The sequence below is a fragment of the Butyrivibrio sp. YAB3001 genome, assembly GCF_900112195.1.
In the GTDB taxonomy this organism is placed as follows: Bacteria; Bacillota; Clostridia; order Lachnospirales; family Lachnospiraceae; genus Butyrivibrio.
On record NZ_FOKR01000002.1, the window covers coordinates 368,833 to 830,205 of the forward strand.

Below are 461,373 nucleotides of genomic sequence, written 5' to 3' on the forward strand. Positions count from 1 at the left end.
TTGTTTTACATTCTTATGATCTAACAAGGTTCTCAAACCTCAAATTTGTTCTCACCGAATCTTGTTATTTCAGAATGATTATCAAACTTTCCAAAAGCACAAGGTTTCATCAAGTATATAGTGCACAATACCTTCTGCCATATACCTATTCTTATCCTGTGTACTAATATCTATTATACTCACTTTATCATATTGTGCCTCCTTAAAAACACTAATCATTTCCTCATCGGAAAGAAATCTGCCCATATCATTAAAGAAAACTGCTCTAACACCACACGCACTAGAGAGAAGCTTGATATAAATGCATATCTTTTCTGCCAACGATTCATACTTATAATCAAGTTCAACTGCTTCCGCCTTAAATAACTCATCCACTACAATACTACTCTGATAAGCAATTGAATATGGAACTTCTATAAGTAGCTTTTCCATAAACTCTTGAAGTTGTGAACATATGTCATTGTATTGCAAAAAATGGTTTTGCAATGCAATTGTAGATAATTCCTGATATACTTTTCCTTTAATCTTACGATTATTAAAATCAATTGAAAATGGTTCCAAAATCACCTCAGTGCTTTTCTTGATATCAATGCATTTTTCACCATCTGATAAAATTGCCTCACCCTCTCCATGATAGATTTGTGAATATAAATCAGATAACAGATCAACGTACACCTTTTTATTCTCAATCTGCAAAATACAGTTTTCATGTTCTTCCCATGCCATATCTATTGAATAAGGGCTATAAATAAATCTCATAAAATTACCAGTCTTTCATCAGTAGTAAGAGTATCTGACTTAAATTCACCTACTATGTATTCTATTTTTGCAAATTGTTTTTCTGTAATACTCAGCACCTGAACAATGCCTTCCGGCGGACTATTTTTTGATAGAGCATTCGTAACAGTCTCAACTCCAACAGCATTAGCAACTATTTTTGTGTAAATGGATTCCTGCATCATGATAAATCCGCTTTTTACGAGATATTTGCGGAAAGCAGCATAATCTTTTCTTTGTTTAGCGGTTAATACCGGTAAATCAAACATTACAATCATTCTCATATACCTATAACTCATGGCACCTCATATAGTTTTATAAGAGAAACATCTTTATCATTCAATGCATTGAAGACACTTTTACAATATATCTTTATTGCATTTGCCACAAACTCAGAACGCGCTCCAATTATCACTTCATCATTAAGTATATTCACAAGTTCCATTTTCTTTTCATGATTAAACTCAGTATGGTCCATGTTATAAACTGTTCTATCCACAATTATTCTAAATGGTTCCATTAAATCTGACGCCAGATTAAACTGATTAAACATATTGTCATGAAAAAGCCCTAATTGCGTGATATATCCATTTACAACAATCTCCCTTGTAAATGCAGAAAGAATAATACTATAACCGTAGTTAAGGGCCGCATTAATAGGATTATCAGAAGTTCTTGTAAATTCTTTACCAAAAAGCGCATTAAAATATACTTTTGCAGCATGTCCTTCCCTATTAGATTCATCTGCAAACTTGATTTCTTTAAGATAATTACCTAGCAATTCTGCCTCAGATTTGTTCAAGTAATCCAAAAACTCCTTTTGTTTTCTAATCTTATCTGAAACAATCTCAGTCCATACAGCACTTTTTGTATCTTCTGACCACATAATTTGTGACCGCACCTTCTCGCTTGTATCATGTGATCCATAATATGGCACAAGTTCAGAAGAAGGGTTACGCTTTTCATCACAGAAAATCACTTTTACCTTCTTCTTTATAAGCTCAGATAATAATGCCGCTGTTAAAGAGACAGCTGTAGATTCTATAAGTAGTGTCCCTATCTCATTAATAAAAATCTTTGTTGTTTCAGCGCTTCTAACAACCAGATATCCCATCTGAAAATCTAGCTTTGCGCTATTTGAAATAACCACAGTTCTCCAACTCATATTTCCAATAGATTGACCCTCCTTTCAAACAAACCTGTAGGAGACATCTCAAGTAAATATGCAGAAAAAAGATTTGTAATATTACTATTCATCTTATAAAAACCTGCTGCTTTTTTACCACCAATTTTAGTAAAGTCAACATCCTGTACAGCTGAATTCACCCATAACACAATTTGCATAAGAACTAAACACTGTTCTTTAATTGATAATGCCTTAAACGGTTCAAATCCTTCTTTAAGTGGTTCATAAATACTATTACTCCTACCACTGAATGCAGAACAACATAGTTTGCTCATTAATTCTGTATATAATGCAACATTTCTTTGAAGTGTAATAACAAGTTCTCCTTCACTCATTTCCTGATAATCATCAAGTTTAACTGCTTTCTCCACTTTTCCTAAATAAGCAGTATTCTTCACACTTAGATATAATGGCGAAAAGCTTTCAAGTGCAATACTATCTCCAGTTACTCCCCTTATAAGACACTTATGCTCATTTATAATAGCTGTAGAACCAAATTGCACAGGATACTTTCTAATTGATACATTTTCTACCTTTGCCTTATGGCTCCTTCTTACTCTTTCCTCAACATATTCAATCATTTTTTCTTTAAAACCAGATATATTTAAATAGATAGGAATACTAATAAGTTGCCTGACTTTTTTATCCTTTTCATCAGTTTTTCCCTTGATTGTATATTGTACTAAAGCATATGAAGATGTTGCTATATCACTAATGCCACCATATTTTGAAACATTTGATAACCTTGCATCATTTGTTTTGACAGGATAATAAGCGTCAGGATGCTTTTTGGCAACATCAGCACTCTTAATAGTAACCTTACGAAAGAGACACCCATGTGTTATCTCTGCTTTGTATGTCATAATAACTGATGCTTTACTCAACATACGTTTCACAGTCTTTATAGTTCCGGGATTATTATCGTTTTGAGGAATCCATGCAGTTTCACCGTTGCGCTCAACGACATAATCAAATACCTTATCCATATGATAATGATAGAATGGATCACGCCATTTTTTTCCTGCCTCCTTAATAAAATTCAACGGATTAGCGGTAAATTTAATATAATAAGTATTGCCAACAACAATATTCAAATAGGCATCATGAGCATGATGACATGAGTTAAGACATCTCACCTTGGGAAGATCATATTTCTGTCTAAAAGAGCTAACAACTCCTGCCTTTGAAAAAATAATCTTTGTCTCAGGAAATGCCTGTTTAAGTATATGGGTAACAGCTTTTGTTCCCTGTCTGGTCTCTACAAGCTGCCTTGCAATAAAGTCAGCCTGCTCCTGCTCTGTAAACTCTATTTTTCTTACAAGTCTGTTAAATTTTTCCTTGGTTATAAATCCTTTCTTTAGAAGCCCTCTCCAAAAAGCCCCCATTTTTTCTTGTATATTTGGCGCAAGCGGATAATCTCCACCTTTAATATCGTTATTTATTTCTTTTTCAACTAAAACAAGGTTATTATCAAGACTATCGTCTTTTATGTAATGACGAGGATAAATATGGTCAATATCATATTTACTATTATTGCTCAAAAGGTCATCTAAATCTATTGCTTTGCCCGTATACATGCTCTTGCCATTCTGCAGATAATACAGATAAAGCTTCTTTTGCTTAAAATCACGTTCTTCATATTGTGAAATTTCATTAAGGAACTCTTTTTGTCCTTTATAGAGTTCTTCGAGCTTTTTCTTTCTTGACTGTGTCCTCTTCCCCTTTTCTCCATCCTCACGTGGCATTTCAACAAAAATTTTATCAGGCGCAGTTTCACTTACTGAGTAAATATCTTTCAAAATTCGCAAAGTCTGCCACACCATTCTTTTTACAGAGGGTGAAAGATACATGTCATCAAGATCTTCAATTATCCATTCACATATTTCTTTCTGACTTTTCTGCACACGCCGTTCAAGTTCTTCTCTATATGAATGCGTTCCACCAAGTAGCTCCATCAGATTTTCGTTATTCTCCCATAAAGAGATAATGATTGATCTGTCTGCCTCAAAGGTTCCTTCTTTTCCGGGCATCTCAAGAAATTCTTTTGAAAGATTCCCCCATCCTGTAAAAGAGAAACCTGATATTCGCTTTATTTTTTCATCATCAAGAATTTTGCCATATTCTTCCTTAAGCTTCTTTTTTATGTACTTCTTGTCATTGCCAAAGACAGTTCCCCAAAATATGATTTTTTCAATCATATTTCTGTCCTTGCCATATACATTCTCTGCACCAAATATAGGCGCGAACTTGTTTATAGAAGAAAGTGAACTCTTAAAGTCTCCATCAATTCCGCTAATCACAGCATCCGGGGAATCTTCTTTATTCATAAGGCCATTAGCAACCAGATAGTTCACCAACTGCTTACAAGTTACTCTTTTTCCCTTCATGAATAGTTTCTCATATATATCTTGTTTCTGGGTAACAGTTATCTTCTCGCCATTGACTTTTAAATTATTTAATTCATTAAGTACAAGAAATTTCTCATAAAGGAGCGATTGTTTAGGGAGTGTCTCCTGATTCTGTAGATATGTGCACTTTCTGAGCATTCTCGTAATAAAATCTTCCGCCGCCTTATCCATGTCAATTTTTTCTGAAATGTTCCATGGATAAATCTTTCCGGGAGCCTTTCTTTCCGCCCATGCATTTCTACTATTTTCTTCACCCGGTGTTTTTCCAAGCGGTCCTACATAATACGGAATATGATACATAAACATCATAAGAATTCTCTCTGAAACAGTCAGTCCGGATTCGTCTCTCTCATTTAAAAATGGCAAGTATGTACCAGCATTCTCAAGAATCTTCTTCATTTCTCTGGCATGCACCTGATTAGGTATTACACCATTTGAACCGGTGAGCTGTTTGCTCAAGAAAATTCCATTTTCCATTCGAATACGCACTTCGGCTATATCAGGATCTTCATTAGCTTTTTCCGGAAGCTTTTTTAATATATCATTTATAGTTTTGTAAAGTTCGTCCTGTCCTCTACCTTTATTTCCATTTCTCCTTACTTTCTCTTTATCTGAATTTACGCTGCCAACATAGGCACTATAATTTCCATCACTCATTTTTCTAAAAAATGATTCATAAGCTGATTTACTATATTTCTTTAAAATCTTTTTTAACAAAATCAAATCCTCGTGATGGCTGTTATATAAATTAACTCTTGCAATAGAAAGGTATTGCTCGCCTTTCATAATGTTCGCAAGTATACCTATGTCATATATTTCCTTGGCACCAGCAACCAATTCATAATATTCATCGCCAATAATATCTATAATCTCCGCAACCTTTTCTTCGTAATTGCTATCAGAAAAAGCAAATGAATAATTCTTATTCTCCTCATCAACCACATCACCAAAAATGTTGAAAAGTTTCCCTTTCATTCCACAACATAATTGAAGAATTTCATAAACTTCCGGACTTTCCTTCTTTGTAATTCCAACAGTCTTTAAAAGCAGCTCTAACTTTTTCTTTTTCGAGATATCTGTTCTACTTAATGTCTGCTCAATTTCAGAAGCCTCAACAATTTCAGGAACACTAATATCGAAAAGAGATGCTGTTTCAACAAGATGTCTATAAGCATCGTTCATAGACGCTTCCTTACCATCCACACTTAAAGATTCGTTTAGAAAGTTCCCTCTATGTTTGAACAAATTTAGTAGTGCAAGGTACACTAACCTTACATCATGAGGTTTAATTGGATTGCTATCCAAAAGCTCTGCTCTAAGATGGAATATCGTTGGATATTTTTTCAAATAATCCGTATCATTAAAATCCTTGTCATTGAAGATAGCATACTTCTGCTTATTATCTTCACTTCTATCCTCAAAGTGATATTTACTTTCTTTTAAACGTAGTAAAAATCCAGAATCCACCGCTTCTATTGCCTGCGCAAAACACATAGTAAGATAATTTATTCTGGCAACCTGTCTTTGCCTACGCCTCCGGCCTATTCTTGCAGTTCTTCGATCTTCTGCTGTTTTTGCCTCACTAAAAAGGCGTACTCCCCACATATCTTTCCCTTTAGCTCGCTGCAAGACATAACTATCATCTGTTACAGCCCATCCGACAGAACTTGTGCCCATATCAAGACCTACATAATACTTACCAGTGTTCATAGTTAATCCTTCCTCTTGTCTACGTTTGACAATATGTTTAGTAATGCTATAATGATAATATCTAACAAGGTGAGTGCAAATAAGGCTTTAGCCGATATCGTTTGCCCGCATTGTGCGGCACTTAAGTTAGTAAAAAAGGCTTTGAGAAATCAAGGTCTTTTTTAGTTTACCTAACTTATACACAATAATTATATCAACGTTTTATAAAACTTTTCTTAACGCATAATTATATTTCAATCAACTATAATCCGTAAAAAAATAAAGAAGCTATACCATCTCTAGATATAACTTCTTTATCAAATGATAATATGTCTATTTTTCTTATTACACAGTGATTTTACTGTTCCGCAATCTTTTTACTCATGCGATGTAACCAAAAACTAATGCATATTGCCACTAAAGCAATTGCCAGACAGGTATAGAGAACAGGTCTTAGTGCTGTGGCATACTCTGAAGGATCAAATATTCCTTCTCTATGGAGTTTGACTGAAAAATAAATCCAATATGCTGTCGAAGCAAAGGCCACGATCCATAGACAGAAACGTATTATAAAAAGCTTTTTCTTTGTATTCATTAGTATTTCCCCCTTTAATTAAAGTCGTATCTTTTAATTTCGCAATTTTTTATACCGCAGGATGAAAATTCTTCGTTATCCATTTCTCTGAAATATGATTCCACCATGCGGACTATGCCATTGTGAGCAACAAGGATTACTTCCTGATCACCCGCTTTTATGTCATCAAGAAGATTGTAAATTCTCTGGGCCAGCTGTAGCATAGATTCCCCTGTGCCAAATCTGCTTGCCATATCCTTTTTAGCTTCATGGAACTCTTTACCATCCCTTGGCGTAGACTCATATCTTCCAAAATTCTGCTCGATAAGTCTTGGTTCTATTTTCATGGGAATGCCTGTGATCTCAGAAATGTGTCTTGCTGTTTCTTTTGCCCTGACAAGAGGTGACGAAAGTATTACATCAGCTTTTATCCCCATATCAATAACTTTTTTGCCGGTCTCAATAGCCTGATCATGACCTTTTTGTGTTAGTTCTATATCCGTAGCTCCACATATTTTGTTTTCGACATTCCAGATAGTTTCTCCGTGTCGTATAAAATACACATGATCCATTTCTTTTTCCTCTCATTTCATTTTCCCGAAAAGGCTTCCCATTGATATTTACAACTTGGATTCCATATGATCCAGGAATACACGCCGTTATCATTTACAGCCTTTATCTGCTCCTTTACTTCAGCAACTCCATACTTTCTGTATTTCTTAAGGTAAGATGCTGTAAAGCCCTGAAGCCATGGTCTAACCTTTGCCTGGATTCTGTCGCCTCTTGGATTGACTGTTTCAAGCTCTGTAGCAGAATACTTCATTGCAGCATCTATAGTCTCGTATGGATATAGGTCCGGATAATCTTTTCCCATAGTACCTTCATAGTAATGGGATGGATAGATCATCGGAGAAAGACATTCACAGTTCATTGAAAGCCATGAATACTCCTGTCCCACTATGTTTCTGTCAACTTTTGAATTTATGACGGTTCCAAAAACATCCAGTGATAGCGGCATCTGACTTGCCTTAAGCGAAGCATGAGCATCTCTTACAAACTCATATATGGCACGCCTTCTGCCATAGCCATTCATTCCTATATCTTCCTCTTTTATCCCGGTTGGAAACCTTACATAATCATATTGGACTTCATCAAAGCCTGCTTCCTTACAGCCAAGAGCTACCTCTATCAGGTACTCTTTTGCCTCCTCATTTCTTGGGTCAATCCAGTTAAAACCTTTATTATCCTCATATATCGCGCCATCTGCAGTTCTAAGCATCCATTCAGGCTTAACCTCATCAATGAACGGATCCCTGAATGCAACGCACCTGGCAATAACATATATATCATGGTCATGGAGTTCTTTTAAAAGCCCCGGCATATCTTTTACCAGAATGCTCTCTGTTCCGAGGTTATCAATGAGTTCAGAATCCATGTCAAAAACAATATTTCCCTCATCATTCTTAACATCAATGACCACAGCATTTATATTTGTTTCATCGACATGTTGTATTATCTCATCCATAATGCTCTTGGTCCCGGCAACATATGCGCTGACATAGATTCCATGAATATCTTTTTCTTCTTCGGGCGCTTCCTGAGCATTTACTTTGCATTCATATCTGAATACCACACATATAAGGAGCATAACTCCAATAAATAATCTAATGTACCTGTTTCTTTTCATAAGCAAATATATATTTCCTTACCTTTTATCATTTTAACGGCATTTGATGATGTTTTCCTATTACCACGCTATATTTTACTACATTTACATCTCCATTTGTTTTGAAATGTAATATTTTCTCGCTAATATGTCCTTATGATCATTAGCAACACTCAATGTAACAAGCAGAATACTATGTTTACATTTCCCGGACTTATTCTGTATAATTGTTTTCATTATGAATAAAGAAAAAAACAAACAGATAAAAAGTTCACTACTACTTCTTTTAGCATCAGTTGTATGGGGTGCCGCCTTTGTTGCACAGTCCGTAGCAAGCAACAATGTTGGAACATTTACATTTAATGGCATCCGCTTTATCATCGGAGGAATATGCCTGCTTCCTCTGCTCAAAGGCCATCAGCTTTCACCTGTAAAAATACCTCCGGCCAAACTGCGCGGAGGTATAATATGCGGAACGGCTCTTTTCCTGGCTTCTACATTTCAGCAGGCAGGAATTGCCCTTGGCGCTTCAGCAGGAGAGGCTGGTTTTCTTACCGCCTGCTATATTGTGCTGGTTCCCATCATAGGTCTTATTATAGGAAGAAAATGCTCTTTTCTTATATGGCCTGCCGTATGCATCGCACTGATTGGCTTGTATCTTCTTTGTATTCCGGAAGCAACTGCGGTAATTAAACTTTCCGGTGCCGATACTGCTCTTTTAATGTGTGCTCTTCTTTTTTCAGTGCAGATACTCTGCATCGATCACTACGCGCCACTTATGAATCCGGTCTCACTGGCATGCGTGCAGTTTATTGTAAGTGGAGCATTATCCTTTGGCGCAGCAATTATATTTGAATTATTGCCAAATCCAGCCTTATGGCTTAGTGCACTCTGCACACCAAAAGCCTGGATTGCAATTCTTTATACAGGAATCTTCTCCTGCGCTATCGGATATACTCTGCAGGCAGTTGGTCAACGCTCTCTCAATCCTGCCATTGCTTCACTGATAATGAGTCTTGAATCAGTATTCTCTACATTATTTGGTTGGATAATCCTTCATCAGACAATGACAGGTAGAGAATCAGTCGGATGTATACTGATTTTCGCTGCAGTAATACTAGCACAAGTCCCTCGTAAAAGATAAAAAAAGAAGCTCTCTATTCACTTTTTTCATGAATAGAGAGCTTTTTTGAATTCAGTTATAGACTCGATTATTTCCAGGAAATTGTTCCAATACGACCTGTTGCATATCTATTATTAAACAAACCGCTTCCAGGATAGCAATGGATATAATATGTACCCTTCTTAAGCTTAGCTGTCTTGTATGTTCTTGTACCACCTGTAGTATTTGAAGTAGTATCATAGCTTACAAGCTTACCGTTTGAATTACGGAACTCAAAGAAGATTCTGCTGTAGTCTTCGTCCAAAGTCTTTGTTGTAATTGTGACAGCCTGATTCTTTGTAAGACAAACTTTATACCATCTGTCATACTCATTTCCCCAAGTATAAACAAGAGTCTGGCTCTTTTTCTGAGCGAGTGTTGCTGCAAGATTTCTGCTGTAGTTAGTAGGATTAACTGCTTTTGAGAATGTATACTTAATATTTGTATCTTTGTCAGAATAAGGATTGCAGATATAATATGTTCCCTTAGAAAGAACATAATAATATGTATTCTTCTTAGAACTGAAATATGTAATTGGCTCATTCTTTGAAAGTCTGACATCTTTTTTGAATGACTTCAAAAGCTTCAGACCAACAGTTGCATCACTTGTCTCCAACTTGATATATCCATCTGAAGGAAGAGTGATCTTGTAAAGGTTGTAGTTATAATAATACTTCCTGTCGGTCCTATTCCAAGCGCTAGAGCAGCGTTTTGCTGTTACCAGAGTTTTAGCCTTAAGTGCAGTTACATTATAATTATAAACCTCATCAGTAGCTGCCTTAGTCTCCTTAGGGAAGAATCCCAGTGATAATATCAGCACGAATAACAGTGCCAAAAATAGTTTTGCTCTTTTTTTCATTATTTTCCCTCCTTATAAAAAAGCATTGACAATTTATTTCAAAATTGCCCCAAAACATACTAATATATTTTCACACAAATGCCTTTATAAATCAAGGCACACATTCCATCGACAGGCGTGGCCTAATTTGTGCAACATATTCCTATTCCACAAAAAGAGCCCCTCATCCACTATCACAAATCTGGATAAAGAGCTCTTTACAATTCAGTTATAAATCATCTTATTTCCACGAAAATGTTCCAAGACGTCCCTTAGAATATTTACTCTGAAAAAGAACTTCTCTAGGGTAGAATCTAACATAGTAAGTTCCCTTCGTAAGCTTATCTGTTCTTACCAACTTACTACTACCCGACTTTGTTACTGCCTGAGTCTTAACTGTCTTCCCTCTTGAATCTCGCATATCAAAAAGCATGCTACAATTATTATCATCTAAGACCTTAACATCCAATGACAAAGTCTTATTCTTAGTGAGTTTTATCTTGTACCACCTGTCAAATTCGTCATCATAACTGTAGTTGATCACTTCTTTTTTACCGGCTGCAAGTTCTGTTGCACGGCCTTTACTGTAATTAAAAGGTGCCTGTGTCTTTACAAACTTCCAACGAATCTGTGTATCGTTTATAGAATCATTATTAAAAATATAATATGTTCCCTTAGGTAATACAGCATAATATGTACTAGCACCTTTGCAATTATTCACAACAGTATTAATACCAATTTTTCCGGATTTATTCAAAGATTGGTATATACGAAGCTGAGAATTTTGATTTTTAGAATCAATTTTTATATATCCTGATTCAGGAACTATTATCTCGTACAAACAATAATTATAAGTACATGATTTTCCGGAACGTGTATAAGATTGCTTTTGAGCATTTACCCAGGTGTTCTGGTTGAATGAAGCTATATTATAACTATAATTATAATCTACAGCATCAGCTTTTGATGGGAATACACCCAATGAAAGAATTAGCACGAATGCAAGTGCTATCAGTTTTTTAGTAAATTTCTTCATATTTTCCTCCTGATAGAACAACGCATCGACAATTATATTTAAAACAAACACATACAAGCGTCTATTATCACACAAATTCCTTCATAAATCAAGCCACTCTAATTATAAAAAAGCTTATCTCACTTATGTCAAAAGCAACACTTAAATCATTTCACCTCAGTTTTTCATATGAACATCAACCTGTGGAAATGGAATCTCTACGCCTTCCTTATCAAATGCTTTTTTAATCTCCTCATTCATTGACCACTTTGCCAGGAGATATTCTGATGGCTTAACCCATCCCCTTACGCGCAGTACAACACTACTATCTCCAAGTTCATCTACAAATACTTTTTTGTCATATTTGTCAGAGATATAAGCATTCCCATCAAGAACTTTCAATGCAACTTCTCTAGCTTTATCAATGTCAGCGCCATAAGAAATGCCAACCATTGTATCAAGGATTCTCATGGTGTTTCCTGTATTGTTTGTTATTATTGTAGAAGCAAGATTTCCGTTAGGAACTATAACTTTTCTGCCATCTCCGGTTAAAAGTTTGGAATTGATAAGAGCAATTTCCACAACTGTTCCTTCTATTCCTGAACCATTGACAACAATGTAGTCGCCTGCTCTGAAAGGCTTGGCAATAAGGATCAGAATTCCTCCGGCAAAGTTTGAAAGTGTACCCTGCACAGCAAGACCTATTGCAACACCGGCTGAACCAAGAAGCGCTACTATACTTGCAGTGTCCATTCCAAAGGCAGCCGCTATAGTAAACAAAAGAACTATCTCAAGTCCTACTTTTACAAGCTTTGCAAGAAATTTTGAAGTGGCAGTTTCAAGCTTTGTTTTCTCAAGTGACTTCTCAATAATGTTTGAAATAAGCCTTATGACCTGCCACATTACAACTAGAATAACTATCGCAACAGCCGCTTTAAATAGTAATGGAACCAACTTATCTGGCAGCTCTTTAAAGAATTTCTCAAAAGCTCCAGGATTCAGGTTCTCGACATTTACGGCCTCAGCAAAAGTCTCGATTGTTTCTTCTGCACTAGAAGCCAGATTAGTAAGTAATAATGAATTAAACATTTTTCATCCTTATCCTTCAAAAAATTTTTCCAATTAATTTTAGCACAATCAGAATAAATTTAAATATTTAAAGAAGAAAAAGGTTATCACAAAGTGATAACCTTTTCCTTCTTCGCATCTGTTCTATAGGTGATTTTATTTACTGTCTTTCTGTCTTCCTGTACTTTGTAGGCGACACCATCTATAACAATAAATGTCCCCGCATAGATAATCGAAGTAACAACGACCCTAGCATTACTTCCTTTCTTTATTTCCTCATCAAGTCCCTCTTTCTTTTTATTAAGCTCCTTGATCTTACTTTCCTTAACACCTACTGCAGCATTAATTTTGATTTTCCACTGCATGAGTTTTTTATCTACAACACCAATCTCCTGAAGCCTGTTCTTCTCTACCGTAAGTGTCTTAAGATCTTCCTGTTCACGGGAAATCTGTTTTTGAAGATCCCCATACTCTTTTAATATAGCAGCACTCGCGCCAAGATTTATTATCGTCCTACCACCTGACTTATTTCCCAAAATAGCAGACTCAACACCTTCAACGCTCTGAATATTGCCGCCGTAGATCATGCCCTGTCTGCCAAAAGTCTTAACCATACCTTTAGCATTTATCTTGCAGTTTATGAAATAGTTGGCAGAAATTTCATTTCCCGTTATAGTAACGCCTTCACAAAACTTGGCAGTAACATTTCCCTTAGCATTTATACTGCCTCGTACAGGACAGTTGGCACCACCGGCAATTACTACATTCCCGCCGCTTGTGATGTAAGAGCTCTCCATGTAACCACCAATAATAACATCACCTGTTGCCACAATCTCACTGCCTGAACGAACATTTTCCTGAACAAAAACAACACCGTCATAATTGATCTTTTTATCAGTTATCTTAACTTCAGGTACAACCATGACTTTCTTTATGTTGATGATATTATCCTTAAGTGTTATCGCACCTGTATACTTAGCAACATAAGTAACACGATCATTCATGATCATGAAACCATCACCTTTTAAGATAGGTATTTCTTTTCCATGCGCGGCTTTTATTACTTCACCATATACATTGAATCCGTCAGAGCCTTTGTTTGCCCTATGATAAATAGCAATTTTATCACCAACATGTACCTGCTGAACCATGTCAAGCTTTGAAAAATCTATCTCTCCTTCTGAATCAAAAGAAATCTCCGTCTTATTCTCAGGATCAAAAGAGTATTCATAATAACCATCTGAGCCATTCACCACTTCTTTTCCGGCCGCCACGAGATATTTAAGTCCCGGTTCAGGATTTGCAAGCATCTTCTTTATGAGTGTCCTGTCGATTCCTTTTTTTACTCCAATCTTTATAAGAAATGCTACTACAGCATCCTCTGTGTAGTTTATTCCATCTGTCCTCTTCGGTAATTTGACCCAGCACATCATTTTATCCGGAGAAATTTCCACATAGTCATTCCTGTTAAGAAGCATGGAAGATAAAAGAACCGCATTATCCGATACGCCACCGGTCCTGTCAAGTACTGATCCTTCAAGACCATCATCTGAGATCATAGTCTGAATATCGCCCATTACAAGCTTTTCTCTGATGCGGCGCATATCCTTTGCCGTGTACATCATGCTCGAATACTTTGATATATCAAGACCACCTTCAAGGCCCAGACGTATCTCGCGCATCTGATCAGCTCTGTAAAGAGGCTTACAGTACGGGGTTATATCAATCTGATTTTCAAGGCCCTGACGCATCTCACGCATCTGTTGCCAGCCATAGGCAGCATCTGCGTATTTTTTAACATCTATCCCTTCCTCTAAACCAAGCCTTACTTCTTTTATTGCATCACCACGCATATCAATTGTGATATAATCATGAATCGGGATATTCTCTTTAAGTGCCAGGCGTATTTCCTCAAGCTGCTCAGCATCATATCTTTTTCTGACATAACCGCTTATATCAACCTGATCCACATATGCTTTATGCATCTGATCAAGGATACTTGCCGTGTACTTACCAATACTTGTTTCATCAAAAAACAGTCCATCTTCTGCGCTTTCTCTTATAGCGCGCATTTTAAGATAGGACATATTTACGTCAGCGTAACCTGATACATCAAGACCTGCCTGAAGCCCCTTTCGTATCTCACGCATCTGAAGCGAATCAAATTGAGGATCCTGGAAAAAAATGACCGGAACACCGTTTCGTCTATTTAGGCCATGACGAAGTTCACGCATCTGATCAGCAAGATATTCCTTTTTCGCATAAACAGACACATCTACGCCCTCAGCAAGACCTGTTCTTATCTGATAAAGCTGCTGATTATCAAACCCCTGTGCCCTGTACATTGTCATATCGATTCCCTGAGACATCTCAAGTCGCAGTTCCTCCATATCAGTCCATGACATTTTTGGATTTATATATCTTTTGACATCTACGTTGGGATCTTCCAGACCTTTTCGTATCTCCGCAAGCTGCAGCGAATTAAAGCCAAGATTTCTTAGCATATTTGCATCTAAACCAAGCTCAGCGCAACGCTTTAATTCTTTCTCTGTAATATTGCTGTTAAAAGAATCCAATCCGGAATAAACATTAAGCTCATTAATAAGATCAAGTTCCTGAGTCGCCATTCATAAGCTCCTTTTGTCACTTTCTAACATAAAGATACAAATTAATTTTATCACTTTAATGTTTCTTGCTCAACGTTTTACAGATATGTGCAATTATTAAAAAACAAGAAAAAAGAGCCATATCACTTTATGACATGGCCCTTGTTGAAATTCATTATTATAATGCAAACTTTGCGACAAAGCTCTGCAGTTCCTGAGCATTTTCTGCAAGTCTGTCAGAAGCTTCTGCTACTTCGTGAGTTGATGCCGTCTGTTCCTGTGATGCAGCAGATACGTTCTGAGTTTCATCTGCAACATTCACACTCATATCCTCAATCTGGCGGATGTTCTCTGCGATAGTATCTGTACCATCAGAAAGATGTTTAACAATCTCACTCATTCTAGCAGACTGTTCAGAGATTGAATATACCATATCAACAATATTGTTAAAGGTATTTCCAGCTTCATTTACAGTCTCTGTACCTTCTACAACGCTTTGTGCGCCTGCTCTCATCGCATCAACTGCTTCATTAGAATTCTTCATGATCTCAGCAATGAGTTCAGTAATATTTGATGCTGCATCGTTTGACTGATCAGCAAGTTTACTGATCTCACTTGCAACCACAGCAAAGCCTTTTCCCATCTCTCCAGCTCTTGCAGCCTCAATGCTGGCATTAAGAGAAAGAAGGTTTGTCTGGCTGGCAATCTCTGCAATTGTATCAACAAAGCTATCTATATTCTTGAGCTGTTCACCAAGAGCATCTACTACTCCTGCTGTGTTCTCAACTGATACCTTGATTGTCTCCATCATATTTGTAGCATTGGTCATGTCTGCTGCGCCCTTTGTTGCAGCTTCATTAGTTGTCTGAATCATTTCTGTAGTTCTGCTTATAGCATCCTGGAATTCCTGCATGTTGCTTACGAAGGACTTAGTCTCTTCGCTTGCTCCTGATACTGCATTAATCTGACTTGCGCAGGAATCAGCCACAGTTGTGCAGGAATTTGCAACCATCTCACTAGCTTCAGCAGACTGAGACGCGCTTGCCGATAATTCCTCTGATGCAGATGCTACTGAAGAAGTAGTATCAGAAATCTTTGTCATGAGATCTCTAATATTCTTATGCATCATATCAAGTGCAATTGAAATCTGACCAAGTTCATTATTTTCTTTCATCAGATCTCGAACCTTTGGCATTTCCTCTGTTTCTGAGAAGTCATTATTAGACATATTCACCAACTGTTTGGTCGCAAGAATAATAGGTCTTGTAATTCTCTTTCCCATATAGAAAGCAATTATAATTCCGACAACGAGAAGCGCCAAAGCAATAAGAATAGACTGTGTAAGACCACTCATAACTGACTCATTGGCCTGCTGTTTATACTGTGCAACAAGCGCATCAATATGGTCAACCCACACGCCGGTTCCCATTACCCAGTCAAATGGCTCATAATATGCTGTATAGTTTATCTTTGGAAGTGGTTCTGTTTCATTAGGTTTTGCAAACATAAGCTCAGTATATCCGCCACCATCCTGCATACCATTCTTGATCATCTCCTGAATGAAATATGTTCCATTCGGATCCACTGAATCCCATCTTGACTGTCCCTCAGTATCTCTACCAAGCAAAACAACGTTAATACCTTTTGAAGTATCAACCCAGAAATATCCGGCACCATCATTGTATTTAAGCTCTCTGATAATGTCAGCTGCAGCTTTCTGAGCTTCCTCCATCGTCATCTCACCAGCCTGATATCTGTTATACATAATTTCACAGACACTCATAGCTTCCTGAGTCTCATTTTTAAGCTCAGTCATTATGTCATCTCTGAGTCTCTTTTCGTAAATAGATCCCTGATAATGATTGGTCAACAATATGTTATTAATACTGAAAAGCTCAATACATATAGCAGTGATCGATACAGCCAGAATAATAGATCCGACTATTGGGAGCATTAAAGAACCACGTTTTTTTTCCATGACCAATATTTCCTTTCTGCTAAAAACCTCGAAGATATATACGGTATTTTACTAATCAAACATATCATTTTTTCGATAGTTTATCAAATCCTTAAACTTTGTCAAAAAATAAGAGAACCCTTGAAATTCACTGAATTTCAAGGGTTCTCCACTTTATAAATTAACCATTAAATTACTATAACCAGTAAGTTAAGATAATCAGCAGTTAATTAGTTCTTTTTGTTAGCGTTGTAAGCCTTCTTAGCTTCTTCGATACCAGCCTTAAGACCAGCAAGTCCAGCCTTAGCTACTTCAGCAGAAGTCTCAGCAAGTTCCTTAGCGATAACCTGAGCCTTCTCAGCAGCTTCCTTAAGCTTTTCCTTTGTATCGTCATCTACAAAAGCCTTCTTCTCAGCATCAGCACTCTCGTTGCATCCGCAGCACTTCTTCTGTTCAGCCTTCTCAGCGATAGCAGCCTGAGCAGCAGCAAGTCTTGCTACAGGTACACGGAATGGTGAGCATGATACATAGTCAAGGCCAATCTTATGGCAGAATTCTACAGATGAAGGATCTCCACCGTGCTCACCACAGATACCAACATGAAGCTTAGGATTTACTGGCTTACCAAGCTTAAGTGACATTTCCATAAGCTTACCAACACCTGTCTGGTCAAGCTTAGCAAATGGATCGTTCTCGAAGATCTTTGTATCATAGTAAGCATTGAGGAACTTACCAGCATCATCACGAGAGAATCCGAATGTCATCTGTGTAAGGTCGTTTGTACCGAAGCAGAAGAAGTCAGCTTCCTTAGCAATCTCATCAGCTGTAAGAGCAGCTCTAGGGATCTCGATCATTGTACCAACTTCATACTCAAGCTTAGCACCTGCAGCAGCGATTTCAGCATCAGCTGTTTCTACAACTACCTGCTTAACATACTTAAGCTCCTTAACTTCACATACAAGAGGAATCATGATTTCAGGCTTAACGTTCCAGTCAGCATGTGCCTTCTGAACTTCAAGAGCTGCACGAATAACAGCCTTAGTCTGCATCTTAGCAATTTCAGGATATGTAACTGCAAGACGGCATCCTCTGTGACCCATCATAGGGTTGAACTCATGAAGTGAGTTGATGATAGCCTTGATTTCTTCAACGCTCTTGTTCTTAGCGTCAGCAAGCTTCTTGATTTCTTCCTCTGTTGTAGGAACGAACTCGTGAAGTGGTGGATCAAGGAATCTGATTGTAACAGGGCATCCCTCAAGTGCTTCATAAAGAGCCTTGAAGTCGTTCTGCTGATAAGGAAGAATCTTATCAAGTGCAGCTTCTCTCTCTTCTACTGTATCTGAGCAGATCATCTCACGGAATGCAGCAATTCTGTCTTCCTCGAAGAACATGTGCTCTGTACGGCAAAGACCGATACCTTCAGCGCCAAGCTCTCTAGCCTTCTTAGCATCAGCAGGTGTATCAGCATTTGTACGAACCTTAAGCTTTCTGAACTGATCAGCCCAAGCCATGATACGTCCGAACTCACCAGCGATCTGAGCGTCAACTGTTGCAATCTGACCATCATAGATGTTACCTGTTGTACCATCGATTGAAATGAAGTCTCCTTCATGGAATTCTTTTCCAGCAAGTGTGAACTTCTTGTTTTCTTCGTCCATGTTGATGTCGCCACAACCTGATACGCAGCACTCACCCATACCACGAGCAACTACGGCAGCGTGTGATGTCATACCACCACGAACTGTAAGGATACCCTGAGCAGCCTTCATACCTGTGATATCTTCTGGAGATGTCTCAAGACGAACAAGAACAACCTTCTCGCCTCTCTCAGCCCAAGCTACAGCATCATCAGCTGTGAATACAACCTTACCGCAAGCAGCTCCAGGTGAAGCACCAAGACCTTTTCCGATAGGTGTTGCAGCCTTAAGAGCAGCAGCATCAAACTGAGGGTGAAGAAGTGTATCAAGGTTTCTAGGATCGATCATTGCTACAGCTTCTTCTGGAGTCTTGTGTCCCTCATCAACGAGGTCGCAAGCAATCTTAAGAGCAGCAGGAGCTGTTCTCTTACCGTTACGGCACTGAAGCATATAGAGTTTCTTGTTCTCAACTGTGAACTCCATATCCTGCATGTCATGATAGTGGTTCTCAAGAGTCTCACAAACCTTGATGAACTCTGCGTATGCTTCTGGGAATTCCTTCTCCATCTGAGCGATTGGCATAGGTGTACGAACACCAGCAACTACGTCCTCACCCTGAGCATTGATAAGGAACTCACCCATAAGCTTATTCTCACCTGTTGCAGGGTCACGTGTGAAAGCAACACCTGTACCAGACTCATTGTTAAGGTTACCGAATACCATAGGCATTACGTTAACAGCTGTTCCCCATGAATAAGGGATATCGTTATCACGACGATATACGTTAGCACGAGGGTTATCCCATGAACGGAATACAGCCTCGATAGCAAGCTTAAGCTGCTCTACAGGATCTGAAGGGAAGTCCTTGCCAAGCTGATTCTTGTACTCAGCCTTGAACTGTTCAGCAAGTTCCTTAAGATCTGCTGCTGTAAGGTCAACGTCGAACTTAACACCCTTCTTCTCTTTCATTGCATCGATAAGCTGTTCGAAGTACTTCTTACCAACTTCCATAACAACGTCTGAGAACATCTGGATGAAACGACGATATGAATCATATACAAAACGCTCGAAAGCAGGATCAGGATTGCCCTTGATCATTGCTGCTACAACGTCATCATTAAGACCAAGGTTAAGGATAGTATCCATCATACCAGGCATAGATGCACGAGCACCTGAACGAACTGATACAAGAAGAGGATTCTGAAGATCACCAAACTTCTTACCGTTGAGCTCCTCCATCTTCTTAACGCCTTCCATAGCCTGAGCCATGATTTCGTCATTGATCTTACGACCATCCTCGTAATACTGTGTGCAGGCCTCTGTTGTGATTGTGAAGCCCTGTGGTACTGGAAGGCCAATGCTTGTCATCTCAGCAAGGTTAGCACCCTTACCACCGAGAAGGTTACGCATTGTCATGTTACCTTCGCTAAACATATAAACCCACTTGTTAGCCATGTTTTTACCTTTCTTGTCGCTTTATAAACGACAACCTTTCATAATGTGCTTATTTATAATCACCGCATATTACCGTATGCTTCCGCAACGATATATATGGTCAAAACAACAGTGTTCTAAACATATATATCATCACAGAAGCCTGAATTGGTAAAAATGCAGATAATTACCAATATTTTAAACTTCTAATCCTGTCAACTCAAAGTTCAAATCATTTATGCTTTTGAGCCTTGTTTCGGAATGAAGCTGTCAAATATAAATATGTCAAAGTTCTTTTTGGCTTTTTCCAGATCTTCTTCGTTCTTAATGGTCCATGCAGCAGATGTACAGCCATAAACCTTGCGGCAAAGTGTTCTCGCCAAAGAATCCGAATAGCGATGATTAAATGCTATAAAATCCGGTTTTCCCAAAATATTCAAAAGTAAATTGGTAAGAATAAAATACAAAGGACCGCTAAACTCGTCAGGCTTATCTTTGTGAAATTCATCAGATAACTGTCCTCTAAAGACTTCAGGCCTGTGACGCCTGTACCAAAGAACCCCGAGGGGATTAAAAGATTCAATACAATATACACCCTTATACTCCCCAAGAAGCGTATCCACAACAGGACACACTGATAAATCCTTATACTCAATCTTAAGTTCTACTATAAGCGGAACCTTACCATCAACAAGTCTAAGAAAATCCCCAAATTTAGGAATCTTTTCTGAAGATCCCAGCAGATGAAACTGCATAAGTTCTTCATAGGTATAATCAATAACCTTGCCCTTTACCCCAAGACTCCCATCAGGATTAACTACCGCATCAGCAGGGGCACATCCCTCCTGATATCTTGCCACTCTCGCAAGTGTAAAATCATGAAAAATGACTGGAACACCATCCCTGGTAAGCTGTACATCACACTCAATACCATATCCGCCATCAACTGCCTTCTTAAAAGCAGCCATTGAATTCTCGGGAGCATCAGATGAATTATCATGAAGCCCGCGGTGAGCGTACAGCACATGGGTAAACGACTCTCTTGAAGGCCGGTGCATCATCCTTGGCATAATAAGAATCATGTAAAGAGCAGCCAAAATAATAACAACGAGACATAAAACCTTCAAAATAAGCATTGAAACCACTTCCTAAATATTTACTACCTTACGTTAAATTAATAACACAAGTTTTCCGTTAGATATTTTACAGCCTTATCCTATATTACGCAACAATAAAAAACACTTTTTAATAAAAGATTTATTTATTTGAATTTTTTTATCCTTATCAGTCATCGATGTCAAAGTGCTCCAAAATAGATTCTTTCTTGGGTGGCTTAGCGTCTCCATGCTTTACCATAAGCATTGTACAAAAGGCAAGGGCTGAAAAAATAAATGCATACGGGAACAATGTCTGATATGAAACATGCTCAAGTAGAAATCCGGAAAAAATAGGTGTAAATACCTGCGCCGCCATGGAAAATGTGTAATATGTTCCGGTAAACTTTCCAATGTCACCGGACTTACTCATCTCCACCACCATCGGGTATGAATTAACATTTATAGCTGCCCATCCGATTCCCACAAGAGCAAAAAATATGTTTATTGAAGGCGAAAAGTGAGGATACAGCCCTGTGATAACATAACTTGCTCCCATCAGTGCAATGCCTATAAGAATTGTCTTCTTTCTGCCAATCTTGCCTGACACAAAAGCAATTGGAACATAGCTTAGAGTTGCGGCTATGGTTGCAACCAAAAGGCAGGTAGCATAAGCATTATCATGAAGATCCCATACTTCACCAACAAATCTTGAAAACGCAGTTGTTACCGCATTATATGCCGTAAACCATAAGAAAACCGAGACAAGAAGAAAAATAAGACTTCTCTTAACTTCTCCTGGCATCATTTTAGTAACGCTTCCCTCTTCAAATTTAACAGTCTTATCTGAGCGGTCAAATTCCGAGTCATTATCAAAGGTATCTCCGAGTGAATGAAGACCTCCCTCCTGATGTATTTCTTCTTTAATCTTATTTTCTTTAATTGCAATGAAAACAACAAGAACCGAAATAAGCATGAATATTACAAGTGAGATCATAAGTGGAATATAACTTGTCTCTGCTGGGGCTGCTGCTTCTTTTAACAAAACCTTTATCATAACAAGGACATAAATTCCGCCCAAAGTGCCCATAAGATTAATTATTGCATTAGCAGAACTTCTAAATGGCGCAGGTGTCAAATCCGGCATCAGTGATACTGCAGGAGACCTGTATATTCCCATAGAGATCAAAAGCAGCAATAAAACAGCTACAAACAGAGCAAGACTCCCACTTGGCCTTGCCACAGTAATAAGAATAGTCAAAAGAACTGTTGAAAGAATTGTTCCCACGACAATAAAAGGCATTCTTTTCCCGAATCGTGTATCTGCTTTGTCAGAAATTGTCCCGAACATAGGCAAAAGAAATAGCGCAAGAATATTGTCAAGTGCCATCACAACACCCGTCAGTGTCTCACCAAGATTAAATGTGTACTTTAAGATTTTTGGAATTTCGTTGTCATAGAACTGCCAGAATGAGCAGATAGACATAAAGGCAAAGCCTATTAGAATAGTTCTTTTTGTATTAAGTTTCATCCCCATTACCCCCCTAAATAGCCCTATATAGTCTATGATACTACTCTGAGTCCTAAATGGCTACAATTACAAGCGTTCATGCAAGCAAATTGTCTGACTTTTTAAGACTTTTTATTCTTTATCTTTAGAAACAATTCTAGTAAAATATTGCAAATAATATGTTATAATAACTCTTGTGCTTTGCACAAAATAACCAAACTACGGGGGTTTTAAATGTCTTTTACAGTTTTTGCCGATGGGTGCGCTAATTTACCTAAGAAATTAACGGATGGTATTACTATCCTTCCATGTAATTATGTTGTTAATGGTGAAGATAGACTATACGACGGAGATATAGATAGTTTTGATGGACATACTTATTATGAAGGTCTTAAAAATGGTGATAAAGTTCAGACAAGTCTTTTGAATACCCAGCTATTTCTGACTCACTTTACACCTCTTGCAAGTCAGGGAAAAGATATCATGTATATTTCCATGAGTTCCGGAATAAGCGGAACTTATAATGCTGCCATAGCAGCAGCTAATGAGCTTATGGAAGAATATCCTGAATGTTTTATCCATATCGTGGATTCTCACGGATGCGGTTTTGGAAATGGCATGCTTGCGATTAAAGCTGCTGAGCTTAGTAAAGAAGGTCTTGATTGCAGGGAAGCTGCCAAAATTATGGATGATGCAGTCCCTCATTCCTGCCAGTATTTTACAGTTGATGATCTTAATTTCCTTAAGAATACCGGACGTGTAAGTGGCGTCACGGCAAGTATAGGAACAATTCTTAACATAAAGCCAATTCTTTTTGGAGACAATACAGGCCATATTATCTCATGCAATAAGGCAAGAGGCCGTAAAAATGCGATCACTGCTCTCATCCAGAAGTATTCAGAAAAAAGAATGGAAGACGGCGACCAGAGAGTTTATATCTCCCACGGTGACTGCCTTGATGATGCTACTAAGCTTTCCGAACTTGTAAAAGAGGTAAATCCTAATGCCAAGATAGAGATCTGCCAGCATGAACCATTTTCCGGAGCCCACGTTGGTCCTGGCATGCTCGGTCTTTTCTTCTGGGGAAAAGAAAGATAATAATATGGGCGAGTCCTTCATTTTGTAAGGTGCTCGCCCATTTTTATTTATGTCTCAAGCAAAAATTGTGTAATGTTGGCTGTTGTAGCAAACGAATATTTATCCGATTGTAAACTTGCTTAGTTCTTCGTTAATGGATACAGCTGAAACAGAAACTGAATTAGCCACATCTTCTACTCCCTTTGATTCATTTGCAATATCCTGCGCACTTTGTGCTAGTGTAGCAATAGTAGCCGAAATCTCTTCAGAACTTGCCGACTGTTCCTCTGATATAGCTGCAACACTTGATGCAATATCATTTACATTAGCCATCATCGTGATCATATTTCTCATTGTTTCTGCGTTCGTATTAAGTTCCTGATTTATCTTATTGAAGCTCTCTCCTGCTTTTGTAACTGCCTCACTGCTGTTGCCAATGGCATTCATATTTGCCTGGGATTTCTCAGCCAGGTCTTTTATCAGCTTTGTTATCTCGCCAATGATATCACTGATTTCCTGAGCTGCATCCTGAGAATTCTGAGCAAGTTTTCCAATCTCGTCAGCAACAACCGCAAAGCCTTTTCCGGCCTCACCGGCTCTTGCAGCCTCAATACTTGCGTTAAGTGAAAGAAGATTTGTCTGTTCAGAGATAGAGTCGATCATCTCAACAATTTCTGTTATCTTGCCAGCCGATTCGCCAACAGTTGTAACCACATCGTTCATTTTGCTCATTGAAGTAGTAATATCTTCCATGTTTTTCTGGACATCCGCCATGTCATGCTGCCCTATATCTGCCTGTTCAACCAGACTAAGCATTGTCTCATTTGTCCTGGTACCGCTTTCTGTCAGCTCCGAAACTGCCTGCGCAAGTTGTGTTGCATTATTTGCAAGCTCACCAACCGCATTTGAAATATCATCCATTGTGACCTGAATCTGCCCCATAGATGAAGACTGTTCACTGGCACCTTCTGACATTTTGCCTGATGCATCTCTGGATGAATTTGAATCTTCTTTTAACTGCTCAGCTTTTTGTTGTATAGAATTAATAGTCCCACTCATTACCTGGACATAATTTTCCATTTCCTTACTGATAAGGCCAATCTCATCTCCTCTGTCCTCTGGCATTCTGGTAGTAAAATCCCCTGAAGAAATTTTGAGAATACTATCTGAAAGGCCTCTTACAGGTCTTGTTACTACTCTGTTTATTGTAAGAAGAATGACAATCGTAATTACAACAATAAGGATTATCATTGCAACAATTGAAAGTAGCATAAACTGTCTTGAAGAAGCCAAGACATCATCTACAGGGACTGAAGAAATGATATTCCAATTCGTGCCCTGAATATTTGAATAAGCAACATAATAGTCTTTTCCGCTTAACGGATTTTTAATTTTTGTCGGTTCAGTCTTACCTGAATCAATATATGCTTTTACATCCGTCAAAAACTTATTGCCGGCTTCTGATACAAGCTGCCCGTTCAGGTCTGGATTAAAATAGCTGATAATATAATCCCCGTCGAGAACAATTGAACTTCCTGTACTCATAGGCTTAAAATTATTGACTTCTTCCTGCAGGTCTCCCAAAAAGACATCAACTCCACACACACCAATTTCTCCGTTGGAAAAGTCATTTCTTCTGGCAAAAGTTATGCATACCTGCCCTGTTGACGCATCAACATATGGATCAGTCGAAACAAACGTTTCACTACCCATACCTATAGAATACCAGCCACGCTGTGTAGGTCTGAATGACTCATCCAATATAGTATGATTAGCAAATATATACGAATCATCAGAAAAACCAATATAAATACCTGAATTTTCAATAGCCTTGTAATTAGTTGAAGGCTCTATATACTTGAGCATAGCATCATGGTCTTCCATTGGAAGTTGTTCCATGGTGTCACAATACTGTCCGAATTTTGCAAGAAGCATTCTGAATTCCGTGCCTAGATTGTATGCATTTGTATTAGTTTCAGCCTGAAGATCACTGAGGGATATTTCTTCGATAGTGGACCTTGCATTAAAGGATAATGCCAGAATAATGCCAACTACGCCAACTATGATTATAGGAAGGAGCCATAAAAGGAGCGTTTTGCCAATACTTTTTTTAACCTTTTCCCTATTAACCACATTAGCACTCATATCCGCAGTATCCATGGTCGAACCTCCATTTCAGAAATCCAAGCATAACGTTATTACAATAACATTATAATATGTAATCGTCAAAAATAAATCTAATCATTATTAAATTATTATAAAGAAAACACAGTTATTACATATACCTTATTAATAATGTATATTGCAATTAATGAAACATTCAAATATAATACGAAATGTTGCAAAGAATAGTTTTTTTGATTATGCGAGGAATATTTAATGATCAGTGCAAATAATGTGACACTCAGAGTTGGAAAAAAAGCTCTTTTCGAAGAAGTAAATATCAAATTTACTCCCGGTAACTGCTACGGTATCATCGGAGCAAACGGTGCCGGAAAATCTACATTTCTTAAGATTTTATCAGGTCAGATTGAAACTACTAACGGTGATGTAGTTATCTCTGACGGAGAGCGTCTTTCTTTCCTTGAACAGGATCACTTCAAATATGATGAAAATGTTGTCTTAGATACAGTAATTGCCGGAAATGCGCGACTTTTTGAAATCAAGAATGAAAAGGATGCCATTTATGCAAAAGAAGATTTTACTGACGAGGATGGTATCCGTGCCAGTGAGCTTGAAGCTGAATTTGCAGAAATGAACGGATGGGAAGCTGAGTCAGATGCAGAATCTCTGTTAAACGGTCTTGGCATCGAACCAGAAAACCACTACAAGCTTATGAAGGAACTTGATGGTAATCAGAAGGTTAAGGTTCTTCTTGCAAGAGCTCTTTTTGGAAATCCTGACATCCTTCTTCTGGACGAGCCTACTAACCACCTTGATCTCGATGCTATCGCATGGCTTGAGGAGTTCCTTATAAATTTTGAGAATACTGTTATCGTAGTATCTCATGACCGTTATTTCCTTAATAAGGTCTGCACATACATCGCTGATATCGACTATGGCAAGATTCAGCTTTACGCAGGTAACTATGACTTCTGGTACGAATCATCACAGCTTATGATCCGTCAGATGAAAGAAGCCAACAAGAAAAAAGAGGAACAGATCAAGGAACTTAAAGAGTTCATCGCACGTTTCTCTGCTAACGCAAGTAAGTCCAAACAGGCTACATCAAGAAAGAAAGCTCTTGAAAAGATCGAGCTTGATACAATCAAGCCTTCAAGCAGAAAATATCCTTACATTGATTTCAGACCTAACCGTGAAATCGGAAATGAGGTTCTTACTGTAGAAGGACTTACCAAGACTGTAAACGGTGAAAAGGTTCTTGATAATGTATCCTTCGTTGTTCAGCGCGAAGATAAGATTGCTTTTGTTGGCGGAAACGAACTTGCAAAGACTACTCTCTTCCAGATTCTTACTGGAGAGATTGAGCCGGATGCAGGTACATATAAATGGGGTGTAACAACATCTCAGGCATATTTCCCCAAGGACAACACTAAAGAGTTCGATAACGACTACACAATTACAGAATGGCTCACAGGTTATTCTGAGATTAAGGACGCGACATACGTAAGAGGATTCCTTGGACGTATGCTCTTTGCCGGCGAAGATGGTGTTAAGAAGGTTAAAGTTCTTTCCGGAGGAGAAAAAGTTCGTTGTCTCCTTTCAAAGATGATGATAAGCGGCGCAAACTGCCTTATCTTTGATGAGCCTACTAACCACCTTGATATGGAATCAATCTCCGCTCTCAATGACGGAATGATCAAATTCCCTGGTGTTGAACTTTTCGCCTGCCGTGACCACCAGGTTGTGCAAACAACTGCCAACAGAATCATGGAAATTCTTCCTGATGGTTCACTTATTGACAAACGTTCTACATACGATGAGTACCTTGAAAATGATGAAATGGCAAGAAAGCGTACAGTATATAATACTGCCGCTGATGAAGAGGAAGACGACTGATAATAGTTTACAGTGTACTTTCTGATGTTGCCATTTACCGGAATAGTACACTTCTCTTTTTATACCAGTAACTGCCACTAATGTGGTTACAACATAAATGAATAGTTAAGCTATATGGAGGAGTTAAAGCATGCAGGAATTTAAGCCAGTAAAAGAAGGAAAAGTTCGTGAGATTTACGACATCGGAGAAAATCTTATCATGGTTGCAACAGACCGTATTTCAGCCTTCGATGTTATCCTTAAGAATAAGGTCTCCAAAAAAGGAACCGTTCTTACACAGATGTCAAAATTTTGGTTCGACTATACCAAAGATGTGGTTAAAAACCACATGGTAAGCGTCGATACTGCTGATATGCCTGAGTTTTTCAGAACACCCGAATTTACAGGTAACAGCATGCTTTGCAAGAAGCTCACAATGATACCTGTTGAGTGTATCGTTCGTGGCTATATAACAGGAAGTGGTTGGAAGAGCTATCAGGAAAACGGCACAGTTTGCGGAATCAAACTTCCTGAAGGATTAAAGGAATGTGATAAGCTCCCTGAACCCATCTACACTCCAAGTACAAAAGCTGAAATTGGCGATCACGATGAAAACATCGATTTTGAACGCAGCATCGAAGTTCTTGAGAAAGCTTTCCCTGGACATGGCGCTGATTATGCAGCTAAGATTCGTGATTATACAATTGCTCTTTACAAGAAATGTGCTGATTACGCTCTCACTCGCGGAATTATCATTGCCGACACCAAGTTTGAGTTTGGCGTAGATGAGAATGGAGAAGTTGTTCTTGCTGACGAAATGCTCACTCCTGATTCTTCACGTTTCTGGCCTGTTGAGGGATATGAAGCAGGTCATGATCAGCCTTCTTTTGATAAACAGTTTGTACGTAATTATTTAAAAGCAAATCCTGATTGCGACTATAACCTTCCTCAGGATGTAATTGATAAGACAATTGACAAGTACCTTGAGGCTTATAAACTTCTTACAGGAAGCGAATTGCAGTAATCACTATACTCATAACGCAGCAACAAAGCTATTTAGATAACAGATTACATTATATGTGTCTGTGAACAAATATAATAGACAGTTCTTTAAACTCATTATTGAGATTAGAGAACTGTCTTTTTTCTTTTTTTATTATCCTTTTAAGTTACATTTAGGTTTGCAATATAGAATAACCTCAACAACAAAACAAACAGGCATTATCAATATAGAAAGTGAGATTATTATATGAAAAGAAAAAATAGATTCTTAGCTGCATTACTTTTAAGTACAGTGATTTATATAAGCGGATGCGGAATGACAACCACAGGTAACTCCACCACACAGATATCCTCTTCCGATACAACCAGTTCACAAGATACAAGTTCTACAACTACAGAAATTTCAGTTTCAAGTGAAACTAATACCTATATGACAGATAATGATGTATCGGCCAGCTCTTCTACCCTGCTTGACACTGAGAACATGTTCACTGAACGAGATCTTGAGCAGGAAGCTGATCTGCAAAGCGCAACTAGTATTTCACTTGAAAGCGAAAAAGATGTCACAATCGACTCCGAAGGAGTTTACGTAATAACAGGTCAGGTAACCGACAGCACAATAATTGTGGATGCTGATTCAGCTAAAGTTCAACTTGTACTTGATAATGTTTCTATTACCAATGAAGATGCTCCTGCAATTTATGTAAAAAATGCAGATAAGGTCATTATCACCACCACATCAACTGAAAACACTCTCACTGTAACAGGCAGTTATAGCTCAGACGGCAATACAAATACTGATGCAGTTATTTTTTCAAAAGATGATCTTGTTTTTAACGGAGTTGGAACACTTACTATATTCTCTACAGAAAACGGCATAGCAGGTAAAGATGACATTAAATTCACCGGCGGAACATACAACATAACCTCAGTGGCTGACGCCATAGAAGCCAAGGACTCAATAAGAATCAGTGATGGTTCTTTTACCATAAGATCAGAAAAAGATGGCCTTCACAGTGAAAACTCTGATGATCTGTCTTCCGGTTACGTTTATATTTCAGGAGGAACTTTTGATATTGAAGTTTCCGCTGATGGTATTCAGGCAACTTCTGTACTTATGATAAATGGAGGAACATTCAACATCAATGCAAGAGAAGGTCTGGAAGCCACCTATGTTCAGATAAATGATGGCAATCTTACTATCTCAGCAAGCGATGACGGGATAAATGCTTCTTCAAAGAGCACAAACTATGATGTGGTAATAGAAATTAACGGTGGAAATCTAAATATCACCATGGCAAGCGGTGACACCGATGCTCTTGATGCAAACGGAAGCCTATATATAAATGGCGGAACGGTTGATATCACTGCCCAGTTTGCATTTGATTTTGACAACGAAGCAAAATTAACAGGTGGCACTGTAACAGTAAACGGCGAAGAAGTAACTGAAATTACAAATTCCATGATGATGGGCGGTCAGAGACCATTTGGTGGCGGCAATGGTCAGGGCTTTAACGGCGAAAATCCTCCTCAGATGCCTGAAGGAACCGATAGACCGGAACTCCCTGAAGGATTTGACGAATCTACTCTTCCTCAAAAGCCAGAAGGTTTTGATGGAGCAAATCCACCACAGAAACCGGAAGGATTTGATAACAGCAAGAATACCAGAAATGGAGAATCATAAATGACTGCTTTTAAAGATGTGTTTGAACGAATAGAATCCAAGTTTTTATTGGATGAAATACAGTACCAGGAGCTTTTAAAAAGACTTGAAGGTATGGCAAAAATTGATAGTTATGGAGAAACATCCATATTGAACATATACTTTGACACTCCGGATTTTCTTTTGATAAAGCGTTCACTTGATAAACCCGTTTATAAGGAAAAGCTAAGACTACGGACCTATGGAGTGCCAACCGACGATACCAATGCATTTATTGAGATAAAGAAAAAATATAAAGGTGTTGTCTACAAAAGGCGAATATCCATGACTTATGAGGAAGCAATCTCCTATCTTACCAAAGGAGGTACTGCCCCCGTGAGCAGCCAGATTTCCAAGGAAATTGATTATTTCATCCAATATTACAAAAAGATCAGACCGGCTATGGCAATTTCCTATGACAGAATCGCAATGGCAGGAATATACGATCCTGAACTTCGAATCACCTTCGATTCCAACATAAGATGGCGAACTGAAAATCTTTCACTCAAAAATGGAAACGTAGGAAAAGACATACTACTGCCGGGACAGCATCTTATGGAGCTCAAAATTGCAGGTGCAATGTCCGTGGAACTTGCAAGAATACTAGATGAATTAAACATCAGAGAAACAAGTTTTTCCAAATATGGTAAAGGGTATATTGATTACATATCCAACAACACAGTAACCGTTTCTAAACAAAACTCAAATATCACACCATTTCCAATGGCAGTTTAGTTAAACATCAGTAAAGAGAAATATTTACTTTTGACCATTACGTCATAAATTGATAAGGAGAAAAAATATGAATACAACCGATTTAATTTTTGGAAGCATTATGGAAAGCGGTGCAATCACAGGCGCAGCCTTTATTGCCGCAACTATCTGTTCTCTTGCTATAGGATGTTTTATAGCATTCATGTACACTATAAAGAACAATTACTCAAAAAGCTACATTATAACTCTTGCTCTTCTTCCTGCAATAGTTCAGGTAGTAATTATGCTTGTAAACGGTAATATAGGCGCCGGAGTTGCTGTAGCAGGCGCATTTTCACTCATACGTTTCCGCTCAGCTCCTGGAACAGGAAAAGAAATAACCAGTATTTTCCTTGCAATGGCTGTAGGTCTTGCTACAGGAATGGGATACATCGGAATTGCTACCATATTTGCTGTTATCATAACACTTGCAAATCTTATTCTCTCAAACCTTTCATTTACGGGAAAAGGCATCGAAGAAAAAACTCTCAAGATCACAATACCTGAGAGCCTCGATTTTGAGGGAGTATTTGATGATATCTTCGCCCGCTTTACAAGCAAAGCTGATCTTGAAGAAGTAAGAACAACCGGCATGGGAAGTCTTTACAAACTCACATACAATATCGTACTCAGACAGAACGCATCAACAAAGGCAATGATTGATGAAATTAGACAGAGAAATGGAAATCTTGAAATTACATGTTCAAGACCTGTCATGGTCAAAGCGGAAGAACTATAATCTTCCGTTTTTTATGGAATAGGAAATTCCTATTCCATAAAAACGCTCCGCTATGGATGCACACTCGCGCGATAGGAATATGTTGCATAACTGGCACTCGGCGCAAGAATGTCGCTAACGACATTCTTCTTTATTCTACCGGCACATTCCTGATGTCATTTTTCCAATCGATTATCGGTCTGGCATCCGGAATAAATAAATCATCAGGAATATCTTTTCTGGCAAAAAACTTATGCTCAAGAACTTCCGAATCTTCGTCAGATATCGTGCCTTCATACTTTGTTGCTTTGAATATTACTGAGAGAGAATAAACCAGATCTCCGTTAGGATAATGGATTTTCCTATCGTCTCCGGAATAAAGCCCAAACAGCTCAAGATCATCAACTTTTATGCCAACTTCCTCATAAATCTCACGTTTTGCGGCTTCAATATATGTTTCCCCCGGCTCTAGCGCTCCTCCGGGGACACACCACTGCCCTGTGTCACTTCTTCTCTGAAGCAAGACCTGTCCTTTCTCATTTTCAATAAGGACTCCGCAGCCTACTGTCATCACCAGATCATGCCCTACCAGTTTTCTCAGACCAGAAATATAATTCATTTATCAATCAACTCCAATCTTTGTGATAATGTGTAAAAATACCCTTACATAATTTTAATAACACACCCTACTCATTACAATACCTTGCATATACCTTTCACCACTTGAATTGTCGCCTCTACTTTGCTAGAATTTCTCCTGTCAGATAGCATGTACCATTGCAATTATCATCGGAAGAACATAAACCAGCATGTTTGACTGGATTTTGCTTTCGCAATAATACATTGATTGGAGATACATATAAAATGGTAAAAATAGATCTTATCACAGGTTTTCTCGGCTCCGGGAAAACAACATTCATAAGGGAATATGCCAAATACCTCATATCACAGGGTGAAAAGATTGCTATAATCGAAAACGACTTTGGTGCAGTAAATGTGGATATGGTGCTTTTACAAGACCTTCAGGGAGAAAATTGCAATCTTGAGATGATAGTTGGTGGAGATGGAAAAGAAGCACATCGCCGAAGATTCAGGACTAAGCTGATTTCCATGGGAATGAGCGGTTATACAAGAGTTATCATTGAACCATCAGGTATATATGATGCAGACGAATTCTTTGATGTTCTGTATGATGAGCCGCTGGATAGATGGTACGAAATTGGAAGCGTGATTGCTATAGTTGATGCTCAGACAGCACCATTCCTTGAAGATACAGCAAGATATCTTTTCATGTCTGAGATAGCCTGGGCAGGAAAAATATTGCTGAGCAAGATAAACGATAAAACTGATGCCGGCTCTATTTCCGATTACATAAACAATACCATGAAGGACTACAACTGCAGCGCTCATTTCGAATTATCAAAAGACATTATCGCAAAACCTTTTGATGCGCTTACCAATGATGATTTCAACCAGATCCGCTCATGTGGCTATCGAAAATCCTCCTATCAAAAACTCCCTATCGCGGATAGTCAGTATCTTCCGCTCTTCTACTTTGATGTAGTAATGCCTTCAGATACCTTGTCAGGCATAGTTTCTGATCTTTTCAACGATGAAAAGGCAGGTAATATCATAAGAATCAAGGGCTTTGTACAAACCGGTGCTACAGAACAATTACAGATCAATGCCACAAAAGAATTATTGGAAACACTTCCGGTATCAAGCAGCAGAAACGTTCTCATAATCATTGGAGAAAATCTGAACAAAGAATATATAAATGATGTACTAAAGGATTACTGCTCAGTTGTGTCTTTATAGGAATATGTTGAATTTATGCATAATAATTCTTTCGCGTCATGCGCATCCATAGCGGAGCATATTTATTGAATAAGCTTTTTTCATCCAATCAAAAACGTCTCATCCAGTTTTATTATGAATGAGACGTTTTCTTTATATTCAGTTACCCTACACTCGCTCCAGTAACTATATTCAGCCTACCGCTTCTGCATTATCAAACACATTTATTGCTACTGCCACAATAGGAATTACTGCTTTCTCCCTGTCATCAAGATTCCGAATCTGTCTAGAAGCTTCATAGCCGTCAATATTTGGATCTTGAATATTTACAAGAATATAGTCAAAATATCCATAAGGAGCAGCCTTTATGATATCAACTGCTTCTTTTCCGTTGTTGGCAGTCTGGACTTCAAGGCCTGCCCACTTTAGTACTTCGGCAGCTTTAAACTGAGCAGCCTTGCTGCTTGCAACTATTAGTATCCTCTTTCCGTTAAGATCATAGGATGCAAGAAGCTTTTTAGCCTCATCTTCAGACATACTCCTCATATCCATGAACAGTTTCTTCAAATTAACGTTATCATTATTTTCAGTAGACTGCCCACTCTCAACACTACTAAAATTATGAATATCATCTAAAAGCCACATGAGATGATTACAGGAATCTTTTATTCTGGCAAGACTTTCGGTTCCGGAATAGCTCTCCGCATCTTTTATGATATTTGTTATCATATCGTGCATATCTTCTGAAATCTTATTAAGGAAAAGAGTTTTCGAATTGTTTGCTTTTTCAAACTCTTTTTTTTCATATTCTTTTTCTTTAACTTCTTTGATTTTCCTGCTTCTATCCATATATAGGAATAGAAGTATCATTAATATCACTGCAAAGGACAGCACAATTATAATCCATATATTGTCAATAATCGCATCCAGGAGAGTATATTGATACAGATCCTGAGAATACTTATATGCAAGATTTACAGCATATTCCTGCCCTTTTACATTAAGTCCTCTGTTTAAGAGCTTTAAAAGGCCTTCATTTCCAATCTTTACTCCAAGACATCTGTCATCACTCTTTTGTAGCTGTCTGAAGGAAAGGGACTTGTAGGCTCTATTCTTTAAAATGTCATTTGTTCTAAGTCCGTTAAGAGTGGTGCAGATTGCCTTTCCCTCAACAACCGCCTCAAGGCACTCTTCAGTGGAATTATAAAAAGATATGCTGGAATCAGGATAATTGTTTTTAATATAGTAATATTGCATATTATTATTGGCATTCACAGCAAAATCATAAGTTTTCTGCTCGCTTAATTTGCCGCCATAAATCATATTTGGATTAGATGCAATAACCGGGTTTGACAGGTATATTCCATCTTCTTCTGAATAGAACAAACCTCCACCAACTGGAAAAGCAACATCTATCTCGCCGCTTGATACCGCTGCTATCATATCCTCGTAATTATCATATCCCTTGTAACTCGAAACTGCTACATCAACACTAAGAGCTTTGAATATGTCTGTAAAAATATACTTGATAATTCCTACTGTTTCACCATTTTTATCAGTATCACTGTATGGAAGATAATTATTCAGATATCCCACGCTTATTTCTTTGTTCTCTGCAAGCCATTTCTGTTCCGGAGGAGAAAAGGCTCTGCTTGTAAGGCTAACAGCAAAATACTTATTTCTAAGAAAGCTTGCATAATCAGGGTTATCAAGATATAACTGATTCTGCGCAGCATTAAGTTCCATAAGTAACTCAGGTTTCTTTAGGTTTACGCAAATATAATAATCATTTGAGCCAAAAGAAGAAATGACTGCTGCATGATGTCTTTCGTATGTACCATCAGTTTCAGCTGCCATGATATCAAGTTCATTTTTATCAAATGCATCAAAAAGTGTTTCGTAATCGCTAAAAGGAACTACCTCGGCTTTTATCTTATTTGCAGTAAGATAGTCATTCAAGGTGTCTTCAACTGCACTGTCAAGAACGCCTATTTTTTTATCATTAAAGGTACTCTCATCAGAAGTGATGTTGTTATCATAATCATGTTTTACAAGACTGTATGATTCCGTTCCCATGGGTATTTCCGGATAGAAAAAAATTTTTTTTCGTTCCTCTGTAAGCGCAAGTCCGGCCACCATGTCTACTTCTCCCTTAAGTAGCATGTTGTAAACTTCTACAAAATTCCCATAAACGTATTCATATTCCCATCCTGTATATTCAGATAATTTACGATAGTATTCGTAGGCATATCCGCTCTTGACCGCGCCCTCTGATGCCCCAGCCTCGAAGACTTCATTTTCATAATAGCCTATCCGAACTACTCTTGATTGTGGATTGTAAGCTCTTACATGAATTGGTAAACCAAAGAAACAGCAAAGAGCTAAAGAAGTGAGTAAAACCCAATTGGTAAATCTAAATTTCATTATTTCCCCCAATAAAGCAAAAAAAGTTAACGATATTATATCATGGAAACTGAAATAGATGTATATGTTTTCTTGGAAACAATAAGAAAAACAAGAAATTTAGTTCAGAATTCACTCATTTAGCCATTACTCTTCATCGTCTTCGTAGTAATTTTGCTTCTTGGGCGGATCTTGAATCTGTTCGAGCAGTTGTATGATAAATCGCACAAATGCCACAATAATAAGATAACTGCCAAGCGTAACCGACTTTCCATAGTTAAGTCGCTGCGGAGTTATTAAAGATGCAATACCTATATAGAGATTTACAATCGCAAGAAGCATCATCCAGAATTTTGCCCGTCCTGAGATTTTACCCTTAAACTTTAAAATATGCCTCACACTTGCAACTGCAAGAGAAAAGAAAACTATAGCCATAAGGACATTTGTCCATTTGGGAATTCTTTCAAGGTTCGACAAAATAAACACCATAAACCATATGATGATTATGTGAAATATCATACGTCCCTTTTTTATAAAGGGCTGTTCATCCCTCTCCCCCGCCTTAAGAAGCATGACCGAGCTCCAAATCGCAACTACAAGTGCAATCGCTCCACCAAGAACACTGTAAACAGCTTCAGGTATTGTAAGGAATACTATTCCAAGGAAAATCATGAACAGGTCAATAATACCCTGAAGTGACTTTAGTGCATCAATTATCTTTATCTTTTCAAAAGATCTCCAGATGGAACCAAACATCTTTCCCACAACAACCTTGGTCTTACTCTCAGAGTTCGCTGCAGATAAAAGAATTGTTCCAAAATCATGAAAACCTCCCTTGGAAATATCATACACTGATACAGCCCCGCCAGCTTTCATCGCATCAAAAATATCTTTGGTAAATGCCCTTCTCTGTTCCATTGTGGCATTTCCAATCCAGTCATCAATTGCCCTGTTATACATAACGCTTTCTTCTGAGAGAAACCTTCTTTTAACAAAATGGTCTCCCTCAATCTTCCAGGTCATTCCAGAATGCTGCGCGATCTTGTCAGCATCTGAAGCAACAATCTCATGCGGCACCTTTAATTCAAAGAGCATACCAACAACACAAAATGTAGGAACGATATGGATTATACGCTCTTTAATATCGGCAAACTTTGCTTCATCCAATAATTCAGGGCATATTCCAGGACCGTCATTACTGTATATCTTTTTAATTCTTCCCCTGACAACAGAAGGCGCATTCATAGCTGCATATACAGCAAGATTCCCTCCTTTGGAATGGCCTCCTACGTAAATATCCCCTGCATACTTTTTCATTATGAACTGCAAATATCTGGAGGCAGCCTTCTGTGCCTCAATCTCTTCAAAAGAAATCTGGAAATCAAGTCTCCAATCTTCAATATCCATGGTTGTCCCACGAAATGCAACATAGTGACTTCCATTTGGCAAATGTACTGTAAAGGCGGTAAAAAGCATATTTCTGTCAGCATCGTTTACATCTACATAATCTGAGAGATAAAGATTTCCAAAACGCTGATATTTCCCCATGTAATAGAGCACCCAATCGAAATCAAGTCTTGAAAGATTCTCTATCGAATGGGTGCTAAAATATTTCTTTGCTGCCTCTTTTATTGTAATTCTGCCATTTTCCTTTTCTGTAGGAACAATCCCTTCAAAATCATTATATATCAGCAAGGAAAGGCCTAAATTATCAACCTCATTAAAAGGAGCGTTCTTAAAACTAAGATCTCCGCGCCATTTAATATATTTAACTATATTTGCCATTTCATCAACCTCTGATCAGTACTCTGACAGATTATGGAAAACAACCTCCGGACAATTTCTTTTTATCTCATTTAAAAACTTATCCGTCTCTTCCGCTGCTTTATCATATAGCGCAATTATAAATTCATCAGCTGTATATCGGATATTAACATCATGGGCTGTAATGAATTTTTTTACAACTTCCTGATATTTTTCTGCAAAATTTCCTACACTTGCAAAGACAACCTCATAATCTTTGCCTTTTTTCTCCATCAGTTTCATAACATAGCAGAGCATTCGTACATGAGAAGGATTCTGAATATCCTCCTCATCAAGAAGATCCTTTTGAAGTTTTTTCTCTAAAGCAGAAGAGTTCCTGACCTTATTGGAAACGTCAAGTGCTGCGCCATCTATTGTATAGGCATTTAGCTCACCACTATCAAGCATTCTTACAAAAATTCTTGAAAGAGCCGGATCAAACTGAGTACCCGCACCCTTAACAAATTCCTCTTTGACCTTTTCATCACTAAGTCGATTTCTGTAAACTCTGTTTGATGTCATGGCATCATAACTGTCTGCCAAAGCAAGGATTCTTGCAATAAGTGGAATATCCTCACCTGAAAGCCCGTCGGGATATCCCCTTCCGTCAAATCTTTCATGATGATAGCGTATGCCATCAAGTATTCCGTCAACGCCATCGCCAAGATTACTCATTATCTCATAACCTATCTCTGTGTGTTTTTTCATAAGAGAAAACTCTTCATCCGATAGTCTTCCGGGTTTATTAAGAACGTTATCTGCAACGCCAATCTTACCAATATCATGCACAAGTCCAACATAACGAACCTGCAGAATATCCTCCTCAGTAAAATTATAATCTGCAGCCATCTCCCTTGCAAGACGCCCTGCATACAAGCCTACTCTCTCGGAATGTCCGCCTGTATACTCATCCCTGGCATCTATGGCGCCTGCAATAGTTTCAATGGTTTTAATTGTCATCTCAGTATGAGCCTTTTCCCTCATATCATAGGCTTTTACTTCATCATGAAGTGTCTGAATAACAGTTGCAGTCATTAGAATAATCAGCCCGATACAGATCTGCGGCCCGATTGGATGCACTTTTTCAATATAAAACCTGATAAGTTCATGAAGTGACATGAATACAAAAAACAGCATTCCAAATACTGCTATGTGATAAGATTCGATTCTTTTGGTGATAATATCTGTCATTATGTTTATAATCGCAATAACTCCGCAGATTGCATTCCAAATATGAGATATCCATAATGTCTCATAGAATTCATACAATCCGGCGATATTGAGAAGTATATTTACCACAACCTGACCAAGTACGATCAGCTCCATTACAAGATATCGTCTATGATATAACCTGTGCTGAAGTTCATCAAAGTACATGCACGCAAAAGCGCCTATCAGCTCTACGAGCAGATAAGAAAAATAAGCTGAAAGAGATGGTCTTCTAAACACAAATTGCCTTAGTGTAGATTCGCTTAGCACCCACAGAGATATATTTATCATCAAAAGTCCGAGTTTTCTTGCCGCTCCTACTTTGAAAGAACTTCGCAAAAAAGAAGAAACCACAAAAACTATCGCCCCAAGGATAAATACAAAAACAGCCATCAGGACAACCCACAGTCCCCTTGTTATGACCGGATACCATACATTGTTACCGTAACTCATAGTAACTTCATTTATGACCCTGTGAGTTTTAAAATGAATCCTTACACGGATTTCTTTTCCTGCATCCGGCTCTCCCAGCCTAGTCACTATGTAGGCACTTGGAATATAGTAAGACATATAATCGATAGATTCAGAGGAATACTCGTTTCTGAGAGTTCCGCCAATATAGACATAGATATCTTCCATGGATGAGCGCATCATAAGGCTCATTCCTTCACCAAGATGCTGCGGAAGAGTATTTACAAGAATTATTTCATCACCGAATTCTTCAGGCACAACCATTGGAAGTCTGTACTTTTTACCGCTTTCATCTCCTGCAAGTCTCCACCCATCATTAAAGGTATCAACTCTGAATCCTCCGGTAGTTGCTTCCTGCTCAGAATTATTATCAAAAAGAGCTATCCCGACAATAACAACAGTAAGAGACAGCGCAAATACAAGCCCCACGCGAATAACACTTTCCAATATTTCACCTATAAAGTGCCTGCGTTTCTCGTCCATACCAACTCTCCAACTATTGCGAACAAATACTCATCAAACAAATATTCTCTCAAACGAAGAACAAATTGTGTAAAAACAAACAGTTCATTTGCCCATTATTTACTCCATCTTGTTCGTTGTAGTTACCACATCAGTCACATTCGAAATCTGTATCATATAACCATAAATAATTTTCTTATGTGCCAGCGCTCTGATATCATAGCTGTAAACTGCCCCCTTATAAGAAAATGTATTACTCTGCGACTCACCTGCGCTTTTTTCTTTTGCATATTCTAAAAGAGGCTGTCTTAAGAAAGTATTAAATCTCCCGCCGTTTCCGGGGATGTTTCTCTCAAGTTCCCAGTTTAAAAGCTCAGGAAATAGAACCGATGCATATTCACTACAGCCCATATATTTCATCTTTTTATTAAAAAAGATATAGCCCGTCCCCTTGATTCTGTCTTGAAATATCTCGATATTGCTATAAACAGAATAAAGTGAGATCTTAACCAGAGGAATCAGGATTATCATAATGGCAATAGTCAAAAAAACCGGCAAAAGCTCAAACTTAAGATGAAGAAACCTTTCAATCAGATAAACACCCACCACCAACATATCCAAAAACAGAATAAGGTCAACATTTATTCGGCTTACAATTGATTTTCTGCTTAGCGAATACATTCCTACAACAATATTGGCCGTCGAATAAAGTAGCATGGACACCAAATATGCTGTGTGCATAGGTCCATAAGTTTTGGTAAGATATGCTCCCATTGTACCCCTGTGGAAATTGACAGTTCTGTAAAAAATATCATATCTTCCTACCGTACACGCACTTAAAAATATTACGACCTGAACTAAATAAAGGTGCGTACTGATGATTTTGGGCACTTCTATACGACAGATCCCGCATATTATAAAAAACAGGATTGCCGGAGCAAAAATACCTATAACATATGAAATGCTATTGGCAAGTATTGCCTCCTCCAGATTTCTGGAAACAGACAACGCGTAATAACCGCCGTTTCCTACAGCAACGACGCCAATTAAAAGGACAAGATTTATATTAATTGCTCTCTCATATGCCACAACAAAAAGCAGCATCAGAAGTGTAATGCAAAAACAGATAAGATAAATCATGAATTCTTTAGCCCTATTTACTCAACGTCATCTGTTACAATAAAATTTCATTCCAATTTCGTATAACATTGGAAATTTCAATCCCATTATCAACTATTTCAGGATATAAAAAAACCGTTATTTTGCTTTTTAACAAACATTTTACAAAATAACGGATTTTTTATAAATTTTTCCCCGGTTACAGTTTTTCTTTAATAGCCTTTAAAAGATCATCATATTCCTCAAAAGCTTGAAGCTGCGGGTAGTCCTCTTTGATCTTATCAGTAGTCCTAAATAAAAATCCTGCCTTTGAAGCCTGGATCATAGCAAGGTCATTGTAGCTATCACCGCTTGCTATTGTATCATAACCGATTGACTGAAGAGCCTTAACAGTCGTAAGCTTAGAATTCTCTATACGCATTTTAAAGCCTGTAATCTCACCGCTTTCTGCCACTTCAAGTGAATTGCAGAAAATTGTAGGCCAGCCAAGCTTCTCCATAAGAGGTGTTGCAAACTGTGTGAATGTATCGCTAATAATGATAACCTGTGTAGTCTTACGAAGTTCATCAAGAAATTCCTTCGCTCCCGGAAGTGGATCAATCTTAGCTATTGTCTGCTGAATTTCCTTAAGTCCAAGTCCATGTTCCTTAAGTATTCCAATTCTCCAGTTCATAAGTTTATTGTAGTCAGGTTCATCTCTGGTAGTTTTCTTAAGTTCAGGAATGCCGCTTGCCTCTGCAAAAGCAATCCAGATTTCAGGAACTAAAACACCTTCAAGATCTAAACATACTATATTCATATTCTATCCTCATAACCTCTTCTTACAGATTTACATTTGGAAGTGTAGCAAAGCTCTTTTCAAGTTCTTCATCTGTAGGAATGTAATCTGACATCTCTCCATCATTGAACTTCTGATAAGCAACCATATCAAAATAGCCTGTTCCTGTAAGTCCAAAGAGAATTGTCTTTTCCTCACCTGTTTTCTTGCACTTAAGTGCCTCATCGATTGCTGCTCTGATAGCATGGCTGCTCTCAGGTGCAGGAAGGATTCCCTCTACTCTTGCAAACTGCTGAGCTGCTGCAAATACAGAAGTCTGCTCTACTGAAATTGCCTCAAGATAGCCATCATGATAAAGCTGTGAAAGGATTGGGCTCATTCCGTGATAACGAAGTCCGCCGGCATGGTTTGCTGATGGAATAAAGTTGCTTCCAAGAGTATACATCTTAGCAAGAGGGCAAACCATTCCTGTATCGCAGAAGTCATACGCAAATCTGCCTCTTGTAAAACTTGGGCAGCTTGCAGGCTCAACAGCAATTATTCTGTAATCCTTCTCGCCGCGAAGCTTTTCACCCATAAACGGTGAAATAAGACCTCCAAGGTTTGAACCACCACCTGCGCATCCAATGATGATATCAGGTGTAACATTATATTTATCAAGTGCAGCCTTTGCCTCAAGACCAATAACTGTCTGGTGAAGAAGTACCTGGTTAAGCACGCTTCCAAGAACATATCTGTATCCTTCTGTCTTGGTAGCAACTTCAACAGCTTCAGAAATTGCGCATCCAAGTGAACCTGTTGTTCCTGGATGATCAGCGTTGATTTTGCGTCCAATTTCAGTATCCATAGAAGGTGAAGGAGTTACACTTGCGCCATACGTGCGCATTACTTCACGTCTGAAAGGTTTCTGCTCATATGAAACCTTAACCATATATACCTTACAGTCAATTCCTAGATAAGCAGATGCCATAGAAAGAGCTGTTCCCCACTGACCTGCTCCTGTCTCTGTGGTAACACCCTTAAGGCCCTGTTTCTTTGCATAATAAGCCTGAACTATAGCTGAATTAAGCTTATGGCTTCCACTTGTATTGTTACCTTCAAATTTGTAATAAATCTTTGCAGGTGTACCAAGGGCTTTTTCAAGGCAGTACGCTCTTACAAGTGGCGCAGGTCTGTACATTTTATAGAAATCTCTGATTTCCTGCGGAATGTCAATGTAAGGAGTTGTGTCATCAAGTTCCTGTTTGATAAGCTCATCGCAAAAAACAGGTCTGAGGTCTTCAAAGCCCATTGGCTGTAATGTTGCAGGATTAAGAAGTGGCGCAGGCTTGTTCTTCATGTCAGCTCTGACGTTGTACCACTGTTTAGGAATTTCATCCTCGCTCAAATAAATCTTATATGGAATTTTCAATTCTTCGCTCATAAAAAAACTCTCCCCAAAACTTTTTTCTTTAGTAATTTAACTTATTAAAGCACAAATTTTTAATAACTGTCAAGCCCGCATTAAGCGTATTCACATGACATTTTCACTTTCAAGATACAATTTTCTATAAACATTTTCTAAATTTTCATTGTTATTAACTACAGTATTTAACTCCATATTTTTTAAAAAATAACTCTGTTCAGTAATTGCATTAACAAAATCTAAAATATGGCTTGAAATAATAATAGTACTCCCGTTACCCTTTGCTTCTAGAATACTATTCTTTAATTGCAAAATTCCATGTGTATCCATACCATTCGTAGGTTCATCTAATATAATCAATTTGGGTGTTCCCATAAACGCTATTATTATTCCTACTTTCTTTTGTAGCCCCATGGATAAATCACCAAACTTCTTATTTATGCAATCATTGATACAATACAAGTCTATATATCTTTCAATTTGTGTCTTATAATCACCATTAAATTTATAATCCGATATGACATTCAATAAATCAATTACTCTTGTTTGAGGATTAATAATCAATTTATCTGGTAAATAACCAATATTCCTTCTTACACAAATGTCAACATTCTTTTCTCCATCAATAAAAACTTCGCCAGAATCGCTTTCAAGAACACCAGCTAATATATTTAAAAGCGTAGTCTTTCCTGAGCCATTAGGCCCAATCAATGCAACAATATTTCCTTTTTCAAGAGTAAACGAAATGTCTTTAATTCCAGCTTGCTCAGAGTAAAGCTTGCTCACCCTTTTTACTTCTAACAATGCCTTTGCCCCCATATTTTTTTTAACTTAATAAACAAATATATTTCCATAAAAATATTCACTAAAGGAATAAATTCAACAACTAACATAGCAAACAAAAATAATTGTTTTGCAAACTCAAAATCGCTAATACTCGATAAATATAGATAAATATATACTATTGTCCAATAAAGTACTAAAAAAATCGCCAAAAAAATAAATGCTGCAATTTCTGCTATACTCTTAACAGCAATCGCAAACATTAAAGAAACAACAATAATATGAAAAAAAACAGCACTTACTACATTAAGAAAGAAATAATGATAAAAATGTATGCCATTGATTTTTAAAAAAATAGTATTTGTAATTTCCTTTTTCCAATAATTGTCATCTGTAAATGTAAGAATTAAAAACAAAACAAAAAAAATAGCAAATGAAAATTCATGTCTAAAATTTTGTAAAGCTACGCATATACCAATCACTATAACTATTATTTTGCAGAATATTCCATCAAATGATGAATATCTGTATATCCACCCATAATAGATTATCTCAACAACATGATGCTTCACCATCCATTTTCTGAATACCGTATTTGTTTTAAATCGTGTTTTCAATAATCTTTTTGTTTTATTTACAATTATTTTTCTTCTATTTCTTGCATATAGTATATAAGTAATAATGAAATAAATTACTGAAAATGCAATAAACACAACAACGAAAATCAATATTCCACCAACAACTGTCAATATTTTTTTACATTTTATTTATAACTTTTTAATATATTTTTAATAAATAGTTTTAAATATTTTGTTGTTTATTACACACCTTTCCGATATGCAAAATGATTCCCTCTGGCACAAAAAGATTTCCATGACCTACCCCAAGGTCAATATCTTTTTTATTTATGCCATGAAAATCAGAACCTCCACTAATTACAAGATTATATTTTGCTGCAAGTTCCTTCATTTGGCGTTCTTCATAGGCTTCGTAAGTTGTATAGATTGCTTCCAACCCTTTTAGGCCTGCATCTACAAGGCGCTTTACAAGTGCATCAAGCTTTGCATCACTCATATGATAGAGAACAGGGTGAGCTAAGATTGGCACACCGCCATTTTCAATAATGGCTTCAATAGCCTGCTCAGGAGAAATATTCTCTCTTGGCACATAATATGGGCAGTTATCACCTATATATCTGTCAAAAACTTCCTGTCTGCTGTTAACATAGCCCTTTTCAAGCATTAATTTAGCGTAATGCGCTCTTGTTATTACAGTATTTGGAAAGGCCTCTGTAAGCTCCTCATAAGAAATTGGAAGATTAGCTTCCTCTGTAAGCTTTTTGCACATCTTCCTGTTTCTTTCAACTCTGGAATTCATGAAATCATTTAGTCTTCCAAGAAACTTTTCATCCTTATAGTTAATGTACAATCCAACGATATGAACATCTTTACCCTCATTAACAGTAGAAAATTCAATTCCGGGAATAAATTCCATATCAGGATAGTTTTCTTTAACATAGTTTTCCGCCTCTTCATCGCCCTTTACCGTGTCATGGTCGGTAAGCGCTATTGCAGCTAGATTCTTTTCATGTGCATAGTCCATAAGCTCTTTTACGGAAAAAGAACCATCAGAACATGTTGAATGTGTATGCAGATCTATTTGTCTCATATAAGCTCCAATCCAAATTTCTTTTTTATATGATCTCACAGATTGTGGAAACGCATTGCACTGAACAATCCGTAAAATCACTTTACATCATCTTTATTTACATCGCCCCGAGAATAAACTCGGCCAGCCCATCATTATTATTATCCAGTTTTGTTATCACATCTGCGCTTTTTTTAACCAGATCGGTTGCATTTATCATGGCTATACCGCAGCCTGCTGCCTCTATCATTGAGATATCATTCTGTTCATCTCCGGCTGCATAGGTATCTTTTACATCAATCCCAAGATAATCGGCAAGTCTTTGTACCACGCTGCCCTTGCCCGCTTCCGATGGAAAGATTTCCATATAGTAGGGATTAGAATAAAGAAGCGTCAGCTTATCCCCTACCATTTCCTGAAGCGCCATTCTAAAGCGCTCCTGCTTTTCATGGTCGTGAAGTTCGATTGAGATCATCTTTGAAGGCGGATTTACTAATTCCTTCATGACATCATCTGTAACTATCAAAGGCGTCTTTATCACCCTCCTGTAATAATCCATGCACTCTCCGTTGTGTCTTGAAACTATATGCGTCTCATTATAGGTATGGCAGTGAACACCATAATTATCAGCAAGATCAAGAATCTTCGGAACAAGTTCAAGGGGAACTCCTGTCTTGTAAACATAACGTTTTTCGTCAACACTGTAAATTTCAGTTCCATTTGAACCACCAATAAAGCTTCCCTTAAAATCAAGTCCAAGACCATTATAAACAGACATTGCACTGTCTATGGCTCTTCCTGTGTTTATACAGAAATGATTCCCGACATCCGTAAACTTTTTAAGAGCCTCCATCGTCTTATCAGTAATCTTCTTCTCCTTATCAAGAAGTGTTCCATCCAGATCAAAAAAGAATATCTTTTTTCCCAAATTTTTCCTCTTTCTACAACTTGCAAAATGCATGTAAAAACACATATGCATCATTCAAGTTCTTTTCTTAATACAGCGACAACTTCATTTATATTAGCACTATTTACCTTCATTCCAAAAGAGATTTCTTCGCTGACACTTTCAGCATTTTTTATCGCTTCATTTCTTATTTCTTCATCAGCAAAAAGAACTTTCTCCATCTCAAGGCCTACATAGGGCTTAAAATGTGATGAATCAAAATAATACTTTGCTCTTGTAGTGTACTCATTTAAACCGGAAAACAGATAAAATTCCGTATATTCAGATACATCAGTCAGAAAATCAAGGTAGCCGTTTTCAACCCCTTCCCTATAGGTTGATTCCAGTATTGGAGTAGTGATCACTACAAGTTTTATATTATTCTCTTCACAGAGCTTTACCAGTTCCTCCATTGCAGACACTGCATGGCTTTCCTCCGAATATGGAAGGGATCTTTCTGAATCATACATTTCAGTGTCATCACCAATTGTAAGGTCTGTATTTTTTATATCCACTCCATAGTCATAAAACAGTTCTTTTAAAGCTTTATCTTTTAGGCCAAGATCATTTTTTATTATATCAGGAAGAAGCTTATACACAGGTTTTAGCTTAATATACGAATAAAAGAATTTTAATGGCGATCTCTGATAAGTCTGGTAGGTTGAGTATATAGGATTATCAAGACTGTCTGTAGCATTTTTCCACATAGATATCTCGTCGATCATAATGATCAGCTCATCTATCTTTACTCCCTCTTCCACAAAGGTTTTTATGGTATTATAATTTTCTTCCGGCGCTCCCATGGCATATGTCATATTGTACCAATTAAGCTTTGTTCCATCTTCCGTCACTTTAGGAAGTCCCTCCAAAGGAAGATTTGCCATCCTTGAAGAGCCAAACAAAAATGCATTGAACTTTTCTTTGTGTTCCAGAATATACTTAGTTTTAATAAACAAAATCCCTCAGCCAACTACTAAGCGATATATGCCATCTTCCCCAAAACTCAGAAACTGATCTTGATAAATAGGGATGATCAAAATTCTTACCCAGGTCAAAGCCAAACGTCTTTGCGCAGCCTGTAACAATATCGGAATACCCCGAAAAATCAAGGTATAGCTGAAATGAATAAAGAATAACACTAAGAAGCACAGCAAGGGCATAAGCCTGTGCATAATCATTTCTTACACTCTGAATATAGACAGCAAGATTATCAGCCAGTACCAGCTTTTTGAAATAACCAAAAGCAAGAAGCTTTAGCCCGTCTGCTGAACTGTCATAATCAAATACTCTTCTTTTTCTTATCTGAGGAAGCAGTTTTTCTGCCCTCTGAATCGGTCCGCTTGAGACACATGGGAAAAAGCAAGCAAACAACATGACACTCAGAATACTCTTTTCAGCATCAATCCTATTTGCATATACGCCATAAGTATAGGTAACAATCTGAAGCGAGAAAAAAGAAAGACCAAGCACAGAAACAGGTCCGTTCTTGCCGGCAATATTAAGATAAAGGCCTATAATCCTATATAAGCATATTGGGAGAATTTCTATAAATATAAACAAAAATGTAAATAATTTTCTAAACTTAGTGGATACCCTGCTTAAGACAATACCGGATATATATGCGACTGCTCCAAATAATAGCAGGACTATTAAGAACCTTACTCCGGAATAAGCATAAAAAGCCATGCTGGAAATCAGTAAAAGAATATTTGAAAGTTTATAAGCTAAATGCTCATTTTTTCTAAAGATATGAATAACCGCATAATAGGAAAAGTATACAAGCAGAAAAAAAACTAAAAACAGTTTGGTATAAACAGGCATCTTCAATGCTCCTTAAAGCTTTTTTCATACTTTTCCATTATACATTATTTTTATTCAATAGGAGTTTTATATTTCAACTGAAAAAAAGCTTTCACCTGTTCTCAAATCAAGAACCAGATGAAAGCTCTTTTTATCACGTAAATTATCCCTCAACTATAAGGTAACGACCGTCGCCAATATCAAATACTTCGTCAGCATCAAGGACATTTCCTTCCACATCGATGCCTTCTTCCTCAAAGTATTCCTCTACCTCTTCAACGCCATCAACAACCACTGCCATGCAGTCTTCAAGGAATGCTTCCGCTTCTTCCTCATTCTCAGCTACATCCTCAGGAAATAGCTGCCCCTGATTTTCCAAAAAACATCTGAGAACAGCCTCGTCGAACTCGTGCATAAAAACCTCCAAATCACAACAAATTATGAATTTTCATTTCCTTATAGAGTCTGGCTATAGGAAGCCCAACCACGTTGTAATAATCGCCTCTGATGCCCTTTATAAAGATAGCAAAAAGTCCCTGCACTCCATAACCGCCAGCCTTGTCATCCGGCTCTCCTGTAGCAACATAGCTTTCTATCTCTTCATCTGACATCTTCTCAACGTCAACAAGAGTCTCTTCACTGAATGTAAAGCTCTGCTCTTTACCATCTTCCCCGGTGTAATACACTGTAACGCCTGTATATACGGCATGCGTATCACCTGAAAGATTCTTAATCATATCTACTGCGTCCTGCCTGTCCTTAGGCTTTCCAAGTACCCTACGATTATATGATACAACGGTGTCTGCACCGATTACAACCAGTCTATCTGTATCATTCGTAAAAATTTTGTGAAAAATCTCGGAAGCTTTTTGAAAAGAAAGCTCTTCTACCAGCTTATCCGGCTCAATGCAATCAGAATTTTCTTCTCCCTGCGCCGGTATTACTTCATATTCAGGAATCACTTTCTGAAGAAGCTCCTTACGTCTTGGCGATCCTGAAGCTAAAACATATCTCATTAAATACTTACCTTCCTTACATTACTGCGAAAGCCTGCACTTTAGTCACGGTTCACTAGCATGAAACTCACTCCTGTAACTAATTTGCGCTTTCTTTAAAATCCGTGGAACATTTTACACCTTCATCTCAGGAATGAAAACCCTTGTATTTTGAGAACTCATGACTTTAGCATTTCTTTCAGCTTCTTCTCCGAATATCATCTGGGAATTAACTCTGTCTGCGATTTCAACTGACTTTAGATCAGGTTTAACATATATTCCCTGGTCATTCATCACATGGGCCTTATCGGTATCCCTAAGCTCTGTATCAAGGATATGCCACAATTTCTGCCTGAGCTTTTCATTTTCAACCGGGAAAAGAATCTCTACTCGCCTCTCAAGATTTCGAGGCATCCAGTCAGCGCTGCTACAGTAAAACTCAGGACTTCCACCGTTCTCAAAATAGAAGATACGGCTATGCTCAAGGAAATTACCAACGATAGACCTTACAGTAATATTGTCACTGACCCCGGGTATTCCTGTCCTTAGACAGCATATTCCCCTAACAATCAGGTCTATCTTAACTCCCATACTGCTTGCTCTATATAATTCAGCGATTACTTCCTTGTGGCAGATTGAATTCATCTTAGCCACAATCCTTGCCGGCTCTCCCGCCAGTGCATGGCTTTCCTCTCTTTTAATAAGGTCAAGTATCCTGTCCTTTAACCACAATGGAGCAAGGGAGAGCTTATTCCACCCAAGCGGTTCAGAGTAACCTGACAGCATATTGAATACAGCTGTTGCATCCTCACCAAATGCAGGTGCGCAGGTGAAAAGACCTACATCAGTATATTGCTTGGCTGTTGAATCATTATAGTTACCTGTAGCAAGGTGGACATATCTTTTTATTCCATCCTCTTCGCGTCTTACAACAAGTGTGATCTTGCAGTGAGTCTTAAGTCCCACAAGACCATATATAACATGGCAGCCTGCTTTTTCAAGCATCTTAGCCCATACAATGTTGTTCTCCTCATCAAATCTTGCCTTGAGCTCAACAAGAACAGTTACCTGTTTACCGTTATCTGCTGCCTTGGCAAGCGCAGCAATGATAGGTGAATTTCCACTTACCCTGTACAGAGTCTGCTTGATGGCAAGAACGCTCGGATCAACAGCTGCCTTCTCTACAAACTTAACAACATTTTCAAACGTCTCATAGGGGTGATGCATAAGAATATCACCGCGGCTTATGACATCAAATACATTGTCATCGTCCATAAATTCAGGTACCATCTGCGGTGATTTATATCTGTGCTCCTTGCAGTCGTCAAATCCTTCAAGCTTATACATCTTCATCAGAAACGTAAGATCAAGAGGTCCGTCTATACTATAGATCTCGTTATCCTCAACAGCCAGTTCTTTTGCAATAAAACGAAGAAGCCTGGAATTAGTGCCTTTTTCGACTTCAAGCCTTATTGCCTGTCCCCACTGTCTTCTCTTTATCTGTTTCTCGATTTCTTTAAGAAGATCCTCAGCTTCATCTTCATCAATTGAAAGGTCTGCATTTCTTCCAACTCTGTAAGGTGAGCAGGTAAGCACATCATAATTAAGGAACAGCTTTGAAACATTTTTCTGAATGATTTCTTCAAGGAAGATGATCTTTTTAGGCTGATTTTCTTTATTGTTTCCCGGAATCTCTATAATTCTCGGAAGCACGTTTGGAACCTGCACAGTTGCAAATTCAACGTCATCCTTACCCTCTTTTTTCTTTAACAGCGCACCTATATTAAGTGTCTTATTTCTTATAAGTGGAAACGGCCTTGAGGAATCAACTGCCATTGGCGTCAATACAGGATATACGAACTCATCAAAATAGCTGTCAACAAAATCAGAATCTTTTCCCGAAAGATCTTCCTTTTTACATATGATAAGTCCCTGTTTAAAAAGAGCAGGAACAAGCTGATTGTTATAAATCTCATACTGATTGGTCACAAATTCATGCACTGCTAAGAGAACTTCACTAAGCTGCTGCTTTGCAGTCATTCCGGCGATATCAAGCTTCTTATAATCAGCATTTATCATATCTTCCAAAGACGCAACCCTGACCATAAAAAATTCATCCAGATTGCTGGCAGAAATACTTAAGAATTTAAGCCTTTCAAAAAGCGGATTGCTTAAATCCTCAGCTTCAGAAAGAACTCTCTCGTTAAACTGAAGCCAGCTGAGCTCTCTGTTGATATAAAACTTTGGATCTTCAAAATCAACCTTTTTGTTATCTTTTGTCTTTGTCATAATACCCTCACAAAAATGCTTACCCAATCCTATATTTGTTGTTAACTAAATCTGTTTCTTTTGCCTTATCACAGGTCTGATACCAAATACCTCTTCAAAGAACCCTGCCCTGTTGCTAAACAGCCCCTTTTCCAAAGTAATATCCGCTCTGGTATCAACATTTATTATCATCTCGCCATCTTTTATCGCCACTTTGACATCCTTAAATTTCTGCTTATGAGTTCTGTCAAGTCCGTTAGCCACACGAAGTATTGCTGTAAGCTTGGTCACCCTCAGGTAATCTTCTTTTGATAATCCTTCGATAAACCTGCTCTTGCTGCCATAATACTCAAACTCTTCATGATTGTACCTGACAATATTTGCAACCATAAGTCTCTCTATATGTGAAAGACCAATTATCTCTGTAGACATTATGATATTGTATGAACAGTCCCCAAGATAAACCACACTTATATACTTACCACAGTCATGAAGTATGGTCGCAATCTGCAAGAGCAGCCTGTCTCTGCTCGATAGTCCATGAAGCTCACTTGTGGAGTCAAATATAGTAAGCGCAATCTTCTGAAGTGTTTCTCTTCGCGATTTACTGCCCATAAATCTCTTGGAGATATTCTGTGCGCATGCAACGATATCCTGTTCAAAATCATGTTGGGATCTTATAAATTTCTTTTTATCCGCATACTCGTAAGCTATACCGTCACAAAGTGTCATTCCGGGAGCCCATATATCAGAGGCCTTTGTAGCCTCAAGCACGCACTTTATAATAACTCCGGAAACATACAGTAAAGGCACATTGTCCTCTGGAATATTCAGTTTTTTAGACACGACAATATCGCTTACGGAATTTGCCTGCTTAAGAAATCTATGGTATTCCTGACTTGTAACATGGCCTTCTGTCTCAGTGCCCACACCCATCCTCTGTATGAGAGGTGATACATAGTCATCTATTACGATAATATTGTCGATTATCCTGTCCTTTAAATACAATTTGGAAAAAACAGATAGCTGTGAATTTACAAGTTCGGAAACCAGTTCCATATACTTAAGTCTCGTGGCATGAACCTCTTCCATTGTTGTATGGATTCTAAGAACACCTGTCTTTAAGTTCTGCGTAGCCACCAGTTTGTCTTTTTCAAATAATGAAATCTGTATGCTTCCCCCACCTATATCCACGATGGCAGTTGGCTTTTCAATAATTTCCTTGAACCTGTTATGCTTCAAAGCTATGGATTTATAATCAAGAAATCTCTGTTCGGAATTACTAAGAACATCAATATGGATGCCCGTCCTTTGTTCGATAAGGTCCTGAACAACAACGATATCTCTGGTCTCCCTGACAGCGCTTGTACCATAAGCCTGATAATGCGTCACCCCATAACTTTTCATTATCTGCTTAAAATCAAGAAGTATCCTTATAAGCTCTTCAACGTGCCTGTGGGAGATACTGCCGGTTGCATAGGTTTCACTCCCTATATCCATGCGATGCCTTACGTGGTCAAGTTCCTTGACTCCCGACTTGGAAGACAGTTCAAAGACCTTTAATGCCATTTCATAAGAACCTACATCTATAGCAGCAAATACTTCTCCTAACATACAATAACCCTCTCATCTTTGCTATATATTTCAGTAATTTCCCAATACCTTCAGCATCTTCGCTTCTTCACGAAGACCTCTTAATGCATTCTTAACCGCGCTATCCTCAAGATTGCCTTCAAAATCAATAAAAAATCTGTACTCAAAATTTCTATCTTCTATAGGTCTTGATTCTATCTTGGTCATATTAAGATTATTATAAATAAAATGTGACATCATGTGGTACAGGCTTCCTGCCTCATGAGGTATTTCCATGCAGATGCTTATTTTCCCTGCACCCTTTAAAAAGACCTTCTGATTAGTCACAATAATAAATCTTGTAGAATTGGATTCTGCCTGATTTATTCCCTCTTCTATTATCTCAAGTCCATAAATCTTAGCCGCCAGAGAGCTTGCAATGGCAGCCTGAGAAATATCTTTATCTTCTGACACCTTTTTCGCAGCAAAGGCATTATTCTTCATACTGATCTGTCTGATATCACTATGTTCAGCCAAGAACCTTGCACTCTGCATAAGTGACTGGGGATGTGAAAAAACAGTCTTTATATCAGAAAGCTTTGCTCCCTGAATTCCCATTAGACAATGGCGTATCGGTATTATCTCTTCGCCAATGATATATGATTCATAATCTGTTAAAAGATCGTAAGTTTCTCCGATTATTCCAGCTGTGGAATTTTCAATCGGAAGGACAGCATAATCTGCGCTTCCCTCTTCAAGAACCATCATCGCATCACGGAAGGTATCAACATGAAATGCCTTAACATCTTCTCCAAAATATTTCTTTGTAGCTGCTTCAGAATAAGAACCTTCCGCTCCCTGGTAACATACACGTGAGTTTTCTTTATCTATACTGTCGATTGGGATAAAAGGAAGCTTTCCCGATGCACCTGCCTGAGTAAGTTTCTGATACTGAAGCTTTCTGCTTACAGACATAAGCTGAGAAAACAGTTCCTCAACTCCGACTTTATTAAAATCAGAATGTGCCAGCTCTTTTACTGACTTAATCTTTTGTATCTCTCTTTCTCTGTCAAAAACTTTTTTGCCGTTCGCGATCTTAAAATCCGCTATCTGCGCGGCTATATCCATTCTTTTTTCAAACAGATCCACAATCTGCCTGTCAACACTGTCTATCTCTTCTCTTAAGTTATTCAAATCCATGGGTTTTCTCTCTTTTCATTGTACTGTTGAATATATGATATTATTTTTTAAACTTGATAGCAATAAGACTAAACCATATAATTAGTATATAGATATTATGTTGTCGTTTTTACATATATCAAATATGTTCAGACGCTTATTTTGTACCTGAAAATTTATTTTTTTCAATGGCGACAAGAAAGGATTTTTCTATGAAAAATAAAGTGCTTCCCATAATCATCATAGTTTTTTCCGTCTTAATAATAGGCGTAAATATCTATTTTCTCACAGGCAAGCGAGTCCCCATGAGTGATTCCGCCACAGGAAACACCGCTGGAAACCTCCATAACGGCGGTCTCTTATTTGAGATGAATGGAAAGGTTTACTTTGCAAATCCTTCTGACAATGACTGTCTCTATTCCATGAATGTAGATGAGACAAATGTAAAAAGAATTACCAATATGAGCACCAAACTCATAAGCGGAGCAAATGGCTACCTTTTCTTTTATATGGACTCTTCCAAAAAATCCAGTAATCTTACAGGTCTTGGTGGCGCCACCAATCAGCACGGTATCTATCGCTGCAAGGTAAATGGTGACAAGTTGACCTGTCTTTTAAGAGAATACGTTGACATGCTTCAGTTATGCGGCAAGTATATCTATTACCAGGATAAGGAAAAAGATGGATTTCTCGGAAAGATCCGCATTGATAAATCAAACAAAAAGGTTGTTCTTGACGAACTTGTATCTCCTGCCTGCTATGATGACGGATTCATTTATTACACCGGAGTAAAATCAGACCACGGAATTCACAGGTTAAGCACCGCAACCGATGGCGTTTCCGATTTTCTTCCTGGCTCATATTTTTATCCTGTTGTCACAGACGGATACATTTATTACATGAACGGAGAAGACAATTACAGTATCTGCAGGACAAATATTCGAAGCGGTGATACTGAGACTGTCACAAAAGACCGTGTGGACAGCTTCACAATGAACAGCCAGTATATCTACTACGCTTATTCAAACGGCAATCAGTCAGCCCTTAAAAGATGTAATGTGGACGGCTCAAATCAGATTGTTATTTACGAAGCAATAACGAACAGTCTTCATCTTACATCGCAGTATCTTTACTTTAAAATATACGGAAACGATGACGTTTTTTATCACGTGCCAATTAATAATTCCGATGCTGTTTCTGTTTGCACATTCTGACAGAATATGTATATAATATCTTTTGAACTGCCAGCTTTTGGAAAAAGAGCCATAGCTGGCAGTAATAATGATAAGATGAGGAGAAGGTATGAACAATTTGAGACACATGATGAACCCTCTTGACTTCTCAGTTGAAGAACTTGAGGCTCTATTCGATGTAGCTTCTGACATAGAAAAAAACATGGCAGACTACTCCCACAAATGTGATGGCAAGATAATGGCCACCTGTTTTTATGAACCAAGTACAAGAACAAGGCTTAGTTTTGAAACTGCTATGTTAAGGCTTGGAGGTAAGACAATCGGTTTTGCTGATGCCACATCCTCCTCTGCTGCCAAGGGCGAAAGCGTAGCTGATACTATCCGTGTTATTTCCTGTTTTGCTGATATCTGTGCAATGCGTCATCCTAAGGAAGGTGCTCCTATGGTAGCTGCTTCCAAATCTCTTATTCCTGTTATCAATGCCGGCGATGGCGGTCATCAACATCCCACTCAGACATTAACCGATCTGTTAACGATCAGATCACTATATGGTAAATTATCCGATTTCACTATTGGCCTGTGCGGCGATCTTAAATTCGGACGTACTGTCCACTCTCTGATAAATGCTCTCACAAGATACACCGGTATTCATTTCATTTTTATTTCACCAAAAGAATTAAAGGTTCCCGATTATATAACTGAAATGCTTGATTCCAAAGGCATAACCTACGAAGAAGTTATCCGTCTTGAAGATGTAATGCCACGCCTTGATTTTCTTTACATGACAAGAGTTCAGAAGGAACGTTTCTTCAACGAAGAAGATTACATCCGCTTGAAGAATTTCTATATTCTGGATAAGGCAAAAATGGAACTTGCCAAGGAAAAAATGTTTATTCTTCACCCCCTTCCAAGAGTAAATGAGATTTCTGTTGAGATAGATAATGACCCCCGCGCCGCATACTTTAAGCAGGTACAGTACGGTCTGTATGTTCGTATGGCTCTTATACTGACACTACTTGATATGACTGATGCGCATATGAACGAGGGACTTTTGAGAACGTTCTAAAGTAACTATCAGATAAATCTGACGTTTACGATAAAATAACCATAGAACTAATCAGTCGGTTATTTCATTGTTACTACTCGAAATGTCTAAGCAGTAACTTAAATGATCTTTAGAAAGGGAAAAGAACATGTTAAATATTGGAAAAATCGAAGAGGGTTTTGTTTTGGATCATATACAGGCCGGAAAAAGCATGCAGATCTATCGTCATCTTGGTCTTGATAAGCTTGATTCCACGGTTGCGATAATAAAAAATGCCCGCAGTAAAGCTATGGGCAAAAAGGATATATTAAAGATTGAATGTGATGTTGATTCTCTCGACCTTGATGTTCTGGCATTCATAGACCACAACATCACTGTCAACGTAATACAGAATGGGGAGATCATTGAGAAAAGAGCTCTGGTTCTTCCAAAGCAGATTGAAGGGGTTATCAAATGTCATAATCCCAGGTGCATCTCTTCTATTGAGCAAGAGCTGCCGCAGATATTCTATCTCGCAGATGAGAAGAAAGAAATCTATCGCTGTAAATACTGCGATGAAAAGTATAGTGATGGGGATGCGGCTTCGCATTAATTGTGTGGGAGCTTTCCTTACGCCCATTCCACGCTCGGAACTTTCGTTCCTCGCTGCTACAGCTTCGCCGTATACATAAAAATAAAAAAAGAAGTTGCTCAGCAAGCTGGCAACTTCTTCTTTTATTTTTATGTGCATGGCTCATTAATATCCAAACTCCTGTGCCCAGTACCAGCTTCCGTCTTCGGTCTGGCAGATGGCAATTCCGACTGTCTTGTAGCCACCGTCCATGATGTTGGCTGCATGTGTAGGGGAATTCATCCAAGCTGTGTAAACACTGTCAGCTGACTGGTACTTCTTAGCAAGATTCTCACCATACTGACAACTACTATCAACTGTCCAAAAATCTGAACCATTTGGTCTTGTGTGTGAGAAAGTTGTTGTAATCTCACTTGCTCTAACCTGTGCTGCATTTGTAAGTGCATTGCTCCAGGCAAGTGCTGCTAAGCCTCTTGCAACTCTTTCCTGATTCATAAGAGCAAATACAGCCTGACATGCATCTAATGCTGCCTGGCTTGATGCAGCTGAACCTGCAAGTGCAATAGCTTCATCATCAATATAAATTTCACCAACACCTTCATCTAATCCTCTTACAGCAGCCTGATCATCAATAACTGAATTTGATGAGGAACCGCATGCTACGAAGGTGAATGCCATTACTACAGCTAATGTTACTGCAAACACTTTCTTAAACTTTTTCATATCATCACTCTCCTATAAGAAAATACATCAAGCGTGCAAACTAACGCACTATGATTTTTTATCTACCTTAATCCTACATGAACGAAAAGTCATATTCAATAAAATAACAATAACATTTTGCTAAAATAAAGATATTATTTCATGTTCGGATAGTGATGAATGAAATTATATATCAGTACCTCTACTATCTGATCCAGGCAGCAGATTTATACGTATGTACTACAAATCTTTTCCCGCTTCCCGAGGCACCGCTACAGGTAGAAAGTGTAAGAAGACTTGGTCTTTGTGAGAAGTCAGCTTCCTGCGGACGAGGATACGCTGAATGAAGCTGAATATATTCCAAAAATTCATCATACGTATCATTAGTTTCAACTACTTTATAAGCTTCACTTCCCACCTTTGTTATATAATATCCAAATACTCTGTACTGAAAAACATAGTCTTTAGTATACACATATACATAAGGATTTTTTTCTAAAAGCTCTTTATTCTCATCCTGGTAAAGCATTTTTAACTTTCCAAACATTGACTTGTTCTTCATATTATGACCAAAAACTATGTCATGCATTCCTCTGAATTCCGGGTCGCTAAGCACATCCTCATATATGCATCCCGCTTTATTTACCTGTTTGTCAAAAGTCAGATGAATATACTCATCAACTTCATTTTCTTTTACCACAGGATAACTGATATCAAGGCAGGGGAAATAAATCCATGCGACCACATCCGGATTAATTGCCTCAAGCTTATCAAAATCAATCTGTATCAGAGGATAATCAATAACCTCAGACTCATCCTCCTTTGTCGGCCATACAACAGCCTGTGACTCAATCTCCTCATACTCCTCATCAGCCACAGCATATTCTTTCTGATCATCGTAAATCTTGTACGACTCATATGCAATTATCCCCAAGCAAATGATAATCGCAATAATTCGTATAAACTTAAACACTTTATGATTCATAACATCCCCCTCTATTACTTAATCATTCACAAATTATGTTAAACAAAATACACTGCACAGTAATAATCACTTCAAATTAATCTTATCACGAATAAATTACACTGTCACATTTCTCCGTCAATGTGTATACTATTTTGTAGAGGGTTACTGAATCATTCTCTAACGAAATACGCATCACAATGCGCATTTTTATCCGACTAGTAACATTAGAGTTTTAGAAAATCACCGCGCAGACGAACACAAACATTTATACCTGCTCATGGGCAAAAAAACAGCGACTAGCTTATACCCCACAAATGGAGGCAAATATGAACGAGAAAAAAAGTATTTTCAAGATGATTCATGCGGACACTTTTCACTGGACTGATTCTGCCATAATCTCATTACTACTCTCAGCAGTACTAATGATTCTCGGTCAGGGCTTAGGTGAACTACTAGTGATACTTCCATTCCGCAATCAGGTCTTGAATGATGAAACAGGCTACCTTTTAATCCTTGTTGAATACCTTTATTTCATCGGCATGTGGCTTCTTATTCTTCTCTACTGCTTTATAGTAAAGAAAAATCGCCCTATATTAAGTGCATTATGGACAAAACCATCTGGAAATAATGTAAAATTCCTTCTCCTTGGAATTCTTCTTGGTTTTGGAACAAATTCTATTTGTGCAGTAGCAGCTCTCCTGCACAAAGACATTGGTATATATTTTAATTCATTTGATCTTTTGAAATTAATAAGCCTGTTCCTGGCAGTGTTTGTACAGTCATCCGCAGAAGAACTGCTCTGCAGGGGATTCCTTTATCAGAAACTTCGTAAGGGCTACAGGCACCCGGCTGTTGCGATAATACTTAATGCAACTCTTTTTGCCGCGCTGCATCTGTTAAATCCGGGAGTAAGCGCCCTCGCGATAATGGATATATTTATAACAGGAATATTCTTTTCACTGATTGTTTATTACATGGACAGCATATGGTGCGCAATGACGCTTCATGCAGCCTGGAACTTCACACAGAACATTATTTACGGACTGCCTAACAGCGGAATCGTATCTCCTTACTCACTTTTCAAACTTGATGCTGCAGCAGCAAAAGACAGTTTTGCTTACAGCGTAGACTTCGGACTTGAAGGCACAATTCTTGCAGTAGCTGTTATGCTTGTCTGCTCTGTAGCAGTTTACTTAATCTATTCAAAGAAGAACGTAAAACCTTATGACCCTTGGAAGCAATAATTATAAAAACTACGAAACAATTATTTTTCATATTGATGTAAATTCGGCATTTCTTTCCTGGTCTGCAATCAAAATGTTAAAGGACAATCCGGGGAGTGTGGATCTAAGAACAATCCCCTCCGCCGTCGGGGGAGATGTAAAAAGCAGACACGGGATCATTACTGCAAAATCGATTCCTGCCAAGAAATACGGAATCGTAACTGGTGAACCTGTCGTAAAAGCACTTCAGAAATGTCCCAAGCTTGTGCTTGTTCAGTCTGACTTTGCCACCTATAAAGAGTATTCTCACGCTTTTATAAATGTGCTAAAAAAATACTCTCCTCTTATTGAACAGGTTTCAGTTGATGAAGCGTATGTAGATATCACAGGAACAAGAAATCTATATAAGAATTCCGAGACAGCAGAGTTTCCATTCCCACTTAACATTGCAAACCTGATAAAAAACGAGGTCAGGGATACTCTGGGATTTACTGTTAATGTGGGTATCTCCTGTAACAAACTTCTGGCAAAGATGGCAAGTGATTTTCAAAAGCCAGACAGGATTCATACTCTTTTCCCAGAAGAAGTTCCTTTAAAAATGTGGCCACTTCCTATCGGAGATTTATTCGGATGCGGAAAATCGACAGCTGAAAGATTGAATTCACTTGGTATCAGGACTATAGGCGATGCTGCAAAAGCAGATCTTTCCTATCTTATTGGCTTGCTCGGTGAAAACTCCGGCTATTACATTCACGAAAGCGCAAACGGTCATGGAAGTAATGTGATTTCTGACAGATACGAAGATGCCAAGAGCTATTCCAATGAAACCACGCTCTCTTCTGACCTGACTTCAGATAGTTATGACAAGGACATAATCCCGATTTTGCGCCATCTCTCCCAGAGCGTATCAAGAAGACTAAAAAAGGACCATGTATATGGCAAGACAGTCACTGTCTGCGTCAAGACAGGGAGCTTCAAGCGCCATTCCTGCCAGATGCAGCTTGACAACTCCATTGATGATGACAATCTTCTTTTCAAATATGCCAAACATCTTACGGACAAGCTCCTTTTGGGAGAAAATGGTCTTTTTGTAAAGGGAGAGGTAGTCAGACTTGTCGGCGTAGGCGTAACCAAGCTTGATGATGGTTCATTCAGGCAGTTATCATTATTTGATCCTGAATTATCGGTAAAAAAAGATGCTGAAAACACGATCAGCATTGAACGTCAGAAAAAACTTGACAAAATGTCAGAGGCAATCGATGCAAGATTCGGCAAAGGAAGCATTATAAAAGGAAGCAGCCTAAGGAAAGAATAATTTATCCTTAGGCTTTCTTTATCTTTTTATTAAACATTTTTGTCAGTCTGAAACTCTTTTTGAAGCCACATCAAAAGTCTCACCAGCGTTTTTTCTTCATCAAATAAGTATACGTATCCCTGAAGAGATTCCGCTTTCTGGCGAAGAGTCTTGGAATGGCTCCAGACACATATCGCAGACCTCCCTTTCCCGTTTCTGGCTTCCTGAATAAGATTTGCAGCAGCACTATTACCGTCAAAAGCTATAAGCAGCGATGGACGTCTTTCAAATATCTCATAGTTAAAACTCTTATATATTCCCATTCCCATGGATTCTATGGAAACCCTTATAAGCACTCCGGCTTTTTTTAGCTTGTCAACTTCGCTTTGAGTTACAAGAGCGGGAACTACCGCATAAATTCTGAACTTCTTATCATTATGCTCAATAAGATATTTCTCATATCCTGAAAGTTTATGACCTATTACAAAGCACACCTCATCCGGATTTAAAAATTCAAGAAGGTTATCCAGCTGTCTTGCGCCTTCCGGTGTAACTCTTGTTGCTCTGTTTTCAGTATTAAAACTACCTCCAAGGAGCACGATTGGCAGTCTGTCCCACTCAATCTCAGAGATTTCTTCCTTAAATTCCCTGTTTGCATCAAGTTTTCCAACCTGTTTTTTGCCTTTGGACGAAATCTTAACAGTCTGCATCTTTTCCAAAAGAACTTCTTCCATGTCTCTTCCTGCAAGAAGTTCTGCATATTTAGCCTTTTTTAAAGAATATGCTTCCCTGCTCTTTTCTATGATTGATTTCTCTGTCTGACGCATGAGCCTCATCTCATCCTCAGAAAGCCCCAGCATTTTTTCCAAAGATAGCTGTTCATCCATGGAAGATGTTCCGTACAAAGCCGCTCCATCTGTGCCCTGTACGCATTTGATCCCGTGCTTTAAATATTCTTTTAACGGATGCTTATCCAAAGAATTGAGGTTATTAAGGCGCACGTTACTTGTTATCTGGAACTCAAGAACCACATTGTTTTCTTTAAGTTCTTTTAAAACCTTTCGTCCTTTCTGTGACTTAAGGCTATAAGTATAAAGTCCATGTCCCAGACGCATTCTTGGCATAGGCTGTGAAGGAGCAAGGCTTTCTTTTACGCACTCTATGCTGTGAGAAATATTATCCTTCTGGCTGTCATTTTCTCCAGCATGAACGCGGATAACAAAAGTCGGATCTTTAGCTGCAATTTTCACTATTTCCTCAAAGACAGGCTTAAGTGTGATGATATCATTTATCTCCTCACCCACAAAATCACAGCCTGCAACATAAGGATCAAGGGAAGTTGCCTTTAACACTTCCAGATTCTCTTCCAGATAGTTTGAAGGAGTCACTGCATCCTTAATAATGGTCAGCGGAATCCTTCGCATAGCTGCAAGGAAACGAATCATAACCCCTGTATCTCTGTAGATACTTGGCATCACCTCGTGAACCTGTCTTAGCATTTCAATCGATTCATATTTTTTTACAAGAGTTGTATCGCTTATTTCAGCGTACTCAACACCCTGCCTCTTATAGTTTCTCGCAATCCATAAAAGCTTATCCTGAAAAATAGTATTGTTGCAATAATCAGGATTTTCCTTGTCTATCAGCATCTGAATAAGCGCGCCCTTTACTTCCTCATCCGGTATCTGATACACGTTGGAGATATTTATCTTATCTTCGCTTTCTTTTCCCTTCGCAAAGACATATCTGTAAAGATACACTTTTTCAAGATTCGTAAATACCGCCTGTCCGTCCCTGATTATACCCAGTGAACCGCGAATTTTCACTATATTAAGCTCGGCATTATCAAGGTTATTAAGAATTAAATCTGCAAAATTTATAAACGTATTGTCATCAATTTTTCTGTTCAGATATTTTCCTTTTAACTCAGATGTAATAAACTGCCTTGCTACCTTTTCACGCTGTATATTAACCTTCGCCCACTGAGTCTGAGTAAGCTTTAAGTCAAGTTTTTTTACATAATAAAGCGGGTATCGTATCTGATGGTAAATTCCAAGGGCTATAAGAATATCAGCAGGAAGATTGCCATTCATATGTGTGTGAAGATCACCCCTGAATTTGAGTTCTTTTTTAATATAGGTCTTAAAGATAGTCTTCGAAATATCCAGCTGATAGTCCTTGGTCTGGCTCATAAGCGTCTTGGCAATTGCCGGAACCTGCGCAGTTACTTCTACTGTCCCATCCGTATGAATTGAAGCCACTTTAATATTCCCAAGTCTGAAAAGATATATCTCCTCGCAATTTGCATCGATATAACAGGGAATCTCTCCCTTTATGACCAACATGCCATTCTCATCCTGCGTAAGAGGTTCATTACAGGTAGCCGCAAGATTTCTTATCAAATTTCCGGTATGATGGTTTGGCGTTGACAGGCAAAAGAAAAGTCTGTCCAGCTCTCTATATACGTCAACCACTATATCCTTTTCATTATCCAAAAAGAAAAAAGTAAAATAAGTCATCTTAACCTCTTTTAATCCGATAGAACAAAAATTTTATCGAAGCCATAAAATTTATCTGTAAGCTTCTAGACCAAATTCTGCATATCTGATGGCAGCATTGATTTCAGCTTTATTATTTCTCCTGAGATAGGCTGTGCAAATTCGATATAGCCTGCATGCAGAGCAGCCCTTGTCATGCCATGATTATCTTCAATCTCTTTTCCGTAAAAATTGTCCCCAAGTAAAGGATGCCCGATATAGGACATATGAACCCTTATCTGATGTGTGCGGCCGGTGTCAAGTTTAAGGCGCACCAAGGCATAATCATCATACTGCTTTTCCACATGATAGTGAGTGATTGCTTCTTTTCCATTCGGATTAACTTCCCTTATCATGCGGTCATTTTCTTTTCTCTCAATGGGGGCATTAATTGTCCCATCAGAAACCTCAAAAACTCCCTGACACAGGGCAAGATATTCCTTTCGCCTTGACATGTTTTCTTTTTGCTTGGATAAAAGAGCTGCGCTATGCCTGTTCTTGGCAAAAATAACCAGTCCTGAAGTTTCACGGTCAAGACGTCCTATAGTTCTGATAACATGATTTTGCCCAGTCTTTTCAAAATATCCTGCAAGATAATTGCTCAGAGAATCCCGGTAATGCGCATAGGACGGGTGAACCACCATATCACCGGGCTTATTTAAAACTATAAGATCCTCGTCCTCATAAACTACTTCAATTGGTCCATCCACAGGAACAATATCTCCTGCATTTTCATTGTCTTCATATACTCTGACTATCAATTCATCGCCCGGAAAAAGATTGTCGATGAGCCTTATGGGAAGCATTTTTTTATTACTTGCTTCACGTAATTCATCTATTGCAAAACTACTTTTTTGATTTATTGTATCGCTATCTATTACTTCATTTTCTGCGTTTCTGATTACCATAACACCATCAGAAAACTTCTTACATCTGCTCACCTCACGGCTTGATAAATGCATTATATCCCGCATTATCTCCCCTGCTGTAATTACATCTTCCGCATTTTCAGCGAAAGAAACCTTGTATCTTAATTCTCTAAAACTCATATCCATAACAAAATTATTATTACTTATCTGCGTGTTATATGATGTCAATGTCAAAAGTAATGTCATCGTTAAACGCAATGTGCTCGGACAATCCCACATAATATACACAGATTTACTTTCCATTATTTTTTACAGCCATAAGTTTACTGACATAATCGCCGGTATTCTTATGTCTTTCTTCTTTGTCTTTATACAAAACATCATCCGCCTGCTTTAAGACCTGCTCGCAAGTCATCCCCGGAGTAGTACATACGTATGCTCCCGTACTAAACAAAAGCTCATAATTTATTGTTTTATTGTCTTTTAGCGCATCAGAAAGCCATTCTCTAAAATTATCAGAAAGTTCTTTCTCTTTTCCTGCAACAACAAATTCGTCGCCACCCCATCTTGCAGCTACCGCATCTTTTGAAAGAAGTATTTCCCTCAAAGCCCCTGAAAATGCGATCAGAGCCTTATCACCTTCATCATGCCCAAGTATATCATTAATACTCTTGAAATAATCAAGATCAACCATTATTACAGTCAAGGGATTTGCTTCACTGCAGGTAGCTATCTCCTCAGTCATGAACTCCGTCATGCGCCTTCTGTTATAGAGCTTGGTAAGCGCATCCGTGTAGATCTGAGAATCCTGAAGTTCAACAAAAAGTTTTAACACAACAGGAATTACACAAAGCTCTATAGCAGGAAGATTTAATAAGAAGCCGATCAAAATACCACTTATAGTAAAGAAAAGAATAAATAATATCTGGCTGCTGTATTTTCTCTTTTCAGGCTTTGTCCTTGCCTTACTCCTGTTATAGATTGAAATCGCAGTCGCAGAAATAAGATATATATAATCCATCAAAAGAATAAAGCCCATCATAGGTTTAAACACAGCTATCGTATCTGTCAATTCGAAAACATAGACATGAAGAGGTGTAAACAAAAGGACAAGACAGATAAATAGAGGAAGATTGATAAGTATAGTCAAAAAACTAAATTTGTTTTTGCTCACAAACTTTGAGGAAATATGAAGGCTTGCGTATACATGAAGGAACCAGAAATAACACGCAAAAGACATCGCGCCAAATCCCACAGCTATTATGAAACATACAATAACCGGAGGAAAAAGTGTATAAAAGTCATCGCCAATAAGAAGTCTTATGTCCTCAAAACAATAAACCATAAAAGACACAAGCATTCCCTTAAAAGCTCTTACTTCGCGCTTATTTCCTATGCTTTCATTACATTTGAAATAAATGATATTTAATGAAATAAGACATACCAGCAAGATAAGTAAAATAAAAGGCTTTATCTGATATTCCAGCGGAATCATATTCATGTTATTATTCTCCCACATACTAACGATTTAATATAAATGTCGCCATCGACATTTTTACGAACACGTTAATGAGTATAACACATAAGCCAAAATGCTGAAAACATTGAAAACAGCAAGTGGAACGCACCCGATCCAGATGTAAAATACCTCAAAGGCCAAATGAACACACGCTAAGCCAGTCGCAGATGTCAGATATTGTTTTTGACTAATATAGTTTCCATCTTCGACCTCATTTTTATATCTTCTATGGCTATTTTTTATTTGCATATTTTCCATAATATCATTGTAATTCAGACCAATAATATACGCAAATAAAAAGAAAAAGAACAATTCCTTAAAAACTCATAGTAAAATTGAGTTCAGGGATTGTTCTTTTTTACAATTATGCTATCTCAATATTTCTTGTAGCGATAACGTCAACACCCGTTCCGGCTACATCTTGAATAAGAATATCTCCGATGTGTACAGGGGCTTTTACCAGCGCTCCATCGATATCCTTCATAACTTCAAAAATCTTATCCTTAGGAATATCGCTGGCAGTCTTGCATGATACTCTTTCCTTGTCGCCGCCTGAAATTTTCACTGTACTTGTTACTATTCGGGTTGGATTTACAACTTCTTTTCTGGCATATATATCACCCTTTGGGCATGTATTTCCGGCCACTTCAACAACTTCACCATTTTCCATGGATACGGTAAGCATGCATCCCATTGGGCATCCAATGCATGTTAGTTCTCTCTTTTCCATCTAAATATCTCCTTGTAAAGATATGTCTCATTACTCTTTTTCAATCTTAACTGTTATCTTCTTAAGTCCTTCATGTTCCTGAAGCTGAGATTTTCTTAATACTATCTGCTCCATTTCGCCCGGGGCAAGGATTCTTTTCTGGTTGTGCATGATGCGCTCATCATCAAAGTACACGCTGACAAAAGAATTCTTATAAACATCACCTACTCTGAATCTTACTGTGAGAAGGTCATCCATTCTGTCCACATTGATTGTGCTTGGAACAGTGTATCTTGCGCCCTCTGTAGCTGTTACTTCGATAACTTTATCTTCGGCAGCAGGTAATTTACAGCCATCATTTATATACTTAACAGCATTCTGACCTGCTCTCTTTGCCTCTTCTGAAACATAGTCCACGAGGTCATGAACGTGAAGAACATTTCCACACGCAAATACTCCAGGAATATTTGTTTCAAGGGACTCATTAACAATAGGTCCTGATGTAACTGTGCTCATCTTAACGCCTGCCGCTCTTGACAGCTCATTTTCAGGGATAAGACCACAGGATAAAAGAAGTGTATCACAGGTGTATCTTTCTTCAGTTCCAGGAATTGGCTTTCTGTCAGGGCCAACCTCAGCGATTGTAACTGCCTTAACATGCTCTTTTCCCTCAATATCTACTACAGTATGTGAAAGCTTAAGCGGAATACCATAGTCATCAAGACACTGAACAATGTTTCTCTTAAGTCCGCCGGAATAAGGCATCAGCTCTGCTACAACCTTGACCTTCGCTCCTTCAAGAGTCATTCTCCTGGCCATGATAAGTCCAATGTCACCTGATCCAAGGATAACCACTTCTCTTCCGGGCATATATCCTTCAATATTCACAAGTCTCTGAGCTGTTCCCGCAGAAAAAATGCCTGCCGGTCTGTAGCCGGGAATATTAAGCGCTCCACGTGACCTTTCTCTGCATCCCATAGCAAGGATTACTGCCTTTGCAGGAATCTGGAACATGCCATCTTCTCTGTTCATTGCTGTAACTATTTTTTCAGCAGAAATATCCATTACCATTGTATTTAGCTTGTACTCTATGCCAAGGTCAAGAACCTGTTTGATAAATCTATAAGCATACTCAGGTCCTGTAAGTTCTTCCTTAAATGTATGAAGTCCAAAACCGTTGTGAATGCACTGATTTAATATACCACCAAGTTCATGATCTCTTTCCAATATCAAAATGCTGTCATTTCCAGCTTCTTTTGCAGCCACTGCTGCTGCGAGGCCTGCAGGACCACCGCCAACTATAACTATATCGTATGTCTTCATGGCCTTTACACCTCCCCTTTGGTTCTTTCTATTACAATGTTTGATTTTCCGCCGCTCTTCGTGATCTCTTCATAAGAAAGACCCAGTTCACGACTTAAAATATCCATTGTTCTTGGTGAGCAAAAGCCTGCCTGACATCTTCCCATTCCGGCTCTTGTTCTGCGCTTTACACCATCCAAAGATCTTGCGCCAAGCGGGCGATGAATTGCATCAAGTATCTCGCCTTCTGTAATAGACTCACATCTGCATACTATTGTGCCATATGCAGGATTTTCTTTTATAAGAGCATTCATCTCTTCAATTGAAAGGCCTTCAGTACGTGTAATGCCTTTTCTTGTTGAGATCCAATTTTCTTTTTCCTTAAGAGACATCTTCTCTTTTAACATCTCACTTACCATCTCACCGATTGCAGGAGATGCTGATAGTCCCGGTGATTCAATTCCTGCCACATCAATAAAGCAAGGCGCATCCTTTACTTCACCGATGACAAATTCGTGCTGTTCAAGATGCGCACGAAGTCCGGCAAAAGAAGTAATGACATTTCGCATAGGAAGATTTCTTACATTCTCAGAAGCCTTGGCTGTAAGAGCATCTATTCCCTCTGCAGTTGTAGCTGTCCCCTCTTTATTCTCAATATCGATAGCAGTAGGACCAACAAGTAAATTTCCGTGAACTGTAGGAGTTACAAGAACGCCCTTTCCATACTTTGTAGGCTGAGGGAAAATAGTGTGCGACACATGTCCACCAACTTCTTTATCCAAAAGACAATAGTCGCCTCTTCTTTCAATGATATGCATCTTGTCAGCGCTTACCATGTTGTGAATCTTATCTGCATAAACGCCTGCCGCATTAACAACATATTTGGCCTTGTACTCGCCATTGTTTGTTCTAAGATGCCATAAGCCATCTTCGCCCTTTTTAATATCTTCCACTCTTGTGTTAAATCTGAACTCAACGCCGTTTTCATTGGCATTTTCAGCCATTGCGATAGTAAGCTCAAACGGACAGATAATTCCTCCTGTCGGTGCCAAAAGAGCTCCTTCAACGTTCTCAGAAAGATTTGGCTCAAGTTCAAGAACTTCTTCCTTAGACAAAAGCTTAAGACCCTTTACACCATTCTTAACGCCTCTTTCATAGAGAACCTTAAGTCCGTCAAGTTCATCTTTATGGATACAAACTACCATCGAACCATTTCTCTTAAATGGAATATCAAGATCTTTGGCAAGGTCGTCCATCATTTCATTGCCGCGAACATTGAGTTTTGCCATAAGCGAACCTTCATCTGCATCAAATCCTGCATGAACAATAGCTGAATTTGCCTTAGAAGTTCCCTCACAGACATCCTCACATTTTTCCAAAACACAGACATTTAGTTCATAACGTGAAAGCCATCTGGCTACTGCGCATCCTGAAACGCCTGCTCCTATAACTATTACATCGTACATTTTATAACTCCCATCCGGTAATTACTGCATACTGTAGTAATGATTATTGTCAAAATAAAAATAGTCATTTGCGGTACACTAATTACCTATTACTATATCAACCCAATTTATTGAAAAGCCTTTAATTCTCTTTTGCCCAGCCTCTTGTTGACGCAACCGCCTGTTGCCAGCCCTTGATCTCCTGTTCTCTTTTTTCATCGCTCATAAGTGATTCAAAAATCGTATCAACTGACCAGTTATTTAAGACATCTTCCTTATCCTTCCAGAATCCAACTGCATATCCCGCAAGATAAGCTGCTCCAAGGGCTGTTGTCTCTACGCAGCTTGGTCTCATAACCTTAGTGTTTATAATGTCAGCCTGGAACTGCATTAGGAAATCGTTCTTGGAGGCACCGCCGTCCACTCTAAGAGACGTTATCTTTTTACCGGTATCAAGCTCCATCGCATGGAGTACATCATATGTCTGGAATGCCAGTGACTCAAGTGTTGCTCTTATAATGTGGTATTTATTTACACCACGGGTAAGACCTACAATCGCGCCTCTTGCATATGGATCCCAATAGGGAGCTCCAAGTCCTGTAAATGCAGGAACAACGTAGCATCCGTTTGTATCTTTAACTCTTGTGGCAAAATACTCTGAATCCGGAGCAGAATCGATTACTCTAAGTTCATCTCTAAGCCACTGTATTGCCGCACCCGCAACATATACGGAACCTTCCAGAGCATAAGTAACTTTGCCATTGATGCCCCATGCTATTGTTGTCAACAGGTCATTCTTGGAAAAAATAGGCTTATCACCTGTATTCATCAGCATAAAGCAGCCTGTTCCATAGGTATTCTTGGCATCGCCCTCTGAAAAGCAGGTCTGACCAAACAACGCTGCCTGCTGATCTCCTGCTGCGCCGGCAATCTTGATCGGGCCACCGAAAAACTCAGGATCTGTCTCGCCGTAAATGTAGCTTGAAGGCTTAACTTCAGGAAGCATACATGTAGGAATCTTTAATAAATCGCACAGTTCCTCATCCCATTCCAATGTATTGATATTAAATAAAAGAGTTCTCGATGCGTTAGAATAGTCTGTTACATGAACAGCGCCTTTTGTAAGCTTATAGATAAGCCACGAATCAACTGTTCCAAAACAAAGCTCTCCTTTTTCTGCTCTTTCTCTTGCTCCTTCAACATTATCAAGAATCCATCTTATCTTAGTTCCTGAGAAATATGGATCAAATTTAAGTCCAGTTTTTTGCTGGAATTTCTCAACAATGCCGGGAACTTCCTTTTTCATCTGTTCTGCAAAATCAGCAGTTCTGCGGCACTGCCACACAATTGCTCTGCTGATTGGCTGTCCGGTCTTTCTGTCCCAGACAATAACAGTCTCACGCTGGTTGGTAATTCCAATTGCAGCAATATCTTCAAAGCTTGCATCTATCTTGTTCATGGCTTCACGGGCTACAGAAAGCTGTGTCTGCCATATTTCACTTGCATCATGCTCAACCCATCCGGGCTGTGGAAAGAATTGTGTGAATTCTTTCTGAGCAACACTGATCATCTGTCCCTTCTCATCAAACAGGATACATCTGTTGCTGGTGGTGCCTGAATCCAACGCCATTACATATTTTGCCATCTTACGTTATAACTCCCTATCATTTTGCTTTAAACTCTACGGGGCATGGACGGAATGCGGATTGTGACTATATTGGGTATGAATGTGCAACGTTGCTCATAGCCCTGAACATTCCGAAAAGCCAAATCATTGGATTTGTCTTTTCTCCATAGGTCTAAAATCGCCCCGTCTGCACATTCATAACCCAATTAGTCACTAGTGTGCTGACTTGTTCATGTTTAATCAAATAACGAAGTAGATCATTTCATAGGCAAGGATGATAAATCGCAGGCAATGCGGGCATTGTCAAGATTTTCAGACGCAGCATATGAAATTGAGATACAAGTTATTTGATTGAATATGAGCTAGTCAGTACACTATCTTTAGCCCATGCAATCGCTTCGCGATTATGAAACTATTATTTCATTTGTAGTTTCTTCACAATGATATGATAGCTTTTTTTGCTAAAAAACTCAACTTATTCTAAATAGTTTCCTTTGATTTGGAGTATTTTTGTGGATTTGTCACAAATTGGGTATGTGATTTTTGGTGTGTATTTTTGTAAAACTGTTCTACGCCATAAAACAAAAGACCGCTGGTTAAGGCGGTCTTAAATGTTCTAATAGTTCTTAAATAAATCAGTATGTTTGCCGGTTCTCACCACAGTAAGAATAAGATTGTCTTCATCCTTGCCATATATCAGTAGAACTATTTTTCAAAATGCAGTTTTTCTTCCTTGAATTGTTCTAGATGCCCCATATCGTTGAATAGTTCAAGTCTTGGAATTACGAGTTCTCCCTTTCTTCCATCGAAGTTAATGATTGAGACGGAACATACTCCATAAGGCATAGTTGTAAGCACGAATGGAAAAGGAAGGTTCAAGATATGCGAAAACATAATTGCACCTGAGCCGCCATGGGCAAATAGAGCGATTGTATCAGCATTTTCCTCGATGCATTCATAAAGCTTGTTTTTACGGACGAGGCCATATCTTTGCAGTAAGTCATCCAGACCGGTTGATATTTTTTCATAGAAATCCATGCATGTGTTATCTTTAAAAAATGGATGTTCTGCCCAATTGATGTTTTCAGCACATTCGTCTGCATCTGTCAAAACCCTGTAAGCAAGAGTCCATGGATGGCCCTCATAGGGAAGTTTATTGGCAGAGTCAGCACTTTTATTCTTATCTCCCCAGTTGATTTCATGCATAAAATCCAGGTTTTCAACCTGAATATCATGGTTCTTAGCTGTATATGATGCTGTCTCTTTTGCACGTCCCATGGGTGAAGAATATATCGCTGTAATGTCTTCATCCTTGAGTCTTACAGCAGTGCTCTCAGCCTGTTTTTTACCATTCTCGGTAAGACAGTCATTTGCGTAATCTGGTTCTCCATGCCTGATGAATATTAGTCTCATATAAATCTCCAAGTAGTAAGATGAATGTCGCTGCCGACATTCTCAATCCGATGCTGCCTAATTTATGCAACATATTCCTATTGCACAAGAATGCATAGTTTTTATTTCATATGAATACTGAGCAATTTCCTACGGATTAAGAAATAATCACTGCGCATCCATGAATTTATCTATAACCTTGTAAATCTCCATATTTGGATCATCGATCATTTTTATCTCAGTATCAAACTGTATAAGTTTTGATTGTTCCTCTGTTCTTGGAAGCCATGAAGGTAGTTTTTCACCTGTTGGCTGTCCGTTTTCGTCAAGTAAATCGCCATTCGGATCACCCGTCTTTGCAAAGTTTATCCAATAGCTCTGCATTATTTCAGATAGTTTGTAGTCCTCTTCATCATAGAGCCCTGGATGTCGCCATAAATTACCATATGCATATGGCAATTCTCCTGCATGGTAGTTGGAAAGACTATTGTTTTTCTTGGTGAAATAATATTCGAAAGCCGGTCTTCCCTGTTTTATCATGTAGTTGTTCCAAAGATAATGCGAATAAGTAAACCACATAGCACTATAGGCTATGTTGAGAGCGCCTTTAGCATCACCTAACGCATCTATGATAAAATACTGATCTCTCTGTGGAGAATCTGCAGGAACTACCTGTGCCATCTCATGAGCATAATTCTCCATGTCTTCTGCCAGAAGTTCTTCATAATTATCTTTGGTTGCCTTCGTACTCAGCAAAAATGCATCTGCCTCTTTAGCATTAAAGCCATTCAATAGAGCTTTCTCATGATTATTGCCCTTTTCATAAGTAATATAAGGCATTTCAGTTATCGCATAACCATCTAAAGTCATTGCTGAGTTTTGTGTCTTTGTCTGAACCAGTTTCTCAGCTGGAATACTGCGAAGTTCATCAGAAGAAGCCACGCCAAATTCTGCCCTGACTTCTGCGCCGGTCTCTGCTGCTTCCTCATAACTTCTGAAAGTATGGAAAGGCTTTTTCTGAAGCACTGAGCTTGATTCTGCAATAGCATAGTTAAAAAGACCTTCTGACAAAGGTGATACACAGAGCGCATTTACACTTGAAGCACCGGCTGATTCACCTGCAATTGTGATTCTTGTCTTATCTCCGCCAAAGGATTCAATGTTATCATAAACCCACTTAAGCGCAGCAATCTGATCCAATAATCCATAATTCCCCGTGGTTCCATTTGGAGATTCTTCTTTGAGGTCGTCAGCTGTATAATAACCAAACACGCCAAGTCTGTACGCAAAATTTACAAATACCACGCCTTTTTGGGCAAGGTCTTCACCTCTGTACTCAGAATATGATGACTGGCCTGTTGTAAGTGAGCCCCCATGAATATAGAAGATAACCGGCAGCAGTTCTTCACTTTTCTTTTCCGGTGAAAAAATATTTAAATAAAGGCAGTCTTCACTCACCTCTTCAACATACTCATCGCCAAACTTAACCTTATAATCATGCCATCCCAAAATATGAGACAAAGAATCATATAAAACAGAACCTCTTGTCTGCATAGCCATAGGTCCAAATTTATCACACGCCCTTATTCCATCCCATGAATCAGGCTCCATAGGTTCTTTAAATCTAAGCTCTCCTACCGGTGGTTTTGCATAAGGAATGCCAGCATAGACCTTCACAGAATGATCTGTATTGTACACACCTGTCACCTTTCCCTGCTTAACGGTTACCACATCAGTTACATCCGGATTCTTATTATCAACTGCCGGAACTCTTTTGACTGGTGGTCCCGTAACTACATACGTAACTACCAGAACCAGAGCAAAAATCCCCATGGCTAAAACAAGATTTTTAGCGCCACTCCCCTTCTTGTAAAAGAACAGCCTATATACAATCATGGCCAAAGTCGCCACTACTCCGACAATCCATCCCGCAATCACATTCTTGGATAGTTCCAAAAGGGCAATGTACAGAACACCTATAATACTTACCCAAATCACATATCCCATTTTTACCTCCATTTCTGCTAACTTCACTGGAAATTCCATCCAATAATGTTATATAATATAGTTACAACTTAATCTCAATTTCATTTATTATACTCAAAGGAGAATCTCAGCTATGACACTAGGAAGAGAAGATCTCATTCATTCACTTGCAAAATCAATGGGCATGGGTGACGCCCAAAGATCAAAATACACATCAGGCAAGTACAACTCCGAGACCGGCACTATTTTCTGCAATGGTCATGTCATCTCAAAGCAGACCATAGAACAGTCACGCTTATACTTCCTCACACAATATCGTAAACTTGCAGAGAAAGATGATGAAGGAGCAAAAGACCTTGCCTCCATATATGAAGTTGCGCTTGAAGCAATCAACATGATGGTCGACACCGGAAGTCCTGACATGTAATCATCTGTAAATCATATACTCACGAAACAATTAAAAAAGCAAGCATTCATATCCATTCATTAACAAGTGCTCAATCTCACTATTGCTTCTCCAAGGAACTGTTTTCATCATCAACAGTTCCTTTTTTATTAAACAGTAAATTTCTGTTCATAAAAAGCTCTCCACTATGGATGCATCTATTTGTTTTTCTTATAAAAGAACTCACCATTCATGCGCATATTCATCTGTCGACGTCTACATCGTCAAATATTCATTCAACGCAAGACAGTATAAAAACAAACTTGGCATTACCTGTAATTTGCTTCAGAGGATTATATTGAACCGCACACACAACATCCTTTCTTGTGCGCAAAATCGCAGCGGGTCTGCTACGCGTGTAAAAATTCATAAATGTGCAGTTCTCGGACGAGCAGGATGATTTTCAAAGCGAAGCTTAAAAGAGAGTCCGATTGTTTTGAACAGCGCTGAAATGAGGACTCTCTTTTAAGCTGAGTTTTAGAAAATCACCGCGCAGACGAACACAAACATTTATGAATTTTACACCCATGCAGGCTTGGCCATTTGCTCGCCCCTTCCCTACTCGCTCACAGCTTCATACGCCGTATAATAGGTTTCAATCCTCGTAAACTTGTAGTATGCATCCCCCTTTATCGCCGCCGCACTTCCGGGATCAATGCACACTTCTCCTGCATTCCTTGGAATCATCCAAATACAGTCAACCAGCTCTTCTCCATCAAAAAACAAAACATACGCATCCACCTTAGCATTCTTATCGCTGGTATTCTGCGCAGTCAGAATAACTGATGTATCCTCAATCTCTCCCGTCACGATAACTTCGTCATACAGATCATTTTCATACGGATTTCTTTTTGATAAAAGAAATTCATACATGGAAGGGAGTTTGCCGCCAAGCTCATTTTTATCAAACCTTCCTTCGAAAACAAAAAGAGCTCCGTTTTTTACCGATTCAACTGTCTTATTCGAAACAGCCATTTCATCACCGTTCTCATCTCTTGCGGTAAAAACACATTCAAATCTGCAATTGTTGCCTGTTTCATTTCTTAGCACAATAACCGGATTACAATTGTGGTCATCCTCTCTAAAATACTGCCCCACAATGATTACTCCTACAGGCACTCCGCCATAGGAAGGCATATCATCATCTGACGGGCCTTGTCTGGAACTGCCATAGCCATTATTTTCTGCAGTATCCAAACTATCTATGCTCTCAAATATGCTGTCAGCATCAACCTTTACCAAATCCTTGCCCTCAGGATAATCGATGCTGTTCTTCTTATACGTATCACCATCTTCTGAAGCTTCACTATCAGTCTCTTCAGTATTTTCTTCTGGTGAGTTTTCTTCTTCACTGTTTTCTGATGACATATCTTCCTTGCTCTCAGGCATCTCCTCTTCCCCTACATCAGCGCTTTCCTGTTCGTCAGCTGCGTCATCTTCAGCCTTGGCAACATCTTTTTTTGGCAAGTCACTTGCTACAGCCTTACTTAGATCCACACCAAACGAAGAATAATTGTCATAGAGAATTTGAGCTACTATACCAAGTTTCTCATTCTTTTGAAAAGGAAGACTAAAACCATAAGTATTCAAATACATGATTATCGGTATTAATATTCCAACAAAAGAGATTGCAAGTGACCTCACTGTACTTATCGATTTTTCGTCTTTATAATTCAAGACATTAAGCACAAATGCTGCAATCGAAATAATTATACCTATAAAAAAGAACGAAGAAACAAGCCCCACAATTGACAATATGAGAGCAAATGCCACCATATTCATGAAAATCCCCCACTTTTTTCTGTGCACTTTTAACAAAAACCAACGCAATAAAAATGTCAATACTTGTATCAATATTTTTTTGTACTACAATATATTGTAGTTAAGAAATATTTTATATTTCGTTATGAGGAGGGTATGAAAATGAGTAATGTTGCAGAGATTGAAGCTCTGGATCTGAGGGTTATACGCAACATCCTTCGCTCCATGACCAATGAACACTGGTCAGTAGCTGAAGCACTTGATGAATATGATATTCCCACTGAACTTCGTGGTGAATATGAAGCACTTATTGAAGAATGCTTTGTAAACTAACACTACAACTTGCAGCCGCCTTACATAGGCGGCTTTTTTATTTCATAGAAAATTGCTCCACATTCTACTCCTTATTCTCTAATAAACTCATCCCCACATCATAAACCTTGCCTTCGCACGCGTCATTAAGCCATTTCGCCATAGTAATCCCATCCTGACTGAACAAAAGAAAATGCGGCTCTCTGACGCTTGTATGAACTGTACCGCCCATGGTGATAAGCGGAATCTTCCAGTCATCTATAAACATTCCAAACTTTGGCGTAAGCGCCTTTAGTTCTTTTACCATCTCGCAGAGCTGCTTATAAAACTCCTGCTGTATATCCTGATCAGTCTTGTACGTCTTATTGATAATGTCATTATAATAGGCACTTAGCAGATAATCATAGATTGAACTTGAATAAAGATATCTGAATCTGTCGCCATACTTTTCATAGAGCGCTTTGTACCAGTCAAGAGTTATATTTTCACTGTGAATACTCTTCCAGAGATCTTCCTTCGTATTCCATAGCTTCTTTGCTGTCTTTCTCCAGTTATTGTAAAGAAGCTGTCCGCTGTCTGAGAAAAGAGTAATGTTCCTTACATGCGGATAATAGTCATCGACAATTTCTCCCGCAAGAGCAGGCACAGCAAAAGCCCCTGCAGAATTCCCGGCAATAAGAAGCGCTTTTGGATTTGCAAAAAGCTTTTTGGCCACCTTCATACTCTCCAAAAAGTTAATGTACCCATGAAAATGAAGTACGCTCTCCTTGCCATCTTCACCAATATATGGATAATCGCTATTTCCTACATGAAAATCTCCCGTAGCGTAAGTAACTACGACAAAACTCCAATCCCTGAATGGATTCTTATCAGTAAAAATATCAGTTATACCCACATTTATGTTCATTATCTGGGTAAAAGGCCTTAAGTTGTTCCAATAATAATTCGGAAGCCCTGCTGCAACTTTGCCGCCTGTAACCGGTCTTGCAGCCATATATTCATTGTAGGCAACACCACCACCCGAAAGAAATATGCAAAGTCTATCCGGATCAGCAAGCTTAACATAAATGTGATATTCCGAGCCGTCACCGGAAAGCCCTTTTTCTATCGGAACCTTGTACCACTTCATTTTCTCAGGATTCTCTGGTAACACCGGTGCCTTAAAACTACTATCTTCTATAGCTTTTCCAATCCTGTTCTCGACAAAATCCCCAACTTTGGAAGCAAAAACCACGCCACGTTTGAAATTGTCCTTATTAAGTCTGTCTTTTAAGCCCAACCGCAATACTTTCCTTTACTACATATTAAACATCTTCTGAGATGCATTCTTTAAATCTGAAAATCTGAATATCACAAGAGCTGCAACAAGTATCAGGTATATCATTATCACTATCACAGCAGGCCAGGTAAATGTATTCATGCCATTTTTTATGAAAATAATCTGTAACAATGCCATAATGATATCAAGCATAAGATACAGAATATATTCATCAAGCCTTAGTTTCATTATTCTTGCTATGATAATAGTTGCTATCGCCAGCCCGAAAAGCGTAGCCGGCACCATCCACTGAACGCTCCAACCTCGAAAGCCGGTTTTCAGATCGATATAGACATCGACCACTATCGCAACAAACACTTCCCAGGTAATAACCTTTAGTGGATTATTCCTTAGATAAAGTGTTGTTACAAAAGTTACCCATGCCACCAGAAATCCAAGCATACATATCCCTATAAAAGGTAGCTGCCCTCCAGTCTGAATATTTAACGTCTCTAAAATAATCTCCGCTGCTATAAATAAAAATGTGCTCACCTTAAAAAGGGTGAAATCACTGATTACTTTCTTTTTCAAAGTAGGAAAAGAAGCTTCAAGCTCCCCTTCCATCTCTCTTACCTGTCCCTGACAAAGTGGGCAGCAGCTTTTCTTTCCACGAATTTTTACTTTACATTTAGGGCAATATTGCATCTTGTTCACTCCTCATCATAATCATTAGTTCCAAGCTCAACCTCTAGCCCCATTTCTGTAAGACATCTAAAGAAATTAAGCATGCTCTTATGAGTTTTAAACGGAGAAGCCTCTCCAAAGGTAAGTCTGTCATTGTAAGAGCAGACTGTGATCTGCTGACTTGCCGCAGTCATGAAAGCGCTAAAGCCCTCTATATAGTCTGCAACTTCGGGCGGCATCTTGATTTGCCCCAGGTTAGACATAGAACTTGTGACACCTTTTTTGGCTGTTCTGTCAAAATATCCTATTCCCAGATCCTTAAGCGGAAGTGGAATCATCTTTATTCCAAAATTCCTCTCAAGGGCCGAATATGAATTCATAGTCTTTTCGATATTCTCCTGAGAGAGCTTTTCCTTAAAATCCTTATCAACCTTTGTGATAATGCTTGAAAGCTGACCGTCATAATCAGCCGGGTCATAATCTATATTGATAACGCCAAAGAAATTTCTGCTTGTTCCGGATTTAAAGTACTGCCTTAAATTAACAGGAACACTCACCACCACATGCCTTCTCATCTGAATGCGGTTCATTCCCTGGATTATAGCCTTGATATAAACTGCTACGCACATTACACCGACAGTGGTGTTATTCTCATGAGCTATTTCCAGGAACTTCTTTGCAGAAATAGTTCCTTCCAATAAATGCGGAAGCAGGTATTCATCCAGTTCCCCTGTGAGCTGATATGCCTTTATCGATGACATTTCCTTAAGCTGCTTTAATCCCTTTTGCTTGCTGTAAAAATCCGTAAAGGCATCGACATTTTTCTCCTCAATGGAAAAGTCGTCAGTAGGCTTAATATCAGCATCTATTCCATGCTTTATAACAAGATATCTTGTCAAAAGATTCTTAAAGAACATGAAAGCGCCCGTTCCATCAGCAAGAACATGGAACATCTCAAGATTTATCCTGTTATTAAAGTAGTTCACTCTGTACAAAAGATTTTTGTGCCCCGGGATATAAAGCGGCGAGCAGGCAGGAATATTCTCCTCCTTGACGATTTCCCGCAGATTGCTGTCTTCCAGATAATACCAGAATATACCTCTGTGCATTACGCAGTTAAAAATAGGAAATTCTTCAATAATTTCATCAAGCGCCCTCTGAAGTGTAACTTCATCTACTTTTTCTTTTAACTGACATGTCAGCCTGAATACTCTGGTATTAGCTCCCTTGGCTGTGGAAGGTACAATCTTCGCTGCATTATCAAGCTTATACCAATTTCTGTTTCTCTCCATTAAACTCAAGTTCCTTTTATCATATATTTTCTAGTCTTTCCGTAACAACATCCATGCTGCTGCGGCTCATTCTGTAAATTACATCTTCAAGAGTAATAAACTTCTTATTGTGAATGAATTTAAGGTACTTCGGTGTAAATCTCATCTTGATACCCTTGGGCTCAATTCCGCTGTTAACCTTGGTCTGTATAGTGTCACAGGTATCTGCTGCATCGTGAGCCATGCTCTTACTAAGGATACACAGAAGTGTCCCTGCGGTCCTTGCAAGTCCCTCAATATTCGGGTCATCTGAAACGTCAAGTGACTGAAGCGCTCCAACAGACCACTTTTTGAGATTACGGTAAATGCCGTATTCAAGGTCAAGCTCAACCAGTTTTTCATTGATGTTGTCGTAGAGCCACACTTCATTTCCCTTTACAAACATATCACTTACCTGGAAAAGATTTCCCTCAAACGGGAACTTTATCCCGGCAGCATCACATCCTGTAAGAAGTATATTTGAATTAACATTACTTACTCTTGTCTCGTTTTCAAACTCATCTTCATCTATTGTAAAATTGGGCTCCTGAATCTCTTCAAGATTTGGCTCTTCGCTCTTTACTTGCTCTTCAAAGTTTTTTTGCATATCAGGCGTAAGCTCTTCAAGCTCATCTTCCATGCCCTTTTTCTCAGATATCCGTTTTCTCTCCTCATGCCTTATCATGTATGAGCCAAAGCCCGGAGTCTGAACCGTAAACCTGTCAGTATTGCACTCTTCAAAAGGCCCTGCCACAGGGAAAATACCTCTTTTTCTCCCAAAGTAATCCCTGTCAAAAACAATCTCTGTCCCATCCGGATTCTCAAATCTCTGTTCAGGCTCAAATGCAGTTCCAAGTACTTCTGAGTTTACCATAGTTGCGATGTTTCTTGGAAGATATTCGTAAAGATTCGTATGAAGAGTATATCTTCCGCCGTCTTCTGCAACATAAAAGCTTATCTTGTGATCCAGGTCCACATGGCATTTCTCGTTCTCACAAGGCCTTGCTCCGTTAAAATAAGCATTTCCAGCCATATAAACAGGCAAATGGTCATAGTAGTGATCCTTTGAGCCGTTTTCAGAATTATTTCCATTCTGGAATGTCTTAAAATACTCGGCAGCAGAAGGATAGCTATTATACGGGCAGGTTCCACAGATAAAATTATTCATATCTATAGTATCAAGATTCCTTGCCACGCAATAGTCCAAAAGATCAGGTCTGACTGTCTTTTGAACAAAAATATTATTATAAAATCTTGCATCTCCGTGAAGAATTGTCATAAATCCCGCTATCTTAGTTGAGTGTGGGACATGGTACGGAGTATATCTGTCAGAAGCAAACCTCTTGCTTCCGTTGTCTGTGCCCTTTCCTACATAGGTAAAAGAACCTGCGATTATATTATGTACAAATGCAATTCCCTGAGTGCTGATCCTGCATGCAATATCCGACAAAAGAAGGTTATGATCAATCAGTGTAGGTCCATGGGATACCTCAATAAAAATATCTTCGCCAAGAGATAATCCCGAATCAATAACTGTCCCTACAGGTGGAACGTTGTCATGCAAAAAATTCTGAGTAACCCTGCTTCCCTGAGCTTCCCAGTCAAGCCATATTCCGCGGGTGCAGTGATCGATGTGATTTCTCCTTATCACTGTATCAATGGCAGCATGAAGCTTGATGCCTCCTATCTCTGCTCCCGCAAGATTATGCTTATTATTTATATGATGAATATGATTATCTTCTATTATACTGAAAGCACCGCCCATGTGTCCGACAATTCCGGTCTGTCCACAATCATGGATATCGCAGCGTCTTACTATGTGTGAGCCCACTGTTTCTTTATCCCAGCCTTCATTGACAGCCTGGCAGACAGTCTCTCTCTGAGTCTGAGTTCCGTCTTTTACCTTAAACTGGCTCCACTTATTGTTATTCCCCTTCTGGTAATACTTGCCAAGAGAAATTCCGCTGCACTTGGATTCAGAGATATCGCAGTCTTCAATTATCCAGCCCTTAGACCAGTTTGGACCTATCATGCCTTCCTGAACTGCAGTAGGAGGCGCCCACTGCGTAGCTGCGCATCTTATGCTAAAACCGGAAACCGTAATATAATCAAGCCCTGTCTTTTCCGGATAAAAGCAGGCTTTTCTCACAGATAATTCAACATTTTCTTCATTAGGATTCTTGTCCCCGAAGTTTGCATAGATAACCGTCTGATTGTTTTCCTGCGCCGTGTACCAGACGAACTCTGTAAACTCAGGATTCCAGGAACGATTATCCTTCTGAGGATGCATACAATTACCAATATCAAAAACCTCATACATCGATCTGCCGTTCAAAAAGATATCACCGGTATGAGGCGCATTTTCAGAATTTGCCAGCCAGTCCCCCTTGACAGTATCAACATAAGGGTTGTAGCTTCCAAAAAATTCATTGGGTATTCTTACCCTGTAGATATTCTCAAAAGCTTCCCAGTTCTTAAGTTCCTCTGCTCCTGAGATAACAGCTTCTGATCTTGTGGTGCTGATAAATGAAATACGTTTGTCCTGCGTCCCGGAATTAACAGGTCTAACCCATTCTCTGTAAACGCCCGGTCCTACAAAAACTGTATCCCCCGCTCTGGCAATCTGGGCTGCTTCCTGGATTGTCTTAAAAGGATGTCCAACGGTTCCATCGCCGCTTCTAAGCACATTCCCTGCTACATAAATCTGCATAATATCCCCTCCTTGCACAAAAAGCCTGTATCAATTTATAATGAATCTTGTGGCAGTATCAAAAGGTCATGCTGAAATTTTGGCCTATAAATAAATTATATCATGTTTTTATTCTTATAATTCTTGAAGAGGTGTAACAATGGGAAGAATGAAATTCATTTATGCAATAGCAATTTTAGCCGGTTTTATCCTTGCCGGCCTTCTTGTAAGTCTTATTGGAAAAGTAATGTAAAAAACGCCGACATCAGCCGGCGTTTAATTTCTTTTGTTTGTGAAGGTCTAAATCTGCTCTGGCAATGAATGCCTGCATTGAAATAGGCTCTTCATAGTCGTACTGGGCTATGCCAACGCTCACTGATAGTGGATACTGTACATTGTTATCATTTATGAGACGTCTCACATTATTCTTGATCTGATCCGCCAGCCATGTTGCTTCTGCTCTATAAGCCATTTCCGCAACAATCACAAATTCATCTCCACCATATCTGGAAACAAAAAATCTGCTCCTTGGTCCCTGACATGCATTTTTGATTGCGCCTGATATTCTGACAAGCGCTCTGTCGCCTTCACTTCGTCCATAACCGTCATTTATGCTCTTTAGCTTATCGACATCAACCATTAAGAGAAAAAGAGCAAGCCCCGGTTCAGGAACTCTCATTTTCTGTGCAAGGTACTTGTACATCTGATTCTTATTGTTGATCTGAGTCAGCGGATCAAGTGAAATAAGGTTATCCTGAATTGAAGTATAAATGTAAAAAACCGCTGCTACTGCCCCATAACATAAAAATGGGATTCTCCAGTAAATTGCCTGTAAAAGTCCAAGGACTACAGGTGCAACAGGAAATACACCAATCATAAAGTAAAGATTTCTCTCTGCGTATTTTTCTTTTGAAAAAGCTCTGACAAAAGCTTTAACTGATGCCGCTATCATATACGCAAATGGCACAATTATAAGTAATATATACAGTTTGCCATTTACAAGATTATTATTGTCATCAACGTAAAAAACAAGTCCTGTCCTGTAGGCTGTTACACAAAGGACTGTAGATAGCCACACCGGAATACTGAGTATAAGCTTCATCGGATCATTTTCCACAGCTTTGTCATTTTGCATTGCCTCTGACAAAAGGAACCATTGATATGATGCTACATTTAGTAAAACATATGTAAATACATTTGAAAGATAAAGAAGCGGCTTCGTAGATACTATTATGCCCCCATCTACTACCGCCCAAAAAATCTCTGCTGCGAAATAAAGGATAAGTACAAAAACAAGATTACCAAGATATACCTGAGATAATTGTTTATTTACACCATGATATATTTTAAAAAGAACTATCCCCAAAAGGAAAGCACATGCCAGATATGCTTCCACATAAAAATATACGTAGTTCAAAGCCGGTCCTCCCAGTAGAATTATCAAGTCGTAAAAACAATTTTAACATCAAAATAATTTTACGTGTTGCTATTTTTACAAATTTTATACATTCTTAATAAATACTGGGAAAAGAATCTCTATGCCCCACCGGATATGGCTTTCAGCGCCTCAAATTCTGATTCATAGACGCCTCCCATAGCCTGCAGATCTTCCCATGCGTACCAGGCTCCGCTAAGCTGCACCCCTCTTATGGAAATATCTGTGACAATAACCTGAAAAGGCTTGTGGTTAACCACAATATATGCAGTCCGGTTCAATCCAAATGGCATAACAAAGATATGTCCGGTATCAATCAGATGATTGATCTGATCAAGTGTAAAATTTTTGCTTAATGGCTGTGTTCTCAACATAGTATCGATTCCATTCTTTTATTACTGCTTTTGGTAAATACTAAATCTCGCCTTGCCAAGCTTCTTGGATTCATAAAGAGCTTCATCCGCAAGCTTATAAAGTTCCTGGAAATCCCACCCATTATCCGGGCAAAGCACTATACCAATGGAAACAGAAAAAACTTTCTTTAATTCCTCATTAGTACATTCTTTTAATATTTCTTTCTGAACCTTTTCCGCCATAGATACTGCGTCATGAGTTTCCTTAATATCCCCCATAAAAATCATAAACTCATCGCCGCCGATTCTGCCAACTACATCCATTCCCTTAAAGTTTCTAAGAAGAACTTTACCTATAAGAGAAAGCGCCTCATCACCCGTAGCATGTCCAAGTGTATCATTGACGTTTTTGAAATCATCCACATCCAATAGGATGAGCGCGCCCTTTTTCTCATTTTCCTCAAGGAATAAAAGATTCTTTGTAATCAGTTCCTCTGTCACGCCCTTGTTAAGAAGTCCTGTCAGCGAATCCTTATCCGCCCTAAGCTTAAGCTCTATCTCCTGAAGCTTTTGTTCATGGATATCCGAGATAAGCCCCAGCACATGGGTTACATACCCCTCTACTCCAAGAACGCTCATAATATTGCATTTATACCATCTGTATTCCTGCTTCTTTTTGGAAAAAGGCGATGCTACCCTGCACTCGAAGGAGTCCTGCATAGGTCTTTTCATCGCAATCTTTACTGCGTTTTTAAACATTTCCAGGTCATCGGGATGTATGCCTGAGTTCTGATATCGCTCGCTGAACCTGTCAACAAGCATGTTTCCTGATTCCATCCAACTTTTTCCGGTTCTTATCTCACATACATCATTTCTGACGTTGTAGTCAAAATTAATGCCGATATCCATAAGCTTGTTCATAAACTCATACTGAGTCATAAACTCTTCTTCAATGGATTTCTTTTCTGTAATATCCGTGATCGCGCAGACTATGGTGTTGATACTTCCTTTTCTCTCATAAAGATTTCCTCTTATCGCGATCCAGGATAGCTGACCATCTAGAGTAACATATCTGAACTCAACTTCTACCGAGCCGTTATCGCTTATTACATCTTTGATCCATTGCTGTATAAGCGGCATGTCATCCGGAATAACCGTCTTCATTGCATTAGTAAGAAGCATCATTCCGGCAGGCTTCGTCACTGACAGCATTCTAAAAAAACCATCATTAACATAAAGAAAGTTATACTTGCAAGTATCAACATCGTAATAAAATACGCATATTCCACCTATGTAATTATCAAGAATCTGTCCAATCTGTTCAGAATCAAATTCTTTCATATCACTTTATCTTTCTGTCAAATAGTGGCAATTCCACATATTCCTCGATGGAAACAGGTTGTGAATATAAAAAGCCCTGGAAAAATGCTGTGTCATAATCTGAAAGGATATCCCGCATCTGCGCCGATTCAATACCCTCAACTGTAGTTGTAACTCCGACATCCTTTGCACATTTTATGATCGCGCTTGCCACAATCTTTTTTCTCTCATCATTTTCAATGCCTTTAACAAAAGATTTATCAATCTTTATCCCGCTTACCGGAAGTGAAAGAAGAAGTTCCAGCGCTGAGAATCCGGTTCCGAAATCATCGATAAAAGCACCTATTCCATTTGATTTAAAGAAAATAATCTCATTGCGTAAAAAATTCTTATCAAGAAACCTGCATTTCTCAGTAAGTTCAAGGAAAAGTCTGTCAACCGGGAAATCAAGGTCTCTTACTATTTTCATAAAGTCTTTTCTAAAATTCTGACGTTCAAGCTGCATGTATGAAACATTTATGCTAAGCGAAATCTCAGGATATTTAGGAAGGACTATTTCTTTCCACAATTTCATCGCTGTCCTGAAAATCCATAACCCAAGGTCATAAAATATAGGATCATCCTCAAGCCATGCTATAAAATCTTCAGGAGGAACACTTCCAAAAGGATCCTTACTCCATCTCACAAGAGCCTCTGCGCCTTTAACTTCCTCATTAACTGAATCCACTATAGGCTGAAATACCAGCGAAAATCCCTGACATCCATTATTGATACTGTTTCTAAGCGCATTTATAAGTACAATTCTTTCATGGTTTTTATCAAGGTTACTTATGCTGAACACCTGAAGCTCGCCATGCTTTTCTTTCATGGATTCTCCAAGTCCTCTTATACCGTTGGTATAAACCGCCCTTTCATCGACATTGAAATTTACAACCTCAGTGTATGAACCTCCAAGAACCAATGTCACATCAATACCATCTATTTTTATGCCATGCCTTCCATACTCTACGAGTTCTTCGAATACCTGTTTCATCAGTTTAAATGAAAGCTCTGAGGAAACCAACGCAAATTTGGTTCCTCCGGCCTGGAAGGCCTCAGCCTCCGGATAATCAAAAAGGTGGTTTGCAAACTCTTTTAATACCTTATTTCCAAAATCGTATCCGTAAACATTATTGATCTCAGTAAAATTAAGGATACCGATAAACAGTACATTGTACTTCTGCTTTGCTTCCCTGTTTTCTCTTAGTACATCCAACAGTTTTTCTTTTGTAAAAAGACCTGTCACTGCATCAAATTCATTGGCAATACCATGATTATCAATGGTTCCCACAAAATATAATGGATTTCCATTTTCATCATTTATCGTCGAGCCAAAACAGCTGCAGACAACATATTCACCATCAGCATCCTTCGCCCTGTAGACCATATCATGCATCTGCGTTTTTCCGGAAAAGACATCTGCAATATCCTGGATAAAACGTTCCCTGTCATCAGGATGGATGTGTTCTCCCCAAATAACCCCGCCGCCAACCATTATGTCTGAAGGAAGCCCCATCTGCTCAACCATATTTTTCGAACCCTTCCATATATCCTGCTGTATATCACACACAAAGATATATCTATTCTTTGACGACTGTGCCAAAGCATCAAAAAACTTACTAAGCAGCATCATATTTTCCATTAGTTTCACCTCAGATTATGGGCATAGGCAAAAATACCTGACAGTATATTCTAATTATACTATCAGGCTTTTTTAGTGTAAATTCGTTTATAGTTATTTAATATTTCGGTATCTTTTCTATTATTAATGATAGAAAAAAGAAAAATTTAGAATTGAAAAATATCTTATTTTTGAGAATAATCACGTTCTCCGAAAATTCCGGTGCCAACTCTTACAAAGGTTGCCCCCTCTTCAATGGCTATCTGATAATCACCTGTCATTCCCATGGAAAGAGTATCCATGGAAACTCCTTCTATATTAAGTGCATTTATCTCATCCTTTAACTGGCGAAGTCCTCTGAAGTACTGTCTATTGCTTTCAGGTTCTGTAGTGTAAGGAGCGATTGTCATAAGTCCTCTAATACGAAGGTGCTTAAGTTCTGAGATTTCTTTTACAAAATCCTTAACTGCTTCCGGTGCAAGGCCAAACTTGGTATCTTCCCCTGCCATATTCACTTCTATAAGAACATCCATCACAAGATCATGCTTTGCAGCCTGCTTTTCTATCTCATCAGCAAGCTTTCTGTTATCAACGGAATGAATCATGCAGGCAACCCCGGGCAGATATTTCACTTTATTTGCCTGAAGATGACCAATCATATGCCATGAAAGAGGCTCTTTAATCTCAGCAGTCTTATCTCTTATCTCCTGAACCTTGTTCTCACCAAAAACCGTTATACCACAGCTCATTGCTTCTCTGATATCACTGACAGGTTTCGTTTTGCTGACAGCTATCAAAGTGACTTCTTTCCTGTCTCTTCCTGCCTTTTTGCATGCTTCTTCAATATTTTTTTCTACTATTTTTAAATTTTCTTTTATCATAATATCAAACATCTCTCCCATCAAATCCTTGATAAAACACTTGTAACATTATATCATATTAATATGATGATAGGGTCAAAAGGTCATAATGTATTCATGCTCGCATGATATACATTATGACTTTGAGACCCGCAAAAACATGAGGAAAAAGCATTTGCGCGGATTCCGAATGTTTTTAGACTCGCGAGAGTTACTTGTAACGGAGCAAGTCGTATCATCAGGCGATTTAATTTGGCCATTGGTTTACCGTTTCTCTCACAAAGGTTTCGTTTTCAAATTTGGGGGATAATCCATGAAGGTTAGCGATATTGCAGGCGGATCTGATGTTAAAATACATGCATGTATCAATAAGCACAACGTCGTTCTCATGACTGAAGCTATTTTCGGTGTTGAGTCCGGTCTGTTAGTAAAGCCAATGGAATACTTTGGCAGATATATGCAATTTCTTGAGCCTTCACAGGTCCAGATTCGAAACAAAAGAGATGGCCGTGTCTACAATTTCATGTCTACATCTATCACACCTGTAAAAACCAGGTATGGTAATTTCCATCTTATTCGCTGCTCTTCTGCTCTGGATCCTGAAAACAGCAGAAAATCCGAGCGTTTCAACATTGAAAAACTCGGTGTTTTCAGAATTAATGGCAACTCTGCCACCATGAAGAACTGCATCGTACATGATCTTTCAATGCGAGGCATGTCTCTCATCGTCGATAATGCTTCAAAATGTAAAATCGGTGATCAAATTGATGTAACTTTCAGATACGACAACACTTTGCACAATTACGAAGTCAGCGCCGTTATCGTCAGAATGTTTGCTGTAAAAAACAAGCCTGCCATTGGCTGTAGTATTTCAAATATGAACGTGGACCTCATCGGTCTATTAAACAATAAAAAAACTGAAAAATATGGCACCCCTGAGCCTGAAGTCAAAGAAACTGAAAGACCTGCTCCAGACCTCAATCCAGAAATCTCACAGAAACAGCAGATTCTTGAAGTTGAAGAGGATATCGCCAAACAGCTTATTCCGGAAAAGAATTCTCCTAAGCGTGTATTAAATGCCAATCCTCTTGATCCTTCCCTTCTGGAGCACATAAGCTCAGATGAAAAAACAGACAAGCGCCGCAGAAGGGAACATTTAATGGCAGAACAGGCAAAGGCCATAGAAAACCTTTTGGATCTAAGGGATGTGTAAAATATAAGAGCTTTGGAAGAGAATAGTTGAACTATCCTCTTCTAAGGCTCTTTCTTATTTGAATAAATCATTGTCATTCTTAACAATTTATATTCATCATCTCACAAAAGCCGCAGTAAACGAGCATTTCTGTATGAACAGTAACATAATATATGGCTATGAACATATAATGTATTATATATTTACATGTATGTGTATATATTTTTATACGATAATTGTGTATTTTCCACATATAGTTATCATTTAACACCATTTCTTTATCTATATTCACTACTATTTCTTTATATTCACAATGAAATAATAATAAATTATACAATTATTATGTATTTTTTATAAAGTTTTTATATCTTTTTCTATTTTTATGTTGTATAATAAATTTATCAACAAGAGAGATACACAACAAACGGGAGTAAAGACGAGGACAGCTGAGATAGCGATGCTTTATCGAAGCCTAGCCTTAGGTCTATAAACGGAACATTTCAGCTAAGGTAGCTTACGCTTTACTGATGCGTAGAAATGTAAAATATTAAAGAGGTATCAAGAGCGGCTTAAGCTTCACTCAAGGGTATCACCACTCCACAGCAAATGTGACGTATGTTTCACACAAGCCCAGGGAAATTCAAAAGACCAGCTTTCGAGCTGGTCTTTTTTTGTGCATATATTTTAAATCTAATGGCTGTATTAATACTAATCTCTTTACCGTTCTTACGCTTAGTATTTTTCCCCACTCGATTCATATTCACTCTACTACTTCTAAGGTAGCTACTTACACAATACAATATCTGCCTGGGATGCTCAATTTATCACACTCTCCCCAATTGCATGCGATAGTATTTCTCGTACAAGCCGCCCTGTTTCACAAGTTCTTTATGCGTTCCTCTCTCCCTGATTCCATCACCGTCAAGGACAATGATCTCGTCCGCACCAAGTATTGTAGACAACCTGTGCGCAATTGTGATTGTAGTTCTGCCAACCGACAATTTATCAAGGCTTTCCTGAATATAACGCTCACTCTCATTATCCAAAGCACTGGTCGCCTCATCAAGAATCAGAATTGGCGGGTTCTTAAGGAAAACTCTCGCAATCGCAATTCTCTGTTTCTGTCCACCGGATAGCCTTGCTCCTCTTTCTCCCACCTGAGTCTCAAAACCATTCGGAAGACTTTCAATAAACTCCAGAAGGTCAGCCTTTTTAGCAGCTTCAACAATTTCTTCCATCGTTGCCTGTGGCTTTCCATAGGCAATATTCTCTTTTACCGTTCCATTAAAAAGATATACGTCCTGCTGCACAATACCTATGAATGAGCGAAGAGATTTCTGTGTAACATCTCTGATGTCTCTTCCGTCAATCTTAACGCTTCCACTCGTCACATCATAAAACCTTGGAAGAAGCGAACAAAGCGTAGTTTTGCCGCCTCCGGAGGGTCCCACTATCGCGACAGATTTGCCTGCCTCAACATGAAGGTTTATATCAGAAAGAACCGCTTCATCATTTTCATAGGAAAAAGATACGTTCTCGTAGTCAATAACGCCTTTGACTTCACTAAATTCTCCTGCATCTTCTCTATCAACGATTGAAGGCACAGTCTCGATTACTTCAACAAATCTTTCAAATCCCGCAAGTCCCTTTTGAAGCTGCTCAGTAAATTCCACAAGCACATTAACAGGATTTATGAAAATATTGATGTACAGCGCATAGATTGCCAGGTCTTCTCCGGTCATCTGGCCCTTTGCAATAAAAAAACCTCCTGCCACAAGAACAGTTATAAACATCATTCCTTCAAAGAAATTGTTGCCGGAATTGAAAATAGCCATCTGCCTGTAGTTGGCATTTTTTGAATCAAGAAACTCAAGATTGCTCTTATCGAATTTTTCTTTTTCAATATCTTCTCCGGTAAAAGACTTAACTACCCTGATACCCCCCAGCGTATCTTGAAGTGATGAATTGATTCCCGCAATCTTTTTCCTGTTGTCCCTAAACGTTGTGCGCATCTTTCTATTTTGGAAAATCGCAAATATTGCCATGCAGAACACAACCGCAACAAGACAGATCGTCATAGGCACATTTATCCTCATAAGAAGAATGAATGAGCCCACTATTTTTACAACAGAAATAAAAATATTCTCAGGTCCATGATGCGCAAGCTCAGAAATATCGAACAGATCCGATACAAGCTTACTCATCATTTCGCCTGTATTATGCGTATCGTAATAGGAAAAAGAAAAAGCCTCGAACTTATCAAAAAGCTCTCTCCTCATTCCCGATTCCATCCTGGCTCCCATCATATGCCCCTGGTATGTCACATACCATCTGCACAGCGAGCGGACTACATACATTGCAATCAAAAGAACTGCTATTATACCAAGTCTTTGCATAATGATTTCCGGCTCTTCAAGAAACAGCGTAGCTCGAAGTATCCTTAAAAACTGCGGAAATGTCAGATCAATCACTGATAATATCGAAGCACACAAAAGGTCAAATAAGAACACTCCGATATATGGTTTATAGTATGGGATAAATTTTCTGATAAGATTCATGTCGTCTCCTGTAGAATGTAATTTTTGCCAAAGAAAAAGCATGTACTTTGAATTATAAAGCACATGCTCTTGGGTTTGCAAACTATTCTGAACATGCACACTCCTTCTTGTTTTTTATTTTTGCATATTCATCTGTAATTGGTGATGCATCTTATTATCACTGTTATCAGCAAAATAAAGCTCTATATTTTTCGCGATTTAAGATTTTTTAATTTCATTTTAGGTACTACCATGATAATTGTAGTAGAACACCTTCACACCAAAATGGAGGAAATAAATATGTATGAGGTAGATAAAAGAGAAATACAGGAAGCAATAGAAGCTGCTGATGTTGCACTTGACCATCTTTATAGAGCAAAGAAAAGCCTTTCAAGTGCAAGTGGCTGGGGACTCTTTGATACTCTTGGCGGCGGTTTTATAAGTGGTCTTATCAAGCACGCCAGGATGGGTGATGCTGAAGCCGAGATTGATGCTGCCAAGAAAGCACTTGAAAGGTTTTCAAAAGAGCTAAGGGATGTTAACGGATACTCTTCCATCCATATCAATGGACTTCTTACTTTTGGTGACCTTTTCTGTGATGGTTTCCTTATGGATGTTATCGTACAATCACAGATTGGAAAGGCCAAAAGAGATTGTGAACAGACAATAGAACAGGTTACAAGAATAAAGCATGACTTACAGGCCATGCTCAGATAAAAGATTATTACCACTTTCGTTTAAAGTCGCAATTTGCGACTTTAAACGTTCCGGTAGCTGATTGGGTGGGCCTTTTACATATGCTGCATAGTCGTCATTGTTATCTAGCAGTGTATCTTATTTATCTTTTCCTTTAGTGCGTTTTCAAATTCTTCTTCAAAAGCTTTTTCTTGTGGGCTACCTATCTGAGGAATGCTGACCATTTCTTTTTTCCATGAAGACAGATAAATAGCATTTGATAAAAGAAGACTCTTTCTTCCTTCTCTTCCATCAGCTATACTTTTCCCTTCTCCACTTATCTCACCAGCAAAAGAATTTAAAACTTTTACGTAAGGTGTAGGCTCACTGTCCGGTCTTATCTCTGTCCATGTTCCATTTATTTTTCGGAAAAAGTCGGTAGATGTTTTCTTATAGTCTGCTTCTTTTCCGCCCATCTCCTGCTCTAATTCACCAATCCTGATGATACCATTTTCGCAGACAACAAGTGCTTCTTCTAATGAAATCTCTAGTCTGTTGATGTCTGGAGCATCTCCCGTGGAAGTAATGAATGTTCCTGTTGCTCCATTATCCCATTCCATATATGCGGTCACATCATCTTCCACTTCAATATCGTGAAATCTTCCTTCATGACAGAATCCCTGAACCCTTACTGGGCTTCCGCAAATCCACTGAAGAAGATCCAGATTATGTGGGCACTGGTTTAAAAGAACTCCGCCTCCATCTTTTTCCCAGGTTGCATGCCATGAGCTTGATTTATAATATTGCTCAGGGCGATACCAGTCGGTTACTACCCAGTTCACTCTCTTGAGAGCACCATATTTCCCACTTGAAACAATTTCTTTTAACTTGATATAAACCGGAAGTGTTCTCTGGTTAAAGACCATTGAAAAGATTTTTCCTGACCTGTCAGCAGCTTCTTCCATGAGCCTCGCCTGCCTTGAATATACTCCGGATGGTTTATCACAGAGTACATGAAGATTATTCTTAAATGCTCTTACTGCAATCTCTTCGTGAGCATAATGGGGAGTTGCTATTATCACAGCATCAATATTAAGCTCCCCATTTTCAACAGCTTCAAAGAGCATATCTGCACTTTCAAAGACCGGCACTCCGTCTTCTAATGATTTATGAAGAAGTTTCTTGTATGGTTCCTTTAATCTTGTAAGGGCAGCAAGTTTCATTCCATTTACAAGACCATCTTGCAGAATGGATGCATATTTGCTTCCCATATTTCCAACACCTATAACAGCTGTTCTTATCATTTATGTTACCTTCCTGAATATATATAATTTCCCCATTCATAGGATATAAAAATAAGGCGAAGCCGACAAGGGCTTCGCCAATTAGAATCATAGATATGAAATGCTTACAACGTTAATTATAGTAATATATCCCACTTATTCCATAACTCGAATAGCATGATAAGCTTCATGAATAGCTGTAAGTATCTTTCTTGGAGCAATTGCATCACCAACAACTGTAACGTCTTCATAGCATTCTTCAAGTACATCTTCAAGTTGGTTATTAGCTCTGAAGCCTGCTGCATTAAGAACACTGTCGCAGTTAATTGTTGTCTGCTTGCCATCTTTTTCAAAAGTTAAACTGTCTTTTGTGATCTTAAGAACCTTGGCGCCAGCTTCGACCTTAACACCACGTTCTTTTACCATCTTTCTAAGATGCTGATCGTTGTTGAGACAGTGCGCTGCTGTATAAAGAATATCAGGAAGCATCTCAACAATAGTTACTTCTTCTGCATTTACAGCAATATCACAAGCTGCCTCTGTTCCTGCAAGGCCACCGCCTATTACTACTACTTTTTTACCAACACATGCTTTATGTGTCAGATAATCGCTAACAAGAATTGTATTCTCGATGCCCTCAATAGGAGGAATCACCGGAGAAGCACCTGCAGCAAGAATAACCTTATCAAAGTTTCCACCTTTTACATTTTCAGCTGTTGCTACCTTATTGAGTTTAATATCAACTCCGGACTTGTAACACTGTATTTCAAGATGTCTGATGAGACGAAGAACATCTGATTTGAAATCAGGACCGCCGGCTGCCCATAATGTTCCGCCAAGTCGTGATTCTTTTTCCCAAAGCTGAACATTCCATCCACGTTTTCTCGCTGTTATAGCAGCTTCCATACCTGCAGGGCCACCACCGATGACAAGAATATTTTTTACGCTGCCATCCGGCTTAGGAAGCTTGAATGATTTTTCTGCATAGCAAAGCGGATTAACAGCACAATAGTAGTGCTTTCCGGAAAAGCCTGCAAGAAGACATTCATTACATCCAACACAAGGTGTGATATCCTCAAGATGTCCTGATTTAACCTTGGTTGGCCAATATGGATCAGCAAGCATCTGATGACCAAGTCCTACATAATCAACTATTTCATCTTCTATTGTCTTTTTTGCAACTTCGGGTTTAAGCTGTTTTCCGTCGCCGAGTACTGGGATATTTACAACCTCTTTAATTGCTTTCTGTGCATCAATCTTATGTGCATCCTTACTATAAACAGTGGTAATTGCCTGGAACCACTCCTCATAACATCCTGTATCAACATGAAGCGCTGTAATGCCTGACTTTTCAAGGATCTTTGCCATTTCGATTCCTTCGTCAATAGTACGGAATCCTTCTACTCTATGGATAGGAGTGAATTTAACGATTATTGGGAAATTCTTAGGCACATTCTTCTGGATTGCTTCAATACATTCAAGGGTAAATCTCATTCTGTTTTCAAGGCTTCCACCATATTCGTCTGTGCGGTTGTTCCACTGTACTGATTGGAACTGGTCAAGTAGATATCCGCCATAAGCATGAAGCTCAATAGCATCTGCGCCTGCATTTATAGCAAGTGAAGCTGAATAACCAATCTTTTCAACAAGATATTTGATATCCTCTTTTTCAAAAGGCTTGCATATAAGATCTGGGAACCAGAATGAACTTACGCTACCTGCACTGTAAGGTGCTGTAAATGGATCAGTAAACTGCTGCCTTCCAAGACCTGGTGAAAGCTGTACACAAACCTTTGCTCCATAATGGTGACATCTTTCAATAAGCATGTTCAAGCGTTCAACATGATGAAAATTTGATAGCTCTGTACATGGTCTGGGCTCATACTTTGTTGAAACAACGTTTGCGCCTGTAATGATGAGTCCTGCGCCACCTTTTGCTCTTTCTTCAAAATAGTCAATACCTTCATTACAATAGGAACCGTCTGCCTCTCCTGTTGTCCCCATTGGTGACATGAAGATTCGATTCTTAAGCTTCATAGACCCCAGTGTAGTTTTGTCGAATAAACTGTGTGACATACATATCCTCCTTTTTTACCTTAGTAAACGAACATTTGCCATAGGTAAATTATCGCGTTAAAAAGGGTATGTTGTCAAATATAAATAGGGCATATTGCACAAATTCATTCTTTTAAACAAATTTAATATGTTACTTTTATACAGTTTCACAAAGCGATTTTTATGAGATAAATTAAAGATATTTAACTGTATACCGCAAAAGAAGTATGTGATATCATATCAAAGTAAATATTTTTTTACCATAGTAAAGGGATATAAAATGAAGCAGATAACTAAGGAAACAATCAGAAACACAACAATAGAACTTATCAGGAAAAAGGGATATGCAAATGTTACAATAAACGATATTTGTGAATCTTGTGATATCACTAAACCAACCTTTTATAAATATGCCGGTTCAAAAGACGAACTGATTTTGGATTTATATGACACAACTATAACAGAGCTGATTTCAGATCCATTCTATTTCATTGAAGCTGATTCATCATTTGAGCAGCTTATATATATCTTTTCAAAACTCATTGGGGATACCATGTCATTTGGCAGTGATCTTTTTAGCCATATGATAATATCTAATCTTCAGGAAAACCATCACAGCCTTGATATGAGAGATTCGCTAACAAGAATGTGTGAGCTTATAATTAAAAAAGCACAGCAAAAAGGGGAGATTAGAAACTCTAACTCCCCTGAGATTCTATATAATGTACTTGCTCACACCTTTACAGGGCATGAGGTAAAATGGTGCATCAGCAAAGGCACCAGTAATGATTTTGAAAACTTCTTTCTCGGGCTTAATGCAATACTGGATGTTCGTGATGACCTGAAGGACTTATATAAGAAATACCTTCCACAAGGATAAGAATAAACTCTCTAATGAGTCATTTGCTCACGAAATGTGCAGCATAGTGTTGCATTTTTTGTCTGAACAGTAACCTGTTCTTAGCCAGCAAAAATATTGTTCTCACCGCAGTGTTCGCATATAGCGTGATCACCGCTTATGTCTACTGTGATGTTCTCATGACAATGATGGCAGGATATCTGCATCATCTGAGCCTTTGATAGATTATCATTTGTATTTATTTTAACTGTTCCCATATTTGCAGTAATAATAGTAGCCATAACAAGTACTGTAATTTTTCTCATAAATCCCATTCCCATATTCATACATCTCCTTCTGTTATCTTATGAATATAGGTTAACATTTCATTTATCACAGAAGTGTCACTAACATGGAAAAAGAAGAAAAGCTTTTGAAACATAGAAAAATGCAGCCCTTCTGAGCTGCATTTTTTATTACTTACTTTCAGTAATCTTAACCTTTTCTCCAAGTCCCATTTTCTGGAACAGCTTAGTATAAGCAGTTTTCTTATTCTTTGGAACTGTAATGGTTGTCGTTTTTGCAATTCCTGTAAATGCACCGTCAGAAATTGAATCTTTGCTCATAGTTACGCTCTTTATTGTTATAGTCTTAAGCTTAGCGCAATTTCCTACAAACGCTTTTCCAAGATTACTTGCCTTATTAGGAAGTGACAATGCCTTAAGTGAAGCACATCCGTTGAAAGCATTATTGCCAATGCTAGTCACATTTGCACCCACAACTACAGATGTAAGGCATGCACAATCCATAAACGCTTCACTTCCTATCTTGTTTATGTTTTTCCCCATTTTAATAGTAGTTACAACCTTATTACCTTTAAAAGCATTATCCGCTATTTCTGTTACTCTGTAGGTAACTCCTTCATAAACAATAGTTGTAGGAATGGTAATACTTTTGGCATTCTTCGCAGTGCTTTTTGCATATTTTACAGTAGGATTCTTTTTATTTGCAGAAACCACAATATACTTTGCTTTTGAACTACTGTCAGTAATTGTTGTTCCAACTTTCTTAAGTCCATACTTAGGATCTTTAGCCCACTTGGCAACAAGTTCCAGAGTTTCAATATCATTGTTCTTAAGATCACCCTTTAATACTTTTATCGCTGCACCGTCATTTACTGCATAAGCTGTACCACCTATTTCATACTTCCAACCTTTAAATATATATCCGGTTTTAACAAAAGTATTTTGAGGAAGTGTCTTTGCTTTATCCGCGTTTGCAGAAATATTTTTCATCTTTCCGCTGGTTGCGCCATTACCATTAAAAGTAATGTTATATTTTGAATAATCCTTCTCCCACTGAGCTATAAGCTTAATCTTCTCTATATCATTACGCTTAAGTGCTTTTTCTGGGATGTTTATGGTAGACGCATCCTTAACTGTATATGAAACACCTCCAATAAAATATTTCCATCCAATAAATCTGCACTTTTGTTTAACAAAAGAATTCTTTGGCAAAGTTTTAGAAGTTCCTGCTGCTGAAATGATATTTTTCATTTTTCCATTGGTCGCACCATTACCATCGAATACAATAGTATAATTGGAATAATCTTTTTCCCATTGAGCAATGAGGGTGATTGCTTGTACATCATAACTTCTGACCATATCATCCGAAATACATATTATATCGCCATCGTATGCTGTATATACGTTTCCACCTATATCATACTTCCAGTTTTTAAATTTACATCCCGTTTTCACAAATGAGTTACTAGGAAGTTCATACTCTGCATTAGCATAAATATCAAAATCATTCATACTTCCACTTGTAGCACCATTACCATTAAACGTTAGCGTACACTGTGGGGTGTCTACTTCCCACGCTGCAACAAGTTTAACTGTATCAACTTCGTATTGAATAAAAGCGTACTTAGGTATATTTATTGTAGTAGTCCCCGTTGAGTGAAAATATGTATCATTTCCAATATAAATAAGCCATTGTGAAAATCTATATCCTTGCTTTTTAAATGAATTCTCAGGTAAATCTTGGTCTTTACCAACCATACATCTTACATCATTCATTGTTCCGCTTGTAGCACCATTACCATCAAAAGTAACTGTATAGTACGCTTCTAATTTTTTATCGACTTTTACTGCAGTTCCTTTTCCTAAAACAAGAATAGATTCAGTAACATCTTTTATATTACACCATGAATAGTCATCATTATCATATCCCGAATCAAGCAATAATAATGTCGAAGAATTATTAATAATTTTGTCAAGATTTTTAAAATATCGCTTTATCCATGATGATTTATAAGAGACATCAAATATAAGGTCATCTGATAATACCATTGTTCTTACCATATCTGAATAATCCGAAAGTCCAGATTCAATATCTAGATAACCATTTCCTGACAAAGTCATCACTCCATCAGCATCGATTTCATACAGAATATCCCCTGCAAAACCACGAAGTGTTCCTTCCTTATCGATTGCCCATAAGCTTCCATTAAACACATCATCCAAATTCAGCTTACTCACAAGCGATTCTGAAATCCCTACATTTTTCAGTTTACTACAATGACCAAAAGCATTTTTTCCAATTACTTTTACTTTATCTGGAATATTGATTGTTTCAAGGCTTCCGCATCTATAAAATGCAGCATTATTTATTATCGAAACAGAATCCGGTATATTAATCTTTTCCAAACAATGGCAATTTTGAAAAGCACCGACAGAAATGCTACTCAGCGGACCCAGAATTGTAATTTCTTTTACGCTTTTGCAATAGCAAAATGCATTCTTACCTATAGCAACCACTGATTTAGGAATAATAACACTCTCTAAACTATCACAGTGAAAAAAAGCATTTTCACCAATAGAAGTAACAGTATCAGAAATCGATACCTTTCTCACTGCTTTTGCATCATAGAAAACTCCACTCTCTATTGAAGTCAGCCCTTCTTCAATAATTATGCTTTTAATACCTGATTTGTACTTTTCAATTTTTAAATCTGATATCTTGCCTTTTCCACTAATGACCAATGTCCCATCACCATACATAGTCCATGTATTAACGCTATCCCCATTAGTCAAGGTCTTCGTCTCAATCACATTAGAAGCCTTTGCATCCATTTTCATCACAAAAAGAAAAAAGAATAGTAATATGATTGACATAAAGTAATATCTGGTTTTCACAAAAATGCTCCTTCTCACATAAATATTGTTACTTCTTTTATCATTATTCTTGTAAAATTGCTCATTAGCCATCATTGGAGTTATTTCAACAATCTTCTGTACAGCCTTTGGTATCACATGAGCATTCATTTTTCGCATCAAATAGTATCACATATACACCCAAAATAATCTATCCATAAATGATAGAAATGCTATCATTTAATCATTTTTATTTCACTTTCACATTCTTATTATGGAAAACATATTTCAGAATAAAGCATCTACTATGAATAAATATAGAGAACCACCAACTTCTAGTTGATAAAAGTTGGTGGTTCTCTATTATATTCATTGAACTAATTTTATAACAACACTTATTACTGCCATTCTATATTGTTATTCTAAGCATCCCCCCGTTCCATCAAATCTTCCATTCTTATATGAAGGACTTTGCTTAATTTCAAAAGATTTATCGCGCTGGTTTTGTTTATATCACGCTGCCTCTGCTCAAACATCTGGATTTGCCTTAGTGGGACACCTGATTCTTCGGCAAGCTCACTTTGTGACAATCCAGCATTTGTTCGATACCTCTTAAGCGCAGTGTCCGGATATGCTTCCTTCATTTTTTCATCAGCCAGCGATACAAACTTTAAAATATCCATTTCATGATAAACCGGATATAATTTCAGAATATAATCTATACCAATCGCACTTAATATATCCGAAAATTTGTAATCCCTTAACCACTGATAATAAGCAAGTGACCATCCCGCCCAGTATTCAGGGCTTCTATCAATATACATCACATCCTCAGGAAGCTCTTTTTTATAGCCCGACTCCTTCAATACCACTTTAGCAAGTTCCGGCCCTGTCATACCGGCAACATATCTTGGATTACCAATCTCAAATTGCTTAGAACAAGGTGCCATACAAAACCTAGAGGCTATATCCCGCGGAGAAAAATTCGCTTCATTTATCGCAAAATCAAACATATGCCCCAATATATTCTGAGCACTTTCAACATATAGTTCACTGTATGCGCGGATCTCCATTTGTTATCCCTTCTCTCATGATATACAGTATGTAAAACTCTTCCTCTTACATTTAGATTTAAGAAAAATGCAGCCCGCTCCGAGCTGCATTTCTACCACATTCATATTATTATGTTTTAAACAATTCCCTCAAACAACAATTTATCGCCAATATGTATTTCTTCAACTCCTGTTTTCTTGTTTTTATTGAAGTTAAAGCTAAGCATATATCCTGTACTTAGTCCGAAATAGTCCAGATAGCCTAAAACTTGCTTCTCACCTTCTTCATTGTAGCGTTCACCGTGCCATATCTTGAGCTCAATAATATAGCGTTTACCGTTGTAATGAATGACTATATCCATGCGCTTTCTGTTTCTGGTCTGTTCTTCTATGCTGAAAGTGCCAACACCATTGATGATAGGCGAGAGATATGTGAGAAACTTTTCTCTTCCCTCTTCTTCAATGAATTTCTTTTCAGCCTGTTCATCGTTAAGATTTCTTATATACTTCTGAGTCTCGATAAAGCGTTCCATAATAAGAGGAACATTCAATTCACCATTCTTAATAAACTCTGGCTTGTGGTCAAGGGCGTCACCACGCATTTCCTCTGAAAATCTGCTTTCACCAATAAAATAGTTATACAAGCGCATTTCAAAAATCTTATTAGCAACAGCCACAGTATTATGATCATTGATAATGAATCCATACATGCGCAGCTGCTTCTGGTCATCATCATCTGGCCTGTGGGCAATAGTTTCTCCGGTCATAAGGATTTGCCTAAGTTCATCTCTAAGTCCCGGCATGTTTCTGATTTTTCCCATAATGGAATCAAACAAAGTATTGTCTTCAGATATTATTGCCTTAGCAGCCTGGGCTACACCATCAGGTGTCCACGCCTCAGATAAAGAGCTAAACTTCTCCGGAACAAAATGCTCATCAATAATCTGGCATATACGACTTACCAAAAACGGATAACCGTTAGTATAATCTCTAATTTCCCTGGCAATCACATCAGGCTTCATCCCGGTATGATGATCAGCTTCATACTCATCAAGCATAGCCCTGATGCCCTCTTCTGAAAGGCTCATATCTATAGTAAAATCTGCTGCGATGTTCCATGGACTGTTTTCTTTTGAGTTACTATCTTCTCGTATCTTGGATTTTAAATGTTTAACATCTGTAACACCTGCAAGAATAACTGACTGGAATGTTTTGATTCCTTTGGTGTCCCTTGAAATATATCCATCGCGTAGCTGTGACAAAAAATCAAGAAATACCTGATTATTAGTAGCGCTGTCAACTTCATCAATAATAAGAACCACAGATGTCTCTGATTTCGTTAGCCACCTCTTAAAGATTCGAAACAGATCATCCATTTTCACCTTGTCCTGTTCGGAGGCATTAAGCTCTTTTAGCGCATCTACAGTATCTTCAGGTATCAAAACATTCTCAAACTCATAAGCATCAAGCACGATACGAGCCATAGCCTGAGAAAAAAAAGCACCATTTGCAAATGCATCGTTATCAATGCTCTGAAAATCCAACGACAAAACTGTATAATCCTTATCCAGAACCCTTTTTAGTTGATTAAGAGTGGTTGTCTTTCCATACTGCCTGGGACGGCTGATTGTAAAGTATTTACCATCGTCAACCATTTTTCTGATTTCATCAACTTTTTTAGTAATATCAACCATATAATGTTTAGAAGGCACGCATACCGCCGCAGTATTAAAACTCTTCATATAAAAAGAACTCTCTCATGAATCAAGTTTTCTAAAAAAATCATTATAAGTTATTTATACTATTCCCCATAATTCATGTTATTGAATTTGCAGGTTTGATTCTTATAGCTCCAGCATCTCCAGCTCATTCTTTTCACAAGAATACTTATAAATCTTGTTTGAGAGCATGGTATCAGGAAATGCCTTATTTGTTGCTTTTAGCGAACGAAGAATTTCTCTTGGATCACAGGTTCCAACTTTGTGGAGTCTTGCTTCTTCTACAGCGGTGAAGACAACATAGTAATCGCTGTTTCCGAATAGAGATGCTATTCTCTCTTTAACGCCATTGTAAAAGAATCCCAGTGCTCCATTTTCATGCCTTGTGCAAGTAAGTAGGGGAACCTGTCTATCTTCGATTGATGTAATATTTGAACCGATTGCCATAAATATTCCTGCGTTTGGATTCTTATTTACATCATGAGGATCAAGGAAAAGTCTTGGCGGGAATTTCATGTTTGAATTAACAAGCGCATAATCCATAACCTCTTCTGCTGTCTTATTCCATGTTGTAAGCAGAGACTTTGGAACCTTTGCACTTCCAAGGTCATGTTCTGTTTCTCTGACAAGCACATAGAGAACAAGGGCAATATCACCAATTCTCTTATATATCTTATCCATAAGATTTGAACGATTCTGAGTAAAATTGATTGGACGCAAGATAAGATTATCCTTTATAACCTCATATTCTTCCATGTGCTGGAGTACGTCTCTATTTGCCTGATCTGACATTTGTATATTTGTATCTATGATTTCTTTAACATAATCCCAGCCTGATTCATTATATGAATCATAAAGATATTTCATCTCAAAGCGGCAGACGCCTGTGGTATCATTTTCTTCTTTTGTTATGACAAGGAAATCGCCCTTGATGCAATCTGATTCTTCGCCATAATATTTGATATTTGTCTGTCTGATAAGTTCAGCTTCGCTCTCATCTGCTGCCGTATAGCCTTCATCAAAAAATCTATGCTCCCAGCCCTCGGCATATTCTCCTGTTTCTACTTTTTCCTTAAGCTCTTCGTAAAATTCCTCGTACGTCATATTTCCTCCTAAAATAACGATAATTCTTTCTCTTACCATATATACGCGGCAGATACCGTAAACATCTATGTAACGTAATAATGTAATTGTCCAAAGTGATGTCTTGAATTGTTACGCACAATGCGCTCACACAATCCTGCGTAATGCTTACTATAACATATCAGGAAATAATCTGTACAGTTTCAGAAGAAATCAGAATTTGAATGCAGAATAACAACATAGCACTTTATTGGCACAATCATACAGTAATATGATATAAATACGTTTGTACTATCTTAAACAACGCATTTATTCATATTTATAGTTATGCATAAATATCATGCTTTATAGATAATTCACAAGATTCCCCATAGCCCAGTCAGCACACGCCATGCCCATTGCAAAGAAGGTCATAATGATAAGTAAAAATATCGCTGCTTTGTCGTACACAATCTTGTCTGTTCTGATATTTGAAATTAGAAGTTCTATTCCAAGTCCGATTATTATAACCGGCCACAATTTGAATATCATCTCATAACTTATAATTCCAAAGAACATATGCATAAGAAATGCAATGCCTGCCACAATCAATGAAATACCGGTGGTTATGGAGCCAACTCTATGTACTCTGATAGTGTTTTCCATAGCTTAGGCCTCCTTCGAATTGTCTTTTTCTGTAAAAGCATTAGTAGCTACCACATCGGCAACATTCTGGGAATTACTAAGCTCTTTCTTTTTCCCATTTACAAGAATGACACCTGCTGCAATAAGTGCAATCGCAATAACAACATTTGGAACACTGTTGATGAGCTGGTATGTCTCTCCCCAGATTGATTCAGGAATTAGTTTGTAAATTACATCTGTTACATAGGACCAAAGGATGCTGGCTCCGATAAGGATGAGTGCAACTGAAGCAACAAGCCTTAATTTATCGCTGGAGATTTTAATTGATCCGGTAGAGTCAAATTCTTCCCAAACGTACATATCCTTGTAGTGCGCAAAAGATTCATCATCCATCTTTGCAACATTTCTTGCATGGAAAAAAGCGTAAAACCACACTACTGCAATTACTGCCAAAAGGAAATCAAATGCTGTAATTGCCAAAAGACCGCAGGCTCCGAAAAATATTGCCATCATGCTCACACCATTTTTCATAAATCCCAGATACATCTCTGCTGCTCCCGGGCAAAAAGAAAAAATAAAAGTAAAAAATCTGTTCTTCTTTGTAGGTTTCATAATATGTTCTCCCTTATCATCTCAACTATCGATTCTATTTTCGGCAACAATTCTCTGTTTTCACGTTCTTGTAAAACTTCTTCTCTGGATCTTATCTCTGTATGCGACAGCACTTCTTCCCTGTCAGGAACTGCGTTATCCCACTTAATAAAAGGCGAGATTGTCAAAATCAGGATTGCTGCAGCTATAGCGCCAAAGACCTTTGCGCAGTACAATGAATATTCAACCACGCCGCTATTTGCTGTACGTACTAGCGGAACTATCTTCATGTTGCCAGGCTGTTTATTCTGAAGCTTTTCTTTTTCATCTATGTAACTTAGAATGTCTGCTTCAAGATTTTCAGGGGCTTTTGCCATTGCATCAGCTTCAACTGACTCAATAAGCTTATTAAGTTCTTCATCTGAAAAGTATTCGTAGTCCTTACTCATGCCAGCAGATCCTCCTTTCTTACAGTTTTCCTGAGCATATCCCTTGCTCTGTAAATTCTGGTCTGGACTGTTTTTATCGGTATCTTTTCTTTTTCTGAGATAGCCTTAGCAGTCATTCCCTTGACGAAGTACATTTTTGCAATTTCCGCATATCCTTCCGGAAGCTCCCGGCATTTTCTTTCAACCTGACTAAGAACATCCTTAGTTGTAAAAAGATTTAGCGGCCCTTCCGTTGAATCCTTCAACTGGATAATTTCCTCCTCCATGGTAGGAGTAGTTCTCCTTTCAGCAGCCTTTAGATAGTCAATGCACTTATTACTTGCTATCCTGCAAAGCCAAGCTTTTTCTGAGCTGCCATCAAATTCGTTTAAATGCTCATATGCAGAAATGAAAGTTTCCTGAGTGATATCCTCCGCGGTAAAATAATCCCCAGTCAACTTAAGGCACACAGAGAAAACCAGATTCTTGTACTTGTTCATCAGTTCTATTAACTTTTCTCTTGAATCCGTTTTTCTCACCTCCTGCTTATGCCTTTCATTTTCTGATGAAGACTAATCTTCCTGACCTGAACTATTACCACGCTTAACTCTAGTAATTTTTCTCATATTCTGTCTGAAAATATTTCCTTCATCATCTAATATAACGATTCTGGAATATAATTGTCTTCAAATTTTTCAAATTTTTTCAAAAATAATAAAAAAAAGAAAAGAAAAAAGACAACCCTGTTTTCCCGGAACAAAAAAACAAGATTGTCTCTAAGAATTTCTTTTGCTGTGCTCTCAATCATTTATAACTCTTTTAAGTATCCTGCCATTTACAGCAGATATCTCATATTCGTACTCGACAAATCCAATACGAAATTCCACTTCATAAATTTTCTCTTCATCATCCTTTTCTGACATTGCATAAATCGCATCATCCTTAGTATATCCCGCATCTGCCATAGCAATTTCAATTGCCTTGTCAGAACTTATCTCAGTATTCTTACCTGTCTCTGTACTGATCATCTTAATCTGCTGATTGTAGTATTTATCTGCTGCATAAGCAGTGAAAGGAACTGAAGCTATAGAAACAAACACTGTTGCGATTGCCATAACAGGAACAATAATCTTCTTTATCATAATGTAATCCTCGCTTGTGATTTATTTGATATAAAAAGATTATCATTCCCAATATCACATATTTGTCACAAATGCATTTTATTTCATACCGTTATTATTCCAAGTTTATTCTTGCTTCTAATTCCATCGACAACTGATAACAACGCAGCAGATTTAAATTTTAGCAAGCATATAGTCGAGTTAGTATAAAACAGCTGCACTATAATCAGTTTAAATAGTTCTTCACTCCAAAGGATTCATAAACGCATTTCCTGAAATCAGTTAAGCTTTCAAATACGCCATCCGATATCATCTGCGCTCCGATGTTTCCGATTGCTGTAGCCTCACCGGGGCCTGCATTGACTCTTCTTTTTGTTTCTTTTGCCGTAAGACAGTTTAGGTATTCTGCATTAGAGCCACCACCTACAATGTTGATGCTGTCAAAATGTTTGCCGGTAATTGCTTCTATTTCGCAAGCAGCATCTTTGTAGCATACAGCAAGGCTTCGGTATATAACTCTTGATATCTCCCAGGGAGTTTCAGGTATAGGCTGTCCAGATTCTTCACACGCATTCTGAATTTCTTTTACCATGGAATCAGGATTTAAAAATCTCGAATCATTGGCATCAACAAGCGACTCTATCGTTTCCTCTTCTGCTCTCTTACAGAGATTGGAAAAAGAAAAATCATCATTCTCTTTCTTTCCATCGAAATCATACCCCTGCTCAAATTCTTTTTTCACAGACTGGATCATCCAAAGGCCCATGATGTTTTTGAGGAATCTGTACCTTTTCTGATATCCGCCTTCATTGGTAAAATTGGCTTTCCTAGCCTCCTCAGAACAGTTTGCTTCTGCAAGTTCACATCCCATAAGTGACCATGTTCCCGAAGAAATATATAATGTATTTTCGTCAGTGCAAGGCACACTCATAACCGCAGAACCTGTATCATGCGTTGCAGGAAGAACCACCTTGCAGTTAAATCCAACCTTTTCTTCTACGCTCTTTTTTAGCTGTCCCACTGTAGTTCCCGGCATGGATAACTCTCCAAATAGTTCATCCGGAAATCCCAAAAGCTCTATCAGTTCATGATCCCAGTCGGCCGTTTTTGCATTGAGTAGCTGCGTTGTTGATGCATTCGTATATTCCTGCTTGCGCACCCCTGTTAAAAGAAAATGAAAATAGTCGGGAACCATTAGAAGTGTTCTTGCTTTAGTCAAAGTCTCAGGAGTCTTTTGCTTTATAGCCATGAGCTGGTAAATTGTGTTAAAAACAGCTTTTTGAATGCCTGTCCTTGCATAAAGGTCTTTTTCCGAAATAATCCTGTAGACTTCAGCTTCCATCCCTTCTGTTCTGCCATCCCTGTAAGCCACGCAATCGCCAATAAGCTTGTCATCCTTATCCAGAAGCACAAAGTCAACACCCCAGGTATCAATTCCCATGGAATAAGGAATTTTTCCAAGTTCTTTACATTTTTTCATTCCCTCAAGGATTTCAGAAAAAAGCCTTTCCGTATTCCAGACCTTATGCCCGTCCTTATCATCCATGCCATTATAAAAACGGTAAACTTCTTCAAGTACAATTCTGCCCTCTTGCATATGAGCAAGGATATGTCTTCCCGAAGAAGCACCAATATCAATCGCCAAGTAGTATTTCATATGTTCCACGCCTCACTGATTAGTCGCCACTTTTAATACTCACCAATAGTTCGATTTTTCTTTTCATAAAGAAAATCTTCGCTTATATTAACTCCAAAGGGCTCATTTAATGCTCTGAAATCATCAGGTTCTATGGTCTGACGTTTTCTGTCTGTCATAGACATAACCTTCACCAGAATCTCTGCTGCTTTTTCAACTGTATGCATAAGACCAAAGGTAATATCAAAATCAGTTCCGCAGGCAAACATTCCGTGATGAGCCCAAATAGCAACATCCTGTCTCTTCATGATCTCGGAAGTTGCAACCGCAATTTCTCTTCCACCGGGAACCATCCACGGAACCACGCCAATTCCCTCAGGAAATACTATTGGGCACTCTGTTGCCATCTCCCATATTTCTCTTGTAAAGATCTTACCATCGAGAGGAAGCACAAAAGTAAGGGCGATTGTATTTGCCGGATGGCAATGATATACAACTCTTATGTTCTCATCGCGCTTTTTGCACACTTCAAGATTCATAAGATGTGAAGGAAGCTCTGATGTTGGGCGTCCGCCTTCCACAAGTCCCCACACGATCTTGTACTTTTCGCCTGTATCGTCTAACTTGATAATGCATACATTTGCAGCAGGATCAATCTCAACATTTCTAAAATACTTCCCTGATCCTGTTACCATGAAATATTCTCCGGCAAGTTCTTTTACGGTTGTACCTATCTCTTTCCATTCGGAAGCTTCATCAAGTTCTTCCTTTACAGCTTCAATTTCCTCACTCTTAATTCTATAGCTAAGGTTTCCGCCGTTTCTCTCATGCCATCCCTGATAAAAACCATCAACGCACAGACGGCAGAATCCTTGTGCAAATTTTGAATCCAAAACTTTCATTATAGCTATCTCCTTCATGCTTATATCTATATTTATGATGCAAAACTCAAACGTAATGTCACGTATTGTTCCACTCAATACGCTCCTACAATCCTATGTATTTTTATGCTCTCTTTGAAAGAACCTCTTTCTCATACTTTGCGCAATCTGCAAACCATTCATCCTCAGGCAGAACACCATTTTTCTCACAGTAATAATCCCAAACATCACCAAATGGCATCATCTTGATTCTCTCGTTAAGTGACATAAGTTCTGTAAAGTTGCCGCTATCCTGAAGTCTGGTAAGCACATCCATAGGCTGCAATTCTGCATACATAAGAGCCTTTAAGAAGTTCCTCATGCCATTGGTCCAGGCAGAAATACGGTTGATGCTCGCATCGAAATAATCCATTCCGATATAAAATCTGTCCGCGCCATTTCTTACAATTTCCTGTGCAAGGTCTCTTGCTTCATCATTAAAAAGAACTACATGATCAGAATCCCATCTAACAGGACGTGATACATGAAGCGCCATCTTATCATAGAAAAGAAGCATCGAAGAAAGCTTGTCAGCCACATTTTCAGTAGGATGGAAATGTCCGGTATCAATAAGGCACATAACATTATTCTTGGCAGCATAGTTCATATAAAACTCATGACTTCCAACTGTATAGGATTCCGCGCCAATTCCAAACACCTTGGATTCTACTGCAATTGCAACCTTTGACTTATCATATGGAATAGAAAGAATCTGATCCAGTGAATCCTTAAGTCTTGCTCTTGGAGCTTTTCTGTCTCCGGGAATATCCTTAAGTCCATCCGGAATCCAGATATTCATCATACATGTCTGCCCTGTCTGCTCTGCAAAATATTCTGATATTCTGATGCATGCCTGTCCATGTCTTATCCAAAACTGCCTGATATCTTCATCAGCTGATGAAAGTGTAGCTACCTCTGACTTGGGATGACTAAAGTATGTTGGATTAAAATCAATTCCAAGTCCTCTTTCTTTGGCAAACTCTGCCCACTTCTCAAAATGCTCAGGTTTAAGCTCATCTCTGTCAGCCCATTCACCATCTTTAAATATCGCATAAGAAGCATGAAGATTTATTTTATGTTTTCCGGGAACATAGGATAATGTTTTATCGATATCCTCCATCAGTTCCTCGGGAGTTGTCGCTTTATATGGATAATTACCTGTTGTCTGAATACCTCCTGTAAGCGGTCCCTTTTGATCAAAGCCAATTACATCATCGCCCTGCCAGCAGTGCATTGAAAGTTTAATCTCTTTAAGTGCATCAAGCGCCTTATCAGTATCAACTCCAATTTTTGCATATCGCATTTTCGCTTCTTCGTATCTTTCTTGTACTGTCATGTCATATCCCCTTTCAAACTATTCTCTACATAATAATTTTTCTTAATACTCTGAACTTTCTTTTTATAACAAGCCAAAACCCGACAAATTCTCATGTACCGCCTGGCTCATATTCAATAAAATTGCTTGTATTTCAATTTCATATACTTCATCTGAACATCTTGGTAATGCTATCTTAATTGACCTGTATTCATGCCATAAGCGTTCTTCTATAATAAAAATCTACACCATATTTCCCCCAAACTTAAGGTCTTAAGGAAACAGATTTTACGTCCTCTCTTGCAATCAAAATATTTTTTATATAGGATTATTTATGATAACTTTCTTTAAAAATTTGCATTGAATCATTAGGAAAAAAAGTCATGAACAAGAGATTATTAGATATATTAGGTGAAATAACAGATGAAGAAAAAGCCATTCTAAACGGCGAAGACCATATAAACAGGGATCTGTACTACAGCAAAAAAGATACGTCAGGCAGCTCCGACAGTTCACCAGACAATGAGATTGATTCATCCCGTGTCCTTCCAAATGGGAAGCTTATAGATATACGTCCTCATGTGCGCTTTATTCATTTTCCTCTTCACACACATAATTACGTAGAATTCATCTACATGTGTCAGGGAGAGACCATCCACATCATAGACGGTCAGAGGATTACTCTAAAGCAGGGCGACCTTCTATTCTTAAACCAACACGCCAAACAGGAAATACTGCCTGCCGGCGAAAATGATATTGCTGTAAATTTCATGATACTCCCTTCGTTTTTCAGCACAGCATTTTCCATGTTGGAGCACTCTGATAGTCCCCTTAAAGACTTTCTTGTCAGTTGTCTTACACAAAAAGATATTGCCGGCAATTACCTATATTTCAACGTATCAAATGTTCCACAGATTCAGAACATTATGGAAAATCTCATCTGGAACATGATAATGGATAACGCCTCAAAAACAGACAGAATAATATCAGATTTCAATGAAAAGACAACTATAAACCAAGTGACCATGGGACTTCTTTTCCTGACTTTATTGCAGCATACAGACACCATTAAAGTTTCACGAAGGTCCTATGACCAGGAGCTTATGTTCAAGCTATTAAGATACATTGAAGACGAATACAGCGATGCCAGTCTGAGTCATTTTTCAGAGATGGTAAAAGAGGATGAATACGTCCTTAGCCGCATCATCAAGAAAAATACAGGAAACACCTTTAAAGAATTGCTTCAGAATAAGCGGCTTTCAAAAGCCTGCGAACTATTAAAAAACACCGATATATCAATCGCTGACATATCGGTGCTGGTTGGTTATGATAACACAAGTTTTTTCCATAGGTTATTTAGAAGAATCCATGGATGCAGCCCAAGAGAATATCGTATCAATCTCTAGGTCTCATGTAGAAATTACCCATTATCTCCTCTGTTCGTATTGAGTTTACAAATGCTTTTGGATCAAGCTCTTTTATCGCAGGAATAAGTTTTCTTGTATCAGCAGCACTTACTATTGAATACACAATTTTTTTATCACAATGGCCATAGGAACCTTCCCCGTCAATAAGTGTTGCTCCATGGCCGCATAACTCGTAAATCGTGTGGCAGACCTCATCGGGAACATCCGTAATGATAAAGAGCGTTCTCTGCTGATATGTTCTATAGAGAACATGAAGCGCCTGGGTTGAAACATACTGGAATATCATGGAATATAACGCCTTGTCCCAACCAAAAAGGAGACCCGCAATAGTAAGAAGAATAACGTTTCCCGCAAGGATTATCGGGAAAGCATCAATTCCTTTTCTCTGGGATAAAAAGATTGAAATAAAATCAGTTCCTCCACTGGTCGCGTCAACATCAAGGCACATAGTTATTGCCACAGCGTTGACGATACCGCCAAATACAGCGATCAAAAGCGGATCATGCGTAACTTCCAAAGATGGAAGAAAGTCTACAAATACACCATTTGCAAAAACCATTATCATTGAAAAGCAAGTAAATTTCTTGCCTATAAATCTGAAACCGATATATATGGGAATGGCATTAAGTATAAGACTCACAGGAGTATAAGGAATCGTCACTCCAAAAAACTTGGAAGCAACTCGAATAATAATAATCGTAAGTCCCTGCGCTCCACCGGGATAAAGCCCGCCTGCATTAATAAAGGTCTGAATATTCATCGCCATCAAAAAAGCTGCAAGCAGCACGACAATAAGCCTTATCAGATCTTTCTTTAATGTAAAAACAATTTTCTTTTTCTTCTCTGACATTTCAATTCCCCATATCAATTAGATTCGCCAATGCTATCAGCATACTTGATTCTATATATTCTTCTCAAGGATTCATTAATCCTTTCTTCAGATATCACCCCGTTTTGAACAGCTTCTAATACTCCGTTGTAAGCCTCTTCAAAGTTCTCCGGTAGATAAATGATATCTGCTCCGGCATTGATCGCATTAACTGCAGCTTCTGCTGAAGTGTAATACTCTGTGATAGCCCCCTGGTTAAGCGGACCTGTCAGTACCACTCCATTAAATCCAAGCTTTCCCCTAAGTTCATCACTTATCATTTTGGAGGACAGCGAAGCCGGAGTATTGTCCCCAGTAACATTAGGAAGTGAAATATCACTCATCATAACAGCGCCTGCTCTGCCGCTATCAAATACGGACCTATAAATATCATAGATACCACTTTCAAAAATTTCTGTGCTCGTATCATCTGTGGCAAGCTTCGACAGGTCAGAAGCCCCAACAGGGAAATCATACACACAGGCAGTTATGCCGCTGTCCTGAAGCCCCATTGCCAAAGAAGCTGTTATCTCTTTAACCGCACTTGCATCAGTTCCATACTTGCCATTTTCTGAAATATCAACAGAAGGCGCTATATTAAAATTGAAACCGTATTTAAACATTGTAGCCGCAATATTAGTTGCGAAAGTATAGGCTGTATCAGCGTTATTTACTTCAACCTGCTCTATTCCGCCAATTGAAGCCGTGATTGTGCCGTCAGAGCTTCCATCCTCTCTGATTGCTGTAAAAATAGGATATTTGCTCATAGAATTTGTGTTTTGTATCATCTCTGATATCTGCTCAGTAGATTTGACATTCTTAGCAGAATAAACAATTCCACCTACCGCGTATCTGGACAAGGCTTCCTGAGTACTGGATCCTGCCTTTACAACTGTATCGACTCCCGTAAACTGTTCAGGACTTACCATGAAGAGCCCTGCAACCTTATCTTCAAGAGAAAGCGCTGCTATCAGATTGTCTGCTGCATCATCAAGAACATCACTCTCGCTCATCTCTTCAGGTTCCATAGCCACATCACTTGGAGTCTCTATTACTACATTTTCCTGCTGAGAATTTTCCAAAGAAGCTTCCTGCTCTGCAACCTTCTCAGCTTTCATGTTCCGAAATGCCTTTTTGATATAGTGTACTCCTAATCCTCCTGCCAAAAGCACAACTACGATCATCGATACTAGTATTATATATGCAATAAGCTGGCTCCTTTGCCTTCTTTGCCTTCGAGCCAGCCTCTTCTCATCAAAATCCTGTTCTTCCAATTTTCCCATACTTCCCTCATATCTCCCTAAAACCTTTTTCATGGCAAAAATTGATTTTTTACCAATATATTATTCTAACAGAACAAAGAGATGGTTGGCAACACATAAAGGTCAACAATGATGTCACGGGTCATAAGGTCTTTCACCAACTCTCAAGCATGCTTTTCGTGGGTTCAGACTTTTGACCCTGACATCATAATAATAGGGCAGAAGCTTCATCGATCTTACCTGCTTCTGCCCTCATGCCGAGTACATATCTAATTCATTTTTCACTTCGTCCAATGGACCTGTCCTCCAATTCTCAGCTCCTCTTTCCATTAACCTTTGCATTCATATGCTGTGGCTGCAAGCTGTTGATATTGCATTTACCACTCTCCATGTACTAGATAGCTGTATTCCTAATTCTTCGCTAACAATACTTCTAACTTACTTTTTATGGAACTCAACTTAGTGTTTTGGTGGAGTGTACCATCCTTTCCCTGAATATTTTAATTTAGTTTCCCTTCGGACCGTACCTGCCTTTCTTTCTCCGTCACCTCGTTTTCTTGGAGAAGTATTTTGTTTCTTTAGATGTTTTTATTATATGCATGTGCCCATAATTTGTCAACACATTTTTATAATTTTTGATAATTATTTTGAATATTAATCTATAATTGTGTTATTTTCTGCTAATTATTATAATTGTTTATTCATTTTGTACAATTATCAGCATTAAAATATGCTTATTTTAAGCCGTGGCAGCATCTCTTCAAGAATTAAGTATTTATGCGAATTGTAAAAAAACCATAAATGGATTTTCGGATTATTTTGATTAAAATAAAGCAGATTCTATCTCAGACATTTTTCTTTTGCCAAAATAGAATCTGCTAAATTGTCAGAATATAATACGAATTATGTCAGGATTGTGGAATCATATTCCGAAAAACAATCCGTGATATTTTTCAATTAACATTATCATTTAAGAGGATACTTGCTTGTAAGTTCTGCAATAATTGCTCTTGCTTCGTCATTCTTTTCGCCCTTGCTCTTGATTACGATAGCAATAGCCTCAGCAATCTTATCCATGTCCTCTTCGTTCATTCCTCTGGTTGTTACAGCAGGTGTGCCAAGACGGATTCCACTTGTTACAAACGGAGACTGCTGCTCGTTAGGAATTGTATTCTTATTGGCAGTGATGTGTGCATCATCAAGCCATGCTTCAACTTCTTTTCCTGTAAGGCCAAAGTTTGTAAGATCAACAAGCATAAGGTGATTGTCTGTACCACCTGATACGATCTTGATTCCTCTATCCATAAGTCCCTTGCAGAGTGCCTTTGCATTCTTCACAACATTTTCTGCGTATGTAACAAATTCAGGAGAAAGAGCTTCCTTAAAGCATACGGCCTTGGCAGCAACCACATGTTCAAGAGGTCCGCCCTGAATTCCAGGGAAAACAGCCTTATTAAACTTATATTTGTCCTGAGCCTCCTGATTCCAAAGAATCAAGCCACCTCTAGGGCCTCTAAGAGTTTTGTGTGTAGTTGTAGTAACAACATCAGCATAAGGGAATGGACTTGGATGAACGCCTGCAGCAACAAGACCTGCAATATGTGCCATATCAACCATAAGAACAGCTCCGCATGCATCTGCTGCCTCTCTGAACTTCTTAAAATCTATTGTTCTGCAATAAGCTGAAGCTCCTGCAATGATGAGCTTTGGCTTATGCTCAACAGCAAGTCTGTACATCTCATCATAATCAAGAACTCCGTTCTCATCTACTCCGTAAGGAATTACCTTGAAATATGTTCCGGAAATATTTGCACTGCTGCCATGTGTAAGATGACCACCCTGGCTAAGATTCATGCCCATTATAGTATCACCGGGCTGAAGAAGAGCAAATTGAACTGCAAGGTTTGCCTGTGCTCCTGAATGTGGCTGAACATTAGCGTAGTCACAATGGAAAAGCTCTTTTGCTCTTGAAATCGCAAGTCTCTCTACTTCATCAACTACATAACAGCCGCCATAATATCTTTTGCCCGGAAGTCCCTCGGCATATTTGTTGGTAAGCGGGCTTCCCATAGCAGACATAACTGCTTTGCTGGTCCAGTTCTCAGATGCTATCAGCTCAATATGATCATTCTGACGATCAACTTCTTTTTCGATAAGATCTGCTATCTCAGGGTCAACTACTCTTAGTTCTTCCAATGAATACATTTCAAGACTCCTCCTGTTTATACATATGTGATCGGTTGTTTCTTTTCGCAATTTAATGCGTTAAAGCAACATCTTTCAAATGGTAACACACAAATAAAAAAAATGCTATAATATTTACATTAATTTATTTTTTAACAATTCTTATAATCTGTTAAAAATATAATGGGAGGCCAAATCAAGAAATGTACTACTGCATCGTAAACCCTTCAGCCAGATCCGGCAAAGGAAAAGAGATATGGGAAAAGCTCGAGAACAAATTTGCGGAGAGAGGGTTAGAATACCGGGCAGTATTCACAAAGGGCCCCGGTCACGCATCCAAACTCGCCAAAAATCTTACGTCTGATAACTCAAAAAATCCTGATGAAAAAGAAAAAAGAGATTCAAGTAAAAACAAGCCAGACAACTCTTTACCAAAAAAGCTTGTAGTTCTTGGAGGAGATGGAACTCTGAATGAAGTAATAAACGGAATACAGGATTTTGATAATACACTGCTAGGATATATTCCGATTGGTTCAAGTAATGATTTTGCCAGAGATTTATCATACCCTAAGAAGATAGACACTCTAATAGACAGAATAATCGAAGGAAAGCTTGTTCGCACTCTTGATTTAGGAAAATTAACATATAATTCAATGTCAAGGGAAACATCAAGACTACATGAGGACCGCATTAAAGTCACAAGATTATTTGATGTCAGTTCAGGTATAGGCTTCGATGCTGCAGTATGTGAAGAAGCCCTCTCCTCCGGCACCAAGAATTTTCTTAATAAGCTTGGCCTTGGCAAGCTTACCTATGGTTCAATTGCATTAAGGCAATTATTAAAAGCAGAAAAAGTACCATGCGATATCATATTGGAAAACGGTGAGACCATACATTTAAACCGCTTTATATTCATTGCAGCTATGATTCATCACTACGAAGGTGGCGGCTTTAATTTTGCTCCTGATGCCGATCTAACAGATGGCAAATTCAACCTGGTATATGCAGGCGATATGCCCTCCGGCAGAATGCTTATCGCACTCCCCTTCTCATTCTTTGGCCGCTACTTCTGGATAAAAGGAATTGGACATCATATAACAGGCAAAGTTACTATCAAGACCGATAAGCCCATGTGGGTACATACTGACGGTGAAGTTTCCGTTAAATCAGACAATATATCGCTGGAATGTCTGAAAAAAAAGCTGAAGATGATGAACTGATATCTACAAATAAGAATATTGCTCGCTCAAATGCGCATCCATAAAATTCAATAGAATAACACATAAAAAATAGGAGCATTTCTATAATCCCCATGTAATTTATACGGGTAATATAGAAATGCTCTTTTTTATTAAAAAGTGATTTACTATGGTACAAAGAATTTTACAGTCACTTTATCGAAGCTGCATTTGAAGCATCTACAGGAGAAAATGGAACCCATACATACTTAAGGTCTTCAGTAGCTCCTTCCACGGTGCTCAAGTCGCCGCCTTTACCAAGAACACTTGCTGCCTGTACTGCAGCACTGGCCTGACCTTTTGCATCCTGCAAAACTGTAAATGCCATCTCCCCTGCAAGTATTGATGCACAACCATCAGCTGTGGCATCTACTCCGGTAACTGGTATCTTGCTGCAATCAAGTCCAAACTCTTTTAACCCTTCCACAGCACCAAGAGCCATCGTGTCATTATTGCAGAAAATAGCATCTACATCCTGACCGGTCTTCATAAATATCTCAAATTTGGCTTTTGCTTCTGTATCTGACCAGTTGGCATAGTCTACAAATACATAATTGGCATTACAGCCGTTTGCCTTTAAAGTATCCTTAACTGCCTTTGTTCTGTTGATCGTAGCAAAATGTCCTCGTTCTCCCTCAAAAATAATCACATTTAATGATTTAGGATTTCCAAGTTTTTTAAGAACATATTCGGCCTGATACTGACCTGACTGGGCCTCGTCAGAACCCACGTATATGTATTTTCCTCCTTCAAGATGTGAATCAGCGGGCTGACTATTTACATAAATGATAGGAAGATCATTTGATACCACATTCATCTGAAGAGCAGTATTAGCATCTCCGGCCCTTAAGATAATTGCGCTATATCCGGCTGCTTTAGCTCCTGATATCTGATTTGTCTCAAATTCTGCATTGCCGCCGGTCTCAACCATATCAAGTGTTACTCCCTGGCTCTTTGCAGCTGAAACAATAGCATCTGAAAGTGTCGCTCTATAGGTATCATTGGTATCAGTCATAAGAAATAATATCTTTCCGCCACTACCACCATTTGATACACTTTGCGAAGAACTTCCGCATCCTGAAAGAATAAACGCTGACAGAGTCATTATGAGAAAACAGGACATGAATTTTTTTATCTTAACCAAACTAAACATATCTTCGCCTCCTCAAATCTTGAACTTCTGAACATAAGATGTCAGAGTCTGTGATGTACCGGCAAGTTCATGTGAATTATCTGCCACATCCTGACTGCTTCTTGTTATATCATTAGCCATCTCTACCATATTTTCGGAAGTTGCCAGAATTTCATCTGCGCTTGCAGCCTGTTCCTCTGAAATTGCCGCAACGTTTGTGGCAACATCATCAACTTTTTCGATATTCTCGATCATAGACTCGATAAGAGCATTGGAATCCTGAATGTTATTGTAGATCTGATCAAAGGTATTAACAGCCACACCGATAAGCTCACTGTTTTCCTGGATGCTATCAGCGCTGGCATTAGCCTGACCAACCGCATCAGCAATGAGCCTGTGCACTTCTTCTATAAGGTTTGAAATATTCTGTGCACTCTCCGCAGAAGTCTGCGCAAGCTTAGCAATCTGAGTTGCCACAACTGCAAATCCCTTTCCTGCCTCTCCTGCTCTTGCAGCCTCAATACTTGCATTAAGAGAAAGAAGATTCGTCTCTTCTGCGATTTCTCCGATCATTCCAACGATATTAGTGATTTCTTCAGAAGCTGAACCAACTTTATTGATTGATTCGACAAGCCTCTCATTAGCATCAGCAATTCCGTCCATTGCACTGCTGAGTTTTTCCATATCGCTTCTGCCTTTTTGCGATATCTCTACTGTATCCTTCATGCTCTGATTAGCTTTTTCACTGTTATCCCTTGTATCAGCCACAACCTGTGCAAGTGTCGTAGCATTTTCAGCAATATCATTTACAGCTGTCGCAAGCTGGTCAACAGTCTCATTAAGCTGCTTCATTGCTTCCGCCTGAGACTGTGATGCCTCATACATGGTCTTGGCTACTCTGTCACTATTGTCAGATTCCTCTTGAAGCTTATCTGATTCATTGCTGATACTTGAAAGCATTTTTCTCATAGATGTCACAAAGTCTGACACCTTACTGCCCATCACACCAATCTCATCATTACTTGAAGAATCAACAGTTATTGTAAAATCACCCTCAGACATTGCTGCGATATTATTGGAAATATTTGAAAGCGGCGCAACAACTCTTTTAACTACAAACAATATCATGATTGTTATAAGAACTATGGCTACTGCGCCAACTACAAGCAGCATCATCCCAAGCTGAGATACTGTCTGCATAATGATATTTGTTGGAATGTAAGATACCAATATCCAGTCAGTTCCTTCGACATCATAAAATGCCACCATATAATTTCCGATTTCCTGTGTGGCACGATTATTAGCCATTATGGCTTTTGCTGCTCCTGACAAAAGAGCATCACTACTACTTTCAGAAAGAACTGTATTTACCACACCAAAATCTCTGTGAGCAAGTATCTTATAATCATTAGTATCTACAAGAAATGAGCTTGCTTTTGACATTTTTACACCGGAATTAACGATTATGCTTATCTTATTAAGCGTAACATCAGCGCCTATTACTTTAATTGTATCTGAACCATCATTCAATATTCCGGTAGCACTTATAACAGTTTCCCCTGTTTCATTCGTATAAGCTGTGCCATAGGACATCTCAACTCTGGTAATGCCCTGCTTATACCAGGTACTTCCGGTTACATTATCCTCAACTATATCCGCTTCCGAAGCCTTATAAAACTTCCCATCAGAAGTTCCAATGTAAAAACCTTTAGGAGCATTTGAATTATAGCCATAGTACGCATCAAGAAAAGAATTATAATCTGCTTCCTGAATGCCCTGTGACTCAATCGTATATTTGACCGTGCTGAAATACCTGAGATTCTCATCCAGCCAGGCTTCAATATTATCTGCCTGATTGGAAATAGAAGATTCCAGTGTCTCTGTTGCCATCTCAGACATCCTGCGCTTTGCAACTGATGCTGCGATGTTTATAAGTGCAATGACCGCAAGTACAACTACAGGTAAAATGTACATCAATAACTTGGTACTAATCTTTTTGTTTTTCTTTGTACCTTTTACCTGCTGAACATTTACCACCTCATTTTTATCCATTACTACCCTCCAGAAAGTATAAAAATAAGTTAATAGTCTGAAACTATCAGCTATTTGATTTTTTGCACCGCATAATTTCCCTACTGTCGTACCATAATTATAGCATTGCACAAATCAAAATATGCTGTTTTTCGATAATTTTCAGTCTTTTTTAAGAGAAAATAAATAAAAAGAGACTGTAAAAATGTAATCTCATTTTACAGTCTCTAAGCTATTTTTCTTTTATAGTTGATTAGTCTTTGATTCTATATTTAAGCATAAATACAATTAATTATATCGAACTGCAACCTTCTTCTCCTGCTTTACACAGAAGTTCTCAAGAATTGCTGTATGATAGAACAGAATATAGAATATTATAGCCATAATAAAGGCAGTTATTACATCATAGAATGAATGCTGTTTTACAAACAAAGTTGAAAGTATAATAAGCCAGCCAATGATATCACTGATTACAATATATGGCTTATTAAATCTCTTGCTATGATGTACTGCAATCATGGTTCCTATTGAATTATAAACATGAATACTAGGCCAAAGGTTAGACGGTGTATCCGAATTGTAAATAACCTGAACCAAATGGGTAAAAACATTATCTCTTGGCATTACAGCAGGTCTTAACTGATGCATATTTGGAAACAGTGTCGAGACCACAAGAAAAACGGTCATGCCGGTAGCCAAAAAGAAAAAGTTCTTGTAATAGTCCTCAACGTCAAACGAGAACATAAAAAACAAAAGCGTAAGCGAAACATACAAAAACCACATGTAATACGGAATAATAAATGCTTCTACAAATGGAATATAATCATCTATTGCTGTATGTATCACTGTATAATGTGCAAAATTGTGATGTTCAATATAAATGAACCAATAAAGATAGATTGGAGCATAAATAAATATCGGAGTTGCCAGCTTTAACAGATCAAAAAAAGTTTCTCTATTAAGAGCTCTTCCCGTCCACATCTCGTATTTCTTTTTCATAATAACACCTCATTGCTGATCAGCGTAAATCAGCTCAAAACAAACGCTCAAAATATCCTACTTTTCAATTTTTACTGCAACAATTTATAATGAACCATATAAAAAATTGACATCTGATTATTGCTACATACTATCAATTGAAGTGGAATATTCTCTGAAGCAGCTTATATCCTGCCAGTGTAATCTTTCTTCCGCCCTTACCGGGAAGATAGATATAAGTTCCCTCAATGCTATATCTAATCTTAAGATACAAAAGGAAATTCTTATCTTTTATGTATTCAAGAAGATCTTTTCTCTTTGCAAGGTTCTCCGGAGTATCTTCTGTGATAAGAAGTACGGATGAAATCGCTGTGATGATCTCAAGATAATTGAACATATATTTATGTCTTTCTCTCTGTGAGCGAATCATGCCGTAGTTCTCAACATAATAATCAATCATCAGTTTGTTGACGCGAATCTGCTGGTCAATTCTTGAAAGCATGATTTTCTGGTTAACTGACTGATCTTCACGTCCAATGTAGTAATAATAGAAGTTAACATCGAGATAATACATGTTCTTAACAAAAGGAAGCGGATTAAAAACATAGATATTATCAACATAGAACGTATGCTCAGGAAGCTTAAGTCCACACTGCTTCAAAAGCTTTGTTCTGAAAATAACGGAGTGCATTAAAAGGTAATGTCCCTTAGGAGTTCTCTTGATATCCTTCCATGTAAACAGCTGTTCAATAGGGAACATGGAATTGTATCTCATTACCTTGTGTCTCTTCTCACCCACTTTATTGTAAACGAAATTGCTGATAAGAAGATCAAGCTGTGTTTCTCCGCCTGCAAGTTCTGAAAGGGTCGAAAGAATCTTTCTGTATGCTATTTCTTTTACCCAGTCATCTGAATCAACTACCTTAAAGAATAAACCTGTCGCATTCTCTATTCCTGCATTTACTGCACTTCCATGTCCTCCGTTTGGCTTATGGATAGCCTTGCATATTGTCGGATATTTCTTTGCGTAGTCATCAGCGATCTCTGCTGTCCTATCCTTTGAACCATCATCAACGATCAGGATTTCTACATCTTCTCCTCCTACAAGAAGTGAGTCAATACACTTCTCCATATAGCTTTCGGAATTGTAGCATGGTACTGCAATTGAAAGTAATTTCATTTTGTAACTAGCTCCTTAAAACTTTCTATTTATCATAATATCCATGGCAAAATAGCCATATGGATATTACCTTAATCTTGTACTTTCAAACTTCTCCATAGTTGAAAGACAAGTACGAAGGTCGTTATATCTGTCGTAAACATCCCCCTCATTCACCACAACACCAAGGGACATAGCCATGATATCGATCATATCATTTGTTATTGTTGAACGAAGTTTGGATAATATATCGTTCTTCTCGGAAGCAAGGTCAGCATCCATAAACTGAATGACTAAAGGATCAAGATTAAGATCTTTTGCCTCCTCATCAACGCTTTTTTCCATTACTTTAGAAGGCTTGTAAGGCTCTTTTTTAAACTCTTCCCTGGCTGTTGTATATTTCTTTTGCTTATCATCAGTATTCTCATCTGAAACATCATAAGAAGCATATGACACAGAACTATTGCCTGCATCTGCAGCCTCAACCTTCTCAAAACGATACTCCTGAGCAGCATCAGGATATTTATGCCTGTCTACCTTGGACATAAACATTTCAAGCGGTCTGACGTAAACCTTATAATCACCGTAAAGCGCCTGGTACACGACCATCTCTTCCCTGGTTTCTGAATGTATAGCCAAAGTAACTATCTGATATAAATTTCCCTTAAAGTGTCTATATAACTCCTGTGGTTTTGGTTTATTCAAAGCTAGCCCTCCCTGACTATTAATAAACTTAATCTTTTTAAGTATAATCCCAAGATAATTTTATTTCAATCTTACTTTCCTGATGTAAATTTTATTATCACCATTTCGATACTTATTACATAATCAAGCTTACCGCTTTTTACAGCTTCATCATTTGAAGCGCACAGTTCAAGAGCTTCTACAAGGTCTTGTCTGGTATATGCCTTTGCCCAATTAACATATTTGCCCACAAGGAACGGTGCAAGCTTAACAGCACTTGCTATAGCTGAATTATTCTTGTGATTATCGCTCATCTCCTTGATCTGAAGCATCAGATTGAACTGCCTTGTGATAAGGGCCAGTATCTTAGCCGGAGGCTCCTTTAAAGCCAAAAGATCATAGTATAGATTGATCGCTCTCTTCTGATTTTTTTCAACTATGGCATCCATCATGGCAAAAATCCTGTTGGTGAGCCAGTTAGCGCAGACTGCTTCGATGTCCTCCTCAGTTATCTCATCACGATACATGCAATAGCAGACAAGCTTTTCAATCTCAGAACTGATATTTGACATATCTGTGCCAACTCTGTCTATCATAAATGCAACAGCTCTGGGTGAAATTGATTTTCCTTCACTCTTTATCTTGCCGGCTATCCAAGTCTTCAATGTGCCTTCATCCTGCTCCTCACAGCACATTTCAAAGCCCGTCTTAGAAACAGCCTTATAAATATCCTTTCGTTTATCAACTTCTTTTTCTGCAAAAATAAAAAAAGTTGTTTCTGAAGGATTCTTGAGGTAATCAGCAAGCTCAGCACAGCCGCTCTTAAAAAAGCCGCTGTTCTCTATCAGAATAACTCTTTTATCCGATAAAAAAGGCATCGTCTCAGCAAGGTCGATAATCTCACCGGGTTTAATTGAATCTCCCTCAAATCTGGAAAAATTCATTGATGAAGCATCTCCTGCCAGGGCCTTAACCAGTTTGTCCCTGTTCTGTATACGAAGGTATGCTTCTTCCCCGTAGATAAGGTAACAATGCTTAAATGTGCCATTTTTAATATCTTCATTGAGTTGTCTTTGCTTTACAGGAAAATCCGTAGTCTTTGCGGCCATAATTTACCCCCATCCAATCAATTATACATTCTTAAATCAAAAATTCAAGGATGTTCATTGTTAGATATTTTTATCTACATGGTCAAATCATATTCTTACAAATGCACGACATAGATTTCGTTACTGAATTAACAGTAACATTTTGTCTAATCTGAATTTAAATACTCATCAATGAATACCCTGCTATCCTCAATATCAACAGTTATTTCTCCTGATTCATCTGTCCTGTAAATCTGCGTCCCCGCCTTTTTTAGCCTCTCTAGAAGTTCATCGTGAGGATGACCATATCGGTTATCGATTCCACAACTGATAATTGCAATCTTAGGATTCGTAAGCTCCATAAATTCATCGCAGGTAGTGTATTTCGACCCATGATGCGCCACTTTTAAAAGTGTAAGATTTGAGTATTCCCTTGCATTTTCTCTCAAATCTTCAAGCAGATGCTCCTCCCCTTCTTTTTCAACATCTCCTGTAAAAAGAGCTTTGAACTTACCATACTTCAAAAATAGTACGGTAGAATATGCATTTGCGCCCTGTGTAATCATATTATTCTCCGGATTTAAGCATTTTATCGTTAGTTCATTATTATCAAAAAGTTGATATAAATTACCACCACCTGGCATAAGCTTCAGCTCATCTCCGCAGCCAATATAACTGACATTTATTCCCAAGCTCTTTGCTCTTTCCTCAAGTCTATGATAATTATCTCCTCTTGAAGCTTTGGAAACATTTGGCAAAATCAGATTTTTGATTTTGATACCCCCCTTTTCCATATCATCCATTATTTCAAAAATTCCGCTCACATGATCTTCATCCTCGTGAGTGACTACAATCGCCCTCAAACTTCCGATTCCTTCGTATTTTAGAAAAGGTATTATTGAATATTTACCAATTTCCTTTTTATCAGTACTGCCACCGTCAATCAAAATACTTTCATTGAAATTTCGGATAAGTATCCCATCTCCCTGTCCCACATCTATCATCGATATTTTCAATGGAGAAGGCATGGAGTAGATCAAAATTATTATTCCGGTAATGATCAAAAAGCCTGATACTATACTTTGAATTTTAGTCACACGCTTATTATTCCAGGAACCATTCCTGACACAGGCTTTTCTTTTACTACATACTCGTCTAAAAATATCTGCCGCTTTTGATATCATTCCTCCAAATACAAGCAACAAAATACAATAATATATCGCAATTTTCCATTTTGTAGTGTGCCCAAGATAGATATTTCTACCCGGCAAATCGTTTACTCCTTTGCATAAAAGCTCATAAAACTTCAAAATAAAATGAATGGGAATTTGAAGAACAAAAAGCCTAAATGGCAAGAAGCTACCAACAATAGCACAAATTATTCCCATGATCATTAGTGGCGCCATAAGTGGAATTATAAAAAGATTAAGAAAAATACTCCAGATCGGATATGTATAATAACAGCTCATATATACAGGAAGCGTAACAAGCAGAATCGAAATACTTACAGTTACTCCTGACATGCAATAATTCAATAACTTTTGCAATAAGCCCGGCTCCTTGTCATCTGCAAAATTCATCTTAAATCTTTTTCTTTTTTTGAATACCTTTTCAAGTTTTGGCTTTATATAAGCTATTCCTATTATTGCTCCGAAAGAAAATAAAAATCCGCTGTTATACAAATACAGAGGCTGCTCAAATAGGAGCATGATTTCTACCACCGAAAGACTTGTGAGCATGTCATACGTTCTCCCAATGATCGGCGCAATCAGCCTCAGCGCGAACATAACAATCGCTCTTGCCGCTGATGAGCTCATTCCGCACATTTGCCCGTAGGCATACATAAAAAGTATTGGAATGACAGACGCTGCAGCCTGCGACATTTTTATTTTTCGCAAAAGCTTGTATATTCCCATGCCAATTATTGAGATGTGAAGTCCACTCACCGCCAGAATATGGATAATACCTGAATTTTTATATAATTCTCTTGTTTCTTCATCCATAAAAGACTTATCACCCAATATGACAGCCTTCATTATTGATGAATCATCTTTGCCCAGATTTCTGTCAAATACTGCTTCAAGACTGTATTTTATCTTATACAATGATTCATAGAATAAATTGCATTTCCCGGCAGCTTGAAGTATTCTGGCATTTTTTATTCTATATGCAATTTTTAAAGTTGAGTAATATAGTGGTGTGTCAAATTCGCCAAAATTTCTCGGCGCCGAAAAGGACTGTATTTTCCCGGTAATCTCAACCTGCTGGCCGATTAAGGGTTCAACATAATCCTCTGATGACATATAACATTGAATGTATCTGTTCTTACCTAATGTTTCATTTGATGGAATGATATAGATAACCGGCGCTATCTCCCCAAGATAGTCGACTTTGTACTCTTTTTTGTCTACAGTGCCAACTATCCGGGCAAGCTCTCCGTCAATTTCAGAATAATCGATAAGATACTTAGATGAAAACAATTCAAGATATAAATAGACAATCACCGTTATTACTACAGAAATAAAACATAACGGTCGTTTCATAAAAATATTCCTTATAAATCTTGCTTTTTATTCAATTAAATCCAAATTTCTTTCATATGGTCCCACAATTGTATGGTCCATATATATAAATTCATACTCGCCATTTACAGAAAAAGCGACTTTGTTTATATTTGGCAATTCTGTAACAGTATTAACCATTGAATAGATTGCAACCTCAGATGACACTTTATTTGGCTGTGTCGTAAAAGCCGAATCAAAATCTATGTAGCACACTCCGTCCTTTACATTGATACTTCTTACCTTAGTCTCTTTAGAGATTGTGGGAATTGCTATATCAGTGTTAGGTCCGCTTATAATCTGCTCTATCGCAAGCTTTTCCATTGAGATATTACTGTTGTAAACTACGGATCTGTAAACAGGTATGAGCTTTGTTCCTTCGGGATTGGAAAAGTATAATTTTAACTCTACCCTTTCATAGGTATTTATCTCATTTCCCGCATTATAGATAAAAGTATCGGCTGACATATTTCCTATTACATTTCCGTTGTGATCAGTGATAGGTGTTCCCTCTATCTGGAAATTCACGTAATCCACTGCCTCAAGCTGAGTAAAGGTTCTTACAATAGCAGCGCGGTCAAGTATTTCAAGCGTACTATCAAGATTTGAATAATTAGCATTAAAATTAAGAGTAAGAAGCTTGTCATGAAGAGAATATCCAATCACATCTATGTCCCCTGATATCGGAGCTTCATACTGCAATCTCGAAGGCATTACTTTTAACACACCCAAGAGTTCTTCCACTGCTTCATTAGGATTATGAAGTGATGCAAGCTCATAGCTCTGGGAAATAATCCCGGTCTCGCTGGTGTTTACAAAATACACCTGTATGGTATTCTCCGAAACTGCCTCTTTTCGTGAACATGAACACATAAGTATCATAACTAAAAACATGATACCCACAGTTATATTATTATGTAGTATTCTTTTCTGAATTTTACCTCTCATCATCACTTAGCTCCCACACTGGTAAGCGGCAGTTTCACTATAAACGTTGTGCCTTCTCCAAGAGCGCTCTTAACTTCTATTGTGCCTCTGTGCATAAGTACAGCATTTCTTGCAATTGAAAGGCCAAGCCCTGTTCCTCCGATTTCTCTGGAACGAGACTTATCAACACGGTAAAATCTCTCATAAATATGATCCAGAGCATCCTCAGGGATTCCCATTCCCGAATCAATAACCGAGATAAAGAAAAACTGATGGTCCGCATCTAATTCAACTCTGACAAAGCCATTATCTTTGTTGTACTTAATGGCATTTTCCACAAGATTCATGATAACCAGTGAAATCTTAACTTCATCAATTGCCGCTGTTATAGCTCTTTTGCTGTCCAAAACAAGTTCAATATTATGCTCTCTTGCTATTGGTCTCATTCGTTTTAAAACGCTTTCCGTAAGCGCCACAACATCGACAGTTGTTATTGTAAGTCCTGCAGAAGTCTTATCCATCCTGACAAGCGATAACAGGTCATTTATGATCTTATCTTCTCTGTCAATCTCACTTCCAATGTCTGTCATAAATTCGCGGTAAACCTCATTGGGAACATTCTCCTGAGCCAAAAGAGAATCCGCAAGTATTTTTATGGAAGTAATAGGTGTCTTAAGCTCATGTGACACATTAGAAACAAATTCCTGTCTTGAATCATCAAGAACCTTCATTCTTCGCAAAAGAGCATTAAACGCCATAATGATCTGTTCTGTCTCGATATAATTTGGTCCGACGATAGGTTTATCGGTATAGCCCTCTTTTATGTCGTTTATCGCTGCGGTTATGCGGTCAAAAGGCTTCAATAACGTATATGAAACTACTGCTGCGAAAGCAAAAATGATCGTGACAATGATAATCTCAATTGTCGTAGCTCGTCTGTCAAGAATTTCCATTGTCGTAGCTATAGTATCTGTAGATACGCTGGTAAGAAGCACACCCTTCACCGCAGAATTGCTTGAACCATTCTCCGATACATCCTGCTCCTGAATAAGCTGTGATTCAATAATAGGTGTCAGAAGCTCGATATAACCATTACTCTGGTCATATCGCGACATAGTCCCCTTGGGGCCTGTCTTTAGGCAATTTACAACTTCTTCTGAAATGATAGTCTTGCCCTGACTGATATTATAAGTATCCTTAACAACTTTAAGATCGTCATTAATAACGATTACTCTTCCATCATAGAGGTTTGCAAGCATATCCAATTCCGCATTGATAACTTCAGAAGACTGATCCTGTAGATAATTGTAGGTAATAAGGTGATTTGCCAAAATACGAAGCTGAGTCTGAACCTCAGTCTGCTTGACACTGACAGCACGATTTTCGTAACTGTCCAGGATAATAATGTGCATGCAAAGACATGACAACAATCCTGTAACAGCAACGATAACGAAGAAACGTACCCGAAGACTTTTCAAGACATCACTTATTTTTAATTGTTTAAAAAAATCCACAATGCCATTTATAATTTTTTTCATATTCTTGTGATTTGATCAGGCCTGGAAATAATAGCCACTACCCCATTTAGTTCTGACATATCTGGGCTCACTAGGATTAGACTCAAGCTTCTCGCGAAGTCTCCTGATATGCACATCAACAGTTCTGGCATCACCTGGATAATCATTGCCCCAAATGGCTGTTAAAAGTTCATCCCTGGAATAAACCTTCCCCGGATTTGTTGCTAAGAGTTCCAAAAGCTCATACTCTCTACTGGTAACATTTATTTCCCTGTTGCCGACAAATACTCTTCTGTACTCTTCATGAAGCTTAAGGTCACCGTAGGTTATAACTCCCTTATTATCTACAGCCTTGGAAGTTCTTCTCATTATAGCCTTGATCCTTGCCTTAACTTCAAGAATATTAAACGGCTTTGTAATATAGTCATCAGCACCATACTCAAGGCCCAAAATCTTGTCCATATCATCGCCCTTTGCAGTCAGCATGATAATCGGAACATTAGAAAACTCTCTGATCTGCTGGCAAACTTCAAAGCCGGACATTACCGGAAGCATTACATCAAGCAAAATAATGTCATAATTATTAGCTTTGGCTTTATCTACAGCCTCCTGCCCGTCATAGGCACAGTCAACCTGAATATCATCCTGCTCGAGACTAAACTTTATGCCCTTAACTATTATCTTTTCATCATCGACAACCAGTGCCTTCTTGCCCATAAAACCACCATTTCTATACTGTAATGCGATCTTTGATCTTGCTAAACATTTTATCCTTGATTCCAGATATCTTCATTATATCTTCTATTTTAGAAAAATCACCATTTTCAGTTCTATAATCTATTATCCTGCCGGCTATGCCATCGCCAATCCCCGGAAGAGTCTTAAGTTCCTCTTTTGAAGCTTTATTAATGTTCACAAGTCCATTGCTGTCAGTCTCTGCAGCCGGCTCATTACCATCATAAGAACTAAGTGAAGATGAATTAGCTGCACTTTCTACCTGCTCAATAGTCGGAATCTGTAGTTTGATCCCATCCTGCACAGTAGCAGCCAGATTAACATAAGTCACATCTGCATCAACTGAAAAACCACCGGCAGCATCAACTGCATCTATAAGCCGGCTTCCGTCAGATAAATAGTAAACACCGGGATTATTAACAGCGCCGCAGACATAAACTCCAAGTAATACTTCCTCTGCAGCAGTTGAAGCTTCCAACGTCACAGCTTCCGCTAAATCCTTTTGCCCTGATGAATCTTCATGTTCCTCCGTCAAAAGAATCGTACTTTCTTCACTATGTAAAACCATTTCAGAATCTGCCCTTTTACACCCCGTAAGGAGCATCATAAGAGCCAATATTAGAATTATTTTTTGCATGTTTCCTCCAAAATCAGAGGACCCCGCCATGCTTTTCTTATTGTAGTAAAGAAAAAGAATTTCCGCAAGTTATATTATTTAATCGCTTTCCTCGGAAAGGCCTTCGGTAATATCTAAATTCTCAGGATCAGGCAATGTTTCTTCCACAAATTGCTCTCCAGTGATCTGAGTCTTTATCTTTTCAGAAACCTGCTTAAGTATTGAATTACAATCTTCTCCATTCCATATCTTGGTAAATGCAATCTCAAGTTCCATCCAAAGATTACTTGTTTCTATAGTCTTCGGCATAGGAATGGAATCGTCGTAAACATCTACAAAAGTAGATAAATTATTGTCGTTATACTTTATTCCGTAATGAGCGGCAAGCTTTCCGCTGTTATTGTAAAGATCTGCAGAATTGTCATTGCAGATATATCTTGCTACAGCATTTGCCTTTGCAATATTCTCAGTATAGCCGTTCACCACAATACAGTCTGTGACAGACATGGTTCTCGTGCTGTATTTGCTATTAAGGTCAGGCATATCGGCAACGCCAAATTCGTAAGGGCATTCTCCGGAATTCTGAGCTGCCTTTATTTTCCCGATAATATCTGTTGTAGCAACAGTAAAGACTATCTTACCATCTATGAAATCCTGTGAAACACTCTCGTAGTCTATTTCATCGGCATCAATAGCAAAGAACTGATTGAGCTGCTGATAAATCTTCATACAGCTGATAGTATCAGTGTTGTAGATATCTATCATGCTCACATCATCACCGGCTCTGCCACCAACATTCATATAATTTCCTACAAATGAATAATTGTAAAAAATATCGGTAACATCCCACTTAAATACCGCTTCAACCTGCTCAGGCGCATTATAACTCTGGGCAAATTCCAGAATATCGGAAATAGTCTTAGGAAGATTTTTCTCTACTTCACTATCAATCATATCCTGCGTAATACTAAGTTCCGCAGCTTCCTCAGTGCCCCCTTCAGCCTCTGCATTTTCTGTTGTCTCGCTGCCCTCCTGAGCGTTTTCTGCTTCAGCAAGAAACATCGCATTCTCAAGATTTTCTGCAGCCATATCCTCTAAATATGTCTTATTGTAAATAAGCGAACTGGTCTCAAAATAAAATGGATAAGCAATATATCTTCCATTATAGGTAACCGACCTTATAGCCGCATCAGGAAACATTTCCGATGAAAGATAATCCTCTCCATCTGTTATTTCCATTGCAAGACCGGCAAGATACGCCTTTTCCAAAGAATCGTTTGTTATTATAAAAATATCAGGATAGTTTTCATTAGCCAGAGAAGCTTCATTAATAGCTTCAAGATATTCAAGACCTGAAACAAGAACAGGCTCAATGCGCACATTCTGATTAGTTTCAGAATACGCCACGGAGCGAGCCTGCAAATAAGGAGTCAAGGCTTCATCCGTGTACCAAAGCCTTATAGTCGTTTTCCCGGTAGGAAAAATAGAGTAGCTCTCAAAAATGCTCTGCCCTGAGCGAGCATATACAAATGTGCCCGCCAGAGCCGCTGCTACTAGTAAAATTGAAAAAATTCTAACTTTAATTCTCATAAATCCCCTAGACATGAATCTAAAATCTCTATCATGTCATCTACATTCTCTTTAGTAATTATGAGAGGTGGAACAAATCTTATAATCTCTGCGCCCGCATTAATTAAAATCAAGCCCTTTTCAAGAGCCTTGTTGATAACTTCCGCAACAGGTCGGTTAAACACAAGTCCTTGCATCAATCCGGCGCCTCTTCTGTCTATGATAAAGTCATACTTTTCTTTTAGCTCGTCTAATTTCTGTTCTAAATAAGGAGCCACCTCATTCACATTCTCTATTATATTGTCCTCTTTAAATAAATCAAGGACTTTGTTAATTGCAGCGCAGGCAAAAGGATTTCCGCCATAAGTAGTTCCATGGTCGCCTGCAACAAGGGAATTTGCGCCCACTTTCTCATTTAAGAGGAATGCACCCACAGGCACTCCGCAGCCAAGAGCCTTGGCAGTGGTCATAATATCAGGTTTTACCCCGTATTTCTGCCATGCATACATATAGCCGCATCTTCCCATTCCGCACTGAATTTCATCCAGAATAAGAAGAATGTCTTTTTCGTCACAAAGTTTTCTTACTTTAGTCAAAAAATCTTCAGATGCAGGATATATTCCACCCTCACCCTGAACAGTTTCCATAATGATAGCGCAGGTTTTATCTGTTACACAATCAAGAACACTGTCAAAATCATTGAGGTTGGCAAACTTTACATTTCCAATCATCGGTTCAAAAGCTTCCCTGTAATGAGGATTTCCGGTTACAGAAAGAGCTCCGAAGGTTCTTCCGTGAAAAGAATGATTCATAGCTATTATCTCATGATCATTTTTCCCATCCTTCAAAAATGCGTATTTTCTTGCAGCCTTTATTGCGCCCTCTATAGCCTCCGCTCCGCTATTTGTGAAAAAGACTCTGTCCATCCCGGACACTTCTTTTATCTTTTTTGCTGCTTCAATTGCCGGCACATTATAATAGTAGTTTGAGGTATGTAAAAGTTTATCTATCTGATTTTTCAATGCATCATTATACGCCTTATTGTTGTATCCCAATGCAAAAACAGCAATTCCGGAAACGAAATCAAGATACTTTTTACCGTCAATATCATAAAGATATACGCCATCACCTCTGTCGAGAACAATCTGATAACGATTATATGTATGAAGAAGGGCCTGCTCTGCCTCATCTATTATCTGCTGCATTTTTTCGCTCATTTTAACAATCTCCCTTTATCTAAAATAGCTTTCCCTCATGCATCCTTTGCAAGAGCATCATTATCTGACATAAACATTGTTCCAACACCTTTATTGGTGAAGATTTCAAGAAGAAGACAATGTGGAATTCTGCCATCGAGAATATGCACCTTATCTACCCCTTCTCTGATTGCACTTGTGCAGTTGTTAAGCTTAGGAAGCATACCGCCTCCGATATTTCCTTCTGCTATAAGGGCATCAGCTTCAGAACATGTAAGTCTTGAGATAAAGGTTGAAGGATCGTTTATATCCTTATAAACTCCCTCAATATCTGTAAGAAAGGCAAGCTTGTCAGCGCCGACAGCCTTTGCAATAGCACAGGCAGCATCATCTGCATTTATGTTATAAGTATCAAAATTATCGTCAAATCCTATTGGCGCCACAATTGGAAGGTAATCATGATCCATCATGTCAAAAAGAACTTTAGGATCAACCTTGTCAATCTCTCCAACAAAGCCAATATCTTTTCCATCAGAATACTTTTTCTTTACATGAAGAAGTCCTGAATCTTTTCCGCTGATACCAATTGACTTAACGCCAAGCTCCTGAACCATGGTAACAAGCTGTTTATTCACTCTTCCCAGGACCATTTCTGCAATTTCCATTGTCTCAGCATCAGTTACTCTAAGTCCATTTACAAATTCTGCCTCTTTACCTATCCTGGATACCCAGCTGCTGATTGCCTTACCGCCGCCATGAACAATAATAGGTTTAAAGCCGACAAGTTTTAATAAAGTTACATCAGTAATTACGCTTTTTTGAAGCTCAGGATTACTCATTGCGCTTCCGCCATATTTAACGACAATGACTTTCCTGTTGAACTTCTGAATATATGGAAGTGCCTCAACAAGCACTTCAGCTTTTTTTAATACTTCCTGCATATCTTTGTCCATGGTATCCTCCCGAGAATCTATATATTTTCATATTCCTTTAAGATCTGTAATCAGCATTGATCTTTACATAATCATATGTCAGATCACATCCCCAGGCTGTTGCTTCCTCAGTTCCCTCATTCATGTTTACGAAAACAGTCACTTCATCAGCCTTCATTATCATCAAAGCCGCTTCCTCATCAAATTCAAGCGGAACTCCTCTATGGAAAACTTCTATTTTGCCAACTTTACTTTCAAAAAACAGCTCTACATCATTCTGATCAAATTCCGCGCCTGAATATCCCATTGCGCACAGGAATCTGCCAAAATTCGCATCACAGCCATATATCGCAGCCTTTGAAAGATTTGAACCAACAATTGCTCTTGAAAGGGTTCTTGCATCTTCTTTAGTTTTGGCATTTATTACCTTTGCCTCGAAGAGCTTACTTGCGCCCTCTCCATCAGCAGCCATCTTCTTAGCTAAAAACTCACATACAAAGCCAAGTGCTTCCTTAAAAACCTCATAGTCTTTGCCTTCAGAATTAATGATGTCATTTTCTGCCAGGCCGCTTGCCATACACAATAATGTATCATTTGTTGATGTATCGCCATCAACTGTTATCATATTGAAGGTATCCTTAACAACTTCGCTCACAGCCTTTTGTAAAAGAGCTTTTTCAATCAAAACATCCGTTGTCAAAAAAGCGAGCATCGTACACATATTGGGATGAATCATTCCTGAACCCTTGCTCATTCCTCCAAGAGTCACATTTTTCCCTGATATTTCAAAAGAAACTGCAATTTCTTTATTCACTGTATCAGTTGTCATGATTGCTTTTGAAGCAGCTGTTCCGGCGCTCAAAGATGCATCCAGCGTCTTACTCATCATTTCAACGCCGCTTACAAGCTTATCAACAGGAAGCTGCATTCCGATAACTCCGGTTGACGCAACTGCAACAGACTTATATGGCACACCGGTATATTTCTCAACAGCTTTTGCAGTAGCTTCGCATGCATCAAATCCCTCTTTTCCGGTACATGCATTTGCAATTCCTGAATTGATAACAACTGCCTGCATATAATCACCGGATTCAACAATATTCTTATCCCACATAACACACGCTGCTTTTACAACGTTAGAAGTAAACGTACCTGCACAGACACAAGGCTTTGTGGAATAGACAAAAGCCATATCTGTTCTGTTTTTATATTTGATATTTGCCTCACAGCTTGCTGCCATAAAACCTTCTGCCGCTGTAACACCGCCTTCAATAACCTTCATTTTTCAGCCCATCCTTTTCTGAACAAATTCTGTTTTATTATCTTCATTAAGAACAAAGTCATAGTAGTTCATATCATCTCTAAGTGTCCATCCCATCTTCTGCCAGAATTTATTACCAACCACATTGGTAACAAAAGCATTAAGGCACACTTTGTTAATCTTTTCTTCCTTAAGTCTCTCGCAGCAGAACTGAACCATCTTTTTTCCAATTCCATGCATTCTGTATTCCTTGCTCACGCACACATGGTATAAGCAGGCTCTTCTTCCATCATGCCCACATAAAATTGCTCCAACTATCTTACCGTCTTCTATATCTACTGCGCTGGTCGTAGGATTTCTTAATAAAAACCGCTCAACTCCTTCCCTTGAATCATCAAGAGTCCTTATTCCAAAGCCTTCTATTGAATTCCATAAATCAAAAACTTCTTCGTAATCATCAACTGTCATTACACGAACCATTTTTCTACCTCAAGGACATTTTGGCACCAATCTAAGCCCCATTGATTCTTCAAGTCCAAACATGATGTTCATGTTCTGAACTGCCTGTCCTGCTGCTCCCTTAACCAGATTATCAATTGCGCCCATCATTATCACTCTGCCGGTGCGCTCATCTATTTTAAATCCAATATCCACAAAATTACTTCCCTGAACAAATCTCGTTTCCGGATAGACGCCATCTTTCAAAATTCTTATAAACAGCTCTTTTTTGTAATACTTCTCATAAGCTGCTCTGATATCTTCTTTTGTAGGCAATTTCCCATCTTTTTTAACCAGTCTTGCATACTCTGTTGCAAGAATTCCTCTATTCATCGGAACAAGATGAGGAGTGAAATTAATAACCATAGGTCTTCCTGCCGCATAACCAAGCTGTTCTTCAATTTCCGGGGTATGACGGTGATTTGCTACTCCATATGGTTTACAGCTCTCATTAACCTCACAGTACAGATTTGCAACCTTGGCACCTCTCCCTGCTCCTGTCACACCGCTAAGCGCATCTACGATAAGTGTATCAGGATCAATAAGTCCTTCTTTTATAAGAGGGTATGCAGTTAAAATAGAGCATGTTGTGTAACATCCCGGATTTGCCACAAGTCTGGCACCTTTAACCTTATCTCTGTTGATCTCACAGAGACCATATACTGCTTCTTCTATATAAGTAGGAGCCTTATGTTCTATTTTATACCATTCTTCGTACACCGATACATCTTTTAATCTAAAGTCAGCAGATAAATCTATTACCTTAACTTTATTAAGAATGTCCTCATTTATAAGGCTTGCACATAATCCCTGTGGTGTAGCTGTAAATACAACATCTACTTCATTTGTAAGTTCTTCTATATTATCATCAAGACACTTTTCATCTATTATCTTAAAGAAATTACCATAAATATCACTGAAATCCTGACCAATATATGATTTAGATCCGTACCATACAACCTCTGCCTCAGGATGACCAAGTATCAGTCTTGCTATCTCAGCACCCGCATATCCTGTAGCACCAATAATTCCAACTCTTATCATTTTTTATGCATCCTTTCTATAGATAAAAAGTATATTTTATTTCGCAAAAAACATCTTAAAATAACATGTTCTCAGTATAAGACTACATTTTAAAATATGCAACACATTTTTATAATTATGCACAAAATATCTCCTTTTTAAATATTTATGCATTTTATACTTGCATTTTATGCATTGGTGTTTTATAGTGAATAAAAAGCAACTATAATGATTATGATAATCGAAAAAATATCACAAAGAAAGATGAGGATATGGTAATGGAAAAAGAGAAAGTTATTCTTGCTTATTCTGGTGGACTTGACACTACAGCAATTATTCCATGGCTTAAAGAAAACTTTGACTATGAAGTAATCTGTGTCTGCATTGACTGCGGACAGGAAGAGGAACTTGATGGACTTGAGGACAGAGCAATAAGCTGCGGCGCAAGTAAACTCTATATTCTTGATGTTGTTGACGAATTCTGCGATGAATACATTGTTCCATGCGTAATGGCTCATGCTGTATATGAGAACAAGTATCTTCTTGGCACATCTATGGCTCGTCCGCTTATCGCTAAAAAGCTTGTCGAGATTGCAAGAAAAGAAAATGCTGTTGCAATCTGCCATGGCGCTACAGGTAAGGGAAATGACCAGATTCGTTTTGAGCTTGGAATCAAGGCTCTTGCTCCTGACATCAAGATCATTGCTGCGTGGAGAAATGATAAATGGACAATGGATTCCCGCGAATCAGAGATTGAATATTGTAAACAGCATGGCATCAATCTTCCATTCTCTGCTGATTCAAGCTACAGCCGTGACCGTAACCTCTGGCATATATCTCATGAAGGTCTTGAACTCGAAGATCCTTCACTTGAACCTAATTACAAACATCTTTTAGTACTCGGCAAAACTCCTGAGGATGCTCCTGATCAGCCAACAACTGTAACAATGACTTTTGAGGGCGGCATTCCTAAATCTGTAAACGGAAAAGAAATGAAAGTTTCTGATATCATCCGCACTTTAAATAAACTCGGCGGTGAAAACGGAATCGGAATCGTTGATATAGTAGAAAACCGCGTAGTGGGAATGAAATCAAGAGGCGTATATGAAACACCCGGCGGAACAATTCTTTATGAAGCTCATCAGCAGCTTGAGGAGTTGATTTTAGACCGCGATACCTATACAATGAAGAAAGATATGGGCAACAAGTTTGCTGATTTAGTATATGAAGGGAAATGGTTTACTCCTCTGCGTGAAGCTGAGCAGGCATTCATTGAATCCACTCAGAAATACGTAACCGGTGAAGTTACCTTCAAGTTGTATAAGGGTAATATCATCAAAGCCGGCACAAAATCACCTTACTCTCTCTACAACGAGAGCATTGCTTCCTTCAAGACCGGAGACCTCTACGATCATCATGACGCAGAAGGCTTCATCAATCTGTTCGGTCTTGCAAGCAAGGTACGTGCAATGAAGATGCAGGAAGTAGAATCTAAAAAGTAATTGATGAATTCTTTATCTTTGATAATTATATTTTTTGTCGTCATGAACATTTCAGGGTTTGCTTTAATGGGGACTGACAAGCGGAGGGCACGTAAAAATGCCTTCCGAATTCCCGAAGCAACCCTTTTTTCAGTTGCAATACTAGGGGGAAGCATCGGTTCTATACTGGGAATGTTTATTTTCAGGCATAAAACAAAGCATTGGTATTTCAAAATCGGGCTCCCGGTTATATTATTATTACAGGTTCTACTTTTCGTTTTACTGGCATGGTTGCCAATTTCTTTTAGCTTTATATAAAAAAGTATTGTGGGGAAAGAGTAACATGAAATGTGATATGCATATCGCTGTTTGTGATGACAATATAGCTGACAGAAAGCAGACAGAACGTCTTTTAGGGCGTCAGTCAGACAGATTTTTTAAAGAAAACGGAGGCAGGCTATACCTTGACTCCTACGGAAATGTCGAGGCCTTAATGCGTTATCCGCAGATGTATGATGCATTATTTATAGATATGACTTCTGCAGAGCCCACAGGTTTTGAGGTTGCAAGGCTCCTTTTAAACGTAGGAGTCGTCCGTCCCATAATTCTTGTGGTCTCTTCTATTGATTACCGCAAACAGTATGCAGAATCCGGTATCAATGTTCCAAATATACTATTTTTAGACAAACCCATAAAAGTGGCAGAACTAACAGCTATCATGGATGAAATCAGGAAAATCAAAGGTGCTCCCACTCCCACCATGGAAATCCGCAGCAAAAACGGTACTGTCTATGCTAAAAATGACGAGATTGTCTGTGTAAAGAAAAAAGGCGCTGAACTGTTTATCTACATGGAAGATGGCAACATACTAAGTATTATCGACGATATCTACAATTTCTATGACCAATGCGCAGTTTTTCCACAGATTTGTCCCGTAAATGATAACGCGCTTATAAATGTTAATCATATTCAGAAAACAAGCTTTGGAAAAGTCACAATGGATAACGGTGAAGTCATCGGAGTATCATTTATTTACAGAAACTCAATAAGTCAGGCAAAAGAACTTATAAATAATGAATCAAATTAATTCAAAAAGGATGTGCCAGCAAGTGCACATCCTTTTTTTATCCTAATCCAGCCTCTTCACACTCTCCCCTTCGATCATATGACCTTCGAGGATCATGATACCCTGTCTGTATCTTTCGCCGCTTATCTTTCTTATAAGGTTAAGGATAGCGTTTCGCCCCATCTCATAACTGTCAACACCGTAGGTAGTAATCTTTATATCGCACAATCCAGGGAAAAGATAATTATCATAACCAACAACTGAAATATCTTCCGGAACTCTGTATCCTTTTTCACGAAGCTTTTTTATCATCATACTTGCTGCCATATCGCAGTTGCAAAAGAACGCTGTAGGCATTTGTTCTGGCAGCTCAAAATACTTATTGATATCCATAACTCCCGTTTCAAGATCCCTGTCAGGAATAATCCAGTCACCTCTGAACGGACGACCATGCTCCATAAGCGATTTGGTATAACCCAGATATCTGTCAGTAATAGCACCTGACGCAAGAAGTGTTCCCACAAATGCAATGTCCTTATGTCCCATGTCGAAAAGATAATTGGTCAGACAGTACGCGCCATTATAACTGTCAGATACCACAGCATCCTCATCACCTGTATGATTGCAAAAATCAAGATATACCATAGGTATTCCGCTAATATCCTTGATTGCTCTAAGATACTCGTGGTCAAGACGCCCTACAACAACGATCCCATCTATCTTCTTATCTTCAACCAATCTCGGAATAACTTTGTTTTTTTCATGATCAACAGAGATAACTTCAAGCATTGTAAAACATCCCTTGTCCATAGCTATCTGCGATACCTGCTGATGCATTCTTGTATAAAAAGAGCTATATTCGCTCATAAAATTCTCAGAAATGAGAACTCCTATTGTATAACTCTTGCTGGAAAAATCCTGTTTTCTCGATACAGACGGCACATATCCCATATCGTCTGCCATTGCATGGATTTTCTCCCTGAGCTCTTCACTCATTCCCCGCTGTCCGGATAATGCCTTAGAAACAGTAACTGTACTAACACCAATTTTATCAGCAATATCTTTTAATCGAACCGTTTTAGCCATACCGATATCCCCTCGTTTACAGAACCACTAATAATTCATGCCTTGCCTCAAGCCAGACAAAATGTCTTTTTCCAAAAACATACATTAACGGCTTTAATATATTTAAGTATAAACTAATTTTAAGTTAATTGGCATTGATTAAATTATTCAAAATTTCCGTTAATACATCCACATTTTTATTCAAATTTATACATTGAAAAAATATGATTATGTTATATTTTTCTGTTATACTTAGAATTTAGGGAAAACTCATCACATACGTTTTCTCAATATAGATTTTTAGACAAGGTACTAATAATAATGATCGCAATCAATATTAAAAACAATAAATCTTTCATGGCAAAGTTTCTTACAAACGACATTTTTGATAACTTCTATGTTGAAGAAGCCACCATAGAAACTTACAACACCTTTCATATCGACGGACATATTCATAAAGACTTTTTCAAAAATGACTCAGAGCCCAATGACAATACTATAGGCGATTATTCTAAATGGTCCACTTTAAAGCCTATCTGCTTTGATCTCATAAAAGGAAAAAGGACTCCTTTAGGCTTCAAATTCACTTTTCATCCGGATGATAAGACCAAAAGCGACATTGTTTCAGCGGCTGATTCACATATAAACCCAGACGATGTCCTTTTAGGCATTAATATCAGATTTTCAAGCGGCTCCATCCAGATTACAACAGGAACAACTTTCAAAACTTTTTCTCTTGATAAAACAATAGAAAAAGCCTGGGATGCATTTATCCCAAGCTTTATGTCACATTCAGATATTGATTTTGAAACAAACGAGTAACGAAGAAAACACGCCCATTATGTCTGATACTTTTGAAGTATTGCGATCAATGTATCATACTTGGGCTTTATTTCGTTATACTTCTCTTCATAGCCATCCATGGAACCTGCCCTTAAAATCTCTGTAAGCTCACATACCGGCGTCAAAAAGCCCTTCAGTCCAAGGTTCGCCCCAACGCCCTTCAAGGTATGAACAGCTTTAAAAGCTTCAGAAACATTTCCCTCAGCCAAAAATTTGGTCAGATCATTCATACTCTGATCATTCAGAAATTTGAACATAAATCTGGCAATCAGATCCTCATTGCCCATGAATCTGTCCAAAATCTCATTCCAGTCAACGCCCCATTCAATTAGCTCAGTCTTAAAAGAAGCATCCATAACTCACACCATACCTTTCACGAAAAAAAGTATATATTTTAAGCCATATATTGATTATACAACCAATAAAATTCCGCTTCAATCTAATACGATTACTTTATTTTTATTTAAGAGTTTTACTCGACCTTACTGAGTTTTTCTGCCTGATCTGCAGCTATCAGGGAATCGATTATCTCATCTATATCGCCATCCATGATCTGGTCAATCTTGTATAGTGTCAGACCGATTCTGTGATCAGTAACCCGTCCCTGATGGAAATTATAGGTTCTTATCTTCTCAGATCTGTCGCCGCTTCCAACCTGGCTTCTTCGAAGCTGAGCTTCATCGTTATGCTGTCTTTCTCTTTCAAGCTCATAGAGCTTTGCTCTAAGAACCCTGAGTGCCTTTGCCTTATTCTGCTGCTGACTCTTTTCATCCTGACAGGAAATAACAATACCCGTCGGAAAATGTGTAAGTCTTACAGCTGAATCAGTGGTATTAACGCACTGTCCACCGTTACCGGAAGCTCTGAACACATCAAACTTACAGTCATTCATGTCAATTTCAACTTCAACATCCTCAACTTCAGGCATGATTGCCACTGTAATAGCAGATGTATGTATTCTTCCGCCTGATTCAGTAGCAGGAATTCTCTGAACTCTGTGAACTCCGCTCTCGTATTTAAGTCTGGAATAAGCGCCATTTCCCTTTATCATAAAGCTTACCGTTTTGATACCGCCGATTCCGATATCTTCAACGCTCATAGTCTCAACGCGCCAGTTCTGACGCTCGGCATATCTTGTATATACCCTGTACATATCAGCTGCAAAAAGAGCAGCCTCATCGCCTCCAACTCCGGCTCTGATCTCAACAATAACGTTTTTCTCGTCATTAGGGTCCTTCGGCAAAAGAAGGATCTTAAGTTCATTTTCCAGTTCCGGTATCCTGTCCTTAGCTTCCTGGAGCTCATCCTTAAGCATTTCTTTCATCTCAGGATCATTTTCTTCATCAAGAAGCTGCAGGCTATCATCAATTGTCTGCTTGCACTGTTTGTACTTGCTATAACATTCCACCAACGGTTCAAGATTTTTTTGCTCCTTCATTAGCTTGCGAAATCTCTCCTGATCAGCAATAACAGATGCATCATTTAATTCCATCGTAATATCTTCATATTTACGCAGTATATCTTCAATTCTATCAAACATGTTTTTTCACCTTATCAAAATGATTTTTATAGACACATAATCAGAAACGCACATAGCCTGTATGGAAAATTATACATACATCACTTATAGCATTTCAAAACGTCTGGCAACAGTGTTACATCATAATTCATAAGCTATCGAAAAAAACATGCTCTCACAACTCTGTCATTTCCGCCTAAATCCTTGATTACCTGAATATCATGATAACAACCTGCTTCTTCAAGCATTTTGACCACTGCATCAGCCTGATCATACCCTATCTCCATAAAAAGATATCCGCTTGAAAGCAAGAATTTCTCTGCATCCTTAACGATTCTTCTGTAAAATACAAGCCCATCTTCATCGCCATCAAGCGCAAGCCTTGGCTCAAAATCTTTTACCTCAGGCGCCAAAGTCTCAATGACATCAGTTGCTATATATGGCGGATTAGAAACTATAATATCGAACTTGCCTGCCGTTTCTTCAGGGAAAAGATCTGTCTTAACAAATTCACACCTGTCAGACAATCCGAGCTTTTCAGCATTCCTTCCTGCAACTTCCAAAGCCTTTTCAGATATATCACTGCAAAGAGCTTTCGTATCATTGGAATAGTTTAAAAGGCTAAGAGCTATGCATCCTGAACCAGTGCAAAGATCCAGTATTCTCATTCCATCTTCGCAAAACCTCATTGCTTCTTCCACAAGAATCTCTGTGTCCTGCTCAGGAATAAGCACATCCTTGCACACTTCAATATTAAGCCCCATGAAATCCCAGTTCCCGATAATATAAGCAACAGGCTCTCTGTTCATGCGCCTTTCTATTAATTCATCGTAGCGCGACATCTCTTCATCAGTAACTTCCCGTTCAGGGTGAGTTAAAAGAGTACTGTGATCCGTGCCACATACATATTCTAAAAGGAGCCGGGCATCAAGCTTAGCTTCTGTGATTCCGGCTCTATTCAACTTATCATATCCAGTTGTATAACAATCTCTGTAATTATTCATTTACTTCTTCATCATCCCTAAGCCAACTGTCGTCAATCTCGTATCCAAAAGAATCTTTTAAGAATTCCTTCCAGTCAAAAACTGATTCAACTGACTTTATCGCAACCTCTATCATGGAATCATCAGGTTCCTTGGTAGTTAATCTCTGAAGCCATAAGCCCGGTGCTGAAATAAGTTTTACCAGGAAAAAGTCTGTTCTTCCTGCAAGTCTGATGATTTCATATGATATACCTGCAATTACAGGAATAAGAACAATTCTCATAAGAATCTTCAGTCCAAAGGAATCTACTCTTATAAAGAAAAATAATATGATACTCACCAGCATAACAAAGAGTATAAAACTGCTTCCGCATCTCTTATGAAGTCTTGAGCTCTTCCTGACGTTACCAACTGTCAAAGGTCTGCCTTTCTCGATACAGTTGATGCACTTATGCTCCGCTCCATGATATTGAAACAGACGCCTGATATCCTTCATACATGAAATAAGCAATATATAAAGAATAAAGATCCCAATCCTTATAACACCTTCAATTATTGCTATAAGTGACGCATTTCTGATATATTTGCTCAAAAGTTCAGAAAGAAGGTATGGCAATACCATAAACAGACCAATCGCAAATAAAAATGATATTGCAGTAGTAATAACCATTAAAAATGTATTCTCATGTCCACCTGATACATTTTCAAGTCCTTCATCAAGCTTAGTAGGCTTCTCATCAGCCTCTTCATAAAAAGTTGATGAATAGTTCAGTGACTTAAGTCCTAAGATAAGAGAATCCAAAAAGACAAAAATTCCTCTTACAAAAGGAATATTCAAAAGCTTACTGCCATAGGCAATACCATGATACTCGTCAACCTCGACTTCAATCTCCCCATCAGGCTTTCTGACAGCAACTGCATACATATCTTTGTTCTTCATCATTACGCCTTCAAGAACAGCCTGTCCACCAATTCCTGAATAATGTCTAACCTTACGCCTCTTCATTTTTCATACCTCAAATAACAAAAAGAGGTCGAGGCTATTGCCTCAACCTCTCTGTCTTTTAAACCAAATTACTGATTGTTCATGCCGTATTTCTTATTGAACTTATCAATACGTCCACGAGCAGTTGTAGCCTTCTGCTGACCAGTATAGAATGGATGGCACTTTGAGCAGATTTCTACGTGAATCTCACTCTTTGTTGATCCAACTGTGAATGTGTTACCGCAGTTGCAAGTAACAGTTGCCTGATGGAATTCTGGCTGAATGTCCTGTCTCATCTTTTCTCACCTCTCTATATACAAAAAATCTTCTAATTAACTATAGTTACCTCTGTTCACAACAGCTATATCACTATAACATAATTATTTATACTATGCAAGCATTTTTTCTTTATTTGGTCATTCAATTAAGTTGAAGAAATCATATTTTCAAGAAAACATAGTATATTTCGGAGTTTGTCTTATCAACGGCATCAACTGCACTTTTTATTATTTTTTAGCAATACTCTAAGATTTTGGGCAAGATTGTTTTCCTCAGGCGATATTGCATCACATCCGGATCTGCCATATTTTATTCTATAATACACCCCAAATACTTTTTGAGCATCTGTTTTATTCTCGTCAGGAACTTTCTCCAAAAAATCAGATAATAATCCTCTGTCAACGAAATCATTTTCAGATTTCTTTTTTATGCTCTTTTTTATCTGATCAACATCCATAAGAAATTTTTCTTTTGGACTTCCATATCTGTATCGTATTCTCCAAATAATAATATTCCCACTAATTATAAGCGTAATTAAGAGAATAATACATATCGCAACCAAAACCGCTATTTTAATAATTTCTATAGTAACAGTCTTCTCTTTTGAGGTATCATCTGCTCCTTTTGAGCTTTCTCCCATATTTACCTGCCCGGGATCACCTGTCTGAATACCTGGAATCCCCGCCTTGTAATAATCATCTGCATTATCTTTTTCCACCTTAACAACCCGGTGCCAGGTATACTTATCCGAAGTGTTATAGGCCCCCGTAGGCTCAAAAGAAATCCATCCCACATTCTCAATATATGCCTCAGGCCACAGATGTGCGCATTTGCTGCTTACCTCATAACTTTTCTTAATGTCAAAAGGGAACTCATACCGGTACCCAACCACTGCCCTTGCAGGAATCCCTGCACTCCTAAGAAGCATGACCATCGCAGATGTATAATGCACGCAATATCCAGATTGCGTTTGAAAAAGAAAATTATCAGCTATTTCAGCCATTCCTCTTGCAGTGCTCATATCAGCTTTTACATTCTGGTTTCCTTCGACATTTGTACTATAAGGAAACTGCCTAAGATATACTTCTATCGCCTTGCATTTGTCATAATTGCCGGCAAAATCAGATGTTATCTCGGCCGACAGCTCTTTAATGCGATCACTTACACCACTGGTGCTCAGATAATCATCCATCTCAGTAGAAGATATTATGTCATTGTACTGTTTCTCGCTCATCATTTGAGCAAGATCAAGGCCGTATATCTCCCATGCATATTCACACATTTGCTGATAATTCAATTTTTCTTTTACCACATTATCAGCAGATGATCTAAGAAGTTCTGAAAAATATGTGCTGCCATAATCAAGATCAAGAAAGCCGGCTCTAAGTTCATATCCTTTTTTATGCATACTCTTTCCGGCTCTGGTCTCCACATTTTTTCCTTCTGACTGCAGACTAAATGTATTAGCTGGAATTATCTCATCACAAGTATCAATATATGCATATTCGATGTTTATCTCGGATATTCGTGAAAACAAAGACGCTGTTTCTTTATCAATACCATTATCATGAAGGAACTGTAAAACCGAGACAAAACGGCTTAGGTCAGCGCCATTTCCACCTTCAAGATAAATAACTCTTCGCACCTTCATATTTGTATCCTCATCAGGATTAACAAAAATATGATAAGGCTTGTCATCCATTGTCAAAACAAGCTGCGTTTTATCATCTTCATTTACCTTGCCACCTGTAACATGTAATGAGCTATAACCTGTTGTATAAGAGCCATTGTCAAAAAGCATTGATACATAATACGAAATGTCCTCAGCTTTCCGGACCACCCTCTCATAGGCATTCACAGCAGGGGTCCAGTCAATAGGCTCAGTGCTCATAGGCATAATAAACATTAACACACCCATGATGGCAAAATAAAAAAACGGAAAACTATTTTGAATCGCAGATAATGAAAGAAGAACAAGACAGATAAACAAAATCCTGTCAATAGCAGATTCTCCGTTAAATCGTTGATAGAAAAAGCACAAAAAAATCGCTATGGCATCAAGAAGAAAGCTTGAAAAAAGAATTATTCTGTTCCGAAACGGGATAAACACAAGAACAATTCTAAGAATTGCCGCAATCACAATCGCTACAGGAGCATTTTCCACGATAGAAGTATCTTTTACGAGAAAAAGCAAGAAAAGCCCGGGAAGAACCGAAAACACAGCGGCTGTGTTTTCATCAACAAATAAACGAAAAACATATTCAAGAGCTGCAAAAAGAACATACAGCCCCATTATTATCAAAACGAACTCATCCCTTGCAAAAGAAAAAGAGTCTCCTTTTGCGATAAGAAAAATCTCAACACAAACTGCCACTAATGAAAACGCGTAAACAAGGATTTTCAGCTCATTAGCAAATAATAAAGTGTTCTTCTCCCTTCCCCGGATCTTCTCTGATGATAATCCAAGTATCCCCATCATGTTGACCTATCCTCCGACTATCAACTAAATCATGGATTTCTTTTTCATCCTCTTTGGTGCTGTAAAAAATACTATCTGCGACAATAGAATAGAATTCAAGAAAACTGTTATAGGAATCAACAACAGACTCTCTCACTTTACCTGAAGGATATACCATTTTAACCGGTACACTTTGTTTGGCAAAATGCCATGCCGCAGAGATCACAAACTCAAGAAAGTAATCTCTTTTCTTTAAAAAAGCAGAATCCTGCTCACATTCCGGAACATTAACCGCATCCATTAAAACCGTCACGGTTCTGTTTTCCATTCTGTCGGGAACTCTTACCATGAGTTCAGAAAGTCTTGCCGATACTTTCCAGTTTATGGATGATAAGCTGTCACCTCTCTGATATGCCCTGATATTGCTTCCCGGAATATTCTCAAAGAGCCTGTCACTCTTAAGACCTGAATTATTAAAAAGATTTTCAAGGTCAAGCACCCTGTCTGCCACATCGATTATTCTTGGACTCACAATTGCTCTGAATGAATAAGGCACTAAAAGAATGACTTCAAATATATGAAATGGGTCCTCAAAAGATACCTTTTCTATCCCCACCTCATAGGCGCCGGCGTAAATGCAGTTTATACCTGACAACAATTCTTTTTTCTCATGAATGCTTAAAGATACTTCTCTTCCATCATCTATCTCGTAGAGGCTGCATCTGTCTTTATACAGCCAAAGCTTCATCCGATGAATAGGCAAAATACCTGCATTTTCTATCAAAGCCCTGTATCTATGGTCTTCTCCCTTGGTAAGCCTGTGCACTTCCACATCCTGATATATGCGAAGAAATTTATAATTCAAAAAAATGTACAACACAGATAACGGAACGAGAAGAATCATAGAATATAAGGGAGCATACGAAACAGGTCCGCCATAAAAACTGGCAAACACTATAAAAAACACCAGCACAGACAAATATATGAACAGTCCTTTTTTATGAACAGTAATATTCATGGCACAATTACTTTCTGCAAAATCTTTTTAACAAGATCTTCTTTAGTAACACTGCTAAGTCTCGCCTCAGTAGTCAGAATAAATCTGTGAGGAAGGGTGATGACAGCTGAATTTGCTATATCCTCCGGAATGCAATAATCCCTGCCATCCATATATGCCAGCGCCTGAGCGCATCTTAGCAGAGAAAGTAACGCTCTAGGTGACGCTCCAACAGCTATTTCAGCAAGTTTTCGCGATGCATCAACGATATTTACCGCATAAGATACAAGTTTCTCATCCACTTTTACTTCTTTGACCTTTTCGCGCATCGAAAGAATATCGCTTCCGCTTAACACCGAATGAGTTTCATCATGAAGATTTCCGTCCAAAAATCTTTTTGCCATGTCATTAGAAGCAGAAAGATCAGGATATCCAACAGATAATTTACACATAAATCTGTCAAGCTGAGCTTCAGGAAGCGGATAGGTTCCTGCCATATCTGCTGGATTCTGTGTGCCAATCACGATAAAAGGTTCAGGAACAGGTATTTCTTTTCCATCGATTGTAACCTTATGCTCTTCCATTACTTCCAAAAGAGCAGATTGTGTCTTCGGCGATGTTCTGTTTAGCTCATCAACCAGCACAATATTGCTTACAACCGGTCCCTTTACCACTTCAAAAGTTTTGTTTTCTGAATTATAAATTGAAAGTCCTGTGATGTCAGAAGGTGTAAGATCAGGCGTACACTGAATTCTGGCAAAAGAAAGTGATAACGAATCTGCCAATGCCTTGGCAATAGATGTTTTTCCAACACCGGGCACATCCTCCAAAAGAACGTGACCATCTGATAAAAGGGCAGCAATGATCTTATCTATTACCTGCCCTTTTCCTATAATTCTCTGCTCCATACTCTCTTTGAGTTTAAGCACATCCCCCATGATACTTCCCCCACTTGAAGTAATCAAAAATATTTATATATCACAGTGAGCAAACCATACTAATGAATCATTTCCACTCTAAATGTGCAGCATAGTGCGCATTTCTATCCAAGCAGTATCCATAAGCATTCTGCTCACCAAACTCCCCACAAAATTTAGTCAAGTCTTACAGCAAACATAACAAAGTTCAATTGATCAGATGATGTGCAGGTAGATAATGTCACAAGCTTATCTGTGATGCCTGGCTCAATACCTGTATCAATATATGTCTTGTATTCCACAGTGTTGAGAAGGTCTCTTATCTTGCTCTCTTCAACCTTATTACCTACAACACTGTATATTTCGGAAGACTTGGAAATATCCATATATGCAAAAATCTGATATCTGTATTCGCCATCATTTGTAATAATTCTGAAATACTTATGATTTGCCAGATATCCTGCATTATTTTTGTAATTCTTAAAAGCACCGAACATAGAATAATCTTTCATATTATGTCCGTATACTATAGAGTTGAAATCCGAAAAATCAAGAGATGATCTGTAATCAAGGAATATTGAACCTGTTACAGAATTTGCTCCTGTATAATCCTTAGCCAGATACTTTGTATTGTCACCGGAATACATGATAGGATAACTCAAAAGTTCATCCTCGAACCAAAGCCAGCCAATTGCTTCCGGATATACTGCTGAAACACTGGCAAGTTGCTCCTTTGCATCTGCGCTGGATTTCAAGCTTGTGCTACTATTGCTCACAGTAGTAGATGCTGATGATGTTTTTGTCGTGCTGCTATTTTTCTCAGTTTCACTTGCAGCTTTTGTAGAATCTGTACTTTCACTCTTATTATTACTTGCTATAGTACTTGTTTTATCCGTAACAGTTTGATCTGCTTTTGTATTTTTCTCACTTACTGTTTCGGAATTATTTGAAGTATTTGTATTTCCAGAGCTTTCCTTTGCAGAACTTGCAGTTTCATTAGAAGTTCCTTCTGATTCTGCAACCTCTTCCTGCTTTTCTGAATCCTCGGCATCTGCCACATCTTTTTCTTCAGATGCGCCTGTTACCACTGATTCATCCAGCTGTGTTTCTACTATTGTATTTCCTGTATCTTGTGGAATATCTGAGACTTTATCTTCGTTATGAACATGCCCAATTAAAAAACGAATTCCAAATATCAGTAGTATCACCAAAGCAAGAGCCGGAATTACATATTTAATCTTTTTTCGAAGAAATGAAATCAAACTGATTATAAAGATAATAAAAACTTCAAAATAAACTATATATGGAACGATTTTACTATGTTTCGAATTGAAATCTTTGATTTTTAAAATAAAACTATTCTTATCCATTGTCAAGTAATTATATTATACCTTTCCCAAAAATCTTATCTCTAAGCGCTTTTCCCGTAGGTGTTGCTGCCAGTCCTCCTCTAGCTGTCTCTCTTAACGAGCTTGGCAATGCCTCTCCAACCTCTTTCATTGCATCCAGGCATTCATCAACAGGAATCTTAGCACCAATTCCGGCAAGCGCCATATCAGCACTTGAAAACGCAATAGCAAGTCCGGAAACATTTCTCTTAATGCATGGAATTTCCACAAGTCCTGCCACCGGGTCACACACAAGGCCCATCTGACTGGAAATAGCAATAGCGCAAGCATCTGCGCATTGACTTGGGCTTCCGTTTCTTAGCTCAACTAATGCTGCGGCTGCCATAGCTGCTGCACTTCCGCATTCAGCCTGACATCCACCCTCAGCCCCCGCTAAGGATGCTCTGTTTGCAACCACCATTCCAAATGCTGCAGCTGTAAACATTGACATAACTATATCTTTTTCGTTATAACCTTTATCCTCATACAGGCTTACAAGGCATCCGGGAAGAATTCCACAGCTTCCTGCAGTTGGCGCTGCTACAATCTTGCCCATGCTTGCATTGCACCCGGCAACAGCAAGTGCTCTCGCCATTGCTTTGGACATAAAGTTTCCGCTAAGTCCGCCATCATCTTTCTCCGCGTACGCATTCATAAGATACCCTTCACCGCCGGTAAGTCCTGATGTGGATCGTAAATCCTTTTGAAGTCCGACTTTTACAGATTCTATCATAACACGAAAACTGTCTTTCATTTTCTTATAGACTTCAATTTCTGTTTTATCCATGCCGGCTGCCTGATCTGCAAGAACAAGCTCGCTGATTTTTATATTTCTTTTGGTAGCTTCACTGACCAGTTCGCTAATTGTCTCATATTTTAACATTAAAATAAAGCCTCACACTCTCCTTATAAGAATAGCATTTTTAACATGTTCTATCTTTCTTATTTCATCAACAAGCTCTTCAGGAGGCTGATTGTCTATTTCAATAGTCATAATGGCATCTCCGCCTTTTTCCTGTCTGGAAAGATGGAAATTAGAAATATTAAGTTCCTCATGTTCCCAGTGCATCATATTGGTCACACTGGCAATTACCCCCGGCTTATCCTCATGCATTACCAAAATAGTATTATAATCGCCGTTAAAATCCACGTTCATGCCATTTATCTGGCTTACAAGAATATTGCCGCCGCCAATGCTTGCTCCCTGCATCGTTCCATCATTTCCATCTTCAAGATAATAATGAATCCTCGCAGTATTGGGATGAGCATCCTTGATATTCTCTTTTATAAAATCATATTGAATGCCCATTTTCTCAGCAATCGAAAGCGCATCCCTAATTTCCGGCGAATAACTCTTAAATCCCATGATACCCGCAAGAAGCGCTCTGTCAGTCCCGTGTCCTTTATAGGTCTGGGCAAAAGAACCTGATAAAGTAATATCAACTTTCTTTAGTTTTCTGTTATCTATCAGCTTGTTCACAACTCTGCCAAGCCTTACTGCCCCTGCAGTGTGTGAACTTGAAGGTCCTATCATCACGGGCCCTATAATATCAAATACATTCATGTATGTTTTTTCCTTTAAAAGCTGGAATAAATAAATGAAGCTGCGTCATATCCAGGCCCCCAAACTCCAAGGGTAACAATAAATACTACAGCTGCAATATATATTGCCCATCTAAACCACAGACTCTGACGATATATCAAATTTCTCACCACTATGCCTTTTTTATTTAATATATCAATAACTGTCATAAGTCCAAGTGCAGCAACCACAAGTCTTACATCCGCCGCACTAAGTCCAAGATTGAACAGCGAACCGTCAAATAACGTCCACAGCGTCGGCTTCCACATGTTTTTAAGCATATAGACTGCCGAATTAAAAGTGGTAGCCCTGAAAAATATCCAGCCTATATTAACAAGCATAAAGGTTACAACGATTTTGAAGAAGTTGTGAGAAAAACTGTTTCTGTCAATTCTTATCTTTTCTACCACAGCATCTCTTACAGGTTTAAGGACAATACCTATAACCTGATACATACCATGAAGCAATCCCCATATAACAAAAGTCCAGGCTGCTCCGTGCCACAATCCGCTAATTGCAAAGACAATGCAGATGTTTATCAGCTTTCTTACATATCCCTTGCGGTTTCCTCCAAGTGGAATATAAAGGTAATCCCTCAGCCATGAAGATAAAGACATATGCCATCTTCTCCAGAACTCTGCGATTGAACCTGATAAATACGGCTGCTCAAAGTTTTTCATTATGTCAATTCCCATAATCTTTGCACATCCGATCGCAATATTTGAATATCCAGCAAAGTCACAATATATCTCAAAAGTATAAAATACAGTAGTCAAAAAAACTATAGTTCCCGAATAGTTTTCATATGATGAATAAACGTGATTTACCATTACAGCAAGTCTGTCTGCGATTATTATCTTCTGAAAATACCCCCATAACATCAAAAGAAGGCCATCCCTCATTCTGTCATACGAGAAGTCTTTGGGCTCCATAAACTGTGGAATCATTTTTCCTGCACGTTCTATAGGTCCTGACATTATCTGAGGAAAAAATGATATAAACAGTGCCAAACGAAGATAATTCTTTTCCACTGAGATCTTTTTGTTGTAACAATCAGCCATATAACCTATTGCCTGGAAGATATAAAAAGATATACCAACCGGAAGCACAATTCCTGCCAGAGCTCCAATCTGTTCAAGACCAAGAACCGCCTGAATTTTCCTGACAGTCTCAACCATAAAACCGGTATATTTAAAATATCCAAGAATGATCACAAGTAAAACTATACCTGTAATAAAGGACGCTTTTTTTAAAGCCATCTTATCTTTTTGACTGCACTTATCTATTTGAATTCCAGTGAAATAAGTAACCACAGTTACCGCAATAAGCAGCAAAAGAAGCTTTCCGCTCAAAAGATAATAAAAGCACCAGCTTGTAAGCAAAAGCCATACGTATCTGATTTTTTTTGGAACAATAAAATATATACTTATTGTCAGGAAAAGAAAAATTAAAAATTTAAGGGAAACAAACTGCATAATAGCCTCCGGCACAAAAAAGACGAATAAATGTCGTTTTCGTATTTAATTCATAAAGTGTTCGTAAGTGAAATGATCACTCGTATAATACTGATGCGACTTAACTTCGCCATCCTCAATCAAAAGAACCTGGACATCAGCATATGCCTGTGAATCAGAATAAAGGTAATTATTATCGGCATCGCCGTTTATATTGAGAACTCTGTAAATATCACTTACAGGAATATACGTAAGCACTCCATCTTTTGTCTCTATGCTCTTTTCTTCGCCGTCACCTGCATATTCATAAGCCTGCCCACCAGTAACAACAAGCATATAAGAACACTTATCAAAAGCTCCTCTGTCAAATTCACTCCCTGCACCAAGACTCTTTAACTGCCTTATTAAAGTAGGGTCTGCATATACAGAAGAAGCTCCTCTGATAGAAATAGCATAGGTCTTATCACTTGCAGATAGCCTAAGCATCATAAGCTGAGTATAGATGTCTTCATTATAGTTAACGCTTCTATCCAGGCCTGAGTAATACTCATTTACGCAGTCCTGCCAAAGCTGATATTTAGCATCACCTCTGTGATCCGGAAGTTCATAATTGTTATTCAGATAAGCCCCCAAAAAAGCTGTAACCTTACTTGCACCAAGGATATTCAGATGTCCCGGATCAGCCATATCTGAATTGATATCAATAATGCCTGGAATATCAAGCATATTTACTGACGCTACACCATACTCCTCTGCTATCTGCTTTGCTGTATGCGAAGCCTGCTGATCTGCCTCCATTGCCAAAAATGGAACAGTCGTCACAACTACATTTATTCCACGACTCTGGCATTCTTCAATTATCTTTTTCAAATAGGTTGTGCCAACAGTCTCATTTGGTAAAGTGCCTGTCTGATAATCGTTATAAGTATACTCTGCAGAATGAATCTCATAATTCATCACTGCTCCCATAAGGCGATTAATCTCCGCATCACCTGTGATTCTCTTAAAATCGTTGGAATTAAGTTCTTTCCATCTGTCATGATAAACAATAAAATCAGCCCAAAACGCATATTTTTTATCCTGGGCAAAAAACATATCATCAATAGCATTAAGCTTTGTCCTGTTAAGTGGGAATCTGTCTATGTTAAGATGAAGCTCATCACTATTTACGTTAGCATTCGGATCATCCACATACCTGATGTCATTCTCAAGCATATATGCATCCACAATAACAACCTTCGGAGTGCAGTAATCAAGCGCCATCATCATCTGCCAATAGCTCGATAAAAGAACACTTCCATATCCGCCAAGATTGTATGCAGTTATACCATAGTCTTCGTATAATTGTATGGGATTGATTCCGTTTATTACATGTGAAGAGCCAAGAATAAAGGCATCGATATGATCATTCTTTGCCTCTTTAAAGAATAGTTCATTCTTGTCGTAGCTGGATTTACGCTCTACGATCAGACTTACCATATATAAACAGCCAAATAAAAGCAGCAGAAAAACAGCTGTCTTAAATGCCAATAAAACTTTTTTCTTCATGACTCCTCCAAAATTGTTTCTTAGCAAATTTTACCATATTTGTAAGCATTCTTAAATAAAACATCTACCTTATGACATCATAATAAGGAATCACCAGATTCTCCCCGGACCTGATGCTATCCTCATTCTCCAGGCCATTAATACTGCATATCTCGGATATATAACTCTTAAAGCCGTCATATCTTTCACGGTCGTAATAATCACCTGCGATCTGCCAGAGTGTATCATTTTCGTGCACAAGTACAATTTTATAATACTTCATCTTGGGAACATAAAGCTCATTCTGAGCATTAAGCACAATATAATTTCTAATAAACAGTGCGATAAAGATTATAACCGAAATACATAATGCCAACAACAACTTTTGACGTCGTACGATCTTCATTCTGCGCTTTTTATTATCATAAATACGCATTTCACTCTTTGACAAAAATCTCTGATCATCATAAAGCCTGGCTGCTTCTATTAATGCCCTAGTCATATCACACCTCCAAAATACTTTCCAACAGCAATTATTCATCGCTATTTTCACTACTTTTTTCCGACAATTATATATTGCCATATAAGGTGGGTATTATTTCGGACAGCAAAAGAGGCGCATCACTACGCCTCTTTTCCACATTTATCAGAAATGTATTTGTTTCTCAACCATTCTTACAAACTCAGTATTAGATCTTGTCTTGGAGAACAATGTGATGCACTGGTCAACCGCATCATCTGCCTTCATGCCGTTAAAGCCTTTTCTAAGACTATTGATCGCAGCAAGTTCTTCGCTTGACAGAAGAAGATCTTCTCTTCTGGTACTTGATTTAGGAATATTGATAGCAGGGAAGATTCTCTTTTCCTGGAGCTTTCTGTCAAGAACCATTTCCATGTTACCTGTTCCCTTAAATTCCTCGTAAATAACATCGTCCATCTTGGAGCCAGTCTCAATAAGAGCAGTTGCAAGAACTGTAAGGCTTCCGCCCTCTCTCATATTTCTCGCAGCACCAAAGAATTTCTTAGGCATATGAAGAGCTGCAGGATCAAGACCACCTGAAAGAGTTCTTCCTGAAGGCGGAACAACGATATTGTAAGCTCTTGTAAGTCTTGTAATTGAATCAAGAAGGATAACAACATCCTTGCCGTGCTCAACAAGTCTCTTAGCACGCTCCATAACCATCTCAGCCACTCTCTTGTGATGCTCAGGAAGCTCATCAAATGTAGAATAGATAACTTCTGCATTTGGACCTTCAATTGATTCCTTGATATCTGTAACTTCCTCAGGTCTTTCATCGATAAGAAGAATAATAAGATGAATATCTCTGTTACCCTTGAGGATAGATTTTGCAACTTCCTTCAAAAGTGTTGTCTTACCGGCCTTAGGAGGTGAAACGATCATACCTCTCTGTCCCTTACCGATTGGGCTGATAAGGTCCATAATTCTCATTGCAATAGGACATCCGGGCTGCTCAAGCTTAATTCTTGAATTAGGGAAAATAGGTGTCATATTCTCAAAATTCCATCTTCCCATTGCAACTTCAGGTCTGTATCCGTTTACTGTCTCGAGAATAACCAAGGCTGCAAATTTGTCAGTTTCCTTCTTTGCCCTGCATTTTCCTTTAAGAATATCACCTGTCTTAAGATTGAATTTTCTGATAAGACTTGGTGCAACGTATACGTCATTCTCTCCTGGAAGGTAATTCTCACATCTGATGAATCCGTAACCATCCTGCATAACTTCGAGAATGCCATGTGCGTCATCTCCGTCAGCAACTATTTCCTCATTCTCATCTTTTGGCTGTTCGGATGTTTTTTCAGCTTTACGAGTATTCTCAACTTTTTCAGATTTTTCTGAAACTTCGGGCTTTGCATTTCTAACCGGCTTATCAGCTAAAATCGGCTTATTGCTTTTTACCACAATATTCTTGTGTTTCTTTATAGGACGCTGCTTTTCTTCATCTTCTTTGCTGTCAGCAGCCTTCTCTTCCTTATCATTCTCAACCTTTGCTTCAGCTTTTTTGCTCTTTTCTACAGCAGGTTTTTCTTCTTTTTTCTCTTCTTTCTGCTCATTAGCCTTTTCTGAAGCATCTTTTTCATCGAGTTCACACATGATATCGATGATCTCAGCCTTTTTCATAGCTGTTGCGCCCTTGATGCCACGTTTCTTCGCTATATCACGAAGGTCATTTAGCTTAAGCGTCTCGTATCTCTCTCTCAAATTTACTCCATTTCTGTGCCAGACATAGCACTATATAAAAAAATTATTAACATTCAGCATTACATCTTCTTAAATGGGATTAATAAACGACCGCAACAATATTGCATTTGTTTAAGAACTGAACTATTACTGTTTTACTGAAAAAAATATACATCATTTTATATTCAAAAGTCAAGTACAAAGAGTTGTATACTATTCAATAAAAAATCCTTGAAAACTTTATGTTCTCAAGGATTTTTTGTTTCTCAATATATAGGATCAGTTGAAATTTCCATACAATATCTTGGCAAGTTCTGAATTCTTATCCAGGATAATTGTCTTATCACCTTTAAGTGATGATTTAAGCGAATCCAAACCTCTTATATAGCTGTAGAAATCAGCCTTTTCAGGAGTATCATAAGCCTGAGAAAGAGTTTCCATATATGCTGCTTCGCCTTCTGCTTCAAGGACTGCTGCGCTCTTTTCAGCCTGTGCTTTCACAATCGCAACCTGCTTATCTGTTTCATTGTGGATTTTCTGAGCTTCTGCTTCACCCTGTGCGGTATATGAAGCTGCAATGTTGTTTCTCTCAGAGATCATTCTATCATAAACAGCCTGCTTGTTGTCATCAGGAAGGTCAAGAGCCTTGATCTGTGCCTGAACAATCTGAATACCATAGCCATTCATATCTGAATCAGCTTCCTCAGTAATAAGCTTTGTAAGAGTCTCTCCTCTTGCCTCGATAACCTCATCCTGTGACATTGAAGAAATAGCATTTTTAGTTGCATTGTAGACAGATGCTTCAATTCTTTCCTCTGCCCTGTTGCTGAGCGCATTAAGAGTCTGAACGTACTTAAGTGGATCTGAGACCTTCCACAAAACATATGTGTCAGTTATCATTGACTTCTTGTCCTTAGTGATAACATCTGAAGCAGGGATATCATAGATTATAATCTTGCCGCTGATCGACTGTATATCTTCAACAAAAGGTGTCTTGAAGTGAAGTCCCGGATCAGATACGATCGATACGATTTTCCCAAAACGTCTTACTGTTACATATTCATTCTGATGAACAATATATGTTGCTGACGTCAGTAGGAAAACAATTGCCGCAACTATGATCACCAAAAACATCACAAAAAAATTACTTTTCTTTTTTCCTTCCATAATACGCCTCCATTATTCAGTAGCACTAAAACTGTCTAAAGGTAACATCTGCTGTGTATTTCCGTCTGAAATTATGACCTTCAGACCAGGAAGGACATCTTCCATAGTCTCATAGAACAATCTCTTCTTTGTTATATAAGGCTGAAGCTTGTACTGCTCATACATCTCATTAAATCTTGCAACCTGTCCCTCAGCCTCTGCGATTCTTGCCTGTTTATAGGCTTCAGCATCCTGAATGATCTTATCTGCATCAGCTTCTGCCTTAGGAAGTTCCTCACTCTGATACTTCTTGGCATTATTTACTGCAGTATCTTTTCCCTGCTTGGCAGTTTCAACAGATTTAAATGCCTGAACAATTTCTTCTGTCGGAGGCTCTGCATCCTGCACAGAGAGGTTAACAACCATCATTCCGATATTCTTTTCTGTGAGCTCTTTTTGAAGAGTCTCTTTTACCTCAGACTGAATCTGTCCCTTTGCAGTTGTGATTACATCATCAACTTTGTAATTAACCACTGTGTTTCTGATGCAGGCGAGCGCCATATTCTTCATGATGACTTCCGGCGAAACAGAGTTATAATATGCTGCTACCGGGTCGCTTACCTTGTACTCAAGATAAAAATCTATATCAACAAAGTTAAAATCAGAGGTGATCATAACTCCCTCATCATCAACTGTGATATTCTGACCGTCTTTGATTGTGTAACCAATACCAATTCCATGAGTAGTCATATCTATTGTATGAACATCCTGTATAAATGGAACTTTAAAATAAAGTCCGGCAGTATCAACTCTTAATACCTTGCCAAACATCGTAAGTATAGCCTGCTCCTGCTCTTTTACAGAATAAAAGCTTTCACCCACACAAAAAAGAAGAACTATCGCAATGGCTATAAATATGATCAGTTTCGGGCTTTTCTTAGCAACATCCTTATATCCATGAGGCTGCTGCATGTTTCCTTTTTTTCCAAACATAAACTCTCTCCTTGAATTTCTGTGATTAAAAGATAATCGAGTAGGAAAAACTCATTCCTACCCGATCACGCTTTTATCATACCAATCGCAAAAACTATAACGAACCAAAATTACTGGAAGTTAGTAATAAGAGCTGCGATTCTAAGAACAAATAATGCAAAAACAATCCACATAACAGGACTGATTTCTTTTACCTTGCCCTCGATAACTTTAAGGATAACCCATCCAAGAATAGCGAACATGATACCTGTAGCAATTGAATATGAAAGAGGCATCATTACAAGTGCAAGATAAGCTCCGATTGAATCAGCGATATCTCCATTATCAAATTTAACCTTTGTAATGCTAAATACCATCAGCATTCCTACATAAATAAGTGCAGGAGCTGTAGCAAATGAAGGGATTGCAAGGAATACAGGGCTAAGAACAAGTGATACAAGGAACATTACACCTGTTGTAAGAGCTGTAAGACCTGTTCTACCACCTGCTGCAACACCGGCGCTTGATTCAACAAAGCTTGTTACTGTTGATGTTCCTAAAAGAGCACCACAGGTTGTACCAACCGCATCAGAAAGGAATACTTTTCCAACTCTTGGAAGATTGCCATCTTTGTCAAGAAGTCCTGCCTTGTCAGCAACACCTACTACTGTTCCAACTGTATCAAAAAGATCAACATACAGGAAACTGAAAGTAATAGCTACAAACTGAATGATATGAGAAGCAGCCCATCCAAAGTTAAGCTTGAAAGCTGTCTGTGAAACAGCGCCAATCTGAAGACCATGTGAGAAATCAGGGATAAGGCTTGTTCCCTCAGCAGGAACATAAACACCTGCAACCTGAAGGATGATACCGATGATCCATGTAGCGAGGATTCCGATAAGAACACCGCCTGTAACTTTGTAATAAACCAAAGCTGCGATAATGATAAGTCCTACAAGAGCAAGAACCATATCAAGATCATTAAAGCTTCCAAGTCCTACTACTGTAGACTCATTTGCAATAATAATTCTTGCATTCTGCATTCCGATAAATGCTACGAACAGACCGATTCCGGCAGAAATACCAAACTTAAGATTCTGAGGAATGCTGTTGATTATCTGCTCACGGAATTTGAAGAAAGAAAGAATAATAAAGATAATACCTTCTACAAAAACTGCTGTAAGAGCAATTCTGAAAGGATCCTCTTCTCCTGCAAGTTCTCCAAGACAAACTGTATAAGCAAAGTATGCATTAAGACCAAGTCCTGCAGAAAGACCGATAGGATAATTTGCTAAAAATGCCATAAAAAATGTTGCAATAGCAGATGCAATAGCAGTTGCAACAAAGACAGCGTTGGCACTCATTCCTGAAGCACTAAGAATATTTGGGTTTACGGCAAGAATGTACGCCATTGTCAGGAATGTGGTAAGACCGGCAATAACTTCCTGTTTAACAGTAGTGTTATGCTCTTTTAGTTTAAAACACTTTTCCAACATACTTTTTTCCCTCTCTTTGAGATAGTTTAATTGTCATTTATAGTAAGCGGCATTATAAGCCGCAGGCTATACAGATTCCCCCACTATATTTATCTGTTTAAAATTCTTCCGATAGCATAAACAATAGAATAAATGTTGTCATAAAACTCAAATGCAACATGTGCCATAACCGAAATATAGATATTTCTTGTAACCACATATGCAATCGTAACAGGTATTCCCATCAGCATCCATTCTGCAATTCCCAAAAGTCCATGCGCCCTGGATACTGCACACAGGATAAGACTTGCAACTGACAATAAAAATACTTTTTTCCTGCTTCCGAACGATATTATGGCTTTTCTGAAGAAAAGCTCTTCTGCAACCGGCTTCATAATTATCATCATCATCGCATAAAAAATAGTAGGAATAATGTCATTACGCGTAATTATGCTGATAGTGCCATCCTTCACAGCATAAAAATTGGGCAGGATAAGTCTGTTCTTGATCTGACTTGCGATTAAAAGTCCAAAAAATGTTATAATGACAGGAATCCAAAATCTCTTAATTCTCTTCAGATTGCGTGAAAATTTACGAAAAGAAAACTGTTTATGAAAATAATAATAATAAATCAGTAAGCCAAGATAAAATATAAAAAACAAATGAAATGACTGCTTGGGCATTATTATTGTAGAAACTACAAAAAGAAGCTCCCAGGCCAGTGGAATATATAAACGTCTCAAAGCATACTCCTTATTAAAAACAAAGAATGTCGCTTGCCGCGGATAAAATTCAAAAATAGAACATACATCCCATTTATTATATAAGTCAGTTTTAACAAGGTCAATCATATTCTTTTACATATTGAACGTATCATGCTAAAATGTGTTGTCGAAATAGTTATTAGGAGTGAAAAAAATGATTCTTTCAGTTCATAACATATGCAAATCCTTTGATGGAAAAGATATATTAAGAAATGCTTCTTTTCATATGGAAAAGGCAGAAAAAGCAGCCATAGTTGGAATTAACGGAGCAGGCAAGACTACTCTTTTAAAGATCATAATCGGCGAACAGTCTGCCGATGACGGAGAAGTAACTTTTTCCAAGGATATAACCTGGGGATATCTTGCTCAGAATCAGAACATTGACAGTGCAAACACCATATACGATGAACTTGCCGAGGTAAAAAAAGATGTCATAAAACTTGAGCAGAACATCCGAAATGCCGAAGAAAACATGAAACATCTCTCCGGCGCTGAACTTGAACAGCTCATGGATCAATATGTGCGAATGAACGATGAATATCAGCGCATGTCAGGATATGCCTGGAAAAGCGAGATTACCGGCGTTGCCAAAGGTCTTGGATTTCTTGATGAAGAACTCGGTAAACAGATAAGCACCCTCTCCGGCGGCCAGAAAACCCGAGTTGCTCTCGGAAAGCTTCTTTTGCAGAAACCTGACCTTATAATCCTTGACGAGCCTACAAACCACCTTGACATGAATTCCATAAGATGGCTCGAAAACTATCTTCTTAATTATAAGGGCGCCGTACTTATCGTATCTCACGACAGATACTTCCTTGATAAGATTGCCGGCAAGATAATTGAAGTAGAAAACACAAAGGTTACTTCTTTTACCGGTAATTACAGCGACTATGCAGTTAAAAAAGAACAGCTCAGAAACATGGAATGGAATGCTTATATCAAGCAGCAACAGGAAATCAAACATCAGGAAGAAGTTATCGCCAAATTAAAGTCTTTTAACAGAGAAAAATCTATTAAAAGAGCTGAAAGCCGCGAAAAAATGCTTGATAAGATAGAAGTTCTGGACAAACCGGTAACCATCGATGATCGCATGAAGATAAGCCTTAAACCTTCCTGTGAGAGCGGCAACGATGTTCTTGAAGCGACAGGATTATGTAAGGCTTTTGGTAATGAAAAACTCTTTTCAAACCTTGAATTCAACATCAAAAAAGGCGAACATGTGGCAATAATTGGTGATAACGGCACCGGTAAGACCACTCTTTTAAAGATAATAAATGGTGTCGAATCTCTTGACAGCGGCAAAATTGATTTTGGCGTCAAAGTCCACATTGGCTACTACGACCAGGAACACCACGTTCTTCATGACGAAAAGACTTTATTTGAAGAAATATCAGATGCCTACCCTACTCTCAACAACACAGAGATAAGAAATACACTGGCTGCCTTTCTTTTTACAGGCGACGATGTTTTCAAACGAATCAAGGATCTCTCAGGCGGTGAAAAAGGCCGTGTAAGTTTAGCAAAACTGATGCTGTCTGACGCAAATTTCCTTATCCTCGATGAGCCCACAAACCACCTTGACATCACCAGTAAAGAAATCCTCGAGACCGCGATCTCAGGTTATGAAGGAACAGTTCTCTACGTCAGCCACGACAGATATTTCATCAACAGAACTGCCACCAGAATTCTTGACCTCACTCACGGTCAGATGGTTAATTATATCGGAAACTACGATTATTATATGGAGCACGTTGATGAACAGATGCAGCGACTGTTCGGTGAAACAAACAGTAATAGCGGTTTGTCATTAAATAACGGAAGCTACAAATACTCAGACAGTAATGAAACATCAAGTAATGACTCTGCAAATACTAGTGACCTATCAGCTTCTTCATCAGCCAAGGCAGCTGCCAGTGTTTCAAAAAGCGCCAGCGGCTCCGATGACTGGAAGGCTCAGAAAGAGCTTCAGGCAAAAAAACGCAAGCTTGAAACAAGCCTTTCAAAGACTGAAGAAGAAATCTCCAAACTTGAAAGCAGGGACGCAGAAATAAACGAACTTTTATCTGATCCGTCTGTAGGAACAGATCTTGCAAAATTAAGAAAGCTCACCGATGAGCAGACAGAAATCCAGGAGAAGCTCTCAACTCTCTATGATGAATGGGAACAGGTTTCCTCTGAGCTTTCAGAATTAACCTAATAAATACAAAAAGGCCTTACCAATGGAATTGAAAGTAACACATTTTTCCCGTTGGTAAGGCCTTTCTCTTATGCACGTATTTATTCAATAAAACAAGATATATATCTATTTAGATAATAGTTTTCCAATTAAAGTTATTTACCTATAATTCACTTTAACTCTTCCGCAATAGCATCAAGGAATTCCTCACTGCCAAGTTTAACAGGATTTGGAAGTGTTGTAATAAGTGCCAGATCTCCTGTCATTCTTCCGGATTCGATAACTGACAATGTTGCTTTTTCAAGCTTATCAGCAAAATCCATGAGCTCTTTTATACCGTCAAGCTCTCCTCTCTTCCTGAGAGCTCCGCTCCATGCAAAAATAGTTGCAACAGGATTGGTTGACGTAGGCTCTCCCTTAAGATACTTGTAATAGTGTCTCTGCACAGTTCCATGCGCTGCCTCATACTCATAAACACCGCTTGGAGATACCAAGACAGAAGTCATCATAGCAAGAGAACCAAATGCTGAAGAAACCATGTCACTCATAACATCGCCATCATAGTTCTTGCAGGCCCAGATAAATCCGCCCTTTGACTTCATGACACGAGCCACTGCATCGTCAATTAATGTGTAAAAATAAGTAATTCCTGCCTCTTCAAAATCTTTTTTAAACTCATTTTCAAATACTTCGTCAAAGATTTCTCTAAATCTTCTGTCGTATGTCTTACTGATAGTATCCTTGGTGCCGAGCCATAATTCTTTTTTCTCAGAAAGCGCATATTTAAAGCATGCTCTTGCAAAACTCTTTATTGATGAATCCTTATTGTGAACTCCCTGAATGATTCCGGGCTCCTCAAAATCATAAATTGTCTCTCTGATTTCTTTTCCGTCCTCACCTGTAAAAAGAAGTTCTGCCTTTCCTGGGCCCGGAACTCTTATCTCAACATTTTTGTAAACATCGCCATATGCGTGTCTTGCCAATGTTATTGGGCTTTCCCAGGTTCTTACATTTGGCTCTATTCCCTTAACCATGATAGGTGTACGGAAAACAGTACCGTCAAGTATCGCCCTTATTGTAGCATTGGGGCTCTTCCACATTTTCTTAAGATTATATTCTTCAACACGCTCATTATTTGGTGTGATAGTTGCACATTTAACCGCAACGCCATACTTAAGTGTAGCATTGGCACTGTCAACAGTGACCTGATCATCGGTTTCATCTCTGTGCTTAAGCCCCAGATCATAGTACTCGCTTTTAAGGTCAACAAAAGGCAAAATCAGCTTTTCTTTAATAAGCTGCCAAAGCACTCTTGTCATCTCGTCTCCATCCATCTCAACAATGGGTGTTGTCATTTTAATTTTCTCCATCCTGGCCCTCCTCGTACAACTCAAGTAATCCTTTATCAACCATATTTTCGAAAGCATTTATCATGTGCTGATTAGCAAGTTCTTCTGCTTTATCAGCGTTCTTTTCCTTGATTGCCTCCATGATAAACTTATGCTCAACATTTGAAACTGCGCCGCGGCTGCTGGAAAGAGTTTTTTGTCTTACTCTCCAGACATACTGATGATAATCTTTTAAAAGATGCTCAAGCATCTTGGAATTGCAGGCTTCATACATAATGGTATGGAATCTGTTATCAAGCTCAGCCATCTGTTCCATATGACCACGGGCTGCATGAAACTCTGCAAGATAGATAACTTCCTCCATTTCTTCAAGCTGCTCGGGAGTAATGTTATCGCAAGCCCATCTTGCGCATAATCCCTCAAGCTTTGACCTTATCATATAGATATCCTCGATATCTTTTACCTTGATACCAGTAACATAAGCTCCCTTATTGGGCACAATCTGAATAAGCCCTTCAAGCTCAAGCTGCCTGAATGCCTCTCTTACAGGAGTTCTGCTAACTCCCAGTTCCTGACCAATCGCAACTTCTTTAAGTTCCTCGTGATCTTTATATTTTCCGTTAAGAATATCTTCTCTTATTCTGTTAAAAACTCTTCCCCTTAAAGAGTATTTATCAGTTACTTCTTCTTTTAAATCATTTTTCTCCATATCAGCCCTCATCTTTGTCTGAATTAACAATTTCACCTTCACGGATCACTATTCCAAGCTCTTTGCTGACTTTATCAATCTCTGTAACAAGCTCATTATCAGTCATTACGGTTACACGGCCATTGGCATATTCGTTATCAACCCAGGTCTTTATTCTGGTTACAAGTTCAGATGTCTTGGATAATGCATGCTTATCTTTAAGCTTGTAATGAACATTTATCCAATGAGCTATTCCCGCAAGTCCTGATGTATTTGAAACCGCGCTTACCGGTGGACGCTTAAGGAATTTCTCCGTGTCAAAAATATTGTAGATCTCCTCATTTTTAAGAAGACCATCCGCATGAATTCCGGCTCTTGTAACATTAAAGTTCTTTCCTACAAAAGGAGTGTTAGCCGGAACTGTAAATCCAATCTCCTTTTCGTAATACTCAGCAAGATCTGTGATAACAGTTGTATTCATGCCGTTTAATGTGCCTTTAAGCTGAGCATACTCAAATACCATAGCTTCAAGCGGTGTATTTCCGGTTCTCTCTCCTATTCCGAAAAGAGATGTGTTAACCGATGAACAACCATAGATCCATGCAGTTGTAGAATTCGTAACTGCCTTATAAAAATCATTGTGTCCATGCCACTCAATAAGTTCACTTGGCACACCGGCATTTGTATTTATCGCATAAATAATACCCTGAACGCTTCTTGGAATAACTGCACCTGAGAAATTTACTCCATAGCCCATCGTGTCGCAGGCACGCACCTTAATAGGTATTTTATATTCCTCCTTAAGTCTCATAAGTTCCAGACAGAAAGGAACAACAAATCCGAAAATATCTGCCCTTGTAATATCTTCCAGATGGCATCTTGGGCTTATGCCCTCCTCCAGGCAGGCTCTTACTACACTAAGGTAATGCTCAAGCGCCTGTCTTCTTGTCATCTTAAGTTTCAAAAAGATGTGGTAATCAGAACAGCTTACAAGAATTCCTGTCTCTTTCATTCCGATGGCTTTAACAAGTTTAAAGTCTTCTTCGCTGGCTCTGATCCAGCTGGTAACTTCCGGAAACTTGTAGCCTCTTTCCATACATTTATAGACAGCATCCCTGTCGCTCTTACTATATAAAAAGAATTCACTCTGACGGATCATTCCATTTGGTCCGCCAAGTTCATGGAACATATCATAGATATGAACTATCTGGTCGGTTGTATATGGTGCCCTGGACTGCTGTCCATCACGAAAAGTAGTATCTGTGATCCAGATATCCTTAGGCATATTGTGGGGAACTATTCTATCATTGAATGGAATTTTAGGGACTTCCTCGTAAGGAAACATGTTTCTGAAAACATTTGGACGTTTTACATCATCAAGAATGTACATATGCTCTTCAATCTGAAGCAGATTGTTCTTGTCATTCATGGTGACAGGCCGGTTCTGGAAAGTATTATTGTCTGGCATAATATTATCTCCGTTATAACGATTGACAGTTCTTTTGCGTATTATTGTATACAATCATACCATTGCTGTCAACACAATAAACGGTTCTTTTCTTTCAATATCTAAAGAAAAGAACCGTCATACTTTTCCTATTTACTTAGAACTTGGTTATTCGCGTGAAATATTTCTTTACCTCTTCAATTGGTTCCGGTTTTGCGTAATGATAGCCCTGAATATAGTCAAAGCCACGCTCTACACTGTACTGATTCTGTGATTCATCCTCAACACCTTCAATAACAGTATTGAAACCGTTCTTCTTGAACACCTCTATCATGTATCTTAAGATATCATCCATTCTGTCATCATCGAGAGATTTATAAAGAAGTGTCTTATCAAATTTTATCGTTCTTACCGGGCAATCCATAACTCTTTCAAGTGATGAATAGCCTGTCCCGAAATCATCAAGATAAAACTGGATGCCGGCTCTTGTAAGAGACGTCATATTCTCATTGGCCTGATTATAACTGTCAAACATTGCCGACTCGGTTATTTCAAATCGTAGCTTCGAAAGATCAAAATCATATTTATCCAGAATATCAAATATCTCGGAATTAATATTGTGATGCGATATTTCTTTTGACGAAATATTAATTGATATCGCATCAAAATCATAGAATTCCACAAAGCTGTCAATAGCTTTGCACACCTTATCAAGAACGATACAGGTGATGGCATGTATTGTTCCGGTATCTTCAGCAATAGGAATAAACTTGTCAGGATTAATTATCTTATTCCCGATTTTTAGCCTTGTAAGAGCTTCTGCCACCCTGAAGCTCCCTGTTTCAACATTATAAATAGGCTGAGCGTATACTAAAATTCTCTCATCCTCAAAATCAAGCTTATTTCTGATGTCCTCAAGAGCCCCTGATATCTCAAATTCTTCAAGGAAGTCATCATAATCTCTGGGAATTGTAATATAAAAATAACTGCTGTTTTGGTCCCTAAATCTTCTTGCCACATACTCAAAGTATTGTCTGCACTTCAGAAGATTATTTATCTCCTCGTAAACCTCTCCTGCTACAATCCTGTAATTAAATGGAGAAGTCAGATCAGATTTCGCTCCATCAAGCACACCCCTTATGCTGTTTACACATCTGAAAAACTCATTTTCATTATCAGTTTCCAAGACATTTACATATCGATTTTCAGAAACCCTGTACATTTTAAGTTTCAGACTTATAGACTCCATTGCCCTACAGATAGCAACTCCCTTTAAAGTAAGGTCATTGTCTTCCATCCACAGTTTTTCTATTCTTGGAAGCATAAGAGTAATGTAACAGATATATAATTTCTTTTTCCCAAGATGCTTTGTAAGATACGCATCCAAACCAAATGCATTCTGACATCCGGTTATCTCATCATAAGGATTTGAATGGAATAACATATATCCTAGTGCAAATACCGGAACATATGTCATAGAACTAAAGATTGAGTTAAAACGTCCTACGCAAAACATCTGCGCAACAAGAATCATGGCATCAACAGGCACCACTATAGATACTGCATCCCATATTACTCTTGAGACATCTTTTAAATTAGTAAGTGTCGCATTAAAGCATATAATCGCGCACACAATACCTGCGCCGCAATAATATCTCGTAAAATGAGTGATATCTATTCCTGTAAGATCACGTTTATAAAAATTACGGGAAGCAATCTCAATAATAACTCCCAAAACATAAACTACAGAAAGAATCGAATACATCACGAAAAACTCTTTTCGTTGGCTTCTTCTGACAATTGACATCATATTGACATAGGAAAAGATACAATAAAGAACTCCATTATAAACCAAAAGAAAACAAAGGAGCTGCCCTAAAAATACTTCGTTATTAAAATACTCATCAGGGTTATTAGCCACAACCAGTATCGATATGTGTATCAAAATGGCTATAACAGATAAGATCATTCCTCCAAATATATACTTATAAACATAAGTATTCTTGGGTTTAGTGTACACCATGGCACACAGAATAAGCCCCGCCAAAATGAGACCTGCAATTTCCCCTATGTAATTGTATTCAATGTATGCAATTTCGCTCATACAATAATTTTATCACATATACGTTTATTTGTAACCTTAATTGCGCTTTGCAAAAAATGAGGTTGCACAACCTTATTTGTCGTGCAACCTCATACAATCACATTTTAAAACATTTAAACATCAATCTTCAGAATTTGCTGCAGCTACCTTTTCAGCTCTGTCAGCTACTTCTTTTGCCTGAACATCTGATGGAGCCTGCTCATAGCGGTTAAACTGATACTCATAGTCACCGCTGCCACCGGTCATTGAACGGAGCTGTGTGCAGTATCCGTAAAGTTCCATCATAGGCACTTCTGCCTCAATAACCTGCTTGCCTGTAAGTGAAGGATTCATTCCAAGAACTCGTCCTCTTCTCTTGTTAAGATCTCCCATTACATCACCTGTATATGTATCAGGCACTGTAACCTTAAGAGAAACTATAGGCTCAAGAAGGATTGGTGTTGCATCCATGAAGCCCTTCTTAAATGCATTTGAAGCAGCAACCTTAAATGCCATTTCGGAAGAATCTACAGGATGATATGAACCATCATATAAAGTAGCCTTAACACCAACAACAGGATATGCTGCAAGAGGGCCTCTCAGAACTGATTCTGCAATACCCTTTTCTACAGCCGGGAAGAAGTTCTTAGGAACTGCTCCACCAACTACTTCCTGGTCAAATTCATAAGCTTTAGTAACATCTCCTAAAGGAGCAAAACGCATCTTAACATGTCCGTACTGACCATGTCCACCGGTCTGCTTCTTGTACTTGTACTCAACATCCGATGTCTTGCGAATTGTCTCTCTAAATGCAACCTTTGGCTTAGTAAGGTCAATAGCAACCTTGTAAACATTCTGAAGTTTGCTCTGAATAACTTCAAGATGCATATCTCCCATTCCATAAAGAAGTGTCTGACGGTTCTCAGCATCATTCACAACCTTAAGAGTCTGGTCTTCAGCTGCAAGTTTAGCAAGTGACTGCGCGATCTTATCGATATCGCTCTTATTCTGAGCATGATATCTCATAGCTGTATATGGTGTTGAGATATCCATCTTAGCATACTGAACAGGATTTGCCTTTGTTGAAAGAGTATCTCCTGTAGAAATATCAATTTTCTGTAATGCGCCAAGATCTCCGGCATGAAGTTCAGGAACTTCAGTAGCCTTATTGCCCTGAAGGACATAGAGTTTACCAATCTTAACCTCAGCATCTTTATTTGCTACAAACATTGTATCATCAGGTTTGATGACACCTGATCTAACCTTGATAAGTGAATACTTACCAATGAATGGATCGATCATTGTTTTGAATACGAAAGCTGTCTTAGGCTTTGAGAAATCAAAGTCAGCTTCGAAAATCTCGTTAGTATTTGTATTGATACCTGCCATCTTGCGGTTCTCAGGGCTTGGCATGTACTTAACGATATCATCAAGAAGTGTATAAATACCCTGGCAAAGAGTGCTTGAACCCATCTCTATAGGAACGATAGTGCCATCACAGACATTTGAACGAACAGCTGCTCTTATCTCAGCTTCTGAGAATGTATCTCCATTGAAATATCTGTCCATGAATTCTTCGCTTGTTTCTGCGACTGACTCAATAAGTGTATCTCTGCAAATCTTAAGGTTTGCCTGGTTATACTCAGGAACTTCGCAATCAACTACTTCTTTTCCTTCCCATCTAAAGCCCTTCTCCTGAATGACATTGACATAACCAACAAATTTTTCATTCTCACGGATAGGGAGATTGAACGGAGCCATCTTCTTGCCATACTTGTCTGTCATGTCCTGAACAACCTGTCTATAGGAAACGTCATCGATATCCATGTCAGCAACAAAGACCATACGCGGAAGCTTATACTTTTCGCATAATTCCCATGCTCTCTCTGTTCCAACTTCGATACCGGCCTTACCGGATACAACGATAATTGCAGCATCTGCAACACTCATTGCTTCTTCAACTTCACCGACAAAATCAAAAAATCCTGGTGTGTCCAGAAGATTTATCTTATGTCCATCCCATTCCAAAGGGATTGATGTAGTGCTGATTGAAATATGTCTCTTCTGTTCCTCTTTATCAAAGTCGCTAAGAGTATTTCCATCTTCAACCTTGCCCATTCTGGATGTAATACCTGCAAGATATGCCATTGCCTCAGAGAGACTAGTCTTGCCGGCACCACCATGCCCCAACAGCACTACGTTACGAATTTTGTCCGTTGTATAAACGTTCATATCATGTGTCCTCCAGTCGCAATAAATTGGGTATATTATGAGAAGTCAGAAACTCAAAGAATCATTAAAAGACTTCATCAGTCCGCAGACTGACTACTATTTATATGATATTTTAACAAATTCAATCCCAGCCCCAACAAATCTCATAAGAATATTTTACTAAAGATAACGTTCCAAAACAAGTATTTTAGGCTTTTTGCACAAAATTAAATTTCAGCCCCCACGTTGACTTTCACACGTCACAGTGCTATTGTTATGTGTATCTGAACACTGATATTTATGGGGGATTTGAGGATTCATGAATTCGAAAACCTACGGTTTTATCGGGCTTGGCCTTATTGGAGGTTCAATAGCCCGCGCAATAAAGCACTTTTCACCTGATTCAAAGATAATAGCTTACACTCCACATAGAGAAACTGTTGAGGCAGCTCACAGAGACAATATAGTAGACGTTCCGCTTTATAGGATTGGCGAAGACTTTTCTGATTGTGATTATATTTTTTTATGTGCACCGGTTGAAGTAAACAATGATAACCTTGAACTGCTTCTTCCATATATTAATCCTAAAACAACAATTACAGATATTGGAAGCGTAAAAAACAGCATCCATGAAAAAGTAAAAGAATTCGGACTTGAAGCGCAGTTTATCGGCGGTCACCCAATGGCCGGAACAGAGCGTATAGGCTATCAGAACTCCAAGGTAAACCTCCTTGAAAATGCCTACTATGTTCTGACCAAAACAGACTGCACAGATGAAGGGAGACTATCAGATTACAATGACCTGGTAAAAAACATAGGCGCAATTCCACTGATTGTCCCATATCTTCAGCACGATTACATCACAGCTGCAATAAGTCATGTTCCACATGTAATCTCTGCCTCACTTGTAAATCTTGTGAAACAGAGCGACACTGAGGACGGTCTTATGAAAACAGTCGCAGCAGGAGGTTTTAAGGACATTACAAGAATCTCCTCCTCTTCTCCTGTGATGTGGCAGCAGATATGCACAACCAATTCCGATAATATTTCCAGTCTCCTTAGCAGCTATATCGACTCTCTTATTGATATCAAGCTTGCAATTGATGAGCATGACAGTGACAAGCTCCTGGATTTCTTTTCCTCCGCAAGAGTTTACAGAGAATCCTTTGCCGATTTCTCAAGCGGACCTATTCAAAAGACTTATGTTCTTCATGTGGAAATCGACGACCAGCCTGGACGCCTGGCTGCTGTGGCAGTTCTTTTATCAGATCATTCTGTGAATATCAAGAATATTGGAATTGTCCATAACAGAGAATATGAGCGTGGAACTTTGAGAATAGAATTCCACAACGGAAAAGACCTTTCAAAAGCAAATGAACTTCTTGCGGGTAACGACTACACTGTTGTTTTGCAGAAGTAACTGCTCCTTGGTAAAATAGTAATACCAATGACAAAACAAATATAAACTGCATGATTCTTTTTATGGCTGCAGTTTCCCATGGAGGAATAATCAATGATTTCACTGGAAAAAGCAACTCACCCGCTAAAGGGCGACATTTTTGTTCCCGGCGATAAATCAATTTCACATAGAAGTATCATGTTTGGCTCAATTGCAGAAGGCACCACTGAGATTACAGGCTTTCTTGAAAGTGCCGACTGTCTTTCAACTATTGAGTGTTTCAAAAAACTTGGAATAATCATAGACCATACCATAAGACCTACAAACGGAGTGCCTACTATCACTGTACACGGCAAGGGTCTCCATGGTCTGTCTGCGCCTGCATCTACTTTATATACCGGAAACAGCGGAACTACCACTAGACTCATGAGTGGTATCCTGGCTGCCCAGAAGTTTGATTCAATGATAACAGGCGACAGTTCCATAGAAAGAAGACCTATGGGACGCATAATAAAGCCTTTAACACAGATGGGAGCAGACATATCCTCTACTCTTGGCAATGACTGCGCGCCGCTTAAGATTGTTGGCGGAAAAAAGCTTCACGGAATCTCCTACAGAAATCCAATCGCTTCCGCGCAGGTTAAGTCCAGTATTCTTCTTGCAGGACTTTATGCTGATGGCGAAACTGTGGTATATGAGCCTGCTCTTTCAAGAAATCACTCTGAGATCATGCTTAGTGCTTTCGGAGCTGATGTTCATAATGTAATTGCAAGAGACGGAAGTGCTACTGCCATTCTGAAACCAGGCATGCCGCTTATCGGTCAAAAGATAAATGTACCTGGCGACATTTCATCCGCAGCTTACTTTATTGCTGCTGCTCTGATAGTTCCGGGCTCTGAGCTTCTTATCAGAAATATTGGAATAAACCAGACACGTTCAGGAATACTTGCAGTCTTAAAACAGATGGGCGCCGACATCACGCTTCTTAATACGAATGAATCCGGCGAACCAAGAGCAGATATTCTTGTAAAATACAGTGAGCTTCACGGTAATCAGAATAATGTATTTGAAATCGGCGGAAAGCATATTCCTACAATGATCGATGAGATACCAGTAGTTGCTGTTCTTGCCGCAACTGCAAACTGCGATACAATAATCAAGGATGCCGCAGAGCTTAAGGTAAAAGAATCTGACAGAATTGCAACTGTTGTCGAAAATCTGGCAGCTATGGGCTGCGATATTGAGGCAACTGATGACGGAATGATAATCCATGGAGGCAAACCGCTTCACGGTGCTGACATTAAGGCTCATGACGATCATCGTCTTGCCATGAGTTTTGCTATAGCTGCGCTTGCAGCCAAAGGAACTACGAGAATACTTGATGACAACTGCGTAGGTATCTCCTATCCTACATTCTTCAAGGATCTGCAGTCGCTGTTGTAAATGGGTGCCTCTCTGCAGTGGAGGGGGCGTCGCCGCGAAGCTATCCGTTTAGAAGTGTTTGCTTTCGTCTGCGCGGTGATTTTCATAAATTCAAAAAATAAGGGAGACCTCCTTTCAGCGCTGTTCAAAACAGTCGGTCTCCCTTATTTTTTTCGTTTTGAAAATCATCCTGCTCGTCCGAGAACTGCACACTTCTAGACGGATAGCTCCGCGGCGGCTTGTCCTTCCGGCAAAGGCTGATTTTTTTATTTCATTCTGCCCAGTTAAAATATTAGAAAATCCATACTTACAGACATGTAAAAGGGGCCTCGCACTCATTTTCAAATTCGTGCGAAAGCCCGTTTTTATCTCTCAGAAACTTTATAACTATTTTCCCTGATGAGCTAGCTCATCTGATACGGTTTCGTAAACCTGGATTCTCATCTGGACGTCGTCCGGCATTCCTATGAATATTCCGCCGTAGTGATACATATCACCATCTTTAACAGCTCTTACTATCTGGATAAAGACATTTATTTTGTCCTTATTCCAAAGTGTGAGATTAGCTTCATAGTTACTGCCTATCGTAAGAGCTTCTGTCGTGCTAAATCCAATACCATCTCTTGAACAATCAGTGATCTTGATATCAACAGCCTCATGATTTCCACTTCCGCCAAGTTCCTTGATCAAGATCTCGCCTGTAAGTTCAAGCCTTTTGTGTTTTCTCTTATCTTCCATCATTTCCCCCATTAATCGAAGAATATATTATCACTCATTAATATGATAAAATAAATACTTTTTTTCATCAAGTGCATAGCTATGCTAACTTACTGGATTATGAACCTCTGAAGGTTATCGTTAATTGTATCAACCGCGTCAGATACTGAGGAAGCAGCATTTGCAACAAGTTCTGAGGAGGAAGCAACGCCTTTGGCAGCTTCTGTAACGCGCTCAACATTCTCAGCAATTTCCTGAGTTGATGCTGACTGCTGTTCTGAAACTGATGCCATATTTGTAGCAACGTCATTAACCTTCTGGATCTGCTCTGCCATTACAGACAATGTCTCATTAGCTTCTGAAAGCTGAATTGTGATTTCCTTGAATGTAGCAGCTGCTGTATTTACTGACTCTGCGCTGTTATTGATAAGAGCAGTATTTGATTCTGATTTTTCTGAAAGCTGCTGTACTCTCGCAGACATTTCCTTGATGATCTCAGCAATCTGATTTGTTGCATTTGCTGAATTCTGAGCAAGGGCTCCGATTTCCGAAGCAACAACCGCAAAGCCTTTTCCGGCTTCACCTGCTCTTGCAGCCTCAATGGATGCATTAAGGGAAAGGAGGTTGGTCTGAGAAGAAATAGAATTGATAAGATCGATGATCTGTGTGATCTTATCTGCGGCTTCATCAACGCTGCTAACCGCATCTGCCATATCTTTCATTGACTCTACTATATCATTCATTCCGCTTGCTACAGAAGCCATATCCTGCTGACCGCTATCTGCCTTATTAACAAGCTCATTCATTGTATTCTCAACCTGCTGTTCCTGCTCAGTTACATTTGCAACAGTAGTTGCAAGAACTGTCGCATTTTCAGCAACTTCATTAACCGCATCTGCCATGTGTTCAATATTTTCACGTATCTGGCTCATGCTTGCGGACTGGTTATTAGCTGCACCTTCAAGATCTTCAGCTGTATTCTTGGAATTTCTTGCGTCATCAAGAAGCCTTCCGGATACATCCTTAATCTCAGTAAGTGATGATTTCATGCCACTCACAAACTCGCCCATAGCTTTGTTCATGAATGCTATCTCATCATTACCCTTTGACTCAATCTCAACGGTGAAGTCACCACCGGATATCTTTTCAATGTTATCAGTAAGCGACGTAACAGGTTTTTTGATCATTGTATAAAGAACCTGCGTCATAATAAGAATAACAACAACAGCCGAAACAACAGTTACAATCATAAGGATAATAACTATCTTCTGAAGCGCTGCAAGAACTTCTCCCTGCTTAGCATAGATGATTACTCTCCAATCAGTTCCGCTAACTTTTGCAGAGATCATGTAATACTTCATCTTGCCAACTCTTACATCAGTTACAACGCTTTCTTCTTTATTAAGTTCATCTGCCAGGAATCCGGAAATAGCAGCAAGGAATGGATCACTATCCGCATATTCTGAAAGGTTATGTCCTGCAACACTGGAATCCTCTCTGTAAGTAAGAATCTGTCCGGCAGCAGTAACCATCATTGCTCCGCCAGACTTGTAAAGCTGCACACCATTTAATTTTTCCTGAGCATTTGCAAGCATAAGGTCTGCTGCAAAGCATCCTTCTCTGCCATCCTGTAGATGTACATGTCTGATAACGGTTGCACAAAGATCTCCTGTAACATCATCAAAATATGGCTGATCGTAATAATAGAACCAGCTGTTTGTATAACCCATAGCCTCAACATACCAGACATTTTGCGTTACATTTTCTATTGTGAAATCGGGCTGAGCCGGATATATAAATGTTCCATCATTAAGACCAAGATACGCGCCTGTAGGAATCAGGTCATATCTTCCAACTGTCCCTTTCATATATTCCATAATGGAGTCATTATCAGCATAGTTGTTCTGTTCCAGAGCATCAGCAACACCATTTAAATAATAGAACGTTGAAAGAAGATCTCTGTTTACGCTTCCCGAATCAGCAATTACTTCATTACTAAGGGAAGTATCGATAAGATCCTTGACCATTGAAAATCCAAGCGCAAAAACAAGTACCTCAGCAATTATGATGCTTATCATAAGCAGTGCCACAAAAAGAATCAGAATCTTGGCACTTATCGCTTTAGTTGGTCCTACTTTTGATTTTCCTTTTACTTCTCCAGCATTTGCATCCATAATTACCTCCTATAATCAGGTAAAAAAATGTGTATACCACGAGAAGATTATACAAAACAAAAATAAAACAATTATTAATGTTCTATTTTAAAAGGATAAAATAACGCAAAAACATTGATAAATTCACTTTTACATAAAAAAAGCGACCTACAACAATCAATTTTTCCCCTGAAGTTTCAGCTTTTCAATATAGGTCTTTGCCATATCACTTAATGCTGCATTCTTACGCACAATATAACCAAATGTAAGAGGCTCCTCTTCCTTGAGCTTAACAGCGTGAATCTGTGATGAATTAAGGCTGTTCCCCAGCATAGCTGCGCCAACAGCATATCCATCAAGACCAAGCATAAGTTCAATGGATGTAGCTCGCTCATTCGTGCTTATCACTTTTTTGTAATCGTAAGTAGCAAGCGCCTCTTCTCTATAATAAAAAGAAGTATTATCTCCCTGATCAAATACCATACAAGGATAATCCTGAAGGTCTTCAAGAGAAAGTTCCTGCCTGTCTGCAAGAGGATGGTCTTTTCTTAAATAGACATAGGTATCACGGGCAAAAAGCTCATGAAACTCAAGCGAAGCGTCTTTAAATATCTTTTTAAAGGTATTCTTGTTAAACTCACTAAGAGCTATAACTCCGACCTCACTCTTCATGTTTTTAACATCGTCAATTACTTCGCTTGTCTGAGTCTCGCAGATTGAAAACTGATATTCGTCGCTATCATATTCTCTTACCGTATCAATAAATGCATTAACTGCAATGGTGTAATGCTGCATGGACACGGAAAAAGTAAGTTTCTCCGACCTGGAATTAAGATACTTATCTTCCACTTTCTCGAACTGTTCAACTGCGTGCCTTGCATAAGCGATAAAAGATGCTCCAGCGCTAGTTGTGACAACTCCGTTGTGGACTCTTTCAAAAATCTGTATTCCTATCTCATTCTCCAAATCTCTCACTGCGCTTGAAAGTCCCGGCTGTGAAACATATAGTCTGTCCGCCGCCTTACGCATAGAGCATTCTTCATCGATTGCAATAACATACTTAAGCTGTAATATAGTCATGAATAAAAATCTCCCAACAAATAGTTTTTACACATGATATATTACTACATTGCTCTAAAGTATGAAAGCGTATATTTTATCAAAAACGCACAAAACCCAGCAAAAAAGCCCCAGGCAAATGAGCTTTGGGGCTTTTAATGGCAAATTTTCTTTTACAAATGAGTAAAGGAATTTAAAACATGGCATTTAATTATGGTTATTAGTCGGCAAATTTTTATGGCATATTATGGCAAAATTTATAATCAACCTGCAAATAGTGGTGTTGACAGATATCTGTCTCCGGAATCAGGTAAAAGAACTACGATGTTCTTACCCTTATTCTCTTCTCTCTCTGCTAAAATAGCTGCAGCCTTAAGCGCTGCGCCGGATGAAATTCCTACAAGTATTCCCTCTGAAACCGCGAATCTCTTTCCTTCTTCAAAAGCATCTTCATTAGCTATTGCGATTACTTCGTCGTATATCTTGGTGTTAAGAGTTTCAGGTACAAATCCTGCTCCGATACCCTGAATCTTATGAGGACCTGCTTCGCCTTTTGAAAGAACAGGGCTTGTTGCAGGCTCAACAGCAACAACCTTAACATTTGGATTCTGCTCTTTTAGATACTCACCTACACCTGTAACAGTTCCGCCTGTGCCAACACCTGCTACGAATATATCAACTTTTCCGTCTGTCTGCTTCCAGATTTCAGGGCCTGTTGTAGCTTTGTGAATTGCAGGGTTTGCTGGGTTTACAAACTGTCCAAGGATGATAGAACCTTCGATTTCTTTTTCAAGTTCCTCAGCCTTTGCAATGGCTCCCTTCATGCCCTTGGCGCCTTCTGTAAGAACAATCTCTGCGCCATATGCTTTTAGAAGATTTCTTCTCTCAACACTCATTGTATCAGGAAGTGTAAGGATTGCTCTGTAGCCCTTAGCTGCTGCAACTGCTGCAAGTCCAATTCCTGTATTACCACTTGTTGGCTCAATGATTGTTGCTCCAGGTTTTAATTTTCCGCTCTTTTCTGCATCCTCGATCATGCTAAGAGCAACTCTGTCCTTTACTGAACCTGCAGGATTTAAATATTCAAGTTTTGCAAGTAATGTTGCATTTGTAACTCCTGCCTTTTTGCTGTATCCATTCAGTTTAAGAAGTGGTGTCCCACCAATCAATTCTAATGCGCTTTCTTTGATGTCTGCCATCTGTAATCCCTCCCGTGTTTTATCTGATGAACTTATATTATCACCGTGATACCCTTTTGGGAATTAAACAAACATTATAGGAAGTGATAACAGTTGGTTATAAGCATGAAGCAGTTGCCAATCCGCACATTCACCGGAATTCAGAAATGTTTGTGTTCGTCTGCGCGGTGTTTTACTAAAACTCTACTGCCCTTTTCATAAACAGCCCCGCCACAAGGTGTCCGTTTGGGAATGTGCAGTTCTCGGACGAGGATGTTGATTTTCAAGATGAAAAAATGAAGCGAGCTCGACTGTTACGAACAGCGCTGAGAGGAGAGCTCGCTTCATTTATGAATCTTAGAAAATCACACCGCAGACGTAAACAAACATTTCCTAATGGATACCTTGTGGCGGGGCGTAATGAAAAACAGCGGAATTCATTTTATTTAAAGAAGCACGCATCTCCGAATGAGAAGAATCTGTACTTTTCTCTGATTGCTTCTTCGTAGGCGTTGAGGACGTGTTCTCTTCCTGCAAATGCTGACACGAGCATTACAAGTGTTGACTCAGGAAGGTGGAAGTTTGTGATAAGACCGTCCATGAGTTTAAATTTGTAACCGGGATATATGAAGATAGAGGTATCACCGCTGCATGCTGAAAGCTTGCCATCTTCTGACGCTGCGCTCTCAATTGTGCGGCAGCTGGTTGTTCCTACACAGATGACTCTGTGGCCTTCTGCCTTAGCCTTGTTTATCTTCTCTGCTGCCTCTGCAGTTACCTGATACCACTCAGTGTGCATATGGTGTTCCTTGACATTGGTTACCTTTACAGGTCTGAAAGTACCAAGTCCTACGTGGAGTGTGACAAAGGCCATATCCACACCTTTTTCCTTAATCTTCTCAAGGAGGTCATCTGTGAAATGAAGTCCTGCTGTAGGAGCAGCTGCGGAGCCTTCATATTTAGCATAAACTGTCTGATACATATTTTTATCCTGAAGTTTGTGCGTAATGTATGGAGGAAGCGGCATCTCACCGAGCTTATCCAAAACTTCTTCCCAGATTCCGTCATAGTAGAACTTTACAAGTCTGTTTCCCTCATCTACTATGTCCATGATCTCGGCCTTTAGTATCCCATCGCCAAAAGAAACTCTTGCGCCAGGACGTAGCTTTTTTCCCGGCTTAACAAGTGTCTCCCATACGTCTGCTTCTTTTCTCTTAAGCAAAAGAATCTCAACAGCGGCGCCAGTTTCTTCCTTGACGCCAAGAAGCCTTGCGGGAATAACCTTGGTATTATTAAGCACAAGACAATCCCCGGGTTCAAGGTAGTTTATGATCTCATTAAAAACATGGTGTTCAACTTTGCCACTCTCCTTGTCCATAACAAGAAGCCTGCATTCATCTCTTTTTTCCATAGGATCCTGTGCTATAAGTTCCTTAGGAAGGTCAAAATAATAATCGGCTGTCGAAAGCCCAATTTCCTGTATTTCGTTCATTTCTTACTTCTTTCTAAAAAATCAAATGTTAACAAATGCTACAATATACTACCACGACTTTCGACATTTTTAAACTTATTTTTATTCTTCCGGACCAAGATAGCTTACAGGAAGTGTATAGTTCTTTTTCTTGACTACTATCTTCTCAAGGATCACTCCCGGGTCACCTGCAAAGATATGAAGTTCATTTTCTCCTTTATTCAACTCAAAGGAAGCCTCCACCTGACGAGCACCTGTAAGCACACCCTGAGCCCAGTCTGTATCCTGCCACTCTGTGTAATAGTGATCTGATACTGAGTAGATAGTCTGTGCGTCCTTATCATTTACTGATGCAGAAAACTTCATTCTTCCACCCTTGTAGGATGGATTTCTTGTAAGAAGGTAGAAAATCACATCATATTCTCCATCTTCTGAGACGTTTACCTTGTAAGTAACTGATGGAGCCTCTTTACTGTCTTCATAGCTTGCCATTGAAGGAAATGCCTTAATAGCGCTGCCCTCTCTGCCAAGGAAATCTACAACTTCAAATCCATTGCCACCTTCTTTTTTATTCTCTACAAATTTGTCCGCTTTAAAGCAAACAAATGGTACATCTTTGCATATTTCTGCGCTGTCATCACCAGTCTCAGAAACTCCTGCAATTCCCTTAACTACCAGGTCAACATAAGTTTTCTGTCCATTGTCAAAAGAAATATTTACTCTGCCTCTTACTTCAAATTCTCCGGACTTCTTGCTGCTCTTTTCATTAAGCGCTATTGCAACAGTTCTTCTTCCATAGTGACTTAAGCTATCTTTGCCAAAATAGTCCTTTCCGCAAAGTCCGCCTGTAAAAGCGCATGGGAGCTCATTCATAAGTTCCACTCTGCCTTTTGCATTTTCACAGGATAACAAATCGTCTTCAAAAGTCACTTCATAATCAAATGGAACTTTTCCCCTTGCATCAATATCAAGTAAAACAAGGTCAGTATCTTTTTTCATAAAATCGCAATTGACAATTGGAGCCATATCCTGCCAATATGCACCGAGGTGATATCTATCGCTTCCTCTGAAGGACACCAACGCCTTGGCCGCTGTAGTAGGAGTCACTTTGCAGGTTACAGGATAGAACCATTCGCGGTCATCCCAGCTTCTAAAGCCTGTGTGGGCTGAGCTAAGGCAATGATTCCACTTGCCATCAGCAATCTTGTTAAATTCATCTATCAGCCTCTGATCATACTCGATTCTAGCCTCAATCTCATCAGTGAGATAGCCTCCAAAAACTGCGCCTTTTGCAGCAAGCATATGGTTAAATCCGGTCAGTATCCATGCAATCACCATATTTAGGGAGGCTGCTGCAGCATAGTAGATAACGCTCTGATATGTCAAAAGAGCGTCTCCCGAAAGTTCTTTTTTTAGCTTCTCTGCAGTATCAAGAACATCCCTTACTTCTGCTAAAACTCTTTCACCTTCTCTGAAATGAACAGGGTTATAAATTGTATCATTCATGGTTTCAGGAGTTCTTATCGCATTCCACTTTGTGTACCCCTGAAGCACTTTAAATATCATATCCTTCTGCTGGGCAGAAACCTTATCCGCAAACTGAGTATCTATCCACTTATATGCAAATTTTTTTACTCTGTTAAGACCATTCTTGCCGCCCCAGTTCTCGAAATCATATGCCAGTTCCATGAAGAAACTAAGTGGATATTCCATCTCCTTGAGGTCACCAACGTTGACAATCCACATCTTAGTCACGCCTGCTTCATAAGCCTGGCTCATCTGCTCCCATGTCTTGGTAAGACGGTTACAGTTAGTCCACTCATAACTGATAGGAGCGCCATGGTAGTCGAAATGATAGTACATTCCAAAGCCGCCGGGATGCTTTCTCTCTGCCTCTGTAGGGAGATTTCGAAGATTCCCATGATTGTCATCACTTAAAAGAAAAATAGTATCTTTTAACTCATCCCAGTCCTTAAGTCCTTCGCAGGTTTCATCACCATAGTAATAGTCCTCAACCTCTTTGTAGATTGCAAGCATTCTCGGCACTTTAGTAAGATCATCTGAAATGTATTTTTTCAGAATTTCATCCTGGGCCAAAATAGCTTTTTTGACCACTTCTATATTGTCTTTCATGGTAGCATCTTCAGGAAGGAGCTTACTATCTGCTTCGCCTCTCATACCGATCGTATAAACATTTTCAAACTCTTTATTTCTAATGACTCCGTCTTCCCAGAACTTTGTGATTGCTTTATCGTTTGTTATAAAGCTCCAGGAATTATCATCGCCATATTTCTTGAACTGATTCTGCCACTCATTTCCTGCTCTGCACAAAGGCTCATGATGAGAAGTTCCCATGACAACGCCGTACATATCTGCAAGTCTGGCATTTTCAATTCCGGGACCCTCTTCAGAAAAAGAAGAATTCCACATGGCCGGCCAGAAATAGTTTCCCTTTAATCTAAGAAGAAGTTCAAATACTTTTTTATAGCACTTTGCATTAACTCCGCCAAACTGCTCTGTAGCCCAGTTACCAAATGCAGGCCATTCATCATTTATGAAAAATCCTCTGTAATATACTGAAGGCTCTTTTGATACAAATCTATCTGATGCATTTCCAAGTGTTATCTCAAGAGTATTTTTCTTTACTGGATAAGCATCTCCGAAATAAACAAGCGGTGAAACTCCGCAAAGTTCAGATAACTTGAATAAGCCGTAGATTGTACCGCGCTTATCACTTCCAAGGATAATTAGTGCTTTCTTTGCGCTTCCAAAAGAAACACTGTATGTATTTTGGGCAGAATCTTTAGTATCTGCATTGTTCTTCAATTGTTCCAAATCAAGAATCTGCATCAAAAAGACTTCTCTTTTCCCTGAAATGTCTGAAACATCAATTATTCCATTATCGCTTAATGCATCAATAAGCGGGCTTCTGCCAAGTGTAGCTGCAATTACTACAGTTTCAGGACTAATTTTTCCAAGGTCAGAAACCTGTCCCGGAAGAACATCTGTGACAAGCTTTATGTCCTCCGCAACTGTTTTGGCGATTTCCTTAACGCCTTCAAATGCGCTATCTTCAACAAAAAAATCCGTGCTGCTTTTCCCATCGCAGACAACAAAACTATTCATAATATTTTACCTCTCTCCGATTTATGGAACTGTCAATTAATACATCTATTCTGTAGCAGTACCTTAAGTTCACCACACTAAAAAAGTGTATAAAAAAAAGCAAACACATATCTACTTAATGTTTGCTTTTTTATACTCAAATATATCAATGATGTCACGTCTTGTTTCGCATAACGTGCTACCACAACCCTATGTACTATTCGAAGATCATAATAGTGTCTTTTTCTTGAAACTTACATATCTCATCCATGCGGTCACGCCGCTTATAGCCCATACAATGCCTACTGACCACCAGATTCCCCACAGTCCTATCGCCGGAATCTTAGTCAATAGTATCGGCACAATAAATCTGCCGATTACTTCAACAATACCATTTAATAGTGCAAAGAACGAATCTCCAAGTCCGTTAAGCACGCCTCTTACAACATAGATAACTCCAAGCATCACATAGAAAAAGCTCGTAATTCTAAGTGCCATGGCACCCATCTGGATAACATCCTCATCCTCAACGAAAATCCTTATTATTCCTTCTCCAAATAGCTGCATGATTGGAAGCATCAGCGCTGAGAATATTGCCATGAGTAAAAGGCTCTTTCTATAGCCTGTAATGATTCTGTCATTCTTTCTTGCGCCATAGTTCTGACCTGTAAATGTTGAAAGTGCAGCTCCCAGCGTCTGGTATGGCTGGTGTATGATCTGCTCTATCCTGCTGGTTGCGGTAAATGCTGCAACTGCCACTTTTCCAAACGAGTTAACAACTCTCTGTAACGCCATGCACGAGATTGCGATCAGCGAAAACTGAAGTGAAAGCGGAACACCCAGTTTTAAAATCTTAACTGAAATATTTGTATCAAACTTAAGGTCCTCTTTTTGCATATGGAAATATTCATTTTTCTTAATTGCATAAAAAAGACAACTGATACCGGAAACAAGCTGTGCTATAACTGTAGCAATTCCCGCGCCTGCAACGCTCATGTGAAGCACGCATACAAATATTATGTCTAAAACAGTATTGAGAATACATGAAAAGATAAGGAAATACAGCGGCGTCTTTGAATCCCCAAGGGCTCTAAGCATTGATGATGCATAGTTATAAAGAGATACAAAAACAATTCCTACGCACATGATTCTCATATAGGCAACGGCATCTGCCATGATCTCCGACGGTGTGCTCAACATACCAAGAACCGGTGCAGATAGTAAAAATGCAATAAATCCGACTATAACAGGAAATACCATCATTATGTATCCGGTATTAACTATACAGCTCTTTATCTCAGAAACATTTCCTTTTCCAAAAAACTGCGACGTTATGATTCCACCGCCACTTCCAATTCCATTACACAAAGCAAAAAACAAGAAAGTAACTGATCCCGTAGCTCCAATTGCAGCAAGCGCATCCGCTCCCACAAACTGACCTACAATAACAGAATCCACAAGATTATAAAGCTGCTGGAACAGATTTCCTATCAGCATCGGAATAGAAAACTGTATTATCAAAGAAACAGGTCTTCCCTCTGTCATATTGAGCATCGCTGTTTCACGTTTCTTGATATCTGCCATTTTTTCACCTACCATAAGCACAATTAAATTTGACCAAAACTCATCATTTATTTATACCATAAATCATAACTTAGGCAATATTATTTTTTCATAAAGAAAAAAGCCCGCTTCACCTAATAGATGAAACGAGCCTTGATTATCATATCAATAATGATTCCAATTGCCGTAGCCGTTAAATGAGCTGTAGTTCTTTGTATAAACTATTGATATCAGCTTATCGTTCTTATCAAAGTAAAATCTCATTGCATAGCTTGTATTGTTGCCATATGTATAAACGAGAACAGACTTTGCATTCTTAAGTGTCTTAGTACCGTTAAAATACTCTTTTCCAAAAGACTGACTCTGAATCATATAAATCTTATCTGTAGTCTTATCAAACTTTTCTTCTGTGCCATTACCATATGCAACAATTACATCTTTCTTGGTTGCTCCCAGTGTAATGCCTCTCAAAGTCTTGATTACTTCAGCTTTTGCCACATTATACTGTCCGGCCTGATGCTGATAATAATCAAAGTATGCTGTATAACTGCCAGCTGCAAGATATGAGTAGTTATCAATATATGGTGTTCCCATTGTTATTTTATTGATACTGCTCTCACCCCTGAAATCGTTGAGACGTACATCTGCGCTGTATACAGTAACAACACATGTAGCTTTTTTACCATTTGCAGTAGCTGTGATAACTGCACGTCCTACATTTACAGGCTTAACAACGCCTTTCTTTGTAACCTTAACTACATTCTTGTTGCTTGTAGTCCATGTGACTGTCTGACTCTTGCCTGTTACTGTAGCTTTTAAAGTATAAGTCTTAGCAAGTGAAATCGATAATGCGCTCTTGTTGAGCTTGATTGTAGCTTTCTGCGCCGCATTTGCAGTAACAGCACTAAATGGTAAAAGCATAGTGATGCAGAGCATAATTGCCAGTAGTAGTGATAATTTCTTTTTCATAGTACACCTTTGTGATGGATTTCCTCCATCTCCCCTTCCTTTTTCATCAGTACTATTATACAGAACTTAAATCAGGATTCAACTACATTTCACTTTCTTTATAAAAAGAACTGTTTTACTGTTCACTCGCTATCAGCTCGCCCGAGCTACTATTTTCACACATTCCAATCCTGCTTCGTAAATGAAATGTGCATCTTAATTTATCTCAAAACCTCGCATCTTCCGGATGTTTACCCGCTTCCCTTGCTGTATTAAATAAGTATTTAATTACATCACCCGGATACGCGCCGATAGCAGTCTCACCTGTGACCATAACAGATGATGCTCCGTCAAGAACCGCATTGTAAATGTCACTTACTTCTGCCCTTGTGGGAATAGCGCTTTTTTCCATGGAAGAAAGCATCTGTGTTACTACCATAAATGGCTTGTTATGCTCATTGCATATTCTGGATATAGTTTTCTGAATATGCGGAAGTTCCCATAGCGGCATGCAGTTGCCAAGATCTCCTCTTGCTATTATCACCTCATCACACAAATCTATAAATGACTCAAGATTATCTATTCCTGCTTTATTTTCAATCTTTGCATAGATTCTGATATTCTCACATTCATTCTCAGAAAGAGCTTTTCTTACCTGCTCAAGGTCATCCCTGCTTCTTGCAAAAGGCTGCATGATTCCTGTAATCCCAACTTCTTTGGCAAGACCGATATTTTCTTTATCATCATCAGTAAGTGCAGGCATTGTTATATCCCTACCCACTATCTTGATGCTCTTTCTCTGTGTCAGAACGCCACCCCGCTCTATTTGCATTAATATCTTTTTACCATCAGTCTGAGATACCCTAGCCAAAATTTTTCCGTCATCAATAAGGATTTCATCCCCTACATTTATCTGAGCAACTATCTCTTTATCCAGCGGAATTCCACCTTCGCCAAAGTAAACTGTATTACCATTTTTAAGATTATAGGAGTTTTCAAACTTTCCTATACGCAGCTCCGGTCCCTGCATATCTATGAGGATTATAGGAGCTATATTATTTTTTTCTGCTGCCTTCTTAATCCTTGAGATACTTTCTATGCAATCCTTTAGCATCACATGGGATAAATTAATCCTGATTCCGGTCATTCCTGCCCTAAACATATCGCTTAGTATTTGAAGATCTTCACATGAAGGTCCCAACGTTCCAAAAATATCTACCATACTTTTTTCCTCGGAATTTTTCTACTCGCTAAAACGCTACTTTCTCATGTTTTGCATGCCACAAATTCATAATGTTTATCATGCTTGAACTCATATGATTACTGTTTCCTCGTTATCAGCTCACCCCAGGAACACATTATTAACATTTGCCCCTCATCATATAATTATAAATTTTTCATATTACTCTTTTCAAGAATAAGGAAAAAGAATGTACTTATTCATGCCCTACCACTTCACATACATAGCTAATTCCGCTAAAATATTGAACTTGGAAATCATGTATAAAGGAGCAAACCTATGTTGGAAATCAAAAAGAAACATTTAGACAGACGCGAATGGTACTCAGATAGTGACCGTGACTTTTCATGCATTTATCACAAAGATGACTTTTTTGATGGCGTAATTGGACTTATCACTTTTACAGGGCTCAAAGCCCCTGATCTTGTTGATACTCTCGAAGGCAAAATCTGCATCGCAGACAACGGCTACGAATGGCTTGAACTCGTTCCCAAGAACGGTAATTACGCATTAACTGCTATGTTTCATGACAATGAATTATTCCAGCAGTACATAGATATTTCTCTCAAAAATGAAGTTGCTGAAAATGGGGATGCTTCATTTTATGATTTGTTTTTGGACGTAGTAAAACTGGGAGATGGCACGCTTAATACCATTGACAATGATGAACTGGAATCTGCGCTATCAGAAGGCATCATCACAAAGGAAGAATATGACCTGGCTATACGTACTGCCAATGAAGTAATATCATTTTTCACCTCAAATCAGGATCTTTTGGTAAAAAAACTTTACGAGTACAGAACACTTTTCAAGAATTAATGTATATACCGGCAACTGCCGCAATTACAATTAATCCAATAGGTGATAATCCACTTTTAAGAACTTTTCTGGATGCATAATAAATAAACGCAAGAACAACTGTCATCATGATTGCTATCATATCAACAGATGCATTCAGAATATCGCCTATACAATTCTGCAATATCATGTGCGCCCCTGTCGCGACAATTATACCAATAATACAAGGCTTAAGCCCCCTTAAAGCAGCCTGCACATACGGATTATCAAGCACTTTACTAAGGATTGCCATAACCAGAATAACGATGATAAATGCCGGAGTTACAACAGTAACAGTCGCAATCAATGCACCAAGAATTCCCGCCTTTGTACTTCCAACAAAAGTTGCAAGATTAACCATTATCGGCCCAGGCGTGCTCTCACTCACCGCTATCATGTAGGTAAGCATCTCATCGTCCATCCATCTGTAATACCTGACCACATCCCTTATAAGTGGTATTGCTCCATACGCTCCGCCAAAAGAAAAAAGTCCAACTTTCAAAAATCCAAGAAAAAGATTAAGATATATCATTTATTTTCTTTCTCCTTCCCTGTCTTAGTACCAATAAAATGGAATAAAACACTTAAAAGCGCAGCCACAAGCATCATCGTGATTGAGGATACATTTGTAACTCCAAAGTTCACAAGCAGCATGAGCACAAAGGCACAAATCATGATAACTATAGTAAGAGGCTTTTTCTTTATCTTCTTAGTCATCTTGATTCCCGCATCAAGAATAAGAATCCCTACTGCTATCTTTACACCCTTAAATGCATATGAAACCCATGAAATCTCCAGGAAATTACTAAGAAACATTGCAATCAGATATATTATCAAAAAAGAAGGAAGCACCACTCCTATGGTTGCTGCAATTGCACCAGGGAGCCCTTTCTTTTTATAGCCAACGAAAGTTGCACAGTTTATCGCTATTGGCCCCGGTGTAGACTCAGCAACCACAGTAACATTCATAAGTTCTTCGTGGGTGATCCACTTTTTCTTTTCAACACAGGTATTCTCAATAAGCGAAATCATCGCATAACCGCCTCCAAAGGTGAATGCGCCTATCTTCGCAAACGTCAAAAATAATTCAAGTAAAATATTCATCAATGTACCATCCCATTTCTTTTATTCACATAAAGAATATCCCTCGCAACATTCTCGCACCTAGCGCTGCCTAATTCATGCAATATGTTCCATAAAAAAACTGTAGCTTACGTCTATACAGGCTACAGTTTTTAACAACTATTTATGATTATAGATTCCATGCAGAGGTCTTTCAAGGGAAAAAATCTATACTCACCATATATAACAAAAGATCCGCCCCAACATGTGAAGCAGACCTTTTGGATAATACTATTTATTTTATAGTAGATGCTGTACCAGCTAAGTTCATGCCAATATGCATTGTACCGCCATTTTTCTTATTTCTTAAAGTAATGCCAACATAGCCATCTTTCTTATTATTATATTCAGGATGAGCAACTGATGCTTTTGTTACAGCGTTAGCATAGTTGCGATATATTGAATAATTATCGTTCGAATTATTAGTCCTATTATTTAAGCTAATATAAGTAATCTCCCATCCGTTAGCAGCAGTTGCATTAACTTTGATTACTCCACCTTTTGTTACTTTAAACCTATTAGAAACATAACTACTGTTAGCGAATTTACTAGCCATATTCTTTCCGCCACTAACGTTTGTTATTTTTAAACTTGCTAAAGGATTTTGATATCCTAAAAATGTAACTGGTGCTACATAGTTGGTCTTTCCTGAAGTAAAAGAAATCTCAGCATAACCTGGTTTTAAAGAAGTTGCATTGATATCTATATACTTATTATTGTTTCCGCCAGAATAAGTTGATGGAACAAAGTTTCCATTAATATCAGCATAATAGTACTGTGATGAATTACTATAAGTTGAATATCCATAGATACGTACATTCTTATTTGAGCTTTTTAACTTACTGATTTTTGTTAATCCGTCTACCCTTACACTTGTACTAACACTTCCATTTTTCGATGCTAAATATACTGTTTTCTTTTCTAATGTCTTTTTATTTGCAGCCTCTGATTTTACAGAAGGAGCTACACAAAATGCTAAAACCACACACAAAAGTAATGAAACAATTTTATAAATCTTCTTATTCACTATGCTTTTCCTCTCATTCATAAGTAAATCTAATTATCTACTTTATCTGCGCGCAAGTGTAGTTTATCACTGCCTTCATTACGCAACAATACACTAATTCGAATATTTTTTATCAATTTGCAAGTGTTATTTCACTTTAAAATCAATGATTTGAAATATTAATTTAACAAAGAGTATTTTTTGAAAAAGCAGCCTTATTCTTGCTTTCCACTCTTGTAAAGCACATATTTTCCTTATTTCACTCCAAAATTTTCCATTCAGAAATATTTCTTTTACCAGAATCAAAAGAAACGCCTATCTTATATAATTTCCTTGAATCAGCCTTGAACGGTAAATCATATTCTTTATCTTCTATCTGCACAAGCGCACTATCAGCAGTATCATCACGTTTAAACTCAAATAGATAAATAAACTTGCTTGCCTGTACAACACAGTCAATTCTTCCTGTAAAAGTATGCATTTCACAAACAGTAAACTTTCCAAGTAAAGTAAAAACAAGATATATCACCGTCTGAAAATAATGCTCAAAAGGATCATCCTGAACTGTATATGTAATATTCGCAAATAGTCCTGTCAAAATATCTCTGATTCTATCGAGATTACCATCTTCAATGCATCTTCTGAAAGTAAAGATATCAAGTCCAGAACTTGAACCATAGTTTCCAACATACTCTGGCATAAGGCTTTCTAAAAATCCATACTTAACTTCCTCATTTGGAAAAGCAAGTGTGTATTCGCGAACCTTTTTATCATAATCAGCAATTGATAAATATCCTGTCTGATACAGAAGCGGAATCTGGTCAAGATTATCTTCTGTATAATCTTTCAATGCGCTTTCACTGGCATAAATTGTTCTGTCAGTAAACCTCCTGGCATCAAAGCCACTCTTTTTCAGTCTTTTTATCAAAAATGTAGGTGTTCCTGTTTCGAACCAATAGGAACCAAAATCCATTTCATCAAAAGCTTTCAGTATACTAAATGGATTATAGACAGCTACTCCATTAGTGCAAAAATGGTAACCATCATACTTAATCCTTAATTGTTCCTTGCACTCATCATAAGACAGTTCCTGACTATCGGCTAAATCCTGTATTTCGGACTTAAAGAAGTTTTCAAGTTCATCATCAGTTAGTCCGCATATCCCGGCAAACTGCTTATTCAAAGATATGTCATTTAGCTGATTCAGGTCACTAAATATACTTACTTTATGAAACTTCGTAACTCCAGTGATAAATACTGATTGAATGTGATTGTCAAAACTTTTTAATGTGCTGAAAAAGCCTTTACAGACAGCTTTATTGTGTTCCTGAATATCCTCATTTTCAACAACATCCAACAGTGGCTTATCATACTCATCAACCAGAACAACACAGCGAAGCCCGGTTTTCTCATGTGCTTTTAATAATAAATCTTGAAATCTTTCACCTAAGCCTTTCTCTTTTCCGCTGATGTCGTATTGTTCTTCCCAACGTTTTAAATGAATATCCAGAGTCTTCTCAAGCGCATTCTCTTCCAAATAATTCTGCCCATTAAAATCAAAGTAGAAAACAGGATACGTTTTCCAGGCATCCGCGTTGTCTTTTTCCAATTCTTCTATTCTTAACCCGGTAAAAAGATTCTTCTTTCCTTCCCAATATGCCTGCATAGTTGAAAGCAGTAAGCTTTTCCCAAATCTCCTTGGTCTGCTAAGAAAATATGGAACATTACTATGAGCAATGGTATATACATACTCTGTCTTATCGACATAGACAAATCTCTCTTCTCTTAATTTTTCAAATGCCTGTATTCCAATCGGAAGCTTTCTATGCATAATGAGCCCTCTTCTTCACTAATAACTAACTAAAATTATAGTTTGAACCAACAAGGCTTTCAAGAAACAATTACATTGTTTGAAGTATTGTTACTGTTCAAACAGTAAATTGCACTACGCTGCGCATTTCGTAAAAAAATGATTCAGGAGTAAACACATGCAAATAAACAGCAAATAAGCATTCATACACAGCCTCGCAGCGAAGCTATCCATTCAGAAATGTGCAGTTCTCGGACGAGCAGGATGATTTACAAAACGAGAAATCTAAGGAAGGTCGACTGTTTCGAACAGCGCTGAGAGGAGACCTTCCTTAGATTTAGAGCTTTAGTAAATCACCGCGCAGACGAAAACAAACATTTCAGGATGGATAGCTTAGCTGCGAGGCGTATAAATACGTATAAATGCGTAAAAAGTCGTAAAGGAAAGGCTGCTACATTAACAATAATGCAACAGCCTTTTGGTTCATACTCAATTATTCATTTCTAAAATCAATATTCTCAAGGAATGAAACGTATCCTCTCTTAGCCTCGTAGAGGTCAGCCTTGGAGATTGCTTCCCATGGAGCGTGCATGTTGAGAACTGCTACGCCGGAATCGATAACATTCATGCCATAAAGTGCAAGGATGTAAGCGATTGTTCCGCCGCCACCAACATCTACCTTACCAAGCTCTGCTGTCTGGTAGATAATGCCATCTTTTTCAAATGCACGTCTGATCTCTGCGATGAACTCTGCGTTTGCATCGTTGGAGCCTGACTTTCCTCTTGCGCCTGTAAACTTGTTAAATACAAGACCTTCACCAAGGAATGCAGCATTCTTCTTTTCAAATGCTGATGCATATGTAGGATCGTAGCCGGCACTTACGTCTGAAGAGAGCATGCAGGAATTTGCAAGACATCTTCTAAGTGCAAGGTCGTTATAACCTTCTTTTGTAAGGTTCATAAGCTCTGCAACAGCATTCTCAAAGAATCTGCTCTGCATACCTGTTGCTCCGACACTGCCGATTTCTTCCTTATCAACAAGGATGCAGCAGCCTGTTCTCTTAAGGTTCTTAACTTCAAGAAGCGCTCTCATTGAAGGGTAAGCACATACTCTGTCATCATGGCCATAACCAAGGATCATTGATCTGTCAAAGCCGGCATCTCTTGCCTTACCAGCAGGAACAATCTCAAGTTCTGCTGAGATAAAGTCTTCCTCTTCAAATCCGTAAAGATCATTTAAGATTGCAAGGATTCCACGGCGAACTGCGCCTGAAACCTTTCCGCTTTCAGCCTTTTCTTCTTTTTCAGCTTTAAGAGCATACTTCTGACCATCTGTAAGCTTGCTTGCAGCCTTATCTTCCTTTTCAGGCTTCTCCTTGTCGCTTTCTACAACGAAAGGTCTGTGACCGATGATAAGATCAAGAGCTTCACCCTCGATTACCTTAGCAGCCTTTTTATCAAGCTGTTCTGCTGCAAGATGAATAAGAAGATCTGAAATGAAGAATACAGGATCATCCTCATCCTCACCTACGTTAAGCTGAACTGTTGTGCCATCTTTTTTTACAACAACGCCGTGGATAGCAAGAGGCATTGCAACAAACTGGTACTTTTTGATTCCACCATAATAATGTGTATCAAGATAAGCAAAACCGCTATCTTCATAAAGAGGATTCTGCTTAACATCAATTCTTGGAGAATCGATGTGTGCTCCAAGGATATTAAGGCCCTGCTCAAGTGGTTCAGAACCCATCTGGAACATAACAATGCACTTGTTCATCCAGACACTGTAAACCTTATCACCCTTCTTAAGCTTTGTCTTGCCGCCGATAAGAGTGTTAAGCTCTCTGTAGCCGGCTGCCTCAATCTCGTTAACGATTGTATCGATTGCCTCGCGCTCTGTCTTGGCATTATCAAGAAAGTTCTTATAATCTTCAGCAAACTTATCAACTTCTTTAAGCTGTGTCTGATTATAAACAGTCCAGACATTTTTTCTATTCATAAATTAACTCTCCTTTCAATTAAATACTTAAACAGCCTATTTACATACAATCTTGGATATTACATCAAAAATTGTAACACTATCAGGATCTAATCTCAATTCCCATTGTAAATTGGAGCTTTCTAAGCATCTTATCTACATATCCATTTACTGCTTCAAATGTAAGTTCTTCATCCTTAGGGGTGAATGTGATAGTAAATGCCATGCTCTTCTTTGTTGGAGGAATAGGAAGTCCCTCATAAACGTCAAAGAGCTTAACATCTGTCACATACTTGCATGAGCCGTAAATAGCTTCTTCAACTTCTCCGCAGGTTACTGTCTTATCCATGATAAGAGCAAGGTCACGTTTAACAGTTGCAAACTTTGAAAGAGGCTCATATACAGGAGTCTTTCCATACCACTTCTCAAGAACAGAAAGATCAATCTCAGCGATGTAAGCAGGAATTCTCATATCAGTGTCATCCTGGATCTCATATGTAATCTGTCCAAGATAACCAACCTCTTCACCTTCACATGTGATCTTTGCAGCTCTGTAAGGGTGAAGGAATGTCTTTTCTGCAGGTTCATATTTGAAGTTTAAATGAAGCGCATCTGCAACAGTCTCTGTAAGTCCCTTTAAGGTAAAGATATCTTCTCCCTCACCAAAAATACCGATGCAGATAGTTGCCTTCTCATCAGGATAATCAGTAAGTGGGAGTGACTTTGGAACAAATCTGTTTCCCAGTTCAAATAATCTTCCCTCAAGAGTTCCCTTCTTCTGGTTTCTTGCAATTGCCTGAATCATCTGAGCAGCAAGTGTTGTTCTCATCAAAGAAAGGTCTTCATTGATAGGGTTAAGAATTCTGATAGCATTCCTCTCAGGTGCATCCTGTTCAAATCTTAAAAGATCAAGGTCACTTGGTGAGAAGAATGAATAGTGCATACATTCATATGCTCCCTGGGCACAAAGAGCTCTCTTAAGTCTAAGCTCAGTCTTCTGTCTAAGATTTCTTCCGCCCATTGTTACGTTTGCATTTGTAAGGAATGTAGGCTGAACATGTTCGTAGCCATACATACGGATAAGCTCTTCTGCGATGTCAGGATAATCTTCCATATCTTCACGATATGCAGGAATCTTGATTGTAAGCTCATCTCCATTTATTTCAGGTTCAAAATTAAGATTTGTAAGGATTCTCTTGATCTCATTTTCAGGAACTTCAATTCCAAGAACACCATTAACCTTTGCGATTGAAGCCTTCATTTCCTTCTTCTCAAGGTTGTTTCCGGTATTTACATCAACATGAGTCCTGGAAACCTTACCTGCGCCAAGCTGTTCAATAAGATGAAGCGCTCTCTTCATTGCAATAACTGTAGTATATTCGTAAACACCCTTGGCAAAAGCAGCTGATGAATCAGAAGACTGACCAAGCGCTCTTGAGCTCTTACGGATATTGTCACGCATAAACTTAGCTGCTTCAAAAGTAACTGTTGTTGTGGTATCACGAATCTCAGAATTAAGACCTCCCATGATACCTGCAAGAGCTACAGGTTTAACGCCATCGCAGATTACAAGGTTATCTGTAGTAAGTTCAAACTCATTCTCATCAAGAGTAACAATCTTTTCGCCCTGTTTTGCACGTCTTACGACAATCTTGTTTCCTTCAAGGAAGTTGCCGTCAAAAGCATGCATTGGCTGACCAAGTTCTCTCATGATGTAGTTTGTGATATCAACGATATTGTTGATTGAATTATTGCCTACAAGAGCAAGTCTTCTCTTCATCCAGAGAGGGCTCTCTGAAAGCTTTACATCATAAACATAGTGACCGATATATCTTGGGCAAAGATCCGGGTCTTCAACAGTTACGCTAAAACCTTCGTTCTCCACATCAGTTTCTGTATAGCTTAAGTCAATCTCTTTTAATGGCTTATCAAGCGCTGCTGCTACTTCTCTTGCAAGACCATAAATACTCTGACAGTCAGGTCTGTTAGCAGTGATTGAAACATCAAAGATCCACTCATCAAGACCAAGGAGCGGCTTTACATCAATACCAACTTCTGTATCTTCTGGGAAAACAAGAAGTCCGTTATAGCCTGCGCCCGGATACATATCTTCTGAAACACCAAGTTCAACACCTGAGCAGAGCATACCTTCTGACTCATAGCCACGAAGCTTACCTTTTTTAATTGTAGCAACGCCAACAACTGTTACATGATCCTTGGCTGTCTCGATAACTGTAGCGCCAACAAGAGCAAGTGGATACTTACCTCCAGCCTGTACATTATCTGCGCCGCAGCATACCTGGAAAGTACCATGCTCACCGGCATTTACAGTACAAACATGAAGATGTGTGTCAGGAATGGCCTCACAAGTCAATACTTCACCGACTACAACATTTGAAATATCCTTGCCGACTTCCCAGCACTCTTCAACCTCAAATCCACAGTCGAAAAGCTTTTTCTCAAGTTCTTTAGGTTCAATATCTATATCAACAAAATCTTTAAGCCAACTTAAAGGTACTAACATTTTATTTTCCTCCTGGTTTTAGAAATCAATGAATCATTCGTAATGATCAATCTGCTTAAGCACGTCAATATCTGACTCATACAAAAGTTTGATATTGTTGATGCCATATTTCAGCATAGTTGCACGCTCAATACCGATACCAAATGCAAATCCGCTGTACTCTTCAGAATCAATTCCACAGTTCTCTAAAACTTTCTTATTAACAACACCAGCGCCAAGAACCTCAATCCAGCCGGTACCCTTGCAGAGGTTACATCCCTTACCACCGCAGGCAAAGCAGCTGCAGTCTACTTCTACAGAAGGCTCTGTGAAAGGGAAGTATGATGGACGAAGTCTTGTTGTAGTTCCCTCACCAAAGATTTTCTGTGCAAAAAGATCCAGCGCTCCCTTAAGGTCACAAAGTGTAATATTCTTATCAACAACAAGTCCTTCCATCTGAGAGAACATAGGTGAATGAGTTGCATCATCATCTGAACGGAAAACCTTACCGGGAGATAAAATCTTGATCGGTGGTTTCTTGTTCTCCATAACGTGGATCTGACCTGATGAAGTCTGAGTTCTAAGAAGGAACTCAGGGCTTAAATAAAATGTATCCTGCATATCTCTTGCGGGATGATCCTTAGGAGTGTTAAGGGCAGTGAAATTGTAATAGTCATTCTCAATCTCAGTTCCTTCATATATCTCGAATCCCATTCCTGCAAAGATATCGATAAGAGTTTCTCTCATCTGAGTTACAGGGTGAAGATTTCCGGTGTAGCGTATCTTTGCAGGCATTGTTACATCCTGCTTCTCGCTCTCATATCTAAGTTTAAGTTCTTTTTCCTTAAGCTTTTTATCAAGTTCTTCGAACTGTTCAAGAGCCCACTGCTTAAGCTCATTTACATTCTTACCATACTCAGCGCGGCTCTCTGCCGGGATGTTCTTCATCTCCTTCATAAGTGCGCTGATCTTACCATTCTTATTGTCCATGAAGGTCTTCTTCATTTCATAGACAAGCTTAGAACTGTCAAGCTTTGATGCATTTGCTTTGATTTCTTCACGAATTGCTTCAATTTTCTCGTGTAATGCGCTGTTTTCCAAATTTCCTTCCTCCTATGATTCCTATAATGATACTTCCTCTACACTAAATCCGATAAAACAGCTTTTAGTGCAGTACATAAAAAGTCCCTTGTATAGCCTAAACTATACAAGGGACGAATCAATCATTTCCGCGGTACCACCCATGTTCATGCTCCCACAAAAGAACATGCACTCAGTTTCCGCAACCTCTTATAAAAAGAAATTGCTCCACTTTGTCCGTAACGGGGACAACCGTTCAAAGCTAGCAGTAATATAACCTTCACCCTGACTGCTCCGGTGGGAAATTTCCGTATATAACATTGCCATAAGAGGCTCTCAGCCAGTGACCTCTCTCTCTGGAATGGATGATATAACATCTTAGGGCAAAAGCCCAACACCTTCAACGCATTTAAACCATATATACTTAATTATTGTATTCACATATTAAAAAAAGTCAAGGTGTTTTTCGACATCAACTGTCAGTTTTTGGCAGGTCAACCCTTGCTCTGCCAAAGTATTTACTGAGCTTAGATCAGCCAAAAGTAAAGGAATGATGTTATAGCACAAAGTCCATAAATTGAAATGCGAACAATATGTTCTTCCTTCACATTTTTCAAACCACGAAGAATAAAACCATAACAAATAAAAAAACTTAAAAGTAACATTACGAAATATCCAATGATTTCCACTGCTCGAAAAGGATAATTCATACCTCGTAACAAACTTAATACATACAAAATTCCAAATAATAATATTCCAATTACAGCTCCTAAAAAATAACAAATTTCAAAGATAACAAATAAATTTTTCTTTTTACTTATCCCTGCCAATTGTAAAATCTCATCTGTCTTTGCATATATTTCTTGCTTTGCCAATTCAAAATAAAGGTCTAATGTTATTACAGATATCATTAAATACATTTCCGTAAATATGAATATCTTTCTATATAGCTCTCCCTCCAATGAAAATGAATTCATTGTAATCATTCCAATAAGCAAAACAATCAGTTTTATTGCCAATTTCTTTTGCATAAGTAATTTTTTATACTCTCTCATGCAAATACTTTTCCACCAGCAATCTTCTCTACCGGTAAATACTGAGCATTGTTTTCCTGCTGCCTTTTCATGATTAAATCGCTTATGATTCACACTATAAACATTAGCAATGTATAAAACAATCATAATTACAGCTGCAATCACAATGAAATATTTTTTTGCAATAAAAACTTCTAAAAAATGAAATAAAATAAATACTGCAGCGACTCCAATAACATTACAAGTAAGTGTTGTAGTGTTATATTGTTTCATATTGATCACCATAAATAATGTACTTAAGGAACAAATCACTGCAGCCATGATAATCATTAGATTATCCATTATGCCTACGTTTGTGATTGCTACCGCTTTATCTATAAAAAGAGCGCCAAGATTATTTATTCTAATTCCCAAGAATGTTACTACTATTGCCATTACAGATGGCATGAATATTTTTGCAAATACAAATTTCTCCGCTTTAAATCTGCTTAATAGGATCAGCTCCATTGTACCGGTTTTCATTTCTCCGATCATTGCCATGTAGACAAATTCTGCACTCACACAAGCTGTAATGAAGGAGGCTAAATATAGGGATTCTTCTATTGGAAGAAGTGGTGTCTTCGCAATTACATTTAGTATAAATTGATACACAACGCAAAAAAGCAAAAGAAAATAGACTTTTTTGCACTGTAGTAATTCTTTTATTTCTTTTCGAATAAAAAACATAATGTTTATAAACTCCTCAAATTCTGATTATTGCACTATCTAATGATTTTATATAATACTCATCATGAGTGACTGTAATAATCATCATTTCATTTTGCAATTTTTTCAGAATATTAATAAGTTCTTCCTTTGCCTTTTCATCAAGTCCGCCTGTCGGTTCATCAAGTACCAGCACCTTTGGAGATGTTAACAAAGTACAAAGTAATGCTGCCTTCTTCTTCGTCCCTAACGACAATTCACGAACATAGGCATTCATATATTGTGTAAGCGAATATGCTTTGCTCCATTGCTCAAAATTTTCCCTTACATTAGAAAATTTTTTATTATAGAGTCCCAATCGAAAAATGATATTATCTTTTAAAGTCAGATTCTCATACAGTCCGTTATAATCCGGAACATATCCGATTGTGTCTTCCTGGTCCTTTTGAATAGTTCCTGAATTTGATTTTATTAAACCTAATATCAGCTTTATTAATGTAGTTTTCCCTCTTCCGTTTTCTCCATAGATTATGTATGATTTCCTATCTTCAAATTCATAGGAAAAATCTGAAATTATTTCTTTTTCCAAATCATACGCATATGATATGTGGTTAACTTTTATCATGGTATTTATTTCCCCAATCTACAATTTCCTCCGGCAAAAGATATCCATTGACTTCATATCTTTTATCACTTCAGAATTCAACAGATAGTAATACTACTCTTTAACTTGTTCCTTGACAACAACCATCAACTTGCAAGATCTCTTCTGTTATAATTCCAAAATGCAAATACTACTCCGCATACAAGAAGCACTACTGCAAGAACCAGTCCTTTTACAGGAGTTTCGGCATCCGTAAAGATCTCGGCTGCGTTGGCATAGGAATATGGACCGACAAAAAGATAATCCTTTAAGTCAGGAATTACTCTGCCCATTACATCATAGGCGTAGAAGAAAAGAGCAATTCCAAGCCCCAGTCCCATTCTGTTTTTTCCGGTAAGTGATGAAAGGCCAAAACATATTCCGGCTATCTCTGCGTTCATAAGAAGCTGCCTGCCCATAAAGGTAAAAAACTGATCCATAGGCATATCTTCCCCAACGACCTTAAACCCAATCAGGTAAAAGCAAATGCATACCACAGTAAATACGATTACCATAAATCCGACGCATACAGCCTTTGCTGTAAGTATCCTGCTTCTTGATAAAGGTAGGGAAAAAAGAAATTCTCCGGTGTGAGCATCCTCTTCTTTTGAAATAATGCCTATTGCTGAGATTGCCGCAAACATTGCGCTTCCAAGGCCATGAACCGCACCGATCTCTGTTGCAAAATATCCTTTTAATGTCGCTATGCTAAGAGTGCTCATTCCAAAAGCCTCTGAAAATGCGCCCATATTTGAAAAAGCATCTGCCATATCCTTCATCTCGCCTTCCATTGACTGATATAACAAAATGCAGGTAAGTCCCAAAAGGCCAACAGATATGCTCCATATAAGCAGATTTTTTGTATTTAACAGAATTTCTCTTTTAATAATGGATTTCATGTTCACTCCTCCTCTTCATAGAAACTCAAAAATGTCTCATCATCAATATGAGGCGTATCAAGCATCGTAAGCCTTCCCTCCCTCATGATTGCCGCATTTTTGCAGTATTTATCCACTTCGGAGAGCACATGAGTAGACAAAAGACATGTTGCTCCTTTATCTACATATTCATTTATGAGTTGAAAGAACTTCTTTTGCATCAATGGATCAAGACCGCCTGTTGGCTCATCAAAAATAAAGAGCTTTGGCTTATGCTGCATAGCGCACACAATGCTGACTTTCTTCCTGTTTCCCAAAGAGAGCTGCTTTATCTTCTTTTGCGTGTCAACTTTAAGTCTCTCGCAGAGCATCTCGGCTTCTTTGCTGCAATCAATCCCCCTTACATCCGCAGCGTATTTTATTACATCTGCTACTTTCATGGAATCATAGAACCATGCTTCTGAAGGCATATATCCAACTTCTTTCAGGATTTTCTCATGATCCTTGATGCTGTCCATTCCAAGTATCTTTATTGAGCCTTCATTTATCTTTAGAAAGCCAAGCATAGAGCGTATAGTTGTTGATTTCCCTGCTCCATTTGGACCAAGAAAACCAAAAATATCCCCTTCCTTAACGCTCAGCGAAACATCTATTACTCCCCTGCTCTTCCCGTAGCTTTTAGTTAGATGGCTTATCTCAATTACATTTTCTCTCATAATGCACCTCCGTCTTCTCTTAATACTTCATAACAAAAAGAAAAAAGGTAACCATCATAAATACCTTATATTTGTAAGTGCCGCCTGGTCTCCTGTAAGTGCAACGTAGATATTCTGTGCATCATCCTTTACTTTGGTTATATTTCTGATATCTACACCAAGATTCTTCGTTGTAGTGACAATGGTATTCCCATTACGAACAAAGTCAACAGTGCAGTCATACCCGGCCTTGCCTTTTTCTTTCCAGTCATCCCAGTCTGTAAACTCATCGCCAAAGTTAACTGTCATCCTGTTTTCTGCTGCGCCATCTGATTCCCAATATTCTCCATCAAGCCTTATCAGCGCAAACTCGCGGTAGTTAGGCCCATTAACTTTTTTATCATCTGAGTAAAAAAGAATGATATGTGGGCAATGCCAAATAAGCCTTGCTGTAGGAAGACTCATTGCATGGAAAGTAATCTTCATATTCTCTTTAACAGGAACCCCTTCAGTTATCGCATAGTGATATCCATCTATCTGAATATTTGGCACATGTCCGCTTGGCACATCAATATATGAGATCTTGTCAGCAATTCTCGGAATATAGCCTTCGCCAATCGCCTCAGACTGTCTGTCAATTGCAACATCGATAATGTCGCAATACTCTCCTGTAAGCGAAATATACAAAAATCTTGAAGAATCGGCGAGTGCCACGATAAACTCCATAGACTGGTATACACTGCTTATTCTTATGAGAGCATGGTCCTCATACTTAACAGCTTCTATCTCGTAGTCTATAAAATATCCATTTTTAAAAGAAAAAGCTTCTCCACTGCCTGTCTTATCTGTACGTTGGATTTTCCTTGCGCCTTTACAGATGGTTTTTCCATCAAACCAGATTTCACCGGACTCATAATACCAAAGTTCATGTTTCTTTTTCTCATCGGTATGAATCCTGCCATCAAGAGAATCAAACAGTATTATTGCAGGAAGACATCTCTCATTTCTGGCATCCTCTTTTGCCCTGCTTCTTAAATGGATTTTGACTGTATTGGAATTAACCAGTATCCCTTCTGACACTTCGCTTCTGAACTTATCAGGATGAAGTTCATTTCTGCCGGATAGGCCTTTGACTTCAGCCTTTTCCTTCATATCATATTCGGAGTCCATATCCATAAGATGCAGCATGACCTTGGCATATTTTGGATCAAACTGACTTCCTGAACCTTTGATGATCTCTTCGCGCACAAGTTCCTGAGGAACAGGGTCTCTGTACTGTCTCTTGGAAGTCATAACATCATACGCATCAGCGACAGCAATAATTCTGGCTATCTCCGGAATATCCTCACCTTTTAGCTTATCAGGATAGCCCCTGCCGTCATATCTTTCATGATGATAGTTTGCTCCTACGCTAAGATACGGAAATTCACTGATACTGGATAGAATCTGCTTTCCGATAATAGTATGTGTTTTTATCTCATCATACTCGTCATCAGTAAGTTCGCTGCTCTTATTTATTATGTAATCGGGAATACCTATCTTACCTACATCATGGAGCAGCGCCGCATAATAAATCTCATCACACTCTTTTTCACTCTTACCGCTAACCTTCGCTATTTTTTTGGCGTAATCAGCAACTCTCGATGAATGTCCGTGAGTATTCCTGTCCTTAAAATCGATGGCGCTTACCAAAGCTTTTACCGTCTGCTCAAAGAGCATCTTAATGCTTTCAAGTTCCTCCCTGTTAGTCTTAGCAGCATATTCATTCAAATCAATAAAGGAAAAGAAATAAATAAGTACCGCTACACCCACGCTGGTAATGTTAGTTAGCGAAATTCCATACCAAAAATACTGAACAATCGCTGAAACCATAGGAAGCATTGCAAAAAGAATGAGTGAAAAACATACTCTTTTGCTTATATGCCGGCGATAATGGAAAAGCACTGAAAGATCAAGCACCAACGCCAAAAGGGGTGTCACATAGGATAAAACAAAGAATTCCCCCCTATGATAAACATTGGCCTTGTCAAATGAATAAAAAAGATTCGTAAACTGAGATACTATTACGAGAATTTCCCCCATAGCAATTAAAGCTTCAGCAAAGCACAATCTTTTAGGAATAGTAGGTAACGCGCCTTCATTTTTGAATATATCCACTATGTAAAGATTAAATGCGTGGACAATTTCCATGGAAAGAAAAAACACCATAAAGTGGCTTATTCGTACCATGTAGTATCCAAGTGTAGAAGTATCTCCATTGAATATATAGGTATACCTGTCAAATATAAGAATGAGCATTGCTGAAAGTTCAAGATGCAACATAGAAAGCTTTCTGCGCCTTGAGATATTGGTAGAAATAGCCGCAAAAAAAGCTGTTATTCCGCATATACTGCTAAGCGAAAGCATCATATCAAGCTGATGCCTTAAAATAAAATCATACATAAACAATTCCCCCAAACTACACCGTTTCAATATTTTACCACATTTCGGAAGTTTTTTGGATTTGTTTTTCGTCAGAAAAAGGAAACAGGTGCCTCATCACACCTATATGTGATGGACACCTGTCTCTTTTAGTTGAACTTAATTAATCTTTTTCTTTTTGGTCAGTACAAGGAATCCTATAAGGAGTATTGCTATCGGAAGCATTACGAAGCTATAGTTAAATCCTGTTACCAGCTTAGCAACTGCTTCATTCTGTAAGATAGCATCCACGCCTCCGCTAAACATTCCATAATTCGCACTACTCTTACTTATGCCTGACTCAGTCTGAACGTTTTCAGAAGAGGTCGTTATCATATTGCTAATAGCATTCTTCATTGCTGCTATGCTCACATCACTTGCAAGTATGACAAAATTCCAACCATCTTTCTCTACAACTTTTACGTAATCAGCTATTCCCATAACAGTATCATAAAGATTGCTTATATTACTGTCCATGTCGGTAGTAAGGCCAAACTGACGTAGAAGTGTATCTGATACTTCTGCTTCTTCCTGAGTATCTTCTTCATTGCGGTTAATCTTATTGTGCAGTTCTTTTGACAAATGTCTTAAGGTTGTACGTGGTTTAGCATCATCCTTCTTAAGAGTCTTTTCAGCCTCAAGAATGCTCTTTCTAAGATTAGCAAATTCTGCACTCTTAGCGGCAGTTACAACTTCGCCTTCATATTCTTCCTGGTATTCCTGCCACCTTCTTGGCTCTGGATTGCCCTCATCGCCGTTGTCATGTGGGTTACCCTCTTCTTCCGGATCTACCGGTGTGTATACTCTCCACTGAAGTTTGTCTGATTCCTTAAACTTGTTAAGAGTTCCAACATCGTAGCCCTTGGAATTTACAAGGAACAGATACATCGAATTGCCCCTTGGAGTAGAAGCTGCGATATTTGCTATCCTTGCTTTGATCTTATCAACCCACAGATAAGCTGTGTACATATTACTATAGCTTAGATACTCTCTTATACTATATGTACCCTTGCCAGTGCCGTTACCAGCCTTTACCATTAGCGTGTAAAGCTGAGAGTTAACCTTAAGATTAACAACATCTGACTCAAGTTTATTGATGAAGATGTTTGCTACTCTTGCCAGTTCATAGAAGCTGTTGTAAACAATCATCACAGGCGTGATATCAAGATTTACATTATCATTTGCCTTAATTGATACTGCAGCACTCTTTCCCTGTTTCTGAATAACGTTGTTATTGACAGGCGCCACATCAAACAGATATGCATTAAATGACCTTCCATTCACTGTATTACCTACATTTGATGCGCCTTCAATTGTAATTTTGTTTGCTGCAACGAATGCATCACCGTCTGTATAAACGTTTCCTCCATTCATCACGATAGTGATGCTTCCTTCACCTGCATCAAAGTCATCATAGCGGCGTCTTCCTGTTGAATCGCCTTCACCTGAGGTAAATATTACATCTCCCTTACCATAGGAATTGATCTCTACCTGTGAATTACTGTCTGTTCCATAGATAAATGCTATTCCTGCAGGTGCCTTGATATACATTGGCAGGTCATGACTCTTATCCGTATCTCCTACCAGGAATACTTTCTTGATATAAAGCGGAAGATCTGAATAATTATCAATGTTGAGCATTGGAATATAAGAACTTGTATAAGCCTTTACTACTCCTGATGCCTTGCCATTAAAGGATGAGATTGTAAATTCGCCGCGTCTTGTTTCTACGATATCATGGACTGTTATCTTATCGGAATCAATTGTAATAAACTTATCCTTATCCTGCTGCTTGATTCCTGTAACTGTAGCTTTCTTGTCTTTTCCTATAAGAATATTGATTCCTGCTGCAAATTCGCTGCAGTAAAGATCAAGATTTACAGATACATTACCATCAATACCATAGTAACCAGTTCTCGATACCTGTGCATCTGAATATGTAACTACATTAATTACTTCAGTAACAAGTTTTGTAACCTTCTTGGTAACCCATCTTACAAGATTCTTAAGAGGCCATGGAAGCCATGATGTTATTTTTTCAACAACTTCTTCTACCTTCTCGATAGTTCTTGTTACCTTTGAGACTATCGTATCGCCATCAGCTGTTGCGTCACGCTTAACAGCGTTATTTGAATTAAATCCATCTGCAAAACCGTTTCTGATGACAATGTCCGGTCCCATAAGAATTGCCTTGTAAGCAGTATTTCCTATATTGATATTTCCATAAGTTCCGCCGCTTACATCAGAGTTACCGTATACCTTACCTGTAACACCCTTTATTGATGCAAAAGAAATTGCGTTTTCATCAAGTGTCTTTGCTATGCAATAAATGTAGAGTGTCTCATATCCGGCAACACTGGCATTTCCTATGTTGACAAGAAGATTATTCGTTGATGTCACTTTACTTGTTGCTTCAGTATAAGTTGCAAATGACCTTGTCAATGCCTTAGAGTCTGCTTTATGACTCTGCTTGTCTATGTATGCAGCTATCTCAACATCTGCTCCATAGATACTGCAGGTCTTTGCGCTGTCAGGTGCAATATTAACAAGAACATTAACAGTACTTGTAACCTCTGCGCTCGGTCTGTTGCTCTCAATTCCGCCGGTCATGGTGTACTCAGCCTTCGAAGAGAGATTACTTGCAGTCTGTGCAATTATTGAAACCTTTCCAAGCTGGGCTGTAATCTCACATCCGCCAATATCTATCCTTGTATTCTCAGTATAGGTTATAGCGGCTTTTGGAATTGCCTTCTGCACTGCTCCGCCTGCGCTACCCTTTGCGGTGCTTGTAATAGTGACATCTTTAGCATCTGCATAAATACTTATGTTACCACCTGCAAGCATGTTGTAATTATCATTTACTTTTACAGATGTGTTGCGGTTAAAGCTGTTAGTTGCCTCAAGATTACTCTTGCTTCCAAGTCCATATGCGCTGCTCTCAATAGAGGTGCTCATATTTCCTGTTGTAATAGCTCTAATGTCTATGCTTCCAAGAGGAGTACTGATTGAATCCGACTTAACTGCTTTTTCATCTCCAAGGATAACTTCTGCATTCTGTGATGCAACGCTTCCGCTTACCTTTGAAGTTCCTCCTGAAACAAGTCCCGCGTTCATAGCTGCGAGATGATCAACTATTGAACTTATGTTATCTTTTGCAAGAATCTCAACATCGTTATTCGAAGTCAAAAGACCTGCAATCTTAACTGTAGTTCTTGTTGTACCAACATCGGTTGCAAAATAGTACGAACCAAGCTTAATTCCTGAATAGCCTGACATACTGTTGAGATGTGTTGCAACTGACAGATCTGCGAGAGCTCTTACAGTAATATTGTCAATCATCGGATTTGTCTTTTTAAGAGTTTCCAATTCATCGGAACTGTGAGTTCCTATTGTTGTAAGCTTTACTCCACTTCCTATCTCTGTTGATACAAGTCTTTCTCTTTCTTTTGCTGCCTGTGTAACAACGCTTACGCTGTCACCGGAAGCAAGTGTAATACTAACCTGCGGAGCGCTTCCCTTTGATGATACTTCAGTATTATCAGCTGCAATAACATCTATCTGCGCACCGATTATATTGCTGTTTCCTGTTACCCTTGCTGTAATTGTGCTAACAGAATCAGTCTTTGTAGAAACATACTGAGCGCTTGCAACACCAATGCTGTAATTTGGTGCATCAGCCGTTGCTTCTACATGGACAGCCTTGCCTCCCATCTGACCGGTTGTTGTATTAAGGTTAGATACGTCTGAGTTAAGGCTTACTCTTCCTGTTGCAATTATCTTTGTGTTATTGATGCATGCATCGTTCTTAACGTCGGCCTTGGCTGCTATTTCTGTAATACCGCCACCAACAAGACTTATGCTGTACTTACCTGTACTTGCACCACCCTTTGCGATAGCGCTGACATCGTCAAGCTTTGCTATTACATAAATGTCTTTTGATCTAATGACCTTTCCAAGACTGTCAACCAAAACTTTGTTGTCAACATTTACAAGTGAAGAAACATAAGAACCTGCAAGCTTAACACCTGATACGTCAACTTTGGTTCCCTTAATGTGAGCATTCGCACTTACTTTGCTTCCAATACTCTTAATTGCTATTGTATCGTATGCTCTTCCAAGGTCTCCTGTAACATTTGTTTCTGCAATGCTGCTTGCAATTGCATCTGACTTATTTGTCTCTCTTCCAACTCCTGTGATCTTAACTCCAAGGGCTGAAGGATCAAGGTCAGAAACCGCAACTGTTGCAAACTCATTTATTACACTTATGTTCCTTGCAATAATATTGCTTTCAGATGCCTTATTTACCCAGATTGCCTTAAAGGTTCCGGCTGCATCTGCCTTAGTTTCTACTACTCCAAGATTTGCCAGACTGAACATGCACTCCAGGGATTTAGCATTAGCTGTGCTTGTTCCATTTGCTCTTACAGAAATATCATCTGACTTTGAGCCAAGTGATACACTGTTTCCGCTAAACTCTGCAGATGCAATAACAGTCATATCAGCTTTTGCAGTTGCTTTATTAGCTGTAACAGCAGCTGCGCCAACTGTTCCTGCATAGATGCGAGCATCTGCTGCCGCATCAGGAGTAATGTAAACTGTCTTTCCAAGTACCTTTATTGTTACCGGTGAAGGCTTGGTATTTACGTCATTGCCCTGAGAAATGATCTCAAGACTCTTTGCTATTACGTCAGAAGCTTCGCCTGCAGTAAGGAGAGCTTTATTTTCGCCCTCTAAAGAAGCATAAACATAAGATGCATTTCCAGCTGCCGCGCCTACTGCTCCGCTGGCCGCTACTGCAAAAGCTTTATTCTTCCCTTTAGCTATTATCGCAATGCCTTCTTCAGCTTCTACCTTACCACTTGTTTCAAGAATGGCCTCATTCTTTGCGTTATTAAGTGCAAAAGCAAAATTGATAGCTGCTCCTCTTGCACCAATGCCGCCTGTAGCTGCTGTTGTGAATGCAGAAGAATCATAATCGCTTCCGCTTGTCAGTCCGCCTGCCTCAATTCTGATATTCTTTGCCTTGATTGGAGCATCTTTACTGCTTATCTTAGCAATGTTTTCAGAATCAATATAGGATACTGCTACAACTGCGCCCACTCCGACAGCTCCAGCTGAAACAGATGCAACCACTGTCTTTGCCTGGCCATTCATTCCAGATCTCAGTGATACAAGATTTGTAGCCGCTGTTTCAATGCTCTTTAATGTGACGTTATTCTGAGCATTCTGTAGTGCAAGCACTACTGCGCCGTTTGCTGCTATGGCACCTGCTGTAAGGCTTGCGCCAAGAGCTGTCACATCGCCGTTTACAGTTCCTGTAATACTGATATCTTTTGTCTTAATAAATGCATTCTTAGGTGAATAGCTGTTTCCACCTACATAAGCATTGTTTACTGCCTTATTGTTTGCTATTGCAACAGTAACTCCTGCTGCCACTGCACCTGCTGCTATGTTTGCAAAGTATGCGCCGATATTTTCTTCGATGTTCGAATTTACATTTATGACATCTGCATTTATCTTTGCATATTCACCAATATAAGCTGTAGATTCAAGCTTATTATTAGCTATTGAAACCATAACCGATACAGCAACTGCTCCTGCTGCAAGAACACCGTTAACTGATGTAAGGTTAGCCTTATTATCAGCAGTAACGTTAAGTGTTGAAAGAGTGCTCTGTGAATCAAACATTCCGGGATCAAAGGCTGCAACAACAATTGCTTCGTTTGTAGCAAGTGATACGCTTGCTGCAACTCCTACTGCTCCTGCGCCGATGGATACTGTAAATACTCCAACGTTGCCAAAATCAGTAGACGCTTTGATATTTGCATTCTTTCCGCTGTTCTTAGAATTTAATGATCCTTTTACAAGTGCCCTTACATCTGCAGAGTTGTTATAATATGCCACATTTGGCGCTACTCCAACAAGTCCGCCTGCTGCCGCTGCGCTTATCACAAGCATTCCAAAGTCTGAAGTAGATGTGGAACTGCCCTTACTCTCTTTTTCATTTGCAGAAGCTTTGGCTATTGTATCCTGAGCACTGGACTCCATTCCACCATTCTTCCACTTAAGAGTGCTGATATCCCAGGACTTCTTGTCATGAGTCAGTTTTGCTTCAATGGTTATTTCTCCCGGTGTTGTGATAACTGCTTTGTTGTCTACGAGAGCAGATACATTTGAATTAACAATGACAACTGCCACTCCTGCGCCAACGCCTGCAGTTCCGCCTGCTCCGGCGCCGCCTGCAACAACAAGTGCGCTTACATTCTCGTTAGAAGTAACATTTACATCGCCGCCTGCATTAAGTGATGAGCCATAACCTATAGAAGAAAGAGTCATATCAGTAAGGTCTTTTATTCTGCCTGAGAGATTACCTGAAGTCTGTTCCACAAGTTCTGCAGAAACATTTCCATTTCCGTTACCATAATCAGCATAGTTTCCTCCGTTTGCGCCCTTATTTCCAACATCAAGCGCTGATGTTCTTGAAGGAGTAATGGAAGTGTTCACTTCTTCCCTAAGGTCTTTTTGCTTAAAGGCTTCACCAGCTCTTTTATCTGCCTTGCCGTAAGCTGTGTCTACAATATCTTCCGGATGAATCTTACCATTCGTATAGATTGCATCATAAGAATCCTTGTCGATTCCACTGCCAGCAACGATAACTACAACTCCGGCTCCGACACCTGCCGTTCCGGACGCTCCGATACTTGCTGCAAAGGTCATGATATTTCTGTCTGACTTTGCGCTGATATCAATAGTCTTTCCGCTTGTCAGCTTATTATTCTTACCAATAAACGCTTTTATATTATTGTGTGAAACTGATACTATAGCGCTTACACCTATGCCTGCTGTTCCGCTTCCTGCTATTGTACCTGCTATAGCTACAAAGCCGTACTCATCCTTTGCAAGTACACTGATTCCTGTTTCAGCAGTCAAGGTTACCTTATCTTCTGTATAAGCCTGTGAGCTTACATTTGTTATTACCACATCTGCAGAGCCGCCAACTGCTGCTGTTCCGCTTCCTGCTATACCTACTGCTCCGCCATTTAATGTCTCTGCGGTGTCAGAACTTATAAGGATAAGTCCCTTAGTTGACTTAAGCTTTACGCCTTTTCCTGCATAGGCCTTAGAGTCATTGCTGTAGTAAATAACGTTTCCTTCTACAGAAACTGCTACATTTCCGCTTCCAGATACTACTGCTGCAAGAAGGTTTACATCTGCCTTTGCTGAGGATGTAATCTTAAGATTATCCTTTGCCTGCGCTGTAAGTCCTTCACCTGTTATAAATGCTGCAACCTTGTTTCTATAAACAAGTACGTTAGGAGCAACACCTACAGATGCTCTTCCGGAAGCAGCAATACTTACTGCTATAAGGAATAGTGAATCTTCTTTAGCTGCATCTACTACTACTATTCCTGCAGAATTGATATTCTTGATATTTTGTGCTGAGCTTTCAACATCTGCACTGTAAACGAAGGTTACTACAGAAACTCCTACGCCTACTTTACCTGAAGCAGAAAGACTTCCTGCTGCATCAACGATATCCTCTTTACTTCCGGCAATTATCTCAACCGCCAGAGGAACAGATGAATCATCTGATGATGAACTACTCTTGTCTTTTGCAACAAGTGTATTATGTCCTCTTGCCGTAGCATGAACCTTACTGCTGCTTACAACAGTATTTATAACTCCTGTTACTGCAACTTTTCCTGAAGCTCCCGCGCTCACAGAAATAAGCTTAAATGCAGATTTTTCTCCTGCATCAATCGCTACTCCGCGAACTTTCCTCTTCCTGTCGGATGAACCGCTTGTCACTGATGGAAGGACGAGTGCTTTTACGCCATTACTTAGTACTGATGCATAGTCAGCTGCTGCAGCTTCAATTGTGTTATTAAGTATTACTGTACTTATTGCTCCGCCTGCTGCAACATTACCGGAAATATTTGCGCCTCCGGCGATCATAAGTTCATCAGAATCAAGGAATGCGCTTATTCCTGCGCTTCCTTCTGCACTCATACTTGATTTATTTGCAGAATCACTGTCAAGAAGCGCTGAAATATTTGTATTTTCCACGGATACTGCTATTATTCCGCCAAAGGCATTCTTGCCTGCCTCTGCTGCTGCGAGAATATCAATAAATCTGTCCAGTGCATATGCGCTTATAAGAGCATTTCCACCTGCTGTAAGGTTACTTCCCTTAGCCACGTAACTCTGAACGTCTCTATTGAATAAGCTTACCTGTATAAGTCCGCCTGCTGCCACCCCCTTAAATGCAATAGCTGCTGATACATCAACTGCTATAAGCATTGAATCAGATGTTGCAAGGATGATTATGTCGCCCTTATCTGCTTTAATAGTAGCTGCGCTCTGAACCTTGGCATAACTCTTTGCCTTTGAAACAAGTACATCCACTACTGCTGCCACACCGGCCTTATCACTGATAGAAGCTGACGCGCTTGCAAGAACACTGATTGCCTTCTCTTTAGAGTCAGCTTTAACACTTACATTGCCCTTCTTAGACTGAAGTGTCACTGTTCCTGCCATTTCTTTTCCAACAATAGCCTCTGTATCTGAGCCATAGATTCCAACAACAAGTGTTCCACCGGCTGCTGTGCCTTTTCCGCCCTGAACGCCTGCGGCTATAAGAATTGTATTGTTGTCAAAGGTTGCAATTACATCAACGTTTTCACTTGCTACTATCTTGCAGTTCTCATAGATCTTTGCCAATGTTTCGCGGTCAGTATAGAAAACATTGAGGTTTCCGGCAACTTCAGTATTAGACTGCCCGGCTGCTATTGCCGCCGCTGTTGATACTATGAGACTATGCTGGATAGTTTCTGCTTCAACCTTAAATCCACCATTTTCAGCTATAGTGACATTTGCTCCTGAATGAAGTAAAGCCTTAGCCTTACTGTGGTCGATCATAACTGCTATTGAAGCACCTGCTGAATTCTTAGCTGTTCCTACAGATACTCCAATAGTATAAAGACCTGTATCCGCATTATCACTTGCTCTTAAAGTAAAGCCTTTAGCTGAAGGAATTGGATCCTCTCCTGAATTTTCAGTATCAGGCTTTGGCTTAATTATATTTATAACAGCATTCTTACCAATCTGAGCTCTCACATCTGTATTAAGAAGTACAAATGAAATTGCTCCCGCTCCGTTAAACTTTCCTTCTCCGGCTGCATAAGAACCGCTAAAGGACTCTATATGGTAATTATCCGAAATAAATATATTGATAATGTTAAAAGCTTCCTGCGCCGTATAAATACTCTTATAGCTGGCATTATCAACCTTAACTTCTCGATTTGAGCCGTCACCACTTGAAGATACTATCTTATTGCTTGAAAGTCCTTCATATACATTTACTCCCTTTGCAATATATCCAAGAAGTCCTGAACCTGAAAGAAGATCTTCATGCTTCTTTACTGCTTCTACTACAAGGGAATTTCCATCAAACGATGCATTATTTCCAATTATCGTATGGATGACATCGTTTGCATAAAGCATGGCAAATGATAATCCAAGTCCTACATTTGCCTTTTTCTGGTAAGAGATACTTCCGGCTCTCACATAAAGCTTATAGTCATCTGTTGATGAAAACTTAATGTCAGCGCCCTTAATGCCAATATTCTTACCTGCACTGATCTGAGTGGTTGCATCAGTGATAAGAACAGCTACCGCGCCGGCTCCTGCCACCTTTGTACTGTCAGTTCCTACTTTCTTTGAAATACTTCCGGAAACAGCCTGTGCGCCAAAGTAATCATTATCACTGTTCTGAGACATATCTGCTGTGATAGTTATATCGCCTCTTGCCTCAGTGTCTTTTGCCTCATCTTTAATTGCATTTATCTTTGTGTTATCAGAAATAACTACTACTGCTGAGCCTTTGTTATATGCAAGCGCAGCTCCGATTGCTATAGCAGCTGTTGCAGGCATCTGTGTCATTGTTATGCCTGTTCCAAGAGCTGAAAATGCTGCATCATTTTTGGCTGCAATTGTAACTGCCTGTCCGGATGTGGTAATGTTTCCGGATACTGTAGCAGTTGCATTGTGAACAGCAATATTAACACCGATTGCTGCCGCAACATCAACCTTCTTTTCAGATGAACCCTTCTTATCACCGGTAATGTCATTGTTTCCTGCGCCGCTCTCTTGCTTATTTGTTGCCTGATCATTAGCTGTCTTCTCGGCTTCCTTGACAATCTTTCCGGTCTCAGATTTATCATCTGTAGATTCGGTCTTGATGTTCTGTGTCTTTAAAATGTTATTTGAAAGAGACTTTTCATTAGAAGCGTCTCCTTCTGCATCCTTATCTTTATTCTCATTAAGAGTTGTATTTATAAGAGATGCTGTCTTATTGTTCTTATTATCTTTTCCCGGCTGATCAGAACTATCCGCTTTGGCCTTGTCCTGAGTTGTACCCATTGCAGTTGCAAGTGCAAGGCTTCTGTCCTCATCTTTAGTCTCTGCCTTGATAGAAACAGTTCCATCTGATGTGATCTTGCCCTTAAATGTTGTATCAACATCTGAACCAGACCATATGAATGCAACAGATGCTCCTACTGCTGACTGTTTACCAACTGCAAAACCACTTGACTGTGCTCTGGTCTTGCCTGCATGTTTAGCTTCAAGAGTAACATTTCCTTTTGTTACTATTTCAGTTTTGTCATTTCCGTAGACATTCACCTGATCCTTCTCTATCAAAAGAGCTACCGCAGCATCTACTGCTGTCTTGGCCTCTGCGCCCTTTGATACAGGATCTGTTCCCGCTACTGCGATCATGGTTCTTGTCAGCTTTTCTTCAGCCGTTATGCTTAAATCTTTAGCAGAAGTAATCTTCTTTGCCTCAATATAAGCTATTGTTTTTATCGTGCTGTAATCGAATGCAAAAGAAGCGCCCACACCGACTGCTGTTGCATTTTCGCCTTCTTTGGCCGTCGGATTCTTGGCATTATTATTGTCATCTTTTTTAGGTTCTTCGTTCTCAGTTTCGGAAGTATCTTTCTTTCCGCCCTGATCACCATCGTCATCATTTACTTCTACAATCTTGGCACCGTCATCAGTCTTATCCTTGCCATCATCGCCCTTTGTCTTTTCGCTGTCTTTTACAGCTTCTTTTTCTTTTTCGCCTTCCTCGTTCTTATCAGGCTTATCATCATCTTTCTTCTTAGGATCATTTTTCTTTAAAGATGCTGATGCTATTGTTTCTTCATTATTTAATATTCTGGCTGCAACTGTTATATCGCCTTCAGAAGATGTAACAAGTTTGTACTGGCCATTATCTGTGCAGACTATGTAGGCATCTACCTCTCCGTCAACTCTTGCAATGGCTATACTTCCGGCAACTCCAACTCCCGCTGCTCCTGCTCCCGATACTGCGTAAGTCTTTATCGCGTTTGGATCATCTTCCTTAGTTTCTACCTCAGTGTCGCCTTCTTTAGTCTTCTTGGTTGTCTGTGCAACCTCAGTCTTAACTGTAATAGTCCCTGCTTTTAAGTCAGCTGTTGTACTTATGTAAGCTTTTTCTACTATATTAATAAGGTTAAGAGCTGCTGCTGCGCCAACACCTACAGAATCACCTGCCTTAACTTTGCCGTCACTTCCTGAATGTGCAGAAACTGCTGAAGCATCCGCAAGTACATAGGCAGAAGTCTGGTTAGTTGTAGTTACTGCTATCTCCTTTGTTGCCTCAATAGCTTTTCCCAGAATCCTTGCTATAGAAGTATTGTTATGAATATTGAGAACAAATGCTGCTGCAACACTTAAAGTTCCCTCTGAAGTTTCAGCTTTCTGACGATTCTTTGTAAGTTCTGTAATCTTGTCAGTCTTAATATTCTTTGTATTTACTTCTTTTGCAAGTTCTTTTGCTGAATCAGTTGCTTCATCCGCCTGTTTATCCTGATCACATTTACCATCACCGTCGCCGGAGGCTTTTTCTGAATCTTTTGACGAAGCGGCCTTATCCTTATGAGCTCCTGTTGAACTTGCACGTGCTCTTGCCTTCGAAAGAATGCTCTTGGAAACAGCATTTATCTTAATGTTGTTCGCCTTAAGGTTACTCTTTGATGTTGCAGTTGCACTGTCATTAATTAATGAAAAGATAAGTGTTCCTGCTCCTGCAGCTGAAGAACTCTCAGCTGAAGCATCCGCTGAAATTGTGCGGTCCGCCTTGCTGTTGGCATTCATGGTGAAATCACCGGACATCACAATAGTTCCTTTTGCAGGTTTGAAATATGTAAAGCTTTCTGCATTCACACCTGAGATATCAATTGCGAGTGCAGGTGATACCCCTGTCTTTCCTATTGTACCTGCTGTTGCTGTAACTTCTTCTGAAAGCTTATTGTCAGCCTTTACAGATACAGATGCAGTATCACTGCTTATCTTAGTCTGCTTACTGCTGCTTCCAATAGAAGAAATGGTATCAATTCCATTTACTGCTGTGGAAATCGCTACGCCTACGCCGGTCTTATTATTTTCGCCTGACACCTTGACATTAGTTGTGGCAATAGTCTTGATGTTCTGGAAAGATACTGCGTTGAGCGCGATATTTCCTTTGCTTGTGCTGATAACAGCGTCTTTTGCAATAACTGCTTTAGTTGTGATATTTGCAATATCTACTGCTACTGCTCCGGCTATACCATAACTATCGGAATCAGATATTCCGGCTACCGCTTCAGTATGAACTGAAACAGGAAGTCCGCTCTGTCCTGAAGTAGCGATCACTTTAAGTTCTTTAGCCTTAACAGTGCCTTTAGTTATCTGTGCAATATTATTATGCTTTACTACGTTGACAGAAACTGCAGCACCAAGTGCATTTACTTTCTGGCTTTCTTCTCCTTCTTTCTTTGCACTCTTTACCTGAGATGCATTGGCAATAGTCTTTGAGCTTGTCATTGCATGCGAATCCAAAAGAACTGTTCCTTTTGTTGCTTCGACACTGCCTTTTGTACTTATGAGCGACTTGCAGATATTTATTATTACATTTACTGCTATTGCTCCTGCAAGCTGTGTTTTGCTGTTTGAACCTGTTGCCTTTCCGGCATCCTTGGCAACATCTGCTGCCTTGGTCGCCTCATCAAACTTCTTGTCGATTCCTGATTCTTTTCCGTCATCGGTTCCTGTTATCTTATCCTGCAAAGTTTCAAGTTTTTTGGTATCCTTGTCATCAAGCTTATCTCCAATCTGAGCATCTGACTTTGTATTCTTTGCAGCTTCAAGAATATTTGATGTGTTTTCCTTTGTGTTCTCTACAGAACGTTCGTCTGAGTTATCACCCTTTTTATCTGACTTTGCTTCTTTATCGGATGCAACCTTTCCATTATCTGAATCTGCTTTTCCATCTTTCTTAGGAGTTGTCTCCGGAACTGATGAAATTGCTGTTGTGAGAACACTCTCCAAAGCCTCTGACCTTACACAGACATCTGCTTTGTCTGCAACGACTTTCGCATTACCTATTATCTGTGCAATGACATCCTGTACTGCAACCGATACAGATAAGAATCCTCCATAAAGATTTCCGGACTTGTCTGTTTCTTTCTTATCTTTAGTGTTGTCTTTCTTATTCTTAGCATCATCCTTTGTCTCTTTGTTTCTTGCATGAGACTTTGTATTTACAAGAATTGTTCCTGATGCATCCAGTGTAGTGTTGCCTTTCTTTGATTCAACAACTGCCTTCTTGGATATCTCAACCTTGGAATCATTATCAATTGCTGCAACCGCCATTGATATAGGGATTGTTCCGACAGTGGATGAAACGTTAAGCTTAACGCTGCTATCTGAAAGAAGCTTTATCGCCTGCGCTATAACATTTGCGCTTCCTGTAACAATGACTCCTGCTTCTCCCAAAAGAACTCCCGCTGCTATTGGGATATACCACTTGGAGAGTGTGTCGTTATCAGCAGATGCTACTATCGCTGATACTGCTCTGCCAAGGAGTGCTCCGGCGGCTGTTATCTTACCCTTTACATTTACAAGAGCTTTTCCGATCTTAAGTGTTGCAAAATTTGCTCCCTTAAGCTTTTCAAACGGTACAAGTGGCTGATTCTGTTTGCTTTCAGCCTTGAGGTCTACGTTCTTTGCCTTGATGTTACCCTTAGCATTTACGTTAACTGTTGCAGTTGACTTAATGCTAAAGACTGAGAGCTTAAGGTTTGAAGTAACATCATTTGGAACGTAATCCTTAATTGACTCAGGTATAAGTCCTGTAAGATCAACATTCACCTTGTCTGAATCAGAAGCTCTTACTACCAGGTTTCCGGTATTTCCTGTATTAACTGTCTTGTTAATGTTGATAGTCTTTCCAACTACCATAAGGTTCATACCGTTTGTCTTAACTTTTCCAACCTTGACATTCTTGCCGGCTTTTCCGATAACCAGCTGGCTAAAAGAACTTGTTGTGGCAAGATCTGCATCAGCTTTACTGATAGTTATCGCTGCTGTATCACCTGGCGCATATACATAATTCGTAAATGTCTTATTAGTTATCTTTCCACTTTTTAAAACTCCGTTATTAAGGTCATTAGCTACAATATTGACTGTCTTCTTATTCTCAAGTTCATCTGTAAAATCTTTGCAATTCTTAATTGTGATCTTTGTTCTTAAAGAATCGCTTGAAATAAGATTTATCTTATGTTCTGATGTAGCCGAATTCTGTACATAAGTTTTTCTGTCATCAGGATTTTGATTTGATGAATACTTTGTAGTATCTATCTTGCTGCTATCAAGTTTTCCTGAAAGATGAAGCCTGTCTTCTTCATCGCCGTTTATCGTTACAGTTGTCTCTTTTTCTTTGGTTGTATCAGTATCAGATTTGTTTTTCTCATCTCCGCCTACTGACAGATCAACTTCATAAACATCACTTCCTGCTCCACCGTCAAGGGTGACCTCCCTGCTTCCTGTTGCTGAGCTTTCATCTGATGAATCATTGGAAGCCGGTGTACTTCCCGTGACTGTTATCGTATCCGAGCCGTCACCTCCATAAACTTCTACTTTTGCATTTTTCTGAACTTCAACATTTATGTTGTCGTCCTGATCAGTTCCGTAAATCTTAGTTTCTGACTCATTGACAGCTATCTTATGTCCCAGTGAAAAATAAATTCCTGCAAGGACAACCTTTATTCCATCAATGTTAATGTCTCCGTTTACTTTTGCATTTCCTGATGCGCCGGTTGAGATCTTGGTCTTATCAACCTCGTCTGTTCCCTCTTTAGTTTCATAGGCTCCATCAGCGAGAATATAAAGAGTTTTGTTCGCAAGTTTTTCTATATTCTCTATCTTCTTATTAATAGTAATATTGCCATCATAGGTTCCATCTTCAACCTTGATTATGCAATCACCTTCACTATCCATTCCCTTGATTGCATCTTCAATCTGTGTCTGGATTGCATTTTTAAGAAGTGAATCTGCCGTTTCTTCTTCAACTTCCTTTACCTTTTCAGGCTCAGTCTCAGGCTTTTCTTCAGAAGCTTCTTTAGACTCCGCATCTTCGCCGCCTGGCGCAAGATCCAACGAAGTCATATCCGCTTCGCTAAGATTAGCAAATTGAAGAGCCTCACATTCTTCACTCTTGCAATCCATAGTTTCTGCAGCTTCAGAAGCCTCAGAAGTTTTCTCTGAGTTTTCTTTTTCCTTATCCTCGGATTTCGACTTGTCATCATCAACTGATTGTTCCTTGGTATCTACCTTGGCTTCATCATCCGTTTTTCCCTTAGCATCATCATCCGATTTTACCTTGGTATCTGCCTTGGGTTCATCCTCAGATTGTGTCTCGTCTGAAGATTCAGAGAGAGTTTCTTTTTCCTGTACCTCATCACTGCTCTCTTTCACCTCACACTCAGGATCAGTGCATTCCTCCACAGTCTCCTCTTCCGCCAATGGAACAGCCGCCATGGCTTCTGCTTCAATAGAAATCTCTTTTTCTGAGGAAGATTTCTTAGCATAAACCTGCAGTCCGGTTCCCATGCTCAGAATCAGCACTAATCCTGTTGTAATTACTACTCTGATCGTTTTCTTCATAAGATAGTCCTCGCAACACTTTTTTGCTACAACGTTAAAACTTTTATTTGTTTATATATTCAATAGCCGGTAAAGAAATCCTTTCACCAATGGGGATATCCCTGTAATATTCATTATCTTCCCCATTCATTTCCCAGCCATTTTCTCCATATTGCCAGTGGGCGTTGCAATCGCCATTCTGGTCAAATTGAAGCAATCGTATCTTGTATTTATCCGGTTCAACAGTTATCACAATCTTGTTACTTTTTCTTTGGGGCCAGCAAACACTTACCTTTCCGCTCTCGTTTCTTACTTCAAGTCTTGATCTGTTCCAGTCTATCCACGGAGGAAGCAAGAGGCTGATCTGGCTTTCGTTCTCTGAAAGATACTCGAATGGTTCTTTTGCATCGATACGAGTCATCTTGATGCTTTTTTGAATAGTCTCGGTTGCTTCCTCTAGCCCGGACATCTCACAGGCCATTAAGACTATTTCACAAAGATCACTAAAATCGCTTCTGGGAACAAGAATACATATCACTGTTTCCCATATCCGCCTTATATCATTAAGACTTAAGCCTGATGTAAAGTACATCATCGGTAGCATTTCGCTCACCAGACTGCTATTAATATGAACTCCGCCCAGGTCGTTATTTACAGAAGGAACAGATGCTGTCGGTACATAATATTTTCCTCCTGCATACCTTGGCTGACCATGAAGTTCAGGATAGATCAGATCCCTGATAACATTCCCGGTGCTTTGGCCCATTGCAAAGACGGTATCCGGATTCACATCAATGCCTTCTTTTTCATAATGCATTATCTCGATGCACTCACCCATTATGTCGCTTATAGCTTCATTTATAACTCCCTGTTCATTCTTGTAGATCACATTTTCTATTGCAGTAGTTGTGACCGCGTGGGTGTATTCATGTCCAACCACATCCAGAGCCCTGTTGTAATTGTTGGCTCTTGTGGTTGCTGTAAAAATGTGTACATTCTCCATGCACCCCAGATAACAGAGATTATCTATAGGCTCATGATTTTCTTTCTGATAATCCATTAAAAGAAGGATTGGCGCCCTCAGGCCATCCGGCCCATACCTTCCAAGCTCAGCATAAAAATCATAGGAAACTATATAGTTGTGATAAGCGATTATCGTATCTAAGTCCCAGTCATCGTTTGTCTTTGAGCTTAAGATCTGAATCCTTTTGTTATATGCAAATTCATAATAATCTGCGCATAGAATCCGCCTTTTGCTATCCTCCAGATAATATTTTCCTTCATCCTCTGTTACCGGTACTACAACTTCTTCAACCTTGCCATTAGCATCTTCATAGCTTGTCTGATAAGAATGTGTTATGCTCCTCTTGAACCATTTATTAAAAATAGAATAGTCTCTTTCGTCATCCTGCCCTCTCTTGACATAAGAGGGAGCTTTTCCAAGATACTCTCCGTTTAACGAAACATAGTGTTCCAAAAATGGAGCTTCGACACCGTCCTTATTTGATTCAGGATTATTGGATATTACTACAAAAACCTTGGTGCAATACTCTTGAAGTGTTATGGGATCTGTCTGATATTTGAAAGTCTTTTCTGTCTCTGGAGCAAGAAAATATTCCTTATCTGCTTCGTTTTCATCAAGATAATCTCTCACTATCTCTATCGCGACAGTATCATCGATCACATTTCCCTTTGGTGCATAATATGGGACAAGAGATGATGTGAGTCCAAGCATATATCCATCTTTTAAAATAAACTTGACTACATTTGAAGTTACTGTGTCACCCTCAAGTTTTTCTGTGAATATGGCATATTGATAATTGTAATCATCTAAAAGTGCTGTTGTGAAAACAAGCTCTATATCACTACTTGCAGTAAGCGCGGGTTTCAAAAACTCCAATGCGTTTTCATAATCTGACATTCTTTCGAACTTTTTTTCACTTACAGTTCCTTTTAAAAACGTTATATACCCATAGTCATCAGTAACAGTTACAAGCGAATCTCCGTTTATTCTCCTAAGCTCATCGTAAATCTTGCTTATTGCTTCGGTATCGGCATTTTTATTGTTTAAAACGAGCTGTGTATCTTTTGTTTCGCCTGTGGCATCAGTTACGCTCTCTTCTTCACTGTTTGCTACAGTGCTGCTATCATCGTAAGACTCGTAGTTCTCATTTATTCTGGTTTGGCTCACACACCCAAAAAGATTGCTGAAAATAACGAGAACTACTCCTGCTATACAGACAATCTTTTTATTCATTGTCAGTTCCCCTGCGCTATAGCTGTAATAATATTTGTAGCTGCTGTAGAAAGCTCAGGCTTGTCATTTTTGTTTATTACAATTTTTAAATTCTCTATTCCCTCGTCAATCTCACCATTTGATATCTGGCAAACTCCAAGGTCGTAATAAAGATCTGTATCTTTTTTGCCCTGCTCATCAGCTTTCTTGAAATCTGCTGCAGCCTGTGCGTACTGCTCAAGAGCCATTTTATTTATGCCTCTGTAATATAGAAGTTCGCTGTCATCGCCATTTTCAAGGATTTCATCCAAGTGGTCTATGCTTGCCTTGTAATCCTCCAAATGAAGATAGGATAAAGCAGCTATATATCTGCAAAGATTTTCATTGCTAAGATTTTCTCCATCTTCTGCATTGACAACAGTTTTCAAATCGCCAAGATATCCCAGATAATTCTCTGCATATTTGGCTCCATTTTCATAATCTTTTCCGGAAAAAGAAGCAATTGCAGTCTGCAATGAGATTCCCAGCTTGTCTTCAAACCCGAATTTGTCTGCGCTGATAAAATCAGAAGCTGCCGCTGTATACTCTTCAAGCTGAAGATTGCTAAGGCCTCTTACGTAATAAAGGGCTCCACTTACCTCTTCGGAACTTCCAAGGCAGATATCCGCTTCATCAAGCGACTCCTGATACCTACCGACGTTGTAATACAGCTCTGAAAGAAGCTCATGAAACTGCTCTTTTACCGCAGCATCATCAATACTGCTTAAAAGCGTATTCGTCTTCTCAATGGCGCTTTCATAATCCCCGGCATTGATATCTTTCCTAAGATCAGCATATTCATCCAATATGCTGTTTTCTTCGGCAAGATTGTACTCGCCCGCATTCTCCTGGCTTTTTTGTTTCAGGGCTTCATCTGAGCTCTCAATATCGGGATACAAATCTTGTGCTCTGGCTCTAAGCAGGCTGTATCCTACTGTCGTAATAATTAGGACGCCTGCTAATACCCCTGCCAGAATTCGGAAATTTTTTCGTTCATACCACTTACTTTTTTCCATAATTTCCATTTCATTCCCTCTTTTCGCAAACAATTTCTACACGTACACACGTTAATTATATAATCGCCTTTCCGTCAATAATATTATTAGAATATAAAAAATAAATTAGATTTTTATAAAAAATAAAAAACAGCAGCCCCGTAAATCCGCTACAGGTCTGCTGTCTGGTAAATTTAATATTTTTCTAATTTATAAACTGGATATTTAATTTCATTTTTGAAAATATTTATGATATAAATTATCCGAAGAAAATCTCTATTCCGATACCTATAAGAATAAGTCCACCGATAATCTTTGCGTTACTTGCAAGCTTGGTTCCAAACTTGATTCCAAGTTTAAGGCCTGCATAACATACAACGTATGTCACACCACCAATAATAAGGGCACTTATCAGAACCTGGATTGTTCTGTACTGAGAAATCGTGAATCCTACAGACAAAGCATCAATTGATGTGGCTATTCCCTGAAGAACCAGGAGTTTGTTGGATATAGCGCCTTCATTAGGGTCAATTCCGTATTTTTTGCACTCGGTTATTGTGCATGCCATACAGTTGTGATCTCCGGTGCAGTTTCTCTCTGCCATTTTTTCCTGAATACCTTCAATCAGCATCTTGCCTCCTATTATGGCAAGAAGTATAAGTGCGATCCAGGGAATAAACTTCTGAAATCCCGTAAAGAAATTCACAGCGTTATGGACTAAAAACCATCCGATCACAGGCATCATAAACTGAAATCCAGCGTAGCATCCGGCTATCTGTATTCGCCTCTGCCTGCTCATCTTGGAGTCTGCAAAACCATTTGCTAAAGACACAGAAAAAGCGTCCATGGCAAGGCCAAAGCCCAGCATGACACTGTTAAAAAGAAGTAAAAAATTGCCAGTCATTTCCATCTCCTAAAGTAAAGTGATCACTGACTCAAAGAATATAACCCCAATAAATCTGTAAATGCCCTATAGTATTTAAAATGCATCTGGTTCCACTGTACATTTTTGCCAACACTTGAAATTATCAGAATACAGTCTTTACCATCCTTATCATTAAATCTCAAAAGCACATACGAATATATTTCCAATTCTTTGAGGAAGTTTTTGACACTCTGAGCGTATGGCGGCAAGTTCTCAATCCTGTTCATGACAATAAAGTTCTGATGCCCCAGATACTTTTCTCTGGTGGAATCGCTATTTAATACGCCAAGCATAAAATCGCGTGCTTCCTGATTTCTTTCAACAGAAGAGCCTGTGGAATATCTCAGATAAAAAGGCTGTCCCACAAAAAGAGTCAAATGCTGAAAATCAAATATTTCTGCGAATTCATCAAGCATATGCTCCAAAGTGCTGCCATTTCCGTGAAGTGTCATATCGAACATTTTAACTATAAAATCTCCATATGACAAGTCTCGTTCATTTATTTTCCTGGCACTCTTGCGGCTATTTCGAATTGATTCCAAGGTGCCGTGCTTTTCCAGAGTATAAAATACATACCTGTTCCTGCCTTTATCCTTGGCAGTATAAAGACAATAATCCGCAAGCATAAAAAGATCATCATAGGAATCTGCATCGTTTGGGAATGTAGCCGCGCCAATAGATACCGACAAAGTCTTGTCCTCTCCAAGATTTTTATCGGCAAAGGTTACTCTGACCAGGTTTTTAATATTTTTAAGTTTGGCACGAAGTTCCTCTTCTTCAGTAAGATGGTAAAAGACAACAAGGAATTCATCGCCGCCAAAACGACCGGCAATGCCATCATTTCCCACTTCAGATGAAATAATGTCAGCAATTTTCTTTAGTACTTCATCACCATACTGGTGCCCATAAATATCATTGACACTCTTAAAATAGTCTATATCTATTATTGCCAGCGTAGTTCCTCTGAGCCTTCTCTCATCTATCCTCTCTCTTGCGATCCTGATGATATCGGTTTTATCAACAAGCCCTGTAAGTGAATCATGCTTAATACTTGCAGCTGCCGTCTTCATCTTATTATGCCCAAGGTGAATATGCCCGACAACGCCCTCTGTTTCTTTATCATAAAAAACAAAGGCTTCTTCCAAAAGTGTATAAACCACGTTGATATCATCATTTATAAGATTGGAATCAATCCTGACAGAAGAACGCCCTGTCTTTGATTTTATCTGCCCGATAAAGCTCTTTATGCTGCTTCGTTGTCTTCCCTTTGCACGTTTAATTAAAAGCTCCTCAAAGTCACTTAGTGAATATATTCCGGCATCAAATTCAGCCATCTCCGTGTTAAAAATATTTATGGTATCTTTTACCGGATTATACTCAAAAAATATATCTTCAAAAAGATCCAGCTGCGCTTTATAGGCACAGTTCTGCCTTTTGACCATCTCATAGTTATCCATAAGATCAGCGATATTTACCAGTACCAGCTTTATCATATCACTGTCATTTTTATTTGAAGCCTTGACGTAATAAAGATGCCATCCTTCCTCATCAACTATTTTTGTTGGAAACCAGGTGTCATTTGCAAGCTCCAGATTCTTTATAAATGATTTTTTTACATCATCAGTAACATAACCTTCAATCGCAGTAAGTGTGTCACTCTTGAAAATACTATATCCTTCGGCATCTGCAGAAAAAATCTGATGATTCTCTTTTGAAATCATGATCTCATGGAATGGTCCGCTCTTCATCTCTGTACGTCCTCATTAACATTATGATGGAGGGAATCAATAATTTCCCTCGATGACTAAAATTACCCCATCGCAATAGTAATCATCCAGAATACGCATAATATCAACAATATTATAATTCAAAAAAGCCCACTGATAAACGTAATGCAGTAGGTTTTTAGACTATTTATAAAGTTTTAATTAAATAAAAAAAGACATTAAAAACGGGCATCCATTATCTTAATGAACACCCGTCCTTAATTCTGATTTTCCAAGGGACTATTCCTCGTCTTTCTGTAGCTATCTTAAAGCTACCCTTATTTATATAAATCACACCCCTTTAGCGACTCCTTGACATTCCCTGGCTCCGATGAAGCATCGCCACCCTCGCTGTAAATGTCAGTCGCTCCGAAAACCACTGCTCGTCTTCCGTGAAGCATACGCCACTTGGACTGCTTAGGTTTTATCTTCAATGTGATTGTATATATAATATAGCATCTGTACCACATTTTGTCAACCACTTTAATGTCATTGTTTGTATTTTCTGACTATTTAGACATTTCCGATGTTTATGCGGATACAATTCCGATCTAAATGTATATTGGTGTCTTGCAAATCATTTTCTCACGAAATATGTAACACAGTGCACATTTCTGTATCAACCAGCAACGTAAACTTGCCACTATTTTTTTTTTAAGGTATCATATAGTAGGATTTTAAACATTTTTTGATTAAGAATCAAAGAATGGATAATATAATTACTATGAAAGGAAAATTATGGAAGATTTTATTTTAAGTTGCTGCTCTACTGCTGATCTTGAACAGCAACATTTTGAAAAACGCAATATAAAATATGTTTGTTTTCATTTCCAATTAGATGGAAAGGATTATCCTGATGACCTCGGCAAATCCATTTCATTCAAAGAATTCTATAACAGCATGGCAAATGGAGCCATGACTCAAACTTCTCAGGTAAGTGTAGGAGAATACATCGAATATTTCGAACCTTTCCTCAAGGAAGGCAAGGATATCCTTCATCTCACATTAAGTTCAGGCATCTCAGGCACATTAAATTCAGCTATCATCGCCAGAAACCAGTTAAAAGAAAAATATCCGGACAGAAAGCTTTATGTTGTTGATTCACTTGCTGCTTCAGCAGGATTTGGACTTCTTATGTACAAGCTTGCAGATTTAAGAGACGAAGGCATGAGCATCGACGCCCTGTATCAATGGGCAGTTGACCACAGACTTGAATGTCAGCATTGGTTCTTTGTATCTGACCTCAAATACCTGGTAAGAGGCGGTCGTGTTTCCAAGGTTGCAGGCGCAATAGGAAATGTACTTAACATCTGTCCTCTCTTAAACGTAGATTATCAGGGAAGACTTATAGTAAGAGCCAAAGTCAGAAGAAAGAGCGCTGTTATGAAAGCCACAGTCGATAAAATGGCTGAACTTGCAGAAAACGGTCTTGATTATGCAGATGATTGCTTTATCTCTAATTCAGACTGCTACGATGACGCAAGAGCTGTTGCAGATCTTATTGAAGAAAGATTTCCAAACCTCAAAGGAAAAGTTGAGATATTCAGTATCGGTACTACTATCGGAAGCCATACAGGCCCAGGTACTGTAGCACTCTTCTTCTGGGGAAAACAGAGAGTTGATTAATAAAAAGAAGGTTGTTTTTTACTCACAAGGTGAGCTGAAAACAACCTTCTTTATTATGCATATAAACTTTTTAGCCTATAAGCAACTGATGTGAACCATAACTGTCGATAAGATCAGTAATCTTCTTATCATCACCAATTACAGTAACATCAAGTGGTTTAAATAAATTTAGTGATAATAAACCTACGATTGACTTTCCGTCAATGTAGCTGTGTCCATCCTGAACATCAATCTCACAGGATGACTTTGAGTTCATGTTAATGAACTGCACGATCTGGGATTTACACCCCAATGAAACCTTTACTTCTTTTCTCATTTCTATCCCTCTCTCATAAGACGCAGACTCATGCTTGCGACAGAGATTATGATAACACTTTGTGAACGAAATGTGAACGGTTTAAATTATTAAAAAATTATAAATTTAACAATTAATAGTTTCCGTGAAACCGCTTACAGTGCCTTATTCCGAATACACCCGTTTGATTAATCGTTTCTGAAAATCATTCTCAGGCATCGGGTTGTCATACAAAAAACCTTGTGCATAGTGACATCCAACGCTCTTTAACAAGTCAACCTGCTCAGGCTTTTCTACCCCCTCTGTGAGCACTTTAATATTTAATTCTTCAGCCATTCTGACAATATTTTTCAAAACGATTTCATCATTTTCGCTCACACTCTCATTATTGATAAAAGACCTGTCGATTTTTATCACATTTACAGGGAAATCCCTTAAGCTCGAAAGTGATGAATAGCCCGTTCCGAAATCATCTATTGCAGTATCTATACCTTTTTCTTTTAACGAAATCAAAAAATTAGTCATAAGGAGACGCTCATCTTCATTAGCTGTCTCAGTAACTTCAATCTGAATCCATTTTCTGTCAATGCCCGTTTCATCTATAATCCTGACAATTTCTCTTGCCAGATGACTGAAATTTAAGTCCCTCCTTGAGAAATTAACCGAAACAGGCACAGGTTCAATCCCATTTTCCTTCCATCCCTTGATAAATTCACAGGTCTTTTTCAAAACATAAAGATCAAGTGTCGCCACCATTCCTTCCTGCTCAAGAATCGGAATAAATTCTGCCGGATATAATACTATGCCATTGCAAAACCATCTCACAAGTGACTCTGCGCCGATAAGTTCTCCTGTGAACAAATCCACTTTAGGCTGAAGGTATATTCTAAATTCATCATTTGCAAGTGCTTCCTCGTACCTGTCCTCTATCTGTTTTTGGCGATAAATACGTGTGCTCATGGCCTTATTTACAAAAACATACGGCTTGTTAGCAACATTTTTAGCATAGCTAAGGGCCATACCTGCCCTCGAAATAAGCTGTCCCGGCTCTTTTAAGGATTCATCCACCGCATAAACTCCGATTACCGCTGCAATATGAAGTTCTTCTCTCTTACCGTTTTTTATCCCATAAACCGGAACAGAAGAAAGAAAATCCAAAAATTCCCTGGTTCTCTCTTTTTTTATAAGGGCAGTATAATTGTCTCCTCCAAAATGCGCCACCATCTCACCCTTATCGCAAAAGGCTTTCAGCTTCTTAGCATAGCGCTTCATTATTTCATCGCCCTCTGAGAGTCCATATCTCCTACTGATGAGCCCATAGCTTTTCAAATTAAAATAAAAAGCATCATACCCCATTATCTCCCTGCTCTCAAAGAGCTTTGTGGCATAAGCAATAAACCCGCCGGAATTTGGAAGTCCGGTCAGATACTGGGTAAGTGCGCTGTCCTTCACCGCCTTTTCTAAAAGAAACCTTTCCATATGAATGATCAAAATATCCATCACTATGGCAAAGCTCTTATATTCTTCTTCATTCCAGCTTTTTCCATCATAAAGATAAATGTTGTAGGTAACTGTTTTCTTACCGGCAACATTATGCTTAAACAGATAGTCAGGAGCCTCTTTTTCCTGCACAGGGCCAAATAGTGGAATAACTACATCGGGCTCTCCTGCCTGGTCTGACTCCTTAAAAAATGAAATTACAGCTACGATAGAGCGAAGTGAATACTCTTTGGATATATCAGATAACGCTCCGGGTGATATTTCCGGTGTTAGTTCTTCTTCAGACAATATCTGAACAAAGTTAGCAAAGCTTCTTTCAAATGTCATCTAGACTTTCCCCACATTTATATAGAACACCAATAGAAACAAAAGAGAAATCAGTTTTTTTGCGTACAAATAATGCATCTGCCGTTTAATGTATATAGATATAATATACTTTTTTTCGATAAAAAGAAACAAGAAAGAGCGTCAATAGTGGTACAAAAATAGCTGTGATCAAATGATAATCATTTAATCACAGCCACTTTATTTTAAATGTCTAACGAAGAAATGAATTATTTCTTGTTTACAAGATCCTTAAGAGCCTTACCAGCCTTAAACTTAGGTGCTACTGATGCAGGAATCTTAATTGCTTCGCCAGTCTGAGGATTCTTACCTGTTCTAGCTGCTCTCTTTGTTGTCTCGAATGTACCGAAGCCTACGAGCTGAACTTTGCCTTTCTTCTTAAGCTCCTTTGTAACTGTCTCTGTGAATGCATTGAGTGCTGCAGCAGCATCCTTCTTAGAAAGGCCAGCTTCCTTTGCAATTGCATCAATAAGTTCTGTCTTGTTCATTTAATTTCCCTCCAAAAAGAAATATTTTTCTTACATTGCCCATTCTACCACTATTTTATGCACATAACAACATAAAAATGCCGAAAAATACGCAAAAAACTCAAATTGTAACAAATTTTTTAGCTGATTTATCGAATTTCTTCGTTTATAATACAGTTTTACATCACAAAATTTCCTGGAATCCCGGTCTGTATAGATGTCTCGGAATACCATCAACCATGATCGGACCTACATCGCCCTGGATAAGAGGTCTTACATAAGTAATAAATTCATTAGTTACATATGTGCCGTCCTTGTTGATCCACTCTCTTGGAACTGTACGCTCATCATTGGCAATCTTGTGAACATCCTTAACCTCTGTACCTGCCTGATAAGGATCATCTGATAATCTCTCAATGACTACCATCTTTCCGCTGTCGCCTTCATCAGCAGCCTTCATGGCAGCACCACCAACTTCATAGGCCTCAAGGATATCAACTCGTGATGCACAGTGGCTTGCAGCTCTCTGAAGAGTTGAAAGCTCGATAGCACGAGTCTTACATCCACATTCCTGTGCAACAACGTCACAGAGATATCTGGCTGTTCCTGTAAGCTGCTTGTGACCAAATGCATCAACATATTCGATGTTATTGCCAAGTTCGCTGACATACTTGCCATCTTTTGTTCTGATACCCTCAGAAACTGCTACTACGATAGATGCCTTATTCTTAAGAAGTCCTTTGATTTTCTTAATGAATGCATCCATATCAAAAGGAAGCTCAGGAAGGTAAATAGCATCAGGTCCATCACAGTCTTCGCCCTTTGCAAGAGCTGTAGCGCCTGTAAGCCATCCTGCGTTTCTTCCCATTACTTCTACAATAATAACCTGTCCGTTACTTGTTTCAAGTGACCAGCTGTCTCTGATAATTTCCTTTACAGAGGTTCCTATATATTTTGCTGCTGAACCGTAACCAGGTGTATGGTCTGTAAGTGCAAGGTCATTATCTATTGTCTTGGGGCAACCAACAAATCTGATATCTGATCCTGTAATAATGGCATAATCAGATAGTTTTTTGATAGTATCCATTGAATCATTTCCACCGATGTAAATGAAACAATCGATCTCAAGTTTAACAAGAATCTCAAAGATCTTTTCGTAAATTTCTTTGCTCTCAAAAATCTCAGGAAGCTTATATCTGCATGATCCCAGATAAGCTGAAGGTGTTCTCTTTAAAAGCTCGATATCAAGACCGCTCTGAATGTGATCAGCAAGATCTACATATCTGCCTTCCATAAGTCCCTGAACGCCATGGATCATGCCATATACCTTCTGGTATCCACGATCGATCGCAGTTCTGTAAACTCCGGCAAGAGATGAATTGATAGCTGCTGTAGGGCCTCCCGATTGTCCTACAATTACGTTTCTTTTCTTTTTTTGTACCATTAACCCCTATCCCCTTTCAACAAAATTATAGTTACTTCGCATTCCTATGTAGTAATAAATAATACTCTTTATATTATATTCAAAAAAACGTACAGTGTCACTAAATTTTCTAAAACGTTTTCGCGAAATATCAGTTTATGAGTTTAAAACTCATTTTTACCGGATTATGATCCGAAAACTTAAACTGAGTATCAATTGTAGTGACTGCGTAAATCTGAATATTTGACGAAACTATAAAACCATCCAGAACATAGTATTGGAAATGCTCAGGATCTTTTAAAGACGCGTCAGCAAGAGATTTATCCAAAGACCTGCAGGTAGGCAGAGTTGCATCCGTAACAAACTGCAAACTGCTGTCAAAATCAGAGGTATCAATTTTGCCCGGCTTCCATTCAACACCAAGCTGAGGATATGCGCTTATATCTATGTTGGAAAATACCTGGTTAAAATCCCCTCCTGCTATTACATAGTTCCCCTTATCAATCTCCTCCTTTAACAGGTTCTTTAGCATATTGGTCTGCGCAATCTTACCTTCTCCCTCATCATAGGCCTCAAGATGAAGATTTATCAGCACAAGTTCCTTATCTGAACCCTCGATTGGAAATCTGCTCTCCAACAGACACCTCTTTAAGTTGATCGTACTAAGAGGCCATTTAAACGGAGACGGAAGTTTCAATCTCGAAGCCTCACTTACTTCAAGTGTCGACAAAGTGATAAGTCCCGCATGTACTCTTCCGATAGGCGGAATTGGAAGCGGCACATAGGATACATTGAAATTTGTTGCATACATATCCTGAGAAGAAAGGACAGCGCTGTTTCCATTCTCCTTGATGTAATCAAGCTCATCGATAAAATACGATCTTGATGAATTTCTATCAGTTTCCTGGAAAAGCATGATATCAGGATTTTCAGCATCTATAGTCTTTGCTATACCTTTTAGATTCTCCTGAACCCTGTTCTTATCGGCGCTGTAGACCATTTTACCGCCATCCATAAAAAAGTCTGCATTATCGCCAAGAGCTCCATAGCCAAGGTTCCATGTCATCATAGTAAGTGGCTTGTCAATACTCAGAGTGCCACTACTTTTTCCTTCTATTTCTACAATCTCTACATCAGCAGGCTTGTATTCATCAATAGTAAGATATCCAACAAGAGTAGCTACTAAAAATACCAAAACAAGCAATATAGCTCCAAGCACATGCACAAATTTCTTCATGATCGACCTCACCAAAAAGGGACAGCACTTTCTTACTCATTATAAGCAATAAGTAAGAAAGAACCGTCCCTATCACTTATCTTCTCACAGTTCTCTCTGCAAAATATCAGAAGTCTTCTTCCTCAAAAGCAATTCTTTTTCCATGGGCAGTTCCAAGCCTGTAGGCAACCCCGATGACCACCAGCGCAAAAGCCGCTACTGCAGCGCATTTGATGTAAAACTTCTTTTTGTTATCATCGAAGCTGTTCCAGATCTTGATGCCCTTGTTAACAGTCTCCTTGCATACCTCAATAGTATCGTCAATTACTTTAACCATATCCATAACCGCCTTACCCCCGTAAAGTTTGTTACCCTATATTATTCATTGTACTGCTTAGCATGCTTTTCCTCAAGTTTTTTTAGAACAAAGTCTCTCCACACAATATCGATAATTGCTGCAAATGGAATGGCTAAAAGGATTCCTGAAACACCAAAAAGTCTTCCTCCAAGAACAATTGCAACCAGTATCATAAGTGGAGATACTCCGAGGCTCTCACCAAAGAGTCTTGGCTTTAAAATATATCCGTCAACGGTCTGTAGCACAATCGTAAAAATAAGGAATGACAGTGCATACAACGGATTGACCAAAACCAGGATAAATCCCCCTATAACAGCTCCTACAATAGGACCGAATGTGGGTGCCAGATTAGTTATTGCCACGATTACAGAAATAAGAACTGAGTAAGGCATTCCTGCTATCAGCATAAAAAAGAAATTCACTATTCCAACAAGTATTCCGTCTACTATGTCAAAGCTAATATATCTTATAAGGATTCTGTCACATTTTTCAAGGAAAAGAGCTGCATTTTCATGTGTCTGTGGCTTCATGATGAGCCCTGCAAGTCTTGAAACTCCTTTTTTTAATCTGTCCTTATCAAGGAGCAGATAGATTGCCAGAATAAATGCTATTACAGCCTCAAAGAAACCTTTTCCCACATTAGCTGAGGTGCTCACAACACTCCCCATATTATTGGTGAAATAGTTGCTGACATGATTCAATATTTTGTCTCCAATATTAGTCAGTGTACTGATCTCAACCCCGAGCATACTACCTGCATTGCTGCTTCCAAGCCCTTCAAGAAGCTGAGAAAGCGTAGCTACATAACCTTCAACGTTATTGGCAAAGGTTACAACACTGTCTACCAGCTGTGGAATAAGTGCCACAAAAAGAAGTACCACCGCAAGAATTATTACAACCAAAGTACACGCCACTGACAATTTCCATCTGGTCTTTTCATTCTTTAGTTTTTTAAATACCTTGTCATTAAAAGTCCTTGCAAGAGGGTTAAAGATATATGCAACAATTATGCCGCTTACTACCGGTTTTATAAAGCTATAAAAAGAACCAAAGCATGAAATAATTGAAGGCAGGTTTGAAATGACCATGTAAAGAATTACAGCTGAACACGTCGCGATCGTATAGCCTACCCATTTTTGTTTTGTCCACTTTCCCTTAAAAAACATAAGTTTCCTCCGTTATCATCTAAAACTCGATTAACGACATTTGTCCCCTCATAATAGTATTATACAACTTTATTCTGTTTTCGTTCATAAAGGAAAAAGCAGCCATATGAAATGACTGCTTTTAAATCCTGTATTAATCCCAAAATGCCGTTTCCTGTTATTTGACTCCTAGCTAATGCCAGGTGGGTTACCGCAACCACAATCTCTGCCTTCCTCTCCCAAAGCTGGTCTGCGCATGCGCAGGGCCGAAGGCGTGACATTAAAAATGGTGATGTAGGAGTCCCGTTTAAAGTAAATGTAGGTTCAAATTACACAGGAGATGTCGGACATCCCAGGAGAACTACTAGGTAGTTCCTAATTCTTATTATATTCATAACTTCGCATTTTTCAAGGGTTTAAACACCTTTTTCATCAATTTTACACTTATTTAATCAGGGTTTAACTGATGTTTTACTTGACCTGGTCTTTTATTTCATAGTATTTCTCTGCCTTCGGCAACCATAGGCAAGCCAAAAAACACCTTTCTTTTCAAGCTGCGATTTTTTAAAATAAAATATCAGATTTCTCTGGTAGCTTCCTTAAGCCATGCCAATACTTCCTCATCCTTGATAAGAGGGCTTACCTTGTCATAAACTGCCTTGTGATACTTATTGAGAAGTTCCACATGCTCAGGTTTCATATACCTGGTATCAATAGCTTCAAGGTCAATAGGAGCGTATGTAAGATGCTCAAATCCAAGGAACTTGCCGTACTCATTTTCAGAGCGCTCTACTACTTCGATTATGTTCTCAATACGGATTCCGTGGCTTCCTTCAATGTAAACACCGGGTTCATCTGAAACGATCATTCCAGGTTCAAGAAGTGCTTCACTTACTCCCTCAGCATATCTCCATCTAAGACTATGAGGTCCCTCATGAACATTTAACATATATCCGATTCCATGACCTGTTCCGTGATTGTAGTCAATTCCGATATCCCATAATGGTCTTCTTGCATAAACATCAAGATTGCGGCCTGTGCATCCCTCAAGGAAAAGAGCATCTGCCATCTGGAGCATTCCTGCTACAGTTGCTGTATAATGCTTTTTGATCTCATCTGAAATCTCGCCAACAACGATAGTTCTGGTAACATCAGTTGTTCCGCCCATGTAAGTTCCGCCTGAATCTACAAGAAGCATTCCCTGTGCCTTTACTTCTGCAGCATTGTTCTCTGAAGCTTCATAATGAGCCATTGCAGCATTCGCATTATATGCGCTGATAGTAGGAAAAGAAAGTTCAATGAATCCCGGAAGCTCTGCTCTCATACTGTCAAGCTTCATTGCAGCTGTATACTCTGTCATTGGCATCTTGCCAACATTCTTTTTTACCCAATAAATAAATTCTGTAAGCGCTGCGCTGTCTCTTAAGTACACCTCTCTGATATTCTTAAGCTCTGTCTCATTCTTAACTGCCTTCATAAGTTCAGTAGGATCTTTTTCATTCTTCATCTGAACATTGTCAGCTTTGGTCTTATCTGAAAGAGTCTTGAAGGTAAGGAAATTTGTATTTCTCTTATCATAAAGAATATCACCCTCAAATTTAACTGAAGAAATGAAACTCATTATCTCATGGTAATCCTTAAGGACAATGCCAACTTTATCGCAATATTTTCTTACTTCTTCTGTAACTTCTTTTTCCTGAACAAAAAGAATGAATTCGTCCATTGTGATGTATGCATATGAAAGAGCTACCGGATTGCATTCCACATCATTTCCACGAAGATTTGTAAGCCACATTATATCATCAAGCTTTGACAAAAGATGTGCCTTTGCTCCTGCCTTTTCCATCTTAGCACGAACATCAGAAAGCTTTTCTTTAAATGATCTGCCGCAAAGTTCATCAGATAAAACATACATATCGTGGCATGGAAGAGCCGGTCTTTCTGTCCATACTTCCTCTGCAAGATCCTTGTCTATCCTGAAGTTTACTTTTTTATCTGAAAGTTTCTTTTCAAGTCTCTCCCCAATGCTTGTGGATACTACGCGTCCGTCAAAGCCAAGAGTCTGACCTTCTTTCATATTGTCAAAAAGAAATTCCTCAATTGTAGGAACACCCGGGTTCATCATCTTGAAAAGTTCAACCCCTGTTCCCTTCATCTGATTCTCAGCCTGAATAAAGTATCTTCCATCAGTCCACATTCCGGCGTGGTCCTGGGAAACAACCAGTGTTCCGTTAGATCCGTCAAATCCGCAAAAATACTCTCTTACTTTAAAAAAGTCTGCTGAATACTCTGAATTATGAAAATCTGATGTAGGCATCATGTAATAATCAATTCCATATTCCTGCATCTTAGCTCGAAGATTTTTCAATCTTTCTTTTATTACTGTGTTTTCGTAAGACATGTTACTCTCACTCTCCTTCAATGTGTATAATTCAGTTGCCAATTCTGAATTTGTATTTTGCCTATGAAGGCAGCTGAATCATATCGTTCAATAAAATGATACAAGAACTAAAAGTCAAAACGATTGCCAATCATACATGAATCCAGCATGGCCTTTTGTCCCTGCCATCATAATATACCATAACTACAGCGATTAGTGAATGAAGAAATATCGCAGTAAAATAATACAGCATCACCGAAATCACTAGGATTTATCTGCGATGCTGTGTTAGTTACTGCTTTTTAATTTTATCCGATAACGCTTTTAGCGAATTTGAATCCAGTGTAAGAACATTTCCTGAAAAGAAAGTCTTAACCAGCCATACAAAGAATACAAAAACAAGTATAGGAATGATGCATGATGTCACGATCATTACAGCCAATGATTCTAAGAGACTGCTCAAAAATGCCGTCACCTTATCAACTGTATCCGTTGTAATTGTCGTAAATTCATTAAAAAATCCACCTTCGGAATCGCCTTCAATCTCAAGGTCATTGTACTCCTCTACCGCAGAATTTACTCTCTCAGCCTGCGTCTCATAAACCATGTCTGAAAGCTTAACACTGGCCGGAACTATGATAAATAATACAAGACCGATAAGAGCTATTTTCCCGGCTATGGAGTACCAGCTCTGCTTATCAAATATCAAAGCCACACAACATATGAGACACGCGATAGGTATCAGGACTCCAAATGCTATAATGCCGGACATACTTATCAGAAATTTTTCGAGATAGAGTGCACTTAGTATTACAAGAAAATACTTGGAAAGCTCCGCAAGCTGTTCGGCAATAGGGGTGCACATATCTCCCGGCAAAAGTGAAAGAGTCGCTGATGTACCTGCTGCCCCTCCTGACAATGTCATGACAGTGGTGATCTTATCATCTGTCTGCTCTATAGAATGGGTATGATTAAGCGGATTTGCTGCCCATGGTGATATTTTTGTAATAGAAATGATAGCAATTAGTAAAAGGACTGCAATCAGCGCCATCTTCTTAAGATTCATCGCCGGTCCTCCAATCAAATCTAATCTCATATCCTGATGAAGACGGGAAATTATTTATAAAATTCTCAACAAGCTTTTTCGCCTGTTCATCTGATCTTTCAAGTATTCCGTTTTCAAGTGCTTTTTGCTTGGCAACTTTCTCATATTCGGCTAAAGAAGCATTATAATCCTCAATCTTAAGCGGATTCCATAGTGAGTCTTTTTCTGAATAAACCTTAAATGTATCCTTATCGATAGTTACTGCCTGAATGCTCGAATGAGGAATTTCAACTGTAAGAATCTTGTTCTCCTCATCTTTCTTTACCTTTATCTTTTCAAAATTTATTCCCGCCATCACCGCGCCGTCATAACTGTATAAAAGTTCTGACGATGAGTTAAACACACTCAAAAGTTTCTTTTCCTTGGTGTATCTCTCAACCTGGGTAAAATAATACTCCTGGGTTATGAGGATTCCCATGTTCTCGAGGCCGTCCTGGATTGTTTCTGTACTCACGGTAACCAGCACCTTCTCTGAGCTGTCCTTCATCTTAACTTTTTCTATGTCAGATGAAGAAGCAGTCTTACTTTTATCCTTCAGAAATCCCACTCCAAGTATAATAATCGCAATCACAGATATGGTGATTATCGAAAGGTAAATAATGTTTTGCGTCTTTTTTGATAATTCAAACATATAACTCTGCTCCTAGATATAATTTTTCACTTACCGATGACACAACTTACTCAGTCGCAAATACATCTCGTAAGTACGAATATTTTAGGACCTTTTCTGCCCCTAATATCATCAATCCTGTATGATGATATTTGCATGAGGATATGGAACAACGATTCCTGCCTCGCCAAGTGCTGCAAATACCCTTGTATTGATATCATCTTTTAGCACCTCAGTTGCAGTTGGAGGCTCATAGTAAACTGTTACCTTCATCTTAAGAGCACTATCCATAAGGGCAATAAAATAAACCGGTCCATAAATCATATCTCCACTCTTAGATTTTTTGCCCGGAATTGAATATGGACTTTCCTTAACTGCCTGAAAAATTACATCCTTGGTTTTCTCAATATCCGAATTATAGTGAACAGGAAAACTAAACTCCACAGATCTTGGCACATAATCAAAACTTAAGTTCTTAATCGTGGAACTGTTAAGTTTGCTGTTTGGAACCACAAGCCTTACTGTATCTATCAGTACAAGAACCACATGTCGCATGGTAATACTCTCAACAATTCCCGCCGTGCCATCTTCCAACTCTATCCTGTCTCCAAGATCAAATGGCTTATAAACACTTATAAGAAGCCCAGACATAATATCCTTAATAGCATCCTGCGAAGCAAAACCCACAATAGCAGCGATTACAGCAGCACTCCCCAATATAGACTGCTTTATCTGGTCACCTGCAAGCGGCATTATTATGAAAAGAACTATGATGATCAGTCTCAAAAGATTCTCAGTAAATTGAAGCTCGATACTTTTACCTTTCCGCTTTTCAATATGTCTGAAAACTTTCCTGCTTATCCTAATGCACAGCCATGCAAGAAAGAAATATGAAAGAAAAAGTACGACAGCAAATAGAATCCCAATAATTATTACTATTGGAACCATACCGGCATTATCAGCTAACATTCCACCAATATCATCTTTATACATTTCCAAAAGGTCAACAATCCATTTTTCCATAAGTGCCTCCAGAAATCATTACCAGACTATTATCAAGTATCATCAAATTCTTTTCGAAGAGAAGTTTATTTCCAAACATATATCATTGCTTTTTAAGCACTTTACTGTGACACATTATAAATTCATTATACATTCTTTTAATTTTGCGAACAATGTAATAAAATAGCAGCCTCAATCAGGAATCATTATATTCCAGACGTAAGCTGCTGTCCTATATTTTTATATAACAACTATTTTAATAATTATTCCATCAAGCTTTTCCAATCGATTTCTTAAACATATCAGCCGAATAGGTTGTAAAATTATCATCAATCCAACCTATAAATTCGTCAGGTGTGATAACCTTCTGGTCGAAGATTTCAACAATAACATCATCATTTACATCCACAACTCTATTGTACAGAGTAACTATGAGATCATTTAAAAAGACCTGTGTTCCGGTACTTGGCAACTGATCCAGTTCAATGATAGTATCTGTGATTTCCTTGGTGATGTGATGCTCATGTTTGATAGCCTCAAGAAGTTCCTTCTCGTTCTTAACCATAACCTATAGCCTCCTCCAAATGTATATGAATTTTACAATCATATTTTATCACATTTTTGTTATATTGCCTTTAAAAATGCAATTAGTCATTTAGTTTGTTTCTTTTCAGTTTCCAATTCGATTTTTAAATGTTTACTACATTAACCCATTTGCAAGTTTACTATCTGCCACAACATCCCACATCAAAAACTTATCAATCCATCTCATATTGCGAAAATCTGTCACTAAAGAGTACCTTCTTTTGTCATCAGATAACCTTCTGCAGAAGTTATCACTAATAGTATCATTCTCTCTTTTTCCGTGATTGTTAGTAAAGTTTTTACTAATTTCCTCAAATATCTGAACTATAATCTTATTCATGATAAATCCCCTCATTCTTCCCTAAACTATATTATTTACTATAATTTTCATAAATATATGTTATCAGCGTTTTTATCACAAAAGGCGCACACAGTAATTCTTAAGCAAACATTAATAATGTTCGATGGTAAATCTTAAGATTTTAATGTTAGTCTATATCTGTTGCTCATTTCTGAGCCATCAAAATAACGGAACCATCGCCAACGTTGAAGTCCAAAAGATTGGTTATGCTTATACAGGTGAACGAGCATCATGTTATTCAGCAGACCTCTTACTTCGTCAATATAAACGTGTTAGGGACCAGCGAAAAAAGCTTTTTACTTACAAAGATGTTCATCCTGTATATACAATCGTATTTATGGAAAACAGTCCCAGTATTTTCCATGACTATTCTGACTGCTACGTGCATCACTTCCATACTACTTCTAATACCGGCATAAAGCTAAACATGCTGGAAAATTTCATCTTTGTTCCTGTTGATATTTTTCTTAGCAGTCTTCATAATAATGGTATGCGAAATAAGCTTGACGCTTGGCTTACTTTCCTTGGATGTGATGAACCTGAGTATATCGTACAGCTAATTCATAAATATCCTCGTTTCAAAACAATTTATGATGACCTTTATGAAACATGTCTCAATGTAGAAAGGGTGATGCAAATGTTTTCAAAAGAACTCCAGATACTTGATCATAATACTGTTACATACATGATTGATGAACTTCAGGAAGAACTTGATACCACTAAGGATAAGCTTGATACTGCATACACAATCATCGCTGATAAAGACAAAGCCTTATCTAATAAAGATAAAGCTTTAGCCGATAAAGACATCGCTATAGCAAAGCTTCAAGCTGAGCTTGAAAAATACAAAAATCAGAATCGATAAATAGTATAACTTAATCGGTAACAAAGGCTGCCCCACTATTTATTAAGTGAAGCAGCCTTATTTTCACATATATTGCATAAGTTTTCGAATATCATTTTCTGTGGTTGCCCAGTCTGTGGCAAGCCTTATAACTGTATGGTCAGGATCGATTTTTTCCCAGAAACCATATCTGACATGTTCAGACAGAGACTTTAACTTCTCATCCTCCATGATTATGAACTGCTGATTTGTCGGAGAATCAATGAATAGCTTATATCCTCGTTTTACCAACTCTTCTCTTAATAGCTCCGCCATATCTATAGCATTCTTACTGATGTCTAAGTAAAGATTATCTGTAAAAAGAGTATCGAACTGAAGTCCAAGGAGCCAGCCTTTTGCCAAAAGAGCTCCATGCTGCTTTATTATCGGAACGGGATGTCGCGTAGGAACTCCCTTAGGGAATACCACAGCCTCTCCAAACAAGGCTCCAACCTTAGTTCCGCCGATATAAAAAACATCTACAAGTCTTGCGATATCTTCAAGTGTCACATCAGTTTTGGTGCTCATAAGTCCATAGCCAAGCCTTGCACCATCAAGGAAAAGAGGCATATCGAAGTAATGGCAGACTTTTGAGATTTCTTCAAGTTCAGTTTTGGAATATAACGTGCCATATTCTGTAGGATGGGAAATATACACAGCTCCAGGAAATACCATGTGTTCATGGCTTTCATCAGCGTAAAAACTGTCAATAAACTTTCTAAGATCTTCTGCTCTTATTTTTCCAATCTGATCAGAATGAACAGCTACTCCATCCTGCAAGGTAGTATCAAATCTAGGCAAGGTGAGCACCTTATGTCCTGAAAATTCTATCGCACCTGCTTCATGTGCAGCCACATGTCCTGTTGTAGCAGCCACCACGCCTTCATATGGCTCAAGTATCATATCTATCACAGTCTGGTTGGTCTGTGTTCCACCCACAAGAAAAAAGACATCTGCATCCGGACATTTGCAAGCCTTTTTTATCTTATCTGCTGCGCTCTTGCAATAATCATCTGTCCCGTAGCCATTTTGTTGTTCAAAATTTATCTGACTAAGCCTTTCCAAAATCTTGGGATGAGCTCCCTTAGTATAATCGCTGGAAAAAGAAATCCTGTTGTCCATGTTATCGCCACTCCTGTTGTATTTTCTATTATTAAGATGATGTCAGGATTGTAGACGCTCATTACACAGCACAATCCGTGACATCATTTTTGACCTTTTAATCATTACGATATCTATATCAGAGTTCCGGTAGCATACGCAAACATCTCTGAACTCACTTCTAAATGCTAATATCAACGTTTTCTCAAATACACAATGATAATAATATCCGTTCCTACTCAGCTACTTTCCATCCAACAAGCTTTCTCGTCTCCGAATCAAATGAAACACCTATTTTTAATACTTTCCTTGAATCAGCAACAAACGGTAACGCATATTCTTTAGAATCAATTTGTGCAAGAGCAGCGTCTGCTGTATCATCTCTCTTAAATTCAAAAAGATAAATATATTTCTCAGTCTGAATTTTTAAATCTATTCTGCCTGAGAAAGATTGTCTCTCACATTCAGTATATTTTCCAAGTAAAATAAATAGCATGTAAATAACTGACTGAAAATAATGCTCAAACGGATCCGCCTCTTTTGTATATGTTATGCTAGCAAATAATCCTGCAAGTACATCCCTTATATTATCCAACTGCCCATTCTCTATATAGTCATCCAAAGTAAATATGTCCAAACCATTTCCTGCTGTAGCCTTTGGCACATAATACTTTAAAAGACTCTCCAAAAATCCATACGTAACTTCATTATTTGGGAAACAAAGTGTATATCTGTCACGGCGTTTATCATAATCCGCAATAGTCAGATAGCCTGTTTGATAAAGAAGCGGAACAATATCAAGCGAATCTCCTGTATAATCCTTGAGAATAGCTTCATTTGCATAAATAGTTCTATCTGTAAATTTGCGAATATCGAAACCGCTTTGTCTGATTTTACTAAGCAAAAATGTTGGCGTACCGGTTTCAAACCAATATGATCCAAGTTCTTTTGAAAAGAATGCCTTAAGAAGGCTGGCCGGATTAAATATTCCGATGCCATTTTGATGGAAATGATATCCGTCATATTGCATTCTTAGTGCATCAATACATTCTTCCTCTGCCATCCCCTGTTTAGCTGCAAGAGCACTGATCTCCGGCTTAAAATTCTCAAGTATTTCCTTTTGAGTCATTCCACAGATAGCAGAAAAATCCTCATCCAAAGAGATGTCTGTTAATTGATTTAAATCACTGAAAATGCTTACTTTGTGAAACTTGGTCACTCCGGTAATAAACACAAATTGGATATATTCATCAAAACTCTTCAAAGTACTAAAAAAGCCTTTGAATACGTCCTTATTATGCTCTTGCAATCCCCTATCTTCCACAACATCAAGAAGAGGTTTGTCATACTCGTCTACTAAAACAACACAGCGAAGTCCTGACTGCTTATGTGCGGTGCGAAGAATCTCTCTAAATCGTATACTCAGGGAATCACTGTCATTTACAATCTTGTATTTTTCCTCCCATTTACACAAATATTCAGCTAAAATCTTCTCTAAAGCTCCGCATTCCTTATAATTTTGCCCATTAAAATCAAAATAAAAGGTAGGATACTTTTTCCAGGCATCAGGATTATCAGCCTCTAAATCTGCAATCTTTAAACCTTTAAATAATTCCCTTTGTCCTTCCCAATAGGCTTTCATTGTAGATAATAAAAGGCTTTTCCCAAAACGCCTTGGGCGACTTAAGAAGAATGGCACTTTGCTATGTACCATTTTGTATATGTATTCTGTTTTATCAACGTACAAAAAGTTTTCTTCCCTCAATTTAGAAAAAGATTGAATCCCCATAGGAAGTTTTCTTTGCATTTTGGCATCCCCTATCACATGAATTATAGTAATAACTTAGAATTAAGCACTAATAATAAAATACCACACATCATGCCTTTTTTCATCTACAACGGCCTATTTGCTACTGAACCTCTTCCAGCCGGACATTAACATATTTTCATAAGTGCCCTGTATATAGTGCATGATTTCAAGCAGATATAAAACCTATACTCTAACCATAATCATTCAAAACTATGTTATCATTATATTGACAAGCACATTACTGTATACAATTCAGCAGTACCTATACCAACGGATGAATATATCGCAACATAGTACTTTTTTTTTTGGGGGGGGGCAGGCAGCATAGCTCTTTTGCAAAAAGGGAAAAACATTCAGCTTGGAACAGGCGAAGCAGAGATTACTAATGATAAATCTGAATCTGAATAATTCATCATCTTTATAAGGAAAAATAAAAAAAATGGAACATAACGTAAACATTAACGGCATAGAAGTAAATGCCTACTACAGCGAAGACACAATAAATAATATTTTTTTACCGCTTCTTTCAAAAATAACTGCTTTGCAAAAAGAGAAAGACCGTAGGATTCTCGCACTCCTTGCAGCTCCTCCCGGGGCAGGAAAGAGCACTCTTGTGAGCTTTTTAGAGCGTTTATCTAAAGAAAGCCACGATTTTACTGAACTTCAAGCTATAGGAATGGATGGTTTTCACAGAAGGCAGGAATATCTTCTATCCCACAATACAATCCGTGACGGAAAAGAAATCCCAATGGTCGATATCAAAGGTGCTCCGGAAACCTTTGACCTCGAACTACTACAAAGCCGCATCAAAGATGTTATCAGTAAAGAAAAAGTTGGCTGGCCAACCTATGACAGACATTTGCACAATCCCATCGAAAATGCCATAACTGTAGAAAAAGACATTGTTCTTCTTGAGGGAAATTATCTTTTGCTTGATATGGATGGCTGGCGAGACCTTAAAGATTTTGCAGATTTTACTATCTCAATAACTGCGCCTGAAGATTTTTTAAGAGCACGACTTGTAGAAAGAAAAATAAAAAGCGGAAATACACAACAAAAAGCTGAGCAGTTCGTAGATTTCAGCGATATAGCAAACGTAAAGCTTTGCCTGGAAAAAACAATGAAAGCTGACTTGGCATTGCAATTAAAATCAGATAATGATTATTCAAAGCTTAATTAAATAGTTTTAAGTCAAATGCCCCGCAGAAAACTGCGGGGCATTCATATTTTGTGTAAACATGCTTACAGATTGTACTTTGCTGCGATAAGAGGAGCAACCTTTGAAGAACCGATGCGGCTGCAGCCTGCTTCTGCGTAAGCAAGTGCATCTTCTATTGTACGTATTCCGCCTGCTGCCTTGATCTTAACATCAGGACCGATGTGCTTTTTGAAAAGCTCGATATCAGCAAGTGTAGCGCCTGCGCTGCCAAATCCTGTTGAAGTCTTGATGTAATCAGCCTTCACTTCTGTTACGATCTTGCAAAGCTCAATCTTCTCTTCCTCTGTGAGATAGCAGGTCTCGATGATAACTTTAAGAAGCTTATCTCCACAAGATTCACGAATCATCTCAAGTTCCTTTTTAACTTCATCATATCTGTGATTCTTAACATCACTGATATTAACAACTGTATCTATCTCAGAAGCTCCATCAGCAATAGAATCCTTAGCTTCAACAACTTTGGATGTTGCACTGTTATAGCCAAGAGGGAAACCGATTACTGTGCAAAGCTTAAGGTTGTCGCCATACTTCTCATGTACTCTCTTAAGATATGTTTGTGGAATGCATACTGTAGCAGTGCCATACTTAACTGCCTCATCGCAAAGTGAAACGATGTCCTCCCATGTAGCGTTAGCCTGAAGCTGTGTGTGATCAATAAGTTTTAAAATATCTCTTTCTTCCATAGTAGATTCTCCTTTATATAAAATGTATGTAAAGCCTTTTTATAGTTTCGTAGTCCATTGTGAGCAGTCAATAATCCTTGTTGCAAGGTCTTCATAGAAATCCGGTTCATGGCAGACCATAAGAATACTTCCCTTGTATTCTTTAAGTGCGCGATGAAGTTCTTCTTTGGCATCCACATCAAGATGGTTTGTAGGCTCGTCGAGAACAAGAAGATTTGACTCACGGTTGATAAGCTTACAAAGTCTAACCTTTGCCTGCTCTCCACCTGATAAAACCTTGCACTTACTCTCTATATGCTTGGTAGTAAGACCACATTTTGCAAGAGCAGAACGAACCTCATACTGTGAAAAGCCCGGGAACTCATTCCAGATTTCTTCCATGCAGGTTGTCTCAATATTAGGAGACATTTCCTGTTCAAAATAACCTATTTCGACATTTTCTCCAAGTTCAACATTTCCGTTCAAAGCCGGAATCAGACCTAAAATACTCTTTAAAAGAGTAGATTTACCAATACCATTTGAACCAATAAGCACTATCCTCTCATTTCTCTCCATGGTTATATTAAGAGATGATGAAAGCGGCTCATCATAACCTATAATCAGATCCTTTGTTTCAAAGATCATCTTTCCCGGAGTTCTTGCAGTCTTAAAATTGAATTCAGGCTTTGGCTTTTCCTGTACTTTCTCAATAATTTCCATACTGTCAAGTTTCTTTTGACGAGCCATAGCCATGTTTCTTGTTGCAACTCTTGCTTTATTACGTGCAACAAAGTCCTTAAGATCAGCAATTTCCTGCTGCTGACGATTATACGCTGCCTCACGCTGCGCTTTTTTCATCTCATAAACTTCCATGAACTTATCGTAATCACCAACATATCTATCCAAAGAATGAGTCTGCCCATCCATGTGATAAATGATATTAACCACACTGTTTAGGAAAGGAATATCATGGGAAATCAAAATAAATGCGTTCTCGTATTCCTGAAGGTACCTTGTAAGCCATACAATATGTTCGGCATCAAGATAGTTTGTAGGCTCATCCAAAAGAAGAATATCAGGTTTCTCCAAAAGAAGTTTCCCAAGAAGGATTTTAGTTCTCTGACCTCCTGAAAGCTCCGTAACATCTTTTTCCAAACCCAAATCCAAAAGTCCAAGAGCCCTTGAAACCTCTTCAATCTTGGAATCTATAAGATAAAAATCATGATTCGTCAAAAGATCCTGAATCGTGCCAAGTTCTTCCATATAGGCTTCAAGAGTCTTTTCATCGGCATCGCCCATTGCATCACAGATTTCATTCATCCTGGTTTCCATGGCATAAAGCGGCTCAAATGCAGATGCAAGAACATCTCTTATGCTCATCCCCTTTTGAAGAACTGCATGCTGATCAAGATAACCGACCTTGATATTCTTGGCCCACTCTATCTTGCCGGCATCAGGCATAAGCTTTCCAATAATAATATTCATAAAAGTGGACTTACCTTCACCATTAGCTCCAACAAGTCCAATGTGCTCACCCTTCAATAATCTGAAAGATACATCCTCAAAAATAGCTCTGTCACCAAAGCCATGAGCTAAATTTTCAACATTTAAGATACTCATAATAATCCTTTACTCATTGCTATAAAACTCACGCCAAACGCAAATATCAAGTCTCACATTCATCTTGAAAAATTGCGCATCCATTGAAGCGAATATTCATTAAAACAACAAGTAACAAGGTATCATATATTGACTGGTACATCAAGACAAAATATTACTGTTTGCTCACTTGCAGCTCACTCCAAAACTAATTCGCGCATTTCTGCATAAACAGTAATATAAAAATCTCATTTCACTTTCCGCCTGACTTTTGAACTTCTTCCTGCATAAGCTGCTTGATCTTAGGATTTTGCATTAGTTTAATTGATTCAGATGCACATCTGTAGATCATTGCCATTTCCCTCTGAGTGCTATCGTTCACATCACATTTTTTCTCCAATACCTCAAAGTGCTGGATTGCCTTTTCTGCAATTGATTTTGATATTACCATACCATTGCAATACAAAGTTCCGGTTTTAGCATCGAAGCGGGATTCTTCTACAGAAGTCTTTGCAAAATGACCGCCTCCCATTGAAGCTGCAAGCTGATTGATAAGATCTGATCTATCTGCCAATGTACTTCCCTCCTATCATTGCTGAATCTTTTAACGCCGAAAACTCTTAGTCACAAATTATATATTGTCGACTTTTTTTCAATGTAATAATGATAACATTAATGTTCATTCCTGTGGGAGAATTATTATGCATAACAAAAAATAAGCTTCCAAGCATAGTTCATCACTTTCACAAACTATACCGGAAGCTTATTTTTTGTTATGATGCCTGGCTGAGGTGCTCTGATTCCGCGGCCCTAGAGGCAAAAAAGCTCAATATTTTGCGATTTTTTGAACCACGGAGCTTAGACCAATCAATCTCAAGTGCCATTGCACGCAGAGATTGATGCTTTGGGCTAAGCGAAGTGTATGGTTCAACATGAGCAAAAATTGAGCATTTTGCCGATATGGGCCACGGATCAGAGCATCTCTGCCAGGCATCTCCAAATCAAAAATCGTATATCTTATGCTACCTCTTCTTTATCAGAAGAATCTTTCTTTGCTATGTGCTGAGCGTAAAGTGTCTTGGCTGCAATAAATGCAAGAACAAGAGAAAGTGCAACAAGAAGCACTGCTATAACTGACTGGATAAGTGCCCAATAATCAGCTGCTCCTGAAAGGAATGCATTCATCTTAGCCATGATTGTCTGAACCAGTGAGCAGATAGTTACAAGGAGCATAAATACCATTGGTACATAGAACATCTTGTTGTTCTTTCCAACTGATCCAAGCCATGTGCAGACAGCAAGAAGTCCGATAGCTGCAAGAAGCTGGTTTGCTGCGCCAAACAAAGGCCAAATCTTTGTATAACCTGTCATACCAAGGCTTACACCAAGAACAACTGTTACTACTGTTGCAAAATATGGATTTGCAAGAACCTTCTTATATCCTGTTAAATCCTTGTATGTCTGACCTTTTTCTACAAAGAACTCCTGGAACATATATCTTGCAAGACGAGTTGCTGTATCAAGTGATGTAAGGCAGAAAATAGATACTGCAAGGATAAGCATCTGATACATAATGTTCTCTGCGCCAGGAATGAAAGTTGCGATCATTGCTGATAAGCCGCCTGCAAATACCTGTGTAGGGCTTGCGTATGTTCCGTCAGAAGCTGCTGACCAAACATAACCAATTGCGCAAAGTGAGATAACTGCAACTGTACATTCAATAAGCATTGAACCATATGATACTGGGCGCGCATTCTTTTCATTATCAAGCTGCTTTGCAGATGTTCCTGATGAAACAAGTGAATGGAAGCCTGAGATAGCTCCGCACGCGATTGTTACAAACAAAGCAGGGAAAGCTGTTCCTGTTGTAAATACGCCTGTTCCCTTAAGCGCTGCATCTCCGAAAGCAGGAACCTGGAAGTTACCATGTCCGACTAACACTGCTCCTACAACTGCAATAACGCCTGCTGCGATCATGAAATAAAGAAGGAAAGAACTAAGGTAATCTCTTGGCTGAAGAAGAATCCATACAGGTGTTACTGATGCAACAAGAATGTATGCTCCAACAACCCACATCCATGTGTTATAAGTAAGCGCTATAGGATGGAAATTAAGTCCAAGTGCAACGATGCCGACAATTCCAAGGCATCCAAGAACTGATGCGACTCCAACATGAGCATTTTTACGATAAACAAAATATCCAAATACAATTGCAAGTAAGATGAACAGGATTGAGATCATCGCTGTTGATTCATTTGCTGCAAGGGTTGCGCCCTCTACCGCCTTGCCTGCTGCAGTTGTTGTTCCAAAAGTGCTTGCCACAATTGAGCTAAATGCTGCAACTACAAGCAAAAGTGTAAGATATCCAAAAGTAAGGAAGAGCTTCTTAGCTCCTTTTCCCATAGATGAGTTAATGATCTCACCGATTGACTGTCCCTTGTTACGAAGAGATGCGAAAAGAGCTCCAAAATCGTGAACTCCTCCGAAGAAGATACCACCTATAAGTACCCACAAAAGAACCGGAACCCAGCCAAATACTGCGGCCTGAATAGGACCGTTTATAGGGCCTGCTCCTGCGATAGATGAAAAATGATGTCCCATAACAACCGGTGTTTTGGCCGGAACATAATCCATGCCATCCTCAAGTTCATGGGCCGGGGTCTTCCTGCTTGGATCGATTCCCCACTGTTTTGCAAGCCAACCGCCGTAAAAGACATAGCCGGCTGCAAGAATTACGATGCTTACAATAAGTAATACTGCTGCATTCATGATACTTTCTCCTCCCCACCCTTATTAAGGGCATTGAATATATTGGATAAGAGCGGCTTAAGCTCTTTTCCTGCGTAATTAGTCAGACACAGCCTGCTGTCCATACAGACCAAACCTATCTTAGCCTCGCTGTGCCCCCTTAAGTTGAAAAGATATCCTCTGTCAAACTTAAATCGCTTTATTTGCTTTTGGATTTCAAGTGAAGGTGTTTCTTCCGAAATAACAACTAAAGAAAGATATGAGCACATATGGTCCTTTTCAGGATACTTTTCACCTTTGCGAACAAGCTCCGGCTCCATATGCTCTTTAATAGTCTGATACATGTCTTCTATGAATTTTTCATCAATGGATTTTGTTTTTATGAAAAGAACGTGTTCATATGTCCTTATTGCCCACAACTGAGCCTCTTTCTTAAGAACATATTTTTCACCAAAAGAAAAGAAATATGCATAAGCAGGATATTCTTTTTCCCCAAGCTTATAATTTTCAGTAATGTCAAAGTTTGCGCGGTATCTGCTCAAAAGCTCACTCAAATATTCATCACAAACGTTCTCCATAACTGTCCTCCCACAACAATACTTATGAACCTTAAGCAAAATCATGTCACGGATTGTTCTGCGCATCGAGCTCTCACAATCCAATATGATTAAAATCGGTCAAGTAATTCTCTATAAACTTTATCACTTTAAAGTATTATTGCAAGATGACAAAATTAATGTCTTTCGACATTAATTTTGTCATGTATGTCTCACGCTACATCCTCATCAGAAAGTGATGTACTCTGGTGCACCATAACTTCCTTGTCATAGCATGCAAATGCCGAATCCACAAGCTCTTTATCAGGCTTCTTAGTAAATACTGATACTACCGGGACAATCACAAGTCCTGCCAGCATGCAGAATGCGCCAGCATTGATGGGTGACTGCAAAAGAGCAGGAAAACTCTTTCTTACAAACATATTTGCAAGCATTACAACAGTTGAAAATACAAAGCTGCACCATACGCCTGCCTTGCTTGTGCCCTTCCAGTATAGACCATACAAAAATGGCGCAAGAAAAGCTCCTGCAAGTGCTCCCCAGGATACACCCATAAGCTGGGCTATGAAAGTCACGTTCTGCTTGTACTGCACAATTGCAATGACAACAGATATTCCAACAAATACAACGATAAGGCATCTCATTATAAAGAGCTGCTTCTTTTCATCCATATCTTTAACAACATGACCTTTCAGAAGATCAAGTGTAAGCGTTGAACTACTTGTAAGTACCAATGAAGAAAGTGTAGACATCGAAGCAGAAAGGACCAAAACAACTACTACTGCAATAAGAATATCAGGAAGTCCTGAGAGCATTGCAGGAATAACAGAATCATATCCGCCTGCAGCTATATCAATTCTGTCAGAGAAAAGTCTTCCGAAACCGCCAAGAAAATAGCATCCTCCTGCAACAACAAATGCGAAAAATGTTGAAACTATAGTTCCCTTAGAAATAGCCTTCTCACTCTTTATCGCATAAAATTTCTGCACCATCTGTGGAAGTCCCCAGGTTCCAAGAGATGTAAGTATGACAACCCCAAGAAGGTTTATCGGATCAGGTCCAAAGAATGAGGCAAATATACCAGGAGTTGAAGAAACAGATTCATCGCTGATCTGCGCAAGACCATTAAGAGAAGCGATAAATCCACCCTGACTGTTAAGAACAGAAATCACAACTGCGCTTATGCCAACCAGCATTATTAATCCCTGTATAAAATCATTTATGGCAGTTGCCATGTATCCTCCCGCAATTACGTATATACCCGTAAGAACAGCCATAACAACGACACAAACGGAGTAATCAATATTGAAAGCCATACCGAAAAGTCTTGAAAGCCCATTATATAAAGAAGCAGTATATGGAATAAGGAAAATAAAAGTTATTATCGAAGCCGCAATCTTAAGAGAATTGCCACCAAATCTTGCAGCAAAAAACTGAGGCATTGTAGCTGAATCCAGATGCTGAGTCATGATTCTAGTTCTTCGTCCCAGTATCGCCCATGCCATAAGCGAGCCTATAAGCGCATTTCCAATACCTGCCCAGGTTGCCGCAATTCCGTATTTCCAACCAAATTGTCCTGCGTATCCCACAAAAACAACCGCAGAAAAATAGGACGTTCCGTAAGCAAAAGCAGTAACCCATGGTCCAACTGCTCTCCCACCAAGAACAAACCCGTTAACATCAGTTGAATTCTTGCGACAGATAAAGCCGATAGTAAGCATTACAGCGAAGAAAACAACCAGTAGCAAAACCTTGATCACCATAAATGTACCCTCCAACGTAAATTGTATTCTTTTACACTATAACGCTTTAAACCAATAAAGTCAACGATATTTAACTTACCTCTTTGCTTTTTCTCGAAAACAAATTTTAATGACTTTTTAGGCATTTTCTATTTCATAAAAAAGAAACTTACTGTAAACCTTTTACAGCTTACAATAAGTCTCTTTCTTATTATTTCCTTATTCACTTATCGTTTCTTATCTTCGAGGAATCTGAATCCACCGATATGTCTTTCAATCTTCTTCTTTTCTTCTTTGGATTCTGCTGCATCCATAAGCTCCTGTTTATACCCGGCAATGCAGTCATCGCAAAGAAAGCCTTTGTATATCCTTGCTCCGCAGGACTGGCATTTAAGACCAAGATTTATTGCAGCAGGATGTATCAGACGTCCATCCTTCATCCACTTTGTCATGGTCTCCACAGAAGCCCCGGTCTTTTCGGAAACCTCATCTCCTTCTGCTCCCGGATTTCTGTCAAGATAATCCTTTACTGCCCGCATCAGTTCTTCATCCCGTTTAAGGCAGTCCTTACAGTACACAGGGCCATAGCCTGCATAATTAAAGATTTTGTTACAAAGTTCGCAGTTTCTGAAGTCCATACTGTTTCCTCCTTATTTTCAAAGGAACTATCAGTTTCGGTCATCCATCTCTACATATTCTTTTCTTGGTTCGATTGCCATATATGCCGGACGAATAATCTTGCCGTTATTTGCAAGTTCTTCCATACGGTGCGCGCTCCATCCTACTATACGGGCAATAGCAAAGATAGTTGGATAAAGTTCTTCCGGCAGCCCCAGCATCCTGTAAACAAAGCCTGAATAAAAGTCGACATTTGCACTTACGCCTTTATACATTGTGCGCTCGCCGCTTATAATCTTAGGTGCAAGGCGCTCAACCATCTGATAAAGAGCAAGTTCATCTTCTTTTCCTTTCTCAACAGCAAGCTTTTCCACAAAGCCTTTAAGGATCATGGCACGAGGATCAGACTTTGAGTAAATAGCATGTCCGATTCCATAGATGAGTCCTGCCCCGTCAAACGCCTGCTTATTAAGGATTTTATCAAGATAAGCGCTTACTTCTTCCTCGTCCTTCCAGTCCTTGACGTTTTGCTCAATGTCATCAAACATATGAACAACCTTGATGTTTGCACCGCCATGTCTTGGTCCTTTAAGTGAGCCTATAGCTGCTGCTATAACAGAGTAAGTATCTGTCATACTTGAGCTCACAACATGTGTTGTAAAGGATGAATTATTACCACCGCCATGCTCCATGTGGAGAACAAGACATATATCGAGAAGTTTTGCTTCAAGCTCAGTATACTTGCTGTCAGGCCTTAGCAGATAAAGAATTGTCTCTGCAGTAGAAAGCTCCTCTCTCGGTGGATGAATAATAAGCGAATTTCCTTCATGATAATGATTGTACGCATGATATCCATATATAGAAAGAAGCGGGAATATACTTATCAGCTGAAGCGACTGTCTAAGCACATTTGGCAGAGATACATCATCTGCAAGGTCATCATAGGAATACAAAGTCAACACACTTCTTGCCAGAGTATTCATCATATCTCGGCTTGGCGCCTTCATGATAACATCACGGACAAAACTTGTGGGAAGGCTTTTATATATTCCTAAAAGCTTCTCAAAATCAAAGAGTTCTTTTCCTGTTGGCAGTTTATCAAACAAAAGAAGATATGTGCATTCCTCAAATGCAAATCTGTTGTTTCGAACAGCAGCATCAATAAGCTGATGCACATCATAGCCGCGGAAATAAATCTCTCCGTCAGCAGGAACTTCTTTCCCATCCACAACCTTCTTGGCAACTATCTCTGAAATCCTGGTAAGACCTGTCAGCACACCCTTACCATTAAGGTCACGAAGTCCTCTTTTTACATCATATTTGATAAAAAGATCATTTTCTATAAGATTCGCTTCCCTCGAAAGCTCGGAAAGCTCAACAATTTCCGGAGTGTTTTCCGAATAATAGCCTTTACCTAAATCCATGTACGCTCCTCCAATTCTTTGAAATCTATAGCAAACGGTATTTTCTATGTCTTTTGTTTAATTCAGGATAAAAAATCCATTACAGCATTCTGCATTTCTGACTTATCAACTACTGTCTTATGTCTAATCTCAGCATCTCTGATAGATGTAACTGCAGCAGGAATCTCCACCCCTGAAACCTTTGAAAGTTCATCGGCAAGTTCAAAATCATCCTTACTCTCATCGCCTTTTCCAAGAGCATTCATAACGCTTCTTGGAAACTTGAATGGGCTTGCTGTAGATGCAATTACAGTTACAGCCTTATCACCTGTCTCTTCACGATATTTGTTGTAAACTGCGCTTGCAACTGATGTATGTGTATCAATAAGGTAACCTGTACCCTCAAACACTCTCTTTATTGTCTCAGCTGTTTCTTCTTCAGTAGCAAAGCCGCCATAAAAATCAGTAAGCTTATCTCTCATTTCCTGGGTGATCTCATATTTGCCATCCTTGGAAAGCTTGCCCATAAAGTCAGCATCCATAGCCGCATTGTCGCCTGCGATATGATAAATAAGTCTCTCAAGATTTGATGAGATCAGAATATCCATTGAAGGTGATGAAGTAAGCACGAAATCACGGTTTCTGTCATACTCACCTGTCTTGAAGAAATCAAACAATACTTTATTAGAGTTTGATGCGCATATAAGCTTTGCAATCGGAACTCCCATATTTTTTGCATAATATGCTGCAAGAATATTTCCAAAATTACCTGTCGGAACAACTACATTTATAGCCTCTCCGTCAGCAATTCTTCCCTCTTTAAGAAGTCTGGTATAAGAATAAACATAATACACGATCTGAGGAACAAGACGTCCAATATTGATTGAATTTGCAGAAGAAAACTGGAAGCCCTTCTCATCAAGTTCTTTTGCCAGTTCCTTGTCAGTGAAGATCTTCTTAACGCCTGTCTGAGCATCATCAAAGTTGCCTTCAATACCTATAACGCAGGTATTATCGCCCTTTTGTGTAACCATCTGCTGTTCCTGAATAGGGCTGACGCCATGTTTTGGGTAAAAGACAATTATTCTTGTTCCGGGTACATCTGCAAAGCCGGCAAGAGCAGCTTTTCCTGTATCACCACTTGTAGCTGTAAGAATAACGATCTCATTCTTTACATTATTCTTCTTTGCAGCTGTAGTCATAAGATATGGAAGAATTGAAAGAGCCATATCTTTAAAAGCTATTGTAGCTCCATGATACAGTTCCAGATAAAATGCACCGTCAGCTTCTGCCAAAGGCACTATCTCTTCTGTATCAAACTTGGAATCATAGGCATGTGTAATGCAGTATTTTAACTCTTCCTCGGTATAATCCGTAAGAAGCAGCTTCATAACTTCATAAGCAGTATCTTTATAATCGAGCCCTGAAATCTCTCTAAGGCTCTTTTCAAGCTGTGGAATATGATCCGGAACATAAAGGCCTCCATCGGGAGCAAGTCCTCGTAAAATTGCCTCAGATGCTTTAATCTGTCCCAATGCTCCTCTGGTGCTACTGTACAAAACTTCTTTTGCCATTGCTTTTACTCCTCTTTTATTGATACAATATAAATGGTATTACGTTAATTATTATGCCATGAATAAATTTTCAAAATAAAATCAGGCAGATAATTATATTTAGTATATCATATTACCATTTCTAATATCTACCATAGATTTTAACACTTTGAATTATTAAAGTGACGAAATTTTTAGTCAAACATACCAAAGGCGGGATTATGATTGAAAAGCACTGCATCGGAGTGTATGCTACCAAACTCAAAGACGGAACACCTTCCTTCAGAGCTTCCATAACCTACAATGGAAAGCACATTTCCCTTGGTTCTTTCGATAATGAGCACAAGGCATCCTTAGTATACAAAGATGCCCAGAAAATCCTGAATGATTCCTCCATAACCATTGATAAATATGATAAAAAACTAAATATCCCCTTTGAAAAATACATCTGTCTTATCAATTTCAGAGACACAGGCATGTACATTTCAAATCCCATTCACCTTGAAAAAAACTTTTTTACCTACCACTTATCTCCCGACTATGTCCTCAAATTTGATATTGAAGACCTCTTCTATTATTCGTCCCATAAAATAATGAAAAGAGGCTCACACCTCTTCGTAGCTGATTATGGAAGCCAACTGTCAGTACTGCAGCGATACGGAATAAAAAGCTATGCTGTCGAGGGGAGAGATTATCATTTTTTAAACGACGACCCAACAGACCTTCGCTACGACAACATCGTGATTTTTAACAGATATCGCGGCGTCCTTCAATTCGTAGAAAAAGGTCTTATCAAGTATAAAGCCGTGATTCATGTAAAGAGCAATTATGTTATAGGAAGATATAAAACCGAAGTGGAAGCCGCGATTGCTTATAACAAAGCGGTGGATCTTCTGATTAAAAACGGCATCAAAAAAAATTTCCAGATGAATTACATAGATGGACTTTCTGCGTCCCAATATGCCGATATCTATCGAAAGCTCAAGATGTCTCCCAAGCTTCTTCGCATAAAGAACAAGGACTGATTTTTTCTATAATTAGTGCAAATATTTCATTGAAAAACTCTGCATTTGTCAGTACACTATAAAACTATACCGCCAAAATAAACATGGCTTATCAAGGAGAAAAAATGGCGAACGTACTGGCAAAAAAATACTCAAAGGATATGACTGTAGGCGTGCCTGCTACTCTTATCCTTTCTTTTATGCTCCCAATGATGATGGGAAATATATTTCAGCAATTCTATAATATAGTAGATACTATTATCGCAGGCAGATTTATCGATGCCAAGGCACTTGCAGCCGTTGGTTCCACAGGTCACATAACTAACCTGTTTTTCGCTCTGGGAAATGGCCTTGCAACAGGTATAGGCATTTTAGTTTCGCAAAGTTTCGGAAGCGGAGACATGAAATCAGTAAAAAAAGTAATAACCAATGCTTTCGTGATTGTCAGTGCCACCGCAATTTTTGTCGGACTTCTTGGCTTTGCATTCTCAAGACTTGTCCTGGAAAAGCTTCTAAAGACTCCGGATACAATTCTTGATAACGCTGTAGCTTATATGTCTATCATATGTCTTGGCTTTGTAGGGACTGCCCTATACAATACAATCTCATACATCATGCGCGGAATAGGCGACTCCAAAACACCGCTTTATTTCCTTATCGTATCCAGCTTTCTCAATGTCCTTATGGACCTTTTATATGTAATTGTTTTTAAAATGGGCGTAGTTGGACTTGCAGTTGCAACTATCACAGCCCAGGCCCTTTCTGCGGCAGGTTCTATTACTTACGCCTTTGTAAGAAACTCTGTGTTCAAAATTGGCAAAGACGACTGGGGACTTGATAAGGACATAATTGTAAGATGCTATACCCTGGGCGGCTCCATGGCTCTGCAAAGCGGTTTTATCGCGCTTTCTTTCGTTATACTTCAGCGTGTGATAAATTCTTTTGACTACATTGTAATGGCTGCTTTTACCACAACAAGTAAGATTGAAAACCTTGTCAACATGCAGTTCAAGGCGCTTCAGGATTCTCTCTCCACTTATACCGGCCAGAACATCGGAGCCAAGAAAGGTGACAGAGTAAAGATGGGCTTTAAGAGCGGAATGACCATGATGGTGATATATGTCCTTGTCATGATTCCTGTAATGGCGTTCTTTGGCAAATACTTTGTGCGCGTCTTCATCGATAGTTCAGAGACCGAGATAATTGCATTCGGCTCAACAGCCATGCGTATTCTCTCCTCCTTCTATCTGCCGCTTGGATGCATTTATGTCTGCAGAGGAATCCTGAACGGCGCCGGCGATGCTAAATTCCCGCTTATTTCAGGTATTGCCGAAATGACAGGAAGAATTATCTTCCCTGCTTTCTTTTGCTCACTCCCATTCCTTGGCGCATGGGGGCTTTGGATCTCAACCGGCGTAACCTGGACAATCGTAGGAGGCACCGCCCTTGCCCGTTACTTTATGAAGGACTGGCGCAAGGGGCTTTTTTAAAGATGTTACTGAATCATTCTCTCACGAAATGTGAATTTCTATATATACAGTAACTTTAATACTACTTCTTGACATCGTATCGTCAAAAAGTCAAACAAAAGGTAATGATATTTATATTATAGAGGTTAAATATGTTATATATCACAAGGCATGGTAAAACAGATTGGAATGTTCAGGAAAAACTTCAAGGACATGTTGATATTCCTTTAAATCAGGAAGGGATAGACTCAGCAATTAAAGCTCATGACAAATATAAGTCTCTACACTTTGATATCTGCTACTGCTCTCCACTTCAAAGAGCTAAAAGAACAGCAGAAATCTTTCTTGAAGGGACAGATACACCTATTATTATCGATGACAGGCTTATAGAAATGGGCTTTGGAGAATATGAAGGAGTTACCGGATATTTTAACAACCCATCCTGCCCTATAAATGATCTGTTTGTAAATCCAGCAGCTTATGTTAAGTGCGGCGGCGCTGAATCATTTGAGGAGCTTTTCGAAAGAACAGGAAGTTTTCTTAAGGAAGAAGTCTATCCTGCATTAGATAAGGGAAAAGATATTCTTATTGTAGGTCATGGAGCGATGAACTGCAGCATTATATCTCAGATAAAAGGGATGCCGCTTTCACAGTTTTGGGACAATCTCATCGGTAATTGTGAACTTGTCAGGTTGCTCTGATCCATAGCGATTTATGACAACGACGCATATGACCGTTTTAATTCTATAAGCTGTACAAGCTCTTCATTATTCTTTTTTATATGAAAATTATTGCTTCAGAAAACTGCTTGCACTCAGAACAGACAGAAACAGCATATCCGTCGATTGAGTATTTCGTAATATAAGTATCAGTCATTTCACTATCGCCGTAATAAATTCTCTCCTGCTCCTGATCAATGAATATCTTTTTCGGATCCATAGCTAGGCCTTTGCCTACGAACTTCATTATGCTTTCCTTCATTGTCCAAAGGGAAGTGAACAAGCTATTCTCCTCCTGACTGTTCCTGGAGTTAGCTCTTACGTAATCTATTTCTTTTGGTGAAAAAACGTAGTTTATAAGATTTTCTTTAAAAGCCTTGATTTCTTCCACATCTATGCCGACTTTTTTGTCAGAAAAAGCTCCCACTGCTACACTTCCGGAATGTGAAAGATTAAATTCAAAGCTGTTGCCGCCTTTATTATCAATATATGGTTTTCCGTTCTCTAAAAAGGATACAGCATCAGGTTTTATCCCCTCATTGCTGCATCCTTTATATAGTATTATCCCTGCCCCAAGAGAAAGTCTCTTGCCATCATCAGGTCTGTAACTATCTATTTTTTCTTTTCGGTAGGAAGGCATCTTGTCATACCAATAGGCAAATGCCTCTTTATCATTCAAAAAATCCACATTTATAGCGTATACTCTGTTACAAGTTGTCATCTTCTGCTATTCTCTCTATGCCATTATTATGGACTATCACCCTTTCACCATGCCAGAACTTGTTCTGAAGTTCATTTTTGGTAACTGTAGGAGAAAGCAAATCTCCCTCGATGAAATCCACATCCATATCTTTTATCTTATCATAATATGCCATTGTGTCTATGCCTGAGAGAATAACAGTTTTTTCAAGCTGGTTTATCATATTTATGCGGTTTTCAAGTACAATGTCCGAATTATCGGTCTTATCTGCTTCAAATATGTTTTTAACATTAAGGATTGCACCGCTTATCTGATATGCAGAAAAAGCTTCAAGTCCAAAATACTCTTCTGTATAGTCACTGATAAACAGCTTTATTCCAATCCTTTCAAATACCTCAGTTATGTAGTACAGAGCTTCTTTTCCATAAAGAACATCCGACTCATGTATCACAAAAGCCATAAGAGATGGATCAATCTTGTAGTGTTCAAGATACCTTTCAACGCGGTTTGCAAATTCTTTTTTTACCATAACCGCAGACATTATCGGTATCATGCAATAATCCAGCTGCATATCGGAAGTATCAACACCGCTGGACAAAAAGCGGCATACTGCCTCTATTGTCATGTACTGCATCTCTTCAATAAAACCTGATGTTTCCGCAACATGCATAAATTCTTCCGGCAAAAGTTCTCCTAATTCCGCATCATTAAGCTTAAGTGATACTTCTGCAAGCTTTATCAGGTTTTCTTTTTTGCAATAAATCGGCCTGTAGCAGACAGCGAAAGTCTTCTCGCTGATTCCGCGACCGATAGCCTTTTCAACCTCAATCCGTCTGAGAAGGAAATCAAGATCAGATCCGGAGTATATTTTTTTCTTTTCATCTTCAAGCTCAACATTAGCAAGCAAAAAAATGTCATTGATAGTCTTAAACTGTTCCGGACAATTTGCCAACAAAATCTTTACATCAAGTTTTATTCCTTCATTTTCATCTCCCCAGTTTTCTTCAAACCTCTCCTCTATTTTTTGAGCGATACTTCTTGCCTTTTTGGCATCTACACCCTCATATAATCCGTAATAAATCCCCCCCTGCACGTAGTAAATGTTTAATTCATCTTCATCGAGATTCATAAGAAAATCTGAAATCTGTGTCATGATCTGACCGGTCTTTTTATATCCAAGGAGCTTGCTAAAATTGTAGAGATTTCCAATTCTTATGCAGACAGTCACAAAGTTTCTTCCAAGGGTAAAAAAGCTTCCCAGATCCTGTACCAATGCGCTCCTGTTATAGGAGCCTGTATAGACATCAGTTCTGTCATCATCTTTTTCAATCATCAAAAGAAGGCCGCTTAATCCAATAGCTTCACCCAAAAGTTCACATTTTACCTGTGGGATCAGCATCTGAATAGCGGTGCCTAAGGTTGCAAGAGAAAGAAAGTACACCATAGCTATCTTTTTCATGTTGTTCATTGTTCGCCAGTGGCGGGCAAGAAGATATAGTCCAATGCCCAAATACACAGCAGAAACACCATAGGCAATATAAATGCCTGGACCTCTGACGTAAGTAAACTTCCCTGTTATGCTAAATGTAAACTGAGTAACAGGATTCGTAAGCAGCATTACTTCAAGAAGATAAAAAGGAACCTTTATAAAGCTTCTATGGACAAAGTTGAATTTATAACGTATGCCGCAGATCATTATGACATAAAACACAAAAACCGGTATCATTCCAAAGTGAGTGGAATAATACAAAAGCTGCATGCCGTAGCTTAATATCCACTTAATTGTGTCGGGAAACGGTGAATATACTGCTGCATAGTGACCAAATTCAGTAAGTGAATCTATAAGCGTAATAATCAGGAGCAACCTGAATAAACGAAATCTGATCCGATTTCGTTTACGTATCACATTCGAATAAAATATGCAGGTTATGCAAATGATAGCCGCCGCAATGCGGTATGTAAAGCTATCTGCTAAAGGTCTTGCCAGCATATATCAGCTCTTCCTCTGCTTAAAGAAATTATCAAGTGTACTAAGAAGTTTATCCTTACTGATGGATTTAAGAAGGTAATCTGCAGGTTTTAACGAAATAACTTCAGTAACGCTCTGTCTGTCATTTTTTCCTGTTAGAAACATTATCGGAATTGAACTGGAAAAAGACTCACTCCTTATCATCTGCATTACTTTAGGACCATCTAATACAGGCATGTCATAGTCAAGAAGAATAAGATCAGCTTTATTGGTCGCAAGCCATGCAATTGCCTGTGTTCCGGAATTAGCCATTCCAATTCTGTAAGAATCCTTCAGCCACTCTCTTATCATTTGTATAAAAGTAGGATCGTCATCTACTATAAGAATACATTTTCTTCTTTGCTTCTCATACTCATCATCAGTAACTATGCCAACCTTTTCCACTAGGTCTGCCATATCAAGAGGTCTTGTCACCTCAAATGCTATATCTTCCTGAGGAATATAGTGATGTACCAGATCGAATGCCTCTTTATCGCCGATAACAAGCACTATAATATTTTCTTCAACGCAAAGGTCTTTAAAATAGACCATTGCATCCCTATGTTCTTCAAAGTCCTGGTCAGTGTACAAAATGATAAGGTTGACACCATGTATCTTGGCATTTAGTTCCCCAAGGGTATAATTACAATCAAGAACCTCATAATTATTATTCTTGAGTGTATTCTTGATTGCGTTAACCATAAATGTTTCTTCGTTTCTTACAATCACGATTTTCTTTTTAACCATAAGCCTCTTATCACTCCTGTTCATCAATACGTTTTTGAACGAGTTCCGCTATGTCATCCCATTTTAGCTTATATGCCAGCTCTCCTATTTTTTTCACCGCAGCGCTGTCTTCAGCCGGAAGTTTATACTCCTTAAGTGAATCAATCACAAACTGAAGTGTATCAAAATCAAGGATCTTACTGACTTCAAGAATAGTCATATATGCGTCCTTGAGCTGGTTCTTACTTATTTCCTGCTTGTTATCATCATTTTCTTCTTCACCTGCAATCTCCGGTATCTGAGAAAGGCTGTTTTCAACCGACTGATAGATATTTAGAAGCTCATTCTGATAAGTATCTATTGTATCGATATCCTTCTCATTTCCTGCATTCTCAAGCTTCTCGGAAAGCTTGGATAAAGAAGTTGCTCCTATCGTGCGGCTTGTACTCTTAAGAGAATGCACATAGCTTGTGTAATCCTTCCAGTTTCTATCGGCATAGGTCTTTTCGATATTGCCCCTGGTACTTTCTATCGATTCAAAGTACACTTTGAGGATACTTAAGTAGCTGTCCAAAGTCCCACAATTCTTAAGTCCCTGATCAGTATCTATGCCATTTAGTTTATCAATCCATGACTCCTGACCTGCATTTTCTTTTTCCAAAAAAACTTCTGATACATTATCACTTGCTGTATCATTTTCATCCTCTTCAGGTGATGAGTAAACAACCTTGTCAGCAGGAAGGAATCTTGCAAGACAATCCTCAAGCTTATCGCTTTCTACAGGTTTACTTAAGTAATCATCAAAACCAATCTTAAGGAAATTATCCCTAGCGCCGGTTATCGCATTGGCTGTTAAAACAACTATCGGCGTGTCAGCATTCGGACTATCAAGATCTTCCTTCATAGCCTGATAGGTCTCAACACCATCCATTCCGGGCATTCTATAGTCAAGGAAAATAACATCATATTTCTTCTGCGACTGTTTTTCCAGACACTCTTGTCCGCTCTTTGCCATATCTATCTGAATCTTTGTAGGCTTGAGAAGTTCTCGTATAACCACATGATTCATAGGAGTATCATCAACCACAAGAATAATAGCATCCGGAGCAACAAATTTTTCTTTATACTTCTTTCTATCCTTGCTGTTCTTTATAATTCTGCTTCTAAAGTCACCAATCCTGGTATCGCCGATAACTTTCTGCGGCAGGTGAATTGTAAAGGTTGAACCCTTTCCATACTCACTATCAACTTCAATGGCACCGCCCATTAGACTAAGAAGGCTATGGGTGATTGCAAGTCCAAGACCACTTCCTTCAACAGTCCTGTTCTTGTCGATATCCAATCGCTTGAACTTGTCAAACAGTGTGCTTATATCTTCTTTCTTAATGCCCATTCCGGTATCAGAAATCTCTATTTTAAGGATTATTCCATCAAACTGCCTCTCGCCTGAAGCCCGTAAGGTGACCGTTCCTTCTTTGGTATATTTAACAGCATTATTCAGGATATTGACCATGATCTGGCGAAGTCTCATCTCATCACCATACATGGTATCCGGCAGGTTCTCATCAATCTCAAATACAAGGCTTAGTGATTTTTGCTCAGCCTTTATTCTGATCATGTTGTAAACGTCATTTAAAACAGAACTAAAATCATATTCTGCCTCGCTGATTTCCATGCTTCCGGCTTCGATCTTTGAAAAGTCCAGAATATCATTGATAAGAGAAAGAAGTGTCCTTCCGGCGCTTTCAATATTCTGGGCATATCCAAGAATCTTTTCATCCTTACTCTCTCTAAGGATTACTTCATTCATTCCAAGAACTGCATTTATAGGAGTCCTTATCTCATGGGACATATTTGCAAGGAAATTACTCTTTGCTTCATTCGCAGCTCTTGCGCGCCTTTCTTCCATTCTCGCCATCTCAGTAGCCTTGAGGATAGCAATGAATTCATTCTTGCTTACAGGCTGTGAAAAATATGGTCCCTGAAGGTAATTAACCTTAATGTTAGATACTGCGTCCAGACTTTCCTGATCTAAGACATTTGTAAGAACGATCTTCTTCCCCATCTGTCCCATCATCTTTAGTCTGTTTTCAAGAATAATTCTGTTCTGTGGAGTCTTTGAAGCATTCTTTATAAGATTGGCATCAATCTTAACTCCTTCAAATATAAAAGAAGCTGCTGACTGCATATTAAAGAAGCCGGTCCCATACTCATCCATAAAGAACCTAACTCCGGCTTCACTTAGTTTTTGCATAACGGAATTAAGAATATTCTGATCTGCAGCAGCTGCCGATTCAGTAATATCAAAAACAATCTTAGAAGGTGAAACTCCATATTTTTCCCAAAGGCTTTGAACTCTCTCAACAAAATCCGTCTTGATGATCTGAACAGAAGAAAGATTAATACTGATAAATTCAAGTCCCATTTCCTCGACGATGCCGCCTCCCAGGAAATAAAACACCTGATCTATCATGAACCATCCAAGCTGCTCGATCATTCCTGTCTGTTCTGCAATCGGAATGAATTCCTCATACTTAATACTCCCAAGAGCCCAGTCTTTAAGGCTAAGATATGCATCAGCCGCACAGATTGCCAGCTCATCCCTCGTATAGATCGGATTAAAATGAATTCTAAAGCTCTCGTTCTCGATTCCGCGTTTTACTGCATTCTCAACATCTGCTCTTCTTAAGATGAAATCCAGCTCATGATTTCTCATAACATGATCCGTCACATCATCGAATGCTCCATCTGATAAAAGAAGAAGATATTCAACGCTACCGAACTGGTCAGGCGAACTTGCCTCGAATATCATTGTGGACAAGATTATCCCGTTTTCTTTGCATATCCATTCCTTTGTAAACCTGTCATATATATTGTCCGCCACTGCATCAGCAGCTTCTTTATCCATATCGGCACAGATTACCATGAAGGTATCAATTCCCATTCTGTAAGCTTCGATATGCTTATCAAGCCCTTTTAGGTAATCGGCGATCATAACATTTACTTTTTCAAATTCTTCATAGCCGGCAATCTTTCTGTAAATATCTGCATTAACAATTCTTACGCAGATAGTATAAAAATCCCTTTTATACTTAAAATATGAACCGGCATCCTTAATAAAGGCATTTCTGTTATTGATTCTCGTTGTGACATCTGTTCTGTCATCATCATTCTCAAGCATCATCATAAGTCCCATGAATCCGATAGCTTCGGCCATGAGTTCACTTCTTATCTCAATTACAACCATCTGGAGGATAGTTCCGAAAAGAACCAATGCTGTGAAATATATCATGGCAATTCTTTTCACATTTGTAAGAGAATTCCAATACATAATAAGAGCCACCGCAGCAAATAGTACGTAAAAAACACTTATTCCATACGCGATATAAACCCCAAACATTCTGTAGAACGTAAGATTTTCATCAACATAATAAACTGTATGAAAAAACGGTGATAGCAGAACTAAAATCTCAAGAAACACAGCCGGAATCGCCATCATTATCCTTGCTCTATTGCTAAATCTAAACTGCACGTTGCATACAAGAACAATGTATATGGCAAACATTGGAGCTATCAGAAAATGAGTAATGAAATAGACAAACTGCGCAACATTACTTAAAAACAATTTGATTTCTAAAGAAAAAAAAGTCGCTCTAACAAGCTCACCCAAAATCCCGGTAAGCGCATCAATAGCGACTATAGCACATAGGCCCAAAAACAACAGGCTTCTGGTTCGAAGTCTGTTGTTCATGATACGTATATAAAATATACAGGTAACGCTTATAATAATAGCAGCACTGTTAAAGGTTATACTTCCAATTCCCTGAAGATCCAGCATTTCATCACCTCGTCAGCCGTACTACCATTTACTTTTGCGGGAAAAGATCACGATACCACTTAAGGGCATTAAGATACGCATCGTAAACCTCATCCATATCTATGTTTTCCAAAACAAGCAGTCTTGAAACCTCGGTCCAGTCTGCAACTTCATATTTTTTGATAAAATTAAGCACCTTGGCAAAGTCTCCCTTATTCTCAAGAAGCGCTTCCCTTACATTTTTTGACACCTGGACAATCTGTAGTGCATCTTCCATGGTTTTTTCAAGCATTATATCAAGCGCAGAGAAAAGCCCCATGATAAACAGCTCCTGTGACAGCATCGCAAGCTGAAAATTGTCTGCAAGATTCTCCGCAAACTTAGCTCTGATCATTACAAGTCTTGTTATCTCACTTGGCTTATCAGCACAGAGTTCCTTCGTAACTGCGGTGTTTATCCATCTTTTTAGTTCTTTTTGTCCGAGCATGGCTGCCGCATGACGAATAGATGTTATCTCAGAATTTAGAGCCATCTTGTTTACCATTTCCAAGAGGGAAATAACAAGAGCTGGGTCTTTTCCGATAACATCTGCAGCGTCCTGAAGATCAAAGTCAGGGTTATTCACAACATTTAAAAGCTCTATATAATTCACTTTCAGCGGGTTGACTTCTGTCTCTGACTCTTTAACCGGCATTCTAAAAAATCCGCCTTCGTAAAGATCATAGCCGCCATCCTGCTTAAGCTTGTCATACTCTTCCTGCGTATCTACATTAACGGCAACAAGCTTGATATTGGGAAATACTTTTTCAAAATAAATCTTCGCTTTAGTGATGTCTATCTTTGCATGATTAAGCAATATGTAATCACAAAGGGATATGATTTCCTTGTACGGTTCAAAGCTGCTTATAGGCAGTTTTCTTATGGCAAGTTTGTAACCCTGAGACTTAAGTTCTCTTACTCTCTGAACATACTGTTCTGTAGGAGGAATATTTTTATCCATCAAAAGAATAACTTTGTTTGCCGGAACCGTGCACTGGAGGGATATTTCAGCAAAAATGGAGAACTGATTGATAGGAACAAAGACTTCCTTTCCACCTGAAAGGGTGCCGACACCCATGCTGCTTACAACTTCAAGTTCATGTACAGTGCCAGCTCCATCGTATCTTGCTCCGCCTTCGAAACTAGGGTTCAAGAAGTGGTTTTCCTTACGCGCAAATACGGAATAAGCGCATACTGACATATTATCATCAAATAAAGGAATCAATGTTGCTAACATAGAATTCTCCTTTCGGCACGGTAATGACATACTCCCACTCAAGAATATTTTAGCAAAAATAGTTGTTTAAATATATTATATTTTTATAAAATTCCGTGAATATTGTAGTGGATGGGAAGGACTGTTCCGGTGGTGGGGAATATGGGGGATAGGAAAGTTTCCAAATGTTTGTGGTCGTCTGCGCGGTGATTTTCATGATTTCTAAAACAAATGGATGTCTCCTCTCAGCGCTGTTCGAAGCAGTCGCCATCCATTTGTTTTCTCAATATGAAAATCATCCTGCTCGTCCGAGAACTTCACATTTGGAAACTTTCCTATCCCCCACTTGCCACCCGCCACCTGAAATGTACCGATTGAGGGAATGAGTTGCTTCGCAACTCGTTGCGTGCTGACGCACGCAGCTGTGGATTAAAAAACAGCTGCGTACCTGTATCATCCACAGCAGTACTTCTTGAGATTAGCTATAAATACAAAAACTTCCCGGGATGATAAACATCCTGGGAAGTCTTGGCATAAGTTATTTATTCAATAGTATTACAGAAACACACATTTTCTGCGGATTTAGTGTGACGATGAATATATCATTTGTTTGTTGTTAAGTTGAAGAAGTTGACTTTATAGGTAAGTTTCTGGTTCTTGTCGAGGAAACGGGCTGTTACGGTGTAGGTGTCACCGGCGTTTGTTGTGACTGCTGTCGGACGGAAAATGATGCAGCCCATATCGCCGTAGTATTCGTTGCTAACTGCAAAGTATCCGTCTTGTGTGTCAGGATTGAAGTTCCAGGTCTTGCCATCCGATTTTCTGACTACTGTGAGATAAAGGTTGCTGGTATCAACATATCTTCCCATGCAGAGCGACCACGGAGCGTCGTTTGAAATATAGTCTGCAGGTGTATTCTGAGCAGGCCATGCTACGCTGACACCTGTTGCGCCCCTGAATCCATCCATGGCGTAAACTGCTGAAAAATTCTCTACTCTTCCAAATCCTGTCTGAGACATGTTTGGATACAATATCCATCTTCTGTGTCCTACAGTTGAAAGGTTATTGGTTCCGGAGTCTTCCATCTGACCATAAAGAGAGCTCTCAAGTCCGGTTGCAGGCCATCTGTAGGAAAGATTGGAATGTGTTCCGCCCTCGCAGGCATCCTCATATAAAGAATCATACTTGGAATCGCTAAGCACTGATGGTCTTGAAGGATTATGTGACAATGAGTCATTTAAGTAATTTACCAGTGCTATCTTCTGGCAGAGCTTTGAATAATCGCTTTTTATCGTAACATCAGAGCTAAGTCCTGCGATATATCTGTAAGTATTGAGTACGTTAAGAGCTCCTTTCTGTGCTTTTGAAGAAAGGCTTCCTTCCGAATACGTCCCTGACAAGGATGGTGATGTGCCATATGACATGGTATCATCTGCAGGATGATTAGCAATAAAGGAACGGATTTCAGCCTGAGTTCTTGCTGTAACTCCTAGACTGATCTTGTTTAGTCCGTCATTTTCTTCCCACTGAGCATATAATGTAACCGTCTTTCCTGAGCTTGAAGCAAGGTTTTTGATTGAAGAAGCATCATCATAGCTGTTTCCGCTTCCGTTTGCCTTGGTATTCCATCCTGTAAATTCGTATCCCGTTTTGGAAAAAGCATTTGCAGCAAGCGTGTAGCTCTTTCCATATTTGCAGGTCATTACTGCCATCTGGCCACTTGTACTTCCATTTCCATTAAACTGAACTTTATAGGATATTGCTGTCCAGCGCGCATATAAAGTTACAGTTGCTCCGTTTTTAGTCGAAAGATTTTTTACCTGAGCTTTATTGGCATATGAAGTTCCCGAGCCATCTGCCTTGGTATTCCATTCCTTAAACTTATATCCTTTTTTAGAAAAAGCGTTTGCAGGAAGAGTAACTGTTTTTCCATACTTAACACTTTTTACTGTATCAATACTTCCTGATGAAGCACCGTTTCCGTTAAATGCAATGTTGTACGAATTTATCTTCCACTGGGCATAAAGTGTTATAACTGCCCCGTTCTTGGCTGAAAGATTTTTTATCTGCGCCTTATTCGCATAGGAAGTTCCGGAGCCGTCTGCCTTAGTATTCCAACTGCTGAATCTGTAGCCTTTTTTTGCAAAAGCATTTGCTGTCAGATTGTAGCTTGTATTGTACTTGCATTTCTGGTTTGACATAGATCCTGATGAAGAACCGTTGCCATTAAACTTTACAGTATAAGAATTCTTTGACCACTGAGCATAAAGGGTTACTGTTGCTCCGTTCTTGGCTGAGAGATTCTTAACTTTTGCTTTATTTGCATAGGTTTTTCCGGAACCATCTGCCTTAGTGTTCCAACCACTAAAGGTATAACCTTTTTTAGAAAAAGCATTTGCTGTCAAAGTTATGGATGAACCATATTTGCAGCTCGAAATCTTCTTCATGCTTCCGGATGAAGATCCATTTCCGTTAAAAGCAATAGTATATTTATTAGCAGTCCACTTAGCATAGAAAGTCTTATTGCCTGTGCTTCCCTTTGCAATTTCAGTTACTTTTTCAGAATACTTGTTATCCTTAAACCATCCGCCAAAGCTATATCCCTTCCTGGTAGGTTTCTGCAGTTTTATTGTATTCGAAGTTATAGTATAGGACGCAGGATTTGCAGAATTATTTGTTCCTCCTGCAAGTTCGTAGGTAATAGTGTACTTTGCCTTTTTCCACTGAGCATAAAGCTTGACTGTCGCACCATTCTTAGCAGACAGATTCTTAACAGATGCGCCATTTGCATAAGCTTTTCCTGAGCCATCTGCCTTGGTATTCCAGCCGTTAAACTTATAACCTTTTTTCTTGAAGGCATTGGATGTAAGAGTATAGCTGCTGCCGTACTTGCAGCCTGTGAGTTTTGCCACCGAACCGCTTGTTGAACCATTTCCCACGAACTCAACAGTGTATTTGTTAGCAGTCCATTTAGCATAGAATACTTTATTTCCGGTGCTCCCCTTAGGAATCTGAGTTACTTTATTCTTAAAGTTTTTATCAGAAAACCATCCGGCAAAAGAGTAACCTTTTTTCGTAGGCTTAGCTAGAGTTATTGTAGGAGTTCCCGCATTATAGGTCTTGGGATTTCCTGAATTATTTGTTCCGCCGTTAAGATTATAAGTGATCTTATAGTTGTTAGTCTTCCACTGGGCATAAAGCTTTATTGTTGCATTTGCTTTTGTTGTAAGACTATCTACGACATCGCCTTCCTTGTATGTGGTTCCACTGCCATCAGGCTTTGTATTCCAGCTGATGAATTCATATCCATCAAGATAATTTGTATGGAAATCGATACAGCACATGTGACCTATTGCATAAGAAACACGCGATGCAACTGTCTTTTCATCATTCATGTACTCAACAGTATATTCTTTTGCTTTGGCATCAGTTCCAAGTCTTGTCTTAATTTCGTTAAAAATATTGACATAGCCATTAGTAAAGCCTTGTATATCACCATTCTTATGGACATAGACAATAAGCGGTGTTGTCATGCTGTTTCCGCCGCCAAGCTGTCTGTAGTAGCTCCAACAGATTGAGCTTGCATCATAACCATAATCAACTATATCTGATACATATTCACCATCATTTAGATAATCAACAACATCACTTGCGGATTTGCCGCTCATCTCCGCTGCAATAACATCCTGTTCAGTTGAAAGCGTTGTCCCCGAAATAGAAGAAAGAATCCTATTACAGTTCCCACATCCTGTCTTCCAAAAGATGAGAACCAATGGCTTATTATTTGGCTTTGTACTATATGTCAGATCACAGCTGAAAACTGATTTAATCGTACCTGCATTCACCTGATTTGCATACAAAACCACGGTATAGGATGAAAACTCTTCAGCATCAAATACAACCAGTTTGTCATCTGTAACTTCACTTTCAACATGCTGTGCCTTAGAATTATCATCAATATGATAGACTTCAAGAGTTGTCTCTTCCAGATATTCTTCAGCTTCTTCCACAGCTTTTTCCATGGACTTATCAAGCTTGATCGACACATTTACCTTGCCCTGTTCAGGCTCGACAACCTTTCCGTTTGACGTAAATGTGATATCAAAAGTAACAATCTCAAGAATTTCTTTATCTTCATCAATTTCTTTTTGTACTACTTCTTCAATATCCTTGCCATCTTCCGTCTTGGTGATAAGCTTAATGTCTGTCTTAACATTTTTAGGCAAAACAAGTGGTTCTGCGCTAAGTGATATTGCGTAACCGCTGATTTTCGCAGTGTACTCAAAAGGTTCACCATAAATATCTGTAAGGGCGATTATGAATACTTCCTTTTTGGCCGCTTTAAGGTCAAAAGAAATGTTTCCTTCTTCATAACTGCTCTCGACTATGGTTGCATCACCGTTTTCATCAAGAACATAGGCAGAAAGCTTTGCTTCCTCAGAAGAAGCCAATGTTTCCTCCACCTTGTCAGCAAAATCCTTGGATAATCTGACTTTTACGGAAATACTGCCGTTATAGTCGGCATGATCGCTTGGATCGATTTCATCATTGTATTCTTCCGGATCATTCTCAGAATTTTCTTCATTCTGAGAATCAGGATTCGCATTGTCCTCATCCTGTGTATCAACTATTTCAGAATCTTCTCCCCCTGAAAGAGAATTAGCTTTCCGGTCGTCTTCCTGGTCTTCAAAAAACTCTGTAGAATCGTCAGTCTCATCTGACTCATCAGAAACCACATCTACTTTCTGAAACTCATCATCACCTGTTTTCTCAGAAACATCTTCTGTAATGTCTTGTTCTGAGTTAACCTGACCAGGATTCTCATCTTCTGAAACTTTTTCATCAGCATTTTTAGTCTCTTTTGCTTCAGTAGTGTCACCTTCTGTGACGTCTTCATTACCAATTCCATCAGTTACATCGCTTGCATAATCAGTTGCAAAAGAAACTTCAAAAGCCTCCGCCATAACGACAGTCATGGATTCATCAAGTGCTTTCTCAACAACCTCAGACGGTGTAAGCTTAGAAATGTTTTCAAGGAGATTTAAACTTGCTGTAGTACCTGCCGGAATATTTCCTTTTTCTGCAAAAAGAGTTACCTCATACTCTCCGCTTTCAATCACTCCTGAAAACTCTTCCGGTTCGCGGGTCTTCTTTTCCTGCTTTCTAGTATCTGAATTCGTCTTGTCTGATTTTCGTATGTCTGATTCCTTTGTATCCTTTTTATTTGTATCTTTTTTCTTCGTATCTGACTTTTTGGTATCTGTATTCTCGTTGTTATCTTCTTTTGTACTGTCAGTTTTTTTATCTTTAGTATCTGACTTTTTCTTGTCGGATGATTTATCGTCTACAGCTTTCTCATCTTCATCATCCTTTTCCATGTCATCTAACTCTTCATCAGACTCTCCAGGATCTTCATCCCCTTCATTTAATATCTTTTCATCATCAGAATCTTTTCCTGATTCTTTCTGCTTTTTATTAGAAGAGGAATTCTCTTCATCTTCAGAATCATTGTCTTCAGATTCTTTTTCTGAATCTTTCCCGGTTTCTTTACTATCAGAGGATTCTTTTTTGTCTGCTTCTTCAGTTTCGTCAGAAATTGTTTTTTGTCCTTCTGAACTTGTATCTGAGTCACTTTCTTTACCTGATTCAGAATCATCATCAGAATCTTCCTTGCCAAACTCTGCATTTCCATCGGAAGATTCTGACTTATTGTCATCAGCTTTCTCCTGTTCTACAACATCGTCCTTTACAGCCTCCTCAGATGATCCATCCGATTCCGTTTCCAGTGTTGATTCTGACTGTTCATCTTCAACCTCTTTTACCGCTTCATCGTCATCATTATCAGTAATATTCTCAAGGTCATCAGAAGCTGTTTCCTGCTCATTTTCCTGTTCAGGAGCCTCTATCTCACACTCATCGCCACAATCACTTAAAGTGTCAGACAGCTCCACATCACTTGCCTTCACATCCACGCCAATCGACGAAAACGTAAATAATGAAGCAAGCACCAAGCTAAGTACTCTTTTTTTCAAAACACTACACTCCTTTCCCCATAAAAAAAATTTCGAATACAAATAAATCTTATCACGTACATACACACTATTCCATAATTAATAACTCACCACTTAAACGAGTATGAGTGAATATTTTTCTCATGAAATGCTCGATTCTTTCTGTACAGCAACGTATATACACATCAATCTATGCTAAGCCAAAAGAAGTTTTCCGCCATTTATCACGTCCACCAACAACCGCGAAATACAGTTCAGCTGTCAGTCAGGTTCTTATGATACAGTCAGAAATAAGCAGTTCTCGGACGAGCAGGATGATTTTCAAAATAAGGAATACAAGGATAGCCGAATGCTTCGAACAGCGCTGAGATGAGGACATCCTTGTATTCCGAATTTATGAAATTCACCTCGCAGACGAACACGCTTATTTCTGACTGTATCATAAAACCACCTGACTGGCACTGAACTGTCCTCCCCCTAACCACAAAACAGCCTTGGCAAATGCCAAGGCTGAAATAATCTGTCACAGTGTGTCGCGACGCTTTACGTATTGTGGATGTTCCGGTGTTCCACTGATATCTTTTACATGGATAATATGAGCCCACTTATCTACAATTGCATTCTCGATGTGAACACCCTCTTCTATCACCGCGTATGCCATGATGATTGAGTTCTTAACCGTAGCCCCCTTCTTTATCTCGACGCTACGACCAATAACAGAGTTTTCTACGCTTCCCTCAAGGAGACAACCATTTGAGATAAACGAATTTGTAACCGATGAAGTCTCAAAATACTGTGTCGGGCATGAGTCTGTTGTCCTGGTATAAATAGGCCACTCAGGTCTGAAAAGATTACTTGCAACATCATAGTCCAGAAGGTCAATAGATGCTCTGTAATAATCTGAAAGACTAAGAAGTGAAGCAAAGTATCCCTTGTGCTGAACGCCTCTGATATCCATATCCTTACACTTCAGATTAACGATATCTGAAAGAGTATAAATTGAAGACAACGATCTTGCCTCTTTAATAAGGCTTATGAACACTTCTTTGCTCATGCAATAAGTTTCCATAAAAATATTTTTCTCTTTTGCTGTTCCGAGATTTCTTTCTATGGAAAGAATACCCTTTTGTCTGTTAATACTAACAGTCTTACAGTTCTGATAATACTCTTTTGCATTATCAACCTTATGATAAAGCAGAGTAACATCTGCGCCGGATTCAATATGTGTATCAAGAAGCTGCTTGAAATCCTGCTTATAAACCATGAAACTCGGAGCAATAATAACATAATCCTGATGCATACGCTCGATTATATCGATATTCTCCATATATGCGCTGATGTCATTATTATAAATGGAGTGTGGATTAGTATCCTCTGCAAAAAGAAGCTGGATCTTACCACGCTTTGAGTTGATATTGTAATGTCTGCCAGATCCAATATGCTCAGCAATTGATCTTGCTCTGGATCTTACATATACCTGAATTCTGTCCATTCCACTGTTACTCATATTTGAAATCGGAAAATCGATAACACGGAATCTTCCGAGAAAAGAGAATGAACCGATAGGTCTGTAATCATGGAGACCTTCAACATGAATGCTGTTATCTGCGGAAGATACTATACCAAAAGCCTTATTTTTCTGCATTATTTTGTACCTCCCTTCACATTTTTGGCAACAAGCGTTATTTCCTCGCTATCCTTAGAGCCAACCTTGGTCTTAGCGCCAATATTCACATTCTCGGCAACCAGTGCTCTTGTAACCACTGCGCCTTCTTCTACAACAACACCCGGCATAAGAACACTGTCAATAACCTTGGCTCCCTTTCCAACCGATGCTCCGGTGAAAAGAACTGAGTTCTTAACTGTGCCTTCAACTCGAACGCCCTGCGTGATGTATGCATTTGAAATCTTGGCATCTTTTCCTATGTACTGAGGAAGTGTTGAAACATCCTCTGTGTAGATACGCCATGAAGAGTCATTCAGATTAAGTGCATTCTTTGCATCAAGAAGATCCATGTTGGCTTCCCACAAAGAATCGATAGTTCCAACATCCTTCCAATAGCCCTTGAACTCATAAGCAAAAAGATTTCTATGCTCATTTAACATTCTTGGGATGAAATCTTTTCCGAAGTCATGATCTGAATCAGGATTATTCATATCCTCAACAAGCATCTTTCTCATGAGCTTCCAACTGAAAATATAGATACCCATAGAAGCCAGGTTACTCTTTGGCTTTTCAGGTTTTTCTTCGAATTCAACGATTCTGCCATTACCGTCTGTGTTCATGATTCCGAAGCGGCTTGCCTCTTTCATGGGAACAGGTCTAACGGCTATTGTTGCGTCTGCGCCGTTTTCCTTGTGGTAAGCCAGCATCTTGGAATAATCCATTTTGTAAATATGATCTCCTGAAAGAACAAGGAGATACTCAGGATTGTAAGCATCAATAAAATCAATATTCTGTGAAATAGCGTCGGCAGTTCCTCTATAAACATCAAGACCTTCGTCTGCTTTTTCTCTAGGTGTTAATACATAAACTCCGCTGTCCTTGGAGTCAAGTCCCCAACGACCATCCTGTGCAACATAACTGTTCAAAAGAACTGATTCATACTGTGTCAGAACCCCCACAACGTCAATACCACTATTTGCACAGTTACTTAATGGAAAATCAATGATACGATACTTTCCACCATAAAACACAGCCGGCTTAGCAACTTTAGTAGTCAGATCTTTAAGTCTGCTACCACGCCCACCTGCAAGGATCATGGCAAGCATCTCATTTTGAGCCATAAATATGCCCCCCTTCATATTTCAAGAAAATTAAGAAAATAATTAGATAATATCAGAAAATACGCTGATTTACTGAATAATCAATAATAATATTATCACAGACGCCCATTTTATGCTACCTAATACGGTCATAACTTGCCCAATTATTTCTATAATCTTTATTTTTCACTCGCATGCGGCTTGATCAAATAATCCATTCGTTTTCTTGTCTTATGCTATGCTACAGAAAAAGGAACGCCGAAAAACGACGTTCCTTTTTCCTGGTTATCCTTACAGGAGGAGTACCTATGAGTAAGTGTGAGTAAGTTCAATAATCTAAAATATGAATTCATGGATTGTTCCGCGCAATCCTGCGTAACACCCGGAAATCATTACAACTTGAACTGTCCAACTATGGACTCGAGTGTTCCTGCAACTTCTTCCTGCTTTGTTGTCATATCGTTTACATTGGATACTACATCTGCTGCAGCTGTTACAGAATCATTTACACGGCTCGAAAGATCTGCTGTATCCTGTGTGGACTCTGCTATGTTCTCTATAGCTTTGCTGACCTCTTCCATGGAAGCACGGATATTCTCAACCATAGATGCTATGCTTGTTGAAGAATCTCCGAATGCCCCGGCATCATCGCCATACTGTTTTGCAAGAGCAACGAATTTATCATAATCGGGGGTAACTGTTTCCTTAATAAATCCAAGCAAGTCACCGGATGATGATGAAAGTGTTCCAAATGCTTCCTGCACGCCATCGATTGTTTCTCTGATCTGTTCAACAGCTTCTGATGTGCTGCTTGCAAGCTTATTGATCTCAGATGCAACAACTGCAAAGCCTTTTCCTGCTTCTCCTGCTCTTGCAGCTTCAATGCTTGCATTAAGTGACAAAAGATTGATCTGATCTGCAATCTCAGCAATTGTATCTGCAAGTGTTCCAATCTGGTTAACTACAGCAGCCTTATCTTTTGCTTCCTCAAGATCTGCTTCTCTCTGCTCAGCAATAGAAATAGCATAGTCATGAGCTTTTCTACTCTCTTTTTCAATTTCTTTTGCTCTGCTCTTGATCTCTTCAGCGTCTTTACTGGTCTTTTCCGTCTCAGCAGCAAGCTGATGAACTGATGCATTTACTTCCTCAACAGAAGCATTTACCTGCTCTGTTGCAGCTCCGGAAGACATCATGGCATCGTTGACACCTGAAATATTTCCCTGAATACTGTGGAACTGATTTGCAAGTTCATTTGCCATGCTTGCAAGGCCATTGGAAGTCTCAGATACTTTAATTGAGCCATCTGAAATCTTCGTGATAACATCTTTGTTGTTTTCAAACATCTCATTCAGTGAGTCGCTCATCTGACCAAGCTCATCTTCTCGCTTATTGGCAAGCTTATCGATAGTAAAGTCTCCGCTTGCAAGAATCTTGGCAAATTCTTTAACATTGTTGATACTCTTTGCTATGTTGACCACAAAGACCATAATGATAACTGCACTGACAATAAGCGCGATTATCATAACAATGATAAGATCTTTTGTTGCTTTTTTTACAGGCTCCTCAAGCTCTGACATATCCATGCGCATAATAATCTTCCAGTTAACTTTAGGAACATTCATATATGTCACGATAACTCGCTGACCATTTTCCATAAAGGCTCTCATCTGGGGTGAATCTGAAGCACCACTTACAATTGCTGAACCAAGTTCTGCCAAAGATGTATTTTCATCAGCAGAAATATTTACGCCACCCTCGACCTTGGTAAGATCATCTGTATAAATATATACTCCCGTTGAATCAAGGAGCATTGCTCTTCCTGTTGAACCTACTTTAATATCTGACACAAGTTTTTCAATTGAGGATAGTTCCATGTCAACAGTGACACAACCAATAAATTTTCCATTATCATAAATAGGAGCTGAACAGCTGGACATTACGATCTGTGACGTAGGGTCATAATAAGGATTAGTAATTGTCGCCTGACCATTTGCTATTGACTTTGCCACAAGATAGTATTCCTGGTTAAAATAGTCATACTCTGCATTACTATAATCCCAGACCTCAACAATATTGCTTCCATCTCTCTGCCAGTACGGACCTACATACTGTTCTTCCGGCCTGATTGTATTTGGTTCGAACCACAAACCACAGCCAAGAATTGAATCATTATTTTCAATGATTTTCTCCATCATCTTGCCAAACGTATCAATATCCACCAAGGTATACGATGTCGCAACCATCTCAGCAATATTTACTGCAGTCGTTTCAATGATCTCAAGCTTTGCATCCACTGCTGAAGAACTTGATTCAACTTCTGCATACATACTTGTAGTATTGGCTGACTGAACATTGTTTGATAGTTCCTTTGAGCCAATATACGTCAAAATAATCATTCCTATTGCCATGATAGGAAGAATGCATAATAGCATCTTAAACTTAAGACTCATTTTTTTCATCGATTACCACCCTCTCTAATATTCTTCTATACGTTTTGTTTGTGACGTTATTTAGATATTATCACAAAATTATTGTACCGCTATTTCCTCTTATTTTTTATAAAAAAACAATAAATAAAGCTGAATTTTAGATAAAAAATCGTGTGATATTTAATGACAGTTTCTTGTATATATTCTTGGCAATTTAATAATATTTCTTTATCTTTTCTTTACTGTTTTTTAACAACTTATATATCGTTATTTAGTTTATTTTGAGATAACATCATGATAGAATTAAGTTGCTGTATTGTAATAATATTTGCAAAAAACAGAAAAGGGGTGCATATATATGAACGCTGAACAATATCGTCGTGCGAATTCCAATAGTTTTAATGTTACCGGCGTAATAATCGGAGTTGGATTTGTAGTCACAGTTGCAAATATGCTGCAATCTGGAATTGATGGCAGTAACATTGCGATCGTCATTGGCTCCATCATTGGTATGGCCATGGCTGCTGTAGGAAATTTTAAATATAGTACTGAAAAGATGGGATCCATCCTAATAATGGGCGGCGCAACCATTTTTTACTTCATACTTCTTATAGCCCAGAACAACATCATTTACTTTGCATTTGGTCTTCCAATACTTATCTGCAGCATGGTTTACCTTAATTCAAGACTTTGTAAGATTGGTATATCAGCAATAACATTTTCTTTTCTTATCACTTGCATCAAAGCCTATGCCACAACAGGAACACTTGATATGGTGCATGTCCCTGCTTTTATCACTTTAGCTCTGGCATTTGTGTCTTGTATTGCTACTGTTACACTCCTTTGCAAGTTCAATGACGAGAACAACGAAAAGATAACCAAGCATGCCGAAAAAGCCCTGAAGACCGGAAATAAGATGGCTGATATAGCAAATAGCATCTCGGAACTCTTTAATAAATCACAGGATAATATGCACGATCTACAGGAGATCATGAACACACAGCACACCGGAATGCAGGATATCGCAAGCAGCATGGAAAGCACTGCCAATGCAATAACCACTCAGGCTCAGCGTGTTCAGCAGATTCAGGAAGAAACTTCAACTACAGAGCAGCACAGAAGAGATATGACAAAAGCATCAGAAAGCGCTCAGGAAGCTGTTCATGAAGGCGTAAGAGTTATCGGTGAGTTAAAAGAAAAATCACAGAATGTAGCACGCCAGAGTCAGGTAACAGTTGACGCAACTCAGGCAGTTATCAATAAGGTTGAAGATGTTACAAAGATTGTAAGTTCCATCATGTCAATATCAAAGCAGACCAATCTCCTTGCTCTCAATGCCAGCATTGAAGCTGCAAGAGCAGGTGAAGCCGGAAAAGGCTTTGCAGTAGTTGCAAACGATGTACGTGAACTTGCAGAAGAAACCAACACCGCTTCCACAAAGATCACCAGCATTATCAATGAACTTAATGAAGATGTTCAAAAAGCTATGGCAAGTATAGATAATACAGTAGCATCTGTATCTGAACAGAATCAGATGATAGCATCTGTTGGAGAAAACTTCGACAGTATAAACGAAAACGTAACAGAGATGCTCTCACGCTTCTCAGAAATCGGCGAAGGCATGAAATCAATAGCAGCTTCTACTACCGAGATCAACGATAGTATTTCAAATCTCTCAGCTACCAGCCAGGAAGTTGCTTCTCTCTCCAACGAAGGTGTTGTTGCATCTGATAATGCAGTATCCAAGTTTGAAGCCTTTAAGACAACACTTAGTGACATTTATAAGCAGGCAAATAAGCTAAAAGATATGCAGCAGGATTGATAAATTAAGCCAAATTTCAAAATACCTCATTTCATTTTTTAGCATGTGCCCTCCTCAAATGAAATGAGGTATTTTTATACCTTAACAGGCTAGTGAAAATTTTATCAATTTTTTATAATTTTACTCAAAAATAGGTTATCTTTTCGATAAAAAATACGATATAATATAAAAGAGGTAGATAATATCTAGCTTGTGGGTGTTATAAATCGAGGGAAAGGAGGAAATAACGGTATGACAGCTACATTGGATGCTCGAATGGAAGTAATGGACTGCATTAAAAGGAACTGTGAAGATGAATACTATCCTGATCCGGAAAAAGTAGCCCATATTACTGGTTTACCATTGGGGATTGTTTTTGACCTTCTGATTGAACTTAAAAACCAGGGTTGTCTTGGCAAGAGATAATTCTTTTCTTTTTAGGTATGGAGAATGCAATGGAAGAACAGCATAAGTAAGGCTCTATGCAACTGATGTGCATAGAGCCTTCTTTATTTGGAATATTATGCATGAATAAAACTGCGCTCGGCGCGATAATGTCGCAAGCGACATTCTATTTAAAACAGTATTTGCGATATTCTATTTTATAGCATCTCCACAGGTTCATGAGTAAAATCACCAATACCGTCTGTATAAAGCTTTCTTACAAAGTCAATTGCTCTCTGTCCTGACTCTTCAATCGACACATTCTGACTGTAGATATATTTGATCAAATCTCCTCTTCTTAGTGTGAAATCAATCTCAGTTCCTGCTATCTGACCATCACCAAAATCCAAAGGTTTAACTTCAACCATCTCAACCTCTTTAACAATGCCTTCACCGAAAAGAACTCTCATTTAGAAACCTCCTTTGTTAGGGTTATAAAGTTAATAAAATATCGTTGTTTCGCGCATTCTATATATCACAATTTTATCACTTTATCAGTGAAATTGCGATACTCTTTGGTTGATTGCAAAATTTGTGCTATACTGTTTTATGCAATTTGACAAAAAATAAATAAAGCTGACATAGTTTTTTCACCATTATTTGCTATAATGGTTAAGGCTGAATTATTTAGCTAACGCAATATATAAATACCAGGAGATTTCCATTATGAATAGTTTTAAAAAAATATGCGGAGTAATTTTATCTGTTGCTCTTTCTTTTTCCGTGCTTACAGGATGCACAGCCCAGGACAAAACCGCAGTCACTGAGACTTCCACAAACTTTCTTGCAGCAGTTGCTTCCGACTCAACCGAAGACATCAATAAATACGCAACTTCTGACGTTGTATCAGGCGAATTTGTTAAGCTCTTCGACGCCGATTCCCTTGTAGATATTTTTGTTTCAAACAGCACTTCAAGCGCACAGCTTTCAGATGAATCAAAGGCTATGATTGATGATTTCTGTGCTCGCTTTGCCGATATGATAAAGTCCTACTCCATATCAAACGTCAAGATTAATAAAGACAACACTGCTACTGCTATCGCAACTGTGAAAACTTCTTTTGCCGTAGATATCATAAACAGTGCCGACACTTCTGAAAAGATAAACGAAGCAATAGAGGCTTACAACACCAACAATGCTGATGAGATCTCAGCTCTTTATGAGGAGGGCAAAGAAGTTGCAGAAGCCAAGATCTACAATGACATGATCAAAACTGTCCTTGAGATCTATGAGGAAGAAATAGACAATTCCAAAGAGATGACCTATGCCATCGCAATAACTCTTGAGAAGAATCCTGAAACTGATACCTGGATTGTTACAAATGTAACTGATTATGACAGTTCAAATTAAAGAATTATAATGCAAAAATGGGACGGTTTTATCTGATTCTCCAAAGATGAATGAGTCAGACAAGACCGTCCCTTTCTTTTTTAATGTTCAATTGAATTATGATTGCGCATTGCATGACAATCCTTCATGTCTGTTTTGACAATGACTTCATGTTCTCCCTCACTGTCAAAATGCCACTTCTTATCATGTATCCTGAAACAAAAAGTGAACCAACAATGTCAACATATAAAGATATCCTTGACCCGGGCATAACCGCCACCATAAGAAGTGTCAAAGTGATGCAAGTATCTACTATAGACTTTGCACCATAAAGCTTTGCCTGTACGCCAAGAACTGCATTTCCAAACTCTACGTGAAGTTTGGTGTATCTGCGCCAGAAAAGTGTATTGGTAATAGCACCAAAAAGTGCAATAACAAAAGCAGGTGCAACATTTCCTTTGTTTCCGCTCTTAAAAAACAAAGTAACAATAACCATGCTGATACCACTCACACACATGATTACCCCGACAAAAGCGTTACTCCTGCACTCTATTTTTCTTTTGACATCCTTATCAAAGCCTTCCTTATTGGTAATTACATACACTACAAATGATGAAATTATAGCAAGAAGCTCTGCTGTCCTCCTTGTAAAATCAGCAAGCTGTGTAGAGCTTCTTCCCACAGTAAGTCCTATGCCCAGGACAAGAGGTCCGGGAGAGCTTAAAAGGACAGATAAAAGAAGTGTCTTAAAGCCACTTTTTTCATTCGTTTTATCATTTTTCTTTTTGCCCATACTGTCCTCTCTCCTATCAAATTGCCATAGCCGATAATGCAAGAACAGTCATTGCCGCCACCGGACAAAAAAACGTATCAAAGCCGCTTAGAACATAGAATTCAACTACTGTTGTCACTAAAGCAGTAAGGAAAGTAACGATCACCATCTGAACAATCCCCCACTTATTCCATAACATCAGAACAATAAACACACTGATAAAAGAAAACGCAAACATGGCAAGCGATCCTTCGAGACTTTTCTTTTTTGCCTTGCCAAGTCTGTGCTTTCCATATTTTTTACCTATAAGAGCTGCAGCGGCATCTCCCGGTCCCCATGCCATGATACATGCGATGACAAGCATTCTCTCGCCTAAATAGCCCCAGCAGACGGCTGCAACAATAATGTACATTACTGTAAGAGCAGTAAAACTCTGCGAATATTCGAACTTTCTTCTTGCATTTACAGCGCTGCTGAGCTTTGGCACAAATGCTAAAAGAAATAGTGCAGGCGATATTATCAGAGTACCCACAAAGGTATACCAGATTGACTGCCTGTAGTCTTCTACCGAGTATACCCAAAGTACCGCCCCCACTAGTCCCAGTACATGCAAAGTTTTTCTGAAAACTTCTTTTTTATAACTACTCAATTAAAAATCCCTCGTATACAAAGAATCTCTTGCGACTCTTTCGCACACGAACGGATTACGAAAGCAATCCGTTCCTTTCCGCAATTTGCGCATTCATAAACACAGCGCCCTGAAACAGGAAAAATCTGCTCCAAGGCGCCGTCTACTTTAATCAACAGAATTGATAAGGCCAAAGATTTCCTCTTTAATCTGCTTGTTGGTAGCAAGTGCATTTTCTCTGCTATCTCTGTTTGAATAGAAATAGAACTTGATCTTAGGCTCCGTTCCTGAAGGCCTGATAGCAAACCATGAGCCGTTATCAAGGAAAAGTCTTATGGCATTCTGCGGTGGAATATCCTCATAACCATTGATATAATCAATGACTTTTTCAACTTTGGCGCCTGCAACTTCAGTAGGAATGTTTTCTCTAAACCACTTCATCATGCGCTGAATGCGCTGTGCTCCGGGAATACCCTCAAGTACGATATTGGGTTCATCCTCTGCAAAGAAACCATATTTAGCATATATCTCCTGCAAAACGTCCCACAATGTCTTCCCCTGCTTGCGATAATATGCTGCTGCCTCTGCCACAAGCATACCTGCTGATATACCATCTTTATCACGAATATCTTCACAAACCGCATATCCAACAGACTCTTCATATCCAAAAAGATATGTATAACCGTTCTCATGGAGATATGGAATCTTACCGCAAATATTCTTAAATCCGGTAAGAGTCTCAAACATCTCAACACCATAGGCTTTAGCCATAATAGTCGATAAAGTTGAAGTAACTATGGACTTAACAATAGCGCCCTTTGCAGGAAGTGTTCCCGCATCCTTACGTCCTTCAAGAACATAGTTTACAAGAAGATAACCTGTCTGATTTCCGTTAAGCGGGATATAATTCCCGTTATCATCTCTTATCTCAATGGCAAATCTGTCTGAATCCGGATCTGTTGCCATTAAGAGCTCAGCACCAAACTCGCGTCCGTACTGCTCACTTAATTTAAAGGCCTTTGGATCCTCAGGGTTAGGATAGCCAACTGTTGTAAAATCAGGATCAGGATTTTCCTGTTCAGGGACTATCTTCCAATTATTGAATCCTCTGTCTGTCAGCATCTGTCTGAATGGCACAGAGCCGCAGCCATTAAGAGGTGTATATACAAGCGGAATGGAAAGATCCAGCTCATCACCTTCATGAATTGCCATTCCCTCAATTTTATCAAGATATTCCCTGTCATACTCTTCGCCAAGTACAATAATCTTACCTGCTTTGACACCTTCCTCAAAGTCAGAAGCCTTAATTCCGCTCCATATATCAACAGCATTGATCTTCTCTGTCATACCGTCTGCGATATCGGATGAAACCTGGCATCCATCATCCCAGTATGCCTTGTAGCCATTGTATTCCTTTGGATTGTGGGAAGCAGTTATGTTAATTCCGGACACCGTGCCGAGCCTTCTAATCATAAATGCAAGCTCCGGTGTTGGTCTTAAATCCGGGAATGTGTAAACCTTTATACCGTTAGCCGCAAAAATACCTGCTGCCAGTCTTGAAAACTCTTTTGAAAAATGTCTTGGATCATGAGCGATGATAACGCCCTTCTCGCAAGCCTCTTTTCCCTTAGAAACAATAAAATCAGCGACTCCCTGTGAAGCCTTTCCAACTGTGAAGACATTCATACGGTTTGTACCTGCTCCAACCTTGCCACGAAGTCCTGCTGTACCAAATGATAAATCCTGATAGAATCTCTCTTCTATCTCTTTATCATTGTCCTTGATAGAAAGCAGCTCTTCCTTTAACGGATCGGAATCCTCTAATTTTGTAAGCCACTCTTCATATCTTTCTTTGTAATTCATATTTTAACCTCCTTGGTAAAACGTCCTCTTAAACCATTTTATCATTTTTAACAGCATATTTGCTACTATTCTCAATTACATTGTGCTAAACTTGTTACTATCCATTTGCCAAAAGAATCAGCTAACAAATGAAATCTAAATTTGTCTCAAACTATTTTTCTATAAACAGAAAGGAAGTTTTTATGAGAATCGAAAAAGTATCTGTAAGTGATGCAAAAGAATTGCTGGAAATATACGCTCCATATGTGGAGAACACAGCAATTACTTTTGAATATGAAGTCCCAGGCGTTTTGGAATTTGAATCCAGGATCAAAAATATTTCCGCTAAATATCCCTATATAAAGGCCGTAGATGATAACGGAAAAATATTGGGCTATGCCTATGCCACAAGTTTCAAGGGAAGAAAAGCCTACGACTGGTCTGTGGAGAGCACTGTCTACGTGCGTGAAGATCATAAAAGAGGCGGCGTAGGAAAAAAACTCTACGAAGCACTTGAAACCTCTCTTGCAAAAATGGGAATCTTAAACGTCAATGCCTGCATCGCTTTCCTTAAAGAAGGCGTTTCTGACGCACATCTTACAAATGACAGTTTCTTTTTCCATGAGAAAATGGGCTATACTCTCGTTGGCACATTCCATGATTCAGGTTATAAATTCGGCACCTGGTATGACATGATCTGGATGGAAAAGATGCTTGGGCAGCACAGCACTTCTCCAATGGATGTAGCCTTTGGGAAATGGGACATTTAATTCCTACTCATTTATCTGAACTTTTGGAAGATTCCATCTGAAATGTCTTGCCAAGACACGTAAAAGGATAACCAGTACAAAACTGCAGACCATTGCTGCGTTCCAGGCATTCATCATTTCATGGATAAATACCATTAATATTCCACCGATTATAACCGGAAGGGCGTAAACATGCTTTACAAAAATAGCAGGCATCTGATTGGAAAGGACATCTCTTAAGACACCACCGCCTACTCCGGTTATAAATCCAAGAAATACCAACAAAAACAGATTGTCCTCATATCCAAAGTTTGCGCCTATCATTACTCCGTCTACCATAAATGCAGACAGCCCCAAAGTATCAAATACAAACAGTCCCCTGTCATAGACTCCGGAAAATTTCTTGGGAACCCCCTTGTGATAATACATAATAAGAAAAACAATATTGGCAACGATTGCAGCTACCAATACATAAAAAGGGTTAACAAACATCTGAGGCGGAAAACTTCCCATAACAATATCTCTTATCACTCCTCCGCCACACGCTGTGACAATTGCCAGAATATTAACACCGAAAACATCCATTTTTTTATGGATACCGGTTATGGCTCCCGAAATCGCAAAAGCCACCGTCCCTATAAAATCAAATATTCCAAGCAAAATCACTGACATCTCTTCTCTCCTAAAACGCTTTTTGGCTCTTATAAAAATTCCATAAAATCGCACCACAATATTCTACTTCCTAAATCAATAAAAATGAAGTATTATTTACTTTAGTTTTAAGATATTTACATGCAATTACCGAGGTAAAACATTGAAACAGTTTAATTATGAACTTACAAATCCATCAGAAGCCAATAACGCACTTAACGAGGTATATCACTACACAAGTTCACACCCCTATAAGTCCATTCTTTTCCATCTATATTCAATAGTTTTTACAGATGAACAGATAAATCTGGTTCAGCAGACGATACAGGACATTTATCCTGATGCCAGTATTGGCGGAACAAGTTCCAACGGCGATATCTGCGATGGACATTTAGCTGAATATGGAATGGTCATGGCTGTATCAGTTTTTGACTCAACAGATACTATAGCCCATATGTATGCCTGCGCCCTGGGAAAAGAATCTGAGATTGGAAAAGCAATCAGAGAAACAATTGACACTACTCCCGAAATAAGGGCTGCCGAGGTACTTATTACATTAAAGACCATCAACTCACATAAAGTTCTTAACGAGATTGAAAAATGCAATAAGGACGTAATGATCTTTGGCGGCGGAAGTGCCAATGAAGATATTTCAGAGACCTACACCAGTGTCATCAATGCAACCGATGTTTGTCACTCCGGCGTTTTGCTGATAACCTATGCCGGCAATGATTTCAACATTGATATTCATCATGCCATCGGCTGGAAACCTTTGGGAAAAGACCTTACAGCCACCAGGATAGAAGGCAAAACCCTCTATGAGCTTGACGATATTCCTGCTGCTCAGATTTACAGCAGATATCTTGATATTCAGGCAGATGACGATTTCTTTGCTAATATTTTGGAGTTTCCTATCATGTCCACTCAGCATGGGCAGCATGTACTAAGACTCCCTTTCTCCTGTAATTCAGAAGACGGTTCTATTTTACTTGCCGCAGATCTGGACAAAGGCACTAAGGTCAACCTGTCCTACGGCGACCCTGACGTAATTAAAGGCGACGTGGAAGCCCTGACATATACAGTTCGTGATTTTGCCCCTCAGGCTATTTTTCTTTATTCCTGTGGTGTAAGGCGGCTTTATTGGAAATATCTTATCAATAAAGAGACCGGGCCTTTCAGCAAGATTGCTCCTGTAAGCGGCTTTTATTCAAGTGGTGAGATCATGCGCATGGATGACTATCTCATTGAGCATCATGTAACTCTGATTGCCATAAGTATGCGCGAAGGCGGCTTTGCCAAGGCCCAGCCTACCGGCAATGGCGACAAAAAGATAGAAATGTCCGAAGAACAGAAAATGCACGGTCAGATCTCAATGGTAAGAAGACTTGCCAACTTCATCAATGTAACTGCTGCCGAGCTTCGAGCTGCCAACGAAGAATTACAGCAAATGGCAGAAACAGACTCTCTCACAGGTCTGTATAACAGACGTATGCTTGATAACCTTGTAAGACTTGCCGTTGAACACTCGAACCACCTTAATATAAATCTTATATTTGGAATTATCGATATTGATGACTTTAAAGCAACAAACGATACCTTCGGCCATGCCCAGGGCGATATCGTGTTAAAAGAGCTTACAAGTATAGCCAAAGAAAAAATAATGACTGTCAAAAACGGAATCATTGGACGTTGGGGCGGTGAAGAATTTCTTTTCATACTCCCTGACACTGAGCTTAGTGAAGCCAAAGAGTTAGTAGACAGTATCAGAATAAAGATTTCTCAGACTGATTTCGGCGAAGTCGGCCATAAGACTATCAGCATAGGAATGACACAATATATTCAAAATGAATCCGCCGAAGATGTATTCCACAGAGCAGATGCCGCTTTATATGAAGCAAAAGAAACCGGCAAAAATAAGCTCTGCATAAAGTAAAGATCAAAAATGATGTCACAGATTACTCCGTATAATATCAAATTCTTAATTAAATAATTTAAAAAGAAGGTTAATCCTGCACACTTAGCCAGAATTAACCTTCTTTTATTTCTTTATCCTACAAAAATGATATCACGAATTGTTCTTCACAATGTGCTCTCACAATCCTACGAAACATTACAACTTCATATCACCATCTTTTACCCAGCCTATCTTCTTAAGTCCTGCATTTATAGCAAGTGACAATACAGCAGGTAAAACAAAAGATATCATAGCAAGTCCGAGCCAGTCAAAACCTGTTATTGCAGCCTTGCTGCCCTGTGCAACATCATTTACCCAACCGGTATAAACACCGATCTGACCAACAAGTCCGCAGGTTCCCATTCCTGATGAAACAGGAGCTCCATTCATCTTAAGCTTAAAGATGCAGGTAGCAATAGGGCCTGTGATAGCAGAAGCAACAGTAGGCGCGATCCAGATCTTAGGATTTCTGATAATATTACCCATCTGGAGCATTGAAGTTCCGATTCCCTGTGAAACCAGACCTCCCCATTTATTTTCCTTGAATGAAATAACAGCAAAACCAATCATCTGAGCGCAGCATCCTGCCACTGCTGCTCCACCTGCAAGACCTGTAAGTCCAAGAGCTGCACAGATCGCTGCGGAGGAAATAGGAAGTGTAAGCGCCATTCCCACAACTACTGCCACAACTATTCCCATAAGGAAAGGTCTAAGGTCTGTTGCCCACATGATAAGATTACCAAGCTTCATTGATGCCTGACCAATAGGAGGTGCTATAAGCCATGAAAAGAACATTCCAATTCCGATAGTAACAAGTGGTGTAACAAGGATATCTACCTTTGTTTCTTTTGAAATAGCCTTACCACATTCTGCTGCGATGATTGCAACAAACAGTACTGCAAGAGGGCCGCCTGCTCCGCCAAGAGCATTTGCTGCAAAACCAACAGTGATCATAGAAAAAAGAACAAGAGGCGGACATTTAAGAGCATAACCGATTGCAACTGCCATTGCCGGGCCACTCATTGCTGAAGCAAGTCCACCTACTGTATAGTCGACATTTGCTATCGTTGCCACCGTCTCTGTCAAAAAAGAAATCTTAAACTGATTACCGATTGTGTTAATAATTGTTCCGATCAAAAGTGAACAAAACAATCCCTGCGCCATAGCGCCTAGTGCATCGATGCCATATCTCCTCAAGGATATCTCGATGCCTTTTCTCTTCAAAAACTCTTTCATCACACACTCTCCCTTTTTGTTATTCTTTTTTTTGCCTCTGACAACATATTATGCACGATATGCACTTGTTATACAAGATGGGTTTTTAATAAACATTAATACATATTTCATATAGATGCACTTCTTAAATATATTGACAATCATTTGATTAACCGATACGGTTATAATCATAAAAACAATGATGTAGAGGTCAAAAGTGATACTTTATGAAATCTAAACGCATATATATTCTTATTCCATTAATATCATTACTTCTATCCGGCTGTAGCCAGAAAGTGGCTAACAATATTGAAGTTCCTACTGATGAAACTCATATAGAGAGCAAGGACAGTGGTGACAATATAGCTTCATCATCCACCACATCTGAGAGCAAAGCTGCTGCACAGACCTCCAATGCTGAATCAACTGATGCAATCGACAACAATGATGAAAGCAATGCAGATTCTTCCACCGCTACCACCATTTCCAATGATGATTCTCTTTCTACAGAAAGTACCGCTATCAGTGAATCAGACGATATCACCATCCTGATGGTGGGTGACATCTTGCTTCATACGCCTATCGAAGATGCTGCAAAAGATGAAAATGGAAATTACAATTTCGATTTTATATTTGCAGATCTCAAAGATGAGATATCTGCTGCCGATCTGGCAATAGTTAATCAGGAAGTCATAATCGGCGGAGAGGAACTTGGAGTTTCAGGGTATCCCGGTTTTAATGCGCCTGTTGAAATAGGCGATGCACTGGTAGATGCCGGTTTTGATGTTGTCTGCCATTCCACAAACCATGTGCTTGACAAAGGCAAAACAGGTCTTGTGAATTGTTATAACTATTGGAAAGAAAAACATCCCGAGATAACTGTGATTGGAATCAACAGTAATGAAGATGAATATAATAATATCGATATCATAGAAAAGAAAGGTGTCAGAATAGCCATTCTTAACTACACCTACGGAACAAATGGCATTCCGCTTCCTTCTGATATGCCCTACGCAGTAGATTTACTTGATAAGGAAAAGATCATCACCGACTTAAAATATGCCGAAGAAAATGCCGACTTTACCATCGTCTGCCCTCACTGGGGAACTGAATACAATCTTGGCATAGATTCTAATCAGGAATACTATACTGAGCTTTTTAGAACCTATGGGGCAGATCTTGTCCTTGGGACTCACCCCCATGTGATCGAGCCCATAGAAATGTTTGAAGATAATAATACCCCCATCACAAATAATCACGGCGATGGGGATATGCTTGTTTACTATTCACTTGGCAACTTTGTCAACTGGACATCTTCAAGCGGAGATGGTATCGCAAACAGAATGGTAGGCGGAATGGCACAGATTACCATTGGCAAAGATTCTAACAATGAACTTGCCATCAAAGACTACGGTGTCCGCTCTATAGTCTGCCATCTCCGGACAGGCCATGAAGGAATTTCAGTGTATCCACTATCTGATTATTCAGAATCTCTTGCAAATACCAATGAGATCATCAAACAAGATTCTCACTTTTCCAAAGAATACTGCGTCGATCTCTGCAATAAAGTGTGGGGCGATATCTGGAAATGAGATAACATCAACAGCTGATGACAACGCCTTGTTTATCACTAAAGAATAATTTTTTACAAAAAAAGCACATCGGTCAGTTGAAAAAAACTGTACGGTGTGCTTCTAATATTCTGTCAACTATAGGTTCTTTTTCCAGTTTTGTTTTACCCTGCTAAATAATAAACTACCGTGCATATCACAATCTGTATGATAGCAAATCTGAAAACACACTGTGTATTGGACCAGCCCCAAACTTTTCTGACCTGGTCATGAAGCGGTGTTCTGACATTTTTTAAAATATGAATTTTCAAAAATCTCAAAAGGAATACCTTTAAAAGTCCCAAGCCGCCATCCAATATGAACACAAGGCAGATTGGAATAAAAATGAAGGGATCACCTGACTTGAGTGCACAGATAGCAAGGAAAAGTCCAAGCGATCTTGAACCGGCATCTCCCATCATAAGTATGCTTGGTGTAGCATTGAACCATAGATATGCCAAAAGAACTGCAACAAACACAAATATCATCGGTGCAAACAAGGTGCCTGCCCCCACCTTTTGCATAAAGCAATAAAAGCCCAAAAGTGAAACGATGCCGACGCCCCCCGAAAGGCCATCAACTCCATCAGAGCAGTTTGTAACATTGATGCTTGTCCAGATAACTATAACTGAGAGGATTGCAAAAACTACCGTGGGCATTACAAAAGAAGTTCTAAATACAGCAAGCCTTATTTCTGTAGTGTTATTGCATAAAAACACTACAGTTGTAAAAATGGCCACCATAAGATCCAGTGCGCCTTTTAAATACTCTCCCCATGGAGTCCTTGCTGCGTCATCCAAAAATCCTGTCATCATAGCCACGAATACCAATACCAGATATAAACCATGCTCCAGGCTCATGGGCGCAAAAAGGGCTGCCATTACGGCAAATACTGATATAAATATAATTCCTGCGCCTCTCGGCTTTCCGGCAGATTTTTCTCCCTCTACAGCGAAAGCTCTTCCGCCGTCTCTTGGTAAAAGCTTAGATAAAAACTGAAGTAAAACAGCTGTAAGTGCAAAACTTAAGAATAAGCCAAGTGGAACCAAAGCCTTTTCTGAGTTCATTGATAATAGATTATTTAACATAACATTTTCTCCTACATCACTATCTTTTCATATAAAAGCATCTACCATTATATGTATGGCTTTAGAACTCGTCAATTATCGAAGCAACAGACTTTTTATAATATAGTCACTTTATTTTTTCCGGTTTCTTTGGAGTAATACATTGCCTTGTCCATGCGATTAAAGACATCTTCAAAGGAATCATTGGTATTAAACCTGCTAATACCAATGGAACAGGTTATATGCCCGGCTTCTCCAAAATCAACATCTGCCACAGTTTTTCTTAAATTCTCAGCATAATCTAATGTCTCATCCTCTGTCATGTCTTTTACGACAGCAACGAATTCTTCACCGCCCCATCGTCCAACAGCAGCCTCTTTCTCAGCATAAAACTTCTTAAGAACATCCGAAAGAGCCTTAAGGGTAGCATCTCCCACAGAGTGACCATAGGTATCGTTAATGCTCTTAAAATTATCAAGGTCTATCATCATCAGAGATATGTTAGATTCTCCATCCTCAAAATCCTCAATTGCCGCTTCTATCTCTGACTTGATTCCTCCATGGTTTAAAAGCCCTGTAAGTGAATCTCTGAGCACAAGTCCCTCGTATTTCTTTAAGGTTTCCAAACGCTCTTTTACATCCTCGTTGATGTCCTGAACCATGAATACGAACTTAAAATCTTCATCATTTATTGTCTGCGCTCTGCTGAAAATGAGCTTAACCCATATAAATGTGCCTTCAAGATTCTTCATCATGCAATCAAAAGAGATTGTATTTCCAATTGATAGATTTTCTTTTAAAAAATCAGGATTCGTGAACTTAAGGAACTGTTTCTGGCTGTCCGGCCAGATCAAATTCACCGTCACAAGTCTCCACTGAGAATAACTAATGTTTGATTTCACTGTATCCTCAGATATCTCAGTCACGCTTATGCTGCTGGTGCTATCGTCCAAAAGATCTACAAACATCGAAAACAGATACGTGTTCTGAATGGTTTTTATTTTGTTTGTTGTCATGAATTCTTCGTAGTACTCTTCATCATCAAGAATATCCATGGCAAACACATATTTACCAATACGCTCCATGGGATAGACATTCATCTGTATCACACAAGGAGTTTCACATCCCTCCGGATAAATTTTGAGCCTTCTGCTGTACTTACCCCTAAATTCTCCGTAGTAAGAAATAAATGCCTTATAATCATCTACAATCTCTTCATCGGAATCGCTGAAATGAAACCATAATTTCTCAATAAGTTCCTGATAATCCCCAGTTTCATCCAATACTTTTTCAAAAATACCCCTGCTGGCTATAGTCCTATACTTATTAATTGCCGGATCCACCAAAACTATGGCATCCACATTTTCATTCAAAAGAACAAGCAGATCCTCTGCTGTATAATCCTCTAGTGCCTTGTTGATCATATACCAATTCCCCTTTTGCATACCCCAAAAACCAAAACTATTCTTATCTTATATTATGCCTTATTTTCCTAAATTTAAATAATGATTTATTTAAAAAATGCTATAATTGTAAAGATGCTCTAGTGTGCTGGCTTGTTCATATTTAATCAAATGACGAAGTAGATCATTTCATAGGCAAGGATGATAAATCGCAGGCAATGCGGGCATTGTCAAGATTTTCAGACGTAGCATATGAACTTCATTTTCCCACTCCCTATAAATCTTCATGGATTGTACATCTTCATATGTTCCGGAAGCTCGAATATTTTCTTTTGAACACTACTAAGTGACTGGATCATTGCAAAAGAGCTATTTATAAAACTGAAATGCATATAATAAGCCCAACATAGAAACTCCGTCCTTGGTTTCATTATTTTTTAGCATCTCAAGTACTTGTTCTTTCACAGGTTCCTCAATCTATCACAGCAACAATCTTCATTTCAGTTACAGCTTACCGGTGGTTTCCAGGGTTTAGGACAGAGAAGTGTAGTTCTGCCTATATCCGGAAGAACATCATATATAGAACATCCCATACGAACTTCAAAATCTTCTTTAATCTTGAATGCAATCTCCCAGCCTGTTATGTAGCCTTCCATAATTCCGTATCGTCTTGTAACATCAACAAACCTTTTTTCCAGAATTACAAAACCATAATCTGTGGCAAGCGAATCACAGAGCTGGATCAGCTTGTCATAATCATTCGGCTCGCCACAATTTATTATGTAATCTTTGATAGCCTTCTCATGTCCTGTTTCGGGCTCGTAGCTAAACTCATTCTGCATACGAAGATAGGAATGTGTCATGCAAATTCTGGCTGCTTCATCCCATCCTCTTTTCATACAGTACTTATACCCTTCATATACGTGAGTAGGAATATCAACAAAACCGAATTTACATCTTCTTCCGATATCATGCAAAAGCCCGAATATATAAGCTTTCTCTGAATCCATATCAGGGATCTTTTCAGCAATGTTACGAGCTGCTATGCCAACATTTTTGGAATGATCTGCCCATGGTCCGGGATTTAGTTTTCTTGCTATTTCTAACTCTTCCAGAGCTTCTTTGACACTTGGAAACATCTGTTTTACCTCCTTGTCTTGAATATATTCAGGCGCGCACTGAACTTATAACCATGACTTCTTGAATTTCTGAGGAAATTCAATATTCTATGTTATACTCAGATTATAAAAGGTGACGCTACGTAACCTTCAAGCACTTTTTACTGTATCGGAGAAAACTTTTATGAATAAAAAAGGCTACTATTCATCCGGACAATTTGCCAAAATGGCGCACGTGTCGGTAAGAACTATAAGATTTTATGACCAGAAGGGGCTACTTGCGCCATCTTATACAACCGAATCAGGTGCAAGATTTTACACTGATTACGATTTTGCAATCCTGCAGCAGATATTGCTTTTAAAGTACCTGGGATTTTCTCTGGATGAGATAAAAGAAATACCAAATGGTCAGGCTGATAATCATTTCATTCTGAATGCCCTTAAGATGCAGAAAAAACTACTTTCAGAACGAATTGATGAAATGAAAAATGTTGAAGAAGGTGTAAATTCAACCATCAAAGCTTTGGAAAGCTCTGCAGCTCCTGATTGGAAGCAGATGCTGGATCTGATTCACATGACTTCAATGGAGAACAACTTAAAGAGCCAATATCAAAATGCCAGCAACATCTCTGCCAGGATAGATCTTCATAACAAATATTCAACAAATAAACAAAGATGGTTTAACTGGGTATTACAGGAATGTGATATCTCTTCCGGGATGGATATTCTTGAGCTTGGTTGCGGTAATGGAGCATTATGGGCAGAGAATATAAGCGAATTGTCCAAGCGCAATTATACGGATATACAAATAACTCTTTCAGATATCTCCGCAGGTATACTGCATGACGCAAGACAGAATATAGAAAGTGCTACAAAGGCATATTCAAAAGAACTGCGAGACTTAACATTTTCTTACAAAGCATTTGATCTTAATTCTATACCATTTGAAGATAATTCCTTTGATTTAGTAATTGCGGGTCACGTCCTCTTTTATTGTGAAGATGTCCATCTTGCCTGTCAGGAAATAAGCAGAGTCCTAAAGCCCGGCGGAAGGCTTGTCTGTAGCACATATAGTAGCAACCACATGAAAGAGATCAGAGAGCTGGTAAAAGAATTTGATGATAGGATTGTGCTTTCCAGCAATGACTTGTATAAAATATTTGGTTTGGAAAATGGTGCTGACATCCTGCGCAGCGTATTTGAAAAAGTGGAGCTGAAGAAATACCAGGATGAAATAGTCATTACTGACGCCGGTCCGTTAATAGATTATATCTTTTCATGCCACGGCAATCAGAACCACTATCTTCTGAACAGATATGCAGAGTTTAAGAATTATATTATAAAAAAGGTAAGTCACGAATTTCACATTACCAAGGATGCCGGGATATTTACCGCAATAAAATAAAAAGAAAAGGAACATGTGGATTTTTGAGTTGTCTACCTTGTCATACACATAATTAACGAAAAAGGAAGATGCACATCTTCTTTTATTCATCACTTGTCCTGAGACGCTTCTCTTTCTTTTTTTCATTGGCTTTATTATGATTTTTTATTTGGAAAGTGCGTTATAAATAAAAGTTTTATTTTTTATGAAAAAACAAGTCATCCTATACTGAGAATAGTCTTTCTCATACAATGATATGTAATCTATGTTTTTTCTCTGCTACACTACTATTACAGCTGAATATTACATTATTGCAATAATAGAAAGAGACAACTATGAATAATCTTGGATCAAGAATAAAAGAACTTCGAGTAGCAGAAAACCTCACACAGGAAAAGCTAGCAGAAGAATTAAATGTATCTTTTCAAAGTATCAGTCGATGGGAAAATGGAATATCAACGCCGGATATCAGTCTAATACCTACAATTGCAAGATTTTTTGGCGTTTCAACGGATTACTTGTTCGGACTACAGGATGAAGAATCTGAGACAGAGAAGAATGAACTTGAGACAGCATATTGGTATTATAGAAAGGAGGGCAATCTTGATGAAGCGTATGAAATAATGCTAAAGGCAAGAAAGCTCTTTCCCAGAGATATGCATTTCTGTGCTAATATAGCTGAAGTCATGGATCTTTTTGAGGGCGGAAACAATAATCAAATATCAACTTACGTCGACGGGAATTTTTCAGAGCAGATCTACGCTTTGTGCCAGAGAGTTGTTGAAGAAAGTAAAAACGATACAGATCGCTCGAGAGCGTTATCTCTTTTATCTTGTTACTACATGAAATCAGGCAACGCCATAGAAGCGCTAAAAATAGCGAACAGTATGACTGATTTTAAACATTCAAAGGAAATAATGCTAGGTGAAATACTTTCTGACAATGATAAAAAGAGACAGCTACAAAAGAATGTTTTAGAAATGGCTAACTACATTTCAGATACTCTTGTTAAAATTGCCTTTCAGAAGGAATTGGGCTTTACACTATCAATGTCGCCCAAAGAGAAGCTGGAGTATGTTCAAGCAGCTAACACTATTTTAAAAACAATTATTTCGGATGGCAATTATCTGGAATACTCAAGAAAGCTTGGCTGGAATTACAGAAGGATTGCAGAATTATACTGTATGATGAATCAGAAAGAGAAGGTGCTTGAGTATCTTTTGAAAGCGGAAAAGATGGCGTCAGAATATGATTCTTTGGATAAAGAAAAGACTTATCAGTTCACTTCGCCCTTCTGTGATTTGGTTAACAGCAACCTGTCAAATAGTGATAAATATTATGTTGGCACAGAGAAGGAAATGCTGTCTTATCGGCTTCATGAAATGAAATCTTTGTTTGGTGATGATGAGCAGTTTATCAAATTGTGCAAACGAGTTGGTGATAATAATATTGAGATATAAGTGTAAAATGAGGTTGCCCATAAGGACAACCTCAACAAATGACATTTACATTTTTTGAATGAAGTATATGATTCGCAACCTTCTTCAATGTCTCAGGTGGAAGAAACGGCGCAACGATTGAGAAGCTGAGCATTGATATTTATAGCGTCTACGTGAGATGTTGCTCTTTATTAGTTGTAGACCACGTAGAAATGAACAGATATTTATAAAAATTACGTAAGGATAGGTTCGTTAACGGAGGTTCATCACGTAGATTGCTAGAAAAAACATTGCAAAACTACGTGATAATAGCCTAAAGATAGAACGGTGTCACGTAGATGTCTACTCCACTGTATAATCTGCAGAACGTAGCGTGCCAATTTCGCATTTACTACATTTTCTTATCTAAATGCCCCCTTGGCTCCGTCCCCTAGTACCATTCACACGTATACACACTAACATCGTGAATTTTGGACAAATAAAAAATTCCGAAAGCCTATAAATACTAGACATTTCGGAATCTAAAGGTTAGAGCGATAGACGGGGCTCGAACCCGCGGTCTCCACCTTGGCAAGGTGGCGCTTTACCAACTAAGCTACTATCGCGTTTATGTTTTGTCGCTCTCGCAACGACAAGATAAATAATACATTAGTTGCATTTATTTGTCAACACTCATTTTATAAAATTTCAATTTTTTCTGTAACTTTTTTCAACATGTGGCTTAAGAATCATATTCACGTGGCAAACGACATGATATTTCACCTAATGCGTTTGCCACAGATTATGCTTACACAATCACCGATTTCTCATAGATGCTAACGCAGATTCTATGCTTTTCATGAACTTATCTTTTTCTTTATCTAAAGTAGCTCCAAAGGCCGTATATTCCAAGGAATGCCAGAATAACAGGAAGAACAATCTTAAAGTACCACTTAAGCGCCTTGCTGACTTTTATGCCCTTTCCGCTATTAACCTCTTCGAGATAATTATCAAAGCCCCAGCCATTCTTTGTGGTACAGAAGAGACAGCTGATAAATGCACCAATCGGTAAAAGCAGATTGCTGACACAGAAATCTTCTAAATCCATTACTGTATTGCCAGCTTTGAGAGGCTGAAAATCACTAAGAACATTAAATCCAAGGGCACATGGAATAGAGCCCAGAGTAATAATCAGTCCTGCTATGAGGGCTGCATGATTTCTTTTGCGGCCAAAAAGGTCTATTAAAAAGCTGACATCATTCTCAAACACGCCGATCATTGTTGAAAGAGCTGCAAAATACATAAACAGGAAGAAAAAGCTGCCAAGGATCCTGCCGCCCTTCATAGCTGCAAAAACGTTAGGAAGGGTCACGAAAATGAGACTTGGCCCCATATCAGGCGCAACTCCATAAGCAAAGCAAGCCGGTATTGTTATAAGACCTGCTACTATCGCAACAAATGTATCAAGGCCTGCTACAAGGAAGGCTTCTCCAATAAGGCTTCTGTCCTTTTCTATATAGCTTCCAAAAATCTCCATACTGCCAATTCCAAGACTTAGAGTAAAAAAGCTCTGATTTAATGCACCGTAAAGCACATTTCCGAGACCTACTTTTTTAATATTCTCAGCATTTGGCATAAGATAAAACTTTACTCCCTCAGATGCTCCCGGAAGAGTTAAAGATCTGATTCCAAGTCCTAACATTATGATGATAAGTGCGATCATCATTATCTTTGTGATTTTCTCAACACCGGCCTCAAGTCCTATTGATGTTACAGATATTGTTATAACCATTGTGATTGCCATAAAGCCAATCAGGATTATAGGGCTATCCATCATTTTCTGATAAATGCCTACTATCTCATCAGTACTCTGCCCATCAAAGGCACCTGTAACAGACAGTACAAAATATCTCAAGATCCAGCCTGAAACAACTGAATAAAACATCAAAAGTAAGTAGTTTCCTGCAATGGCAAAATATCCAAACACATGCCATTTAGTTCCCTTTGGTTCAAGCTTTTTTAACGCTGACAGTATGCTCATTCTGCTGGAACGTCCAATCGCATATTCCATTGTCAGGATTGGCACTCCAAGTATGATCAGGAAAAGAACATACGCCAAAACAAACAGTCCTCCTCCATTCTGTCCTACCATATATGGAAAACGCCATACATTACCGATTCCAATGGCGCAACCTGCGGACAACAAAATGAAGCCTAAACGGCTTCCAAGAGATTCTCTTTCTTTCATAAAAACTCCCACTAACTATTATTTCTTTTTATTATTTGCCAAAATAGATATCGCTCTGCTTACCTATTTCTGCTTTAAATCTTTCTACCACATCCGAAGGGCCTGTAATCTCTATATGACCGCCCATGGCAAATATCCAGCCAAAAAACTGGTCGCTTAGTGCCACTTCAACATGGGTCCTGGACCATCCTTCCCTATCGGATGGAATTATTGAAATATCTTTACCGAAACGATCGATCACTATTCCCACAAAATCATTTCTGAATTGAAGGCTTACAGTGATTTCTTTTCCTCCAAACATTCCAAAATTCATTTTGGCATAGGCAGCCATGTCATATGCCTCAAAAAGTTCTTTCCCCTGCCTCTTATCTTCAGTCAGCGTAATATTTCGCATCTTATCAACACGAAAATGCTTGATCTTCTTATCTGTCAGGTCATATGCAATAAGGTAGTAATTTTCATCATCCCAAGTAAGCGCCCAGGGGCTGTCTATATAAAAGCCTTCTTTTCTGGGCACCATCTTTTTATTGATATTCCAGGTAAGATATTCAAATTTGATATTCTTGTTTTCCTGCATTGCCCTATGAATGTCATCGACTATGTAATAAATACTCTCATTCATAGTCTTTATTCTACCCTGAACAACCACCTGGCGCTTTAACTGTCTGGCCTCATATTCACTGGCCAGATCAGTTATTTTCTTAATTAGCTCGTTGGACTTTTTGGCAGTAATAAACTTCGATGACTGAATCGCATCAACCAATAACATAAGTTCAGCGAGCTCAAATTTCTTGGTTCCTACGTGGTAATAGTATTTTTTCCCCACCTGTTCGCCGATAATATCAATCCCCAACTCAGTCAGAGCAGCAAGATCATCGTATACGCTCTTTCTGTCAGCAGAAATTCCATATTCCTTCAAATAGGCCAATATTTCAGGCATTGTCAAAAAATGCTCATCATCAGTCTTCTTGATCATGATCTGACTAAGATAATACAATTTAAGCTTTTGCCCTGCCCCCTTAGGCATAAATAAACTTCCCCCTTATTAGCTATTTTTGAATTAAATCAAACCCTTTCAAATACAGGCATATATTCAATCGGAGCATCAACCTTTACAGTCTGGCCACCTGAAAATCTCTGACCGTTTCTGGTAAGAATCCATTCGCCCTCAGGAAGATAAACTTCTCTCTCATACTCATCAAGATGTAAAATAGGCGCAACAAGGTATTTGTCACCGAACATGAACTGATCCTGCAATTCCCAACATTTTTCATCATCCGGGAACTCATAGAACATTGCTCTAAGAAGCGGTGAGCCGTTTTCAGACGCTTCATCAAACAACTTCTTAATATATGGCTTCATGGAAACTCTTAAGTCATAATATTTTTTCATTATTTCAAAATTCTCATCGCCATAGCTCCACATCTCATTATCCTGACCGGTGTGAAGATATCCGCCGCCCCAGTCTCTGTCATCCAAAGCCGGAATATTGTAAGGACCTCTGTCGCCATGAAGTCTGAATACTGCTGTAAATACCGCAAACTGATACCACCTGATAAGAAGCTGCTTAAACTCAGGATCATTTACATCATCCGTCATAAATCCACCAATATCAGTATTCCACCATGGAATTCCTGCAAGTCCCATATTGATTCCGCATTGAACCTGATCCTGCAGAGCTTCAAAAGTGCTCGGAATATCTCCCGACCATACAACGTTGCCATATTTCTGGCTTCCTGCCCAGGCACATCTAAGGAGATTAACAACTTTTCCATCCCCAAGATTTTTCATTTTATCATAAAACACTCTTGAATACATCTGCGGATAAATATTGCTGACTTCAAGGGCCGCGCCTTCGCAGTAGCGGTAATTCTCAAAATCATATACGCCATAATCAGGCTCTGAATTATCAAGCCAGAAACCGTCTATTCCATACTCATAGTAGTTCTTTTTGCAGACATCCCAAACATACTCTCTGGTCTCAGGATTAAAAGCATCTATCTCAACGCAGTCTCCCTGGAAGTCATATGTCTGAAGTGATCCTCTCTCAGTCCTTATCAAAAGACCTTTCTCAAGCATAGGGAAGAAATTCTCACTCTTTCTGTCGACTGACGGCCAGACTGACACAATAACTTTGATTCCCATGCTGTGAAGCTCATCAATCATAGCCTTTGGATCAGGCCAGTATTTCTTGTCAAACTTCCAGTCGCCCTGATAGGTCCAGTGGAAGAAGTCGATGATAATCTGGTCAATATGAATTCCAAGTTCTTTATATTTTCTTGCAATGGAAAGAACTTCTTCCTGGGTACGATATCTAAGCTTGCACTGCCAAAGTCCCATGAGTTCTTCAGGGAATTCATCAGCATGCCCTGTAGCCTTTGTATAATTTGCCAAAATATCTTTTGGTATATCAGCCACAGTCAACCAGTAATCCATCTCCTTGGTTGAGCGCATATCCCAGATGGTCATATTGTTGCCGAATGTAACCTGTCCAACGCCCGGATTGTTCCAAAGCATTCCATAGCCCAAAGAAGATACCGCAAAAGGAACAGAAATCTGTGAATTGCGCTGTGCAAGTTCAAGCGTGCAGCCCTTTAAGTCCATCTGCTGTTGCTGATACTGTCCCATTCCAAATATTTTTTCACCGGCATTGCTCTCAAAGCGCACCTTCAATGCAAAATTATCACTGCCATAAAGCCCCTTCCACTCACGGTTTACAACCTTTATACAGCGGCTCTCTTTGGAAATCGTTCCGCCATATGCTCTGTAATATTCACGTAAAAAGAGCTTGTCATCTCTGTAAAAAGAAATAACTCCGGCATAGTTTACTTCCGCTTTAATGCGTCCGTTTGTAATACTAGCCCAGGTATTTTCAAAAGTCCCGTCCCCTGTTTTTTCAGGAACAGAATATGTCTTTATCAAAGGCTTTGTAGCCTCAACTTTCTCTGTAAGTGCCCAATTTCTCTCTGTAAAAGTCCTGTTCATGGTCGAACGGACTCTCAGTGAATCTTTACCCCAGGCTTCAACAACAAGTGTCTCGCCCTGCCTCTTGCATACCAATTCATTTTCTTTGCATATAAACTCCATCTCATCTCTCCTGTTATCAACATCATCCCCAAATAAAGTAACTGTTTGTTCCAAAGAAAAAAAAGAACTATCAGTATTTTACCACTGATAATTCTTTTTTGTTAGTCGTTAATTTTACTTCTTATTTTTCCTTAACGATAGGTTCAATCTGAGATACAAGATTGTCGATATGCTCAAATACGCTGCTCTTGGTAGTTCCCAGGTTATTAACCTTGTCAAGCTGTACAACAAGCGCATCATACTGCTTGTTTATATCTTCAAACCTGCTTCCAATCTGCCTAAGCTCGTCTGATGCCGCATCAGCAGTATCTGTAATCTCCTGCTGAACAGCGTTGGCACCATTAGCGCTTTCTATGATCTCATCAAAGGTTGCATGTGTCTCCTCAACCTCCTGAATGCTTCTGTCCATGGCATCAATTGAGTTCTGCATGCTCACAGAAAGCTTTTCACTTTCTTCGCCGGCATTGGCAATAGATGCATTAACCTGGTCTATCATCTTTTTTATCTCATCAGCAAGCTCTCTTACCTCAGTTGCAACTACAGCAAATCCCTTTCCGGCAGCTCCTGCTCTTGCAGCTTCGATAGATGCATTCAGCGCCAGAAGGTTCGTCTGTGATGCAATGCTGATGATTTTTTTCATATAATCAGAGATCTGATCAACAGATTCCTTAAAGCTCTCAAACCCTCTTGTCATCTCGTCAAAACTTGATCTTACTTCATTTGAACTTGTCTTAAGCTCATCAACCTTATTCTGCGCATTTTGCACGCTTTTAAGAATGTTCACCTTAACATCCTCAAACTTTGATGCGCTCTGATTGACCGCATCAAACATCTCATTGAAGCGATCCATATCTTCATGGAGTTTGGCATTGCTCTCCATTACGTCATTTACAGCATCGCCCATATCATGGATTTCAGTAAGGGATGTAACTTCATTTTGCACAAGTTTTTTCTGATAATCCTTTATGGATTCAGCTACATAGATCAGAGATCTGCCCTTCTCCTTAAAGTCTTTTTCTTTGTTATCAGGTTGCACTGTAGTTGTTTCAACCTTGCCTTTTGCAAACAAATTTTCAAACATATTTGTCTCCTCATCATTCAAATACAACACATGTCATTGTCTGGTTTACAAATTGTGTATTAAAATGTTCACCATAACCAACGAGTCCACAGCTGTTTCCCAAAGTTGCAATCTTTTCCAGATATGTATTAAGCTCATTTCTGTTCTTTAATACCAGATATCTGAAGATGCAGTTAACTGAGAATATCGCTGAAACATGTGGAAAATCACTACGTATCTTATTAACTGTAGTCTGAGCGATTTCCATCGGATCTCTCATTTCAAGAATCGTCAATATGTCTGAGTCATTTATCTGCCTGTACAGGATAAGTCCGCTTCCGGAAACAGCCTTGATAGAAGCAATACATACATCATTTCCCATCATCTTTCCAAATGGGTTGGTAAATGTCTGATCAAGTATACCGCTCTCGGTGGCTCCTGTAAGCTCCATATAATACTGCTTTGCCGGTTTTCCGTTAAGCTCCCCAAGATAATACTTGCTCTTATCAGTCTTGGATGCAATGAGCTGTTTGTTATCGCGTGGCTCATAAATATTCTCTTTATATGTCTTGACCTTGCCACCTTCATTTTTAACTACAGCATAGGCCATTCCATCCTCATAAACGACACCGTTGACAGATACCTTGCCGGCATCGCCAGTAGCGCCCATGACCTGAAGATTATATTTCTTAACAAGTCCGCTCATGGTAGTGAGAACCGCTGCATCATTTCCTGCGCAAAAATCGATGATCGCGGTATTCTCTTTACCGGGATGAACTGCTTCAATATCTTTTTCCAATCGCGCAATATATCTTGCAGGAGCTTTGGAAACATGTTCAAATGCACCTGTTGCAACCTTTACTCCGTCACGAAAAGCAGTAATCGACACTCCATTTTCAACCACGCAGGTGTCATATCCCATTCCTACGCAGCCAATGCTGGGTACACCGGGATATAATTTTTCCAATGTTTCAACATTCTGTTCAAATTTGTCGGCATTGCTTACCATAATAATAAGTTTGGGTGAAGAAAGACCTCTTACTGCCTCAGAAACGCTTCCGGAGGCATTTTTACCATAAAAAATGTTCATATCGCGCTCTCCTATATAAAAGAACACAGCACAATACAGGCTGACAGCCGATAAAGTGCAAACCCCTGGTTCCCAATATATAAATACTCGATACCTCACAGGATATTAGAAATAATTTCCCATAAAGAAAAAAAGTAGAGTATTACACGTAATAATTGTAACACTCTACCGATAATTTTTTCTCTTTATAAAGTCTAAAAAAACATTAAAATTACATAAACACAGAAAAAATAATAAATCTTAAATCCTCATGGCAACCTCATATGCTCTCCAGATGACTGTCCGCAGATTACCCACCTTCTTGCAGTCACCGACATAATCCATGTTGCTTTCTCTCTCATTTTCTTTTACCAGAGGATTAGGAATATAACCTGCGCTGCTGATAACGCTGTCGCATTCAATAGTAAACTCTTTGCCATTCTTATCTGTGCACACAATACAGTCTTCCCATACTTCCTTGGCAGTAGTCTCAAGGTAAATTGGAACTCTGTACAGGTCAAACCACTCTCTAAGGTAAGAACTATTGGCAAGGCATACTCCCTTCTGAGATATTATGTCGTTCTTCATTTCAACAATAACAGGCTTTTTGCCATGAAGCGCAAGCTCGTAAGCAATCTCACATCCAGTGAGGCCACCGCCAACCACAACAACTTTTTCTCCTACTTCGGCACCTCTAAGGTACTCGCACGCCTCTATCATAAGCTCATGACCAGGTATATTTTTAAGTATCCTGGGAATAGCGCCTGTAGCAATAATAATATCGTGCTTGCCAAATTCCTTAACATCTTTTATTTCAGTGTTTAAGTGAACTTCTATTCCCAGGACCTTCATCTGTCTTCTGTACCATGCAAGAAGATCTCTGAGCTTACCTTTGTAGGATTCAGCACTGGCAGCAATAAAAGTTCCACCAAGTTCATCCTCTTTTTCAAAGATAACAGGCTCATGACCACGGAGCTTTAAAACTCTTGCAGCTTCCATTCCACCTATTCCGCCGCCTATAATAATAACCTTGGAAGGCCTTCGCGTCGGCTTCATAAAATGCCTGTCAGTCTGCATGGTCTCCGCATTAACTGCGCACCTTGCAAGATGAAGGCTGTCAGATAACTTCTGGTCATTGGGAACGCCCTTGTAATGACACATGTTAAAGCATCCGTTGTGGCACTGGATACATGGCCTGATATCCTCTTCCTTGTCAGCCATGAGTTTAGTTACCCACTCAGGATCAGCAAGAAACTGCCTTGCAAAACCGGCTCCATCTATGCAGCCTTCCGCAATGGAATCTGCCGCAACTCTTGGATCCATCTTTCCTGCGCATACTACGGGGATATCCACGTGTTTTCTTAAATTCTCAACGTCCGATAGATTGCAGTTTTCAGGCATATAGATTGGAGGATGCGCCCAATACCACGCATCATAGGTTCCATTATCACAATTGAGCATATCGTATCCGGCGTCCTGAAGGTATTTGGCCGCCATCTTGGACTCTTTGAAATCTCTTCCTACCTCATCATAATCTTCACCGGGAAGTGCTCCCTGTCTGAAGCCCCTTGTCTTTGAGATTACACTATACCTTAAAGAAACCGGAAAATCCTTACCACAGGTCTTTTTTATCTCCTGAACAATCTCAACGGCAAATCTATAGCGGTTCTTAAATGTGCCACCATACTCATCTTCTCGATGATTCACATATTTGAGCGTGAACTGGTCAAGAAGATATCCCTCATGAACAGCGTGTACTTCAACTCCATCAACTCCTGCTTCCTGCAAAAGTTTTGCAGTTTTTCCAAAAGCTTCCACGTATTCTCTTATTTCTTTTACGGTCATCTCTCTTGAGGGAACCTTGTCAGACCAGCGATTAGGTGAAGGACTTGCCGATGCTGTGATCTTGTCGAGATTCATCACAGGTTTTGACAATACCCTAAGCACTTTATTGGTATACAGTGTTTCCATCATCGGGCTTATGGTAAAAGACCTTCCGAATCCGGCTGTAAGCTGAACAAAAAGTTTGGCTCCTGTTGCATGAAACTTGGGCATCCATCTCGCCAGTTCCTGATACATCTTCCTATTCGAATACAGCCACTGTCCATACATCGGATTATAAACAGGCTGGCATCCCGGCAGAACAAGCCCCGCATTATTCTCGGCAACCTTCAATATAAACTCAGCCCCTGCCTTATCAAAATGGTTCTTTTCCATCCAGCCAAAAAGGTCAGTGCCGCCCATTGACGTCATCACTATACGATTTTTAATCTGACAATTACCTATTTTCCATGGGGTAAAAAGAGGTTCAAGTCTTTTTTCCATTTCAATGCTCCATTGCATTTTATTTATATTTATTTATGAAAAGAAATCAAAAGAAGCACTTATTTACTGTCGCTCCAAAATCCTTTTCCTTATAATTCCAAACAGCATGACCGATATTGTATTTCTCAAACACGCTGTGGATATCGGCAAACCAGCGTTTAGCTGACTCTGTATCTGCAAGTTCGATTACTCCGTATTCGCCGCAGTACAGGAAAACGCCGTTCTTTTCTGCTGCTTCAACTGCAGGCGCGAATATTCTGTCAAAATAAGAAGGTCCTATTTCTGTAAGTTCTCCTCTATTTATTGCATCTGCAAGGTCAGGAGAAAGTTCTTTGGACTTTTCTCTGTATTCTTCAAGAGAACCCGGATATTCAACAACAAAATCCTTAGGCATGTTTTCAACCCAATAAGCTCTCTGATGTGTGAAAATAAAAGGCTCATAGCAATGGAAATTATAAACAATCTTGTCATCGATTGGTTTTGCAAGAAGCGGAACGCTTGTAACAGAATTGTAGCAAACACCGCCAACGATAATATAAGCATTAGGCGCATGCTTTCTGATTGTCCTTGCAGCCTTCTCAGCTATCTCATTCCACTCATTGACAACCTTAGGTGAAACAATTTCATTGAGAAGTTCAAATGCAAGAATATCGGAATCCTCTGCAAATCTGGAAGAAATTGTATCCCATGTGTCAAAGAAGCGCTGCTGAAGCTTTTCGTCATAGAAAAATGCTTCCTTACTCTCTCCCTTATCAAGTGGATCAAAAGAATAGCCATAAGCCTTGTGAAGATCAAGCACTGCATTCAAGCCATTTTTTCTGCACCAAGAGAGGCAATCAGCGATGTGCTTATAACCTTCCTCGATAACAGCTCCGTCATCAGTCTCTATTACCATATAATCTACCGGGATTCTGACATGATCAAAGCCGGCATTCTTTATGCGTACAATATCGCTCTCAGTGATGAAAGTATCAAAATGCTCCTTGGTATCCTCATCATACTGTGACAGCCATCCTCCTAAATTTGCTCCAAACATAAAACCATCAAATCTTTTCATTATGCGCCCTCCATTTTGCAAACATTTCCTTATCTATTGTAAAACATATTCTATTCAAGTGGTAGCCTTCAAATATTCTTCCCCAGCCGTTCTCCCAAGCTGATAAACTCTCTCGAGTTCTTCTGGATTTTTCTCTATTGGGCTGATATTAAGTGGCTCCTTTGGCCTTATAACTTCAATCTCGCCCTTTTCTTCCTTTTCTCTTATATATCTTTTCTCTTCATTATACATAAGATGCCTGTCTTTCATGCTGCGGACCATATCGGGATATTTTCTGAAAACAAATTTGATAAGCGGCATAAATTTCTGCTTACCCTTAACATAATCTTTAGGCTGCGTCTCGATCACAAGGATTTTATCGTACCCCAGGCCTTCCATAAACTTAAGCGGTATCGAATCAGAAGTTCCTCCGTCCAGATATAAACCTCCATCTATTTCAACCGGCCGTGAAACAAGTGGCATAGAGGCTGATGCCTGTATCCAGATTATGTCTTTCTTTTCCCCGGTCATGCATTTATGATAAACAGCTTTACCGGTCCTGACATCCGTTGCAACACAATAGAATTCCATCGGACTATTTGCAAAAGCATCCAGATCCCATTTATCAAGCTTATAAGGAAGTTCATTATAACAAAAAGGAACATTGTAAATATCACCTGTAGTAATAAGTGATCTAATGCTGTGATAACGCTTGTCTGAACAGTATTTCTTATTATACCTGAGGGCTCTGCCAATCTGTCCCGACTTAAGGTTACAGCCAAAAGTCGCACCTGCAGATACGCCAATAGCCCCATCAAAGGTAATTCCATTTTCCATAAGGACGTCAAGCACGCCGCAGGTAAACATCCCGCGCATCGCTCCGCCTTCCATAACAATACCAGTTTTCATTTCTTCTCCTATTACACAGCAAGCTCAACCAGGCTCGACAAAACCTCGCCAAGTTGACTTGCATGGTTCGCACTAAGTTCGTAAAAACCTCACTAAGTGCTCTACTCAAAAAGGACGGTCCCAATCTACTTATGTAGATCAAAACCGTCCCAAACACATCCGCAAGCCTTTATTCAGTAACAGTTTCAAGTAATTTCTTGGCAGCTGAAATTCTAACACACACTGTAAAGATATCCATAGCAGTTCTAAGATCAGCTAATGATGGGAATGTAGGTGCAATACGGATATTGCTGTCATCAGGATCCTTCTTGTATGGGAATGTAGCGCCGGCGCCTGTCATAGTAACACCGGCTTTCTTAGCTCTGTCTACTATATCCTTGGCACAGCCATTTGGCGCATCAAAACTTATAAAATATCCTCCCTTTGGCTTGGTCCATGAACCAATTCCAACAGGTGCAAGGTCTCTTTCCAAAATTTCTATAACAGCCTCGAACTTAGGTCTGATGATATCTGCATGCTTTCTCATATGCTCTTTCATACCATCAATATCACCAAAGAATCTTACATGGCGAAGCTGGTTAACCTTATCATGACCGATTGTCTGATTCGTAAGCTGCGCTGTAATGTCATCCAGATTGTTAAGGGATGTTGCAAGCGCTGCGATACCACTTCCCGGGAATGTTATCTTGGAAGTAGATGCAAATTTGTAAACCATATCAGGATTTCCGGCTTTTTTACACTCTGCCAGGATCTCGATAAGATAATCCTGATCATTATCATAAAGATGATGAATTCCGTATGCGTTGTCCCAGAAGATTCTGAAATCTTTAGCTGCAGGCTTTAATCTTGCAAAACGCTTTACTGTCTCATCAGAATAAGAATAACCCTGAGGGTTTGAATACTTAGGAACACACCAGATTCCCTTTATTGCCTCATCAGAAGAAACCAGTCTTTCAACCTCATCCATATCAGGTCCATCCGATGTCATTCTGACATTTATCATTTCAATTCCAAAATACTCTGTTATGGCAAAATGCCTGTCATATCCCGGAACCGGGCACAAAAACTTTACTTTATCAAGTTTACACCAAGGAGTATTTCCCATAATTCCATGTGTATAAGCACGGGAAACTGTGTCGTACATAACATTAAGTGAAGAATTTCCGTAGATAATGATGTTTTCCGGCTTGTTCTCCATCATAGCGCCGATAAGCTCCTTGGCTTCATCAATACCTGTAAGCACGCCATAGTTACGGCAGTCTGTTCCATCAGCACATGACAGATCAGCATCTGAATTAAGCGCATCCATAAGCCCCATTGAAAGATCAAGCTGCTCACGGCATGGCTTTCCTCTTGCCATATTTAAGTTAAGCCCCATCCCCTGATACTTCTTGTATACAGCTCTAAGGCTTGCAATTTCTTCTTCAAGTTCCTGTTTGTTCATCTCGACATATTTTTTCATTAGCAAACTCCTCGGTACCGGTGCAAAGAATGTAGATTATTTTTATCAATGCACTTTATGATATTAAATCGTTACAGTAAAACACTATGACAATATTAAACGCTAGTTTTAGTTTTTGCAATAATAAATATTGATTATTTAATACGATGTTATGTTAAGACTTTTGAATCTAACATCACAATATGTCTTCAATCAGTTCATAGCCACCATCAACAGACTGATAAACTCTGACCTCACAGTTCTTAGGCCTTGGACGCCAGATATATCCTCTCTTTGCATTCTCAAGATATCCGCGGATAACTCTGATGATTCCGCCATGGCATGCAATAAGAACATTCTGATAATCTTTCTGTTCAAGGTCTGCAAAAAAGGAATTCACCCTTATTTTCATACTGTCAATTGTTTCAGCAGTCTCAGGCGCAGGAAACAGCTCCGGAACAGTCCAGTAAAGTGTCATAGGAAGTCCTACAGCCGCATATGGCTTATTATCATAGATACCAAAATCTGCTTCTATGATACGCTCATCAATGATTATCTTAGAGGCATCAAATCCGCTAATTACAGAAGCTGTCTCAACTGCCCTGCAAAGCGGGCTTGAATAAACAGCATCGAATTTAACAGCACCTATTTTATCTCTGACTGATAAAGCCTGTTTTTTACCGGTCTCATTTAACGGGATATCAATTCTGCCCTGCATAAGCTTCCTGGCATTAAGCTCAGTCTGCCCATGCCGTGTAACCCATATTTTCATAAAAATCTTCCTATCGTCTTGCCTTTTTGCTGTAATCAGGTCTCATATTCTTAAGCTCCTGATAGAGCACTTTATAATTGTCGTATCTAACCTTGGAAATTTTGCCTTCTTCTATGGCATTTTTCACGCCACAGTCAGGCTCTGCAATATGTGAACATCCACCGAAACGGCACTGCGGCTCATACTCCTCAAACTCTGAATAATATTGCATCAGCGTCTCAGGCGTTACATCCCTCATTTCAAGAGAAGTAAATCCCGGCGTGTCTATAACATAGGTTCCGTAAAAACCATCTTCGCCCTCATGATGACTTCCATTTTCACCATCATCAATATCCACAAAGAAAAGCTCAGAATGCCTTGTAGTATTCTTACCGCGCTCAATCTTCTTACTAAGTTCTCCGGTCTGCATATCCGCATCGGGAACAAGCTTATTTAAGAGCGATGATTTTCCAACTCCGCTAGGTCCTGCCAGTGTAGTAGTCTTCCCCTTCAATAGCTCTTTTAATTCGTCAAGGCCGCTTTCTTCCCTTACACTTATGAAAAGAACTTTATACCCACATTTCTCATAGGCATCATAAAGCTCCTGCTGCTCCTGTTTGGTGGCGATATCCTGCTTATTAAAGCAAATGATAACAGGAAGATTCTGCTGCTTCATGCTTATAAGAAACCTGTCCAAAAGATTATAGCTTGGATTGGGTTTAACTATGGCAAAAAGAATAACCGCCTGATCCACATTGGCAACAGGCGGTCTAAGCAGCTGATTTTTTCTGGGGAAAATATCTGTAATATTTCCCAATTTCTTTTCCTCATCAATGATATCTATCGAAACATCATCGCCCACCAGCGGTTTTAAATTTGCTTTTCTAAAAATGCCCTTGGCCTTACATTCATAAACCTTTTTATCATAGGTTTCAACGTAGTAAAAGCCGGCAATTCCCTTTAGGATTCTCCCATTCATCGGGTTTAATTCTCCTGTGTAAACGTAACTGCTCTTGTGACAGTAATCTCTCTTAACTCGCCCGCAACAACTTCTCCGGTCTCAGGATTGGTAGTGTTAGGCGTTACTGCTGTATATACAAAGGTAAGTGTACCTGTTGGCGACGTAATACCTTTGGAATTCATCTGAATAGGAAAATCAGTAGTTGTAGTATTAAGAAGTGTTGTTCCATCAGAAGTAACAAGCATTACATGTACTGATAATCCGGAAGTATAATTCTCACCCTCAGTAGGAGCACTTATATCAGCAACATAGCTGTAAGTAACATTGGCAGGACCTGTAGAAAGTTCCATATTTATAACAGTGCCCTCAGATACAGAAGTGCCATAAGCAATGCTCTGAGCACATATAAGACCTGAAAGGTTTGAATCTTCATTGCTGGTCTCTACAATGCTTCCAGCCTGCAGACCGGCTTCCACAAGAATAATAACAGCATCTTCTGCAGATTTGCCAATAACATTTGGAACTGTAACCTGCCCTTCTGATTTAGCAACATCAACATTTGAGGATGCCGCTGTTGCTGCTGCACTGGCATTTGCGCCCGAACTTACATAAACAGTGATAGTGCTTCCGCTCTTGGTTCTGTTTCCTGCAGCAGGTTTGGTATAAGAAACCATGTCTTTTGCCAATGTGCTTCCTGCATCGTCACTCTTTTCAACCTTGAAGCCCTTCTCATTGAGAATTGAAACAGCTTCAGCATAGGTCTTCCCTGAAACTTCAGGGATAAGGATTCCTTCATCACTTGAGGCCCCGGTATCACCGGAAGCTTCTGTCGTAGTTGCAATGCCACTTGCCTCTTCACCTGCCTGAGCAGAGCCAAAAACGCCAAGCCTCCTGCCCACTAAAAGAAGTCCCATAAAGCCAATGAGAACAGCAAGAATAACTGCCATTACAATAGTAAGCTTCTCTACTTTACCGTTGGATGGAACGTCATGATGGTAATGGTCTCTTTCATACTCATAGAAATCGTCCTCATCCTCGTAATCGCGTCTTTTACTCTTTCTTTCTCTATTATAATCATCATAGTGATCATCTTTGTCATATTCACGCATAACGTCATCTTTGAGCCTCATCTGCTCAGTATCTGACATTCTGCCGGTTCCGCTCTTTACTGACGCATATTCTTCATCAGAAGCTACCCTTGTAGCACCCTCTTCATCAGGATCAACCAGCGAAACGAAATCTTTATCCGGAGTTATAAGTGAGCGCTTAAGGTCAGTGATAAGCTCAGCTGCATTCTGATATCTCCTGTCAGGGCTCTTCTGACAGCACTTAAGCACAATCTTCTCGACACTTATCGGAATCTCATCATTGTAATCCGCAGGAGTAGGTAAATCCTCCTGAATATGTTTGATTGCAATCGCTACAGTTGTGTCACCATTAAAAGGTACACGGCCTGTAAGCATCTCAAAAAGCGTAATACCAAGTGAATAGATATCACTCTTTGCATCACTATAACCGCCTCTTGCCTGCTCAGGTGATGTGTAATGAACTGATCCCATTACATTAGATGTTATAGTATTGCTTGTGGCAGCCTTTGCAATTCCAAAGTCTGTTACCTTAACCTTACCCTCTTTCGATATCATGATGTTCTGAGGTTTGATATCTCTGTGAATAATGTTATTATTATGCGCAGCTTCAAGGCCCATAGCTACCTGAATTGCTATACTTACAGCCTCTTTTACTGAAAGTCTTGATTTCTTTTCTATATATTTTTTAAGAGTGATGCCATCAACCAGTTCCATAACAATATAGTTGATACCATCTTCATCGCCAACATCATAAACATTTACAATATTGGGATGCATAAGTCCCGCTGTTGACTGTGCCTCAACCCTGAACTTGGACACAAAGTTCTCATTCTCGGAAAATTCCTGCTTCAATACCTTTACAGCCACAAGACGATTCAACTTATGATCTTTTGCTTTATAAACGTCAGACATTCCGCCGGTGCCGATCTTTTCAAGCACCTCATAACGGTCTCCTATAACCATTCCAATCTTAATCATTTAGTCCTCCATCGCGTGATGTCTCATCAGCAAACGGCTCAATAAGAATAACTGATGTGTTATCCTTCCCCCCATTATTATTGGCCGCAATAACCAGCTTCTGAGCTTTTTCAATAATATCTCTCTGACCGGTCACTATCATACGAATTTCTTCGTCCTCAAGCATATTGGTAAGACCGTCAGAGCACATGAGAACTATATCCCCTCTGTTTAATTCCACATTAAAAAAGTCGATGTCAACCGTTTGGTCCGCACCGATGGCCCTCGTAATTATATTTTTATCCAAAGAATGTCTGGCGGTCTCTCTGTCGATTCCGCCCATTCTGACCATCTCCTCTACAAGAGAATGGTCTCTTGTTATCTGGGTGATTTTGTCGCCACCAATGACATAAAGTCTTGAATCCCCCACGTTGGCGACTTGAAGATATCTGCCCAAAACAGTACAGGCAACCACTGTTGTCCCCATACCAAACAAGCTGGGATCCTCAGCGGCCTTCTGCCTCAGCTTACTGTTGGCAGTCTTAATTGCTCTTTCAAAAATCCTCACAGGACTTTGTTCAAAAGACTTCTCGATTTCTTCCACCATGGTATCAACGGTAAATCTTGAAGCATAATCCCCTGCATTATGCCCGCCCATTCCATCTGCTACAATGAAAACGTTGGAAAGATTACCGATTTTCCTGTCAGAAGAAAAGACATAATCCTGATTCAGTTTTCGCTTTTTTCCAATATCCGTTACGGAAAAAGTTTTTAACAAAAAAGTTGCCTCCCAAGCTTTTATTACTTCTCTACAGGCTCTAAATGTCTCCTGCGAAGCTGACCGCAGGCTCCATCGATATCCCTGCCCATTTCTCTTCTAATAGTAACATTTATATGATTTTTTTCAAGTTTGTTTTTGAAACGCAGCGCCTGTTCGCGGTCTGTAGGCTGAAATGACCGCTCTTTTATCGGATTTACCGGGATAAGATTAACTACGCAGTTTAAACCTCCCAAAAGTTCTGAAAGCTGCGCCGCATCCTCATCTGTATCATTGACTCCACCTACAAGTGAATACTCAAAGGTAAGCTGTCTTCCCGTCCTGTCAAAATAGGTTTTGCAGGCATCCAAGACCTGATGGATCTCATATTGATTTGCTATAGGCATAAGTTCTTTTCTCTTATCGTTATTGGACGCATGAAGAGAAAGCGCAAGGTTGATTGAAAGCTTCTCCTCTGAAAGCCTTAAGATATTAGGAACTATGCCACAGGTAGATACCGTAAGATTTCTCTGGCTCATATTTATGCCGTTTTCATCAGTCAAAAGCTTTATAAACTTAAGAAGATTATCATAGTTATCAAGCGGTTCACCACTTCCCATAACCACAACTCTTGAAATCTTCTCACCTGTGATCCTGGCAATCGAATATATCTGATCAAGCATTTCAGATGGCAAAAGATTTCTCTCCACCCCATCAAGAGTAGATGCACAGAATTTACATCCCATTCTGCAGCCAACCTGCGATGAAATACATACACTGTTTCCAAACTTGTATTTCATGAAAACACTTTCTATCATATTTCCATCTGCTAATGCAAAAAGAAACTTCTTAGTGTCGTCAAGCTTAGACTCCTGCACCGTAACACTTTCCAAAGCGGTAAAATCAAAATGTTCCCTGCATTTTTCCTTTAAAGCCTTGGATATGTTAGTCATCTCATCATAGTTTCTCGCCATCTTTACGTGCATCCACTCATAGAGCTGTTTTGCACGAAAAGCCGGTTCGCCAAGCTCCCTGATTTTGCTTCCAAGTTCCTCTAGATCAAGAGACTTTATATCTATTTTTCCACTAATTCCTTTTATATAACTCAATTATCTTTCCTCATTATTTAATTCATCTATCTGCTAAATCATGAAAAACATATCACAGAAAAACTAAAGCAACGCCACATATCGTTTACTATATATTTATTATTCAGCTAAATAGCACTTATATGCCGTCAGTGCATGGTAACTTCAATATACTCACACACGTTTTAGTTTAGCTATAAAGAATCCATCAGTGCCATGCTCTCCGGGAATAAGCTGTATATATCCCTGACCTGCTGACTTTCTAAGCTTTTCAGGAAGTTTCTCAGTAATATCATCAGGTTTAAATGGCAGTTCATCACAGATTCTTTTGACCATCATCTCATTTTCTGCTTTATTGACAGTACAGGTGGAATAAATAAGCGTTCCGCCCACCTTAACATAATCCCAGGTTGCCTTGATTATATCCCACTGAAGCTTTGTGATTTCCTCAAGTCCCTGCGGCTTTGTATTGTGTTTAATGTCATTTTTTCTTCCAAGAATTCCAAGTCCTGAACACGGAACATCCAAAAGAAGTATGTCTGCAGATGCCCTAAGTTCCTCATCATGAATCTTGGCATCATACACCTTGGTAGTTACGTTATTAAGCCCAAGTCTAAGAGCATTCTCCTCTACCAGCAGACACTTTTTGGCAGAAACATCCCTGGAAAAGACCTTTCCGCTTGGATATACTCTTTCAGCCGCATGCATGCTCTTTCCACCGGGAGCAGCACAGACATCTACGACAGTCTGCCTTATTTCCGGATCAGCCACCTCTACCACAAGCATGGAACTCACATCCTGAACAGCAAACACACCCTCTTTGAATCCCGGAATATATCTGATATTATCTGTCTTTTCAAGTTCCAAAGCATATGGTAAAAGAGGATTCTGTCTTACAACAATTCCAGCCTCTTCAAGTTCTTTTTTGAACTCTTCTACATCCCTGCTCTGAGGAAGACCTTTGGTAAGTCTGATGGTTGTCGGTCTTGGAGTTAAAAAGAACTTTAACATGCTTTCCGTCTTTTCAAATCCATACTCAGACACCCACATCTTACAGATCCAATCCGGCATAGAATAAACAACAGATAGGTATTGTATTCCACCATCTATCTCTTTGCTTGGATATTCAATCTTGTCCTTATTTCTTGCAATATTTCGAAGAACTCCATTAACGAAGCCTTTAAGTCCTGCAAATTTGTGCTTTGCAGCAAGCTTGACCGCTTCATTGCAGGCTGCGCTGTCCGGAACACTATCCATGAACATTATCTGATACACGCTCATTCTCATAAGACTTCTGATAAATGGCTGCATATCCTTAACAGGCACTTTAGAAAAAGAATTTAAAACATAATCAATCTGAAGATTTCTCTCAAGACATCCGTCTGTTACCCTTTTTATAAATGCCTTATCTCTTGTATCAAGATAGTCGTACTTATCAAGGGAATCCTTTAAAAGGGATGGCTTTCTTGCGCCACCCCTGTCATACTCTATCAATATGTTTAATACTATTTCACGTATATTAGACATTTTAAGTCTTCTCCAATCAGATTTACTTTTAACCCTATCTTCTATTATATATAAAAAAGGTACATGTAGCCACCCGAATTAAACATTCTAGCATAATGTCTCCTTTTGGTAAACTTATTTTTTGATTAAGAAAATTACGGAAAAGTTCATTTTTTCTTATGGTATTCTTTCCTTGGAGGAACCAACCTATAAAGGATATAAATAATCCCCTGACAATCTGATTTTGTCAGGGGATTTGTTTTATCAACCAAGTTTTGTTCCAACAGTTATTTTTCCACCTAAAAGGAAGTCCTTAACGCTCATACGTTTCTTTCCTTCAAGCTGAACTTCTGTAATCTTCAAAAGTCCTTCACCTGTCTGAACTGAAATATACTCTTTACCAACTTCAACAACAGTTCCTATAGTCTCTGAACCCTTGCCTTCAGATGCATTCTCTACTAATGCCTTCCAGATTTTAAAGCTCTTACCATTTAGATAAGTATATGCGCTAGGCCATGGATTCAGACCACGAACAAGATTGTTAATGGTAACTGCATCCTTGGAAAAATCTATTTTTCCCATATCCTTGCTGAGCTTGCCACACTTTGTTGCCTCAGCTTCATCCTGGGGAACAGGAGTAAGCTCGCCTCGCTCAATCTTGGGAAGTGCCTCAACTATTAGCTCTGCACCCAAGACTGATAACTTATCAAAAAGGCCGCCACCGGTCTCTTCATCGCTTATAGGAATAGTCTTCTGAATCAGAATGTCACCGGTATCCATACCTGCTGCCATCTGCATGATAGTAACACCGGTCTCTTTTAGTCCATCAATGATTGCCTGCTGAATCGGAGCTGCTCCACGGTATTTCGGAAGAAGAGACGCATGGATATTAACGCATCCAAAGCGTGGCATATCAAGGATTTCCTGTGAAAGTATCTGTCCAAACGCTGCAACAACAAAGATATCTGCATCGTATTTTTTAAGTTCAGCAACATTCTCCGGCAGTTTAATCCTTACCGGCTGAAAAACAGGAATGTTATGTAAAAGCGCACATTCCTTTACTTCTGATACCTGAAGCTGTCCGCTTCTTCCCTTGGGCTTGTCCGGCTGAGTTACAACAAGCACAACTTCATGTCCTGCTTCTATGATCTTTTCTAGGGCAGACCTGGCAAAATCAGGTGTTCCCATAAAAACTATCTTCATTAAATTACTCCTCTTCCTCGTCAGCCATAAGATCTTCGTTATCTACGAGGTCTCCCTCTACCTTCTCAACATACATATGTCCGTTGAGGTGATCATTCTCATGAAGGATAGCTCTTGCAAGAAGTTCCTCTCCTTCAATTACAAATTCATTTCCTTCAAGATCTGTAGCCTTAGCCTTAACATAATTAGGTCTTGTTACAATTCCTGATTTACCCGGAACTGAAAGACATCCCTCGTAGCCTGTCTGTTCTCCACTGGTCTCAAGTATTTCAGGGTTGATAAATACCATTGGATCTTCGCCGGTTACGTCTATAACAAAAATTCTCTTAAGAATTCCCACCTGAGGCGCTGCAAGTCCAACACCATTTGCTTCATACATAGTATCAAACATATCTTCCACAAGCTCTTTTAATCTTGGAGTTATCTCTTTAACAGTCTTGCAGTTCTTAGCAAGCACCTCATCGCCAAATTCTCTGATTGTTCTAATTGCCATTTCATTCTCCTCTTTTATAAATGCATGGTGTTTCTGGAATATCATCTATGAGCACATATATCATACCATTTTCAACCCAGGATATCAAAAACCATGAACCGGGTCAAAATCAAATTGCACGGATATTTTCTTCATCTTCCCCGCATCTTCCAATTGCCTGATATATTTCTCAAGCATATCTTTATATGCCACAAGTCCGTCATAATCATCCATTTTAACATAAACAGCCATTCTGTAAATGTCATTTATTTTTCCGATTGCTGCCGCTGCAGGACCAATAAATACTGCCCCTTCTTTTTTCTGAAGTTCCATCATAGCCCGTAGCCTTGATGCAAATTGCATTCCCATCTCCTCGTCATAGCTCATTATCTGAACCGACATCATATGTGAAATAGGCGGATAACGCAAAAGGTCTCTATATGCAATCTCTTCTTCATAAAAAGAGTCATAATCCTGCTTCGAAGCTGTCTGAATACTGTAATGCTCAGGCTGATACGTCTGTATCACAACATTTCCGGCTTTGTCGCCCCTACCGGCTCTGCCGGCTGCCTGAGTAAGAAGCTGGAAAGTCCTCTCGCTGGCCCTGTAATCACTTGCATATAACGACATATCAGCTGCAAGTATTCCAACCAGCGTCACATCAGGGAAATCATGTCCTTTAACTATCATCTGTGTTCCCACAAGAACATCCGCTTCCTTATTGGCAAAAGAGGATAATATCTTATCATAACTACCCTTGGCTTTGGTTGTATCAGCATCCATTCTAAGCACTCTTGCCATGGGCCAGAACTTCTTTACCTCGTCTTCAATCTGCTGCGTACCCGCTCTGAAAGATGATACATATTTTGAGCCACACTTCGGACAAATCTTAGTAAGAGGCTGTTCATAGCCGCAATAATGGCAGACAAGTCTTCCTCCCCTGTGCTCCGACAATGAAACATCACAGTGAGGGCATTTGAATACATATCCACATGACCTGCACGAAATAAAGCCTGCAAGTCCGCGCCTGTTTATGAACAGCATTGCCTGCTGTCCACTATTAAGTCTATCCTCCATAAGCTCCTGCAGCCTTCTGGAAAAAATAGAACGGTTACCGCTTCTTAGTTCTTCCCTTAAGTCAGCAATTTCAACTGTAGGAAGTGTACCGCCCGTAAGACGCCTTTCTAATTTAAAAAGATGATACTGACCATTTTGTGCTCTATAATATGATTCCAGTGACGGTGTTGCTGAACCAAGGACCACACTTGCACCATCAGGAAGAAGTTCCGCAAGCTTTATTGCAGTCTCCCTTACATGATATTTTGGCATAGCTTCGCTCTTATAAGTAGTCTCGTGCTCTTCATCAATTATGATTATGCCGGTATTAGGAAATGGTGTAAAAAGAGCTGACCTTGGACCGATAATTATATCAATATCTCCACATCTTGCTCTCTCCATCTGATCGTACTTCTCTCCCGGAGAAAGCGTGGAATTCATCACCGATACCCTGTCTCCAAAATGCCTGTAAAATCGCATCAGTGTCTGATAGGTCAGCGCTATCTCAGGAATAAGAACTATCGCCTGTTTTCCTCTTTTTATCACTTCATCAATAAGGGCAATATATACTTCTGTTTTGCCACTACCGGTTATTCCATGTATAAGATAAGTATCTCTTTTCCCCTGGTCATAATCAGAAACAAAACTCTCAACTATGTGCCTCTGCTCATCACTGAGTTCCTTGGCTCCATACCTTGATGTTTCATGCATCTTTGGCTTTCTGAAATACTCCTCCTCATCAACCCTTATGTAGCCATTGTCGCTAAGACTCTTGATAGTAGCTGTGCTGACATTAAGCTTTGTAGTTATAAATTCATAGGGAATCTTTTCATCCGGTTCTATTAAAAGCTCCGCAAGAACTCTCTCCCTCGCTTTTTGCTTCTTTCGGATACACTCCTGATAGTAGTGCCTCACCTGTGCCTCATCCATATTAAGCGCAACATACTTATGTACCTGCCTTTTCATCTTTTTGGTAGCAGGTAAAACAGTCTTTAGTGCAGCAATCATTGTGGAACCATAGTATCTTTTCATCCATGCCGCAAGTTTAATGGAGATTTCCTCCGCAGACATATCATCTTGCGGCACAGATAATATCTCTTTTATCTTGGAGACATCCCAGTTGGGCTCATCAGTAAGTTCTAGTACATAACCTTTTCTGACATTATTGCCCTTTCCAAAAGGAACCTCTACCGCGCAGCCTATGTCAACCGATTCCTTTAAACTGTCCGGAATTCGGTACTGGAAGAGACGGTCGACCTTCTCATGGGATATATCAATTATAATGTTTGCATATTCACAAGCTGTCACTCCCGCTCCTCCATTCTCTCATGCTTTTTTCATGATACTGTTTACTTGCTCTGTATCGTTGTATTGCATACATAAGTTTTCGATGCACGCAAAACTAAATATCATCATTTCTGTCTTTCGTCCAAAATTTCCTGAATGATAACTCTCTCATCCATAGGATACTTAACACCTTTGATTTCCTGATAATCTTCATGGCCCTTGCCGGCAAGAACAATGATATCACCCTTCTCACCGTGCTCTATCGCGTAGGCAATCGCTTCTTTTCTGTCTGTGATCTTGATGTATTTGCCATCAGTCTTCTTCATACCTGTCTCAATATCATTCATGATATCTTCAGGTTCTTCAAAACGTGGGTTATCGGAAGTAATGATTGTAAAATCAGAATACTTTCCACTGACTTCACCCATCTCAAATCTTCTAAGCTTACTTCTATTTCCACCGCATCCAAATACACTGATCAATCTGTTTGGATGATAATCCCTAAGGGTTGTCAAAAGACTCTTGAGTGCCATTGCATTGTGAGCATAATCAATCATAAGTGTAAAATCATCTGATACCTTGACCATCTCAATTCTTCCCTTGACCTTGGCCTCTTTAAGCGCAGGAACAATCTCTTCAGGTGTACAGCCAAGCTGATTTGCAACAGCAATTGCGCAAAGTGCATTATAAACACTAAATTTGCCCGGAGTTCTGATCTCAGCATGCATATTAATAAGACCTTCTGTGTCAAAGAATACTCCAAGTTCGCCGGGCTTACGGATATATGCAAGATTGATTGCGCGAAGATCCACGCCTTCATTAAATCCATATGTATAAGCCTTGCAGGTATGTCCATCAAGAATATCATCTGTGTGAACATCATCTCCATTGCAGATACCTATTTTGCACTGCTTAAATAATAATCCCTTGCAGTGAAGATACTCTTCAAAATCTTTATGTTCATTTGGTCCGATATGGTCAGGTTCAATATTCGTGAAAATACCTATATCAAAAATAAATCCCTGGCTTCTGTGAAGCATAAGTCCCTGTGAAGAAACTTCCATTACAACACTATCACACCCTGCTTCAACCATCTTTGCCATATATTCCTGAAGCGTAAAAGATTCAGGAGTGGTATTCTCTGCATGAATATGCTTATCACCGATGATAACCTCGATTGTTCCGATAAGGCCAACCTTGTGTCCTGCATTCTCAAGCATGTTTCTGATAAGATAGGTTGTGGTAGTCTTTCCCTTTGTTCCGGTAATTCCTATTGTCTTAAGCTTACTTGCAGGATGATCAAAATAAGCTGCTGAAATAAATGCCATTGCATATCTTGAATTTTCTACTCTTACAACTGCAGTTTTACAGTCATCGGGAAGTTCAACATCTTTTTCAACAACAATAGCTGCGGCTTTCTTTTCTGCAGCCTCTTTAGCACATGAATGACCATCAAAATTTGCTCCGCTGATGCAGATAAAAAGTGAGCCTTCCTTAATCTTCCTGCTGTCATTAACAACATCTATAACTTCAACATCTTCGGGGCTTATTTCTACGTCGCTATTACCTGCTGTTACTCTGTACTTGATTTCTTCTAATAATTTGGAAAGTTTCATATCGTTCCTCCATTTTAAAGTGTTTTTTAGTTGATAACCAGAAAATGTTTAAGCTAATTTTAGCTAATTTTAGATTAATTCTAATTTTTATAATTTTTTCACACTTTATTCACATTTTTTTGATAATATATAAAACATAGAAGTGAGTTGAGAACACTCACTATCTCCCCCTCATAAGAAACCGCAGACACACGCTTCGCGTGTGTTTTTGTGGTTTTAGGGGATTTTTTATAATCCCCTCACTTTAGTGAATTACTACGAAAAATCGTTCATGATAAATTGTAAGCTTTCACGTCCCTGATAGCTATTTATATCCGGATAATAAGCAACATTTATCTTCATATTTCCATCTGTATTTCCAAAATACATGTCATCAACAGCCTCTTTTCCAAATTTGCCATACAGGAATTCATGCCACTTTTCCATATCTCCAAAATACATCATATCATATATTTTGCCACTCTCATCAGTAATTCTGTATTTACCACAGTTCTTATTTTTCCCAAGAATTCTTCCTGATAAAAGTGCCACATTTCTCTGTGCAAAGATTGGTTTTGTATTACCATTTCCAAATGGTTCAAGCTTCTTGAATTCTCTGACAAGATTCATGTCCGCATACTGAAGCGGCATTACCATATCAATATGAAGCACAGGCTCAAAATCTTCGCCGGAGAGTTTGCAGTTATCATTAAGCGTTTTTCTCAAAACATCAATATTTTCTTCCGGCAAGGATAGTCCGGCTGCCATTTTATGACCGCCATACTTTGTAAAAAGCTGTTTGCATTCAGACATCTCTTCGTACATATCATAGCCTTCTATCGATCTACCTGAGCCCTTAGCGCCGTCAGAAGCTTTTGTTATCACAAAGGTTGGTCTGTAATACTTTTCTTTTATCTTACCGGCAATAATACCTGCTATAGACTCATGAACTTCCGGAAGATAAATAACAAGCACCTTAGGAAGTTCTCCGTTCTTGCAAATATCCTGAACATATAAAACCGCATTGTCAACGCCCTGCTTGGTCATATCCTTGCGACTGTCGTTTAATTCCTTAAGATCACCTGCAATCTTTGATGCCTCATTCTCATCTTCTGTAAAGAATAGATTCAGAGCTCTCGTAGCAAGATCAAGTCTGCCTGTGGCATTAAGACATGGTCCGATCACAAATCCATAGTGATAGCATGAAATATTGTTCTCATCCAGACTGTTTACATGAATAAGAGCTCTAAGTCCAATATTATTAGTTGAAGAAATAAGTCTCAGAGACTCTTTTACAATAACTCTGTTCTCATCCTTGAGTTCCATTACATCACAAACTGTTGCTATTCCGGCAAAAGTAAGCATTTCTGTAAAGAATTCTGTAACCTTTTCTCTTGATAACCCTTCTATATGCTCATACAAAAATGAACCACTTTGATTTTTGTCACCATCTTCCATTTTTGTATCTGCCATTACCTGAAGGAACTTGTAAGCAACAACTGCTCCGCAGATTTCCTTAAACGGATACTCTCCGTCTTTCCTCTTAGGGTCTATAACCGCATCAGCAGGAGGAAGAATCTCTTCTCTGCCCATATTATTTGAAGCACTGTCATTACAGTCATCACCATTTTCACTTTCTTCAGATAAAGAAAATGGAACCTCATGATGATCCGTTACAACTACAGTCATGCCCTTTTCTTTGGCATGAGCTATCTGATCAAATGCAGCAATACCGTTATCGCAGGTTATGATAGTCCTGATTCCTGCATCATATGCCGCATCAACCAGTTTTTCACTAAGGCCATAACCATCCTTGATTCTGTCAGGAAGGACACAATCAACATCTCCTCCGAAAAGTCTAAGTCCTGATACCAATATATATGATGAACAGATTCCGTCTACATCATAATCACCGATTACTCTTATCTTTTCTCCGGCGAATATCTTCTCCCACATTATCTTTGCGCCTTTTTCCATATCAGCCATAAAATGGGGATCATGCATCATATCAACATTTCCATTGAGATATGCGTCGATTGTCTCATCGTTGCATTCTATGGCAGCAGTTTTCATGGAAGTTATCAGCCTGTTAGCAATAAGCCTGGCTGTAATATTCCTGATGCCATATTTAGCAGCTATTCCATCAAAATCAGCCTTTTTACTAGCCACCATCCATTTTGACATAAATAAAAATTTCTCCATTTCAACAGAGCCACCCTCCAGTTCTGGAAGATGGCCCCTCGTAATTATTTACTATTTATTATCACTTCTTAGCAAAAAGTGTCTGGAACTTTGTCTTTAAATCATACCACATTGGAGATGCGATAAAGATTGAAGAATATGTTCCGCAGATTACACCAACCATAAGAGGAAGTGCAAATGCTTTAATATCAGCAACACCAAAGATAAACAATGCTAATACAGTAAAGAATGTTGTAGCTGATGTAAACAAGCTTCGTGTAACAGTCTGAGCAACACTGCCGTTTACAAGTTCAGCATACTCTTTCTTGTTAGATGCAAGATTAAGATTCTCACGGATACGATCGAATGTGACGATAGTATCGTTTATTGAGTAACCAATAATTGTAAGTACAACAGCGATGAAAGTATTACCAACTGCATATCTTGTAAATGCGTATGAAACAATAACTATAAGTGCATCATGTGCAAGAGCTATGATAGCGGCTGTACCAAACTTGATATCCTTGAATCTGATCCAGATGTAGATAAGCATACATACAAGTGAAACCAAAAGAGCAATAACAGCATCTGCTCTCATTTCACCACTGATAACTGAACTGATTGTCTCAGCAGCAATATTGTCAGCTGTAATACTGTAATTATTTACAAGTACATCTTCAACAGCTTCTCTCTGTTTAACATCAAGTGTTGATGTCTTGAAGATAACCTGGTTTGTTCCTGTAACTGTCTGAATCTGAATCTGATTGATTCCTGCAGCTTTCTTGATATCCTCAGCTACTGTGCTCTCAAGCTCAGAAAGTGACTTAGCTTCATTAAATGTAACTGTTGTAGATGTACCACCTACGAAATCAAGACTGTAGTTAAATGCTCCCTTGCCCTGAGCGCTGTTAACACCCATTGCAATGAATCCTGCAACAACAATTGCAAGTGAAACACCATAGAATACTTTTCTCTTACCAACAAAATCAAACTTCTTAGGTGCCTTAGCCTTACCGTAAAGGGCAACATTCTGAAGGCCGATTCCATAGAGTATTGAAGTAACTGTTCTTGTTATAACAAGCGCTGTAAACATCGAAAGAACAATACCAAACATAAGAGTTATAGCAAATCCCTTGATTGAACCTGTTCCCAAAATGTATAACCAGAAAGCAACAATAAATGTTGTAACGTTACCATCGATGATTGATGAAAGAGCCTTGTTATAACCTGCTTTTCTTGCAGCGTCTACATCTTTACCACCTGCAATCTCTTCCTTAATTCTTGAGAATACAAGAACGTTTGCATCAACGGCCATACCAATTGAAAGGATGATACCTGCAATACCGGGAAGTGTAAGTGTCTGATCAAATGCTGAAAGCATAAAGATCATAAGTCCGCTGTAAAATGCAAGTGCGATTGTAGCTGAAAGACCGAGTATTCTGAAGAATACAATCATGAAAATTGCTATAAGAGCAAAACCAACGGCAGCAGCCATTAAACTTGTCTTGATAGCATCTGAACCAAGCTGAGCGCCTACAACATTTGAACGAAGTTCGTTGAGCTGAAGCTTAAGTCCACCGATTCTGATCATGGAAGCAAGATTCTGTGCCTTCTCATAATCACTCATTCCGGTAATAACTGCCTTACCATCTGTGATAGCTGCCTGAACAGTAGGAACACTGATAAACTGTCCATCATAATAAATACCAATGCTCTCACCATTTGCATATGCCTTTGTTGTAGCTTCTGCAAATGCTGTCTTACCTGCTTCTGTAAACTCAAGAGAAACAACCGGCTCGTTTCCGCCATATGAATCCTGCTGATATACAGCCTGTGCTGCCTCAACATCAGAACCTGAAAGAACAATTGAACCATCAGCCTGAAGTTCTTCTATGGTCTTATTAAGCTCATATGTATAGAAAAGACCATATGTAGAATCAACCTTGTATTCGTAGTTAGCATTGCCCTCAGAATCTGTCTGAGCGATAAAATAAAGATTACCGGGCTGTCCAAGTTCTTCAAGAATCTTATTGGCATCTGTAACACCCGGAATCTCGATATTAATTCTGTTCTTACCTTCCTGATATACTAAAGACTCTGTGCTGTACTGATCTACACGCTGCTGAAGCTTGTAAATTGTATCAGCCATATCTTCCTTATCAGGGTTCTCATCACCTACTACCTCGTAAGTGATACTTACACCACCGGCCAGATCAAGTCCTAAATTAATGCTGGACAAAGAACCTGACTTGTCGCTGCCGAGTCCGTAAACAGCTGAGTACCCCAAGCCCCCAAGGAGTAACAGCATCAGAATCAGCGCAATGATTGATTTTACGCGTTTCATACAAAAAATCCTCCGTTAACCTTCTTCTTCGGCCAAAGCCGCTTTTATCATAATGGCACATTCTATGCGCTTTCTCTGAAGCTCACATCCGTGCTTATATGTCGTATTGATATCGCCATTGAAATTATAGGCATTGGCAGCACATCCGCCGCTACAATAATATCTGGCAAAACATTTCTCACATTCAGGTCTGGAATAAACATTGCTCTTCTTGAACATCTCGCGAATGTCGTTTCTCTTGATTCCTTCAAAGACTGTTCCCATGATGAAATCTTCATTACCAACAAACTGATGACAAGGATATAAATCTCCCCAGGGAGTAACTCCCAAATATTCACATCCTGAACCACATCCGGATAATCTCTTTGCAACGCAAGGGCCACCCTCAAGGTCTATATTAAAGTGGAAGAAGTTAAAACCTCTGCCCTCTTTATGTCTCTCAATATAAAACTTCGCAAGTTTATCATATTCTTCGCATAATACAGGAATATCTTCATCCTTAAGTGCATACCAGTCATCAGGCTTTGCAACAACCGGCTCAACAGATATCTGCTTAAAGCCAAGGTCTGCCAGATGCTTGACATCTTCTGAGAAATCCAGATTATTATGTGTAAAGGTTCCTCTTACGAAATATCTAAGCTGATGACGACTCTCAGCAACCTTCTGGAACTTAGGAACTATCTCATCGTAACTTCCCTGTCCGCCGCGCTTTGGTCTCATGGAATCGTGCACTTCCTTACGTCCATCGATAGAAAGCACGATATTTCCCATCTCTTTATTTACATAAGCTAGTATTTCGTCATTTAAAAGAGTACCATTGGTTGTAATAGTAAAACGGAAGTTTTTATTGTTCTCTTTCTCGATTGAACGACCATATTCAACGATCTTCTTTACAACTTCCCAATTCATCAGCGGTTCGCCGCCAAAGAAATCAACTTCAAGATTTCTTCTGTTTCCTGAATTCTTAACCAAAAAATCGAGAGCAGCCTTACCAACTTCCTCTGTCATAAGCGCTCTTCTTCCATGATACTCACCCTCATCAGCAAAGCAATATTTGCATCTGAGATTACAATCGTGAGCTATATTAAGACATAAAGCCTTAACTACAGTATCGCGGTTCTGAAAATCATCTACATAATTCTCATAAACATCATCTGTGTAAAGAACCTCTGAAGCTCTAAGTTCCAAAAGTTCCTCAACAGCTTCTCTTAATTCTTCATCAGAATATTTCTGACTGATCTCTGAAATATTCTTAACCTCTTCATATAACCACTGAGTCTCTTCACCTGAAACTCCACTGTTATCCTCTGCTGCCGCAGCAGTTCCGTATTTGCTGCGAAGCTTCTCTTCTACAACCTCTACCAGGTCAAAAACAACATCATCAACAACATGAACTGAACCACTGTTAACATCCAATACTATGTTGTAACCGTTGTTCTTATATGCATGAATCATAATAACTCCTAAAACTTTTCTAAAACTGATTTACCGGTCTTGTGCCATTTTTTGACTTAAGCCACAAAAAGTGAGGCAGCGACAAAGTCGCTGCCCGACATGACTTAATCATGTTTCCGGGATAATATATGTGCTTCCCGGAATATCTGTAACCGGTAATTACTTGCTAAGCTGCTCGCAGCTCTGATTTCCTACTGTGCAAGAAGTCTTGCAAGCTGACTGACATGATGTCTGGCACTCACCACATCCGCCCTTCTTCATGGATTCCTTAAGATTTCTTGTAACTAATGACTTTACATGTTTCATAATTGCCTCCTACTAGAAACTGTGGTTAATAAAACCATATTCCGAGTTTTTCATCGACTCAGTATAACATATTTTACAAATTTATTAAAGTGGATTTTATTCTTTATCATCCTCTTCAATATCAGATTTTAATTTGGGAACCACAACCATCAGAACCTTTGTTATTCTGTTGCGCTTGATTCCCCTTGCAGTAAGCGTTGTACCATTATCAAGGGTAACTGTCTCACCATATCTCGGAAGTCTGTCAAGATTCTCAATCATGAGACCTCCTATAGAATCGTAATCTTCCGAATCAAGCTCTGTTCCCAGAGCATCATTGATGTCATCGAGCTTCATGTTACCTTCTACCAGATACTTATTATCGCCAAGCTCTTTGATCAGCTGAGCTTCATCAGAGTCATATTCATCCCTTATCTCTCCGACAATTTCTTCAAGAAGATCTTCAAGGGTGATCATTCCCACTGTAGTTCCGTATTCAGAAAGGACAAATGCCACATTCTGCGACTTTTCTCTCATTTCTATCAAAAGATCTGCTGTCTTTTTGTACTCGTAGGTATAATAAGCTTTTCTAAGGTAATCAGTAATCTTGAAATTTTCTTTATCCTGTATAAGAATAAGGTCCTTGATATTTATAAGACCGATTATATTGTCCTGCTCATTTCCCTCATAAACTGGGATTCTGGTGTACATTTCTTCCTTGAACACCTTCATGACTTCATTATAATCTGTCTCTGAACTGACACAAGACATATCAATCCTTGGGATCATGATATCTTTTGCCACTGCGTCACTAAAATCAAAGACGTTATAAATAATCTCTTTCTCACCGGACTCTATGACACCGTCCTCATGACTTACATCCACATAGGTCTTAAGTTCGTTCTCAGTCATTGTCTGCCTGCTCTGAACGTTAATCCTTAAAACCTTTAATATAGCAGTTGCAATGCCGTTAATGATAAAATTAAGCGGCTTTGTTATCGCCATGATAAAAAGAATTGTTCTCGCGTATATAAGAGAAATAGTCTCAGAATACGCTGTTGCAATAGTCTTTGGTAAAATCTCACCAGCGATCAGAACCACAAGTGTCAACACTCCGGTTCCTATTCCTACCGCAAAACTTCCCCATAAATCTGTGACAAAAACAGTCATAAGCGCTGATGCGCTAAGATTAACAATATTATTTCCAATCAGAATCGCTGACAGCATCTTCTGGGTATCTTCACATATTCCAAGCACCAAGACTGCTCTTTTATTTCCCGCATCGGCAAGTGCTTTTACCTTAACTCTGTTTACAGTCATAAAAGCAGTCTCAGCCGAAGAAAAGAAGCCTGAAAGAAGTACCAATACCACCAATACTATCAGCCTGACTAAGTGAATGTTCAAAAATCTCCCTCCTGTAAAATCTCAAATACCTGCATTGGCTCTGTCACATATATATTCCCCTCTGCACCTGCCTGAATTATTTCTTCTTTGGTTCTAAATCCCCATAGGCAGGATATGCATTTAAGGCCACTATTCTTCGCGGTCATGTAATCCACTTCAGAATCGCCCACATATATGCAGCATTCTTTTTTAGCGCCAAGTTCTTTTATCGCTTCATAAACCGTATCAGGCGCCGGTTTCTTGCGAATGCCTGCAGATTCGCCAATCGCAACTTTAATGAACCTGCTAAAGTACAGTTCATTCAGTTCTTTTACCGCATTCATGTATTTATTGGATACAATTGCCATATTGTAGCCATTATCATGAAGCTTAGCAAGAAGTTCCATAATCTGCGGATACGGCCCTGTCTTATCGTTGCAATGGATAAGATAATAATCCTTAAAGCAGGAAAAAGTCTCTTCAAATGCCGGATTATCTTTCCCGTCAGGAATGGCTCGTTCCATCAGCTTTTCAACGCCATTTCCAACAAAATGCCTTATCTCTTCCAGGCTTCTCTTAGGAAATCCATAGCGCTCAAGCGCATAATTAACGCTGTCCATCAGATCTTCCAGCGTATTAAGCAGCGTTCCGTCAAGATCAAATATAACAGTATTACATTTCATAATAAGCTTAATCTAAATGAAAAACCGGGTGCAGATCGATTGCCACAGGGCTGTTATCAGGATTAGTTTCCATGATATCTGCCATAAAATCCCACCACTTGCGGTTAATCTCAGTGTCTGCGCTCTTTTTCCACAACTCCTCATCTTCTATTTCTATGTATCCGTAAAGAATAAGAGTCTCAGTATCAAGAAAAATGCTGTAGTTGTGACCGCCGTGCTCATGGATCATCTTCTGCATTTCAGGCCAAAGCTCGTTGTGCCTTTTTTCGTACTCTTTCTCCATCCCCGGATACAGTTTCATCTTAAAACCTTTTCTTATCATACTCTCCCCCTATATATTCCCCTTAACTCAATGGATTTGCATAATAATCCTTGATTTCTGTGTAGCCCTGCTCTGTAAGCTGCTGCTTCTGGAATTTTTTATTCTTGTTCATTCTTACAACAAGAACGCTTCTTCCGTTTTCTCTTTCCTTCTGAGCTTCTGAAATGATCTGTGCAAGACGCTCACCCTTGATGCCTTTTTCGATAAGGAAGGCAACCTTCTTACTCTCTCCCGGAATCTTAAAGCCTTCGTCCATCATTATCATGATGATTCGCTCAAATCCAATAGAGAAACCACAGGCTGGTGTGTCCTGTCCAAGGAATTTGCCAACCATCTTGTCGTAACGTCCGCCGCCACCGCAGCTTCCGCCGTACTGAGGCATAGCTACCTCAAAAATTGTTCCTGTATAGTAGCTCATTCCACGAACAAGTGTAGGATCAAATACCATCTCAAACTGAGCTGACTTTGTAGCATCTACGCTGCTGATGATTTCTTCAAGGCTCTCTCTTACCTCAGCCTCTAAATAGTCACCAAGCATATCTGCAATTATCTTAAGTCCGTCAAGACCATTCTTTCCTTCGCTTGCTCTGAAAAGATCAAGATACTTATCGATGCTTTCCTTATTAAAGCCGCTCTTTTCAAGTTCCTCTGCCACTCCGTCAATACCGATCTTATCCATCTTATCAAGAGTGATGAAAACATTATCATATTCTTCCTCAGGGAAACCGCTGTAAGCAGCCATTGCCTTAAGAATTCTTCTCTCATTTATACGGATCTTGAAGTCCTTAAAACCAAGTCTTCCAAGAGTTGTTGTTGTTGCCAGAATAAGCTCTATCTCTGCAAGGTTAGATGCTTCACCGAGGATATCGATATCGCACTGCATGAACTGGCGATATCTGCCCTTCTGAGGTCTGTCAGCTCTCCATACACTTCCCATCTGAAGAGCCTTAAATGGTGATGGAAGTTCATTTGCATGATTAGCATAGAAACGAACAAGCGGAACAGTAAGATCATATCTAAGCCCGGAATCTGTAAGGTCGTTCTCTTCCTTAGCTGTTTCAAGATTCAGCTTTTCTCCGCGCTTCATTACCTTAAATATAAGTTTCTCATTTTCACCGCCCTGCTTGCTGTTTAGATTTGCAAGTGACTCAACTGCCGGTGTTTCAATAGAAGTAAAACCAAACTCTGCATAAGTTTTCTTAATAACGCCTATGCAATAATCCCTAAGCTGCATCTCAGCAGGGAGAATATCTTTCATGCCTGTAACAGGCTTCTTGATCAATGCCATAAATCAACCTTCCTCATACCTTAAATTTCATAAATTATTTATACATTTCCTAAATTACTATACACATTCACCATGTTCTTTGCAAGATTTATCCGTTTTATCCATTATGATCCTTGAGGAACTGTAAAAACTGTTCTTTTGGCATTGGGCGCGCATAAAAGAATCCCTGAATGTGGTCACAGCCAAGTTTTATAAGCTGTCTTGCCTGTTCACCAGTTTCAATACCCTCAGCAACAATTTCTTTCTTAAGTGACTTTATTATCTTTATAAGATTTATCATCACCATATAAGAAACTTCTGACTCAAAGGCTGACTGAATAATGCTCTTATCCAGTTTAAAGATAGTAACAGGCATGGTTGCCACTCTTGCAATATTTGAATAACCGGTTCCAAAATCATCCATAGAAAACTTAAAGCCCATTTCCATAAGCTTTTTTATGTTCTCATCCATAACCGAGGTTATTCCCTGTTCATAGGTCTCAGTTATCTCAAAATTTATCTCAGTTGGCGCTACCTTGTATTTATCAAGCGTTCCCATGATATTATCCACAAGATTTGCCTGAATACAGTCAACCACAGAAAGGTTTACTTCTACATACTCAAGACCATGTTTTCTCGCATCAGTGGCAGAAAACAGATCGCACACCGTTGAAAGAACATACTTGTCTATAGAAAGAATTGTTCCGTTTCTCTCAGCTATCGGCATAAGTATCGCAGGCGAGATAAACCCAAGATGTGGATCCTTTAATCTAAGAAGTGCCTCGCAGGATGAGAATTTTCCTGTCACAGGTGTATAGATTGGCTGATAGTAAACCTCTAACAGTTCATCCTCTATAGCTCTTTTTACGATATTATCAATCTTCTTGTCATGCTCAACAACCTTAAGATTAAGGTCAGCAACCCTAAGGATTTCTCTACTCTGCTTGGAAAGTGCCTTATCAAGCACGTCTCTTATCTCACTATATCTTTCGATACTTGACACTTCATCGGGAAAAGCTATGGCATAAGGAGTTTCAAATAATTTCTTTTGCTCATTACCTATTTTCCAGGTATCCTTAAATCTTTTGCGTATCTGCTCCGCGGTCTTTTCGACTACAATTTCATCAGGCGTAACTCCCGGGAATAAAATTACAAAGTCATCCAGTTCAGGATAAAAAACATATCCGTTTGGAGCAAGCTGTTTTAAATAATCAGAAATCTGATTAAGAAGCTCAGATGAATCTTCAAGCGTTTCTTCCCCAAGGATTGTTGTAAGCCTGTCAATTCTTATTCCTAAAAGAGTAAACTCTTTTTTCTGCAAAAGATTTGTTGTAATGGTAAAGCGAAGAGCATTCTTGGTTCCTGCCCCTGACATGCTGTCCACAAATTCGCTGGGATTTTGGAATGTATATACGCACAAAAGAAGCGCTATTGAAACGCTAAATTCAAAGATTGAGCTTGACTTTGTTAATATCCTGATAGGGATTCCCAAAACCATCAGCGCAAAATATATCCAGAGCGCAGTTGCTTTTTCGGAGCTCAGGGATTTTGAATACTTTGTAAGAAGATACGCTGCGAAAATAAAATACAGATAAACATTTATATTAACGGAAGCTCCCTGGGGATAAATATAATCAATTTTTCCATCTTCAGTAAATACAAAGAATATATTGGTAAAGTATCCCACAAGATAAAAAATCATAGAGTACATCGTCGGAATGACGATAAGGAGTTTTTTACGAATACTCTTACTTTCTATCTGAAAGATGCTCATGACATAGCAAATGGAGAAATACGGAACAAGATATGTAAAAAGTTTCTCAACAAGAACGATAAGACAATTTGCCTCATAACCGATTATTTCTTTTGCCAGATCGTTATAAAGATATAAATTATGGAAAAGCCCCATAATATTCAGCATAAATGCATCAATGACAAGCGCACCAAAAATATGCCTCTGCTTATTAAAGTACTTTTCCTCTGAAAGATGGATCATAAGAGTTACTATAATAAGCACAAGTGATGCAACTGAAAAACAGATATCATAGGTTTGAGGGTTAGTCAAAAATTCCATGTTTAACCTTCTTCAAAATAAGCATCGATACATTTTACAAATGAACTATCTTTTACAGGTTTTCCAATGTAATCACCCATGAGATAATCACATCCGATTTCTTCAGCAATCGCTTTTTCATCGGGAGACTCTATCTCTGTAGCCCCAACAAAAATACTGACATCATGGAAAAGATTCACCATACCTTCTGTCACTATCTTCATCTTTGGTGAATTAAGTGCAGCTCTTAAGACATCAATGTCTAGATTCACCTGCATTACGGGGAGTGATAAAATACGGTCAAGGTCACCGTAGCCACTTCCAAATTTATCTACAATGATAGAGCTGTTCATGTCACCCATAAGCCGCAGATTGCGCTCTGCTACCTTACTCATGGTAGTAAGAGTAGTCTCAGAAAGCTTAAGGCTTATCCATGAAGCCTCTGCCTTCTCTTCTCTTAAAATCTTCTTTATCCTTCTTATAAAATCATTCTTTGATATTTCTCCCTGGGATAATCCGACAATAGCCCTGTATTTACCATTCTTGTCCCCCGCATTCCAGAAAGAAAGTGCTCTGCAGGCACGCCTGTAAACAAACTCATCAGTATCAATAAGAGCCTGTGTAGTTTTAAGTTCAGGGATATGCTTTCTCATATCCACTTCATCATTATTTTCATCTAACGGAAAAAACAGTACGTCTGCGCAATAATTTATTCTGTATATTTTAGACACAAGCGGCTGATATCTGATTACCGCAGTCTTATTATCAAGATTATTCCTTGCAAGCAGGTCATAGTCCTTAAACTTCTTTACTTTTCTTAATTCAACTCCTTCTACCTCTACTATCGTTTCCTTATTATCTGTGATATCTTCCGTGATTATCTCAACCTTACTCATAAGTTCTGAAGGTGTTGAATAATTTTCAGGATATCGCATCATAAAGCAATGTCCCTCAATCTTTATCGCCATGCCCGAGCAGTTCCAGGGCTCATTAAGCCTTTTGGCTATGACTTCCATAAGTTTTCGTTCTTTTGCCTTATCCTCACTATGAACTGTCACAGCAAAAACATAGTCCGAATATTTATATGCATAAGCCTGAAGTCTGAATTCTTTAAAGCCAATTCCCCTTAAATACTTAGCTATCCTTTTGATGACTATCATCGACTGTGCATAGCCAATCTCAGCGCTAAGAGCAGACGCGTTATCTATTGTCACAAAAATAGTACAATGAGAGCCTTTAAGTTTTATTTTAAGGTCTACGCCTTCAAGAAAAGCTTTTCTGTTTAAGACATTTAAAGTCTCATCCACCATCTCGCTTGGATTCTGCAAAGTAATATAAACCAAAGTCGCGCTTACTGCGTTACAGAAATTCTCGATAAGAACTGTCGGGTAAAAAAACTGTATCAGAATCCCGGAAAGAATAAAGAATACGTAAGAAGCAATCGCAACCCTTGTTTTCAGTATCATATAACTGTTATATTTGAACATCAGATAAAGCCCTGCTGCTATATAATACGCAGCAAGGACATAGTATATCCAGATAAGAAAATCGCGATGGTATAGACCGTCTTCAGAATAATGGAATAAAACCGGATAAAAAAGGTTTACCAGTACCAGAAATGCTCCCACACTATATGCAAGCAAAACTGTCACAAAACTCTTTAATTCCTTATAGTTAACATAGATATCCAAAACGGACATAATATAAAGAAAATAACACAGCGCAGATGCTAAATGCGCAAGAAAATAGACAGAACCTGAAAACATTTCTGCAGGATGATACCAGAATGCCGTACTTGGCCTCATCTGCAAAAGTGTTTCAACACGTTCTGAGACAGTCGCCATAAATACAGCGACTATAAGCAGACCATAAGCTCTTTGCCTGTACGCAGGAACCGTTCTTCTTGCCAAAGAGGTTACGGCAATTGTAGCCAATATACATAAAGCGCAAATATCAAAGTAGTAATTATACTGCATGCGCCAGCCTCCAATTAAAACCGGTCAAAGCCATTTCAGCGGATTACTGATTACTTTGGCTTTTGCCATCAGATCGTCAAGATTCCCCCTTAAATAATCCTCCAGCCTGCTGATTTCATCTTTGGAATAGCCATTATGACTGATAATCCTGCATTCCGGAAGAACTCCTTCTGCCATATCAGTGCCTTTATCTCCATCTCTTTCAAATTTAACGTGAACAACCTTGTTATTATCCTTATCATGCACGATGGCAGAATAGGTCATTGTCATATTTTCACCAGGCATTTTTGTTTTTCTCCAAGAATTTTATTTCATATGAAATAAAAAAGTGTTATCGGAAAGCGTAAATCCGATAACACTATTATACGTCAATTATTGTTTTTTTGATACCCTAATATATGCTTAAACGATTACCATTTGATAACGCAATCCTAAATTAACTATAATTTAAGATGCATGAAACATTTTTTTCATTTGTTTCGAAACAATTTAAAACAATAATATCCACCTGCCATCACTGCAGAAAGAATGGATATGCTGATGATAGTTTTTATATTGAAATGGAGGTATCCTAAAGAGACAAAACTTATTATCATCAGCATGGCAAACATCCACGCAAACCCAAGACATATAACCATGATAAATGAAAGGAATTTCAATAAAACATCTTTAATGTCCAGTCTTTGGTCATAGCCTTGTTCTTTGACTTTTTCTGCTACAGATATCAGATTTTGAACTGAGTCTGTTATTTCATTGTTTCTTTTTTCGTTATCATTTAAATTCATATCACTCTACCATCCTGCTGCCCCATAGAGTAACCTGAGTATTTTTCCCAAGACAGGTAAAAACAGTTGTTTCAAGACTGCTGCCTTCAATCTCCATGGTAAGAGCAACACCACTGAAGGTATCTCCATCTATATCAAGATTTATGTATGGTTTGCCTTCTTTAACACTCCAGGTGCCCTGATAATCTCCGGAAACCGTCCCATCTTCCAAAAGAGAAATATGTTCTACTTCGTTCACCTCATACTTGGCAAAATTGATGTCAAGACGATGGAAAATAATCTCATAATCGCCTGTTATCTGTGACTTATCAAGTCCATTTTCATCAAGTGTCTCACCATCTGTAAGGAACGGCGCCGCAACCAGCCATCCATCCTCATTTACAAACAATTGATGTACCTTTACAAAATGTCCTTCATTGCCGCTTGTGGTCCTTGTATGGAATACAATATAAGCTTTCCCATCGTCATCAACAAAAGCTGAATTATGTCCCTGCGCAACCTGTCCCTCACTCATGCTCTTCCATCTGTATCCGCCAAATAATCTCTCTCCCACAGGATGATTTATATTAAGTGAATACGAATCATAAAATGGTGTGTGACCAAGTTCATCCTCATAAGGGCCATCAGGTGTTTTGGACCTGAACACTCTTATATTGTAGCCGCCTTTTGCCTCAAGGGCGCCATAGGAAATAAAAAGATAATAATAATCGCCTATTTTCTGGATATAAGAGCCCTCGCCTGACACGTAGCAGCCGCCTGCAATAAGCTTTCCAAAATATGCATCCGAGTGTTTATCAGTCTCATAGCTTACTGAATAGTCCCTAAGACCTGTTTCTTTGTCAAGCTTTAACATAAAGATACCGCCTGACCAGGAACCGTAGGTCATCCAAAGATTACCATCATCATCATAAAATGCGCAAGGGTCTATACAATTTGGGAACTTATCTCCCCACTTTTTGTTGGCAACTCCATTGGTGATGTATCTCTCAGGAAGTTCTCCCTCTCCGAGAACTTTTTCAACATCTGTCTCTTTGTAATTTGATTCATCAAATCCGCCATAGACAATGCTTCCAGCGTACTCATAAGGTCCCATTACATTATCTGCGGTAAGAAGAACTATATTGGATTTCCAGTTATCACCATTTGCACTTAAGTAAATGAGATATTTTCCCATTTCTTTACTGTAAATAATATCAGGCGCCCAAAGGTTCCCCCACCAGTCTCCGCTGTCATCATTCCACTGCCTTATCTTATCCCTCGTTTCCTGAGAAAGAGCTGACTTGAACTCATCATTTCTTTCAGTCCAGTCAAAAAGATCTGTAGTGGATGAGCAGCTTATATGTGTTCCAAAAATGTAGTAGGTTCCGTCAGTATCCTTAAAAATTGATGGATCATGACAACATGCAGTTTTGTTGTTTTTTGCATTTTCTCCAAACTGTCTTACCAGCATAGTCATCTTAAGGTTAAGCACGCACCTAACCATTGCCTCCTCACCGGCATATTTTATCTCAACATAAGGTCTGAAGCTGACTGTTTTCCCATCACCTGAAAGACTTGCACTATTTCCGGGATTCCCTGCATTGCCGCCAATAAGCTCACCGGATAAAGTTACTGTGTCTCCGGTTCTGATAGTATCAAAAATGTCAGGCATGGAACCTTCGCTTGCAGGCACAAGGCCTTTGTTGGTATAACTGAATTTTTTACCAGAGATTGAGTAATCAGGATTTTCATTGGAAATAGTCAGTGTATAGTGCACTATCTCCCCTTCTTCATAGGAATCTTTATCAGTTACAAGTGACACCGAAATTTTTTCCTGCGATTCTGTAAATCCGGTCTCTGGCTCTTTTTCTGCTAAAGACAAATCGCTTTCGCTATTATCTTTTCCACATCCGCTCCCCAGAGCTGTCACGGCAAGTAATGCTAAAGAAAGCAAAACAGCAACTCTTTTTTTAATAAATCTTATTTTCATAATCAAACACCGGCCATCCACATTTATCCCATTTTACTTCAATAAGCATCGTATGTCTGTTTGGATCATAGAGCGGATCTCCCTCAATTTCCTTATAGGTTCTTGCATGAAATACGCAAACATCTTTTCCATCTGTATCTTTTGTAAAACTGTTGTGCCCCGGACCATAAATACCTTTTTCCCTATCAGAGCAAAGAACCGGTTTCTTCTCCTTTCTCCACTGCCTCGGGTCAAGAAGATTATCTCCCGCATCAATGCTCAGCATTCCCATGCAGTAGCACTCTCCTGTTGCGCTGGCGGAATAGGTCAGGAAAATTCTTTCGTTATTCTTGATAACAGCAGGTCCTTCATTTACCCAAATATCCACTCTTTCCCAGTCATAATCAGGAGTTGTCAAAAGAACCTGTGCTGTGGAAAGCTTGGTCGGAGTCTCCATCTTAGCTATGTAAAGGTTTGAAATACCTATGCCTGCTGCCACTTTCTCAGCCCATACATAATAATAATCTCCGTTATTTTCAAAAATAGTAGCATCCAGACTAAAGCCCTTAAAGGAATAAATATCATCATCACTTCTCTGTATCATCCCTTTTTCAATCCATTTATCATTTATTGGATCCTGTCCTTCGCACTCAAGGATATATGGTCTAAGTCTCCAGATGTCTTCCTCTCTTGAAGCTGCAAAATAAATGTAGAATTTCCCATCAAGATAGTGAAGTTCAGGCGCCCACACATGCTTACTCATATCTCCGTATTCATGCTTTTCCCATATGCATTTTTCGTCAGCTTCCTTAAGTCCCTCAAGAGTTTCGCTCTTTCTTAGAACAATCTTGTCATATTCAGGTACTGAAGCTGTAAAATAATAACATCCATCGCTGTGTCTATATACATAAGGATCCGCTCTTTGTTCTATAAAAGGATTATTGTACTTAGTTAGTTTTCCGTTTCTAGGCTTTGTCTCCATCATCCATCCTCTCGCATTTTTATTTGTTCGTTCATATGAGCTTATAGGAAAAAACTGATCTGTTCACTTTTCCCTCAGACATAAGTCTTGCTCGAAACAGCGCTTCGAAAGTATTCCTCCCGAAGCGCCGGGTAGTAGAATTATCACTCTACTGAAAGAATCTCAACAAGGCATTCCTCGCAGGTAACAAGCATATAAATCTTATCTGCGCTTGTCAGCTTACTGTTCATTGTTGTTGTGCTGGTGTAGTTCTTGCCGTCTCCGCCTTCGATATTGGCATCAATTGTTATATCTCCACCTTTTCTGTCAATTGTAAGTGTAACCTTTGCATCCTTCATAGCGTTAAGCCATGTTGCCCAGTCATCTCCCCAGCTTGTCTCATAGCTCTGGGTAAATGTATCATCCCAGCCATATGCATCTGCTCTTACTGCTGCATACTCTACGTGATCAGCGCTTCCTGAGCCGTCAGCGTTAGGATTCTCATGCGCAGGTGTCTCCTCATTAGTAAACACAAGCACATAGTTATCCCAGTTATTTACACCATCTGAATAGTTATTAAGTGTAACTGTAGTTGTTCCGTCTGCTATCTCGATTGGTGTGCTCCAGTCTGTCCACCAGCCATTGCTGTAATCAGCTGCTCCAACTTTTTCTACAACATTTTCTACAGAAAGAAGTTCAAGATAGCACTCTTCGCAAGTGATAAGGAAGTAAATCGGGTCATCTGCCTTAAGTGAAGATTCCAATGTTGTCTTACTTGTATAGCTCTTTCCATTTCCATCAACAATAGTAGCGTCCATTGTGATATTTCCGCCTTCTCTTGTGATGTACATGTTTACAGTTGCATTTCTCATTGAGCTAAGCCATGTTGCCCAGTCATCTCCCCAGCTTGTCTCATAGCTCTGAGTAAATGTATCATCCCATCCGTAAGCATCCGCTCTTACTGCTGCATATTCAACGTGGCCTTCGCCTGCGTTAGGATCTTCATGAGCCTTGGTGTACTCATTAGTGAACATGAATACGTAGTTATCCCAGTTGTTAACGCCATCTGAATAGTTGTTGAATCTTACTGCCTTTGTTTCTCCATCCTTGATCTCATAGCTCTCTGTCCAGTCTGTCCACCAGCCATTTAAGAGATTGATATCGCCTATAGTTTCAAGAGCATTTGCTGCCAGTTCAATTGAGAATGGATCCTCAACGCCCAAGATATCAATGTAGCACTTCTGTCCAGTCACATAGAAATAACAGGGATCTTCTGCTGTCAATGCTGAAGGTACAGTCATCTTCATCTGGTTTTCTGTGCCGTTATAATCAACCATTGTGCCTTCTACGATGATCTTGTCATCTGCTCTGGAAATATTAAGTGTTACATCTGTCTCCTTCATAACCTGTGAAAGCCATGTATTCCAGTTGCCCCAGCTGTAATAGGTCTCAAATTTGTCTGCATTATCGATAGAATTTGCATCAGAAGTCTCAGCATATGCATCAGCTCTAACAAGAGCATACTGCTTTGTTGCAGTATCAGCAGGATTCTTATGAGCTTCATTCTCTGCATCTGTAAATCCGATGGCAAAATTGTTTGCAACATCTGCGGCATCTGAGAAATTTCGAAGCTTTACAATCTTTGTTGCGCCGTTTTTAAGTTCAAAGCCCTGTGACCAATCACTGTCTTTTTCCAGAGAAAGATCTGTTTTACCGATAGAATCAACTGCCTTTTCATCAGCATAAACTGTGAATTCATGAGCAGGTTCTTCATACGCTACAGTTGCATCGCCAGCTTCATAAAGAGCTTTTACCTGTGAAGCATCAAGTGCATAGTCATATACATATACTTCGTCGAATGCGCCCTTCATGATCGCATCCCAGTAGTTGATTCCAAGGAGGAAATCAAAGTTGTCAGAAGCCTGCATAGCACCCTTAACAATGTTTACAGGTCTTACATTTCCCTCTGCATCAGTTCCTATAAGCTGCTCACCATTTACGTAGAGCTTACCTTCTATCATGCTGCCATCTGCTGATGTATTTGCAGGGTCTACAGTAAGTGTTACATTAAGCCATTCTCTTGTATGGGCATTGACATCGTCAGCATACCAGTTTGGCCAGGGTGAACCTTCTGCATTCTGGTCATACGCCCAGACACTTGGATATGAAAGTTCATCAGAAGCAGGATTCCAGTTTGCCCAGGTAAAGTTTACGTAGTGCTGTCCTCCTGTGGCATCACCGTGCATATCAGGTCCAAACTGGAGAGTAGGCATATACTGGGCATTTCTTGCTGCATAAACCCAGTAAGAAACTGTATATGCATCACCAACGCCGTTCACATCAAGCTTAAGTCCCTGATTTCCATCTGTGTAAGCAGCTTTTCCTTTTACGCCGGGAATATACACAACTTCAGAGTCAGTTGCCTGAACCATAGGAGTAGCATCAGTATTTCTCACTGCTGCCTTAACTCCGGCTTCGCCGCCATCCATGGAATAATAATACTTGTAATCCTGTGGAATTTCAGAAGCAGCAACACTTTCTGTTTTTGCTTCCTGAACATTTTCAGTCTTCTCTGCAGTCTCAGTCGCATCAGCAGGTGTTTCCTGCGAAGCCTGTCCACAGCCTGCCAGCATTCCTGTAACCATTGCCCCACATAGTAAGAATGATAATAATTTCTTGTTCTTCATATACCCTCCAACATATTTTTAAAGTCATTCTGTAAAAAGAATGAATTACTTTGTTCCTACAGGGCGTTCTCCGATACCTGTCATAACGCCGCCTGCATCTACAACACTCTGATACCATGCAATCTCTTCATCGTCGAGAACATCATAGCCATCATGTCCGAAGTAGGAAATCATATAAAGAGCATGATAGTAATTAGCCTGAATATTTGCTTCTTCTACATAATCCGCAGCCTTTCCAAGTCCTTCATCCACGATATTGTGAATACCTGCTGAAGATACTCCCGGAGCAGTCTGTGAATTAAAGTACTGATCGCAGAAATTCCAGTAACCTGCGATGTTATACCAGCCATAAGGAACAGGACGCTTCATATTGTCAAAGAATCTGTCCCAATACTCCTTGTGCTCTGCATCCTGAGGGAACATAGCCTTGTAAGCTGTCCATACTTCCTCATCAGTTGTAAGAGGCATTGGCATATTTGCTGCCTTGAGCGGTACCCCTGAAGAGTTCACGTTCTTTTCATCTGAGTAGATCTCAATTCTCTTCTTCCATCCATCAACTCCCCAGTTCATGTACTTAAGAAGAAGGTATGATTCATAAGGATATTTAGTAGCATATGAAACACCGCCAAGATACATGTTTCCAAGAACGTTATGCTCTTTTTCTCCTGATACAGAAGGTGTTACATAAGGATAGATATCCATGTCATATAGATCCTGATAATAAACCTGTGTTCCATCTTCCTGAGTCACAGTAGTGTTCCAGATATTCTGGAATGTCCACCAGCCTTCGGAGAAAACTGCAACATGGCCTGTTGAACCAAAGTACATTCCATAGTCGCCTGTCCAGTCTTCCATAGCCTGAGTATTCTGCTGAGGAGCAACGTAGCCCGCAAGCTTAAGATCTGAGAACTGCTGCTCTCCCACTGCCCAGTACTGAAGGTCAAAGTCTGTTCCGTTGTAGCCGAACTCCCCTTTAATCTTTCTCTCTGAACTTGTTGCAGCAGAGATTCCGTAGAGTGAATCAAGACGGTTATAATATCCAAGGCCGTAATACTTCATTCCGGTTCTGTCATCAACTGTTGCATCCTGGATAAGCTTTATCATGTCATCCCAGGTCCAGTCAGGATCAGGCATTGAAAGATTTAATTTATCCAGCACGTTCTTGTCAACGAAAACTGCGCAGGGCTGATACCAGGTTGGCATAGCATAACGGTGGTTTGTATCAAATTTACCAATGCCGTATTCCTGGATTGTTCCCATAAGCTTTTCTGTCTCAGGATCATTATCAACATATTCAGTGATGTCAGCCCACCACTGGTTTGCCAGTGAAGTATCTGAGTCAGTGGCAATAAACACATCCGGGAATTCATTGTTTGAAGCAGCTGCTGTAAGGTCTGTGCTCATGTCTGTCATCTGCTTTACTTCAACTGTGATGTTGGGATGCTCAGTCATAAATGCCTCTGCAAGCTGAGTCATAAGGTCAAGGTCCTCATATCCCCAGTAACTTAATGTGATCTTATCAGTTGTCACACCGCTCTCATCCACCTGCCCTGATGGAGCCCCCGCTCCACCTGAACCACAGCCTGTCAGCTGCGCAAGTACTGTGGCAGATAAAATTGTACTTGCTAGAATTTTTCTGTACTTTTTCATATAACCTCCTTATTTGAAAAAATATTTTATTCACCTGTAATACCGGTTCTGTCTATGCTCTCAACAAAGTGTCTCTGCATAAAGAAATACATAATAAGCAGCGGCAAAATCGTAAGAGCAGTTGCAGCCATTCTCACTGATTCATTCAGCGATGTCATTGTTCCGCCTGTGGTTGCCCTTGATTCAAAGCTTGAATCAAAGTCTTTTAACTGAATCACCAGATTGTTCCAGAAGGAGTGCGAATTTGCTATACCCTTTACATACAACTCAGTAAGGTAGGACTCATTCCAGTACCATACAAAACAAAAAAGAAAAACGGTAAGTATGGCAGGTCCTGCTGATGGAATAGCAATCCTGAAAAATGACTTCCAATATCCGGCGCCGTCAATCTGCGCCGCTTCGATCAAGACCTTAGGAACCTGTTTAAAGAACTGATAAAAGATAAGTATAAATATCGGAGCATTAAGCCCATTTGCCACAAGAGCAGGAAGCACAAACGCCCATATCGTGCCGGTAAGACGCATATTACTGTAAAGCACGTAAGTTGGGATCATTGTCACCTGGCTTGGCAGTATATAGCTAAATACCAAAAGAGCCATCATGATTTTTTTGCCCCTGAACTCAAATGAAGCAAAACCATAACCTGTTATCATGCAGGTAACAACGCTAAGTATTGTTGGAATTCCAGCTATCACAAAACCTTTTAAAAGGCTTACCCAAAAGTCCATAGACTTTGCGGCATCAATATAATTGTCAATATAAAGCGAACTTGGTATCCACTTAACAGAGGCATCCAAGAGATCTGCCTGATTCATAAAGCTTGTGCTGAACATGTAAAAAACAGGATATAAATAAACAAATCCAATCGCTATCAAAAGAGCATATACAGAAAGCTCCTTTAAAAAGCCTTGTTTTTCTTTGGTTCCGAACAGGAATCTGTGAAACTTCTCTTTAGTAAGGCTCTTTCTAACTCTTTCCTTAATAGTCCCCAGATCCATCGTAGGTGCGGAACATGCCTTTTTGTCTTTGTCTTTCAATCTTCCTGGCATTTCTCACAGACCTCCTTTCTACTCTTCTTGCAATCCTCTCTTCTTTTATTTCAAGTCTCTTTCTCTTTTTAACCATCCTGTCATAGACATCTTTCTTCGAGCCGAGAAGTGCAAAGAAAATAAGAACGATTATCGTGACAAGAATTGAATATATCCAGGCCATGGCCGATGCATAACCGTAACCTCTTTCTGCTGTTGCCGAGAACATTGCTGTCTTTATCAGGTTTATAAGCTGATTCTGCTCATTGCTGGATAAGAAAATAACAGTATAGACAGCATTTATAAGGATCATTGGCTTTATGGTGGGAAGTGTTATCTTCCAAAAGCACTCCCAGTCAGAGCCTCCATCCATCTTGGCAGCTTCATACAGACCGGGATCTATTTTCTGGAGCGCAGAGAGGAAAATAAGTATCTGAACTCCCGAATACCACAATGTCATTATCATGTTTCCAAAGAGTGTTCCAAGCTGCTGAGCTATCGCAGTGGGCAAAAACATGTCAAATGCGCTCACAACTGCCTGAGTATTAAGAGCAGGGATTGATGCAGCCCCTTCACTCACAAGCATGTTCATAACAGGTCCTGAAACAATTATTACCGGCAAAAAGAATATCAGTCTGAATATTCCACGGAAATTGATTTTGCCATTTAGCATTATCGCTATGATAAGGGCAAAGACAACAATGATCGGAACCTGTAAAAGTGTCTGCCACACATAGGAAGCTATCTGCTGTATAAAATCAGGGTCTTCTATCCAGATCTGGGTAATATTGCTTGTTCCCACATAGGTAAACTGTAGTCCGTTTCTTGCCTTTATCTTAAACCACATGTAATAGAAGGACTGACACATGGGAATCAGTGTAAACACCAGCATTCCGATGATCCATATCGAAACAAAGGAATACCCTGCAAGTTCCTGCTTTCGCTCCAGCTTTCCAAGCTTTCCCTTTGGCTTTTTGTTTTTCTTTTTTATTGCTAATAAATTCATCCCACTCTGTCTCCTTAGGAAATCACATAGGACATGGCATCTATCTTAATCCCATCCACTGTTTTTTCTGTTGATGAATAATTTAAATAAATTTTGGTTTCGTTGCTGTAAGTAACAACTCTTACACCGCCATCCAAAATCTCATGGTCTACTATACAGGCATCCTTAGTCTTTTCTGAAAGCTGCTTAAGGCACGCATCATATTCAATAATTGTTTTCTTAAATACGTCGTACTGTGAACTGTAGACATCACTGGAGTTAGTATTTATAAGCTCAGAAGCCTCATTTTTTGTTATGTAAAAAGATGGATAAACTCCCGATTCCACCATTTTAAGAAGAAACTCTTTTTTGTTAGCTTCAAAGTTTACATAGTCGCCATACATAGGTATCACACCCTTTAGCACCATGGATAAAAACGGAATACTCTCATCCTCAATGATGTAACTGGATGTATATAATGGCATATCCAGAAAAGCTTTAGTATTTTTCCAGAGATATTCGTTTGGTTCTTCCATAACAAGATTTGTCTTATCAGCCAGTCTGCTCACAGTTTCTTCATAGCTGCCTGCCGTATCAAATCTTGTATATTTTTTCCCACTATAGGTGTAGGTAAAAAGGTTACTTGTAATACCTGCAAGACACAGATTATCAATGCCCTTTTTCGTATAGCTCTTCACAAATTTATCAAGAAGATAATCACTTCTGTCTGTTGTAAGATACATGAACTTCTTATAAACAAAGGCATGTTCCTGTTCTTCATAGCGTCTTTTATTCACCTGCTTGATCGTGTTGAAGGTGGCATTTTGCTCATCAGGATTTACCAAAAGAGCATTGTTATATAGATAAACTTCATCGCCATCATCAGAGGCTTTTTCGATAAATTCTGTAAGTGCGCTGTTTCCGCCAATCTCGCTGTCAGCCTTGTATTTATTTATCGGAAGGTTGTACAAGCCTCCTTTTTGCCACCCCTTATATACTGTCAAAAGATTCTCAACACCGCTTTGCTTTAAATCACTATAGATTTCTCTAGCGTCTTCAGCCGTAGTCATCACCACCGGAGTAGTGGATAAAAGCCAGTTCTCACGCTCAGTACCAAGAAAATCAACTCTTGTTCTGTAGGATGTATCAGCTTTTTTAATCTGTCCTTCGTCTATAAGATAGTCCCTGTAGGCATTTGCCATCCCTGCGTAACTTGCTTCTTTCCCTGACAAAAAGACAAATCGTACCTGAAGATCTGAATGGCTCCTGTCATCCTCGTACACATGTAAAGATCCGGAAGTGGAATTTACGCTTGTTGGCTGGTTGTAGGTCCTTCGTAGAACAAATCTTGCATAGGCTCTGTTGTAATCAACACTTACTCCGTTTGGCATCACATCTATTGATGCTCTCTCCTGCCCCTTTTCAACAATTCCAAGAAAAGCCATCTCATCATCTGTATGCGCTATTCCGTAAATCGGAGCAAAAACCTGTTCTGAATCCGTAATGGTATTGTATTTATCCCATAAAAGCGTCTCTGCCTGGGATTCTTCAAAGCCTACATCCTTGCCGTAAATAACTCCGGAATATCCACTTGCATATCTGCCCTCTTTATTATCAAGATAGATAAGAGCCCCGTTTCCGTCCGGCACAAGCATATATCCCTCTTTATCATCAAGATAGGAACATCCCATATAGGAATACATTCTCAAGGTTCCTATGTAGTACTTGCTACCGTCCTCTTTTATGCTTTCCTCCGGGATTCTTGCAACCACTCCGTCATCCGTAAGCTTAACTTCAAGAGTCATTCCTATCTTTAACTTGGTCCAATAAATCTCTGCCGAAAAACCTTCATCCGTGTAGGTTATCTTTTTGGTATTCTCATCATTTATAAGGTCAGCCTGAGTTGTATCCGAATTATTATTGATAAGAGAAAGAACTATCGCCGACTTCATCGCGCCAAACCAGATATTGTTGTTCTTTCCATCATCGTAGCTGATCGAGGATTCCATGAACTTCCCTGTTGCCTTATCTTCTATAACCAGGGAAAGATCTTCCTCATTTACATACATCCTGTACTTTGCATTTTCTGTCAGAAACTTATGCCCGTTTATATCGCTCATTGCATGGGCTGTTATACAGGTCTCAAAATGCTGTAAAAGCCCCAGTAAATTCCTGCTATCAGCTGCGCTTATAAGTAGAGCGCCGGTGGCAAAAGCAAATGCTATTTTTTTATAAAAATACTTATGAGCCAATTTTATACACCACCTCTCTTACGACTGACTGAAGGAAGTCAAATACCTGTGCCCATAAAACATACAAAATGAATGCAATCAGGCATACGATCAGGATTGTAAACACTGTAAGGAATATAATCTTTGCTGTTTCTCCCACTGTGTACTGGTTGATCTCACGTATTGAGATTACCAGCAGCACTGCTATCCACACGATCATGCAGAACCTTCCGAAGGTCACAAAGAACTGCTCATTGTAGGTAACAACATGTGAAAGCAGGATGATAAACGGCATAATGATCACAAAAGGTGAAAAGCTGTAAATAAATGAACAGTAGATATGCTTAAATCTTCCCTCGCCGTCATTTATGGTACACATAAGGTAATTACAGCCAACCACAAGTAAAAGAGCTATAATGATCATTCCTATATCTGAAACAACATCAAAACTTCCCTCTCTTACTGTCTTAAACAAAAATCCACAAAAATACTTATTGATTATGTAAAGAACGATCACTGCCAAAAGAATAATGTTGCTGGAAAGAACTGATACTCTGTTTTCCCACTTGATTCCATAGCAGCCATCTATCGGATGTCTTATGAAATAAAACATATAGCCAAGTTCTTTGCTAAGTTTCTTTTCCTTAAAACGGCCAATTACTTTTCTGGGTCCATCAAGGATTTTCTTTTTCTCATCAAGTTTTTTTACCAAAAACTTAAGAATAAGCAGGCAGATGATGATGATAACTATTGCAGACAGATTTTTTCTAAGCCAGTTATTTCTTATCTCCCAGAATGCGTCGGAATAAGTATCCAGATCTTTGGAAAGCTTTGCATAGTGAAGCGCTCCATTATAATCCTCTTCCTTGTAAAGAGCTTTTCCCATTGCCTTGTTGGCATAGTCGAAGAGGTTATTCATCTCAAGCACTTCAAGGAGTGGTGTCTTACTTTCCTTGTATCTTCCCTTTGAGAAAAGATATAAGGCATTGTGAAGATAGTTGGTAAACTCTGTAGGTTCGTAGATCTGAATCTGTGCCTTGTCTGAATCAAGGACATAAATCTTATCATCTGTTCCAACCTGTATTGCTTCTGCCTTGGTAGAAAGACCTATGCGAAGCTGACCGTCATCTTTTCCTCCAAATACGAATAGCAGCTCGCCCTCGTTATTGTATTCGTAGATAAAACCTTGCTGTGAGACCACAAAGCAGTTATCATGATTACCTGTAGCAATGGCGGCAGGAACAGTATCATAATCGGAAGCCTTGAGCATATTTACGCCGGCTATATTAAGTCTTTTTACAGTGCCCTCTCCCTCACCTCTTGTTACTGTGTAGATGATTCCCTTATCATCGATTGCCATATTATCAGGAGTTGAAGGAATATTTGACCTCATCTTGGCTCTCTGGGCGTCAGTCAGAACTGCTCTCCAGATTATGTTGATAAGGCTTGAGTTGGTCATGTTGGTTCCGAAATATCCAAGGAACGTTCCGTCTTCCACAGGGCTTATCTCAACCACACCGTTTGTGTTGGACTCGCAGATCACATACATTGTGCCCGCTTCGTTTACAATTATCTTGAGTGGGAGAAAATCCTGTGTTTCCCCGTACATAGGAACATCAGGTCTTCCATATGTGTTTTGGAGCTTCCCATTTTCGTCAAATACAAATATGGATTTTGCATCTCTGTCAGCGACATAGGTCACATGCTCTTTTGTCACATAAATGCCTCTTGGCGCAACCAGAATTCCTTCGCCAAAGGTTCTTACAAGATTTCCCTCAAGGTCTGAAACCACTACTCTTGCATTACCGCTGTCAAGGATATACATTGTCCCGTCATCTAAAAGAGTAAAATCCGTGGGAGCATTTAATGTTTCATCACCTATCTTGGTGATCGTCTCATATGGAAGATATGCAGTTTGTGTCTCACATGCAGCGCCATAGCCATCGACTGTGTAAGTCTTATAAGGGGCGTCTGCTTTAGCTGTAATTTCTGTTATTCCAATAGCGATAACTGCCGATGCAGCTATGGCAGCTATTACTTTAATAAGTTTCTTTTTCACGAGTATTTCCTCTTTATTTGATTCCGGAATGTGCCATGGTGTTCATTACATTCTTTTGCAAAATACAGAACAATATCAGGTTTGGTAAAAACATAATAAGTGAAGCTGCTGCCGCCACACCTTGTCCTGCTACGGTATTCGTTGTAGATGTAGAAGTCAGCGTATTCATATAAAAGGCAAGGCTCTTTAATGAATCATCGTTTATGTAATAATTTGAAGTCTCAAGATTGGTCCATACCTGCTGGAAAACAAGTATTGCTGCTGTCGCGATCGCAGGTTTTATAAGCGGGATAATGACCTTAAGGTAAATCTGCCATTCTTTTGCTCCGTCCATATAAGCGGCTTCAATAAGAGAGTCCGGAACCTGATCCACAAACTGTTTTACCAGGAAAAGACCTACAGGAAGCGCTATAAGCGGCAAAATCTCCGCAAGATAGGTGTCGATCATTCCAAGCTTGTTTACGATAAGGTATCTCGGGATCATAACCGCGACCGATACAAACATAAGCGCTATCTGATTTATCTGCATCATCACATTTCTTCCCTTGAACCTGAGCTTTGATAACGCATAGGCTGCCATGGTCGAAAATAAAAGCGAGCAAAAAACCACTACTGCAGTTATAAATAAGCTGTTAAATACATATTTGCTTATTGGTATTCCGGCGCTTCTTGAAGCCTTGGCAAGTTTTCTAAAATTATCCAGCGTCGGATGAGTTGTTATGAACTTGGGAGGAAAAGCGAATAGCTCCTCCATCGGCTTAAAAGCATGAAATATAATAAAAACGATCGGAAGTCCGCATAATAAAACCATCGGTAATATCAAAAGATATATCTTAATCTGGCTCTTTTCGAACTTGTCGGGATTTGTTCTGTGTCCTCTGTAAGCTGCCATGTCTTTCTCCTTAGTCGTTTTCTCCAAACAGTCTTGTGGATACTGATGAGAAAATCTGAACAATCAGTAGAAGTACAACTGATACCGCTGCCGCATATCCCATCTCATATCTGATAAAACCATAGTCCTCAATGTGGTTTACAATAAGCTGTCCCGCATATCCCGGTGTAGGATTTCCCGCAAGAAGCGTTGAGATCATACCGTTCTGGAAAGCTCCCACAATCTGCATTACCGCTGCAAAAAGCATCTGTGGCTTCATACTTGGAATGGTCACATAGATCATTTCCTGAAATCTGTTCTTCACACCGTCTATCGCAGCTGCTTCATAAAGTGCTTCGTCAACATTTAAAAGTCCTGCAAGGATTGATAAGAAGCCGACACCCATGCTGCTCCACAAACCAATTATGATAATAATGGGAAGCAGGAAATTAACATTTGTAAGCCAGATGATCGGTTCATTTATCGCTCCTATATCCATGAGCCAGCTGTTAAGATATCCTGTCTGATCGCCGGTGAACATGATCTTCCACAGAACCGCCATAGCAACACCTGTTGTCATACTGGGCGAGTAAAGAATAAGTGCAAAAACAGTTCTTGGTCCTTTTGTCAGGTTTGATAATCCCCATGCCAGAAGGAAAGCCAGCACATATCCTCCAACACCTACAATAAGCGCGTACTTCACAGTGTTTGGAAGTACATATTTCATGAACACATCATCGCCGGTGATAAGATTTATATAGTTTAAAAAACCTACAAAGCCCGGCCACTGAATCGCATTAAAGTTGGTAAATGACAAAATAACAGCCATGATTACCGGCGCGAGAATAAATATGATAAATAAGATTGCATACGGTGCAACGAACACATATCCGTTTCTGTTTGAATGCATTCGATTTCCGACTTTTGACTTACTAGGTGACATTATCAATTACCTTTCCATTATTTCCCTTACCTTCGAAACTGAAGGTGTTACATATTCTTCCAAAACATTTCCGTCGCTGTCTATATAACCAAATTCTTCAAGTTTACACTGTGTCTCTCTCTTTACCGTCTTAACAGCCTCATCTATCCTGAATCTGACAGTATCACCGTTTACCACTATGTCATTAAAAGCGTTACTGGTCTCGCGCTCCATCATATAGCCGCCAAGAAGTCTTGGAGCTTCAAGCATATACTTAGCCTGCTCAATGATCACTTCCTTATCATCTGTCGGGTAAGGAAGCGCGCTGAAAGCTTCCAGATTAGCTGTTGGCCAGATATATTCATCTCCGTAGAGGATCTGAAGCCTTTGTCCGAATTCAGCCTGAACCTGCGCATCAGACCACCATTCCATGAATTTCCAGGCTTTTTTTTCTCTCTCATCCGTTGAGTGGAACATTACTGTACTCTCAGCTCCGCCTGCTGTATATCTAAGTATTTCTCCGCTCTTTTCATCCCTGATTCCGGGTATCAGAGCAATATCCCAGGAGTTAGCTATTTCAGGCGCTGCATTGAGTATCAGGTTGTAGCTGTTAAAATCTGCTATTCCAAGTGGCAGATCTCCGTTTCTGAAATGCTGGTAAAAATTCGGTACATCCACAGGAAGGTTATAAAGAGTAAACAGCTCTGTAAGCTGTGTAAATCCCTCTACTGTTTCCTCCGAATCAAGCTCAATATCAAGCGCTGTATCTCCGTAGAGTTTGCCGCCATTCTGATATATAAGAGGTGTTGTTCCATGATAGTTTCTCATTGACATCATGGCTGCTGTGGGGTAATAAACATTAAGCCCTCTCATCTGCAGATCGGTCAGCATTCCGATAAGTTCATCCATAGTATCCGGCGCTGAAAGGCCCAGTTTTTCCAGAATATCCGTCCTGTAAAAGAGCACGTAGAAATTCATCGTCTCAGGAAGTGAATAAAGTCCATCTCCCACAACTGAAGGAACTAAAAGTCCATCACTGTATCTGCCAAATACTTCCTTATAGTTATCAAATTTAGTAAGATCAACCAGCGCTCCTCTAATTGCCAGGTCAAAGGGAATAGAATAGTTGATTCCTGTTGCTATATCAGGTGTATCCCCCGATGCATTTGAAAGAATAAGCTTCTGCGCATCCGTCATAAGGCAAAGATCAACATCAATGCCTGTCTGTGGCGTGAACTGCTCATCGATCATCTTCTGCATAATTTCAACGTACTGTCTTGGCCTGTTTACCCACACCTGCACATGCTCTTTATTTGTATTGCTGCTGGAATAGGACTGCCCGAAGAATGAATTAACAAATCTTGATATATTCATTCCTGCCGATGCAAATATCCCCATCTTCTTCGGAAGCTTTGCACCGCTCTGATACAGATAAATCCTGTCTATTGCCAGATTATTATTTCCTATAAGATCAACAAAGTTTGCAATCTGTGTATTTATTGAATTGACGCTTGTTGAAAGTTCATCAACTCGATATACCAGTTCATCAGGTTCTTTTGCCAGACTTTCAAGCTGATCCGCCGCCAGTAAAAGATATGAGAATGCAGCAACTTCGCTCCCTTTCTTAGCTCCGACAAACACAGTAGCTTCATCAGCAAGGTCCCGTAGCTCAACAATCCAGTTATTTAGTCTGTCTTCAAGATCAGGAATATAACGTGTCAGTTTAAGGTCTCTGTATTTATCCTTATTGGTTCCTGCTACCTTGGTTACTTCCAGTGAAAGATCTGAAATCCCGCTCATGATCTCATCCACTTTTTCAACTGCAAATCTTATTTTGTCCTGAACCAGTGTGATTGAAATTGTATGCTGTCCGGGCTCTAAGTAAACACTTAACAGATTGCCATCTTCATCTGTAAAACTCCTCGTCACAAAGTCTGTGGAAGCTGTTATGCTGTAGCCCTTAAAAGCTGTATTAGGTATTTCCCCATCAATTCTTATGTCAGCAAAAACAGGAAAATCATTTTTCTCAGATTGCCTGTAGTTCATCGCCAGGTTATAGGAGCCTGCCTGTTCCACATTGAAGCTGTAGGTCACTCTCTGACCTGCTGTATCAAAAGATTCTTCATCGATGATATTGAGAACTTTTTCTTTTGCTGAAAGAGGTGTAAGAGAACTGTCATATTCAAAAGCTGCATGAATTGATGAATTGTTTCTCTCGTAAAAATCCTCAGCTTCTATAGTAATAAGGTTATTTCCTTCAGTCTTCGCCGAAATCTGATACTCTGCAGGTTCTGTTGGTGAAACAAGCCGTAGATTACCAAGAAGAAGTGTTCCCTCTTTAACTGTTATCTCAAATTCATGTTCACCGCTTTCAAGCTCGAGCTTTAGCGGCTCTGAATATCTGTAGCTTGCATCGCCAAGATATTTGTTTTCCCATCTGATAAGCTTATCCGGAAGAGCAACAATCTCATTTCCATATCTGTCAATGTCCGTGTCTCCTTCCTGAATCCAGGTAGTCTCGAAGCTGATGCTTCTTGCTTCATAAAACGGATATTCACCATCAACGGTAAGTGCCAGTTCAATGGGAAGAATTGATTTATCATAGGATAGATAATCAAAAGAAAGCCAGTAAAGACCGTCTGAAGGCACATTCACTGAAAGCTTGATTTTATCGCCATGCCCTATATCCGCCACAGGAAATCCATATCCGTGGTCATCAGCTGTCAAAAAATCTTTCCCTTCAGTTATCGCCTGTTCAAGAACTATATCAACATCGTCGCCTTTGTAATCGTCCTTTTTATAGCCGGCGCTCACATGGGAATAATTGCTTGTAAGTCTCTCTGTACTTGTTATTTCAGATGAGGTTTTTTCCTGATCATCAGCCGCATAAGAAATGTTGTTTTCTCCAATTGTCCCGGCAGCAATACATATACCAAGACTTATTCCAAGTAATTTGCTTATATTCTTCATGTTACCTCTGGTCATAGCTCTCACCTCTGAATTTATATGATGCATTGGACAAACGTAACTTTGTGTCCTGTCATCATTTATAGAAGATACTGTTTTTTTGTATGCCCTTTTTCTATGACAAGCTTTCTATGTCAAACATCAGGCTATTCCACTTTTCATAAAATTCTTTTCAGATATTATGTTGAATTAAAGATTTATTTTAATTTGTGCTTTAATATTTTAGTTTTATCAAAATTAAATGATAAAAATAGAATACTATATATTTTTCCAAACATCAACAAATAGTTTCGCAATATTTGCCGTCATAATGTAAAATAATCAGTTTCAATTTTATGCATATTGCACATATAAAGCTTATTATTCATTACTCGTCTCCGCTTTAATTCGTAACAGTATATAATTATCTAAATCTATAAGCTTTTATATATTATTTTATACATATCTAAATTTTTATATGTGAATTTAATATTTTATTCGAGCAAAGAGTTGTCTTTTATCCTTTTTTGCGCATCATTTTCATACAAAGTGAAAGTTTTTTTGTTTTCATAGAAATTCAGAGCAGCTTCTCATGAAATTAAAAAAAGAATTGCGGCAAATATGGTAAACATTTTTACCGCAATTCCTCTTTATAATTTAATGTCTACAATTTTAAATCTGAACCTTATACTGCACCGTTGCTTTCACGCCACTTATCGCGCAGGCTACTCCATCTTCCATTTCAGGCCACTGTTGGAGATACATTTTTTCTTTATCCTCTGAATAAAGCGGATATACAACTACTTCACCCTTAAATTCAGTGTCAACATATCTCTTAAGTCCTATCTCCCAGGTCTGCCCCGTATAGAAACTATCTGTTGCTATCTCGCCGTCAACAAAGAGCTTAGCTTTGTCACCGGCATAATCAACATGCATATAAACTTCATTGGCATCCTCAGGTATTTCCAAAGCGCTAATCTCAAACACTTTGCATTCTTTCTCAGTATCTGTATTGTCAACTGCCACCTCTTTAAAAGCGCATTTTACAGGATTTGCATATATCTTCTTACTCTCATAGGATGTGAATATATCTTTTGACGAATAAGCAATTTCTCCATCAAATACAGCTTCCGAAATCTTTTCAAATCCCTCAGGCTCTTTACCAAGTGCAGGATAACTCATAAATGTAAGCTTATCATCGCTATCAGTTTCAAATAGAAGATTCACCCTTCCCTCTGCATCAGTAACTGCTTCAGCCTTAGAAATAATGAGATGCTCTTTTCCCAAAACATTGACTTTAGAGCTGTGAACTGCTTCTTTCCTGTTTATGACTATCACCTTATTGCCATCAAGATCGCCGTCAACATTAACATTTGCCGTTCTATCGTTATCAGTATAGAAAATATACGCATCATGATGCCTGTCATCTATATCATGAAGAATGCAAAGCGGAGTTGCATCAACAGTCACAAGCGCTTTTTCGCCTACCGGCATATTAAATGGATAAAAGAAAAAGTCTCCATCTTCAATATCCCTTGCAGGGAAACTTGAGAGCACTTCTTTCCCATCTTCTGCAAATGCTGCCAAAACTACATTTCTATGGTCTTCCATCTTATATCTTCTCTGATAATTGTTTACAAAAAGATATCCTGAATTGAATTCTTTTCCTTCAGCCGTCTTTTTCTTTTTATATCGGACAGCAGTTCTTAAATCGTTAAAGTTATCAGGTTTTAAAGGATTTCCGGGCTGTGGAACATATGGCATATCACATAGATCTGAGCCAAAATCATGAACAAAGTTTGATATCATCCTTACTTCACGATATGTATCTTCCATCTGGCCAAACTCGCGAAGTGGCGCATTAAAGTCATATGAATACTCAGGAAGATCATTAGGATAGCCTGTTTCTCTTGTTTCCTGAAGAGTTGTAAGCTTGCCCTTCGGATTTGTCCCTCCGTGATACATGTAATAACCCAAAAGGTTCGCTCCACTTCCCATCTTTACCATAGTCATCGCCGCAGTATCAAGACCACTGGCAATAGGTCTTCTGTGATGAGTTACCTGAAGTCCGCCGCCAAGTTCTGCTGTAAGGAAAGGAAATTTATCCATATCAAAAGTAATTCCAACTCCAAGCCCATGATCAGAGCCTATATTGTGGTCATTTCTTTCCCTGGTAAAGATATAATTGCCGCTGGGCTCAATCTCAGTAAGTCTCTGATCCCATGGAGCCTCGCAGTAGCCACCCATGACAGGAAGCATTCCACCTGTAACCGCTCCGCCCCAGCCGGTCGCTGTATAGATAGGAGTGATAAAACCTATCTCCATAGCCATATCTTTGAGCGTACGCATATGTTCTTCACCCTTCGCACCGCCAAAACCACCACAATGGCCATACTCGTTTTCAATCTGAATACCAATAACAGGACCATTATCTTCTATAAAAAAGCCCTTAGCCTGTTCATAGGTCTTTTCATAAAAACGTCTTACATGCTCCAAATACTTAGGAGCATTAGATCTCACTTCATAGCCTTCATTTTGAGCATCTTTAAGGAGCCAGTCAGGGAATCCTCCATTTCGTGCTTCGCCATGAGCCCAGGGGCCGATTCTCAAAATGCTGTACATTCCGCATTGCTTTACAGTTTCAAGGAATTCTCTTAAATTCCTGTCTCCCGAAAAATCAAACTCTCCCTGAATTTCCTCATGATGAATCCAGATAACATAAAGAGAAACAATATCTATTCCGCCCGCCTTCATCTTTAGAAGCTCTTCTTCCCAGTTTTTCCTGGGATATCTGCTAAAATGCATTTCTCCCATCATGGGGAACCATCTTTTTCCATCAACCAAAAGGCTCACCGGATCATAACTAATAACTGAATCTTTTGTGATCTTCATCAAACATTTCCTCTCAATAATTGGGGACGCCTCTTGCAATCTCATCACCCGGAAGCCCTGTCACAAGACAGTTCTCCAAGTGAATCCGTAAGAGTCGTCCCCTCTCTCATCAAAACCACTACTCATGTCATGACCTGCTCTGCTTTAGTAGCCCTCACAAGTCCAAACATTCGTAAACTGCATAAATATCACTTCGTGCTTTCTTTCAATACAACTTCATAGTTCTTCAAATTCTGACTTTCAACTTCTTCACCATCTATAAGCGAAAGAAGTGTTCTTGCCGCAACCGCCCCAAGGTTTCTGTCATTAAAATTAAGAGAAGTCACTGACGGAGTCATACTCTCCAATAATGTACTATTGTAAAATGATGCAATCCTTAAGTCATCCGGAATCTTTACATGCTCGTTTCGGCACCTCGCCATCACTTCACCCGCAATGCTGTCATCCATACAGATAACTCCATCAACTCTTTTCCTAAGAATGTCTTTTAAGATGCCTGCAATTCTGATGTTATTCTCCACATCGAGAAAAATAAGCTGTGAATCAATTGCAAGCTGTGCCTCCTTGTATGCAGCAGCAAAGCCTTCGTATCTGGTCTGCGTAATGATATGATTTGCAGAGCCTCCTATGAGTGCAAGTTTTTTTAATCCCTTTCCCAAAAGAATTGAAGTAAGCTCCTTACAAGCGCCAAAGTTATCATTATCAACATAGATAACATCCGGCTCATATGACTTACCAACCGTCACAAACGGTATCCCGCACTCTTTAAGATATTTTGCAGGAGTATCATTCACAAGAGTTCTCGTTAAAATAATGCCATCAACCTTATGATTTTCAACAATTCTTTTAAGGCCTGTAATATCATCGCCGGCAATAAGTGAAACAACTATATCGTACCCAACGCTGGAAGCTGTCTCGCTGACGCCTATCATGCACCTTTGAAAAAAAGGAAGGTCAACTGCGTTGTAGTCAATCGGCCACACAACTCCAAGATTAAAGGTTCGCTGTTTGGCCAGCGCTCTCGCCATAACATTAGGACGATAATTGTGTTTCTCTATAAATTCCAGAATCTTGGTTCTGGTTTCATTGCCAACTCTCCCTTTTCCGGAAATTGCTCTTGATACGGTAGTCTTTGATACCCCAAGAGCCTTAGCCACATCATCGATTGTTATTTTATCTTCGCCCATGCTATATCTTCCATATTATAATCATGATGTAAATATCAAAAGAAACTTAACCCTTAACAGCTCCACCGGTAACACCTTCTACATAATATTTCTGAAGGAACATAAACAGCAGTGTTACAGGAATAGCAACCAAAACACCGCCTGCGCAGAATCTTGTGAAATATCCCTGATAATCGCCCGTATTCATCCATCTGTACATTGATACAGCAACGTTGTAGCTCTTATCATGACCAAATGCCATATATGAAGCAAATACATAATCATTCCAGGGAGCCATAAACGCAACAAGTGCCTGATAGATGATAATAGGCTTACTCATTGGAATTGTCATTGTAAAGAATACTCTTGCTCTTGAAGCTCCATCAATTCTCGCTGCTTCATCAAGTGCCTTGGGAATTGTATCAAAATAACCCTTACAAATGTAGTAACCCATACCTGAACTTGCTACAGATACAAGAATAAGTCCCGGAACTGCGCCTGCCTGAGTAAGTCCGATCTGTTTAAGAAGGAAGTACAGACAGATCATGGTAAGGAACCCCGGGAACATTCCAAGTATAAGCCAGAACTTCATAAGAAGTGTTCTTCCGTTGAATCTCATACGGCTGAGTGCATAACTTACGCACAACACAATTATTGTCTGGATCATTGATACAAAGAATGCAATGATAACCGTGTTCATAAACCATCTTTTGTAGTTAGTAGCATCACCAAGTACAAATCTGTAATTATCCAGTGAAAAATGCTTAGGAATCACATAATCAACGATTCCACCGTACTCAACAGCCGGATCAAAGGAACGAAAGCTTCCAAGTACGATACCCACAAACGGGAACAGCCATACAATAACAATAAGTATAAGTGCTACATAAGCAAAGAAATTGCCTATTGCACGTTTTCTTTTCATAGATGATTCTCTCATTATTGGAATCCCTCCTCATCCTTAACTGAAGGCAACATACGGTAAACTCCAAGAGCTATAACCGCTGTCACAATGAATATCATGATACCGATAGCAGCAGCCATCTTATAGTCTGTATCATTGATTGTCATCTTATAAAGCCAGGTTACAAGAAGGTCCGTAGCTCCTGCACCACCTGCATAGCTCATGGACTTTGGAGCGCCACCTGTCAAAAGATATATTACGTTAAAGTTATTAAGGTTTCCTGTGTAAGATGTAAGCAGATATGGTCCTGTTACAAAGAGCATATATGGCATTGTAATGTGCCTGAACATCTGCCAGGGTGTTGCTCCGTCAATTCTTGCACTCTCGTAAAGATCTGCAGGAATATTCATAAGAAGACCTGTTGCCATAAGCATAAGGTATGGAATACCGATCCAGATATTTACAACAACGATTGTGATCTTGGCAAGTAACGGATCTGTCCAGAATGGAATTGAATTCTCGATAATTCCAAGTTTTTTCAATGTACCGTTGATAATTCCTGCTGAATCAAACATCTTGGAAACATACAAAAGGCTGACGAACTGCGGAACAGCGATTGTAAGCACAAGACATGTTCTCCAGAACTTTTTAAACTTAACTCCCTTTTTGTTTATCAAAAGAGCTACTGCAATTCCAAGGAAGTAGTCTATAAATGTTGCAAGGAGCGCCCAAACCAACGTCCATAACAATACGCCAAGGAAAGTGTTACCAAAACCACCTGTATCAAACGAGAAAAGATTTTTAAAGTTGGAAAGTCCTACCCATGTAAAGAGCTTGGTAGGTGCCTGATGTGTCGCATCGTAGTTTGTAAAAGCTACACATATCATGAAAACAATTGGCAATACAGTAAAAGCAAATACGCCCGTTACAGGAAGTGCCAAAAGTGTCTTATCAAAGTTAGAATCAAAAAGTGACTGGAAATCTGCCTTATTTCCCGGAAGACTCTTTCCTGATTTTAATATAAGCTCCTGCTCTTTATTCTCCTTTATGTTTCTATACCATAAATAGATAATGAAAAGAATAAAAAACAGTGTCAATAAACCAAATAAAAGAATAAGAAATGAATGATCGCCGTAAACTGTCTTACGGTTCTTTTTATAGGTTTCGATAGTACCAAGGGTGTTTAGCTTCATGAAATACTTGCCACCAAAGGCTGTCAAAAACCAAATAAAAAGAGCTTCAATTGCCAGATACATTCCACCACGTAAAAATTGGCCTCTCATGATCTGTCCAAAGCCCATTATCACATACGAAATCTTTGTTTTCCAATCTCCCTTTACGAAGATTACCCCTATATCCTTGAGGGCATTTCCTAAGCTCACAAAGAAATTCCCAACAGGATTACCCTTTTTACCAGATGCGTTACTCATAAATTTCCTCCGCAATTAAACTTGCCTGATTATCTGAATATTGAAGAAACGGCAGGAGGAATAACCTCCTGCCGGGTAATTTAAAACCGATATTGCTATATACTTATTATCTTGCAGCAGAAACCTTTTCCTGGAAGTCTTTAAGAGCTGCCTTTAAGTCATCATCAGAAGCTCCCTGAAGCTTGCCCTGAACATCGCCTGCAAGTGCTTCAGCGTTTGACCAGTAGTCACCAGGATACTGTCCCTGAGGAATTGTGTATGCGAACTGCTCTGAAAGAGCTGAAAGAGCTTCGTCAGCCTTTACTGCGCTGTCCTGCTGAGCCTTAAGGTTTGAAGGACCCCAACCAACTTCGTTGTATCTGTCAAGCTGTACCTTTTCGCTTGTAAGGAAAAGAGCAAGTGCATCACAAACAGCAAGTTTGTTCTCATCTTCCTGAGGCTTAACACCAAGAAGTTTGCATCCGTTGAATCCGCTCATCTGATATGTCTTTCCATCAGAACCTGTGAATGTAGGAAGCTTAGCGCATGCATAGTTGTCACCAAGGAAATCCTTAACTGTTGAAGCATCCCATGTTCCATCAATAATAGCTGCATAGTTTACAGCATCACCTGCTGAAGAACCAGGCTGGAATGCCTTTGAAGAAGCAACTTCGATCATCTTCTTAAGAGCTACAAGACCCTTATCTGAATCATAGTCCATGTTGCAAGCTGTGAAGTTACCATCGTTGTCTGAATCAAATGTAAGTGTGCAGCCTGTTCCAAAGAAATATGAAACCTGATACCATCCGGTCATATCCATATAGAAGTTCTTTCCAGCTGCTTCGCACTGCTCAAGGATTCCTTCAAGAGTAGAAGGATCTGTTACAACACTCTTATCATAGTAAAGGAAATATCCGTTATCAGCAGTCATAGGATAAGAATAAAGTGTGTCACCAACTGTAGCAGCAACTACTGCTCCGGCAGCGTTCTCATTCTTAATCGCATCAACGTTTTCAGGAGCAACATCTACAAGAGCGCCTGCAGCAACAAGTCTTGCTGTCTGATCCTGAGCAAATCCGTAAATATCTGCGCCTGCTGTTACGTCTGTGATCATATTGCTTGCTGCATCACCTTCACCAACAGCTTCCACTGTTACTGTGTATCCTGAATACTGTGGGTTGTCAGACATGAACTGGTCAATCTCACTCTTTGTGAAATCAACAACAGCATCAGCAACCCAAACCTTAATCTCACCTGTGCCGTAATCCTGAACTTCTTCCTTAACTTCCTCTTTAACTTCTTCTACAGTTGAAGCAGCTTCCTGAGCTACCTCAGTTACAGTTTCAGCTGTATCCTGTGCTTCTTCAGCAACAGACTCAGCCTCGCCTGATCCGCATCCAGCAAGAACTGATGCGCCCATGACAGTTGTCAATAAAACAGAAACCAATTTCTTTTTCATTTTTCTTCCTCCATAAAATGATTCAATGAATAGCGCTACTCCACGAATACTATCGATATTAAGTAGTGCAATGTACGGTTGCGCAAAGGGCAACCGGTTGTTCTATAAAAAAGTTTATGCTTTGTGCATTTTTTTGTCAATAAAGCACTTTTAACGATAAAGCGTACGTGTTTTTGTTAAAAGTATACATTGACTTTTTGACCGGTAACGTTTTCGGTAGCGTTTCCGGTAACGTTTTGCGCAATCGGTTGTTTTTTCACATGTTTATGACTATCATCCGTTTCGCAAATCATATAGAACCTGGCTATTTACAACATATTGCGTATTCACATCGTTTCGAACAGAGTATCACTTTGCAACTCTTTGTGCGCAAGTTTTCTGTAATATGCTCCGTTCTGCACAATTAGTCCGTTGTAGCACATATCCATAAGTGTTTTTAACAGTTCCGGTACAGAAATATCCGTTCCGTTTTTGTACAAGCCTTCAAGTATCTGAGATGAAGATACAGGAATAATATCTATCTGCGAAAGAATCATTTCTTCAATGGACGACAAAGCCTTTGTAACATTTTGTTTGTCTTCCGATATTTCTCCCAAATCTTCCACAACTTCTTTGCTCTGCGTGTAAGACTCTTTACAACCTGCGCCTTTTGAGTTCATCTTCCCCATCATTGAGAGTCTGTCAAGAACATCCTCAGTCCTTATGGCAATTCCTGCTCCCTGACTGATAAGCAGATTGCACCCATCACTTAGTCTGTCAGTCACTCTTCCCGGAACAGCCATAACTTCCCTGCCCTGTTCAAGTGCAGTATCGACAGTGATCTGCGTTCCGGACTTTTCCCTGGCTTCAATCACAAGCACCACATCAGCCAAGCCACTAATAATGCGGTTACGCATAGGAAAGAAATTAGCCTTCGGCATTGTTCCAGGCGGAAACTCTGAAATAATCCCGCCATTTGTATTAAGATCATCATACAAGTCCTTATTTTCTTCCGGGTAGCAGATGTCCGCACCGCATCCCACAATTGCAAATGAGTTTCCACCCGCAGAAACAGCAGCTTTCTGGCTGATACCATCAACGCCTCTAGCCATTCCGCTTATCACCTGAACTCCAGCAAGCGCCAGACCTCTTCCAAAATTTCTTGCCATAAATCGCCCATAATCCGAACACATCCTGGCGCCGATAATTGCCACGGTTGGTTTTTCCGGATCAGGCAGGCTCCCCTTCACATATATTGCAAAAGGCGGATCCGAAATATTCTTTAATTTTTCCGGAAACCTTTCATCTATTCTTGAGATAAAAGTAATTCCATTTTCTTTCAGCTTCTCTTTTTCTTTGGCAAAATTCCAATTTTTCCTTGAATTTTCAAGCTTATTTATCTGCTTTTCCGTAATAATATTTTTAAAATAGCTTTTATCTGCCGCAAAAATCTCACTGCAGCTTTTTCCACTGCACAAAAGCTTATCAATACTTTTCTTCCCAAGCCCCGGCACATTAAAAAGCCAGTGCGCATACTCATTTTCTGTTATATTCTCAATTCCCGTCATTCTCATTCCTCCAACTGATGCCAGTATTTGCCGTCTGTCATCCTATATCCGACGGCTTCCATTAAATGTATTTCCATGATATTTTCGCTTTCATCTATATCCGCTATAGTCCTCGCAACCCTTAGTATTTTGTGATATGCCCTCGCGCTCAGATCCATGCTGCAAAAAGCATTTTCAAGATAGTTCTCTTCCCTCTTTCCCAGTTTGCAATACTTTTTGATATCCGAAGGACTCATCTCAGAATTAAACCTGATATCCGTTCCCTTAAAACGCTCTTGCTGTATCTCTCTGGCTTTAAGAACTCTTTTTCTTATAGATTTGCTTGATTCATTTACACGCTTTGTCTTTTCCGTAAGGTCAGCGATATCAATCCTTGGCGCCTCAACACAGATATCTATCCTGTCCAAAATAGGTCCTGAAATATGCCCCAGATATCTTCTGATCTCATTAGCAGTGCATTTACACTTGTTTCGGTCCGGATAATACCCACATGGACAAGGATTGAGGGCGCCTACTAACTGGAAGTCTGCAGGATAAGTAAAGTTTCCTTTATTTCTGACTATATTCACTTTCCTATCCTCAATAGGCTGTCTTAAAAGATCCAGCTTTGACCTTGGAAATTCAGGCATTTCATCAAGAAAAAGAATCCCTCTGTGGGATAAAGATATTACTCCAGGGCGGGGAACATTCCCTCCACCTGTAAGAGCAGTTTCCGTGATCAAGTGATGTGGACTCATAAAAGGTCTTTTTGTTATCAGGGTTTCATTTTCTCCGAGCATCCCTGCCACCGAATAAATCGTTGATACCTCAAGGCTCTCATCAAGTGAAAGAGGCGGCAAAATAGTTGGCATTCTCTTTGCCACCATGCTCTTTCCCGAACCCGGAGGCCCAACTATCAAAACGTGATGGAATCCTGCCGCCGCTATTTCCACAGCTCTTTTCACTGCTGCCTGTCCATTGATATCTGAAAAATCAACTCCCACATTGTCATACTCGCTGCTCCTAAAAAGCTCTTCAATATCAACTTTAGTCGGCGGAATCAATTTATCTCTTTCATCCTCCCCGGCATTAAGATACGCAACTGCTTCCTGCAAAGAATCCACTCCAACAATCTTAACGCCTTCAATAACCGCGCCTTCTCTGGCATTTGAGCTTGGTAAAAGAACTGTCTTATAGCCAGCCTCTTTAGCCTTAATAACAATGGGAAGTGTGCCGTTTATGTGCTTTACTTCTCCGTCAAGTCCAAGCTGGCCAAGAATCACAACTCCTTCAAGGCTCTGCTCACAAATCTCTCCTATTGACGTCAAAATACCAATCGCCACAGGAAGGTCAACTATGACACCTTCTTTCTTAATCTCTGCCGGAGATAAGTTAATAGTTATCTTTGATGACGGAATCTTTACTCCTATATTTTTTAATGCAACTCTCACTCTGTCGCCGGCTTCTCTCACTTCTCCGCTCATAAAGCCGACCATATTAAAGCCGGGAAGTCCGTCCGACACATCCACTTCTACCTGCATGAGATAGGATGAGATGCCATGAACAGCTCCCGAAACGATGGAACTAAACATAAATTCTCCTTAATTTTTGATTTTTTAAATCCAGACAAATATGGATTCATAGAATATTTTGTTTTTATAAAAAATACGCATAGAAAAAACGACCTGCTAATTATATAACAGGTCGTCCATAAAAATCTTTAAGATTTTCTTATGATTTTATTAATGTTTCCTTAAGAATTTACTTTTTTCTTTTAACGAAGCATTTTCATCTGCATCGTATCGGGATCCTGCGCAAACTGAAGCGCCATTTCTCTGGTAATCTTTTGAGAGCGGTACATCTCCATAATAGCATCATCCATAGAGATCATTCCAAGTTTTCTGTTAGTCTGCATAACCGTGATAAGCTGATGAGATTTTCCTTCACGGATAAGATTTCGCACAGCACTGTTGACATGCAATACCTCAAAGGCTGCCACTCTCGATACGCCATCACTTGCAGGAATAAGCTGCTGTGAAATAATAGCTTCAAGCACGCTTGCGAGCTGTATTCGTATTTGTTGCTGCTGATGTGAAGGAAAAACATCTATAAGTCTGTCCACAGTATTGCTGGCGCCTATCGTATGGACAGTTGAAAGAACCAGATGTCCTGTCTCAGCCGCCGTGATCGCAGTACTGATAGTTTCAAGGTCTCTCATCTCTCCCACAAGAATTACATCCGGATCTTCACGAAGTGCTGCCCTTAATGCATTTGCATAGCTATTGGAATCAGTTCCGATTTCTCTCTGGTTTACAATAGACATTCTATGCTGATATGTAAACTCAATAGGATCTTCAAGAGTAATAACGTGAGCCTCTCTGCTGTTATTTATCATATCGATAATAGAAGCAAGCGTCGTTGATTTTCCACTTCCAGTAGGCCCTGTAACAAGAACAAGACCACGTTTTTTCATATACAGATCAACTACACCTTGCGGAATTCCAAGATTTGTTGCAGAAGGAATCTCACTTGCAACCACACGAAACGCCATTGCAACCGAGCCTCTCTGTTTAAACACATTAAGCCTGTATCTGCCCACGCCCGGTATAGAAAAAGACATATCATGCTGTCCGTTTTCCTCAAGCTTTTCCCTCTGTTTCTCATTCATTACTTCTTCAGCAATAGCCCAGGTATCAGGCGGAAGCATCTTAGGAAAATTATCCATGGCTATAAGCTTACCGTTAAGTCTCATCTTAGGTGGAAGACCAACAGTAACATGCACATCTGATGCGCCTTTTTCCTTAGCTTCTCTCAAGATATCTTCAATCTGAGACATACATTCACTCCTATACGTAACACAATAATTAGTGTTTTCACAATCAACTATTCAATAATGAATCACCTCTGCCCCAACGGCAACTTTCCATGTTTCTTTAATAATATTATGACGTTTTTTCGTATAAAAAGCAAATTTGAAGTTCGTCAGGTCAGTTCATCCAATGTATTTCCGTATGACGCAAGAAATTCATCCACAAAATCAAGAACCTCAGGATAATCCTGATAGAGCCCTCTGATTGCTTTTCCAGTTGTCTCTTTGGCGGTTCTAAACTCCGTATTCCCGGCATTTATTTCGCTTATACATTTGATCAGGGCAGATAATTTATCTGCAGCCTTCACAAGCTTCCTGATATATTTATCCTCTTCTGTTCCATCAGGCCTGAATATCTCATCAAAAGCAGGTTTGAGGTCATCAGGAAGTTTCTCTAAAAGCCTTTCATCAGCAACCTTTTCCACCTCTTTGTATGCCTGCTTAATGTCAGGATTAAAATACTTTACAGGTGTAGGCATATCTCCTGTTATTATCTCAGATGCATCATGATAAAGACCTATGAGCGCAGCCTTATTGGCATCAAGGCTCTTGCCGTAGCGGACATTTGCGATAGTGCAAAGCGCATGCGCTATCATTGCAACCTCCATTGAATGTTCACACAGGTTCTCTGCCCTTGTATTTCTCATAAGAGCCCATCTGTCTATATATTTCATTCTTGATATAAGTGCAAAAAAATTGTAACTCATTGTAATCCCCTTTTTTTTGTATTTATGCTTTGTGCCTCACTACATAATAATCCGCAATTTTAGTTATACATTATTATGATATGAAGATTAAAAATAATGTTATGTATCGTTTGAAAATTATGAAAACAAAAAATCCGCCATCACCGTATTGCTGACATCAAGTCCCTTTTCTGTAAGGCGAAGATACTCACCATCATTTTCAAGAAGCCCCATTTTAACGTATTTGTCAATCACTTCACCATAGATCTCAAATACAGATTTACCAAATTCCTTTTCAAACTTATCTCTGCTAACCCCTTTTATAAGCCTAAGCCCCAGAAACATAAATTCTTCCATCTGCGATTCAATGGAAAGCCTCTCCTCATTTTCCATTATAAGCTTTATATCAGGCTCTTCCCCGGTAAGAGTTTCAATATAAGACTCAAAATGCGTGATATTATTCCATCTGACATTTTCTATCATTGAAGCCGCTCCGAGCCCTAGCCCAAGATAGTTTCCCCTTCTCCAGTACACTTTATTGTGATAACACTCGTACTTTTCAAAGTTTTCATCTGATCCGTCCAAAGCATAATTTGAAATCTCATATCTGTGGTATCCGCTTTCTAAAAGGACTTTTCTAGTCTCATGATACATTAACCTGTCCTCATCCTCATCAGGAAGATTCAGCTCCATATCATAAAAAGGCGTCCCCTCTTCCACAATAAGACTATATGCCGAAATATGCTCCGGTTTTAATGAAATCACTTTCTTTAGCGTCTCAAGATATCCGTCAAGATTCTGCCCCGGAAGAGCACTCATCACATCAATATTTATATTGTCAAAGCCCGCATTTCTCGCATTTTCAAAGGTTTCATAAAAAAGCTTCGCATCATGTACCCTGCCAAGCTTTTTTAGTTCATCATCATTTAATGACTGCGCTCCGATACTGATTCGGTTAAAACCGGCTTTTTTGTACATAATAAGCTTATCCATTACACCGGATGCCGGATTTACTTCTATGCTTATTTCCGCATCTGCATCAAATCGTAAACGTTCTTTTATTTTCTCAAGTATCCTGCAAATATTTTCGGCCTTAGGAAAAGAAGGTGTACCCCCTCCAAAAAATACAGACTTTACGCAATAGTCACTGTACTTTTCTGATGACAGTATCACCTCTTTTTCTAAAGCATTGAAATACTCTTCTATCTTTTTTTCCTCTGCATTAAAAGACAGAAAGTCGCAATATAAACATTTTCTGACGCAGAAAGGAATATGCACGTATATTGAAAGTTCTTTACTCATAATTAGCAATACTCAAATCAATCTGTGCTATCCAGCTTTAATACGCTAAGGAAGGCTGACTGAGGCACTTCGACGTTACCGATCTGACGCATCTTCTTCTTTCCTTCCTTCTGTTTCTCAAGAAGTTTCTTCTTACGGGAAATATCACCGCCGTAGCACTTAGCCAAAACGTCTTTTCTATAGGCTTTTACTGTTTCTCTTGCTATAACTTTTCCGCCAACAGCAGCCTGAATAGGAATCTCGAACATGTGCCTTGGTATCTCATCTTTAAGCTTCTCGCACATCTTGCGTCCACGCTCGTAAGCACCTTCTTTATGAACAATAAATGAAAGTGCATCCACTTCTTCCCTGTTGATAAGGATATCAAGCTTAACAAGGTCTGACTTTTCATAGCCCTTAAGCTCATAATCAAAAGATGCATATCCTCTTGATCTTGATTTAAGTGCATCGAAGAAATCATAAATAATCTCGTTAAGGGGAAGCTCATACTTAAGTATTGCTCTTGACTGCTCGATGTAATCAGTACTTAAATATTTGCCTCTTCGTTCCTGGCAAAGCTGCATGATTGCCCCAACATAATCTGTGGTCACCATGATCTCACCACTAACAATTGGTTCTTCCATAAATTCAATTTCCGAAGGATCAGGAAGGTTTGTAGGATTTGTCAGGTCAAAACATGTTCCGTCTGTCTTATGAACCTTGTAAACAACAGATGGCGCAGTTGTAACAAGATTAAGATCATACTCTCTTTCAAGTCTCTCCTGGATTACCTCAAGGTGCAAAAGTCCCAAAAATCCTGCTCTGAATCCAAATCCCAATGCCTGTGATGTCTCAGGTTCATAGAAAAGAGAAGCATCATTAAGTTGCAATTTTTCCAAAGCATCTCTAAGGTCTGAATAATGCGCGGAATCTGCAGGATAAAGTCCGCAGTAAACCATCGGCATAACCTTCTTATATCCAGGAAGTGCCTCAGTACAAGGATTTTCCATATTTGTAACTGTATCACCTACGCGGGTATCTTTAATATTCTTAAGAGAAGCGGTAAAATATCCAACCTCGCCGGATGAAAGAATGTCACTGGCAATAAATCTTCCTGGGCCAAAATATCCAACCTCAACAACTTCTGCCTCAGCATCAGTTGCCATAAATTTAACTCTCATGCCCTTTTTAATGAAACCATCTCTTACACGGACAAAGACAATAACACCTCTATAAGAATCATATATACTATCAAAAATAAGAGCTTTAAGAGGGCTGTCATTATCCCCCTCCGGCGCAGGAATTTTGGAAACAACTGCCTCTAGTACCTCTTCAATGCCAATACCATTCTTGGCAGAGATCAAAGGTGCATCCTGAGCCTCAATTCCAATAACGTCCTCAATCTCATCTTTTACTTCCTGTGGCTGTGCACTGGGAAGATCAATCTTATTTATTACAGGGAAAACATCAAGGTCATGGTCAAGCGCCATATATACATTTGCAAGAGTCTGTGCCTCTACTCCCTGTGTAGCATCAACTACAAGAATCGCTCCGTCGCAGGCAGCAAGGCTACGTGAAACCTCATAGCCAAAATCCACATGTCCGGGCGTATCAATCATATTTAAAGTATATTCTTCCCCATCCTTGGCCTTATAGATCATTCTGACAGCCTGGGATTTAATTGTAATTCCTCTCTCACGCTCGATATCCATATTATCGAGAACCTGATTCTGCATCTCCCTGCTGGTAAGAACACCTGTCTTTTCAATCATTCTATCCGCGAGGGTAGATTTACCATGATCTATATGCGCAACTATACAAAAATTTCTAATTTTACTCTGATCCACTAATTCTTCCTCGTTTTTTAAAAAAACCTCGCACCGGTGAGAAGATGCGAGGTTTTATCTAATCTTTTAAATCAATAAAACAAAACTAATTATGCAAGCTTGTTAACAGCCTGAGCAAGACGAGAAACCTTTCTTGAAGCAGTATTCTTCTTGAGAACGCCCTTTGACTCAGCCTTATCAATTGCTGATGTAGCAGCAAGAAGTGCCTTAGCAGCCTCTTCCTTGTTACCAGCTTCAATTGCAGCTCTAACCTTCTTAACTTCAGTCTTAACTGCAGACTTGATCATCTGATTTCTCTCAGCCTTTTTCTTATTAACAAGAATTCTCTTCTTGGCGGATTTGATATTTGCCATAATTACCTCCGAAACAAAAACTATAGTTAATTATAATTATCCTGGTAAGTGGGTTAAGCCGGACACGGACAGTTAACTTCACATACTAGGTTATAATAGATTAAAATTGTCGAAATGTCAATAGCTTCTAAAATTACCTTTTGCCCAAATTTCAGCCGCGACCGTTCCTTATTTTTGACGCGCGTTCCTTTATTTCTTCAAGACTTGTCTTAAATCTCTCTGAATACATGCTTGGATTTCCCATGATAGTGCGGGTTCTGTACCACTCAAAAAATGACTTCACAGGTGGTGGAGTAACTCTGTCCATAAGAACGCAGTACTTGGTATATAGCTCAATTACTTCTTCTTTGACGCTTCCTACATACGCAGAAGGATTTAGTCTTATTTTTTCTTTTATACTGCTAAAAGACTTTTCCAAAGAAGAACTAAGCACATCCATCCTGCTACCGATACCATTACTGATACCTTCCACAGTATTACCGATGCCGTTACTGATTCCCTCAACTGTATTGCCTATGCCATTGCTGATACCTTCAACAGTATTGCTGATGCCGTTGCTGATTCCCTCAACTTTGCTGCCAATTCCTTCTTTAACCTCTTCGCCCTTGAATGCAATGATGACATCAAGCCTTTTCTGCATTCTTGCCATTTCATACTTGGCTTTTTCCATGTAAAGAAGTATATCTCTAAGTTCTATCGCTGTCTTGAACGCCAACATAAAATCACAACTTACACCCACAGTAAGAACCACTGTAAAGATTGTCAAAAAATTGTATGGTATGGAACAGATCACTTTTTCCACGGGTATTTGTAAATAATGTGAAAATACAATAGTACAAACTCCCCACACCAGCGTGGATTCCAAACATACATAGCCTTTAAAATTAAACTTTTTGTGAGAATAATCCCAATACCTGACTTTAAACAGAGTTTCCATCAAAACTCCAACCACATATTCAAGCACTGTCGCTCCGATGCATCCTGCTATATAGACCAAAAAAACATTATCATAAAAAGGTCTTGATACAACCAGCATCATAATTCCGCCGCTGCCATAAAGCGGTAAAAAAGGGCCTCTCATAAAGCCCCTGTTTACCGGATGTTTTTCCATCACCGTCACATATGCAGATTCAAAGCACCAGCCCAAAAAGCTATAAAAATAGAATAGAAACAGCCACTGCAATGGCAAATAGTTAAACATACCCCACTCCTAATTACTGTTCAGGATTAGAAAAGTCTATGACCTGATTCTCAGGAGCAGTAGTTTTTTCCACTGAAATAGCCTTTAAGACAGGTCCTTCTCCCTGATATTCAGCCACATACTCTTTTGCAACCTTTGCTGTTACTAAAACCCAGTCTTTCTCAACAAGGTCTTTTGTATTTTCATATTCACAGGCAAAACCCAAAAACTGCATGTCCTGTGCGCAGCATGTCATTGCCATTCTTCCAGGCACAAATCTGTTATCCGGGAACTCCTCAGGTTTAAGAACCATAGCCTTAAATCTTACTGTTTTTCCTTCATAACGCTCAACATGGTCAAGAGCATCCAGATAGAACATTCCATAGCCATAGTTGTTGAGGTCAATAGGATTGGCATTTAGATCAAATGGAAGATCCTCATCAAGAGTCACATCCACTTCACCGTTTTTATCCTCAAAAATAATATCTGCCTTCTGATTGATAGCCTTAACATTTCTTTTATAGGAAGCAAGGTCCTCAATTCCGTCACAGCGGTTAAACAGAATCAGATCAGAATTACGTATCTGCTCAGCTAAAAGAGATTTCATATTATTAAAATAAAGCTCAAAATTAGAGGCATCGATAATAGTAATCTGCTGTTCAAGTCCCCACATAACAGGAAGTCGCAAATTCTTAAAATTCCACATTCCATTGTATTCAACAAGAATTCGCTCAGGATTATGCTTAGCATCAAGTGCTATAAGTGCATTGGGATTAAAGTCCTCTTCATCTTCTATGCGCTCAAGAACAGTATTTGTAGACTTAAGAAGCTTTTCTTCGTAGTCATTTTCACCATCTTCGCAAACTATAAGGAGTGTCTTTCCTTTAGTTCTGAAATATGGCTGTCCCAGTGTATAACGGAAGAAATCCGTCTTACCACTGTCGAGAAATCCATTAATTATATATACCGGTTTCAATTTTTCTCTCCTAATCATAAACAAATCGAATTATTATCTCACGAAATGCACAGCTACGTGCTTATTTCTGTCTAAACAGTAATTAGAATCCTACTCTGCGGAAGAGCTTTTCAAGATTTTCTTCCTTAAGACCTGATCCGATAACGCAGAACTTTCCTGTTACATCAGCAGCGCCATCTCTTACATCAGCTTCGCCCGGAACATAATCAAACTCAATCCACTTACCATCAGCTGTAGGAACTACGCCCTTAGTACGAAGAACAATACCATATTTTTCTTCATCCTCAAGCTGAGAAAGCATCTTCTCAATTTCGTCCTTTGTATATTTCAAAGGAGTTTCCATTCCCCAGCTCACAAAGACATCATGTGCAGCATGATCATGGTCATGATGATGATGCTCATGTTCGTCCTCATCTTCATCATGGTGATGATGGTGGTGCTCATGTTCGTCCTCATCTTCATCATGGTGGTGATGATGGTGCTCGTGCTCGTCCTCATCTTCATCATGGTGGTGATGGTGGTGCTCATGTTCGTCCTCATCTTCATCATGGTGGTGATGATGGTGCTCGTGCTCGTCCTCATCTTCATCATGGTGGTGATGATGGTGTTCGTGCTCATGCTCGTCCTCATCTTCATCATGATGGTGATGATGGTGTTCGTGCTCATCCTCATCTTCATCGTCATCATGATGTGCTCTGTAAACAACAGATCCATCCTCCATAACAACTTTGTGGCTGCCATGATCATGATGGTGATGATGGTGATGTTCTTCTTCCTCCATAACCTGCTTCAAAAGCTCAGCCTCAAGATCATTATTTCCTTCGAATGTATCAAGGATTTCTTTTCCTGTGATCTGATCAAGAGGAGTTGTGATTATAGTAGCCTTGTCATTGTGCTTGCGTATTAATTCAACTGCCTCTTCAATCTTCTTCTGATCAGCCTTATCAGTTCTTGTAAGAATGATTGTGCCTGCATTTTCAATCTGGTTAATGAAGAATTCACCAAAATTCTTGATGTAAACCTTAGCCTTTGAAACATCAACAACAGTAACAGCGCTGTTGAGTTCCATTTCAGCAGAACCATCTGCAATATTCTGAATAGCTCTCATAACATCAGAAAGTTTGCCAACACCTGATGGCTCAATAAGGATACGCTCCGGTGCATACTGATCCATAACCTGCTTAAGTGAAGTCTCAAAATCTCCTACAAGAGAACAGCAGATGCATCCTGAATTCATCTCTGTAATCTCAATTCCTGCCTCTTTAAGAAATCCACCGTCGATACCGATTTCTCCAAACTCATTTTCAATAAGAACAACCTTTGTTCCATTTAATGCTTCTTTTAAAAGCTTCTTTATAAGTGTTGTTTTACCTGCACCCAAAAAGCCTGATATAATATCAATCTTAGTCATTTTTACCACTCCATTCTGCACAAATTATGTGCTACATCTACTACAACACAAAACATTTTATAGCACATTTTGAAAACATGTCAAGGATGGGGCGGCAAAAGCACATTCTGTCCGAACAGTAACATGAACCATCAAGTAAAACATTAAGTAAAGAGATTATTCACATTTTAGCATTATCATTTTCCTCATTTATGGCTTCTTCCAGCTCCTGATTTTCCTCATCTTCCGTTCCTATGTTGTCCTTTGCTGTATCATTGTTTTCTTCGCTACCAGACACATCTGACAGTTCTTCAATCACAGGTTCTTCTTCATTCTCATCCTGCGATTTTTCAATAGCCTCAGGTAAAGAATCTGCATTTTCCTCAACATCTGAAGTATCATCGGCAAATTCATCAATAATAGCATCGCTGTTTTCTTCTGCCTCTACAGCTTTAGAAATATTTTCTTCCTCAATAGCAGTATCTGCACTTGCTTTCTTCTTTTTTGAAGAGGATTTATCTTTTTTCTTCTTACCTTTTTCCGGATTTATCTCATCATCATTATCTTCCATGCCTTCTTCAAGGAGAATTTCTTCAGAATCATCTTCTTCCGCTGCATCTACTTCTCCATAAATATCCCACTCTGCATTTCCAAACTCTTCCAGTTCTTTTACATCAAACTGTATCAGCCTTGCTTCAAGTTCTTTTCCTGTTAAAAAACTACCTTCAGCAGAATCTAGAAGCATTGAAGTCTGAAGTTTGTTTTTGTTTCCGCTATAGTCGATATGAGCTTTAAGAATCTGTCCATAAACGTATCCGCAGTCAGGCGCATATCCATCAATAGTAGTGTTATTTTTACCGCAGCTAAGTGTATTATTAGTTATTTCTTTTACGTAAGTCACTTCTCCTCTGCCAGCAATATCACTATAAACACTGGTAACTTCGTAGTGCCATGGGTTTGTTCCCTCAAAATCACTATTGCAATAATTACAATGATAATTACGATATTGTTGTCCATTGATTACACTTGTAGGACCAAGTTCTACTACATCTGTCGCAGTGAAATATTCATAACTAACTGACGTGCCCATGCAGGCATCTGTATGAACATGATATATCGGTTTTGTAAAACATCCGCCTTTTCTATTTTCACCAACCTGCTCTTTGTTACACTTCTTGTCATTACCGTCTAGGTGATAATGCCTGTCATAAGAAATCTTGCCGGGCATATTTTCTATAACTACTGTTGTCTCAATACTTGCTATAGCGTCACTTATCTCAGCAAATGTGGCATCCTCTCTGATCTTAACGCCTTTAGTGAGCAATGTGGATGCCAATAACTTCTTTCCATTACTCACACGCTGAAAAACCGAATCAAACTTGGAATTAATTCCATTCATACTTTTTTCAAGCACTTCTCTTAGATTTCCCACGTTAGTAGAAACTGAATTATCAATACTATTAAGTTTGGTATCCATATTCTTGTTAATACTGTTAAACTGGTTAGTCATATTGTTATTTACAGTATCGATCTTGCCGTTTATTTCTTTTCCGGTTGATGTAATCTTTCCATTTATGTCTTTTCCTGTACTTGCAAGGTTACCATTTATATCTTTTCCTGTAGCATCAAGCTTTCCGGTAATGCTTGTTCCTGTCTGAGAAATTTTATCATTAACGTTCTTAGTGGTCTTATTGTACTTATCGTTAACGTTCTTGTTAGCTTCATCAATCTTGAGGTTCACATTATTATTAGTCTGCTCGATTTTTTCATTAACATTCTGATTTGCAAGATTTATCTTGTCATTGACATTTTTATTTATCTTCTCATATCTGGAATTTGAGTTTTTCTCTGCTTTATTAAATCCACCAGTAATGCTTTTTAGTAGACTTTCAAATTTCTCGCCAAGACTTGTATTTACACCATCAATTTTTTCATCGATGTCTTTCTTATTTGTATCAAGCTCATTTTTGATATATGTCTGATTCTGTGTAAACTTATTGTTGATATTCTTATTGATCTGCTTGGTCTTGTCATTGGTATTGTTATTTATTGTGGTAATTCCCTGAGCAAGTGCTTCATTAGTCTGCGCAATTTTTTCGCTCATTTCCTTATCAGACTTATCAAGTCTTTCATTTAAATTCTTGTTATTGTTATCCAGCTTTTCATTTATTCCATTAGCTGTGTTACTGATGTTCTCATTAATATCATTATTTGCTTTATCAAGTTTTTCGTTGATATCACTACTTACTTTGTCAAGCTTGTCAGACATCTCTTTATCTGAATTTCCAAGCTTTTCAATCATGCTGTTGTGAATATTTGTGATCTTTTCGTTAAAACTATTATTTGTCTGGTCAAGCTTTTCTGTGATATTGTTGTTGATTGTGCTGCTTGTCTGATCGATTTTTCCGCCAATGTCAGTATTGGTCTTATTTATATTGCTATTAATATTGTTTGTTGATTTTTCTATTTTCTCACTGATATCACTGTTAGAACCTACAATTGCAGTAGTTATATCGTTCTTTGTCAGGTCCAGCCTGTTATTAAAATTGTCATTTGTCTTAGTGAAGTTCTCATTAATACTTCTATTTGTCTCGTCGAATTTGTCATTTATATTTTTGTCAGTCTTATCAAACCTGTCATTTATATTCTTATCTGTCTTTGAAATCTTCTCATCTATATTATTGTTAGTTTGATCGAACCCTTCATTTATATTGTTATTAGTCTGTTCAAATTTTTCTGTGATATTGTTGTTGATTGCGCTGCCTGTCTGATTGATTTTTCCGCTAATTTCAGTACTGGTCTTATTGATATTTTCATTAATAGTGTTTGTTGAATTATCTATTTTTTCATTGATATCACTATTAGAATTGGAAATTGCAGTATTTATATCGTTCTTTACCTGATCAAGCTTTTCATTCAGCCCTGCACCCGTCTTATCAATATTCTCACTTATACCGGCACTTTTCTGGTCTATCTTCTCGCTTAAATTCTGAGCACTCTGACTGATGTTATTATTTATATCAGCATTGGAACTATCGATTTTTTCGAATATACTGCTATTTGACTGAACAAAATAGTTTTCCATATTTTTATTTGTAAGTTCATATTTTTCATTAATGGTATTGTAAGTACCTGTAAATCCATCATCAATGCTCTTATTAGTACTGCTAAACCATTTATCAATTCCATCACTTAAAAGCCCGATGCGTCCAAGAATTGAATTTTCTGAGTTCTTTACGCTATTATCAAGCTGTGACAAAAGATTGTTCACATCACTGCGAAGGCCTGAAATATCATCTCTAAAAGCGCTTATAGTCTGGGAATTACAGTTCTCCATATTCTTATTCATTGCTTCAAGAGTTTCGATAAGTTTCTCTGACTTCTCATCAATACTTTCATTTATTGAATCGTCACCTTCCTTAATGCTCTTTTCAAGGCTATCTGTAAGTTCCTTTGTCTGCTGCTGTGCCTTTTCAAAGCTTTCCTGAATCTTGGCAAGTTCAGCTTCTATTTCCTTAAAGCCGTTATCAATTGCTTCCCTGTTCTCACTTAAGCCGTTGTCAATCGTTGTGGTGAGTGTCTCAATCTTATTATTTGTCTCACTTATGCTTGTCTTAACTTCAGTAAGCTTTTCATCAAGTTCTGTCACCTTTTCGCTGATCGTTGTTGTGATCTTTTCTGTCTCGACAATGATTTTCTGAGTGTCAGACTTGATTTCTTTGGACTGTGTGTGAAGTTTCTCTGTATTATTGTTTATTGTGTCCTTAGTGCTGCTACTGCTTGCAATCTCATTTATAGTCTTAAGACTTTCCTTATTTCCTGTAACTGTCTTATCAAGCTCATTTAAGTAATCATGAATTTCCTTTAATTTATCTGATGTTTCCTTATTTGCCTTTTTCTCATTTTCTGCAAACTCCTCAGTTGCACTGGTAGCCACGATCGGCGTGCTGATATAGATCAGTCCTGCGCTTAAAGCAAGAGCAATTACCACCGCTACTGCCACTACTTTCGTGTCATGTCGCTTTAACTTTTTCAGAAGCTCCTTGATCGAATTATTTGTCTTGTCTTTCTTTTTCATTAATCCACTTTTCTCCTTTTCGTTGCGCAAAAAAGCAGAAAAAATGAAAAAGGTAATCCATAGTTTCGCTCTCTTGCAAACTATAAAATTATTTGTTGGAAAATCATCGAGAGAATTCTCGTGATTCTTGTCGACTGAATGCCGACGAAAATTCATTATACATATTTCAAAAAGAAAAACAAGACCTATTTTTGTGAAAAAAATGTGAACCGCCTCACCTACACTTTCCTAAGCAGCAGCTCAACCACAAATCCATTGTCGTTGTAATATTCCATACCGCCGCCCTGTTTGTTCATATAATTTTTGCAAAGATACATTCCAAGACCATATCCAGATTTGCTCTGCGCATTTCTGCCCCTGTAATATTTCTCGGCAATCAAAGGAAGGTCATCTTTATCCACACCCGGACCATGATCCCTTATTGTTATCCTGATGAAACTTCCGCTTTTGCCATCTCCCATCAGCATTTGTTCAGTTTCAGAAAAAGAAACCAAAATATCAGTTCCTGCGTACTTTGCAGAATTGCCAATGATATTATCGATAATCTGTTCCATGCGCTGTCTGTCCATATAAACAAGGCACGGATAAATGTGATTTTCTAAAATAACATTTCCAAAACAGGAAAGATTCTTTATCCTTTCCTCCAAAATCAGAGTGCTTTCCTCGCATACATTAATGTCAATCTGTTCCATTTTCTCAAGACTTGCATGCATAACATCGCTCATAAGTGCGCTCACACTCTGGGATTTTGCGGAAATAATCCTTACTTTATCAAGATTATCCCTGCATTCTGCTATCTGCGCCTCACTTTCAGGATTGGAACCTGCTGCCGAAAGCTCTTTTTCTTTTCTTAAATACTTTAGTTCAAGAACTTCACAGGTTGCATTTATCACAGCAAGGGGTGTCTTTATATCGTGGCTTAATCCCTGAATAAGTTCTTTTCTTGCAATCTCTGCCCTGCGTTCTCTGTCGATAGAAAGCTTCACCTGTTCTCTCATTATGTCAAAGCCCTCAACAAAGGTGCCAAACACATTGTTCTTGCGAATGGGAAGCGGTTTGTCCAGCTCACCCTTTGCAATATCCGCCGCGAAATCCTTGAGTTCTTCAACAGGTCGCATAAAGCTATTGTATATATAACAAAACAACACATACCCGCCCAAAAGCACAAAGAGCCACAGCGCTATCCCCGCTTTTAAAAGTCTGTTACCAGCATCGTCAAAATTCTCTTCTCTGTCATTCCAGGCAACTTTACCAACATACTCATTTTTTATGTCAAGGTCCATCACAAGAGCCCCCGATGAATATAGCTGCGAAAGCTCTGCGTCATTGATTTCCCTTGCCATCACAATATAACATGAGTATTTGTCCTCGACTTCAGTTTCCGGTATTCCATTTTCAATATCCTGCTCTACCTTGTGAAGAATATCGTTGTAATATACAATATCTCTTTTCCCAAACTCCGCTTTTTTACTGAGATTGAAAAAGAAAGCCAGTGCAATAGCCATTATTATGGTAAAAGAAACAAATAACTGTCTTAAGCTTTTCATGATAGTTCCAAAATATATCCTGTTCCCCAAACCGTCTTTATAAACTTAGGATCGTTTGGATTTTCTTCAATCTTTTCCCTGAGTTTCCTTATATGCACATTGAGCGTACTGTCACTAAAGAACGTATCTCCCCACACCTCGTCAAAAAGAACTTCCTTTTTTACTATAGTGTCGTGATGCTTGTACAGACAGTCCAAAAGAGCATATTCTTTTGCCTTTAAAGGAATACTCCTTCCATCTATTACCACAGACATTGTGGAATAGTTCATTGAAAAGCCCTCGTCTGCGCTTTTCGCATTATTATTTGCAGGCGTATCAAAGAGATTTGCTGCATTTTTCATCTGCTCAATTCTTTTTAGATTAACCTTGACCTTTGCCAAAAGAACCGAGAGACTATAGGGCTTTTTAATATAATCATCACCGCCAATAGACAGAGCGATAAGTACATCATCATCGCTCTGTCTTGCGCTTATAAACAATATTGGAAGCTGCATATCTTCGCGTAGCTTTTTGCAAACTTCAAATCCCGTTCCGTCTCCAAGATTTATATCAAGAAGAACCATATCGGCCGTATCGCCCTCATCAAAAAAGCTGTAACAGGCTGCTGCACTATCCACATACATGGTCAATACATCAAACATTCTGAAGTATTCGGCAGTCATTTTTGCAAGTTCTATCTCATCATCTACTATTAGGCAGTTGTAATGCATATTTTCATCTCCATATGGCTTATATTTTACCATAATGTCAATCACTGTTCACTTGCTACCATAACTAATCTGCGCATTTTTATCTGAACAGTACAAATGTCTTCATTCTTCCGTAATCATTTTTACAGGCTCAAGTTTCTTAATCCTTCGTCCCATAAATGCTGCCGTGGAGAGCGCTACAGTGCAGATAATGATCGATGTAAGGATATATGAAAAAGGATCTACAGCAAAATTTGTTTTCTTAAAACCAAATATCTTCATAGTGATAACCAAAAGCTCATTGCCAAGAAAAGGAGATGCCAAGAGCCCCAGGGTAACACCTATAAGGATTGCCGGCATATTTGACAGCATAACCTGAATGATAAGCTGACGTGAAGTAAATCCAAGCGCTTTACTTACGCCCAAATTGCGCCACTGCTTATTGATGTTGGTACGAACTATAAGAGACTCAACAAATGCTACGATCAGGATGGTAAGAAATGCGATCAAATACGCAAAGGCATTTATACTGCTTTTCACAAGACCTATAGTCTGATTCATTGCCTCAGAATAATCTGATACGGTAATTTCCGGAAAAGCATCCTTGAACTCTTTCTCAAATTCTGCAAAGGAAACTCCCTCTTTTAAATTTATGCAGACATTCATTGAATCAGGCAGTGCTGTTGCCTTAGACAAACCTTCAGTAGTCATAAATGCCATATATCCCATACTATTCATAGTCTGACAAATGCCACATACTATATAATCTTCATCTGCCATATCATTTTTTACAGTGACCACATCACCCATCTCTACTTCAAGGCTTTTTGCTGCATTTGTCGCAAGCATTACTTCATTTGGATACATAGGCCAGCGCCCTTCAATAACAGCTCCACCGATGATAGTTGATGAATCCGAAACTGCCCTTGTGGAAAGAGCCTGCTTTTTCTTTTTATTGGAATAATTGACGCTGATCCATATCTCTCTTCGTGTATTATCAACAGTTCTCATTCCGGCCACTGTCTTTTCCATAGCTTCACTTCCGTAGAAATAAGCATCATACACATCAAAACCACCCATTTCAAGGACGCCTGCTTCGCTTCCATAAGTATCCATAAGCCCAAATGCAACTATGGAAGATATTGACAAGATCATCATGATAAAAATAATTCCAAGCTGATTCTTAAACTTTCCAAAAGTATCTTTGAGCGCAAGAGTTACAGGAATTGAAAAGTGCGTTTTATCAAAAGAGAAATAGTTCTTTTTGTAATTGTGTGTATTTATCCCACCTTTAAGAGCAGATAAAACACTTACCTTGCTGTACTGTCTTCCAAGAACCACCGTCAAAAGTCCTACCAGTATGCATATACTTATAAAAACAACAAATCCAATAGCAAAATTGACCGGCTGATTCCACTCAAGTCCCAGTGTTATAAGCATTATCACAGCTATTTTGTCTATAAGAAGCGCTCCGGCAAGTATTCCTGTGATTGCCCCAATCCCCGAAACCAAAAGGAGCTGGAAAAGAAGTATCAGCACAAGTTCACGCACTGTATAGCCGGAAGCTTCCATGATGGCTGTGTTTTTCATATTTGTCATAATATAGTTTTTTACGCTGAAATTTATTATGACTATAGCTATTATCCAGATGATCACTGCAAAAAGAAATGTCAGCGCCACAAAAATAAAAGGCAGTACCATTGAGGCTGTTTTCATGAGCTCGGCTGGAATAAAATTCACGCTGGAATCAGAGCCCGCATGAGTCTTTATGTACTCGCCAAGCCAGTTCATCACCTCATCTTTAATCTCATCTGAAATCGTAGTCACGTCGGTATGTTTCTTTTTAGCCGTATCTGTCAGCTGAGTTTTTAAATATCTGCAGTCTGAAATTGTCATTGGATTATCAAATCGGATTTTTTCATAGAGGCTGTCAGATACATACACTTTGTAGGTTCCCAAATTCATCGGAGAACAAAATACATTATCCTCGTTGAAAGCCGCAACTTTAAGATCATACATATTATCGCCAATTTTAAGCTGAAGTATTGATCCTATATCAAAGGTAGTACTCAGGGAAATCGGGATTATGGCATCGTTCCCGGAAAGACCTGTTGCATCTGTACTAAGTGTCTGAATTGTGCAATCTTCCTCATAGCTGCTTAGATAAAACTGATACTCGATAAAGTTTTTATTTCCTTTAAGCCTGTACTTGGCGCCACATCCTAAATAGCTCTGTTCTTCATAATTCTTTAGATAAACATTACCCCTTATCGCTTCTTCAACCCTTGAAATAAGTGCCTCGTTATTATCCACAAGAACCATAAGATCTGCGGCATTTATCTTTTCACAATTAGTATCAATTACCTTCCCCGTATCCACAAGAAATGACGCGCAGATAAAGATAAAAAGTGCAGAGAGCGCGGAAAGGATAAAGAAGGTGATCATATCACCTTTTTGCTTTTTTATGTTATTCTTTGCTATAAAGAAAAATCTATACACGGTATTTCCCTCTCAAAACTAATGATATAACGGTCAAAAATGATGTAACAGACTGTTCCGCCCAATGCGTTGCCACAATCCTACGTAATATTCGAAAAATCATTCATCACCTGATTACCAGCCCATATCCTGCAAAAAGTTTTTAAGGCGCTGATGGCGCTTTTTGGCTTCCTCCAAATGCGGATTAGTCTTATCCATATAATCTCCAACATAAGGTCCGAGCTCTATTTCATCACTAATTATCCCGTCAGAAAGATAGATTATCCTGTTACCTCTTTCTGCTGCCTTAATTGTATGCGTTACCATGACAATGCTCTGGCCCTCATCATTTAAGCTCGAAAGAATATTAAGAACATTATCAGTATTCTGCGAATTAAGAGCCCCTGTGGGCTCATCTGCAAAAAGAACCTCAGGGCTGTTTATAACACCTCTTACCACAGCAATTCTCTGCTGCTGCCCTCCTGAGAGCTGAGTAGGAAATTTCCTGTAATCATTTTCTTCTATCTCCACATTGTGAAGCAGCATTTTGGCTTTTTGAGCAAGAGCTTTTCTATCGTTGTGCTTTAAAAGTCCACATACCATTACGTTGTCAAGCGCGCTCATACTGTCATTTAGGTAGTTTTGCTGAAAAACAAAACCTACATGGTCTCTTCTGAATGCCGCAAGCTTATCATTATTAAAAGTTGAGATCTCTGTTTCAGTGTCTTTTCCCTCATCAAAATACGTTATGGTTCCCATGCTGGGTCTGTCCATTCCGGAAAGTGCATATAAAAGCGTACTCTTCCCCGAACCGGAATTTCCCATGATGACAGTGAAATCACCTTTATATATTGATAGATTCAGATTTTTTAACACATGCTGCTGAACTGAACCATTTGAAAATGTCTTGGAAAGATCCTTTACATCCAAAAGTTTACTTTTTGCTGATAACATTATTTATTCACCTTTACTCCCATTCCGTCAGTTAATTCCTGAGATTCTTTCCATACCACAAGACTTCCTTCTGAAAGTCCTTCTTTTATCTCAACCATATCTTCATTTCTGCTTCCGCACTCAACAAATTCTTTTACGGCTTTTCCATCTTCAGCAACAAAAACATAGCTTCCTTCTTCATCTTCACTGAGCGCTTCAAGCGGAATGCGAATTACTTCCGAAAGATCTGAAGTATGGATCTTTGACTTTGCCTCAAGGCCAAGGATTATATCTTCACCGGGCACATCCAGTGCTATCTCGACGCCAATTCCTGTGCCTGTCCCTGAATCTTTTGTCATTCTCTCAATTCTTGTAACTTTCCCCTGATAGTCCTTCTTTTTTATATTAACTGTAGCTGTCTGACCAACCTCGATATTCACTATATCATATTTATTTACGCTGCTTATGATGATTATATCTGCTGTTGATTTAAGTGTAAAAAGCTTTGTTCCTCTGCTGACGCTGCTTCCTTCAATTACATTTACTTCTGTTACGATACCTTCAAAATCAGCTCTTATTCCCTCTTTTGCCTCATTGTAATCAGCTATCTTCTCTTCATTTGAAATATCGTTTGCTTCTTTCACAGCTTCAAGCTGCTCTTTTGCACCTTCTGTCATCAGATTCATCACAGTGCTTGCCTTCTGACTGGTCATTTCAGCCTTGTATTCCTTAAGATCTGCAAGCTGCACATTAAGGCTGTTAAGCTCCTGCTCCATGCTCACGATGTCATCTGCATATTGCTGCTCATAGGCATTTGTCTGCACCAGCTTCTGGAGATTTTCATACTCCTCAGAATCAGGCTTATCCGCCCAATCTATAAGTGATACCTGGAGTTTTGCACCAAAATCTGCAAGAGAAGCTCTTCTCTCTGCAAGGCTGCTCTGAATTCTTGTGATAGCTTCCTGAGTATCTGTGATCTGCTGATCTAAAACAGCAAGATTTTTCTTTGCTTCACTGTATAATCCAGCATTTCTATTGCCTGTCTGTATGGAATTGTTATAGCTTCCAAGGTCTGCCTTTGCCTCAAGATTTGTCATAGTTTCCATTCTTTCAAGGTCTTCCTGGTCATAAGAGATGATGATATCACCCTTTTTGACAAAATCGCCTTCCTTGATATGGATATTACCGATCCTTGCATCTATGTCTGCGTAGTAAACCTTATCTCTTCCACTTTCCACAGTTCCGTTAACTTCAATATCGCTCTCAAGGCTCCCTTTGTCTGCAGTATAAGCATTTACTGACATTGCTGCATTTGTGCTTACTGAATAACCTGTAATGGCAAGAGCTGCAATTAAAGCTGATGATATGATAACCATTATTTTTTTGTTTTTGACAAATCTTATCATTTTCCAGTCCCTCTTTTTTGTGCTTAAGTTCCGTTTCTGATAATACTTTACAGCGAAGGGCCGGATAAGTCTTAACCTGTCTCTTGCCAAATTCTTAACTGTTTCTTAACTGATTAATTAAGAAACTAAGAATAAACTATTCTATAAAAAGAGCCTGCTCAGAATTATCCGAACAGGCTCCACATACCTTAAAAAGAAGTTATCACTCCCGGTTTACATTCAATATGCTTTTTATCGACCTCTATCCACACGCTCATAGCACTTGGATTATAGGCAAAATCAGCATTTACAGATACCTGCAGTCTGTCTGCAGCATCAAGATAATCAACAATCTCTATATTTGTCGCATACCAGATATCATCTTTTCCGCCCATTTTTTTAGCAAAATCTTCAATCACATTCCAGTTATTATCAATCTCAAATTCATAACTGTGTCCCCACACATACATCATATAAAGATACTGTGTTTTGTGAAGATTAAGGAAATCCTCTGATAACTTTAATAGAGATTCACTTTTGTGACTGCATGTAGGATTCCATCTCAGATAATCCTCCGGCATTCCAAAGCCCAATGTAGAAAAAACAGTCCTTGCGTGCCTGATTCCGCAGGCTTTTAAAGCATCAACAACATTGTCGCTAAAAGAGCCGTTGGGATAAGCCAGACCTCTGACAGTTACGCCCAGCGCCTCCTCAAGCTTTCTTCTGTCCTCAATAACCTGCAAAACCATCTGTTCCTTTGGACATCTTGCAATTGTAGGGTGCATTACTGTATGGCAGGCAACTTCATGCCCTTTGTAGAGCTCTTTATACTCAGAAAGAGGAATCCTCTCCTCATAAGGCTTTGAGAATTCTTTACACTCAAGCCCTGAATTTACATTAAAAGTACCCTTAAGCCCATATTCATTAAAAAGCGCAACAAGCCTTCTGTCCGCTATCTTTCCGTCATCGTAGCTAAGTGTCAGTACTTTATGCTTTCCACCCGGAAAAGTTGTATAAACATTCCTTAAATTCATATTCATCCCTCAACATAGTTCTCATGTAAACACTGATTTATCAGCATTTTCTCAGCTTAATTTTTCAATTTCATCAATAATGCTTCCGATATAGTCAATAGTATCCAAAAGCGCATGGTCAGTTGTAACATCAACTCCGGCCATTTTTGCAAACCCAATCGGATCAACTGTGCTTCCTGCTGCAAGAGTCTTTTTCCAATCATCCACTGCGCTCTGACCTTCATTTCTGATTCTTTTCATAACCTGAGTTGCAATCGTAAGGCTTGCGCTGTAGCTGTATGAATACAATCCCATATAATAGTGAGGCTGACGCATCCAGGTAAGCTCACAGCCCTCTGTAAGCTCCACAGCATCTCCCCAGAATTTCTCAAGCACTCCGCGATAAATCTCATTAAGAGTTTCAGCAGGAACTGCCTCTCCCTTATCCACAAGCTTATAGACTTCTCTCTGATATGCAGCTTCAAGAAGATGTGTAACAAAATTGTGGTAGTAGGTATTTGAAATCTGCGCAGCAAGCACCCATCTTCGGAAGCGCTTGTCATCTTTATTCTTTTCTTTAAGATATTCAGCCATCAATAGCTCGTTAATGGTAGAGGGAGCCTCTACAACATAATTGGAAACCCTTGTATCAAACTGGCTCTGTGCTCTGTTGCAGGCGTAAAAATGTCCTGCATGTCCAAGTTCATGTGCAAGAGTAAAGACATCGCTCATGCGCTCATTCCATGATAAAAGAATGAAGGATGGCTTGCCATATGGGCTTGCGCAAAAACCACCTGTAGATTTTCCAATATTCTGTGCAAAATCAATCCAGTGGTCTCTGTAAGCCTCTTTTAACATCTCTCCATATTCCGGCCCCATAATAGACAGACCGTCAATAATATAGTCCTTAGACTGCTCTATTGTAACCTTTGGGTCATATTCAGGATCCAGTGTTATCTTAAGGTCCGCATAAGTCATCTTCTCAAGATTATTTGCCTTCTGAAGGAGCTTAGCATATTTGCGCATATGTGGAGCCAGCTTCTCCATAATAAGGTCAATCTGTCTGTCATACATTTCGCGGGTTACTTTCTGATTAAAAAGAAGATAATCAATTACACTGTCAAAATGTCTTAATTCAGAAAGTCTTTTTTCCGTTCTCACATGAGTGCCATATTCAGCGGCTGTTGTATACATATAATCATGAAGCTTGCCATAAAAAGCCTTGAATGCAGCTCGTCTTACTTCTGTATCCTTGATATACTCATAATTTTCCTCAAAAAGAGTGTAACTTAGAGGGTGAGACTGTCCCTCAGCTTCAAAATCAGGAAAGCTCATATCCGCAAGCTTTGTCTGCTCATACATCTCGTAAGGCGCACTAAAAGTCTCAGACAATGCTCCCAGAGCCTGCTCTGTTTCAGGACTTAATCTATGTGGCTTGTATTTCAGAATATCTTCAAGATACACTTTAGCATTTGTAGATTTTTCTATTGCTTCTGCAAGCACTTCCTCGGATGCATCTGCTATTTCACTTTCGATAAAAGAAAGATCGCTTAAAATCTTAATATATGTATTTGTAACAACAGCATTGATCTTCTTATTCTCTGCATCTGTGTAATCAACAGAAACATTGAGCGATGTATAGGAACTGATCTGATCGATCATTATATAAAGCTTTTCATACTTCACAAGACAATCACAAATAGCGCCTGCATTTGAAAGCTTCCCCTTGTAATTATCAATAATCTCATTTGCAAGAGCCTTGCATTCATCCAGTGCTTTGAGCATTTCCTCTTTTGTCTTAAATATAAGTGTTGTATCCCACTTTAATTCATTAGGTATTTCGTTTCTTCTTTTTACTGCTTCTGCCATTTCTGCCTCCGTTCTTTATCGTTTCTATTCACTTTATTGCAGTTCATTCTGATAATTAATTTGCACATTCACTCCAATTAGGCTTCATAGATGTAAGCACTTACTACTGTACCTATTTATCTATTACTCATTTTTGTAACTCACTGCCTGATTATCACTGATAATTTATCATAAACAAGCGCGCCAATAAGTCCAATTACTACACCGCTGAAAATACCGGTCACCCATAACACAGGCAAGTACCACGCGATAGCCTTAGTTCCAAGAACTATCATTGCAGTAATTATCTGCCCTATATTATGTGTTATTCCTCCTGCAGCGCTGACTCCGATCGTACTGAATTTCTTAGTTCTTTTTAAAAAGATCATCATGATCGTGCTAAGCATTCCACCTACGATTGAAAATGCAAAACTCATTGCATTTCCAAACAAAATTGCCACGATGATTATCCTGACTATATTGATAAACATAGCACTTTTATCATCAAAAAGATAAAGCACCATGAGCACAACCAGATTTGTAAGTCCTAGTTTCATGCCGGGAATTGCAACAAATGCGGGAATCTGCATTTCTATATAGCTTAGAATAAATGCCAGTGCTATAAAAACGCCATATAATGAAATCTTCTTTGTTCTCATACTCAAGTTTTCTCAGGACGATAATGTATCGTACTCTTCCTGATCAGGCTTTCCCCCTTTAATTTCAATAACAACACGATTTGGAAGACAAATGATCGACTGTCCGGCATCTTTTATCTGCCCCATGTGCATACACAGATGATCCGGGCAGCTGGCATCCGACATATAGGCTATGCCATCTTTTATCACGAGAACATTTCTCCCACCTTCGTATCCTTTTATCTCATATTCCACATCCTTATCCAAGGGAAAAGATGCAACTTCTTTACTATCAACACTGACAACCACAGTCTTACCCTGCTTTCGTGTCATAAATAAAGCCCCTGCAATCAGTATCGCGCCAACCAGCAATACTCCAATCAATATAAGATCGTTTTTATTAATTATCTTCTTCATATGTAAATCCACTTTATAATGTAAATATCGTTCTACTCATCATGTACAAAGAACATTCCTATTTGCACATGCTTAATAATTATACATTATTGTTCAATTAACATCTAGGATGAAATTAGCAATGAGTAACAGATAAGATACCAACTGCATATATGGTAAAAATGTAGAAAAATCAGTTCTCGGGCGAAAAATAAAAAAGCCAGAAAGGAAATCAATCCCTCTGGCTTAATTTTTTGACATAAATTCTAAAACATTTTTTACTTTGTTGCCTCAAGCTTCTTATTTTCTTTTAAGTAAAGCCTAAAGCTATCAATCGCACGAGGTGGCGCAAGCTTAGTGAGCTCATAGCTATTAGTTTCATAATTCGCCTTATACCACTTCTTATTAGTTTTCCAATACATTGCTTCACTATAAGACTTCATTATCTTGTACCTCCTTCTCTTGTGATTTGAATACATCTATTTACATATTTATCGGCAAATTCATTACCTGCTTTACCATAATAACCAGAAAAAGCTTCAGAAATTATCTCTCTTCCATCTTCTAATTCAGTAGAATAAAGAGATAACTCATCTGTAAGATATTCAAGAACTTGGATTTCACGATTCATCTTCAAAACATCTTTAGCTATCTCCATAGGTTTTAACCTGTATATGTTTGCAACTACATGTCCAACTTCGTGCTTGATCACTGAATGCCAATCAGTATTACTAACGAAACGTCTCTCCGCAACACCTTCAATATAATCCGCATTAAGAATATTCAAATCTGAATAGTATACCGCATTCAAATGAATTATATGTCTATTCTTCGTAGTTGCGAAATCTGTCCCCATATCATAATCAAGATTTAATTCTATGGCAGTCTTTCCAGATATAATAAGTGGAAAGTCCTTTGCTATTACAACAATGTCATCAATTACTTGCTTAATTACTTCTATGTCTCCTACAAAATCTTTAAAACCAGAAATAAAAACATGATTCTTTTCCGCATACAAAGCAAGTTCAGAATAAACTTCTTTAGAAATTGGAGTTCCATATTTTTCAATCTGGCTTTTATAGCTAGACATTTTTTGCATGTTACTTGCCATCTTTACTCTCCCAACTGAACTGATAGGAGAAGACCAATTTGGAACATGCTCCTTACCAAAACTTTCTTATGTATCCATATTATATCACATAACATCTCATTTATCTTTATCTCACTCAGATTGATTTTCCGTTTTGTATCGGGAAAAGAGTTATTGTTCACTCGCATGCGCTCACTCATGAATCATTTTCTGTCTGAACGGTAACGCCGCCGTTCATTAGGCAAAGCTTTAGAAATGTGCAGTTCTCGGACGAGCAGGATGATTTTCAAAATGAAAAATACAAGGGTGGCCGAGTGCTTCGAACAGCGCTGAGATGAGGCCACCCTTGTATTATGAATTTTAGAAAATCACCGCGCAGACGAACACAAGCATTTCTAAACTTTGCCTAAAAAACGGCCATACAGCCATCCCACAAAAAGTACCGGCGAATTAGTATCCCTAATTGCACCGGTACGTTTATGTTGATTCTTATACAGCCTTAATTGCTTTCTTCGGGCACTTCTCTACGCAGGTTCCGCAGTGAGTGCACTTTTCCTGATCTATGTGCGCCACATTGTTTTCTACTGTAATTGCCCCTGCAGGACAATTCTTTTCACAAATATGGCAGGCAATACAACCAACTTTGCAATAGCCATTGACCAGTTTTCCCATATCCTGAGACTTACAGGTCACAGCCTCTTTTGCCTCGTAAGGAATAAGGTCAATCAGATGACGAGGACAGATATCTATGCACTTGCCACATGCTTTACATTCTTCCTTATCAACTACTGCAACACCGTTAACAACATGGATTGCATCAAACTGGCAAACAGATACGCAGCTGCCGCCTCCAAGACAACCATACGAGCAGGTCTTGGAACCGCCACCGGGAGCCTGAGTCTGCAAACGACAATCAGGCGCTCCGTTGTACTCGTACTGCTGCTGTGCCTTCTCGCAATCACCTGCACAGTGTACGTATGCAACCATCCTTGTTGATTCTCCTGCCTCTACTCCCATTATGCCGGAAATAGTTGCTGCAACAGGTGCTCCTCCTACAGGACATTGATTGACCGCAGCCTCACCTTTTGCAATTGCTGCTGCACATCCTGAACACCCGGGATATCCACATCCGCCACAGTTATTCCCGGGAAGAGCTTCTAATATAGCGGCTTCTTTTTCATCTACATCAACATGCAACTTCATGTCTGCAATGCCAAGGATTATACCGATTACAATCCCGACTCCTGCTACGACACAGGTCGCAATGATTATTCCACTAATCATCTCTAATCTCCTTTTTTATTTAATCCGTGCCATCTACTTACCCCGTAATATACGGAATTACTCCACTTCGTTCCCGTAATTCCTACATACATTCGGAATCCGGACTTTTCGTCCTACTTCCTCATGTATGTTCGGTCTTCAAGGTCAAATTACATTGCATGCAAGCATGCAGTAATCTGACTTTGAAGACCTATATCACTCACTTAAGGGCTGAGAACCCTGTAAATGCGATAGCCATAAGCCCGGATGTAAGAAGTACAAGCGGCATTCCCTTGAAAGGTGCAGGTATGTCGTTGTACTCCATCTTCTCTCGAAGACCTGCCAGAATAACAATAGCAATTGTGAATCCCACTGCTGTTGAGAAACCACAAACAACACTCTCAAGAATAGTGTATCCATCTGTGACATTGTTAAGAGCAACACCAAGAACTGCGCAGTTTGTTGTTATAAGCGGAAGGTATACACCAAGTGCCTGATATAAAGATACGATGTACTTCTTTAATATCATTTCAACGAACTGAACCAGCATTGCTATTACAAGGATAAATACTATTGTCTTAAGGTAAGAAAGATCTAGTGGATCAAGGATAAATTTATAAATTATGCTACATACCAGTGATGCAAGCGTAATTACAAATATACATGCACCGCCCATTCCAAGCGCAGTATCTGTCTTTTTTGATACTCCAAGGAAAGGACAAAGGCCAAGGAACTGGCTAAGTACGACGTTACTTACCAATGAGGCCGTTATCATAAGTGATACAAGACTTAAAATTGTTTCCATAATTATTCAGCCCCCTTTCCTTTTTTCTCAGCTCTGATCTTGTCAGCTGCTGCTTCCTCAGCTGAGCTGCAGCAGCCCTGCTGGAACTTGGAAGTATCTTTTCCCTTGGCTGCCATATTGGCCTTGATCTTATTCATTATGGCAATTAGGAATGCAAGTACAAAGAACGCTCCTGCCTGCTGAATGAAAATGCTGATTGGCTGATATCCTGAAAGGAATGCTCCCACAGGTCCCGGAACAACGGTTCCTTCGCCAAGAATCTGCACATCAAAAGCTGTTCCGCCACCGATAAATTCACGAATAAGACCAATAACTGTGATTGCGCAGGTAAAACCAATACCCATTCCTATTCCATCAAAAAACGATGGAACAATTCCATGCTTGCTGGCATATGCTTCTGCTCTTCCGAAGATGATACAGTTAACAACGATAAGAGGAATATATACTCCAAGAGCATTGTTAAGTGCAGGCACATAAGCCTTCATAAGAAGCTCAACCAAAGTAACGAAAGATGCAATAACTACTATAAAAGACGGAATTCTTACAGTTGAAGGAATTGTCTTTCTAAGAGCTGAAATAACTGCATTACTAAGTGCCAGAACAAAAGTAGTGGCAAGTCCCATTCCAAGACCATTAATTGCTGAAGAAGTAACAGCCAGAGTAGGACACATACCGATCATTAGAACAAGAGTGGGGTTTTCAGCAACAAGTCCGTTAAAAAATCGTTCAGCCGGAGTATCCTGCTTAAAGCCCAAAGCTCCTTTTTTAGCTTCTGTGCTCATCACTGACCTCCTTTCAAAGCATTGTCAAAATATGTAACTGCTGCATTTACGCCCTCTGTAACAGCTCTGGATGTGATTGTTGCGCCGGAGATAGCTTCTATCTGGCTGCTTGCATCTGATAACTGTCCATTTTTAACTACTTCAAATAATGAAGCTACCTTATCGACAAACTGTGGAACAAGCACTTTCTCAGCATTCATTCCAAGTCCGGGTGTCTCAGCAATCTTGATGATTGAAATACCATTTACATTTCCATCGTTGGTTATTCCAACAGTGTACTGAATAAAGTCGCCATATCCTTTTGACTTAACCTGAATAACATAACCAAGTAAATTTCCTGAAGCATCAAGTGCATTTTTTACACTCTCTATAGTTACCCCCGGATGAGCCGCTATAGCTTCAGTAACCTTACTTTCATCAATTGTCCCGTCTTCAAAAGTCTGCGCAGAAGCAAAAACTGACTGATTTGCCTTATCCTGTGCAAGTTTTTCCTGATATGCTATAGGTTCTTTTGTAACCTGATAAACAAGTCCCAAAAGCACGCCTGCAACTAACGTTATAGCAAAAAGAATAAGGGCGTTTTTTATCATGCTCTTTGTATCGTTCATGCTTTTTTCGCCTCCTTCTTTGCCGTTTTCTTTATTCCAAAGGCTCTCGGAATTGTAAACTTCTCAATAAGCGGTACAAGAAGATTACTGATTACAATCGCAAAAGATACTCCCTCTGCATTTGCTCCAAATACTCGGAATATTCCTGTCAAAAGACCTAGCAGTAATCCGAAGATAAATCTTCCCCTTGTAGTGATCGGACAAGTTACATAGTCAGTAGCCATGAAGAATGCGCCAAGCATAAGTCCGCCACCGGCCACATGAGCTGAAATGTATGACCAGTTAAATCCATATCCGCCAAAGAATGCTACAAACAGAGCAAAAGTAATAATATAGGTAAATGGGATAACGTAATCAATAACACCAACTGCAAAAAGAATCATCGCACCGATTGCTATGCAGAGCATTGATGTCTCACCAATCGTACCTGCAGTTTTACCAATGAGCATATCCATTACATTGACCTCTACGCCATTCTTTAAGTTAGCAAGAGGTGTAGCGCCTGTATAGGTATCTGTAACAAAATTTGTCATTAGCGCCGGGAAAGAAATTACCAGAAAGCATCTTCCGCCCAATGCAGGGTTCATAAAGTTCTGACCAAGACCGCCAAACAACTGCTTGACCATGATGATGGCAAAAACACCGCCCAAGATTGGAATCCACCACGGTACTGTTGATGGAAGGTTTAACGCCAGAAGAAGTCCGGTTACAACTGCTGACAGATCCTTGATAGTTACCGGCTTATGAAGTGCTTTTTCATAAAGGAATTCTGAAAGCACACATGAAGCCACAGAAAGTAAAATTATTATCAATGCGTCAATGCCAAAATTGTAAATACCAAAACCGGTAGTGGGCAAAAGAGCTATTATTACCCACATCATAATGTTAGATGTAGTGGTCTTGGATCTTACATGTGGATTGGACGACACTCTTTTTAGTTCACTCATTCTAAGCTAATCCTCCCCTCACTTTTTCCTCTTGCCAAGCTGTATTTTTCTCATACCCTTGATGAGCTGAGTCAGCTGACGCCTTGCAGGACATATATAGCTGCAGCATCCACACTCACAACATTCCATTCCGTACATGTTAAGGAATGTCTTTTCATCATTATGTTCAACAGCATCTGCAAGATTCTTAGGAATAAGTCTTTCAGGACATACCTCCACACATCTTGCGCAATTTATGCAGGCACTTGGCTCCATCTCTGAAACCGCATCCTTTGAAAAACAGGTAATAGCAGATGCAGTCTTTGTAGTCGGCACATCAAGATCAAACATGGCAAAGCCCATCATAGGACCGCCTGAAATAATCTTGGCCGGTTCTGTGATGAATCCGCCCGCATCATCTATAAGCTCTTTATAATTTGTTCCGATCCTGACTTTGTAGTTTCTCGGATCAGCAATGCAGTCACCGGTTATGGTAACAATACGTTCCATAAGAGGTCTGCCTTCCTTGACAGCTCTGCAGACAGCACAAAGAGTATCAACGTTATCCACGATACATCCGGCATCAGCAGGAAGCATTGAAGAGTTGATCTCACGTCCTGTGCAGGCATAGATAAGCATTCTTTCTGCACCTTCAGGATACTTGGTCTTGACCTCTTTTACACTAATTTTATCTTCATCTTTAGTAAGTTCTTTGAACTTAGCGATAGCATCAGGCTTATTGTCCTCAATAGCCAGTATTCCTCTCGCATTAGGGAAAATACTTACCGCAATCTTAAGACCTTCTAAAAGGAGCTCCGGTTCCTCGATCATACGTCTGTAGTCAGAAGTAAGATAAGGCTCACACTCAGAGCAGTTTGCGATAACATAATCAATCTTGTCAGGTTCCTTGGGTGAAAATTTGACCGCAGTAGGGAAACCCGCTCCACCCATACCTACAACTCCGGCCTCACGGACAGCTGCTATCTTATCCTCAGGAGTCATTTCCTCGTATGGCTTTAGCGGCTTAAACTCTACCTCATCATATTTTTCATCATTTTCTACGATAATACTTTCGCACATTGCGCCTGTTGTAAGTCTGCGCTTCTCAATCGCCTTGACTGTACCTGAAACAGTTGCAAAGATGTTTGCCGAAACAAAGCCACCTGCTTCTGCAATCTTCTGGCCAGTAAGAACATGATCACCAACTGCTACGATAGCTTTTGCCGGCGCACCAATGTGCTGGGATAATGGATAAACCAATTCCCCTTTTGGTAGCACTGATTTTATGGGCTTATCCTTAGACAACTCTTTGCCTTCATATGGATGGATACCGCCCGCGAACGTACCTCTTGCCATTTCCTACCCTTCTTTCGATTTTTTTTGAAAAATATTCCCAAAAAGAACATTTGAGAAGATGAAATTAGTTTCTGAAACCATGATAAAAAAATGCGTATACCGTGATTATCAGTAACTGTACCCCAACATAATTAGTATAACTATTTTTGTGCAAAAATTCTATATATTCAATACTTTTTGTATGTAAAAAAGTTAATTTTCTCAATTATTTTCTGATATAATATTTTTGTTATTGCCATAATCCGTATTTTTGGCATAATTAATGATAAAAATGCATGACGAAAGCGAATTGTTATGATCAAATCAAGTGAAGAATTCAAATTGCCAGAAAATCACATTATAAATTCATTGGCCGAAATGATAGGGTGCAACATAGAGCATATGCTCTTTTTTGACATAGAAACCACAGGTCTCTCGGCCAGAAGTTCAAATCTTTATCTTATAGGCACTGCCTATTATCAAGGGCAGACCTGGCACGTATCACAGTTCTTTGCTGAAAGTCCTGAACATGAAGGTGAGCTTCTTGCAAGCTTCAGTCACCTCTGCAAAGAATTCAGACATATAATCACCTTCAACGGCAATCGTTTTGACATACCCTATATGACAGAAAAATACACCAGAAATGGCATGGATTCTCCTTTTGATGCCTTGCAGTCTTTTGATATCTATAAGCAGATTTCTCCCTATAAAAAACTTCTTGGGCTTTCCGACTGCAAGCAAAAGACAATTGAATTGTTCTTAGGAATAAACAGAGAAGACGAATATGATGGTGGTAAACTCATTCCCGTCTATCAGAAGTATGTTGAAGACAAAGATCCAGAGTCTTTGCGCCTCCTTCTTTTGCACAACACCGAAGATGTAAAAGGTATGTTCACACTTCTTAAAATGCTGGAGTTTCAGTCATTTTTCAACTTATTCAGAAACATGCCAAACACATCAGTAAGAACAGATGAACCGATAAATGACAGTGATTTTGATATTTTGCTTCCTGTAAGAGCCAGAAAAGTCCAGGCAAACTATTATAAAGATTTTAACGGCGAGCAAAAAAAAGAAGTATATATGAAGCTTTCTCTTTCTGTTCCCTTACCCGCTCCTCTTTCCAGGAATCTGGATGGTTGTTTTTTTAAGGCAGAGGGGGATGAAGCCTCTCTTCGAGTGCCAATGTTCGAAAAAGAATTGAAATACTATTATTCCAATTATAAAGACTATTATTATCTCCCAAAAGAAGACATGGCAATTCATAAATCCATTGCATCTTTTGTAGATAAAGCTTTCAGAGAAAAAGCCACAGCAGAAAACTGCTACACAAAAAAAGAAGGACAGTATCTACAAGAATGGGATCTTGTATTTACGCCCTTCTTTAAAGAAGACTATAAGGATAAATGTTTCTTTTTTGATCTCAACGAAAACGTGAAAAAGAGCCGTTTTGCAATGAGTCTTTATGCTTCACATGTGATTGCGCACATTCTTGAAGTATAGGGAATAACTCCTTTATGCCTTAGGTTTTTCGTAATAGAACGAGTTCTTACGAACAAATCCGATATCTTTGTAGTTTACGATCTGCTCTGTACTGCCGATGAAAAGAATTCCTCCGGGAGCAAGGTTTGCATAATACTTTCTGAAAATATCATCTTTGGCTTCTTCAGTAAAGTAAATAAGCACGTTTCTGCAGACGATAAGGTGGCAGTCCTTTGGATATGGATCTCTTAAAAGATCCGCCTGCTTGAAAGTTACACGGGATGTAATCTCGCTGGAGACTTTCATTCTGCCATCTTCTGTCTCTGTGAAATATTTCTTTTTAAATTCATCAGGAACGCCTGCAACTTCTTTCTTGTCGTAAATAGCAGCCTTTGCTTTTGCAAGAACTACTGCATCAAGGTCTGTTGCATACACATTTATCTGATTAAGAGGAAGGTGCTTAGAGAGCATCATTACAATTGTATATGGCTCATCACCGGTAGAACATGCAGCACTCCAGATCTTAAGGTTTTTGCCAAACTTACTAATAAGTTCCGGAACCATTTCTTTATCCATAAGATTCCACTGATCCTTATTTCTAAAGAATTCCGACACGTTAATTGTAAGATAAGTAACAAATGAATCAAGCGCCTCTCTGTCCTTTTTAATCAACGCAAGAAATCCATCGTACCCCTTAACCTCATACTTACCGATAAGAGTATCGATTCTTCTCTTCATCTGTTTTTCTTTATATGCATTAAGGTCTATCTTGGTCAGATCATAAATTCCTTTTTTAAACCACTCGTAATCGTATTCCATGAATGCTTATCCCTCCTAAAAATATTTCTGTAAAAAAACCCACAAGCCTCACTTATATTTTAAAATAGGGATAATTGTATGTAAAATTAAATAATTATAAACACTTCAACGTAAAAATAGCTGTCATACCAAACGGTATGGCAGCTATTAACCCATCTTTATCTTATTCCTGCTCTGCGATAACCTTGTCGATATCTACAGATACTACATCTCCAGCTTCCTCAGCTGCGTTCTCGTCCTTCTCAGGAGCGAACATAGCCTTGATTGAAAGAGAAATCTTCTTTTCATCTTCGTTGAAATCAACGATCTTAGCTTCAACTTCCTGACCTACCTTAAGTACATCAGCTGGCTTCTCAACATGCTCTTTAGCAATCTGAGAAACATGAAGAAGTGCATCGATACCAGGCTCAAGTTCCACGAATGCGCCGAAATCTGTCATCCTTGCAACTTTACCCTTAACGATATTGCCTACAGCATACTTCTCTGTAGCATCCTTCCAAGGATTCTCATCATCGAATTTTCTTGAAAGAGCAATCTTGCTTCCGTCAATTGACTTAACAAGAACCTTAACTGTATCACCAATCTTGAATACCTTCTTAGGACTCTCAACACGTCCCCAGCTCATCTCTGAAATGTGAAGAAGACCATCTGCTCCGCCAAGATCAATGAATGCACCGAAATCTGTTACATTCTTAACTACGCCATCAACAACATCGCCTGCTTTGATTGTATCAAAGAGCTTCTTAGCTGCTTCTGCCTTCTCAGCTGAAACAAGCATCTTTCTGTTGCCGATATATCTTCTTCTCTTAGGATTGTACTCAGTTACAACGAACTGGATTTCCTGATCCTGATACTTGGAAAGATCTTTCTCATAGCTATCAGAAACAAGGCTAGCCGGAATGAATATTCTTACTTCATCAACAACTACTGTAAGACCGCCCTCAAGAACCTGAACAACCTTAGCTGTAAGAACTTCCTTGTTATTGAAAGCTTCTTCAATTCTCTTATTTCCTCTGTCAAGAGCAAGTCTCTTGTATGAAAGAATAACCTGGCCGTCTGCATCATTGGTCTTAAGAACCTTGACGTCCATCTTATCTCCAACCTTTACGGCGGTTGTAAGGTCAATACTATTGTCGTTACTGTATTCGTTCTTTGTAAGAACTCCATCGGACTTATAGCCGATGTTGAGGATTATCTCGTCAGGCTTAACGTCAATAACAGTTCCCTCAACAACCTCCCCTGTGTGAATTGTTTTGAACGATTCGTTAAGCATCTGTTCAAAAGTTTGTTCTGACATAATTCTGAACCTCCTCAATAATGTTCTTTGGGGTCGACGCCCCTGCGGTAATCCCTACGAGCTTTACATTTCCGGTTAGATTTAAATGCAAGTCCTCTAGGGTCTGAATAAAATATGTTTCTGCACACTTTTCCTTGCAGATTTCATAGAGTTTCCTGGAATTGGAACTGTGTGCGCCACCAATCACTATCATAACATCCGCTTTGGATGCTATATCTTCAGCTTCTGTCTGACGTTCATCAGTAGCATTGCATATTGTATTCACAATATTAATATTGTAACCAATATTTTTGAAGATTTCAACGGTTTCTTGAAATTTCTTCCTGTTAAATGTAGTCTGAGCGACAACTGTATATTCCAGTTCCCTGCTTTCATTAAATTCACGGGCTTTTTCCGGACTGTCTATAACATACACAGGACCTGTAACATAGCTGACAATTCCTTCAACTTCGGGGTGATTGGCACTGCCAACAACTATGATACTTTTCCCTATGGAACTTTCTTCTGCTACAACCTTGTGAATTCTTTTTACAAAAGGACAAGTCGCATCTATGATCTCAAGTCCGGTTTCCTCGATAAGTTTTTGAACTTCTTTTGTAACTCCATGCGATCTGATAACAATTGTTCCCTGTAAATCGCCGCCCTCTGAATTTTTTTCTTTTTCAGCTATAAGCTTTTGCAAGTCATCAGCATTTTCAATGACTCTAACACCCTTTTTCTCCAGGTCGGAAACAACAGTTTCATTATGAATAATCGGGCCATATGTATAAATATTCATCGTATTGCCGGACTCAATCTGCTCATAAACTGTGTCCACAGCCTTGGTTACTCCAAAGCAAAAGCCAGCATGCTCTGCTACTAATACTTCCATTTTAACTCCATTATATTAATATTTAATCACACTGTTTTGTACAACTCAATAATTTTTTTTGCAACCTCATCGATTGTCATGTCTGAAGAATCAACTAAAATCGCGTCATCAGCCTGTTTCAAAGGAGAAAACTCCCTGTGCATGTCTCTGTAATCTCTATCAATTATATCCTTCTCGATAACATCAATATCACATTCCACGCCCTTTGCAGTAAGTTCCTTAAAACGTCTTTCCGCTCTCACCTTTGAACTTGCTGTAAGATATACCTTGAGTGCTGCATCCGGCAAGACAACAGTTCCGATGTCTCTACCATCCATTACAACATCTGTAGTCTTTGCCAGTTTCTGCTGAAGCTCAACAAGTTTTTTTCTGACATCAGGATTAGCACTGCTTACTGAAGCCATATTACCTACTTCCTCTGTTCTGATCTGACCGTTGACATTTTCTCCATTCAGATAAACCACCTGCTCGCCGTTTTCATATTTTATTGTAATATCTGCATCTTTGCAGGTTGCGCTGATTTCTTCTGTCTTGTCCGTGCTTATTCCGCTCTTTATCATAAAAAGTGCCATTGCTCTATACATTGCGCCTGTATCTACATATATAAAGCCCAGCTCCTTTGCCACCATTTTGGCTATTGTGCTCTTTCCTGCTCCTGCAGGTCCGTCGATCGCGATGTTTCCCATAAAAATCTCCTCTTGTAGAATTTGTATAATTATTCGTTTATATACATATTTTAATCAATAATTATTCGTTATATCAGATTGTCATCAATCATGAGTATTTGCTACAACAATTGACGACAACAAAGCCTATGTTCAAATTGATAGAAATGGTCCGGTTCATTTAAAATGCCGCACTTGCACTCACTCCCGCAAGATGCCCTGTTGACCACGCAACCTGAAGATTAAAGCCACCGGTTTCTGTATCCACATCAATTACTTCACCGGCAAAATAGAGTCCTTCAACCAGCTTGGATTCCATAGTGGACGGATTGATCTCTTTAACGCTCACTCCGCCTCTTGTAATAATTGCCTCGTTAAAGCTCCTGGTTCCTGTAATTGTAAGAGGAAGATTTTTGATAAGCTTCACAAAATTGCTTCGCTCTTCCCTTGTAACCTCATTAACTTTTTTCTCAGGATCAATCCCGGATAATTCTATCATAACCGGAATGAGTTTTGATGGGAAAAGACCTCCCAAAATATTTTTAAATGATTTGTTAAGCCCTTCCTCAAAATCCCGCAAAACACGTTTATCAAGCTGTTCTTCCGTAAGCGCAGGTTTTAAGTCGATAAAAACCTTTCCCTGCATATTCTTTTCATAATGGCAGCTTGCTGTCAGAACCAGTGGCCCGCTAATGCCAAAATGAGTAAACAGCATCTCACCAAAGCCTTCATAGACAGGCTTTGACTTTTTCTTTTTGTTCTTTGTTTCATCTGTCTTTTTCTGGGCATCGTCATTTTTTTCCAGGAATAGCTTCAGCCCAACATTCCTAAGTGAAAGCCCTTGCAAATCCTTGCACCAGCTCTCCTTTGTCTCGAAGGGAACCAGTGAAGGAAGCGGTGTAACAACCGTGTGTCCTAATTCTTTTGCAAATTTATAGCCATCGCCCGTGGAACCTGTTGAAGGATAGGAAACGCCTCCTGTGCACACGATAACACTGTCAAACTCTTCTCTTGTCACAGGCTCACCGTCATTTTCATAAACAACAGCGCTCACTTTGCCGCCCATACTTTCAACAGAATAAACCGTTGTATTAAAAAGCACGTTAACTCCGGCTTTGGTAACTGCTCTGTAGAGCGTATTTATAATATCTGAAGAATGGTCGGAAACAGGAAAAACTCTGTCTCCCCTCTCTGTCTTCAAATGGCATCCATTTTTTTCAAAAAAATCCATGACAGCTGTATTATCAAAATCATAAATTGCGCTGTACAAAAATCTTGGATTTCTTTTTACATATGAAAAGAAGTCCTCCACACTGCAGGCATTTGTCACATTACATCTTCCCTTGCCTGTTATATAAATCTTTTTTCCCGGTTTGGAATTCTTTTCAAAAATAGTGACGCTACTACTGCTCTCTGCAGCAGCAAGCGCCGCCATCATACCGGCTGCGCCGCAGCCTATTACTGCAATTTTCTTCATTAAATACTTTCCTTTTTATTTGCGAGGGGATAACCGATCATAGGTGCATCCGACGCAAAATCTATTTCATCATTTAAATAAACCTGATAATTATTCCAGGCTTCTTCCAGCATCTTGAGGTCTGCCTTAACTTCCTGCGGTTTTTTCATACATAACGCAACAACCAGAGCGTTTATCACGCTAAGCGGAGCGACCAGTGAATCAACGATAGACGCCATCTCACTTTTTGCCAAAAGGTTACAGGACGAATAAAGATTCATCGGTGAGTGGACAGAATCTGTAATGGTTATTACTTTTGCGTTTCTGTCATTGGCAAATTCCATGCATTTAAGTGTACGCATTGAATACCTGGGAAAACTGATGCCGACAATCGCATCTCTATCTCCGATTCTTATCATCTGTTCAAACATTTCACTGACACTTGTCGTTCTGATAAGAACGTTATTGCCTCTGATTATATTCAGATAAAAGTGCAAAAAGTCAGCCAGAGGTTCACAGGATCTTATCCCCACAATATAGACCGTGCGTGCCTTTAAAATGATATCCACTGCTGTTTTAAACGCAGCAACGTCAATGCTGTTTATGGTATGCTCAATATTTGATATGTCGGACTTCAGGATTGCAGAAAGAATCTCTCCTTCGCTGCTTCTACCGAATTTCCTTCCCACCTTCTCTACTGAGCCAAACTTGTCGCTCACCCAGACTGACAATGCTTTCTGAAAAGCAGGGTAACCATCATATCCAAGGCTCATGGCAAAACGTACCACCGTCGATTCACTCATACCGACTATCTTGCCAAGCTCTGCTGCCGTCATGAACACCGCTTGCTCATAATGGTCGCAGATATATGTGGCAATGGATTTTTTCCCCTTACTCATCCTTGAATAACATTCATTTATCCTGGTGATAACATCAACGTTTTCTTCAAACCGCATCTACCCCTACCCGCCTTAGACAATACTAAAAGCCTTATACGCTGCTGTCAACATGTCAACAGAAGCCGCCTCATCAAGATCATAATCTCCTGTAACAGCCATGCAGCCTGCGCCGTGAATAAATATCCACATCTGCATAAACAACTGCTGCGCGTTACCTGCGCCATTTGCCATTGCCTTATTGATCTCATGAACTACGTTCTCATTTGAACCATTCACAAGATCATACATAGTTCTTGAACCCGGCTCCTGTCCTGATATAAAAAGAAGTCTGAATAAGTGAGGATATTTCTGGGCAAAACCGATATACGCAAGCCCCAGATCCACAAACGGCGTATCATGAGTCTTATTAAAATCGTTATAATAATCCTCATAATAAGCTGCCGCCTTATCATAGACATCTTTCTTTAATCCATCCATGTTTTCATAGATACGAAAGATCGGCTGTGTAGAACACCCTGCTGCCGCAGCCAGTTTTCTGGATGTAATCTGCTCAAAGCCTTCCTTTTTGGTTATCTTAAACGCCGCATTGACAATTTCTTTCTGAGTAATCGTAGCTTTCCTGGACATCACTAACCTCCCATCATGATCTGTTCATGATCTATATATAAACATAAGAAAAAAACATTTAAAAGCATGCGTTATTATTTTACAAAATGCAGAATTAAGTGTCAATGTCAAAAAAAGTTCTTTTTTCCGTATATTGCAAAGATATGGTAAAATTATTTGTATGGACAAAAAAATACAAAACAATCAAAATCTAAATTTAGGGAACAGCTATATAACCGCCTCTGGAAGACGGTTTATTTCCGATGTTCAGAAAGATTTTCACTACACCTCTTTTGAGACCAAGAAACTCCTTAAGGATTATGCTCCTGAAAGTGAAAGTCCATTCCTATATAAAAAGGCTTCCTTTGTCGATCTGGAACCTCATGTTATATTAAATCATGATAAATTAACATTGTCTTTTCATATATGCTCAGGTATAAGCGGTCACAATTATGTTCTGCGTGACATTGCTGAACTGCTTATTGCCATCAAAGAGCACGAGATCGTAAGCTACGGAAAGCATCTGGAATTCACCCATGATTATTCAGCCTTCACTGAAAATGCTCAAAGAATCATCTCCTTCCTCATGGACTATTTCAGAGGAAGACAGCTTAGCGATGAACTTACTACATATAGCAAAGGTCACAACAAGCAGCTGGAGCTTTCAGGACGCGAGATAGATGAATTCTTTAATTCCGTTGATAAGGTTTATTTCCTTAATTCCGACTTTAGAGCAAGATACAAAGAAGAACGTCTTGTAGACATAGCACCTGTTTTTCCGCCTATCGATCTTCATATCGAAAAAAGCGCCAATGGCATAACCTTTGAAGCAAGTTCTTTTACCATGTTCGAAGGATATTCCAATGTATATTTTGAAAGAAGGCGCAAGCTCCACGTAATTCCAAGAAAAGACTGCGAATCAGTTATTCCTTTTCTCAAATTCTTATCAGCAAGAAGAACAGAGAATGAATTATTCGTAGCAAATAAGGATCTTCCAATCTTCTCCTCCGGACTGTATCCGATACTGGAAGAATACTTTAATGTAAGCAGTGATGGCTTTTATCCTGCCAAATACTCGCCAGATCATCCAACTTTTAAAATATATATTGATATGCCTGATTCCGTCACAATATCTTGTGATATTCAGGCTGTTTATCATGAAGATGAATCAGACGAAACAACAATACATTTATTCAACAACTCTCTTGGACGCCCCTCAAACACAGATAACGGGGGGCATGCAAATGATAACGAGCTGTCTATTAAACGTAATTATTCTCAGGAATATACAATAGCAAAGGCAGTCAGCCAATACTTCGAGAGCATAGATGCCGAAAAAGGTCTTCTTCTGATAAAAGCAGATGATATCAATGACGATAAACTTTACTCATTCATATCCAATGATATTCCGGTCATTTCAAATTTAGGAGACGTATATCTTTCAGATGCGATAAAATCTGTCAGAATATCAAATGCTCCTGTTGTCAACTTAGGTCTTTCTGTTGTATCGGACCTTTTGGAACTATCGCTCGTACCAACTGATATCACTCCGACTGAATTAAGCGATATTTTAAATCGTTATCAGCGTAAAAAGAAATATTACAGGCTAAAAAACGGCGAAGTAATTGACCTCAAGGCAAAAGAAATGGATTTTCTTTTTGCTCTAAAAGAAGGGCTTGGCCTTACTTCAAAAGATATCCTCGCCGGAAATGTTTCTCTTCCAAAGTACAGAGCTCTTTTCATAAATGATCTTATGAAAAACCACTTTGGAAATGATAGATCAAAGATAACAAAAAGCGAAGAAGTCAGCGACCTTTTAAACTCTTTTGCCACTTGCGAAGATAAGCTTTACGAAGTTCCTGCTTCTCTTTCTGCTGTTCTTAGAGACTATCAAAAGGATGGTTTCCTGTGGCTTAGAACCTTAAAGCACAACGGCTTTGGAGGGATTCTTGCTGACGACATGGGTCTTGGCAAGACCCTGCAGGTACTCTCTCTCCTTCTTAGTCTAAAGGAAGAGGCTATACATAAGAACGAAAAAGGCAAATGTTCCATCATCATCTGCCCTGCTTCACTTGTCTATAACTGGGAACATGAAATCCACAGATTTACTCCGTCACTTAAATGCCTTCTGGTAGTAGGCAGTAAAGCTGACAGGGAAAATATCATCAAAGAAGATTTAAACAATGACACCGATGTTATCATCACTTCCTATGACCTTTTGCGAAGAGATATATCGTTATATAAAGCGCTTTCCTTTGATTGCCAGATAATCGATGAGGCACAGTTTATCAAGAATCCTACAACGCAGATTGCAAAAGCTGTAAAATCAATCACTGCCCCTTTTAAAGTTGCGCTCACCGGAACTCCTATCGAAAACAGGCTTAGCGAATTATGGAGTATATTTGACTACATGCTCCCGGGATATCTTTTCACATATAAGCATTTCAGAGACACAATCGAATCTCCCGCTGTAATTGACGGTGATACAGATGCTCTCGACCACTTAAAGAAAATGATAGCGCCCTTTATCTTAAGGCGTCTTAAAAAAGATGTACTAAAAGACCTTCCCGATAAACTTGAAGAAAATATTTATGCCCCGATGGCAAAAGAACAGGAAGAATTGTATAAAGCGCACCTTCAGAGAGTTAAGCTTTTGGTTGATTCCAAAAACGATGAAGAATTTGGTCGGGACAGAATCATGATACTATCAGAACTCACAAGGCTTAGACAGCTTTGTTGTGATCCCGGACTTATATATGAAAACTACAGCGGTGGCAGTGCAAAGGCTGATCTTTGCATAGAAATGATAAAGAGCGCTTCTGAAAGCGGTCACAAGGTTCTTATTTTCTCTCAGTTCACCTCAATGCTTGAGAGACTGACCAAGCTCCTAAAGAGCGCTTCCATTAGATATTACCTGCTCACAGGCGCCACCAAAAAAGAAGACCGTATAAAAATGGTTGACGCATTCCAGGAAGATGACACACCTGTATTCTGCATCTCGCTTAAAGCCGGCGGAACAGGTCTTAATCTAACTGCTGCCGATATAGTAATCCACTATGACCACTGGTGGAATATAGCTGTCGAAAATCAGGCTACAGACAGAGCTCACCGCATCGGTCAAAAGAATGTGGTGACTGTTTACAGACTGATAATGCAGAACACCATTGAGGAGAGAATTATTCTTTTACAAAATAAGAAAAAGGAACTGGCGGACCAGCTCCTTAATTCCGGAAATCTCAGCAATCCATCCCTTACGAGGGAAGAACTGCTCGAACTGCTTGGATGATTTTAGTACATGTATTTTGGCGAGGTTGTACTAAATTTCTTCAACATAGCTTACATATTCAAGCTCTGAGATCATATCAAGCATTTCTTTATGCGAACGATTTTTATCAAAGTCTATATCGATTATAAGCGCTGCATCTGAAGATTGCAGCGTTTTTTCTTTGCTCTTGGTCATACTGCTGACGGTGTAGCCCTGCTCGGCTATCCACTTGGATATTTTCTTGGCTCCGCCGTTTTTGTTGACTTCCACATAGACGCTGATATATTTGCTGTTTTCTTCAACAACCTTACTAAGATTTATAAGGACCACATTAGCAAGCATGATAAGGACAAAACATGCGATTCCAACTATAAGATAACCGCCACCGATTGCCATGCCCATGCAGGATGTTACCCAAAGGGATGCTGCTGTGGTCAGGCCTTTTATCTGCTGTCTTCCTGTGACAAGGATTGTTCCTGCGCCAAGAAAGCCAATTCCACTTACAACGCCTGCCGGAATACGGCTTACATCCGCAGATAGTCCGGGAAGCATTGCAAGATAGACATTAAGAGCTGTAGCAACCGCTGATCCAAGGCTCACCAGTGCAAACGTCTTTATCCCGGCGCTATGTCTTTTTACAACTCTCTCCCATCCTACGAGACTTCCAAACAGCATCGCAATTGCAAGTCTTATGGCAACTGCCACATCCGAAGTTCCTTCTAAAAATTCAAGTATTTCCATTCATCCTCCTTGAAAGTCCAAATATTACAGTGCATAGAGTGTATTTTCTTCGAAATTAAGATAAACTTCGTCTCCTACACTATATATTTTCTTGTTTTTAGGATTATACTCCTGAATCTTCACAAGGGTATCAGCAACCTGAACATGGTAGTCCTGATATGCTCCCATGAAGCATGAGTGTCTTACCTGTCCCTTGATTGCACCAGTATCTCCAAGGAATGCTCCCTCAGGTCTTAAAACGATGCTGCACTTTGAACCTGCCTGCATTGTTCCTGTCGCGCATTTAACATCAGCTCCGTCAATCTCAACAACATCCTGTGCCTTAACTGTTCCTTCAAGGAAGTTTGCCTCTCCGATAAAGTCTGCAACAAACTTGTTGTTTGGATAATAGTAGGCTTCCTGTGGAGTAGAAATCTGCTCAACAAGTCCGCCCTTCATAATGATGACTTTGTCTGAAATTGCCATCGCCTCACTCTGATCATGTGTTACATAAATAGCTGTAATTCCGGCTTCCTGCTGAATTCTTCTTATTTCAGTTCTCATAGAAACTCTGAGCTTGGCATCAAGGTTTGACAAAGGCTCATCAAACAAAAGAACTCCGGGCTCAATGACAAGCGCTCTTGCCAGAGCAACTCTCTGCTGCTGACCACCTGAGAGCTGGTTTGTCATTCTGTTTTCCATACCCTCAAGTCCAACAAGCTTTAAAATATCAGTAACCTTTTCCTTAATTACTGCTTTGTCCATTTTACGGAGCTTAAGGCCATAAGCAACATTATCAAAAATATTGTAATGTGGAAGAAGCGCATAGCTCTGGAAAACCATTGCTGTATCACGTTTATTAGGTGTAAGGGCATTTATAGGCTCATTGCCAAGATAAATCTCACCTTCATCCGGGCTTTCAAAGCCTGCGATCATTCTAAGTGTAGTTGTCTTTCCGCATCCTGAAGGACCAAGAAGTGTAACAAAACTACCCGGTTCAATTTCAAGATTAGCATCTTTTACTGCGTAAAAATCTTTTCCTGTCTTTGGGTCTTTATATATTTTAGAAATGTGCTCAAGGCGAACACCTTTTTTCTCTTTTGCCATTGTAAATATCTCCTTTTTTATTCTTCTACTTCAATCTTTTTACTGGTTCCAAATCGCTTGATGATAAGGTTCATGATAAGAACAGAACTGTATGTGATAAGTATCAAAATTGATGCAAATGCACAGGCTATTCCATAAGAACCTTTTTCCGCAAACTCGTTTATCTGAACCGTGATAAGAAGGTACGATGGAGTAACAAGAAGAATTATCGCGCTTATCGCAGTAATGCTTCGAACAAATGATGTTACAAAACCGGAAAGGAAGCTGTCCTTGATAAGTGGAAGTGTTACTGTCATGAACACCTTAAAGCTGTCCGCTCCCATGTCATAAGCTGATTCCTCAATGCTCTTATCGATCTGTCTGAGAGCTGAAATACCACTTCTTGTACCGGTAGGAAGGCTTCGAACTATGAATACGATAACGAGGATAGCTCCTGTTCCGTAAAGTCCCTGAAGAATTCCTGAACCAAAAATGCCGCCAGAGAAGCCTCTTATATATCCGATACCAAGAACTGTTCCGGGAACTGCCATAGCAAGCATTGACACCGCTTCAATAAAGCCTTTTGCCTTGAATTTTCTTTTTACAACAAGGTAAGAGATGATCATTGATAAAAGAGCTGTAATAGGTGCTGATATCAGTGACAAAATAAAGCTGTCCTTGAAGGCTTTAAGTCCCTTATACTTGGTAAATACAAGTCCAAACCACTTGAAGGTAAGGTGGAAATCGTATCCCCAGGTCTTAAACATAGCTCCAAAGGGAACGCAGATGTACATTACAATAACGAAAATTGCCAGTGCTGAGCACAAAATCGTAAGCGGGATTGTAACGCTCTTGTCGGTGATAAGCATACGCTCTCTTGATGCCTTACCTGAAAGAGTCGCTGTACTTTTTGCCTCGAGATAATATTTCTGCACAACGAACATTACAAGGGTTATTGCCAAAAGAACTACAGCCATTGCTGCTGCGCCCTCTTTATCATAAGCTCCTGTAATCTGAAGATATATAGTTGTTGCCAAAGTATCATATGAACCGCCGATGATCATTGGGTTTGCAAAGTCTGCAATTGATTCAATGAATGTAACAAGGAAAGCATTTCCAAGTCCCGGCAGAATCAATGGTAATGTCACAGTCATGAAAACCTTGAATCTGGAAGCGCCCATATCTCTCGCTGCTTCCTCAAGGGATGGATCAATATTTTTCAAAAGACCTTTTAACATCATATAGCATACTGGGAAAAAGGTCAGTGTCTGTACGATAGCGATGCCCCAGAAGCCGTATACGCTATTATCATAAATATGTAAAAGAAATCTGGTGATGATACCTGCTTTTCCGAAAAGCATGATCATTGAAAGTGAAAGAACGAAAGGTGGAGAAACAACAGGAAGCATGGAAACAACCTTAAAAAGTCCCTCCATAAATCTTGTGCGTAACTTAACATAAACTTCTACGTAGGCAAATAAAAGACCGATAAGCGCTGATGCAATACCTACCAGAAAACCTACTTTTAATGTATTTGTAATTGCTCTTCTGAAATTGGAAAGAGCCATAACCCTCTTAAATATATCCAGTGTAACCCCTGAATCCGTAACAAAACTATCTACCAATAGTATTGCCAATGGATAAAGAATAAATATCGTCAAAAAAACGATCAAAAGCACAATTGTCGTAACCATTATAGGATCGCCCAAGAGCTTTTTTCTGTCCAGGCTGGCACTCTGACTTTTTGCCATAATGAAATCCTCCATTTATTAAGGAGCGGATGCGAACACCCGCTCCTTATTTTTAATACTATTATTCTGTCTTGAAACGATCGTCAGCTGCGCTTCCGAGTGCTGTCATAACTTCTTCAACATACTTTGTAGTATTTTCTTTTGCATCTGCAAAGTCATACTTCATAACGTTTTCAGGATCAAGACCAAACTGAGCTGCTACTTCAGGCTGCTTAGCATTGTCAAGAACCAGGAACTGATAGGAACCGTTATCTGCTGCAAGTTCTACGCAGTCAGGGCTAAGTGCATACTCAATCCAAAGCTTAGCTGCATTAGGATGTGCGCATCCCTTGAAGATTGCTGTTGCGCCTACTTCGAAAGATGTTCCTGAAGAAGGGATTACGAGGTCGATGTTGCCATAACCATTATCAACGATCTGTGTGATTCCATCATGTAAGAAACCGATACCTACGATACACTCACCTGTTCCAACGTTCTTAGATGGACCGGAACCTGACTTTGTGTAAACTTCGATGTTCTTATCAAGATCAACAAGATACTGTATTCCTTCGTCATGGCCGTACTTCTGGATCATTGTGTTTACTACAAGCTTTGCTGTTCCTGCTGTGTTGTAGTTTGAAAGCCAGATGAGTCCTTTGTACTTCTCATCAAGAAGATCTTTCCAGTCTGCAGGCTCATCAATTCCCATACGGGAAAGCTCATCCTTGTTTACCATGAATCCAAGGATTCCTTTATAAATACCATACCAGTAACCATCTGCATCACGATACATATCGCTGAGGAGGTGACTTGCATTCTGTGCTTCATACGCTTCAAGAAGTCCTTCTCCAGCTGCTACATTGTAAGGATCGGTTGTGCCGCCGAACCAAACATCCCCTGATGGATTACCATTTTCCTCCTCGATCTTACTCTGTACTTCTCCTGTTGAAAGGCGCTGATACTGAACTTTGATTCCATACAACTTTTCAAAGTTCTCGCAAGCTGCTGCAAGGTATTCTTCTTCGCAGGAACCGTATACAATAAGTTCTCCGTCTGCCTTTGCTGCTTCAATGAGTTCATCAAGACCGCCTGCTGCCTCAGCGGGTGCTGCTGTGTCTTCAGCTGCTTTTTCTTCTGTCTTTGCCTCAGTTGTTGTCTCTGTCTGAGTGTCTGCTGCCGGTGTACTTGTTGCAGCCTGTTCAGATGAACTGCCGCATCCTACGACACCTAATGTCAACAAACCTGCTAAAACTAATGCCAATTTCTTTCTCATTTTTCCTCTCCTTTCAAAATGAACGTATGAGGTGGATGGCCACGCTGCGTCCAGTTCCAGTCGCCGGGGCAGGATTCAGAAAAGTTTGTGTTCGTCTGCGCGGTGATTTTCTAAGATCTATAATTTAAGAGAGACTTCCTCTCAACGCTGTTCGAAACAGTCAGTCTCTCTTATATTATAGACCAAGAAAATCATCCTGCTCGTCCGAGAACTGCACATTTCTGAGCTCCTGCCCCGACTCCTGGAAGTAGGCTGCAGTGTAGCTCATTCCTCCATCACACACATCTGATAGAAAAATGATAAAGCAATTGGCATTTTATCTATACCTATATTTCTGTTTTATTATCCGAATTTCTGAACTACTCGATTACAGTTTAGGCAGCAACACGCCTACCTTTCAGAAATAATCTTCCACATTATTCAACATTTCTGTCTCCTACTCTGTCTTGATCCCATATTTTGAAAGATCAACTTTACCGTCAACAACTTCTATTCCATCTGCTTCTAATAATTCTTTCTGGGCCCATGCTCCTCCAAAAGCATATTCTCCGGCAAGTTCTCCCTTTGAATTTACAACCCGGTAACATGGCACATTTTCAAAATCCGGGTTCTTATGCAAAGCATTCCCTACCGCCCTGCACATCCTTGGATTTCCAGCCATCTTCGCTACCTGAGCATAAGTTGCTACTTTTCCTTTGGGGATTCTTTTAACTGCTTCGTATATGCGCCTGGTTGGAGAGTCTGTAACCAGGTCATAGCTTTCTGCTATCATCCTTTTAATATCTTCGTCAGGGATGGAACCGTCCAGGATAACTGTATTCCAGTGCTCTTTATTCTGATGATAAGCAGGCTGCACGGATTTATATGTATTTCTCCATAAATCTCTCCATTCCGGGGCACATTTTAGATTCAGACAGATTTGCCCATCCTTTTCATATGTCCATAAGAAGGCCTTCTTGCTGGGCATAACTCTTATCAGTTGCCAGTTTGGATCATGAAACGGAGCCTCTTGATAGGTATATTCAAATGATAAGCCAAAAGCCAAAGCCTCTTCACGTGTTCGCATGTAGCCCCCCTGTCCTCATCAATGGATTCTGTGGCCCAGATAACACTTTGCAGCACACCGCTTTTATCCCTGCAGCCTGCAATGAAATGCATTCTTATCCAGATGCAAATTCAAAATCTTCATTTTCTGTTCCCTCATCGTCATATTCTGCTTATCACAAAATATACGACATATGTTTACTGTACCGAAAACAGTAAACATATGCCTTATAATATCACATCTATACAGCTCTTTATTCAACCAGTCTTACGAATTCATCTATCGCCATCTGCCCTAAATCTGCCTTATCCGGCTCAGCATCACGAGCTCTGACAGATACAACTTTTCCCTGTTCTTCTTTTTCTCCGATGACAAGCATATAGGGAACCTTATCCATTCTTGCCTCGCGAATCTTGTAGCCAAGCTTCTCATTGCGGTCATCAAGCTCAACACGGATGTCCTTAGCTCTCAAGGCCTTCTCTATTTCTTTTGAATAATCCAAAAACTTATCTGACACCGGCAGAATCTTTACCTGTACCGGAGAAAGCCACACCGGAAACTTCCCTGCATAATGCTCTATCAAAATACCGATAAATCGGTCTATTGAGCCAAATACCACCCTGTGGAGCATGATTGGGCGATGTCTTTCCCCATCTTCTCCAACATAGTCAAGATCAAACCGCTGAGGAAGCTGGAAATCAAGCTGTATCGTTCCGCACTGCCACGTTCTGCCTATGGAATCCTTTACATGGAAGTCCAGCTTTGGCCCATAAAAAGCACCATCTCCTTCATTGATCGTATAGGGCTTTCCCATTTCCTCAACGGCTTCCTTAAGAGAATTGATGGCAAGTTCCCAATCGTCGTCACTTCCTATAGAATTTTCCGGCCTCGTTGATAGCTCAATCTCATAGGGGAATCCAAATCTGGAATACACCTCATCGATAAGTCTTATAACCCCCTGTATCTCTTGCCTGACCTGATCTTCTCTCATGAAAATATGAGCATCATCCTGCGTAAAGCATCTTGCTCGCATCAGGCCGTGGAGCGTTCCTGATTTCTCCGCTCTGTGAACTATTCCAAGTTCACCTACCCTTATAGGGAATTCCCTGTAGGAATGCGACTTTGACTTATACACCAACATTCCGCCCGGGCAATTCATAGGCTTAATTGCGTAGTCCATATCATCAACGCTCGTTACGTACATGTTATCTCTGTAGTGATCCCAGTGTCCCGACTTCTCCCAAAGAGATTTCATAAGCATTATTGGCGTTGATATTTCCTGATATCCTTCACGAAGATGTATTTTTCTCCAATAGTCGATCAGCTGATTTTTTAACACAAGTCCCTTAGGAAAATAAAATGGCAGTCCCGGCCCTTCATCCATGATTGCAAAGAGCTCAAGTTCTTTTCCCAGCTTCCTATGGTCTCTTGCCTTGGCTTCTTCTAACTGGTGAAGGTATTCTTCCATCAATGATGCCTTGGGAAAAGAGATTCCGTATATCCTCGTAAGCATCTTGTTGTATTCATCCCCTCGCCAGTAGGCGCCGGCAACTGATAAAAGCTTAATTGCCTTGATTGCGCTGACATTTGCAATGTGCGGACCGACGCAAAACTCTGCATAATCTCCCTGTCTGTAAAAAGAAATCTTCTCTCCCTTGGGAAGTTCTTTTATCATCTCAAGCTTATATGGTTCCCCGTTTTCTTCCATGTATAAAAGAGCCTCTTTTCTTGATACTTCATATACAGAAAGAGATAATGACTCTTTTACAATCTTTCTCATTTCATCTTCCACAGCTTTAAGATTCTCTTCGTTAAAGGGAACATCGAACTCAAAATCATAATAAAATCCGTTTTCAATTGCAGGGCCAATAGCGCATTTTGCATTGGGATAAAGTCTCTTTACAGCCTGTGCAAGGACATGTGCGCTCGTATGCCAAAATGCCTTCTTTCCCTCTTTGCTGTCAAAAGATAAATCAATTACCTGCTGATTGTTTTGTAATACTTTCATAATGTGTTGCTCCTTTCATTTTTTTGAATGTTTAATGTTTGGCAACAACATAAGAAAACGTGTTTTGTTTTGCTTTTCTAAGGAAACAAAAAGCACCCAAAAGATCTACTGATCTTAAGGGTGCAGTACGCACGGTTCCACCTTAACTTTTTACTTCAGATTCCAACAAATCCTATCCTTTAACGCAGGCCTACGGTAACGCTTACTAAAATTGGGCGTTACAGCTCAGGAATGGTTTTCGCCTGCAGTCCTCATAAATGACTTCCACCAAATGTCATTCTCTCTGGATGATTCATCACAAACTACTCTTTCCGTCAACGCTTTTCTTATGTTATTACGATGCTTCTAACAAAGAGCCATAATTACTGTCAACTCAATTTTTATAAAAACCGCAATGAATTCAGCATGGATTAGTTTAAACAATCGACAAAATACTGAATTTATGCATCATCCGTTTAATTTAAGAAACTCCGATGGCGACACATTTGTATATCTTTTAAACACAGTATTAAAGTGTTTGTAATCGGTAAAACCTGTCATATCGGAAACTTCATAGACTTTATATTTCCCTGTTTCCAGAAGTCTCACTGCCTGCTGAACACGGTATTTGTTGAGAAAATCAAGAAAACTCGTTCCCGTTGATTCCTTGAATTTACGTGAAAGATAACTGGCAGAAACACCCAATTCCTCAGAAAAAGCCTCTATACTTATCTTATCCGCATAATGCTCCTTGGTATAATCCAGGATATGCTGAACATAGTCGTTTTCTTTATCAGTTTTTATAAATGCAGTAGGCATATTACCTGCCATAGCATTATTCTCGGATATTTTCTCCAGTTTACGTTCTTTCTCAAGCTCAGTAGTAATCTTTGCAACAGCCTTTTTTAGTTCTTCCTCGTCAACAGGCTTCATAAGATACGCTGAAACATCAAGGTCGATTGCCTTTTTGGCATATTCAAAATCGGCATAGCTAGTAAGAATGATTGACTTAAAAGCCGGCATATCCTCGCTACTTTTAGCAGTTCTTATCATTTCGATGCCATCCATCACCGGCATCATAATATCCGCCATTACGATATCAGGCGACAGTTCTGCTATCTTATCAATGCCTTCCTGCCCGTTTGCCGCTTCGCCGACAATGCTGCATCCCATCCCCGGCCAGTCCATGGTATAGGCAATACCTTTTCTTATGATGTCTTCATCCTCAACAATCAACACTCTGTACATACGTTACTGCAAAATTCCCCCATCAATATCTTGTCGCCGTTTAGAATTTACTTTCTCACACTTCTTCACAAATGTAGATTTTCTTTTCCTTCATCCATTTTAACGCATCTTTCTCATCGAAAAAAGAGCTGCCGGTTGCAGCGTTAAATGAAACGATATCGGTAATCTTGGCCATGATCACAGGAGTATCCGGTAAAACTTCTCCTTTGTCCAGAAGTCTGAGTTCATCCTCAATGTTCATTCTTCTGATATACGCCTCATCTCTTATGCAAAAGATGTCATATTCATTTCTGATCTTATCGTAATCAGGAATCCTGTTCATGGTAAAATCACATACTGTTTCAAAGCCCATCCAGGAATAAATCGCTTCATCCACAGGCATAAGAAAAACAAACGGAACATGCTCTTTTCTTAGGATTTCAAAGGTTTTTTCAAATACTCTGGTCATGTATCCTTCGTGGCGATGGTCTTTCCTTGTAGCAACAGCGACGACATAATAGCTCAAAACCCTGGTTCCGCACAGGTTGACCAAATATGGGTTAAGGTGAAGCATAGATATGATTTCACCGTTCTCCACACTTACTATCATGCGATTATCTAAGCACTTATCGCTATAATAATAGTCCACAAATTCTTTCGAATCCTCAAAAGCCTCTTCATAAAGCTTTCTTGTATTTTCTTTTTCCGCATACTCTGTGATCATTTCTCATATACCCTGTATTTTCTTGCAAAACCTATTGGATTGTAGCTTTCTTTTGCCTTACGAAGTCCCTCTAGTCCCATGTCATCTTCACGGTTTACAATTTTCGCATCTTCGTATGAATGTAAAAGAAATTGCTGATTGATTACCTGATATATTCCGGGAATATCTGAATTTCCCTTTTCTATACTGATAACTGCCATCTTCTCGCGGCTGTTATAGGAACCGATTGTAAAGGCCTCCAGTTTCTCATCTATAAAAAGACCTCCGATCCTGAAAGTCACCTTATCGCAGTTGCGGAGCATTTCAATCACTCCGTCTTTCTCCACAATAAGGGTATCTTTGCTGTCTACGCCCTCTGAAAGCCTGATATCAACCCATTTTTGCATGAACTCCTCAAGAAAATACTCATCAACACAGCACAGCGTCTTGTATTCCCATCTGCCTTCATATTCTTTCATGAATTTGTTTATGAGATTTCTCTTTTTCTGGAATTTTTTCCCGGGAAGATTTTTAAGCTCATCCGCATCATACAGATAATCCTTCAGATCAGTTTCTTCCTCAACGACAAACGCAGGGTCATCAAATAATCCCAGTACACTTAGCCCTTCTTCATCAGCAAGGTCTATCCTTAGAGGACAGTTCAATTTCTCATGAAAATACTTTCTTAACAATTCAAAGTATTCCGGCAGTTTATCCTCGCTGCAATATGGCATAGCCGCAAAATATCCCTTATCATCTCTCATCAGAATAAGCGCAGCTTCATCTTCCATATAGATTTCTGTATGATATAAATCTTTCCATATATAAGTATCCAAAACTGTGCTATCACAGGTCTTGTTATTACGAAGCGCATAAATCTGCGCCAATTTAGCGGCATCATCAAATGATGGTTTATGAAAAATAAGTTCTTTGTCCATAAGTAGGTCCTCATAAATGGTTGTTGCGCATTTGCACAATTTAATTGTATACTATTTATATTAAATCTTACTTCTGTTCATGTCAATGCCTCGGAATGATAATCCTCACAGTTGTGCCCTGCCCCTGAGCACTCGCTATATCAAGACCGTAGTCACCCTTGTACATCAGTCTTATACGGCGATGAATATTGTACAAACCATAATGATTTGAAGTATTGTCCTCATTCTGAAGATTGTTCTGTATTTCTTTTAACCTGTTCTCCTCAATTCCGGCGCCATCATCCTCACAGACAAAAATTAGCTTCTCCTGCATCTGATAACCTCTGATATGAACTGACAGTTTTTCCTGCCCATTAAAGCCATATTTGATGGCATTCTCAAGAAGTGGCTGAAGCAATAATTTAGGAATCAGAAAATCCATTATATCCTCGTAAACATCTATCACATACGCAAATCGCTTATTAAATCTTATCTGCAAAATATTAAGGTAATACTGGAGGTTATCAAGATCCTCTCTAACTGTTACCTCTTCTTTCATTTCCCTTATGCTATATCGTAAAAGACCTGACAGAGAAACGATCATCTTATCAGCGGCGGCAGCATCAATCTTGGCCATGAAACGGATATTGTCAAGGGTGTTAAAAAGAAAATGCGGATTAAACTGACTCTCCAGCTGCTTAACCTGGGAAAAAGCAGCATGTTCAGCAAGCTCATTATTCTTTTCTATCTGCTCCTTAAGACCTTTTAGCATCTCGTTAAAATCGTTTCCGATAATCTTAAACTCTGTGCTGCTGTCAATATTAAGAGTTGCGTCCAGATTGCCATTCTGAACTTCTTCAAACGCATCTTCTATTTTCCTGATATCCTTGGTGTAACGCTCAGAGCTTCCGGCAGTGCTTCTGATCGTAATAAGTGAAATCCCTATAAAAATAATTGCTATGATGATTATAAGCGCCAATATAAGTTCCACGCTCTTTCCGATATCACTTATTGTATAAACCACAATTCCTTTGTCCGTAACGGTCTTATACGCATAAAAAAGCGTTCCATTGTATTTTACAAATCCATTGTTTTCATCAAATTCTTTTATGATCTGGCCATAATTATCCTGGAGCTTTTTTGTGTTGCTGGCATAAACAAAGCCATTTTTATCAGTAATTATCAAAAATCTGCTCTGGCTACCTGCAGCATTTGAGATAACTTCACCGGGCACAATGTAGCAAATCGCATATCTCAAACTATTCTTCTCATATACACCTTTTACTGCATACAACGCCTTTTCGTACAAAACAAACGATACCTGGCTCTTATACTTATTTATCTTGTTCCAAACTCCCCAATTCGCGTAGTTTTCATCCGTAAGAAATTTGGGAACATAATCCTTACTTGTGAAAAGAGCTTCATGAGAGGCTGAAAGTATTATCAAATTTCCGATATCACTAAACTCAGCCGTTCTGTCATATAGCTTTGAAAAAATCTCATCACTTGAAACCGTTTCATTTTTCTCAGCAAGGTCTTTTTCCAAAACATCAGAAACATCGCCCAAAAGCTCATAATAAATATTCAGTATCCTTGTTATCTCGCCTGCAACCTGCCTGTTTCCCTGCTTATTGTAAGAGGTGGTAAAAATAGACCATGAAAAGACAAACAAAAAGAGCGCAACTGACACAATTATGGCTATTGGAACAATTGAAAATCTTATGAAAGTTCTACGTATATTCTCCTGGAAAGACTGAGGATCTCTGTTCATGGATTCACCTCCTCAAATCTTTGAAGGAACTTCTCAATCCACTTATTCTTGCTATTCATAACGCGAAATTTATCCGTTCCTATGTACGGAATTTCATCACTGGAAATGACAAGCTTTGAGCCTTCCACATCCTTTCTTACGGAACGTCTCCCAAGATCACTTGCCATATAAAGCTGCGCATCCTTTGATGTCAGAAAATCCACAAATCTCTCCGCATTGGATATTCTTTTTGATTTTTTGCTGATATAAATGCCATCTGGCGTTGAAAGAACTCCCTCGTCCATATAGACTATACGGATATGCTTATCCTTTTTTATCATAGTAACAGCTGCTTCTTCAAAGGTAAGTCCCACCTTGAATTTCCCATCTGCCACACCGTAATACACTTCAGATGAGTTATCAAGCAGTTTTCCATCAAGGTTATTGATCAGTTTTTTTACGTAATCCCAACCATTTTCGGGATCCCCTTTTCCCATGGCATACAGCATGTTTACAAGATGTTCAAATGCAGATGAGGATTTAAGCGGATTTGCATAAGCAATCTGCCCCTTAAGAAGAGGGTTCAGCAGATCATCGTACCCTTCCACCTTAATATCCCCGATAATATCCGAATTTACTATAATAACGCTTGGAACATCAGAAAAACAGGTGAATTCTCCTTCCACAGTCTTAAACTGTTCCTTGAAAATCGCCCTGTTCAGAGTCTTATATGAAAAGAAATAATCTTTATATGAACCTACTGCAAGAAGTGATCCGCCCCATAATACATCCACATCCTCATCTGTAGTAATCTTCTCTATCGCATCGGTTGTACCACAGCTGATGAGATTCACAGATATTCCTGTCTCATTCTCAAACTCCTGCATAAGAGGAGTCATAAATTCAATAGGATTGGGCGAAACCACCACAAGACTATTATCATCAGGATCACTATCATTTCTTGTGTTTACACTAACGCCCCAAAATACCGCAAACACCGCAATTACCAGAATTATTGGCAAAACTGTCATTACTTTTTTCATACATTTACTTCCCAAAACATCAAGCAGACTGAAAGCCACTTATTTTCGCGCTTTCTACCAGAAAAAAACGAAAGAAGTTGTTATTACACAACTTCTCTCTAAACATCTTAACACATTTCGTGTTACTTCACCCTATTCTTATTTGCCAAATTTTCACAATCAGGCGGAGAATTTATCAGATCATTATTTCTGACTTTGCAGGACACATTTCTGCAGGTACGGCACCTGAAAGTCACAGAATTGCCATACATCTTTTTGCAACTAAGAGAACAAAACGCATACTTTCCCTTCTTTGCAGTGAATTCTCTTCCACAATTTACGCATAAACGCTTTACGTTACGTGCCAATTTATCACATCCTTTTTTTGCTTCAAAAAGCCATTGATGGGTAGATTTGTTATCATTATAGCAAACATATTGTAACAAATTAGCATGAACTTTATGTTAATATGCTATTAAAATAAAATTAAATAGCATTTCATTTCCCCTCTGTCAGCATATCAAATGTCACACCGTATCTTTTGGCGATGTCATTTGCATAGGACATTCCCTCAGGTGGCGCAACTTTAATGGAGTATGAACGCTCACTACCCTGATTTAGTACAATAAGGGATGCTGCCTTGAACTTAGATGCATCTGCATTTATTTCATCTATGTCATAAGCAAGCTTGTGCATATGAGTGTTGTAAATGGTCCGGATTCCCTTTTGTAATATTGCCTTTATACAGTCCTTGGCAATGAAAAAGCCTTCTTCAAAAGAGGTTGTTGAAAATGTCTCATTCAAAAGAAAAAGACTGTCTTTTGTTGCATTATCGTACATGTCCTTAAATCTCTTGCATTCTTCGCCAAGACGTCCCAGGTCAAGAGTCTTATCCTCATCTGCGGGAAAATGCGTGTAAATGGCATCTACAGGTCTATAAGAAAAAGATATTCCCGGGACATATATTCCACCCTGAGCAAGAAAATATAGCTGACCTATAGCCTGAGTAATTGTTGTCTTACCACCACGGTTTGCGCCGGTAAGAATATATAACCACAGGTCGTCTGTGAACCTAAGGCTATTAAGAACTATATCACTAAAAGAAATTCCACCATTTTCGATGAGTTTGAGATTGTATACTCCTTTGGCATCCATTGCAAGGGATGTATCAGCTTCTTTACATATCTCCGGTTTGCAAAATAAGAATCCTTTTTCTGAAAGTTTTTCTATAAATTCAGCCCAGCGGATATAATAGATGAATTCAGGCATAAGGTCAGTAATATCAGTAATTGCAAGCATTGCATATTTGCCAAGGACTTCTCTTAGGTGTCTTACAGTTTTACTAAGAAGTCTTCCTGCAACTTCATCCATGTAGTTTGTTATTCCGCGTTCACTTTCCTCCCCTTCCGGAATATGCCTGAGGCTCATAAGTGCAAGTGGGCTAAATGCAGGAATCACAAAATCCTTATCATTAGTTATTTTTCCCTTTATTGTAAATTCATCAAATCTATAAGAACCGTCCCAATCTGCATCTTTATTTATGGAATCACCTGTCACTTTATCTATAAAATGGCTAACGATATGAGACTTGCTAAAAGGCTTACTGTTTATGGAAATCACTCCCAGATCAGTTGCTTCAAAACGTTCATTTAAGTTGATGCCGACAGTTACACTCTTTAGATTGCCGGTATTTGCTTTCAAATCCTTAATATCTTTTTTTAGTGCATCAAGAGCATTATCCTCATAAATATGATTGACATAATCCCTTAGCCTGTTAAGGCCTTCAGAATGAATATCAGTTTCTGCAAGACAAGCATGAATCGCTTCTATACACTCTATATAATCTCTTATCTCTTCAAGTCTGTGTAGCAAGTCCCAAACACCCGGCTCATGCTCATGATCTCGTTTAAAGCTCCCGAACTCACGCAAAAAGTTGATGCGATCAAAAAGTTTTAGCAAAGTGTCGCGCATTTTTTTATTCTTATAAATATCATCAAAAACATCTGCGCGATATCCGGCATTGAACGGATCAGCAGCCATCATTTTCATGACATTCATTATATAAATGCGCTCATTTTCTAAAGTTGAAAGCTTTTTTACAATGACATCCATTCCTATATCGTGAATGGTGATGTCACTTAATGTCTTAAAATTCAAAGTCTGGTCCGGAAAGAGCAGACTAATTTTTTCTCCCATAATACCCCCAAAAACAATTTGTTATACGTGAATCAATTTTCTCACAAAATATGCAGTACAGTGTGCTTTTTTGTCTGAATAATAACAATTATAACATCTATCGAATCCTATTTGTTTATATTTTAACATGTGTTATAATCCATAACGTAACCGCAAATGTACTGTTTTTATATATGACAGGAATTTGATATTGAAAAAGCAAGTATTCTTGCTAACGATAGGAAAAGAATGAAAAAAGATAACATTATTTTGATTGGAATGCCGGCAGCCGGAAAGAGCACTGTTGGAGTAATATTGGCTAAGATATTGGGATACAATTTCGTTGATTCAGATCTTGTTATTCAGGAAAAAGAAGGCAGAAAACTTGCTCAGATCATAGAAGCTGAAGGCGTAGACGGATTCATAGATATAGAAAACCGCATCAATCAGGGAATTGAGGTAGAAAAAAGTGTCATTTCCACAGGCGGAAGTGTTGTCTATGGAAAAGAAGCTATGGAGCATTATAAGAACATCGGAAAAATCGTATACCTTAAAGTTGATATGGATATCCTCACAAAGCGCCTAAAAAATATGAAACAGCGCGGAGTTGTAATGAAAGACGGACAGTCACTCATTTCTTTATACAACGAAAGAAGCGTTCTCTATGAGAAATATGCTGATATCACTATTGAGGAAGGCAATGACACTATGGAAGAGGTTGTTGCAAAACTGCTGGCTGCGCTATCATAACTTCTAAAGGGCTGTTCTCCTGTGCTCTGCTTTGTGGAAACCGTCTTGGAATCGCAAAGAGCCTTGCTCCAATCCAGTACCTTATTCGATTTTTGCAATCGAGTAGGCTGACTCCTACTCGATTTCGCACACGAACATTCCGCATTTCATGCTCCATGTTCTTACGACCGGCAAATGAATTTGTATGCAAGCATCCATTCGCTTGCCGGTCTTGTGCTACAAAAAGAGACGGGTTCAAATGAATCCGTCTCTTTTCATGTATAATTTGAACTTAAGATTTAAGCGTTGACGATCTTGCCAAAATCTGGCTTCAAGCTTGCGCCGCCGATAAGTCCACCATCGATGTTAGGCTTTGAAAGAAGTTCAGCAGCATTGCCAGCGTTCATAGATCCGCCATACTGAATACGAACTTCATCTGCTGTAGCCTGATCATAAAGCTTAGCAATAAGCTCACGGATAAGTCCGCAAACTTCTTCAGCCTGATCTGCTGTAGCTGTTTCGCCTGTTCCGATAGCCCAGATAGGCTCGTAAGCGATAACAAGCTTCTTTACCTGATCAGCAGTTACTCCATCAAGATCCCAAGTGATCTGTCTTTCAATCCACTCCTTGTAAGTATCAGCCTTACGAAGTGCAAGAGATTCACCACAGCAAAGGATAGGTGTAAGACCTGAAGCAAATGCCTTCTTAACCTTCTGGTTGATAAGGATATCATTCTCACCGAAGATATCTCTTCTCTCTGAGTGTCCAATGATAACATACTCAACACCTGCATCCTTAAGCATAGGAGCAGAAATTTCACCTGTGAAAGCGCCACTGTCTACAATGTAGAAATTCTCAGCACCAACATGTACGTTTGTGCCCTTAACTGCCTCAACTACAGGTACGATATCGATAGCCGGTACGCAGTAAACTACGTCAACAGCATCATTCTTTACTAAATCTTTAAGCTCTGCGCAAAGAGCTACTGCCTCACTGGGAGTCTTGTTCATTTTCCAGTTTCCGGCGATAATTCTTCTTCTTGCCATTTTATTCCTCCTAGATACTACGCTCCACAACAGGTATGATCTCTACGATGCACACTTCCGTTCCATCTCAAACGCAAGAGTACTAAGTCAGCACAATACGCAGACTAAGTACTCGCGTTTTCAAAGGGCATCTATGAGACCATATCCTTTATGTTTCGCTCACTCATTATGTAAAAATATATGCTCTAACTACAATTAGTTAGCAATCATCATCTTACGCCGCTGCCATATTATTTATCGTCTGCTGCAACTACGCCTGGAAGAGCCTTGCCTTCAAGGAACTCAAGAGAAGCGCCGCCACCTGTTGAAATGTGGCTCATCTTATCAGCGAAACCAAGCTGGTTAACAGCTGCTGCACTATCACCACCACCGATGATTGTTGTAGCTTCTGTCTCAGCAAGAGCCTTAGCTACAGCCTTTGTGCCTTCTGCAAGAACAGGGTTCTCGAATACGCCCATAGGTCCGTTCCAAACAACTGTCTTAGCTGACTTAACAGCATCTGCGAAGAGTTCACGTGTCTTTGTTCCGATATCAAGACCTTCCTTATCAGCAGGAATCTTTGTAGATTCAACAATTGCTGTCTCGATGTCAGGATTGTCGATAGGATCTGGGAATCCAGCAGAAACAACTGTATCAACAGGAAGAAGAAGTGTCTTGCCGTTAGCCTTAGCCTTGTCAAGCATCTCCTTGCAGTAATCAAGCTTAGTGTCATCTACGAGAGACTTACCAACTTCATAGCCCTGAGCCTTAAGGAATGTGAATGCCATACCACCACCGATGATAAGTGTATCGCACTTCTCAAGAAGGTTAGAAATAACGTTGAGCTTATCAGCAACCTTAGCGCCACCAAGAATAGCTACGAAAGGTCTTACAGGATTCTCAACTGCATTTCCAAGGAAGTCGATTTCCTTCTGCATAAGATATCCAACAGCGTTGTTTCCGCCCTTTTCTGTGATGAACTTTGTAACAACTGCTACAGAAGCGTGTGCTCTGTGAGCTGAACCAAATGCATCGCATACATAATCATCAGCAAGATCAGCAAGCTCTTTTGCGAAAGCTTCTCCAGCTTCCTGTGGCTTTGTCTCCTCTTTGCCTCTGAAACGTGTATTCTGAAGAAGAACAACATCTCCCTCGTTCATAGCTTCAACTGCTGCTGTTGCATCAGCGCCTGTTACATTATAATCAGCAACGAACTTAACGTCCTTGCCAAGCTTCTCTGAAAGTCTCTTAGCTACAGGAGCAAGTGATTCACCCTCGTTAGGACCATTTTTAACTTTTCCAAGATGTGAGCAAAGGATAACCTTTCCACCATCATCAACAAGCTTCTTGATTGTAGGAAGAGCTGCTACGATTCTTGTCTCGTCTGTGATCTCACCGTTCTTAAGAGGTACGTTGAAATCGCAACGAACAAGTACACGTCTGCCCTTTACGTTGATGTCATCTACTGACTTTTTGTTTAAAGACATTTTGTTTTCCTCCTGGGATTATATTAAAAGATTAAAAAGAGGGCCAGGTCCTAACGGACCGGACCCTCAAAAAGTACATTTAAGATAGGTTCTTTAAAAAGAATTATTTAACGAACTTCTCGAAGTACTTGATTGTTCTAACCATCTGTGATGTGTATGAGTTCTCGTTGTCATACCATGAAACAACCTGAACTTCATAGAGGCCATCGCCGATAGCTGTAACCATTGTCTGTGTAGCATCGAAAAGTGAACCATATGTCATTCCAACGATATCTGAAGATACGATTTCATCCTCGTTGTATCCGAATGTCTCAGGATCAGAAGCCTTCTTCATAGCTTCGTTGATTGCTTCCTTAGTGATTTCCTTGTCAGACTTAACAACTGCGAAAAGAAGAGTTGTTGATCCTGTAGGAACAGGTACTCTCTGAGCAGCGCCGATGAGCTTGCCGTTAAGTTCAGGAATAACAAGACCGATAGCCTTTGCAGCACCTGTTGAGTTAGGAACGATGTTAACAGCGCCTGCACGTGCTCTTCTAAGGTCACCCTTTCTCTGAGGTCCGTCAAGGATCATCTGATCACCTGTGTAAGCATGGATTGTTGCCATGATACCAGACTGGATAGGTGCGAAGTCGTTAAGAGCCTTAGCCATAGGTGCAAGACAGTTTGTTGTGCAAGATGCAGCTGAAATGATGTTGTCATCTGCTGTAAGTGTCTCGTGGTTAACGTTATATACGATTGTAGGAAGATCATTTCCTGCAGGAGCAGAAATAACAACCTTCTTAGCACCAGCGTTGATGTGTGCCTGAGCTTTAGCCTTTGATGTGTAGAATCCTGTACACTCAAGAACTACGTCTACACCAATCTTGCCCCAAGGAAGATTATTAGCATCAGCCTCCTTGTAGATTTCAATCTCTTTACCATTTACTGTGATTGAGTGATCGCTGAAAGATACCTTGTCAGCATATTTGTACTTGCCCTGTGATGAATCATACTTAAGAAGGTGTGCAAGCATCTTAGGATCTGTAAGATCGTTGATTGCTACGATCTCTGTTCCTTCGTGCTCAAACATCTGTCTGAATGCAAGACGACCGATACGGCCAAAACCATTGATTGCTACTTTAACTGCCATTTTAAGTTCCTCCTAAAATGAATTTATAATTGATTGCTGTTACATATCATTAGAATTGATAATTTTTTATCAGCAATTCTAATTCTAATAAAATTTCTGTCATAAATCAAGTAAGAATAATAAAAAATGCAAGATTATTTAATACTTTCACGCTATTCAAGGCCGATAGTAGTATAATACAACCTATAAATGAATATTGCCTTGCCATTTTATAAAATTATTATAAAAAAAGAAAAAACATTGGATAAAATAACTCTTTTTCTACTCTATTTTCTAAAATTTGTGTCGATATAAAGATAATTCTTTTCACTTTGGCAGCATCAAAACAGATATTCAAATTAATAGAAAATTGATTGAAACATTTCGTTTTTTTCCAATAATACTAAACAAAGAAAGGTTCAAAATGACTACAAAATTACCCGCAGATTACCACCTTCACACTCACCACTCAGGTGATAGCAGCGCCCCAATGAAAGACATGATCGAGAGTGCGATTTCTCATGGTCTTGGTGAGATATGTTTTACTGAGCACATGGATATGGATTTTCCTGTCTTTAAAGATGTGCCCAAGGATACATTTACCCTTATCGTCCCGCCTTATCACGACGAAGTTTCTTTTTATCAGAATGAATATAAGGATAAGATAAACATAAAATACGGCGTGGAGCTTGGCCTTCAGCCTCAGATAAAAGACATCAACCGCAAATTCATAAATGACAACGATTTTGATTTTGTGATCGGATCCATCCACCTTGTGGATAAGAAAGATCCCTACTACTATCCTGATTACTGGGAAAAAGAAAATGAAGATCAGGTAATTGCCCGCTACTTTGAGCTGACAATTGAATGTCTGCAGGATTTTGATGACTTCGATGTTCTTGGGCACCTGGATTATATCGTCCGCTACACTCCTTCTAAGGGAGCAAACTATTCTTATGATAAATATAAAGAACTAATCGATGAGATCTTAAGAATAATTATCAAAAAAGGAAAAGGCCTGGACTTTAATTCGAAAGCTTTATTTTACGGTGGAAGTCCCAATCCAAATCCGGATATCTTAAGACGTTACAAAGAACTTGGAGGAGAGATAATCACCTTCGGTTCAGATGCCCATGTCCCTGAAGGCATAGCCGGCGCCTTTGATAAAATGCGTGACATTGCCCTCTCCTGCGGTTTCGATCACTACTACACTTATGAAAAAAAAACCCCCTCTGCTGTATTATTGTAAAAACAATTAGTCAGTAATGCGCATTTCTCTTTTTTATAAAAAATAAATCAAGGAGTATGCGTAGCTACTGACGTTATAAAATCTTAACTTTATTAGATTGTCTATATATAGTAAAATAAATATATGTAAATTCATTAATTTAAGGTATCCTGCGAAGTCAGAATATCTTTTTACGATCATATTTAACACCTTAGTCTACTTGTTTGGAGGCACCTGATGAAAGCAGAATTCTATAACAAAAGCAAAAGGTCAAATATCTATGGTTCTATTTACGTATATAAAATTGTTTCTTTATCTGTCTTTATACTGATGTCAGTTCTTCTGTCCATTAATTATCATCGCACCAAAGCTGACTTTGAGGCGCTTGGTGTTACCAAAACTCCAGAGATTTTCTATGCCGTGCAGGTTGTTATCGCTCTTTTCATACTTTCCATAATAACGGATTTCTACATCATGCACAGAACTGCCTCTATCGGGAGATACCTCAACAAAATGGCTTATATTGACAAGCTCACAGGGCTCCCAAACAGATTCAGCTGTGATCTTATTTTTGACACTTTTAACGATCCTGAAAAGCTGCCTCACACCGGTTTCATTTTGCTTAAGCTTAATAATCTTGTAAATATCAATTCCGCAGGCGGTCATGCCAATGGTAATAACCTTATCTCCGACTTCTGCACTATTTTTGAGGAAGTAGGTCAGATTTACGGATTTGTGGGAAGAAATGGCGGAAACGAATTCGTCGTTGTGATAGATAATTGTGACAGCACAAACATTGACATGTTTCTCATGGATCTAACCAAAAAGCTTCATGATTATAATGAAAATAATTATATTGCGCCATTGGAGATTGCCTATGCGCGCGCGTTAAACTGCGATGAACACAAGGATAAGATTACTGACCTTATATCTCTTGTATACCAAAGATTAAGAGAATCTCCTCAGATTCTCGTTTAAACAAGTGCGTCTCGTTGTAAGCAGCATTATTAATCACAGAGCATATCCTTATAAAGAACTATGAAACAACGACTATTAAGCCTTTTTTTCATAAATAGAATAGGGACTTTATCCGCAGCGGTTTTGGCCGCTTTTTTCCTATGCAGTTGTGCCTCTTCTTCCCCTTCTTCGGATACCAGGAGCATTCCCGATTCTGATACACCCAAAACTGAATCTTCTGATTCTTCCAATGAAGAAGAGAACTTGCCCAGGGAAAAAGGAAGCCGCGACAACACTCCAGTCTGTCTTGTACCGGAAGCTCCCGGAGTCACTGTCTATGAAAACGAATATGCTCATCTTGATGCTTCAAACATCTCTGAAGGATATCTGACTGTAAAATACACCGGTTCTTCGGGAAAAGTAAAACTTCAGATAACCGGTCCTACCGAAATCACATACACCTATAACCTGACCGTCACAACTCCCACAGACGAAGTTTTCCCTCTTCAGAGCGGAAACGGCCAATACATCGTAAACGTATTTGAGAACCTTGAAGGCACCAAGTATACCACTGTTTTTTCACAGATGCTGGATGTTCAGTTAAGCGATGAATTCAAGCCGTTTTTATATCCAAACCAATATGTCACTTTCAGCAAAGACAGTCAGGCAGTCGCTAAAGGCCAGGATCTTGCCTACGTCTGCAACAATGAGCTTGAGGTAGTTTCAGAAGTCTACAACTTCATGATAAAAAACATCACATACGACTACGAAGAAGCCGAAACCGTCCAAAGTGGATATATCCCGGACATTGATGAAGTTCTTTCAACTAAAAAGGGCATCTGCCTTGATTATGCAGCTCTCATGACCAGCATGCTAAGAAGCCAGCAAATTCCAACAAGAATGGAAATCGGATATGCCGGCACAGCCTACCACGCGTGGCTAAGCACCTACATTACCGACATAGGCTGGGTAAACGGAATGATAGAATTTGACGGAAAAGAATGGTCTTTGATGGACCCGACTTTCGCTTCAAATACAGACGATAAATCATTAAAAGATTTCATTGGTGATGGCAAAAATTATTCAGTTAAGTACGTTTATTAACTTTCCGGAGGCGTCATGGCAAAAAGTAAATCTACAATAAACCTAAGTAACTATGAAATATCAAGTTTTTGCAGGCAGATGGCTCTTTTGATAAAAGCCGGAATTTCACCGGCCGAGTCCATAGATATCCTTATGCAGGACACCCATGATAATTCTGCAAAAAAACTTTTGGACAGCATTTCACAGGTTCTTCTAAGCGGAGAACAATTCCATGTTGCCCTTGAAATGAACGGTTCTTTTCCCGATTATCTAATACACATGGTGGCAATCGGAGAAGAATCCGGAAGCCTTGACACCGTAATGGAATCTCTGGCAGATTACTACGAGCGTGAAGAAAACATAAGCAGCAGCATAAAGAGCGCCGTAAGTTACCCGCTCATAATGATCTTCATGATGCTTGTGGTGGTGCTCGTTCTCATAACCAAGGTGCTCCCGATATTCGAGCAGGTTTTTGCCCAACTTGGAACCAACATGAGCGGTTTTTCCCAGTCACTTCTAAACGTAGGAAACATCCTGAACAGATACTCTATTGTACTGGTCGTCCTGCTTGCAATAATCGCTTTTTTGTTCATCTTCTTCTCTTCCACTTCCAAGGGAAAAAAGATGTTCAAGGACATGTTAAACAAATTCAGTGCCACAAAAAAGCTTATGCAGGATCTTGAGAGTGCCCGATTTGCCAGTGGAATGGTTCTCACACTCTCAAGCGGAATGGATACCTATGAAGGTCTTTCTCTTGTAAACAAGCTTATAGAAAGTGACGAGATGAAAGCCCGGATTGAAAACTGCAGAAATCTTTTGATTGATGGAGACAGCTTTCCTGAAGCACTGGAAAAATCCAATATATTCACATCTTTTTATTCACAGATGGTTTCAGTTGGTTTTAAGGCAGGTTCCATGGACAGCGCTATGAAACAGATAGCTGAACGCTTTGAGCACGAAACAGAAAGAAAAATATATTCGCTCATTGCAATACTTGAACCGACACTTGTAATAATCCTTTCAATTATAGTAGGAATGATACTTCTTTCAGTAATTTTGCCGTTGATGGGAATAATGACGACTATTGGTTAATAAATTATGAGTAACAGATTTGAACAAAAAAACAACCAGATATTCAGCATTTCGGACCGCTTCTATAAAATAGTATCCATTACTATTTTTATAGCTATTGCTGTGCTGTTCTTCTTTGCCGTTGATGCAACAGGCAGAAGTTCCATAAGCAAGCAACAGACCTCCCTTGAAAACGCCCTCTCCCGGGATATCGTCCAATGCTATGCGATTGAGGGTCAATACCCTCCTAACATAGAATATCTTGAGCAGCACTATGGACTTACTTATGACAAGTCAACTTTTTACGTTGAATACATACCAATTGCAGCAAATCTTTACCCCGATGTTACAGTTATTCTTATAGGTGATAACAGATGAATCCAAATGCTGATAAACGCCACGTAATCGATACGGTTTTTGTAATATGTCTGCTACTTTTGTTCCTTTTATCAGCTCTGACTGTCATTGCGATCGGAGCAAGTATTTATAAAAAGAACGTAGCTCAGACAAGCGAAAACTATTCCCAAAGGGTTTCAATCGCATATATAACGGAAAAAGTCAGACAATCAGATATTAACGGCGCAATATATGTCGAAGAACTTTTTGGAAAAAATGTCCTTGTTATGCAGCAGACAGTAGACGATGAACTTTATAACACATATATTTACGACTACAACGGCTATCTTATGGAACTTTTTGCCCGCGCTGACCTAAACAATTTCTATCCTCAGTCAGGCCAGAAAATCCTTAAGATTCACTCTTTTGATATTTCTCAGATATCAGAAAGCCTTTTGTCAGCGGTTGTGACTTCCGACAACGGCGTTACTGAAAGATTTTTTATCACTGTTAGGAGCGAAAGTGCAGAATAAATGAACAGACAAGAGCACTCAAAAACCAGTCTTTTCCTGATGGAAATCATAATAGCCATACTATTTTTCTCCCTTTCCAGTGCAATCTGCCTAAGGCTTTTTGTCTCTGCCCATCTCCTGTCTGAAAAGGATGAAAACTTAAATAATGCTCTTATGTGGTCGCAGAACCTAACCGAAAGTTTTACGGGATGCGACGGACGCCTTCTTATGATAAAAAATCTTTATCCCGCTTCTTATTTAACGCAGTCTGATAACGAAAGTGATGGCTCCATTATTCTTTACTTTGATGATGAATGGAATACAGTCGACGATGAACTTCACCAGGCAGCCTACGAAGCAATTCTTTACGTAAAAAAAGAGCCTGCTTCAGAAGCCTATAAAGATGTAAACAACTACGGAATAACTCTTACAGGTGATTCTATCACAGGCAATATCGCAATACTTGATTTAAGGAAAAGAACTGAAGGATTCGATACTATTCCTGACGACGATGAGTTTATAATATTCCGAAACAGAATCGACCACTATTGTATGGATTAACAATCCATTATTGCACGAAGCCGCAGTAAATGCGTGTTTCTGTAATATCATTTAAGAATACATATAGGACTACAACATATGAAAAAGAAAAGATCCCATGGCGCAAATGTAGGAAGCGCATCCATACTGCTGATTTTCACAGTGCTCAGCCTGGTCTCCTTTGCCACGCTGACACTGGTAAATTCCAAAGCAGATTATAATTTAAGCCAAAATCTTGCAGATCGTCAGATAGCCTATTACAGTGCCTGTCACCAGGGAAATGCCTTTGTTGCGGCTGTAAATTCAGGCTATGAAACTGAAAATGAAAATGGTATAATAAAGAAAAGTATACCAATTACCGACAATCAATCTCTTGATATTACGATAATTTCAAATAATATAAACAACTCTGATAATTCATCAAGTAATTACACAATAACACAGTGGCAAATTGTTAATAATGCAGAATCCGTCTACGATTACACGCTTCCGGTATTCAAATAAAATTTGAAAAATTTAAAACAATTTTCCTAAGACTTTATCAAATTTTAATTTTTAGCATAACGATTTAACGCTCATATTTCAAAATCCGTGTTACAATAGATTATGTACTTAGATAATAAAAAAAATAAGCAATCCAAATTGTAATTGCGTAAATTTTTTTAGCAACTAAAAATAATTATTGGAGGTTCAATATGGGAAAAAGAATACTCATTACTGATGACGCCGCTTTCATGCGCATGATGCTTAAGGATATCCTCTCCAAGAACGGATATGAGATTGCTGGCGAAGCTGAGAACGGAAAAGTCGCAATCGAAAAATATAATGAGTTAAAGCCCGACCTTGTTACCCTGGATATCACAATGCCTGAGCTTGATGGTATCGGTGCCTTGAAAGGAATCAAGGCTGCAGATCCTAATGCAGTTTGTATTATGTGCTCTGCTATGGGTCAGCAGGCAATGGTAATTGAATCTATTCAGGCCGGAGCCAAGGACTTTATCGTTAAGCCTTTCCAGGCAGACCGTGTACTTGAGGCTGTTAAAAAAGCTATCGGATAATTTTCCGTTTACTTTTTGTGCCAATTATATTTTGTGCCATACACCTTTTCATCCTTATCATTGCGATGAAAAAGATGGAGGTAATACTTTCCATGCAGCGAAAATTTAATTTTCTGTATGGGAAGCATTATTTCCATCTTTTTCGCGTAATGAAATAAAATTTTATCTCATCTTCAATATTTCTGACAAAATTTCATTTGACGCTTCATCCTTGCTCATAAGTCCAAGTTCTTTTTCTGAAGCCTTGGTAATAAGAGTGATCACATTGGTATCAACGCCAAAGCCTGCGCCTTCAACTTTAAGATTATTGGCACAGATCATATCAAGATTTTTCTTAACAAGTTTCTTTCTTGAATTTTCCAATAAGTTTTCTGTTTCCATGGAAAAGCCGCATAAAATCTGATTTTCTCTTTTATGCTCTCCAAGCCATTTCAAGATATCGTCAGTCCTTTTTAGCGGAATCGAAAAATCATCCTGCTCAGTTTTTTTGATTTTTTCCGAAGCTACATCTATAGGTGTATAATCCGCAACTGCTGCTGCCTTTATGATAATGTCCTGCTCATCTGCTCTCTTTGTGACTTCATCAAACATATCTTTTGCAGAAGTGATATCAACCTTATTAATATAGGAAGGAACTTCCACATCAGTCTTGCCCAAAACAAGCGTAACTTCTGCGCCCCGTAGTGAAGCTATCTTAGCCAGCGCAATCCCCATTTTGCCTGTAGAATGATTAGTAATATATCTTACAGGGTCGATTGCCTCTCTTGTAGGTCCAGCAGTCACAAGAACATGCAGCCCCTTCATATCCTTCTCAAAGGCAATTTCATGGATTATGGCCTCCACTATCCTAGATGGCTCCTCCATCCTGCCCTTTCCAACTGTTCCGCATGCAAGATATCCCACATCCGGCTCAACAATAATATATCCCAAATCCTTTAAAGTTGCTAAATTGCGCTGAGTCACAGGGTTGTCATACATTTTGGTATTCATGGCAGGCGCAATTATCTTGGGGCATTCACAGGCAAGCGCTGTAGTTGTCAGCATATCATCCGCTATTCCGCAGGCAAGCTTTGCTATGCAGTTAGCTGTCGCAGGCGCTATCACCAGTACATCTGCCTTGTCTGCAAGCGCTATATGTTCAACTTCCCATGGATGATTTCTGTCAAATGTATCAGTAACGCATCTGTTATGGGTAAGTGCCTCAAAAGTAAGAGGTGCAATGAACTTTGTGGCATTTTCTGTCATGATGACATCAACATTTGCATGCTGTTTAATAAGCTTAGACGCAAGGTCCGCTGTCTTATAGGCTGCTATTCCGCCCGTTACTCCCAACAGGATATTTTTATCTTTTAGCATATTTGTAAACTCCTAAATGATATCTTTGTTTGCCGTATAAATAGTATACAGTCCCTTCAATAGAAGATCAGGCTCATAAATTACCTGCTCTGTTATCCACGGCAAAACTATTTTTCCAAGGCCGCCGGTAAGCACAATCTTCATATCATCAAGCCCATAGTCTCCAGCTATCTTCTCAGCGATTTTAGAGATCATAAGCCCTGTTCCTGCAACAACTCCACTCATCATATTTGAAGCAGTATTATTTCCAAGAAGCTCATTGACTTCTGCTGCCTGTAAATGCGGAAGCTGTGACGCTCTCATCCACTGTGCATCAAGAGACATCTGCACTCCCGGGCATATCATGCCTCCCAGGAACTTTTTGTCTTTATCAACAACTGAAATCGTAGTGCAGGTTCCAAGGTCACACACCATGACCGGGGCATCCCCCGCAATCTGCGCTCCTGCTGCCATATCTACCATTCTGTCAGTTCCAAGCTTCCCGTTATCGTAGCCGGAAACATCAATCCCTGCATTAAGAAAAGCCCCCATTAAAAGAGGACTTTTCCCGGTTATTTTTTCAAGTACTACTAATGTCTTTTCTGTAATCTCAGGCACAACAGAAGATAAGATTGAACCTTCGTACTCTTGTTTATTTTTTTCATCCGATAAAGCAATCTTGGCTTCAGGACCTGTGAGCACAATCTCCGATATGCACTTATAAAGTTCTTCAACGCTGTAATCCCTTTTTGTCTCAATTCTTCCGGTAAAAAGAAGCTTATCTTCCGACCAGATTCCTGCAACAATATTGGAATTACCTATATCAACTGTTAATACCTTACTCATTTTTCCCTCAAAGAAAACGCATTCCCGTTACTGTTCACTCGCATGTAGCTCGTTCCAGTACTGGTTCGCGCATTCATTCCAATTCGACTTCGTCGAAGGAATGCGCTCAATACTGAATCATTGTCTCACGAAATGCGCAGCGTAGTGCGCATTTCTGTCTGAACAGTAACACAAGTCCCCCTATTACGCTCTGTGCAAAACCTTGGAAAGAACAAGTCCTACAGTACCTGCAAGGATACAACCTATAACAGCCTCAACTGTAGCCTGTACACCAACCATGGCAATAACAAACGCAAATGGATTTCCTGCATTATATTTAGATACAAGTCCCTGTACATAATCAGTATTGTAAAAGAAAATGCAAAGTGAGCTCATGAAAAATACTGTGTTAAAAAGTGGCATAAGTGCGCCTGTGATGTAGTAAGAAGCCTGTGTAAGCTTTCCTTTATGAATAAGCTTATAGATTCCGCTTACAACTGCAGCATCAAGAAGTCTTGCAACTACTGCTGTAACAAATACGCCAAATGGATTAATGGTGAAAAGTGTTGAAAGCATTCCGCTTGCGCCTGTAAGAGCGCCTGAAAAGCTGTTAAGTCCAAAAACAATACCGCAGATAATTCCTGCTGTTGGACCAATAAGCATTGTAGCAAGTGCTACCGGAACAGTAACAATAGATACCTTTAAGAATGGTGTAGGGATAGTCCCAAGAATCGTGTTACCCATGATAAGAGTAACTGCTATCATAAGGGCAGTCTCCACCATGTACCGAGTTTTTTTACTAAGTCCGACTGACTCTTCTGTAGTCTTGCGGCTCAGCGAAGATGTGTTTTCCATATTCAATTCTCCTTATTATATGAGCTACCGTTTTGAACTATTTCAAATACAGTGCACCAATAATATACCAACACAGCACCTATAATTCAAGAAAAATATTATAAAAAATCAACTTTTATAAACACATAGACAAAACAAAAGTGTCACGTTTTAATACAAATGTCCTTTGCTTAAACAGCTTATGCTCTATTTTTCATTTTTTGAAATATCAGATCATCTGCAAATTTATGAATACCCACCGCAAGGAAAAATACAAGGAATATTGCCGATAGTTCCCATCTGATGGTATCTATGCTTACCTGAAGGTCAGCGCACTTAAGCAAAATCCATTCATGAAGACAATATATCTCAAGAGTAATAGTTCCTATATATGAAAGTGCCTTGTTTAGAGCCTTTCCCGCTTTAATCTTATCAACAACTCCAATTATATCCACCATTATCAGAATCAGCGACGGAGTAAATAAAAGCCTTGAATAATGGAACATGAACCAATGCGTATAGTAAGAATCAATATTGCCGATAGCAGGATGCCAGTCCATTACAGCAAGATACGTCAATACGACACCCGCTGCAAACATGGCATAAACAGGCAGTCTTTTCTTGAAGTGGCTTTTTTCTTCCAACGTTCCACCATCATTTTGGCTAAGATAACCCCAGTATATTCCAATAAAAAATATGGGTATCCTTGTAAATGCAGCAGAAACAATGTCTTCTCTTACCCGTCCGATAGTAATGCATCCAAGAAGCATGGCAAGTCCTACTGCCATGCAGGTAAATCTTAGTTTATTTCTGCTCAAACCAAAAAGTTTATGATAAAAAGGAACAATCAGATAAAGTACCAGTATCACACCTAAGTACCACAAATGTATGTATAAGTTCTCTGTAAACTGCTCGAAATATGTGATTCTCCCAAGTATTACAGACTTAGTCCAGTTATCCACCAGGGCTATGAGAAATGTGGCCGGAAGAAAACCTGCATATATTCTTAGAAATCTTTTCCCTTCAAAAGAAAAATAGCTTTTGATATCGGTTACCGGATTTTTGGTAAGTGCATAGGCCATTCCAAAACCTGATAATAAAATAAAGAGATCAACGCCCGTATACCCCTGACGCCAAAAATACCAGATTAAAGTTCCTTTTTCCAATGAAGGAGCTGAATGAAAATAATAAATCCAGATTATTCCAAGTCCCATAAGGACTGATCTATATTTACTTACAGACTTCATATTAGCTGTTCTCCTTGATTTCTATAGTTGTGTCGTCCTAAACCCAATTTAGTATAACATAAGTAACCACTTTATGTGGTCATTTCCCCTCCGATTTGCTACAATATATGGATGAAAGGGTTACTAAGTTTTTTATTTGGGGGAAGTTTATGAAAAAAGTTTCAGATACATTAAAAAAAGAGTGGATTTTCTATCTTATTATTCTATTTAGCGCCATCTGTTTTTTTGCGCCGCACTTGGGTAACGGACTTCTAAAGGGCGGAGAGCTGGATTTCCATTATGCCAGGATAATGACTTTATCAGATAGCATCAAATCAGGCGTATTTCCTGCAAAGATCAGATTTACCCATATGAAGGATTACGGATATGGCATCGGATTCTTTTACCCGGATCTATTTATCTACATCCCGGCTTTGTTAATCTCTCTTGGGGCAGAATTTGATGTCGTCATAAAAATATACCTCTTTGCGTTCATACTAATTGGTGGTTTTGTATGCTACAGCTGTTTCAAATATCTTTCAGGAAATAAGTATATTGCGCTTTTTGGTGAGATACTTGTCATGGAATCATATATAAATGACGAAAATCTCTTTGACGGAGGCGGATTCCCACATCTTTTTGCCTACTTTTTCCTGATTCCTGCAGTTTGCGGCTTATTCATGCTTCTTAACGATAAAAAGAAAGGCTACCTGATATATGCTGTCTGCATGACATCAATATTACTAAGTCATGACGTTATTTTCCTTACATATATGCTTGTTATGATAATGATTGTGCTTGCATACGCTAATAATATTGTAAAAAAGCCTGTAATCTTCGGAAAATTCATGCTTGTAAACATAATCTGCATGATACTCACCACTGCCTATTGGCTGCCTGCCATGGAACAGCTTTTAAATGTCAGATTCAAGGCATTTTACAATAATGCGTACACAGTAAGTGACCACATATTAACGCTTGATCAGCTGATTTTCAAAGAGATTGGTCCTGCTTATATGGCAATCTTCTTATTTACCATGATCGCATTTCTTTTCATGGCACTTAAGTATAAAAAGATATCAAAAGATAGCACCAGTCTGTTTATAGTAAATATCTTACTTATGATTCTTATGTGTTCTCGTACCATTTGGGCAAGCAGTATCGGTGAAAAGCTAAACTTCTTTGAATACACACGAAGATTTGATTTTATCTTCACTGCCACTCTTGCAATATTTGTAGTAACTGTTTTAAGAGATGCACTAACTACAATAAAAATAAGCAGCATATTTAATGGTAAATATGCAAAAACAGCTTTATTAGTTGCCATGATCGTACTTACTGTCGTATTCAGATCCGCAAGAAGACCTGAGTTCTTCGTAATAGGAAGCGGTGAGCGCATGTATTTGACCGAATCTCTTTTACAGGAAAGATACGTTGTCTCCGGTGCAGAGTGGTTACCTGAGGAAACACAGCCTGCAAACTGCGACTCTCCCACTATTGCCTATGCAGATGACCACTCAAGCGCAGAGGGCTTTAAGCATGACAACTCTAAATACTACGAAGCCTGGATAGTTATGGATAAAGAATACTACGATGTTCCATATGTTTATTATTATGGATACAAAGCATATCTCGTGGATGAAAACATGCAGCCCGTCGAAGAATTAAAAGTTGCAGAAGCCTCCGATAACAACGGCATTGTGAGAGTATATATGCCTAAGGGCAGAGATGGCGTCGCTCATCTGATGGTTATGTACAGAAAAACTCCGGTACAGAAGATTTCATATCTTATAACCTTGATGTCTGCTCTCCTTATTGCTTTATGGGGAACAGCCATAGCTATTAAAAAGCTCCGTAAACCACGCATTACTGATCAAGATATTCAAGAACATATTAATCCAGCTGCTTAATGTTAGCTGCTCAAAAACCACCCATACTCGGGTGGTTTTTTATTGAACTAAAAATACCTATTCATGAACAAAGAATTGCTTTGCAACTCTTTACGCGCTGATGCGAGCAACATTCTTTTTTATATACAAAAAAATAAATATATTTTATAATGGAAACGTTACCGGTGTAATATAATTATTATATCGGCAAATAAATTATCTTAATTTTCAAGGCTCGCGCTTAAGGAGGATGTCATGCCAAACTGGTTAAAAGACGCTGTTTTCTACGAAATCTACCCACAAACCTTTAAGGATTCAAACAATGATGGTATCGGTGATATCAACGGAATTATCGAAAAACTGGATTACGTCAAAGATCTTGGATGTAATGCACTTTGGATCAATCCCTGCTATGATTCACCATTTAAGGATGCCGGCTATGACGTCCGTGATTATAAAAAAGTAGCTCCACGCTATGGAACCAATGACGATCTGTACAGACTTTTTGATGAAGCTCACAAAAGAGATATTCATGTTCTGCTTGACCTTGTTCCCGGTCACACTTCTGAAGAACATGAATGGTTTACAGAGAGCAAAAAAGCTGAAAAGAACGAATACTCTGACAGATATATATGGACAAACTTCTGGATTCAGGGAATCGCAGGACACCCCTATATTGGCGGTGAAGCTGACAGAAATGGCTGCTATATGCTTAATTTCTTTAAATGTCAGCCTGCGCTTAACTATGGTTTCCTTAATAAAACTGAGGACTGGCAGCTTTCTCCCGACCACCCTGCATGCATTGCCACAAGAGAAGCTTTAAAAGATATTATGCGTTTCTGGCTTGATCATGGATGTGACGGATTCCGCGTAGATATGGCAGATTCTCTGGTAAAAGAGGATGATGAGAACAAATCAGCAACAGGAAAGATCTGGCGCAACATCCGTGAAATGCTTGACACTGAATATCCTGAAGCTGCAATTGTCTCAGAATGGAGTAATCCAAAGCAGGCTCTTAAAAATGGCTTCCATGCAGATTTTTATCTTGATCACCATGGAAACGGCTACAATACTCTTATTAGAGATAACGAAACAGCAGGTGGTGACCACAGCTTCCTTAAAAAGGATGGCAATGGTGATATTATGCGCTTTCTTATCGATTACCTTCCTAAATATGATGCGACCAAAAACGATGGATACATAAGCTTTATCACATGTAACCACGACACTCCAAGAGCAAGGCTGACTCTTGGCTATGATGAGCTAAAGCTCGCATGGGCGCTGTTTTTGACTCTCCCGGGAGTACCATTTATTTATTACGGTGATGAAATTGGAATGAGATACCTTGATATTCCCACAAAGGAAGGCGGATACACAAGAACAGGCACAAGAACGCCTATGCAGTGGGATCATTCCAACAACTATGGATTTTCAAATGCAGAGACTGAATCCTTATATCTTCCTCAGGATTTGTCAGAGGATGCTCCAACTGTAGAGGATCAGGCAAAAGATCCATCTTCTCTATATAATGAGACCAAGGCGCTCATAGCACTTAGGCACAAGTATGATGACCTTAAGGCAGACAGTAGTTTTAGTGTTATCTACGCTGAGAAGGAGCAGTTCCCATTTGTTTACAGGCGTGGAAATCTTCTAATTGCAATAAATCCTTCGGATAAAAAGAGCGCTGCTGCGCTTACACCTGAAGCCTTCATCAAGGAAGGGGACAATTCAGGTTCGCAGTGCAAGGTGGCTTTGGTCCACGCTATCGGTGAGTGCAACATTGACGGTAATTCTCTCACTATGAAACCGCAGTCTTTTGCGATGTTCGAGTTGCTGTGAAACATGTTGGTTATAGTACGCTGGCGGATGGCAAGGCTGAGAATGCTTGCTTTCGTTTTCGCAGTAATTCATGGCACATAAAAATGTAGTGAGCTTTCCTATGGTTCAAAATTGGGTGAACCATAAGCAGGAAAGCTCACTGCATTTTTTTGCACTCATGAATTATCTGCTCAATCCGAGAGCTACGCATTTTCGGCCTTGCCATCCGCCAGCTGTGCTACGGCTTCGCCTCCATGCTTGGTACAGCATCTCGAAATAAACTGAGCAATAATTCGACAATGCTATGCCATGAAGTTGACAACACATGAAAAATATATCATAGAAATTTCATGTTTATATCAATAACCTTCACAACATCCAAACAGATACTGTCCCCCGATGAACACTCTTATAGTTATAAAATTGTGTATATAAAAATGAAGCAACCATTATTTATCAAAACTTACCTTATAATGTAAAGAATTGTTCATCACTGATAGACGACTTGCTCTTGTCCATTAGTACTGCACTAAGGATAGTCAACCCTTTGGAAGATGACAATTGGACTGCCTTTTCTATAGCTTCATCTGAGAAGAGGCTGCTGCCGTCATGGCGTTTATAATCGAGAAGTTTTTCTAAGAGAGTGATTGAATCCTGATTTGTTTCGGAGTCGTTTATTATTCTTTCAAGGACATTGTACCCATTCTGATTAAGATATGTTTCATAAGCATTTTTATAAATTTCTTCCAGTTCTACGGGATATAGAAGTCTTCCTATAGCAATGTCATGACAGGTTTTCCCGCCGTCTATTATGGCTTTATCAAAGAGTTTGTCGTACTGTCTGTAGTCTATTTTTCTTCTGTCGACGCATTCTCTGTAGAACATTCCTGCGCCGGCGATTGAAAACTGTATTGTGCGGGCCATGGTATTTTCGTTAAAATCGTATACATATCCCGGAAAGGTAAGGCATGACATGCTGTAACTTTTGTCAGCACTAAGTGGTGACTTACTTGCTGTCTCTGCGGTAACACTTCCGTTCTCTCCACTATCGTTCCGAACATGTATCAGAAAACGCATTTCTTTATCCACATCTGCAAGGAAGTTTCTTATGACTTCATACCAGCTGCGATTTATGGTTATTTCCACTTCTTCAAGGCTGTCACACTGTCTGCAGACTCCGTCATAATAATCATCGAGGCTGTCAAAAAGAGTTATCTTCTTAAGATTTCTGCAGTTGTGAAATGCGAATCCATAGATTGTCTTAACTGACTCAGAGATAGTTACCGATACAATATCTTCTCTTCCGGAAAAAGCATGGTTTCCGATTGCTTCCACCTTATATCCGTCGATCTGCTCAGGCACGGTAAGATTCTCAACTTTTCCATCAAAGCCGCTTATTTCTGCATATTCATGACCATCTTTTTTGTGCTTTTTTATCTCATATTTAAACATCTACTCTATCTCACCGGTGATTAACCTTATTTACAAATCTGCCGAGGGGATTGTACTGAACCTTCATTGCTCCCTTAGGGCAGAATTCCTGACAACAAAAACATTTTATGCACTTGCTTCTGTCAATCTGCGGAATCATACCACCTTTTCCCGAATTTGCCTTATCTGAACGTACCATGGTTATAGCATGGGCTGGGCATGTCTCATGACACTTTTTGCAGCCAATGCATTCTTTTTCCTTAACATTTGGCTTTGTATTAAATACGATCATCAGCGCTTTGGACTGAAGCTTTCCTATTATTCCGTTTCCGTCAAAAGTAATGCTCTGATGGATCGTAGCCCTCTTAAAATCAGTCACACGTATCTCTGAAAGCTGGAGATCGCCGCAAACTGTGACTTCAGATACATTATCCGGCCCAAGCCCTCTTTCTTTTGCCGCCAAAAGAGTTGGTACTTCCGAAAGTTTCATTCCTATGATATCCGCACAGACCATATCAAGGGCGTAGGGCTTTTTAGATGAAAGAACGCAGCCTATATGTCTCTTTTCCCCGGCTGTGGGGCCATTGCCCTCCATTCCGTCAATCGCATCTACAAGGTAAAGACATGGCTTAAAGTATTCATTAAGATCCACCATTACGTTTGCAAATGCCTGTTCATTCGAAAATCGCATATGATATTCCGGCTTTGTGGTGCCGGGAATGGTTCCAAACATATTTTTTACAGCGCAGCTCATTCCCATCATTGCGTGAGTTTTGAGCTTTGAAACATTGATTATCGCATCTACATTATCAAGCCAGCCTGTGTAGATAAAGTTTTTGATAGAAACCGCATCTGGAAACTCACCGTTTTTCACAGAAAAGTCTTCATTCAAAGAAACCTTGTTTTCACCGTCATCATATTGTCCCTGAAGCTCTTTTACCATGTCTGTAAGACCGCAGGCCCTGTAAACTCCATGAACAAACGCGCTGGTGTAGATTCCTCCGGGGCTATCTCCTATCACAACCTTAGCGCCCTTTAAGATGAGTTTTTCGCAAAGAGTGCGTAAAAATAAAGGCTCTGTAGTAGCAGCCTTTTCCGGAGCCATTCCAGCCACAAGATTAACTTTGATTCCGATGGTCATTTTCTCATGAACAAAAGAAAGTCCATCTATCTCTTCAAGAACCCTACCAATGGCAAAATCCAGTTTTTCTTTTGAATACTCGTCACACCTGACGAGTGATACTGCATCAAACATCCATAATCTCCAAATCTAATTTATATATAATCAAAAGCATCATACTCCTTCCGTCATTGTAATCACATTTTTTAACTTATTACTATTTCGCCAGAATCGTTATTGCTTTATTTATCACTGAAATCTCAGTGTCTTTGGCTGCGCCGCCAAATTCGCCGTCAATGGTCCATTCTACCTCAGTCTCGGAAGAAAGTCTAACCTCTTTTACCTGTTTATAAGTAATGTAAGAGTTGTCATTCCCCATGTTTGCAAGGGCAGCCAGGACAAGGTTAAATTCCGCAATATTCTTGGGTGACTTTATAAGCAAAAGCTCCATTTCCCCGTCATCCTGCTTAACATCCGCAACATTAAAAAGATTCATTCCCGCAACAGAAGAAGAATTGCTTACTGCTCCAAAAATGTAGTCGCCTTCCTCAATAACGCCGTCAGCTTCTATCTTCATATGGCAGCTGTAACCGATATTCTGTGGAAGCTCAGCCAGCGCACTTATGATATAAGCCGCATAGCCAAGCACATTTTTAAGCTCCTGGTCAGTGGCATAGCTCACCTTGGAAAAAGCTCCAAACGCAGCAACATAGTTAAAATACTTGTCATTCATCTTTCCGACATCATAGCTTACAGGTCTTCCCTCTGACGCTACTTCAATGGCTTTTGCTCTGGTTCCGGGGATTCCCAATCCCTTTGCAAAATCGTTGGTACTTCCAGAAGGAATATATGCAAGAAGCGGCTTCTTATCATACTGCATGATCTCATTGACAATATGATTAAGCGTCCCGTCTCCACCACTGCATAGAACAACTTCTATTTTGCCGTCGATTTCTTTTTTATCTGAAAAGATCTCCGAAACATCAAGGAAATCCTCCGCATACTCCGCAATAATCTTCTCAGAAGTAAGCCCTGACTTAGGGATTATAGGATAGACAATAGGTTCATACCCCTTAAGCGCATATCTGGTGGCAATCTCAAGCGTATCATTGCCGGCCTTTCCTATGCCAGAAGTCTTATTGATAAAAATCAGTACTTTATTCTTACGTCCTGCCATTTTTTCACCCTTAACCATTACAACATAAACTTAAGTCTATTTTCGCAATGCTGTCCAAGATAAAATGCCTGACTATAACCACTTTTTCTATTATTCCGACTCATTCATCTTTGATAAACAATGTGGTTAGTTATGAATGAGCCAGTATATCTCAATTACATCTCTTATAAGTTCTATAAGTATAGGTCAGATCAAAATAAACCTGCTCATCGCTCTCGTCTACAAGCTCCCAATCAGGATCCGCATCAAGATTAGGAAAATAGCTGTCTGCCTCATACTCTTTGTCAATAAAAGTTACAATCGCGGTATCGCAAAGATCAATGAATTCTTTATAGACGCTCGAACCACCGATTATATAAACCTCATCTGTAGGCAGGTCAGAAACCAGATCAAGAAGCTCCTGTTTGGAATGCACCACAGCCGCATCCTTTACTCTGTAATCTTTTTTAGTTGATAAAATAATGTTATTGCGCTTAGGAAGAACTACCTGCTGAGGAAAAGTTTCAAGTGTCTTTCTGCCATAAACTATTGTCTTTCCCAGTGTTTCATTCCTAAAATTCTTCTGATCCGCAGGAATGCTCACAAGGAGCTTTCCTTTATTTCCAATTGCCCAATTGCTGTCAACAGCCACGATTGCCTTCATAGTATCTCCTCTAATCTATAAATTATATCCAAGAATGCCGCAAATAGGCCATTAAAAGTCGACTTCGTCGAAGGGCCTATTTGCCTCTCGTATCATGTTCTCACGAAATCCGCAGCTAGTGCGGATTTCTGTAATTTCATCTAAGAAGTCATACAAATAGACCCTTACAATGCAACTACGTCGCAAGAGCTATTTTCCACTTAATCATGTTTACATTTTTTAAATCTTCCCGCTTAGATTGCTATCGGAATATCCTTAAGCTGCTCTCCTGCTACCTCGTATCCTTCAAGTGATACGTCATTTCTTGTGAACTGATAAAAATCCTTAACATCCGGATTTAATGAAAACTTAGGAGCAGGCAAAGGTTTTCTTGCGATAAGCTCTTTAATAAGAGGCACATGTCTGTCATAAATATGCGCATCCGCAATGACATGTACAAGTTCACCCACGTTCATATCGCACACCTGAGCAAGCATATGCACCAAAACCGCATACTGAACCACGTTCCAGTTATTTGCAGCAAGCACATCCTGTGATCTCTGATTCAGAACAGCATTTAATGTAAGTCTGTCCTCGCCCTTTTTCTGAGTAACGTTGTAAGTAACTGAATAAGCACAAGGATAAAGATTCATTTCATGAAGATCAGAAAAAACATAGGTATTTGTCATTATCCTACGGCTGAACGGATTATTCTTTAGGTCATAGATAACTCTGTCCATCTGGTCAAATTCGCCTTCTTTATAGATGCTCTTTTGTCCTATCTGATAACCATAAGCCTTTCCGATAGAGCCTGTCTCATCAGCCCATTCATCCCAGATATGACTGTTCAGATCATGGATATTATTGCTCTTCTTCTGATATATCCATAAAATCTCATCAGTAGCACTCTTAAGTGCAGTCTTTCTGAGAGTCATTATAGGAAATTCCTTGGAAAGGTCATACCTGTTCACAACTCCAAATTTCTTTATCGTATATGCAGGTGTTCCATCAGGCCAATGTGGTCTTACCTTCTCCCCTTCTGTTGATGTGCCGTTTTCCAGAATATCCTTGCACATATCAATAAATAATTCATCTGCTCTGCTCATACTCGCTCCCCTTTATCTTTTACTTACTCCATTTATCGCACAAGGCAATTATCTGATCTGCAAATTTTGCCTTGTCCTTATTTGAAATTCCATCGCTCCTTGCAATAATGCCCATAAGCCTTGCTCCGGCAGCTTTAAGCCTTGCATAAACATCAGATACAAGCGCTGCATCTTTCTTTTTGACAGGAATCGGAATTCCTTCTTTTACTATATTTCCTGTAATAATATCGACTTCCGTCCCACTGTAGGGCGCATAGGTATCATATCCGTATTCTTCCCTAAGACATGTGGCAAAAGAAGTACAGACACTATCCTCGCCATGAACTATGAAAACTTTTCTTGGTCTTTTTACCGTAAAACCGTTTAGCCATTCAATAAGACCGTTCTTATCGGCATGTCCTGATAAACCTTCAAGCTGGCATATATCCGCCTTTATATCAATTGTCTCTCCAAAAAGCTTTATCTGGTCTGCACCGTCAATAATAGCTCGTCCCGTCGTTCCGATAGACTGATAGCCTACGAACAATATCGTGCACTCAGGCCGCCATAGATTATGCTTAAGATGATGCCTTATTCTTCCTGCCTCACACATTCCCGAAGCAGAGATTATTACCTTGGGCTCGGGATCTTCGTTGATCGCCCGGGACTCCTCTGTCGTGATTGCATGAACAAGCCCTGAAAAAGTGATGGGATTTATTCTCTTTTTGACCAGTTCCATAGCCTCATCATCATAGCATTCATACTGGTTATCTTCAAATATTTCTGTGGCTTCCACCGCCAGCGGGCTATCTACAAATACAGGAAAATCAGGATGTGACTTAACAAGTCCTTCAATCTTAATTTTCCTTATAAAATAAAGCATTTCCTGTGTCCTTCCAACCGCAAAAGAAGGAATGACAACATTTCCGCCTCTCTTAAATGTTCTCTCTAAAATCTCCGCAAGCTCATTGACATAATCCGGTCTTTCTGTGGAATGGAGCCTGTCGCCATAAGTAGACTCCATGATAACATAATCCGCATCCCTGGTATTCTGCGGATCTTTTATAAGCGGCTGACGCTTATTTCCTATATCTCCTGAAAAAACAAGCTTTTTCGTGACACCTTTTTCCGTAAGCCAAACTTCAATGCTTGCTGACCCTAAAAGATGACCTATGTCTGTAAATCTTATCTTAATTCCTTCGCAGACATTTATTTCCTCATTATATCCACAGGGAATAAATGCTTTTATCGTCTTCTCAGCATCTTCCATGGTATACAAGGGTTCCATCTGGGCTATGTCTTTGTTTCTTTTACCCTTTCTGTTGCGCCACTCTGCTTCCTGAAGCTGAATATGCGCGCAATCTCTTAGCATTATATCGCAAAGATCGGCTGTAGCCTCAGTAGAATATATTTTTCCTCTAAAACCCTTGGCGTAAAGAAGTGGCAGATTGCCCGAATGATCAACATGCGCATGAGTCAGAAATACATAATCAATTTCCGGCGCAGAAACCGGAAGTGGAACATTCTCAAAATAATCTTTGCCCTGCTCCATGCCATAATCAATCAGAATATTCTTATCACATGCTTCTAAAAAATGACAGCTTCCTGTGACCTCATGGTCAGCTCCAATAAAAATAAGCTTCATACTCTCATCACCTCAGCTCTTCGTAACTGAATCATATAAGAATACATATATATTTAGTATAACATTATACAGCCCCTAAAAAAATGATTGATTTTTTGATAAACTTGCTTGAAAACATCTTATTTGGTAAAATGGAATTTGATTACTGCTTGTAGGTTCTTTTTTGTGTGCCTATAAATAGTGATAGATTCACAATAATCAAGGAGAAAAGAGAATAATGTATATTAAAAGATATGCTAAAAAAGCGATTGCTGCACTTCTTTGCTCAACACTTATTATGTCAGTCGCTGCATGTAGTTCAACTGACGAAGGCGAAGATAATTCAACAGCTACTGTTTCTTTCGAACCTATCAATGAAACAACTAAGACTCCTTCAACAGAAGTTTCTACAGAGACAACTGATTCAGAGGCAGTTGAGCCTACCGCTGAGGCAGAGGAATACGTTCTTCCTGAAGGAATGTATTACAGCGAACTTACAGGAGAACCAATCAGCGAAGAGATCAAGGATCAGCGTCCTATCGCAGCAATGGTAGACAATGAAAAGACTGCTCTTCCTCACTACGGAACTTCTGAAGCAGATGTTGTTTACGAGCTTATGAACAGCACCAAGAATGACAGAATCACAAGACTTATGTGCGTAGTTAAGGACTGGGGCAAGATTGAACAGCTCGGAAGTATCCGAAGCACTCGTCCTACTAACATCCTTCTTGCTTCTGAGTGGAATGCTCTCTTATGTCATGATGGTGGTCCTTACCACAATGATGCATATTTTGCAAATCCATGGGCAGCTCATTTTTCCGGCACATTCTCACGAATCAACAACGGAAAGGCAAGAGAGTTCACAGAGTACATTGTAAGTGGAGACCTTGACGACAACTTTAATAACTATGAAGGCAAAGCAAGCTACTCCAGAACATATAATGAATACGCAAATCCTGGCAGCCACTTCAATTTTGTTCCTTACGGCACAGAATACAAGCTCAGCGAGAAGTATTCAAACACCTACTCAGCATCAATGGTTTCACTTCCTTTCAAGCACAACTCTTCTCAGCTTGTTTACAACAGCGAAACAAAGGAGTATGAATACTATGAATACGGCGACAGACATGAAGATGCTGAAGACGGCGCTCCACTCAGCTTCAAAAATGTAATTCTTCAGAACTGCAGCTTCACAGAGCTTGATGAGAACGGTTACCTTATTTACAACTGCATCAACCCAAGTGAAACAGGCTGGTATCTCACAAACGGCGAAGCTAAGGTTATTGCATGGTCCAAGACAAGCGAGACAGGCGTAACCAAGTACTATGATGACAAGGGCGAAGAACTTCAGCTCAACACAGGTAAGACATATATTTCTCTTATCCCTTCTGATTCATGGAGCAGCATTACATTCCAGTAAAATAAATAATTTTAATCAAGAACTGTAGCGGATACATCTCGTATCTGCTACAGTTTTGTTATATACTTAACTTTAGTGATGTCAGGGGTGAAAAATCTTATACCCTTTCCCGTAATTTACATTAAACTTTATGATTGTGAGACTGAAATGAACATTGATTCCCGCATAAAAAAAATAAATGGTAATCTCTTAAAAATAGTCGCCTGCATCTCAATGCTTGTGGACCACATGGCAGCCGGAGTGATGCTTCCTGTTGTCAGATACAGAGTATATAATGGTTCTCTATCAATAGACCAGCTTAATGATATCTACAAATTCCTGCGCAAATTCGGAAGGACTGCTTTCCCCATCTACTGTTTTCTTCTTGTGGAAGGCTTTTTTCATACAAAGAGCAGGCGCAAATATGCCCTAAGCCTTTTGATATTTGGTCTCATTTCGGAAATTCCCTTTGACATCTCACTATTTGCAGAAAAAGAGGTCTTCAACCCAAATTTGCTGGAGGTTGTAAAGGCCAACAGTTTCCTTTTAATGGATCAGTGTAACGTGTATGCAACCCTCTTTGTAGGGCTTCTTACAATATGGTGCCTTGACTTTATCACCAATTATGTCCGGGAAAAGAACCTTTCAGATGTTATAGCCTATTGGCTCTATATTCCCACGATAGCTCTCGGATGTCTCATCTGCATCAAGGCAAATACTGACTATGACGCTTATGGCATCCTTCTTATTTCAATTTTTTACCTGTTATACAAACATGATTATCTGCGGCTTATTGCAGCTTATCTGTTTATCAGCCAGCTTTCAATTGAATATGCAGCCTTTCCCGGCTTCATCCTCATGGCTTTATACAATAAAAAAAGAGGTCGAAACCTCGGTAAATTTAAGTATTTCTTCTATCTGTTTTACCCGCTGCATCTGCTGGCAATACACTTTATCCGATGCATGATGTACTCTGCAGCATACTAAATTCGTGATAAATCTAATAGGTGCTCTACACATCAAGCTCGACTAGACTCGATAGTACCTCGACAAGTCGACTTGCATGGTTCGCACTAAGTTCGGAAAATACCTCACTAAGTACTCTACACAAAAAACTCCTGTGATTTCTAATAAACCACAGGAGTTTCCTTATATATATTTTAATACCTTCTCTAATTTATCTACCCGATACCAGGCTGTCCATTGTATCCTGGGCGCTTATGATATCAGTTGTTGAAATTGTGTAATCCTGAATAGATCTTACACTGAAATGCACGCAGCTGTCACTGGTTGCGTCAACCACCGCATACTGCTTATATCCAACATCCTTGTTACCTGTAAGTATATAAATCTTCTGATCCTTCTTAACCGGTATCTTTACAATAACCTCAGCCGACTCAGTAAGCAAAGCCGAATTATTAAATGATACCTCATAAGTTCCCGGATAATATGCGTCATGAAGCTTGGATACTGTACCCATGATAGGCAATACGCCATTCTCAGTAACAATAGTAACTCTCTGAGTCATTCGGGTGGTATCATTCTCCTCACAAAAACTATCATCCTTAGGATATGAAGATTGATAGGAAGCAGCTGAATCATCGGCAATTCCCAAAAAGCCCTTTAAAGTGTGTTCTGCCTCATGATACACTTCATCATCCACAGACATACGCGCCTTAGCCTTACTCCTTGAAAAAACCAGAGCGCCGCCAACAATTGCCCCCGCCATCAAAAAGGTAACAAGAAGAATAATAACTATTTTTCTTGTCCTCACCATATATATTAACCTGCCATTTCTTCTTCACAAAACTTACTAGATTTTATCACAATTTGGACACATTTTTCAATATGATAATATTCACCATAAAATGCGATTATCTTATCATTTTTTGCTCATTTTTTCCTAGTTATTTTTTCCAGGTCTTAGGTTTCATAATTACAAAAATAGGCAAAAGTTCAAGTCTTCCGGCAAGCATATCAAACATCAGTACAAATTTGGATAGCACTGAAAACTCGGAATAATTACCTGCAGGACCTACCATTCCAAGACCGGGTCCGATATTGTTCAAAGTAGCCACCACAGAGGTTACAGTGGTCTGAAAATCAAAATTATCAAGAGCAACGAGCAGTGTGGAAGCAATAAACGTTATAACATATATTCCAAGGTACGCCGTAACTGATTTTACTGTGGTTCCCTCAACTGAATGACCGTCCATGTAAACTCTTTTGACTGCCTTGGGATGAACAACGAAATTAAGCTCATTTCTGGCATTTCTGATAACTATAAGAGCTCTTGAAAACTTAAATCCGCCGCCCGTGGAACCGGCACAGGCGCCAATAAGTGATAGAACAACGAGCATCAGTTTAGGAAGCATTGGCCATGTATTAAAGTCCAAAGTTCCAAATCCGGTTGTAGTCATTACTGAAACAACAGTAAACAGTGAATGATGGAAACACATACCTGCACTGTCCAAAACTCCTGCCCTGTAAATAACAAAGGCAATTATGACAGAGGAAACAGCGATAGTCCCAAGATAATACTTAACTTCATCTATTGCAAAAGCCTCTTTTGGCTTTCTGTTTAAGAGGAAATAGTAAACAGTAAAGTTTATTCCACACAGAGCCATGAAAAGAATGATAATAGCCTGGCTGACTGTGGAATACCCCATCATTCCACTATCGTGCACTGCAAATCCACCGGTTCCTACAGTGGAAAAAGAAATTGTGATAGCATCGTAAAGCGGAAGTCCTGAAACAAACAGACATATTGCCTCTATAACTGTGATTCCAAAATAAATAAGGTACAATATCTTGGCAGTATCTTTAACCTTGGGAACTATCTTACCAACAACAGGTCCCGGGCTCTCTGCCCTCATAAGGTGCATGCTGTAGCCATCTGCCATTGGAACAACCGCAAGCAAAAAGACCAAAACACCCATACCACCGATCCAGTGTGTAAAGGTTCTCCAAAACTGCACGCTGTACTCCATGTTATCGACAGTAGTAAGTATGCTTCCTCCGGTTGTGGTAAAGCCTGAGATTGTCTCAAACAAAGCATCTACATAATTGGGAATCGCGCCTGTTATAACAAATGGCACCGCTCCCATAAGACTCATTACAATCCAGGCAACTGCAGTTATCGCAAATCCTTCTTTTGCATAAATAACCTTGTTAACAGGCTTTTTAAAAGACCCCACAATGCCAACTGCGATAGAAAGACCTGCAAGGATTAAAAAGGAAACTGCACTGTCAAACTCACCATAAATAAGTGCAACTATAAGTGGCAGAATAAATAAATAGCCAAGCGTTCTAAGGAGTCTGAACAATATATATCTGATCATCGAATAGTTCATTTATCACTTCTCCAATATATCGCTAATATCTTTTAGTCCGGTCATGGTAGTTAATACGATAACCGAATCTCTGTCTCTTATAACACTGTCACCACTTGGTGAAATAATTTCACCATAGTGATTGATGCAGGCTATAAGAATGCCCTTTTTAAGATTAAGCTTGGCAAGCGGTATTCCAATAACCGGTGAACCGTTTCTTACGATGAATTCAAGGGCTTCAACCTTATCATCGTTCAGCTTGTAGAGGGTTTCAATATTGCTGTCCTGAGATGCCGACATGCCTCGCACAAACTGCACAATACGATCCGCAGTGATATTCTTGGGATAAATAATACTTCCTATGTTCAAAGAGCCGATAATATCGCCGTAATTAACCCTGTGCACCTTGGTTATAAGCTTTGCCTTAGGGTTGATGCTCTTTACATACATGGAAAGCATGATATTCTCTTCATCAAGATTTGTGAGCGCCAAAAACGATTCAACACTTGTAACGCCCTCCTCAAGAAGCATATCCTTATCGGTTCCGTCGGCACAGATAATAAGCGCCTGTGGCAAAATCTCTGACAGTTCCTTGCATCTTACTGCATCTCTTTCAAAGATCGTAACCTTTATTCCAAGGGCGATAAGGTGCTGGGCAAGGTAAAATGCCGTCTCACCGCCTCCGATTATCATAGTAGAATGAACCTTGGCAGTAGGGAGTCCTAATTTTCTAAAAAAGCTTACAGTATTTCTGCTGGATGCGCAGACTGTGATCTCATCTCCTGCCCTAAGCACAAAATTTCCATCAGGGATATACACTTCGCTTCCTCTGGATACTGCTGAAATGACAACCTGCTTCTTGAGATCTGTAGGGATATCTTTAAGAGCCTTGTCACACAGTCTTGAGTTCTCATCAATAATCACCTTGACCAGCTCAGCTTTTCCTCTGGCAAAAGTCTCTATCTTGGTTGCTGATGGAAACTTAAGAAGTCTTTCAGCCTCATTTGCAGCGGCTTCCTCAGGGTTTATGACCATGGAAAGGCCAAGTTCTTCTTTAATGAAATTAATCTCTTTTTTGTAAATAGGATTTCGCACTCTCGCGATTGTATGGCAGTTACCTGCCTTCTTGGCAATAAGGCAGCACAATAAATTCAGCTCATCTGAATCAGTTACAGCAACCATCAGATCAGCTGATTCTATCCCCGCATCCTTCATAATGGAATAACTTGCGCCGTTGCCGACTATTCCCATAACATCATAACTATTAACCACATACTGAAGAACACTACTTTTTTCCTCTATAACAGTAATATTATGTCCTTCTTTGCTAAGCTGCTGGGTAAGAGCCTGTCCTACATTTCCGCAGCCCACAATCAGAATCTGCATAACTATCCTCCATAACGATATAAGTCCACATTACATTATATTGATTTGATGGTTATAAATCAATAAGGGCGACCTTAAAGTCGCCCCCTGATGTTACTGTTGTTACTGTTCAGACAGAAATGCGCACTGTGCTGCGCATTTCGTGAGAAAATGATTCAGGAGTGAGCGCATTTCTGTCAGAACAATACCACAGATTCTTATGCGTTGTATTCTCCGTTGTACTGAATGATCGTTATGTCTTTTACCTTGTCGATCTTCTGGATCTTTTCTTCGAAGTATAGGTCATCTCCCTTGACATTTACTTCTACGGCAAGTTCTGTAGTGTTCCCCTTCATAGTCTTTGATTTAACATGATATTTCTTTTTACCAAAGGCTCTTAAAACCTCATCGCCGGTCTCGACGCCTTCATAGTGGATAACCGCAACGTAGATTTTATTATTCGATACCCTTGAGTAGAAAATAGCTATCATGATGATCATAATAACTGCCGAAACGAGGGTAAGAATATACATTCCGGCTCCTGACGTAATGCCGGTGGTTATGGCCCAGAAAAGATATAAGAGGTCAAGTGGGTCCTTGATGGCAGTTCTAAATCTTACGATTGAAAGAGCACCTACCATACCAAGGGAAATAACAACGTTGGAACTGATTGCCAGCGTCACCATGCAGGTGAGGACGCACATACCTATAAGCGTAATTGCAAAGCTCTTTGAAAAGATAACTCCCGCATAAAATCTTCTGTAAACCAGATAGATAAGTATTCCCAGCAAA

Annotated in this window: 353 protein-coding genes, 1 tRNA gene, 1 other RNA gene and 1 other annotated feature (1 of these 356 only partly in view); of the genes, 58 read left to right on the forward strand and 297 right to left on the reverse strand. The window is 39.1% G+C overall.

Annotation, left to right across the window (positions count from 1 at the left end; translation table 11 throughout):
* Positions 1-81: 81 nt before the first annotated feature.
* The 7 genes from csn2 to BM086_RS01655 form a co-directional block, all read right to left on the reverse strand.
* On the reverse strand, positions 82-759 hold the full coding sequence (gene csn2 / locus BM086_RS01625; RefSeq protein ID WP_092322434.1) for a type II-A CRISPR-associated protein Csn2: 678 nt from the start codon (positions 757-759) through the stop codon (positions 82-84).
* Positions 756-1,076: a CRISPR-associated endonuclease Cas2 gene (gene cas2, locus BM086_RS01630; RefSeq protein WP_242952104.1), complete on the reverse strand. Its 321-nt coding sequence runs from the start codon at positions 1,074-1,076 to the stop codon at positions 756-758. The genes csn2 and cas2 overlap by 4 nt, the downstream gene beginning before the upstream one ends.
* Complete coding sequence (gene cas1, locus BM086_RS01635; RefSeq protein ID WP_330391475.1) at positions 1,073-1,927, reverse strand: type II CRISPR-associated endonuclease Cas1; 855 nt, start codon at positions 1,925-1,927, stop codon at positions 1,073-1,075. The genes cas2 and cas1 overlap by 4 nt, the downstream gene beginning before the upstream one ends.
* 11 nt (positions 1,928-1,938) lie before the next feature.
* Positions 1,939-6,081 carry a type II CRISPR RNA-guided endonuclease Cas9 gene (gene cas9, locus BM086_RS01640; protein WP_092322437.1) on the reverse strand — a complete coding sequence of 1,381 codons (4,143 nt, stop codon included), beginning with the start codon at positions 6,079-6,081 and terminating at the stop codon, positions 1,939-1,941.
* A gap of 337 nt (positions 6,082-6,418) precedes the next feature.
* A complete protein-coding gene (locus tag BM086_RS01645; RefSeq protein ID WP_092322439.1) occupies positions 6,419-6,655 on the reverse strand; it encodes a hypothetical protein in 237 nt (78 codons plus the stop codon).
* A 14-nt stretch (positions 6,656-6,669) separates the two neighbouring features.
* Positions 6,670-7,206: a histidine phosphatase family protein gene (locus tag BM086_RS01650; protein ID WP_092322442.1), complete on the reverse strand. Its 537-nt coding sequence runs from the start codon at positions 7,204-7,206 to the stop codon at positions 6,670-6,672.
* 17 nt (positions 7,207-7,223) lie between these two features.
* Positions 7,224-8,321, reverse strand: a complete 1,098-nt coding sequence (locus tag BM086_RS01655; RefSeq protein ID WP_141107685.1) for a putative glycoside hydrolase — start codon at positions 8,319-8,321, stop codon at positions 7,224-7,226.
* 217 nt (positions 8,322-8,538) lie between these two features.
* Here BM086_RS01655 and BM086_RS01660 point away from each other — a divergent pair, with 217 nt between their 5' ends.
* Entirely contained in the window at positions 8,539-9,444 is a 906-nt protein-coding gene (locus BM086_RS01660; protein WP_092322448.1) for a DMT family transporter, read from the forward strand.
* A 67-nt stretch (positions 9,445-9,511) separates the two neighbouring features.
* Here the strand turns inward: BM086_RS01660 and BM086_RS01665 are convergent, their stop codons facing one another.
* The 8 genes from BM086_RS01665 to BM086_RS01700 all read right to left on the reverse strand — a co-directional run bounded on the left by BM086_RS01665 (position 9,512) and on the right by BM086_RS01700 (position 22,642).
* Positions 9,512-10,321, reverse strand: a complete 810-nt coding sequence (locus BM086_RS01665) for a hypothetical protein (RefSeq protein ID WP_092322451.1) — start codon at positions 10,319-10,321, stop codon at positions 9,512-9,514.
* A gap of 220 nt (positions 10,322-10,541) precedes the next feature.
* Positions 10,542-11,336, reverse strand: coding sequence for a hypothetical protein (locus tag BM086_RS01670; RefSeq protein WP_092322453.1), 795 nt, complete (start codon positions 11,334-11,336; stop codon positions 10,542-10,544).
* 156 nt (positions 11,337-11,492) lie between these two features.
* A complete protein-coding gene (locus tag BM086_RS01675) occupies positions 11,493-12,404 on the reverse strand; it encodes a mechanosensitive ion channel family protein (RefSeq protein WP_092322457.1) in 912 nt (303 codons plus the stop codon).
* 86 nt (positions 12,405-12,490) lie between these two features.
* Entirely contained in the window at positions 12,491-15,010 is a 2,520-nt protein-coding gene (locus BM086_RS01680) for a DUF342 domain-containing protein (protein WP_092322460.1), read from the reverse strand.
* 157 nt (positions 15,011-15,167) lie between these two features.
* On the reverse strand, positions 15,168-16,967 hold the full coding sequence (locus BM086_RS01685; RefSeq protein WP_092322462.1) for a methyl-accepting chemotaxis protein: 1,800 nt from the start codon (positions 16,965-16,967) through the stop codon (positions 15,168-15,170).
* 209 nt (positions 16,968-17,176) lie between these two features.
* Positions 17,177-20,038 (reverse strand): pyruvate, phosphate dikinase, encoded by a 2,862-nt coding sequence (ppdK, locus tag BM086_RS01690; RefSeq protein WP_092322465.1) that lies wholly within the window; start codon positions 20,036-20,038, stop codon positions 17,177-17,179.
* A 215-nt stretch (positions 20,039-20,253) separates the two neighbouring features.
* Entirely contained in the window at positions 20,254-21,153 is a 900-nt protein-coding gene (locus tag BM086_RS01695) for a glycerophosphodiester phosphodiesterase family protein (RefSeq protein WP_092322468.1), read from the reverse strand.
* A gap of 148 nt (positions 21,154-21,301) precedes the next feature.
* Positions 21,302-22,642 carry an MFS transporter gene (locus BM086_RS01700; RefSeq protein WP_092322471.1) on the reverse strand — a complete coding sequence of 447 codons (1,341 nt, stop codon included), beginning with the start codon at positions 22,640-22,642 and terminating at the stop codon, positions 21,302-21,304.
* Between the two features lie 213 nt (positions 22,643-22,855).
* Here BM086_RS01700 and BM086_RS01705 point away from each other — a divergent pair, with 213 nt between their 5' ends.
* Complete coding sequence (locus tag BM086_RS01705) at positions 22,856-23,719, forward strand: DegV family protein (protein ID WP_092322474.1); 864 nt, start codon at positions 22,856-22,858, stop codon at positions 23,717-23,719.
* A gap of 99 nt (positions 23,720-23,818) precedes the next feature.
* On the opposite strand, the gene BM086_RS01710 is transcribed toward BM086_RS01705, so the two are convergent.
* Positions 23,819-25,858 (reverse strand): methyl-accepting chemotaxis protein, encoded by a 2,040-nt coding sequence (locus BM086_RS01710; RefSeq protein ID WP_092322475.1) that lies wholly within the window; start codon positions 25,856-25,858, stop codon positions 23,819-23,821.
* Positions 25,859-26,077: 219 nt separating this feature from the next.
* Here BM086_RS01710 and BM086_RS01715 point away from each other — a divergent pair, with 219 nt between their 5' ends.
* The 5 genes from BM086_RS01715 to BM086_RS01735 all read left to right on the forward strand — a co-directional run bounded on the left by BM086_RS01715 (position 26,078) and on the right by BM086_RS01735 (position 31,893).
* Complete coding sequence (locus tag BM086_RS01715) at positions 26,078-27,718, forward strand: ABC-F family ATP-binding cassette domain-containing protein (RefSeq protein WP_092322478.1); 1,641 nt, start codon at positions 26,078-26,080, stop codon at positions 27,716-27,718.
* Between the two features lie 130 nt (positions 27,719-27,848).
* Entirely contained in the window at positions 27,849-28,721 is an 873-nt protein-coding gene (locus tag BM086_RS01720) for a phosphoribosylaminoimidazolesuccinocarboxamide synthase (RefSeq protein WP_092322481.1), read from the forward strand.
* A gap of 225 nt (positions 28,722-28,946) precedes the next feature.
* Entirely contained in the window at positions 28,947-30,383 is a 1,437-nt protein-coding gene (locus BM086_RS01725; protein ID WP_092322484.1) for a carbohydrate-binding domain-containing protein, read from the forward strand.
* Entirely contained in the window at positions 30,384-31,136 is a 753-nt protein-coding gene (locus BM086_RS01730; RefSeq protein WP_092322485.1) for a polyphosphate polymerase domain-containing protein, read from the forward strand.
* A 67-nt stretch (positions 31,137-31,203) separates the two neighbouring features.
* Positions 31,204-31,893: a DUF4956 domain-containing protein gene (locus BM086_RS01735; RefSeq protein WP_092322486.1), complete on the forward strand. Its 690-nt coding sequence runs from the start codon at positions 31,204-31,206 to the stop codon at positions 31,891-31,893.
* Between the two features lie 130 nt (positions 31,894-32,023).
* Here BM086_RS01735 and BM086_RS01740 read toward each other — a convergent pair whose 3' ends face one another.
* Positions 32,024-32,491: an NUDIX hydrolase gene (locus BM086_RS01740; protein ID WP_092322487.1), complete on the reverse strand. Its 468-nt coding sequence runs from the start codon at positions 32,489-32,491 to the stop codon at positions 32,024-32,026.
* 245 nt (positions 32,492-32,736) lie between these two features.
* On the opposite strand from BM086_RS01740, the gene BM086_RS01745 reads away from it, so the two are divergent.
* Positions 32,737-33,690 carry a GTP-binding protein gene (locus tag BM086_RS01745; RefSeq protein WP_092322488.1) on the forward strand — a complete coding sequence of 318 codons (954 nt, stop codon included), beginning with the start codon at positions 32,737-32,739 and terminating at the stop codon, positions 33,688-33,690.
* Between the two features lie 171 nt (positions 33,691-33,861).
* Here the strand turns inward: BM086_RS01745 and BM086_RS01750 are convergent, their stop codons facing one another.
* From BM086_RS01750 to pheA, 17 genes are all read right to left on the reverse strand, one after another.
* Complete coding sequence (locus tag BM086_RS01750) at positions 33,862-36,093, reverse strand: transporter substrate-binding domain-containing protein (protein ID WP_092322489.1); 2,232 nt, start codon at positions 36,091-36,093, stop codon at positions 33,862-33,864.
* Positions 36,094-36,219: 126 nt separating this feature from the next.
* Positions 36,220-37,857, reverse strand: a complete 1,638-nt coding sequence (locus BM086_RS01755) for an Mbeg1-like protein (protein WP_092322490.1) — start codon at positions 37,855-37,857, stop codon at positions 36,220-36,222.
* A 15-nt stretch (positions 37,858-37,872) separates the two neighbouring features.
* Complete coding sequence (locus BM086_RS01760) at positions 37,873-40,038, reverse strand: HD-GYP domain-containing protein (RefSeq protein ID WP_092322493.1); 2,166 nt, start codon at positions 40,036-40,038, stop codon at positions 37,873-37,875.
* 99 nt (positions 40,039-40,137) lie between these two features.
* Positions 40,138-41,157: a hypothetical protein gene (locus BM086_RS01765; RefSeq protein WP_092322496.1), complete on the reverse strand. Its 1,020-nt coding sequence runs from the start codon at positions 41,155-41,157 to the stop codon at positions 40,138-40,140.
* A gap of 178 nt (positions 41,158-41,335) precedes the next feature.
* On the reverse strand, positions 41,336-41,935 hold the full coding sequence (thrH, locus tag BM086_RS01770) for a bifunctional phosphoserine phosphatase/homoserine phosphotransferase ThrH (protein WP_092322499.1): 600 nt from the start codon (positions 41,933-41,935) through the stop codon (positions 41,336-41,338).
* 22 nt (positions 41,936-41,957) lie between these two features.
* A complete protein-coding gene (locus BM086_RS01775) occupies positions 41,958-43,337 on the reverse strand; it encodes a TrpB-like pyridoxal phosphate-dependent enzyme (RefSeq protein WP_092322502.1) in 1,380 nt (459 codons plus the stop codon).
* Between the two features lie 90 nt (positions 43,338-43,427).
* Positions 43,428-44,123: an ABC transporter ATP-binding protein gene (locus BM086_RS01780; protein WP_175560054.1), complete on the reverse strand. Its 696-nt coding sequence runs from the start codon at positions 44,121-44,123 to the stop codon at positions 43,428-43,430.
* The gene (locus BM086_RS01785; protein ID WP_141107686.1) at positions 44,117-44,851 is read right to left on the reverse strand and encodes a hypothetical protein; all 735 of its coding nucleotides are present in this window, start codon (positions 44,849-44,851) and stop codon (positions 44,117-44,119) included. The genes BM086_RS01780 and BM086_RS01785 overlap by 7 nt, the downstream gene beginning before the upstream one ends.
* Positions 44,852-44,903: 52 nt before the next feature.
* Complete coding sequence (locus BM086_RS01790) at positions 44,904-45,770, reverse strand: PHP domain-containing protein (protein WP_092322511.1); 867 nt, start codon at positions 45,768-45,770, stop codon at positions 44,904-44,906.
* 97 nt (positions 45,771-45,867) lie between these two features.
* Complete coding sequence (locus BM086_RS01795; protein ID WP_175560055.1) at positions 45,868-46,677, reverse strand: Cof-type HAD-IIB family hydrolase; 810 nt, start codon at positions 46,675-46,677, stop codon at positions 45,868-45,870.
* Positions 46,678-46,727: 50 nt separating this feature from the next.
* The gene (locus BM086_RS01800; protein WP_092322517.1) at positions 46,728-47,651 is read right to left on the reverse strand and encodes a hypothetical protein; all 924 of its coding nucleotides are present in this window, start codon (positions 47,649-47,651) and stop codon (positions 46,728-46,730) included.
* Positions 47,641-48,516: an MBOAT family O-acyltransferase gene (locus tag BM086_RS01805; protein ID WP_092322520.1), complete on the reverse strand. Its 876-nt coding sequence runs from the start codon at positions 48,514-48,516 to the stop codon at positions 47,641-47,643. Before BM086_RS01805 ends, BM086_RS01800 begins: the two co-directional genes overlap by 11 nt.
* Before the next feature lie 142 nt (positions 48,517-48,658).
* Complete coding sequence (locus tag BM086_RS01810) at positions 48,659-48,910, reverse strand: glyoxalase (protein ID WP_092322523.1); 252 nt, start codon at positions 48,908-48,910, stop codon at positions 48,659-48,661.
* 13 nt (positions 48,911-48,923) lie between these two features.
* Positions 48,924-49,511 carry a Maf family protein gene (locus tag BM086_RS01815; RefSeq protein WP_092322526.1) on the reverse strand — a complete coding sequence of 196 codons (588 nt, stop codon included), beginning with the start codon at positions 49,509-49,511 and terminating at the stop codon, positions 48,924-48,926.
* 114 nt (positions 49,512-49,625) lie between these two features.
* Positions 49,626-51,779, reverse strand: coding sequence for an RNA degradosome polyphosphate kinase (locus tag BM086_RS01820; RefSeq protein ID WP_092322529.1), 2,154 nt, complete (start codon positions 51,777-51,779; stop codon positions 49,626-49,628).
* Positions 51,780-51,824: 45 nt separating this feature from the next.
* Positions 51,825-53,372 carry a Ppx/GppA phosphatase family protein gene (locus BM086_RS01825; RefSeq protein WP_092322530.1) on the reverse strand — a complete coding sequence of 516 codons (1,548 nt, stop codon included), beginning with the start codon at positions 53,370-53,372 and terminating at the stop codon, positions 51,825-51,827.
* A 30-nt stretch (positions 53,373-53,402) separates the two neighbouring features.
* Positions 53,403-54,530, reverse strand: coding sequence for a prephenate dehydratase (gene pheA, locus BM086_RS01830; protein ID WP_092322532.1), 1,128 nt, complete (start codon positions 54,528-54,530; stop codon positions 53,403-53,405).
* A 284-nt stretch (positions 54,531-54,814) separates the two neighbouring features.
* Here pheA and BM086_RS01835 point away from each other — a divergent pair, with 284 nt between their 5' ends.
* The 3 genes from BM086_RS01835 (at position 54,815) to BM086_RS01845 (ending at position 57,339) form a co-directional block, all read left to right on the forward strand.
* A complete protein-coding gene (locus BM086_RS01835; protein ID WP_175560056.1) occupies positions 54,815-55,723 on the forward strand; it encodes a DUF5050 domain-containing protein in 909 nt (302 codons plus the stop codon).
* An 88-nt stretch (positions 55,724-55,811) separates the two neighbouring features.
* Positions 55,812-56,768, forward strand: coding sequence for an aspartate carbamoyltransferase (pyrB, locus tag BM086_RS01840; RefSeq protein ID WP_330391476.1), 957 nt, complete (start codon positions 55,812-55,814; stop codon positions 56,766-56,768).
* Positions 56,769-56,895: 127 nt separating this feature from the next.
* Complete coding sequence (locus BM086_RS01845; protein WP_092322538.1) at positions 56,896-57,339, forward strand: aspartate carbamoyltransferase regulatory subunit; 444 nt, start codon at positions 56,896-56,898, stop codon at positions 57,337-57,339.
* A gap of 144 nt (positions 57,340-57,483) precedes the next feature.
* Here the strand turns inward: BM086_RS01845 and BM086_RS01850 are convergent, their stop codons facing one another.
* A complete protein-coding gene (locus BM086_RS01850; RefSeq protein ID WP_092322543.1) occupies positions 57,484-58,041 on the reverse strand; it encodes a CAP domain-containing protein in 558 nt (185 codons plus the stop codon).
* Positions 58,042-58,225: 184 nt separating this feature from the next.
* A complete protein-coding gene (locus BM086_RS01855; protein ID WP_092322546.1) occupies positions 58,226-59,005 on the reverse strand; it encodes a class B sortase in 780 nt (259 codons plus the stop codon).
* A gap of 308 nt (positions 59,006-59,313) precedes the next feature.
* Between BM086_RS01855 and BM086_RS01860 the strand changes: the two genes are divergently transcribed.
* Positions 59,314-60,231: a CPBP family intramembrane glutamic endopeptidase gene (locus BM086_RS01860; protein ID WP_242952105.1), complete on the forward strand. Its 918-nt coding sequence runs from the start codon at positions 59,314-59,316 to the stop codon at positions 60,229-60,231.
* Complete coding sequence (locus BM086_RS01865; protein WP_092322550.1) at positions 60,212-61,525, forward strand: DNA polymerase Y family protein; 1,314 nt, start codon at positions 60,212-60,214, stop codon at positions 61,523-61,525. Before BM086_RS01860 ends, BM086_RS01865 begins: the two co-directional genes overlap by 20 nt.
* 29 nt (positions 61,526-61,554) lie before the next feature.
* Here BM086_RS01865 and BM086_RS01870 read toward each other — a convergent pair whose 3' ends face one another.
* The 9 genes from BM086_RS01870 to BM086_RS01910 all read right to left on the reverse strand — a co-directional run bounded on the left by BM086_RS01870 (position 61,555) and on the right by BM086_RS01910 (position 74,911).
* Positions 61,555-64,023 (reverse strand): adenosine deaminase, encoded by a 2,469-nt coding sequence (locus tag BM086_RS01870; protein WP_092322553.1) that lies wholly within the window; start codon positions 64,021-64,023, stop codon positions 61,555-61,557.
* Between the two features lie 65 nt (positions 64,024-64,088).
* Positions 64,089-65,156: an RluA family pseudouridine synthase gene (locus BM086_RS01875; RefSeq protein WP_175560057.1), complete on the reverse strand. Its 1,068-nt coding sequence runs from the start codon at positions 65,154-65,156 to the stop codon at positions 64,089-64,091.
* A gap of 46 nt (positions 65,157-65,202) precedes the next feature.
* Positions 65,203-66,411, reverse strand: coding sequence for a GGDEF domain-containing protein (locus BM086_RS01880; RefSeq protein WP_175560058.1), 1,209 nt, complete (start codon positions 66,409-66,411; stop codon positions 65,203-65,205).
* A 382-nt stretch (positions 66,412-66,793) separates the two neighbouring features.
* Positions 66,794-67,159 carry a DUF1667 domain-containing protein gene (locus tag BM086_RS01885; RefSeq protein WP_092322562.1) on the reverse strand — a complete coding sequence of 122 codons (366 nt, stop codon included), beginning with the start codon at positions 67,157-67,159 and terminating at the stop codon, positions 66,794-66,796.
* A 30-nt stretch (positions 67,160-67,189) separates the two neighbouring features.
* The gene (locus tag BM086_RS01890; protein ID WP_092322565.1) at positions 67,190-68,461 is read right to left on the reverse strand and encodes an NAD(P)/FAD-dependent oxidoreductase; all 1,272 of its coding nucleotides are present in this window, start codon (positions 68,459-68,461) and stop codon (positions 67,190-67,192) included.
* 5 nt (positions 68,462-68,466) lie between these two features.
* The gene (locus BM086_RS01895) at positions 68,467-69,906 is read right to left on the reverse strand and encodes an NAD(P)/FAD-dependent oxidoreductase (protein ID WP_092322568.1); all 1,440 of its coding nucleotides are present in this window, start codon (positions 69,904-69,906) and stop codon (positions 68,467-68,469) included.
* Positions 69,907-70,027: 121 nt separating this feature from the next.
* Complete coding sequence (glpK, locus tag BM086_RS01900; RefSeq protein ID WP_092322571.1) at positions 70,028-71,530, reverse strand: glycerol kinase GlpK; 1,503 nt, start codon at positions 71,528-71,530, stop codon at positions 70,028-70,030.
* A 687-nt stretch (positions 71,531-72,217) separates the two neighbouring features.
* Positions 72,218-72,925, reverse strand: coding sequence for a histidine phosphatase family protein (locus BM086_RS01905; protein WP_092322573.1), 708 nt, complete (start codon positions 72,923-72,925; stop codon positions 72,218-72,220).
* A gap of 147 nt (positions 72,926-73,072) precedes the next feature.
* On the reverse strand, positions 73,073-74,911 hold the full coding sequence (locus BM086_RS01910) for a carboxylesterase/lipase family protein (protein WP_092322576.1): 1,839 nt from the start codon (positions 74,909-74,911) through the stop codon (positions 73,073-73,075).
* A gap of 112 nt (positions 74,912-75,023) precedes the next feature.
* On the opposite strand from BM086_RS01910, the gene BM086_RS01915 reads away from it, so the two are divergent.
* On the forward strand, positions 75,024-75,317 hold the full coding sequence (locus BM086_RS01915) for a hypothetical protein (protein WP_092322580.1): 294 nt from the start codon (positions 75,024-75,026) through the stop codon (positions 75,315-75,317).
* A 576-nt stretch (positions 75,318-75,893) separates the two neighbouring features.
* Here the strand turns inward: BM086_RS01915 and BM086_RS01920 are convergent.
* The gene (locus BM086_RS01920; protein WP_092322584.1) at positions 75,894-77,117 is read right to left on the reverse strand and encodes a hypothetical protein; all 1,224 of its coding nucleotides are present in this window, start codon (positions 77,115-77,117) and stop codon (positions 75,894-75,896) included.
* Positions 77,118-77,258: 141 nt separating this feature from the next.
* On the opposite strand from BM086_RS01920, the gene BM086_RS20720 reads away from it, so the two are divergent.
* Positions 77,259-77,429 carry a hypothetical protein gene (locus BM086_RS20720; protein WP_175560059.1) on the forward strand — a complete coding sequence of 57 codons (171 nt, stop codon included), beginning with the start codon at positions 77,259-77,261 and terminating at the stop codon, positions 77,427-77,429.
* A 64-nt stretch (positions 77,430-77,493) separates the two neighbouring features.
* On the opposite strand, the gene BM086_RS01925 is transcribed toward BM086_RS20720, so the two are convergent.
* The 9 genes from BM086_RS01925 to BM086_RS01965 form a co-directional block, all read right to left on the reverse strand.
* Entirely contained in the window at positions 77,494-78,687 is a 1,194-nt protein-coding gene (locus BM086_RS01925) for a pectin acetylesterase-family hydrolase (RefSeq protein ID WP_092322587.1), read from the reverse strand.
* An 18-nt stretch (positions 78,688-78,705) separates the two neighbouring features.
* Positions 78,706-79,371, reverse strand: a complete 666-nt coding sequence (locus tag BM086_RS01930) for a DUF6320 domain-containing protein (RefSeq protein ID WP_092322590.1) — start codon at positions 79,369-79,371, stop codon at positions 78,706-78,708.
* A gap of 5 nt (positions 79,372-79,376) precedes the next feature.
* Entirely contained in the window at positions 79,377-80,642 is a 1,266-nt protein-coding gene (locus tag BM086_RS01935) for a hypothetical protein (protein ID WP_092322593.1), read from the reverse strand.
* Between the two features lie 19 nt (positions 80,643-80,661).
* Positions 80,662-83,370, reverse strand: a complete 2,709-nt coding sequence (locus BM086_RS01940) for a right-handed parallel beta-helix repeat-containing protein (protein ID WP_092322596.1) — start codon at positions 83,368-83,370, stop codon at positions 80,662-80,664.
* 244 nt (positions 83,371-83,614) lie between these two features.
* Complete coding sequence (locus BM086_RS01945; protein ID WP_092322599.1) at positions 83,615-84,766, reverse strand: GGDEF domain-containing protein; 1,152 nt, start codon at positions 84,764-84,766, stop codon at positions 83,615-83,617.
* Positions 84,767-84,885: 119 nt separating this feature from the next.
* Entirely contained in the window at positions 84,886-85,158 is a 273-nt protein-coding gene (locus BM086_RS01950; RefSeq protein WP_092322601.1) for a hypothetical protein, read from the reverse strand.
* Between the two features lie 21 nt (positions 85,159-85,179).
* Complete coding sequence (locus BM086_RS01955) at positions 85,180-86,478, reverse strand: sensor domain-containing diguanylate cyclase (RefSeq protein WP_092322604.1); 1,299 nt, start codon at positions 86,476-86,478, stop codon at positions 85,180-85,182.
* A gap of 1 nt (position 86,479) precedes the next feature.
* On the reverse strand, positions 86,480-88,138 hold the full coding sequence (locus BM086_RS01960; RefSeq protein ID WP_092322607.1) for an EAL domain-containing protein: 1,659 nt from the start codon (positions 88,136-88,138) through the stop codon (positions 86,480-86,482).
* Between the two features lie 164 nt (positions 88,139-88,302).
* A complete protein-coding gene (locus BM086_RS01965; RefSeq protein ID WP_092323510.1) occupies positions 88,303-88,998 on the reverse strand; it encodes a YggS family pyridoxal phosphate-dependent enzyme in 696 nt (231 codons plus the stop codon).
* Positions 88,999-89,290: 292 nt separating this feature from the next.
* On the opposite strand from BM086_RS01965, the gene BM086_RS01970 reads away from it, so the two are divergent.
* On the forward strand, positions 89,291-90,190 hold the full coding sequence (locus BM086_RS01970) for a PilZ domain-containing protein (RefSeq protein ID WP_092322610.1): 900 nt from the start codon (positions 89,291-89,293) through the stop codon (positions 90,188-90,190).
* Positions 90,191-90,993: 803 nt separating this feature from the next.
* Here BM086_RS01970 and BM086_RS01975 read toward each other — a convergent pair.
* Entirely contained in the window at positions 90,994-92,727 is a 1,734-nt protein-coding gene (locus BM086_RS01975) for an ABC transporter ATP-binding protein (RefSeq protein ID WP_092322613.1), read from the reverse strand.
* A 279-nt stretch (positions 92,728-93,006) separates the two neighbouring features.
* On the opposite strand from BM086_RS01975, the gene BM086_RS01980 reads away from it, so the two are divergent.
* The gene (locus BM086_RS01980; RefSeq protein ID WP_092322616.1) at positions 93,007-93,423 is read left to right on the forward strand and encodes a hypothetical protein; all 417 of its coding nucleotides are present in this window, start codon (positions 93,007-93,009) and stop codon (positions 93,421-93,423) included.
* A 104-nt stretch (positions 93,424-93,527) separates the two neighbouring features.
* Here BM086_RS01980 and BM086_RS01985 read toward each other — a convergent pair whose 3' ends face one another.
* Entirely contained in the window at positions 93,528-94,685 is a 1,158-nt protein-coding gene (locus BM086_RS01985) for a Gfo/Idh/MocA family protein (RefSeq protein ID WP_092322619.1), read from the reverse strand.
* 135 nt (positions 94,686-94,820) lie between these two features.
* Entirely contained in the window at positions 94,821-96,740 is a 1,920-nt protein-coding gene (locus tag BM086_RS01990) for an NAD(P)/FAD-dependent oxidoreductase (RefSeq protein ID WP_092322622.1), read from the reverse strand.
* 259 nt (positions 96,741-96,999) lie between these two features.
* Between BM086_RS01990 and BM086_RS01995 the strand changes: the two genes are divergently transcribed.
* Complete coding sequence (locus BM086_RS01995; RefSeq protein ID WP_092322625.1) at positions 97,000-97,599, forward strand: TetR/AcrR family transcriptional regulator; 600 nt, start codon at positions 97,000-97,002, stop codon at positions 97,597-97,599.
* 80 nt (positions 97,600-97,679) lie between these two features.
* Here BM086_RS01995 and BM086_RS02000 read toward each other — a convergent pair whose 3' ends face one another.
* The 13 genes from BM086_RS02000 to BM086_RS02060 all read right to left on the reverse strand — a co-directional run bounded on the left by BM086_RS02000 (position 97,680) and on the right by BM086_RS02060 (position 111,224).
* Positions 97,680-97,904 (reverse strand): hypothetical protein, encoded by a 225-nt coding sequence (locus BM086_RS02000; protein ID WP_141107687.1) that lies wholly within the window; start codon positions 97,902-97,904, stop codon positions 97,680-97,682.
* A 129-nt stretch (positions 97,905-98,033) separates the two neighbouring features.
* Positions 98,034-100,895 carry a leucine-rich repeat protein gene (locus BM086_RS02005; protein WP_092322630.1) on the reverse strand — a complete coding sequence of 954 codons (2,862 nt, stop codon included), beginning with the start codon at positions 100,893-100,895 and terminating at the stop codon, positions 98,034-98,036.
* A gap of 242 nt (positions 100,896-101,137) precedes the next feature.
* Complete coding sequence (locus tag BM086_RS02010; protein WP_092322633.1) at positions 101,138-101,788, reverse strand: helix-turn-helix domain-containing protein; 651 nt, start codon at positions 101,786-101,788, stop codon at positions 101,138-101,140.
* A gap of 116 nt (positions 101,789-101,904) precedes the next feature.
* Positions 101,905-103,509: an AAA-like domain-containing protein gene (locus BM086_RS02015; RefSeq protein ID WP_092322636.1), complete on the reverse strand. Its 1,605-nt coding sequence runs from the start codon at positions 103,507-103,509 to the stop codon at positions 101,905-101,907.
* 102 nt (positions 103,510-103,611) lie between these two features.
* Positions 103,612-104,589, reverse strand: coding sequence for a DUF5688 family protein (locus BM086_RS02020; protein WP_092322637.1), 978 nt, complete (start codon positions 104,587-104,589; stop codon positions 103,612-103,614).
* Between the two features lie 324 nt (positions 104,590-104,913).
* Positions 104,914-105,213, reverse strand: a complete 300-nt coding sequence (locus tag BM086_RS02025) for a LiaI-LiaF-like domain-containing protein (RefSeq protein ID WP_092322639.1) — start codon at positions 105,211-105,213, stop codon at positions 104,914-104,916.
* Between the two features lie 3 nt (positions 105,214-105,216).
* Entirely contained in the window at positions 105,217-105,804 is a 588-nt protein-coding gene (locus BM086_RS02030) for a hypothetical protein (protein ID WP_092322642.1), read from the reverse strand.
* Entirely contained in the window at positions 105,801-106,232 is a 432-nt protein-coding gene (locus BM086_RS02035; protein ID WP_092322645.1) for a hypothetical protein, read from the reverse strand. Before BM086_RS02035 ends, BM086_RS02030 begins: the two co-directional genes overlap by 4 nt.
* Positions 106,229-106,750, reverse strand: coding sequence for an RNA polymerase sigma factor (locus tag BM086_RS02040; RefSeq protein WP_092322647.1), 522 nt, complete (start codon positions 106,748-106,750; stop codon positions 106,229-106,231). Before BM086_RS02040 ends, BM086_RS02035 begins: the two co-directional genes overlap by 4 nt.
* Positions 106,751-107,011: 261 nt before the next feature.
* On the reverse strand, positions 107,012-107,353 hold the full coding sequence (locus tag BM086_RS02045; RefSeq protein WP_092322650.1) for a PepSY domain-containing protein: 342 nt from the start codon (positions 107,351-107,353) through the stop codon (positions 107,012-107,014).
* Positions 107,354-107,558: 205 nt separating this feature from the next.
* Complete coding sequence (gene rhaB, locus BM086_RS02050; RefSeq protein WP_092322653.1) at positions 107,559-108,989, reverse strand: rhamnulokinase; 1,431 nt, start codon at positions 108,987-108,989, stop codon at positions 107,559-107,561.
* 32 nt (positions 108,990-109,021) lie between these two features.
* A complete protein-coding gene (rhaD, locus tag BM086_RS02055) occupies positions 109,022-109,870 on the reverse strand; it encodes a rhamnulose-1-phosphate aldolase (RefSeq protein ID WP_092322655.1) in 849 nt (282 codons plus the stop codon).
* Between the two features lie 103 nt (positions 109,871-109,973).
* Positions 109,974-111,224 (reverse strand): L-rhamnose isomerase, encoded by a 1,251-nt coding sequence (locus tag BM086_RS02060; protein ID WP_092322659.1) that lies wholly within the window; start codon positions 111,222-111,224, stop codon positions 109,974-109,976.
* A 362-nt stretch (positions 111,225-111,586) separates the two neighbouring features.
* Here BM086_RS02060 and BM086_RS02065 point away from each other — a divergent pair, with 362 nt between their 5' ends.
* Positions 111,587-112,609: an AraC family transcriptional regulator gene (locus tag BM086_RS02065; RefSeq protein WP_092322662.1), complete on the forward strand. Its 1,023-nt coding sequence runs from the start codon at positions 111,587-111,589 to the stop codon at positions 112,607-112,609.
* On the opposite strand, the gene BM086_RS02070 is transcribed toward BM086_RS02065, so the two are convergent.
* From BM086_RS02070 to glyA, 3 genes are all read right to left on the reverse strand, one after another.
* Positions 112,599-113,480: a YitT family protein gene (locus BM086_RS02070; protein ID WP_092322664.1), complete on the reverse strand. Its 882-nt coding sequence runs from the start codon at positions 113,478-113,480 to the stop codon at positions 112,599-112,601. The two genes, BM086_RS02065 and BM086_RS02070, sit on opposite strands and share 11 nt — an antisense overlap.
* 14 nt (positions 113,481-113,494) lie before the next feature.
* Positions 113,495-114,781, reverse strand: coding sequence for a glycoside hydrolase family 3 N-terminal domain-containing protein (locus tag BM086_RS02075; RefSeq protein WP_175560060.1), 1,287 nt, complete (start codon positions 114,779-114,781; stop codon positions 113,495-113,497).
* Between the two features lie 945 nt (positions 114,782-115,726).
* A complete protein-coding gene (gene glyA, locus BM086_RS02080; RefSeq protein WP_092322670.1) occupies positions 115,727-116,965 on the reverse strand; it encodes a serine hydroxymethyltransferase in 1,239 nt (412 codons plus the stop codon).
* A gap of 182 nt (positions 116,966-117,147) precedes the next feature.
* Between glyA and BM086_RS02085 the strand changes: the two genes are divergently transcribed.
* The gene (locus BM086_RS02085) at positions 117,148-118,164 is read left to right on the forward strand and encodes a diacylglycerol/lipid kinase family protein (RefSeq protein WP_092322672.1); all 1,017 of its coding nucleotides are present in this window, start codon (positions 117,148-117,150) and stop codon (positions 118,162-118,164) included.
* 169 nt (positions 118,165-118,333) lie between these two features.
* Here BM086_RS02085 and BM086_RS02090 read toward each other — a convergent pair whose 3' ends face one another.
* From BM086_RS02090 to argC, 17 genes are all read right to left on the reverse strand, one after another.
* The gene (locus BM086_RS02090; RefSeq protein ID WP_092322675.1) at positions 118,334-119,335 is read right to left on the reverse strand and encodes a substrate-binding domain-containing protein; all 1,002 of its coding nucleotides are present in this window, start codon (positions 119,333-119,335) and stop codon (positions 118,334-118,336) included.
* A 12-nt stretch (positions 119,336-119,347) separates the two neighbouring features.
* Positions 119,348-121,366 carry a methyl-accepting chemotaxis protein gene (locus tag BM086_RS02095; protein WP_092322678.1) on the reverse strand — a complete coding sequence of 673 codons (2,019 nt, stop codon included), beginning with the start codon at positions 121,364-121,366 and terminating at the stop codon, positions 119,348-119,350.
* Between the two features lie 267 nt (positions 121,367-121,633).
* A complete protein-coding gene (locus tag BM086_RS02100) occupies positions 121,634-122,344 on the reverse strand; it encodes a phosphatase PAP2 family protein (RefSeq protein WP_092322680.1) in 711 nt (236 codons plus the stop codon).
* A gap of 133 nt (positions 122,345-122,477) precedes the next feature.
* Entirely contained in the window at positions 122,478-123,503 is a 1,026-nt protein-coding gene (locus BM086_RS02105) for a glycosyltransferase family 2 protein (RefSeq protein ID WP_092322683.1), read from the reverse strand.
* 66 nt (positions 123,504-123,569) lie between these two features.
* A complete protein-coding gene (locus BM086_RS02110; protein ID WP_092322685.1) occupies positions 123,570-124,187 on the reverse strand; it encodes a DUF1653 domain-containing protein in 618 nt (205 codons plus the stop codon).
* Between the two features lie 71 nt (positions 124,188-124,258).
* On the reverse strand, positions 124,259-125,275 hold the full coding sequence (holA, locus tag BM086_RS02115) for a DNA polymerase III subunit delta (RefSeq protein ID WP_092322688.1): 1,017 nt from the start codon (positions 125,273-125,275) through the stop codon (positions 124,259-124,261).
* 146 nt (positions 125,276-125,421) lie between these two features.
* Complete coding sequence (locus BM086_RS02120; RefSeq protein ID WP_092322691.1) at positions 125,422-127,797, reverse strand: DNA internalization-related competence protein ComEC/Rec2; 2,376 nt, start codon at positions 127,795-127,797, stop codon at positions 125,422-125,424.
* A gap of 27 nt (positions 127,798-127,824) precedes the next feature.
* The gene (locus tag BM086_RS02125) at positions 127,825-128,766 is read right to left on the reverse strand and encodes a GerMN domain-containing protein (protein WP_092322694.1); all 942 of its coding nucleotides are present in this window, start codon (positions 128,764-128,766) and stop codon (positions 127,825-127,827) included.
* The gene (locus BM086_RS02130; RefSeq protein ID WP_092322697.1) at positions 128,766-130,280 is read right to left on the reverse strand and encodes a sensor histidine kinase; all 1,515 of its coding nucleotides are present in this window, start codon (positions 130,278-130,280) and stop codon (positions 128,766-128,768) included. The genes BM086_RS02125 and BM086_RS02130 overlap by 1 nt, the downstream gene beginning before the upstream one ends.
* Positions 130,281-130,295: 15 nt before the next feature.
* Positions 130,296-130,976: a response regulator transcription factor gene (locus BM086_RS02135; RefSeq protein ID WP_092322700.1), complete on the reverse strand. Its 681-nt coding sequence runs from the start codon at positions 130,974-130,976 to the stop codon at positions 130,296-130,298.
* A 13-nt stretch (positions 130,977-130,989) separates the two neighbouring features.
* Positions 130,990-131,631 (reverse strand): helix-hairpin-helix domain-containing protein, encoded by a 642-nt coding sequence (locus BM086_RS02140; RefSeq protein ID WP_175560061.1) that lies wholly within the window; start codon positions 131,629-131,631, stop codon positions 130,990-130,992.
* A gap of 78 nt (positions 131,632-131,709) precedes the next feature.
* On the reverse strand, positions 131,710-133,200 hold the full coding sequence (locus tag BM086_RS02145) for a sugar ABC transporter substrate-binding protein (RefSeq protein ID WP_092322706.1): 1,491 nt from the start codon (positions 133,198-133,200) through the stop codon (positions 131,710-131,712).
* A complete protein-coding gene (locus BM086_RS02150) occupies positions 133,197-134,396 on the reverse strand; it encodes an aspartate aminotransferase family protein (protein WP_242952106.1) in 1,200 nt (399 codons plus the stop codon). Before BM086_RS02150 ends, BM086_RS02145 begins: the two co-directional genes overlap by 4 nt.
* Before the next feature lie 35 nt (positions 134,397-134,431).
* Entirely contained in the window at positions 134,432-135,328 is an 897-nt protein-coding gene (gene argB / locus BM086_RS02155) for an acetylglutamate kinase (protein ID WP_092322709.1), read from the reverse strand.
* A 37-nt stretch (positions 135,329-135,365) separates the two neighbouring features.
* Positions 135,366-136,589 carry a bifunctional glutamate N-acetyltransferase/amino-acid acetyltransferase ArgJ gene (gene argJ / locus BM086_RS02160; RefSeq protein ID WP_092322712.1) on the reverse strand — a complete coding sequence of 408 codons (1,224 nt, stop codon included), beginning with the start codon at positions 136,587-136,589 and terminating at the stop codon, positions 135,366-135,368.
* A 3-nt stretch (positions 136,590-136,592) separates the two neighbouring features.
* A complete protein-coding gene (locus BM086_RS02165) occupies positions 136,593-137,048 on the reverse strand; it encodes a GNAT family N-acetyltransferase (protein ID WP_092322715.1) in 456 nt (151 codons plus the stop codon).
* Between the two features lie 9 nt (positions 137,049-137,057).
* Positions 137,058-138,110, reverse strand: coding sequence for an N-acetyl-gamma-glutamyl-phosphate reductase (argC, locus tag BM086_RS02170; RefSeq protein WP_092322718.1), 1,053 nt, complete (start codon positions 138,108-138,110; stop codon positions 137,058-137,060).
* Between the two features lie 257 nt (positions 138,111-138,367).
* Here argC and BM086_RS02175 point away from each other — a divergent pair, with 257 nt between their 5' ends.
* From BM086_RS02175 to BM086_RS02185, 3 genes are read left to right on the forward strand one after another with little or no spacing between them, the layout of a single operon-like run.
* Positions 138,368-139,591, forward strand: coding sequence for an argininosuccinate synthase (locus tag BM086_RS02175; protein WP_092322721.1), 1,224 nt, complete (start codon positions 138,368-138,370; stop codon positions 139,589-139,591).
* 42 nt (positions 139,592-139,633) lie between these two features.
* A complete protein-coding gene (locus tag BM086_RS02180; protein ID WP_330391501.1) occupies positions 139,634-139,888 on the forward strand; it encodes a DUF1294 domain-containing protein in 255 nt (84 codons plus the stop codon).
* Between the two features lie 25 nt (positions 139,889-139,913).
* Positions 139,914-140,657 (forward strand): LytR/AlgR family response regulator transcription factor, encoded by a 744-nt coding sequence (locus tag BM086_RS02185; protein WP_092322724.1) that lies wholly within the window; start codon positions 139,914-139,916, stop codon positions 140,655-140,657.
* A 42-nt stretch (positions 140,658-140,699) separates the two neighbouring features.
* On the opposite strand, the gene BM086_RS02190 is transcribed toward BM086_RS02185, so the two are convergent.
* Positions 140,700-141,722, reverse strand: coding sequence for a substrate-binding domain-containing protein (locus BM086_RS02190; protein WP_092322727.1), 1,023 nt, complete (start codon positions 141,720-141,722; stop codon positions 140,700-140,702).
* 300 nt (positions 141,723-142,022) lie between these two features.
* Between BM086_RS02190 and BM086_RS02195 the strand changes: the two genes are divergently transcribed.
* Complete coding sequence (locus BM086_RS02195) at positions 142,023-142,523, forward strand: DUF5721 family protein (RefSeq protein ID WP_092322730.1); 501 nt, start codon at positions 142,023-142,025, stop codon at positions 142,521-142,523.
* A gap of 17 nt (positions 142,524-142,540) precedes the next feature.
* On the opposite strand, the gene BM086_RS02200 is transcribed toward BM086_RS02195, so the two are convergent.
* The 19 genes from BM086_RS02200 to BM086_RS02290 all read right to left on the reverse strand — a co-directional run bounded on the left by BM086_RS02200 (position 142,541) and on the right by BM086_RS02290 (position 163,169).
* The gene (locus BM086_RS02200; RefSeq protein WP_092322733.1) at positions 142,541-142,900 is read right to left on the reverse strand and encodes an Hpt domain-containing protein; all 360 of its coding nucleotides are present in this window, start codon (positions 142,898-142,900) and stop codon (positions 142,541-142,543) included.
* Between the two features lie 116 nt (positions 142,901-143,016).
* On the reverse strand, positions 143,017-144,084 hold the full coding sequence (prfA, locus tag BM086_RS02205) for a peptide chain release factor 1 (protein WP_092322737.1): 1,068 nt from the start codon (positions 144,082-144,084) through the stop codon (positions 143,017-143,019).
* A gap of 134 nt (positions 144,085-144,218) precedes the next feature.
* A complete protein-coding gene (gene prmC, locus BM086_RS02210; protein WP_092322740.1) occupies positions 144,219-145,067 on the reverse strand; it encodes a peptide chain release factor N(5)-glutamine methyltransferase in 849 nt (282 codons plus the stop codon).
* Positions 145,060-146,052, reverse strand: coding sequence for a DUF1385 domain-containing protein (locus tag BM086_RS02215; protein ID WP_092322743.1), 993 nt, complete (start codon positions 146,050-146,052; stop codon positions 145,060-145,062). The genes prmC and BM086_RS02215 overlap by 8 nt, the downstream gene beginning before the upstream one ends.
* Before the next feature lie 68 nt (positions 146,053-146,120).
* The gene (rpmE, locus tag BM086_RS02220) at positions 146,121-146,327 is read right to left on the reverse strand and encodes a 50S ribosomal protein L31 (RefSeq protein WP_022774079.1); all 207 of its coding nucleotides are present in this window, start codon (positions 146,325-146,327) and stop codon (positions 146,121-146,123) included.
* A gap of 194 nt (positions 146,328-146,521) precedes the next feature.
* Complete coding sequence (locus tag BM086_RS21695) at positions 146,522-148,789, reverse strand: transglutaminase-like domain-containing protein (RefSeq protein ID WP_092322746.1); 2,268 nt, start codon at positions 148,787-148,789, stop codon at positions 146,522-146,524.
* Positions 148,719-149,594 carry a DUF58 domain-containing protein gene (locus BM086_RS02230; RefSeq protein ID WP_242952107.1) on the reverse strand — a complete coding sequence of 292 codons (876 nt, stop codon included), beginning with the start codon at positions 149,592-149,594 and terminating at the stop codon, positions 148,719-148,721. The genes BM086_RS21695 and BM086_RS02230 overlap by 71 nt, the downstream gene beginning before the upstream one ends.
* A 188-nt stretch (positions 149,595-149,782) precedes the next feature.
* Entirely contained in the window at positions 149,783-150,703 is a 921-nt protein-coding gene (locus BM086_RS02235) for an AAA family ATPase (protein ID WP_175560062.1), read from the reverse strand.
* 155 nt (positions 150,704-150,858) lie between these two features.
* Entirely contained in the window at positions 150,859-152,052 is a 1,194-nt protein-coding gene (locus BM086_RS02240; RefSeq protein WP_092322753.1) for a class B sortase, read from the reverse strand.
* 10 nt (positions 152,053-152,062) lie between these two features.
* Positions 152,063-152,953, reverse strand: coding sequence for an L-serine ammonia-lyase, iron-sulfur-dependent, subunit alpha (sdaAA, locus tag BM086_RS02245; protein ID WP_092322756.1), 891 nt, complete (start codon positions 152,951-152,953; stop codon positions 152,063-152,065).
* Positions 152,954-152,965: 12 nt separating this feature from the next.
* Positions 152,966-153,634: an L-serine ammonia-lyase, iron-sulfur-dependent subunit beta gene (gene sdaAB, locus BM086_RS02250; protein ID WP_092322759.1), complete on the reverse strand. Its 669-nt coding sequence runs from the start codon at positions 153,632-153,634 to the stop codon at positions 152,966-152,968.
* A 14-nt stretch (positions 153,635-153,648) separates the two neighbouring features.
* Positions 153,649-155,127 carry an MBOAT family O-acyltransferase gene (locus BM086_RS02255; protein WP_092322762.1) on the reverse strand — a complete coding sequence of 493 codons (1,479 nt, stop codon included), beginning with the start codon at positions 155,125-155,127 and terminating at the stop codon, positions 153,649-153,651.
* 45 nt (positions 155,128-155,172) lie between these two features.
* Complete coding sequence (locus tag BM086_RS02260) at positions 155,173-156,654, reverse strand: hypothetical protein (RefSeq protein ID WP_092322765.1); 1,482 nt, start codon at positions 156,652-156,654, stop codon at positions 155,173-155,175.
* A gap of 64 nt (positions 156,655-156,718) precedes the next feature.
* Positions 156,719-157,135, reverse strand: coding sequence for a LysM peptidoglycan-binding domain-containing protein (locus tag BM086_RS02265; protein ID WP_175560063.1), 417 nt, complete (start codon positions 157,133-157,135; stop codon positions 156,719-156,721).
* A gap of 144 nt (positions 157,136-157,279) precedes the next feature.
* Entirely contained in the window at positions 157,280-158,854 is a 1,575-nt protein-coding gene (rho, locus tag BM086_RS02270) for a transcription termination factor Rho (RefSeq protein WP_092322771.1), read from the reverse strand.
* 258 nt (positions 158,855-159,112) lie between these two features.
* A complete protein-coding gene (gene hflC, locus BM086_RS02275) occupies positions 159,113-160,000 on the reverse strand; it encodes a protease modulator HflC (protein ID WP_092322773.1) in 888 nt (295 codons plus the stop codon).
* A gap of 12 nt (positions 160,001-160,012) precedes the next feature.
* Complete coding sequence (hflK, locus tag BM086_RS02280) at positions 160,013-160,972, reverse strand: FtsH protease activity modulator HflK (RefSeq protein WP_092322776.1); 960 nt, start codon at positions 160,970-160,972, stop codon at positions 160,013-160,015.
* Between the two features lie 110 nt (positions 160,973-161,082).
* The gene (locus tag BM086_RS02285; protein WP_092323519.1) at positions 161,083-162,444 is read right to left on the reverse strand and encodes an NCS2 family permease; all 1,362 of its coding nucleotides are present in this window, start codon (positions 162,442-162,444) and stop codon (positions 161,083-161,085) included.
* A gap of 92 nt (positions 162,445-162,536) precedes the next feature.
* Positions 162,537-163,169, reverse strand: coding sequence for a CPBP family intramembrane glutamic endopeptidase (locus tag BM086_RS02290; protein ID WP_175560064.1), 633 nt, complete (start codon positions 163,167-163,169; stop codon positions 162,537-162,539).
* 175 nt (positions 163,170-163,344) lie between these two features.
* On the opposite strand from BM086_RS02290, the gene abc-f reads away from it, so the two are divergent.
* Positions 163,345-165,387 (forward strand): ribosomal protection-like ABC-F family protein, encoded by a 2,043-nt coding sequence (abc-f, locus tag BM086_RS02295; protein WP_092322781.1) that lies wholly within the window; start codon positions 163,345-163,347, stop codon positions 165,385-165,387.
* 149 nt (positions 165,388-165,536) lie between these two features.
* Here abc-f and BM086_RS02300 read toward each other — a convergent pair whose 3' ends face one another.
* The 5 genes from BM086_RS02300 to fusA all read right to left on the reverse strand — a co-directional run bounded on the left by BM086_RS02300 (position 165,537) and on the right by fusA (position 173,165).
* Positions 165,537-166,736 carry an NADP-dependent isocitrate dehydrogenase gene (locus BM086_RS02300; protein ID WP_092322784.1) on the reverse strand — a complete coding sequence of 400 codons (1,200 nt, stop codon included), beginning with the start codon at positions 166,734-166,736 and terminating at the stop codon, positions 165,537-165,539.
* Positions 166,723-167,424: a GntR family transcriptional regulator gene (locus BM086_RS02305; protein WP_092322787.1), complete on the reverse strand. Its 702-nt coding sequence runs from the start codon at positions 167,422-167,424 to the stop codon at positions 166,723-166,725. Before BM086_RS02305 ends, BM086_RS02300 begins: the two co-directional genes overlap by 14 nt.
* 1 nt (position 167,425) lies before the next feature.
* Positions 167,426-168,871: a 2-isopropylmalate synthase gene (locus tag BM086_RS02310; protein ID WP_092322790.1), complete on the reverse strand. Its 1,446-nt coding sequence runs from the start codon at positions 168,869-168,871 to the stop codon at positions 167,426-167,428.
* Between the two features lie 136 nt (positions 168,872-169,007).
* Positions 169,008-170,954, reverse strand: coding sequence for an EAL domain-containing protein (locus BM086_RS02315; protein ID WP_092322792.1), 1,947 nt, complete (start codon positions 170,952-170,954; stop codon positions 169,008-169,010).
* Positions 170,955-171,074: 120 nt separating this feature from the next.
* Positions 171,075-173,165, reverse strand: a complete 2,091-nt coding sequence (fusA, locus tag BM086_RS02320; RefSeq protein WP_092322795.1) for an elongation factor G — start codon at positions 173,163-173,165, stop codon at positions 171,075-171,077.
* Positions 173,166-173,463: 298 nt separating this feature from the next.
* On the opposite strand from fusA, the gene BM086_RS02325 reads away from it, so the two are divergent.
* Together BM086_RS02325 and aroA are read left to right on the forward strand one after the other, a co-directional pair.
* Entirely contained in the window at positions 173,464-174,564 is a 1,101-nt protein-coding gene (locus BM086_RS02325) for a prephenate dehydrogenase (protein WP_092322798.1), read from the forward strand.
* Positions 174,565-174,657: 93 nt separating this feature from the next.
* A complete protein-coding gene (gene aroA / locus BM086_RS02330; RefSeq protein WP_092322801.1) occupies positions 174,658-175,986 on the forward strand; it encodes a 3-phosphoshikimate 1-carboxyvinyltransferase in 1,329 nt (442 codons plus the stop codon).
* Positions 175,987-176,352: 366 nt separating this feature from the next.
* Here aroA and BM086_RS02335 read toward each other — a convergent pair whose 3' ends face one another.
* The 9 genes from BM086_RS02335 to pyk all read right to left on the reverse strand — a co-directional run bounded on the left by BM086_RS02335 (position 176,353) and on the right by pyk (position 189,381).
* Positions 176,353-176,706, reverse strand: coding sequence for a PilZ domain-containing protein (locus BM086_RS02335; protein ID WP_207650971.1), 354 nt, complete (start codon positions 176,704-176,706; stop codon positions 176,353-176,355).
* An 86-nt stretch (positions 176,707-176,792) separates the two neighbouring features.
* Positions 176,793-178,856: a methyl-accepting chemotaxis protein gene (locus BM086_RS02340; protein WP_092322804.1), complete on the reverse strand. Its 2,064-nt coding sequence runs from the start codon at positions 178,854-178,856 to the stop codon at positions 176,793-176,795.
* Between the two features lie 156 nt (positions 178,857-179,012).
* The gene (locus tag BM086_RS02345) at positions 179,013-179,915 is read right to left on the reverse strand and encodes a LysR family transcriptional regulator (protein ID WP_092322807.1); all 903 of its coding nucleotides are present in this window, start codon (positions 179,913-179,915) and stop codon (positions 179,013-179,015) included.
* Positions 179,916-180,157: 242 nt separating this feature from the next.
* Positions 180,158-181,093: a cysteine synthase A gene (cysK, locus tag BM086_RS02350; RefSeq protein ID WP_092322810.1), complete on the reverse strand. Its 936-nt coding sequence runs from the start codon at positions 181,091-181,093 to the stop codon at positions 180,158-180,160.
* 421 nt (positions 181,094-181,514) lie between these two features.
* Entirely contained in the window at positions 181,515-182,564 is a 1,050-nt protein-coding gene (queA, locus tag BM086_RS02355) for a tRNA preQ1(34) S-adenosylmethionine ribosyltransferase-isomerase QueA (RefSeq protein ID WP_092322812.1), read from the reverse strand.
* Positions 182,565-182,645: 81 nt separating this feature from the next.
* A complete protein-coding gene (locus BM086_RS02360; RefSeq protein WP_092322815.1) occupies positions 182,646-185,669 on the reverse strand; it encodes a glycosyl hydrolase 115 family protein in 3,024 nt (1,007 codons plus the stop codon).
* Between the two features lie 207 nt (positions 185,670-185,876).
* A complete protein-coding gene (locus BM086_RS02365; protein WP_242952108.1) occupies positions 185,877-187,232 on the reverse strand; it encodes an MATE family efflux transporter in 1,356 nt (451 codons plus the stop codon).
* Positions 187,233-187,376: 144 nt separating this feature from the next.
* A complete protein-coding gene (locus BM086_RS02370) occupies positions 187,377-188,180 on the reverse strand; it encodes an Ig-like domain-containing protein (RefSeq protein WP_092322817.1) in 804 nt (267 codons plus the stop codon).
* Positions 188,181-188,385: 205 nt separating this feature from the next.
* On the reverse strand, positions 188,386-189,381 hold the full coding sequence (pyk, locus tag BM086_RS02375) for a pyruvate kinase (protein ID WP_092322820.1): 996 nt from the start codon (positions 189,379-189,381) through the stop codon (positions 188,386-188,388).
* 297 nt (positions 189,382-189,678) lie between these two features.
* On the opposite strand from pyk, the gene BM086_RS02380 reads away from it, so the two are divergent.
* Positions 189,679-190,218 (forward strand): DUF402 domain-containing protein, encoded by a 540-nt coding sequence (locus BM086_RS02380; protein WP_092322823.1) that lies wholly within the window; start codon positions 189,679-189,681, stop codon positions 190,216-190,218.
* Here the strand turns inward: BM086_RS02380 and BM086_RS02385 are convergent.
* The 17 genes from BM086_RS02385 to BM086_RS02465 all read right to left on the reverse strand — a co-directional run bounded on the left by BM086_RS02385 (position 190,208) and on the right by BM086_RS02465 (position 228,083).
* Positions 190,208-190,768, reverse strand: coding sequence for a chromate transporter (locus BM086_RS02385; RefSeq protein WP_092322826.1), 561 nt, complete (start codon positions 190,766-190,768; stop codon positions 190,208-190,210). The genes BM086_RS02380 and BM086_RS02385 overlap by 11 nt on opposite strands.
* Positions 190,765-191,340, reverse strand: coding sequence for a chromate transporter (locus BM086_RS02390; protein ID WP_092322829.1), 576 nt, complete (start codon positions 191,338-191,340; stop codon positions 190,765-190,767). Before BM086_RS02390 ends, BM086_RS02385 begins: the two co-directional genes overlap by 4 nt.
* A 253-nt stretch (positions 191,341-191,593) precedes the next feature.
* A complete protein-coding gene (locus BM086_RS02395) occupies positions 191,594-192,385 on the reverse strand; it encodes a hypothetical protein (protein ID WP_092322832.1) in 792 nt (263 codons plus the stop codon).
* 238 nt (positions 192,386-192,623) lie between these two features.
* Complete coding sequence (locus tag BM086_RS02400) at positions 192,624-194,195, reverse strand: ATP-binding protein (RefSeq protein WP_092322835.1); 1,572 nt, start codon at positions 194,193-194,195, stop codon at positions 192,624-192,626.
* Positions 194,196-194,667: 472 nt separating this feature from the next.
* On the reverse strand, positions 194,668-196,173 hold the full coding sequence (locus BM086_RS02405; RefSeq protein ID WP_092322839.1) for an aminopeptidase: 1,506 nt from the start codon (positions 196,171-196,173) through the stop codon (positions 194,668-194,670).
* An 82-nt stretch (positions 196,174-196,255) separates the two neighbouring features.
* The gene (gene pheT / locus BM086_RS02410; protein ID WP_092322842.1) at positions 196,256-198,676 is read right to left on the reverse strand and encodes a phenylalanine--tRNA ligase subunit beta; all 2,421 of its coding nucleotides are present in this window, start codon (positions 198,674-198,676) and stop codon (positions 196,256-196,258) included.
* Positions 198,677-198,709: 33 nt separating this feature from the next.
* Positions 198,710-199,756, reverse strand: coding sequence for a phenylalanine--tRNA ligase subunit alpha (gene pheS / locus BM086_RS02415; RefSeq protein WP_092322845.1), 1,047 nt, complete (start codon positions 199,754-199,756; stop codon positions 198,710-198,712).
* Between the two features lie 506 nt (positions 199,757-200,262).
* A complete protein-coding gene (locus BM086_RS02420) occupies positions 200,263-201,495 on the reverse strand; it encodes a hypothetical protein (protein ID WP_092322848.1) in 1,233 nt (410 codons plus the stop codon).
* Positions 201,496-201,511: 16 nt separating this feature from the next.
* A complete protein-coding gene (locus tag BM086_RS02425; RefSeq protein WP_092322851.1) occupies positions 201,512-202,099 on the reverse strand; it encodes an ATP-binding cassette domain-containing protein in 588 nt (195 codons plus the stop codon).
* 125 nt (positions 202,100-202,224) lie between these two features.
* A complete protein-coding gene (locus tag BM086_RS02430; RefSeq protein WP_092322854.1) occupies positions 202,225-203,016 on the reverse strand; it encodes an ABC transporter permease subunit in 792 nt (263 codons plus the stop codon).
* Between the two features lie 2 nt (positions 203,017-203,018).
* The gene (locus BM086_RS02435) at positions 203,019-203,711 is read right to left on the reverse strand and encodes an ABC transporter ATP-binding protein (RefSeq protein ID WP_092322856.1); all 693 of its coding nucleotides are present in this window, start codon (positions 203,709-203,711) and stop codon (positions 203,019-203,021) included.
* 54 nt (positions 203,712-203,765) lie between these two features.
* Positions 203,766-206,132, reverse strand: a complete 2,367-nt coding sequence (locus BM086_RS02440; RefSeq protein WP_092322859.1) for an HD-GYP domain-containing protein — start codon at positions 206,130-206,132, stop codon at positions 203,766-203,768.
* Positions 206,133-206,270: 138 nt separating this feature from the next.
* Positions 206,271-222,161, reverse strand: coding sequence for a hypothetical protein (locus BM086_RS02445; RefSeq protein ID WP_092322862.1), 15,891 nt, complete (start codon positions 222,159-222,161; stop codon positions 206,271-206,273).
* Positions 222,162-222,204: 43 nt separating this feature from the next.
* Complete coding sequence (locus tag BM086_RS02450) at positions 222,205-224,397, reverse strand: M4 family metallopeptidase (RefSeq protein ID WP_092322865.1); 2,193 nt, start codon at positions 224,395-224,397, stop codon at positions 222,205-222,207.
* A 2-nt stretch (positions 224,398-224,399) separates the two neighbouring features.
* Positions 224,400-225,440 carry a tetratricopeptide repeat protein gene (locus BM086_RS02455; RefSeq protein WP_092322868.1) on the reverse strand — a complete coding sequence of 347 codons (1,041 nt, stop codon included), beginning with the start codon at positions 225,438-225,440 and terminating at the stop codon, positions 224,400-224,402.
* 229 nt (positions 225,441-225,669) lie between these two features.
* Positions 225,670-226,314, reverse strand: coding sequence for a manganese efflux pump MntP (locus BM086_RS02460; protein WP_092322871.1), 645 nt, complete (start codon positions 226,312-226,314; stop codon positions 225,670-225,672).
* A gap of 23 nt (positions 226,315-226,337) precedes the next feature.
* Positions 226,338-228,083 (reverse strand): GGDEF domain-containing protein, encoded by a 1,746-nt coding sequence (locus BM086_RS02465; RefSeq protein ID WP_092322873.1) that lies wholly within the window; start codon positions 228,081-228,083, stop codon positions 226,338-226,340.
* A gap of 756 nt (positions 228,084-228,839) precedes the next feature.
* Here BM086_RS02465 and BM086_RS02475 point away from each other — a divergent pair.
* Positions 228,840-229,727, forward strand: coding sequence for a DegV family protein (locus tag BM086_RS02475; RefSeq protein WP_092322878.1), 888 nt, complete (start codon positions 228,840-228,842; stop codon positions 229,725-229,727).
* 70 nt (positions 229,728-229,797) lie between these two features.
* On the opposite strand, the gene BM086_RS02480 is transcribed toward BM086_RS02475, so the two are convergent.
* The 14 genes from BM086_RS02480 to BM086_RS02545 all read right to left on the reverse strand — a co-directional run bounded on the left by BM086_RS02480 (position 229,798) and on the right by BM086_RS02545 (position 242,498).
* A complete protein-coding gene (locus tag BM086_RS02480; protein WP_092322881.1) occupies positions 229,798-230,043 on the reverse strand; it encodes an HPr family phosphocarrier protein in 246 nt (81 codons plus the stop codon).
* Positions 230,044-230,187: 144 nt separating this feature from the next.
* Positions 230,188-231,849 carry a putative bifunctional diguanylate cyclase/phosphodiesterase gene (locus BM086_RS02485; RefSeq protein WP_092322883.1) on the reverse strand — a complete coding sequence of 554 codons (1,662 nt, stop codon included), beginning with the start codon at positions 231,847-231,849 and terminating at the stop codon, positions 230,188-230,190.
* Positions 231,850-232,076: 227 nt separating this feature from the next.
* Positions 232,077-232,355: an HU family DNA-binding protein gene (locus tag BM086_RS02490; RefSeq protein WP_092322885.1), complete on the reverse strand. Its 279-nt coding sequence runs from the start codon at positions 232,353-232,355 to the stop codon at positions 232,077-232,079.
* Between the two features lie 163 nt (positions 232,356-232,518).
* Positions 232,519-233,778 (reverse strand): 6-phosphofructokinase, encoded by a 1,260-nt coding sequence (locus tag BM086_RS02495; protein WP_092322887.1) that lies wholly within the window; start codon positions 233,776-233,778, stop codon positions 232,519-232,521.
* Positions 233,779-233,908: 130 nt separating this feature from the next.
* Positions 233,909-234,994, reverse strand: a complete 1,086-nt coding sequence (locus BM086_RS02500) for an endonuclease/exonuclease/phosphatase family protein (protein WP_092322890.1) — start codon at positions 234,992-234,994, stop codon at positions 233,909-233,911.
* A 106-nt stretch (positions 234,995-235,100) separates the two neighbouring features.
* Positions 235,101-235,316, reverse strand: a complete 216-nt coding sequence (locus tag BM086_RS02505; RefSeq protein ID WP_092322893.1) for a hypothetical protein — start codon at positions 235,314-235,316, stop codon at positions 235,101-235,103.
* Between the two features lie 35 nt (positions 235,317-235,351).
* A complete protein-coding gene (locus tag BM086_RS02510; protein WP_092322896.1) occupies positions 235,352-236,497 on the reverse strand; it encodes an AI-2E family transporter in 1,146 nt (381 codons plus the stop codon).
* 132 nt (positions 236,498-236,629) lie between these two features.
* Positions 236,630-236,838, reverse strand: a non-coding RNA gene (ssrS, locus tag BM086_RS02515) — 6S RNA.
* A gap of 215 nt (positions 236,839-237,053) precedes the next feature.
* Complete coding sequence (locus tag BM086_RS02520; protein ID WP_092322901.1) at positions 237,054-238,877, reverse strand: aminopeptidase P family protein; 1,824 nt, start codon at positions 238,875-238,877, stop codon at positions 237,054-237,056.
* A gap of 271 nt (positions 238,878-239,148) precedes the next feature.
* Positions 239,149-239,922, reverse strand: a complete 774-nt coding sequence (locus tag BM086_RS02525; protein ID WP_092322904.1) for a hypothetical protein — start codon at positions 239,920-239,922, stop codon at positions 239,149-239,151.
* The gene (locus BM086_RS02530; protein ID WP_092322907.1) at positions 239,912-240,592 is read right to left on the reverse strand and encodes a DUF4230 domain-containing protein; all 681 of its coding nucleotides are present in this window, start codon (positions 240,590-240,592) and stop codon (positions 239,912-239,914) included. The genes BM086_RS02525 and BM086_RS02530 overlap by 11 nt, the downstream gene beginning before the upstream one ends.
* A 111-nt stretch (positions 240,593-240,703) precedes the next feature.
* Entirely contained in the window at positions 240,704-241,594 is an 891-nt protein-coding gene (locus BM086_RS02535; RefSeq protein ID WP_092322910.1) for a mechanosensitive ion channel family protein, read from the reverse strand.
* 250 nt (positions 241,595-241,844) lie between these two features.
* Complete coding sequence (locus BM086_RS02540; RefSeq protein WP_092322913.1) at positions 241,845-242,138, reverse strand: hypothetical protein; 294 nt, start codon at positions 242,136-242,138, stop codon at positions 241,845-241,847.
* Between the two features lie 135 nt (positions 242,139-242,273).
* A complete protein-coding gene (locus BM086_RS02545) occupies positions 242,274-242,498 on the reverse strand; it encodes a hypothetical protein (RefSeq protein WP_092322916.1) in 225 nt (74 codons plus the stop codon).
* 145 nt (positions 242,499-242,643) lie between these two features.
* On the opposite strand from BM086_RS02545, the gene BM086_RS02550 reads away from it, so the two are divergent.
* A complete protein-coding gene (locus BM086_RS02550) occupies positions 242,644-243,384 on the forward strand; it encodes a PD-(D/E)XK nuclease family transposase (RefSeq protein ID WP_175560066.1) in 741 nt (246 codons plus the stop codon).
* Positions 243,385-243,447: 63 nt separating this feature from the next.
* Here the strand turns inward: BM086_RS02550 and BM086_RS02555 are convergent, their stop codons facing one another.
* Both BM086_RS02555 and BM086_RS02560 read right to left on the reverse strand, forming a co-directional pair.
* Positions 243,448-244,524, reverse strand: a complete 1,077-nt coding sequence (locus BM086_RS02555; RefSeq protein ID WP_092322922.1) for a threonine aldolase family protein — start codon at positions 244,522-244,524, stop codon at positions 243,448-243,450.
* Between the two features lie 214 nt (positions 244,525-244,738).
* Complete coding sequence (locus tag BM086_RS02560; RefSeq protein ID WP_092322925.1) at positions 244,739-246,310, reverse strand: ATP-binding protein; 1,572 nt, start codon at positions 246,308-246,310, stop codon at positions 244,739-244,741.
* A gap of 442 nt (positions 246,311-246,752) precedes the next feature.
* On the opposite strand from BM086_RS02560, the gene BM086_RS02565 reads away from it, so the two are divergent.
* Positions 246,753-247,493: a nucleoside/nucleotide kinase family protein gene (locus BM086_RS02565; RefSeq protein ID WP_092322928.1), complete on the forward strand. Its 741-nt coding sequence runs from the start codon at positions 246,753-246,755 to the stop codon at positions 247,491-247,493.
* A gap of 62 nt (positions 247,494-247,555) precedes the next feature.
* On the opposite strand, the gene deoC is transcribed toward BM086_RS02565, so the two are convergent.
* From deoC to thrC, 9 genes are all read right to left on the reverse strand, one after another.
* Positions 247,556-248,215 carry a deoxyribose-phosphate aldolase gene (gene deoC / locus BM086_RS02570; RefSeq protein ID WP_092322931.1) on the reverse strand — a complete coding sequence of 220 codons (660 nt, stop codon included), beginning with the start codon at positions 248,213-248,215 and terminating at the stop codon, positions 247,556-247,558.
* 39 nt (positions 248,216-248,254) lie between these two features.
* Positions 248,255-249,814, reverse strand: coding sequence for an ABC-F family ATP-binding cassette domain-containing protein (locus BM086_RS02575; protein WP_092322933.1), 1,560 nt, complete (start codon positions 249,812-249,814; stop codon positions 248,255-248,257).
* A gap of 232 nt (positions 249,815-250,046) precedes the next feature.
* A complete protein-coding gene (locus BM086_RS02580) occupies positions 250,047-250,367 on the reverse strand; it encodes a hypothetical protein (protein ID WP_092322935.1) in 321 nt (106 codons plus the stop codon).
* Between the two features lie 443 nt (positions 250,368-250,810).
* A complete protein-coding gene (locus BM086_RS02585) occupies positions 250,811-252,562 on the reverse strand; it encodes a carbon starvation CstA family protein (protein WP_092322938.1) in 1,752 nt (583 codons plus the stop codon).
* Positions 252,559-253,119 carry a hypothetical protein gene (locus BM086_RS02590; RefSeq protein WP_092322941.1) on the reverse strand — a complete coding sequence of 187 codons (561 nt, stop codon included), beginning with the start codon at positions 253,117-253,119 and terminating at the stop codon, positions 252,559-252,561. Before BM086_RS02590 ends, BM086_RS02585 begins: the two co-directional genes overlap by 4 nt.
* Before the next feature lie 191 nt (positions 253,120-253,310).
* Positions 253,311-254,861, reverse strand: coding sequence for a sodium:solute symporter family protein (locus tag BM086_RS02595; RefSeq protein ID WP_092322944.1), 1,551 nt, complete (start codon positions 254,859-254,861; stop codon positions 253,311-253,313).
* 206 nt (positions 254,862-255,067) lie between these two features.
* Positions 255,068-255,478, reverse strand: coding sequence for a hypothetical protein (locus BM086_RS02600; protein ID WP_092322946.1), 411 nt, complete (start codon positions 255,476-255,478; stop codon positions 255,068-255,070).
* Positions 255,479-255,508: 30 nt separating this feature from the next.
* Positions 255,509-256,882, reverse strand: a complete 1,374-nt coding sequence (locus tag BM086_RS02605; RefSeq protein ID WP_092322947.1) for a citrate/2-methylcitrate synthase — start codon at positions 256,880-256,882, stop codon at positions 255,509-255,511.
* A gap of 62 nt (positions 256,883-256,944) precedes the next feature.
* Positions 256,945-258,435: a threonine synthase gene (thrC, locus tag BM086_RS02610; RefSeq protein WP_092322950.1), complete on the reverse strand. Its 1,491-nt coding sequence runs from the start codon at positions 258,433-258,435 to the stop codon at positions 256,945-256,947.
* 200 nt (positions 258,436-258,635) lie between these two features.
* Between thrC and BM086_RS02615 the strand changes: the two genes are divergently transcribed.
* The 3 genes from BM086_RS02615 to BM086_RS02625 all read left to right on the forward strand — a co-directional run bounded on the left by BM086_RS02615 (position 258,636) and on the right by BM086_RS02625 (position 261,588).
* Positions 258,636-259,439 carry a hypothetical protein gene (locus BM086_RS02615; RefSeq protein ID WP_092322953.1) on the forward strand — a complete coding sequence of 268 codons (804 nt, stop codon included), beginning with the start codon at positions 258,636-258,638 and terminating at the stop codon, positions 259,437-259,439.
* Between the two features lie 104 nt (positions 259,440-259,543).
* Positions 259,544-260,908 (forward strand): MATE family efflux transporter, encoded by a 1,365-nt coding sequence (locus tag BM086_RS02620; RefSeq protein WP_175560067.1) that lies wholly within the window; start codon positions 259,544-259,546, stop codon positions 260,906-260,908.
* A gap of 131 nt (positions 260,909-261,039) precedes the next feature.
* Entirely contained in the window at positions 261,040-261,588 is a 549-nt protein-coding gene (locus tag BM086_RS02625) for a histidine phosphatase family protein (RefSeq protein ID WP_092322959.1), read from the forward strand.
* A gap of 76 nt (positions 261,589-261,664) precedes the next feature.
* Here the strand turns inward: BM086_RS02625 and BM086_RS02630 are convergent, their stop codons facing one another.
* The 9 genes from BM086_RS02630 to BM086_RS02670 all read right to left on the reverse strand — a co-directional run bounded on the left by BM086_RS02630 (position 261,665) and on the right by BM086_RS02670 (position 281,348).
* A complete protein-coding gene (locus tag BM086_RS02630; RefSeq protein ID WP_092322962.1) occupies positions 261,665-262,327 on the reverse strand; it encodes a 4'-phosphopantetheinyl transferase family protein in 663 nt (220 codons plus the stop codon).
* Positions 262,314-264,296 carry an EAL domain-containing protein gene (locus tag BM086_RS02635; protein ID WP_092322965.1) on the reverse strand — a complete coding sequence of 661 codons (1,983 nt, stop codon included), beginning with the start codon at positions 264,294-264,296 and terminating at the stop codon, positions 262,314-262,316. The genes BM086_RS02630 and BM086_RS02635 overlap by 14 nt, the downstream gene beginning before the upstream one ends.
* 3 nt (positions 264,297-264,299) lie before the next feature.
* Entirely contained in the window at positions 264,300-265,061 is a 762-nt protein-coding gene (locus BM086_RS02640) for a response regulator (RefSeq protein WP_175560068.1), read from the reverse strand.
* 10 nt (positions 265,062-265,071) lie between these two features.
* Positions 265,072-268,878 carry an EAL domain-containing protein gene (locus BM086_RS02645; protein WP_092322971.1) on the reverse strand — a complete coding sequence of 1,269 codons (3,807 nt, stop codon included), beginning with the start codon at positions 268,876-268,878 and terminating at the stop codon, positions 265,072-265,074.
* A 28-nt stretch (positions 268,879-268,906) separates the two neighbouring features.
* On the reverse strand, positions 268,907-270,133 hold the full coding sequence (locus tag BM086_RS02650; RefSeq protein ID WP_092322974.1) for an EAL and HDOD domain-containing protein: 1,227 nt from the start codon (positions 270,131-270,133) through the stop codon (positions 268,907-268,909).
* Between the two features lie 581 nt (positions 270,134-270,714).
* Positions 270,715-276,144: an InlB B-repeat-containing protein gene (locus BM086_RS02655; RefSeq protein ID WP_092322978.1), complete on the reverse strand. Its 5,430-nt coding sequence runs from the start codon at positions 276,142-276,144 to the stop codon at positions 270,715-270,717.
* A 502-nt stretch (positions 276,145-276,646) separates the two neighbouring features.
* Complete coding sequence (gene glgD, locus BM086_RS02660) at positions 276,647-277,768, reverse strand: glucose-1-phosphate adenylyltransferase subunit GlgD (protein WP_092322981.1); 1,122 nt, start codon at positions 277,766-277,768, stop codon at positions 276,647-276,649.
* Positions 277,768-278,910 carry a glucose-1-phosphate adenylyltransferase gene (locus BM086_RS02665; protein ID WP_092322984.1) on the reverse strand — a complete coding sequence of 381 codons (1,143 nt, stop codon included), beginning with the start codon at positions 278,908-278,910 and terminating at the stop codon, positions 277,768-277,770. The genes glgD and BM086_RS02665 overlap by 1 nt, the downstream gene beginning before the upstream one ends.
* Positions 278,911-279,281: 371 nt before the next feature.
* The gene (locus BM086_RS02670; protein ID WP_092322986.1) at positions 279,282-281,348 is read right to left on the reverse strand and encodes a methyl-accepting chemotaxis protein; all 2,067 of its coding nucleotides are present in this window, start codon (positions 281,346-281,348) and stop codon (positions 279,282-279,284) included.
* A gap of 328 nt (positions 281,349-281,676) precedes the next feature.
* Here BM086_RS02670 and BM086_RS02675 point away from each other — a divergent pair, with 328 nt between their 5' ends.
* Both BM086_RS02675 and BM086_RS20725 read left to right on the forward strand, forming a co-directional pair.
* The gene (locus tag BM086_RS02675; RefSeq protein WP_092322989.1) at positions 281,677-283,140 is read left to right on the forward strand and encodes a methyl-accepting chemotaxis protein; all 1,464 of its coding nucleotides are present in this window, start codon (positions 281,677-281,679) and stop codon (positions 283,138-283,140) included.
* 231 nt (positions 283,141-283,371) lie between these two features.
* Entirely contained in the window at positions 283,372-283,545 is a 174-nt protein-coding gene (locus BM086_RS20725; RefSeq protein WP_175560070.1) for a hypothetical protein, read from the forward strand.
* Between the two features lie 176 nt (positions 283,546-283,721).
* Here BM086_RS20725 and BM086_RS02680 read toward each other — a convergent pair whose 3' ends face one another.
* Positions 283,722-283,973 (reverse strand): hypothetical protein, encoded by a 252-nt coding sequence (locus tag BM086_RS02680; RefSeq protein ID WP_092322992.1) that lies wholly within the window; start codon positions 283,971-283,973, stop codon positions 283,722-283,724.
* Positions 283,974-284,229: 256 nt separating this feature from the next.
* Here BM086_RS02680 and BM086_RS02685 point away from each other — a divergent pair, with 256 nt between their 5' ends.
* The gene (locus BM086_RS02685) at positions 284,230-284,913 is read left to right on the forward strand and encodes a hypothetical protein (protein WP_092322995.1); all 684 of its coding nucleotides are present in this window, start codon (positions 284,230-284,232) and stop codon (positions 284,911-284,913) included.
* A gap of 124 nt (positions 284,914-285,037) precedes the next feature.
* On the opposite strand, the gene BM086_RS02690 is transcribed toward BM086_RS02685, so the two are convergent.
* From BM086_RS02690 to BM086_RS02700, 3 genes are all read right to left on the reverse strand, one after another.
* Complete coding sequence (locus tag BM086_RS02690) at positions 285,038-285,685, reverse strand: cation transporter (protein WP_092322998.1); 648 nt, start codon at positions 285,683-285,685, stop codon at positions 285,038-285,040.
* Positions 285,686-285,701: 16 nt separating this feature from the next.
* Entirely contained in the window at positions 285,702-286,313 is a 612-nt protein-coding gene (locus BM086_RS02695) for a diacylglycerol/polyprenol kinase family protein (protein ID WP_092323001.1), read from the reverse strand.
* 147 nt (positions 286,314-286,460) lie between these two features.
* A complete protein-coding gene (locus tag BM086_RS02700) occupies positions 286,461-288,155 on the reverse strand; it encodes a phospho-sugar mutase (RefSeq protein WP_092323004.1) in 1,695 nt (564 codons plus the stop codon).
* 182 nt (positions 288,156-288,337) lie between these two features.
* Here BM086_RS02700 and BM086_RS02705 point away from each other — a divergent pair, with 182 nt between their 5' ends.
* Positions 288,338-288,904, forward strand: coding sequence for a GNAT family N-acetyltransferase (locus tag BM086_RS02705; protein ID WP_092323007.1), 567 nt, complete (start codon positions 288,338-288,340; stop codon positions 288,902-288,904).
* 3 nt (positions 288,905-288,907) lie between these two features.
* Here the strand turns inward: BM086_RS02705 and BM086_RS02710 are convergent, their stop codons facing one another.
* Positions 288,908-289,555 (reverse strand): trimeric intracellular cation channel family protein, encoded by a 648-nt coding sequence (locus BM086_RS02710; RefSeq protein ID WP_092323010.1) that lies wholly within the window; start codon positions 289,553-289,555, stop codon positions 288,908-288,910.
* Between the two features lie 142 nt (positions 289,556-289,697).
* On the opposite strand from BM086_RS02710, the gene BM086_RS02715 reads away from it, so the two are divergent.
* Complete coding sequence (locus BM086_RS02715; protein WP_092323012.1) at positions 289,698-291,467, forward strand: sensor domain-containing diguanylate cyclase; 1,770 nt, start codon at positions 289,698-289,700, stop codon at positions 291,465-291,467.
* A gap of 177 nt (positions 291,468-291,644) precedes the next feature.
* Here BM086_RS02715 and BM086_RS02720 read toward each other — a convergent pair whose 3' ends face one another.
* Positions 291,645-292,724 carry a PTS transporter subunit IIC gene (locus BM086_RS02720; protein WP_092323015.1) on the reverse strand — a complete coding sequence of 360 codons (1,080 nt, stop codon included), beginning with the start codon at positions 292,722-292,724 and terminating at the stop codon, positions 291,645-291,647.
* 275 nt (positions 292,725-292,999) lie between these two features.
* Here BM086_RS02720 and BM086_RS02725 point away from each other — a divergent pair, with 275 nt between their 5' ends.
* Positions 293,000-294,295 (forward strand): CapA family protein, encoded by a 1,296-nt coding sequence (locus tag BM086_RS02725; RefSeq protein ID WP_242952109.1) that lies wholly within the window; start codon positions 293,000-293,002, stop codon positions 294,293-294,295.
* Positions 294,296-294,438: 143 nt separating this feature from the next.
* Here BM086_RS02725 and BM086_RS02730 read toward each other — a convergent pair whose 3' ends face one another.
* From BM086_RS02730 to BM086_RS02740, 3 genes are all read right to left on the reverse strand, one after another.
* Entirely contained in the window at positions 294,439-295,401 is a 963-nt protein-coding gene (locus BM086_RS02730) for a phospho-N-acetylmuramoyl-pentapeptide-transferase (RefSeq protein WP_092323020.1), read from the reverse strand.
* A 95-nt stretch (positions 295,402-295,496) separates the two neighbouring features.
* Complete coding sequence (locus BM086_RS02735) at positions 295,497-296,804, reverse strand: GGDEF domain-containing protein (protein ID WP_092323023.1); 1,308 nt, start codon at positions 296,802-296,804, stop codon at positions 295,497-295,499.
* 479 nt (positions 296,805-297,283) lie between these two features.
* Positions 297,284-297,922, reverse strand: a complete 639-nt coding sequence (locus BM086_RS02740; RefSeq protein ID WP_092323026.1) for an HD domain-containing protein — start codon at positions 297,920-297,922, stop codon at positions 297,284-297,286.
* Positions 297,923-298,085: 163 nt separating this feature from the next.
* Here BM086_RS02740 and BM086_RS02745 point away from each other — a divergent pair, with 163 nt between their 5' ends.
* Complete coding sequence (locus BM086_RS02745) at positions 298,086-299,306, forward strand: MerR family transcriptional regulator (protein ID WP_092323029.1); 1,221 nt, start codon at positions 298,086-298,088, stop codon at positions 299,304-299,306.
* Between the two features lie 314 nt (positions 299,307-299,620).
* The gene (locus BM086_RS02750) at positions 299,621-300,745 is read left to right on the forward strand and encodes a helix-turn-helix domain-containing protein (protein WP_092323032.1); all 1,125 of its coding nucleotides are present in this window, start codon (positions 299,621-299,623) and stop codon (positions 300,743-300,745) included.
* 511 nt (positions 300,746-301,256) lie between these two features.
* Here BM086_RS02750 and BM086_RS02755 read toward each other — a convergent pair.
* The 76 genes from BM086_RS02755 to rsxC form a co-directional block, all read right to left on the reverse strand.
* Positions 301,257-301,329 (reverse strand) — tRNA-Gly (locus BM086_RS02755).
* Positions 301,330-301,580: 251 nt separating this feature from the next.
* Positions 301,581-302,951 carry a sodium-dependent transporter gene (locus tag BM086_RS02760; RefSeq protein ID WP_092323035.1) on the reverse strand — a complete coding sequence of 457 codons (1,371 nt, stop codon included), beginning with the start codon at positions 302,949-302,951 and terminating at the stop codon, positions 301,581-301,583.
* Positions 302,952-302,982: 31 nt separating this feature from the next.
* Positions 302,983-303,978 carry a helix-turn-helix transcriptional regulator gene (locus tag BM086_RS02765; RefSeq protein WP_092323038.1) on the reverse strand — a complete coding sequence of 332 codons (996 nt, stop codon included), beginning with the start codon at positions 303,976-303,978 and terminating at the stop codon, positions 302,983-302,985.
* 38 nt (positions 303,979-304,016) lie between these two features.
* A complete protein-coding gene (locus BM086_RS02770) occupies positions 304,017-306,038 on the reverse strand; it encodes a glycoside hydrolase family 31 protein (protein WP_092323041.1) in 2,022 nt (673 codons plus the stop codon).
* A gap of 121 nt (positions 306,039-306,159) precedes the next feature.
* Entirely contained in the window at positions 306,160-307,119 is a 960-nt protein-coding gene (locus BM086_RS02775) for a methyl-accepting chemotaxis protein (protein ID WP_092323043.1), read from the reverse strand.
* 13 nt (positions 307,120-307,132) lie between these two features.
* The gene (locus BM086_RS02780) at positions 307,133-308,188 is read right to left on the reverse strand and encodes an FIST signal transduction protein (protein WP_092323046.1); all 1,056 of its coding nucleotides are present in this window, start codon (positions 308,186-308,188) and stop codon (positions 307,133-307,135) included.
* 240 nt (positions 308,189-308,428) lie between these two features.
* Positions 308,429-310,492, reverse strand: a complete 2,064-nt coding sequence (locus tag BM086_RS02785; protein WP_092323049.1) for an oxidoreductase — start codon at positions 310,490-310,492, stop codon at positions 308,429-308,431.
* A gap of 46 nt (positions 310,493-310,538) precedes the next feature.
* Positions 310,539-311,549, reverse strand: a complete 1,011-nt coding sequence (locus BM086_RS02790; RefSeq protein ID WP_092323052.1) for a glycoside hydrolase family 5 protein — start codon at positions 311,547-311,549, stop codon at positions 310,539-310,541.
* Between the two features lie 54 nt (positions 311,550-311,603).
* Entirely contained in the window at positions 311,604-312,437 is an 834-nt protein-coding gene (locus BM086_RS02795; RefSeq protein WP_092323056.1) for a patatin-like phospholipase family protein, read from the reverse strand.
* A 169-nt stretch (positions 312,438-312,606) separates the two neighbouring features.
* Positions 312,607-313,899: an aminotransferase gene (locus tag BM086_RS02800; protein ID WP_092323059.1), complete on the reverse strand. Its 1,293-nt coding sequence runs from the start codon at positions 313,897-313,899 to the stop codon at positions 312,607-312,609.
* Positions 313,900-314,074: 175 nt separating this feature from the next.
* Positions 314,075-314,650 (reverse strand): histidine phosphatase family protein, encoded by a 576-nt coding sequence (locus BM086_RS02805; RefSeq protein WP_092323062.1) that lies wholly within the window; start codon positions 314,648-314,650, stop codon positions 314,075-314,077.
* Between the two features lie 10 nt (positions 314,651-314,660).
* Positions 314,661-315,608, reverse strand: a complete 948-nt coding sequence (gene rsgA / locus BM086_RS02810) for a ribosome small subunit-dependent GTPase A (protein ID WP_092323065.1) — start codon at positions 315,606-315,608, stop codon at positions 314,661-314,663.
* 5 nt (positions 315,609-315,613) lie between these two features.
* The gene (gene pknB, locus BM086_RS02815; RefSeq protein WP_092323068.1) at positions 315,614-317,656 is read right to left on the reverse strand and encodes a Stk1 family PASTA domain-containing Ser/Thr kinase; all 2,043 of its coding nucleotides are present in this window, start codon (positions 317,654-317,656) and stop codon (positions 315,614-315,616) included.
* Entirely contained in the window at positions 317,649-318,413 is a 765-nt protein-coding gene (locus BM086_RS02820) for a Stp1/IreP family PP2C-type Ser/Thr phosphatase (protein WP_092323071.1), read from the reverse strand. Before BM086_RS02820 ends, pknB begins: the two co-directional genes overlap by 8 nt.
* 23 nt (positions 318,414-318,436) lie before the next feature.
* A complete protein-coding gene (gene rlmN, locus BM086_RS02825) occupies positions 318,437-319,501 on the reverse strand; it encodes a 23S rRNA (adenine(2503)-C(2))-methyltransferase RlmN (protein ID WP_330391488.1) in 1,065 nt (354 codons plus the stop codon).
* Positions 319,502-319,654: 153 nt separating this feature from the next.
* Positions 319,655-321,007, reverse strand: coding sequence for a 16S rRNA (cytosine(967)-C(5))-methyltransferase RsmB (rsmB, locus tag BM086_RS02830; protein ID WP_092323074.1), 1,353 nt, complete (start codon positions 321,005-321,007; stop codon positions 319,655-319,657).
* Positions 321,008-321,250: 243 nt separating this feature from the next.
* The gene (fmt, locus tag BM086_RS02835) at positions 321,251-322,189 is read right to left on the reverse strand and encodes a methionyl-tRNA formyltransferase (protein ID WP_092323077.1); all 939 of its coding nucleotides are present in this window, start codon (positions 322,187-322,189) and stop codon (positions 321,251-321,253) included.
* 4 nt (positions 322,190-322,193) lie between these two features.
* Complete coding sequence (gene def / locus BM086_RS02840) at positions 322,194-322,682, reverse strand: peptide deformylase (protein WP_207650972.1); 489 nt, start codon at positions 322,680-322,682, stop codon at positions 322,194-322,196.
* 84 nt (positions 322,683-322,766) lie between these two features.
* Positions 322,767-325,025, reverse strand: a complete 2,259-nt coding sequence (gene priA / locus BM086_RS02845; protein ID WP_092323083.1) for a replication restart helicase PriA — start codon at positions 325,023-325,025, stop codon at positions 322,767-322,769.
* 104 nt (positions 325,026-325,129) lie between these two features.
* Positions 325,130-326,620 carry a UDP-N-acetylmuramoyl-L-alanyl-D-glutamate--2,6-diaminopimelate ligase gene (locus BM086_RS02850; protein WP_092323085.1) on the reverse strand — a complete coding sequence of 497 codons (1,491 nt, stop codon included), beginning with the start codon at positions 326,618-326,620 and terminating at the stop codon, positions 325,130-325,132.
* 255 nt (positions 326,621-326,875) lie between these two features.
* Positions 326,876-328,783 (reverse strand): single-stranded-DNA-specific exonuclease RecJ, encoded by a 1,908-nt coding sequence (locus BM086_RS02855; RefSeq protein ID WP_092323528.1) that lies wholly within the window; start codon positions 328,781-328,783, stop codon positions 326,876-326,878.
* Between the two features lie 79 nt (positions 328,784-328,862).
* Positions 328,863-331,124, reverse strand: coding sequence for a protein translocase subunit SecD (gene secD, locus BM086_RS02860; RefSeq protein ID WP_092323088.1), 2,262 nt, complete (start codon positions 331,122-331,124; stop codon positions 328,863-328,865).
* A 15-nt stretch (positions 331,125-331,139) separates the two neighbouring features.
* Positions 331,140-332,579, reverse strand: a complete 1,440-nt coding sequence (gene scfB, locus BM086_RS02865; protein ID WP_092323091.1) for a thioether cross-link-forming SCIFF peptide maturase — start codon at positions 332,577-332,579, stop codon at positions 331,140-331,142.
* 159 nt (positions 332,580-332,738) lie between these two features.
* Entirely contained in the window at positions 332,739-332,885 is a 147-nt protein-coding gene (gene scfA / locus BM086_RS02870; protein WP_013281386.1) for a six-cysteine ranthipeptide SCIFF, read from the reverse strand.
* A 96-nt stretch (positions 332,886-332,981) separates the two neighbouring features.
* A complete protein-coding gene (locus tag BM086_RS02875; protein ID WP_092323094.1) occupies positions 332,982-334,268 on the reverse strand; it encodes an HlyC/CorC family transporter in 1,287 nt (428 codons plus the stop codon).
* Positions 334,265-334,930 (reverse strand): HAD family hydrolase, encoded by a 666-nt coding sequence (locus BM086_RS02880; RefSeq protein WP_092323097.1) that lies wholly within the window; start codon positions 334,928-334,930, stop codon positions 334,265-334,267. The genes BM086_RS02875 and BM086_RS02880 overlap by 4 nt, the downstream gene beginning before the upstream one ends.
* A 7-nt stretch (positions 334,931-334,937) precedes the next feature.
* The gene (rhaM, locus tag BM086_RS02885) at positions 334,938-335,252 is read right to left on the reverse strand and encodes an L-rhamnose mutarotase (protein WP_092323099.1); all 315 of its coding nucleotides are present in this window, start codon (positions 335,250-335,252) and stop codon (positions 334,938-334,940) included.
* Between the two features lie 22 nt (positions 335,253-335,274).
* Positions 335,275-336,540, reverse strand: a complete 1,266-nt coding sequence (gene hisS / locus BM086_RS02890; RefSeq protein ID WP_092323102.1) for a histidine--tRNA ligase — start codon at positions 336,538-336,540, stop codon at positions 335,275-335,277.
* 97 nt (positions 336,541-336,637) lie between these two features.
* Complete coding sequence (locus tag BM086_RS02895) at positions 336,638-338,593, reverse strand: GGDEF domain-containing phosphodiesterase (RefSeq protein WP_092323104.1); 1,956 nt, start codon at positions 338,591-338,593, stop codon at positions 336,638-336,640.
* A 2-nt stretch (positions 338,594-338,595) separates the two neighbouring features.
* On the reverse strand, positions 338,596-340,548 hold the full coding sequence (locus tag BM086_RS02900; protein WP_092323107.1) for an EAL domain-containing protein: 1,953 nt from the start codon (positions 340,546-340,548) through the stop codon (positions 338,596-338,598).
* Positions 340,549-340,572: 24 nt separating this feature from the next.
* Positions 340,573-340,833: a hypothetical protein gene (locus BM086_RS02905; protein ID WP_092323110.1), complete on the reverse strand. Its 261-nt coding sequence runs from the start codon at positions 340,831-340,833 to the stop codon at positions 340,573-340,575.
* A gap of 185 nt (positions 340,834-341,018) precedes the next feature.
* Positions 341,019-341,333, reverse strand: a complete 315-nt coding sequence (locus BM086_RS02910; protein ID WP_092323112.1) for a hypothetical protein — start codon at positions 341,331-341,333, stop codon at positions 341,019-341,021.
* Position 341,334: 1 nt separating this feature from the next.
* Complete coding sequence (locus BM086_RS02915; RefSeq protein ID WP_141107688.1) at positions 341,335-343,302, reverse strand: glycoside hydrolase family 43 protein; 1,968 nt, start codon at positions 343,300-343,302, stop codon at positions 341,335-341,337.
* Positions 343,283-344,266, reverse strand: coding sequence for a glycoside hydrolase family 43 protein (locus BM086_RS02920; protein ID WP_242952110.1), 984 nt, complete (start codon positions 344,264-344,266; stop codon positions 343,283-343,285). The genes BM086_RS02915 and BM086_RS02920 overlap by 20 nt, the downstream gene beginning before the upstream one ends.
* A gap of 140 nt (positions 344,267-344,406) precedes the next feature.
* Positions 344,407-346,929 carry a hypothetical protein gene (locus BM086_RS02925; RefSeq protein ID WP_092323121.1) on the reverse strand — a complete coding sequence of 841 codons (2,523 nt, stop codon included), beginning with the start codon at positions 346,927-346,929 and terminating at the stop codon, positions 344,407-344,409.
* Between the two features lie 45 nt (positions 346,930-346,974).
* A complete protein-coding gene (locus tag BM086_RS02930) occupies positions 346,975-348,579 on the reverse strand; it encodes an ABC transporter substrate-binding protein (RefSeq protein ID WP_092323124.1) in 1,605 nt (534 codons plus the stop codon).
* A gap of 26 nt (positions 348,580-348,605) precedes the next feature.
* On the reverse strand, positions 348,606-349,628 hold the full coding sequence (locus BM086_RS02935; protein WP_242952111.1) for a carbohydrate ABC transporter permease: 1,023 nt from the start codon (positions 349,626-349,628) through the stop codon (positions 348,606-348,608).
* Entirely contained in the window at positions 349,558-350,613 is a 1,056-nt protein-coding gene (locus BM086_RS02940; RefSeq protein WP_092323127.1) for a carbohydrate ABC transporter permease, read from the reverse strand. Before BM086_RS02940 ends, BM086_RS02935 begins: the two co-directional genes overlap by 71 nt.
* 14 nt (positions 350,614-350,627) lie before the next feature.
* Entirely contained in the window at positions 350,628-352,844 is a 2,217-nt protein-coding gene (locus BM086_RS02945; protein WP_092323130.1) for a DUF5696 domain-containing protein, read from the reverse strand.
* Positions 352,834-354,882 carry a YIP1 family protein gene (locus BM086_RS02950; protein ID WP_092323133.1) on the reverse strand — a complete coding sequence of 683 codons (2,049 nt, stop codon included), beginning with the start codon at positions 354,880-354,882 and terminating at the stop codon, positions 352,834-352,836. The genes BM086_RS02945 and BM086_RS02950 overlap by 11 nt, the downstream gene beginning before the upstream one ends.
* 13 nt (positions 354,883-354,895) lie before the next feature.
* Positions 354,896-355,774 carry a carbohydrate ABC transporter permease gene (locus BM086_RS02955; RefSeq protein ID WP_092323136.1) on the reverse strand — a complete coding sequence of 293 codons (879 nt, stop codon included), beginning with the start codon at positions 355,772-355,774 and terminating at the stop codon, positions 354,896-354,898.
* Between the two features lie 10 nt (positions 355,775-355,784).
* Complete coding sequence (locus BM086_RS02960; protein WP_242952112.1) at positions 355,785-356,663, reverse strand: carbohydrate ABC transporter permease; 879 nt, start codon at positions 356,661-356,663, stop codon at positions 355,785-355,787.
* A gap of 39 nt (positions 356,664-356,702) precedes the next feature.
* The gene (locus BM086_RS02965) at positions 356,703-359,660 is read right to left on the reverse strand and encodes an extracellular solute-binding protein (protein ID WP_175560071.1); all 2,958 of its coding nucleotides are present in this window, start codon (positions 359,658-359,660) and stop codon (positions 356,703-356,705) included.
* 633 nt (positions 359,661-360,293) lie between these two features.
* On the reverse strand, positions 360,294-362,513 hold the full coding sequence (locus tag BM086_RS02970) for a beta-galactosidase (RefSeq protein WP_092323144.1): 2,220 nt from the start codon (positions 362,511-362,513) through the stop codon (positions 360,294-360,296).
* Between the two features lie 188 nt (positions 362,514-362,701).
* Positions 362,702-363,700 carry a LacI family DNA-binding transcriptional regulator gene (locus tag BM086_RS02975; RefSeq protein ID WP_092323146.1) on the reverse strand — a complete coding sequence of 333 codons (999 nt, stop codon included), beginning with the start codon at positions 363,698-363,700 and terminating at the stop codon, positions 362,702-362,704.
* A 46-nt stretch (positions 363,701-363,746) separates the two neighbouring features.
* Positions 363,747-364,619, reverse strand: a complete 873-nt coding sequence (locus BM086_RS02980; protein WP_242952113.1) for a sugar ABC transporter permease — start codon at positions 364,617-364,619, stop codon at positions 363,747-363,749.
* Positions 364,619-366,013 carry a carbohydrate ABC transporter permease gene (locus BM086_RS02985; RefSeq protein WP_092323149.1) on the reverse strand — a complete coding sequence of 465 codons (1,395 nt, stop codon included), beginning with the start codon at positions 366,011-366,013 and terminating at the stop codon, positions 364,619-364,621. Before BM086_RS02985 ends, BM086_RS02980 begins: the two co-directional genes overlap by 1 nt.
* Before the next feature lie 106 nt (positions 366,014-366,119).
* Positions 366,120-367,451, reverse strand: a complete 1,332-nt coding sequence (locus tag BM086_RS02990) for an extracellular solute-binding protein (RefSeq protein WP_092323152.1) — start codon at positions 367,449-367,451, stop codon at positions 366,120-366,122.
* 326 nt (positions 367,452-367,777) lie between these two features.
* Positions 367,778-368,998 (reverse strand): DNA-processing protein DprA, encoded by a 1,221-nt coding sequence (gene dprA / locus BM086_RS02995; protein ID WP_175560072.1) that lies wholly within the window; start codon positions 368,996-368,998, stop codon positions 367,778-367,780.
* Between the two features lie 2 nt (positions 368,999-369,000).
* Positions 369,001-370,569 carry a YifB family Mg chelatase-like AAA ATPase gene (locus BM086_RS03000; protein ID WP_092323156.1) on the reverse strand — a complete coding sequence of 523 codons (1,569 nt, stop codon included), beginning with the start codon at positions 370,567-370,569 and terminating at the stop codon, positions 369,001-369,003.
* Between the two features lie 182 nt (positions 370,570-370,751).
* Positions 370,752-371,813, reverse strand: coding sequence for a type IV pilus twitching motility protein PilT (locus BM086_RS03005; RefSeq protein WP_092323159.1), 1,062 nt, complete (start codon positions 371,811-371,813; stop codon positions 370,752-370,754).
* A gap of 146 nt (positions 371,814-371,959) precedes the next feature.
* A complete protein-coding gene (gene yfbR / locus BM086_RS03010) occupies positions 371,960-372,553 on the reverse strand; it encodes a 5'-deoxynucleotidase (protein ID WP_092323162.1) in 594 nt (197 codons plus the stop codon).
* 117 nt (positions 372,554-372,670) lie between these two features.
* The gene (gene hemW, locus BM086_RS03015; RefSeq protein ID WP_092323165.1) at positions 372,671-373,834 is read right to left on the reverse strand and encodes a radical SAM family heme chaperone HemW; all 1,164 of its coding nucleotides are present in this window, start codon (positions 373,832-373,834) and stop codon (positions 372,671-372,673) included.
* A gap of 17 nt (positions 373,835-373,851) precedes the next feature.
* Positions 373,852-375,660 carry a translation elongation factor 4 gene (gene lepA, locus BM086_RS03020; protein ID WP_092323168.1) on the reverse strand — a complete coding sequence of 603 codons (1,809 nt, stop codon included), beginning with the start codon at positions 375,658-375,660 and terminating at the stop codon, positions 373,852-373,854.
* Positions 375,661-375,749: 89 nt separating this feature from the next.
* Complete coding sequence (rpsT, locus tag BM086_RS03025; protein ID WP_092323171.1) at positions 375,750-376,013, reverse strand: 30S ribosomal protein S20; 264 nt, start codon at positions 376,011-376,013, stop codon at positions 375,750-375,752.
* Positions 376,014-376,164: 151 nt separating this feature from the next.
* Positions 376,165-377,214, reverse strand: coding sequence for a putative ABC transporter permease (locus BM086_RS03030; RefSeq protein WP_092323174.1), 1,050 nt, complete (start codon positions 377,212-377,214; stop codon positions 376,165-376,167).
* 13 nt (positions 377,215-377,227) lie between these two features.
* Complete coding sequence (locus BM086_RS03035; RefSeq protein ID WP_092323177.1) at positions 377,228-378,187, reverse strand: TIGR03943 family putative permease subunit; 960 nt, start codon at positions 378,185-378,187, stop codon at positions 377,228-377,230.
* 64 nt (positions 378,188-378,251) lie between these two features.
* Complete coding sequence (locus tag BM086_RS03040; protein ID WP_092323180.1) at positions 378,252-379,580, reverse strand: CobW family GTP-binding protein; 1,329 nt, start codon at positions 379,578-379,580, stop codon at positions 378,252-378,254.
* A 160-nt stretch (positions 379,581-379,740) separates the two neighbouring features.
* Entirely contained in the window at positions 379,741-383,637 is a 3,897-nt protein-coding gene (locus BM086_RS03045) for a hypothetical protein (protein ID WP_175560073.1), read from the reverse strand.
* A 218-nt stretch (positions 383,638-383,855) separates the two neighbouring features.
* Positions 383,856-385,184 (reverse strand): HAMP domain-containing sensor histidine kinase, encoded by a 1,329-nt coding sequence (locus BM086_RS03050; RefSeq protein ID WP_092323186.1) that lies wholly within the window; start codon positions 385,182-385,184, stop codon positions 383,856-383,858.
* Positions 385,181-385,927: a response regulator transcription factor gene (locus BM086_RS03055; protein WP_242952114.1), complete on the reverse strand. Its 747-nt coding sequence runs from the start codon at positions 385,925-385,927 to the stop codon at positions 385,181-385,183. The genes BM086_RS03050 and BM086_RS03055 overlap by 4 nt, the downstream gene beginning before the upstream one ends.
* 69 nt (positions 385,928-385,996) lie before the next feature.
* Positions 385,997-388,372, reverse strand: coding sequence for an ABC transporter permease (locus tag BM086_RS03060; RefSeq protein WP_092323192.1), 2,376 nt, complete (start codon positions 388,370-388,372; stop codon positions 385,997-385,999).
* Positions 388,373-388,486: 114 nt separating this feature from the next.
* Positions 388,487-389,305, reverse strand: a complete 819-nt coding sequence (locus BM086_RS03065) for an ABC transporter ATP-binding protein (RefSeq protein ID WP_092323195.1) — start codon at positions 389,303-389,305, stop codon at positions 388,487-388,489.
* The gene (locus BM086_RS03070) at positions 389,305-390,690 is read right to left on the reverse strand and encodes an efflux RND transporter periplasmic adaptor subunit (RefSeq protein WP_092323198.1); all 1,386 of its coding nucleotides are present in this window, start codon (positions 390,688-390,690) and stop codon (positions 389,305-389,307) included. Before BM086_RS03070 ends, BM086_RS03065 begins: the two co-directional genes overlap by 1 nt.
* 188 nt (positions 390,691-390,878) lie before the next feature.
* Positions 390,879-391,703 (reverse strand): polysaccharide deacetylase family protein, encoded by an 825-nt coding sequence (locus BM086_RS03075; protein WP_330391493.1) that lies wholly within the window; start codon positions 391,701-391,703, stop codon positions 390,879-390,881.
* 51 nt (positions 391,704-391,754) lie between these two features.
* Positions 391,755-393,551 carry an oligoendopeptidase F gene (gene pepF / locus BM086_RS03080; protein WP_092323204.1) on the reverse strand — a complete coding sequence of 599 codons (1,797 nt, stop codon included), beginning with the start codon at positions 393,549-393,551 and terminating at the stop codon, positions 391,755-391,757.
* Between the two features lie 140 nt (positions 393,552-393,691).
* On the reverse strand, positions 393,692-394,189 hold the full coding sequence (locus tag BM086_RS03085; RefSeq protein WP_092323207.1) for a Gx transporter family protein: 498 nt from the start codon (positions 394,187-394,189) through the stop codon (positions 393,692-393,694).
* A gap of 12 nt (positions 394,190-394,201) precedes the next feature.
* The gene (locus BM086_RS03090) at positions 394,202-394,585 is read right to left on the reverse strand and encodes a NusG domain II-containing protein (protein WP_092323210.1); all 384 of its coding nucleotides are present in this window, start codon (positions 394,583-394,585) and stop codon (positions 394,202-394,204) included.
* Positions 394,586-394,842: 257 nt separating this feature from the next.
* Positions 394,843-395,007, reverse strand: coding sequence for a hypothetical protein (locus BM086_RS20730; protein ID WP_175560074.1), 165 nt, complete (start codon positions 395,005-395,007; stop codon positions 394,843-394,845).
* Complete coding sequence (locus tag BM086_RS03095; protein ID WP_092323213.1) at positions 395,007-395,675, reverse strand: hypothetical protein; 669 nt, start codon at positions 395,673-395,675, stop codon at positions 395,007-395,009. Before BM086_RS03095 ends, BM086_RS20730 begins: the two co-directional genes overlap by 1 nt.
* 468 nt (positions 395,676-396,143) lie before the next feature.
* On the reverse strand, positions 396,144-396,938 hold the full coding sequence (locus tag BM086_RS03100) for an RnfABCDGE type electron transport complex subunit B (RefSeq protein WP_092323217.1): 795 nt from the start codon (positions 396,936-396,938) through the stop codon (positions 396,144-396,146).
* Between the two features lie 199 nt (positions 396,939-397,137).
* On the reverse strand, positions 397,138-397,722 hold the full coding sequence (locus tag BM086_RS03105) for an electron transport complex protein RnfA (RefSeq protein ID WP_092323220.1): 585 nt from the start codon (positions 397,720-397,722) through the stop codon (positions 397,138-397,140).
* A gap of 2 nt (positions 397,723-397,724) precedes the next feature.
* The gene (rsxE, locus tag BM086_RS03110; RefSeq protein WP_092323223.1) at positions 397,725-398,504 is read right to left on the reverse strand and encodes an electron transport complex subunit RsxE; all 780 of its coding nucleotides are present in this window, start codon (positions 398,502-398,504) and stop codon (positions 397,725-397,727) included.
* Complete coding sequence (locus BM086_RS03115; protein ID WP_092323226.1) at positions 398,504-399,112, reverse strand: RnfABCDGE type electron transport complex subunit G; 609 nt, start codon at positions 399,110-399,112, stop codon at positions 398,504-398,506. Before BM086_RS03115 ends, rsxE begins: the two co-directional genes overlap by 1 nt.
* Positions 399,109-400,059: an RnfABCDGE type electron transport complex subunit D gene (locus tag BM086_RS03120; RefSeq protein ID WP_092323229.1), complete on the reverse strand. Its 951-nt coding sequence runs from the start codon at positions 400,057-400,059 to the stop codon at positions 399,109-399,111. The genes BM086_RS03115 and BM086_RS03120 overlap by 4 nt, the downstream gene beginning before the upstream one ends.
* Before the next feature lie 18 nt (positions 400,060-400,077).
* On the reverse strand, positions 400,078-401,394 hold the full coding sequence (gene rsxC / locus BM086_RS03125) for an electron transport complex subunit RsxC (RefSeq protein WP_092323231.1): 1,317 nt from the start codon (positions 401,392-401,394) through the stop codon (positions 400,078-400,080).
* A gap of 294 nt (positions 401,395-401,688) precedes the next feature.
* Between rsxC and BM086_RS03130 the strand changes: the two genes are divergently transcribed.
* Positions 401,689-402,873 (forward strand): ribonuclease H-like domain-containing protein, encoded by a 1,185-nt coding sequence (locus BM086_RS03130; RefSeq protein WP_092323233.1) that lies wholly within the window; start codon positions 401,689-401,691, stop codon positions 402,871-402,873.
* Positions 402,874-402,885: 12 nt separating this feature from the next.
* On the opposite strand, the gene BM086_RS03135 is transcribed toward BM086_RS03130, so the two are convergent.
* From BM086_RS03135 to BM086_RS03165, 7 genes are all read right to left on the reverse strand, one after another.
* Positions 402,886-403,671, reverse strand: coding sequence for a CheR family methyltransferase (locus tag BM086_RS03135; protein ID WP_092323236.1), 786 nt, complete (start codon positions 403,669-403,671; stop codon positions 402,886-402,888).
* A gap of 163 nt (positions 403,672-403,834) precedes the next feature.
* Positions 403,835-404,968 carry a 30S ribosomal protein S1 gene (gene rpsA / locus BM086_RS03140; protein ID WP_092323239.1) on the reverse strand — a complete coding sequence of 378 codons (1,134 nt, stop codon included), beginning with the start codon at positions 404,966-404,968 and terminating at the stop codon, positions 403,835-403,837.
* Complete coding sequence (ispH, locus tag BM086_RS03145; RefSeq protein WP_092323242.1) at positions 404,949-405,839, reverse strand: 4-hydroxy-3-methylbut-2-enyl diphosphate reductase; 891 nt, start codon at positions 405,837-405,839, stop codon at positions 404,949-404,951. Before ispH ends, rpsA begins: the two co-directional genes overlap by 20 nt.
* Positions 405,840-405,865: 26 nt before the next feature.
* Positions 405,866-406,525: a (d)CMP kinase gene (gene cmk / locus BM086_RS03150; RefSeq protein WP_092323246.1), complete on the reverse strand. Its 660-nt coding sequence runs from the start codon at positions 406,523-406,525 to the stop codon at positions 405,866-405,868.
* 160 nt (positions 406,526-406,685) lie between these two features.
* Complete coding sequence (locus tag BM086_RS03155) at positions 406,686-407,981, reverse strand: NAD(P)/FAD-dependent oxidoreductase (RefSeq protein WP_092323249.1); 1,296 nt, start codon at positions 407,979-407,981, stop codon at positions 406,686-406,688.
* Positions 407,981-408,916 carry a MurR/RpiR family transcriptional regulator gene (locus tag BM086_RS03160; protein WP_092323251.1) on the reverse strand — a complete coding sequence of 312 codons (936 nt, stop codon included), beginning with the start codon at positions 408,914-408,916 and terminating at the stop codon, positions 407,981-407,983. The genes BM086_RS03155 and BM086_RS03160 overlap by 1 nt, the downstream gene beginning before the upstream one ends.
* Positions 408,917-408,931: 15 nt before the next feature.
* The gene (locus BM086_RS03165; RefSeq protein ID WP_092323254.1) at positions 408,932-409,486 is read right to left on the reverse strand and encodes a TetR/AcrR family transcriptional regulator; all 555 of its coding nucleotides are present in this window, start codon (positions 409,484-409,486) and stop codon (positions 408,932-408,934) included.
* Between the two features lie 160 nt (positions 409,487-409,646).
* On the opposite strand from BM086_RS03165, the gene BM086_RS03170 reads away from it, so the two are divergent.
* Positions 409,647-412,751, forward strand: coding sequence for a DEAD/DEAH box helicase (locus BM086_RS03170; RefSeq protein ID WP_092323258.1), 3,105 nt, complete (start codon positions 409,647-409,649; stop codon positions 412,749-412,751).
* A 30-nt stretch (positions 412,752-412,781) separates the two neighbouring features.
* On the opposite strand, the gene BM086_RS03175 is transcribed toward BM086_RS03170, so the two are convergent.
* From BM086_RS03175 to BM086_RS03235, 12 genes are all read right to left on the reverse strand, one after another.
* A complete protein-coding gene (locus tag BM086_RS03175; protein WP_092323261.1) occupies positions 412,782-413,471 on the reverse strand; it encodes an MgtC/SapB family protein in 690 nt (229 codons plus the stop codon).
* A 24-nt stretch (positions 413,472-413,495) separates the two neighbouring features.
* The gene (locus BM086_RS03180; RefSeq protein ID WP_092323264.1) at positions 413,496-414,557 is read right to left on the reverse strand and encodes an ABC transporter ATP-binding protein; all 1,062 of its coding nucleotides are present in this window, start codon (positions 414,555-414,557) and stop codon (positions 413,496-413,498) included.
* Between the two features lie 17 nt (positions 414,558-414,574).
* Positions 414,575-416,287 (reverse strand): ABC transporter permease, encoded by a 1,713-nt coding sequence (locus BM086_RS03185; RefSeq protein ID WP_092323267.1) that lies wholly within the window; start codon positions 416,285-416,287, stop codon positions 414,575-414,577.
* 61 nt (positions 416,288-416,348) lie between these two features.
* On the reverse strand, positions 416,349-417,539 hold the full coding sequence (locus BM086_RS03190) for an ABC transporter substrate-binding protein (protein WP_092323270.1): 1,191 nt from the start codon (positions 417,537-417,539) through the stop codon (positions 416,349-416,351).
* A gap of 436 nt (positions 417,540-417,975) precedes the next feature.
* Complete coding sequence (locus BM086_RS03195; RefSeq protein WP_092323273.1) at positions 417,976-418,605, reverse strand: methylated-DNA--[protein]-cysteine S-methyltransferase; 630 nt, start codon at positions 418,603-418,605, stop codon at positions 417,976-417,978.
* Positions 418,606-418,837: 232 nt separating this feature from the next.
* Entirely contained in the window at positions 418,838-420,592 is a 1,755-nt protein-coding gene (thrS, locus tag BM086_RS03200) for a threonine--tRNA ligase (protein WP_092323275.1), read from the reverse strand.
* Positions 420,593-420,705: 113 nt separating this feature from the next.
* Positions 420,706-420,919: a binding site (T-box leader), on the reverse strand.
* Positions 420,920-421,039: 120 nt separating this feature from the next.
* Positions 421,040-421,819, reverse strand: a complete 780-nt coding sequence (locus BM086_RS03205; protein WP_092323278.1) for a response regulator transcription factor — start codon at positions 421,817-421,819, stop codon at positions 421,040-421,042.
* 55 nt (positions 421,820-421,874) lie between these two features.
* Positions 421,875-422,522, reverse strand: a complete 648-nt coding sequence (locus tag BM086_RS03210) for a GNAT family N-acetyltransferase (RefSeq protein ID WP_092323280.1) — start codon at positions 422,520-422,522, stop codon at positions 421,875-421,877.
* Positions 422,519-423,439, reverse strand: coding sequence for a DUF2156 domain-containing protein (locus tag BM086_RS03215; RefSeq protein WP_092323283.1), 921 nt, complete (start codon positions 423,437-423,439; stop codon positions 422,519-422,521). The genes BM086_RS03210 and BM086_RS03215 overlap by 4 nt, the downstream gene beginning before the upstream one ends.
* 82 nt (positions 423,440-423,521) lie before the next feature.
* Entirely contained in the window at positions 423,522-425,189 is a 1,668-nt protein-coding gene (locus BM086_RS03220; protein WP_092323285.1) for a sensor histidine kinase, read from the reverse strand.
* Positions 425,186-426,211, reverse strand: a complete 1,026-nt coding sequence (locus BM086_RS03225) for an extracellular solute-binding protein (protein ID WP_092323288.1) — start codon at positions 426,209-426,211, stop codon at positions 425,186-425,188. The genes BM086_RS03220 and BM086_RS03225 overlap by 4 nt, the downstream gene beginning before the upstream one ends.
* A 477-nt stretch (positions 426,212-426,688) precedes the next feature.
* On the reverse strand, positions 426,689-428,386 hold the full coding sequence (locus BM086_RS03235; protein WP_092323294.1) for a MutS-related protein: 1,698 nt from the start codon (positions 428,384-428,386) through the stop codon (positions 426,689-426,691).
* Positions 428,387-428,614: 228 nt separating this feature from the next.
* On the opposite strand from BM086_RS03235, the gene BM086_RS03240 reads away from it, so the two are divergent.
* Positions 428,615-429,115 (forward strand): shikimate kinase, encoded by a 501-nt coding sequence (locus BM086_RS03240; RefSeq protein WP_092323297.1) that lies wholly within the window; start codon positions 428,615-428,617, stop codon positions 429,113-429,115.
* Positions 429,116-429,393: 278 nt separating this feature from the next.
* On the opposite strand, the gene tpiA is transcribed toward BM086_RS03240, so the two are convergent.
* The 3 genes from tpiA to gap all read right to left on the reverse strand — a co-directional run bounded on the left by tpiA (position 429,394) and on the right by gap (position 432,735).
* Positions 429,394-430,140 (reverse strand): triose-phosphate isomerase, encoded by a 747-nt coding sequence (tpiA, locus tag BM086_RS03245; RefSeq protein ID WP_092323301.1) that lies wholly within the window; start codon positions 430,138-430,140, stop codon positions 429,394-429,396.
* 230 nt (positions 430,141-430,370) lie between these two features.
* Positions 430,371-431,606 carry a phosphoglycerate kinase gene (locus BM086_RS03250; RefSeq protein WP_092323303.1) on the reverse strand — a complete coding sequence of 412 codons (1,236 nt, stop codon included), beginning with the start codon at positions 431,604-431,606 and terminating at the stop codon, positions 430,371-430,373.
* Between the two features lie 103 nt (positions 431,607-431,709).
* Positions 431,710-432,735 (reverse strand): type I glyceraldehyde-3-phosphate dehydrogenase, encoded by a 1,026-nt coding sequence (gene gap, locus BM086_RS03255; RefSeq protein WP_092323306.1) that lies wholly within the window; start codon positions 432,733-432,735, stop codon positions 431,710-431,712.
* Positions 432,736-433,138: 403 nt separating this feature from the next.
* Here gap and BM086_RS03260 point away from each other — a divergent pair, with 403 nt between their 5' ends.
* From BM086_RS03260 to BM086_RS03300, 9 genes are all read left to right on the forward strand, one after another.
* Complete coding sequence (locus BM086_RS03260) at positions 433,139-433,963, forward strand: histidinol-phosphatase HisJ family protein (RefSeq protein ID WP_092323309.1); 825 nt, start codon at positions 433,139-433,141, stop codon at positions 433,961-433,963.
* 216 nt (positions 433,964-434,179) lie between these two features.
* The gene (locus BM086_RS03265; RefSeq protein WP_092323312.1) at positions 434,180-434,920 is read left to right on the forward strand and encodes a GGDEF domain-containing protein; all 741 of its coding nucleotides are present in this window, start codon (positions 434,180-434,182) and stop codon (positions 434,918-434,920) included.
* A 243-nt stretch (positions 434,921-435,163) separates the two neighbouring features.
* Positions 435,164-436,003, forward strand: a complete 840-nt coding sequence (locus BM086_RS03270) for a transglutaminase-like domain-containing protein (protein WP_242952115.1) — start codon at positions 435,164-435,166, stop codon at positions 436,001-436,003.
* A 15-nt stretch (positions 436,004-436,018) separates the two neighbouring features.
* Complete coding sequence (locus BM086_RS03275; protein ID WP_092323315.1) at positions 436,019-437,074, forward strand: type II secretion system F family protein; 1,056 nt, start codon at positions 436,019-436,021, stop codon at positions 437,072-437,074.
* A gap of 6 nt (positions 437,075-437,080) precedes the next feature.
* Positions 437,081-437,431, forward strand: a complete 351-nt coding sequence (locus tag BM086_RS03280) for a hypothetical protein (protein ID WP_092323318.1) — start codon at positions 437,081-437,083, stop codon at positions 437,429-437,431.
* On the forward strand, positions 437,428-437,922 hold the full coding sequence (locus BM086_RS03285) for a DUF4860 domain-containing protein (RefSeq protein ID WP_092323321.1): 495 nt from the start codon (positions 437,428-437,430) through the stop codon (positions 437,920-437,922). Before BM086_RS03280 ends, BM086_RS03285 begins: the two co-directional genes overlap by 4 nt.
* Entirely contained in the window at positions 437,923-438,462 is a 540-nt protein-coding gene (locus tag BM086_RS03290) for a hypothetical protein (RefSeq protein WP_092323324.1), read from the forward strand. It begins immediately after the preceding gene.
* 78 nt (positions 438,463-438,540) lie between these two features.
* Complete coding sequence (locus BM086_RS03295; protein ID WP_092323327.1) at positions 438,541-438,945, forward strand: hypothetical protein; 405 nt, start codon at positions 438,541-438,543, stop codon at positions 438,943-438,945.
* 191 nt (positions 438,946-439,136) lie between these two features.
* A complete protein-coding gene (locus BM086_RS03300; protein WP_022764589.1) occupies positions 439,137-439,499 on the forward strand; it encodes a response regulator in 363 nt (120 codons plus the stop codon).
* Positions 439,500-439,661: 162 nt separating this feature from the next.
* Here the strand turns inward: BM086_RS03300 and coaBC are convergent, their stop codons facing one another.
* The 4 genes from coaBC to BM086_RS03320 form a co-directional block, all read right to left on the reverse strand.
* Complete coding sequence (coaBC, locus tag BM086_RS03305) at positions 439,662-440,855, reverse strand: bifunctional phosphopantothenoylcysteine decarboxylase/phosphopantothenate--cysteine ligase CoaBC (RefSeq protein ID WP_092323330.1); 1,194 nt, start codon at positions 440,853-440,855, stop codon at positions 439,662-439,664.
* 12 nt (positions 440,856-440,867) lie between these two features.
* Entirely contained in the window at positions 440,868-441,680 is an 813-nt protein-coding gene (locus BM086_RS03310) for a type III pantothenate kinase (RefSeq protein WP_092323333.1), read from the reverse strand.
* A 183-nt stretch (positions 441,681-441,863) separates the two neighbouring features.
* Positions 441,864-442,514, reverse strand: a complete 651-nt coding sequence (locus tag BM086_RS03315) for an ECF transporter S component (protein ID WP_092323336.1) — start codon at positions 442,512-442,514, stop codon at positions 441,864-441,866.
* Between the two features lie 179 nt (positions 442,515-442,693).
* Positions 442,694-443,740, reverse strand: a complete 1,047-nt coding sequence (locus BM086_RS03320; protein ID WP_092323339.1) for an acyltransferase family protein — start codon at positions 443,738-443,740, stop codon at positions 442,694-442,696.
* 149 nt (positions 443,741-443,889) lie between these two features.
* Between BM086_RS03320 and BM086_RS03325 the strand changes: the two genes are divergently transcribed.
* Together BM086_RS03325 and BM086_RS03330 are read left to right on the forward strand one after the other, a co-directional pair.
* Positions 443,890-445,629 carry a hypothetical protein gene (locus tag BM086_RS03325; protein ID WP_092323341.1) on the forward strand — a complete coding sequence of 580 codons (1,740 nt, stop codon included), beginning with the start codon at positions 443,890-443,892 and terminating at the stop codon, positions 445,627-445,629.
* A 234-nt stretch (positions 445,630-445,863) separates the two neighbouring features.
* The gene (locus tag BM086_RS03330; protein WP_092323343.1) at positions 445,864-447,447 is read left to right on the forward strand and encodes an alpha-amylase family glycosyl hydrolase; all 1,584 of its coding nucleotides are present in this window, start codon (positions 445,864-445,866) and stop codon (positions 447,445-447,447) included.
* Positions 447,448-447,894: 447 nt separating this feature from the next.
* Here BM086_RS03330 and BM086_RS03335 read toward each other — a convergent pair whose 3' ends face one another.
* The 6 genes from BM086_RS03335 to BM086_RS03360 all read right to left on the reverse strand — a co-directional run bounded on the left by BM086_RS03335 (position 447,895) and on the right by BM086_RS03360 (position 454,506).
* Positions 447,895-448,878, reverse strand: a complete 984-nt coding sequence (locus BM086_RS03335; RefSeq protein ID WP_092323346.1) for a leucine-rich repeat protein — start codon at positions 448,876-448,878, stop codon at positions 447,895-447,897.
* A 10-nt stretch (positions 448,879-448,888) separates the two neighbouring features.
* Positions 448,889-450,112 carry a DUF362 domain-containing protein gene (locus tag BM086_RS03340; protein WP_092323349.1) on the reverse strand — a complete coding sequence of 408 codons (1,224 nt, stop codon included), beginning with the start codon at positions 450,110-450,112 and terminating at the stop codon, positions 448,889-448,891.
* A gap of 82 nt (positions 450,113-450,194) precedes the next feature.
* Positions 450,195-451,154 (reverse strand): diacylglycerol/lipid kinase family protein, encoded by a 960-nt coding sequence (locus BM086_RS03345; protein WP_175560075.1) that lies wholly within the window; start codon positions 451,152-451,154, stop codon positions 450,195-450,197.
* Between the two features lie 151 nt (positions 451,155-451,305).
* Positions 451,306-451,797 (reverse strand): dihydrofolate reductase, encoded by a 492-nt coding sequence (locus BM086_RS03350; protein WP_092323355.1) that lies wholly within the window; start codon positions 451,795-451,797, stop codon positions 451,306-451,308.
* A 233-nt stretch (positions 451,798-452,030) separates the two neighbouring features.
* Entirely contained in the window at positions 452,031-452,882 is an 852-nt protein-coding gene (gene thyA / locus BM086_RS03355; RefSeq protein ID WP_092323358.1) for a thymidylate synthase, read from the reverse strand.
* A 19-nt stretch (positions 452,883-452,901) separates the two neighbouring features.
* A complete protein-coding gene (locus tag BM086_RS03360) occupies positions 452,902-454,506 on the reverse strand; it encodes an MBL fold metallo-hydrolase RNA specificity domain-containing protein (protein WP_092323361.1) in 1,605 nt (534 codons plus the stop codon).
* 217 nt (positions 454,507-454,723) lie between these two features.
* Between BM086_RS03360 and BM086_RS03365 the strand changes: the two genes are divergently transcribed.
* Both BM086_RS03365 and BM086_RS03370 read left to right on the forward strand, forming a co-directional pair.
* Complete coding sequence (locus BM086_RS03365) at positions 454,724-455,905, forward strand: DUF3048 domain-containing protein (RefSeq protein ID WP_092323364.1); 1,182 nt, start codon at positions 454,724-454,726, stop codon at positions 455,903-455,905.
* Positions 455,906-456,052: 147 nt separating this feature from the next.
* A complete protein-coding gene (locus tag BM086_RS03370; protein ID WP_175560076.1) occupies positions 456,053-456,871 on the forward strand; it encodes a TraX family protein in 819 nt (272 codons plus the stop codon).
* A 190-nt stretch (positions 456,872-457,061) separates the two neighbouring features.
* Here the strand turns inward: BM086_RS03370 and BM086_RS03375 are convergent, their stop codons facing one another.
* The 4 genes from BM086_RS03375 to BM086_RS03390 form a co-directional block, all read right to left on the reverse strand.
* Positions 457,062-457,661 carry a hypothetical protein gene (locus BM086_RS03375; protein ID WP_092323371.1) on the reverse strand — a complete coding sequence of 200 codons (600 nt, stop codon included), beginning with the start codon at positions 457,659-457,661 and terminating at the stop codon, positions 457,062-457,064.
* 130 nt (positions 457,662-457,791) lie between these two features.
* Positions 457,792-459,237 (reverse strand): TrkH family potassium uptake protein, encoded by a 1,446-nt coding sequence (locus tag BM086_RS03380; protein ID WP_092323374.1) that lies wholly within the window; start codon positions 459,235-459,237, stop codon positions 457,792-457,794.
* Positions 459,238-459,240: 3 nt separating this feature from the next.
* Positions 459,241-460,602 carry a Trk system potassium transporter TrkA gene (gene trkA / locus BM086_RS03385; RefSeq protein WP_092323377.1) on the reverse strand — a complete coding sequence of 454 codons (1,362 nt, stop codon included), beginning with the start codon at positions 460,600-460,602 and terminating at the stop codon, positions 459,241-459,243.
* Between the two features lie 197 nt (positions 460,603-460,799).
* Positions 460,800-461,373: the 3' portion of a DUF4956 domain-containing protein gene (locus BM086_RS03390; protein ID WP_092323380.1), read on the reverse strand. Its footprint extends 98 nt past the window's final position; only the last 574 of its 672 coding nucleotides appear in the window; its start codon lies beyond the right edge, outside the window; it ends in the stop codon at positions 460,800-460,802.

Coding starts and splice junctions, on each gene's coding strand:
- csn2 (WP_092322434.1), bottom strand. CDS start 759: ATGAGATTTATTTATAGCCCTTATTCAATAGATATGGCATGGGAAGAA.
- cas2 (WP_242952104.1), bottom strand. CDS start 1,076: ATGAGTTATAGGTATATGAGAATGATTGTAATGTTTGATTTACCGGTA.
- cas9 (WP_092322437.1), bottom strand. CDS start 6,081: ATGAACACTGGTAAGTATTATGTAGGTCTTGATATGGGCACAAGTTCT.
- BM086_RS01645 (WP_092322439.1), bottom strand. CDS start 6,655: ATGAATACAAAGAAAAAGCTTTTTATAATACGTTTCTGTCTATGGATC.
- BM086_RS01650 (WP_092322442.1), bottom strand. CDS start 7,206: ATGGATCATGTGTATTTTATACGACACGGAGAAACTATCTGGAATGTC.
- BM086_RS01655 (WP_141107685.1), bottom strand. CDS start 8,321: ATGAAAAGAAACAGGTACATTAGATTATTTATTGGAGTTATGCTCCTT.
- BM086_RS01660 (WP_092322448.1), top strand. CDS start 8,539: ATGAATAAAGAAAAAAACAAACAGATAAAAAGTTCACTACTACTTCTT.
- BM086_RS01665 (WP_092322451.1), bottom strand. CDS start 10,321: ATGAAAAAAAGAGCAAAACTATTTTTGGCACTGTTATTCGTGCTGATA.
- BM086_RS01670 (WP_092322453.1), bottom strand. CDS start 11,336: ATGAAGAAATTTACTAAAAAACTGATAGCACTTGCATTCGTGCTAATT.
- BM086_RS01675 (WP_092322457.1), bottom strand. CDS start 12,404: ATGTTTAATTCATTATTACTTACTAATCTGGCTTCTAGTGCAGAAGAA.
- BM086_RS01680 (WP_092322460.1), bottom strand. CDS start 15,010: ATGGCGACTCAGGAACTTGATCTTATTAATGAGCTTAATGTTTATTCC.
- BM086_RS01685 (WP_092322462.1), bottom strand. CDS start 16,967: ATGGAAAAAAAACGTGGTTCTTTAATGCTCCCAATAGTCGGATCTATT.
- ppdK (WP_092322465.1), bottom strand. CDS start 20,038: ATGGCTAACAAGTGGGTTTATATGTTTAGCGAAGGTAACATGACAATG.
- BM086_RS01695 (WP_092322468.1), bottom strand. CDS start 21,153: ATGCTTATTTTGAAGGTTTTATGTCTCGTTGTTATTATTTTGGCTGCT.
- BM086_RS01700 (WP_092322471.1), bottom strand. CDS start 22,642: ATGAAACTTAATACAAAAAGAACTATTCTAATAGGCTTTGCCTTTATG.
- BM086_RS01705 (WP_092322474.1), top strand. CDS start 22,856: ATGTCTTTTACAGTTTTTGCCGATGGGTGCGCTAATTTACCTAAGAAA.
- BM086_RS01710 (WP_092322475.1), bottom strand. CDS start 25,858: ATGGATACTGCGGATATGAGTGCTAATGTGGTTAATAGGGAAAAGGTT.
- BM086_RS01715 (WP_092322478.1), top strand. CDS start 26,078: ATGATCAGTGCAAATAATGTGACACTCAGAGTTGGAAAAAAAGCTCTT.
- BM086_RS01720 (WP_092322481.1), top strand. CDS start 27,849: ATGCAGGAATTTAAGCCAGTAAAAGAAGGAAAAGTTCGTGAGATTTAC.
- BM086_RS01725 (WP_092322484.1), top strand. CDS start 28,947: ATGAAAAGAAAAAATAGATTCTTAGCTGCATTACTTTTAAGTACAGTG.
- BM086_RS01730 (WP_092322485.1), top strand. CDS start 30,384: ATGACTGCTTTTAAAGATGTGTTTGAACGAATAGAATCCAAGTTTTTA.
- BM086_RS01735 (WP_092322486.1), top strand. CDS start 31,204: ATGAATACAACCGATTTAATTTTTGGAAGCATTATGGAAAGCGGTGCA.
- BM086_RS01740 (WP_092322487.1), bottom strand. CDS start 32,491: ATGAATTATATTTCTGGTCTGAGAAAACTGGTAGGGCATGATCTGGTG.
- BM086_RS01745 (WP_092322488.1), top strand. CDS start 32,737: ATGGTAAAAATAGATCTTATCACAGGTTTTCTCGGCTCCGGGAAAACA.
- BM086_RS01750 (WP_092322489.1), bottom strand. CDS start 36,093: ATGAAATTTAGATTTACCAATTGGGTTTTACTCACTTCTTTAGCTCTT.
- BM086_RS01755 (WP_092322490.1), bottom strand. CDS start 37,857: ATGGCAAATATAGTTAAATATATTAAATGGCGCGGAGATCTTAGTTTT.
- BM086_RS01760 (WP_092322493.1), bottom strand. CDS start 40,038: ATGGACGAGAAACGCAGGCACTTTATAGGTGAAATATTGGAAAGTGTT.
- BM086_RS01765 (WP_092322496.1), bottom strand. CDS start 41,157: ATGATTTATCTTATCTGTTTTTGCATTACACTTCTGATGCTGCTTTTT.
- thrH (WP_092322499.1), bottom strand. CDS start 41,935: ATGAATATAGTATGTTTAGATCTTGAAGGTGTTTTAGTTCCTGAAATC.
- BM086_RS01775 (WP_092322502.1), bottom strand. CDS start 43,337: ATGAGCGAAGAATTGAAAATTCCATATAAGATTTATTTGAGCGAGGAT.
- BM086_RS01790 (WP_092322511.1), bottom strand. CDS start 45,770: ATGAGACAAATAGATCTGCATACACATTCAACATGTTCTGATGGTTCT.
- BM086_RS01805 (WP_092322520.1), bottom strand. CDS start 48,516: ATGCCTGTTTATACCAAACTGTTTTTAGTTTTTTTTCTGCTTGTATAC.
- BM086_RS01810 (WP_092322523.1), bottom strand. CDS start 48,910: ATGCACGAGTTCGACGAGGCTGTTCTCAGATGTTTTTTGGAAAATCAG.
- BM086_RS01815 (WP_092322526.1), bottom strand. CDS start 49,511: ATGAGATATGTTTTAGCTTCAGGATCGCCAAGACGTAAGGAGCTTCTT.
- BM086_RS01820 (WP_092322529.1), bottom strand. CDS start 51,779: ATGACAAAGACAAAAGATAACAAAAAGGTTGATTTTGAAGATCCAAAG.
- BM086_RS01825 (WP_092322530.1), bottom strand. CDS start 53,372: ATGTTAGGAGAAGTATTTGCTGCTATAGATGTAGGTTCTTATGAAATG.
- pheA (WP_092322532.1), bottom strand. CDS start 54,530: ATGGATTTGAATAACTTAAGAGAAGAGATAGACAGTGTTGACAGGCAG.
- BM086_RS01835 (WP_175560056.1), top strand. CDS start 54,815: ATGAGTGATTCCGCCACAGGAAACACCGCTGGAAACCTCCATAACGGC.
- pyrB (WP_330391476.1), top strand. CDS start 55,812: ATGAACAATTTGAGACACATGATGAACCCTCTTGACTTCTCAGTTGAA.
- BM086_RS01845 (WP_092322538.1), top strand. CDS start 56,896: ATGTTAAATATTGGAAAAATCGAAGAGGGTTTTGTTTTGGATCATATA.
- BM086_RS01850 (WP_092322543.1), bottom strand. CDS start 58,041: ATGAAAAAGTTTAAGAAAGTGTTTGCAGTAACATTAGCTGTAGTAATG.
- BM086_RS01855 (WP_092322546.1), bottom strand. CDS start 59,005: ATGAATCATAAAGTGTTTAAGTTTATACGAATTATTGCGATTATCATT.
- BM086_RS01860 (WP_242952105.1), top strand. CDS start 59,314: ATGAACGAGAAAAAAAGTATTTTCAAGATGATTCATGCGGACACTTTT.
- BM086_RS01865 (WP_092322550.1), top strand. CDS start 60,212: ATGACCCTTGGAAGCAATAATTATAAAAACTACGAAACAATTATTTTT.
- BM086_RS01870 (WP_092322553.1), bottom strand. CDS start 64,023: ATGACTTATTTTACTTTTTTCTTTTTGGATAATGAAAAGGATATAGTG.
- BM086_RS01875 (WP_175560057.1), bottom strand. CDS start 65,156: ATGACATTACTTTTGACATTGACATCATATAACACGCAGATAAGTAAT.
- BM086_RS01880 (WP_175560058.1), bottom strand. CDS start 66,411: ATGAATATGATTCCGCTGGAATATCAGATAAAGCCTTTTATTTTACTT.
- BM086_RS01885 (WP_092322562.1), bottom strand. CDS start 67,159: ATGGAAAAGAGAGAACTAACATGCATTGGATGCCCAATGGGATGCATG.
- BM086_RS01890 (WP_092322565.1), bottom strand. CDS start 68,461: ATGAAGACATACGATATAGTTATAGTTGGCGGTGGTCCTGCAGGCCTC.
- BM086_RS01895 (WP_092322568.1), bottom strand. CDS start 69,906: ATGTACGATGTAATAGTTATAGGAGCAGGCGTTTCAGGATGCGCAGTA.
- glpK (WP_092322571.1), bottom strand. CDS start 71,530: ATGGCAAAATATGTAATGGCGTTGGATTCAGGCACCACCAGCAACAGA.
- BM086_RS01905 (WP_092322573.1), bottom strand. CDS start 72,925: ATGAGACTAATATTCATCAGGCATGGAGAACCAGATTACGCAAATGAC.
- BM086_RS01910 (WP_092322576.1), bottom strand. CDS start 74,911: ATGGGATATGTGATTTGGGTAAGTATTATAGGTGTTCTGTACATTGCC.
- BM086_RS01915 (WP_092322580.1), top strand. CDS start 75,024: ATGACACTAGGAAGAGAAGATCTCATTCATTCACTTGCAAAATCAATG.
- BM086_RS01920 (WP_092322584.1), bottom strand. CDS start 77,117: ATGAATATGGTGGCATTTGCTCTCATATTGTCAATTGTGGGGCTTGTT.
- BM086_RS20720 (WP_175560059.1), top strand. CDS start 77,259: ATGAGTAATGTTGCAGAGATTGAAGCTCTGGATCTGAGGGTTATACGC.
- BM086_RS01930 (WP_092322590.1), bottom strand. CDS start 79,371: ATGCAATATTGCCCTAAATGTAAAGTAAAAATTCGTGGAAAGAAAAGC.
- BM086_RS01935 (WP_092322593.1), bottom strand. CDS start 80,642: ATGGAGAGAAACAGAAATTGGTATAAGCTTGATAATGCAGCGAAGATT.
- BM086_RS01940 (WP_092322596.1), bottom strand. CDS start 83,370: ATGCAGATTTATGTAGCAGGGAATGTGCTTAGAAGCGGCGATGGAACC.
- BM086_RS01950 (WP_092322601.1), bottom strand. CDS start 85,158: ATGTTGAGAACACAGCCATTAAGCAAAAATTTTACACTTGATCAGATC.
- BM086_RS01955 (WP_092322604.1), bottom strand. CDS start 86,478: ATGAAAGAATTTGATTCTGAACAGATTGGACAGATTCTTGATAATTAC.
- BM086_RS01960 (WP_092322607.1), bottom strand. CDS start 88,138: ATGGAAAATATGATGCTGCTTAGTAAGTTTTTTGATGCTTTGGCACAG.
- BM086_RS01965 (WP_092323510.1), bottom strand. CDS start 88,998: ATGATAAAAGAAAATTTAAAAATAGTAGAAAAAAATATTGAAGAAGCA.
- BM086_RS01970 (WP_092322610.1), top strand. CDS start 89,291: ATGAAGGTTAGCGATATTGCAGGCGGATCTGATGTTAAAATACATGCA.
- BM086_RS01975 (WP_092322613.1), bottom strand. CDS start 92,727: ATGAATCTTATCAGAAAATTTATCCCATACTATAAACCATATATCGGA.
- BM086_RS01980 (WP_092322616.1), top strand. CDS start 93,007: ATGTATGAGGTAGATAAAAGAGAAATACAGGAAGCAATAGAAGCTGCT.
- BM086_RS01985 (WP_092322619.1), bottom strand. CDS start 94,685: ATGATAAGAACAGCTGTTATAGGTGTTGGAAATATGGGAAGCAAATAT.
- BM086_RS01990 (WP_092322622.1), bottom strand. CDS start 96,740: ATGTCACACAGTTTATTCGACAAAACTACACTGGGGTCTATGAAGCTT.
- BM086_RS01995 (WP_092322625.1), top strand. CDS start 97,000: ATGAAGCAGATAACTAAGGAAACAATCAGAAACACAACAATAGAACTT.
- BM086_RS02000 (WP_141107687.1), bottom strand. CDS start 97,904: ATGAATATGGGAATGGGATTTATGAGAAAAATTACAGTACTTGTTATG.
- BM086_RS02005 (WP_092322630.1), bottom strand. CDS start 100,895: ATGCGAAAAATGAATGCTCATGTGATACCAAAGGCTGTACAGAAGATT.
- BM086_RS02010 (WP_092322633.1), bottom strand. CDS start 101,788: ATGGAGATCCGCGCATACAGTGAACTATATGTTGAAAGTGCTCAGAAT.
- BM086_RS02015 (WP_092322636.1), bottom strand. CDS start 103,509: ATGAAGAGTTTTAATACTGCGGCGGTATGCGTGCCTTCTAAACATTAT.
- BM086_RS02020 (WP_092322637.1), bottom strand. CDS start 104,589: ATGACGTACGAGGAATTTTACGAAGAGCTTAAGGAAAAAGTAGAAACA.
- BM086_RS02025 (WP_092322639.1), bottom strand. CDS start 105,213: ATGGAAAACACTATCAGAGTACATAGAGTTGGCTCCATAACCACCGGT.
- BM086_RS02030 (WP_092322642.1), bottom strand. CDS start 105,804: ATGAAACCTACAAAGAAGAACAGATTTTTTACTTTTATTTTTTCTTTT.
- BM086_RS02035 (WP_092322645.1), bottom strand. CDS start 106,232: ATGAGTAAGGACTACGAATACTTTTCAGATGAAGAACTTAATAAGCTT.
- BM086_RS02045 (WP_092322650.1), bottom strand. CDS start 107,353: ATGATAAAGAAGATTATTGTTCCTGTTATGGCAATCGCAACAGTGTTT.
- rhaB (WP_092322653.1), bottom strand. CDS start 108,989: ATGAAATACTACTTGGCGATTGATATTGGTGCTTCTTCGGGAAGACAT.
- rhaD (WP_092322655.1), bottom strand. CDS start 109,870: ATGAAAGTTTTGGATTCAAAATTTGCACAAGGATTCTGCCGTCTGTGC.
- BM086_RS02060 (WP_092322659.1), bottom strand. CDS start 111,224: ATGACAGTACAAGAAAGATACGAAGAAGCGAAAATGCGATATGCAAAA.
- BM086_RS02065 (WP_092322662.1), top strand. CDS start 111,587: ATGAACAAGAGATTATTAGATATATTAGGTGAAATAACAGATGAAGAA.
- BM086_RS02070 (WP_092322664.1), bottom strand. CDS start 113,480: ATGTCAGAGAAGAAAAAGAAAATTGTTTTTACATTAAAGAAAGATCTG.
- BM086_RS02075 (WP_175560060.1), bottom strand. CDS start 114,781: ATGGGAAAATTGGAAGAACAGGATTTTGATGAGAAGAGGCTGGCTCGA.
- glyA (WP_092322670.1), bottom strand. CDS start 116,965: ATGTATTCATTGGAAGAACTAAGAGTAGTTGACCCTGAGATAGCAGAT.
- BM086_RS02085 (WP_092322672.1), top strand. CDS start 117,148: ATGTACTACTGCATCGTAAACCCTTCAGCCAGATCCGGCAAAGGAAAA.
- BM086_RS02090 (WP_092322675.1), bottom strand. CDS start 119,335: ATGTTTAGTTTGGTTAAGATAAAAAAATTCATGTCCTGTTTTCTCATA.
- BM086_RS02095 (WP_092322678.1), bottom strand. CDS start 121,366: ATGGATAAAAATGAGGTGGTAAATGTTCAGCAGGTAAAAGGTACAAAG.
- BM086_RS02100 (WP_092322680.1), bottom strand. CDS start 122,344: ATGAAAAAGAAATACGAGATGTGGACGGGAAGAGCTCTTAATAGAGAA.
- BM086_RS02105 (WP_092322683.1), bottom strand. CDS start 123,503: ATGAAATTACTTTCAATTGCAGTACCATGCTACAATTCCGAAAGCTAT.
- holA (WP_092322688.1), bottom strand. CDS start 125,275: ATGGCCGCAAAGACTACGGATTTTCCTGTAAAGCAAAGACAACTCAAT.
- BM086_RS02120 (WP_092322691.1), bottom strand. CDS start 127,797: ATGAAACGACCGTTATGTTTTATTTCTGTAGTAATAACGGTGATTGTC.
- BM086_RS02125 (WP_092322694.1), bottom strand. CDS start 128,766: ATGATGAGAGGTAAAATTCAGAAAAGAATACTACATAATAATATAACT.
- BM086_RS02130 (WP_092322697.1), bottom strand. CDS start 130,280: ATGAAAAAAATTATAAATGGCATTGTGGATTTTTTTAAACAATTAAAA.
- BM086_RS02135 (WP_092322700.1), bottom strand. CDS start 130,976: ATGGGCAAGAAGGCACTGGTTGTCGATGATGAAAAGATAATAGTTAAG.
- BM086_RS02140 (WP_175560061.1), bottom strand. CDS start 131,631: ATGCAAAAAATAATTCTAATATTGGCTCTTATGATGCTCCTTACGGGG.
- BM086_RS02145 (WP_092322706.1), bottom strand. CDS start 133,200: ATGAGAATTAAAGTTAGAATTTTTTCAATTTTACTAGTAGCAGCGGCT.
- BM086_RS02150 (WP_242952106.1), bottom strand. CDS start 134,396: ATGAGCGAAAAAATGCAGCAGATAATAGATGAGGCAGAGCAGGCCCTT.
- argB (WP_092322709.1), bottom strand. CDS start 135,328: ATGGACAAAGATATGCAGGAAGTATTAAAAAAAGCTGAAGTGCTTGTT.
- argJ (WP_092322712.1), bottom strand. CDS start 136,589: ATGAAGGTTATTGAAGGCGGTGTTACAGCGGCAGAAGGTTTTATGGCA.
- BM086_RS02165 (WP_092322715.1), bottom strand. CDS start 137,048: ATGGTTCGTGTAATGACAGTTGATGATTACGAAGAAGTTTTTGATTTA.
- argC (WP_092322718.1), bottom strand. CDS start 138,110: ATGATAAGAGTTGGAATTATTGGTGCTACAGGATATGCGGGTGCTGAG.
- BM086_RS02175 (WP_092322721.1), top strand. CDS start 138,368: ATGGAAAAAGAGAAAGTTATTCTTGCTTATTCTGGTGGACTTGACACT.
- BM086_RS02180 (WP_330391501.1), top strand. CDS start 139,634: ATGAACATTTCAGGGTTTGCTTTAATGGGGACTGACAAGCGGAGGGCA.
- BM086_RS02185 (WP_092322724.1), top strand. CDS start 139,914: ATGAAATGTGATATGCATATCGCTGTTTGTGATGACAATATAGCTGAC.
- BM086_RS02190 (WP_092322727.1), bottom strand. CDS start 141,722: ATGGCTAAAACGGTTCGATTAAAAGATATTGCTGATAAAATTGGTGTT.
- BM086_RS02195 (WP_092322730.1), top strand. CDS start 142,023: ATGATCGCAATCAATATTAAAAACAATAAATCTTTCATGGCAAAGTTT.
- BM086_RS02200 (WP_092322733.1), bottom strand. CDS start 142,900: ATGGATGCTTCTTTTAAGACTGAGCTAATTGAATGGGGCGTTGACTGG.
- prfA (WP_092322737.1), bottom strand. CDS start 144,084: ATGTTTGATAGAATTGAAGATATACTGCGTAAATATGAAGATATTACG.
- prmC (WP_092322740.1), bottom strand. CDS start 145,067: ATGAATAATTACAGAGATTGTTATACAACTGGATATGATAAGTTGAAT.
- BM086_RS02215 (WP_092322743.1), bottom strand. CDS start 146,052: ATGAAGAGGCGTAAGGTTAGACATTATTCAGGAATTGGTGGACAGGCT.
- rpmE (WP_022774079.1), bottom strand. CDS start 146,327: ATGAGACAGGACATTCAGCCAGAATTCCATCAGGCAACTGTTACTTGC.
- BM086_RS21695 (WP_092322746.1), bottom strand. CDS start 148,789: ATGATGGGGATACTTGGATTATCATCAGAGAAGATCCGGGGAAGGGAG.
- BM086_RS02235 (WP_175560062.1), bottom strand. CDS start 150,703: ATGGGGGATGTGCTTAAACTCAAAGAGAGTATGGAGCAGAGAATTATA.
- BM086_RS02240 (WP_092322753.1), bottom strand. CDS start 152,052: ATGGATAAGAATAGTTTTATTTTAAAAATCAAAGATTTCAATTCGAAA.
- sdaAA (WP_092322756.1), bottom strand. CDS start 152,953: ATGTTAAAATATGAGACAATTAGCGAACTGGTCAGTGAAGCTACCAAA.
- sdaAB (WP_092322759.1), bottom strand. CDS start 153,634: ATGAATGTATTTGATATTATAGGGCCCGTGATGATAGGACCTTCAAGT.
- BM086_RS02255 (WP_092322762.1), bottom strand. CDS start 155,127: ATGCAGTTTGTTTCCCTTAAATTTTTAATTTTTCTTTTCCTGACAATA.
- BM086_RS02260 (WP_092322765.1), bottom strand. CDS start 156,654: ATGAAGAAAAAAGTTTTATTGGCATTTAAGACAGCTGTTTTTCTGCTG.
- BM086_RS02265 (WP_175560063.1), bottom strand. CDS start 157,135: ATGACTAGGGCATTAATAGAAGCAGCCAGGCTTTATGATGATCAGAGA.
- hflC (WP_092322773.1), bottom strand. CDS start 160,000: ATGGAAGGAAAAAAGAAAAGTAATTTTTTTGTGATGTTTTTGGTGATC.
- hflK (WP_092322776.1), bottom strand. CDS start 160,972: ATGTTTGGAAAAAAAGGAAACATGCAGCAGCCTCATGGATATAAGGAT.
- abc-f (WP_092322781.1), top strand. CDS start 163,345: ATGATTCTTTCAGTTCATAACATATGCAAATCCTTTGATGGAAAAGAT.
- BM086_RS02300 (WP_092322784.1), bottom strand. CDS start 166,736: ATGGAGAAAATTAAAATGACAACACCCATTGTTGAGATGGATGGAGAC.
- BM086_RS02305 (WP_092322787.1), bottom strand. CDS start 167,424: ATGGAGAAAAATGATTTAAAAGAAGAAGTAACTGATAAATACTCTTTA.
- BM086_RS02310 (WP_092322790.1), bottom strand. CDS start 168,871: ATGCCAGACAATAATACTTTCCAGAACCGGCCTGTCACCATGAATGAC.
- BM086_RS02315 (WP_092322792.1), bottom strand. CDS start 170,954: ATGAGCGAAATTGCATACATTGAATACAATTACATAGGGGAAATTGCA.
- fusA (WP_092322795.1), bottom strand. CDS start 173,165: ATGAACGTTTATACAACGGACAAAATTCGTAACGTAGTGCTGTTGGGG.
- BM086_RS02325 (WP_092322798.1), top strand. CDS start 173,464: ATGAATTCGAAAACCTACGGTTTTATCGGGCTTGGCCTTATTGGAGGT.
- aroA (WP_092322801.1), top strand. CDS start 174,658: ATGATTTCACTGGAAAAAGCAACTCACCCGCTAAAGGGCGACATTTTT.
- BM086_RS02335 (WP_207650971.1), bottom strand. CDS start 176,706: ATGATGGAAGATAAGAGAAAACACAAAAGGCTTGAACTTACAGGCGAG.
- BM086_RS02340 (WP_092322804.1), bottom strand. CDS start 178,856: ATGGATGCAAATGCTGGAGAAGTAAAAGGAAAATCAAAAGTAGGACCA.
- BM086_RS02345 (WP_092322807.1), bottom strand. CDS start 179,915: ATGACTATATTACAGCTTAAGTATGTTATTGCAATCGATGAAGAATGC.
- cysK (WP_092322810.1), bottom strand. CDS start 181,093: ATGGCAGACATCAAAGAAAGCGCATTAGAATTGATTGGTGGGACACCA.
- queA (WP_092322812.1), bottom strand. CDS start 182,564: ATGAACGAAATACAGGAAATTGGGCTTTCGACAGCCGATTATTATTTT.
- BM086_RS02360 (WP_092322815.1), bottom strand. CDS start 185,669: ATGAATAGTTTTGTTGTCTGCGATGGGAAAAGCAGCACGGATTTTTTT.
- BM086_RS02365 (WP_242952108.1), bottom strand. CDS start 187,232: ATGGCAGATATCAAGAAACGTGAAACAGCGATGCTCAATATGACAGAG.
- BM086_RS02370 (WP_092322817.1), bottom strand. CDS start 188,180: ATGAAAAAGAAATTATCACTACTACTGGCAATTATGCTCTGCATCACT.
- pyk (WP_092322820.1), bottom strand. CDS start 189,381: ATGGTAGATATTTTTGGAACGTTGGGACCTTCATGTGAAGATCTTCAA.
- BM086_RS02380 (WP_092322823.1), top strand. CDS start 189,679: ATGTTGGAAATCAAAAAGAAACATTTAGACAGACGCGAATGGTACTCA.
- BM086_RS02385 (WP_092322826.1), bottom strand. CDS start 190,768: ATGATATATCTTAATCTTTTTCTTGGATTTTTGAAAGTTGGACTTTTT.
- BM086_RS02390 (WP_092322829.1), bottom strand. CDS start 191,340: ATGAATATTTTACTTGAATTATTTTTGACGTTTGCGAAGATAGGCGCA.
- BM086_RS02400 (WP_092322835.1), bottom strand. CDS start 194,195: ATGCATAGAAAGCTTCCGATTGGAATACAGGCATTTGAAAAATTAAGA.
- BM086_RS02405 (WP_092322839.1), bottom strand. CDS start 196,173: ATGAATAGAAAAAATGTCTGGACTGTTTATAATCAGACACAGCTTAAA.
- pheT (WP_092322842.1), bottom strand. CDS start 198,676: ATGTTAGTACCTTTAAGTTGGCTTAAAGATTTTGTTGATATAGATATT.
- BM086_RS02420 (WP_092322848.1), bottom strand. CDS start 201,495: ATGTTTTTTATTCGAAAAGAAATAAAAGAATTACTACAGTGCAAAAAA.
- BM086_RS02425 (WP_092322851.1), bottom strand. CDS start 202,099: ATGATAAAAGTTAACCACATATCATATGCGTATGATTTGGAAAAAGAA.
- BM086_RS02430 (WP_092322854.1), bottom strand. CDS start 203,016: ATGAAATCCATTATTAAAAGAGAAATTCTGTTAAATACAAAAAATCTG.
- BM086_RS02435 (WP_092322856.1), bottom strand. CDS start 203,711: ATGAGAGAAAATGTAATTGAGATAAGCCATCTAACTAAAAGCTACGGG.
- BM086_RS02440 (WP_092322859.1), bottom strand. CDS start 206,132: ATGTATGATTTTATTTTAAGGCATCAGCTTGATATGATGCTTTCGCTT.
- BM086_RS02445 (WP_092322862.1), bottom strand. CDS start 222,161: ATGAAGAAAACGATCAGAGTAGTAATTACAACAGGATTAGTGCTGATT.
- BM086_RS02450 (WP_092322865.1), bottom strand. CDS start 224,397: ATGAATAAAAAGATTGTCTGTATAGCAGGAGTAGTTCTCGTTATTTTC.
- BM086_RS02455 (WP_092322868.1), bottom strand. CDS start 225,440: ATGGAAATTATGGAAAAAAGTAAGTGGTATGAACGAAAAAATTTCCGA.
- BM086_RS02460 (WP_092322871.1), bottom strand. CDS start 226,314: ATGACTGGCAATTTTTTACTTCTTTTTAACAGTGTCATGCTGGGCTTT.
- BM086_RS02465 (WP_092322873.1), bottom strand. CDS start 228,083: ATGAAGAGCGGACCATTCCATGAGATCATGATTTCAAAAGAGAATCAT.
- BM086_RS02475 (WP_092322878.1), top strand. CDS start 228,840: ATGGAAGATTTTATTTTAAGTTGCTGCTCTACTGCTGATCTTGAACAG.
- BM086_RS02480 (WP_092322881.1), bottom strand. CDS start 230,043: ATGAGAAAAGAAGTAAAGGTTTCATTGGGGTGTAAATCCCAGATCGTG.
- BM086_RS02485 (WP_092322883.1), bottom strand. CDS start 231,849: ATGACATTTGAAAGAAGCTTTGCTAACTTTGTTCAGATATTGTCTGAA.
- BM086_RS02490 (WP_092322885.1), bottom strand. CDS start 232,355: ATGAACAAGACAGAACTTATTGATGCAATTGCAAAGGAAGCTGGCCTT.
- BM086_RS02495 (WP_092322887.1), bottom strand. CDS start 233,778: ATGGTACAAAAAAAGAAAAGAAACGTAATTGTAGGACAATCGGGAGGC.
- BM086_RS02500 (WP_092322890.1), bottom strand. CDS start 234,994: ATGAAGAAATTTGTGCATGTGCTTGGAGCTATATTGCTTGTTTTGGTA.
- BM086_RS02505 (WP_092322893.1), bottom strand. CDS start 235,316: ATGGATATGGTTAAAGTAATTGACGATACTATTGAGGTATGCAAGGAG.
- BM086_RS02510 (WP_092322896.1), bottom strand. CDS start 236,497: ATGTTTTTTAAGGGAAAGTGGACAAAACAAAAATGGGTAGGCTATACG.
- BM086_RS02520 (WP_092322901.1), bottom strand. CDS start 238,877: ATGTCTTACGAAAACACAGTAATAAAAGAAAGATTGAAAAATCTTCGA.
- BM086_RS02525 (WP_092322904.1), bottom strand. CDS start 239,922: ATGAATCTTAAGAAGATGGCGCTGATTGCAGTCCTTTTACTAATTGCT.
- BM086_RS02530 (WP_092322907.1), bottom strand. CDS start 240,592: ATGTTTGAATTATCAAAAAAGACGCAAAACATTATTTACCTTTCGATA.
- BM086_RS02535 (WP_092322910.1), bottom strand. CDS start 241,594: ATGGAAAAATGGATTGTTGACCTTTTGGAAATGTATAAAGATGATATT.
- BM086_RS02540 (WP_092322913.1), bottom strand. CDS start 242,138: ATGGTTAAGAACGAGAAGGAACTTCTTGAGGCTATCAAACATGAGCAT.
- BM086_RS02545 (WP_092322916.1), bottom strand. CDS start 242,498: ATGAATAAGATTATAGTTCAGATATTTGAGGAAATTAGTAAAAACTTT.
- BM086_RS02550 (WP_175560066.1), top strand. CDS start 242,644: ATGTTAGTCTATATCTGTTGCTCATTTCTGAGCCATCAAAATAACGGA.
- BM086_RS02555 (WP_092322922.1), bottom strand. CDS start 244,524: ATGGACAACAGGATTTCTTTTTCCAGCGATTATACTAAGGGAGCTCAT.
- BM086_RS02560 (WP_092322925.1), bottom strand. CDS start 246,310: ATGCAAAGAAAACTTCCTATGGGGATTCAATCTTTTTCTAAATTGAGG.
- BM086_RS02565 (WP_092322928.1), top strand. CDS start 246,753: ATGGAACATAACGTAAACATTAACGGCATAGAAGTAAATGCCTACTAC.
- deoC (WP_092322931.1), bottom strand. CDS start 248,215: ATGGAAGAAAGAGATATTTTAAAACTTATTGATCACACACAGCTTCAG.
- BM086_RS02575 (WP_092322933.1), bottom strand. CDS start 249,814: ATGAGTATCTTAAATGTTGAAAATTTAGCTCATGGCTTTGGTGACAGA.
- BM086_RS02585 (WP_092322938.1), bottom strand. CDS start 252,562: ATGAATGCAGCAGTATTACTTATTGTAAGCATCGTAATTCTTGCAGCC.
- BM086_RS02590 (WP_092322941.1), bottom strand. CDS start 253,119: ATGGAGAACGTTTGTGATGAATATTTGAGTGAGCTTTTGAGCAGATAC.
- BM086_RS02595 (WP_092322944.1), bottom strand. CDS start 254,861: ATGGTGATCAAGGTTTTGCTACTGGTTGTTTTCTTCGCTGTAATGCTT.
- BM086_RS02600 (WP_092322946.1), bottom strand. CDS start 255,478: ATGGACTTCAGAAACTGCGAACTTTGTAACAAAATCTTTAATTATGCA.
- BM086_RS02605 (WP_092322947.1), bottom strand. CDS start 256,882: ATGGATTTAGGTAAAGGCTATTATTCGGAAAACACTCCGGAAATTGTT.
- thrC (WP_092322950.1), bottom strand. CDS start 258,435: ATGGCAAAAGAAGTTTTGTACAGTAGCACCAGAGGAGCATTGGGACAG.
- BM086_RS02615 (WP_092322953.1), top strand. CDS start 258,636: ATGATTGAAAAGCACTGCATCGGAGTGTATGCTACCAAACTCAAAGAC.
- BM086_RS02620 (WP_175560067.1), top strand. CDS start 259,544: ATGGCGAACGTACTGGCAAAAAAATACTCAAAGGATATGACTGTAGGC.
- BM086_RS02625 (WP_092322959.1), top strand. CDS start 261,040: ATGTTATATATCACAAGGCATGGTAAAACAGATTGGAATGTTCAGGAA.
- BM086_RS02630 (WP_092322962.1), bottom strand. CDS start 262,327: ATGACAACTTGTAACAGAGTATACGCTATAAATGTGGATTTTTTGAAT.
- BM086_RS02635 (WP_092322965.1), bottom strand. CDS start 264,296: ATGCTGGCAAGACCTTTAGCAGATAGCTTTACATACCGCATTGCGGCG.
- BM086_RS02640 (WP_175560068.1), bottom strand. CDS start 265,061: ATGGTTAAAAAGAAAATCGTGATTGTAAGAAACGAAGAAACATTTATG.
- BM086_RS02645 (WP_092322971.1), bottom strand. CDS start 268,878: ATGCTGGATCTTCAGGGAATTGGAAGTATAACCTTTAACAGTGCTGCT.
- BM086_RS02650 (WP_092322974.1), bottom strand. CDS start 270,133: ATGTTAGCAACATTGATTCCTTTATTTGATGATAATATGTCAGTATGC.
- glgD (WP_092322981.1), bottom strand. CDS start 277,768: ATGCAGAAAAATAAGGCTTTTGGTATAGTATCTTCCGCAGATAACAGC.
- BM086_RS02665 (WP_092322984.1), bottom strand. CDS start 278,910: ATGGCTCAAAATGAGATGCTTGCCATGATCCTTGCAGGTGGGCGTGGT.
- BM086_RS02670 (WP_092322986.1), bottom strand. CDS start 281,348: ATGAAAAAAATGAGTCTTAAGTTTAAGATGCTATTATGCATTCTTCCT.
- BM086_RS02675 (WP_092322989.1), top strand. CDS start 281,677: ATGAACGCTGAACAATATCGTCGTGCGAATTCCAATAGTTTTAATGTT.
- BM086_RS20725 (WP_175560070.1), top strand. CDS start 283,372: ATGACAGCTACATTGGATGCTCGAATGGAAGTAATGGACTGCATTAAA.
- BM086_RS02680 (WP_092322992.1), bottom strand. CDS start 283,973: ATGAGAGTTCTTTTCGGTGAAGGCATTGTTAAAGAGGTTGAGATGGTT.
- BM086_RS02685 (WP_092322995.1), top strand. CDS start 284,230: ATGAATAGTTTTAAAAAAATATGCGGAGTAATTTTATCTGTTGCTCTT.
- BM086_RS02690 (WP_092322998.1), bottom strand. CDS start 285,685: ATGGGCAAAAAGAAAAATGATAAAACGAATGAAAAAAGTGGCTTTAAG.
- BM086_RS02700 (WP_092323004.1), bottom strand. CDS start 288,155: ATGAATTACAAAGAAAGATATGAAGAGTGGCTTACAAAATTAGAGGAT.
- BM086_RS02705 (WP_092323007.1), top strand. CDS start 288,338: ATGAGAATCGAAAAAGTATCTGTAAGTGATGCAAAAGAATTGCTGGAA.
- BM086_RS02710 (WP_092323010.1), bottom strand. CDS start 289,555: ATGTCAGTGATTTTGCTTGGAATATTTGATTTTATAGGGACGGTGGCT.
- BM086_RS02720 (WP_092323015.1), bottom strand. CDS start 292,724: ATGAAAGAGTTTTTGAAGAGAAAAGGCATCGAGATATCCTTGAGGAGA.
- BM086_RS02730 (WP_092323020.1), bottom strand. CDS start 295,401: ATGTTAAATAATCTATTATCAATGAACTCAGAAAAGGCTTTGGTTCCA.
- BM086_RS02735 (WP_092323023.1), bottom strand. CDS start 296,804: ATGATCAACAAGGCACTAGAGGATTATACAGCAGAGGATCTGCTTGTT.
- BM086_RS02740 (WP_092323026.1), bottom strand. CDS start 297,922: ATGTTTCCAAGTGTCAAAGAAGCTCTGGAAGAGTTAGAAATAGCAAGA.
- BM086_RS02745 (WP_092323029.1), top strand. CDS start 298,086: ATGAATAAAAAAGGCTACTATTCATCCGGACAATTTGCCAAAATGGCG.
- BM086_RS02750 (WP_092323032.1), top strand. CDS start 299,621: ATGAATAATCTTGGATCAAGAATAAAAGAACTTCGAGTAGCAGAAAAC.
- BM086_RS02760 (WP_092323035.1), bottom strand. CDS start 302,951: ATGAAAGAAAGAGAATCTCTTGGAAGCCGTTTAGGCTTCATTTTGTTG.
- BM086_RS02765 (WP_092323038.1), bottom strand. CDS start 303,978: ATGCCTAAGGGGGCAGGGCAAAAGCTTAAATTGTATTATCTTAGTCAG.
- BM086_RS02770 (WP_092323041.1), bottom strand. CDS start 306,038: ATGGAGTTTATATGCAAAGAAAATGAATTGGTATGCAAGAGGCAGGGC.
- BM086_RS02775 (WP_092323043.1), bottom strand. CDS start 307,119: ATGTTTGAAAATTTGTTTGCAAAAGGCAAGGTTGAAACAACTACAGTG.
- BM086_RS02780 (WP_092323046.1), bottom strand. CDS start 308,188: ATGAACATTTTTTATGGTAAAAATGCCTCCGGAAGCGTTTCTGAGGCA.
- BM086_RS02785 (WP_092323049.1), bottom strand. CDS start 310,492: ATGGAAAAAAGACTTGAACCTCTTTTTACCCCATGGAAAATAGGTAAT.
- BM086_RS02790 (WP_092323052.1), bottom strand. CDS start 311,549: ATGAAAAGATTTGATGGTTTTATGTTTGGAGCAAATTTAGGAGGATGG.
- BM086_RS02795 (WP_092323056.1), bottom strand. CDS start 312,437: ATGAAAACTGGTATTGTTATGGAAGGCGGAGCGATGCGCGGGATGTTT.
- BM086_RS02800 (WP_092323059.1), bottom strand. CDS start 313,899: ATGAAAAAATATGTCGAGATGAACAAACAGGAACTTGAAGAAGAAATT.
- BM086_RS02805 (WP_092323062.1), bottom strand. CDS start 314,650: ATGAAAATATGGGTTACACGGCATGGGCAGACTGAGCTTAATGCCAGG.
- rsgA (WP_092323065.1), bottom strand. CDS start 315,608: ATGAATGGGAGAATCCTAAAGGGAATTGCCGGCTTTTACTACGTTGAA.
- pknB (WP_092323068.1), bottom strand. CDS start 317,656: ATGATTAAGATTGGAATGGTTATAGGAGACCGTTATGAGGTGCTTGAA.
- rsmB (WP_092323074.1), bottom strand. CDS start 321,007: ATGTCTAATATACGTGAAATAGTATTAAACATATTGATAGAGTATGAC.
- fmt (WP_092323077.1), bottom strand. CDS start 322,189: ATGAAGATAGTTTTTATGGGAACACCTGATTTTGCCAGGTCTGCCCTA.
- def (WP_207650972.1), bottom strand. CDS start 322,682: ATGGCAATTAGAACAATCAGAGAATTTGGCGATGAGGTGCTTGCTAAG.
- BM086_RS02850 (WP_092323085.1), bottom strand. CDS start 326,620: ATGAAACTTTCCAAATTATTAGAAGAAATCAAGTACAGAGTAACAGCA.
- BM086_RS02855 (WP_092323528.1), bottom strand. CDS start 328,783: ATGTCAAAATGGATGGTGGCTAGTAAAAAGGCTGATTTTGATGGAATA.
- secD (WP_092323088.1), bottom strand. CDS start 331,124: ATGAAACGCGTAAAATCAATCATTGCGCTGATTCTGATGCTGTTACTC.
- scfB (WP_092323091.1), bottom strand. CDS start 332,579: ATGATTCATGCATATAAGAACAACGGTTACAACATAGTATTGGATGTT.
- scfA (WP_013281386.1), bottom strand. CDS start 332,885: ATGAAACATGTAAAGTCATTAGTTACAAGAAATCTTAAGGAATCCATG.
- BM086_RS02880 (WP_092323097.1), bottom strand. CDS start 334,930: ATGAAATGTAATACTGTTATATTTGATCTTGACGGAACGCTGCTTAAT.
- rhaM (WP_092323099.1), bottom strand. CDS start 335,252: ATGATAAGAAAAGGTTTTAAGATGAAACTGTATCCGGGGATGGAGAAA.
- hisS (WP_092323102.1), bottom strand. CDS start 336,540: ATGGCATTGATCAAGAAGCCTGTTACAGGCATGAAAGATATTCTCCCT.
- BM086_RS02895 (WP_092323104.1), bottom strand. CDS start 338,593: ATGGAATTTTTGACTAACCCTCAAACCTATGATATCTGTTTTTCAGTT.
- BM086_RS02900 (WP_092323107.1), bottom strand. CDS start 340,548: ATGCAGTATAATTACTACTTTGATATTTGCGCTTTATGTATATTGGCT.
- BM086_RS02905 (WP_092323110.1), bottom strand. CDS start 340,833: ATGCCTGGTGAAAATATGACAATGACCTATTCTGCCATCGTGCATGAT.
- BM086_RS02910 (WP_092323112.1), bottom strand. CDS start 341,333: ATGAATTTAAATGATAACGAAAAAAGAAACAATGAAATAACAGACTCA.
- BM086_RS02915 (WP_141107688.1), bottom strand. CDS start 343,302: ATGAAAATAAGATTTATTAAAAAAAGAGTTGCTGTTTTGCTTTCTTTA.
- BM086_RS02920 (WP_242952110.1), bottom strand. CDS start 344,266: ATGATGGAGACAAAGCCTAGAAACGGAAAACTAACTAAGTACAATAAT.
- BM086_RS02925 (WP_092323121.1), bottom strand. CDS start 346,929: ATGAAGAACAAGAAATTATTATCATTCTTACTATGTGGGGCAATGGTT.
- BM086_RS02930 (WP_092323124.1), bottom strand. CDS start 348,579: ATGAAAAAGTACAGAAAAATTCTAGCAAGTACAATTTTATCTGCCACA.
- BM086_RS02935 (WP_242952111.1), bottom strand. CDS start 349,628: ATGCCAGGAAGATTGAAAGACAAAGACAAAAAGGCATGTTCCGCACCT.
- BM086_RS02940 (WP_092323127.1), bottom strand. CDS start 350,613: ATGAATTTATTAGCAATAAAAAAGAAAAACAAAAAGCCAAAGGGAAAG.
- BM086_RS02955 (WP_092323136.1), bottom strand. CDS start 355,774: ATGGCAGCTTACAGAGGACACAGAACAAATCCCGACAAGTTCGAAAAG.
- BM086_RS02960 (WP_242952112.1), bottom strand. CDS start 356,663: ATGCATTCAAACAGAAACGGATATGTGTTCGTTGCACCGTATGCAATC.
- BM086_RS02965 (WP_175560071.1), bottom strand. CDS start 359,660: ATGACCAGAGGTAACATGAAGAATATAAGCAAATTACTTGGAATAAGT.
- BM086_RS02970 (WP_092323144.1), bottom strand. CDS start 362,513: ATGAAGATCACAAAAGATTCAGTTATTAGTTATGATCCGGTGAGCCTT.
- BM086_RS02975 (WP_092323146.1), bottom strand. CDS start 363,700: ATGGGCGAAGATAAAATAACAATCGATGATGTGGCTAAGGCTCTTGGG.
- BM086_RS02980 (WP_242952113.1), bottom strand. CDS start 364,619: ATGAGAGAATCATCTATGAAAAGAAAACGTGCAATAGGCAATTTCTTT.
- BM086_RS02985 (WP_092323149.1), bottom strand. CDS start 366,013: ATGAGTAACGCATCTGGTAAAAAGGGTAATCCTGTTGGGAATTTCTTT.
- BM086_RS02990 (WP_092323152.1), bottom strand. CDS start 367,451: ATGAAAAAGAAATTGGTTTCTGTTTTATTGACAACTGTCATGGGCGCA.
- dprA (WP_175560072.1), bottom strand. CDS start 368,998: ATGACGGGAATTGAGAATATAACAGAAAATGAGTATGCGCACTGGCTT.
- BM086_RS03000 (WP_092323156.1), bottom strand. CDS start 370,569: ATGTTTAGTTCCATCGTTTCGGGAGCTGTTCATGGCATCTCATCCTAT.
- BM086_RS03005 (WP_092323159.1), bottom strand. CDS start 371,813: ATGTCTCAGATTGAAGATATCTTGAGAGAAGCTAAGGAAAAAGGCGCA.
- yfbR (WP_092323162.1), bottom strand. CDS start 372,553: ATGAGTTACAATTTTTTTGCACTTATATCAAGAATGAAATATATAGAC.
- hemW (WP_092323165.1), bottom strand. CDS start 373,834: ATGAGTAAAGAACTTTCAATATACGTGCATATTCCTTTCTGCGTCAGA.
- rpsT (WP_092323171.1), bottom strand. CDS start 376,013: ATGGCAAATATCAAATCCGCCAAGAAGAGAATTCTTGTTAATAAGAAA.
- BM086_RS03030 (WP_092323174.1), bottom strand. CDS start 377,214: ATGTTTAACTATTTGCCATTGCAGTGGCTGTTTCTATTCTATTTTTAT.
- BM086_RS03035 (WP_092323177.1), bottom strand. CDS start 378,187: ATGATTAGGAGAGAAAAATTGAAACCGGTATATATAATTAATGGATTT.
- BM086_RS03040 (WP_092323180.1), bottom strand. CDS start 379,580: ATGACTAAGATTGATATTATATCAGGCTTTTTGGGTGCAGGTAAAACA.
- BM086_RS03045 (WP_175560073.1), bottom strand. CDS start 383,637: ATGAAAAAGAAAGACAAGACAAATAATTCGATCAAGGAGCTTCTGAAA.
- BM086_RS03050 (WP_092323186.1), bottom strand. CDS start 385,184: ATGAAAAGCTTAAGACAGTTATTTGTTTCTTTTACCATAATAATGGCT.
- BM086_RS03055 (WP_242952114.1), bottom strand. CDS start 385,927: ATGGTAAAATATAAGCCATATGGAGATGAAAATATGCATTACAACTGC.
- BM086_RS03065 (WP_092323195.1), bottom strand. CDS start 389,305: ATGTTATCAGCAAAAAGTAAACTTTTGGATGTAAAGGATCTTTCCAAG.
- BM086_RS03070 (WP_092323198.1), bottom strand. CDS start 390,690: ATGATAAGATTTGTCAAAAACAAAAAAATAATGGTTATCATATCATCA.
- BM086_RS03075 (WP_330391493.1), bottom strand. CDS start 391,703: ATGAATTTAAGGAATGTTTATACAACTTTTCCGGGTGGAAAGCATAAA.
- pepF (WP_092323204.1), bottom strand. CDS start 393,551: ATGGCAGAAGCAGTAAAAAGAAGAAACGAAATACCTAATGAATTAAAG.
- BM086_RS03085 (WP_092323207.1), bottom strand. CDS start 394,189: ATGAGAACAAAGAAGATTTCATTATATGGCGTTTTTATAGCACTGGCA.
- BM086_RS03090 (WP_092323210.1), bottom strand. CDS start 394,585: ATGAAGAAGATAATTAATAAAAACGATCTTATATTGATTGGAGTATTG.
- BM086_RS20730 (WP_175560074.1), bottom strand. CDS start 395,007: ATGAAGTCTTATAGTGAAGCAATGTATTGGAAAACTAATAAGAAGTGG.
- BM086_RS03095 (WP_092323213.1), bottom strand. CDS start 395,675: ATGGCAAGTAACATGCAAAAAATGTCTAGCTATAAAAGCCAGATTGAA.
- BM086_RS03100 (WP_092323217.1), bottom strand. CDS start 396,938: ATGATTAGTGGAATAATCATTGCGACCTGTGTCGTAGCAGGAGTCGGG.
- BM086_RS03105 (WP_092323220.1), bottom strand. CDS start 397,722: ATGGAAACAATTTTAAGTCTTGTATCACTTATGATAACGGCCTCATTG.
- rsxE (WP_092323223.1), bottom strand. CDS start 398,504: ATGAGCACAGAAGCTAAAAAAGGAGCTTTGGGCTTTAAGCAGGATACT.
- BM086_RS03115 (WP_092323226.1), bottom strand. CDS start 399,112: ATGAACGATACAAAGAGCATGATAAAAAACGCCCTTATTCTTTTTGCT.
- BM086_RS03120 (WP_092323229.1), bottom strand. CDS start 400,059: ATGAGTGAACTAAAAAGAGTGTCGTCCAATCCACATGTAAGATCCAAG.
- rsxC (WP_092323231.1), bottom strand. CDS start 401,394: ATGGCAAGAGGTACGTTCGCGGGCGGTATCCATCCATATGAAGGCAAA.
- BM086_RS03130 (WP_092323233.1), top strand. CDS start 401,689: ATGATCAAATCAAGTGAAGAATTCAAATTGCCAGAAAATCACATTATA.
- BM086_RS03135 (WP_092323236.1), bottom strand. CDS start 403,671: ATGGAATACGATTACGAGTGGTTTAAAAAAGGAATTTATGATCTGACC.
- rpsA (WP_092323239.1), bottom strand. CDS start 404,968: ATGTCAGAACAAACTTTTGAACAGATGCTTAACGAATCGTTCAAAACA.
- ispH (WP_092323242.1), bottom strand. CDS start 405,839: ATGGAAGTATTAGTAGCAGAGCATGCTGGCTTTTGCTTTGGAGTAACC.
- cmk (WP_092323246.1), bottom strand. CDS start 406,525: ATGGGAAACATCGCGATCGACGGACCTGCAGGAGCAGGAAAGAGCACA.
- BM086_RS03155 (WP_092323249.1), bottom strand. CDS start 407,981: ATGAAGAAAATTGCAGTAATAGGCTGCGGCGCAGCCGGTATGATGGCG.
- BM086_RS03160 (WP_092323251.1), bottom strand. CDS start 408,916: ATGCGGTTTGAAGAAAACGTTGATGTTATCACCAGGATAAATGAATGT.
- BM086_RS03165 (WP_092323254.1), bottom strand. CDS start 409,486: ATGTCCAGGAAAGCTACGATTACTCAGAAAGAAATTGTCAATGCGGCG.
- BM086_RS03170 (WP_092323258.1), top strand. CDS start 409,647: ATGGACAAAAAAATACAAAACAATCAAAATCTAAATTTAGGGAACAGC.
- BM086_RS03175 (WP_092323261.1), bottom strand. CDS start 413,471: ATGGAAATACTTGAATTTTTAGAAGGAACTTCGGATGTGGCAGTTGCC.
- BM086_RS03180 (WP_092323264.1), bottom strand. CDS start 414,557: ATGGCAAAAGAGAAAAAAGGTGTTCGCCTTGAGCACATTTCTAAAATA.
- BM086_RS03185 (WP_092323267.1), bottom strand. CDS start 416,287: ATGGCAAAAAGTCAGAGTGCCAGCCTGGACAGAAAAAAGCTCTTGGGC.
- BM086_RS03190 (WP_092323270.1), bottom strand. CDS start 417,539: ATGAGAAAGAAATTGGCATTAGTTTTAGCAGGTTTGTTGACATTAGGT.
- BM086_RS03195 (WP_092323273.1), bottom strand. CDS start 418,605: ATGCGAACACGTGAAGAGGCTTTGGCTTTTGGCTTATCATTTGAATAT.
- thrS (WP_092323275.1), bottom strand. CDS start 420,592: ATGAAAGTATTACAAAACAATCAGCAGGTAATTGATTTATCTTTTGAC.
- BM086_RS03205 (WP_092323278.1), bottom strand. CDS start 421,819: ATGTACAGAGTGTTGATTGTTGAGGATGAAGACATCATAAGAAAAGGT.
- BM086_RS03210 (WP_092323280.1), bottom strand. CDS start 422,522: ATGATCACAGAGTATGCGGAAAAAGAAAATACAAGAAAGCTTTATGAA.
- BM086_RS03215 (WP_092323283.1), bottom strand. CDS start 423,439: ATGGACAAAGAACTTATTTTTCATAAACCATCATTTGATGATGCCGCT.
- BM086_RS03220 (WP_092323285.1), bottom strand. CDS start 425,189: ATGAACAGAGATCCTCAGTCTTTCCAGGAGAATATACGTAGAACTTTC.
- BM086_RS03225 (WP_092323288.1), bottom strand. CDS start 426,211: ATGAAAAAAGTAATGACAGTTTTGCCAATAATTCTGGTAATTGCGGTG.
- BM086_RS03235 (WP_092323294.1), bottom strand. CDS start 428,386: ATGGGAGAAAAAATTAGTCTGCTCTTTCCGGACCAGACTTTGAATTTT.
- BM086_RS03240 (WP_092323297.1), top strand. CDS start 428,615: ATGAAAAAAGATAACATTATTTTGATTGGAATGCCGGCAGCCGGAAAG.
- tpiA (WP_092323301.1), bottom strand. CDS start 430,140: ATGGCAAGAAGAAGAATTATCGCCGGAAACTGGAAAATGAACAAGACT.
- BM086_RS03250 (WP_092323303.1), bottom strand. CDS start 431,606: ATGTCTTTAAACAAAAAGTCAGTAGATGACATCAACGTAAAGGGCAGA.
- gap (WP_092323306.1), bottom strand. CDS start 432,735: ATGGCAGTTAAAGTAGCAATCAATGGTTTTGGCCGTATCGGTCGTCTT.
- BM086_RS03260 (WP_092323309.1), top strand. CDS start 433,139: ATGACTACAAAATTACCCGCAGATTACCACCTTCACACTCACCACTCA.
- BM086_RS03265 (WP_092323312.1), top strand. CDS start 434,180: ATGAAAGCAGAATTCTATAACAAAAGCAAAAGGTCAAATATCTATGGT.
- BM086_RS03275 (WP_092323315.1), top strand. CDS start 436,019: ATGGCAAAAAGTAAATCTACAATAAACCTAAGTAACTATGAAATATCA.
- BM086_RS03280 (WP_092323318.1), top strand. CDS start 437,081: ATGAGTAACAGATTTGAACAAAAAAACAACCAGATATTCAGCATTTCG.
- BM086_RS03285 (WP_092323321.1), top strand. CDS start 437,428: ATGAATCCAAATGCTGATAAACGCCACGTAATCGATACGGTTTTTGTA.
- BM086_RS03290 (WP_092323324.1), top strand. CDS start 437,923: ATGAACAGACAAGAGCACTCAAAAACCAGTCTTTTCCTGATGGAAATC.
- BM086_RS03295 (WP_092323327.1), top strand. CDS start 438,541: ATGAAAAAGAAAAGATCCCATGGCGCAAATGTAGGAAGCGCATCCATA.
- BM086_RS03300 (WP_022764589.1), top strand. CDS start 439,137: ATGGGAAAAAGAATACTCATTACTGATGACGCCGCTTTCATGCGCATG.
- coaBC (WP_092323330.1), bottom strand. CDS start 440,855: ATGCTAAAAGATAAAAATATCCTGTTGGGAGTAACGGGCGGAATAGCA.
- BM086_RS03310 (WP_092323333.1), bottom strand. CDS start 441,680: ATGAGTAAGGTATTAACAGTTGATATAGGTAATTCCAATATTGTTGCA.
- BM086_RS03315 (WP_092323336.1), bottom strand. CDS start 442,514: ATGGAAAACACATCTTCGCTGAGCCGCAAGACTACAGAAGAGTCAGTC.
- BM086_RS03320 (WP_092323339.1), bottom strand. CDS start 443,740: ATGAAGTCTGTAAGTAAATATAGATCAGTCCTTATGGGACTTGGAATA.
- BM086_RS03325 (WP_092323341.1), top strand. CDS start 443,890: ATGAAAAAAGTTTCAGATACATTAAAAAAAGAGTGGATTTTCTATCTT.
- BM086_RS03330 (WP_092323343.1), top strand. CDS start 445,864: ATGCCAAACTGGTTAAAAGACGCTGTTTTCTACGAAATCTACCCACAA.
- BM086_RS03335 (WP_092323346.1), bottom strand. CDS start 448,878: ATGTTTAAATATGAGATAAAAAAGCACAAAAAAGATGGTCATGAATAT.
- BM086_RS03340 (WP_092323349.1), bottom strand. CDS start 450,112: ATGTTTGATGCAGTATCACTCGTCAGGTGTGACGAGTATTCAAAAGAA.
- BM086_RS03345 (WP_175560075.1), bottom strand. CDS start 451,154: ATGGCAGGACGTAAGAATAAAGTACTGATTTTTATCAATAAGACTTCT.
- BM086_RS03350 (WP_092323355.1), bottom strand. CDS start 451,797: ATGAAGGCAATCGTGGCTGTTGACAGCAATTGGGCAATTGGAAATAAA.
- thyA (WP_092323358.1), bottom strand. CDS start 452,882: ATGAGCAGAGCAGATGAATTATTTATTGATATGTGCAAGGATATTCTG.
- BM086_RS03360 (WP_092323361.1), bottom strand. CDS start 454,506: ATGAAGCTTATTTTTATTGGAGCTGACCATGAGGTCACAGGAAGCTGT.
- BM086_RS03365 (WP_092323364.1), top strand. CDS start 454,724: ATGTATATTAAAAGATATGCTAAAAAAGCGATTGCTGCACTTCTTTGC.
- BM086_RS03370 (WP_175560076.1), top strand. CDS start 456,053: ATGAACATTGATTCCCGCATAAAAAAAATAAATGGTAATCTCTTAAAA.
- BM086_RS03375 (WP_092323371.1), bottom strand. CDS start 457,661: ATGGTGAGGACAAGAAAAATAGTTATTATTCTTCTTGTTACCTTTTTG.
- BM086_RS03380 (WP_092323374.1), bottom strand. CDS start 459,237: ATGAACTATTCGATGATCAGATATATATTGTTCAGACTCCTTAGAACG.
- trkA (WP_092323377.1), bottom strand. CDS start 460,602: ATGCAGATTCTGATTGTGGGCTGCGGAAATGTAGGACAGGCTCTTACC.